This window comes from Mesobacillus sp. AQ2 (genome assembly GCF_030122805.1).
Lineage (GTDB): Bacteria > Bacillota > Bacilli > Bacillales > Cytobacillaceae > Mesobacillus > Mesobacillus oceanisediminis_A.
The window spans coordinates 2,094,647-2,556,019 of the sequence record NZ_CP126080.1 but is presented as its reverse complement, the minus strand read 5'-3'; the positions used below and the strand labels follow the sequence as shown (position 1 = coordinate 2,556,019).

General features: G+C 41.4%; 461 protein-coding genes, 12 pseudogenes and 4 riboswitches (1 of these 477 running past the window's edge). Of the genes and pseudogenes, 127 read left to right on the top strand and 346 right to left on the bottom strand.

The genetic code is table 11. From position 1 onward, the window contains the following. The first annotated feature begins 54 nt into the window (after positions 1-54). From parE to QNH36_RS12780, 5 genes are all read left to right on the top strand, one after another. A complete protein-coding gene (parE, locus tag QNH36_RS12800) occupies positions 55-2,034 on the top strand; it encodes a DNA topoisomerase IV subunit B (protein ID WP_144481129.1) in 1,980 nt (659 codons plus the stop codon). After that, entirely contained in the window at positions 2,031-4,466 is a 2,436-nt protein-coding gene (gene parC, locus QNH36_RS12795) for a DNA topoisomerase IV subunit A (RefSeq protein WP_144481127.1), read from the top strand. The genes parE and parC overlap by 4 nt, the downstream gene beginning before the upstream one ends. A gap of 184 nt (positions 4,467-4,650) precedes the next feature. After that, positions 4,651-6,075: an alanine/glycine:cation symporter family protein gene (locus QNH36_RS12790; RefSeq protein WP_144481126.1), complete on the top strand. Its 1,425-nt coding sequence runs from the start codon at positions 4,651-4,653 to the stop codon at positions 6,073-6,075. 91 nt (positions 6,076-6,166) lie between these two features. After that, positions 6,167-6,928: a YybI family spore inner coat protein gene (locus QNH36_RS12785; RefSeq protein ID WP_251540185.1), complete on the top strand. Its 762-nt coding sequence runs from the start codon at positions 6,167-6,169 to the stop codon at positions 6,926-6,928. Between the two features lie 80 nt (positions 6,929-7,008). Next, positions 7,009-7,500, top strand: a complete 492-nt coding sequence (locus tag QNH36_RS12780) for a staygreen family protein (protein WP_283903603.1) — start codon at positions 7,009-7,011, stop codon at positions 7,498-7,500. A 1,068-nt stretch (positions 7,501-8,568) separates the two neighbouring features. Here the strand turns inward: QNH36_RS12780 and QNH36_RS12775 are convergent. The 3 genes from QNH36_RS12775 to QNH36_RS12765 all read right to left on the bottom strand — a co-directional run bounded on the left by QNH36_RS12775 (position 8,569) and on the right by QNH36_RS12765 (position 11,102). Then, the gene (locus tag QNH36_RS12775) at positions 8,569-9,312 is read right to left on the bottom strand and encodes a hypothetical protein (protein ID WP_144481120.1); all 744 of its coding nucleotides are present in this window, start codon (positions 9,310-9,312) and stop codon (positions 8,569-8,571) included. Between the two features lie 15 nt (positions 9,313-9,327). Beyond that, positions 9,328-9,906: a C39 family peptidase gene (locus tag QNH36_RS12770; RefSeq protein ID WP_144481118.1), complete on the bottom strand. Its 579-nt coding sequence runs from the start codon at positions 9,904-9,906 to the stop codon at positions 9,328-9,330. Between the two features lie 278 nt (positions 9,907-10,184). Further along, a complete protein-coding gene (locus QNH36_RS12765) occupies positions 10,185-11,102 on the bottom strand; it encodes a hypothetical protein (protein ID WP_251540181.1) in 918 nt (305 codons plus the stop codon). 69 nt (positions 11,103-11,171) lie between these two features. Between QNH36_RS12765 and QNH36_RS12760 the strand changes: the two genes are divergently transcribed. Next, a complete protein-coding gene (locus QNH36_RS12760) occupies positions 11,172-11,402 on the top strand; it encodes a hypothetical protein (protein ID WP_251540179.1) in 231 nt (76 codons plus the stop codon). Here QNH36_RS12760 and QNH36_RS12755 read toward each other — a convergent pair. Next, entirely contained in the window at positions 11,399-11,872 is a 474-nt protein-coding gene (locus QNH36_RS12755; RefSeq protein ID WP_186326885.1) for an Hsp20/alpha crystallin family protein, read from the bottom strand. The two genes, QNH36_RS12760 and QNH36_RS12755, sit on opposite strands and share 4 nt — an antisense overlap. A 67-nt stretch (positions 11,873-11,939) precedes the next feature. Between QNH36_RS12755 and QNH36_RS12750 the strand changes: the two genes are divergently transcribed. After that, a complete protein-coding gene (locus QNH36_RS12750; protein WP_285847867.1) occupies positions 11,940-12,185 on the top strand; it encodes a hypothetical protein in 246 nt (81 codons plus the stop codon). A 12-nt stretch (positions 12,186-12,197) separates the two neighbouring features. After that, positions 12,198-12,431 (top strand): hypothetical protein, encoded by a 234-nt coding sequence (locus tag QNH36_RS12745; protein ID WP_144481110.1) that lies wholly within the window; start codon positions 12,198-12,200, stop codon positions 12,429-12,431. Between the two features lie 240 nt (positions 12,432-12,671). Here the strand turns inward: QNH36_RS12745 and QNH36_RS12740 are convergent, their stop codons facing one another. Next, positions 12,672-13,232, bottom strand: coding sequence for a flavin reductase family protein (locus QNH36_RS12740; RefSeq protein WP_251540177.1), 561 nt, complete (start codon positions 13,230-13,232; stop codon positions 12,672-12,674). A gap of 133 nt (positions 13,233-13,365) precedes the next feature. Between QNH36_RS12740 and QNH36_RS12735 the strand changes: the two genes are divergently transcribed. After that, positions 13,366-14,586: an MFS transporter gene (locus QNH36_RS12735; protein ID WP_251540175.1), complete on the top strand. Its 1,221-nt coding sequence runs from the start codon at positions 13,366-13,368 to the stop codon at positions 14,584-14,586. Between the two features lie 46 nt (positions 14,587-14,632). Here the strand turns inward: QNH36_RS12735 and QNH36_RS12730 are convergent, their stop codons facing one another. After that, positions 14,633-15,592, bottom strand: a complete 960-nt coding sequence (locus tag QNH36_RS12730) for a nucleoside hydrolase (RefSeq protein WP_251540174.1) — start codon at positions 15,590-15,592, stop codon at positions 14,633-14,635. Positions 15,593-15,813: 221 nt separating this feature from the next. Between QNH36_RS12730 and QNH36_RS12725 the strand changes: the two genes are divergently transcribed. Then, a complete protein-coding gene (locus QNH36_RS12725; protein ID WP_283903602.1) occupies positions 15,814-17,040 on the top strand; it encodes an MFS transporter in 1,227 nt (408 codons plus the stop codon). 67 nt (positions 17,041-17,107) lie between these two features. Here QNH36_RS12725 and QNH36_RS12720 read toward each other — a convergent pair whose 3' ends face one another. Continuing rightward, the gene (locus QNH36_RS12720) at positions 17,108-17,671 is read right to left on the bottom strand and encodes a class I SAM-dependent methyltransferase (protein WP_144481102.1); all 564 of its coding nucleotides are present in this window, start codon (positions 17,669-17,671) and stop codon (positions 17,108-17,110) included. A gap of 213 nt (positions 17,672-17,884) precedes the next feature. Between QNH36_RS12720 and QNH36_RS12715 the strand changes: the two genes are divergently transcribed. After that, positions 17,885-19,126 (top strand): dicarboxylate/amino acid:cation symporter, encoded by a 1,242-nt coding sequence (locus QNH36_RS12715; RefSeq protein WP_251540169.1) that lies wholly within the window; start codon positions 17,885-17,887, stop codon positions 19,124-19,126. Positions 19,127-19,210: 84 nt separating this feature from the next. Here QNH36_RS12715 and QNH36_RS12710 read toward each other — a convergent pair whose 3' ends face one another. Beyond that, positions 19,211-19,402, bottom strand: coding sequence for a YbxH family protein (locus tag QNH36_RS12710; protein ID WP_144481098.1), 192 nt, complete (start codon positions 19,400-19,402; stop codon positions 19,211-19,213). Between the two features lie 237 nt (positions 19,403-19,639). On the opposite strand from QNH36_RS12710, the gene QNH36_RS12705 reads away from it, so the two are divergent. Next, positions 19,640-20,284 (top strand): SDR family oxidoreductase, encoded by a 645-nt coding sequence (locus QNH36_RS12705; protein WP_251540167.1) that lies wholly within the window; start codon positions 19,640-19,642, stop codon positions 20,282-20,284. A gap of 111 nt (positions 20,285-20,395) precedes the next feature. Here QNH36_RS12705 and QNH36_RS12700 read toward each other — a convergent pair whose 3' ends face one another. Beyond that, positions 20,396-21,445, bottom strand: coding sequence for a mechanosensitive ion channel family protein (locus QNH36_RS12700; protein ID WP_251540166.1), 1,050 nt, complete (start codon positions 21,443-21,445; stop codon positions 20,396-20,398). A gap of 181 nt (positions 21,446-21,626) precedes the next feature. On the opposite strand from QNH36_RS12700, the gene QNH36_RS12695 reads away from it, so the two are divergent. Continuing rightward, positions 21,627-21,953, top strand: coding sequence for an Mpo1-like protein (locus tag QNH36_RS12695; protein ID WP_251541213.1), 327 nt, complete (start codon positions 21,627-21,629; stop codon positions 21,951-21,953). 48 nt (positions 21,954-22,001) lie between these two features. Here QNH36_RS12695 and QNH36_RS12690 read toward each other — a convergent pair whose 3' ends face one another. The 4 genes from QNH36_RS12690 to QNH36_RS12675 all read right to left on the bottom strand — a co-directional run bounded on the left by QNH36_RS12690 (position 22,002) and on the right by QNH36_RS12675 (position 25,112). Then, positions 22,002-22,718, bottom strand: coding sequence for a YebC/PmpR family DNA-binding transcriptional regulator (locus tag QNH36_RS12690; protein WP_283903601.1), 717 nt, complete (start codon positions 22,716-22,718; stop codon positions 22,002-22,004). A 242-nt stretch (positions 22,719-22,960) separates the two neighbouring features. After that, positions 22,961-23,956 (bottom strand): LLM class flavin-dependent oxidoreductase, encoded by a 996-nt coding sequence (locus tag QNH36_RS12685; protein WP_283903600.1) that lies wholly within the window; start codon positions 23,954-23,956, stop codon positions 22,961-22,963. Between the two features lie 3 nt (positions 23,957-23,959). After that, the gene (locus tag QNH36_RS12680) at positions 23,960-24,241 is read right to left on the bottom strand and encodes a DUF3219 family protein (protein ID WP_251540163.1); all 282 of its coding nucleotides are present in this window, start codon (positions 24,239-24,241) and stop codon (positions 23,960-23,962) included. 79 nt (positions 24,242-24,320) lie between these two features. Further along, positions 24,321-25,112 (bottom strand): alpha/beta fold hydrolase, encoded by a 792-nt coding sequence (locus tag QNH36_RS12675; RefSeq protein ID WP_144481088.1) that lies wholly within the window; start codon positions 25,110-25,112, stop codon positions 24,321-24,323. A 161-nt stretch (positions 25,113-25,273) separates the two neighbouring features. Between QNH36_RS12675 and QNH36_RS12670 the strand changes: the two genes are divergently transcribed. Continuing rightward, complete coding sequence (locus tag QNH36_RS12670; protein WP_251540160.1) at positions 25,274-26,419, top strand: glycosyl hydrolase family 18 protein; 1,146 nt, start codon at positions 25,274-25,276, stop codon at positions 26,417-26,419. Between the two features lie 99 nt (positions 26,420-26,518). Next, the gene (locus QNH36_RS12665; protein WP_283903599.1) at positions 26,519-28,579 is read left to right on the top strand and encodes a metallophosphoesterase family protein; all 2,061 of its coding nucleotides are present in this window, start codon (positions 26,519-26,521) and stop codon (positions 28,577-28,579) included. A 19-nt stretch (positions 28,580-28,598) separates the two neighbouring features. On the opposite strand, the gene QNH36_RS12660 is transcribed toward QNH36_RS12665, so the two are convergent. The 5 genes from QNH36_RS12660 to QNH36_RS12640 all read right to left on the bottom strand — a co-directional run bounded on the left by QNH36_RS12660 (position 28,599) and on the right by QNH36_RS12640 (position 33,649). Beyond that, on the bottom strand, positions 28,599-28,868 hold the full coding sequence (locus tag QNH36_RS12660; RefSeq protein ID WP_144481082.1) for a hypothetical protein: 270 nt from the start codon (positions 28,866-28,868) through the stop codon (positions 28,599-28,601). Between the two features lie 131 nt (positions 28,869-28,999). Then, positions 29,000-29,269: a DUF1292 domain-containing protein gene (locus QNH36_RS12655; RefSeq protein ID WP_144481080.1), complete on the bottom strand. Its 270-nt coding sequence runs from the start codon at positions 29,267-29,269 to the stop codon at positions 29,000-29,002. 71 nt (positions 29,270-29,340) lie between these two features. Beyond that, on the bottom strand, positions 29,341-30,255 hold the full coding sequence (locus QNH36_RS12650; protein ID WP_283903598.1) for a CBASS cGAMP-activated phospholipase: 915 nt from the start codon (positions 30,253-30,255) through the stop codon (positions 29,341-29,343). A 123-nt stretch (positions 30,256-30,378) separates the two neighbouring features. Next, entirely contained in the window at positions 30,379-31,839 is a 1,461-nt protein-coding gene (locus QNH36_RS12645; protein WP_283903597.1) for an alanine/glycine:cation symporter family protein, read from the bottom strand. A 943-nt stretch (positions 31,840-32,782) separates the two neighbouring features. Further along, positions 32,783-33,649 carry a dimethylarginine dimethylaminohydrolase family protein gene (locus QNH36_RS12640; RefSeq protein ID WP_283903596.1) on the bottom strand — a complete coding sequence of 289 codons (867 nt, stop codon included), beginning with the start codon at positions 33,647-33,649 and terminating at the stop codon, positions 32,783-32,785. A gap of 168 nt (positions 33,650-33,817) precedes the next feature. Between QNH36_RS12640 and QNH36_RS12635 the strand changes: the two genes are divergently transcribed. The 5 genes from QNH36_RS12635 to QNH36_RS12615 all read left to right on the top strand — a co-directional run bounded on the left by QNH36_RS12635 (position 33,818) and on the right by QNH36_RS12615 (position 37,130). Next, entirely contained in the window at positions 33,818-33,961 is a 144-nt protein-coding gene (locus tag QNH36_RS12635; RefSeq protein ID WP_283903595.1) for a hypothetical protein, read from the top strand. Between the two features lie 12 nt (positions 33,962-33,973). Beyond that, positions 33,974-34,120: a Fur-regulated basic protein FbpA gene (locus QNH36_RS12630; protein ID WP_283903594.1), complete on the top strand. Its 147-nt coding sequence runs from the start codon at positions 33,974-33,976 to the stop codon at positions 34,118-34,120. A gap of 75 nt (positions 34,121-34,195) precedes the next feature. Further along, positions 34,196-34,519: a MerR family transcriptional regulator gene (locus QNH36_RS12625; protein ID WP_283905414.1), complete on the top strand. Its 324-nt coding sequence runs from the start codon at positions 34,196-34,198 to the stop codon at positions 34,517-34,519. A gap of 129 nt (positions 34,520-34,648) precedes the next feature. Further along, entirely contained in the window at positions 34,649-35,968 is a 1,320-nt protein-coding gene (locus QNH36_RS12620; protein ID WP_283903593.1) for an ammonium transporter, read from the top strand. A gap of 139 nt (positions 35,969-36,107) precedes the next feature. Beyond that, positions 36,108-37,130, top strand: a complete 1,023-nt coding sequence (locus tag QNH36_RS12615) for an LLM class flavin-dependent oxidoreductase (RefSeq protein WP_283903592.1) — start codon at positions 36,108-36,110, stop codon at positions 37,128-37,130. Positions 37,131-37,177: 47 nt separating this feature from the next. On the opposite strand, the gene coaW is transcribed toward QNH36_RS12615, so the two are convergent. The 19 genes and pseudogenes from coaW to QNH36_RS12520 form a co-directional block, all read right to left on the bottom strand. Next, positions 37,178-37,981, bottom strand: a complete 804-nt coding sequence (gene coaW / locus QNH36_RS12610) for a type II pantothenate kinase (protein ID WP_283903591.1) — start codon at positions 37,979-37,981, stop codon at positions 37,178-37,180. 241 nt (positions 37,982-38,222) lie between these two features. After that, positions 38,223-39,422: an ABC transporter substrate-binding protein gene (locus QNH36_RS12605; protein WP_283903590.1), complete on the bottom strand. Its 1,200-nt coding sequence runs from the start codon at positions 39,420-39,422 to the stop codon at positions 38,223-38,225. Between the two features lie 90 nt (positions 39,423-39,512). After that, the gene (locus QNH36_RS12600) at positions 39,513-40,220 is read right to left on the bottom strand and encodes an ABC transporter ATP-binding protein (protein WP_251540141.1); all 708 of its coding nucleotides are present in this window, start codon (positions 40,218-40,220) and stop codon (positions 39,513-39,515) included. Continuing rightward, on the bottom strand, positions 40,213-40,977 hold the full coding sequence (locus QNH36_RS12595; protein ID WP_283903589.1) for an ABC transporter ATP-binding protein: 765 nt from the start codon (positions 40,975-40,977) through the stop codon (positions 40,213-40,215). Before QNH36_RS12595 ends, QNH36_RS12600 begins: the two co-directional genes overlap by 8 nt. Positions 40,978-40,979: 2 nt before the next feature. Continuing rightward, on the bottom strand, positions 40,980-42,005 hold the full coding sequence (locus QNH36_RS12590; protein ID WP_251540137.1) for a branched-chain amino acid ABC transporter permease: 1,026 nt from the start codon (positions 42,003-42,005) through the stop codon (positions 40,980-40,982). After that, positions 42,005-42,868 (bottom strand): branched-chain amino acid ABC transporter permease, encoded by an 864-nt coding sequence (locus tag QNH36_RS12585; RefSeq protein ID WP_144481057.1) that lies wholly within the window; start codon positions 42,866-42,868, stop codon positions 42,005-42,007. The genes QNH36_RS12590 and QNH36_RS12585 overlap by 1 nt, the downstream gene beginning before the upstream one ends. Before the next feature lie 44 nt (positions 42,869-42,912). Further along, a complete protein-coding gene (locus tag QNH36_RS12580; protein WP_283903588.1) occupies positions 42,913-44,589 on the bottom strand; it encodes a long-chain fatty acid--CoA ligase in 1,677 nt (558 codons plus the stop codon). 23 nt (positions 44,590-44,612) lie between these two features. Further along, on the bottom strand, positions 44,613-46,331 hold the full coding sequence (locus QNH36_RS12575; protein WP_283903587.1) for an alpha/beta hydrolase fold domain-containing protein: 1,719 nt from the start codon (positions 46,329-46,331) through the stop codon (positions 44,613-44,615). 5 nt (positions 46,332-46,336) lie between these two features. Next, positions 46,337-47,395 (bottom strand): phosphotransferase family protein, encoded by a 1,059-nt coding sequence (locus QNH36_RS12570; protein ID WP_283903586.1) that lies wholly within the window; start codon positions 47,393-47,395, stop codon positions 46,337-46,339. A 25-nt stretch (positions 47,396-47,420) separates the two neighbouring features. Beyond that, a pseudogene (locus tag QNH36_RS12565) lies at positions 47,421-48,590 on the bottom strand (thiolase family protein). 15 nt (positions 48,591-48,605) lie between these two features. Next, complete coding sequence (locus QNH36_RS12560; protein WP_283903585.1) at positions 48,606-49,379, bottom strand: SDR family oxidoreductase; 774 nt, start codon at positions 49,377-49,379, stop codon at positions 48,606-48,608. A 12-nt stretch (positions 49,380-49,391) separates the two neighbouring features. Then, positions 49,392-50,597, bottom strand: a complete 1,206-nt coding sequence (locus QNH36_RS12555) for an acyl-CoA dehydrogenase (RefSeq protein ID WP_251540125.1) — start codon at positions 50,595-50,597, stop codon at positions 49,392-49,394. A 57-nt stretch (positions 50,598-50,654) separates the two neighbouring features. Further along, positions 50,655-51,800, bottom strand: a complete 1,146-nt coding sequence (locus QNH36_RS12550) for an acyl-CoA dehydrogenase family protein (RefSeq protein WP_283903584.1) — start codon at positions 51,798-51,800, stop codon at positions 50,655-50,657. A gap of 246 nt (positions 51,801-52,046) precedes the next feature. After that, positions 52,047-52,454 (bottom strand): MaoC/PaaZ C-terminal domain-containing protein, encoded by a 408-nt coding sequence (locus QNH36_RS12545; RefSeq protein WP_283903583.1) that lies wholly within the window; start codon positions 52,452-52,454, stop codon positions 52,047-52,049. Continuing rightward, the gene (locus QNH36_RS12540; RefSeq protein WP_283903582.1) at positions 52,451-52,900 is read right to left on the bottom strand and encodes a MaoC family dehydratase N-terminal domain-containing protein; all 450 of its coding nucleotides are present in this window, start codon (positions 52,898-52,900) and stop codon (positions 52,451-52,453) included. The genes QNH36_RS12545 and QNH36_RS12540 overlap by 4 nt, the downstream gene beginning before the upstream one ends. A gap of 17 nt (positions 52,901-52,917) precedes the next feature. Further along, entirely contained in the window at positions 52,918-53,679 is a 762-nt protein-coding gene (locus tag QNH36_RS12535) for a beta-ketoacyl-ACP reductase (RefSeq protein ID WP_481825281.1), read from the bottom strand. 49 nt (positions 53,680-53,728) lie between these two features. Then, positions 53,729-54,904: an acyl-CoA dehydrogenase family protein gene (locus tag QNH36_RS12530; protein ID WP_251540120.1), complete on the bottom strand. Its 1,176-nt coding sequence runs from the start codon at positions 54,902-54,904 to the stop codon at positions 53,729-53,731. A gap of 173 nt (positions 54,905-55,077) precedes the next feature. After that, positions 55,078-55,389, bottom strand: a complete 312-nt coding sequence (locus QNH36_RS12525) for a DUF3892 domain-containing protein (RefSeq protein ID WP_251540118.1) — start codon at positions 55,387-55,389, stop codon at positions 55,078-55,080. Between the two features lie 81 nt (positions 55,390-55,470). Beyond that, complete coding sequence (locus QNH36_RS12520; protein ID WP_283903581.1) at positions 55,471-56,364, bottom strand: superoxide dismutase; 894 nt, start codon at positions 56,362-56,364, stop codon at positions 55,471-55,473. 151 nt (positions 56,365-56,515) lie between these two features. On the opposite strand from QNH36_RS12520, the gene QNH36_RS12515 reads away from it, so the two are divergent. Further along, a complete protein-coding gene (locus tag QNH36_RS12515) occupies positions 56,516-57,565 on the top strand; it encodes a M42 family metallopeptidase (RefSeq protein ID WP_283903580.1) in 1,050 nt (349 codons plus the stop codon). A gap of 265 nt (positions 57,566-57,830) precedes the next feature. On the opposite strand, the gene QNH36_RS12510 is transcribed toward QNH36_RS12515, so the two are convergent. From QNH36_RS12510 to QNH36_RS12420, 19 genes are all read right to left on the bottom strand, one after another. After that, the gene (locus tag QNH36_RS12510) at positions 57,831-59,045 is read right to left on the bottom strand and encodes an acyl-CoA dehydrogenase family protein (RefSeq protein ID WP_283905412.1); all 1,215 of its coding nucleotides are present in this window, start codon (positions 59,043-59,045) and stop codon (positions 57,831-57,833) included. A gap of 204 nt (positions 59,046-59,249) precedes the next feature. Next, entirely contained in the window at positions 59,250-60,464 is a 1,215-nt protein-coding gene (locus tag QNH36_RS12505; protein WP_283903579.1) for an iron-containing alcohol dehydrogenase, read from the bottom strand. A gap of 24 nt (positions 60,465-60,488) precedes the next feature. Continuing rightward, on the bottom strand, positions 60,489-62,018 hold the full coding sequence (locus tag QNH36_RS12500) for an aldehyde dehydrogenase family protein (RefSeq protein WP_283903578.1): 1,530 nt from the start codon (positions 62,016-62,018) through the stop codon (positions 60,489-60,491). A gap of 370 nt (positions 62,019-62,388) precedes the next feature. Beyond that, positions 62,389-63,282, bottom strand: coding sequence for a R2-like ligand-binding oxidase (locus QNH36_RS12495; protein WP_251540101.1), 894 nt, complete (start codon positions 63,280-63,282; stop codon positions 62,389-62,391). A gap of 25 nt (positions 63,283-63,307) precedes the next feature. Then, positions 63,308-64,825, bottom strand: a complete 1,518-nt coding sequence (locus tag QNH36_RS12490; protein WP_283903577.1) for a class I adenylate-forming enzyme family protein — start codon at positions 64,823-64,825, stop codon at positions 63,308-63,310. Positions 64,826-64,867: 42 nt separating this feature from the next. Beyond that, positions 64,868-65,764 (bottom strand): MBL fold metallo-hydrolase, encoded by an 897-nt coding sequence (locus QNH36_RS12485; protein WP_283905411.1) that lies wholly within the window; start codon positions 65,762-65,764, stop codon positions 64,868-64,870. A gap of 88 nt (positions 65,765-65,852) precedes the next feature. Further along, entirely contained in the window at positions 65,853-66,845 is a 993-nt protein-coding gene (locus tag QNH36_RS12480; RefSeq protein WP_144481141.1) for a phosphotriesterase family protein, read from the bottom strand. A gap of 22 nt (positions 66,846-66,867) precedes the next feature. Continuing rightward, the gene (locus tag QNH36_RS12475; protein ID WP_283905410.1) at positions 66,868-67,842 is read right to left on the bottom strand and encodes a quinone oxidoreductase family protein; all 975 of its coding nucleotides are present in this window, start codon (positions 67,840-67,842) and stop codon (positions 66,868-66,870) included. Between the two features lie 11 nt (positions 67,843-67,853). After that, the gene (locus QNH36_RS12470) at positions 67,854-68,642 is read right to left on the bottom strand and encodes an enoyl-CoA hydratase/isomerase family protein (protein ID WP_144481018.1); all 789 of its coding nucleotides are present in this window, start codon (positions 68,640-68,642) and stop codon (positions 67,854-67,856) included. Positions 68,643-68,665: 23 nt separating this feature from the next. Beyond that, complete coding sequence (locus QNH36_RS12465) at positions 68,666-69,445, bottom strand: SDR family NAD(P)-dependent oxidoreductase (RefSeq protein WP_144481016.1); 780 nt, start codon at positions 69,443-69,445, stop codon at positions 68,666-68,668. A gap of 46 nt (positions 69,446-69,491) precedes the next feature. Then, complete coding sequence (locus tag QNH36_RS12460; protein WP_144481014.1) at positions 69,492-69,893, bottom strand: acyl-CoA thioesterase; 402 nt, start codon at positions 69,891-69,893, stop codon at positions 69,492-69,494. Positions 69,894-69,981: 88 nt separating this feature from the next. Next, complete coding sequence (locus QNH36_RS12455; RefSeq protein WP_251540097.1) at positions 69,982-70,545, bottom strand: TetR/AcrR family transcriptional regulator; 564 nt, start codon at positions 70,543-70,545, stop codon at positions 69,982-69,984. Positions 70,546-70,629: 84 nt separating this feature from the next. Continuing rightward, complete coding sequence (locus tag QNH36_RS12450; RefSeq protein ID WP_283903576.1) at positions 70,630-72,243, bottom strand: long-chain-fatty-acid--CoA ligase; 1,614 nt, start codon at positions 72,241-72,243, stop codon at positions 70,630-70,632. Positions 72,244-72,271: 28 nt separating this feature from the next. Continuing rightward, a complete protein-coding gene (locus QNH36_RS12445; protein ID WP_251540093.1) occupies positions 72,272-73,024 on the bottom strand; it encodes an SDR family NAD(P)-dependent oxidoreductase in 753 nt (250 codons plus the stop codon). Positions 73,025-73,172: 148 nt separating this feature from the next. Next, positions 73,173-73,952 (bottom strand): class I SAM-dependent methyltransferase, encoded by a 780-nt coding sequence (locus QNH36_RS12440; protein WP_283903575.1) that lies wholly within the window; start codon positions 73,950-73,952, stop codon positions 73,173-73,175. A gap of 19 nt (positions 73,953-73,971) precedes the next feature. Next, positions 73,972-74,466, bottom strand: coding sequence for an NUDIX hydrolase (locus QNH36_RS12435; RefSeq protein ID WP_144481003.1), 495 nt, complete (start codon positions 74,464-74,466; stop codon positions 73,972-73,974). Between the two features lie 129 nt (positions 74,467-74,595). Continuing rightward, positions 74,596-75,657, bottom strand: a complete 1,062-nt coding sequence (locus QNH36_RS12430; RefSeq protein ID WP_144481001.1) for a DUF3900 domain-containing protein — start codon at positions 75,655-75,657, stop codon at positions 74,596-74,598. A gap of 126 nt (positions 75,658-75,783) precedes the next feature. Beyond that, complete coding sequence (locus QNH36_RS12425; protein ID WP_283903574.1) at positions 75,784-78,921, bottom strand: SbcC/MukB-like Walker B domain-containing protein; 3,138 nt, start codon at positions 78,919-78,921, stop codon at positions 75,784-75,786. Continuing rightward, a complete protein-coding gene (locus QNH36_RS12420; protein WP_283903573.1) occupies positions 78,918-80,063 on the bottom strand; it encodes an exonuclease SbcCD subunit D in 1,146 nt (381 codons plus the stop codon). The genes QNH36_RS12425 and QNH36_RS12420 overlap by 4 nt, the downstream gene beginning before the upstream one ends. Before the next feature lie 257 nt (positions 80,064-80,320). Between QNH36_RS12420 and QNH36_RS12415 the strand changes: the two genes are divergently transcribed. Further along, the gene (locus QNH36_RS12415; RefSeq protein WP_144480995.1) at positions 80,321-81,163 is read left to right on the top strand and encodes an STAS domain-containing protein; all 843 of its coding nucleotides are present in this window, start codon (positions 80,321-80,323) and stop codon (positions 81,161-81,163) included. 81 nt (positions 81,164-81,244) lie between these two features. Here the strand turns inward: QNH36_RS12415 and QNH36_RS12410 are convergent, their stop codons facing one another. Then, positions 81,245-82,498: a sensor histidine kinase gene (locus QNH36_RS12410; protein WP_283903572.1), complete on the bottom strand. Its 1,254-nt coding sequence runs from the start codon at positions 82,496-82,498 to the stop codon at positions 81,245-81,247. 130 nt (positions 82,499-82,628) lie between these two features. Here QNH36_RS12410 and QNH36_RS12405 point away from each other — a divergent pair, with 130 nt between their 5' ends. Next, positions 82,629-82,790, top strand: a complete 162-nt coding sequence (locus tag QNH36_RS12405) for a hypothetical protein (RefSeq protein ID WP_186326881.1) — start codon at positions 82,629-82,631, stop codon at positions 82,788-82,790. 207 nt (positions 82,791-82,997) lie between these two features. Here the strand turns inward: QNH36_RS12405 and QNH36_RS12400 are convergent, their stop codons facing one another. The 5 genes from QNH36_RS12400 to QNH36_RS12380 form a co-directional block, all read right to left on the bottom strand. Beyond that, a complete protein-coding gene (locus tag QNH36_RS12400; protein WP_349654822.1) occupies positions 82,998-84,071 on the bottom strand; it encodes a thermonuclease family protein in 1,074 nt (357 codons plus the stop codon). A gap of 90 nt (positions 84,072-84,161) precedes the next feature. Next, on the bottom strand, positions 84,162-84,839 hold the full coding sequence (locus tag QNH36_RS12395) for a hypothetical protein (RefSeq protein ID WP_283903571.1): 678 nt from the start codon (positions 84,837-84,839) through the stop codon (positions 84,162-84,164). A 97-nt stretch (positions 84,840-84,936) separates the two neighbouring features. Continuing rightward, positions 84,937-85,902, bottom strand: a complete 966-nt coding sequence (locus QNH36_RS12390; RefSeq protein ID WP_251540077.1) for an ArsA family ATPase — start codon at positions 85,900-85,902, stop codon at positions 84,937-84,939. A gap of 11 nt (positions 85,903-85,913) precedes the next feature. Beyond that, on the bottom strand, positions 85,914-86,177 hold the full coding sequence (locus QNH36_RS12385) for a cory-CC-star protein (protein WP_144480989.1): 264 nt from the start codon (positions 86,175-86,177) through the stop codon (positions 85,914-85,916). 56 nt (positions 86,178-86,233) lie between these two features. Further along, on the bottom strand, positions 86,234-87,976 hold the full coding sequence (locus tag QNH36_RS12380) for a carbon starvation CstA family protein (protein ID WP_251540067.1): 1,743 nt from the start codon (positions 87,974-87,976) through the stop codon (positions 86,234-86,236). Positions 87,977-88,484: 508 nt separating this feature from the next. Between QNH36_RS12380 and QNH36_RS12375 the strand changes: the two genes are divergently transcribed. From QNH36_RS12375 to QNH36_RS12350, 6 genes are all read left to right on the top strand, one after another. Further along, positions 88,485-90,116, top strand: coding sequence for a M4 family metallopeptidase (locus QNH36_RS12375; protein ID WP_251540065.1), 1,632 nt, complete (start codon positions 88,485-88,487; stop codon positions 90,114-90,116). Positions 90,117-90,512: 396 nt separating this feature from the next. Then, positions 90,513-90,622: riboswitch (SAM riboswitch) on the top strand. 155 nt (positions 90,623-90,777) lie between these two features. Continuing rightward, on the top strand, positions 90,778-91,893 hold the full coding sequence (locus tag QNH36_RS12370; protein WP_144480983.1) for a methionine biosynthesis PLP-dependent protein: 1,116 nt from the start codon (positions 90,778-90,780) through the stop codon (positions 91,891-91,893). Beyond that, positions 91,890-93,074 (top strand): cystathionine beta-lyase, encoded by a 1,185-nt coding sequence (gene metC / locus QNH36_RS12365; protein ID WP_283903570.1) that lies wholly within the window; start codon positions 91,890-91,892, stop codon positions 93,072-93,074. Before QNH36_RS12370 ends, metC begins: the two co-directional genes overlap by 4 nt. After that, the gene (locus tag QNH36_RS12360) at positions 93,071-94,933 is read left to right on the top strand and encodes a bifunctional homocysteine S-methyltransferase/methylenetetrahydrofolate reductase (RefSeq protein WP_283903569.1); all 1,863 of its coding nucleotides are present in this window, start codon (positions 93,071-93,073) and stop codon (positions 94,931-94,933) included. Before metC ends, QNH36_RS12360 begins: the two co-directional genes overlap by 4 nt. Further along, positions 94,914-98,366, top strand: coding sequence for a methionine synthase (gene metH / locus QNH36_RS12355; RefSeq protein WP_283903568.1), 3,453 nt, complete (start codon positions 94,914-94,916; stop codon positions 98,364-98,366). The genes QNH36_RS12360 and metH overlap by 20 nt, the downstream gene beginning before the upstream one ends. Before the next feature lie 135 nt (positions 98,367-98,501). Then, entirely contained in the window at positions 98,502-98,720 is a 219-nt protein-coding gene (locus QNH36_RS12350) for a hypothetical protein (RefSeq protein ID WP_283903567.1), read from the top strand. 38 nt (positions 98,721-98,758) lie between these two features. Here QNH36_RS12350 and QNH36_RS12345 read toward each other — a convergent pair whose 3' ends face one another. The 3 genes from QNH36_RS12345 to QNH36_RS12335 form a co-directional block, all read right to left on the bottom strand. Further along, on the bottom strand, positions 98,759-99,109 hold the full coding sequence (locus QNH36_RS12345) for a hypothetical protein (protein ID WP_283903566.1): 351 nt from the start codon (positions 99,107-99,109) through the stop codon (positions 98,759-98,761). 41 nt (positions 99,110-99,150) lie between these two features. After that, positions 99,151-99,300, bottom strand: coding sequence for a hypothetical protein (locus QNH36_RS12340; RefSeq protein ID WP_283903565.1), 150 nt, complete (start codon positions 99,298-99,300; stop codon positions 99,151-99,153). Between the two features lie 108 nt (positions 99,301-99,408). Next, on the bottom strand, positions 99,409-100,416 hold the full coding sequence (locus QNH36_RS12335; protein ID WP_283903564.1) for a VanW family protein: 1,008 nt from the start codon (positions 100,414-100,416) through the stop codon (positions 99,409-99,411). A 171-nt stretch (positions 100,417-100,587) separates the two neighbouring features. Between QNH36_RS12335 and QNH36_RS12330 the strand changes: the two genes are divergently transcribed. Continuing rightward, complete coding sequence (locus tag QNH36_RS12330) at positions 100,588-101,016, top strand: DUF4395 domain-containing protein (RefSeq protein WP_144480969.1); 429 nt, start codon at positions 100,588-100,590, stop codon at positions 101,014-101,016. A gap of 27 nt (positions 101,017-101,043) precedes the next feature. Here the strand turns inward: QNH36_RS12330 and QNH36_RS12325 are convergent, their stop codons facing one another. Together QNH36_RS12325 and QNH36_RS12320 are read right to left on the bottom strand one after the other, a co-directional pair. Continuing rightward, positions 101,044-101,565 carry a DUF1572 family protein gene (locus tag QNH36_RS12325; RefSeq protein WP_283903563.1) on the bottom strand — a complete coding sequence of 174 codons (522 nt, stop codon included), beginning with the start codon at positions 101,563-101,565 and terminating at the stop codon, positions 101,044-101,046. A 102-nt stretch (positions 101,566-101,667) separates the two neighbouring features. Beyond that, positions 101,668-103,035, bottom strand: a complete 1,368-nt coding sequence (locus QNH36_RS12320; RefSeq protein ID WP_283903562.1) for an MATE family efflux transporter — start codon at positions 103,033-103,035, stop codon at positions 101,668-101,670. Positions 103,036-103,270: 235 nt separating this feature from the next. Between QNH36_RS12320 and QNH36_RS12315 the strand changes: the two genes are divergently transcribed. Next, complete coding sequence (locus tag QNH36_RS12315) at positions 103,271-104,107, top strand: GDSL-type esterase/lipase family protein (protein WP_283903561.1); 837 nt, start codon at positions 103,271-103,273, stop codon at positions 104,105-104,107. Positions 104,108-104,131: 24 nt separating this feature from the next. Here QNH36_RS12315 and QNH36_RS12310 read toward each other — a convergent pair whose 3' ends face one another. The 3 genes from QNH36_RS12310 to QNH36_RS12300 all read right to left on the bottom strand — a co-directional run bounded on the left by QNH36_RS12310 (position 104,132) and on the right by QNH36_RS12300 (position 106,475). Then, complete coding sequence (locus QNH36_RS12310) at positions 104,132-104,290, bottom strand: hypothetical protein (RefSeq protein WP_186326879.1); 159 nt, start codon at positions 104,288-104,290, stop codon at positions 104,132-104,134. A gap of 235 nt (positions 104,291-104,525) precedes the next feature. Beyond that, positions 104,526-104,864, bottom strand: a complete 339-nt coding sequence (locus tag QNH36_RS12305) for a nuclear transport factor 2 family protein (RefSeq protein ID WP_251540042.1) — start codon at positions 104,862-104,864, stop codon at positions 104,526-104,528. Between the two features lie 72 nt (positions 104,865-104,936). After that, the gene (locus QNH36_RS12300) at positions 104,937-106,475 is read right to left on the bottom strand and encodes a DHA2 family efflux MFS transporter permease subunit (protein ID WP_283903560.1); all 1,539 of its coding nucleotides are present in this window, start codon (positions 106,473-106,475) and stop codon (positions 104,937-104,939) included. A gap of 185 nt (positions 106,476-106,660) precedes the next feature. Here QNH36_RS12300 and QNH36_RS12295 point away from each other — a divergent pair, with 185 nt between their 5' ends. Then, positions 106,661-107,527: a TetR/AcrR family transcriptional regulator gene (locus QNH36_RS12295; protein WP_144480958.1), complete on the top strand. Its 867-nt coding sequence runs from the start codon at positions 106,661-106,663 to the stop codon at positions 107,525-107,527. Positions 107,528-107,995: 468 nt separating this feature from the next. Here the strand turns inward: QNH36_RS12295 and QNH36_RS12290 are convergent, their stop codons facing one another. Beyond that, positions 107,996-108,709 carry a DUF2161 domain-containing phosphodiesterase gene (locus tag QNH36_RS12290; protein WP_144480955.1) on the bottom strand — a complete coding sequence of 238 codons (714 nt, stop codon included), beginning with the start codon at positions 108,707-108,709 and terminating at the stop codon, positions 107,996-107,998. A 120-nt stretch (positions 108,710-108,829) separates the two neighbouring features. On the opposite strand from QNH36_RS12290, the gene QNH36_RS12285 reads away from it, so the two are divergent. Continuing rightward, entirely contained in the window at positions 108,830-109,132 is a 303-nt protein-coding gene (locus tag QNH36_RS12285; RefSeq protein ID WP_144480953.1) for a hypothetical protein, read from the top strand. 38 nt (positions 109,133-109,170) lie between these two features. Here QNH36_RS12285 and QNH36_RS12280 read toward each other — a convergent pair whose 3' ends face one another. Both QNH36_RS12280 and QNH36_RS12275 read right to left on the bottom strand, forming a co-directional pair. Beyond that, positions 109,171-109,620 (bottom strand): SRPBCC family protein, encoded by a 450-nt coding sequence (locus QNH36_RS12280; RefSeq protein ID WP_144480951.1) that lies wholly within the window; start codon positions 109,618-109,620, stop codon positions 109,171-109,173. A gap of 135 nt (positions 109,621-109,755) precedes the next feature. Next, entirely contained in the window at positions 109,756-110,739 is a 984-nt protein-coding gene (locus tag QNH36_RS12275) for an alpha/beta hydrolase (protein WP_186326878.1), read from the bottom strand. Between the two features lie 147 nt (positions 110,740-110,886). Between QNH36_RS12275 and QNH36_RS12270 the strand changes: the two genes are divergently transcribed. Next, positions 110,887-111,195, top strand: coding sequence for a hypothetical protein (locus QNH36_RS12270; RefSeq protein ID WP_144480948.1), 309 nt, complete (start codon positions 110,887-110,889; stop codon positions 111,193-111,195). Between the two features lie 31 nt (positions 111,196-111,226). On the opposite strand, the gene QNH36_RS12265 is transcribed toward QNH36_RS12270, so the two are convergent. Then, complete coding sequence (locus QNH36_RS12265; protein ID WP_283903559.1) at positions 111,227-111,994, bottom strand: NAD-dependent protein deacylase; 768 nt, start codon at positions 111,992-111,994, stop codon at positions 111,227-111,229. Between the two features lie 181 nt (positions 111,995-112,175). Here QNH36_RS12265 and QNH36_RS12260 point away from each other — a divergent pair, with 181 nt between their 5' ends. Further along, the gene (locus QNH36_RS12260) at positions 112,176-112,766 is read left to right on the top strand and encodes a biotin transporter BioY (RefSeq protein WP_144480944.1); all 591 of its coding nucleotides are present in this window, start codon (positions 112,176-112,178) and stop codon (positions 112,764-112,766) included. A gap of 23 nt (positions 112,767-112,789) precedes the next feature. Next, positions 112,790-113,788 carry a biotin synthase BioB gene (bioB, locus tag QNH36_RS12255; protein WP_144480942.1) on the top strand — a complete coding sequence of 333 codons (999 nt, stop codon included), beginning with the start codon at positions 112,790-112,792 and terminating at the stop codon, positions 113,786-113,788. Between the two features lie 87 nt (positions 113,789-113,875). Here bioB and QNH36_RS12250 read toward each other — a convergent pair whose 3' ends face one another. Further along, positions 113,876-113,998, bottom strand: a complete 123-nt coding sequence (locus QNH36_RS12250) for a hypothetical protein (RefSeq protein WP_260983676.1) — start codon at positions 113,996-113,998, stop codon at positions 113,876-113,878. A 23-nt stretch (positions 113,999-114,021) separates the two neighbouring features. Beyond that, complete coding sequence (locus QNH36_RS12245) at positions 114,022-114,204, bottom strand: hypothetical protein (protein ID WP_251540034.1); 183 nt, start codon at positions 114,202-114,204, stop codon at positions 114,022-114,024. A gap of 336 nt (positions 114,205-114,540) precedes the next feature. Between QNH36_RS12245 and QNH36_RS12240 the strand changes: the two genes are divergently transcribed. Next, positions 114,541-114,741 (top strand): cold-shock protein, encoded by a 201-nt coding sequence (locus QNH36_RS12240; RefSeq protein WP_044392209.1) that lies wholly within the window; start codon positions 114,541-114,543, stop codon positions 114,739-114,741. A 238-nt stretch (positions 114,742-114,979) separates the two neighbouring features. Here QNH36_RS12240 and QNH36_RS12235 read toward each other — a convergent pair whose 3' ends face one another. The 4 genes from QNH36_RS12235 to QNH36_RS12220 form a co-directional block, all read right to left on the bottom strand. Beyond that, the gene (locus QNH36_RS12235; protein WP_144480938.1) at positions 114,980-116,383 is read right to left on the bottom strand and encodes a M28 family peptidase; all 1,404 of its coding nucleotides are present in this window, start codon (positions 116,381-116,383) and stop codon (positions 114,980-114,982) included. A 177-nt stretch (positions 116,384-116,560) separates the two neighbouring features. Further along, the gene (gene adhE, locus QNH36_RS12230; RefSeq protein ID WP_144480936.1) at positions 116,561-119,164 is read right to left on the bottom strand and encodes a bifunctional acetaldehyde-CoA/alcohol dehydrogenase; all 2,604 of its coding nucleotides are present in this window, start codon (positions 119,162-119,164) and stop codon (positions 116,561-116,563) included. Positions 119,165-119,291: 127 nt separating this feature from the next. Then, positions 119,292-119,519, bottom strand: a complete 228-nt coding sequence (locus QNH36_RS12225) for a hypothetical protein (protein ID WP_144480934.1) — start codon at positions 119,517-119,519, stop codon at positions 119,292-119,294. Positions 119,520-119,705: 186 nt separating this feature from the next. Further along, positions 119,706-120,599, bottom strand: coding sequence for an oxidoreductase (locus tag QNH36_RS12220; protein WP_283903558.1), 894 nt, complete (start codon positions 120,597-120,599; stop codon positions 119,706-119,708). Between the two features lie 133 nt (positions 120,600-120,732). On the opposite strand from QNH36_RS12220, the gene QNH36_RS12215 reads away from it, so the two are divergent. The 5 genes and pseudogenes from QNH36_RS12215 (at position 120,733) to qoxD (ending at position 125,071) form a co-directional block, all read left to right on the top strand. Continuing rightward, positions 120,733-120,897: a hypothetical protein gene (locus tag QNH36_RS12215; protein ID WP_186326876.1), complete on the top strand. Its 165-nt coding sequence runs from the start codon at positions 120,733-120,735 to the stop codon at positions 120,895-120,897. A 304-nt stretch (positions 120,898-121,201) separates the two neighbouring features. Beyond that, a complete protein-coding gene (gene qoxA, locus QNH36_RS12210) occupies positions 121,202-122,206 on the top strand; it encodes a cytochrome aa3 quinol oxidase subunit II (protein ID WP_144480932.1) in 1,005 nt (334 codons plus the stop codon). Beyond that, a pseudogene (qoxB, locus tag QNH36_RS12205) lies at positions 122,196-124,175 on the top strand (cytochrome aa3 quinol oxidase subunit I). Before qoxA ends, qoxB begins: the two are co-directional and overlap by 11 nt. Further along, a complete protein-coding gene (gene qoxC / locus QNH36_RS12200) occupies positions 124,165-124,770 on the top strand; it encodes a cytochrome aa3 quinol oxidase subunit III (RefSeq protein ID WP_144480928.1) in 606 nt (201 codons plus the stop codon). Before qoxB ends, qoxC begins: the two are co-directional and overlap by 11 nt. 1 nt (position 124,771) lies before the next feature. Continuing rightward, positions 124,772-125,071 carry a cytochrome aa3 quinol oxidase subunit IV gene (gene qoxD, locus QNH36_RS12195; RefSeq protein WP_144480926.1) on the top strand — a complete coding sequence of 100 codons (300 nt, stop codon included), beginning with the start codon at positions 124,772-124,774 and terminating at the stop codon, positions 125,069-125,071. A 262-nt stretch (positions 125,072-125,333) separates the two neighbouring features. On the opposite strand, the gene QNH36_RS12190 is transcribed toward qoxD, so the two are convergent. From QNH36_RS12190 to QNH36_RS12110, 16 genes and pseudogenes are all read right to left on the bottom strand, one after another. Further along, complete coding sequence (locus QNH36_RS12190; protein ID WP_144480924.1) at positions 125,334-125,795, bottom strand: SMI1/KNR4 family protein; 462 nt, start codon at positions 125,793-125,795, stop codon at positions 125,334-125,336. A 110-nt stretch (positions 125,796-125,905) separates the two neighbouring features. After that, a complete protein-coding gene (locus QNH36_RS12185; protein WP_144480922.1) occupies positions 125,906-126,262 on the bottom strand; it encodes a DUF2750 domain-containing protein in 357 nt (118 codons plus the stop codon). A gap of 167 nt (positions 126,263-126,429) precedes the next feature. Then, the gene (locus QNH36_RS12180; RefSeq protein WP_144480920.1) at positions 126,430-127,038 is read right to left on the bottom strand and encodes an SdpI family protein; all 609 of its coding nucleotides are present in this window, start codon (positions 127,036-127,038) and stop codon (positions 126,430-126,432) included. A gap of 70 nt (positions 127,039-127,108) precedes the next feature. Next, positions 127,109-127,276: pseudogene (locus QNH36_RS12175) on the bottom strand (GNAT family N-acetyltransferase); the annotation flags it as partial. 106 nt (positions 127,277-127,382) lie between these two features. Beyond that, positions 127,383-127,838 carry an SRPBCC family protein gene (locus QNH36_RS12170; protein ID WP_144480918.1) on the bottom strand — a complete coding sequence of 152 codons (456 nt, stop codon included), beginning with the start codon at positions 127,836-127,838 and terminating at the stop codon, positions 127,383-127,385. Positions 127,839-127,921: 83 nt separating this feature from the next. Beyond that, a complete protein-coding gene (locus QNH36_RS12165; RefSeq protein ID WP_144480916.1) occupies positions 127,922-128,239 on the bottom strand; it encodes a hypothetical protein in 318 nt (105 codons plus the stop codon). A gap of 173 nt (positions 128,240-128,412) precedes the next feature. Continuing rightward, positions 128,413-129,207, bottom strand: coding sequence for a serine hydrolase domain-containing protein (locus QNH36_RS12160; protein ID WP_283903557.1), 795 nt, complete (start codon positions 129,205-129,207; stop codon positions 128,413-128,415). A gap of 369 nt (positions 129,208-129,576) precedes the next feature. Further along, the gene (locus QNH36_RS12150; RefSeq protein ID WP_186326875.1) at positions 129,577-129,723 is read right to left on the bottom strand and encodes a hypothetical protein; all 147 of its coding nucleotides are present in this window, start codon (positions 129,721-129,723) and stop codon (positions 129,577-129,579) included. Positions 129,724-130,195: 472 nt separating this feature from the next. Beyond that, positions 130,196-131,491 (bottom strand): IS110 family RNA-guided transposase, encoded by a 1,296-nt coding sequence (locus QNH36_RS12145; RefSeq protein WP_144480914.1) that lies wholly within the window; start codon positions 131,489-131,491, stop codon positions 130,196-130,198. 452 nt (positions 131,492-131,943) lie between these two features. Continuing rightward, positions 131,944-132,318: a YciI family protein gene (locus QNH36_RS12140; protein WP_144480912.1), complete on the bottom strand. Its 375-nt coding sequence runs from the start codon at positions 132,316-132,318 to the stop codon at positions 131,944-131,946. Positions 132,319-132,507: 189 nt separating this feature from the next. Further along, a complete protein-coding gene (locus QNH36_RS12135; protein ID WP_102262484.1) occupies positions 132,508-132,870 on the bottom strand; it encodes a hypothetical protein in 363 nt (120 codons plus the stop codon). Between the two features lie 115 nt (positions 132,871-132,985). Next, positions 132,986-133,393, bottom strand: coding sequence for a hypothetical protein (locus QNH36_RS12130; RefSeq protein WP_144480910.1), 408 nt, complete (start codon positions 133,391-133,393; stop codon positions 132,986-132,988). A 97-nt stretch (positions 133,394-133,490) separates the two neighbouring features. Next, positions 133,491-133,922 (bottom strand): NUDIX hydrolase, encoded by a 432-nt coding sequence (locus tag QNH36_RS12125; RefSeq protein ID WP_144481423.1) that lies wholly within the window; start codon positions 133,920-133,922, stop codon positions 133,491-133,493. A 132-nt stretch (positions 133,923-134,054) separates the two neighbouring features. Further along, positions 134,055-134,600, bottom strand: coding sequence for a signal peptidase I (gene lepB, locus QNH36_RS12120; protein WP_251544979.1), 546 nt, complete (start codon positions 134,598-134,600; stop codon positions 134,055-134,057). A 263-nt stretch (positions 134,601-134,863) separates the two neighbouring features. Next, entirely contained in the window at positions 134,864-135,073 is a 210-nt protein-coding gene (locus QNH36_RS12115; RefSeq protein ID WP_251544980.1) for a hypothetical protein, read from the bottom strand. Positions 135,074-135,232: 159 nt separating this feature from the next. After that, positions 135,233-136,045 (bottom strand): DUF2935 domain-containing protein, encoded by an 813-nt coding sequence (locus QNH36_RS12110; RefSeq protein WP_144481426.1) that lies wholly within the window; start codon positions 136,043-136,045, stop codon positions 135,233-135,235. A 157-nt stretch (positions 136,046-136,202) separates the two neighbouring features. Here QNH36_RS12110 and QNH36_RS12105 point away from each other — a divergent pair, with 157 nt between their 5' ends. Beyond that, positions 136,203-136,670, top strand: coding sequence for a hypothetical protein (locus QNH36_RS12105; RefSeq protein WP_251544981.1), 468 nt, complete (start codon positions 136,203-136,205; stop codon positions 136,668-136,670). A gap of 377 nt (positions 136,671-137,047) precedes the next feature. On the opposite strand, the gene QNH36_RS12100 is transcribed toward QNH36_RS12105, so the two are convergent. From QNH36_RS12100 to QNH36_RS12090, 3 genes are all read right to left on the bottom strand, one after another. Then, on the bottom strand, positions 137,048-137,671 hold the full coding sequence (locus QNH36_RS12100; RefSeq protein WP_283903556.1) for a class I SAM-dependent methyltransferase: 624 nt from the start codon (positions 137,669-137,671) through the stop codon (positions 137,048-137,050). 231 nt (positions 137,672-137,902) lie between these two features. Continuing rightward, positions 137,903-139,069, bottom strand: coding sequence for a TraB/GumN family protein (locus QNH36_RS12095; protein ID WP_144481429.1), 1,167 nt, complete (start codon positions 139,067-139,069; stop codon positions 137,903-137,905). Positions 139,070-139,433: 364 nt separating this feature from the next. Continuing rightward, complete coding sequence (locus QNH36_RS12090; protein WP_283903555.1) at positions 139,434-139,991, bottom strand: YdhK family protein; 558 nt, start codon at positions 139,989-139,991, stop codon at positions 139,434-139,436. Positions 139,992-140,465: 474 nt separating this feature from the next. Here QNH36_RS12090 and QNH36_RS12085 point away from each other — a divergent pair, with 474 nt between their 5' ends. Further along, the gene (locus QNH36_RS12085; protein WP_283903554.1) at positions 140,466-142,403 is read left to right on the top strand and encodes an alkaline phosphatase family protein; all 1,938 of its coding nucleotides are present in this window, start codon (positions 140,466-140,468) and stop codon (positions 142,401-142,403) included. A gap of 11 nt (positions 142,404-142,414) precedes the next feature. On the opposite strand, the gene QNH36_RS12080 is transcribed toward QNH36_RS12085, so the two are convergent. Then, entirely contained in the window at positions 142,415-142,903 is a 489-nt protein-coding gene (locus QNH36_RS12080; RefSeq protein WP_283903553.1) for a GNAT family N-acetyltransferase, read from the bottom strand. Positions 142,904-142,965: 62 nt separating this feature from the next. Here QNH36_RS12080 and QNH36_RS12075 point away from each other — a divergent pair, with 62 nt between their 5' ends. Next, positions 142,966-143,145, top strand: a complete 180-nt coding sequence (locus tag QNH36_RS12075) for an H-type small acid-soluble spore protein (protein WP_251544985.1) — start codon at positions 142,966-142,968, stop codon at positions 143,143-143,145. 48 nt (positions 143,146-143,193) lie between these two features. On the opposite strand, the gene fdhD is transcribed toward QNH36_RS12075, so the two are convergent. The 5 genes from fdhD to QNH36_RS12050 form a co-directional block, all read right to left on the bottom strand. Further along, positions 143,194-143,988 (bottom strand): formate dehydrogenase accessory sulfurtransferase FdhD, encoded by a 795-nt coding sequence (fdhD, locus tag QNH36_RS12070; RefSeq protein WP_283905408.1) that lies wholly within the window; start codon positions 143,986-143,988, stop codon positions 143,194-143,196. Between the two features lie 222 nt (positions 143,989-144,210). Beyond that, entirely contained in the window at positions 144,211-144,429 is a 219-nt protein-coding gene (locus QNH36_RS12065) for a heavy-metal-associated domain-containing protein (RefSeq protein ID WP_251544987.1), read from the bottom strand. A gap of 12 nt (positions 144,430-144,441) precedes the next feature. Further along, positions 144,442-144,939 carry a hypothetical protein gene (locus QNH36_RS12060; RefSeq protein ID WP_283903552.1) on the bottom strand — a complete coding sequence of 166 codons (498 nt, stop codon included), beginning with the start codon at positions 144,937-144,939 and terminating at the stop codon, positions 144,442-144,444. Next, positions 144,914-147,895: a formate dehydrogenase subunit alpha gene (gene fdhF / locus QNH36_RS12055; RefSeq protein ID WP_283903551.1), complete on the bottom strand. Its 2,982-nt coding sequence runs from the start codon at positions 147,893-147,895 to the stop codon at positions 144,914-144,916. The genes QNH36_RS12060 and fdhF overlap by 26 nt, the downstream gene beginning before the upstream one ends. After that, positions 147,888-148,760, bottom strand: coding sequence for a formate/nitrite transporter family protein (locus tag QNH36_RS12050; RefSeq protein ID WP_144481438.1), 873 nt, complete (start codon positions 148,758-148,760; stop codon positions 147,888-147,890). The genes fdhF and QNH36_RS12050 overlap by 8 nt, the downstream gene beginning before the upstream one ends. Before the next feature lie 98 nt (positions 148,761-148,858). Between QNH36_RS12050 and QNH36_RS12045 the strand changes: the two genes are divergently transcribed. After that, complete coding sequence (locus QNH36_RS12045; protein WP_144481439.1) at positions 148,859-149,077, top strand: hypothetical protein; 219 nt, start codon at positions 148,859-148,861, stop codon at positions 149,075-149,077. A gap of 158 nt (positions 149,078-149,235) precedes the next feature. Here QNH36_RS12045 and QNH36_RS12040 read toward each other — a convergent pair whose 3' ends face one another. Next, positions 149,236-149,952, bottom strand: a complete 717-nt coding sequence (locus QNH36_RS12040; protein WP_144481440.1) for a DUF4230 domain-containing protein — start codon at positions 149,950-149,952, stop codon at positions 149,236-149,238. A gap of 211 nt (positions 149,953-150,163) precedes the next feature. Here QNH36_RS12040 and QNH36_RS12035 point away from each other — a divergent pair. After that, a pseudogene (locus tag QNH36_RS12035) lies at positions 150,164-150,945 on the top strand (SDR family oxidoreductase). Positions 150,946-151,013: 68 nt separating this feature from the next. On the opposite strand, the gene QNH36_RS12030 reads toward QNH36_RS12035, so the two are convergent. Together QNH36_RS12030 and QNH36_RS12025 are read right to left on the bottom strand one after the other, a co-directional pair. Further along, the gene (locus QNH36_RS12030; RefSeq protein WP_283903550.1) at positions 151,014-151,562 is read right to left on the bottom strand and encodes a GNAT family N-acetyltransferase; all 549 of its coding nucleotides are present in this window, start codon (positions 151,560-151,562) and stop codon (positions 151,014-151,016) included. 269 nt (positions 151,563-151,831) lie between these two features. Beyond that, positions 151,832-153,265 carry a glycoside hydrolase family 1 protein gene (locus QNH36_RS12025; protein ID WP_144481443.1) on the bottom strand — a complete coding sequence of 478 codons (1,434 nt, stop codon included), beginning with the start codon at positions 153,263-153,265 and terminating at the stop codon, positions 151,832-151,834. Between the two features lie 672 nt (positions 153,266-153,937). Between QNH36_RS12025 and QNH36_RS12020 the strand changes: the two genes are divergently transcribed. Continuing rightward, positions 153,938-154,156 (top strand): hypothetical protein, encoded by a 219-nt coding sequence (locus QNH36_RS12020; RefSeq protein WP_144475575.1) that lies wholly within the window; start codon positions 153,938-153,940, stop codon positions 154,154-154,156. 39 nt (positions 154,157-154,195) lie between these two features. Here the strand turns inward: QNH36_RS12020 and QNH36_RS12015 are convergent, their stop codons facing one another. The 7 genes from QNH36_RS12015 to QNH36_RS11985 form a co-directional block, all read right to left on the bottom strand. After that, the gene (locus QNH36_RS12015; protein ID WP_283905407.1) at positions 154,196-155,374 is read right to left on the bottom strand and encodes an amidohydrolase; all 1,179 of its coding nucleotides are present in this window, start codon (positions 155,372-155,374) and stop codon (positions 154,196-154,198) included. Further along, positions 155,374-156,603 (bottom strand): Zn-dependent hydrolase, encoded by a 1,230-nt coding sequence (locus tag QNH36_RS12010; protein ID WP_283905357.1) that lies wholly within the window; start codon positions 156,601-156,603, stop codon positions 155,374-155,376. Before QNH36_RS12010 ends, QNH36_RS12015 begins: the two co-directional genes overlap by 1 nt. A 19-nt stretch (positions 156,604-156,622) precedes the next feature. Further along, the gene (locus QNH36_RS12005; RefSeq protein WP_283905356.1) at positions 156,623-157,810 is read right to left on the bottom strand and encodes a hypothetical protein; all 1,188 of its coding nucleotides are present in this window, start codon (positions 157,808-157,810) and stop codon (positions 156,623-156,625) included. Between the two features lie 212 nt (positions 157,811-158,022). Further along, complete coding sequence (locus QNH36_RS12000) at positions 158,023-158,238, bottom strand: hypothetical protein (protein WP_283905355.1); 216 nt, start codon at positions 158,236-158,238, stop codon at positions 158,023-158,025. A 94-nt stretch (positions 158,239-158,332) separates the two neighbouring features. Continuing rightward, positions 158,333-158,707 (bottom strand): VOC family protein, encoded by a 375-nt coding sequence (locus QNH36_RS11995; protein WP_283905354.1) that lies wholly within the window; start codon positions 158,705-158,707, stop codon positions 158,333-158,335. A gap of 24 nt (positions 158,708-158,731) precedes the next feature. Then, complete coding sequence (locus QNH36_RS11990; RefSeq protein ID WP_283905406.1) at positions 158,732-159,523, bottom strand: DUF4240 domain-containing protein; 792 nt, start codon at positions 159,521-159,523, stop codon at positions 158,732-158,734. Between the two features lie 77 nt (positions 159,524-159,600). Further along, positions 159,601-160,149: an HD domain-containing protein gene (locus QNH36_RS11985; RefSeq protein WP_144475580.1), complete on the bottom strand. Its 549-nt coding sequence runs from the start codon at positions 160,147-160,149 to the stop codon at positions 159,601-159,603. A 133-nt stretch (positions 160,150-160,282) separates the two neighbouring features. Here QNH36_RS11985 and QNH36_RS11980 point away from each other — a divergent pair, with 133 nt between their 5' ends. From QNH36_RS11980 to QNH36_RS11965, 4 genes are all read left to right on the top strand, one after another. Continuing rightward, positions 160,283-161,590, top strand: coding sequence for an alkaline phosphatase family protein (locus QNH36_RS11980; protein WP_283905353.1), 1,308 nt, complete (start codon positions 160,283-160,285; stop codon positions 161,588-161,590). A gap of 83 nt (positions 161,591-161,673) precedes the next feature. Next, positions 161,674-162,948, top strand: a complete 1,275-nt coding sequence (locus tag QNH36_RS11975) for an MFS transporter (RefSeq protein ID WP_251541308.1) — start codon at positions 161,674-161,676, stop codon at positions 162,946-162,948. Positions 162,949-163,007: 59 nt separating this feature from the next. Further along, positions 163,008-164,468: a M20 family peptidase gene (locus tag QNH36_RS11970; RefSeq protein WP_144475582.1), complete on the top strand. Its 1,461-nt coding sequence runs from the start codon at positions 163,008-163,010 to the stop codon at positions 164,466-164,468. Positions 164,469-164,784: 316 nt separating this feature from the next. Beyond that, positions 164,785-166,407 (top strand): diguanylate cyclase domain-containing protein, encoded by a 1,623-nt coding sequence (locus QNH36_RS11965; protein ID WP_283905352.1) that lies wholly within the window; start codon positions 164,785-164,787, stop codon positions 166,405-166,407. 409 nt (positions 166,408-166,816) lie between these two features. Here QNH36_RS11965 and QNH36_RS11960 read toward each other — a convergent pair whose 3' ends face one another. From QNH36_RS11960 to QNH36_RS11945, 4 genes are all read right to left on the bottom strand, one after another. Next, positions 166,817-167,254: a hypothetical protein gene (locus tag QNH36_RS11960; protein WP_283905351.1), complete on the bottom strand. Its 438-nt coding sequence runs from the start codon at positions 167,252-167,254 to the stop codon at positions 166,817-166,819. A gap of 37 nt (positions 167,255-167,291) precedes the next feature. Next, positions 167,292-167,951 carry a hypothetical protein gene (locus QNH36_RS11955; protein ID WP_144475587.1) on the bottom strand — a complete coding sequence of 220 codons (660 nt, stop codon included), beginning with the start codon at positions 167,949-167,951 and terminating at the stop codon, positions 167,292-167,294. Between the two features lie 53 nt (positions 167,952-168,004). Further along, positions 168,005-168,406: a DUF4181 domain-containing protein gene (locus tag QNH36_RS11950; protein ID WP_251541323.1), complete on the bottom strand. Its 402-nt coding sequence runs from the start codon at positions 168,404-168,406 to the stop codon at positions 168,005-168,007. A gap of 188 nt (positions 168,407-168,594) precedes the next feature. Continuing rightward, the gene (locus QNH36_RS11945; RefSeq protein ID WP_283905350.1) at positions 168,595-172,869 is read right to left on the bottom strand and encodes a S8 family serine peptidase; all 4,275 of its coding nucleotides are present in this window, start codon (positions 172,867-172,869) and stop codon (positions 168,595-168,597) included. Between the two features lie 719 nt (positions 172,870-173,588). Here QNH36_RS11945 and QNH36_RS11940 point away from each other — a divergent pair. Both QNH36_RS11940 and QNH36_RS11935 read left to right on the top strand, forming a co-directional pair. Continuing rightward, on the top strand, positions 173,589-174,524 hold the full coding sequence (locus QNH36_RS11940) for a DMT family transporter (RefSeq protein ID WP_283905349.1): 936 nt from the start codon (positions 173,589-173,591) through the stop codon (positions 174,522-174,524). A 12-nt stretch (positions 174,525-174,536) separates the two neighbouring features. Continuing rightward, positions 174,537-175,472, top strand: a complete 936-nt coding sequence (locus QNH36_RS11935; protein ID WP_283905348.1) for an acetamidase/formamidase family protein — start codon at positions 174,537-174,539, stop codon at positions 175,470-175,472. A gap of 130 nt (positions 175,473-175,602) precedes the next feature. Here the strand turns inward: QNH36_RS11935 and QNH36_RS11930 are convergent, their stop codons facing one another. From QNH36_RS11930 to QNH36_RS11915, 4 genes are all read right to left on the bottom strand, one after another. Further along, a complete protein-coding gene (locus QNH36_RS11930; protein WP_251541329.1) occupies positions 175,603-176,427 on the bottom strand; it encodes a lipid II flippase Amj family protein in 825 nt (274 codons plus the stop codon). 187 nt (positions 176,428-176,614) lie between these two features. After that, complete coding sequence (locus QNH36_RS11925; RefSeq protein ID WP_283905347.1) at positions 176,615-176,791, bottom strand: DUF5662 family protein; 177 nt, start codon at positions 176,789-176,791, stop codon at positions 176,615-176,617. Then, complete coding sequence (locus QNH36_RS11920) at positions 176,770-177,009, bottom strand: DUF5662 family protein (protein ID WP_283905346.1); 240 nt, start codon at positions 177,007-177,009, stop codon at positions 176,770-176,772. The genes QNH36_RS11925 and QNH36_RS11920 overlap by 22 nt, the downstream gene beginning before the upstream one ends. A gap of 203 nt (positions 177,010-177,212) precedes the next feature. Beyond that, on the bottom strand, positions 177,213-177,737 hold the full coding sequence (locus tag QNH36_RS11915) for a DinB family protein (protein WP_144475593.1): 525 nt from the start codon (positions 177,735-177,737) through the stop codon (positions 177,213-177,215). Between the two features lie 133 nt (positions 177,738-177,870). Between QNH36_RS11915 and QNH36_RS11910 the strand changes: the two genes are divergently transcribed. Further along, complete coding sequence (locus tag QNH36_RS11910; protein ID WP_144475594.1) at positions 177,871-178,365, top strand: helix-turn-helix domain-containing protein; 495 nt, start codon at positions 177,871-177,873, stop codon at positions 178,363-178,365. Between the two features lie 20 nt (positions 178,366-178,385). Here QNH36_RS11910 and QNH36_RS11905 read toward each other — a convergent pair whose 3' ends face one another. Beyond that, positions 178,386-178,541, bottom strand: a complete 156-nt coding sequence (locus QNH36_RS11905) for a hypothetical protein (protein ID WP_283905345.1) — start codon at positions 178,539-178,541, stop codon at positions 178,386-178,388. Positions 178,542-178,722: 181 nt separating this feature from the next. Then, on the bottom strand, positions 178,723-179,505 hold the full coding sequence (locus QNH36_RS11900) for a manganese catalase family protein (RefSeq protein WP_251541333.1): 783 nt from the start codon (positions 179,503-179,505) through the stop codon (positions 178,723-178,725). A gap of 187 nt (positions 179,506-179,692) precedes the next feature. Here QNH36_RS11900 and QNH36_RS11895 point away from each other — a divergent pair, with 187 nt between their 5' ends. Both QNH36_RS11895 and QNH36_RS11890 read left to right on the top strand, forming a co-directional pair. Continuing rightward, a complete protein-coding gene (locus QNH36_RS11895; protein ID WP_283905344.1) occupies positions 179,693-179,869 on the top strand; it encodes a hypothetical protein in 177 nt (58 codons plus the stop codon). A 15-nt stretch (positions 179,870-179,884) separates the two neighbouring features. Next, positions 179,885-180,214: pseudogene (locus tag QNH36_RS11890) on the top strand (redoxin domain-containing protein); the annotation flags it as partial. Positions 180,215-180,278: 64 nt separating this feature from the next. Here QNH36_RS11890 and QNH36_RS11885 read toward each other — a convergent pair. Together QNH36_RS11885 and QNH36_RS11880 are read right to left on the bottom strand one after the other, a co-directional pair. Beyond that, the gene (locus tag QNH36_RS11885) at positions 180,279-180,641 is read right to left on the bottom strand and encodes a VOC family protein (protein ID WP_186326699.1); all 363 of its coding nucleotides are present in this window, start codon (positions 180,639-180,641) and stop codon (positions 180,279-180,281) included. Positions 180,642-181,562: 921 nt separating this feature from the next. Further along, positions 181,563-181,769 carry a ChaB family protein gene (locus QNH36_RS11880; RefSeq protein WP_283905343.1) on the bottom strand — a complete coding sequence of 69 codons (207 nt, stop codon included), beginning with the start codon at positions 181,767-181,769 and terminating at the stop codon, positions 181,563-181,565. A 226-nt stretch (positions 181,770-181,995) separates the two neighbouring features. Between QNH36_RS11880 and QNH36_RS11875 the strand changes: the two genes are divergently transcribed. After that, a complete protein-coding gene (locus QNH36_RS11875) occupies positions 181,996-182,796 on the top strand; it encodes a DUF1206 domain-containing protein (RefSeq protein WP_349654847.1) in 801 nt (266 codons plus the stop codon). 185 nt (positions 182,797-182,981) lie between these two features. Here QNH36_RS11875 and QNH36_RS11870 read toward each other — a convergent pair whose 3' ends face one another. The 4 genes from QNH36_RS11870 to QNH36_RS11855 all read right to left on the bottom strand — a co-directional run bounded on the left by QNH36_RS11870 (position 182,982) and on the right by QNH36_RS11855 (position 186,252). Beyond that, positions 182,982-184,634: an FAD-binding dehydrogenase gene (locus QNH36_RS11870; RefSeq protein WP_283905342.1), complete on the bottom strand. Its 1,653-nt coding sequence runs from the start codon at positions 184,632-184,634 to the stop codon at positions 182,982-182,984. A 174-nt stretch (positions 184,635-184,808) separates the two neighbouring features. Continuing rightward, complete coding sequence (locus QNH36_RS11865; protein ID WP_144475601.1) at positions 184,809-185,192, bottom strand: hypothetical protein; 384 nt, start codon at positions 185,190-185,192, stop codon at positions 184,809-184,811. 2 nt (positions 185,193-185,194) lie between these two features. Beyond that, on the bottom strand, positions 185,195-185,767 hold the full coding sequence (locus QNH36_RS11860; RefSeq protein ID WP_283905341.1) for an ATP-binding protein: 573 nt from the start codon (positions 185,765-185,767) through the stop codon (positions 185,195-185,197). Positions 185,768-185,808: 41 nt separating this feature from the next. Further along, the gene (locus tag QNH36_RS11855) at positions 185,809-186,252 is read right to left on the bottom strand and encodes a DUF4362 domain-containing protein (RefSeq protein WP_186326700.1); all 444 of its coding nucleotides are present in this window, start codon (positions 186,250-186,252) and stop codon (positions 185,809-185,811) included. A gap of 151 nt (positions 186,253-186,403) precedes the next feature. On the opposite strand from QNH36_RS11855, the gene QNH36_RS11850 reads away from it, so the two are divergent. After that, complete coding sequence (locus tag QNH36_RS11850) at positions 186,404-187,129, top strand: hypothetical protein (protein ID WP_283905340.1); 726 nt, start codon at positions 186,404-186,406, stop codon at positions 187,127-187,129. Between the two features lie 747 nt (positions 187,130-187,876). After that, positions 187,877-188,317, top strand: a complete 441-nt coding sequence (locus tag QNH36_RS11845) for a cell wall hydrolase (RefSeq protein WP_144475604.1) — start codon at positions 187,877-187,879, stop codon at positions 188,315-188,317. An 86-nt stretch (positions 188,318-188,403) separates the two neighbouring features. Here QNH36_RS11845 and QNH36_RS11840 read toward each other — a convergent pair whose 3' ends face one another. From QNH36_RS11840 to QNH36_RS11810, 7 genes and pseudogenes are all read right to left on the bottom strand, one after another. After that, positions 188,404-189,162: an SDR family NAD(P)-dependent oxidoreductase gene (locus QNH36_RS11840; protein ID WP_283905339.1), complete on the bottom strand. Its 759-nt coding sequence runs from the start codon at positions 189,160-189,162 to the stop codon at positions 188,404-188,406. A 45-nt stretch (positions 189,163-189,207) separates the two neighbouring features. Further along, positions 189,208-189,891: a type 1 glutamine amidotransferase domain-containing protein gene (locus QNH36_RS11835; RefSeq protein ID WP_144475606.1), complete on the bottom strand. Its 684-nt coding sequence runs from the start codon at positions 189,889-189,891 to the stop codon at positions 189,208-189,210. Between the two features lie 200 nt (positions 189,892-190,091). Beyond that, positions 190,092-190,655, bottom strand: coding sequence for a GNAT family N-acetyltransferase (locus tag QNH36_RS11830; RefSeq protein WP_251541346.1), 564 nt, complete (start codon positions 190,653-190,655; stop codon positions 190,092-190,094). 135 nt (positions 190,656-190,790) lie between these two features. After that, positions 190,791-191,323 (bottom strand): annotated as a pseudogene (locus QNH36_RS11825) (GNAT family N-acetyltransferase). A gap of 109 nt (positions 191,324-191,432) precedes the next feature. After that, a complete protein-coding gene (locus QNH36_RS11820) occupies positions 191,433-192,404 on the bottom strand; it encodes a sigma-70 family RNA polymerase sigma factor (RefSeq protein WP_283905338.1) in 972 nt (323 codons plus the stop codon). A 101-nt stretch (positions 192,405-192,505) separates the two neighbouring features. Beyond that, positions 192,506-193,330 carry an aminoglycoside adenylyltransferase domain-containing protein gene (locus QNH36_RS11815; RefSeq protein WP_283905337.1) on the bottom strand — a complete coding sequence of 275 codons (825 nt, stop codon included), beginning with the start codon at positions 193,328-193,330 and terminating at the stop codon, positions 192,506-192,508. A 158-nt stretch (positions 193,331-193,488) separates the two neighbouring features. After that, the gene (locus tag QNH36_RS11810; protein WP_283905336.1) at positions 193,489-195,294 is read right to left on the bottom strand and encodes a S9 family peptidase; all 1,806 of its coding nucleotides are present in this window, start codon (positions 195,292-195,294) and stop codon (positions 193,489-193,491) included. Positions 195,295-195,633: 339 nt separating this feature from the next. Here QNH36_RS11810 and QNH36_RS11805 point away from each other — a divergent pair, with 339 nt between their 5' ends. Then, positions 195,634-196,050 (top strand): GNAT family N-acetyltransferase, encoded by a 417-nt coding sequence (locus tag QNH36_RS11805; RefSeq protein WP_144475611.1) that lies wholly within the window; start codon positions 195,634-195,636, stop codon positions 196,048-196,050. 423 nt (positions 196,051-196,473) lie between these two features. On the opposite strand, the gene QNH36_RS11800 is transcribed toward QNH36_RS11805, so the two are convergent. From QNH36_RS11800 to QNH36_RS11765, 8 genes are all read right to left on the bottom strand, one after another. Next, positions 196,474-197,058, bottom strand: a complete 585-nt coding sequence (locus tag QNH36_RS11800) for a hypothetical protein (RefSeq protein ID WP_283905335.1) — start codon at positions 197,056-197,058, stop codon at positions 196,474-196,476. 186 nt (positions 197,059-197,244) lie between these two features. Further along, positions 197,245-197,955, bottom strand: a complete 711-nt coding sequence (locus QNH36_RS11795; RefSeq protein WP_283905334.1) for an ABC transporter ATP-binding protein — start codon at positions 197,953-197,955, stop codon at positions 197,245-197,247. Beyond that, positions 197,948-198,721 carry an ABC transporter ATP-binding protein gene (locus QNH36_RS11790; RefSeq protein WP_283905333.1) on the bottom strand — a complete coding sequence of 258 codons (774 nt, stop codon included), beginning with the start codon at positions 198,719-198,721 and terminating at the stop codon, positions 197,948-197,950. Before QNH36_RS11790 ends, QNH36_RS11795 begins: the two co-directional genes overlap by 8 nt. Beyond that, entirely contained in the window at positions 198,693-199,670 is a 978-nt protein-coding gene (locus QNH36_RS11785) for a branched-chain amino acid ABC transporter permease (RefSeq protein ID WP_283905332.1), read from the bottom strand. Before QNH36_RS11785 ends, QNH36_RS11790 begins: the two co-directional genes overlap by 29 nt. 12 nt (positions 199,671-199,682) lie before the next feature. After that, entirely contained in the window at positions 199,683-200,558 is an 876-nt protein-coding gene (locus QNH36_RS11780) for a branched-chain amino acid ABC transporter permease (protein WP_283905331.1), read from the bottom strand. Positions 200,559-200,628: 70 nt separating this feature from the next. Further along, a complete protein-coding gene (locus tag QNH36_RS11775; protein ID WP_283905330.1) occupies positions 200,629-201,783 on the bottom strand; it encodes an ABC transporter substrate-binding protein in 1,155 nt (384 codons plus the stop codon). Positions 201,784-202,236: 453 nt separating this feature from the next. Next, positions 202,237-202,398: a DUF3934 domain-containing protein gene (locus QNH36_RS11770; RefSeq protein WP_251541362.1), complete on the bottom strand. Its 162-nt coding sequence runs from the start codon at positions 202,396-202,398 to the stop codon at positions 202,237-202,239. Positions 202,399-202,591: 193 nt separating this feature from the next. Next, complete coding sequence (locus tag QNH36_RS11765; RefSeq protein ID WP_186326702.1) at positions 202,592-202,741, bottom strand: hypothetical protein; 150 nt, start codon at positions 202,739-202,741, stop codon at positions 202,592-202,594. Between the two features lie 225 nt (positions 202,742-202,966). Between QNH36_RS11765 and QNH36_RS11760 the strand changes: the two genes are divergently transcribed. Then, positions 202,967-203,092, top strand: coding sequence for a hypothetical protein (locus QNH36_RS11760; protein ID WP_023614463.1), 126 nt, complete (start codon positions 202,967-202,969; stop codon positions 203,090-203,092). 65 nt (positions 203,093-203,157) lie between these two features. Here QNH36_RS11760 and QNH36_RS11755 read toward each other — a convergent pair whose 3' ends face one another. After that, positions 203,158-204,735, bottom strand: coding sequence for a DUF4145 domain-containing protein (locus tag QNH36_RS11755; protein ID WP_283905329.1), 1,578 nt, complete (start codon positions 204,733-204,735; stop codon positions 203,158-203,160). A gap of 191 nt (positions 204,736-204,926) precedes the next feature. Between QNH36_RS11755 and QNH36_RS23975 the strand changes: the two are divergent. After that, a pseudogene (locus QNH36_RS23975) lies at positions 204,927-205,444 on the top strand (CBO0543 family protein). Between the two features lie 62 nt (positions 205,445-205,506). On the opposite strand, the gene QNH36_RS11740 reads toward QNH36_RS23975, so the two are convergent. The 8 genes from QNH36_RS11740 to QNH36_RS11705 form a co-directional block, all read right to left on the bottom strand. Beyond that, positions 205,507-205,725, bottom strand: a complete 219-nt coding sequence (locus tag QNH36_RS11740; RefSeq protein WP_283905326.1) for a hypothetical protein — start codon at positions 205,723-205,725, stop codon at positions 205,507-205,509. 94 nt (positions 205,726-205,819) lie between these two features. Continuing rightward, positions 205,820-206,698: a proline iminopeptidase-family hydrolase gene (locus QNH36_RS11735; RefSeq protein ID WP_283905325.1), complete on the bottom strand. Its 879-nt coding sequence runs from the start codon at positions 206,696-206,698 to the stop codon at positions 205,820-205,822. A 12-nt stretch (positions 206,699-206,710) separates the two neighbouring features. Beyond that, positions 206,711-207,631 (bottom strand): DMT family transporter, encoded by a 921-nt coding sequence (locus tag QNH36_RS11730; protein WP_251541371.1) that lies wholly within the window; start codon positions 207,629-207,631, stop codon positions 206,711-206,713. Positions 207,632-207,841: 210 nt separating this feature from the next. Beyond that, positions 207,842-208,357 carry a YhcN/YlaJ family sporulation lipoprotein gene (locus QNH36_RS11725; RefSeq protein WP_144475622.1) on the bottom strand — a complete coding sequence of 172 codons (516 nt, stop codon included), beginning with the start codon at positions 208,355-208,357 and terminating at the stop codon, positions 207,842-207,844. A gap of 146 nt (positions 208,358-208,503) precedes the next feature. Next, entirely contained in the window at positions 208,504-209,670 is a 1,167-nt protein-coding gene (locus QNH36_RS11720) for a YeeE/YedE family protein (RefSeq protein ID WP_481825324.1), read from the bottom strand. 901 nt (positions 209,671-210,571) lie between these two features. Continuing rightward, positions 210,572-211,447, bottom strand: coding sequence for a phosphotransferase family protein (locus QNH36_RS11715; RefSeq protein WP_144475624.1), 876 nt, complete (start codon positions 211,445-211,447; stop codon positions 210,572-210,574). Between the two features lie 152 nt (positions 211,448-211,599). Beyond that, positions 211,600-212,463, bottom strand: a complete 864-nt coding sequence (locus tag QNH36_RS11710; protein ID WP_283905323.1) for a phosphotransferase family protein — start codon at positions 212,461-212,463, stop codon at positions 211,600-211,602. Positions 212,464-212,628: 165 nt separating this feature from the next. Next, on the bottom strand, positions 212,629-213,522 hold the full coding sequence (locus QNH36_RS11705) for an AraC family transcriptional regulator (protein ID WP_283905322.1): 894 nt from the start codon (positions 213,520-213,522) through the stop codon (positions 212,629-212,631). Between the two features lie 124 nt (positions 213,523-213,646). Here QNH36_RS11705 and QNH36_RS11700 point away from each other — a divergent pair, with 124 nt between their 5' ends. After that, on the top strand, positions 213,647-214,591 hold the full coding sequence (locus QNH36_RS11700) for a DMT family transporter (protein WP_283905321.1): 945 nt from the start codon (positions 213,647-213,649) through the stop codon (positions 214,589-214,591). Between the two features lie 668 nt (positions 214,592-215,259). Here QNH36_RS11700 and QNH36_RS11695 read toward each other — a convergent pair. The 3 genes from QNH36_RS11695 to QNH36_RS11685 all read right to left on the bottom strand — a co-directional run bounded on the left by QNH36_RS11695 (position 215,260) and on the right by QNH36_RS11685 (position 217,251). Further along, the gene (locus QNH36_RS11695) at positions 215,260-216,573 is read right to left on the bottom strand and encodes a uracil/xanthine transporter (protein ID WP_283905320.1); all 1,314 of its coding nucleotides are present in this window, start codon (positions 216,571-216,573) and stop codon (positions 215,260-215,262) included. A gap of 60 nt (positions 216,574-216,633) precedes the next feature. Then, entirely contained in the window at positions 216,634-216,777 is a 144-nt protein-coding gene (locus tag QNH36_RS11690; protein ID WP_283905319.1) for a hypothetical protein, read from the bottom strand. 123 nt (positions 216,778-216,900) lie between these two features. Further along, positions 216,901-217,251 (bottom strand): nuclear transport factor 2 family protein, encoded by a 351-nt coding sequence (locus QNH36_RS11685; protein WP_144475629.1) that lies wholly within the window; start codon positions 217,249-217,251, stop codon positions 216,901-216,903. Between the two features lie 917 nt (positions 217,252-218,168). Here QNH36_RS11685 and QNH36_RS11680 point away from each other — a divergent pair. Beyond that, on the top strand, positions 218,169-218,363 hold the full coding sequence (locus QNH36_RS11680) for a DUF4083 family protein (RefSeq protein WP_251541389.1): 195 nt from the start codon (positions 218,169-218,171) through the stop codon (positions 218,361-218,363). Between the two features lie 219 nt (positions 218,364-218,582). Here the strand turns inward: QNH36_RS11680 and QNH36_RS11675 are convergent, their stop codons facing one another. Further along, complete coding sequence (locus tag QNH36_RS11675) at positions 218,583-219,146, bottom strand: nucleotidyltransferase family protein (protein ID WP_283905318.1); 564 nt, start codon at positions 219,144-219,146, stop codon at positions 218,583-218,585. Positions 219,147-219,388: 242 nt separating this feature from the next. Here QNH36_RS11675 and QNH36_RS11670 point away from each other — a divergent pair, with 242 nt between their 5' ends. The 4 genes from QNH36_RS11670 to QNH36_RS11655 all read left to right on the top strand — a co-directional run bounded on the left by QNH36_RS11670 (position 219,389) and on the right by QNH36_RS11655 (position 223,605). Further along, positions 219,389-219,517, top strand: coding sequence for a hypothetical protein (locus tag QNH36_RS11670; protein ID WP_260983551.1), 129 nt, complete (start codon positions 219,389-219,391; stop codon positions 219,515-219,517). Positions 219,518-219,946: 429 nt separating this feature from the next. Further along, positions 219,947-221,005, top strand: coding sequence for a GerAB/ArcD/ProY family transporter (locus tag QNH36_RS11665; RefSeq protein ID WP_283905405.1), 1,059 nt, complete (start codon positions 219,947-219,949; stop codon positions 221,003-221,005). Further along, positions 220,992-222,416 carry a spore germination protein gene (locus tag QNH36_RS11660; protein WP_283905317.1) on the top strand — a complete coding sequence of 475 codons (1,425 nt, stop codon included), beginning with the start codon at positions 220,992-220,994 and terminating at the stop codon, positions 222,414-222,416. The genes QNH36_RS11665 and QNH36_RS11660 overlap by 14 nt, the downstream gene beginning before the upstream one ends. A gap of 1 nt (position 222,417) precedes the next feature. Then, complete coding sequence (locus tag QNH36_RS11655; RefSeq protein WP_186326704.1) at positions 222,418-223,605, top strand: Ger(x)C family spore germination protein; 1,188 nt, start codon at positions 222,418-222,420, stop codon at positions 223,603-223,605. 295 nt (positions 223,606-223,900) lie between these two features. Here the strand turns inward: QNH36_RS11655 and QNH36_RS11650 are convergent, their stop codons facing one another. After that, positions 223,901-226,090 (bottom strand): PAS domain-containing protein, encoded by a 2,190-nt coding sequence (locus tag QNH36_RS11650; RefSeq protein WP_283905316.1) that lies wholly within the window; start codon positions 226,088-226,090, stop codon positions 223,901-223,903. A gap of 214 nt (positions 226,091-226,304) precedes the next feature. On the opposite strand from QNH36_RS11650, the gene QNH36_RS11645 reads away from it, so the two are divergent. After that, complete coding sequence (locus tag QNH36_RS11645) at positions 226,305-227,300, top strand: DUF3231 family protein (RefSeq protein ID WP_251541396.1); 996 nt, start codon at positions 226,305-226,307, stop codon at positions 227,298-227,300. Positions 227,301-227,377: 77 nt separating this feature from the next. On the opposite strand, the gene helD is transcribed toward QNH36_RS11645, so the two are convergent. The 4 genes from helD to QNH36_RS11625 all read right to left on the bottom strand — a co-directional run bounded on the left by helD (position 227,378) and on the right by QNH36_RS11625 (position 232,602). Further along, positions 227,378-229,723 carry an RNA polymerase recycling motor HelD gene (helD, locus tag QNH36_RS11640; RefSeq protein WP_283905315.1) on the bottom strand — a complete coding sequence of 782 codons (2,346 nt, stop codon included), beginning with the start codon at positions 229,721-229,723 and terminating at the stop codon, positions 227,378-227,380. An 894-nt stretch (positions 229,724-230,617) separates the two neighbouring features. Beyond that, a complete protein-coding gene (locus tag QNH36_RS11635; protein WP_283905314.1) occupies positions 230,618-231,805 on the bottom strand; it encodes a DUF2812 domain-containing protein in 1,188 nt (395 codons plus the stop codon). 43 nt (positions 231,806-231,848) lie between these two features. After that, a complete protein-coding gene (locus QNH36_RS11630) occupies positions 231,849-231,959 on the bottom strand; it encodes a hypothetical protein (protein ID WP_260983567.1) in 111 nt (36 codons plus the stop codon). Between the two features lie 256 nt (positions 231,960-232,215). Beyond that, on the bottom strand, positions 232,216-232,602 hold the full coding sequence (locus QNH36_RS11625) for an FAS1-like dehydratase domain-containing protein (RefSeq protein ID WP_283905313.1): 387 nt from the start codon (positions 232,600-232,602) through the stop codon (positions 232,216-232,218). A gap of 359 nt (positions 232,603-232,961) precedes the next feature. Here QNH36_RS11625 and QNH36_RS11620 point away from each other — a divergent pair, with 359 nt between their 5' ends. Then, on the top strand, positions 232,962-233,810 hold the full coding sequence (locus QNH36_RS11620; RefSeq protein ID WP_283905312.1) for an STAS domain-containing protein: 849 nt from the start codon (positions 232,962-232,964) through the stop codon (positions 233,808-233,810). A 364-nt stretch (positions 233,811-234,174) separates the two neighbouring features. On the opposite strand, the gene QNH36_RS11615 is transcribed toward QNH36_RS11620, so the two are convergent. From QNH36_RS11615 to QNH36_RS11590, 6 genes are all read right to left on the bottom strand, one after another. Further along, the gene (locus QNH36_RS11615; RefSeq protein WP_283905311.1) at positions 234,175-234,612 is read right to left on the bottom strand and encodes a MarR family winged helix-turn-helix transcriptional regulator; all 438 of its coding nucleotides are present in this window, start codon (positions 234,610-234,612) and stop codon (positions 234,175-234,177) included. 21 nt (positions 234,613-234,633) lie between these two features. Further along, on the bottom strand, positions 234,634-235,110 hold the full coding sequence (locus QNH36_RS11610; RefSeq protein ID WP_144475642.1) for a glutathione peroxidase: 477 nt from the start codon (positions 235,108-235,110) through the stop codon (positions 234,634-234,636). Between the two features lie 218 nt (positions 235,111-235,328). Next, positions 235,329-235,781, bottom strand: coding sequence for an HIT family protein (locus QNH36_RS11605; RefSeq protein WP_283905310.1), 453 nt, complete (start codon positions 235,779-235,781; stop codon positions 235,329-235,331). Positions 235,782-236,169: 388 nt separating this feature from the next. Further along, complete coding sequence (locus tag QNH36_RS11600) at positions 236,170-236,634, bottom strand: hypothetical protein (protein ID WP_283905309.1); 465 nt, start codon at positions 236,632-236,634, stop codon at positions 236,170-236,172. Further along, positions 236,631-236,843 (bottom strand): helix-turn-helix transcriptional regulator, encoded by a 213-nt coding sequence (locus QNH36_RS11595; protein WP_251541407.1) that lies wholly within the window; start codon positions 236,841-236,843, stop codon positions 236,631-236,633. Before QNH36_RS11595 ends, QNH36_RS11600 begins: the two co-directional genes overlap by 4 nt. A 264-nt stretch (positions 236,844-237,107) precedes the next feature. After that, on the bottom strand, positions 237,108-237,641 hold the full coding sequence (locus tag QNH36_RS11590) for a GNAT family N-acetyltransferase (RefSeq protein ID WP_283905308.1): 534 nt from the start codon (positions 237,639-237,641) through the stop codon (positions 237,108-237,110). Positions 237,642-237,751: 110 nt separating this feature from the next. Here QNH36_RS11590 and QNH36_RS11585 point away from each other — a divergent pair, with 110 nt between their 5' ends. Beyond that, positions 237,752-238,270 (top strand): NUDIX domain-containing protein, encoded by a 519-nt coding sequence (locus QNH36_RS11585; protein ID WP_144475647.1) that lies wholly within the window; start codon positions 237,752-237,754, stop codon positions 238,268-238,270. A gap of 208 nt (positions 238,271-238,478) precedes the next feature. Continuing rightward, a complete protein-coding gene (uptA, locus tag QNH36_RS11580) occupies positions 238,479-239,051 on the top strand; it encodes an undecaprenyl phosphate transporter UptA (protein WP_251542291.1) in 573 nt (190 codons plus the stop codon). Between the two features lie 261 nt (positions 239,052-239,312). Here uptA and QNH36_RS11575 read toward each other — a convergent pair whose 3' ends face one another. From QNH36_RS11575 to QNH36_RS11545, 7 genes are all read right to left on the bottom strand, one after another. After that, a complete protein-coding gene (locus QNH36_RS11575; RefSeq protein WP_283905307.1) occupies positions 239,313-240,623 on the bottom strand; it encodes a helix-turn-helix domain-containing protein in 1,311 nt (436 codons plus the stop codon). Between the two features lie 30 nt (positions 240,624-240,653). Then, positions 240,654-241,895 (bottom strand): M20 family metallo-hydrolase, encoded by a 1,242-nt coding sequence (locus QNH36_RS11570; protein WP_283905306.1) that lies wholly within the window; start codon positions 241,893-241,895, stop codon positions 240,654-240,656. Between the two features lie 65 nt (positions 241,896-241,960). Beyond that, positions 241,961-243,235, bottom strand: a complete 1,275-nt coding sequence (locus QNH36_RS11565) for a M20 family metallo-hydrolase (protein WP_283905305.1) — start codon at positions 243,233-243,235, stop codon at positions 241,961-241,963. 24 nt (positions 243,236-243,259) lie between these two features. Continuing rightward, positions 243,260-244,780, bottom strand: coding sequence for an AbgT family transporter (locus QNH36_RS11560; RefSeq protein WP_144475652.1), 1,521 nt, complete (start codon positions 244,778-244,780; stop codon positions 243,260-243,262). Positions 244,781-244,801: 21 nt separating this feature from the next. Then, complete coding sequence (locus QNH36_RS11555; RefSeq protein WP_283905304.1) at positions 244,802-246,229, bottom strand: M20 family metallopeptidase; 1,428 nt, start codon at positions 246,227-246,229, stop codon at positions 244,802-244,804. A 27-nt stretch (positions 246,230-246,256) separates the two neighbouring features. After that, positions 246,257-247,555 (bottom strand): amidohydrolase, encoded by a 1,299-nt coding sequence (locus QNH36_RS11550; RefSeq protein WP_283905303.1) that lies wholly within the window; start codon positions 247,553-247,555, stop codon positions 246,257-246,259. Positions 247,556-247,835: 280 nt separating this feature from the next. Continuing rightward, positions 247,836-248,690 (bottom strand): hypothetical protein, encoded by an 855-nt coding sequence (locus QNH36_RS11545; RefSeq protein WP_283905302.1) that lies wholly within the window; start codon positions 248,688-248,690, stop codon positions 247,836-247,838. Between the two features lie 803 nt (positions 248,691-249,493). Between QNH36_RS11545 and QNH36_RS11540 the strand changes: the two genes are divergently transcribed. After that, positions 249,494-250,804 (top strand): acetamidase/formamidase family protein, encoded by a 1,311-nt coding sequence (locus QNH36_RS11540; protein WP_283905301.1) that lies wholly within the window; start codon positions 249,494-249,496, stop codon positions 250,802-250,804. A gap of 368 nt (positions 250,805-251,172) precedes the next feature. Here QNH36_RS11540 and QNH36_RS11535 read toward each other — a convergent pair whose 3' ends face one another. The 6 genes and pseudogenes from QNH36_RS11535 to QNH36_RS11510 form a co-directional block, all read right to left on the bottom strand. Beyond that, positions 251,173-252,162, bottom strand: coding sequence for a hypothetical protein (locus QNH36_RS11535; RefSeq protein ID WP_283905300.1), 990 nt, complete (start codon positions 252,160-252,162; stop codon positions 251,173-251,175). Positions 252,163-252,473: 311 nt separating this feature from the next. Further along, complete coding sequence (locus QNH36_RS11530; RefSeq protein ID WP_283905299.1) at positions 252,474-252,608, bottom strand: hypothetical protein; 135 nt, start codon at positions 252,606-252,608, stop codon at positions 252,474-252,476. Positions 252,609-252,645: 37 nt separating this feature from the next. Then, complete coding sequence (locus tag QNH36_RS11525; protein ID WP_283905298.1) at positions 252,646-253,353, bottom strand: N-acyl homoserine lactonase family protein; 708 nt, start codon at positions 253,351-253,353, stop codon at positions 252,646-252,648. Between the two features lie 323 nt (positions 253,354-253,676). Continuing rightward, positions 253,677-254,283, bottom strand: a pseudogene (locus QNH36_RS11520) (FMN-binding negative transcriptional regulator). 173 nt (positions 254,284-254,456) lie between these two features. After that, positions 254,457-254,837 (bottom strand): VOC family protein, encoded by a 381-nt coding sequence (locus QNH36_RS11515; protein ID WP_283905297.1) that lies wholly within the window; start codon positions 254,835-254,837, stop codon positions 254,457-254,459. A gap of 321 nt (positions 254,838-255,158) precedes the next feature. Beyond that, positions 255,159-255,470, bottom strand: coding sequence for a hypothetical protein (locus tag QNH36_RS11510; protein ID WP_283905296.1), 312 nt, complete (start codon positions 255,468-255,470; stop codon positions 255,159-255,161). Between the two features lie 452 nt (positions 255,471-255,922). On the opposite strand from QNH36_RS11510, the gene QNH36_RS11505 reads away from it, so the two are divergent. Genes QNH36_RS11505 through QNH36_RS11495 form a run of 3 tightly spaced genes read left to right on the top strand, consistent with a single transcriptional unit; the run spans position 255,923 to position 258,181 of the window. Beyond that, complete coding sequence (locus QNH36_RS11505; protein WP_283905295.1) at positions 255,923-256,726, top strand: amino acid ABC transporter substrate-binding protein; 804 nt, start codon at positions 255,923-255,925, stop codon at positions 256,724-256,726. 14 nt (positions 256,727-256,740) lie between these two features. After that, positions 256,741-257,421, top strand: coding sequence for an amino acid ABC transporter permease (locus QNH36_RS11500; RefSeq protein ID WP_283905294.1), 681 nt, complete (start codon positions 256,741-256,743; stop codon positions 257,419-257,421). 13 nt (positions 257,422-257,434) lie between these two features. After that, entirely contained in the window at positions 257,435-258,181 is a 747-nt protein-coding gene (locus QNH36_RS11495; protein WP_283905293.1) for an amino acid ABC transporter ATP-binding protein, read from the top strand. Positions 258,182-258,286: 105 nt separating this feature from the next. Here QNH36_RS11495 and QNH36_RS11490 read toward each other — a convergent pair whose 3' ends face one another. The 14 genes from QNH36_RS11490 to QNH36_RS11425 all read right to left on the bottom strand — a co-directional run bounded on the left by QNH36_RS11490 (position 258,287) and on the right by QNH36_RS11425 (position 269,976). Beyond that, positions 258,287-258,895: a histidine phosphatase family protein gene (locus QNH36_RS11490; protein WP_283905292.1), complete on the bottom strand. Its 609-nt coding sequence runs from the start codon at positions 258,893-258,895 to the stop codon at positions 258,287-258,289. Between the two features lie 3 nt (positions 258,896-258,898). Then, positions 258,899-259,618: an ATP-binding protein gene (locus QNH36_RS11485; RefSeq protein ID WP_283905291.1), complete on the bottom strand. Its 720-nt coding sequence runs from the start codon at positions 259,616-259,618 to the stop codon at positions 258,899-258,901. A gap of 34 nt (positions 259,619-259,652) precedes the next feature. After that, positions 259,653-260,144, bottom strand: a complete 492-nt coding sequence (locus QNH36_RS11480; RefSeq protein ID WP_283905290.1) for an ECF transporter S component — start codon at positions 260,142-260,144, stop codon at positions 259,653-259,655. After that, the gene (locus QNH36_RS11475; RefSeq protein ID WP_283905289.1) at positions 260,134-260,730 is read right to left on the bottom strand and encodes a cob(I)yrinic acid a,c-diamide adenosyltransferase; all 597 of its coding nucleotides are present in this window, start codon (positions 260,728-260,730) and stop codon (positions 260,134-260,136) included. The genes QNH36_RS11480 and QNH36_RS11475 overlap by 11 nt, the downstream gene beginning before the upstream one ends. Positions 260,731-260,742: 12 nt before the next feature. Then, positions 260,743-261,171, bottom strand: a complete 429-nt coding sequence (locus QNH36_RS11470) for a bifunctional adenosylcobinamide kinase/adenosylcobinamide-phosphate guanylyltransferase (protein ID WP_283905288.1) — start codon at positions 261,169-261,171, stop codon at positions 260,743-260,745. Next, positions 261,105-261,734 (bottom strand): histidine phosphatase family protein, encoded by a 630-nt coding sequence (locus tag QNH36_RS11465; RefSeq protein WP_283905287.1) that lies wholly within the window; start codon positions 261,732-261,734, stop codon positions 261,105-261,107. The genes QNH36_RS11470 and QNH36_RS11465 overlap by 67 nt, the downstream gene beginning before the upstream one ends. After that, positions 261,692-262,477, bottom strand: coding sequence for an adenosylcobinamide-GDP ribazoletransferase (gene cobS / locus QNH36_RS11460; protein WP_283905286.1), 786 nt, complete (start codon positions 262,475-262,477; stop codon positions 261,692-261,694). The genes QNH36_RS11465 and cobS overlap by 43 nt, the downstream gene beginning before the upstream one ends. Then, the gene (locus QNH36_RS11455) at positions 262,464-263,966 is read right to left on the bottom strand and encodes a cobyric acid synthase (RefSeq protein ID WP_283905285.1); all 1,503 of its coding nucleotides are present in this window, start codon (positions 263,964-263,966) and stop codon (positions 262,464-262,466) included. Before QNH36_RS11455 ends, cobS begins: the two co-directional genes overlap by 14 nt. After that, positions 263,963-264,544 (bottom strand): bifunctional adenosylcobinamide kinase/adenosylcobinamide-phosphate guanylyltransferase, encoded by a 582-nt coding sequence (locus QNH36_RS11450; protein ID WP_283905284.1) that lies wholly within the window; start codon positions 264,542-264,544, stop codon positions 263,963-263,965. The genes QNH36_RS11455 and QNH36_RS11450 overlap by 4 nt, the downstream gene beginning before the upstream one ends. Beyond that, positions 264,523-265,599: a threonine-phosphate decarboxylase CobD gene (gene cobD / locus QNH36_RS11445; protein WP_283905283.1), complete on the bottom strand. Its 1,077-nt coding sequence runs from the start codon at positions 265,597-265,599 to the stop codon at positions 264,523-264,525. The genes QNH36_RS11450 and cobD overlap by 22 nt, the downstream gene beginning before the upstream one ends. Further along, entirely contained in the window at positions 265,556-266,539 is a 984-nt protein-coding gene (gene cbiB / locus QNH36_RS11440) for an adenosylcobinamide-phosphate synthase CbiB (RefSeq protein WP_283905404.1), read from the bottom strand. The genes cobD and cbiB overlap by 44 nt, the downstream gene beginning before the upstream one ends. Continuing rightward, positions 266,536-267,339 (bottom strand): adenosylcobinamide amidohydrolase, encoded by an 804-nt coding sequence (locus QNH36_RS11435; RefSeq protein ID WP_283905282.1) that lies wholly within the window; start codon positions 267,337-267,339, stop codon positions 266,536-266,538. The genes cbiB and QNH36_RS11435 overlap by 4 nt, the downstream gene beginning before the upstream one ends. Continuing rightward, positions 267,305-268,273 carry an ABC transporter substrate-binding protein gene (locus QNH36_RS11430; protein WP_283905281.1) on the bottom strand — a complete coding sequence of 323 codons (969 nt, stop codon included), beginning with the start codon at positions 268,271-268,273 and terminating at the stop codon, positions 267,305-267,307. Before QNH36_RS11430 ends, QNH36_RS11435 begins: the two co-directional genes overlap by 35 nt. 175 nt (positions 268,274-268,448) lie before the next feature. Beyond that, positions 268,449-268,647, bottom strand: a riboswitch (cobalamin riboswitch). A gap of 195 nt (positions 268,648-268,842) precedes the next feature. Continuing rightward, the gene (locus tag QNH36_RS11425; protein WP_283905403.1) at positions 268,843-269,976 is read right to left on the bottom strand and encodes a DUF2515 family protein; all 1,134 of its coding nucleotides are present in this window, start codon (positions 269,974-269,976) and stop codon (positions 268,843-268,845) included. A 116-nt stretch (positions 269,977-270,092) separates the two neighbouring features. On the opposite strand from QNH36_RS11425, the gene shc reads away from it, so the two are divergent. Continuing rightward, positions 270,093-271,979, top strand: a complete 1,887-nt coding sequence (shc, locus tag QNH36_RS11420; RefSeq protein ID WP_283905280.1) for a squalene--hopene cyclase — start codon at positions 270,093-270,095, stop codon at positions 271,977-271,979. 94 nt (positions 271,980-272,073) lie between these two features. Then, positions 272,074-272,613, top strand: a complete 540-nt coding sequence (locus tag QNH36_RS11415) for an HXXEE domain-containing protein (protein ID WP_283905279.1) — start codon at positions 272,074-272,076, stop codon at positions 272,611-272,613. 124 nt (positions 272,614-272,737) lie between these two features. Here QNH36_RS11415 and larE read toward each other — a convergent pair whose 3' ends face one another. From larE to larB, 3 genes are read right to left on the bottom strand one after another with little or no spacing between them, the layout of a single operon-like run. Continuing rightward, on the bottom strand, positions 272,738-273,568 hold the full coding sequence (gene larE / locus QNH36_RS11410) for an ATP-dependent sacrificial sulfur transferase LarE (protein WP_283905278.1): 831 nt from the start codon (positions 273,566-273,568) through the stop codon (positions 272,738-272,740). A gap of 17 nt (positions 273,569-273,585) precedes the next feature. Then, positions 273,586-274,308, bottom strand: coding sequence for a nickel pincer cofactor biosynthesis protein LarC (larC, locus tag QNH36_RS11405; RefSeq protein ID WP_283905277.1), 723 nt, complete (start codon positions 274,306-274,308; stop codon positions 273,586-273,588). Between the two features lie 28 nt (positions 274,309-274,336). Then, complete coding sequence (larB, locus tag QNH36_RS11400) at positions 274,337-275,077, bottom strand: nickel pincer cofactor biosynthesis protein LarB (protein ID WP_283905276.1); 741 nt, start codon at positions 275,075-275,077, stop codon at positions 274,337-274,339. A 62-nt stretch (positions 275,078-275,139) separates the two neighbouring features. On the opposite strand from larB, the gene larC2 reads away from it, so the two are divergent. After that, positions 275,140-275,595, top strand: a complete 456-nt coding sequence (gene larC2 / locus QNH36_RS11395; protein ID WP_283905275.1) for a nickel pincer cofactor biosynthesis protein LarC2 — start codon at positions 275,140-275,142, stop codon at positions 275,593-275,595. 11 nt (positions 275,596-275,606) lie between these two features. Here the strand turns inward: larC2 and QNH36_RS11390 are convergent, their stop codons facing one another. The 23 genes from QNH36_RS11390 to QNH36_RS11280 all read right to left on the bottom strand — a co-directional run bounded on the left by QNH36_RS11390 (position 275,607) and on the right by QNH36_RS11280 (position 299,437). Then, entirely contained in the window at positions 275,607-276,236 is a 630-nt protein-coding gene (locus QNH36_RS11390; protein ID WP_283905274.1) for a bifunctional 4-hydroxy-2-oxoglutarate aldolase/2-dehydro-3-deoxy-phosphogluconate aldolase, read from the bottom strand. 15 nt (positions 276,237-276,251) lie between these two features. Next, on the bottom strand, positions 276,252-277,208 hold the full coding sequence (locus QNH36_RS11385; RefSeq protein WP_283905273.1) for a sugar kinase: 957 nt from the start codon (positions 277,206-277,208) through the stop codon (positions 276,252-276,254). 2 nt (positions 277,209-277,210) lie between these two features. After that, entirely contained in the window at positions 277,211-278,095 is an 885-nt protein-coding gene (locus QNH36_RS11380) for a fumarylacetoacetate hydrolase family protein (RefSeq protein ID WP_283905272.1), read from the bottom strand. Between the two features lie 16 nt (positions 278,096-278,111). Then, the gene (locus QNH36_RS11375; RefSeq protein WP_283905271.1) at positions 278,112-279,071 is read right to left on the bottom strand and encodes a C-terminal binding protein; all 960 of its coding nucleotides are present in this window, start codon (positions 279,069-279,071) and stop codon (positions 278,112-278,114) included. Positions 279,072-279,140: 69 nt separating this feature from the next. Next, the gene (locus QNH36_RS11370; RefSeq protein ID WP_283905270.1) at positions 279,141-280,088 is read right to left on the bottom strand and encodes a U32 family peptidase; all 948 of its coding nucleotides are present in this window, start codon (positions 280,086-280,088) and stop codon (positions 279,141-279,143) included. Next, positions 280,085-280,996, bottom strand: a complete 912-nt coding sequence (locus QNH36_RS11365) for a dihydrodipicolinate synthase family protein (RefSeq protein ID WP_283905269.1) — start codon at positions 280,994-280,996, stop codon at positions 280,085-280,087. Before QNH36_RS11365 ends, QNH36_RS11370 begins: the two co-directional genes overlap by 4 nt. A gap of 13 nt (positions 280,997-281,009) precedes the next feature. Next, positions 281,010-282,158, bottom strand: coding sequence for a galactonate dehydratase (gene dgoD / locus QNH36_RS11360; protein WP_283905268.1), 1,149 nt, complete (start codon positions 282,156-282,158; stop codon positions 281,010-281,012). 85 nt (positions 282,159-282,243) lie between these two features. Then, positions 282,244-283,710, bottom strand: coding sequence for an alpha-ketoglutaric semialdehyde dehydrogenase GucD (gucD, locus tag QNH36_RS11355; RefSeq protein WP_283905267.1), 1,467 nt, complete (start codon positions 283,708-283,710; stop codon positions 282,244-282,246). 19 nt (positions 283,711-283,729) lie between these two features. Continuing rightward, positions 283,730-284,944 (bottom strand): UxaA family hydrolase, encoded by a 1,215-nt coding sequence (locus QNH36_RS11350; RefSeq protein ID WP_283905266.1) that lies wholly within the window; start codon positions 284,942-284,944, stop codon positions 283,730-283,732. Beyond that, complete coding sequence (locus QNH36_RS11345; RefSeq protein WP_283905265.1) at positions 284,895-285,191, bottom strand: UxaA family hydrolase; 297 nt, start codon at positions 285,189-285,191, stop codon at positions 284,895-284,897. Before QNH36_RS11345 ends, QNH36_RS11350 begins: the two co-directional genes overlap by 50 nt. A 4-nt stretch (positions 285,192-285,195) precedes the next feature. Beyond that, complete coding sequence (locus QNH36_RS11340) at positions 285,196-286,092, bottom strand: fumarylacetoacetate hydrolase family protein (protein WP_283905264.1); 897 nt, start codon at positions 286,090-286,092, stop codon at positions 285,196-285,198. 187 nt (positions 286,093-286,279) lie between these two features. Then, a complete protein-coding gene (locus tag QNH36_RS11335; protein WP_283905263.1) occupies positions 286,280-287,047 on the bottom strand; it encodes an IclR family transcriptional regulator in 768 nt (255 codons plus the stop codon). Positions 287,048-287,107: 60 nt separating this feature from the next. Further along, positions 287,108-289,312, bottom strand: coding sequence for a dihydroxy-acid dehydratase domain-containing protein (locus QNH36_RS11330; RefSeq protein ID WP_283905262.1), 2,205 nt, complete (start codon positions 289,310-289,312; stop codon positions 287,108-287,110). Positions 289,313-289,368: 56 nt separating this feature from the next. Then, the gene (locus tag QNH36_RS11325) at positions 289,369-290,619 is read right to left on the bottom strand and encodes a nickel pincer cofactor-dependent isomerase, group 22 (RefSeq protein ID WP_283905261.1); all 1,251 of its coding nucleotides are present in this window, start codon (positions 290,617-290,619) and stop codon (positions 289,369-289,371) included. Positions 290,620-290,641: 22 nt separating this feature from the next. Continuing rightward, entirely contained in the window at positions 290,642-291,919 is a 1,278-nt protein-coding gene (locus QNH36_RS11320) for a TRAP transporter large permease (protein ID WP_283905260.1), read from the bottom strand. Between the two features lie 30 nt (positions 291,920-291,949). Next, positions 291,950-292,495, bottom strand: a complete 546-nt coding sequence (locus tag QNH36_RS11315) for a TRAP transporter small permease (protein WP_283905259.1) — start codon at positions 292,493-292,495, stop codon at positions 291,950-291,952. Positions 292,496-292,569: 74 nt separating this feature from the next. After that, positions 292,570-293,598, bottom strand: a complete 1,029-nt coding sequence (locus QNH36_RS11310) for a TRAP transporter substrate-binding protein (RefSeq protein WP_283905258.1) — start codon at positions 293,596-293,598, stop codon at positions 292,570-292,572. Between the two features lie 150 nt (positions 293,599-293,748). Continuing rightward, complete coding sequence (locus tag QNH36_RS11305; protein ID WP_283905257.1) at positions 293,749-295,014, bottom strand: TRAP transporter large permease; 1,266 nt, start codon at positions 295,012-295,014, stop codon at positions 293,749-293,751. 25 nt (positions 295,015-295,039) lie between these two features. Next, positions 295,040-295,573, bottom strand: a complete 534-nt coding sequence (locus QNH36_RS11300; protein WP_283905256.1) for a TRAP transporter small permease — start codon at positions 295,571-295,573, stop codon at positions 295,040-295,042. Positions 295,574-295,640: 67 nt separating this feature from the next. Then, entirely contained in the window at positions 295,641-296,693 is a 1,053-nt protein-coding gene (locus QNH36_RS11295) for a TRAP transporter substrate-binding protein (RefSeq protein ID WP_283905255.1), read from the bottom strand. A 737-nt stretch (positions 296,694-297,430) separates the two neighbouring features. Next, the gene (locus tag QNH36_RS11290) at positions 297,431-298,210 is read right to left on the bottom strand and encodes an SDR family oxidoreductase (protein ID WP_283905254.1); all 780 of its coding nucleotides are present in this window, start codon (positions 298,208-298,210) and stop codon (positions 297,431-297,433) included. Between the two features lie 385 nt (positions 298,211-298,595). Beyond that, complete coding sequence (locus QNH36_RS11285; protein ID WP_283905253.1) at positions 298,596-299,081, bottom strand: hypothetical protein; 486 nt, start codon at positions 299,079-299,081, stop codon at positions 298,596-298,598. Between the two features lie 23 nt (positions 299,082-299,104). Beyond that, positions 299,105-299,437, bottom strand: a complete 333-nt coding sequence (locus tag QNH36_RS11280; RefSeq protein ID WP_283905402.1) for a nucleoside triphosphate pyrophosphohydrolase — start codon at positions 299,435-299,437, stop codon at positions 299,105-299,107. A 602-nt stretch (positions 299,438-300,039) separates the two neighbouring features. On the opposite strand from QNH36_RS11280, the gene QNH36_RS11275 reads away from it, so the two are divergent. Continuing rightward, positions 300,040-300,276, top strand: a complete 237-nt coding sequence (locus QNH36_RS11275) for a hypothetical protein (RefSeq protein WP_283905252.1) — start codon at positions 300,040-300,042, stop codon at positions 300,274-300,276. Positions 300,277-300,316: 40 nt separating this feature from the next. On the opposite strand, the gene QNH36_RS11270 is transcribed toward QNH36_RS11275, so the two are convergent. The 6 genes and pseudogenes from QNH36_RS11270 to QNH36_RS11240 form a co-directional block, all read right to left on the bottom strand. After that, positions 300,317-302,806, bottom strand: coding sequence for a restriction endonuclease-like protein (locus QNH36_RS11270; protein ID WP_283905251.1), 2,490 nt, complete (start codon positions 302,804-302,806; stop codon positions 300,317-300,319). Then, positions 302,778-305,335: pseudogene (locus QNH36_RS23970) on the bottom strand (MrcB family domain-containing protein). Before QNH36_RS23970 ends, QNH36_RS11270 begins: the two are co-directional and overlap by 29 nt. 112 nt (positions 305,336-305,447) lie before the next feature. Beyond that, positions 305,448-306,215 carry a hypothetical protein gene (locus tag QNH36_RS11255; protein ID WP_283905248.1) on the bottom strand — a complete coding sequence of 256 codons (768 nt, stop codon included), beginning with the start codon at positions 306,213-306,215 and terminating at the stop codon, positions 305,448-305,450. A gap of 5 nt (positions 306,216-306,220) precedes the next feature. Further along, positions 306,221-307,936, bottom strand: coding sequence for a DEAD/DEAH box helicase family protein (locus QNH36_RS11250; RefSeq protein ID WP_283905247.1), 1,716 nt, complete (start codon positions 307,934-307,936; stop codon positions 306,221-306,223). 11 nt (positions 307,937-307,947) lie between these two features. After that, complete coding sequence (locus tag QNH36_RS11245; RefSeq protein ID WP_283905246.1) at positions 307,948-310,518, bottom strand: ATP-binding protein; 2,571 nt, start codon at positions 310,516-310,518, stop codon at positions 307,948-307,950. Positions 310,519-310,544: 26 nt separating this feature from the next. Then, entirely contained in the window at positions 310,545-311,624 is a 1,080-nt protein-coding gene (locus QNH36_RS11240; RefSeq protein WP_283905245.1) for a DNA cytosine methyltransferase, read from the bottom strand. Positions 311,625-312,929: 1,305 nt separating this feature from the next. Between QNH36_RS11240 and cspC the strand changes: the two genes are divergently transcribed. Further along, positions 312,930-313,130: a cold shock protein CspC gene (gene cspC / locus QNH36_RS11235; protein WP_044394619.1), complete on the top strand. Its 201-nt coding sequence runs from the start codon at positions 312,930-312,932 to the stop codon at positions 313,128-313,130. Between the two features lie 425 nt (positions 313,131-313,555). Here the strand turns inward: cspC and QNH36_RS11230 are convergent, their stop codons facing one another. From QNH36_RS11230 to QNH36_RS11220, 3 genes are read right to left on the bottom strand one after another with little or no spacing between them, the layout of a single operon-like run. Further along, a complete protein-coding gene (locus tag QNH36_RS11230) occupies positions 313,556-314,647 on the bottom strand; it encodes an ABC transporter permease (protein WP_283905244.1) in 1,092 nt (363 codons plus the stop codon). Continuing rightward, positions 314,644-315,570, bottom strand: coding sequence for an ABC transporter ATP-binding protein (locus QNH36_RS11225; protein WP_283905243.1), 927 nt, complete (start codon positions 315,568-315,570; stop codon positions 314,644-314,646). The genes QNH36_RS11230 and QNH36_RS11225 overlap by 4 nt, the downstream gene beginning before the upstream one ends. A 42-nt stretch (positions 315,571-315,612) precedes the next feature. Beyond that, positions 315,613-315,870, bottom strand: a complete 258-nt coding sequence (locus QNH36_RS11220) for a hypothetical protein (protein WP_283905242.1) — start codon at positions 315,868-315,870, stop codon at positions 315,613-315,615. 345 nt (positions 315,871-316,215) lie between these two features. On the opposite strand from QNH36_RS11220, the gene QNH36_RS11215 reads away from it, so the two are divergent. From QNH36_RS11215 to QNH36_RS11205, 3 genes are all read left to right on the top strand, one after another. Beyond that, positions 316,216-316,950, top strand: a complete 735-nt coding sequence (locus tag QNH36_RS11215) for an SDR family NAD(P)-dependent oxidoreductase (protein WP_283905241.1) — start codon at positions 316,216-316,218, stop codon at positions 316,948-316,950. Between the two features lie 185 nt (positions 316,951-317,135). Beyond that, entirely contained in the window at positions 317,136-317,597 is a 462-nt protein-coding gene (locus tag QNH36_RS11210; RefSeq protein ID WP_283905240.1) for a GNAT family N-acetyltransferase, read from the top strand. 90 nt (positions 317,598-317,687) lie between these two features. Then, positions 317,688-318,194, top strand: a complete 507-nt coding sequence (locus QNH36_RS11205) for a PadR family transcriptional regulator (RefSeq protein ID WP_283905239.1) — start codon at positions 317,688-317,690, stop codon at positions 318,192-318,194. 136 nt (positions 318,195-318,330) lie between these two features. Here the strand turns inward: QNH36_RS11205 and QNH36_RS11200 are convergent, their stop codons facing one another. The 8 genes from QNH36_RS11200 to QNH36_RS11165 all read right to left on the bottom strand — a co-directional run bounded on the left by QNH36_RS11200 (position 318,331) and on the right by QNH36_RS11165 (position 329,590). Further along, positions 318,331-319,209 carry a peptidylprolyl isomerase gene (locus QNH36_RS11200; protein ID WP_283905238.1) on the bottom strand — a complete coding sequence of 293 codons (879 nt, stop codon included), beginning with the start codon at positions 319,207-319,209 and terminating at the stop codon, positions 318,331-318,333. Positions 319,210-319,437: 228 nt separating this feature from the next. Next, positions 319,438-321,717 (bottom strand): M6 family metalloprotease domain-containing protein, encoded by a 2,280-nt coding sequence (locus QNH36_RS11195; protein ID WP_283905237.1) that lies wholly within the window; start codon positions 321,715-321,717, stop codon positions 319,438-319,440. Between the two features lie 636 nt (positions 321,718-322,353). After that, positions 322,354-322,992 carry a PAQR family membrane homeostasis protein TrhA gene (gene trhA / locus QNH36_RS11190; protein ID WP_283905236.1) on the bottom strand — a complete coding sequence of 213 codons (639 nt, stop codon included), beginning with the start codon at positions 322,990-322,992 and terminating at the stop codon, positions 322,354-322,356. A gap of 256 nt (positions 322,993-323,248) precedes the next feature. Beyond that, a complete protein-coding gene (locus QNH36_RS11185; RefSeq protein WP_283905235.1) occupies positions 323,249-323,791 on the bottom strand; it encodes a DUF4865 family protein in 543 nt (180 codons plus the stop codon). A gap of 43 nt (positions 323,792-323,834) precedes the next feature. Beyond that, a complete protein-coding gene (locus QNH36_RS11180; RefSeq protein WP_283905234.1) occupies positions 323,835-324,587 on the bottom strand; it encodes an MBL fold metallo-hydrolase in 753 nt (250 codons plus the stop codon). Positions 324,588-324,905: 318 nt separating this feature from the next. Further along, positions 324,906-326,810 (bottom strand): lipoteichoic acid synthase, encoded by a 1,905-nt coding sequence (ltaS, locus tag QNH36_RS11175; protein ID WP_283905401.1) that lies wholly within the window; start codon positions 326,808-326,810, stop codon positions 324,906-324,908. A 494-nt stretch (positions 326,811-327,304) separates the two neighbouring features. Then, a complete protein-coding gene (gene ggt / locus QNH36_RS11170; protein WP_283905233.1) occupies positions 327,305-329,074 on the bottom strand; it encodes a gamma-glutamyltransferase in 1,770 nt (589 codons plus the stop codon). Between the two features lie 243 nt (positions 329,075-329,317). Further along, positions 329,318-329,590 carry a hypothetical protein gene (locus QNH36_RS11165; protein WP_144475699.1) on the bottom strand — a complete coding sequence of 91 codons (273 nt, stop codon included), beginning with the start codon at positions 329,588-329,590 and terminating at the stop codon, positions 329,318-329,320. A 153-nt stretch (positions 329,591-329,743) separates the two neighbouring features. Between QNH36_RS11165 and QNH36_RS11160 the strand changes: the two genes are divergently transcribed. Continuing rightward, a complete protein-coding gene (locus QNH36_RS11160; RefSeq protein ID WP_144475700.1) occupies positions 329,744-330,094 on the top strand; it encodes a DUF2200 domain-containing protein in 351 nt (116 codons plus the stop codon). Positions 330,095-330,223: 129 nt separating this feature from the next. On the opposite strand, the gene QNH36_RS11155 is transcribed toward QNH36_RS11160, so the two are convergent. Genes QNH36_RS11155 through QNH36_RS11125 form a run of 7 tightly spaced genes read right to left on the bottom strand, consistent with a single transcriptional unit; the run spans position 330,224 to position 337,150 of the window. Then, entirely contained in the window at positions 330,224-330,820 is a 597-nt protein-coding gene (locus QNH36_RS11155) for a flavin reductase family protein (RefSeq protein WP_283905232.1), read from the bottom strand. Between the two features lie 15 nt (positions 330,821-330,835). Further along, positions 330,836-332,083, bottom strand: a complete 1,248-nt coding sequence (locus QNH36_RS11150; protein ID WP_481825310.1) for an MFS transporter — start codon at positions 332,081-332,083, stop codon at positions 330,836-330,838. Between the two features lie 35 nt (positions 332,084-332,118). Further along, entirely contained in the window at positions 332,119-333,624 is a 1,506-nt protein-coding gene (locus QNH36_RS11145) for a sodium:solute symporter family protein (protein ID WP_251541497.1), read from the bottom strand. Next, positions 333,621-333,881: a hypothetical protein gene (locus QNH36_RS11140; RefSeq protein ID WP_251541499.1), complete on the bottom strand. Its 261-nt coding sequence runs from the start codon at positions 333,879-333,881 to the stop codon at positions 333,621-333,623. Before QNH36_RS11140 ends, QNH36_RS11145 begins: the two co-directional genes overlap by 4 nt. A 35-nt stretch (positions 333,882-333,916) precedes the next feature. Further along, entirely contained in the window at positions 333,917-334,507 is a 591-nt protein-coding gene (gene leuD / locus QNH36_RS11135) for a 3-isopropylmalate dehydratase small subunit (protein WP_283905231.1), read from the bottom strand. Further along, on the bottom strand, positions 334,504-335,928 hold the full coding sequence (gene leuC / locus QNH36_RS11130; RefSeq protein WP_283905230.1) for a 3-isopropylmalate dehydratase large subunit: 1,425 nt from the start codon (positions 335,926-335,928) through the stop codon (positions 334,504-334,506). The genes leuD and leuC overlap by 4 nt, the downstream gene beginning before the upstream one ends. Before the next feature lie 13 nt (positions 335,929-335,941). Then, positions 335,942-337,150, bottom strand: a complete 1,209-nt coding sequence (locus QNH36_RS11125) for a CaiB/BaiF CoA transferase family protein (RefSeq protein ID WP_251541505.1) — start codon at positions 337,148-337,150, stop codon at positions 335,942-335,944. A 200-nt stretch (positions 337,151-337,350) separates the two neighbouring features. Between QNH36_RS11125 and QNH36_RS11120 the strand changes: the two genes are divergently transcribed. Then, on the top strand, positions 337,351-338,019 hold the full coding sequence (locus QNH36_RS11120; RefSeq protein WP_283905229.1) for a GntR family transcriptional regulator: 669 nt from the start codon (positions 337,351-337,353) through the stop codon (positions 338,017-338,019). Next, positions 338,019-338,909, top strand: coding sequence for a hydroxymethylglutaryl-CoA lyase (locus QNH36_RS11115; protein ID WP_283905228.1), 891 nt, complete (start codon positions 338,019-338,021; stop codon positions 338,907-338,909). Before QNH36_RS11120 ends, QNH36_RS11115 begins: the two co-directional genes overlap by 1 nt. 128 nt (positions 338,910-339,037) lie before the next feature. Here the strand turns inward: QNH36_RS11115 and QNH36_RS11110 are convergent, their stop codons facing one another. Next, on the bottom strand, positions 339,038-339,478 hold the full coding sequence (locus QNH36_RS11110) for a DUF4275 family protein (RefSeq protein ID WP_283905227.1): 441 nt from the start codon (positions 339,476-339,478) through the stop codon (positions 339,038-339,040). A gap of 218 nt (positions 339,479-339,696) precedes the next feature. On the opposite strand from QNH36_RS11110, the gene QNH36_RS11105 reads away from it, so the two are divergent. The 6 genes from QNH36_RS11105 to QNH36_RS11080 all read left to right on the top strand — a co-directional run bounded on the left by QNH36_RS11105 (position 339,697) and on the right by QNH36_RS11080 (position 346,386). Continuing rightward, positions 339,697-341,817: an MMPL family transporter gene (locus QNH36_RS11105; protein WP_283905226.1), complete on the top strand. Its 2,121-nt coding sequence runs from the start codon at positions 339,697-339,699 to the stop codon at positions 341,815-341,817. 47 nt (positions 341,818-341,864) lie between these two features. Continuing rightward, entirely contained in the window at positions 341,865-342,536 is a 672-nt protein-coding gene (locus QNH36_RS11100) for a response regulator transcription factor (RefSeq protein WP_283905225.1), read from the top strand. Beyond that, positions 342,533-343,924, top strand: coding sequence for a HAMP domain-containing sensor histidine kinase (locus QNH36_RS11095; RefSeq protein WP_283905224.1), 1,392 nt, complete (start codon positions 342,533-342,535; stop codon positions 343,922-343,924). The genes QNH36_RS11100 and QNH36_RS11095 overlap by 4 nt, the downstream gene beginning before the upstream one ends. Before the next feature lie 3 nt (positions 343,925-343,927). After that, a complete protein-coding gene (locus tag QNH36_RS11090; protein WP_144475784.1) occupies positions 343,928-344,317 on the top strand; it encodes a hypothetical protein in 390 nt (129 codons plus the stop codon). Between the two features lie 255 nt (positions 344,318-344,572). Further along, positions 344,573-345,906 (top strand): IS3 family transposase gene (locus QNH36_RS11085; protein WP_481825309.1). Its coding sequence is split into 2 segments (ribosomal slippage): positions 344,573-344,983 and positions 344,986-345,906, totalling 1,332 coding nucleotides; the frame shifts between segments, so codons are not numbered across the junction. A 237-nt stretch (positions 345,907-346,143) separates the two neighbouring features. Continuing rightward, entirely contained in the window at positions 346,144-346,386 is a 243-nt protein-coding gene (locus tag QNH36_RS11080; protein ID WP_222125061.1) for an ATP synthase subunit c family protein, read from the top strand. Positions 346,387-346,646: 260 nt separating this feature from the next. Here the strand turns inward: QNH36_RS11080 and QNH36_RS11075 are convergent, their stop codons facing one another. From QNH36_RS11075 to QNH36_RS11065, 3 genes are all read right to left on the bottom strand, one after another. Further along, positions 346,647-347,870, bottom strand: a complete 1,224-nt coding sequence (locus QNH36_RS11075; RefSeq protein ID WP_251542304.1) for an MFS transporter — start codon at positions 347,868-347,870, stop codon at positions 346,647-346,649. 237 nt (positions 347,871-348,107) lie between these two features. Beyond that, positions 348,108-348,764, bottom strand: coding sequence for an ArsR/SmtB family transcription factor (locus QNH36_RS11070; protein ID WP_251541518.1), 657 nt, complete (start codon positions 348,762-348,764; stop codon positions 348,108-348,110). Positions 348,765-349,158: 394 nt separating this feature from the next. Beyond that, complete coding sequence (locus tag QNH36_RS11065) at positions 349,159-349,656, bottom strand: DinB family protein (protein ID WP_283905222.1); 498 nt, start codon at positions 349,654-349,656, stop codon at positions 349,159-349,161. 648 nt (positions 349,657-350,304) lie between these two features. On the opposite strand from QNH36_RS11065, the gene QNH36_RS11060 reads away from it, so the two are divergent. Beyond that, positions 350,305-351,861: an amidase family protein gene (locus QNH36_RS11060; protein WP_283905221.1), complete on the top strand. Its 1,557-nt coding sequence runs from the start codon at positions 350,305-350,307 to the stop codon at positions 351,859-351,861. A 168-nt stretch (positions 351,862-352,029) separates the two neighbouring features. Here QNH36_RS11060 and QNH36_RS11055 read toward each other — a convergent pair whose 3' ends face one another. Beyond that, on the bottom strand, positions 352,030-352,563 hold the full coding sequence (locus tag QNH36_RS11055) for a P-loop nucleotide/nucleoside kinase family protein (protein WP_283905220.1): 534 nt from the start codon (positions 352,561-352,563) through the stop codon (positions 352,030-352,032). A 113-nt stretch (positions 352,564-352,676) separates the two neighbouring features. Here QNH36_RS11055 and QNH36_RS11050 point away from each other — a divergent pair, with 113 nt between their 5' ends. Continuing rightward, complete coding sequence (locus QNH36_RS11050) at positions 352,677-353,297, top strand: NAD(P)-dependent oxidoreductase (protein WP_283905219.1); 621 nt, start codon at positions 352,677-352,679, stop codon at positions 353,295-353,297. 117 nt (positions 353,298-353,414) lie between these two features. Here the strand turns inward: QNH36_RS11050 and QNH36_RS11045 are convergent, their stop codons facing one another. The 6 genes and pseudogenes from QNH36_RS11045 to QNH36_RS11020 all read right to left on the bottom strand — a co-directional run bounded on the left by QNH36_RS11045 (position 353,415) and on the right by QNH36_RS11020 (position 357,242). Then, positions 353,415-353,618 (bottom strand): hypothetical protein, encoded by a 204-nt coding sequence (locus QNH36_RS11045; protein ID WP_283905218.1) that lies wholly within the window; start codon positions 353,616-353,618, stop codon positions 353,415-353,417. A gap of 87 nt (positions 353,619-353,705) precedes the next feature. Next, positions 353,706-354,113: a DUF4362 domain-containing protein gene (locus tag QNH36_RS11040; RefSeq protein WP_283905217.1), complete on the bottom strand. Its 408-nt coding sequence runs from the start codon at positions 354,111-354,113 to the stop codon at positions 353,706-353,708. Positions 354,114-354,417: 304 nt separating this feature from the next. Further along, complete coding sequence (locus QNH36_RS11035; protein ID WP_283905216.1) at positions 354,418-355,341, bottom strand: DNA/RNA non-specific endonuclease; 924 nt, start codon at positions 355,339-355,341, stop codon at positions 354,418-354,420. 210 nt (positions 355,342-355,551) lie between these two features. After that, positions 355,552-355,695: pseudogene (locus QNH36_RS23965) on the bottom strand (excalibur calcium-binding domain-containing protein); the annotation flags it as partial. A 410-nt stretch (positions 355,696-356,105) separates the two neighbouring features. Continuing rightward, entirely contained in the window at positions 356,106-356,630 is a 525-nt protein-coding gene (locus QNH36_RS11025) for a ribonuclease H-like YkuK family protein (RefSeq protein ID WP_283905214.1), read from the bottom strand. A gap of 516 nt (positions 356,631-357,146) precedes the next feature. Further along, on the bottom strand, positions 357,147-357,242 hold the full coding sequence (locus tag QNH36_RS11020; RefSeq protein WP_251541532.1) for a putative holin-like toxin: 96 nt from the start codon (positions 357,240-357,242) through the stop codon (positions 357,147-357,149). A 254-nt stretch (positions 357,243-357,496) separates the two neighbouring features. On the opposite strand from QNH36_RS11020, the gene QNH36_RS11015 reads away from it, so the two are divergent. Beyond that, complete coding sequence (locus QNH36_RS11015) at positions 357,497-358,441, top strand: aldo/keto reductase family protein (RefSeq protein WP_283905213.1); 945 nt, start codon at positions 357,497-357,499, stop codon at positions 358,439-358,441. Positions 358,442-358,522: 81 nt separating this feature from the next. On the opposite strand, the gene QNH36_RS11010 is transcribed toward QNH36_RS11015, so the two are convergent. From QNH36_RS11010 to QNH36_RS10960, 11 genes are all read right to left on the bottom strand, one after another. Continuing rightward, positions 358,523-358,960, bottom strand: coding sequence for an SRPBCC domain-containing protein (locus QNH36_RS11010; protein WP_283905212.1), 438 nt, complete (start codon positions 358,958-358,960; stop codon positions 358,523-358,525). A gap of 93 nt (positions 358,961-359,053) precedes the next feature. Next, entirely contained in the window at positions 359,054-359,428 is a 375-nt protein-coding gene (locus QNH36_RS11005) for a nuclear transport factor 2 family protein (RefSeq protein ID WP_283905211.1), read from the bottom strand. 40 nt (positions 359,429-359,468) lie between these two features. After that, entirely contained in the window at positions 359,469-360,311 is an 843-nt protein-coding gene (locus tag QNH36_RS11000) for an STAS domain-containing protein (RefSeq protein ID WP_283905210.1), read from the bottom strand. 462 nt (positions 360,312-360,773) lie between these two features. Next, a complete protein-coding gene (locus QNH36_RS10995) occupies positions 360,774-361,922 on the bottom strand; it encodes a M20 metallopeptidase family protein (RefSeq protein WP_283905209.1) in 1,149 nt (382 codons plus the stop codon). Positions 361,923-362,226: 304 nt separating this feature from the next. Continuing rightward, positions 362,227-363,183: a methyl-accepting chemotaxis protein gene (locus QNH36_RS23960; RefSeq protein WP_481825308.1), complete on the bottom strand. Its 957-nt coding sequence runs from the start codon at positions 363,181-363,183 to the stop codon at positions 362,227-362,229. A 170-nt stretch (positions 363,184-363,353) separates the two neighbouring features. Then, positions 363,354-364,091, bottom strand: a complete 738-nt coding sequence (locus QNH36_RS10985; RefSeq protein ID WP_144475800.1) for a phosphatase PAP2 family protein — start codon at positions 364,089-364,091, stop codon at positions 363,354-363,356. Positions 364,092-364,188: 97 nt separating this feature from the next. Then, positions 364,189-365,016, bottom strand: coding sequence for an STAS domain-containing protein (locus tag QNH36_RS10980; RefSeq protein ID WP_283905208.1), 828 nt, complete (start codon positions 365,014-365,016; stop codon positions 364,189-364,191). Between the two features lie 168 nt (positions 365,017-365,184). Further along, complete coding sequence (locus QNH36_RS10975) at positions 365,185-365,679, bottom strand: DMT family transporter (RefSeq protein WP_283905207.1); 495 nt, start codon at positions 365,677-365,679, stop codon at positions 365,185-365,187. An 18-nt stretch (positions 365,680-365,697) separates the two neighbouring features. Continuing rightward, a complete protein-coding gene (locus QNH36_RS10970) occupies positions 365,698-366,387 on the bottom strand; it encodes a Crp/Fnr family transcriptional regulator (RefSeq protein ID WP_283905206.1) in 690 nt (229 codons plus the stop codon). 25 nt (positions 366,388-366,412) lie between these two features. Next, complete coding sequence (locus QNH36_RS10965) at positions 366,413-366,838, bottom strand: DMT family transporter (RefSeq protein WP_283905205.1); 426 nt, start codon at positions 366,836-366,838, stop codon at positions 366,413-366,415. Positions 366,839-366,970: 132 nt separating this feature from the next. Beyond that, the gene (locus QNH36_RS10960; RefSeq protein ID WP_283905204.1) at positions 366,971-367,990 is read right to left on the bottom strand and encodes an STAS domain-containing protein; all 1,020 of its coding nucleotides are present in this window, start codon (positions 367,988-367,990) and stop codon (positions 366,971-366,973) included. A gap of 656 nt (positions 367,991-368,646) precedes the next feature. On the opposite strand from QNH36_RS10960, the pseudogene QNH36_RS23920 reads away from it, so the two are divergent. Beyond that, positions 368,647-368,780: pseudogene (locus QNH36_RS23920) on the top strand (PCYCGC motif-containing (lipo)protein); the annotation flags it as partial. 99 nt (positions 368,781-368,879) lie between these two features. Here QNH36_RS23920 and QNH36_RS10955 read toward each other — a convergent pair. The 5 genes from QNH36_RS10955 to QNH36_RS10935 form a co-directional block, all read right to left on the bottom strand. Beyond that, positions 368,880-369,392, bottom strand: coding sequence for a hypothetical protein (locus QNH36_RS10955; protein ID WP_283905203.1), 513 nt, complete (start codon positions 369,390-369,392; stop codon positions 368,880-368,882). Between the two features lie 831 nt (positions 369,393-370,223). After that, positions 370,224-371,231, bottom strand: coding sequence for a FecCD family ABC transporter permease (locus tag QNH36_RS10950; RefSeq protein ID WP_283905202.1), 1,008 nt, complete (start codon positions 371,229-371,231; stop codon positions 370,224-370,226). Continuing rightward, positions 371,228-372,235 carry a FecCD family ABC transporter permease gene (locus QNH36_RS10945; RefSeq protein ID WP_481825307.1) on the bottom strand — a complete coding sequence of 336 codons (1,008 nt, stop codon included), beginning with the start codon at positions 372,233-372,235 and terminating at the stop codon, positions 371,228-371,230. The genes QNH36_RS10950 and QNH36_RS10945 overlap by 4 nt, the downstream gene beginning before the upstream one ends. Before the next feature lie 61 nt (positions 372,236-372,296). Continuing rightward, positions 372,297-373,217, bottom strand: a complete 921-nt coding sequence (locus QNH36_RS10940) for an iron-hydroxamate ABC transporter substrate-binding protein (protein ID WP_251541559.1) — start codon at positions 373,215-373,217, stop codon at positions 372,297-372,299. Then, positions 373,168-374,013 (bottom strand): ABC transporter ATP-binding protein, encoded by an 846-nt coding sequence (locus QNH36_RS10935; RefSeq protein WP_283905200.1) that lies wholly within the window; start codon positions 374,011-374,013, stop codon positions 373,168-373,170. Before QNH36_RS10935 ends, QNH36_RS10940 begins: the two co-directional genes overlap by 50 nt. A gap of 171 nt (positions 374,014-374,184) precedes the next feature. On the opposite strand from QNH36_RS10935, the gene QNH36_RS10930 reads away from it, so the two are divergent. From QNH36_RS10930 to QNH36_RS10910, 5 genes are all read left to right on the top strand, one after another. Continuing rightward, a complete protein-coding gene (locus QNH36_RS10930; protein WP_283905199.1) occupies positions 374,185-375,231 on the top strand; it encodes an NAD(P)/FAD-dependent oxidoreductase in 1,047 nt (348 codons plus the stop codon). Positions 375,232-375,351: 120 nt separating this feature from the next. Beyond that, positions 375,352-376,293: an endonuclease I family protein gene (locus QNH36_RS10925; RefSeq protein ID WP_283905198.1), complete on the top strand. Its 942-nt coding sequence runs from the start codon at positions 375,352-375,354 to the stop codon at positions 376,291-376,293. Positions 376,294-377,097: 804 nt separating this feature from the next. Next, positions 377,098-377,676: an RNA polymerase sigma factor gene (locus QNH36_RS10920; protein ID WP_283905197.1), complete on the top strand. Its 579-nt coding sequence runs from the start codon at positions 377,098-377,100 to the stop codon at positions 377,674-377,676. Beyond that, complete coding sequence (locus QNH36_RS10915; RefSeq protein ID WP_283905196.1) at positions 377,666-378,778, top strand: DUF4030 domain-containing protein; 1,113 nt, start codon at positions 377,666-377,668, stop codon at positions 378,776-378,778. The genes QNH36_RS10920 and QNH36_RS10915 overlap by 11 nt, the downstream gene beginning before the upstream one ends. Positions 378,779-378,962: 184 nt before the next feature. Beyond that, positions 378,963-379,679: a 3-ketoacyl-ACP reductase gene (locus QNH36_RS10910; protein WP_283905195.1), complete on the top strand. Its 717-nt coding sequence runs from the start codon at positions 378,963-378,965 to the stop codon at positions 379,677-379,679. A gap of 121 nt (positions 379,680-379,800) precedes the next feature. On the opposite strand, the gene QNH36_RS10905 is transcribed toward QNH36_RS10910, so the two are convergent. The 5 genes from QNH36_RS10905 to QNH36_RS10885 form a co-directional block, all read right to left on the bottom strand. Further along, on the bottom strand, positions 379,801-381,123 hold the full coding sequence (locus QNH36_RS10905) for a TrkH family potassium uptake protein (protein WP_283905194.1): 1,323 nt from the start codon (positions 381,121-381,123) through the stop codon (positions 379,801-379,803). Continuing rightward, the gene (locus QNH36_RS10900; protein WP_144475818.1) at positions 381,124-381,780 is read right to left on the bottom strand and encodes a potassium channel family protein; all 657 of its coding nucleotides are present in this window, start codon (positions 381,778-381,780) and stop codon (positions 381,124-381,126) included. Positions 381,781-381,856: 76 nt separating this feature from the next. Beyond that, a riboswitch (cyclic di-AMP (ydaO/yuaA leader) is annotated at positions 381,857-382,006 on the bottom strand. Positions 382,007-382,163: 157 nt separating this feature from the next. Then, entirely contained in the window at positions 382,164-382,709 is a 546-nt protein-coding gene (locus QNH36_RS10895) for a GNAT family N-acetyltransferase (protein WP_283905193.1), read from the bottom strand. 81 nt (positions 382,710-382,790) lie between these two features. After that, the gene (locus tag QNH36_RS10890; protein WP_144475820.1) at positions 382,791-382,979 is read right to left on the bottom strand and encodes a PspC domain-containing protein; all 189 of its coding nucleotides are present in this window, start codon (positions 382,977-382,979) and stop codon (positions 382,791-382,793) included. 41 nt (positions 382,980-383,020) lie between these two features. Next, complete coding sequence (locus tag QNH36_RS10885; RefSeq protein ID WP_186326720.1) at positions 383,021-383,185, bottom strand: hypothetical protein; 165 nt, start codon at positions 383,183-383,185, stop codon at positions 383,021-383,023. A gap of 620 nt (positions 383,186-383,805) precedes the next feature. Between QNH36_RS10885 and QNH36_RS10880 the strand changes: the two genes are divergently transcribed. Next, complete coding sequence (locus QNH36_RS10880; protein ID WP_144475821.1) at positions 383,806-384,297, top strand: DinB family protein; 492 nt, start codon at positions 383,806-383,808, stop codon at positions 384,295-384,297. Here QNH36_RS10880 and QNH36_RS10875 read toward each other — a convergent pair. Continuing rightward, positions 384,232-384,870, bottom strand: a complete 639-nt coding sequence (locus QNH36_RS10875; RefSeq protein ID WP_283905192.1) for an alpha/beta hydrolase — start codon at positions 384,868-384,870, stop codon at positions 384,232-384,234. The genes QNH36_RS10880 and QNH36_RS10875 overlap by 66 nt on opposite strands. Positions 384,871-384,941: 71 nt before the next feature. Then, positions 384,942-385,250 carry a hypothetical protein gene (locus tag QNH36_RS10870; protein WP_283905191.1) on the bottom strand — a complete coding sequence of 103 codons (309 nt, stop codon included), beginning with the start codon at positions 385,248-385,250 and terminating at the stop codon, positions 384,942-384,944. Positions 385,251-385,481: 231 nt separating this feature from the next. Here QNH36_RS10870 and QNH36_RS10865 point away from each other — a divergent pair, with 231 nt between their 5' ends. Then, positions 385,482-386,300, top strand: coding sequence for an MBL fold metallo-hydrolase (locus QNH36_RS10865; RefSeq protein ID WP_283905398.1), 819 nt, complete (start codon positions 385,482-385,484; stop codon positions 386,298-386,300). 73 nt (positions 386,301-386,373) lie between these two features. On the opposite strand, the gene QNH36_RS10860 is transcribed toward QNH36_RS10865, so the two are convergent. From QNH36_RS10860 to QNH36_RS10830, 7 genes are all read right to left on the bottom strand, one after another. Continuing rightward, positions 386,374-386,823, bottom strand: a complete 450-nt coding sequence (locus QNH36_RS10860; protein WP_283905190.1) for a GNAT family N-acetyltransferase — start codon at positions 386,821-386,823, stop codon at positions 386,374-386,376. A 153-nt stretch (positions 386,824-386,976) separates the two neighbouring features. After that, positions 386,977-387,492: a DinB family protein gene (locus tag QNH36_RS10855; protein ID WP_251541582.1), complete on the bottom strand. Its 516-nt coding sequence runs from the start codon at positions 387,490-387,492 to the stop codon at positions 386,977-386,979. Positions 387,493-387,591: 99 nt separating this feature from the next. After that, positions 387,592-388,017, bottom strand: coding sequence for a VOC family protein (locus QNH36_RS10850; protein WP_260983572.1), 426 nt, complete (start codon positions 388,015-388,017; stop codon positions 387,592-387,594). A 388-nt stretch (positions 388,018-388,405) separates the two neighbouring features. Continuing rightward, complete coding sequence (locus tag QNH36_RS10845) at positions 388,406-389,038, bottom strand: type 1 glutamine amidotransferase family protein (protein ID WP_283905189.1); 633 nt, start codon at positions 389,036-389,038, stop codon at positions 388,406-388,408. A gap of 74 nt (positions 389,039-389,112) precedes the next feature. Further along, the gene (locus QNH36_RS10840; protein ID WP_144475829.1) at positions 389,113-390,075 is read right to left on the bottom strand and encodes a helix-turn-helix transcriptional regulator; all 963 of its coding nucleotides are present in this window, start codon (positions 390,073-390,075) and stop codon (positions 389,113-389,115) included. Between the two features lie 201 nt (positions 390,076-390,276). Beyond that, positions 390,277-391,050 (bottom strand): Cof-type HAD-IIB family hydrolase, encoded by a 774-nt coding sequence (locus QNH36_RS10835; protein WP_283905188.1) that lies wholly within the window; start codon positions 391,048-391,050, stop codon positions 390,277-390,279. A 161-nt stretch (positions 391,051-391,211) separates the two neighbouring features. Continuing rightward, positions 391,212-391,676, bottom strand: coding sequence for a GNAT family N-acetyltransferase (locus QNH36_RS10830; RefSeq protein ID WP_283905397.1), 465 nt, complete (start codon positions 391,674-391,676; stop codon positions 391,212-391,214). Positions 391,677-392,138: 462 nt separating this feature from the next. On the opposite strand from QNH36_RS10830, the gene QNH36_RS10825 reads away from it, so the two are divergent. After that, entirely contained in the window at positions 392,139-393,185 is a 1,047-nt protein-coding gene (locus tag QNH36_RS10825; protein ID WP_283905187.1) for an ArsR/SmtB family transcription factor, read from the top strand. Continuing rightward, on the top strand, positions 393,178-394,404 hold the full coding sequence (locus QNH36_RS10820) for an MFS transporter (protein ID WP_283905186.1): 1,227 nt from the start codon (positions 393,178-393,180) through the stop codon (positions 394,402-394,404). The genes QNH36_RS10825 and QNH36_RS10820 overlap by 8 nt, the downstream gene beginning before the upstream one ends. A 184-nt stretch (positions 394,405-394,588) precedes the next feature. Here the strand turns inward: QNH36_RS10820 and QNH36_RS10815 are convergent, their stop codons facing one another. Together QNH36_RS10815 and QNH36_RS10810 are read right to left on the bottom strand one after the other, a co-directional pair. Continuing rightward, on the bottom strand, positions 394,589-395,794 hold the full coding sequence (locus QNH36_RS10815) for a translocation protein TolB (protein ID WP_283905185.1): 1,206 nt from the start codon (positions 395,792-395,794) through the stop codon (positions 394,589-394,591). A gap of 70 nt (positions 395,795-395,864) precedes the next feature. Continuing rightward, entirely contained in the window at positions 395,865-396,713 is an 849-nt protein-coding gene (locus tag QNH36_RS10810) for a VOC family protein (protein WP_283905184.1), read from the bottom strand. A gap of 129 nt (positions 396,714-396,842) precedes the next feature. Between QNH36_RS10810 and QNH36_RS10805 the strand changes: the two genes are divergently transcribed. Continuing rightward, a complete protein-coding gene (locus tag QNH36_RS10805; RefSeq protein ID WP_144475836.1) occupies positions 396,843-397,145 on the top strand; it encodes a winged helix-turn-helix transcriptional regulator in 303 nt (100 codons plus the stop codon). A 319-nt stretch (positions 397,146-397,464) separates the two neighbouring features. On the opposite strand, the gene QNH36_RS10800 is transcribed toward QNH36_RS10805, so the two are convergent. Next, positions 397,465-397,983: a hypothetical protein gene (locus tag QNH36_RS10800; protein WP_283905396.1), complete on the bottom strand. Its 519-nt coding sequence runs from the start codon at positions 397,981-397,983 to the stop codon at positions 397,465-397,467. Between the two features lie 158 nt (positions 397,984-398,141). Here QNH36_RS10800 and QNH36_RS10795 point away from each other — a divergent pair, with 158 nt between their 5' ends. Next, the gene (locus QNH36_RS10795) at positions 398,142-398,912 is read left to right on the top strand and encodes a FixH family protein (RefSeq protein ID WP_283905183.1); all 771 of its coding nucleotides are present in this window, start codon (positions 398,142-398,144) and stop codon (positions 398,910-398,912) included. Positions 398,913-399,025: 113 nt separating this feature from the next. Next, positions 399,026-399,349, top strand: coding sequence for a hypothetical protein (locus QNH36_RS10790; protein WP_283905182.1), 324 nt, complete (start codon positions 399,026-399,028; stop codon positions 399,347-399,349). Positions 399,350-399,406: 57 nt separating this feature from the next. Here QNH36_RS10790 and QNH36_RS10785 read toward each other — a convergent pair whose 3' ends face one another. Continuing rightward, on the bottom strand, positions 399,407-400,099 hold the full coding sequence (locus QNH36_RS10785; protein WP_144476068.1) for a DUF421 domain-containing protein: 693 nt from the start codon (positions 400,097-400,099) through the stop codon (positions 399,407-399,409). A gap of 232 nt (positions 400,100-400,331) precedes the next feature. Here QNH36_RS10785 and QNH36_RS10780 point away from each other — a divergent pair, with 232 nt between their 5' ends. Next, a complete protein-coding gene (locus tag QNH36_RS10780) occupies positions 400,332-401,081 on the top strand; it encodes a L,D-transpeptidase family protein (RefSeq protein WP_144475839.1) in 750 nt (249 codons plus the stop codon). A gap of 151 nt (positions 401,082-401,232) precedes the next feature. On the opposite strand, the gene QNH36_RS10775 is transcribed toward QNH36_RS10780, so the two are convergent. The 5 genes from QNH36_RS10775 to QNH36_RS10755 all read right to left on the bottom strand — a co-directional run bounded on the left by QNH36_RS10775 (position 401,233) and on the right by QNH36_RS10755 (position 403,836). Beyond that, on the bottom strand, positions 401,233-401,859 hold the full coding sequence (locus QNH36_RS10775) for a histidine phosphatase family protein (protein ID WP_144475840.1): 627 nt from the start codon (positions 401,857-401,859) through the stop codon (positions 401,233-401,235). Positions 401,860-402,012: 153 nt separating this feature from the next. After that, entirely contained in the window at positions 402,013-402,339 is a 327-nt protein-coding gene (locus QNH36_RS10770; protein WP_349654846.1) for an IDEAL domain-containing protein, read from the bottom strand. Positions 402,340-402,409: 70 nt separating this feature from the next. Then, positions 402,410-402,835: an RrF2 family transcriptional regulator gene (locus QNH36_RS10765; protein ID WP_144475842.1), complete on the bottom strand. Its 426-nt coding sequence runs from the start codon at positions 402,833-402,835 to the stop codon at positions 402,410-402,412. A 73-nt stretch (positions 402,836-402,908) separates the two neighbouring features. Continuing rightward, positions 402,909-403,304: a transcriptional regulator SpxA gene (gene spxA, locus QNH36_RS10760; RefSeq protein ID WP_144475843.1), complete on the bottom strand. Its 396-nt coding sequence runs from the start codon at positions 403,302-403,304 to the stop codon at positions 402,909-402,911. 283 nt (positions 403,305-403,587) lie between these two features. Further along, on the bottom strand, positions 403,588-403,836 hold the full coding sequence (locus QNH36_RS10755; protein ID WP_144475844.1) for a hypothetical protein: 249 nt from the start codon (positions 403,834-403,836) through the stop codon (positions 403,588-403,590). A 438-nt stretch (positions 403,837-404,274) separates the two neighbouring features. Between QNH36_RS10755 and QNH36_RS10750 the strand changes: the two genes are divergently transcribed. Together QNH36_RS10750 and QNH36_RS10745 are read left to right on the top strand one after the other, a co-directional pair. Beyond that, complete coding sequence (locus QNH36_RS10750; RefSeq protein ID WP_283905180.1) at positions 404,275-405,147, top strand: LysM peptidoglycan-binding domain-containing protein; 873 nt, start codon at positions 404,275-404,277, stop codon at positions 405,145-405,147. Between the two features lie 105 nt (positions 405,148-405,252). Continuing rightward, entirely contained in the window at positions 405,253-405,897 is a 645-nt protein-coding gene (locus QNH36_RS10745) for a glycosyltransferase (RefSeq protein WP_144475846.1), read from the top strand. A gap of 38 nt (positions 405,898-405,935) precedes the next feature. On the opposite strand, the gene QNH36_RS10740 is transcribed toward QNH36_RS10745, so the two are convergent. Continuing rightward, positions 405,936-406,193 (bottom strand): hypothetical protein, encoded by a 258-nt coding sequence (locus QNH36_RS10740; protein WP_251541597.1) that lies wholly within the window; start codon positions 406,191-406,193, stop codon positions 405,936-405,938. Between the two features lie 102 nt (positions 406,194-406,295). Here QNH36_RS10740 and QNH36_RS10735 point away from each other — a divergent pair, with 102 nt between their 5' ends. Beyond that, positions 406,296-406,613 (top strand): hypothetical protein, encoded by a 318-nt coding sequence (locus tag QNH36_RS10735; protein WP_283905179.1) that lies wholly within the window; start codon positions 406,296-406,298, stop codon positions 406,611-406,613. A gap of 66 nt (positions 406,614-406,679) precedes the next feature. Here the strand turns inward: QNH36_RS10735 and QNH36_RS10730 are convergent, their stop codons facing one another. From QNH36_RS10730 to QNH36_RS10690, 9 genes are all read right to left on the bottom strand, one after another. Continuing rightward, on the bottom strand, positions 406,680-407,285 hold the full coding sequence (locus tag QNH36_RS10730) for a VOC family protein (RefSeq protein WP_251541599.1): 606 nt from the start codon (positions 407,283-407,285) through the stop codon (positions 406,680-406,682). A 39-nt stretch (positions 407,286-407,324) separates the two neighbouring features. Further along, the gene (locus tag QNH36_RS10725) at positions 407,325-407,711 is read right to left on the bottom strand and encodes a YkvA family protein (protein ID WP_251541600.1); all 387 of its coding nucleotides are present in this window, start codon (positions 407,709-407,711) and stop codon (positions 407,325-407,327) included. A gap of 133 nt (positions 407,712-407,844) precedes the next feature. Next, entirely contained in the window at positions 407,845-409,104 is a 1,260-nt protein-coding gene (locus QNH36_RS10720; RefSeq protein ID WP_283905178.1) for a cysteine desulfurase-like protein, read from the bottom strand. A gap of 106 nt (positions 409,105-409,210) precedes the next feature. Continuing rightward, complete coding sequence (locus tag QNH36_RS10715) at positions 409,211-409,381, bottom strand: hypothetical protein (RefSeq protein ID WP_186326722.1); 171 nt, start codon at positions 409,379-409,381, stop codon at positions 409,211-409,213. A gap of 350 nt (positions 409,382-409,731) precedes the next feature. Then, entirely contained in the window at positions 409,732-410,478 is a 747-nt protein-coding gene (locus QNH36_RS10710) for an alpha/beta hydrolase (protein ID WP_144475852.1), read from the bottom strand. A gap of 86 nt (positions 410,479-410,564) precedes the next feature. Beyond that, positions 410,565-412,121: a SagB family peptide dehydrogenase gene (locus QNH36_RS10705; RefSeq protein WP_283905177.1), complete on the bottom strand. Its 1,557-nt coding sequence runs from the start codon at positions 412,119-412,121 to the stop codon at positions 410,565-410,567. 11 nt (positions 412,122-412,132) lie between these two features. Next, the gene (locus QNH36_RS10700) at positions 412,133-414,082 is read right to left on the bottom strand and encodes a TOMM precursor leader peptide-binding protein (RefSeq protein WP_283905176.1); all 1,950 of its coding nucleotides are present in this window, start codon (positions 414,080-414,082) and stop codon (positions 412,133-412,135) included. After that, a complete protein-coding gene (locus QNH36_RS10695) occupies positions 414,079-415,980 on the bottom strand; it encodes a putative thiazole-containing bacteriocin maturation protein (RefSeq protein ID WP_283905175.1) in 1,902 nt (633 codons plus the stop codon). The genes QNH36_RS10700 and QNH36_RS10695 overlap by 4 nt, the downstream gene beginning before the upstream one ends. Before the next feature lie 154 nt (positions 415,981-416,134). Further along, positions 416,135-416,392, bottom strand: a complete 258-nt coding sequence (locus tag QNH36_RS10690) for a heterocycloanthracin/sonorensin family bacteriocin (protein ID WP_481825323.1) — start codon at positions 416,390-416,392, stop codon at positions 416,135-416,137. Between the two features lie 356 nt (positions 416,393-416,748). Between QNH36_RS10690 and QNH36_RS10685 the strand changes: the two genes are divergently transcribed. Further along, positions 416,749-417,540 carry a TIGR00266 family protein gene (locus QNH36_RS10685; protein WP_144475856.1) on the top strand — a complete coding sequence of 264 codons (792 nt, stop codon included), beginning with the start codon at positions 416,749-416,751 and terminating at the stop codon, positions 417,538-417,540. A gap of 198 nt (positions 417,541-417,738) precedes the next feature. Continuing rightward, the gene (locus tag QNH36_RS10680) at positions 417,739-418,002 is read left to right on the top strand and encodes a hypothetical protein (protein WP_283905174.1); all 264 of its coding nucleotides are present in this window, start codon (positions 417,739-417,741) and stop codon (positions 418,000-418,002) included. Between the two features lie 357 nt (positions 418,003-418,359). Here the strand turns inward: QNH36_RS10680 and QNH36_RS10675 are convergent, their stop codons facing one another. From QNH36_RS10675 to QNH36_RS10655, 5 genes and pseudogenes are all read right to left on the bottom strand, one after another. Next, a complete protein-coding gene (locus tag QNH36_RS10675) occupies positions 418,360-419,376 on the bottom strand; it encodes an STAS domain-containing protein (RefSeq protein ID WP_283905173.1) in 1,017 nt (338 codons plus the stop codon). Positions 419,377-419,596: 220 nt separating this feature from the next. Then, positions 419,597-419,833: pseudogene (locus tag QNH36_RS10670) on the bottom strand (catalase); the annotation flags it as partial. Positions 419,834-420,067: 234 nt separating this feature from the next. Continuing rightward, the gene (lepB, locus tag QNH36_RS10665; RefSeq protein WP_144475862.1) at positions 420,068-420,613 is read right to left on the bottom strand and encodes a signal peptidase I; all 546 of its coding nucleotides are present in this window, start codon (positions 420,611-420,613) and stop codon (positions 420,068-420,070) included. Between the two features lie 125 nt (positions 420,614-420,738). Next, positions 420,739-420,972 (bottom strand): glutaredoxin family protein, encoded by a 234-nt coding sequence (locus QNH36_RS10660; RefSeq protein WP_251541629.1) that lies wholly within the window; start codon positions 420,970-420,972, stop codon positions 420,739-420,741. Between the two features lie 458 nt (positions 420,973-421,430). Beyond that, complete coding sequence (locus QNH36_RS10655; protein ID WP_283905395.1) at positions 421,431-421,757, bottom strand: YnfA family protein; 327 nt, start codon at positions 421,755-421,757, stop codon at positions 421,431-421,433. 284 nt (positions 421,758-422,041) lie between these two features. Between QNH36_RS10655 and QNH36_RS10650 the strand changes: the two genes are divergently transcribed. The 3 genes from QNH36_RS10650 to QNH36_RS10640 all read left to right on the top strand — a co-directional run bounded on the left by QNH36_RS10650 (position 422,042) and on the right by QNH36_RS10640 (position 424,479). Next, positions 422,042-422,791, top strand: a complete 750-nt coding sequence (locus QNH36_RS10650; protein WP_283905172.1) for an AAA family ATPase — start codon at positions 422,042-422,044, stop codon at positions 422,789-422,791. A gap of 73 nt (positions 422,792-422,864) precedes the next feature. Next, entirely contained in the window at positions 422,865-423,716 is an 852-nt protein-coding gene (locus QNH36_RS10645; RefSeq protein ID WP_283905171.1) for a patatin-like phospholipase family protein, read from the top strand. 4 nt (positions 423,717-423,720) lie between these two features. After that, on the top strand, positions 423,721-424,479 hold the full coding sequence (locus QNH36_RS10640) for a nucleotidyltransferase domain-containing protein (RefSeq protein WP_283905170.1): 759 nt from the start codon (positions 423,721-423,723) through the stop codon (positions 424,477-424,479). A gap of 114 nt (positions 424,480-424,593) precedes the next feature. Here QNH36_RS10640 and QNH36_RS10635 read toward each other — a convergent pair whose 3' ends face one another. The 5 genes from QNH36_RS10635 to QNH36_RS10615 all read right to left on the bottom strand — a co-directional run bounded on the left by QNH36_RS10635 (position 424,594) and on the right by QNH36_RS10615 (position 430,240). Next, positions 424,594-426,021, bottom strand: a complete 1,428-nt coding sequence (locus QNH36_RS10635; protein ID WP_283905169.1) for an aldehyde dehydrogenase family protein — start codon at positions 426,019-426,021, stop codon at positions 424,594-424,596. 17 nt (positions 426,022-426,038) lie between these two features. Further along, complete coding sequence (locus tag QNH36_RS10630; RefSeq protein ID WP_283905168.1) at positions 426,039-427,670, bottom strand: acetolactate synthase large subunit; 1,632 nt, start codon at positions 427,668-427,670, stop codon at positions 426,039-426,041. A 141-nt stretch (positions 427,671-427,811) separates the two neighbouring features. After that, positions 427,812-428,585 (bottom strand): TerC family protein, encoded by a 774-nt coding sequence (locus QNH36_RS10625; RefSeq protein ID WP_251541639.1) that lies wholly within the window; start codon positions 428,583-428,585, stop codon positions 427,812-427,814. Positions 428,586-428,894: 309 nt separating this feature from the next. Next, positions 428,895-429,362 carry a hypothetical protein gene (locus QNH36_RS10620; RefSeq protein ID WP_283905167.1) on the bottom strand — a complete coding sequence of 156 codons (468 nt, stop codon included), beginning with the start codon at positions 429,360-429,362 and terminating at the stop codon, positions 428,895-428,897. Between the two features lie 620 nt (positions 429,363-429,982). Then, entirely contained in the window at positions 429,983-430,240 is a 258-nt protein-coding gene (locus QNH36_RS10615; RefSeq protein WP_283905166.1) for a hypothetical protein, read from the bottom strand. A 238-nt stretch (positions 430,241-430,478) separates the two neighbouring features. Between QNH36_RS10615 and QNH36_RS10610 the strand changes: the two genes are divergently transcribed. Then, positions 430,479-431,774 (top strand): TolB-like translocation protein, encoded by a 1,296-nt coding sequence (locus QNH36_RS10610; RefSeq protein ID WP_283905165.1) that lies wholly within the window; start codon positions 430,479-430,481, stop codon positions 431,772-431,774. Between the two features lie 2 nt (positions 431,775-431,776). Continuing rightward, on the top strand, positions 431,777-432,070 hold the full coding sequence (locus tag QNH36_RS10605; protein WP_144475873.1) for a hypothetical protein: 294 nt from the start codon (positions 431,777-431,779) through the stop codon (positions 432,068-432,070). 69 nt (positions 432,071-432,139) lie between these two features. Here QNH36_RS10605 and tatA read toward each other — a convergent pair whose 3' ends face one another. Next, positions 432,140-432,337, bottom strand: coding sequence for a twin-arginine translocase TatA/TatE family subunit (gene tatA / locus QNH36_RS10600; protein WP_144475874.1), 198 nt, complete (start codon positions 432,335-432,337; stop codon positions 432,140-432,142). Positions 432,338-432,476: 139 nt separating this feature from the next. Here tatA and QNH36_RS10595 point away from each other — a divergent pair, with 139 nt between their 5' ends. Both QNH36_RS10595 and QNH36_RS10590 read left to right on the top strand, forming a co-directional pair. Next, positions 432,477-432,989 carry a ferritin-like domain-containing protein gene (locus tag QNH36_RS10595; protein WP_144475875.1) on the top strand — a complete coding sequence of 171 codons (513 nt, stop codon included), beginning with the start codon at positions 432,477-432,479 and terminating at the stop codon, positions 432,987-432,989. A 156-nt stretch (positions 432,990-433,145) separates the two neighbouring features. Continuing rightward, complete coding sequence (locus QNH36_RS10590) at positions 433,146-433,970, top strand: DODA-type extradiol aromatic ring-opening family dioxygenase (RefSeq protein WP_144475876.1); 825 nt, start codon at positions 433,146-433,148, stop codon at positions 433,968-433,970. 3 nt (positions 433,971-433,973) lie between these two features. Here QNH36_RS10590 and QNH36_RS10585 read toward each other — a convergent pair whose 3' ends face one another. The 8 genes from QNH36_RS10585 to QNH36_RS10550 all read right to left on the bottom strand — a co-directional run bounded on the left by QNH36_RS10585 (position 433,974) and on the right by QNH36_RS10550 (position 438,523). After that, complete coding sequence (locus tag QNH36_RS10585; protein ID WP_144475877.1) at positions 433,974-434,204, bottom strand: hypothetical protein; 231 nt, start codon at positions 434,202-434,204, stop codon at positions 433,974-433,976. Positions 434,205-434,341: 137 nt separating this feature from the next. Further along, positions 434,342-434,638 (bottom strand): hypothetical protein, encoded by a 297-nt coding sequence (locus QNH36_RS10580; protein ID WP_283905164.1) that lies wholly within the window; start codon positions 434,636-434,638, stop codon positions 434,342-434,344. Positions 434,639-434,757: 119 nt separating this feature from the next. Next, the gene (locus tag QNH36_RS10575; protein WP_144475879.1) at positions 434,758-434,952 is read right to left on the bottom strand and encodes a hypothetical protein; all 195 of its coding nucleotides are present in this window, start codon (positions 434,950-434,952) and stop codon (positions 434,758-434,760) included. A gap of 77 nt (positions 434,953-435,029) precedes the next feature. Beyond that, a complete protein-coding gene (locus QNH36_RS10570; protein WP_283905163.1) occupies positions 435,030-435,827 on the bottom strand; it encodes a DUF817 domain-containing protein in 798 nt (265 codons plus the stop codon). 17 nt (positions 435,828-435,844) lie between these two features. Beyond that, a complete protein-coding gene (locus QNH36_RS10565; protein ID WP_144475881.1) occupies positions 435,845-436,066 on the bottom strand; it encodes a helix-turn-helix domain-containing protein in 222 nt (73 codons plus the stop codon). Positions 436,067-436,076: 10 nt separating this feature from the next. Then, positions 436,077-436,556 (bottom strand): DUF2975 domain-containing protein, encoded by a 480-nt coding sequence (locus tag QNH36_RS10560; RefSeq protein ID WP_144475882.1) that lies wholly within the window; start codon positions 436,554-436,556, stop codon positions 436,077-436,079. 159 nt (positions 436,557-436,715) lie between these two features. Beyond that, a complete protein-coding gene (locus QNH36_RS10555; protein WP_260983559.1) occupies positions 436,716-437,483 on the bottom strand; it encodes an NUDIX hydrolase in 768 nt (255 codons plus the stop codon). 110 nt (positions 437,484-437,593) lie between these two features. After that, positions 437,594-438,523, bottom strand: coding sequence for a DMT family transporter (locus QNH36_RS10550; RefSeq protein WP_144476073.1), 930 nt, complete (start codon positions 438,521-438,523; stop codon positions 437,594-437,596). 287 nt (positions 438,524-438,810) lie between these two features. On the opposite strand from QNH36_RS10550, the gene QNH36_RS10545 reads away from it, so the two are divergent. Next, a complete protein-coding gene (locus tag QNH36_RS10545) occupies positions 438,811-440,130 on the top strand; it encodes a DUF3238 domain-containing protein (protein ID WP_283905162.1) in 1,320 nt (439 codons plus the stop codon). Positions 440,131-440,174: 44 nt separating this feature from the next. Here the strand turns inward: QNH36_RS10545 and QNH36_RS10540 are convergent, their stop codons facing one another. Both QNH36_RS10540 and QNH36_RS10535 read right to left on the bottom strand, forming a co-directional pair. Continuing rightward, on the bottom strand, positions 440,175-440,564 hold the full coding sequence (locus QNH36_RS10540) for a thiol-disulfide oxidoreductase DCC family protein (RefSeq protein ID WP_283905161.1): 390 nt from the start codon (positions 440,562-440,564) through the stop codon (positions 440,175-440,177). Positions 440,565-440,755: 191 nt separating this feature from the next. Continuing rightward, entirely contained in the window at positions 440,756-441,955 is a 1,200-nt protein-coding gene (locus QNH36_RS10535) for an NAD(P)/FAD-dependent oxidoreductase (RefSeq protein ID WP_283905394.1), read from the bottom strand. 203 nt (positions 441,956-442,158) lie between these two features. On the opposite strand from QNH36_RS10535, the gene QNH36_RS10530 reads away from it, so the two are divergent. Further along, a complete protein-coding gene (locus tag QNH36_RS10530) occupies positions 442,159-442,908 on the top strand; it encodes a YqcI/YcgG family protein (protein WP_251542313.1) in 750 nt (249 codons plus the stop codon). Between the two features lie 23 nt (positions 442,909-442,931). Here the strand turns inward: QNH36_RS10530 and QNH36_RS10525 are convergent, their stop codons facing one another. Next, a complete protein-coding gene (locus tag QNH36_RS10525; protein WP_283905160.1) occupies positions 442,932-443,501 on the bottom strand; it encodes a cysteine hydrolase family protein in 570 nt (189 codons plus the stop codon). 160 nt (positions 443,502-443,661) lie between these two features. On the opposite strand from QNH36_RS10525, the gene QNH36_RS10520 reads away from it, so the two are divergent. Next, entirely contained in the window at positions 443,662-445,080 is a 1,419-nt protein-coding gene (locus QNH36_RS10520; protein ID WP_283905159.1) for a vWA domain-containing protein, read from the top strand. Positions 445,081-445,564: 484 nt separating this feature from the next. Here the strand turns inward: QNH36_RS10520 and QNH36_RS10515 are convergent, their stop codons facing one another. The 17 genes from QNH36_RS10515 to QNH36_RS10435 form a co-directional block, all read right to left on the bottom strand. Then, positions 445,565-446,377: a pentapeptide repeat-containing protein gene (locus tag QNH36_RS10515; protein ID WP_283905158.1), complete on the bottom strand. Its 813-nt coding sequence runs from the start codon at positions 446,375-446,377 to the stop codon at positions 445,565-445,567. Positions 446,378-446,479: 102 nt separating this feature from the next. Beyond that, on the bottom strand, positions 446,480-447,439 hold the full coding sequence (locus QNH36_RS10510; protein ID WP_283905157.1) for an ATP-grasp domain-containing protein: 960 nt from the start codon (positions 447,437-447,439) through the stop codon (positions 446,480-446,482). Positions 447,440-447,469: 30 nt separating this feature from the next. Continuing rightward, a complete protein-coding gene (locus QNH36_RS10505) occupies positions 447,470-448,519 on the bottom strand; it encodes an LLM class flavin-dependent oxidoreductase (protein WP_283905156.1) in 1,050 nt (349 codons plus the stop codon). Positions 448,520-448,661: 142 nt separating this feature from the next. Beyond that, positions 448,662-448,766, bottom strand: a riboswitch (SAM riboswitch). Positions 448,767-448,848: 82 nt separating this feature from the next. Then, the gene (locus tag QNH36_RS10500) at positions 448,849-450,030 is read right to left on the bottom strand and encodes an LL-diaminopimelate aminotransferase (RefSeq protein ID WP_283905155.1); all 1,182 of its coding nucleotides are present in this window, start codon (positions 450,028-450,030) and stop codon (positions 448,849-448,851) included. A 159-nt stretch (positions 450,031-450,189) separates the two neighbouring features. Further along, positions 450,190-451,461, bottom strand: a complete 1,272-nt coding sequence (locus QNH36_RS10495) for a YjiH family protein (protein WP_283905393.1) — start codon at positions 451,459-451,461, stop codon at positions 450,190-450,192. A gap of 282 nt (positions 451,462-451,743) precedes the next feature. Further along, positions 451,744-452,325 (bottom strand): ATP-dependent Clp endopeptidase proteolytic subunit ClpP, encoded by a 582-nt coding sequence (gene clpP, locus QNH36_RS10490; protein ID WP_283905154.1) that lies wholly within the window; start codon positions 452,323-452,325, stop codon positions 451,744-451,746. A gap of 21 nt (positions 452,326-452,346) precedes the next feature. Continuing rightward, entirely contained in the window at positions 452,347-453,015 is a 669-nt protein-coding gene (locus QNH36_RS10485) for a sigma-70 family RNA polymerase sigma factor (RefSeq protein ID WP_283905153.1), read from the bottom strand. Positions 453,016-453,630: 615 nt separating this feature from the next. Next, the gene (locus QNH36_RS10480; protein ID WP_283905152.1) at positions 453,631-454,131 is read right to left on the bottom strand and encodes a DUF5381 family protein; all 501 of its coding nucleotides are present in this window, start codon (positions 454,129-454,131) and stop codon (positions 453,631-453,633) included. 77 nt (positions 454,132-454,208) lie between these two features. Further along, positions 454,209-454,727, bottom strand: a complete 519-nt coding sequence (locus QNH36_RS10475) for a DUF5381 family protein (RefSeq protein WP_283905151.1) — start codon at positions 454,725-454,727, stop codon at positions 454,209-454,211. After that, the gene (locus QNH36_RS10470; protein WP_283905150.1) at positions 454,717-455,499 is read right to left on the bottom strand and encodes a YfjC family protein; all 783 of its coding nucleotides are present in this window, start codon (positions 455,497-455,499) and stop codon (positions 454,717-454,719) included. Before QNH36_RS10470 ends, QNH36_RS10475 begins: the two co-directional genes overlap by 11 nt. 9 nt (positions 455,500-455,508) lie before the next feature. Next, complete coding sequence (locus QNH36_RS10465; protein WP_144475896.1) at positions 455,509-456,747, bottom strand: glycine zipper 2TM domain-containing protein; 1,239 nt, start codon at positions 456,745-456,747, stop codon at positions 455,509-455,511. 157 nt (positions 456,748-456,904) lie between these two features. Beyond that, positions 456,905-457,786 (bottom strand): DMT family transporter, encoded by an 882-nt coding sequence (locus QNH36_RS10460; RefSeq protein ID WP_283905392.1) that lies wholly within the window; start codon positions 457,784-457,786, stop codon positions 456,905-456,907. Positions 457,787-457,972: 186 nt separating this feature from the next. Then, positions 457,973-458,260, bottom strand: coding sequence for a hypothetical protein (locus QNH36_RS10455; protein WP_144475897.1), 288 nt, complete (start codon positions 458,258-458,260; stop codon positions 457,973-457,975). A 94-nt stretch (positions 458,261-458,354) separates the two neighbouring features. Further along, positions 458,355-458,864 carry a cysteine hydrolase family protein gene (locus tag QNH36_RS10450; RefSeq protein ID WP_283905149.1) on the bottom strand — a complete coding sequence of 170 codons (510 nt, stop codon included), beginning with the start codon at positions 458,862-458,864 and terminating at the stop codon, positions 458,355-458,357. Between the two features lie 134 nt (positions 458,865-458,998). Beyond that, positions 458,999-459,673, bottom strand: coding sequence for a ribose-5-phosphate isomerase RpiA (gene rpiA, locus QNH36_RS10445; RefSeq protein WP_144475899.1), 675 nt, complete (start codon positions 459,671-459,673; stop codon positions 458,999-459,001). Between the two features lie 334 nt (positions 459,674-460,007). After that, positions 460,008-460,346 carry a YolD-like family protein gene (locus tag QNH36_RS10440; protein ID WP_283905148.1) on the bottom strand — a complete coding sequence of 113 codons (339 nt, stop codon included), beginning with the start codon at positions 460,344-460,346 and terminating at the stop codon, positions 460,008-460,010. A 105-nt stretch (positions 460,347-460,451) separates the two neighbouring features. Next, positions 460,452-460,820, bottom strand: coding sequence for a hypothetical protein (locus QNH36_RS10435; RefSeq protein WP_251541687.1), 369 nt, complete (start codon positions 460,818-460,820; stop codon positions 460,452-460,454). A 163-nt stretch (positions 460,821-460,983) separates the two neighbouring features. On the opposite strand from QNH36_RS10435, the gene QNH36_RS10430 reads away from it, so the two are divergent. Further along, positions 460,984-461,373, top strand: partial view of a LysM peptidoglycan-binding domain-containing protein gene (locus QNH36_RS10430; protein WP_283905147.1) — the start only. It continues 1,023 nt past the right edge of the window; only the first 390 of its 1,413 coding nucleotides appear in the window; the start codon lies at positions 460,984-460,986; its stop codon lies off the right edge, out of view.

Here is a 461,373-nt window from a genome sequence, read left to right as displayed (position 1 = left end):
CACTATACATAAAAACCGTCAATGTTGTTTGCAAGAAATGAAAGGGGTATGTTCGTGGCAAGAAATCAGCAAGCTTTTGATTATAATGATGATGCCATCCAGGTACTGGAAGGTCTTGAAGCGGTCCGTAAAAGGCCAGGTATGTATATTGGCAGCACAGATACCCGGGGACTTCATCATCTCGTGTATGAAATCGTTGATAACTCCGTTGACGAAGCACTTGGCGGCTACGGTAATCACATCATCGTCAAAATCCATAAAGATAATTCGATCAGTGTCCAGGATAAAGGGCGTGGCATGCCAACAGGGATGCATAAGCTAGGAAAGCCCACACCGGAAGTCATCCTTACGGTCCTTCATGCAGGCGGTAAGTTTGGACAAGGCGGTTATAAAACAAGCGGCGGACTGCATGGTGTCGGCGCATCAGTTGTAAATGCGCTATCTGAATGGCTTGTTGTCACCATCAAACGCGATGGTTTTGTTTATGAGCAGCGTTTTGAAAACGGCGGGAAGCCGGTGACAACTCTAGAGAAAATCGGCAAGACAAACCAGACAGGAACAACGATCCATTTCAAACCTGACGCCGAAATTTTCTCTACTTTGACATATAACTATGACACACTGTCTGAAAGGCTCCGTGAGTCTGCATTTTTGCTGAAAGGCTTGAAAATTGAGCTGATAGATGACCGGAATAATGAGAAAGAAGTCTTTCATTTTGAAACAGGCATCCAGGCATTTGTTGAATATTTGAACGAAGAAAAAGATGTTCTGCATCCTGTGGTCAGCTTTGAGGGCGAATACAGCAAAATAGAAGTTGAGTTTGCCTTCCAATTCAATGATGGATATTCGGAGAACGTTCTCTCATTCGTTAACAATGTCAGGACGAAAGATGGCGGAACCCATGAAGCAGGCGCAAAGACTGCGATGACCAGGGTATTCAATGAGTACGCCCGCAAGGTTGGATTGCTCAAGGAAAAGGACAAGAACCTGGATGGAGCGGATATCCGCGAAGGTCTGGCTGGAATCGTTTCTGTCCGAATCCCTGAGGAGCTGCTGCAATTTGAGGGTCAGACCAAGGGCAAGTTGGGGACCAGTGAAGCAAGGTCGGCTGTGGACTCGGTCGTTTCAGAACATCTGTCTTATTTCCTTGAGGAGAATCCAGATGTCAGTACCTTGCTGATCCGAAAATCCATCAAGGCTTACCAGGCTCGTGAAGCTGCCCGTAAGGCCCGTGAAGATGCTCGCAGCGGGAAAAAGAGGAAAAAATCGGATGCAATGCTTTCAGGCAAATTGACTCCGGCTCAATCAAAGAATCCAGCTAAAAATGAATTATACCTTGTCGAGGGAGATTCTGCTGGCGGTTCTGCCAAGCAGGGACGGGACAGGAAGTTCCAGGCCGTTCTGCCATTGCGCGGAAAAGTCATCAACACAGAAAAAGCCAAGCTACAGGATATTTTCAAAAACGAGGAAATCAATACGATCATTCATGCCATTGGTGCGGGAGTGGGTTCGGATTTCCTTGTAGACGACATCAACTATGACAAGATTGTCATCATGACAGATGCAGATACTGACGGTGCCCATATCCAAGTGTTATTGCTCACATTCTTTTACAGGTACATGAAGCCGCTCATCGAAGCAGGAAAGGTCTTCATTGCCCTTCCTCCGCTGTATAAAGTCAGCAAAGGGACAGGCAAAAAGGAAATCATCGAATATGCCTGGAGTGATGAAGAACTGAAGGGTGCCATCAAGAAGGTCGGCAAAGGCTATATCATCCAGCGTTACAAAGGTCTCGGTGAGATGAATGCTGATCAGCTTTGGGAAACGACAATGGACCCTGAGACCAGGACGTTGATTCGCGTCCGAATAGATGATGCTGCAAGAGCGGAACGCAGAGTCACTACACTTATGGGTGATAAAGTAGAACCCCGCAGGAAATGGATTGAATCCAATGTCGCTTTCGGTCTTGAAGAAGACGGCAATATTCTTGAAAATGAAAACATTTCAGTCGCAGAGGAGGTTGAAGGCGAATGAGTTCTGTTGAAAAATTTCGTGACCTCCCACTCGAAGACGTATTGGGCGACCGATTCGGCCGCTATAGTAAATATATTATCCAGGAACGTGCCCTACCAGATGCGCGTGACGGATTGAAGCCTGTACAGCGCAGGATTTTATACGCCATGCATGTTGAGGGCAACACAAGTGAAAAGGGCTTCCGGAAATCAGCCAAGACAGTCGGTAACGTCATTGGTAACTACCATCCGCACGGTGATTCATCGGTATACGAAGCAATGGTCCGTATGAGCCAGGATTGGAAAGTGCGGAATTACCTGGTTGACATGCACGGGAATAACGGAAGCATCGATGGTGATCCGCCAGCGGCAATGCGTTATACCGAAGCAAGATTATCAGCTATTGCCGGTGAACTATTAAGGGATATCGAAAAGAGGACAGTTGAGTTCATCCCGAACTTTGATGACACATCCAGTGAGCCTACTGTGCTTCCGGCGATGTTCCCAAACTTGCTCGTGAATGGCTCGACGGGGATTTCAGCGGGATACGCCACAGATATTCCACCACATAATTTAGCGGAAGTGATTGATGGGGTTATCATGAGAATGGACAACCCTGCCTGCACGGTCGAAGATCTCATGAAAGTGATTAAAGGACCCGACTTCCCTACGGGCGGAATTATTCAGGGTGTTGAAGGAATCGCTAAAGCTTACAAGACTGGCAAGGGAAAGATCATTGTCCGCGGCAAAGCGGAAATCGAGGACATCCGAGGCGGCAAACAGCAGATTGTCATCACGGAAATTCCATATGAAATCAATAAAGCCAACCTCGTCAAGAGAATTGATGAATTCCGTTTAGACCGGAAAGTTGAAGGGATCTCAGAGGTTCGAGACGAAACAGACCGCACAGGCCTTCGTGTTGTCATTGAATTGAAAAAGGAAGCAGACGCAAACGGTGTCTTGCATTATCTTTACAAGAACAGCGATTTGCAGATTACCTATAACTTCAATATGGTTGCCATCAACAAGAAACGGCCAGTATTGATGGGGCTTGCCGAACTTCTTGATGCCTATATCGACCACCAGAAGGATGTTGTTACAAAAAGATCACAGTACGACCTTCAAAAAGCCCGTGACCGACAGCATATCGTCGAAGGACTAATGAAGGCATTATCCATCCTCGATCAGGTGATCGCGACGATCCGCGCTTCAAAGGATAAACGTAATGCAAAAGATAATTTGATTCAGAAGTTCGAATTCACTGAAGTCCAGGCTGAAGCGATTGTTTCCCTCCAGCTTTATCGCCTGACGAATACTGATATAACTGCGCTCCAGGCTGAAGCAGAGGAGCTTGCCAAGAAGGTGGACGAACTAACCGCCATTCTGGGAAGTGAGAAAAAGCTTCTGACTGTCATTAAGAAGGAATTGAAGGATGTCAAGAAGCGCTTTTCAGATGAACGCCGAACTAAAATTGAGGAAGAGATTGAGGAAATCAAAATCAACCTTGAGGTACTGATCGCGAGTGAAGATGTAATTGTCACGGTAACGAAGGATGGATATATAAAACGTACTAGCCAGAGGTCCTATGCGGCTTCAAATGGACAGGATTTCGCAATGAAGGATACTGACAGGCTGTTATCCCAATTGAATGTGAACACAAAGGATGTCCTGCTGTTGTTCACCAATAAAGGAAGCTACCTTCATTTACCTGTACACGAGCTCCCTGATATCCGATGGAAGGACCTTGGTCAGCATGTGGCGAATATCGTCCCGCTCGACCGTGATGAAGAAATCATCCGGGCTGTACCTGTTACCAATTTCGAACAGAATATGTTCTTTGTGTTTGTCACGAAGAATGGCATGGTGAAAAAATCGGAATTAAGCCTCTATAAAGCCCAGCGTTATTCTAAACCATTAACCGCCATCAACGTAAAAGGTGATGACAGGGTTGTCGATGTCCATCTAACAAATGGAGAAAAGGATCTATTCATTGCCTCTCACTTTGGCTATGGCTTATGGTTCAGCGAAGAAGACGTCAGTCCAATCGGAATCCGGGCAGCCGGAGTTAAGGGTATGAACCTTAAGGATGGAGACTATGTTGTGGGTGGTAAAATCATCGACGCAAACGAAAATCCTTCCATTGTCATTGCAACCCAGCGCGGTGCGGTGAAGAAGATGAAGCTTTCTGAATTCGAAAAAACATCTCGCGCAAAACGCGGAGTTGTGATGCTGCGTGAATTGAAGGCAAATCCACATCGCATTATCGGTGTTGAAGCTGTCCGTGGTGAGGATGAAATCTTCTTCCTTACTGAAAAACAGCAAATTGTTTCGCTAAAAGCAGCAGATTTGAGGAACAGTGATCGCTACACAAACGGATCATTCATTGTTGATGAAAGTGAAACAGGCAGGCTTGTAACCATTTGGAAAAGTGAAACCGAACAGGAAACAGAATAAAAAACACTAAAAAACACAGCAATTGAGCTGTGTTTTTTGTTTCTAATTAAGAAGTTAAGGGTAAATGCTAAGAGGTTCGTGGACCCTATTAAAGGCTGATGGAAGTCAGGTACCATTGTAATGAAGGCGCCCATTTGGTACATTAGGAACTATAAAAAAATTTACTGTAGATAAGGAGTTTTTTATGGGGATTTTCAACAATATCATATCGGAATTAAACAATTATATGTGGAGCTATATCTTAATTGCAGTTCTAGTTATTTTAGGTACATATTTCACTATCAGAACAAGATTTGTCCAGTTTAAGTACTTTCCTGAGATGCTAAGGGTACTAAAGGACCCAGCAACTGTCTCATCTGAAGGGAAAAGGGGCCGATCTTCATTTCAGGCGTTCACTGTCAGTCTTGCTTCACGGGTTGGTACAGGGAATCTTGCAGGTGTAGCGACGGCTATTTCTGCCGGTGGTCCAGGTGCCGTCTTCTGGATGTGGGTTATTGCGCTTATTGGAGCGGCTTCAAGCTTCATCGAAAGTACATTGGCCCAGATTTATAAAGTAAAAGACAAGGATGAATATCGCGGCGGTCCGGCTTACTATATGGAACGCGGTCTCAATAAAAGATGGCTTGGAATACTGTTTGCAGTCATCATAGTTTTTACGTTTGGGTTGGTATTCAGTTCTGTTCAATCCAACACCATTTCTCTAGCATTTGACCAGGCATTTGGATTTGATCGGCTTTGGATGGGAATCATTCTGGCCGTTATGACAGCCGCTATCATTTTTGGTGGGATCAAAAGAATAGCTTTTGTATCCCAAATCATTGTCCCAATTATGGCAGTTCTGTATTTGATCTTGGCTTTGTATATCGTCTTCACAAATCTTGGTGAAGTTCCTGCAATGTTCTCTCTAATCTTCAAAAACGCTTTTGGGCTTCAGGAAGCCGTTGGCGGAGGTATGGGAGCAGCAGTCATGATGGGAATCAAACGAGGGCTTTTCTCAAACGAAGCTGGTATGGGAAGTGCGCCGAATGCAGCTGCTACTGCTGCTGTGACACATCCTGTAAAACAAGGATTAATCCAAACACTTGGCGTATTTACGGATACGATTTTGATTTGTTCAGCAACAGCTTTCATCATCATTATGTCTGGAGAGTATACGAACGCTGATTTGGATGGTATTCAGTTAACCCAGGCTGCACTCACAACACATGTTGGGGCATGGGCACCAGCGTTCGTAGGGGGAGCAATATTCCTTTTTGCTTTCACATCTATTATTGGAAATTACTATTACGGCGAAACGAATATTGAGTTCATAAAAGAAAGTAAGACAGCATTATTGGTTTATCGACTGGCGGTCATCGCAATGGTTTTATTTGGTTCAATCGTCGACTTAGCGATTGTCTGGAATCTGGCTGACCTCTTCATGGGAATCATGGCGCTAATTAACCTGGCAGCCATTACCTTGCTCGCGAAAATTGCCATGGCAGCACTTAAGGATTACAGAGAACAGCGGAAACAAGGGAAGGACCCTGTATTCTATGCTGACACAATCGAAGGTCTGAGTGGCATTGAATCATGGGAATACCGTGAGAAAGCACAGAATAAGAATTAAAACCTTCTAAACCCTCTGGATTAATCAGAGGGTTTTTTTGTGTATCTTTTTTCCATATTTAGAGATATTAACTATATAGGAGGGATGCATAATGAAAAAGGAACTACTGATTACATTCACCGCATTCTTTTTTATGTCGTTGACTGCTCTCACCGGTGCGTATGCAGGTGATTCCAGGGAGAGCCCAACCGTGACAGTATCGGAAGAAAAGGTCGATATCACAGGTGATGGAAAGAAGGATATAATTTATGTAAAAGGTGTGCCATTCGAAGAAGGTACACAGTTCCTTAAGGAGATTTATTTAAAGATTAAAGCGTCTAATGGGAAAACATACAAGATTGATCTCGAAGGGGGATACGAACCTTCTACTGAATATAAAGATCTTAATCACGATTCTGTTAAAGATATTTTCATCAGCGTACCTACTGGTGGAAGCGGAGGTCTCTCTAATTTTTATTTATATACTTTAAAAGATTTTCAGGTTGTCAATCTGACTGTACCGGAACCTTTGTCTGTCAGCAGCCAATTTGAAGACGGCTATAAAGCCTCTGCACGTATAGAGCAAACAGGCCAGTCATACAGTTTTGATTTAAGTGCCAGGAAAGCGGATTATGACAGGCTTGGCCTATATCATGATGGGAAGTTGAATGAACCGACTGAATTGATGGTTCTTCCGTTCGGAACTTTAAAGCACATAATAGTCAAGGCTGGACAATATGGGTTAATCGGCAGTCAGCGAATAAATGGAGCATACAACGCCGATGGAATCGCAAATATGGAATCAACATGGTTATACGAAAAGGGAAAGTGGAAACTAATAAAAGCGGAGGTAATCAATCTCAAAGAGCATTAAAATAGGCAAATGTCACGAATGAATACTATCTGGCATACGCTATTGGAAAAGGATTCTTTTTCAGGAAGGAGCCTTCTGCCATGAGCAAATTCAAGCCAGAGAAATTGACTGTCAACTTTATTCCGCCAGCAACAGCTTACAGGCCCATAGACAGCAGGAAATATACTTTAACACACTCTGATTTAATCGGTGAGTTGTTTTTAGCGATTGGGAATGTTTTTGATTACCAGGCCATCAACTATAAAATGCGGGATGAAGTATTGGCAGACTGGGTAACCATTAATGGTGAGTATATTCTGTATGCAAATGTATACGTCAGCAATGGGGAATATGACAAGAATATGTCCCGGATCCGGTATATGATTTTCAAACGAGAATTGGATTTAGCATTGACGGCGATGATTTATGGCGACAGGAGCTTTTTTACCTATCATCCATTGCTGCTGGATGCGCCAATCTACGTTCGGTTCGCATCCAGTTTCCCAGAGTTCAATGAAATCGCTTATTACGGAACACCAAGACTCTATTTAAACAAGGTGAATAGCAAAAGAGTAACAGAAACACAGGTTTAGGCCTGTGTTTCGTGTTTTAAACGAAAGGGAATAGACAGCCTTTTATTACATAATAATATTATGTAAACTTACAGTTATTGATGTAGGATGTTTCTGAGATTTTGTTGTTATCTGGATTAATGAGAAGTATTAGCTTTTTAATTTGTCTTTGAAATTGAAAAGCGTTAAGATTACAGATTAGAATCTGAAATTTTTTAGAGTAAATGAAATATGCAATTATTAATAATAAAACCGAATTGATATCTGATAGAGATCAGGCAAAAAGATTGTATCTAAATTGCTAAGGATAACTTTTGACGTGTTAAATACGACGAACCTACAATTATTTCAAAATCCATAAACAGTATTATTAATTTTGTCTAATGAAATCTTAAAGACAAAGTTAAACAATTTTTGATTCTGTCTCACTGATTTGAGTATACTTAGGTATTGAGATAAGATTCTAGATTATACATGGAACTTCCGAGAATTTATGTTATGTAAACTAGAAATAACTCATTGTTGTATGGGGGCTTATCCCTTTAAGTTCCTGTAATAATGCATATGTTGAACTACGTCCCTCTTTGTTCCTCATAATCATTCCTCTCCTTTCGTAAGGTTATCGTTTCATGTTTTGGACGATAATTCTTTCGTTTCAGCCAACAATTTGTTTCTTGTTCACATTAAAATTCCAGGAGGTCTTTTTATGATGGTCACTGAAGCTCGTGATGAATTTTAAATGTACCTGCAAGTCGAACGGAACTTTTCCATGAATACCATCACTAGTTATGAACTCGATCTATTGATAGTTCGAGGAATTTTTAAAACAGCATAACCGTAACCGTTCGCAGCAAAATCGAGGATTTCAATCCTTCGACAGTCCGCCGGTTCATCCAAGAACTGGTACTGAAAAGGAATCATTATTTTGACAAAAGAAACCGAAAGTAATAATTGAAAGTACGTGAAAAATACGGTCTTATCCATGCAGTATAGTTCTTTTGTTGCTAAATTAAATTGACAAATCCTTCTCTCCTTCCAGGGAATAAAAAAGAAAAGCCCATCCATTGGACAGGCTTTTCATTTCATTGCTTATTTAACTGCTTTCAACTTTCGGTTTTTAATCACAAGATAAGCACATGCAGCACCGAGTACCGCAACAGCACCGTAAAGTGTATATAAGAGATTGTTGTTTTCCGGATTATACTGCGCCAGTATGCTGCCCTTTGCACCATCTTGGCCTGTATCTGTGCCGACCTTTCCCTCATACATATCAACTATGACAGACTGATAATCTTCAATGGATTTCTCCTGTGTCTTAAGGAGGTCTTTGCCTGCCTTATTTAAACCCTTTACCTTTTTCCCGTTATAAACAAACCATAGTTCGTTTTCCATATTATAAAGGAGGCTTTCGTTTTCCTTGATTTTCGCCAATTCCTTTACATCCTCGTATGGATAGCCGAATATTGCCAGATCATAGGCCCCTGCCTCATTTAAGTATGTAGAGATTGCGTTGACAGGCTTTCCATCCTGGTATACGACAGAGATATATTCGTTGGCATCCACGATGCCTTCGCTTCCTTTTTTCTTGCCGACATAGAAATCCTTACCCATCACATAGATTTTCAGCAGTGGGCCGAATGTGATGTTTTCGGATGGAGTAAAATTGAAACTTCCCGGCGTATCGCCTTTTACTGTGTCCAAAACAATGTTCTTGAAATGAGTGTCTGCAAAATCTTGAGCACCTTTAGGAATTTCGGTTTCCGCAGCGCTCGCATGAAAAGAAGTAAATAAAATGCTTAATAATAAAGTGCAAACCATCATCAGTTTCTTCATTGTGAATCCCCCTTTTTAGTCGTACATTCCTACCCTGGTGTCATCCCAAGAGAAGGTTGCATTACTCACAAAATATTTGTAGGTAGTTTTTCTCGGGGTAGTACCCGATGTGCCGACATCCGACCATGTTATATAGTCCGAGCCGGTGCCGTTGTCATCATAACCGTATATGACCGCCTGATGACCGACTGTAGCACCACTTGACCAAACAATCCTGGTCAGCATTGGCTGTTGTTTTTCAACCTGACTTTTAACTACGGAGTAACTCACAATGTCGCCAACTGTGTATCCAGTGGCTGCAAAATATGCCTTAGACAGGATGCGTGTAGTTTCTAATTCCAATGAACCCGTAGCATCGTAACAAGTGGTGGTTGCCTTCCCCCATTTAAAAAATGTACATTGGGTAGTCTGTCTATCTCCCGTGTGGTAATATACAATCGATTGTGCCGTAGCCACCCAGCACCAATTATCCTCTTGCTGATTGTAAATTGGAACGTACAAAGTTCTGGCAGCGGCTTCCGTTTTAATAGAGCCGGCACTTGCGAATATGCTCAATACCAATACGAGACTAAGCAAGACCTTCATTACTTTCATTTTACTTCCCAACCCCTTATTCTGTAATATTTTTAATATGACAAAACCTGACAATACTCGACATTGTCCTCACCTGTCCTTACCCCCTTGCTATTCTTTCGACTAAATAAATGCTAAAACCCTCCAGATATGTAATTTTTTTCTGTAAACGGATGTTGGGAAATTTTTTTGCAAATAAAAAAGCCCACCCATAGGGGAGATTCATGTGAATGGTTGATGGTTTCCTTCAAAAGTTTTTTTCGAATTATATTTTAAAATTACAGCCTGTCATAACCCAATTAGAGTTCGTCATCTTTAGGATTGCTATCTTCCTTTGCTAAATCCCTTTCAGCCTCAAATTCTTCTTTCATTTCCTGCATTGACTCCTTTGCTTCTTTACCTTGCTCGATAACTTCCTCAGGAATGGCCCCGCTTCCATAAGTCGCGCCTATGTTCAACTGACCGCCAAGTTCTTTAATCCCAAGCTGGGCAAAGTTATTGTTTAGCTCATACTTATCGAGATAAACTTTCTCAATTTTGATTTCTTGATAAATAACCGATGATGGACCTTTTTCAGGATTGGGTTCTTTTGAAAAAGTAGATTCTGTGTTTTTGTTTTCATCAGCTGTTTTGTGGTTCTCTTTTATCATTGAAAATTCTTTTTTTAATTCATCAAAATACATTTCAAGCTGGGATACTTTATCGTTCCATATCTTCAGTTGCTGTTTGTAGGGCTCTAATTCCTGGTATATAAGCTGTGTAAACCATTTTGCTATATTTTCACGTTCAATGTTTTGTACTTCATGTTTCACCAGCTGCAAATCCTGATGTTTGACCACTGCTTCTTCAAGACGCTTAATTCTCTGTTCCATCTCCTCTATCCTTGTCCATTCTGAGGAAGCGGATATTTTTCGATTTTCACCATCCACTGATCGGTAAACTGGCTTGTTTTGATTGTCTTTTTGGATTTTATCAGAATGATGATCTGTATTTTTGCCAGACTTCCCCGTTTTGGCTGCTGTCCAGTCCTGGTTTTGTTTATCTTTTTCTTTTAACTCATAAAGCTTAAGTGTTTTTTCCATCTCTAAGATTCTTTTAAAATGCAGATCAACCGTCTTGAGTTTTTTTACTTGTGAATCGAGGATATCAACTTTCTTAATCAGGTTCTCTATGTTTACATCTTTATCAACTGGATTGAATAACCTTTTTATAGGCATGAAATCGGCACCACGTTTCCTTCAGTAATTTAATTTACAACCACTCTTTGGCAGAAAGGATGAAAGATTATGAAGTTTAAACCAACGGAAATTAATATTGGCAGCTTTAAGTTGAATAGTTTTACTTCTGGAACCATTTCCACACAAAAAACGGTCCAGCAGCGTATAGTGATGAATTATAAATTTACACATGGGTGGGGTGAGCAATCTGGTGATATGGCACCGGCTTCAGGGGAAGTTAATATTATACTGGATGGAGACTTAATTGATAGTGATTCTGTTAAAAAAGCCACGAGCTAATCAATTGATATATATTCCTCATTTTTCAAATATTTATAGTAGCTGATTTCCAGGAGTCCATTTTGGAATTTTGCATTCAATTTATAATCCATTGGCAGTTCTGGAAGTTTCAATACCCGTTCGAAGTTGCCATACTTCCTCTCCTTCTGAATCGGCTTTAAACCGTAGGCTGGAGAGTTGATGATACATCGGATGACTAGCCTATCGCCTTGTAAAGAAAGCCTGACATCCTCCTTCTGCACACCTGGGATATCAACTAGGATGAATACCTGATCATCACTTTCTAAAATATCAATTGCGGGATAATCAACAGCAGGAGAATTCTCTTTTTTTCCTTCAGAAGGGTTTTCTGTTGAAGCATCAGCCATAAATTGCTTGGCATAGTCATGATCAAATATCTGGTTCCAAAAATCCCCTCCTTGGACCTTTTGGGCCATTTCCATCCATTCCTTCAATTTGTGTAAATCCATAGCGCTTCCTCCTAAACATAATACTGGAGCCAGGGGCATATATTGATTTTCATAAGGGGGAATCTTCATGGCCACACCTGCTGTTAATATTAATATTTTTATTTTGAAAATTAATTCCTTCGAAAATGCTTCTGCTGTCAATATCGGACAAAACCTGCTAGCTGAATGGCAAAATTCGGACAAAAGAAATCAAGGTTATGGGCAGAGCTATGGAGATGGCAGTGCTTTTGTCGGCAACCGGAATTTTGTTGACGACAGGGATCAAATCGATTCGCCATCCAGCTTCGAATCAAACGTGCCAAAGATATTTTAGAGGAGGGATAATTTGATATTCGCACCTTCAGTGACGAATGTATTTGCCATTAAAGTCAACGTAATGGACCGTTCTTCACAGATTTCTTTTGGTTCAATCCAACAGGCAGATGTATTTCTGTCAACAAAACGAAATCAGGGATTTGGAGAGCAAAATGGGGATTTGGCCCCTGTAAACTTTCCTGTAAATATTGTGAACGATCCAGATCTGTCGGAATCTAACAGTGTGAAAAATAGCGTGGTATGACATATATTTCCCTGCTTATGCAGGCCTTGCTTGTTGCTTTTTTTGGTTATAGAACTTTTGCACATCAAGTGCTTTTGCAGTCTGCAATCATGCCGAGAGTCTTAGAAGGGTATGTCGTCAATTTAAAAAAAGCTTGTGGGCAAAGTCGTTTTCAAATAGACAATGTCTCAAGCTTTTTTTATTTTCTCATTAAATAGGACTTTATTTTTTAAAACGTTAAGTTCTGCATTCCTATGGTCATTATTCTTTTACTGTATGTGTAACAAACTGGGTATCTTTATCAACCTTTGCATATGTAGACCTTCCTATATATAGAGGAATCGATAGCTTCTCGAAATCTGGCAAACCATTAGCAAGAAATTTCTCATCATCCCGGTAAAATCGAACGATATTTGCCACAAACCAGTCATGGTCCCCATATGTATGGCGATCGATCACTTCACACTCATACGCAATATAAGCATCCTTCAGTACTGGTGAATTTGTAGCTGAACCATGGTGGAAACAGATGTTCGATTTTTCGAATTTGTCGTGTTCGGATCCAGAATATACACCCGCTTGTTGTATGAGCTCTGCTTTTTCAAATGGGACAAAATTAATGGCGAATTTTCCGGCCTCTTTTACCAATTGATACGAATGACGCTCACGGCCGATTGCAACTCCGTAAATTGGCGGATCATAAGAAATATACGTGTGCCAGCCAGCTGCCATTATATTGTGTTCTCCCTTATGGCTCACCGATACGAGTGCGACCATCCCTGGATAGCTATGCATAACGGTTTGATTGACTCTTTGAATCATGATCTAATTTCTCCTCTTTATTTTTAAGCATATTATAACAAAAAACTGAAATTTCGTATTGCTAAGTAAATTCAAAATCCTTAAAATAAAACACAGCGACTTACTACCACGCACGGGTTAAGGGAGACTTCTAATGAACCGCAAAGTTTTTCTGTATGTAAAAGCATTTTCGGATCTCGGCACTTTTATGGATTTAATTGCTATCAATGTATTAATGTATATTGCAACTGGAAGTCCTGCCTGGCTTGCTGCCACAATGGCATTCCGGACCTTAGGCGGTGTCCTGTCGAGCTTATTTTCAGGTGTCCTTGCAGACCGTTTTGACCGGAGGAAAATCATGATTTGGACCGATATTTTTCGGGCAGTCATCATTCTTAGCTTAATCCCCTTCCCTAATCCGGTTATGATCCTGATTGTATGCTTCCTGATCGGTTTGACAAGCAGCTTTTTTGCTGTAAGCTACAGTGCCGAAATTCCACAAATATTCGGCCAGGATAAGGTCCTCGAAACGAACGCGCTGATTTCAAGACTGACATCGATCAGTCTCGTATTAGGGTTCATTGGAGCAGGAATGATAACCGATTTTCTTGGATACCAGATTACCTTAATCATCGACGCAGCCACATATCTGTTATCAGCAGGCGTTCTTATCAAAATGAAATGGCAAACAACTGCGTCAGTCGGTACAGATCTTATAGCGTCTGGAGTGAAAGAAAAAGTATCACAGATTGGCAAAGACTTAAAAGAAGTATATTCTTTCATTTTATCTGTGCCGATGTTGTTATACATAAACATCATATTTCTCGTCGGTTCATTCGCCGGTGCCTCACATAACCTGGGAATTCCATTGTTGGCTGATGCAATTGTTACCAGTAAGCAAAGCTTAATATATGGACTGATCTGGGGCGTCTGGGGAATAGGTTCTGTATTGGCCAGCATGCTTTTGCCGAGGATGAATTTTATCAAGGGAAATCGCTTGTATCGTACCTATTTTGTTTCAGCAATCTTGATGTCAGCTGGCTTCATAACCTTTCTCTCGAATATAAATATTTGGGTCGTACTGATGTTTGCTTTCTTTACGGGAATCTTTGATGCATGCTTTACGACCTTGCATGCTACCATTCTTCAGCAAACAGATAATTATATTAGAGGAAGAATATTTGGAGTCGGCATGCTTTTGAAATCACTGGGATTTGCGCTAGGGTTTTTGGTTGCACCTATCCTGCTAGAGGCTCTTTCACTGGCAAAAATGGTCTGGATTTTTCATGGAACATTGATTATCTCCAGCATTCTAGTGATCCTCATTTCAAATGCCGGCCCAAGGAAGTATAAAGAAGTAAAACAGGGCTTATGATTCCTCGCAAAAGAACTCCCTTTTACTCTAAGGGAGTTCTTTTGGTTTATCCTTTAGTTGTCTTACTCCCCATAAAAATAAGGGTGAAATCTTCGATGAAAGCTGGTATGTCTGCCTCCATACCGATCCAGTCCAGGTCATCTTCCGGTTCAGGTGCTGGTTTCGGTCTGAAGTCGGCCATGCTTTTCCCTTTGGCGCGGCCGAACAATTCGACGGTAACCCTTCTGGGCAGATATTTGACGAGGTTTTTATTCACGAGAGCACTTAAAGTGATCACATCATGCAGTGGTGCTCCCAGTATGCCAGGTACGTTCTCTTTATATGCTTCAAAGTAATAATCGTATACAGGTTTGATGAGCTTTTTGAAAGGGGAATGGCTGTTTTCAGCAAGGTAGTCGATTACTGCAGGCGGGATAATTGCTTTGTTGGTAATGTTCAAAGGATGCAGGAATACATTTCTTGCCTTTTCCAGCACCTGATTGGCCGCAATCGGGTCTGCATAAAAATTTGCCTCGGCTTCTGCTGTGACATTTCCGGGAACAAGGAATGCTCCCCCCATGATGTAAAAAGCATTTACGGTTTTGAAAGCATCCTTTCCATATAGGATGAATGGGATAGCCAGTTCCGTTTGCCTTCCGACACCGACAATCACTAAATTATCTGGGTATTCATTCACAATATCCAGGATTTTATCAATATCAAATACCTCTACCTCTCCCAAATCCTCTGGCGGCCTGATTGGGCCAAGACCTTCTGGGCCATGGATTTCTGGATAAAAGGTTGCCAGTTCACCGGATAATGGTCCTGAAGCGCCTGCGATGATTGGTATTTCCTCTCTTCCGCCAAGCTGCAATAAATAGGCAGTATTATTAATTGCCTGTTCCTTTGTGATGTTTCCATAACCGGTTACAACACCTACGACATTGAGCTGAGGATGCAGCAACGCATACATCAGTGCCAAAGAATCATCCACCCCGGAATCCGTGAACAAAAGGATATTAAACATGGCTCACCTCCCTCTTTCTCATTGACCATATTTTATTATATTCTATCCCTTCATTGTTTCATTCTCTTTTTGAATTATGCTTATATTTCTTTATGTAAACGGGTTTTGTTCTTTATTGAGAAGGTATGCTGAATGTACTGTTTTTACTTGCTTCTATTGCCTAATGAGAAGCAAAATCGTACAATCCATCTCGTGTGAATTTTTTGAGAGGGGAAAAAAGATTGAAATTTAATGGAAATGAGAAGTGGAGCATCTATAACGGACTTGCTTCCACCGCAGCTACTAATATGGTCAACGGGTATATTCCTTTATTCGCCATCAGTGTTCTTGGAGCCACAAACCAGCAGATAGGTCTGATTGTCTCCCTTCCTTCAATTATAGGAATGCTTGCATTGATTCCGGGGGCCATTTGGCTGAACCGCGTACAAAGCAAAAAGAACTTTGCGGTCATTTCAACGTTCGTTACCCGCCTACTATTCAGCTTGATTCTTTTCGTTCCATTTCTCGGGAATCCGTATGCAGCATGGGCGCTGGTGATCCTTATCGCTTTGCTTAACTTCCCTGGTGCGTTATCTGGACTGTCATGGCAATCCATGATCGGTGACCTGGTACCCGAAAAGCGGAGAGGAGAATTTTTCAGCTCACGAAATAGATATAACACGATTGCCGCAATGGCTGTAACATTCGGTACCGGAGTTTTCTTGCAACAGTTTGATAAAGATAATGCTTTTCCTTACCAACTTTTATTTATTGCTGCCTTTCTGTTTGCGGCAGCAGAAGTTTTTTTTCTTATTAAACACAAAGAACCTGAAAGAATAAAAAATGAAGAGAGACTAGAAGAAAAAAGAAAGAAGCTGTCACTTGACCTATATAAGCACAAACCGTTTTTAGCGTTCATCATATCTGCTTTGTTGTTCAATTTTACTGCCCAGATGGCATGGTCTCTCTTCAGTATCTATCAAATTAAAGAGGCAAACGCGACGGCACTATGGTTAAGCCTTTTTTCCGTTACTAACCAGCTGGCACAAATCATCAGTATAAAATGGTGGGCAAATGCCGCAGACCGGCGTGGAAACAGCTTCGTATTATTCATCGCCGCAGCAGGTATGGCAACAGCACCTGCTTTAACTATACTTTCAAGTAATCTTGTTTATTTAACTTTGATCAACCTGTGGATTGGCTTGTTTGTATCTGGAACCAACCTGCTGTTATTCAACCAGCTCCTTAAGGCATCACCGGAAAAAGGCCGCACGAATTATATTGCCAATTATAACTTCCTGCTTTCAATCGTTGGATTCATTGCCCCGCAGGTGGGAGTCATGCTTCTTAATGGACTTGGCATGGCTGCGGCCATGAATCTCATCTCGCTATTCAGGATGGCTGCCGCGTTCTCTTTCTTGTTTGTTGCCTTAAAACTGGAACGGAGAATCATAGCAGAATCTATTTAACTTTATATCCTTGAAAAAGCAGAAACAGGTATTTAACTGATTTCTGCTTTTTGATTTTTAGCCATTGTTATATTGCTGGTTTCTGGCAAAAAATTGTCTGACGTCCTTCATGCTCGTTTTCCTCAAAATAAAGAACTCTCCAGTCACTGAATTCTCTCAGCAATTCATTTGATTCCAGTTTGTATCGATTCGCAATATTCGGGTTTCCTGAAGAGCCATTTTGAAAAAAGGTTTCTATGAACAAATAACCATCTGCTTGGATCAATTCCTTCATCAGTGGAAACAAAGAACGGTCCAAATAATAGGTCAACACCACAATATTATATTTCATTCCCGATAAAACCGATTTTTCTTTCGTGAGATCGGCAGTTTTAACCGTAATATGCAGCTTTTTGCCAGCTGCCCGCTCTTGAACAAAGTCAACAGCAACGTCCGAGATATCAAATGCTGTCACTTCATAACCCATTTCTGCAAGGAAAATGCTGTTGCCTCCAAGGCCACAAGCAATGTCGAGCGCTTCCCCTTCGCTTAAATACCCTGACATCATTAGTAATCTGTTATTTGGTTCAGGTGGTGCATTATCAGTCAATCGATTCGTGTATTTTGAATTCCATTTTTCTTGTGAATCCATTAGTTATCCCTGCTTTCAAAAATTCGAGTTAACTCGAATTATACTATATAAAATCTTCTGCTGTTTTCACATTCCATTAATAAAATAGTCTTATAATATAGCGGAAAATATACAAAGATTAGGCATACTTTGAATATGACTAAATATTTATAATTATCAGTTATTTTAGTAAGCGCTTTCATTTTTTATTACATTTTATTAGGAGGAGATGGAATGTCACTCACTCGTAAAATCCTTTATGGTATGGGGCTTGGTATCATTGTTGGCCTCATTTTTAACCTTGCCTTGCCAGGTGTCTTCGAAAGCGTAAATAGTTATTTATTTGTGCCTCTGGGAAAGATTTTTGTCAATTTAATTAAGATGCTTGTTGTTCCGATTGTCATTGTTTCACTAATACTAGGGACAGCGGGAATCAGTGATCCAAAAAAGCTTGGCAGAATCGGCGGCAAAACGATTGCTTTCTTTTTAATCACTACTGGAATTGCTTTGGTTTTGGCGATTGGCATGTCTCTGCTTGTGCAACCTGGTTCAGGCAGCTTCCAATTGGATGGCGCCAACTTTGAAGCTGCTCAGGCTCCGCCGGTGATTGAAACTTTGTTAAATATTATCCCGGCCAATCCTCTTGGTGCAATGGTAGAAGGCTCTATGCTTCAGGTTATTGCTTTCTCGATTATCATTGGTTTTGGAATATCAAGAGTTGGCGAAAAAGCTGCCGGGTTGACCAAGCTTGTTGAACAGGCAAACGAGGTCATGATGTATTTGGTTCAGGCAGTCATGAAATTTGCGCCATATGGAGCTTTTGGTTTGATTGCTACAGCAATCGGCAGCCAGGGACTGGATGCCATTGCAGCCATGGGTAAATACATGTTTGTGGTACTGTTTGTATTGTTGCTTCACATGGTCATCGTCTATGGATCGGCTGTATCTATGCTTGGAAAATTGAATCCTCTTAAATTCTTTAAAGAGTTCTCCCCTGCTATGATTGTTGCCTTCAGCACTTCAAGCAGTGCGGCTACCCTGCCGATTTCGATGAAAACCTTGCAAAACAACCTAAAGGTTTCTAAAAGTGTCAGTGGGTTCGTTCAGCCGCTAGGTGCGACCATCAATATGGATGGAACTGCCATCATGCAAGGGGTTGCGACCATCTTTATTGCCCAGGTCTATGGTGCGGAATTAGGATTTGGCCAGCTATTGACGGTCATTTTGACTGCAACACTGGCAAGCATTGGGACAGCTGGAGTCCCTGGAGTAGGATTGATCATGCTGTCTATGGTATTAACATCAGTCGGTTTGCCGGTTGAAGCCATCGCTTTAGTCCTTGGGGTGGACCGTCTCCTTGATATGTGCAGGACAGCAGTTAATATTACCGGGGATGCTGCCTGTGCTGTGTATGTCGCACGCTCTGAAGGGGAAACCTTAGGAGAGGTTGAAATCGAGGAAAATGTAACAGCATAATTTCTGAACTTTAATGAAACAGCTGCTCTTTAATTCCGGGCAGCTGTTTTTATATTGAATATCTTCCATACCTTGATGTTTCCCTCATAGTTCATGTTTTTCACAATAATCATCAACTAACTTCTCAATCTTATCTGGTTCCGGTTTTTCACCTTCAAAAGAAAATGTAATTTCCTCGATAAACGCCCCTTTATAATAAACATGAATAGCTCCATCTTGGCTGATCACACTATATTCAGGTTCGAATACATAGCCGCTTCGTTCTATTGCACCCATCTTATCTCCCTCCTGCTTCGTTTCCTTCTTTGTATTCCCCATTGAATAGTGATAATACCCCTTATTTAACCTTTATCATCAAAAAGTGCCCATTCCTTTTACATTCCTGATTAAAGGGTAGATTATATACATGTGCTAATACAGTCCGTAATGTCATCAATAAAGCATAGTACGCCGACGCTTTTACCAGGCAAAAGTTTTATTAAAACGAATTCTGCTATTCAAGGAGGTAACTTGATGAAAGTACTTGTCGTAGGTGCAAATGGACAGATTGGCAAACAGCTTGTCGGTCTGCTTAATGAAAGTAAAGAATATGAAGTTAGAGCAATGCTTAGAAAACCAGAACAAACTAAGGAGTTTGAACAAAAAGGTGTAGAAACAGCAATCGCCAGTCTGGAAGGTACTGTTGAGGATATCGCGTCTGCATTAAAAGGATGTGATGCGGTCGTGTTCGCAGCAGGATCGGGAGGCCATACAGGATTGGATAAAACCCTTTTAGTTGACCTGGATGGTGCCGTTAAGACGGTAGAAGCTGCAGAACAGGCCGGAATCGAAAGGTTTATCATGGTCAGTGCCCTGCAAGCCCACAAACGGGAAAACTGGTCTGAAGCCATCAAACCTTATTATGTTGCAAAACACTATGCAGACCGGGCATTGCTGCAGAGCAGCTTGAATTATACCATCATCAGGCCGGGCGGATTGCTGAATGAAGCAGGAACTGGAAAAATAAAGGTTGCTGAGAACCTGGAAAGAGGTACAATCCCTAGAACTGATGTAGCAAGAACCATCCTGTCATGCTTGAATGAGGAAAACACATTCAGAAAATCCTTCGATTTAATATCAGGTGATACAGATGTTGCAGAAGCACTAAAAACTCTATAAACAGAAAATGAAAAAGAGTTTACCAGCCTGGTAAACTCTTTTTTGCGGACAATATTTTATTCTCCTTACATCATTTGTTATTTGCGTCTGAGGTCTCTTTTAATTTAAAGATCAGTTACTTTCAATTACCTGAAACGTCATACTCGGCAGCTGGATCTCATTTTCCATGAAAATTGCTGCGATCATATGCCTTAATTTACTTTCGATTTGTTCTTTAATCTCAAAATTCACAACCGGAATTTCAATCAGAAATTCCAGAGCCTTACTGCGAAAATCAATAAAACGAATATCAGGTTCAGGCTGATCCAGAATCCCCTTCTCCCCATCCTTGATTTCCCTTACGGCCTCTTCGAGAAGAGCCTGTACTTTATGGGTATCTGTCCCATACGCCACGCTGACCTGAACCTGGGCCATCATCCTGGCACTTGTGCGGTTCTTGATGATTTGTTCGATGAAATACTGATTGGGCACAATCAATGTGCCTTCCTTGGCTGTGCGGATTACTGTTGACCTTAAGCGGATTTTTTCAACACGCCCTATTTTATCATTGATTTGAATGACTTCCCCCACTTCAATTGGTCTTTCAAAAAGAATAATAATACCTGATACAAAGTTGCCGGCAACATTCCTCATCCCAAACCCAATCCCTATGCCAAGAACACCAAATACAGCACCGATGGCAGTCAGGTTGATGCCCACACTTGTAAGACTTATAGCCAGTGCTGCAAACATGACGATATAATAGATGATTTGATTAAATGTATAGCCAAGGCCCCTGTCCACTCCGTAATAGTCATAAACGGATGACAGAATATATTTATTGAATAACTTAACGAGTCGGTGCGCAAGCGACACAATCAAGAAGGCGATGACAATCAGCAGGATTGTGACATCGATTTTACCATTAGTGTATAGCGTATAAAAAAGCCAATCAGTTTTAGGTATGGTCAGCAATAACAAAATAATGATGCCATAAAAGGTGATCCAGTCTGCCATGGAATCGATGATCGGCAATGCTTGTTGAAAAAAGCGTGATTTTTTTGCCGCAGAAAACTGGACTGCTTTTTTGATAACCCAATTGAATATAATGATGATCACCAGAATAACGGCAAGTCTGATGATTTCTTCACGTGAGATGTCCCTGATAAAAGTATCTATCATGTATACCACCTGTCATTTCAATATATCTGTCTATTCCTGAAAATCAGGGGGATTAAACTTACAGGGATTTAAGTGTTGACTATCAATTACATACTCAATCATAGAAATCAGGACAATAAATTTAGAGGAATTTTCATTCGGAAATAGAAATATATTAGTAATTATTTTTTGGAGGTTTATGATGGAGTTTAAAAATTATGAAGAGTTCTGGCCATTTTACTTATCACAGCACAGTAAAGCTTCAACAAGAACATGGCACTTTGTTGGAACTACTTTCGTTTTTGTTTTTGTCTTAGCAGCTCTTTTTACCAGGAATTTGTGGCTGATTTTGCTGGCGCCTGTAACTGCCTATGCTTTCGCGTGGTTCAGCCATTTTTTTATTGAAGGGAACAAGCCAGCTACTTTTGGCCACCCTGTCTGGTCTTTGCGTGCTGATTTTCGCATGTACCGGTTAACTTTATTTGGGAAACTGGCTGAGGAACTTGTTAAACATAAGAAGGCAGGATGAACTTTACACAAAAACAACCCATTCCATCAGCGGAATGGGTTGTTTATATTAATCAAGATCTACGTTATGATAAACCTGCTGAACATCCTCTAAATCTTCCAAAGCATCAACAAGCTTCTCGAACTGGGCTAGTGAGTCCGAATCAAGGGTGACATCATTTTGTGGAAGCATCGTCAATTCGGCAACAGTGAAATCTGTAATGCCGGCATTCCTGAAAGCTTCCTGGATAGCATGGAATTGTTCAGGCTCGCCATAGATAATGACTGAATCTTCTTCCTCAAGGATATCACGTGCATCCACATCAGCTTCCATTAAAATTTCCAATGCTTTATCGGCTGACTTTCCTTCAAAACCGATTACCGCTGTTTTATCGAACATGTAGGAAACCGATCCGGCTACTCCCATATTGCCGCCGTTCTTGCCAAAAGCAGCGCGTACATTGGAAGCAGTACGGTTTACGTTGTTTGTGAGTGCATCAACAATGATCATTGAGCCGTTAGGACCAAAGCCTTCATAACGAAGCTCATCATAGCTTTCTTCTCCTCCGCCCTTGGCTTTATCAATTGCACGGTCAATAATGACTCTTGGTACATTATATGTTTTCGCTCTCTCAAGAACGAATTTCAGAGCCTGGTTCGATTCTGGATTCGGCTCACCTTGCCTGGCTGCAACATATATTTCCAATGCAAATTTAGAATAAACCCTGCTGGTATTAGCATCCTTGGACGCTTTCTTTTCTTTGATGTTGTTCCATTTACGACCCATAATCCCACTCTCTTTCAAGTTATATCAGTTAACTGCATGCTAAAGGTACTAGATTACAAGCCATGCAGCGTTTCACAAATAATATTATACCTTAAAAAGGGAATTTGTTAATAGGGAACTATCTCTCTGCTTCACGAGGAATTTTAGTGTAGATGATCTCGCGAGCCCCGTTCACCCAAGATGAATCAGTTCATTACACTTTTATCCAGTTGATTGCAGGAGAAAAACTCTATAAAAGTTAATTACTCTAATAACTCTTCTGCAATTAATTGATAAGAATTCAGACGATCCTGTGGAGAATATGTAATGGTGATAATCATGATTTCATCTGTTTTCGTTTGTTTCTGCAAGTCAAGCAGTCGATTTTTTACATCTGCAGGATTTCCAATGATCATCTTTTCTCGCATCGCTCTTAGCTCTTCCTTTTCTGTGGCTGAGAGAATAAAATCTTTTGCCTCAGCAATTGATGGCACCCCAGTTAATCCCTCCCCATTTTTCCTCTGGACACTCCAGCACAGGGAACTTAAAGCAATCTCTTCCGCTTGTTCGTTCGTCTCAGCACAGATCGCCGAAACAGCTAAGATTGTCTTTGGTGATTGTATGCTTCCTGGCTGAAAAGAATCTTTGTAAAGATTGACAATTTCCACGGCATCCTTGTCGCTCATAAACATCCCAAATACATATGCCATTCCATGCTCTGCAGCCAGCAGTGCACTTTTCTTGCTTATCCCTAAAAGCCATGGTTCCGGAGAGATTTCAGGAAGAGGCGCAGCCTTGATTTTAGCGAGTTCGCTTCCACCAGGGTGATCATTATGGATAAAATGAAGTAAATCCTTCAATGTTTCAGGCATATTCCATACATTCTGGAGGAAATGATCAGATAATGCATTTGTTACTTCCGCAGAGCCGCCTGGTGCACGGCCAATCCCGATATCCACCCGGTCTGGGAATAGGGTTGCCAGCATATTGTAGATTTCCGCCACTTTATACGGTTTATAATGTGGCAGCAGAACAGCGCCGGACCCAATACGGATCCTGCTTGTGCTGGCACCTATATAAGGGAGCATTACTTCAGGAGCCGGACAGGCCAACCCCGTCATATCATGATGCTCAGCAATCCAGTAGCGAGTATATCCATACCTCTCTGCTGTCTGTGCAAGCAGGACGGATTGCTCCAATGCTTCTCTGGCTGTCTGGTTACTTGAGACTGGTGCCTGGTCAAGAATGCTTAATTTCATGGTTTAGTTTTTCACCTCCATCAATGCTAATTTAAATTGACCCACCTGCCCGCTTGCGTACAGATTTGTAACCGAAGTAGAGTACTCCACAACTTTTCCGCGAAAGGAAGGGTAACCTGAAATATTTATATCAAATTCGCCCTTATATAATAAGGTAGTCACATCATGGTACCTTTCACTAGTCACCGGAAATTCTACTGAGACTATGCGAAGTCCGTGCTCACGTGAATGTTCAAATTTACGGATCTCGATTGGAAAGCCATCTAAGACGATTTCTTTTACCAATACCAACACTCCCTGCTATTCAACTCTTATGTGTTTACAAAAGATAAAGCCTGTCCTAAACGGGCAGGCTGATAGGCATTTATAGTTTGGCAAGGAATACGTTCATTGCCCTCACCAGATCCTGGGGCTGTTCATACATGCTCATATGTCCGCTGTTTCTGATAATGTTTTTTTGGATATTTTGTCTATCAACCGTAAATGTTTTCTCTGGTGGAACGATTTGGTCGAGTTCACCAGCAACCAACAGCACCGGAAGCCCGGTCTCTTCCAGCACATAATTCCGGTCCGGTCTATTTTTCATCGCAGTCAGTGCACTCACAAGCCCCTTTACAGAAGTCTTAAGGCCGATATTGACTGTCTCTGCAATTTCATCCATATTCAAATCAAGGTTATCAGGCGAAAAGAGCTTTTTGGATAGTCCATCGATAAATGAACCCGGACCCTCCTCCAGTATTTTTTTCGAATTTGTGTCCCTGCCTTTTTTAGCTTCGTCAGTGTCAGGATTTCCTGTGGAATGGATCAGTGAAAAACCGTTTAAGTATTGAGGATAAAGCTCGGCAAAAGCAAGAGTAATATATCCGCCAAGTGAATGTCCAAACATTGTTACTTTCTTAAGCCCTAAATGATCAAGAAAGTCTTTTATCACATCTGCCATATCCTCAATGGAATAACTTTCCTTCCCCATGCCGGATCCTCCATGTCCAGGGAGGTCCAAAGCAATCACCCTGTTCTCTTTGGCCAAATCAGGAAGGACTTTGTCCCAATACTCTTTCCCGCCGGCAAAACCATGAATAAGGACAATCGGTTTTCCATTTCCCTCATCATAAAAACTGATTTCTGTGTCTGCTGCCTTTATTTTTTGTGTATTCATTCCAATCTCTCCTATCTTTTATACTAATTAGTTTATTCCCTGAAACACATTTACTAATCTATACGTTTGATATTTATGTATTTAGCCTGATATTACCACAGCATCAATGACGCTTTCTCTGTTACAATTTTAAAGTTGACAAAACCCAGGAGGATTCCTAAATGAGAAAACGTTCCCTGTCCATATTGATTATCATGATAACCTTCATAGGAGGGTTTTTATCAGGCGCAATATTTGCCAATAAACAACAAAACAACGAGAAAGCGTCCAGTTCTCCTGTCACATTGTCGTCCAAAACAGCCGCTGTGAAAAAAACACCTGAGAAAAGACAGGACGCAAAGGTATTGATCGGATATGTTCAGGACTTCCGTAATCCTGCTGAAATCGATTACCAAAGCCTGACCCATGTCATATTTTCGTTTGCTCACCCAACTGCTGATGGCAGGATTTTATTAAATGGAGATCAGGCAATCAAAAATTTGAGGGCAATCGTGGACAATGCAAGTAAGCACGAGACAAAAGTCATCCTGGCCATTGGTGGCTGGTACCATATCAATGGCGGAGAATCTTACGATTATTTTAAGGCGGCCATTTCAACTCCTGCTTCAAGAGAAAAACTAATACATGAGCTTGTTAGTATTGCAGAAAGAGAGAATCTCGATGGAATTGACATCGACTTTGAGCATCCCAGATCAGCAAATGATGCCCAATATCTTGCTGAGTTCTCTAAAGATTTGAGTGCACAGCTAAAACCGATGGGCAAAGAACTTTCAATCGCTGTAAACGCCAAAGTGCACAGCGTTACAGGGACTGAAATTCACTCTGTTGTCTTTGAGCCCGAGATGTTCGGATACTTTGACCATGTCAATTTGATGGCATATGATGGTCAGTGGGATGGAGAGTACAACGCAGCGAATCTATCACCTTTCACCTATTCCGCAAATATAGTAAACTATTGGACCGCTTTATTTGATTCACATGGCTTTTCCAGAGAGAAACTTGTCCTTGGAGTCCCTCTTTATGCACAGCCTGAAGACCCTTCGGCAAAGCAAATCTCATATGAAGCACTAATTGATCATGCCCTTGAGAATGCGGGCAAGGATCAGGTCAATTTAAATGGAACCACATACCATTATAATGGGCATTCCACTTTGAAAAAGAAGACAGAACTCGCGCTTTCTGAGCAGTTGGGCGGTATGATGCTCTGGGAAGCAGGACTTGATGCCCCCGGAAATCAAAGTGCAGCCAAACTGATTGCTAATGAATTATTGGAGCATCAAGACGCTCGTTATTATACAAGAAAGTGAAAAAGCCTTAAAAGGGCTTTTTTTGCTTTAGGCTGTTGGACACCGTTCTGAACCTGCTTGAATAAGGTAGCAGTAAAGAACTGAACGGTGGTGCAAGCGATGAAGTTACCATTTATTTTGTCTGGCCCAATCCTAAGGAGGGTTGAACCAACATCCCTTTACATTTGGATTGCTTTGAGCCGCCAAATCAAGATGGACGCTCAATTATTTCAAATCAATCAGGATACCTATATCCCTTTGGATATCAATACCGAGACAAAAACTTTCAAAGCTGGCGAGCAGTTATATATTTACCTGATTAAGATTTCACCGAGAAGGACTCCTTTCCCTTCCTGCACTCTCCTTGGCTATAACTTATTTTTTAAAAAAGACGCGATGGTCCGTGATCTGGGAAACTATGGCCTTCTTACCAAGGAACATAGCCGATCAATTGTATACGGGAATCTGAAGTATCCAGCATTTTATATCGATCATGAAAGCCTGCCGACAAATTTGCTTTATGGCTCCTGCCGAAAGCCCCATGGCGTTGGCGAAGATGCTTTGATTTCAGCAGACTTCCTTGTGGAGGAAAAACATCTGGATCATTCACAACGGCCCAATGGATTATTTTTCATGGGTGACCAGATTTATGCCGATGATGTTGCGGACCCGCTATTCCCGATTCTATCGGTACTTTCATCCGAATTAGTCGGTCATCGTGATGATAGTAAATTATCCGATTTGATTCCTCATGTTTTGCATTCCCGGCTTTCTAAGGTAAATGCACGGCAATTCCTGATTGAACATCTGTCAAACTTTTCAACCGGAAAAGGTGATAACCATTTAATCACATTCGGAGAATATGCAGCAATGTATTTAATCAGCTGGAGCCCGGAAATCTGGGAATTCATCCAGGAAAACGATCTAATCCAATCCTTCAGGCAAATTATTGATAATAAAAAGCTTTACTTGAAATTCGAGGGTGAACCGAAAAAGCGGGAAAAGGAGCTTTCCAGGCTGGAAGCCAGATATGAGGAACAAATGGAACAGATCAGGGAATTCATTGTATCTATATCAGCGACCAGAAGATTGATGGCGAACATACCAACCTACATGATCTTTGATGACCATGATGTAACGGATGATTGGAATATATCCGAAAAGTGGACGGCGACGGCCAGGAATTCACCGCTGGGCAAATATATTATTGGCAACGGATTGGCGGCTTATTGGCTGTTCCAGGGCTGGGGCAACGACCCTAAAAGCTTTGACACAACTTTCCGTAATAAAATCGAAAAGTATCTCGGGTCTGGAAACATGGAATCACAGGATTATAAAGTAGGACTGGATTTTTTATGGGACTATCACTCCTGGCACTTCATTGCTCCAACTGTTCCTAAAACTGTTTTCCTTGATACGCGTACACAGCGTGGTTTCGATCCAAGACCCAGAGCGGTTAAGCTTGGAAGTTTGATGGAGGAGACAACCAGGACACCTTTGCTGATTTCTGAAAAAGGCTGGCAAAGCACGACCGAAAAACTCCTTATTAGCGGGTGGAATAAGCGTACTCCTTTGAATATTGTCTCCCCAACTCCTGTTTATGGAATGGGACTGATTGAATCCTTCCTCCATAAATATGTATATCCTTTCAAAGTATTAGGATTCCCAGTACAGACGTCATTTGATTTTGATGGATGGAAGTATAACGGCAAAGGATTTCATTCATTCCTTTCACAAGTTTCCAGCTGGAACCCAAGTTGCGTCATTTTACTGTCTGGGGATGTCCACTTCTCTTCATCGGTAAAATCAGAAGTCAAGCTTAACGATGGTAAAATACATTCTTTCTATCAGTTTACGAGCAGCCCCGTCCATAATGAAAGTTTTACTGGGATATGGGGTATTTTAATGAAGTCGGTACTGTGGCTCAACGCTCAAAAACGAAAGGAACAATCGCTGTACCGCAGCTGCAGCGAGACCTACAGCATGAGCCTTACCAAAGATAAAACAGAAATCCCGAAGCAAAATCTATGGGAAGAAACGATTAACTACTACTCATTCCAAGACGGCAGCATTGCCGAAACAAAAAACTCAATCGGCTATCTTCATTTTGATAAAGCGTTACCTGAGAATACCTTGCTTATGGTTGCGGAACCGATATCGAATGATGAAAATTTATTGTGAAACCGATTGTATTAGCGTGCTATGAACCTATTTCTTCAAACTCTTTTATCTTCTCTAGCCGCTCTACCAGCACCATGCATTTTTTATCCCCAATTTCATATATATACATTTTGTGGCCGTGCTCTTTTAGGAGCTTCTTGAATTGAATTTCGCCCGATAAATCATATCCCTTGGCCAAATCAGTGATCTTTTTGAGGATTTGCTCTCTGCTTGGTTCATTTGTAGATGCTATTTTGATAGGAATCGGTATTCCCTTGATTTTAAAGGTTACGAGGATGACGCTATCCAATTGTATCAACTCCTTTAAAAATCAATTCGACAGACGCGAATGATTTCCTTCTATTTACAACTTTTTTACGAACGTACTTCCTATGTATATATACCAAAAAAGGAGAGGAGCTTAACCTCCCCTCCTCCCCGTTATTCTTCTTCATTCATCATTTCATCAAAAGCTGCAGAAACCTTTTCGAATTCCTCATCAGATTCGATGGCAGCAAAATCTCCATCTTCGTCGAGCTTGAGAAAAAAGATATCAATGTCTTCGTCAGATTCCGTTTGCAGGTCGTCAACAAAGCTTACAGCTGCATAATCAGATCCGTCTATGTTCAACGTACCGATTACTTCGACCTCCTGCTCGATATCGCTTTCGTCGCTAATTGTAAAAACTTCACCAACTTCAATTTTTTCCATTATGGTTCCTCCTCTAAATTGTAAAAATAGTATACCCAATGAAGGATGGCTCATTCTGTAAAACAAATGGTCTAATTCTCAGAAAGAAAGGCTGTGATTTGCCCTTTGTTTGACTCAAATACCTGCTTTCCCAGTTCCTTTAATTTTTCCGTATAAGTAAAATCATCAAAAGGCACTTCCTCAGACAACTCTGTATTTAAGCGGAGATAATGGTCACGCAGCAAAAGCCTGCAGTGATAGGAAACGGATTCAGAGGATAAGTCCATTGCCAGATCCAAGAGCTTAGGTGTTACCTTAAAGGATGGAAACTGGAATGGCAGCCACTGACGGATTCCCCAGTATTTATTCTCCTCCATCGTAAAGTCGATGTTCTGCTGGCCTGTCCCGATCGAGAGGATAAGTATTTCCTCCAGATCGATTTTAAAATGATGTAATGCCTCAGTCACACAAACCAATGATGGATTATTTGCCCACAATCCCCCATCAATCGATAAGTATTGATTGTTAACATTGTTTGGAGGAAAATAGATAGGCGCCGAACAAGATGAAAGAACAGCATCCCATAGCTTGATTGAAAGTTCATTTTCCGATGAATAACCAAAGTCTGTTCGATGGACATAGGGTTTTCCATGGGTGATATCAACAGCAGGAATCAACAAAGGCTTTTGGATTTCTCCAAGGGTAAGGTCTTTGAAGGCATGCTTCAACAGCCTCCTTAAATAACGGTCACTGTATACACTTTTAAAAAGGCCTACCTTTGATTTTTTGACGAAAATCTTTTCCCCATAAATCTCGTACCTTTCCATCAACTCTCCCATTGATGTATTCAAAGCAACTGAAGCGGCAATGATGGCCCCTGTGCTGGTGCCCGAGATCACATCAAACAGCTGGCCAACAGGCTTGCCGAATTCTTCTTCAATAGCCTTCAGGATGGCAATTGGGAATACACCTCTAATACCGCCACCGTCAATGCATAACAATTTCATGATAGTCACCCGCTACATCCTTGATACTATCATCCTTCCCATTCCACCAAAACAATATGAATAAACCGGATAGACTGAAAGAAGAGCTGCCATTGATCAGGCAGCTCTTCCGAAAAATCAGTATTATGATACTTTTTCTTTTTCATGGTTGAAGGAATATTCTTCTTCCCAATATTCAGCATTCTTAATACCGAGCTTTTTGGAATTGAAGACCGGATCAAGCCCTTGCTTTTTCTGTTCCTCATAGTCCTTCAAAGCAATCAGTGCCGGCTTTGCAAGCAGGACGATAGCAATCAGGTTGAGCCACACCATCAATCCGAGACCAGCATCTCCCAGCGCCCATGCAAGTGACGCTTCTTTCACAGCACCGTAGAAAGTTGCTCCAAGGATGACGACTTTAAGGACAAACATCGGAACCTTGCCATTTCTTCCTCTGAGAAGATAAGCGATGTTTGTTTCAGCCATATAATAATAGGCCATGATTGTTGTGAAAGCGAAGAAGAATAGCGCTACAGCAACAAATTCTGCACCGAATCCAGGAAGAACAGCATCAACAGCAGCCTGTGTATATCCTGGACCTGCCTCTACGCCTTTCAAGTTTTCGACGATGAATGAACCGTCAGCGCCAACAGTGTTGAACATGCCAGTGAACAGGAGCATGAACGCTGTAGCTGAACAAACAAATAAGGTATCGATGTAAACAGAAAATGCCTGGACAAGACCTTGTTTTGCCGGGTGGGAAACCTCAGCCGCAGCAGCTGCGTGAGGACCTGTACCCTGTCCAGCTTCATTGGAATAAATACCCCGTTTTACACCCCAAGCAATCGCGCTGCCCAAAATACCGCCAAAAATGGAGTCAGCACCGAAAGCACTCTTGAAAATCAAAGCGAAAACAGCGGGAACTTCGGTGATATTCATTCCTATAATGATAAGAGCAACAAGAATGTACCCGATCGCCATAAATGGAACAGTATATTGGGCAACCGTAGCGATCCTTTTAACGCCGCCAAAAATGATAAAACCCAACAGAGCGATGATAACTAAACCTGAAACTGATTTGTTGACACCGAAAGCATTCTCAAGGCCAAGCGCAATCGAGTTTGACTGAATTCCTGGCATTAAAAGAGCCATTGCAAGCAAGGCCGCAACAGAAAATACAATCGCAAACCATTTTATGCCAAGACCTTTCTCGATGTAATAAGCAGGACCGCCTCGATAAAGACCATCTTGCTTAACCTTATAAATCTGGGCTAATGTTGATTCAACAAAAGCGCTGCTCGCCCCGATAAACGCAATTGTCCACATCCAGAAAACCGCACCAGGTCCACCCATTGCAATCGCAGTGGCCGTACCAGCGATGTTACCAGTTCCTACACGGCCGGATAAAGCGATAGATAAGGCCTGAAAAGATGAAACGCCCGCATCGGAACTTCTCCCTTTGAACATAAGTGTAACCATGTCCTTCAAGAGTCTTACTTGTAAAAAACGTGTCAGGATGGAGAACACCAGGCCAATTCCCAAAATGATATAAATGACCGGGTTGCTCCACAAAATGCCATTGAGCCAAGAAACAAAAGCTTCCAAATGAATCCCCCTTTACTTGTTTGATTTCTTTCTATTTTGAATTATAAGATAATTGGGCGCAAAGGACAATCAAAAACTGATGTTTCACAGCAAACTATTTTTTGGTCTGTTATAAATACAGGATTTGACAGCGCTTGCAGTAGTTATTTCAAACAAATATGGAGCAAGTTGGGTTGGACAGTTGTTCGATTCAGACAACTTTTCACCCGGGAGCAAGAATTCTATCCGAAGTAGCCCTGAGTTCGGACAGTTTTTCTCCTGCGACGACGAAAGCTGTCCGAAGTAGCCCCGAGTTCGGACAGTTTTTCTCCTGCGACGACGAAAGCTGTCCGAAGTAGCCCCGAGTTCGGACAGTTTTTCTCCTGCGACGACGAAAGCTGTCCGAAGTAGCCCCGAGTTCGGACAGCTTTTCCCCTGCGACCACAAAAGTTGTCAGAAGTAGCCCCGATTTTGGACAGCTTTTGGTCTGCGAGCACCAAAGTTGTCCGAAGTAGCCCCAAGTTTGGACAACTTTTCACCTGCGAGCACCAAAGCTGTCAGAAGTAACCCCGATTTCGGACAGCCTTTCCCCTGCGACGACGAAAGCTGTCCGAAGTAGTTCCAAGTTCGGACAGCTTTTCCCCTGTGACCACGAAAGCTGTCCGAAGTAGCTCCGAGTTCAGCCACTTTTCACCTGTAACCACGAAAGCTGTCCGAAGTTACCCCAAGTTCGGACAGCTTATCCCCTGTGAATACGAAAGCTGTCCGAAGTAGCCCCGAGTTCGGACAGCTTTTCACATGCGACCATGAAAGCTGTCCGAAGTAGTCCTGAGTTCGAACAACTTTCGCATGCAATCACCAAAGCTGTCCGAGTTACCTTTTTTAAATGAAAAAAGCAAATGACGATTGCCACCTGCTTCAGAGTGATTTTCTCATAACATAACAATAACTTAGGGGATTAATCCTAATGTACATTCCTCTCACGTAAAATGGGCAATGAGCAGCAGCGGAATGAGCCTCCGGATTTAATAATTTCAGTAATATCGACTTCGATTATTTCGAATCCTTTACCCCTGAGTTGCTCATTCACGCCTTTATTCACTGGCAGACTGAGAATCCGTTTGTTTCCGATGGCCAGCACATTGGTTCCTAGAGTGAATTGTTCCTCTTCGCTGACATCAATCAGGTCATAACGGGAGCTGAATAATTGAATGTCTTCGTCTGTCAATGCTGGGCGATAAATCAATGCTACTTCAGGTGAGACGACGTTGAAAACACAATCAAGATGAAGGTACTCAGCTTTGAAGGAAATAGCTCGCACGTTTAAGTTCGGGAGCAATCCCTTAAGGTGGTCGGCCGCCTGCTGGTTGGTTCGATTGCTCAGGCCCACATATACGGTGTCCTGGTCAATGACTACATCGCCACCTTCGATCTGATCACCGAGCAGATTATAATAGGAGATTTCTTCATCCTCTAGCCACTGTTTCAAGACATCCTCCTCACCTTTTCGGACGTCGCTGGCCATATCTGCTACAAAAATTGTTTCACCAAGTGTAAATCCGATATCCCTTGTGAAGACTTGCTCCGGGAATTTTTTATGGTACGGGAGCAGGATGACCTCTACGCCGTAATTCTTTAATGTATTCACAAATTCATGATGCTGCTCCAAGGCAACTTCGATATGTATGCCTTCATCCTTAAAATGTTTTTGGGTTTCATTTATGACTTCGCGGATGGTCATATATTGTGGCTGGCAAAGAATGACTTTCTTAAGTACGTCATATTCATTAAAGATAAACCCTCTATTTTTTGGCTGCGTATTCTGTTCCATCACTACTCCTCCTTATGGACAAATCATCATTATAGGTTTTCCGGTTCGCACGCAATTCATTACTTATGCCGTTAAAATCCCTGTCAGATATCCTTCCGAACTTAATGACTGCACAAAAGTTATTCGTTAAGATGAATCAAATTACTTAAAAGAAATGAGGAGATTTCTATGGACGGACAGAGGGAATTGGGTTTGGCGCAATTGATTGTCATGGTTGATCTTTTTCGCGATGAACTGTATGAGCAGCTTTTGAAAAAAGAAGGCATGCGGGCGTTAGAAATCCTGCGTGAAGTTCAAAATGACTATTTTTAAGGGGGCTTCTCTGTGTCATTACATTTACGGACAGCTGTTGATAAACTCAAAGACCATTATATCCAGCATTTGATTAAAACAGGGCTTTCGAAAGAAACTGAAAATGAATTAAAGAAATTAACCCTAACAGAACTGAAAAATTTAACCACTGGGCGTTAGTTCTTCGAGTTTTTATTTACAAAACATCAAGCCGTGTGAGAAAATATAACATAAAAAAGAAGTGTGGTGATCCTCCTGGCTGCCGATTCTTCCTATAAAGACAAAAAAGTCATTGCAATCGGGATTGTTAGTGAACTAACTGGACTTTCAGAACGTCAAATACGTTATTATGAAGAAAGAAAATTAGTTTTTCCTGATCGAACTCCAGGCGGGAGCAGAAGATATTCATTTTCAGATGTAGAATTATTGGTAGAGATAGCCAATAAAATTGAAGACGGTGTACAGACCTATGAAATCAGGCAGGAAATGGTGAAGCAAAAGAAACGAAATGAAGCAGAAGAACATAAGAAAATGATCCAGGGACAAATCAATGCCCGATTTGGTATAAGTAAAAAATGATGACCTTCGTAAAAGAAGGTTTTTTCTTTTGTCTCAAAAACCATGTGAGGTTACCTGACATAAATGTGGTTTCATCTTCAATTAAATGACAAAATACATAAAACATCATTAATTAAGGGAGTTGAGCAAATGGATACTGTTTATTTATTGAATAGTTTATGGGTCATGATTTCTGCAGTATTGGTTATTTTGATGATTGGGGGGTTCATTTTACTTGAAACAGGTTCAACAAGGATGAAAAATGCTGGACATATAGCCGGTAAAACGATTTTAACATTCGGTATTTCCTCCATTGTTTTCTGGGCAGTAGGATATGGATTGATTTTCGGTGAAGGTAATTCGATTTTAGGATTCTCGGATTTCTTTTATTCAGGCTATGATGTTGAAGGGTTAGGCCTTTCAGGATCCGTCTTCTTCCTATTTCAACTGGCTTTCGCAGGAATTTCGATCACGATTGCTTTTGGCGGGTTTGCTGAAAGAGCGAAATTATCTGTATATGTTGTTTTCGCACTTTTATTTTCCGTCCTGGTTTATCCGTTTATTGCTCACTGGATTTGGGGCGGTGGCTGGCTTGCGGAGCATGGGAAACAGGATTTTGCCGGTTCGACTGTCGTTCACCTTACGGGTGCTATGGCCGCACTGGCAGCTACACTCCTGTTGAAACCTCGTTTAGGCAAATATAATCAAGATGGCTCGGCCAATAAAATTGAGGGCCATAACCTCGTATTCACCGCCTTGAGTGTACTCTTCCTTTGGGTGGGCTGGTTTGGTTTCAATGCAGGCAGCACGGTTTCGGTAGATGGTGCATTTTTCGGATTTGTGGCACTGAACACAAATCTTGCAGCCGCGGCTGGTACCATTGCTGCACTTGCTATTTCGTGGATCGTAATGGGAAAGGCTGATATCCCGATGATGCTGAATGGAACACTTGCCGGCCTTGTCGCAATCACCGCTTCCTGTGCCTTTGTTGATACCTGGGCAGCAGTTGTGATTGGATTGGTTGCCGGAATTCTCGTCTTCTACAGCATCAGGTTTTTTGAAAGCAAAAAGATCGATGACCCTATATTTGCTTTATCAGTTCACGGGGCAGCTGGAGTTTGGGGTACCTTATCGACTGGATTCTTCGCAACTCCAGAATTGGCGGCCGTCGGAAAACCCGGTTTATTTTATGGCGGAGGTTTTGACCAGCTGGGTGTGCAGGCTATGGGAGTTTTGGTTTCAGGTGCTTTTGCTTTCATTGTTTCCTATCTCATTTTATTGGGAATGAAAACAGCGATGAATGGCTTGCGAGTTACAGAAGAGGAAGAAAATATTGGGCTGGACATCAGTGAACATGGTAATTACGGATATCCGGAGTTTGTCAATATCGAAGCATCCATTAGAGAATCCAGCAGGGATTACAGGGCGGAAAATCCTTCTCTTGTAACGCAGCGGCCTTCCATTAATTAACTGCAAGGCCAACTGTCGATTCAAACCATTTTATTTTGATTACCGAAAGATTATTGTTACTATTGGATTGTATAATCGCTGGGGATGGTTAAAAGCTATTCCTGGCTGTTAATATTATTCAATAAAGGAAGATGTAATTATGACGGACGGCAAACGTTTAAACGATATCAAATTTTCTGTGCTAGATCTTGCTCCAATCATACAAGGAGGCACAGCTTCAGATGCACTTAAAAACACGCTTGACCTTGCCAGGCATGCGGAACAGTGGGGATATCGCCGCTACTGGCTGGCAGAACATCATAATATGCCTGGAATCGCCAGTTCTGCGACTTCGATGGTCATCGGACATGTAGCATCAGGAACATCCACGATCAGGGTTGGCTCTGGCGGAATCATGCTGCCAAACCATGCTCCGCTTGTAATTGCTGAACAATTCGGGACGCTTGAATCTCTTTTCCCGGGCCGGATTGACCTTGGACTCGGACGCGCGCCTGGAACCGACCAGGTGACAGCCTATGCTTTAAGGCGCGAACGACGCAGTGATGGCCAGGACTTTCCTGAGCAATTGGAAGAACTTCGAGCATACTTCAACCCGGAACTTGATTCACAATTTCGAAGTGTACGCGCCATTCCAGGTGAGGGATTGAACATTCCAATCTGGCTGTTGGGATCCAGTGGTTATAGTGCACAGCTTGCAGGACAACTCGGCTTGCCTTTTTCATTCGCCAGCCACTTCTCTCCTGAAAATACTTTAGGAGCTCTCAAGCTATATCGGAGGAATTTTCAGCCTTCTGATGTATTAGACCAGCCATATGCAATGGTTGGCGTAAATGTGATTGCAGGCGAAACGGATGAGGAAGCAGAATATCTGGCCACATCCATGCAGCAGCAATTCCTGAATCTTTTCAGGAATAACCCAAGTCCCCTGCTGCCGCCTGTGAAAGATTTTAATAACCAGGTCAGCGAATATGAAAAAATGCTGCTGGACAGCCGGATCGGTTCCTCGATTATTGGCGGCCCACAGACGATTAAAACCAAGCTTCAGGAATTCCTTGATGAAACTCAGGCAGATGAAATGATTATTAACGCACAAATTTTTGATCACAAAGCCAGATTGAAATCCTTTGAAATAGTCTCTGAAGTTTTTAAAGGAAACAGATAAAATTCAACAAAAGAGGAGGAGCCATAGTGGCTTCTCCTCTTTTGTCATTATGTGAGCATTGCCCCGATCGCCCCGCTAAACTCACCATTTTCCAGAAACACCGGATCTATTCCAGACATTTTACAATACGTCTTCAGATTTTCCCGGAGGAGTTGATTTCCTGCAAGAGTACTCCCGATAAAGACAGCCTGCTTTATGTTGTGAAGACTAGCAGCCTGGACAGTGAGAAGAATTAACGTTTCAGCGATCATATTGTTAAGGGAAGCCATTTTGTCAGCTGGAGAGCTTGAAGATATCTCTTGTGACTTCGCGAAATTGCCCGCTGTTAATTCACCATGAATCGGGGGTTTTTCCGGATAATAGATATCCTTCACGAGCAGGTCAACATTCCCCCTGTCCCCCTCAGCAGACAAACTTACCAGTTCGGAAAAGTCATCAGCTTCAGCGAAAATTTTCCCCAGTCCCATAAAAGTACCTCCGCCTATTCCGCTGCCGAGAACCCGTTCATACTGTTCCCCTTTAATTGTAAACCAGGAAGTGCCTGTACCGATGTTGACCAGTATGTAATGTTCGCTGGCAGTAATCGCTTGCTTCATTTTCAAATGCTTGCAGCCTTCGCATACAGCAGAAAATTCATCGACCACCTTTGCCTCCGGAAAATAATTGGCTTGAATGGTTCCTGCCTTTCCGCCTGTCAGATAGATTGGCTTATTTGATGCAGTGATTTTCAGCCACTGCAATGCCTCATCCAGTTCTGAATTGGGCTGTTTTCGAAAATGCATTCTCCCATTTTCTTCATATGCAATTTTGATTAGTGATCCTCCTGCATCAATTCCAATCCTATTATTCATGATAACCGCTCCTTTCAGGAACCGTACTGGCGATTTCTTATTACTTATTGTATGTCTTCGGAAAACATGAAAGCAACGAAAAAGCGGCAGTTCATCATAACTGCCGCTTCGATCTTTACTTGCCTCGCTTAATTAATTCTCAATTATACTTTTTAGAAACCAAAACTGCCTCACAACAAACCTTTGTTTTTACTCTAACCGGCTACTCAGATAAAGTATCTGCTATATATCTTACAGCAAATTAATCTGCTTTGATTGGAACAATTTTTCCATCCTCAATTGCCGCAACAATCAATTCACCTTCAAATCCGCCATTCGGGTCGATTTTTGGAATGACATAAACTTTTTTGTCATCTGGCAGGTTATCTAACCCATCCTGCATATGGGCCATGATTTTTTCAGGGTCATCCACAGACCCTGCCGCTTTTATGGCTTCGGCGAAAACATGCATGGCAATGTAATTCAAGCCAGCTTCAGAGCCTGGGTCTTCTTTGTATTTTGTATTGTAGTTCTTTACAAAGTCGGGAATGCCGGGACTTTCGGAATTGACTAGCGGCATGACACCAATTGCGCCGTTTAGGACCTCATACGTACCTGTCACCTTCTTCATTTCATCGAACTTTGCCTGGTCCATCACGATAAAACCACCCTTGAAGCCAAGTTCTCTGGCCTGCTTGGCAACTTTTGCAGTTGGTTCAGACGGTCCGCCGATAAAAAGTACGTCTGGTTTTTCCTTTAGTGCATTTGTGATGATGGTAAAGAAATCTGTATCCTTGGCAAAGTCGATTGATGAATTGTACACGACTTCACCACCGGATTTTTCCCAGTGAGGCTGGAGCTTTTCAGCCCAATCCTTTCCATACTGAGATGAAGTTGGCAGGAATGCGATTTTTTTGCCGAACTTCTCCATCGTATAATTCGTGAATGGCTCAAGATAGCCATCATAACGAGGAGGGATCCTGACCGTTAATTTATTTCCGACTTCCGTTACCTTTGGTTCACTTGTGTATGCGCCAATTATGAATTTATCCTGCTGGTTGAACACCTGCAAAGCAGCCACACCGCCGCTGTGCGGTGTGAAAATGATGGGTGTCTTATTTTCCTGCATGAGTCTTTTCGCATTCGCACCGGCTTCATTAGGCAAATACTTGTCGTCCAGGGAGACGACATTGAATTTATACTTCTTGCCATTCACTTCAATTCCGCCGGCATTGTTGATTTCCTCTGTTGCCATCTGGACACCATTCAATGTCCTTTCTCCATAAAACGCGGCAGGTCCGCTCAGCGGTCCAGTATATCCAATATTTATTGTCCCTTCACCAGACGCTGCTTCAGAACCCTTTCCTCCTGTATCTGTTTTTTCTGAGCTGTTGCAAGCGGCTAGACTGAAAATTAAGGCAAACATCACACTTAAGACCAACACCAATTTGGACTTCTTCATTGGTTTTCCCCCTTGAGTTTGAATTTTCAATATTCAGAAATTGATATTTGTACTGCTAGCCAACCACCTCCCCAAAAGAAAGAAGCAGTTCTAGGCACCGATATATGCCTTTTTTATTTCATCATTAGCAAACAATTCATCAGAAGTCCCTTCCAGTACTACAGATCCGTTTTCGAATACATAGCCTTTATCTGCAATTTTCAAGGCAGCATTCGCATTTTGTTCGGCCAGAAGGATTGTCGTTCCCTCCCGATTGATGGTCTGGATCACGTCAAACATTTGCTCAACAATAAGTGGTGCAAGTCCGATAGACGGCTCATCAAGAAGCAGCAATTTTGGCTTTGCCATCAACGCCCTCCCAATTGCAAGCATCTGCTGCTGCCCCCCGCTGAGTGAACCTGCCATATCATGCTGTTTTTCTTCCAGGATCGGAAACAGTTCAAACACATGATTCATCGATTCCTTTATTCCTTTTTTATGCTTTCTATGGACATAAGCGCCCATTCTCAAATTCTCCTGAATGGTCATTGATGGAAACAGCTTTCGGCCTTCCGCGCATTGGGCAATTCCTGATTGGACGATTCTATCCGGTGTGGTTTTGTTCAGGGATTTTCCCTCAAACAGAATGTCTCCTGAAGAAACTTTATTCAATCCGCTGATTGTCTTGAAAATTGTACTTTTCCCGGCACCATTGGCACCCAGAAGGACAACGATTTCCCCTTTAGAGACATCGAGGTTCACCTTGTCTACCGCTGTGTAGCTCCCATAATTCACTTTAACATCTCGCAGTTTAAGCACTGGCGCTCCCTCCCAGGTAGGCCTTGATTACAGTAGGATTATTCCTGATTTCTTCTGCATTTCCCTCGGCGATTTTTTCTCCGTAATTGAGGACCATTATTTTATCTGCAAGCTTCATGATCATTTGCATTTTGTGCTCAATCAAACAGACAGTAATCCCTTTATCGGCCATTTTTTTCATCAAAAGAGCCAATCCCTCTGTCTCATCAGGATTCACACCAGCTGCAGGCTCATCAAGGAACACAATTTCAGGATCTGTTGCTAATGCCAGCGCAAATGCCGTCCGTTTCTTTTCTTCCTGCGTGAGGCTTCCAACAAGTTTGTCAGCCACTTTTTCCAATCCTGCAAATTCGATTACTTCAAACGCCTTTTCGCGGCATTTCTCTTCTTCCCGCTTTAATCTTTTCGATCTGAACACTGCATCGAGCAAATTGGAGTTTGTCCTCAATCGATGTCCTACGGTCACATTGTCAAGGACAGTGGATTGTTCAAACAGATTGGTAGTTTGAAAGGTACGTGCTATACCCAGTTCTGCAATTTTATTTGATGGCAGATTTGTAATATCCCTGCCTTTAAAAATAATATGGCCTGATGTAGGAGGGTGAAAGCCGCTGATGAGATTGAAAAAAGTGGACTTGCCAGCTCCATTCGGACCTATGATCGCATTGATTTTTCCTTTTTCAATCGAAAAATCAACATCGTTAACAGCTGTCAAACCGCCAAATTTCTTCGTTAAATTCTTCGTTTCCAGGAACATCCTTACCCCTCCTTCACCTGTTTGTCTGTACTGATCGTATTTTGTGAATATCCCTCTTTTATCTCAGCTTTATGCAGCTTCTTTTCGGCGCGCTTTAAGCTCCAGCCGCCAATTGCCCCTGCGATTCCCCGAGGGTAAAATATGACCAGGAGTGTCAGCACAGGTCCGAAAATGAGCATCCGGTAATCCTGAAGGAACTGCAGCTGCTGGGAAATCCATACAACCAAAACGGTGCCGACAATAGGTCCGGATAACGTGCCAATCCCGCCAATCAGGAGGTATGTCAGCAAATCAAATGTGATAACGATATTTCCGATATCTGGCCCGATGAAACGGATGAATGACGCATATAGAGCTCCTGACAGTCCGGCGAAAAAAGTGGAAAGCACGAAAACTTCCAATTTATTTTTCATTGTTGAGATTCCGATAGTCTGCGCAAGGTCTTCACTATTGCGAATCGCAATATACGTCCTTCCGGTCAGGGAATGCACGATTCGATAAACAAACAGGATCACGAGAAGCAATATGGCCAAAACAAGATAATATTGTGACAGGGATGACTCGAATGAGATCGGTCCAATATTTGCCGGCGCGGGGATACCGATCAAACCGCGGACGCCTTCTGTCAAACTGTCCCATTTATCAATGACAAGGTAGATGATATACCCGACACATAGGGTATAGATGGCGAAGAAATGTTCCTTGGTCCTTAGGGCAATGACACCGACTAAAAATCCAATAATTGAGGTGATAAGAAGCGACAGAACAAAAGCAAGCCAGAAATTTATCTGGGCCTTTACCGTCAGGAGGCCCAATGAATACGCACCGATCGCAAAGAACCCAGCATGCGCCAGCGAGAGATAGCCTGTATAGCCCGCCAATAGGTTAAGCCCATAGACACCGATCATCCAGATGAACGACAGAGTCATTACATGGATGAAATAATCATTTTGGGTAACGAATGGAAAGGCAATCGCAAATAACAAAAGTGCAAGTATAATAGTACGTTTATTGATTACCTTCGCCATCAATGTCCCCCCTTGGCAAACAGGCCGGTTGGTTTTACTGTTAAAATGATGACCAGCAGGATGAACGCTATGATGTCTTTGTAATCATTAGAAATGTACGTGGCGCCGAGACTTTCACTGAAACCTAAAATATAGCCTCCAATAATCGCTCCGGGAATGCTGCCCATCCCTCCCAGAATGATGATGACAAAAGCCTTTAAGATTACCAGCTGGCCCATTCCAGGAAAAACGAGATTTATAGGCGCTGCAAGAGAGCTGGCTATTGCTGCAAGCCCTCCGGATATCAGGAATGTTAGCATTGCCACGCGGTTAGTATTGATTCCTACAAGATTCGCTCCATCCCGTTCCTGGGACATCGCAATGATCGTCGCACCCGTGAACGTCTTTTTCAGGAACAGGTAAAGCAGTACCATTACACCAATTGCTGCAATGATGATCAGCAGTCTTTGCATCGTGAAGGTCAGGCCGAACACCTGGACGACCTGGCCGTAAGGTGTCGGCATCATTTGGTAATCCGCGCCCCAGATGAATTGCGCGAAGGCTTCCAAAAATAACAGAATTCCAATTGCTGCGATTTTGTCATGAATCGGCGGGGCATGTCTTAAGGGATGGAAGACCAGTCGCTCCATCAGAACGCCGATTAATCCTACCGCGATGACAGAAACAAGAATGGCCAGCCAGTAATGAAGGCCGTATTGCACCATCATCATCAAGGTGATATATCCACCCATCATGTATAAAGCGCCATGGGCAAAGTTCGGGATATGAAGGATACCGTAAACAAGAGTGAGTCCAAGAGCGACAAGAGCATAAACACTGCCAATGGTAAGGCCATTGAACAGCTGCTGAACCAAAATCTCCATCAAGATCCTCCTTATAATTTAATAGCTGACGTGACGGAGCCTTTTTACCTCACCTGATTTTCAGCTTTTTCCCTCTCTTCCTCCTGAAGCTTCCGCCACAGGATCTTGCCGCTGCTGGTCATTGGGAATTGCGTCCTGAATTCTACCTCGCGAGGGTATTTATAAGCCGCCATATGCTGTTTGGACCATTCAATGATTTCTTCTTCGCTGATTTTGCCTTCATATCCATCATTTAAAATGACAAATGCTTTTACCGATTCGCCCCTTCTTGGGTCAGGTATTCCTACTACAACTGCTTGCTGGATGGCCGGATGCTTGTAAAGGTAAGATTCAACCTCTGTAGGCCAAACCTTATATCCAGATGCGTTGATCATCCTTTTAACACGGTCGACCATGAAATAGTAGCCTTCTTCATCATACCGGCCAATATCGCCTGTCCGGAAAAACTTCTTGCCATCAATCTCAATGAAGGAATTCCTGTTTTCGTCCTCCCTGTTGTAGTAGCCGACCATCACCTGTGGGCCATTTACGACAATTTCTCCTGCTTCACCAGGACCAAGTTCTTTTCCCGTAGCCGGTTCAATAACCCTCGCGTCTACGTCGAAGGATGGAATCCCAAGGCACTGCATTTTAGGACGATCTGGCGGATTGAAGTGTGTTTGGGCGATTGTTTCGGAAAGTCCATATCCTTCTACAAATCGCAGGCCAGTAAGTTTGTAAAGCTTTTCCCCCACTGCTTCTGGAAGAGCTGCACCCCCGCCTGATATCGATGTCAACGTGGCAATATCTTTTGGGTCCAGTTTTGGATTTGCCAGGAAATCGACAATCATCGTAGCGATCGCTACCCAGTGCGTGCATCCCTGGGATTTAATCAGTTCCACGGCTGCCTCCCGGTTCCATCTCGTCATCAGGACCATCGTGCTTCCGGAAAAAATCGGCATATGCATGCTGTGTACCATCCCGGTCACATGGAATAATGGCAGTGTCATAAGGTGAACGGCACTTGTTGTGGAGCTGGACCAGTGATAGGCACCGATGGTATTCGCCTGAACGGTCCGATTGGTATGCATGCAGCCTTTTGGAAGCCCGGTTGTCCCGGATGTATACGGAAGCACTACAATATCATCCGCTTTTGACGTATGGGTCCCTGGCTCATATTGTGCTGCAATGGCTTCTTTCCAATGGAAGTGCACTGGCTGTTCGTAAACTACCCTGGCTGCCTCGACCTCTGGAGGCACGACACCGTTAAAATCCCCTCCTTTGTAATCAGAATAGGCAGCAACCACGACATTCTGTAATGGGGTAGAACCAATCAGCGGCTCAACTTTGTCATAAAGCTCCTGCCCAACCAACGCCGAAGTAATCTCACAATCTTTAATGTAAAAGCTCAATTCATCTGCAGTCAGCATTGGATTGATGGGCACGACGACTGCATCAGCTCGTGAAATTGCATAGAATCCAATGACGAACTGGGGAGAATTTTGCATGAATAATAAAACTCTGTCTCCCTTTGCAACCCCAAGTTTCTGCTGGAGGAATCCAGCAAGCGAATTAACTTCTTCGTTAAGCTCACTGTATGAGATGGCGTTTCCATAGTAATAGATTGCGCTTTGGTCCGGATATCTCTCCGCACTGACTTTAAGATTTTCATAGAGTGATGTTTCGGGCAATGTCAGTGATTTAGAGATTTTCGGCCAGTGATCAAAGTGTAGATTAGGCATCGTCTAGTCCTCCTCAAAGATTATTATTCAACCGGATTAAGAGCACTTCTTTTTTTAATGGCTTCCGCAGCAGCCTTGATTGCTTCCTTTCCATCGGGCAAATATTCAGTCATCCCAAGGAAACCATGGAGCATCCCCGGAGCGCAGACATACTCGGTTTCTACGCCTGCATTCTTTAATTTCGCAGCAAAATGCTCTCCGCCATCACATAGTGGATCAAGCTCCGCAGTCAGGATATAAGCCGGCGGCAGCAGCGGGGTAATCTCATCTGGGATCAACAACGGCGCGGCCAGTGGATTTTGCGTATCTTCAGGTGAGTTTAAGTATTGTTCGCGGAACCAGGTCATTGTAGACTTGGTCAAATAATAGCCTTCACCGTATTTTTCATAGGATGGAGTATATTCAAAGCCTGTAGACGGGTAAAACAACATTTGATAAGCAATCGACGGTGTCTGTCTCTGGACAGCAAGGTAACTTACCACTGCTGCCAGGTTTCCTCCCGCGCTATCTCCTGCGACAGCGATAAAGTTTTCATCGATGTTCATTTCATCAGCGTTTTCAAACACCCATTTGGCAGCTAGATATGAATCCTCGACTGCAACCGGGAACTTGCTTTCAGGTGCAAGACTATAATCCACGGAAACTACGATACATCCAGCTTCATTGGATAAAGTGTGGCAAAGGGCATCATGTGTTTCGATATTGCCGATCACCCAGCCGCCTCCATGGTAGTAGACAATCGCGGGAAGCTTGGTTCCATCTGTTCCGTCTGGTGAATAAAGTCTTATCTTAATCTCATCCTTGTATCCCTGGATTTTGAAATCCTTTGTGTTTGCAAGTTTCTCAGCCTTGCTCATAAGTTTTGCAGACTGTTCAAACCCCTTTCTTGCTTCTGCAAGCGGAAGCTGCTCCAAGGGCGGCACTGGATTTTGAGCATAGGCTTCAAGCAACGCTTTTACTTCCGGCTTCAATGACGTACTTTCCTCTCCTTTTTTGTAAACGCTATCATTTGCCGCGTCAATAATCCTCTTTCTGTCTATCAGTATTGGAACCGTGGCAAAAACATTTTGCTGTGAAACAAATTCAATTTCCTGGTCAAAGCCATGTTTACTTAGCATCCGGCCGACTCTGGAGTCTTTTAGAATATCATCACTGTTTTGATTGTGGGCATGGTAGAAACAGCGCGCGGCATAAGCAGAATCCGTCAGGAAAAATTCCTTGTCATATTCCTTTATAAGGCAGTCAATGAAGCATCCGGCTCCATGGAAATCCTCTACATTGAACTCGTTCGAAGAACCAGAACAGACGACGACAATCGTCTCTCCCTGGTAATCTTTTAAAATATGATTGGCTACTGCCTTGCAGTTCATCAGCGACACTGCATAAACAGCCTTTGCTTCTGATGAATTTTTAAGCGCGACGGTTCCATTGGTGGTCGACAGGATGACGGACTTACCCTCGATTTTTTCTCTCAATTCCAGAGGATTTGGTGACAGAAACCCATCTATTGTTTTCCCCTGATACTCGCCGACGAGTAAGAAACGTTCTTTTTCCCTGTCTTCAGCTTCTTTTTCCGCTTCCTTTCCATCAAGGACCGGAATCACTTCTTTGGCACCGAACTCCAGAGCAGAGGTGATCGTGGAAGTTGCCAGAAGAACATCAAAGACGACAGCGATTTTGTTATCGGCCATTTTTTGCTTGTCGATGTCCTCTTTTTTTAGCAAAAGGTGAATCTTCATCATGTCCTTCACCCTTTCTTTGTTGCGGTATATAACGCATATTGGATCAGGCTGCTGACAAATGCATCAAGATGCGCAAACCTGCTATCCTTTGTCTGGCCCTTTTTCCACCTGTAATAAATTTGCTGGCAAATGACGGCAAGCTTGAAATAGGCAAATGTTTGGTAAAAATTCATGTTCGCAAGGTCCATGCCGCTTTTCTTCGCATACCGCTCCATGAAGTCATCACGGGTCATGAACCCTGGTATCACTGTGACCGGCGGTTTTCCCATCCCTCTTTTTAACAAATCGGAATCGTCCGGTTGAATCCAGTAGCTCATCGCCACACCCAGATCGGCCAGCGGGTCACCTACCGTCGTCATCTCCCAGTCGAAAAGACCGACCATCTTCGTTAAATCCTCATTGAACATGGAATTATTCAGTTTATAATCGTAATGAATGATCGCTGGCGTTTTGGATTCCGAAACATTCTTCAGCATCCATTGCTTTAAGTGCTCCACGCCCTCGACAATATCTGTTTCCGCCCGCTCATAACGGCGAATCCAGCCGATGACCTGCCGTTCCATGAAGCCTTCAGGTTTTGTCATTTCGGTAAGCCTGGTCTTCGTATAATCGATGCTGTGCAGCTCAACAAGGTGGTCGACCATCGTTTCCGAAAGGGATCTGCACATTTCATCAGTCGGCATGATGCCTTCAGGAAAGTCCGTATCAAGGACTATGCCGCGCTTTCTTTCCATCACGAAAAACGGACTGCCGATGACATTTTCATCAGCAAATAAATAGGGCCTGGGAGCAGCCGCAAAGTGAGGGCTAATCTCTTTAAGGATCTTGTACTCCCTTTCCATATCATGCGCTTTTGGCGCAACAGAACCGAGAGGCGGCCGCCTTAAAACCGCCTCCCATTCTGCGATTTTAAGCTGGTAGGTGAGATTTGATTTACCGAAACTGAACTGGTCGATTGTTAGAATGCCTTCTGGAAGATCAGGCAATTGCTCCCTCAGGTACTTTTCGATAACACTTGTATCCAGCTCTTCTCCTTGCCTGATTGGTATCGTATCAGAAGCCATAAGTGCCATTCCTCCTTTTGAAAATTTATTCACGTTCAATAATAGCCGCGATTCCCTGGCCACCGCCGATGCAGGCCGTAATCATTGCGTAACGCCCGCCTCTTCTTTCAAGTTCATAGACGGCTTTTGTCATCAGGATCGCTCCAGTAGCACCCAGTGGATGGCCATGGGCAATAGCACCGCCATTCACGTTGACCTTTTCCATATCCATATTGAGGTCCCGGTCGCAGGCAATCACCTGGGCTGCGAAAGCTTCGTTAATTTCAATCAGATCCATGTCGTCAAGATTAAGACCTGATCTTTCAAGAACTTTTCTAACGGCTGGTACAGGACCGATGCCCATGATGTTCGGGTCGACCCCTGCTATTGCCTGTTCCCTGATCACGGCCATCGGTTTCACACCTAATTCCTGAGCTTTCTCTCTTGACATTATGACTAGTGCGGCTGCAGCATCATTCAAGCCGGAACTGCTGCCGGCTGTAACCGTTCCTCCCTGTAAAAAGGCTGGCGGCAACTTGGAAAGTGCTTCAATTGTCGTTTGCGGCCTTGGGTGTTCATCCTTTTTAAAAACGATTGGCTCCCCTTTTCGGACCGGAATCGTGATTGGAACAATTTGCTTGTCAAAACGTCCATCAGCCATCGCGGCAGCCATTTTATGCTGGCTTGCCAGGGCGAATTCATCCTGTTCTTCTCTTGAGATCGAGTACTTTTCTGCAAGGTTTTCTGCTGTGATGCCCATTGGCGGATTGCCGATTTCCTCCGGTGACAGCCGGGACTTCCGGAAGCTTGGGGGAACGGGGCTGTATGGTTTGTCGGGTTTATCCATCAAGTATGGTGCACGGCTCATGCTTTCAATCCCGCCTGCAATATAGATATCCCCATCACCTGCCCTGATCGCCTGGGCCGCGAGAGTAACTGCGTTGATTCCCGATCCGCACTGCCGGTCAATCGTCAGGCCGGGCAATTCGAGTGATAGTCCTGTTTGCAGGGCGGTCAGCCGGGCAATATTGCCTCCGCCGCTGATGACATTCCCCATGATTATATCTTCGATCATTTCAGGCTGGACACTCGCCCTCCTGATAGCTTACTTTATGACTTCTGCTCCAAAGACATGGGCAGGTACCGTGGCAAGCGCTCCGCCCTGCCTGCCGATGGCTGACCTGACGGCCGAAACGATTACAGCTTCTCTTTTCAAAGCAGTATCCCCCTTCTAAAGAACATGTGTCCCGCCATCCACTACGACTATGTCTCCCGTGATGTAGTCTGAAGCCGGTGCCGCCAGGAATACAGCGACTCCCTTAAGGTCAGTATCAGAGCCGAATTTCCTTAGTGGCGTCCCTTCGAGAATAGACTGGCCGCCTTTTTCCAGCAGCCCTTTTGACATCTTTGTCGGAAAAAATCCAGGTGCTATTGCATTGACGTAGATGCCACGCGGTCCCCATTTTACTGCCAGGTCTTTTGTAAAAGTAATGACGGCTCCCTTGCTGGCGTTATAGCCGATCGCATCCATCACCTTTGGGTTTGAACCTTTCAATCCCGCCACTGATGCAATATTGATGATTTTGCCTGAACCTTGCTCTAGCATGACTTTACCTGCTGTCTGTGACATTAGGAATGTTCCAGTCACATTGACATTCATTACCTTTTGCCAGGCCTCCAGCGGCATCTCTTCCGCCGGCGCCCCCCATGATGCTCCGCTGTTATTGACGAGAATATCGATCCGGCCGAATTTCTCAACAGTTTGGTCTACGACATTTTTCACGTCTTCCGGGTTCGTGATGTCACATTTCAAAGCAAGAGATTCAACACCGATTTCCTTTAGTTTTTGGCTTACTTCCTCACATGCTTCGACTCGTCGCGAACAGACGACAACATTGGCTCCTGCTTCAGCAAAACCCACAGCGATCTGTTCGCCGAGACCGCGTCCGCCCCCAGTGACAATGGCGACTTTTCCTTTTAGTGAAAATAATTCTGATACATGCATTGCTGCTCCCCCTTACATATATTTTTTCAGTTCGTACCTTGCGATTGCGCGTTTGTGCACTTCATCCGGCCCATCCGCCAGCCTCAATGTCCTGATATTCGCCCAGGAAGCAGCTAGTGTGGTATCATCACTTACCCCGGCTGCGCCAAAAGCCTGAATCGCCCTGTCGATGATTTTCAACGCCATATTTGGCGCAACGACCTTGATCATCGCAATTTCTGCTTTCGCTTCTTTGTTTCCGACCGTATCCATCATGTAGGCAGCTTTCAATGTCAGGAGTCTGGACTGCTCAATATCGATTCGTGCTTCCGCGATCCATTCCTGGATGACCCCCTGCTCGGCAAGTTTTTTTCCAAAAGCGGTTCTCTCCAGGACCCGTTTGCTCATTTCTTCAAGCGCTCTTTCAGCCGCTCCAATTGTCCTCATGCAGTGGTGGATCCTGCCAGGACCAAGACGCCCCTGGGCAATCGCAAAGCCTTTCCCTTCATCCCAAAGCATATTGGAAGCAGGCACTCTGACATTCTTGTATTCTATTTCGGCATGGCCATGCGGAGCATGATCATAACCAAAGACTGGCAGAATTCTCTTAATTGTCACTCCCGGACTATCCAGCGGAACGAGAATCATAGATTGCTGCTCATGCTTTGGAGCATTTGGGTCATTTTTGCCCATTACGATCGCAATCTTGCAGCGCGGATCGCCGGCACCAGATGACCACCATTTTGTCCCGTTAATGACATACTCGTCACCATCGCGAAGGATGCTTGCCTGGATATTCGTTGCATCAGATGAAGCGACATCCGGCTCCGTCATGGAGAAGCAGGAACGAATCTCGCCGTCCAAAAGCGGTTTCAGCCATTGTTCTTTATGCTCTTCAGTTCCGTAACGGACCAGCACTTCCATATTCCCCGTATCCGGTGCAGCACAATTGAATACCTCTGGCGCGATGCTGGACCTTCCCATGATTTCGCAGAGGGGAGCGTATTCGAGATTTGTCAGTCCTTCACCATATTCGCTCTCTGGCAAAAACAGATTCCAAAGACCTTTTTCTTTTGCCTTTGCCTTCAGTTCTTCCATGATCGGAGGAACTCTTGAAAAAGGGTCATTCTTGTCAATTTGTTCTTTATACACCTGTTCATTCGGGTAGATGTATTCATCCATGAACTCCGTCAGCCTGGCCTGGTATCCCTTGACCTTTTCTGTATAATCAAAATTCATTTAGTCCACCTCTTTCTTTTTGTCTCTTGCATACTAACTAGTAGGTATGTTCCTTGTTTAATATTCTTTTTCAAGCTGTGCTGCTATGATGTTTTTCTGGATTTCGGATGTTCCCTCATAAATCCTTGTAATCCTGGCATCGCGGAAAAACCTTTCGACAGGATAGTCCGAAATATAGCCTAGCCCTCCGTGGATTTGAACAGCTTTATCAGCCACCCGGTTATACACTTCCGAACCATATAGCTTCAGCATGGCCGCTTCCTTGATGACCTTCTTGCCCGAATCCACCATCCAGGCGACTCGGTATGTAAGTGATCGAAGCGCTTCGATTTCAACCGCCATTTCCGCCAGCATATGGCTTACTGCCTGTTGCTTGATGATCGGTTTGCCGAACTGGATCCTTTCCTTTGCATAGGCAACCGACATGTCGAGAAGCTTCTGGCAGGACCCGAGATTGCGCGATGCAAGGCCCGCCCTTCCGTTTGCAAGTATTTTCAAGGCATTCACATAACCCTGTCCTTCTTCTCCAAGCATATTTTCAACAGGGACCTCGCAATCCTCGAAAACCAATTCAGCTGAATGAGAACCTTTGAGTCCCATCTTTTTTTCGACTTTGCCAAGCTTGAACCCCGGGAAGTCCTTCTCAACAATGAAGGAAGTGATGCCTTTCGCCCCTTTTTCAGGGTCTGTTACCGCCATCACTGTAAAAACACTTGCCTCTACAGCATTTGTAATATAATGCTTCAAACCGTTCAGAACGTATTTATCACCTTTTCTGACCGCAGTCGTCTTAAGGTTCGCCGCATTGGAACCAGCATCAGGCTCAGTGAGGGCGAAAGCGCCAATCTTTTCACCCCTTGCCATCGCCGGCAAGTATTTGCGTTTTTGCTGTTCGTTGCCGATTTCGACGATGCCAACCGTGCCTATGCCGGTATGCGCGCCTATTAAGGTGGTGTACCCGTTGTGTGTCTGGCCAATTTCCTCATAAAGTGCACATTTTTCAACCATGCCGATACCGAGTCCTTGGTATTCTTCTGGGATGCTGAGTCCAAAAAGTCCCATTTCCTTGGAAAGCTGGATGATCCGCTCTGGGATTTTGTCTTGCTCTTCAATTTGCATCGCAACAGGCTCGACTTCACCCTGGATGAAATCGCGGACATTGCGTTTTAATGCTAATAAATCCTCATTAAAGTCAAAATTCACCTGTGTTTGTCACCTCGTTTCTGGAAAAAACAAAAGTTTTTAATCGAAAGTACATCTTGCTGAATCAATTGGCAGCAGATATTCCGGAATTTTTGATTTTATTCCTTAAACTTGATCTTTTATTCCTGACTTTTTCTTTTTTTTTCTTAAAAATGAACTTATTTTCCTTAAAATCGTTTTATATTCCTAAATGCTGCACCACCTATAGCAATAAACCCAGCAATGCTATGCCGGGTTTAATTTGTATTAAGACGCATACAGATGGTACGAAACATCTCCCTTAATGACCTCATTGCCATTTTGGTTGATTGCACGGACGAGGAATCGGAGATTGTTTTCATTTTCCTCTGCCAGTTCTGCCTGGAGAGTGACAACGTCATTGAGGAACACCATTCCTCTGAAGCGGATCGTATAGTGCTGTATGAAACCTTCCTCGTGAAAATCAGTAAACAGTTTGGCCAGGTTGCCCATCGTCCACATGCCGTGTGCGATAATTCCCGGCAGTCCTGCCTTCTTTGCTTCTTCGTCGATTGTATGAATCGGATTATAATCACCTGATGCACCAGCATATTTAATCAAAGTGATACGATCCACCGGATCAAGCTGGATTTCCTTTAATGAATCACCAATCTTCAATTCTGCCAATCTACTCATCCAATCAGCACCTTCCTTACTGCTTCAGTAATAATTACTGTTTGTGTAGAGGTGAAAACCACCTGACCCATTTCGTCCTCGCCAAAGCTCTCCAGGACAAGGAACCCCATCTCTCCTTGAGTGCCTTTCTTTTCAAAGTAATTTTTCACTACGGAGTAGCATGTGATTTCTTCACCTACCAATAATGGACGCTCGTAATGGTATGTTTGTTCACCATGGATCAGTCCTTTATTGGGAAGGTTCAGTCCGTCGATTGCGCCATAGTCAAAAACCCTCGGGAATGTCGGCGGCGCGATGTTTCTGCTGTATCTGGAGTTCTTGCCGGTTTCTTCGTCCACGAAAATGGGATGCAAGTCCCCGATGGCTTCAGCGAACTTTTTGACAGCGCCGCGCTCGACCATGTTTTTCACTTTATTCGATTGCTTGCCAATATGCTCTTTGAACATTGATCCTTCACCTCGCGTTAATTTTTAGGCCCGCCTGCTACATAGATGACCTGCCCATTTACAAAGGATGATTTTTCATCTGCAAAGAATGCGACAGCATTGGCAATATCCGCTGGTTTTCCGCTTCTGCCAACCGGAATGCCTGCCACACTGTGTTTAATCAAATCTTCAAAAGAGATGCCAATTCGGGCCGCAGTTTCTTTTGTCATTTCTGTTTCGATGAACCCTGGTGCGACCGAGTTCGCAGTTATACCGTAACGCCCCAGCTCAATGGCCAGGGTTTTGGTGAACCCCTGAAGACCTGCCTTGGCTGCTGCATAGTTTGCCTGTCCTCGGTTTCCAAGTGCGGAAGTGGAAGATATATTGATGATTCGGCCATATTTCTGTTCGACCATGTACTTCTGTGCAGCCCTGGCTGCATTGAAGGATCCCTTCAAATGGACATCCATGACAGTTTGCCAGTCAGAATCAGTCATTTTGAAAAGAAGGTTGTCACGAATAACACCCGCATTGTTTACCAGGATATCAACAGAACCAAAAGTGTCCTTCACCTCTTTGAATGCTTGTTCAACTTGCTCTGCGTCAGTAACATTCGCTACCTTTGAGTAGACTTCATATCCCTTTTCATTAAGTTCATTCGTTGTATCTGCAAGAGCTTCCTCATTCAAATCAATAAAAGCAACTTTAGCTCCTTCTTGCGCGAAAAGCTGGACGATTCCTTTTCCGATTCCCCGGCTTCCTCCTGTTACAAAAGCCACTCGGCCATCAAATCTTCCCATAATAATTCCTCCCTATCGAGTCAACTGTTAACGCTTACAAATTCACTTATTAAACAAACTGCCCAATTTTTACATGTCCTTTTAACAGGTCCCTGGCGATGATCATGCGCTGGATTTCATCTGTTCCATCGTAAATTCTCCAAAGCCTGGCTTCACGATACCAGCGCTCGATTGGCAATTCCCTTGTGTATCCCATACCGCCATGTATTTGCATGACGCGGTCCACTACCCTGTTCCCCATATTCGAGCCATACAATTTAGCCATCGAGGCCATATGCCTGTTATCTTCACCTGCATCCAGCGTATAGGCGGCGTTCAATACCAGCCACCTTGCTGCTTCGATTTCAACCGCCGAATCAGCAATCATCCACTGGATGGCTTGTCTTTCAGCAATCGGTTTGCCAAAGGTGATGCGTTCTTTTGAATAGTCAATCGCCATTTGCAGAAGACGTTCTGCAGATCCGATTGCCCTTGCACCAACAACCCACCTTGCAAAGCCAATCCATTCAAGTCCCAATTTGTAACCGCCATCAACTTCACCAAGAATGTTTTCTTCTGGCACGCGGACATTATCAAACACAAGACCGGCTGGACCCCACTCACCCATCGTATGTATATATTCCGACTTCCAGCCCATATCCCGGTCGACGATAAAGCAGGTCACTCCATCACGGCCGGTTGCACGATGCTTCTCCTTATCGGTAATGGCAATGACCATGACAAAGTCCGCTTCATTTCCGCCCGTTATAAACGTCTTTTCCCCATTCAAAACCCACTCATTGCCGTCTTTGACTGCGGTCATTTTAATATTTCTTGTATCCGATCCCGCGCCTGGCTCTGTCATTGCGAAGCAGGACTTTTTCTCGCCGTTGATGGTTGGGATCAAATATTTCTGCTTTTGTTCCTCGTTTCCGTAGTAAAGAATATTATCTGCTGACCCACCGAATTGGAAAGGAACGAAGGTCTTTGAAATTTCCATCAATACGATGGCCATCATCATTTGACCAAGATCGGCACCGCCATATTGTTCAGGTGTATTGATTCCCCAGAAGCCTGCTTCCTTTGCCTTTAATTGCAGCTCCTGTAATTTACCTGGCGGAAGGCTTGGCCGTCCTTCTCTTTCATTCCTGAGAACCTCATTTTCCAAAGGCACCAGTTCTTTTTCAACGAACCTGCGGATGGTCTTCTGGACCATTTTTTGTTCTTCTGTAAGGCGTAAATGCATTCAAGTCACTCCCCTAACTTTTTCTTATAAATCTGCATCTCTATTAAAATTGTATGTTACAATCCTTTTTCACATACCTACCGGTTGGTATGTTAGTGTTAATTTTAGATTGAAATTTCTGAAAAATCAAGTTTTTTATTAATGAAAACAAAAATAGCAGGGAAGATTCCCTGCTAAAAATCGGGCAGCTGATCAAGATTGTTTTCTTTGATTCCATCAGGCTCACTTCTGAGAATATCCCGTCCGTATTTATGGAATACATCCACATGGGCCAGTCTGCCAGCCTTTGCTTCATTAAGGGCAGTGACATAATCCAACTCCCTGCCATTATCTGTCTTAAATGCGATCAGATCCCCGTCGTCATTTTTCCGGACAGCCACAATTTGCTCTTTCCCGGGCTGGTCTGTGTTTGCTTCAATTTCAGCCTGTGCACTGCTTTGCTCCTTGTATTCCTTGTAGATCTGGTTGAAATCTTTATTATCCAAAATACCACCTCCCGAACATATGTTTAGTCTTTGCCAAAGAGAAGCATTTATACAAAAAAAGAGTGACGATCCGTCACTCTTCTAAAATGCCTGCCAAGCTAATGTCCTGGCTTTATTGAACCGCTGCTCGACTTCCTTCCAGTTGACGACATTCCACCAGTTTTCAACATATTTAGCTCGTTCATTTTTATATTGCAGATAGTAGGCGTGTTCCCAAACATCCAGAACGAGAAGTGGAACAACATCCCACTGTGTCAGGTTTTGATGCTTTTCAGCCTGGAGAATTTCGAGACGGTGGGAACGCGGAGACCAGACAAGGATGGCCCACCCTACAGCTTCGACATTTTTAGCGGCTTCTGTAAAATGTTTTTTAAAGCCTTCAAAGCTGCCGAATGTATCATTGATTGCTTTGCTAAGCTGTCCTTTTGGAGCTCCCCCGCCATTCGGGACCATAATGTTCCAAAAAATCGTATGGAGGTAATGTCCTGATCCGTGGAAAGCTGCTTCCCTTTCCCAGTGTTTGATCAAAGAGAAGTCACCGGTTTGCCTGGCTTTCTGCATTTCTTTTTCAGCTTTGTTTAAGCCATCAACATAGCTTTGGTGATGCTTTAAGTGATGAAGTCTCATGATCTCTCTATCGATCACAGGCTCGAGCGCATTATAGGCATAAGGCAGTGGCGGCAATTTGTGACCTCCTATTGGCACCGGCTGTAGTCTCTGCGCTTGCTGGCGGCCAATTTCAGGGTCATTCGCATAATCTGTAAGTTCGTCAAATAATTTTCCCGCTTCTGCATATATCTGTTCCTCATCCAAGTTGCTTTCTGCTTTCTTTTTCAAGGTGAAAAAGTTTTCTTCCCATTTTTTTAACGAGTCTTGATCACCAGATTCTCTAAGCTGAGCCTTAACGGAGTCCCATTTCTCTTCCATTTCCCTGCACCATTCCTGCAATGAATACCTAAACCAATACCCGTTCATTTAATCGCCTCCCCAAAACTACATCCATAATCAAAATATGAGCAGACTGGTTTAGGGATTACAGGAATTAAAGATAAATGGTACTTTGCTTCGGGAAAAAAGCTTATAATATTAATTATGTGAGAATTTATTTTAGGGAGGAATTTCATTTATGGCATACCCAAATACGGATGAGACGGTGAATCTGATAAAGGAACTGGTCAGCATCCCGAGTCCTTCAGGAAATACCAATGAAGTGATTACATATGTAGAGAATTATTTAAAGGAATTGCAGGTAGAAACAAAAAGAAACCGCAAGGGCGGGTTGACTGCTAGCTTGCCAGGTAAAGATCAGCAAAATCATAGGATGCTGACTGCCCACGTCGATACTCTTGGAGCCATCGTAAAAGAAATTAAGCCAAGCGGACGCCTTAAGCTTGATTTAATCGGCGGCTTTAAGTACAACTCCATCGAGGGCGAATATTGCGAGATTGAAACTTCAAGCGGCAAAAAGTTCACGGGAACAATTTTGATGCACCAAACCTCCGTACATGTCTATAAGGATGCCGGGAAAGCTGAGCGCAATCAGGATAATATGGAAGTGCGAGTTGATGAAAAAGTACATAACGCTGATGATGTGAGAGCACTTGGCATCGAGGTTGGAGATTTTGTTTCTTTTGATCCTCGTGTACAGCTAACACCGTCCGGATATATTAAATCGCGTCATCTGGATGATAAAGCAAGCGTAGCGATCCTGCTTCAGCTAATCAAACAAATGAAAAGCGAAAACATCGAATTGCCATATACGACTCATTTCCTGATTTCAAATAATGAAGAAATCGGTTATGGAGGCAACTCGAACATCACTTCGGAAACAGTTGAGTACCTGGCGGTGGATATGGGGGCAATGGGCGATGGCCAATCTACCGATGAATACACGGTTTCCATTTGTGTGAAGGATGCGAGCGGCCCTTATCATTATGAACTTAGAAAAAGGCTGACACAACTGGCTATTGACAATGGAATCGGCTACAAACTCGATATCTATCCGTTTTACGGATCGGACGCTTCAGCCGCGATCCGTTCTGGACATGATATCATCCACGGTTTGATTGGGCCCGGAATCGATTCCTCACATGCATTTGAAAGAACACATAAAGATTCTATTGAAAATACAGCTAAGCTGCTTTATCACTATGTGCAATCTGAAATGGTCTTATAATTGTAAGGCTCTTTTCTCAAACTTTGTTGCTATTGACTACTAAATTGGATTGAATGACCTAGTTTTCTTTATAAAATTCAAGCTTATTATGAGAAAAGAGCTTGCACACTTAAAAACGAACTGCAAAATTGCTTATAGCACGTTAAAATCGGCTTTAAGATTTTAACAACAATCTTTACGAAAACAGCCAATTTTAAAAAGGAGATGCGCTTCGTTATTGAAGCGTATCTCCTTTTTTCCTAGTTAATAGGTGTAATCTTATTTTTCATTTCATGATTTCTTCTGATACCGACTCAAAAGGCCAAGCGGGGAGCATATTCGAGAGTGGTTTATCAAATCGATAGCCTAGTGCATATTCCGCTTGCATAACCGTATGGATTTCCCGCGTTCCTTCATATATGACCGGCGCTTTGGCGTTCCGCAAATATCGTTCCACAGGATATTCGTTTGAAAAACCATAGGCACCATGGATTTGCACGGCATCATTTGCTGCTTCATAGGCATAGTCGCATGCCTGCCATTTGGCCAGTGAGGTTTCACGGGTATTCCGTTTGCCCTGATTTTTAAGCCAGCCTGCCCGGTACACGAGCAAGCGTGATTGTATCAGCCCCGCTTCCATCTTCGCGATCATTTGTTGGACGAGCTGGTGCCTGCCGATTTCCTTGCCGAATGTACTTCTTTCATGACAATACTTCAAACTTGCTTCAAGACTAGCCATAATCGTTCCGCACGCACCTGCGGCCACCGTGAAACGGCCATTATCCAGGGCGGACATCGCGATTTTAAAGCCGTCACCTTCATTGCCCACCAGGTTTTGTTTAGGAACCTTTACATTGTCAAAAAAGATTTCGCCGGTATTCCCGGCCCTGATTCCAAGCTTCCCTTTTATTGACTTGGAGGAGAAGCCCTCCCAGCTCCTTTCCACGATGAAGGCTGATATGCCATGGTGTTTTTTGCTTTTATCCGTATACGCAAATACGAGGAAATGGTCAGCAACATCACATAATGAAATCCAGGTTTTTGACCCATTCAGAATATAGTGATCCCCCGCGTCAGCGGCTGTTGTCTGCATTGCCGCAACGTCCGATCCTGCATTTGGCTCGGTCAATCCGAAAGCCCCTACCTTTTCCCCTTTTGACTGAGGAACTAAATACTTCTGTTTTTGCTCTTCATTTCCCCATTGCAGGAGAGTCATACTGTTGAGGCCGGTGTGAACGGAGACTGCAGTCCTGAAGGCTGTGTCCCCGCGCTCCAGTTCTTCACACACAATTGCCAGTGAATTATAATCCATCCCACTGCCGCCATATTGTTCCGGTATGCATACTCCCATGAGGCCAAGATCCGCAAGCCTTGTCAAAATACTACTCTCAAAATGCTGCTTTTCATCCCATTCTTTTATATAAGGCATGATTTCCCTGTCAACAAAATTCCTGACTGTTTTCCTTAACAGCTCTTGTTCATCTGTAAAATCAAAATCCATCATTGATGATCACTCCTTAAGAAAAGCGTTAAGCGCCTGGTCAGCCCCGACTAGCGTTAGAGGGCCTACCGGTGAAGTCGTTCTTTTAGTTTATTTGGCGGACCGAAACGACTCGAGGGGCTAGGCGCTGAAGCTAGACATTTTATTAAGTTATATCTTTACAAAAAGGGGAAACCACTGATGGATCCCCCTTTCTGAGTATTTTTACTTTACGCCAATCGGCACAACCTGCTGGCCGACAGCGTGAATCAGTTCCTTCGGCATCGGGAAAGAAACCGCTGCAGGGTCTTTCGCTACAGCTCCGGCAACCCTCTCCAGGTCTTCCTCTGTTAAATTGTACTGTGCAAAGTCTGATGGCAAGCCAGTTTTGTGCTGAAGGACTCGAATCTTTTCAATGACTTTTGCCAGTACGTTCTCATTGTCATCGTCGTCATTGAATGAAACACGCAAGGCAGATGCCAGTTCTTTTACCTTCGGAAGATACAGGCTTGGTACATATTCCATGACGACAGGAAGGAAAACAGCATTCGCCAGTCCATGCGGAATTCTGAAGAGTGCGCCATAGGCATGTGCAAAGTTATGGATCGGGATCGCATTCAATGCAAAGCTGAACGCGGTAATTCCCATTAGGCTCGCCTGCAGCATTTCCATTCTTGCATTAAGGTTTGAGCCTTCACATACGGCAACAGGGAGATTCTTTTCGATCAGCCTGATTGCGTGCAATGCATGTGCATCAGTAAGTGCATTTGCGTTTGGTGATGCCAGGGCTTCAATTGCGTGTGTCAGTGCATCGAAGCCTGTGAATGCGGTGATTGCCGGTGGCAGCCCCACAGTAAGGTCTGGATCCAGTACGGCAATATCCGCGCTGAGGAAAGGATTGATAATATTTCCTTTCATTTGGATATCTTCATTGTATATGACCGCGATCGGCGAGACTTCCGAACCGGTACCAGCAGTAGTTGGTACTGCAATATGCGGGATTGGTATATGGGTTGCTTTCGGGAATTGCTCATATAAAAAGCCTCCGGGTATGGCTTCCTTGATGTCGGTCAATCCTTTATGCATGGCGTATTTTACGCCTTTGACCGTGTCAAGTACACTTCCGCCGCCGACAGCAAGCAAGCCATCCGCACCAAATTCCCGTGCATATCGGAGTGCCTCATTCACAGAACTGCTTTCTGCGTCCTGAGCAATATCCACATAAATACCAGCTAATTCAGGACCCGTGCCTTTGGACGTCAATTCAAAAATCTGGGCAACTTTTTCGACTACTCCTGCTTTTTTAAGGCCCCTGTCGCTAAAAAGAACCACCCTTTTTGCACCTAATCCCTTGAACAAATCAGGCACCATTGCCCTTGAATTTGAGCCACTGTATATTGCTGAGTGGAGCGAGAATTGCGATAATGATGTACTTTGCATCCTTTTCACCTCATTATTATTTTTTTATTCACCACTGTCGGAAAGCAGCAAGCCATACCATGAACGCTTATGAACTTCTGGTACCATTGAAGTATGGACATGCTTAACCTGAGTATAGGCATCAAGTGAATGCTTCCCCATCTCACGGCCGATTCCGCTCTGTTTGTAGCCGCCAAATGGTGCATAATTGCGCAGCATATGCCAGTCGTTGATCCAGACAACTCCAGCCTGCAGCTTGCGTGCCACGTCATATGCTTTATTGACATCCTGTGTCCATACTCCGGCAGCAAGCCCATAGATAGAGTCATTCGCCATCCTGATGGCTTCATCTACATCGGTATATCGAATAACAGACAGCACTGGCCCGAAGATTTCCTCCCGAGCGATTTTCATATCGTTTGTGACATTCGTGAAAATCGTCGGTTCGATGAAGTGTCCATTTTCGCAGCCGGCAACATTTAGTTCCTTACCGCCGCAGAGGAGCGTTGCACCTTCTGCTTTGCCCGCTTCGATATAGGATAAGATGGTTTCTTTTTGCTTCTGTGAAATGATTGGACCAACATCAGTAGCTGGATCAAGCGGATTTCCAAGTTTGATTTTGCCAGCCAGCTTTACGAGATTTTCCACAATCACATCATGTAAGTGGTCAGGCACAAATAACCTTGTCCCTGATTCACATAGCTGCCCGGAATGCAGGAACACTCCAAATAAACTTCCAGGCAGGGCGATGCTTAAGTCGGCATCCTCAAGTATGATGTTTGGAGATTTCCCGCCTTGCTCAAGTGTTGTATTTTTAACTGTGCCTGCGGCTAACTGCATTACCTTGCGTCCGACTTCAGTCGACCCTGTAAAAGCAACCTTATCGACCTTCGGATGGCTTGCCAGCGTTTCACCAACTTCGGCACCTGGCCCGGTCACAACATTTATGACTCCTGGAGGCACGACCTGGGAAATGATCTCAGCAAGTTTCAGGGTCGATAACGGAGTATAGCTTGCAGGCTTGACCACAATTGTATTGCCCATCGCCAAAGCCGGTGCGATTTTCCAGGTCGCAATCATCATCGGGAGATTCCACGGAGTAATCGCCGCGCAAACCCCAATTGGCTCGCGCCAGATAAAATTGTGAGCCGGTCCAGGGAACGGCGGACTTGGAAGCGTTTCCGAAAATGGATACTCTTCCACAAACTTTGCCAATGTTTGGAACAAGTCAACCATTTGCAAAATGTCGTTTGCCCCGATTCTCCTAACGGTACCACCAGAGCTTATGGCTTCAAGGTAAGCAAGTTCTTCAGCATGTGCAGCAATCTGATAAGAAATGGCGTACAACACCTTCGATCTTTCCTTTGGCTTCATATCCTTCCAGTCGGTTTCATCGAATGCTTTCCTTGCCGCCTCTACTGCTCTTTCCACATCCGCTGCATTTCCTTTTGCCACGTGTGCTGCCAATTCCCCGGTAGCTGGATTAAAGACATCAAAGGTTTCCTGGGTGCTTGCAGCCTCCCACTTTCCATTAATGAATAACGGAAACGTTTTTACATCGACATTTACAGTCATTCTGCGCCCTCCTTATTGGGTTTTGTATAAATTTATTAACTAGGTACTGAATAGCAAAATCATTGAAGAAGTCACTATTTTTGGTTAGCCAATAGGGCTTATTGGAGTGTTGGTTTACCAGTAACAGGATTATCAAGTCACCAATAGGGTTTATTGGAACCTTGATTTACCAGTAACTGGATTAGGAGGTCGCCAATAGGGCTAATTGGAATCCTGGTTTACCATTAACTGGATTATCAGGTCACCAATAGGGCTTATTGAAGTGTTGGTTTACCAGTAACTGGATTATTAGGTTGCCAATAGGGCTTAATGGAACACCTTTATTCCCAAAAATGAATTATCAGGTCACCTAGGAGATTCTAGCAGTTCCTTACAAAACTCCCATCTCACTCTCCGACACTCTATATATCTCTTCGATCCGCTTGCCTCTTGCTCTCGAGAGGATTTCCATCCGGACAGATAGCTGTTTTAAAGTGAAGTTCATTGTATCTTCAATCTGGTTGCCAAAAGTGCTGACATCATTGTCACGGAAGCCCTCCTGGTTCAAGCGGATGGCCAGCGGAGTCAGCTCTTGCATTTTGCCTTCAACATATTCGTACAAATGTGGATGCTCGCAGATCAATCTTTGCAGCAGGAACGTTCCGTAGCCGATATGTCTGGACTCGTCCCTTTTTAAATTGCCGATTCCCTTAAGGAGTCCTGGCATCAGGCCGAGGGTTTCGAGATTTTGATAGAAGGAATAATAGCCGGTTTCGGCAAGTACCCCTTCAACGAACATGTTATAGACGGTGGCGGCTTCGGCGATGGCTTCCGGTGATTGGTCAGTCAAAAGGCGATCCATCGTAGTTGGCAATATTTCATAGAAAATCGTTTTGTAAGTCTCTGTGTGGTGTCCTGAGAGGTCACCTGTTTCTCCCAGAGCGTTCAGAACAAGCCTGAAGAACTCGGTATGCTTGGCTTCTTCAAACAGGAAGGTTGTGAGGAACATCTCTTCCTCAAGCCTGCCTTCCTTTGCGATAGCCATGATCAGCGGCAGGAGGTCGAGTGTGACTGCTTCCTCACCGGCCTGGAATTGCGAGATCAGGCGGAGAATATCATTTTGCTGTTCGGCGGTCAGCTGCCTCCAGTCCTCCTGGTCCTGGGTAAAATCAATATCTGCAGGATTCCAGATGCCGAATTTCTTCGCTTTTTGATAGAGTCGGAACGGGAATGAATCTACCTGCAGCCCTCGCTTGCTTGTCGTTAAAATCGTTCTCTGCTCCATTTGTATTCCTCCTTGATTACCAGTTTTAATGTGTGTGGATATTTGCAGCGGTTTCTCTTAGTCTAATTTTAAGAATTTTACCGACACCATTCCGTGGCAATGATTCCATGAAGATAATCCTTTTTGGTGTCTTATTCCTGGCAAGGTGATCCTGGCAGTATTGAATCAGTTCCTCTTCTGACGGATCGGCTTCCGTTTTTTTCACTACACACGCAACAATCTCCTCGCCCATCCTTTCATCAGGAACACCTATGACAGCGGCTTCCGAGACAGACTCATGTGCATTCAGCAGTTCCTCGATGTCACGGGGATAGATATTGAAACCGCCCCTGATCACCAGATCTTTTTTTCGGTCGACGATAAAAAGATATCCATCTTCATCAACTTTCGCCATGTCGCCAGTATGCAGCCAGCCATCCCTGATGACACGGTTTGTTTCTTCTTTGTTCTGATAATAACCGGGTGTTACGTTGTCACCGGAAACAAGCAGTTCGCCGACATCCCCGGTCGGCACCTCCCTGCCCTCGTCATCAATGATTTTTATCTGGACTCCTGGAATCGGGATTCCGACTGAGCCAGGCTTAATGTCGATTTTTTTATTATGTGCGGTAACGATGGGGGCGGCTTCAGATAATCCATAGCCCTCTAACACCTTCGCATCAAATCTTTGGCGGAAACCATTCAACAGTGCTATTGGCAGTGGGGCCGAGCCGGAACCAATCCATTCCAAAGAAGAAGTATCATATTGATCAGCCTTCGGACTTCCAACCATAGCGTGAATCATGGCAGGCACTGCTGAGAAGGACCTTACTTTGTATGTCTCTATGGCTTTGAAAATTTCCTGCGGATCAAATCTTGAGAAGACAACAATAGAACTCCCTGTTAAATAGCACGTATTAGAGATGGTCAGGCCATATACATGCGCTAACGGGAGGACGCCGATTGTAACGCCTCTGTCGGTTTCGTTATGGTCTGCAGAGTTAACGGCATTGGTGTAGAGATTTTTGTGGGTCAACAGAACGCCTTTTGGATTTCCGGTCGTTCCAGAGGTGTATAAAATGACAGCGGTATCGTTCTGATGGACATTTTCTTCGTTGGCAAATGAGTCCACAGACATAAGGTCATATAGATTGACCATCTCATCGCTGCCTGGAAGATCGGCAACAACAAGGAGCGGCTTCACTTCGAGCTCCGCAATGGCCTTCTTCATATTTTCTGCTGTATAAGCAGAGGCAATCACAACTTTCGCCTGGCAGTTTTTAATAATATACTGGATTTCTTTTGGATGAAGGGTGAACATGATTGGAACGATCACGGCGCCGCTTCTGGTAATTCCCTGATAGGAAAAAATTACTTCAGGGTTGTTTGGCATACAGACAACAACCCTGTCACCATTTTCGACGCCAAGTTTCCTGAGACCATTTGCGATTTGGTCAGCATATTTTTTTGTTTCAACATTGGAAAACTCCTGATCCTGATAAAAAATAAATGGATATTCACCATATTCACTAATATTGTTTTCAAGCAGATCTGCAAGTTTCATATAACCCTCCCCTTTTCAAAAAGAAAGATAGGCCTAGCGACTTCACAGCAATCGATAATAAAAAATGGAGTTTCGTTTCTCTTTCATCACCTCATCTCGTGCTTCCATCAAATCGAGATGCCCCTGAATTTGCGAGAGTCCGAGAAAAACAATCGGCCCTTTAAGATGCGGGTATATTTCCTGGCAAATCTCGTAAACATTCTTATCCCGCTCCTTCAACAGCCGATGGATCTGCTGGCAGCGGGCATCTTGTTGGTCTAACCTTTTTCCAATCAGTTCAATATGCCCCGTGAAAGGCTTTCCATGTCCCGAGTAACACTTTCCGAGTTGCAGATCTCTGGACCGACGCAGTGATTCCCTATACTGGATCAATGGAGAAGGCCGTTCTTTCTTCCCGGGTGGAGGAGGCTCAATAAAAGCATTAACGGCAAGCTCAGGGATAATATGGTCACCGACAAAGGTAATTCCTTTTTGTTCATTTAGCAGCAGGATATCCGTCTGGCTATGGCCGGGAACATGCAGGACCTTGTAAGGTTTTCCTCCTATGTAGACTTCTTCTCCTTCGCTAATATAATGGACATCACGCCAGATTTCTTCTTTGTATTTACGGGTATGCTGATGAACGGAAGGATTCGCTCCGCACTGTCTGATGAAATCATTAAAAAAAACGTTCATTCTATTAAACTCTGTTTCGCCTCCGGTGATCACCGGTTCGGCCAGCTCATGCACATACACCGGGAGTCCGGCTTCCTCTTGAATCAAACTGACACCGCCAGAATGGTCCGTGTGCATATGTGTAACAATCATATGATCGAAATCAGTAAATGCTAGTTTATGTTCTTTTAAGAGAGATTTGAGCTGGTAAAAGGATTTCTCACCCGGGTTGCCTGTGTCGATCAGTGTTGCTGTTTCGCCGAGAACCGCGCATACAACAACGATTCCTTCAGAAAAAGGCGAATCCAGAGTAAGTGGTATGATTTTTTGGATAGGTCATCGCCCCTTTCTTATAGAATCAATATTCAGCACTCTAGGAAATTACATTGGCTGAAGATCCCGTGAATAAACCAATTGCATTTCCTCCAAGCATCTTATCGATTTGTGCCTCTGACACTCCGTTTTCCCTCAGCTGGGGCAGGATATTGGAGAAAATATGTCCTGCCTGCCAGTTCTCCATGATTTTTGCTGCCTGTTCAGGCATAACAGGAGGACGCCCGAGCCAGATATTCACAGTATCATGGGCAAGTAAAATCTGGTCCTCATATCCGGCATTAAGCAAAACAAGAAGGGTCTGTACCCGCTGCTGATCGAACGGTGCTCCCACCATCCCCTGGATGCCAAAGCGGTCAAAGCCGATTCTTACACCCTGGTCAAGCACTTGCTTGTGATATTCAGGGTCGGTATTCCCGCACATATGGCCAATAATTATTTTTCCTGGATCCGCACCATTTTCCATCAAAAGCCGAACCTGTTCTGGACCCATTGTACCTTCCTGTGTATGCGTCAATATCACAGCTCCTGTTTCCTGCTGGATGCGAGCTCCTGCACGGAAGAATATTTTTTCGTATTCGGTAATTTCATCCTTGCTTGATGCCAATTTGATGACTCCTGGCTTGATTCCTGTACCGGCAATTCCTTCGGTCAGCTCCTTTTTGAACATTTCATAGATCTCTTCTTCAGCTGTACCCAATGCCTGCCTGAATTTGAAATAGGGGGTTGCCCCTTCGCCTTCATAATAATAGCCTGTTGCACAGATGATCTGAAGTCCGGTCGCCTCAGAAATTTTCTTTAAAAATTCCGGGTTTCTGCCGCACTCATTTGGGGTCGGATCCACGACAGTCCGGACACCGAAGCTCTGCATTTGCCTGGCAATGTTGATTGCCTCTTCCAAAGCCGCTTCCTCATTGAAAGCACCTAGCGTCACATCTCCCTGGAAGCCTGGATAGCCAAAGATAAAGTGTTCATGAATTAAAGTCTTTCCCAATTGCTCTGCATTAATTGGACCGGTTACCGTATTGATCATAGCCAAACTGCTGCACCCCTTTTTAAGGTTTTAAAATCAGCTTTCCTTTTGTTTGCCGGGACTGTAAAAGGCGGTGGACTTCTGCTGCCTGTTCGAGCGGGTAAACACCACCGATTGTCAGCTTAAGCTGCCCCTCCGATATAAACCTGAGCATTTCTGCCATGCTTGATTGAATCAATGCCGGCTTCCTCATAATTTGAGGAAGGAAAAAACCAATGACAGATTGGTTTCTGGCCATCAAAGATGATGGATAAAACCTGCTCTGCTCTCCGCTGGCTACACCATAGATGACAAGCCGGCCAAATGTAGCAAGACATTTTAGCGTCTTGTTGAAGATCTCGCCGCCAGCCATTTCAAGGGCAACGTCCACCCCTTTGCCGCCGGTTGCTTCCAGGACCTTTTCTTCCCATCCCTGTTCGGTATAATTTATTAAAACATCCGCACCCATTTCAGCTGCGAGCGCCAGTTTCTCCTGATTGCTAGCGGTTGCTATTACTTTGCCAGCCCCTAATAGCTTGGCGAGTTGGACAGCAAGAGTGCCAACCCCGCCGGCCGCAGCATGGACTAAAACGGTTTCTTCTTTTTCCAGCCGCCCCATCGTTTTGAGAATGTGATAGGCACTCAATCCCTGCAGCGGCAATGCGGCTGCCTGTTCAAAGTCCATATTATCCTGCAAGGGGATCAGGCCTCGGCAATCGGCCAACGCGTACTCAGCGTAGCCTCCGGATTCGATCAGCGTCACAACGCGGTCACCCGGTTTTACATTCGTTACTGAATCCCCAGCTTCAATTACTACACCAGCAATTTCTGCTCCAGGGAGAAATGGCAGTTTCGTAGGTACTACATACTGGCCTTCTCTTCTTGCAGTGTCAGCATAGTTAACGCCAATCGCATGGATTTCGATTAAGACTTGTTGCCCTTTTGGAATTGGCCGATCCAGTTCGACTGTCTGCAGTACTTCTGGTCCGCCGTATTCTGTAAATTGAATTGCTTTCATCATGATCCTCCTCAGTTGCCTGTAAATTTAGGTTTCCTTTTTTCCTTAAAAGCTGCGATACCCTCCTGATGGTCCTCTGTTGAAACCATCATCGTCTGTGTTATCCGTTCCTGCTCAAGGATTTCCTCTAATGATGCGGTCATTGAATGGTCCACCAGCTTCTTGATCATGCCATACGTCCTTGTTGGCCCATTGGCAAGCTTGCCGGCCAGTTTTAACGTTTCTTCTTGGAGATTTTCCAATGGCACAAGGTAGTTGATGACTCCCAACTGGTATAAGCGTTCTGCTGGTACAGGCTCTGCGGTGAACATAAATTGTTTTGCCAGGTGCGGTCCAACCAGCCGCGGGACAAAATAGGATCCGCCTCCATCAGAAACCAGGCCTACCTGGGAAAAACTCAGGGCAAATTTGCTGTCGTTCGCTGCAATGATCAAATCGCATGCCAATGCCAGGTTGAAGCCAGCGCCGGCAGCAAAACCATGTACCTCAGCGATGATTGGCTTCTCAGTATCCTTAATGGTGAGAATGCATTCATTCAATTTGCCGATATGGTCATAAACGCCGACGGCATTTGCCTGTCCCATTGTCTTCACATCTCCTCCGGCACTGAAGGATCGGCCAGAGCCTGACAGCACGATTACTTTGACATTGGGATCCTCCTGGGCCTTCCGGATTTCATCTGTCAGTCCGAAAATCATTTCTGGGCTGAAAGCATTCAGACTCTCTGGCCTGTTAAGTGTCAATGAAAGAACTGCACCGCTTCTGTTAACCATTAAATGGTCACTTGTTTTTACATTCATCAATCGTCACCCTTTCATATTTTCTATTTGATTAACCATCCGCCATCGACAAGGACATCTGAACCCGTCATATAGGATGCTTCCTGTGAGGCAAGAAAAGCGATGACACTTGCAATTTCTTCAGGCCTGCCTGCTCGTTTCATCGCAGTATTTTTCCTGATCGCCTTCACGAATTGTTCATTCTTCATGCCTTCCTCCGTTAAAGGTGTTTCGACAAAACCAGGGGATACAGAATTGACCCTGATTCCAAACGGAGATAATTCCAGAGCCAATGCTCTAGTGAAATTGATGACACCGGCTTTTGCGGCACTATAATGAGGAATATGGGCGCCTGCCTGATGTCCCGATAACGAAGCGACATTTACTATGGAACGGCTTTGCAACTTTCCTTCCTCCAGACTTGCCTTTTTTGCCATGAAACTGCCCAATACTTTTGAAACAAGGAATACACTTCTAAGATTCGTATTTTGGACAAAGTCCCAGTCGCTTGTCGATGTGTCCATGATTTTTGAATGTACAGAGCCGCCCGCATTATTTATGAGGACATGCAAGTCTCCAAATTGTTCTTGAACATAGTCAGCTAATTCACTGATGTCTTCCTCATCGGTCACATCTGCAGGGAAAATTTCTGCTCTAGGGAGTTTATGGGCAATGTTTATTTCATGAGCTGCTGCTTCAAGCTTTGATTTTGTCCTACCTACCAAAATCACTTTTGCCCCCTCTGCAGCCAATCTAGAAGCAGCTGCCTTTCCTATTCCGCTGCCGGCTCCTGTAATAAGTGCTACCGTTTCTGAGAACCTCAAACCTTGCACCCCCCGTAATGAATTAAAATACAAAATATTCAGTTTTTTAAACGGATAAAAAATAGCTCTTTAATCCTTCTTTGAGCAATTCCGGCAAAACTTCACTTCTCTGATTTTTAAAATCATAATGCACAATGATGGCATTTCCCTTTGCGATCAGCTCATTCGTCTGCGAGCAAACGATGTCATGCTCAAGCTGGAAGCTTTTTGTCCCGATTCTTGACACATATGTCTTCACAGTCAAAAGCTGGTCAAAATATCCCTGGCTGATAAAATCGCATTTAGTTGATGCTAGTATGAACTTCCAATCATCCAATTCCATGTTGTAGCCCAATGATTCGAAAAAGCGGATTCTTGCCTCTTCAAGATAGACAAAATAGCTCGTATTATTAATATGTCCCAAGGCATCCGTCTCGCCAAAACGAGCCTGGACCTGAACTTCCTGCATCCTTTTCTCCTCACTTTCCCCCTACTGACCGGTTGGTATGTAAAGGATATGGGAAGAGGCTTATAAAAGCCCCTTCCTATTTTATTCTTCAGTTGATCTCGATCCCCTTTAAGATCATTTCGACAAATATCTCCGCTACTTCCCTGTCAGATACCTTTCCATCTGGATTAAACCACTGATAACTCCAGTTAGCAGCACCAAGAATACCAAAGGTAACAATGACTGGATTTAAATCCTTACGGAGTTCACCGTTTTCGATTCCTTCCCGGATCAGCCGTTCCACGTTCAGCCTGAATTCATCCCGTTTGGCGATTATCTGTGCCAGTCTGGCATCACTTAAATGCCGCATCTCCCTGAAGAAGATTTTTGCTGATGCCCCTTTTGATTTAATGCTGCTGATCAGCATATAGACGATATCGAACAATTTTTGTTTGCTTGTCGATTGATCAGCCAATATCTGTTCCTGTCTGCCGAGCAATTCGTCTATATATCTCAGGTGGATATCCATCAGAAGTTCTTCTTTGCTGGAAAAATAATAATAGAAAGACCCTTTTGTAACTCCAATTGAATCCACGATATCCTGGATGGATGTTTCACTGAAGCCTTTTTTTTCGAATAATTTTATGCTGTACTCGGTTATTTTCTCTTTCACTTTGCTGTCCTCGCATTCCTACTAGTCTGCATAAAAAAATTATACCATATTTTACCCCCTGTCCCTTCTAGATCAATGGAGATATTAACTTTTTAATAATTCCTCTCTCAGAGCCCTGCGCAATATCTTGCCAACACTTGTTTTTGGCAGCTGATCACGGAATTCAACCACGTTAGGCACCTTATAGGCCGCCATATTCTTTCGGCAAAACTCCTTGATTCCAGCTTCATCCGCTTCCTTACCTTCCTTCAGGACGATGACGGCTTTCACGGCTTCACCCCGATATTCATCAGGAATTCCGATGACTACTGCCTCCTGTACGGCAGGGTGCTCATAGAGTACTTCCTCTATATCACGGGGATAGATATTATAGCCGCTCGCGATAATCATGTCTTTTTTTCGGTCGACAATATACAGGTAGCCATCTTCATCAACTCTTGCGATATCTCCTGTATATAACCAGCCATTTCGCAAGGTGGTTGCTGTTTCCTCGGGCATATTCCAATAACCCTTCATAATCTGTGGACCTTTTATGATTACTTCCCCTAGTTCCCCCACTGGTACTTCTTCTGTCCCGGAAGCCAGGTCCACGACCTTGTACTCAGTTGATGGCATGCCGATTCCGACACTTCCTGGCTTTCTCTCGGCAAAACTTGGATTGCAATGTGTTGTCGGCGATGCTTCGGAAAGGCCGTAGCCCTCCAGAATTTTCGAACCCGTTTTCCTTTCGAATTCCCGAAGAAGCTCAACAGGCATGGGCGCACTGCCGCTGTTGCAGATTTCAATGCTGCCGATTCCGTACTCCTCCGCTTTTGGATGGTTTGTGATTGCAACATACATTGTCGGCACGCCCGGGAACATCGTCGGCTGCTCATTTTTAATTGTATTAAGTACCTCTTCCAGGTCAAAACGAGGCAGCAAAATGATTTCTGCACCCGTATAGATTGACAGATTCATACAAGCGGTCATGCCAAAAACATGGAATAACGGAATGACTGTCAAGGAACGCTCTTTTCCAAATTTAATATCATGCTTGAAAAACTCATGTGACTGCAGTACATTGGCAAGAAGATTCTGGTGGGTCAGCATAGCACCTTTGGATCTTCCTGTCGTCCCGCCTGTATATTGCAGTACAGCCACATCCTCCGCAGGCTCCACATCCACGGCTGAGATCCTGCCGCTGCTTTCTGATAGAAAAGCCTCAAATCTTGTGTCAGGACTAAAATTATGCTCAGAAGGCTGGAGGCTGGCTACTATAATATTCTTTAATTTTGTAGCTGCCTGAACACTCTTGACTTTTTGATAAAGTGCATCAAAAACGACAATTGTTTCTGCGCCAGAATCATTCAAGATATATTCCAGCTCACGTTCCACAGACATAGGGTTAACCTGGGTAACGACTGCCCCGGCAGTCAAGGTGCCATAATAAGAAATAACATATTGAGGACAATTTGGCAGCATGATCGCCACCCTGTCACCTGATTCAACACCTCTATTTTGAAGTGCTGATGCGAAATGTGTTGCACTTTGTAATAATTGTTCATAGCTGATCTTCCTGCCATAAAACGAAAGTGCATTGTTTTGAGGATACTTTCCTGCAGATTCACGAAGCATTTGCGGCAAAGATTTTTCAGGCAGAGTGATAGTGGCTGCAATGGAGTCAGGGTACTTGGAAAGCCAGACGTTTTTCTCGCTCATTTCTATTCCTCCATTCATAAATTTTATGCTAAAATGTCAGCCCACCGCCGTCGACTGACAACGTCGCACCAGTTATAAAAGATGCTTCATCAGAGGCAAGGAACAAAACCGCGTTCGCAACCTCTTCAGGTGTCCCGATTCTTCCCAGTGCATTTGCCCTTGAAATGATCGGCCATTTCCTAACATCATTCTTCCAGCCTTCGATGATTTGTGTATCGATGACTCCTGGTGCAATGGCATTCACACGAATGTTGTCACTGCCGTATTCCAGTGCTGCATTTTTAGTCAGCAGAACTACCCCTGCTTTCGATGCATTATAGGCAGCGAGATATTTCTGGCCTTTGAGCCCAAGCAGGCTTGATGTATTGATGATTGCACCGCCGCCAGCCTTTTTCAGATGAGGAACAGCATGTTTAATTCCGAGAAAAACCCCTTTAAGATTAATATCGATGATCCGATCCCATTCTTCTTCATCGAGATCGACACTTTTAACATCAGGATGTCCGATGCCGGCATTATTAAAGAGGATATCCAGCTGTCCGAAAGAATCCACAGCCGCGGATATAAGACTTTGCATCTGGTTGGAATCGCTTACATTGGTTTCGTGAAAAAAAGCGGTTCCTCCCTGCTGCTCAATCAGCTTTGCAGTTTCCCTCCCGCCTTCTGCATTTAAGTCTGCGATGGCAACCTTCGCTCCTTCTCTTACAAAGGCCATAGCGGCTGCTCGGCCAATTCCGCTGGCACCACCAGTAATGATGGCTGTTTTGTTGGCTAATCTCATTGACTTCCCCCTTATCATAATCTACTAACCGGTCGGTATGTAATTTCAACTTTATTATAACGTTTATATTGAAATATTCAACTATTAGTCTAAATATTCTAAAAATAAAATGCCGCCTTAGAAAAGTTCTAAGGCGGCATCATTAAAACTATACGTTTAGTTTGACTGCTCTGGTAGCGACAAAGCACTTAATAAACTCATCCAGCGGCCTTCTGCTCCCGAAATCGTCCTCGTATAGACCGGTAATCATCATTCCGGCATCAATTTGGCCTTGTATTTGGTCCTCTAATGTATGCCAGAATTCCACTGTTTCATTTAATCTGATATATTCTTCTTTTTGCTGAATGGTCAAATTATCAAGTGTCGAACCTGGTATTTTGTTTTTAACTACCAGGTTTCCTTTTCTGTCTTCATCATCATCAAAGATGAATAACAGCGGATTTGTGAAACCAGAAATTAACGTCCCTTTGTCTTTCAGTACTCTTGAAGCTTCGTTCCAGACTGGTCTTACATCTTCTACGAAAACATTTGCCACAGGATGGACGATGAGGTCAAACTCCTCATTACTGAATGCTGAAAGATCAGTCATACTGCATTGCAGTGTCTTCAGGTTAAGCCCATCTCTTTTTGCAACGAATTCATCCTGTTCCAGCTGCTTTGCAGAAATGTCGACAACAGTTACATCAGCTCCAGCTGCTGCCAAAACTGGCCCCTGCTGTCCGCCGCCTGAAGCAAGACAAAGTACCTTCAATCCTGCCAGAGAATCTGGAAACCAGCTTCGCGGTACGGGCTTTCCGGTAGTTACGGTGATTTGCCAATCGCCTGCCCGGCTCTTTTCAATCACCTCTTTTGGGACCGCTTTAGTATAAACAGCTCCTTCTTCAACCTTCTTGTCCCAGGCCCGGCTGTTTTGCTTAATTGCATCCATACATTTCACCCTTACTATCTTAGTTTCGTTTTTTCGTGGCACAGCCTAAAATATGTTCATACAAATCATGCCAGTCGTGATAAAATTCCTGCACCCTATTTTGGTCAATAAAAATCCTTTCAGTTGATTCAAATCCTGCCTCAAAATCATGGATTTCGGTAATGTTCATTGAGTAAAAAACCTGGAAACCAATCTTTGGATATGGACTATTTTCATTCCAATGAAGATTTTCACTATGATCTACAATCACGTGTCCCAGGAGGCTGCAGTCTCCTTCCACATAGGCCTCTTCCATCGTCTCACGCCTGAAACACTCCTCAGGAGACTCATCAGGCTCAATATGTCCGCCTGTCATATCCCAGCCACGGTGGTTCAGCTTTACCAACAGCAGGTTTTTTCCAAGAAAGCAAAAACCGTGGACACTGGTGATCAAATTGACCGGCGGCAGCTGGTTAGTTTCTTTCCAGGTCAATTTTACTCTCGACTCTCCCCAATTCACATATGTAGAGACCAATCTGTGCCACCTCATACTAACTTATTCTATCATTCTACTTACCAAGTATACCCATAAAATGGAATGGTTGACAATATAAAAAGAAGAGTATCGAATCATCGATACCCACAATATTCTATGAACTTGTCTCTAGCCTTTTTGTCTTATTTTTTCAACTACTGTGCCGATTTCATCAGGTTTCGCAAATTCGACTGGCGAAAAACCTTTTTCAAAGGTAACTGTATCTGCTTCAATTATTAAGACATATTTTCCATTTAATTTTGCCAGGTGAATGCTGTCACCATAGTCTGCAAGCAATCCTTTTACTGAAACATGATCAAGCTTCATTTTTAACTCGAGCTCGGGTGTATGCTCGATTAGTTGCGCCGCAGCCTCGATGACTTGTTCTGGTTCAAACCGCTCCTGCAGCTCCCGTTTTTCGCTGGCCGCCCAGATTTCCATGGCGTTTTCGAGATGCTCACGCTCTTCACTTTCCGGTTCGAATGTATCTTCCATGTGGCCGCGGACCATCTCGATGACTTGAGTTTTCACGATTTCGGGCATCGACTGGCCATATTCAACATATTTCAGAAAATCCTCAAAATAACGTGCATGAGAAGACTGGTTGATTTTAAGTTCATTATCCTGGATCATCCCTTCTTCAGGCATGAAAGGATACTGGATTGACTTCATATTCTTCGTCGTAATGGCCATTTCTACCTGACGGATCAATGTGGATTCATCAGAAATGGAAGCTACTTTTGGTTCGAAGTCACATTTCAGGATGAAAACAAACGCATCATCAAAATATTTGCGTAGCTTCGCCCTTGCTACAATGAATGCACCTCCGCGGACAGCACTTGTATCCACATAGGCAATAGCGAACTTCTCACTCTCCTGCTGGAAATCATCCTTTGATTCCGCAAACCGTGCCCGGTGAAAAAGATTATAGTTTGGGTTTGAGGTAAGGTCATGCCCTTCCTCAACAATGAAGTAGCCGATCTTTGTCGGAACTTCATCCGTTTTGGGATGTCTTTCGACCTTTCGTTTTACGATTTTTGTGAACTCACCATCCAGGAAATCTTTTAAAGGACTATTTTCATACTCTTCCTCGTTCAATGTCTGGAAATGCTTGTACCTTTTATCTGCCTGATCGCCTTTGCCTTCTACCTGCACAACGTAGAATGAAAGGTATTGAACTCCAAATTCCATGATCTATCTCCCTGCTGACTATATTTGATGATTGCTCAATAAAAGCTGATTTAGCTTTGCTGAGTTTTATAGACTTTTCTTTAAGCGTGAAAATACAGCACCTATTTCAAGATGCTGTATTCTTTGTTAATTCATTAACATAAACTGAGTTTTGCTTCCTGTTTGTGTAGAGATAACCTCAAGCCTTGCATCAATTCGTTCCTTTAGTTCTGGAACGTGAGATATGATGCCGACAAGGCGTCCGCTGCTCTGGATATCGATCAATGCTTCAATTGCCTGATCAAGCGATTCTGGATCAAGCGTTCCGAATCCTTCATCAATGAACATGGTCTCAAGCGAAACTCCGCCGGCGTAGTTCTGTACCACATCCGCAAGGCCTAGGGCCAGTGAGAGGGCCGCCTTGAAGCTCTCACCCCCAGAAAGGGTCTTGACATGCCTTTCCTGCCCTGTGTAAGCATCAAGTACCAGCAGTTCCAGACCACTTTGAACATTGCCTTTTGAACGGTCCGTTTTCCTCAATAATCTGTATCGGCCGCTTGTCATCTTATGCAGCCTGACATTGGCCTCCCGAAGAATATCATCGAGGAAAGCAGCAAGGACGAAGCGTTCAAATGTAACTCTATAAGTGTTCTGTCCTTTGGAGATTTCGAATAGATGACCGACTAATTTGTACTTTTCCTCAAGCTGCTTCATTTGTTCATTCAATGTGATAACCTGTTTAAAAATAGACTGATTATCACGTTTTTTTAGATTGAGATCCTGGAATGCCTCATCAGCTTCTTTAATCTTTTGATTCAGTTCTGCGAAACTAGTTTGAAGTGTTTCCAGATCAGGCTTTTTAACATCCTTCAACATTTCCGAGAGTTCTGTAAAACGGTCCCTGACAGATCTCAATTCTTCGCGATAATTTCTTACTTCTGTTTCAAGTCGCAGGATTGCCTGCTCAGGGACCTTCGCCTGGTGATATGCCTGGTAATTTTCAAATCCCTGGGCTGTCATGTTGTTTTTAAACGTTTCCCGTTCTTCGACCAACTTCGCTTCGATTTCATTCAAACGCTTCTCAGCCTCTTCAAGACGGGCTTTCTCAGTCCCTAGCAATTCCCTGGCATCCTGGAAGTTCTTTCGGGCCTGTTCCATTTCCTGGTCAAGCTGTTTCTGCTGCAGTTCTGCAGATTGAAGCTTTGCTTCGAATGCTTGCAGTGAACGGATTTGTTCCGGTATTTTGTCTGTCATTCTCTCCAGCGTGGTCTTTTTTTCGGTATACTGGATGATTAGTTTTTGGAATCCTTCTTCAAGCCCTTTTAATTGCTGTTGCAATTTTTCCCTGCCTTCATCATATCTCTTGATTTCTGCTCTGATTTTTTCAAGCTCTTTTTGCTTTATGGAGAGTCGATTCTGCTCTTTTTTAAGCTTTTCAATATCAGCCTCTGTCATCAGGATGACATCCGATGTCTGATCAATTTCAAAGCCAGGACGGAAACCAATGATTTCAGCCATTAATTCGTCGCTATTTGCGTTTAATGACCTTAAAGTTGTTTCTGCTTCAATAAAGGCTTTTTCAAAAGTACTCTTTTCTTTCTCGAGAACGGAAACCTTCTCCCGTGCGGCTTTTAAATCCTCTTCGTTTGGGATGAAGCCTTCGCTTGCTCTTGCAGGAACCGGATGATGTTTGGATCCGCAGACCGGGCAGGCACTGCCTTCCTGCAGTTTCCCGGCCAAAACGGCCGCCTGGGAATGCAGCCACTTTTGCTCCAGCTCTTCTGCTGCGGCTTTGCCATCATTATGATGAGCAATAGCCTGGTTAAGTTGTCCTCTGGTTTTTTCATAATTTGTTTGTGCCAATTGAGTTTTTTGAGTCTGGTTTTTAAATTTAATTAGCTTGTCCAACTCGCGCAGCAGCTTTTCTAATTGCCGGTCATTCTCAAGAAAAGTAAATTGAGCCTTTTCCGCCTCTTCTTTCTCCATTTGCAGAACCTTTAGACGCTCTTCTGCTGTCTTCAGGGCATGTTCACCCTTTTCACGTTCCTGCTTTTTAGAATCAAGGGATGCTTTCATTTCCTTGACCCTGGAGTCGGTACTGTCAAATGCCAGGACTTCTTCTCTCATATTCTTTAGCAGGTTCAATTGTTCTGCTGCAGCTGTTCTCTCAGGTTCACGTTCAATTTGTCTTTGGTTTTCCTGTTCAGCCTCTTTCAGTTTCCCTGATAACTGTCCAATTCGCTGGGTTATCTGTGAGACCTGGTTCGTCATTGAATCAAAATCTGCCTTCAGCCTGTGGCAAAGTTGTTCCTGGGCATCGAGCAGGGCAGCTTTTTTGGCAAGTACAGTCTTCGTTTCTTTTTCTGCAAACAAGGATTGCTGGGATTCAAGTTTCTCCTTTGCTGTTTTCAAGGTATCAAGGGATTGAATCTGTTTCAAAGTGGCTTCGGCCTCGAACAAGCGCTGCTGCATCTGATCGCGGTCTTTTTGCAGCTTTTCACGGTCCTTCGCAAGTTCCTGAAGCTTGCTCTCCATAGCATCGATTTCGTTTTTCAAAAGCGGAAGAATAAGGGTGTCATTCACACTTCCTGCATCAATCAGTTCTTTGAGCTCATCGTTTTCAACTGCTTTAATGCTTCGCAGCTGAGCGTTCCTTTTTTCTACCTGGTCCTCTACCGTCTTTTTTAAGAGTGTTGCTTCTTCTCTTAATTTTTCTTCCACTCTTTTATAAATTTCAGTATGGAATAACCTTTGCAGGATGACTTCTTTTTCTTTGCTGTCAGAAGTCAGCAGCTTCCGGAATTCTCCCTGCGGAATCATCAGGATTTGGCGGAATTGGTTGCTGTCAATGATCATAATTTCCTTTATTTTTTCATCTGCTTCACGAACATTGGAAGCCAGCAGCTGGATTTCACCATTTCCGTCGATCAGATAAAGCTCTGCCTTTGCTCCGACGGTGGTTGTTCCTTCCCCAGACTTCTTTTTCCTCTCCTGTTGCGGGGACCGCGTGATCCGGTATGTCTTTTGGCGCAAGGAAAAATCGAGGGAGACTTCAGTCAGGACATCATCTTCAGCGAACTGGCTGCGCAAGTCAGGGCCATTCCTGTCTTCCCCGCTTGCCTTTCCATAAATCGCATAACTGATACCATCGAATATCGTAGTCTTCCCGGCACCAGTTTTACCGGAAATGACAAACATTGTCCTGTTTTCGAGCTCTTTAAAATCAATCGTTTCCGTACCGGCATATGGGCCGAAAGCCTGCATCGTCAGTTTAAGAGGTTTCATTTCTGTCCCTCCTCTTTTAACACTTTACCAATCACGTCAGTCATGATACCGCGCTTTTCCTCAGTGAATTCGCTAGTCGTCATTTCCTGGTAGAACTGTTCAAAAAGCTCAAGCTCGGATTTTTTTTCTTCCCTGATTGAGGTGAAGCGCTGCCTGTGCTTCTGGTCGATGGATTCGATTTTCCGTTCAAGATGCAGGACATTAGGAAAGATTTGACGCAGTTTGCCCATTGGGTCAATCATCGCACCGTCATCCAGCAAAGTTACTTTCAAATAATCCATGGTGTTTTCTTTTTCATAAAAAGATGGATCCAAAAGCTGTTCAAGATGTCCTTCCAATTCACGCATATCCTGCTTGGGTTTGAGGCTCTTATATCTGATATCGAAGCTTCCATTCTCTTTCATTTCGACAATCGATACGGACTTACGCTGTTTTGCTTCGGAAAAAGAATATTTTAAAAGTGAGCCGGAATATTTGATCTTGTCGTGTTTTATCGCTTCAGGACTGTGAAGGTGCCCCAGTGCCGTAAATGAGAATGAATCAAATAAATCCTGTGTCACACAACCAGAACCGCCCACCGACAGTGCGCGTTCAGAATCAGAGGAGTCCCCTCCAAGAACGAAAGCATGGCCGACAAAAACATTCGGTTCGTTCGGATTCATGTTTTCTTCTATTTTACCGATGACTGCCTTCATCGCATCCTGATGGGAATGGATCGAAGTATCGCCAAGCAGGTGGCGCACTACACCGGGTTCAGCGTACGGAATCAGATGGAAATTGACCCCGTTGATATGTACAGGGTTAAAATCATTCGTCAATTTGCCAGTTAGGTAAAAATGATTATGGCGGTACCATGAACTCCCGAATGACAGGCGTTCTGCACTGTCGTGGTTCCCGGCTATCGCTACGACCGGCGTGTTCAACTCGACATTGATCCTGAACAGAATTTCATCGAGCAACTCCACTGCATCCGTCGGCGGTACAGATCTGTCATATAGATCCCCAGCAATCACAACTGCGTCAGGCTGTTCCTCAGCAACAAGATCAACAAATTGATTCAATACCTCCCGCTGGTCTTCTGTCATGTAGATACCATGGACAAGCTTCCCAAGATGCCAGTCACCTGTATGGATAAATTTCATGTTCATCCTCCCCCTAGTAAAATTTCCTTATCTATATCTCTTGTTTTGTAGTGTGTAATTTGAATGCTATTATTATATCAAACACAAAAATTTAGTGCGCACTCAAATTAAGGAAACATATGCGAACTAGCGTTCTTGTTTGATTTTAACAGATGATCAAGCCATCTACCACCGTAAATGAAAACATTGAAATTTGACTTTTAGGAAGCAGTCTTGAAGAATAGAGTTATCCAATATTAAATAAAGCAGGGATTGAAATGGATCAAAAAACAATGGCGTTATACCAGTTTTTGGTGGATAATGCTGCAGACTTCACCCAGGATTGGCTAAAACGCCAGCGGATCATAACAGGCTCAGATTACTCTGCTGATGCTCCGCCTGAAATCATGAACAGGGTAATGGAACAAAATTCGAATTATGTACGCCTGGTGGCTAAGTCGCTTTACCAGACCGAGGAAGAGATGAAGGAGACCATTTCGGCTTGGACGAGCCAGACTGCTTCAGATCGGATCAAGTCCAAGACAGACTTGACGGAAGTTGCCTGGAATTCAGGTGTATTCCGGCGCGTCTATTGGGAGTATGTGCAAAAGTTTGTCAGAGAGACGGATCTGGAAATTACCTTGGATGATGTCTTTACCTGGGAAAAAAAGCTGAATTATACGCTTGATTATGTATTTGAAACCTTTATTATCGTTTTCATGGAAATTCTCATGAACCGGCTTGCCTCCCAGGCAACTTTGATCAAGGAGTTAAGTGCACCTGTCATAACCCTTACAAAAGAAGTTGGCCTTCTGCCATTAATCGGAGAAATCGATACAACCAGAGCAAAAGGCTTGATGGAATCTACGCTAACCCAGAGTATTGATGCCAAAATCAATTCGCTGATCCTCGACCTTTCAGGGGTCGTGATGGTAGATACTATGGTCGCCCATGAGATTTTTAAATTAATGGACGCCTTGAAACTGATTGGGGTGCGAACAATTGTAACAGGCATCCGGCCGGAAGTCGCTCAAACTGCGGTACAGCTCGGAATTAACTTTTCGGATATTACAACCGAAGGAAATCTTCAGAATGTTGTCAGGAAAATCATCCAACGTTAAAAGCCTGCCAGGTTTTCTGGCAGGCTTTTTCCTTCAGGAAAATCAACTCCTTCATAATCGGCTGTATTGAGCCGATTTAATCTAATCAGGCTTATTCTCAAAATGATTAAAACGCATATGGAAAGTCGCCCCTTTGCCGACCTGGCTTTTTATTTCGACTTTCCCCTTCATTGCCCGAATGATGCTGAATGTCACCATCATTCCCAGACCTGTTCCTTGCTGGCCTTTTGTTGTGTAGTATGGTTCACCAAGGCGGGTGATTTGTTCGTTGGTCATTCCAATTCCCGTATCCTTGACGAGAATATGGACAACACTTCCTGTAGGAAAGGTCTGCACTGTCAATTCTCCTCCATTTGGCATCGCTTCAAGGGCATTTTTTATCAGATTGATGAATGCCTGTTGAAACTTTGACCGGTCCCCCGAAATCGTCAAACCTGAAGTGTATTTTTTCTTGACTTCCACACCGTTAAGATTAGCGAGCGGGTTCAACACGTTAAGTACTTGATTCAATTCTTTTTCTATGTCGATTTCTTCGACCTTTTCAAACGCTGGCCTGGCAAAAGTAAGATAATCATTGATGACTTCTTCTGCGCGATTCAGTTCCTCGACTGCAATATGGATGAATTCTTTCTTCTTTTCATCAGGATAATCCTGTTCGCTGAGAAGCTGCAGGAATCCCTTTACCGTTGTAAGAGGGTTGCGGATTTCATGGGAAATAGCTGCACTCAGATGGCTGACAGCCTCAATTTTATCAGCCTTCGCAAGCCGCTGGCGAATGATCAATGTTTGCTTGATGGTTTCAATTGAATAACTGATCAGGCCAGCTGTAAGCGCCGGGATTAAAATAAAACTGAGCCAGGCTTCAGGGTGCCTGATAGGTTGATTGACCACCGTCACCATTTGCATTAAAACGAACGAAGTCATGACAGTCAAAATGATTGATACACCGACCCGCTGATTGATGGTAAGCCTGTTAAACCACGATTGCATCCATTTTAAAATGAAAGCAAGAGTGGTAAACACCAAGACCGATATCCAAAACCCATCATTAATCCCTAAAAACCCTCTCATCAATATGGTTAGACCTGCAAACAGAAAGCTATGGCCGGCATATAGACTCCCTAAGATCATTGGCACCTGGCGAAGGTCAAAGCTGATACCATCCTGGACCTGCACTGAAAAAATATAACATGTAAAAATGGCAATAACGAAATAGACTAATTCAAGATTTTTTCGACTTTCTTCTTTCACTTGCCTTTCCATGATTAACTGCGTAAAAAAAAGAAGGACAAGAAGAAGTGAAAGATTCATTAATAAATGCTTGGTAATTTCCACTGCAACACCACCATAAATAGTCATTAAAATAGTATTATAAACCAGTGACCAGCGCAAACTTTATCCATTTTAGCCTATCCATTCCATAATATTTACCTTATATTAGAAATTATAGAAGGGGGAGGTAACGATGTCTTGGATAATAATTGTGTTACTGCTGCTGATTTTGATTGATATCGTAAGATTACATAGAAAAATAGATAAGCTCACTCATTTTTTGAAACCAGAAACACCGCCAACCAATGAGGACATTGAGAATATGCTACTTTCGCAGGATGATAATAATCAATAATGTGTTTAAGAGCTGGAGGTTCTTTTTAAAAGTTTATTAAACTGTCCGTCAACATTATGATGACGGACAGTTTTGCGAGTATCTCGGAGTTTTTTGTCCATCATGCTCCCGATGACGGACAGTTTTGTGAGTATCCTAGAGTTTTTTGTCCATCATGCCCTCAATGACGGACAGTTTTGCGAGAATCCCGGAGATATTTGTCCGTCATCACCGTCTGCGCTTATTACTTTTTAAAAGAGGGAGTAATTCCATAAGCAATAAAAGTAATGTTATGTAGCACAATAATGCGTAAAGAATTCCGAGCAATAGGTTAAGCCACCATTTTTCACCCCACATTCGGTGGGCGATCAGTGTTGGCTTTCCTAGGGATTTTTTGAATGGGACTGTCAGGTAAAATAACAGCGCGAACAAAAGGCCGCTTAAAAAGCCACAATTTAGCTCGTCAGCATCTTTTGTCCCTTCACTATTTTCGCTTTCCTGCCCTTTGGGTGAATCGTCTGCAGAATCTTTTGGGCGGGATGTGTTTCCTTCCCCGGCATACATTCCTTTTCCGTTTTCTTTTGCAAACTCCATCGCTGACCAGATCCGGTTTTCGTATTTATAGCTGCCGTAATCGTAAAAGTCTTCTACAAGACCTGCTTTCGTGATTGCTTCCTGATGAAGTTTGTCATCTACCCAAACCCAGGCCAGAAGTCGTTCATATTTATCGAACAGGCTGGAGCCATCAGTTTCTAGTGTGATTTCCCCCTGTTTTAAAAAGGAACAGGTATACTGAGCAGCCTCATGTCCAAACGGCTCCTTTGTCCTTGTGCTTTCTGGAGTGTCTATGTATAGAAAACGAGTTTTATAGTCTTTTCCGTTGATCGTAAAGACGGCGGTATCCCCGTCAGTACAATCTTTTAATTCTGCTTCATACGTTTTGCCAATTTGCAATTTGCCAGTTGCAAGTGCTGCTTTAGGAACCGAGTTTTCAGTTGGTTTTGAAGCCGCTCCTCCTTCTCCCTGAAAAGTATATCCCTCCAGATCGATCTTTCCTTCACTCAACCCATCGGCACAACCGGAATTATTGTTATACACCTGTATCAGACGGATCAGTTCATCTATATTTGCTGCACTTTTCGCCAATGAAGTTGGTTCATGAAGGAAATAGGTGCAATCCGCATTACGGAAATGCCCACCAAGTTCATCTCGTGAACCATTATGAGCTGAAACTAGATTTGGCAAAATAAAATAAGCCATAAGGATGGCGAGTAATATTTTCACCGTTTTTTTATGATTCACTGCTGCTCCCCCTTTAATCCCTCCTACTATATCAAAATAGTTCCTGATGTTGAATATAAAAAAACAGCCCCATCCGGAAGCTGCCACAAGTCAAGTCAATTTCTTTTCAATTTGTTCTCTGGTCATCTCTATTTTTCCCGGTAATACAAATAGGTATTGAATCAAATTTTCCAGTAGATCCATTACTAATTCTGCCATTTCATCATCCATCTCTGCTTCAAGCTCGAGCATCCGATGAAGTCCTTTATCTGATGCCATCAAAGGACTTAATGACGTTACAGACTTTACTAAATTGATATGTTCCGGCAGTATTTCGAATTGCTTGTCAAGGGGCTGGCCATTCGCTTTTTCTGCTAAAAAGTTTTTTAATACATTTTCCAGTACCCTCTTAGCCAATACAGCGGTCGCCGCATTTTCTTTCGAAAGATAGACGCTGACGGCGGACTTATAAGCCCGGATTAACTCTTCCGGCATCCCCGGGATATGTTCGATTTTGCTTAACGCGTCAGTCGAACGTTGTGGGTCATATATGTACACATCAAGATGCGTGTCGTTTCCCTTTGTAATGATGATAAACGGAACACTATTTTTACACGAAGGACAGGCACTTTCAGTCATCAATCCATGTTTGCTGCTTTGATAAGTCGATTTGAGGATAAATTCAACCTTCTCTTTGCAAACCGGGCAAACATTTTTAATGCTTTTGGGGACTTTCAAATGCCCGAATTGGCTATATGATGTAATCGAACCGGGAAAAATCCGTCTCACTCTGCGAGCCCCTTTCTCTATAGCAATAGTTTTAGTTCTTTTTTGCTTCAATAATTATCCATGTAGTTATATAACCCTAAATATGGAAGGGAAAACGCTAATGATTATGATGGATATATAAAGTTTCAATCTGCTTTCCTAAAAGAGCTGAAATATGTTCCAGGATGTCCAAAGATGAAATATCGTGTTCAAGGAGCGGAAGGAAAATCTGTCTCTTATGTTCAAATTTCTCTTTTATTTCATCCAGATATAATTTTTCGTTTGTCCTTCTTTGTTCCATGAACCTGCCATCTGCTTCCCTGGGAATGACTTTATTGACCACGATCGTATTCACATGGATTCCATGCTGATGCAATGTTTCGATGGCCTTTCCGGTTTCAAGAATTGGCAGACGTTCAGCGTTCAAAACAAATATATACTCTGTTTGTGTTTCATCAAGAAGGATTTCCCTGACACGCTTGAAGCGATTTTTTCGTTCATTCAACTTTTCATATAATGGATCCTCTCTGATTTCCCCATCATTCATCCACTGTGCATAATTCTCATTCGCTTTTTTACGCCGTTCCAACAGCCCGTCCATCCAGACACCCATCAATTCAGGGAGGGTCAGGAGCCTGATAGTATGACCTGTTGGCGCTGTATCGAACACGATAGCATCATAGTTTGCAATTTCCTCAAGAATCAGCGAAGTGATCTTATCAAATAATGCTGCTTCTTCTGCTCCCGGAGAAGCGGCTGCCATATCGATCTGTCTGTTCACTTCATCCAGCATGGTCGCTTTGACCATACCTTTCAGATTCCCTTTTACTCCATTTATATAATTTCTTGACTCCTGTTCCGAGTCAATCTCCAGTACATCAAGATTTTTCGTTGCTTTTTCAATTTTACCGCCACTGAAGTTTTTGTGGAATAAATCCCCGGTATTATGGGCGGGATCAGTTGAAACAAGAAGGACCTTTTTTCCTTTTTGGCCGAGAAAAAGCGCCATTGCCGCTGAAGTTGTGCTTTTGCCAACCCCGCCTTTTCCGCCGATGAAATAAATTTTCTTTTCCAGCATATTCATAAAAACTCCTCCTAACAACAACGTATTCCATCCAGAGGGGACTTCTCCATCCCTGCCCTCAGATGCCAATCATGGAATCTCTCAATGATGACGGGGTAGAGTTCAAGGGTATAGTAAAAAGCAGGATTTGGGAGTCCCAACAATTCTGAAAAGCAAAGCAGCATAAATAAATCCTCCTCGTCCCTTAATTCCCTTGCAATCTCCGTTCTGTGCGGCAGCTTGAGGATCTCATCATACAGAGCTAGTGCACGTTTGAATTGTTCCAAAACCCCCATTAAATCTCCTCCTTGCAAAAATAACAATAGAGACCGGTTACCCGGCCTCCTTATGCTTACATTTCCTTTGTCAATGGCGGTGGATTATTTCTGCTAAAGGCTGTAATAGCTTCAAGGATAATCCAGAAAACAAAGATTAAAATCAAGCCGCCAATTCCGAAAAGCAGCATATTCAACTCACTGCTTCCATATCCAGACCACTGAAATACTACCTGCTGAATCATAGCCCAAAGGGTCATGAAGAAGACGAATACCATTGGAATGAAGGTGACAAGATAGTTTCGTCCCTGCCGCTTCAGCCAGATGGAAACAAGCAGCAGGCTGACTCCAGCTAGAAGCTGATTACTTGTTCCGAACAGTGGCCACAATAAATATCCACCTGAACCGAACCCGTTTGGCCCTTTTGGCAGTAATACTAGCGCCGCACTGGAAACAACTGCAACGGTAGTGGCAACATGAGGATTTGTCAGAGCCTGAACATTGTATTCACTTCCAATTTCAGCAATGATGTACCGCATCAATCTTACTGAAGTATCAAGTGTGGTTGCAGCAAAACTTACCACAATAATGGATACTATTGTCCTTGCGATATCCGCAGGAATCCAGATTCCAGTCGCAAGCTGGGCAGCACCATTGATGAAATTGCCAAGACCTCCAGAGCTTGCAGCAGCAAAACTTGAATATGCAGCACTGAAGTCAGCTTTAGTTGCAAAGACGGTGACAACTGAAATAATGGCGATCAAGGCAAGGATACCTTCACCTACTGCCCCTGCATAGCCAACAAAGCGGGCGTCAGTTTCTTTTTCCAGTTGCTTTGATGATGTCCCTGAAGAAACAAGTCCATGGAATCCAGAAATGGCTCCGCAAGCAATCGTAATGAACAATAATGGAAACCAGGACACATCCGTTGCCGCTGCATTCATTGCTGGAGCAGTAACATCAGGCTGAAGAAAAACAAGGCCTGCATATAAGATGAATAAGCCTACAACCAACTGATGTGAATTGATATAATCACGAGGCTGCAGAAGCTTCCAGACCGGCAGAGTTGAAGCAATGTAAACATAAACCATCAGGACAATTATCCATACAAAGAATGCCATTGATACGCCGCTTAAACCGAACATTACGGTATTGTCGGCACCGCCGAAGTATTTCACTAGATCGATTTGCAATGCTGGAACACGACTGGCAAGAACGGCTGCTCCATACATGACGGCAAGTGCAACCAAGGAAGGCAGAAGCATCCCTTTTTTCTTTTTATAAACAGCATAGCCAATCCAGATTGCAAGCGGGATTTGCAGGAATATTGACAGGACGCTTGCGGGAAAGCTGACAAATAAGTTGGCTATTACCCATGCAAAAACGGCGTTGACCATCAAAACAAGAATTAAAATAATGAATAAGAACATGATTTTTGCACGTTTGCCAATCAGTTTGTTTGTGATTGTACCTACTGATTGCCCCTTATTCCTGACAGATAGGACCAGAGTTCCAAAGTCGTGCACACCTGCTGCAAAGACGGTACCTAAGGTTACCCACAAGAATGCAGGCAGCCAACCCCAATATACGGCGATTGCCGGCCCTACAATTGGTGCGGCTCCGGCCACAGAAGTGAAATGGTGACCCCACAAAATCATTTTCTTTGTCGGCACAAAATCGACTCCGTCAGAATATTGGTGTGCCGGTGTGACGTAGTTTGGATCAAGGCGGTAAATCTTTTCAGCTACCCACTTAGAATAGAAGCGATAGCCAATCGCAAACACAATCATTCCGATTACAGCTAACCATAAAGAATTCATTCATGTAACCCTCCCTTTTTGTGAGTTGGTACTACAACTTAATAATAAAAATATATTAGTTGATTAGTCAATAAATTCTGACTTCTTTTTCCGGAAATATCCTCTGTTATATTCTAACGTTGTTTTTCTCCTGTTGATTATAGTGGAAAGCTTAAAGATTCCTCCGAAAATATAAACTCTTTTTTATCCTGCATGGGCAGGTTCGAGGATGCAAATTCAATGTTCTTCGAGCTTAGCTGGTCAGAGGAAACCTGGCAGGAGTAAACCCTCTTAGAAAGCTCAGGGCACGACCCCGAAAATTGGAACGCCTTGAACGAAAATCTCCTGTCTTGCCATTTTTTAAAATAGGAAGTTTCCTGTCAAAGCTTCAACACCTCCCCTAAAATTTTCCCAACATAATGGTTCGACATTTTTAGACTTAATTATTGTAATCTTCAGATAACTAGAGTATAACTATGATAATCTACTAATTTCTAGTAGCTAGAATTTGATTTTAGGAGGAGTTTATTTGAAGAAGAAAGTCGTTTCATTAAGTTTAACAGCAAGCTTGGCCTTGAGCGGATTGGTTGCAGCTTCGGGCTTTGCAGCACCTTCGGAAGATTCAGCATCCAAGAAGTTCACAAAGAGCCATGGAACACAAGAGTTTGTTGCAGGCAAACTTACAAACCCATCCGATAAAGCAGCTAAGGATGTTGTTCTTGGCTATTTGAAAGCTTCTAAAGGTAAATATAGCCTTAGTGCCAATGATAGTTTCATAGTCAAATCACAGGAAGCAGATCAGCTTGGCGGAGATGTAGTCCGCCTGCAGCAAGTATACAATGGTGTACCTGTTTGGGGAGCTAACCAGGCAGCAAGAGTGGATGAAGCTGGAGTCCTTCAAGTCTTCAGTGGTACTGTCAGCAAAGGATTGGGCGAAAAACTGGTAAAGGCTTCAAATAAGAAGTCACAGAGAGACGCCATCGCAACAGCCGAAAAAGATCTTGGCTTCAAACCAGATTACGAAGCAGCTCCATCTGCTGAATTGGTTGTTTATCCTGCAGAGGATCAGGCTGTGTATGCCTATCATGTAACATTGAACTTCCTCAGTCCGGAACCAGGCAATTACCAGTACTTTATCAATGCAGTAACAGGCGAAATTATCAATAAGTACAATGCGATTCATACTGCCGGCAAAACCAATCCATCTTTAACTGGTACAAATACCGTTGGATCTGGTGTCGGAGTACTGGGTGACCAGAAATCATTGAACACTCTACTTTCAAATGGTTCTTATTACCTGCAGGACAATACTCGTGGAAACGGCGTTTTCACATACGATGCTAAAAACCGTCAACTAACTCCTGGTACCCTTTGGGCCGATGCGGACAATAATTTGAATGCATCATATGATCGTGCAGCAGTGGATGCTCACTATTATGCAGGTCTGACATATGATTACTATAAAAACAAGTTTGGCCGGAATTCGTATGACAACAAAGGAGCAGCACTGAAATCCACAGTTCACTATGGCAGAAGTTACAACAATGCTTTCTGGAACGGACAGCAAATGGTTTACGGGGACGGTGATGGCACAACCTTCATCCCTCTTTCCGGAGGTCTTGATGTTGTGGCGCATGAATTGACTCACGCTGTGACAGATTTCAGTTCTGATCTGGTTTACCAGTACGAATCAGGCGCACTGAACGAAGCGATTTCCGATATCTTCGGCACACTCGCTGAATTCCATGACAACAGAAATCCTGATTTCGAAATCGGCGAGGACATCTACACACCTAACACGGCTGGTGACGCGCTGCGCTCAATGAGCGACCCAACTAAATACGGCGACCCTGATCACTATTCCAAGCGTTATACTGGAACTTCTGATAATGGCGGAGTCCACACAAACAGCGGAATTATCAACAAAGCAGCCTACCTTCTTAGCCAGGGCGGCACACATTACGGTGTGACGGTTTCAGGAGTCGGTACTGAAAAAATGGGTGCAATCTTCTATCGTGCAAACACAGTTTATTACACATCTTCAACAAACTTCAGCCAGGCACGTGCAGGAGCTGTACAAGCTGCTAAAGACCTTTATGGGTCAACTTCTCCAGAGGTCGATGCAGTCAATAAAGCTTTTGAAGCAGTAGGAATAAATTAATAGCTTGATATTCAGTCAGACTGGCTCTTGTTTTAAGAGAGCCAGTCTTTGTTATGTATCTCTTTTGAAATGCAGTTACTTTCCGATTGAGGTCAAAGCCGCATTGGTGCCCTCTTTTAAAGATATCCTGAACTTTTGGTCACCCATAACCACTTGTGGTGCTCATTTTTATAGAATTGCTGAATTTTAGGTTACCAATCCTCCCTGTTATCCCTCATAATCCTCCAATTAAGACAAAATCCTTTTTGTGATACAAGTCATAATCGATAAACGCTTTTGATGGTCATCATACCGCCGTGATTTTCCCCCAATTACTTCACCGCTTTAAATAAATGATTGACAATCTTCTATAACAGCGTTAATATTTAGAGAAATTTAATAATTCAATTTTATTTAATCTTATCGAGAGAAGCTGAGGGTCCTGGCCCTATGAAGCTTCAGCAACCTTCAACATTGTTGAAAAGGTGCTAATTCCAGCAAGTTTTTAAAAACTTGGCAGATAAGAAGTTGGCTGATATTTTAAAAGTCTTCTTCTTTAGAAGGCTTTTTTGTTTTTAATTTTTATTTTCGCAATTACGCTGGTAGTTTACTAGTTTAAATGCGAGGATTTAAAACAAACATTGCCTCCTGCCTCCTGCCGAAAAATTAAGGAGTGAGTATATTGGTGAAAATTGATACGAAGTTAGCACAGCTTGGCAATCGAAGTGAATCTGCAACTGGTGCAGTCAATCCTCCTATTTATTTAACAACAGCGTACCGTCACGAAGGGATCGGCCAGTCCAGCGGTTATGATTATGTTCGCACCGGCAACCCGACTCGCGAAATTTTGGAAAAGGCGATTGCCGATCTTGAAGAAGGTGACCGAGGATATGCCTGCAGCTCGGGAATGGCGGCAATTTGGACGATTCTTACGTTATTCCAGTCTGGAGATGAATGGATTGTCTCAAAAGATTTGTACGGAGGTACTTACAGACTACTTGAGCAGGGGTTCAAAAAGTGGGGATTACATAGTACGTATGCGGACATGTCGAATTTAAATGAAATCAAACAAGCCATCAACCAAAATACGAAGGCGCTGTTTGTGGAAACGCCGACAAATCCGTTGATGGAACTGGCTGATATCCAGGCCATTGCGGAGATTGCCAAAGAGAACGGGATACTGCTGATCGTGGATAATACCTTCTACACTCCCCTTCTCCAAAAGCCTTTGACTTCAGGCGCAGATATTGTGATCCACAGTGCCACGAAATATCTTGGCGGCCATAATGATGTGCTTGCAGGTTTGATTGTTGCGAGGGGTGAAAAAATTTGTGATTCCCTCTCCCTGCATCATAATGGGGGCGGAGCGGTGTTGAGCCCTTTCGATTCCTGGCTACTTCTGCGCGGCATGAAGACATTGTCATTAAGGATGGAGCGGCATGAGCGGAATGCCAGAGCACTGGTTGAATTCTTGGAGAATCATGATTCTGTAAAGGATGTCCTTTATCCAGGCAGAGGCGGAATGATTTCATTCCGAGTACAGTCTCCTGCCATCGTCAATCCATTTTTGAAAAATCTATCCACAATCACTTTTGCTGAGAGTCTTGGAGGCGTTGAAAGTTTCATTACCTACCCGGCTACTCAGACACATGCGGATATACCTGCAGAAGTCCGTGAAAAAACAGGTGTTTGTGATAGGCTCCTGCGATTCTCTGTTGGAATTGAGAATCACGAAGATTTAATTGATGATCTGGAAGCGGCTTTTAAAAAGGCATATGAGGAGGCTAAAGTTAAATGAGCCAACCATATACCTTCGAAACCCAGCTGCTGCATAATAGATATAAGGTGGATCCTGCAACTGGCGGAGTGAGTGTTCCAATCCAGCATGCTTCTACCTACCATCAGCCTTCGATTGATCACTTTGGAAAATATGATTACAGCCGCAGCCTCAACCCTACCAGGGAAGCACTCGAGGATATAATCGCTGAATTGGAGGGCGGTGTAAGAGGATTTGCCTTTTCATCAGGAATGGCTGCGATTTCAACTGCATTTATGCTGCTTTCGCAGGGAGATCATGTGGTCATCACCGAGGATGTTTATGGTGGTACATACAGAATGGTAACACAGGTTCTGAATCGTTTTGGAATTGAACATACGTTTGTGGACATGACAGACCTGGATGCCGTGGAACAGGCTGTCCGCCCTAACACTGCATTGCTGTATGCAGAAACACCTTCCAACCCGTTGTTAAAAATAACGGATATTCGTGCACTTAGCTCAATTGCCAAAAAGCACGGAGCATATACTTTTGTGGACAATACCTTCATGACTCCCTACCTGCAGCGGCCATTGGATTTAGGAGCCGATATCGTGCTTCATAGCGCCACAAAGTTTCTGTCCGGCCACAGTGATACCGTTGCTGGCCTGGCTGTTGTAAAGGATGAGCAATTGGCAAACAGGCTATATTCACTTCAGAACTCCTTCGGCGCGGTCCTCGGAGTCCAGGATGCCTGGCTGGTGATGAGAGGAATTAAGACATTATCTGTAAGAATGAACCAATCCCAGGACAGTGCTAGAAAGATTGCACAATTTCTAAAAGGCCAGCCTTTGATCAAAAATGTATTTTATCCTGGACTGGCAAGTCATTCACAGTCGGATCTTCAATCCCAGCAGGCGGGTGGTCCAGGAGCTGTCCTTTCATTTGAGTTTGGAAATGAAGGCCTCCTTCCTGGATTTATTGATTCCGTTAAGTTACCGGTTTTTGCAGTCAGCCTTGGGGCTGTAGAGTCTATCCTCTCTTATCCTGCAAAAATGTCACACGCAGCGATGCCGCCGGAGGAACGCAAGCTAAGAGGAATAGGTGATGGTCTTCTCAGGCTTTCAGTGGGGCTTGAAAACGCTGATGACTTGATTTCTGATTTCCAACAGGCTTTGTACGGATTAGAAACGGCAGCTGCATATAGGGAGGGATTATCATGAGTTTCCTGAAACGTATGGAAAATGAAATTTTGATAGCGGATGGTGCAATCGGTACCCTACTCCATTCCTACGGAGCAGGTACCTGTTTCGAAGAGTTGAATCTCTCTCAGCCAGAAGCGATTGTAAAAATCCATAAAGCCTATATGAACGCTGGAGCCGACCTGATCCAGACAAATACTTATGCTGCCAATTATATAAAACTCGAAAGATATGGACTTGAAGACCAGGTGAAGGAAATCAACAGCGCTGCCGTCCGGCTCGCGCGTCAGGCTGCTGGAAGCGAAGCATATGTCCTTGGCACGATGGGAGGCAATCGCGGAATCAGGCCCTCGGCCATCCCCATCGAAGAGATCAGGAGAAGCTTCAGGGAGCAGCTCTATTGCCTGCTTCTTGAAGGCGTGGACGGACTGTTGCTTGAAACTTTTTACGATATGGAAGAAATCGAGACAGTACTTGAAATTGCCAGAAAGGAAACAGATTTGCCGATCATTGCCCAGGTGTCTCTCCAGGAAATTGGCATCATGCAAGACCAGACCCCTCTTCAGGAAGTTTTCGATAGACTGGAGGAGCTAGGTGCCGATATTGTCGGGCTTAATTGCAGATTAGGTCCCCACCATATGATTTCAAGCCTTGAACAAATTGAGCTTCCGGCAAAAGCGTTCTTATCTGCGTATCCAAATGCTGGTTTGCCAGCTTACACAGATGGAAAATTCCATTATGAGGGAGACCCAGAATATTTCAGGAAATCCGCCCGCAGCTTCCGTGATCAGGGCGTCAGGTTAATTGGCGGCTGTTGCGGAACCACCCCTCAACATATTGAAGCATTAGCTGATGAGTTAAAAGGATTACAGCCAATAACGGATAAGCAAATAGCCGCGAAAAAAACCAGAGTTTTGGTCGCTCCAGTAGATGTTAAAAGGCCAGAAGCTCCACTTCATGATTTAGTAAAAGAACGTCCTTCTGTGATTGTCGAGCTGGATTCTCCGCGGAAACTTGATACGACCCGCTTTTTTGAAGGTGCGAAAGCTTTAAAAGAAACAGGAATCGATGCCCTGACACTGGCGGATAATTCACTTGCATCACCAAGAATTTCAAATGCCGCTATCGGCCATCTGGTAAAAGAAAAGATAGGAATGCGGCCGCTCGTGCACCTGACTTGCCGTGATCGAAACATTATAGGGCTGCAGTCGCATTTAATGGGGCTGCATACCCTTGGCCTTCATGATGTCTTGGCGGTTACCGGAGACCCCGCCCGTGTGGGTGATTTTCCCGGAGCCTCTTCTGTTTTTGATGTTTCTTCCTTTGAATTAATAGAGATGATCAAACAGTTCAATTCAGGACTCTCCTACTCTGGTAAAGATTTAGGCCAAAAAGGCGCCTTTTCCATCGGTGCTGCCTTCAATCCAAATGTGCGTTCCATTGATAAGGCTGTCTTGAGGATGGAAAAGAAAATCAAAGCCGGTGCAGATTATTTTATTACCCAGCCGGTCTACTCAGAAAAGATGCTTTTGGCAGTCCATGAAGCCACAAGGCATTTGGATACACCGGTCTATATTGGACTGATGCCGCTTACGAGCAGCAGGAATGCAGAATTTCTCCATAATGAGGTTCCTGGCATCAAGATTTCACAGGAAATACTCGAAACGATGGCGAAATTCAATAATGAACCCCTTCAATCCAAGAAAGAAGGCATTGCTATCACGAAGGGTTTGATTGAGGCTGCAGCTGAACTATTCAACGGAATCTATTTAATCACCCCTTTCATGAACTATGAAATGACTGTCGAATTATCTGGATATGCCAATGAATACAGCAGCCTTCTAAAGAGGAGGAAACAAAATGTCAACCTTGTTAATTGAGCAGATGAAACAAAAAATCCTCATCATGGATGGTGCAATGGGAACGATGCTCCAGCAGGCTGATCTTTCCGCAGATGATTTTGGCGGTGAAGAATTCGAAGGCTGTAATGAAATCCTGAATCTTTCTGCACCCGAAGTGATTGAACATATACATCGTGAATATTTCGCTGCCGGTGCAGATATCGTAGAAACCAATACATTCGGTGCCACCAGTCTGGTCCTTGACGAATACGGTTTAGGCCATAAAGCTTATGAAATCAACAAGAAAGCAGCACTGATTGCCAGGGCCGCCGCAGATGAGGCATCTAAACCTTCCCAGCCCCGATTTGTGGCTGGTTCGATGGGACCGACAACGAAAACATTGAGTGTTACCGGCGGTTCTACTTTCGAAGAAATGTCGAAAGCATACGAAGAACAGGCTCTCGGGCTGATCGATGGCAAGGTGGACATGCTGCTTCTTGAGACCAGCCAGGATTTGCTTAACGTCAAAGCAGCCTATAGCGGAATCAAGCAGGCTTTCGAACAGAGCGGCAAAGAACTTCCAATCATGATTTCTGCCACTATCGAACCGATGGGAACTACACTTGCCGGCCAATCGATTGAAGCATTCTATATTTCGGTTCAGCACATGAATCCAATTGCCATAGGGCTGAACTGTGCAACAGGTCCTGAATTCATGCAAGAGCACCTTCGCTCTCTGTCCTCCCTCTCCCAGTCAGCAGTCAGCTGTTATCCCAATGCAGGACTGCCGGATGAAGAAGGTCAATATCATGAAACACCTGATACCCTTGCACAGAAACTATCCGACTTTGCCACACAAGGCTGGCTGAATATTGTCGGTGGCTGCTGCGGTACCACTCCGGCCCATATAAAGGCGATCTCGGAAAAAATGAAAGAACGTGAGCCAAGGCAGACAGAAGCAAACCAGCTTCACATGGTATCTGGAATCGAACCGTTCATCTATGATGATCCAACATTAAGACCAATCATGGTTGGTGAACGGACAAATGTTATCGGTTCGCGGAAATTCAAGCGCTTGATTTCCGAGGGGAAAATAGAAGAAGCAGCCGAAATTGCAAGAGCGCAGGTTAAAAACGGAGCCCATGTCATCGACATTTGCCTGGCGGACCCTGACAGAGATGAACTGCAGGATATGGAACAGTTCATTAAGGAAGTTGTCAAAAAGGTGAAGGTTCCGCTGGTAATCGATTCGACTGATGATGCAGTCATTGAAAAGGCCCTAAGCTATTCTCAGGGTAAGGCAATCATCAATTCAATCAATCTTGAAGATGGCGAAGATCGCTTTGAATCAGTTGCCCGACTGATCCACAAATATGGTGCAGCGGTGGTGGTCGGCACAATTGAAGAAGAAGGCATGGGTGTTTCCGCTGAGAAGAAATTGGCGATTGCCAAACGTTCATATGACCTGCTTGTCAATAAATATAAGATTCCTGCTCAGGATCTGATTTTTGATCCGCTTGTCTTCCCAGTCGGTACCGGGGATGAACAATATATCGGTTCAGCCAAAGCGACTGTTGACGGCATCAGGATGATCAAGGAGACATTCCCGGAAACCCAAACAATCCTCGGCATCAGCAATGTTTCATTTGGGCTTCCACCAGTGGGCCGTGAAGTCTTGAACTCTGTCTTTCTTTATCACTGCACCCAGGCTGGCCTGGACTATGCAATTGTGAATACAGAAAAGCTTGAGCGTTTTGCTTCAATTAGTCCAGAGGAAGTAAAAATGGCTGAAGATTTATTGTTCCATACTACAGATCAAACACTTGCTGACTTTACTGATTTTTACAGGGATAAAAAGAAGGAAGCCAAAAGCACCCTGCCTGATATGACACTTGAAGAAAGGCTGGCCTACTATGTGGTCGAAGGCACGAAAGAAGGTCTTCTGCCTGACCTGGATATTGCACTTGAAACCTACCCTGCCCCACTGGATATCATCAACGGTCCTTTGATGGATGGGATGAAAGAAGTTGGCAGGCTGTTCAATGATAATCAGTTGATCGTGGCTGAGGTTCTCCAAAGCGCAGAGGTCATGAAAGCAGCTGTGTCTCATCTGGAGCCGCATATGGAAAAAAATGATACAACCGCTGCTAAGGGTAAAGTGCTTCTTGCTACTGTAAAAGGCGATGTCCATGATATTGGAAAAAACCTTGTCGATATCATCCTCAGCAACAATGGCTATGATGTCGTCGATCTTGGAATCAAGGTTGCCCCGAATGCCCTTATTGAGGCAATCAGAAAAGAAAAACCAGACATCGTGGGTCTTTCAGGTCTGCTTGTGAAATCCGCACAGCAGATGGTGCTGACCGCACAGGATATGAAGCAAGCAGGCATCGATCTCCCGATAATGGTAGGTGGCGCCGCCCTTTCAAGGAAGTTTACTGATACAAAAATCGCGCAGCAATATGACGGACTAGTATTATATGCAAAAGATGCGATGAACGGCCTGTCTCTCGCCAATCGACTACGGGAACCAGACGGCTATGAACAGTTTTTGCAAGAACAAAAAGAAAAGCAGGAAGCTGCATTAAACAAGCAAGAAATTATAATACCTGGCCGGAAATCTGCTACCGCTGTCCTTGAACGCCCAAAAGTGATTGAAAAGGCACCGGTATTTATACCGCAGGATTTAAATAGGCATCTCGTTAAATCCTATTCCCTTTCCCATATCGAGCCCTATATCAATCAACAGATGCTGTTGGGACATCACCTGGGTTTGAAAGGAAAAGTGGAAAAATTGTTCGCTGAATCAAATGAAAAGGCAGTCATGCTGCAAGGGGTTGTCCAATCGTTGTTAACAGAGGCAAAAACAAATGGTTGGATTAAACCGGCAGCAGTCTATCAGTTCTTCCCTGCCCAGTCCGAAGGGGATAAACTCTATATTTTCGACCCTCAGCAGCAGGACCAAATTATTGAAACCTTCGAGTTCCCGCGACAAGAAGTATCTCCAGGACTTTGCCTGGCGGATTTCGTTCGGCCTATAACAGATGATGAAAAAGATTATGTCGGAATGTTTGCAGTAACGGCAGGTGCGGGAATACGACAGGCTGCAGAACATCTGAAAAATAAGGGGAACTTCCTGGAAAACCATGCCCTCCAAGCATTGGCTCTTGAGACCGCAGAAGGCTTTGCCGAGCTTCTCCACCGACAAATCCGCGATCGTTGGGGATTCCCCGATACACCGGATATGACAATGAAAGGCCGATTTGCCGCCAAATATCAGGGACAGCGTTTTTCTTTCGGCTACCCTGCCTGTCCAGATTTGGAAGACCAAAAGAAACTTTTCAACCTGCTCAAGCCAGAGGAAATCGGTATAGAATTAACCGAAGGCTGTATGATGGAACCTGAAGCATCAGTCACAGCAATTGTATTTTCACATCCAGAAGCAAGGTACTTCAATGTTTTGAAGAATTAGCAGAAGTTGCAAGAGGAATACCTCCCTCTTGCTTTTTTATTAATTTTACCAGCAACCTTTTAAGACGAAAAAAATGGATAAATCATCTGTTTCTGGCAAATATTATATCCATAAAGAATTCCTGGAGGGTTTTTTATGGAATATAAAAATAATATGGAGTTTGAAATCATGCATGGGTTTATGCCGAATATGTATAACTCTGACAGATTAAAGGTTTTAGAGGTTTCTGAGAGCAGTGTGATCATCCAAATGAACAATGCTGAAAATCGAAGCGTCTTTCCTGTTGACCATCTGGATTATTGGATCAAGCGGGGACTGTTGGTGAATGTGAACGAAAAGAAACGTACCTCATGAAAACTCCAAATGAATTAATGGGAAAACAGCGGATGTTCTCATCCGCTGTTTTCTTTTTCAATGCTATTCATAAAGATAAAACCTGTTGCAATCATCGCTAATTTAAATGTTGTATTGGTGTCTGCCAAAAAATTCGGAATTGGATAAGAGAAAGGAATGAACCAGAAGAAAGAAATATAGATCAACGGGAAAGAGATGAAGAAGATTTTAAGCCAATTGATTTTCCACTTGCCATTTTCTCTAAATTTCTTCAGCAGTTCCGGAATTCCAAGATAAACACCTAATGGAAAATAAAATAATACAGAAAGGAAGCTCCATGGATAGAGGCTATATGTTTCCATTCCCATATTCTTAAAAAATAGCTGGAACTTCCCTATCATTACCTGCAAAATCACAAAACCTGACGTGTATAAAATGTATTTAATTATTTTTATTTATTTTCCCTCCTTAATGCACTCACCCAGTCAAACTTTTTACTCTGCGGATAAAGCTGATAAGTTTCTTTGAAGTGAGCTTTCCTTTTTATTTCTTCCTGTTTTGAATTCCAAATATATTTTAATGCAAGATAATTCATTTCCATTTGAATCGCCTCCCTGTTCTTAATTCAAGAATAATGGAAGGCGATGATGGAAACATTCACCATTAGGTTGATTCGTTCTACGTCTTATGACGGATTATTTTTAAGCCCTTAGATTCCCTTTTTCATTTGGGTTTGATAGTCTTTTGAAGTTCTCACTTCCACAGTGAGGCTGCCCTTGCTGACAATTGCTTTTAGCAATAATGGCACACCTGTTGTGTTTTCGAACCTGAAATCCTTGCCTCCGTATGAAACGGTGGCGTCCCTTCCCTTTGGCACATAACCGACCGAAAGCGAATGATGATGTTTTTCCACATATCCAACCCCAAGAACATCGACCGCATTGAATAGGGTAGAAGAAGTCTGGCAGATTCCTCCCCCAATGCCCATGACCAGCTTTTTGTTAACAATCTCCTCGGCAGGCTGGTAACCATGGGCCTCATCACTTGGACCGACCGTTGTGTTGAATGAAAAGACATCCCCCACTCCCAGAATGACATTGTTAATGGCATCTGCTGACAACTCAATATTCTTTGTCCTGCCGGCAACCCCTGCATTAAAATAGGTTGTATACTTACCTACAACCACCTCATCAAGTCTGGCTGCATCACTTATTTCGTAGCTGCTCGCAGTCACATAGAGAGGCAGCTCGACAGTCCCTCCTTCTTTAGAAGCCTCGATGATGCTATTTACCAGTTCCTCTTCCTCCAAAATAATAAGTGGGCTTCCCTTGATCACCTGACCGTCTGGGCCGAGCTTATCCGGAATCATACGTCTGTCAAAGCCAGCTGTCGTTTCTGTACCGCGTGCCAGTTCACGTGCCCACTTCCCCAGCTCATTCCTGTATTTCGCATCATCTGTACCAAAACCCAACTCAATTGGTGTCAGTGATTTGACAACCTCCTGTGTTGTTGGCTCAATGACTTTCACTACAATTGGCTCAACCACTTCTGGTTCCTGTTCTTTTGGTTCCTGTTCTTCTTTGACTTTTTGATCCTCAGCTGGTTCGACTACCTTCTTTTCCGTTTCATCCTTCACAGAAGTTTGTTGAGCACAGCCAGAAACACCAATGCACCCTGCCAGAATCAAAACCCATACACCTTTAAAAAATCGACCCATGCTTTCCCCCGTCTTTTTTATATATAATTTATGCAGCATTCCATTATATTCAGGGATACTTTTCCATATTTCAATGTCAGCGATGTTTTCATGAATTTTTTCTTTACACTTAACATTTCAGATGAAAAAAGGTAAAATACTTATAAACCAATAAGAAAGGTCGGATTAATTTTGTCTGGTCAATTACGCTCAATTCCTCAGCCGTTAGTCAGGACAAATCAGTGGTTCATTGTCATAAGTGTAATTAGTGCCTGGTTAACAGGTTTTGAATGGATATTAGGTTTACCATTAGCTGCAGGATTATCAGGAATATTCTTCGGTTATAACCCGATAATGAAAGCTGCGAGACATTTCTTGAAGAAAGATCTTTCCGCATATATCCCTGAAGACTGGGAGCAGCAGCAGTTTAATCAAAAAATAGCTGTCATCTGTTTAGCAGGAGGACTTGTTTCTTTCGCGAATGGATATACAGCGATTGGTTACTTTTTCACCATCATGGTTGCAATAGCGGCTTTTATAGCGATTCTTGGATTCTGCATCGGCTGTTTCATTCGTTTCCAGTGGACCAAATACAAAGCAAAACATGCATCAACTTCTTGAGAGAGAACCTTCACTGGTCTCTCTTTTTTATTTATCCTCCAGCTTCATGGATTCGTTGTATTGCCGTGACTTTCCTCTTGGGATGCTGAGTGTTTCCCATTCCTCATTTTTAAGCATCTTCGCTAGATAGACAATCTGTCCAGAATGACTTGCCTGATGGGCAATTTGACGTTGTATGGCTTGCATGGCATTATGTGGTTCACTTCTTATATATACCGTTCGAGCAAGATCGGCTTCTGTTAATTTTTCAAGTGTTTCAAAAAGGACAGACCAGCCCTCATTCCAGAAATTGAGTAAATCTTCTTTCGAGTGAAAAGCGCCTTCAAATTCTCCATCCCGGTCACGGTCGGGTTTTTCGCCGTCGGCTGTCAGGAAATCACGGAACCTTGATTTCAGGTTACCGCTCATATGTTTGGAAATGATCGCGATGCTGTTTGATTCTTTGTTTGGAGAATAATGAAGCTGATCCAGACTTAATTGAGACATCGCTCTTTCGGCTTGATTCTTAATACTTTGGAAATTTTCAAATGCAATTTTTAAATATGCCATTTAATACACCTCCCCTTTTTAAATATTCCTCACAAGCACCATTAATTCCTTCGGATAATTCCAAATAAAGGAATAAAAAAAGAGATTCCAAAAGGAACCTCTTTAAACAGCCTCGGCCATATTCGTATTGAATCTTCTTTTTTGGATGAAGATTAATCTTAGTGACAATGAGATTCCGGCTGCCAGCAATCCGGTGGTAAGGCCGACCCAATATCCTGAAGCTCCAAGTCCGGTATTTTGGGTGAGCAGGTAACCTACCGGCAGACAAATGAGCCAGTATGCAATCAGCGTGATGACGAATGATATATTCACATCTTTATATCCGCGAAGTGCCGCTAGTGCAGTAGCCTGAATGGCATCGGAAATCATGAAGAATAACGCGTAAATCAAAAATTGGCCCGTTAAGGCAATAACGGCAGGTTCATTTGAGTAAAAACCTGCCACCTTATAACGGAATAACACGACAAGCAATCCTGCGCCTATTGCGATGAGTGCTGCCAAATAAATCCCCAGCCAGCTGTATATTTTGGCATCCTTATAGCGGCGGGCTCCTACTTCAAATCCAACCAATACAGTTAATGCCATCGAAATACTCATCGGGATCATATAAAGAAATGAGACAATATTCAATGCGGATTGATAGGCGGCAATCGTTGTGATATTGAACTTACTGATTAAAATCGTCACGACAGCAAACATGCTTGTTTCAAAAAAGATCGACAATCCCATCGGAACACCGATTTTCAAGATTTCTTTAACTTTCTCTCCCGAAAATTCCTTGAAGTATTCCAGCCCTACAAAATCGGAAAATGGCTGTTGCCTGATTATGACTACAGCTGTCATTGCTGCAATTATGTAATAGGTAATTGACGTAGCATAACCAGCACCTGCACCTCCGAGTTCCGGGAAGCCCGAATAACCAAAAATCAGGACATAATTTAGGAAGAAGTTGACTGGCAGTGACATGAGCAGAATATACATGACCACTCTTGTTTTACCCAGAGCATAAATAAATGACCTCAAAACATTAAAAATAAACAAGGGAATGATTCCATAGCCTAATCCAGCAAGGTATTGAAATGCCGTATCATGTACACTTTCAGGAAGGTTCATTGCATTTAAAATTGGATTTAGCAGAAAAATCCCCATAATAATGACAATTACGGCAATGATTAAAGCTAAATAAATCCCGTGGGTAAGAATGGAAGATACCTCTTTTCCCTTCTTTTCACCAAAGCGCTGGGCAGCGATTGGTGACACCGCGAGGAGAATTCCGCTAAGCCCAGTGAATACAGGGCTCCAGATTGAAGATCCAATCGCTACACCAGCAAGGTCTGAGGAATTATATTTTCCCGACATGATGGTATTAAAAAACACCATGGAAAACATCCCTAATTGCGTGATCAAGATTGGTATCAGTAAGACAAAAATCTGCTTTATTTTTTCTTTTGTCGAAAAAGTCTGGTACATCTGTGGACTCCTTGAATATAGTAGTAATATAAGTCTCTTTTCCTATAACGACTGCAAAAGCGATAGTAAAACTTAAAGTCAAAGCAGTCTTGTCTAGTATATCAAAATCTAATTAGTACGATAGGATTTTTTTCGGATAACTAAATATTATTATTTTTTAAAAAATGGAAATACCCCCCTAATTATTTTCTTCCAAATCCTTGATACAATAGACATATATCGAGGAGTGAACATCATGAAAATCATAAAGTACTTTATGCTCTTAGTTCTCATTTCTGCCTTGTCTCTTTCCGCATGGATTTACTATCCACAATACCAGCTAAATAAGATGAAACAGGAAAGTGCCCCTGTAACTGAAAAAACCAATAAGCTTACTTATATAGATTATTACCGTACATCCCCTGACAGTACAGTCAACCACCTTGCGCTCGGGGACTCAATAATCCGCGGGTATCGAATTTCTGAAGAAGAAAATTTCATCAGTCAATTCTCAAGCAAGCTTGGTGCTGAAACTGGCAAACAAGTCATTTCTCAGAATGAAGGAATCATAGGAATAACCAGCGAACGATTGAACGTGCTGGTACAGGATGGAATATATGATGAGGAAATCAGAGGGGCCGATTTAATTACCCTAAATGTAGGCGGTAATGACATCCTTAAACTCGTCAAGAAAAGTGACATCTACAGCGCACTTAAGTCTTTCGATAGCCTTCAAGGAGGATTTTCAAAAAATCTTTCTGAAATCACCACTAGGATCAAAGAACTGAATCCAGCGGCGACTATAGTTTTTCTTGAACTATATAATCCAATGCCAACTGATCATCAATTTTACTCATTAGCGGATAAACTGCTTCCAAAATGGAATTTAATGATTTACGAAACAGCAAAAGAAACACCATATTCCATAGTGGTTCAGACAACGAATGTCATCAACAGTGAAAATTTGCAATATCTGTCTACTGATGGAGTCCATCCCAATCCATTAGGAAATACCGCCATCTCAAACCAGATGCTGGAGCAATTCCAACAACAGCATAAAGCGGATGCCGTACTGGCAAACCGCGAAAAATAAGCTGGGCTATGCGCCTGGCTTTCTTTATTTTTGAGAGTCTTCCTGAAAATGTTCATTCAACAGAAGACTTTCTGAAGTAGCAAAATTGACAGATTGCAGACTCGTTTCTTTATCAAGACCGAATAATCGGGCGATTCCATTTTCATCATCGGGATCTTCCCAATCTTTCTTCATGTTCACCATATTCAGACACCTCCTTTTACATACTTTGTTCTATATACTTGGATCGGTATATTTCGTCGTAATGTATTGTCAAACCGTGAAAAGCTAAATTTAGGGCTGTAACTGTTAGACTCCCTCGCAGAATAAAAATTATAATGGGAGACAAATTCCGAAAATGGTTTGCATTAACAGATTTAAAAATAAGCCAGACCCATAGTACTGCATGGTCTGGCTCGTTTCTTAAGATCGATATAGATTATAAAAACCAAACCTTTGCTATCTTACCTTCAGTCACTTCATAAATAGCAACAGCTTTTTTGGGTGCGCTATTCTCTCTGCCAGTTACCAGTTCATGATCGATTACCTTATTACCATGGACAATCCTTGCCAATAATTCTGCATGGTTGTTTGGATGCTGCTCAAATAACTTTTTGTAGCGAGTCCTCATTTCTTCGATTCCCTTTGTGGTAATATCATTTGACGGAAACTCCATTATTACCACATCATCACTGTATACGGACAAAAACTCATCTAAATTTTGTTTATTATAGGCATCCAGTTGTTGCTGAGCAAGCTTTTCGGGCGTCTTTTGCATACTAGCCATCCTTTCCCCGGAATAATTTACATCATTATACTAAAAATCCCCCTGGAATTCAGGGGGACATTCTTAATTATTGGCCAATTTATGAGAGTGATTCTTTGCAGCTGCCTTTTTGCCAATTGTATCTTCTGCCTGAGTCGCGCGTTTGATAAAGAAAGCAAGCACCAACGCAAGGGCTGAGAGGAATACTGTCACATAAAAGGCATCATTGATTCCGTGCAGCATTGCCTGCATGGCAATTTGCTGTTCCATTTCAGCTTTGGCAACCGGAGTTACGGCTTTGCCTGCTGCTGCAGCTTGTTTAAAAGCATTGGCTGCCAGCTCCGTACCGTAACTTTTTGCACGCGTAGACATTACAGTAACCAACAACGCCGTACCAATAGCACCTGAAACCTGCTGCATTGTATTATTCATAGCTGTACCATGCGGATAATATTTTGCAGGTAATTGGTTTAACCCGTTTGTAGAAACTGGCATATTGACCATGGACATCCCGAACATACGAACAGTGTAAAGGATGATCAACTGGGTATAAGTTGTTTCCAATGATAGCTTGCTGAAATAATAACTCGTTACAAGCGTAATCGTCAGGCCTATAATAGCCAAAGCACGTCCGCCGAATTTATCAAATAATCGGCCTGTAATAGGTGACATGATTGCCATTATTATTGCACCTGGCAAAAGCATCAATCCTGCATCCATTGGAGAAATTCCCCTAATGGTCTGCACGTAAATCGGCAGCAAAAGCATACCTGAGAACATTGCCATGGTTACAATCATCGAAATAGCTGATGATAAGGCGAACATAGGGTATTTATAGATCCTGAAGTTAAGCATTGGATTATCCTGTCTCAATTGACGAAGAATAAATGTAACCAATGACACAGTACCGATTGTTAAAGTTAAGTAGACATTTGGGCTATCCCAGCCCTTTGAACCTGCTGAGCTAAATCCATACAGGAGCCCGCCAAAACCGATACTGGATAGTGTCAGAGAAATAACATCAAGATGCATATGCACTTTTTCTTTTTTATCTTTAAGCAAAAAGAAGCCTAGTAATAAAACAATGGCTGCGATTGGTGTTACAAAGTGGAACAGCATTCTCCAGTCGTAATGCTCAATTAGCCAGCCGGAAAGTGTTGGACCAATTGCAGGTGCGAACATCAATACCAGGCCGAAGACCCCCATTGCCGTTCCCCGTTTTTCAATCGGGAAACTGACGAGCATGACATTCATCAATAATGGCATCATGATGGCGGTACCTGACGCCTGGATCATCCTGCCGGTTAATAATAATGGGAAAACATGAGCAGCACCAGCCAAAATTGTACCTGCAGTGAATAATCCCATTGCGGTTAAGAATAATCGCCTTACTGAGTACTTCTGAATCAAATAGGCACTAAGCGGAATCATGACTCCGCTGACAAGCATGAAGCCGGTTGTCAGCCACTGTACTGTCGTGGCCTCCACCTTCAAGTCTGCCATGATGGATGGCAAGGCTATATTAAGCAATGTATTATTTAAGAATGCGATAAAAGCCCCGACAATCAATACCGCGAGAATACCGTACGGCGGTTTTTCGGGCGCTTGAAAGTTTTTATTCATTGTGAATTTCCCCCTCTATTGTTCACAAATTTGTCAACAATGTGTTTGCATAGACACTAGCATATACCATCGGTCCATTTTTTGCAATAGTTTTAAACCATTGTTGTTAAAGGGTTTGTAATGTCCGAAAATTTAATGTAGTATATTTTTTATACAATCGGTTCAAAAAGGGTTAAGGTGATGAAATGAACGACAGAAAACGGAATGTTATCGAAAAAGCGCACGAGCTTTTTATAGAAAAAGGATTCCACTCTACCTCTATTCAGGATATCCTTGATTACAGCGGAATATCTAAAGGAACCTTTTATAATTATTTCTTATCAAAAAATGAGCTGCTCATGGAAATCTTCAGGGCAGCTTTCAGGAAAATGGAAATGGCCCGAGACGCCTTATTGCTTGGCCAGGATCCAGGTGACCCAGAAGTATTCATGAGGCAAATCGAACTCCAGATGACAGCAAACAGGGAAAATAAAATCATCCCGCTTTTTGAAGAAGTCTATTTTTCCGGGGATAAAGAACTGAAGCAATTCATTGAAATAGGCCAAATGAAAACATTGAGATGGTATTCTGACCGGCTTGCAGATATCACCGATGATCTTTGCAGGCCATATCTTCTGGATGCTGCCATCATGCTTAATGGGATTCTCATTCAAAATGTCCGGTTTTATCGTAAAGCCAACGGTGATTCGGCAAGTATGCTTCCAATTGTTCGCTTTAGTGTAAACCGAATTCTAAACTTGATTGAGGAAGTGACGCTGTCTCAGGAACAATTACTTTCTCCAGAATTCCTTGATGCATGGCTCCCTGTTTCAAATAGAGAAGCTCTAGACTGGAGGTCTAAAATCCATTCTGGTATTTCCCGGTTGAAAAAGCTTGATTGCGAAAATAAAGATCATCTCCAAAAGCTCAATTTCATTGAAGAAGAACTTCGCTCCAAGGCACCGAGAAAATTCCTGGTTGATAGTATCCTATTCTCAATGTCATCTGATTTTAATCGTGAAATACAGGAATTACAGGCTTTGATAGACGAACATTTTCTTGAAAAAGCATAAATAAACTAAAAAAGCACGGGCAGAAATCAACATTGATTTTCTGTCTGTGCTTTTTTAAAATTAATTTTTTCATTATTTATCCCGTTTTGTGATTCCGGTAACATATCCTTCTTTTATGTGGCCCGTTTTTGCGATTTTACTTCAGTTCGGGCATATATTCTTTTTTTACGTGCCCCGTTTTGGCAATTCACTTTCAGTTCGAGCACATATCCTTCCTTTATTTGCCTCGTTTTTGCGATTCCCCGTCAGTTCGGGAATATATCCCTCTTTTATGTGCCCCGTTTTGCGATTTTACTTCAGTTCGGGCACATATTCTTTTTTTACGTGCTCCGTTTTGGCAATTCCCCTTCAGTTCGAGCACATATCCTTTCTTTATGTGCCCCGTTTTTGCGTTTTCCCGTCAGTTCGGGAACATATCCTTTCTGTATGTGCCCGGTTTTTGCGATTCTCTCTCAGTCCGGGCACATATCATTGACTAGGCTCTTCCAGATTCCCTGAATAATACGCTACGAGTTCAGGGAAATCCTTTAGGTCTGCCTGTCCCTGGTCTGAAAGTGCATATACGCCTCTCTCGACTCTTTCAAACCATTTATAGTAGTTTTTCTGGAGGATTGATGGGGTCTTTTCGCCGGTCCCGAGTGCCACGAGTGCTTTAGGTGACATCTGCCCAAGTTTCTCAAGATAACAGGCTATTTGGATACAATTTTCTTTATATGCGGTCATGATCTTGCTTTTATTACTTCCGCCGACATTGTAGTCAGCGCTTCTTCCCTCAATTTCTTTGATCAAAGCCGCTTTTTTTCGCCGGTTCTTGCTCGACTTGCGATTGAATGGTTCTGGGTGAACCTTAAATTCAATGGTTTTTCGATTTCCGGCAAACGTTACGACAATCAGGCCGATTTCCAGCCTTTTTACCAGGTGGATGACATCATTCCAGCGTCTCCTTGATATCCGCTTCGGTTTTGGGATTGCTATATACACCATATCAGTAAGGCGCAGTCTTCTCGTTGCCTGAAGGAGCAGTTCAATATTAAATGTCAGCTTTAACTCTACGATGATAAGTTCATCATCCTTTAATGCTGTTAAATCACAATCATGGACCTCTCCATTGACTCGGTACCCCTGTTTTAAAAAATGCTTCCTGATCGGTTCGTATAGATCGGATTCTAATAATTTAGTCATGCTCAAACCTCTGTTCATCCTGCAGTTTTCCTATAATTATAGCAAACTTTAAAAGGATGAGGTCATATAGACAAGCATCGGACATATACTGTTTGGTGATGAAGCGTTGGAGGAAAAAATATGAGAGCTCTTGTCTTATTTTTATTAACACTCTTTCTAGGTCTGATGATTTTCCTGAAGATCGAAATGAGCGATGCCAGGAAAAGCTCGAACGAAGTTAAATATGATTATTTTACAGAAGAGTATAAAATCAGCAAGGTAGATTCATCAGGCTATTTCGGGGAAGGCAACGGTAAAACCATTTATTTTAAAAAGGAAAAAGTGCAGACTGGGGTAAATATTGAAACCGGCGATAAGGTTACGGTCTACTTCGATAAAAGCGGGCGAATTGATGGTCCTGTTAAAATTGAAAAAGCTGAATAGGGGTCTGCACAATGCAAGGCCCCCTGTTTAAATCCCTGTCAAATTGCTTTTCTTCCCTCGAGTTCCTCAGCGATTGCGGTTGTTAATTCCTGGCCGCTTTTTGGCAAGGAAGTTTTCATTACCGCATTCATGACCGGGGCGAGTGCTCCTTCTGCCGTCATCTCCAGATATCCAGTCATCCTCGTCCTGTTCACATCCACCGGATCTGCCTTAAAATAGCCATTCCCAGTCAGGTTTTCATTGATTCCTTTAAGGTCAAAGGTAACCCTGACAGGCTCAATCCATTCTTTAATGGTGACTTGCAAACTGATTTTTTTCTTCAAGACACCAACTGTCTCCTTAAACGTCCATTTTGATTGTTTTTCATTCAATTTTTCATGACTGATATAGCCTGGCAATAACGGGGCCCAGTTATCCATATCCTTGACGAAATCCCAAACCTTTTCTATTGGTACATCAATTAATATTTCATGTTTCCCTTGAGGCATTGCTCCCTCTCCTTTTCGGTGAAAAATTTGCTCCTCTACCAGATATATGTCCTCTGCTGTATTTTATACTTTGTTCCTCATTGAGACTAAATCAAACATAAAATGAAAAACACACCACTAATGTGTGTGTTCACGTCAATAATCCTGTATCGATTTGTTTTCTATTGCTGAAGACCAGAATGATTTCAATTTGTCTTTATATTCCTTTTCTGCAATAGTGTATGCCTCAGTGTGACCTGCTCCAGGAACAATCCATAGCTCCTTGGGGCTGTTTGCTTTATCATAGATTCTCTTCCCCATATCTGTTGGAACCAGTTGATCCTGATCCCCATGAATAATCAATAGAGGGAGCTTATTTTTTTTAACACTGTCAATGGCTGAAGCTTCAGGAAATGAATAGCCTGCCCTGATTTTCGTCACTGCGCTTGTAACCTGCATGACCGGGAAAGAGGGCAGATTGTAGAGGTATTTCAACTGGTGGCTCAGCTCTTCTTGAACTGTTGTATAGCCACTGTCAGCGATGATCCCTTTAACCTGCTCAGGAAGCTTTTCTCCGCTGGTCATCAGTACCGTTGCAGCGCCCATGGAGAAACCGTGGAGGAAGATGGTGTCCTCTCCTTTTTGATCAACTAAATATTGTGACCATTTGACCAAATCTTTACGGTCATGCCAGCCATACCCAATATACTCACCTTCACTCAACCCGTGGCCACGCGCATCCGGTTTAAGGACATCATAACCCTGATCGTAATAAAATTTTGTTATGCCAGGCATTTGTTCGCTGTTGCCTTTATAACCGTGAGCAAGAATGACAGCTTTTGATCCTGGATGTTTATTTTTCAGATATCTGGCTTTCAGTTTAAGACCATCTTCAGATTCTATTTCAACAATTTCAAACTTCTGCTTTTCGGTCCATTCCGTAAGCTCTTCAAGTTTACTCTGTTGCTCTTCATCGCTTGAAAGAGTCGCGGCTGTTACACTCTCGCCCCCTCCATGGAGATCCACAGCATCATGGCTGCGGTTAATCGCCACATCATAAAAATAATTTCCCGCAGCAATCAATACGATGACTATGGTTAAAATCACCCCAATGACTGTCCAAATGATTTTCTTCTTCAACTCTTCGTCCCCTTTATTCAAGCTTATCTTATAAAATAGTTTACCAGATTGGCAGAACAAAAAGACCATTCTGGTAAAAAATACAAAAAGTTAAAACGAGTATTATATTGGGTATATGTAAGTAAAACCGTTAGGAGGCTGATCGATATGGAAATCGAGAAAAAGCATATCCTTAAATCATATAAAAATGAAAAAGAAATGATAGATTCAATCGAAGGCATCAAGGAGAAAAACCAAAACCTGGTCAATAGTTCTATTTCAGGCTATAACTTCGATAAGAAAAAGACGAAGGAATACCCTGTTAATGCTTTCAGTCCTGGAGAACTGGATGTGGGAGAATCAGCATTTAAGGATTACGAGGATGATCCATCCGAAAATCCGGGAATTGAAACAGATAAACAGCTGGATATAGACAGACCGCTGCCTGAACGGGAAATGCATAACCGCATAAGATGATTTCTGGTGCACGGATAACCGTGCACCATTTTTAATTTTTTAGGTAATCATCAATTTCACTTAAACATCTTCCAATGGAATGCTGGATGACATAGGTGTCATTGTCATAGTCATATGGTGTGTCACCTTTATTAATGATGATCATGGGAATATTTTTGTTTTTATATTGAGGAAATGCAGAAAACGGCGTTACTCTTAGGCTAGTGCCTAAAATGAGTAAACAATCGGCTTCAGCAATTCTATTTAAGATTTTTTCGAATCCCTCAGGTGTAAACCATTCACCCGCATCTCCAAACAAAACCACATCTGGTTTTATAAGATGGAATAAATCTCGATCGGCCTCACATTCCCTGCAAACAAAAAATTTTTCATCTGTCTGCTTCCTAATTAATAAATCATCTGCACTATACTTTTGACCGCAATTTTGACAAGTTGCTGTTTTCATCGTTCCGTGGAATTCTATAACATTCTTGCTCCCTGCTTTTTGATGCAGTCCATCAATATTTTGAGTGATGATACAATCAATACGCCCTTCCTGCTCCCATTTTGCCAGAATACGATGGCCTTTATTTGGCAAGGCCTTCGGATGGTAAAGATTAGAGAAAGCAAATTCATAAAAGGCCATTGGATGCTCATGAAAATAATCCATTGAAAGGATATATTCCGGAGCATGATTATAGATTCCTGTTCGTGAACGAAAGTCTCTAATACCAGACTCTGTACTTATTCCTGCACCAGTCAACACAACAATATTTTTTGCTTTGGCAACTATTTCGCTGCATGATTGGATTGTTTCCATATTACCATCCCCTGTCATTGCTGGAAGATCATAATGACAATTATAAATTAAATACTTGTAATGGCAAAAGTGTTTTGGTTTCTCTTTTTATATAAATGTTAACTTAAATAATTTTTGGTTGACATAAATAATTCGGAAAGTTTATTCTGAATTTATATTATAGAAAAGGAGAGCTATTAACATGAAGTTTAAAGCGCTTGATCTCACTCTTGCTTCCATGTTCGTCGGTCTTATGGCGATTGGAGCAAATATTACTTCGTTTGTACCTTTTATGGTTGTGGGTGGAGTACCAATCACTCTTCAAACCTTCTTTGCGATTTTGGCAGGGATTATCCTGGGAAGCAGGCTGGGAGCCATATCAATGACTGTCTACGCCCTCGTAGGTTTGGTCGGCGTACCGATCTTTGCTAGATTCGGTGCGGGCTTTTCTACAGTGATTAGTCCAACCTTCGGATTTATTCTTTCATTTATTTTAACAGCCTATGTTGCAGGCAAAATGGTTGAGAAGCATCGGTCACTTTCTGCGTTCATCATGGCCTCACTGGCCGGACTTATTATTAATTATGTTTTCGGTACAAATTGGATGTATTTTGCTTATAAATTCTGGGCTGCTGCTCCAGAAGGATTTACGTATAAAATGGCATGGCTTTGGATGGTTGCTCCTCTTCCGAAAGACATCCTCCTTTCTGTATTTGCTGGTATGATGGGTCACAGACTGGAAAAAACAGTATTGTCAAAGGCGAACTTTAAACATTTAAGAAAAGCGGCTTAAAACAAACATAGGGGGGGTTCTTGATGTCATACTGGAAAAGGTTAGCATTTAGCGTTCTTGAAGGCGACGAACTGACGGATGAAGAAGCACTGAGTATACTGGATTGTCCGGACCAAGAACTGCTGGAATTGCTCCAGGCTGCATACACAATTCGCCACCATCATTTTGGCAATAAAGTTAAGCTTAATATGATTATTAATACAAAGTCAGGCTTATGCCCTGAAAACTGCGGCTACTGTGCGCAATCAAGTATCTCGAGTGCCCCTATCGATAAGTATCGAATGATGGACAAAGAAACCATCCTCCAGGGTGCTGAACAAGCTTACAATCTCAACGCAGGTACTTATTGTATTGTAGCCAGCGGCAGAGGGCCAAGCGAAAAGGAACTTGATACAGTATCTTCGGCTGTTCAGGAAATTAAAGAAAAGTTTGGCCTTAAAGTATGCGCATGCCTTGGAATCCTTAAACCATCTCAGGCAGAAAAGCTCAAAGCTGCTGGTGTGGATCGATATAATCACAATCTTAATACATCTGCAAGCCATCATGAGTCAATCACGACATCACATACATATCAAGATCGAGTTAATACGGTTGAACTGATTAAAAGCAGCGGAATTTCTCCCTGCTCCGGGGTTATTATTGGAATGAGGGAATCAAAGATGGATGTCGTTGACATGGCGAGGAGCCTTAAGGTTCTAGATGCCGATTCCATTCCGGTTAATTTCCTCCATGCAATTGAGGGTACCCCGCTTGAAGGGACCGATGAATTAAATCCCCGGTACTGTCTAAAAGTCCTATGCCTGATGCGATTCATTAATCCATCAAAAGAAATCAGGATTTCAGGAGGCCGGGAGGTTAACCTCAGAAGCTTACAGCCTTTAGGTCTTTATCCTGCCAATTCAATTTTTGTTGGCGATTATCTGACAACAGCAGGCCAAGATACAACTGCTGACCATAAAATGCTTCAAGACCTTGGATTTGAAATTGAATTTTACAAAGAAAAAAATGGAGTTGAAATTTAAGGCATCCAGAAGGGTTGCTTTGAAAACGACTCTCTATTTAATAGAAGAAAAGTTGCCTGGCATCCAAGAGCCCGGCAACTTTTCAATTCATTTCTTCTTACTATTCTGATTGATCGTCCGGTGTTCCGGCCGTTTAGGATAATCAGCCACACCCTCAGAGTGTGCGGTGAAGTCTCCCCTTTTATCCATGTATCGATTCTCTTTTTTCATTCCTGCCTTCATTTCTTTCTTGTTTACATTCCTGGCTGGTGTTCCTTTAATTGTTTGTCGATAGCTTTATTCCTTTCTCCTCCGTCCGAAAGTTCTTCCGAAAACTCGTGCGCCTCCAGCCCTTCTTTTCCTACAAGCTTGGAACTCGCTATTGTTTCTGCAGACAAATTATTATTAGGTGCACCCTGTTCATTCCATTTTCCCAATATCCTCACCCTCCTTTTCCTTTTATTATTTGTTTTTTTTAGATGGACATTCTACTGATTCCGAGTCCTGAAGGAAAAAACAATGGTCAAGAAGTTTTACATCATTCAAAAGGTAGAAAAAACCAGGTTATCTGTATGATATTTAAAAGGAACACTTGCTCAAGATAGGACAATAGGACGAAATCTCTTGTTTGTGTTTGCTATTGATTCCAGTATCTGATATGATGAAATAGAATTATTTTTGTTCGGTGTAAAGGATAGAAATTATTTCGTCTTAATGATCACTTTGGGCAAGGATAGTAACATTTGTGCGAATTGCACTAGGAGGTAACAGTAATGGAACAAGGTACAGTAAAATGGTTTAACGCAGAAAAAGGTTTTGGATTCATCGAGCGCGAAGGTGGAGACGACGTATTCGTACACTTCTCTGCTATCCAATCTGAAGGCTTCAAATCATTAGACGAAGGTCAAAAAGTATCTTTCGACGTTGAGCAAGGCGCTCGCGGACCACAAGCTGCTAACGTAACAAAACTATAATATTAGTCTTGTCGAAAAAAGAAGGTTCCTTAGGGACCTTCTTTTTATTTTGCCCAGATACCCTCTTCCATTCGATATCCTAGTTTGCTCATAAAGAATCATGGTATATGAAAAAATTTACGGCTTCATAGGTTGAATGATTTCATTTCATAACCTTGTAAGACACCATAAATAGCTTTCTGGGTAAAATTAAATCAGGTTAACCCATACCAAGGGTTAACCTGAAGTTTAAATACAATTATTTAATATCCTGCTCATAATATAAGTGTGGTACTTTTCGCTCTACTCCCCTATTGGCTTTTGGCCCCTGATTCTCTGGACGTACAATATCATAGACGGCAGTGCCCACAATCTCAGCTACATCCTGCAATTTTTCCTTGCTGATTTTATCAATTGTATCTTCAGGTGTATGATACCATGGTTCAAGCGGTCTGTGGATGAAGGATCCGGAGGCGATTCCACCCTCATAAAATGAAACATGGTCGCTGCTGCCTCCTGTCTGGATTGGTGTCGGTTCACCATTTAGACGGGCACTTGATGCCTGAGCTGTTTGTGAAACGATGTTTTGGCTGCCATCGACTGTATTGATGACCAAATCGCCGGCATCTCTGCTGCCAACCATATCCATATTGAAATATCCGACAAACCTTTCTTTTTCCTCTTTAGGCAGTTGGCTGACATAGTAACGGGAACCAATCAAACCTAGTTCTTCTGCTCCGAACGTAATGAACCGCATTTCCATATTTGTCGGCAGATCCTTCATGACGCGCGCCAATTCAAGAGTCATTGCAGTGCCCGATGCATCATCATTCGCACCGGGTGCACCAGGGACTGAGTCATGGTGAGCTCCCAAAGCAAGGATTCCGTCTGTTGATTTATTTTTATTTGTAGGTGCTTTCTTGGCGACTACATTGTATGACGTCCTTATGCCGCCTTCTGCACCCTCAATTTGAATCGCTCCGTTCAAGATTTCACCATTCATAAGCTTGTCAAATAATGCTTGTCCGGCTTCCTGAGAAATGGCTACAGCTGGAACATAGTTTTCATTTGGAGTCCCGAATGTTCCGTTCAGCTCTCCGGGTGCATTGTTATAGATAATGACACCTGAAGCACCATGCGCTGCAGCATTTAGAACTTTATCTGCAAATGAAATAGCTCCACGCTGAATCAAAGCGATTTTACCTGTTAAATCTTTTCCTTCAAAATCCGCTGCTTGTCCTAAACCGGCATATACCAATTCACCAGAGACATTCCCGTCCATTCCGTATGTAAATGATTTCGGTTTGATTTCATCTGCAAAACCATCAATCGATAGCTTTACAGTATGTGGAGCGGTATATCCATAGAAAGTAAACTCCTGAAGTTCTGTTTCATAACCATATGATTCAAATTGCTCTTTAACATATTGAATCGCTTTATGTTCAGCTTCAGTACCGGCAACACGAGGGGTCTTTGAAAGATAATCAATATTGTTGTAAATATTCTCAACATTGATTTTGTCGAGCACCTTGTTGTCAAATACATTGAATGGCTGCACTTGCTGCGCAGTTTTTGCGGGTTCCGCATATATGGCTTGGGCGCCAAAGGTACTTACAGCTAGACCAGCAACTAAAGCAATTGATAGATAGGGCTTTTTCTTCATACATTACCTCCTGGATTGGAAAATTGTAAACCAGGATAAATAATATAATATTTTGAAAATAAAAACTAATTAAATTATTACTATATTTACTGGGAATTTAGAACCAATCGTGAATGGCGGAGGGTGTTATATGAAAAAAAGGAGTGGAATCAGGTGATTCCACTCCTTTTTATACTATTAAACTCCTTTATAGGCTGAACGATAGATTTCTGCAAGATCAGATACTAACGGAAGCTTAGGGTTGGCCGTTGTACACTGGTCCTCAAATGCGCGGTCTGCAAGCTGGTCGACCTTCGCCTCGAATTCGGCCTTGTCTACTCCGTTTGCTTCTAAGCTCATCGGGATCTCCATTTCGTTTGCCAGCCTGATGATTGCCTGGACAAGGCTTTCGACACCTTCTTCGGAAGTACGTGCAGGCAAGCCGAGAATACGGGCGATTTCAGCATAACGCTGGTCTGCGACAAAGCTTTCATATTTTGGAAAAGCAGTGAACTTTTTCGGTTTAGTTGCGTTATAACGGATGACATGCGGCATCAGGATTGTATTTGAACGGCCGTGCGCAATATGGAATTCAGCTCCAAGCTTGTGTGCAAGGCTATGGTTGATTCCGAGGAATGCATTGGCAAACGCCATACCTGCAATCGTTGAAGCATTGTGCACTTTCTCGCGGGCCACTTCATCCTGTCCGTTTCGGTACGCTCTAGGGAGATATTCAAATATAAGTTGAATGGCCTTAATGGCAAGTCCGTCTGTATAGTCATTGGCCATGCAGCTTACATAAGCTTCTATTGCGTGTGTCAGAACGTCCATTCCAGTATCGGCCGTAATATGCTTTGGCACTGTCATGACAAATTGCGGGTCGACGATCGCCACATCAGGTGTCAACTCATAATCAGCGAGCGGATATTTGATGTTCGCCTTTTTATCAGTGATAACCGAGAAAGAGGTCACTTCAGACCCTGTTCCCGAGGTTGTCGGAATGGCAACAAATTGCGCTTTGCGGCCAAGCTGTGGGTATTTGACAATTCGCTTGCGAATATCAAGGAATTTCTGCTTCAACCCATGGAAGTCCGCCTCTGGATATTCATAAAACAGCCACATCCCCTTCGCTGCGTCCATGGCCGACCCTCCGCCTAGAGCAATGATGACATCCGGCTGGAAGCTCGCCATCATTTCGGCACCTTTCATCACGGTTTCAATTGACGGATCTGGTTCAACTTCTGAGAATATTTCACAGTGGACATAATCCGGACGCTTTCTTAAGTGATAGAGAACTTTATCTACATAGCCAAGCTTTACCATTCCTGGATCTGTAACAATGAAGGCCTTCGATATTTTAGGCATTTTTGCCAGGTATTGTGTAGAGTTCTTCTCAAAATAGATTTTAGAAGGCACTTTAAACCACTGCATATTCACATTCCTTCTCGCTACTTTTTTCACATTGATTAGGTTGACTGCACCGACATTTGTGGAAACCGAGTTGCCTCCATATGTTCCGCAGCCAAGGGTCAGGGATGGAAGATAGGCATTATAGATATCGCCGATTGCGCCCTGTGATGATGGTGCATTGACAATAATACGCCCTGCCTTCATTCGCAGACCAAATGACTTTATAATCTCATCACTTGTCGAGTGGATTACAGCGGAATGGCCCAGGCCGCCGAACTCCAGCATTTCTTCCGCACGCTTCAGCCCTTCTTCCGTTCCGTTCACTTTATAGCAAGCCAATACCGGGCTCAATTTTTCACGTGACAAAGGATATTGTGGCCCCACACCCTTAAGCTCGGCTACAAGGATTTTTGTCTCTTCCGGCACTGCTACGCCTGCCATTTCAGCAATTCTGTGTGCAGGCATTCCCACTATATCAGCATTCACTGCACAGGAATGTTCATTGATGACAAGCTTTTCTACTTTTATCCTTTCTTCCTCATTTAAAAAGTAGCAGCTGTTCGCAACCATTTCAGATTTGACCTCGTGATAGATTTCCTTATCTATGATAACTGCCTGCTCAGAAGCACAAATCATCCCATTGTCGAATGTTTTGGATAAAATCAGATCATTGACAGCCCTCTTCACATTTGCTGTCCGTTCAATATAACAAGGGACATTGCCCGGACCAACGCCCAATGCGGGCTTGCCTGAACTGTATGCTGATTTCACCATTCCTGCACCGCCGGTAGCCAAAATCATCGAAATCTTAGGATGGTTCATCAAAGCCTGAGTGGCTTCAAGTGAAGGCTTTTCGATCCATTGCACACAGTGTTCAGGAGCTCCTGCCTTAATGGCTGCATCCCGAAGAATTTTTGCCGCCTCACTGCTGCACTTTTGAGCAGATGGATGGAAGGCGAAGATGATTGGGTTGCGTGTCTTGATGGAAATCAGGGCCTTGAACATCGTTGTTGAGGTTGGATTGGTAACAGGAGTCACTCCGGCAATCACACCAACGGGCTCAGCAATGGTAATCATGCCTTCATGGTCATTTTTATCAATGATGCCAGCTGTTTTATCATACTTGATATTGTGGTAAACATATTCGGTAGCAAACATGTTCTTGATAATCTTGTCTTCATAAACTCCACGTTTTGTTTCTTCAACTGCCATCTTTGCGAGCGGCATATGTTGATCTAGTCCTGCCAGCGCCATTTCCTTCACAATCTGGTTTACAGCTTCCTGATCAAGCTCACGCATTTTTGTTAAGGCGTTCAATCCTTTCACGACTAAACCATCAATCATTTCAGCAACGGAAGGATGCGAATTAACCACTTTTTCAACTGTGCCCATTTTTCAGGACCTCCTTAAGAAATTGGGATGATTGTTCAATTTGCTATACTTTAGTACATATTTTTTGTTTAAGGGTAAATAAAAGGTTTTTATTTGTGAATCATTTCACAAGTACTTGTAAAAAAAATCACTCGCAAACTGGATTCCTGGGGATTTTTTCAAAGCTGATGTCTGTTAGAAATTTCGTACTTCTTTTGACAATAACCACAAAATTGATTGTCCAGATATAGGCTGGAATTCTCTCATCATCCTTAAACATCATTGCTTCGAATTCATCACCGATCAGCTCCTCAAGCATTTCCTGTGAATAGGTCTCAGTATCGGTGGAGAATGGTTTGAATTCGCAGTACATCATTTCAATCACTCCTTTTCTTCTTTCTAATTAAAGATTATCATAATAAAACAATAATAGTTTGTGAAATATTGAACAATATATGAACTATAAATTACCATTTATAATAACAATAATATAAGTGAATATGTTAGCGCTTACACGATTAATATTATATTAATATAATAAAAGACTCTATTATCAGAGCCTTTAAAAGGTATATCTAACATTTGTTAATTCTTCAGAAACTGCCCACAATTTTTCCATGGTCTCCTTGTTGTAAACACCTGCTGCTGGAATTTCAATTGCTGGATTCCCCTTGCGATTCCCTCGTCCATTTGGGCCGATATATTCACCGCCCTGCAGGCTTTCTTCAGTAGCAGCATAAATGGTTGTCTCAGCTCCCTTTTCGGCAGGCTGCGAAAAGAATTTGACCATCCCTTTCATGAATGCAGGAGTTTCGCCTTTACCTAAATGGAATAAATTCGTATTTGAAATTCCCGGATGACATGCAATACTGATGCTCTCCAGTCCATGATGTTTGAAACGGTTATCCAGCTCTTTGGCGAATAAAAGGTTGGCCAGTTTACTTTGCCCATAAAACTTCATAGCTTTATAACCTTTTGAGCCATCTAAATTGTAAAAATCTATTTTGGCTCCTCTATGGGCGATAATGCTTAAAGTCACCACTCTGGATTCGGAGGTTGTTTTTAAAATCGGCAACAGGAGTCCCGTTAAAGCAAAATGACCAAGGTGATTGCTGCCAAACTGAAGTTCAAAACCATCCTTAGTCTTTCCATAAGGCGGAATCATGACCCCGGCATTATTGATTAAAAGATCGAGAGAATCGAATTCTTCCATGAAGACTTCGGTGAAATCGCGGACACTTTGCAAGTCTGCCAGATCAAGCTTCATAAGTTTTATTTTTGCCTGGGGATTTCGCTGAAGGATGCCTTCTGCTGCTCCCTTGCCCTTTTCCATGTTCCTAACAGCCAGGATGACAAATGCTCCTTTTGAAGAAAGGTCCTTTGCAGCCTCATAGCCAATTCCACTGTTTGCACCAGTGATGATGGCCTTTTTTCCTGTTAAATTCTCTAATAACATTTTGACACCTCTACTCCGATTAATACCAGATCACATTCCACTTTCATCGTACCATAGTTGGGCTTATTAACCATTGAAAAATAACCACTTTTAATTCATACTAAACACATAGGGATTATAGGAGGTGCAAACTATGAATCTTTTTAAAGAGAAATGCCCACGCTGCGACGCAACCCTCAAAGTGAAAAAACAACTTGAGAGCAAAACAATTATTGTAAAAGTTTGTCCATCTGCCCATTACGAAAAAGAATTCCATCCAGCATTGGAGACCTATATCGAAACATACAGGATATCTTAAAATAGAAACAAAAGAAGTACCCTTACAGGGCCTGCAATATGGCCCTGTTTTTTTTCGTCAATATCTGCCGTTCGAAATTCACGAAGATGACATTTTTTGTTTTCATAATTTGTTCACATTTGTCTTCAGATCCGTAACAATTTCCATGTTAGAATGATTACAAATAAAGCAGTGTGATATTTATCACACCTTTTTTGCCACAACTTACCGTTCATTTTCGGCTTACTTTTGACAACATTGTGAACAAATGAACATAAGTTTGTGATAAAATGAACAAGGTTGAAATTTGAAAGGAGCTGCAGTGATGAAGAAATCAAAACTTTTTTTGGTCTCCCTCACCTCGATCATGGCTATGCTGTTGCTTAGCGGCTGTGAAAACAATATGGTGGTATTTAACCCTGAGGGACCAATCGCCAGGCAAATTCTTGAGCTAATCAACTTTTCGATTGCTTTGATGCTGCTTGTTACAGTGGTTGTATTCGGGCTTTTCGCTTTCATTGTCTGGAAGTACCGTGAGCGAAAAAACAATATGGATTATGAGCCGCCTGAAGAACACGGCAGCACAGTCTTGGAAATTATTTGGACTGTCATTCCAATTTTAATTATCATTGCTTTGACCATTCCAACAGTCAAAACAATTTATGCAATAGATGAAATTCCTAAAGGCTATGAAGATAAAGAACCGCTTGTCATAAATGTTACTTCTGCTGACTGGAAATGGATTTTCAGCTATCCAGAACAAGGGATCGAGACAGTCAATTATGTGAACATCCCTGAAGATCGTCCAATCGACTTTAAGCTGACATCAGCTGGTACGATGCAGAGCTTTTGGATTCCTGCACTTGCCGGTCAAAAGTACACAATGGCGCATGCCGAGACACAGCTTTACCTTGTCGCTGACAATCCTGGCTCATATGTAGGCCGAAATACAAACTTCAATGGCCAGGGCTATGCAGGAATGGAATTCGAAGTCCTTTCCCAAACACAGGAAGATTTCGACCAATGGATTAAGGACGTAAAGGAAACGGCACCAAAAATGACTCTTGAAGAATATGAGAAAATGCTTGAGCCATCACACTTTGGCCGGAAGACGTTCTCAAATACGCATCTTGAATGGGTTGATCATTCCGATCCTCACTCAAAGAATTACACCAACCCTGAAATGTATGACAGAGGACATGGCTGGCCAGGTAAGATTTTTGAGGACGAGAATAATTACAAAAATAAAGACGGAAACGACTCTAAAACTATGAATCATAAAGAATCAGAAACTGAGGATTCTCACGGAGGTGAGCACAGTGGGCATTAAATGGGATGAATTTTTTGTAACCGGCGATCCACTGATTTTTGCATCACAGATTGGTATTGCTCTGACGATCGTAGGAGCGATAGCTGGAATCACTTACTTTAAAAAATGGAATTACCTTTGGACTGAATGGCTGACAACCGTTGATCACAAGAAAATTGGGATCATGTATATCCTGCTTGGTGTCGTGATGTTTTTCCGCGGCGGAATTGACGGGTTGATGATGAAAGGCCAGACGGCAGTTCCAGAAAATGAATTCCTGAATGCACAACATTACAATGAAGTCTTTACAACTCACGGTGTCATCATGATCCTGTTTGTGGCGATGCCGCTGTTGATCGGTCTCATGAACTTTGCCGTACCATTGCAGATTGGCGCTCGGGACGTTGCTTTTCCACAGCTAAACGCACTCAGCTTCTGGCTGACTGTGAGCGGTGCTGCGCTCTTTAACATTTCATTCATTATCGGTGGTTCACCAGATGCTGGCTGGACTTCATACTTCCCTCTTGCCGGGAAAGAATTCAGTCCGGGCATAGGGAATAACTTTTATGCTGTGGCTCTGCAAATTGCAGGTGCCGGTACTTTGATGACTGGTATTAACTTCGTTGTCACAGTGTTAAAAATGAGAACCAAAGGCATGACCTTGATGAAGATGCCAATGTTCACCTGGACATCATTCATTACATCAATCATCATCGTGGCCAGCTTCCCTATTTTTACAGTGGCACTTGCATTGATGACATTTGACCGCACATTCGGTACTCACTTCTTCACGATTTCCGGAGGCGGTATGGATATGCTATGGGCAAACCTGTTCTGGTTATGGGGACACCCTGAAGTTTATATTGTCGTTCTGCCGGCTTTCGGAATGCTGTCAGATATTATCTCAACTTTTGCCCGCAAAACGCTTTACGGTTATAAATCAATGGTTATTTCAATTGTGATGATATCTGTCTTGAGTATGCTTGTTTGGGTTCACCACTTCTTTACGATGGGCAATAATGCCGCAGTGAACTCGTTCTTCTCGATCACAACAATGGCGATTGCCATTCCGACCGGAGTGAAGGTGTTCAACTGGCTGTTCACAATGAGAAAAGGGCGAATCAAGTTTACAACATCCATGCTCTGGGCACTTGCATTCGTTCCTAACTTTGTCATCGGCGGTGTTACTGGCGTCATGCTTGCAATGGCTGCAGCCGATTACCAGTATCACAACACATTGTTCCTGGTGGCGCACTTCCACTATGTATTGATTCCTGGGGTAGTGTTCCCGATCTTTGCCGGCCTTTATTACTGGTGGCCAAAGATGTTCGGCTATATGCTGAATGAAAAAATCGGAAAATGGCATTTCTGGCTGTTCGTAGTAGGTTTCAACGTGACATTCATGCCAATGTTCTTCCTAGGACTTGATGGTGCGGTCCGCCGTGCGTACACATACTCAGCTGAAACTGGCTTTGGACCATTGATGATGCTTTCTGCAGCAGGTTCAGTCATTCTTGCAGCAGGCTTTGCGGCCCTTGTTTACAATATTTATTGGAGTGCCCGCCATGCTGACCGCAACATCGGCAATGACCCTTGGGATGCAAGAACTCTTGAATGGGCTACTGCTACTCCTGTGCAGCATTACAATTTTGCTTCCCTTCCGGAAGTAACAAAGCTTGATGCTTTCTGGCACATGAAAAAGAACAATGAAATTCAGCCTCTCAGTTAAGATGAGATTGAAGAAATTCACTTGCCTAGCAATACATGGATTCCGATCTATATGGGTGTAGTATTTGGTATCTCAGGATTCCTGCTTGTTTTTGAATGGACAATTGCTGCCGGGGTTGCCGCTCTTGGAATATTTGCCGGTTTGGCTTTCCGTTCATTTGATTATGATGAAGGATTCCATGTTCACAAGGATGAAATCTCTGAAACGGAACGCAAATGGAGAAAAGGCGCGAACAAAGGAGTGAAGAACCATGTCAGCTAAAGTCAACGCCGCTTTGCCGCTTGAATACCAGACAGAACAAAACAGGATGAACATCCTAGGCTTCTGGATCTTCCTTGGAGCAGAAATAGTACTTTTCGCTACCCTTTTCGGTGTATATGGTGTCCTCGGTGAGCGCCATGCGGGAGGTCCAACACAGAGCGATATTTTTATCGTAAAAGACGTTTTGATTCAAACCTTCCTTCTATTGACGAGCAGTTTTACAATGGGCATTTCGATTTTCGAGATGCGCCGCAGCAATATTAAAGGAATGCTGATGTGGCTTGTATTTACTTTATTGCTCGGCGGTGGTTTCCTATTCATGGAGATCCGCGAATTCATGCACTATGTACATGAAGGTGCAACGATGCAAACAAGCGCATTCCTTTCCAGTTTCTTCGTCCTGCTTGGAACGCATGGATTACACGTCACCATCGGAATCGGCTGGGCTATCCTGTTGATCATCCAGATGCTGCAGAGAGGGCTAACTCCAGTGACAGCCCGCAAGACGTTCATCTTTGGACTATACTGGCACTTCCTTGACGTCGTTTGGATTTTCATCTTCACTTTCGTATATCTAAGAGGGTTGGTGATGTAATATGGATAATCATTCTAAAGGCTTCCCAATCAGCCATGTCATCGGATTCTTCATGTCACTTGTATTGACGTTCGGCGCAGCATGGATTGCCCTTCAAAGCTCCCTATCCATGAAGGCAGTCATGTGGATCATCGGCACACTGGCAATTGTCCAGGCTGGTATCCAGCTGTATATGTTCATGCACATCAACGAAGGCGATGATAAAGTTACAAACAATATCAATATTATTTATTCAGCTTTCATTGCAGTCGTCATTGTGGCAGGCTCCATCTGGGTAATGACATCTGGACACTCGCATTAATGAGCAGAAATTTGGCCATTTATTTAAGTACACCTATCCTTTTTAGGGTGCAAATCTTCTAAATGACAATGAAAATGGCGTGTAAACTGACATCGGTTTTGACACGCCATTTTTTTATTTATTGTTTTTTCGGATCCTAGATATAATGGCTCTTATTCAACATAAGCACCCGATAGTTTAAGTACAATTGTTCACAATCTTAGCTTTTTTTCACTTTAACTTTTTTTGCTATGCTGCTCATTTAATTCAATAAGTTACTTAATCATAGCTCATCTTCATACTCAACTAAGGCATTAATAAAATTAGGTAATGATTCAGCCAAATACACTATGTGATTTTCTGGATTATCACCATACTCAAATTCGTGGTTATAATAATAAATTGCTCCATTATCTTTTTCACTAATACTGAAACAAAATAAATTACCCCCTGGTTCATCGGCAAATGGAATTAGCCAGTTAGGGATTATCTTTTCATCAATTAGCAAATATAGGACTTCAAAAAGATTTCGTCCATGATCGTTCTTTATTGGAATGAAGTAATCCACTACATATTCTTGATTGTCACCACCTACAAAAAGTGACTTTTCAGGATAGCCACCGTTATACAATAAATAATGTTCTCTAATAAAAGAAGGAAATTTAAAATTATATTTCATTTGTAATTTGTACAAATCATCCTCAACAATTTTTTCTTTTGTTCCTATAATTTTATTTGAATACAAATTTATTACCTACCTTCATTTGAAACTATCCTGCTTCTTTAGCTTAATAAGAAGGTCAGGATAAATACATAAATTAATTCCTGGCTATATTTGATAGTTGTGAAATAACGCTAGTTTACTTGTTCGTATTTTATTCTTTCAATAAGAACTTTCGGGTTAATATCATAGCCAGTTGCTCTTTTTCCACTCCAGTTGACCCCAACGTATAATCCATCTTCTTCAAGACCAGTTAACCAACTGGCAAGAAATTTTTCTAATGTGATTTCATAGGTCAGGAAGTTCTCATATGCTGGAACGGATTCAATGATTTTTTCAGCTCTGGATTTTTTTGACCAGAAAGGTAGTGCAGTTTCACCGTTAGGATTTGTTGAGCTCGGGAATCCTTTTTCGTCTTTTACTGTCCAAACTTTTTTACATTCTAATATTTCCTTTATGAAATTTTCATATTGAGCTGCTGCTTGGCTCATAATTCACCTCGCAATAATAATAATGTATATTTTCACATTCTTCTTAAGCTATCCTGCATCGTTAGTGGAATAAGAAACTTCAAAAAGCACCTTAATCCTTGTGGATCAAAGTACTTTTCTAATTTCTATACAATCTTGCAAATATAGTCTAAATGCAGGAAAATGACTTATCGATTATTTATATGGAGCTGATAAGCTCTATATGAACGTAATATTGAAACAATTAACGTTAAAAAAAGAATGATGAAGAACGATATAAACATCTGATTACCTTGAAGAAATACACAAAATAACATTAGTAACCCTCCAAAAAAAAGAGGAAAAGAAATCGGACGTAGCAGTATATTCCAGAGTTTATTGGATGCGGTAATTACGTTAGGGAAATCTTCAACTATGTTTAGATGGAATCTTGGAAGAGTGTTAGCAGTGGTGATAAGAACAATTCCTATAGATATAGGAATTAACCGTATTAATTCGAAATCTGTACCGGTAGAAACTAGAAGTAACCCAATATGCAGAGTAAAAAGAATAACCGATAGAGATAAAAAAATACTCTCCATACCTTTTTTTAGTCTAGCATAGTTGTGGTGTTTAATTATTTTCGGGAGAGTAAGTAGATGAACATAAATTAATACCAATGTTAATGGAATGCTAAAGAGGATCACTTCACTAGAGCCATATTTTGTTTCATCCATTTTTAAATTTGAAAAAAACAAATATACACTCAGTCCGCAACTTAAAACCGTCAAGAAACCAATACCGAGTTTTTTTAACATTATTTTTCCCCTTTTGAATTAAATTGAATGAACCATTTCATTACTTCCTGAAACACTGTAGAATTCAAGGATCAATCTCATCATCTTCATATTTCTTGTAATAAGGTTCAGAGAATATCTCCTCCGTATAATTCCAAACATTGTGTTCAAATGTAGGTATAATTCTCCCCGAAACAACAAAACATTCGTTAGGTTTATTAAAATCCTCCATATTAAATTGAGTCATTTCAATTATCATAGTCATCTCCTTCAAAACGAGATTATATGGAATACACCATGTATTATAACCTTCTATTTACTTCGTCCTTTTTCAACTAAACTCCCTTTAGTTGAAAAGAATTAAGTTAAACTCTTTTCTCAGCAATCCTTTTTAATTCTGTTGCACGAGTAGCAATAAATTCACTCATATACTTTTTTAAAAACAACGTATCTGCTACAGATCCGAAAATACCAAGTGGTGACTTATACTCAAATATATCGGTCATTATAGTTCCATCTAGGTGTTCAATAAACTGGTGAGTATGAACAAAGGATTGAAAAGCTCCTTTTACCATAACATCCACAAACTTATGAGGTCTTTCCATAATAATCACTTTCGCAGTCAACCTTTGCTTAACGCCAAAGTGAATTGCTTCCCAGGTAACTACATCACCCTGTTTCAATAATCCCTCTTTAATGTCACCAACAGCTCTTTCCTTGGTTTTAGTAGTAGTTTGAGTATGTATATCTACGTTCCTTGCCAGGTCAAAACAGAGTTCAATTGGAGCTTTGATAAATTGTTCATTTTTAATAATGGGCATCCATGTCCCTCACTAATAAACTGTTATGCTTCTTCCACTATCCTGCATCTTTTGTTCAAAATGTAAGGATATTAGAATCTAAATCAAAAGTAATCTCTGTAAACAAAAATCATTGTTATTAAAGAAAGAATGGTATAGGCAATTGCAGTATATAACGCAAAGTTTGGTCTGATTTTAAATTTTTCAGGTGCCATTTTATACATTGTTTGAGCTTGGATCAACATATTGCTATTTTGAGTAGTAAGGCCACCTCTGGAAGTGAAAAATCCAATTATTATTGAAGTTATAAGTCCTACAAAAAAAGAGTAATCTATAAAGGCTCCATTTAAAAAATGGGATACTACATAGTTTATCCCCAATATCAAAACCAAAGTTATAACAATATTAAGAATCTTCCCCACAAATACTCCCCCTTTTCTTCATTATTACGTAAAATTTTGGAAAAAGTTTCATTTATTTGTGTAAAACCTGGCTGGGTTACTTTTTTAACTATCCTGCTTCTTAGATAAATAAGAAAAGCTGCCTAAATGACAGCCCTGAACCTCAACTAAGCACCTGATACAGTGTGAAATGGTCATACATCAATTGATATTCTTTGTAAACAATTCATTACAGTGTCTCCAAAAGACCTAACATCAGATAGATAATCATATCCTTCAGGAGAGCCAAAACTATTAAACATACGAACGGCCACCAGATTTTCCTGGGGGATTACCAATAAAGTAACACCTGTATATCCTAGTATCTGGTACGAACCTTTCGGAACTTCAGCCCCTATTTCTGATTGCTTAGCAGGTAAGTCTTTTACAAACCACAAGAAACCATTTTGCGGTAGGTCTTCATGCAACGTAAGTGGGCTTTGTAAAGATGTAGCCAATTTTATGATCTCTTTTGAAACAACTTGTTTTCCATCTACCTTTCCTTGTTTTAGGTGTAAATAACCCCAATAAGCCAATTCACGTGCGGAAACATACATATTCATTTTGTCGCCTTCTGTGCTTTCACTTGTTTTCCAATTCCCATCTTCCTCATGTCTAAGGATTACATCCGCATGTTTTTCGTGCTTGTGTGCATACCAATTGGATTCAGAAAAACCTAAAGGTCTAAATACTTGCTCTTGAATAATATCAGATACTGTTCTAGAAGTAGTCTTTTTAACAATTTGTGTTAGGGCATCTATGCCAACCTGACGGTAAGTCCAGTTCTGCCCAGGAGGATACTCACGAAATACAACCTCCTCCTTTTGGTTTAAACCGTGAGTATGAGTTAATAAATGCCTAATGGTTGTGGCTTCCCAAATAGTCTCCTTAAGCTCAGGTAAATATTTCATTACGGAATCATCTATGCTTTCTTTGTAACCGTAATACACAGCATAGGCTACGGCAAAGCCAATATAGCTTTTTCTAACTAACTGAAGCTACGTGAAACTGAGTATCTTGCTGCACTCTTCTAGCATCATTTTTGTTGGATTGCATTCCTATATATTCTTCTAAAACAATAGAATCATTATGAATAACAAAAACTGAAGCTCCGGAACAAATTACTTGATTGAAAGTATTATTAACGTGTCCTGATATAGAAGAAAATTTATTATTTCGTTTATAGTTGAGAAACAAACTAATTGCCCTCCAGCCCCTTTATTTATCCTCTTTTAATAGCGTTTTAAAATATTCCTTGTTCAACAAACCTGCTCTTTTAGCACAATAAAAAAAAGGGATTAAATAAACATAAGCATTCGCTAAAATGGATGGATTTCTTTTATGGCATTTAAAATACCACCTAATGCATCAGTCAGATATCCGGGACTAAAAGTAAATCTTTGAGAATTAATTTCTATATAAAAATCTGCCCATCCAGCACCTTGTAACTTATATTCAAACCTCATATATTAAAACACCCTTTTAGTTATTTTTGAAATAACTCTTATTGAACAATCCTCCCTCAATAAATGAAGCGAAAACGCCGATTTACTCATGTTTTCATAGAATTTCATAGTGGTTTACCAAACGGTAAATTCCTATATAGATGGAGGATCTACACTTGAAAGGATGTTTTTGGACTGAGTAAGAAAAAAGAGCCATAACCCACTAACCAATCCCTTACAGAAAATGGTGGATGAGTAAAAATATAACCGCACTGGTGGATGTCCACATTTACTCATGGAGGTCAACCCTCCCATGCCTCACAGAGTCTTCGCTCTCAAATTCCTTCGTCCAACCTTTCCATGAGGTGGATGTCAGCCATGCTGCACCACAGGGTCTAATCCCGTAATTTAGTTTCTTTGCCGACTAATCCGTGCTTCAAATGTATCAAAATCTATAAAACAAGAACTATTACTTTTCTAAGATAAACCCAAGTCAAGCTGCCATTTCCGTCTTCGCGGCTAATGCCAAATGAGGAATGTCCTTTAACATCTTATCTTCATTAAATTCAAATTGCTTTTTACCAATTTTAAAGAGAATCCGGATTAGTTTATTACACAAAGCAATAAGAGACTGCATCTTCTTTAATGGATTATCCGGACGTTGAGTATAGTACACATGTAATGCCTTGAATGCGGAATTCTTGGCAACGAGAATCATACAAACCCTAAATAACAGAGCCCTCAGTTTCTTCCGACCTCTTTTTGTGATGGTCGTTTTTCCTTTGTGCTTACCCGATGTATTTTCTTTTAAATTTAAGCCACCCAGCTTGATAATTTGCCGGGGATGATTATATTCGCCTAAATCCCCTATTTCCGCGAAGAAGCCGGCGATTGTATCCCTACCCACACCTTTTATCGCTAACATTTGTGGTACACCAGGTATTTCATCAAGCAGACCATCAATTTTTGAATCTAATTCTTCGAATTGTAACTGAATTAATTCATACTTAGCCAGAATGGTTTTAAGCTCAAGTCTGGCCATCTTGGCACCTTGCCTTAGTCCGATGGACTTAGTGGCTGCCTGTTTTAACTCGCGGATCTTGTTTAATCCAACACTCCGGGATACGGATTTTCTCAAATGGACCAGTAGCTCTTGTTCAGTGAATTCAGCTATTTCATGGGGTAAGGCATAGAGCTTTAAGAATTGTAAAGCAGCCTTACCCTCCCATTTCTTAAATACCTTGAGGAATTCCGGAAAATACCGGTCAATCCAGTTGTGTACCTGCCCTTGGACCGTTTGAAGGTCTTCAATTAAAAGATCGCGTATTTTCTTTGCCACACGGAGTTCTGCATAAACACCTTGCGGTATCGTAGGTTCTGCGTATCTTCCGTCTTTGACCAGTTGAGCTATGACCTTGGCATCTTTCACATCATTCTTCGTAGGTGAGTTATCATCCAACTCCTTGCTTTTTTTGACGTGCAAGGGGTTTACAGCGACAAATTTAATCCCGTTTTCTTTTAAAATATGGGCCAAGTTAAACCAATAATGGCCTGTAGGCTCCATGCCAACCATCACTTTTTCCATTCTCTTTTCTTTTTTGATTTCCGAAATCCATTTAAGAAATTGCTCAATTCCCTCTTTAGTATTTTCAAATTGACACGGGGATCCAAACTCTATTCCTCTGAAATCCTGGGCACGTGCCACATGCTTGAATTTTGCAATATCGACTCCTATAATAAGAGTCTGAGAAGTTATTTGAGCAATCTTCTTATTCTGGTTATAATTCATTTTAAAGCCTCCTGTTATTTGAGATATTTGTCCTTTTTGCTGGCCAGCGTCAGGACTCTCTCATTCTACCAAGAGGTTATTTTTTTGTTCAAACTCCATTTTCCTTCATTACAGGAATGCTGCATCGTTTGTTTAATAAGAAATTCAAAAAAAGAGTGTTAATCCATATTGAATCAACACTGAAAAATATTTATAGGTAAGAGTTTTTAAATCAGTACATAAATGAGTACTATAATTCCCATTATCAATACAGTAAGTGCAGTCAACAACCCATTATTTATTAGGGATTTCCACAAAGCTTTTTTTCCGTTCACAATAATCCTCCTGTCCAAAGCATTATCTTATATATACTTATTCTGGAAAAAGACGATTTTTCCTTCTTAAACTAAACTGCATCGATTGTTCAATAAGAAAAAGCATTCCTCGTTTAAGGAATGCAAGGTTATGTTCTTTTACTCACTCTTTTCGAAATAGTGTACTGGCCTAATTTCTATCCTCCAGCCTAATTCCTCTCCAGCATCAAACTGTGTGGTCGGATGTAAAGATGCGATACGTATTGCTTCTTCCATATCATTAGCCTCTATTAGGAACACACTACCTATTCTCTCGTCAAACTCGACTAAAGCGTTTTCCGTTACCTTGATATTCCCTTTCTCACGCCGTATGGATTTGACTTCCGTTTCCACACCAACATCCATAATCACTTGACCGCTCAAATAAAATTTCTGAAGGTGGAGGCTACATTCGCTCATAATAGCTTCGATTTCACCTTTCGGGAGAACATTCATTTTCTCTGGACTAAGGTAACCCAAACACAAGAATTTCATCTTTAATCTCCTTTTAATTGGATTTTTAGCTTATCAATGATTCTTGTACACTAAGACTTTCTACGAGCTTTAAATAATTCCTTCTTGAACCAAATAAAATCATCTTGTTCAACTAACCTGCACCGTTAGCTCAATAAAGGAATTCAACAAAAAAGCATTAATCCCTCCCGGATCAACGCATGTATTAGTTTAAGGATTGTTATCGATGGTCTTTTTTGGACTTTTTAATGTTGTTCCGACCAACATCAGTGTAGCTCCTGCGAATTGAACATAATAAAATTTCGGGCTAATACCTATAGGTGCAAATACTCCTAACATAATTAATACCAAAGCAAAACTTGATATTATCTCTCCTATTGAATTTTTATTAAATTTCTCAATACCAATAAATGTACTGATAAAGATTAAAAATACTCCAAGTAAATAAACTACGCTAAAAAACATAAGGGAAGAATCCGCAATAAAAATACTCAATAAACTTATGATTACTCCTGATGCACATACTTTGGCTCTTTTTGATAAACGATTTAAAAATTTCATTTCTCTTTTCAACAAATTCCTCACCTCATTAAGCCCTGTTAAACATAACTGTCTCTTTAGTTTCAAAGTAGTTTCTAAAAAAGTGAATCAATCCTGCTTGGATCAACCCACTTAATTAACCTAAAAACTAATTATTGAATTCTTCTTTAATGACCTTATAAAAAGAGATTATGTTATCTTCTTTACCATTTATTAATCTCTTGTAGACCTTATCAATTGGGAAAATCCTATTTTCTCCAGATTTAAGGTGAATAATTTCTCCATCATCAAATACATCTTCATTAACCCAGTTTAGTGCCGGATTGACATGTTCTTTTATCATTTGTCCGAGATAAGCACCCCATATCAAAGCCATTGAATATATTTGATTTTCAGTAGGCATTTCACTCTTTAAATCATTAGAGTAATAATCTAATATTTCTTCCAAATCTTCTATGTTATCCTCTTTATAATTAAAGTCTTTATCAAAAGACTTAGCATATTCAACAGCTCTTTTATTCATACTAAGTATATATTCTTCGAACGTTTTATCCACATCTATCCATCCTTTTTAATAAAGTCGCATCTCATCTTCTTCAACATTACTGCCCCTTTAGTTTAATAAGAAATACTGTTATTTCATTTACTTTTACCTAAAATTCTATATAAAATGGGTGTTTGCTATTATCAAGACAGTATTCAATTCTTTGGCTAAAGTTTCCTGCGGTAACCATTTCTAATGCCTTCTGAATTGGATAGAACCCTACTTCTAAACTCTCTGATGAAGTCGTTAATTCTCCTCCGATTGGCTTTGCCAAAAACAACGTATTACATATTGATTTGTTCACATTCTGAAATATTCCACAGAATTTTAGAACTTCAATATCAATACCAGATTCCTCTTTAGTTTCTCTTACTGCTGCATCTTTCAAAGACTCGCCTTCTTCAACTATTCCACCTGGCATTTCCCATCCTCTACTAGGTCCCTTAATTAACAAAATTTCCTTTTCATCATTGATTACAATACTTGCTGCTGAAACAAAATGTTTTGGTGGTGTGTAAGCTTGTTGTGTACTATGTACCATAATAATCCCCCTCTTTTATGGTATTGTTTTTTAACCAACCTGCTTCTTAGCTTAATAAGGAATTCAACAAAAAAGGTGGCTGATCCTTTTTGGATTAACGCACCCGATGCCAAAAATATAGATAAGCAGTGATTAGTTATTTACGATTTTAATTTCTTTTATAGGATAATAAACAACATTTGTTGTCCCTATTACCTTCCCCATTGGTATCGCTCCAATATCGCGGCTGTCTTTGCTTTTCCTTCTGTTATCTCCCAATACAAACAAACTATCTTTAGGGACCGTTTCACTACCAACAGCGGTCTCCTTTAAAGTGAAAGAGTATGTTAAAGTTCCATCCTTAAGTTTTTTCTTATATTTTTCTAAGTAAGGTTCGTTGTATGCCTTACCATTTATATATAAAACATCATTTTTATACTCAATGCTGTCACCAGGGAGTCCGATTACACGTTTTATGTAATCCCTACCATCTGGGGCGTGAAACACAACAATATCAAATCTTTTTGGTTCCCCTATTTTAGTTACAACCATACGATCCTTGTCCTGGAGTGTAGGATTCATTGAATGACCGTCAACAACAATAGGACTAAAGAAAAAAGTGCGAATAATGAAGGCTAAAACAATTGCAACCATAAAGGATTTTACCCATTCAAACGTCTCACTTTTTTTCTTAATCATTATTTGCACACCCTTTTTATTTTCCGAAATTATATCCTTTAAAAATATTTCTCGTTTATTTTAACATAAAATTCCATCTCGTTGTAATACTTGTTGTAATGAGATTGCTTATAAAGTCTGGACAATAGGAAAAATGGCGTGGACAACTTCCACGCCATTTGCTGTACCTTTTTAGTCCATATGCACTTCAAAACGGAACGGTTTATTCGATCTCAATATCAATGGCCAATAGCGGTCAACCCATGAATTAAAATCGCTCGATTTTATGCTATTTCGCTTTTATGTCCTTTGATCAAACGAAGCCGAGGCATCTTCCCTTCTTTTTTGAACAAGGAAAACATGGCAAAATTGAAGATCGCCAGGAACAGGGACAGGACTGCATGCTGGAACCCATGTGAAACGACAGCAAGGAATCCGCTTACAAGACAATAAATACCAATAGTTAAATAAAAGTACATAAGAAGTTTACCCACTTCTCATTCCTCCACCTTTTTCGTATGTACTGTATATATTAACAGAATTTACGAAAAAATGTCACAAAATGTTCACAAATCCCCCGATAATTTTCACATTCTTTTCATTATTTTGCTTTTTGATCATTAAAATCTTGTCCTTCTTGTTATTTACACTCACTAAAACGACGGCTTGGATAGCGAACAATTTCCGATTTCAGACTTCAGCCTAGGCTCATAGTAACTTAGATTCGTTAGGAAATAGCATGTTTCCGGAAAATGATGCTCAAGGAATCTAAGGGTGGATTTATTCAGCAACGTATGTTCTTTATATTTTAAAACCATATTCTTAATGAATTGATTCATTTCCAATGTCGTTTTTCCAACTTCATAAACGAATGCCTTTTGTCGTGCAAAGCCTGGTTCTTTCACCCTAAGATAATTTCTCAAATGATGGTTCTGTACGATGTATAGCTGGTACCTGCGCTTAAACTCCTGTGCTGCCGCATTGGCTCCTGCTTCTATTGGATCAAGAAGATTTTCAAAAAGCACCGCATGTCCGAGCTGATCCTCAAGCCAAAGATCCATAAGCTCAACAATTGAAAGCCTGACCGGTTCCTGCCCATGAACGAGGTACTGTAATATCCTCAAATATTCCTGATTTTCACTCATTGTTCCATTTAAGTATGTCGGAGAAAGGTTCAAATTGATCTGATTGTCTATCCGCAATGCCTGCAGCGTTCCTTCAAAATCAAAGTAGTTCTTTGCAACCGTCCATGCCCTTCTTGCGAAATCAATCATCTGGCTGTTTGCGTAATCTGCATTCCGCGGTATTCCCTGAAGCCTCTTTAAAAGATCAGCATATAGTTCGATAAACTGCTCTGCTTGATATACGTACTCTTTTTCTTCCGGCGACAATGCATCTCTTACAAAATAAGCATGATCCTGCAGCATTTCCAGCCAAAACAAATGTTCATCCCAGAGAGAAATCATCCTCATCTCCTCCTTTATCTTCTAAATAATACTGTTTAAAACAGGAAGAAATGAATGAACGGCTGAGAAATTTTTAAAGATACTCATCTTTTAGGCCTTAATAGAGATAATAACAGTAATACAGTAGACATTATTTTATATTATATAAGGTGGGCTTATGAAAAATTTAAAACTTTACATCGCGATCATGGCCATACTGCCCTGGTTTTCTCTGCCCTTTCTCGATAAAAAAACAGTCCGTAAATTTCTCCCTGGCACTGTGTTTATGGGCATCTATTTAATGTTCGAAGGAAGATTGGCGGAAAAAAGAAAATGGTGGTGGTTTCCTTTTAAAATTAAACCGAACGTACTTGGGGAGCTGCCGTTAATTTGGGGTCCATTTTTCATAGGATCATTTTGGATCTTGAAGTACACCTATAAGAAGTTCAATTTGTATTTGCTGGTCAATATCCTGATTGACTCCCTGTTTACTTATTATGTTTTGGATATTTTTAAGAGGATCGGATATGTTACCCTGGTCCGGTTGACAAAGTTCCAGTTATCCATCGTCTTTTTATTCAAAACCTTTGTTTTATACGGATTCCAGGTCCTCTACGATAAAGTGATCAGAGGGGTTTCAGACTGAAAGAATAAAATAGGGACATTTACAAAGATTAATTCAGGGATAGCAAAAAGGCGCTCATTTTCGAGCGCCTTTTTCGCTTTTTTACCAACTAAATTTTCATGTTTTAATTCCCATATCACAGGGAACAAAGCTAATAAGAATGACAGGCAAAAAGGAGGTGTGGAAAATGAGCTTACTTTACAGCAAGGCAATGGAAGAATTTAAGAAGGATGCAAAACGCCAGGCTGAATACAAGAAGAATGCAACGCGTAAGTCAAAATAAGGTTTTTTTGAACTGAACTTTCTGCTTTTTATCATCCTGTAAACAAGGATGATTTTTTTTCGTTTTTTCCTTATAATAGTTCAATGGCCTAAGGATCTGGTTGAGAATCGTTGAATTACTTTTTACCCAAAACTGCAATTGTATGATATTGTCTTGAATTTGGTCCTTTTACTACTTCCACCTCTGAAAAGCCCTGGTTCTTCATAATCGGGATTAATTGTTCTTCTATCATTTCTCTTACTCCATCCCATATAACATCATTTTTGCCATCACAAAGGGTCAGTACGAGACCGCCACCAGGCTTTAAAACCCTATATATTTCCGATACTGTAAAAGATAATTCATCCCAAAAATAAATTGTGTGAATACTGAACACTTTGTCGAATTGTTCAACTTCAAAAGGCAAACTCTTTACATTTCCTTGTACAAAATCCGCTTTTTCTTCCAAAAATGCTTTTTTATTTCGCAGCTTAGCTGACCGAATCACAGTTGGAGAAAGGTCCAGTCCAATTACTGAATTTGCTTTATCTTGCTCAAGAAGAAGTTTCATTGCATAACCGGAACCGCATCCAAGTTCCAGCACACTCTCACTCTGTTGAATATTTAATAATTGGATGGTCCATAATGTTTCTGGCTTATGCTGCTTTACCATCTTTTCACCGATCACGGTACCAATTATTCCTTTTGGTGTTTTGTACTGGTTATCTATATATTCTTGTATTCTTTCAATTACCTTCATAATTCACCAACTTATTTTAGATATAAGATTTATATAATATTAATTCGCTAATATTACACTCATTCCTTTTTCCATGATCTCCTTGATAAGGATTGGATGGCTAATTTCTTTTTTACATGGTAGTTGAATACCTTCGTATAAAAAAACAGTTCAATTCTGTAAGGAAATGAACTGCTTATTGGCATGTTATTTACTGTTGTGTAATCATATTTAATATCTTATTCAGTGCTCCTAAAGATTTTCAATGAATACCCTGATGACATCGGCCCCGCCAATGAAAGTCCCGATGGAACTTCCGAGATTGGCAAGGACAACGATTAGTAAAATACGACTGACTTTGTTTCTCCAGAAGCCTTTTACACTGAAAACATCTTCTGAAAGGGTTTCGAAGTCTCTAACGTTTGGCCTCCGTATATACGCCTGTGCCAGACCTGCAAACCAGCCTGCCGCAAGCAAAGGGTTCAACGATGTGATTGGGGCTGCTATAAATGCTGTCAGTATGGTTAGTGGATGTCCCATGGCAATGGCTGCTCCCAGGGCAGAAAGGCTGCCATTCCAAAGAATCCAACTAATTGTCTGGGAAAAACCCGCAGACGGATTTGCAACAAATGTGTAAACAATGATGGCCAGAATAAACACAGGAATGCTCCAGCCTATGATTTTTGGCCAGTTGGATTTTGGCGGAACCGCTCTTAGTTTTTTCAGGTCATGTTCTTTTTTAATCTGTTCTTTTATGCCAGGCACGTGGGCAGCACCCAGGACAGCGACGATTTTTTCTCCTGGCGCATCCTTGATTTTTTGGGATAAATATTGATCGCGTTCGTCGATCAATGGCTTTTTCAAACGAGGAAAAGTCTCCGTGAACTCATTCAACATCGCGTTGATAGTATCCTGTTCCTTCAGCTTTTCAAGGTCTTCCTCGGATATGCTGTCCTTGCTGAAGATGCTTGTTATAATCTGGCTAAGCAGAAGTGCCTTTCCTTTCAAGCCCAGATTGCCCCATATCCTTGAAAAAGTGATCTGGATATTGCGATCGGCAAGTACAAGATTTGCTCCGACTTCCTTTGCTGATTCAATCCCCTGGATCATTTCCTGGCCCGCTTTGATTCCAAGATCCTTCGCCATTCGATTTTGGAAGGATGAAATAGCCAGATTCATCAGTAACAGCGATGCCCTTTTTTCCTTAATGACCTGGATAATATCCATTTCCTGCCACTTGGAGCCTTCAGTAATCGTTTTGTATCGCTGCTCGTCCAGTTCAACACATACGGAATCAGGCCTCTCAGCCTCAATAACTTCTTTCACCTGTTCGGCACTGTGCCTGGAAACATGCGCCGTCCCGATTAATATGTATTCCTTACCATTCATGTCAATTCTCGTTATATTATCCTCAACCATAGATACCTTCCTTTTAAGAGACCAGTGAAAGCCAACTATATGTATTTTATTCCACTATTATAACATGAACAATAGGTCCAAATATAAAGAATAATTTTCATTGCTTGATTGTATGCAGAGAAAGGCCGCACATCGTCACTTAACGACAATGTGCGGCTTCCCTTAAGCTTTATTTTGAGTAACTGCTTTTCAGTTTTGAAGATTTCCTGCTGTCCATCATTTTCTTGACGATTGGATACAGGACAGGTCCCCATTTGATCGCTGTTTTGATTAGTTTGTTCATGAGTCATCCCTCCTCATTCTTAAAGGTTATATACCCAGACTTTTGGAGGGACAATCGTGTATATTTTGGTAATCGTTTAGCTTATTCAGCAGGTTTCAGCTCGTCTTCAGTGACCCACTGGTGATTCGTTACCCTCTCCGATCCGTCTGTCGGCGTGAAATCGACCATATAAACAGTCATGTCCTTAGCCGAATCGATCACTGCTTCTGCCCCTTCCATTCCTTCCATATGCTCGGTATTGATGATGGCTTCATCTCCTGGCTTCAAAGACTCTTCTCCTGGATCCTTCAGTTCTTCATGGATCACCCACTTATGGTTCTCCACTCGCTCGCCTCCATTTGTCGGGTCATATGACAGCGAGTACACGGTAGTGTCATAGGCACCAACAATTGTGGCTTCCGCTCCGTCCATTCCAGGCATGTGGTCATCGGTTATGATGGCCTTGCTGCCCACTTCATATTTGGGATTATCCGCTTCCTTCAAACCATCTGGCAGATCCCCTGAACCTGAATGCTCCATATTTTCATGAGCACTGTGACCATCAGATCCTGATTTGTCATCCTCCCCTGTGCACCCTGTTAAAAATAGTGCCGCAGACATTGAAACTAAGATCATCAACCTTTTGATGCTCATATTCATTGTTTAAATACCTCCTCTTTATATTGGCTCTGTTAAAAACTATTGTTGTTTTTACTCCTGTTAATTGTAGTGGAAGGCGCGTAGACTCCTCCGAAAATGCTAACGCATTTCCATCGTGCGTGGGCCGATTCGAGGAAGCTATTCAGTGTCCTGCGGGCGCAGCTGGTCAGATGAGACCCCTCAGGAGCAAAGCGACGAAGAGGCTCAGCGCCAGCCAAGAAGAATTTGGTCTTTGAAAAAGCTGGCACTTGAGCTTTTTCATAATTCTTCCCCCGCGGAAAGCGAAGCGCCTGGAACGAAAATCAACAGACTATTTAACAGAGCCTTTATATAAGGAATTTATATCAAATAAATATGGAGATTTTATCGAGAAGCAAAATTTCTCTTCGGAAAACTAAAGAATTAATTTTCTAAAAGTTTTACAAGCCTCGAAAAAAGGTAAATTCCTTCTATAAAATCAGCGAGGGAGAGTTTATGACAACAAGAATCTTTAAGTTCATCACCTTTATTATTTTTTTATCAGGTATTTGCGCTACAACGGCAAATGCAGAAAACAAGAGTCAGGTAGTCCTGATCTCATTTGATGGCATGCGAAATGACCTTACAAGGAATTATGTAAAGGACGGCAAACTGCCTAATATAGAACATGTGATCAAAAATGGAACTATGGCGAAATATTCCACCACCGTAAGGCCTTCTCTCACGGCACCTTCACATGCAGCAATCGCTACAGGAGCGACTCCTCTTAAAACATCCATCGTCAGCAATGTTTGGCAGCAGAAAGACTCAGCAATGACAAACCAAAAGGATGCTTTTATGAGTGAGCTTGAGGTGGATCCGTTGTGGGTATCAGCCAGAAAACAGGGGAAAACAACTGCCACTGTTGCTTTTGCCGGTGCCAATCCAGCCGTCGGGAAACAAGCAGACTTCACGATATATTATGGAGATACATGGTCCCCGAGCAAACAGGAGAAACTCCATTTCCAGGAGGCTTCGGGGTGGAGTAGGCCTCCTGAGAGTTACAGTCCATTAAAGGAAGCATCTTTTCACATTAAAGTCAAAGACGGTAAAAATCAAAAGGTTCATGTACTAGCCGTTGATTCAACCAATGACCAGGAAAAAAATTATGATTTATTCATGGTCACCGATCAAAAAACGGAAAGAAACAACCCGGTCATATCCAATGGCTGGGGATCAATGGAACTGGAGGTTCAAGAAAACAGCAATGCAGGATTTTGGTTCAAGATCACAGCTGAGGACCAAAGTCTCGACAATGGGGCTGTGATTTACCAATCAGCAGTAACATCCGGTTTGATAGATGGACCAAAAGGTTTTTCTGAACAAATCAGGGGAAAATTCGGTTTCTTTCCACCTCAGGAGGATGATCGTGCACTTGAAAAGGGCTGGATATCAAGGAAAGAATACGAACAAATATCGGAAAGATTTGCAAACTGGGTAACTGACGTGTCCCTTTTTATCAAAAACGAGTATGAGCCTGATTTACTGATGTTTTACGCGCCGCAAATTGACCATCAGGAGCATAAGTATCTGCTAACTGACCCAAGACAGCCTGGTTTTACAAAGAATGAATCAAAGAAGAACGCTGAATATATTCGGTGGGCGTATAAGACGGCTGATAAGACAGTAGGTAAAACAGTCAAAGCACTGGATGAAAATGATTACTTGTTCATCGTATCTGACCATGGAATGGAACCTGCACATTCAGCGATTGAGCCTAATAAAGTTTTGAAGGACAATAACCTTCTCGTACTTGACTCAGCTGGAAAGATTGATTACAAAAAATCGAAAGCAATTGCGATTCCAAGTGGATCTGCTGCTCATGTTTACATCAATTTGAAATCACGCGAAAAATATGGAATCGTGCCGCCTGAAAAATATGAAGAGATTCGTTCTGAAATCATCCAAGCCTTCAAGGGCGTTGAGGTGGACAGGAATGAGAATGGACCAGTCATCAAGTATCACCTTAAAGAAATATGGAATAGCACCATCAATCTGTCTTTCAATGGATTAAAGGAGAATACAGAGAGTTTGTATGGCTATCTGACAAATGCGAAAGAACATCCATACCAGGAAATAAAAAAAATACCTCAACAAGGAAATTTAAAAGAACGGAATGCAGGAGATGTTCTTTTAATGGCTGCTCCAGGTTATATTATGGGAAAGGGTGTATCTAATATTGTTAAAACGACACCTGAATTGGGAACCCATGGCGGGGATCCTGGCCGGGAGAAATTGAAAGCTGTCTTCATGGCCATGGGGCCAGACATTAGCAATGGCAAGCAAATTGGTTCCGTCTCAACCTTAGATATCGCTCCAACTATCTACAATTTACTTAGATTGGAAACACCTTCGTATGTTGAAGGGAAGAATATTGAGGAGCTTACCGAATAAAATAAGGCGAATCAAGACTCACTTGATTCGCCTTTTTCTATGTTTTTTTCCATGACCCACAACGGCTTGTCACGAAATTCTATTTGTTTTACCCTTATAAACCCTTGCTTTGTCCAAAATGATAAGCCAGGCTGGTTTGCTGCAAAACATCCTAATCGAACTTCAGTTATACCTCTTTTGTTCATCATTGCTTCGTATATTGCCAGAGCTTTTTCTGCCAGTGCTTGCCTGGTCCATGATTTATGTATAATCAGCAATCCTAGCCACGGCTTTCCGTCCCTTGGATTTTTCATGATAAAATCAATGATACCGATATATTCCCCTTTCTCTTCGATGAGAAAACGCTCTTTATCGAGGTCGTTTCCCTCTTCATGCTCCTTCAGTAAATCTTGTTCATCTAGTATTTGTTTCCCATCCGCCAGTAAATTATAGTCAGGATGCGAATTCATGATTTCCATCTCAACAGAGATTTTTTCCTGACTGCTTTTCACCAAGTTCATCACGTAATCTCCTATACATACATGTTTTTGTCTGTGGACAATTTAAGTATGAGGTGATAACGATGGATTTGCAACGGGTAAAAGAAATCCTCACTGCAGAAGATGAAATTTCTGTCCACTACCACGGAATGCCGATCTGGATTGAAAGCATCGATGCTACTTCAAGTATGGCGGTCATCTCGGCAAGAGGTTCCCATGAAGAACGACAGCTTGTTTCGATTGACGGTTTAGATGAGAGATGAAAAAGGCTCCCCATTTTTGGAGAGCTTTTTATCTTATATCTTTTAGGATCATTCAAGAAATACCCTTTCCTGGCCAGTGTACACATTAAGGGATTCATCTCGGATAAAACCGATTGTTGTAATGCCCAAATCCTCTGCAAGCTTTAAGGCAAGTTCTGTAGGAGCAGATTTCGATAAAACAATTTCGCAGCCAATCTTTGATGCCTTCAGGAGTATTTCCGCAGAAATTCTACCGCTGAAGGCAAGGACCTTATCCGAAAGTGGAATACTGTTTTTCAGGCAGTGACCATAAATTTTATCCAGAGCATTATGCCTGCCAATGTCCATCCTGGAAATCACTACTTTACCTGACTGGCAAAGTGCCGCGTTGTGGACCCCTCCCGTATTTTGAAATACTGGTGATGATTCCTGCATTTCCTTCATCAAAGAAAAACAGTCCCGCGATGAAATCTTTATCCTTACCTGTTCCATCTTTTTTGCAGTCAGGGCATCATTGATAAAAACAAACCCCTGCCTTCCTGCTCCACAACAGGAAGTAATGTATCTTTTCCCCTGGAAATTGAGGTAATATGGATTGACCTTTTTTGTTTTCACATGTGCTGTACCTAATTTTTCTTCTATCCATATATCTTCCAAATCATCATACTTACGGATTACGCCTTCCGAAGCCAAAAAGCCGATGACAAGGTCCTCAATAAAATCCGGCGAGCAAACAAGAGTGGCAAACTCTGCGCCATTGATTTTTATTGTAACAGGGTGTTCTGTTACGATACTGTCTTCAACTCGTTCGGCGAAACCTTTACCATATCGGATGATTTCCCGTTTCACTTCAATTGGTTCCAGCGTTCTGCCACCTCGTTTCGCCTGGATTTTCACTTGTCATATTCCCTGACAATTTCCTTCATGATCAATATGCCCAGTCTCCTAATGTCGGTGCCTTCCGATCTTCGCGGCAACTTTCGCAAACATGAAGCTTTACAGCTTGGAACAGGTCTTCTTGATGTTCTTCAAAGCCTTCTTTTCTTCCGCAAACTTCACATATTCTCATCTTCGTCACCTCATGTATTATAGTTGTTCACTAGTCAGGTCAAATCCGGCTTCACGTACCGCCTGCATAAAATCTTCCTGGGAAGACATTCTTTCATCGAACTTGATGGTAACGGTTTTATGCTGCGTGCTTGCTTCTGCCTGGGAAATCCCCCAAACCTCAAGCATTGCTCCAGTGAGTTTCTCAGCATCTTCGTCAGAATTTAAATTACTGATTTTGAACGTCTTTTCATGCACAGCGACTGCCCCCTACTCACGTTTTTCCCTGCTCCTCAGGAAGGCCTCTCCCATTCCCTCCATAAAATCAACCATCGTGGTCATCGCAGCCCGAATTGCCGGACTGCGCAGCCTGATTCTCATTTTCCAGATACTTTGTTTCTTGCCTTTTTCACCAGTTTGGGACATTCGCTTCAACCCAAGAGTGACACCATTCATGAGGGTCTCAAGCTGGGCCGGCTGCAATCCGCCAAGAAACTTGAACAAACCAAAGCCACTTTTGATGACATTATGCACAGCTGGCTGATTGACCTGTTGCATAGCGATGACTCCTACTTCATTACGCTGCTTCAATAATGAGCCTGCTGTCTCGAAGACCTTAACCTCGTGAAGTTCTTTCGCCATTTCAATCATTGACAGGACGGCTTCCTTATTGTCAGCAAGAGCCTGCATGATTTCTTCCAAAGCCTGGGCACGTTCTTCTGTTTCATTCGGGGCCTGCCTGCTAATTTGCCTGATCGCTTTCGCCATAATATCCCTCCTTCAAGTCATCTATTTCTGAAATCGGTATATAGTCAGCCCGCTTCCATTTTTCCTCCACCTTCACACTAATCTGAGGAATCCTGTTTCCATAACGATGATTATGATTCGGAAGCGGCGGTTCGCCAGAGGTTTCGAGCACTTCCATTTTAACTCCCATCTCCTTATAGGCAGGAGTATGGGTAATGATATCGTGATAGCTGCTTGTCAGCCTGTTCACAGCCTCATTATCCTCCGCTGTATTCATCGGCAGATACAATTCATGCCCTTTTACTCTGTCGGTCACAATCACCCGGACTTCAACATGGCCATACGGCGAAGTCAGCCCCACAAGTGCTCCATCCTCAAGATTTCGTTCAGCTGCAAGCTCAGGTGAAATCTCGAGCCATACATCAGGCACTTTATGCACCAGACCCTCGGTTTTATGTGTCATATTGCCTTCATGGAAATGCTCAAGTATGCGCCCATTATTGAGATGTAAATCAAAATCCGCGCCCGGATTGAATGGTACTGTCCAGTCGACAGGCACTAGCCTTGCCTTTCCATCAGGGAAGCCAAATTTATCGGTGTACAGCAGAGGTGTGTCGGTTCCATCCGGGTTAACCGGCCATACCAGCGACTCCCACTCCTCGAGCCGTTCATAGCTTACTCCAGCGAATATATTCACGAGCTTGGCCGCCTCGTCCATGATTTCGGAAGGATGCTGGTAGTTCCAATCAGCACCAAGTCGATTAGCGAGTTCCTGGAATATCAGCCAGTCAGGCTTTGCATCTCCCAGCGGCTCAAATACTTTGTAGAATCTCTGGATCCGCCTTTCAGTGTTCGTGAACGTCCCATCCTTTTCAAGACTTGGCGCAGCCGGTAAAATGACATCAGCAAACTGAGCCGTCTTGCTGAAAAATATATCCTGGACTACGAAGAAATCGAGTTTTTCAAAGGTGGAATGTACATAGTTGGAGTTCGCATCCACGATAGCCATGTCCTCGCCAAACAGATAGAGTGCTTTCATCTTCCCTTTATTGATGGCCTCAACCATATGGTGGTTGTCATAACCAGGGTTTTCAGGCAGGTCTACTCCCCAGGCAGCCTTATATTTAGCCCGGACAGCTTCATCGTTCACAGGCTCATAGCCAGGCATCCAAGGCGGCAATGTTCCAAAATCGCAAGCTCCCTGGACATTGTTATGTCCGCGCAATGGGTAAGCACCTGTTCCAGTCCGTCCATAGTTCCCTGTTACCAGCAGCAAATTCGAAATGGCGGTGCTTGTATCCGATGCACCCATATGCTGGGTAACACCCATCGCCCACAGGATACAGACAGATTTGGCTTCCTTGATCATTTTTGCAAGGCGAAGCAGCTGTTCCATGGTGATGCCTGTTTTTTCTGCCGCATATTCCAGGGTGAATTTATCAAGAGACGCCTTGAATTCTTCCAAGCCATTCACACGCTCAGCAAGGAAAGCTGTATCCTCCCAGCCCTGGTCAAAGAAGTATTTCGCAATGGCATTCAGCAAGATGATATCTGTTCCTGGATTAGGATGCAGGAATAAATCGGCTCGCTCTGCCAGTTCATTCTCCCTTAAATCCACGACGACGAGCTTCTGGCCATGGAGCTTATGGGCACGTTTGATCCTTGTCGCCAAAACAGGGTGTGATTCAGCCGGATTCGCGCCGACCACCATCACAAGCTCGGATGCCATGATATCCTCCATAGTTCCTGAATCCCCGCCAAGTCCTACGGTTCGCATCAATCCTGTCGTCGCTGGAGACTGACAGTATCTGGAGCAATTGTCGACATTATTAGTCCCCATAATTCCCCGGGCGAACTTTTGGAACAGGAAGTTTTCTTCATTTGAGCATTTTGAAGAGGCAATATAACCGATTGCATCCGGACCATGTTCCTCTTTGATTCCAGAAAGTTTTTCGGCAATCAGGGAAAGGGCTTCATCCCATGTCGCCTCAACAAATTCTTCGCCTTTTCTGATGAGCGGCTTTGTCAGACGCTCTTCACTGTTGACGAAATCCCAGCCGAATTTTCCTTTTACACAAGTGGAGATTCCGTTAACCGGTGCCTCTGTCTTTGTCTGGATTTTCAAAATTTCACGGTCCTTTGTCCAGACCTCGAAGCTGCAGCCCACTCCACAATAAGTACAGACCGTTTTGGTACGATTAATCCGCGCTTTTCTCATTGCTGCTTCAACCTCAGATACAGCAAAAATTTCACGATACCCCGGTTCCACCTCTTTTGTCATATCAATCATTGGAGCAAGAATATTTGGAGCGATTCCGGTCAGAAAACCGGCATTCCCGAGCATTGATTTTTCCATCAGGGCGTTACAAGGACATACATTCACACAATGCCCGCAGGATACGCAGGAAGATTGGTCAATCGGAACATCATTGTCCCAAATGACCCTTGGAACTTCCCGGCTCCAGTCGATCGTGAGCGTTTCATTCACCTGTAAATCCTGACAAGCTTCAACACAGCGGCCGCAAAGGATGCACTGGTCAGGCTCGTACCGGTAAAAAGGATGTGAATTATCCGGGGGATACGGTTTAGCTACAAATGGATACTTCTGATGGGCAAGCCCCATATCTTCAACAGTGTTATGGATCGTGCAGTTACCATTGTTGTTATCGCAAACGGTACAATACAGTTCATGATTTTTAAGGATCCTTGACATTGCCTCATACTGTGCTGTCTTTACCTGATCGGACATGGTATCGACTTTCATCCCTGGCTCAGCCTTCATCGTACATGACCGCGTCAATTGGCCATCCACCATCACGTAGCATGTATCACATGTCTGGATGGTTCCCAGGTCTGGATGGTAACAGACACCAGGAATAAAGACATCTTCAGCTCTTGCGACTTCTAAAATCTTCTGTCCCACTACGGCACTGTATTCCTTGCCATTAATCTGTATCGTAAATTTCGAATCACTCATTTCCCTGCCTCCTTAATCCTGCAGCTCTCATCAAACCATGCCGGTTAGTACCCGTCTGGTTTGGCCTTCGCTTCGGTTCTTTCCTGGATCCGGTTTCCATTGTTCCGCGATAAGCAATCCAGTAAAACACTGAGACAAACACAGCACCACCAATCGCATTGCCAATGAATACGGGAATAAAGTTAGCAATAAAATCATTCCAGCTGTAGTAGCCAGAGAAGATTGCCGCTGGAATGACGAACATATTGGCGACAACGTGCTGGAAACCAATCGCGACGAACGCCATAATCGGAAACCAGATCGCCAGGATTTTACCCCCGATATCCTCCGCGCCATATGCAAGCCAGACAGCCAGACCGACCAGCCAATTGCAGCCAATTGCCGATACGAGCGATGATAAGAAACCATGCTCCAGCTTACCGCCGGCGATTGCCACCGTTTTGTCAAGATAAGGGCCAGAGGTAGTCAATTCTGCAACCTGGCCGAAGAAGTAGGCGACAAACAAGGCACCAATTAAATTAAATAAAGTAATCCAAAACCAATTCTTCAACAGTAATCCCAGAGAGATCCTTCTGGACAAATAAGCCATCGAAACAGCCATCATATTCCCTGTCAGCAGTTCCCCGCCAGCAATAATGATCAAGATGAGTCCTACAGGAAAAACAGCCGCACCGATCAATGAGCTAAGCGACCCCCATTCCTCTGGAAGACTGGCGATGACACGGATATCAAGCAAATAGCCAAGGGAAATGAAAGCCCCGCCGAGAAAACCCAGTACAAGCACACTTGAAAAAGGAAGATTCGCTTTCTTCTGTCCATGTTCAGCTGTCAATTGTGCAATTTTGTAAGGTGGATGGTACGCCATGGATCATTCAGCTCCTTTAATTTCCCTAAATAATATTTACATTACTGGGAAAATTATTTAGCATCATGGCAATAATTTTAAAATAAGGGGTAAGATTCATGGATAAAAACCAATTGCTGCATCGCGTCCAGACTATGATCCAGTCATCAGCAAAAAAACCTAAATACATGACAATCTCAACCGTGAAAGTTGCGGATCTATTCGGAGTGAAACCAGAGGAAGTTCAAAAAGGGTTGGATGAGTTGGTGGAGGAAGGATATTTGAAACAGTCTAAACTCGACAGCCCGCCGTATCATGATATTTTTTTGTTACCTTAATCTTTAAGACAACAAAAAAACTCAGAGCATTGTATGACTCTGAGTTTTGTATATATTTTTATGAGTGTGTAAACTGGACCCTGTTAAGCATAATTTTTTTGAACGCGCTTTTTAATATTGAAAAATCTTTTCAAAGAATCGCAGTTTACATAAAAATATTACTGTCCTTTTATAACAGTTTTATATCCCAGGTGCCCAAAAAACTCCTTTAAAACGACTTGGGCATTTTCGTCAGCTTTTTGTAAGACTCCTGAACTCATTGCTTCCTGCTTAATTTGCTCCTGGGCAGCAGCAGCAAGATCAAAGCCTTCATCCCACTCTATTTTCCCACTCAAAAGTCCTTCATCTGAAAAGGTTCTGACCTGATCCATTTTAATGGAAGGTTCCTGGAGGAAAGTTGCTTTTGGCAGAACTATTTCTATTACCTTTCGCTCTTCGTCCACCTTCATGTCTTTTTGATCGATAGCCTCCAGATCAACTCCAGCAATTACAGTGGCTGGAACAATCAGCAGCATTTCACGTTTGGTCCCAGGAAGATTATAGCGGATTTTCTCTCCGAATATTTCATTATCTTCCTTTTCAATGACAGTCTTCACATGTGCTTCCGCAGTTGCCAATGCAGCCAGTCCGTGAACTTGTTCGATAAACACAGTTGATTCTACCTTTCCCGTATTCCCTTTGAAATACCAGAATGCTGAAGCGAAACCAGCTGCTAAAAAGAGCAAAAGAATCAGAAATTTGATAATCGGAATGTACTTTGGCAAACTCTTATGGCGAAGCGGCAGAGCAATCGATGATGCGCTTTCCGCCCTTCCCGCCCTCATTTCACCCAATAGTTCATCCATTTTCGAAATGATATGTTCCTGCTTGTCCATCTATCCAACCTCCTGGAAGAATACAATTTATGATTTCATTCGACAATTTCAAGTGTTGAAAAAACCTCCAGATTTGAGGAGGCTAACTAATCATACGTTTTTGTGCGGCAAAAGTATCATAGAATCCCATATTACTAGTTTACACTGTTTTATTTTCCAATAAAATGGGCAAAGTTAAAAATATCAAAATATATTGAAGGAGGAAGCAAATGTGGGGAAATTAGATGGGAAGGTCGCTTTTATAACGGGAGCAAGCTCCGGAATCGGCAGAGCAGCTGCACTAAAATTAGGATCCTCTGGCGCAAAAGTTGCTTTGATAGATATAAAAGAGGAAAATGCCAGAAACGTGAAGGACTTGATTGAAGATGCCGAAGGGACCGCAATGATCCTTGAGTGTAATATTTCAAAGCCTGCAGAGGTTGAGAATAGTTTTCATAAAGTTGCAGAAGCCTGGGGAAAAGTTGATATAGTCTTTGCAAACGCAGGAATCAATGGTGTCATCGCCCCTATTGAGGATCTGGCACCAGAGGATTGGGACGAAACAATCAACACAAATCTCAAGGGAACTTTTCTAACCGTAAAGTATGCCATCCCCCATATGAAAAAAATGGCGGCAGCATCATCATTACAAGCTCCATTAACGGGAACAGGATTTACAAAAATTTCGGGATGTCCGCCTACAGCACCTCAAAAATCGGCCAGACCGGCTTTGGCAAAATGGCAGCACTGGAGCTGGCTCAGTATAAAATCAGAGTCAACATCATCTGCCCGGGAGCTATCGAAACCAACATCGGCAAAAATACATTCCCGCAGCAAGATGATCTCGAGAAAATCAAGATTCCGGTCGAATATCCCGAAGGCAACCAGCCATTGGAAGAACATGCCGGAAAACCTGAACAAGTAGCCGATCTCGTATTCTTCCTTGCATCCGATCTGTCCTCCCACATTACCGGGACAGAAGTTTACATTGACGGTGCTGAGTCACTTCTATGACTATTTATTCTTGCATATGCTCAGGGTCAAGGAGGTCCTGGGCGTGTGTTTTATTAAATTGGATTATTTTATTCAATGGTATCCCACTCATCAGCTAAAACGCCATAAACGATGTGATCCACAAAATGATCGTATAACCATTCTGCCTGCCTGATCCTTCCTTCTTTCACAAATCCTAACCGTTCGGGAATACCCCTGCTCTTTTTATTTTCCTCAGCAGCCCGAATTTCAACCTTATTCAATTTAAGATGTTGAAAAGCATAGTCAGTCAACCCCTTGGCCACTCTGGTCATAATCCCTTTACCCTGGTATCCATGGCCGAGCCAATACCCAATGTATGCTGTTTTGTTTGACCAATTGATACTGTTAAATCCAGCTGTCCCCACTATTTCCCCTTCATATAAAATCACTGTCGTCAAGCTTCTGTTCTCCGCATAACCTAACATCGTTCCCTTGACGAACTCCCTTGTATCATCAACAGTAACTGTAAAATCTAGCCATGGCAGCCACTCTTTCATATATTCGCGACCACTTTCGGTTGATTCGAACAATCGTTCTGCGTCATTCACTTCTGCCTGCTTTAATGATAATTGGTCATCTATTTTGTATAAAAACATTAGTTTTCCTCCTGGATGGTTTCGGATAATTGAAATAAAGTTTATGAGATTCCCTAAGACCTCAAGTATGTGAAGAATTTGCCTTAGCCATAATTCGATGAAGATGACGATTATTGCTAATGAAAGAACTATAAAGTGATTTTCACTCGAATACCTTTCTTATAGTTGTTAAAAATGTATTATTCGACATAATCCCCTTATTTCCTTTTATTTCTAATAAATTTCTTCAACTTAAAAGAGCTACCGTTTTAGTAGTAGCCCTTGGTTTTTTATAGCTTTTCCCCGTTGGTCTCTATCACATCTTTATACCAGAAGAAAGACTTTTTCCTTTTCCGTTCCAGCGTACCGCTGCCATCATCGTGTTTGTCCACGTAGATGTACCCATATCGTTTAGAAAATTCACCAGTAGACATGCTGACCATGTCGATACAGCCCCAGCTTGTGTATCCCATTAAATCAACACCATCTTCAATCGCTTCACCCATCGCCTTGATGTGTTCCCGGAGATAGTCGATTCGATAATCATCGTTGATGCTTCCATCTTCTTCAAGCTGATCATAAGCTCCTAAACCATTTTCCACAACAAAAAGAGGGATTTGGTAACGGTCATACAGTTTGTTCAAGCTTATGCGAAGCCCAACCGGGTCGATTTCCCATCCCCAGTCACTTACCTCTAGGAACGGATTTCGCACACCGCCAATGATGTTTCCTTCTGAGGAATCCTCGTTCGCTTTCTCTTTCTTCTCGGTACGTGACATATAATAACTAAAGCCCACATAATCCACAGTGCCCTCTTTTAAAATTTCAAGATCACCATCTTCGATTTTGAGTTCAATATTGTGATCCTTGAAGTAGTGTTTAATGAAAGAAGGATACTCTCCCCGAACCTGCACATCTCCGCAAAAATAATTGAAAAGCTGTTCTTCCTGTAAAGCGTGCAGTACATTTTCCGGATTGCTGTCATAAGGGTAAACTGGTGCAAACAGAATCATGCATCCGATTTGCGAACCAGGAATAATTTCCCGGCAAGCTTTTACGGCAAGAGCACTTGCTACGAATTGGTGATGATACGCCTGGAAAGTCGGCTGGTATCGATCTTCTTCTTTTTCAATCGAAAAGCCTAAACCATTAATCGGCATAACTAGAGCACTGTTGATTTCATTAAAGGTCATCCAGTACTTAACTTTGTCCTTGTAGCGGTTTAGGATTGTTCGGGCATATTTTTCAAAAAAAGTAACCACTTCCCGGCTGCGCCAGCCTCCATATTCTTTTACCAGATAGAGCGGCATTTCATAGTGGGATATCGTAACGACCGGTTCAATCCCATACTTATGTAATTCATCCAGCACCCGATCATAAAACGCAAGCCCCTCCTCATTGGGCTCCTGCTCATCGCCATTTGGAAATATCCTCGTCCAGGCGATTGACATCCTGAACGCCTTGAATCCCATTTCCGCAAACAAAGCAATATCTTCTTTATAGCGGTGGTAAAAGTCAATTGCCTCATGATTAGGGTAGTACTCGCCCGACTTGATTTCAAAGTCAAAACCTGGCTTTGTTAAAATATCGTATCTTGCTTTTCCGCCTGGCAGAACATCAGCCACATTCAGGCCCTTATTTCCTTCATGATAGCCCCCTTCAATCTGGTTTGCAGCCGTTGCACCACCCCATAAAAAACCTTCAGGAAATTTGTATGTATTCATGTAGGTAACCTCCGTATTTAAGTTTATTTTTTTATGCTGATTTTTATTTTGACAGGTTTTTAGTTGGTGGTCCTCAACCTGTCAAGATTACGTCATTATTTTGACAGCTTTTCAGTTGTGGGCCCTTAACCTGTCAAGAATACACCTTTATTTTGACAAGTTTTCACTTGTTGGCCCTCAACATGTCAAGATTACACCTTTATTTTGACAGCTTTTCAGTTGTGGGCCCTCAACATGTCAAGAATACGCCTTTATTTTGACAGCTTTCCACTTGTTGGCCCTTAACTTGTCAAGAATACGCCTTTATTTTGACAGCTTTTCAGTTGTGGGCCCTTAACCTGTCAAGAATAGGCATTTATTTTGACAGCTTTTCAGATGTAGGCCCTCAACATGTCAAGAATACACCTTTATTTTGACAGCTTTTCAGTTGTGGGCCCTCAACATGTCAAGATTACACTTTTATTTTGACAGCTTTTCCCTTCTAACCTCAAAACCTGTCCAAACTTCCGCCTACTTTAGACAGTCCGAACTCCTACCTCAAACTAAATTCTTCCCTGCTGCACAACAATTCAATCCTACTAAAATTCCTCCTACCAATCAGTTCTAAACCTAGCATCCCGCCAATATGTTAGTGATAGGAAAACTAATACTATGGAAAATAGGTGATTTGCTATGTTTGTTGTCCATTTTTTCGAAAACAGAAATGAGCTTTTGAATCAGCTCCGCCAGCAGGTTCCTTCTGTTGGGGAGGATCTGAGGATCAAGGGGCGCAAAGGAAAGGTTACAAGCGTTCTGGCTGTTAATGAGAAAACCTACCATGTGCACCTGGCACTTGAATCCAAGCAGAAACCAACCGTGGCTGCGGATCCTGGCAAAAAGAAAAAGAGGTAACTAGCAAAAGTGGAGAGCCCATAGGGTTCTCCACTTTTATTAGTTTTTATTCAAATAAGCCCATGCATACTGAACGTAGAGTTCTGCGCCGGTACTCAAAGCATCTTCATCGATGTTGAATTTGCCATGATGGTGGGCCCACTCTGTATCTTTTTCGGGATTGCCGCTGCCTACAAGGGCAAAGCTGCCTGGCACCTCGTCAAGATAAAAGCTGAAATCTTCGCCGCCCATGGTTGGTTTTTCATGAAAAATGACGTCATCACCGAATGCTTCTGCAGCCACCTGCTGTACTAGCAGCGCGCTACTCTCGTCATTGATGACCGCCTGCGTACCTCGAGTATATTCTACATGTGCGTCAGCGCCATATACCGCTGCGACGTTTTCTGCGTAATGGCTGAGCTGCGCCTCAATGTGGTCACGTATAGCCGGGTCAAAGCAGCGTACAGTTCCCTCAATCACGGCATTCTCGGCGATGACATTAAAACGGGTGCCGACGACCATTTTTCCGACAGTCAACACAGCTCCCTGCTGGGGATCAATCGTTCTGGACACCACTGATTGCACATTCATCACAAACGATGAGGCGACGATGGCAGTATCAATGCAAGCTTGCGGCATCGCTCCGTGTCCGCCTTTTCCCTTAAATGTAACTTTGAACAAATCCGCCGAAGCGAAGGATGGACCTGGTGTGCAGCTGACCTTATGGGTCGGCATTTGCGACCATATATGGATGCCGAAGACGTTGTCGACACCTTCCACTGCTCCTTGTTCAACGAGAGCCTTAGCACCCTGGGCGACTTCTTCCGCCGGCTGGAATAATAAGCGGACATTGCCAGGAAGGTCTTCCTTGATCTCATTCAGTGCTTTTGCTGCAATCATCAACATTGCCGTATGGGCATCATGGCCGCATGCGTGCATTTTCCCTTCTTCACATGAAGCGTAGGACAAGTCCTTATTCAATTCTTCGACTGAAAGGGCATCCATATCCCCTCTCAAGGCGACTGTTTTTCCAGGCTTCCTGCCCTTGATTTCAGCAATCACACCTGTAGGTTCTGTCCTGCGATAGGAAATGTCCAGTTCATCAAGATAGGCGCAGACAAAATCAGTTGTTTTGTATTCTTCCCAGGAAAGCTCCGGCTCGTTGTGCAGCTTCCTGCGCAAATCGGTTAGTTCTTCTTTATATTCATGAAAAGCTTCCTTTAATTTTTGATTAATCATCATTCCGCCTCCGTTAAAGTCTTTGCTGTTTCGTAAAAAATCTTTACGGCCGTTGCGATGTCTTCTGAATCAGACCACTCTTCCGGACAGTGGCTGAGCCCATTCCTGCTTGGAATAAACAGCATTCCAACATCCGTAAAATCGGATAGCACCATTGCATCGTGGCCGGCGCCGCTGTTGATCGAACAATACTGAATACCTAGCTCACTGCTTTTCTCTTTTAAAAGAGAGCGGACTTCCGCATGTAATTCTTTCGGCTGGATATACAAAAGCTGCTCCACCGAGGTTTCGATTCCATTTCCAGTAAAGGAAGCAATAAGATTATTTGTTTTTTCGATCACGTTCAGGACATTCTCTTCCTTTCCAGAACGAATGTCCACAGAAAATACAACTTGATCCGGGATGACATTGGCACCGTTCGGATAGACATTCAAACGGCCAACCGTGATGACTGTGCCTTCTCCTTCTTCATTTGAGAGCCCTGGCAGCTGGCTGATTATTTTGCTCGCCGTTACCAGTGCATCAGCCCGGCGATCCATCGGCGTTGTTCCTGCATGGCCTGCCTGCCCTTTTACGGTTACCTCCAATTGTGTCAGGCCGACGATGGCCTCCACTACGCCAATAGGAATCTCTTTTTCTTCTAAAATAGGTCCTTGTTCGATATGTAATTCCAGAAAGGCTTTCATTGTTTTTGGGTCCCGTTTCTTTGGCAGCGATGGATCTAGTCCAATATCGGTCATGGCTTCAACAGTTGAAATTCCATTCTTGTCCTTTAACAACTTAAATTCTTCTTCATCAAGAAGACCAACCATACCACGGGACCCCATCAGGCCTCCGCCAAACCTCGAACCTTCTTCTTCCACCAATGCTACGACTTCCAAAGGATACTTGGGTTTCAAGCCATTTTTAGCAAAAAGAGCTGCTACTTCCAGCGCTGCCACGACTCCGGCGGGTCCGTCATAGGAACCGCCGTGAGGCACAGAGTCAAAATGGGAACCAATCATCACACTAGGTGCGTCGGCAATCAGTCCTTCCAGTTTCCCGAATATATTGCCGAATCCATCCTCACGCACCTGAAGACCATACTCTTTCATCTTCTCCTTTAAATAGTTGCGGGATTTCAAATCCTCCTGACTGTATGTCAGTCTTGTCGTTCCTCTGCCAGGGGTTGCAGTGTACTGACTGATTTGTTCAATATGCTCTTCAATCCGTTCCTTTAATTCACGCAATCTAATTACCTCCTATTTCTTACAAGAATCCGACGAAGATGCCCGCAAGCACAACCGATACGATTGTGACGGTCACGAATCCGCCAACAAGCATTGGTGGCAGCATGTGACTCGTGAGTGCTTCTCTTTCTTTTTCATCTTCTGTCAGTGATTTGATGACTTCATTCGTGATGATGTAATCAGCCGGGAATCCATATAGTGCAGTAAGGGATACGGCAAAAGCCATCTCTTTACTTACTTTTAAGATCTTGCCGGCAACAAATGAGAAGATATACATTCCGGCGACCCCAAGGACGATAGCACCGATCAGCGGGACCAGAATTTCAAGCAGCATTCCTGGTGTTGCCTGCTTCAGTCCATCGAAAATGAATAACATCAAAACAAGGATAGCGATCCCAAAGCCGTTTGCCTTTTGCAGAACCTGCTTTTCTAAGAATCCAACACTTGTTGCGATTACACCAAATAACAGTGCCAGTACAAACGGGCTGACTGAGACGACCGGAGCCAAAAGTGTGGATGTTAAGTAAGCCAAATATGCGACCAGTGAAAGCCTGAAAAACTTAAAAAATTCGGTGTTGTATTTTTCTGGCAATCTTCTAAAAAGCTTCAGCTCCGTTGGAGGTGCCACTTCAGCAGTTGCGGCCACTTCAGTGGATGCAAGGCCTCCCTCACGATATTGCTTCAAAAGTCGCTTGCCTTCTTTTTTCAACACTAGTGAAGTCAATGGATAACCAGCGAATCCTTGCATGACATAAATGACGATGGCGAATACAGATAATGACGCAAGTCCTGCTTCTTTTGCTCCTTCAGACATGATCAAAGCAGAAACCACTCCGCCAACTAAAGGTGGTACGGCCACAACCATCGTCTGGAATCCGAAGATCAGCGTACCCACACTCAAGAGTACGGCGACGATCCCCAAAATTCCTGACAGGGCGATCACAATCGTTTTCCACTGATTCTTCAACTCGCGGATCGAAAGCAAGGTGCCCATATTCGTGATTAACAAATACATCATCATCACCGCTACTGCGGAAGGCACTCCAGCCAGGGCGACAATCTCTTTCGGAAAAAACGTCCAGTATCCAATCAGAAACAAGACGGCCGATACGAACATGGACGGAATCCATGCCCTTGTCCTGACAGCAACCAAATCGCCGACTAATAAGATGAATACTACAATAACCAAAGCTAATAATTGAGACATGATCATTTCCCTCCAATTTCTTTTTCACTTCAACGCTTCGTCTTACGAAAGAAAAAACTATTAGGACGATAATAATATAGATATAATATTCAGTCAATCATAATTTTGGGAATTTTCAAAAGAAAGCGTTTTCTACTGCATATTCCTACGTGCATATGACCCCAAAAAAGACGAACTACTTTTTCAGTAGTCCGCCTTTTAATTCTATACATTTAATCTGGGTTTTTAGTTTTAATGGAAACAGACAATGGCTTTTTATCCAAACAATATTCCAGAAGCACGATTTTACCTTCAAGTTCCAGATGTTTGGCCAGGGCGATCAGTTCTTCCCCTTCTTCCGTTGAGGAGATGGACGAAATTCTTAAGTTGCCATCACTATTCTTGATTTGGTCCAATAGATCATCTTTTGACAGTTTCAGTTTCGTCATTTTTCTCACCCCTTAAATGGATTAACTATCTATACCCATAAGTTTAAGAGGTGAATCAAGGTAAATAATAGTAATAGAGGAAATTCATTTCCTCTTAACAATTACAGATCATCAGGACGTTGCCATCCGGGTCTTTGAAGTTGAAATAGGCGAAATCCCCTATACGCTCAATTTCTTTTATAACAGGAATCCCTTTTGAAATAACAAATTCATAAGCTTCATCCACGTCATCCACCAGCAAGTTAAACAAAACATGTTCTGAAGGCTTTAATCGAAAACCAGGGTCAAAAGTATGGTCATCCAGGGTTAATCCTGTTTCAGAATCAACAGGAATGTTATGTACGGGTGATTCCACTTTATCAGGGTCAAATGGGATTCCCAGCAGATCGTAGTACCACTCGGAGGCTTCCTTCAGATTGCTTACATGGACGAATACATTGTTTACCTTATTGAAAATTAGTGAATTCATTGGTTTTCTCTCCTCTAATATAATTTAATATTCCAATGGACTTTCCCCATACCTCGCCCATAATGCAGGAAACTTCTTTTTCAATCCTTCTTCATCATCTTCATCCCAGTCAAATTCAATGTCCGGCATGGGGTTTTGATCTTCGGTTATTTTTTCATATAATTCATAGTAATCGTCATAGTCTAAGCCCGTTTTTTCTTCATAAGCTATACTTGCAACACTCAGCAAGTCCTCCAGTTGGGGAACATATTCATCATCTTCAAGCACTTTTAAATGTGGAATGATTTTTTCCGGATCATGGATGACAGTTTCGTATGTATCCTTCCCCTGGTAGAGCAGCCAGGCCCTAAAATAGTCAAAAGAATCATCCGAAGCTCCTCCCATGATAATATAGGCTGCAGCCCACAGGGCGGAGGTATAGGACTTCATGTAATTCTGATTGAAATAGTAATCGAACATCACAATTTCTTTGACAGGCTTCTTCGATAAATGGTTGATAAGCCACTCTATCTGCTCATCAGCGTCTTCTCCTTTTTGTTTAGCGATCTTTATTATTTCCCAGAATAAGTGGTCTGTCATCGTGCTTTCCTTCATCAATTGATCAGAAGGATTTGCCGGTACATAGCCCTTTTTCATTTTCGATCGGACCAGCCTGTCTGCATTTTTCTGGCAGGCTTCTTCCGTTTCGAATGTCTTTACTTTTACCGCTCCAACAGTACCGATCTTTCCGTAAGTCACCGTATGACTTTTTCCAGCCACTTTGATTTTCCAAAATTTATTCGAGAATCCTTCTTTTAAAATTAGGATTGTTTCCATCATTATTACTCCTCTATCTTTAGTTGGAATTGTTCCATCAAGGATTTTTGGGACAAGCCTCTGCTATTGCCGAAAAATCAGCCTTCTTCATTATCAAATAACAAGTAAACTTCGTTTCGCAATTCTTCAAGTAAAGGGAATTCTGTGACAAATCCCAGACTATTTATCACATTCCTGTAATACCATTCCTGATGCTGCTTGCCTCGTCGGAACCTGTTCCACACTTGTTCTCCGGAGATTTCGGCATCAAGCCGGATTGATCGGAGATTGTGAAGCTTGTCTGCACAAGCGACCACCCTGACCTCCTCAGGAGCATTTTTTAAATAATCGATCGTGTGTTGTTTTCGTTCTTCCCAGGACAGGGATTTGTCTGGTTCTGAACAGCCTTCTACCAGCTGGGCTATTTCCTTTCCGAATTCTCTTTCAATATCCTCCAATGTCAATTCGGTATCTTCCACTGTATCATGCAGAATGCCAGCTGCAACCATTTCCTTCCTATAACCTGCTTCTTGCAGAATCATGCCAACCGCAACAGGATGTGCAATATAAGGGATTTTTGTGTTTTTTCGGTATTGGCCTTCGTGAGCAATAGATGCAATCTGCAAAGCTTTATCGACCAGGTCCATTTTGTTTTCCTCCAAAATTTCAGATACTTATTACTTCTTTGTTGACAAGTAAATTCCTTCTAACACAGAAAAGCTGATTTTTTTCCAGATTCTTCTGCTATATTTAAAATATAAACATCATTTGGAGGCTGCCATGACCAAACTGACAGACCATTTAATCGTCATCTCATTCGATTGTCTTTCTGAGCATGATGTACCATTGCTCAGGGAACTGCCTAATTTCAAAGCATTCATTGAAAAAAGTTCATATTGCACAAAAGTTGAGACAATATATCCTTCTGTGACCTATCCATGCCATGCGACGATTGTGACGGGGAATTTCCCTAAACGCCATGGAATCGTGAACAATACATTCATACAGCCGGGAAGGATTTCTCCGGACTGGTACTGGCATCGTCACCACATAAGAGGGACAACCCTCTATGATGAGGCAAAAAAGGCCGGCATGAAAACAGCTGCCTTGCTCTGGCCTGTGACGGCAAAAGCCGACATAGACTACAATATGCCTGAAATTTTTTCAAACAGGCCGTGGCACCACCAGATTCCGGTTTCCCTGTTCAACGGAAGTCCGCGATACCAGTTGGAGATGAATTCTAAATTCGGCCACATCCGAAAGGGGCTTAGCCAGCCAGAACTTGATGACTTCGTACTAGCAACAACTGTTGAAACAATAAAAACGAAGAAGCCCGATTTGATACTGATACACTTTGTCGACCTGGATTCCCAGCGGCATATGCACGGTTTTTCATCGAATGAAGCTAAGGAAGCTCTTCATCGACATGATCTAAGATTGGGTAAAATCCTTGAGGCAACCAAGGAGGCCGGTATTTTTGAAAACACCACCTTTGTCCTCCTGGGAGATCACAGTGCTCTTGACGAGTCTAAAGTCGTGAAATTGAACGTATTATTTAAAGAACGGGGATTAATCAAGGTGAATGGTGCTGGCAAAGTGACAGATTGGAAAGCTTACTGTAAGAGCTGTGACGGATCGGCGTACGTTTATGTAAATGATGAGAACAATATTCAAACAAAAAACACAGTTGCAGAGCTTTTAGCTCAGCTGCTTCAAGATCAATCGAATGGAATCGAAAAAATTATTACAGGCCAGGAAGCGAACATGTTAGGCGCAGATGGAACTGCCTTCAGGATGCTTGAAGCTGCCAGAGGTTTCTATTTTAGTGAGGACATCGACGGTGATTACATTGAAGAAGTCAGCGAACAGGATGCTAAAAGCAAAAAATACACACTTGCCTGTCATGGTTACTCCCCTTATAAAGACGGGTATCACACTGTTTTCTTTGCAGCAGGCAAAGGGATTCTCCCCGGAATTTCTGTTCGTTCTATGCATCTCGTAGACGAAGGCCCTACTTTCGCCCGCTTGCTGGGATTGGACCTTGGTGATACAGACGGCCGCGTAATCGAGGGGATTTTGGATATTTAAAGATTGGAAATGAAGGTTATTCCAATTTCAGAAGCGAATTGTAATGTATCTGCAATTTAAAAATATAAATTATTGGGGGCAAAATGATGAAAGGTTTCACAAAGGAAGAGAGCAGCTGGATTCGCTATGACTGGGCCAGCTCAGCTTATTCGATAATCATTTCGACAGCTGTTTTTCCGCTCTTTTACAAGGCTTCTGCTACCGAAGCTGGTGTGAGCCTGTCGAATTCGACGGCTTATCTTGGGTATACAATTGCCATCGCCACCTTCATTCTCGCCTTGATAGGACCGATTCTCGGGACGATCGCAGATTACAAAGGGATGAAGAAACGATTCTTCCGGATATTCTTCACTCTGGGAATTGTATTTACAGCTGGATTGGCTTTTGTGCCAAGCGGAAATTGGCTGATGCTGCTGGTGATTTACACCTTGGCAGTACTGGGATCGACAGGATCAAATGTATTTTATGACGCATTTATCGTAGATGTTACCACCGATGAACGGATGGATAGGGTGTCAGCGCGCGGGTATGGGATGGGATATATCGGTAGTACGATCCCCTTCATCATCAGTATCGCTATCATTATTTTGGCACAGACCAAGGTGTTGCCGATTTCCATGACACTGGCAAGCCAGATTGCTTTCATCATCACTGCGCTTTGGTGGGGACTTTTCTCGATACCCATGTTTAAAAATGTCCACCAAAAGCATTATATTGAGCGTGAACCACAATTGGTTCTGCAAAGCTTTAGACGCTTAGGGAAAACATTCAAGGAAATTCGCAAATACAGGGCATTATTTCTTTTCTTATTAGCATATTTCTTTTACATTGATGGTGTAGGAACCATTATCACGATGTCTACAGCCTATGGAACCGATCTAGGCATCAGTTCTACTAACCTATTAATCATTCTTTTCGCAACGCAGGTTGTCGCCTGGCCTTTCGCGATTTTGTTTGGAAAATTGTCCGAACGTTTTACCGGCAAGAAAATGCTTTATGTAGGTATCATTGTTTATATCTTTGTCTGTATTTATGCCTACTTCCTGGAAACAACGACTGATTTCTGGATTCTGGCGATGCTGGTTGCGACCTCACAGGGTGGCATCCAGGCACTGAGCCGGTCCTATTTTGCCAAATTGGTCCCGAAAGCAAATGCAAATGAATTCTTCGGTTTCTATAATATCTTTGGAAAATTCGCTTCGATCATGGGGCCGCTTATGGTCGGTCTGACAGCACAGCTTACAGGAAATTCGAGCATGGGCGTTTTCAGCCTTGTCATCCTCTTTGTCATTGGGATGATCATTCTTGCGTTCGTACCAGAACCGGAAAAACAATCTCATGCACCTGAAATTGCCTAACGAACTGCCTCTGGGAAACCGGAGGCTTTTTTGAAAATTTGGAGGTGTTCAAGTTATCTATGAAAAAGCTGAAGTTAACCTTGACGATATTTGGCGTCCTGCTCCTATTATTCGGGGCCATCACCATGTCCACTGCCCTCACCTTGAAATCTCGTCAGCCAGCACCTGATTCATTCTCTGGTTCCCTGAATGAAGACAGCGCGATTGAAACACTGTCAGAGGCTATTCAATTCCAGACCATCTCTTATCAGGATCGAAGCAAGATGAATATGCGTGAGTTTGACGCTTTTCTTTCTTTTTTGGATAAGAGCTTCCCCAAAGTCTATCAAAATCTTGAATTGGAAAAAGTGAATGACTACGCACTTATTTTTATATGGAAGGGTTCTAACCCAGCAAAGTCCCCTGTCGGTTTGACTAGCCATTATGATGTTGTTCCCGTTCTTAAAGGTACTGAGGAAAACTGGGAGCATCCCCCTTTCAGCGGCACCAAAGCCGACGGTAAGATATGGGGTCGCGGTACACTTGATGACAAAATCGGTGTCATTGGCATTCTCCAAGCTGCCGAGCATTTGCTGTCGGAAGGATACCAGCCTGAGCGAGACATCTATTTTATGTTTGGATTCGATGAGGAAATTGGCGGAGATGAAGGTGCCAGCAAGATTGTCAGCATTTTGAATGAAAGAGGAATCAACTTTGACTTTGTTCTGGATGAAGGCGGAGCCATCGTCGAAAACATGGTCCCGGGTGTAGATAAACCAGTGGGTGTTGTTGGTATCTCCGAGAAAGGCTCAGCAACAGCAGAACTTACAATTGAAGGCAGTGGCGGCCATTCTTCCCAGCCGAAAAACAGTACTAATATAGGCAGGATTGCAAGAGCTATTTCTAAGCTGGAAGACACTCAATTCCCTGCGGACTTACAGGGTCCTGGCGAGGACTTATTTGAATTCGTCGCTCCAGAAATGGGCTTTGGAATGAAATACGTATTTGCAAATAAGCTCATTTTTGAGCCTGTGATCGAAAGAATCCTTCTGCAGCAGCCGGCATCGGCAGCCTTGATCCGCACAACGATTGCGCCAACGATTTTTCAGGCTGGAGAACAATATAATGCCCTTCCTGAAAAAGCTTCAGCCGTAATTAATCTCCGTCTTATGCCAGGAGATTCACTGGGCGAAGTTAGAGAATATATTGAAAAGACGATAGATGATGACCAGATAAAAGTGACGATTCAAGGTTCTGAAGCTTCGGGTGTTTCCTCTGTTGACAGCTGGCACTTCAAGGCCATCCAGCAAGGCGCCCGCAACGTTTACCAAGACGCAGTCATTGCACCTTATCTGATGTTTGCCGGTTCTGATGCAAAACATTATGACAGTATTTCCGAAAACACCTACAGATTCCTTCCCGTCCAATTGACATCTGAAGATTTGAACCGGATGCATGGTACGAATGAGCATATCAGTATTGAAAACTATCTGAATGCCATCCGTTTCTATATGGAAATTATTCGTGAGAGCGATCAATAGTAAGGAAGGTGTATCTGTGAAATATTATATCTTTTCGCTTCTTGTATTCTTTCTGCTTTGGCTGATTGCATCAAGCCTTTATTCCGAACCAATCTGGTGGTCCATTTTTTCCTCAGATCGTTCGACCCATACTCCCTTACTTGAACAAATTTCAATCATTAAGTTTACTTTTGCTGCTTTGGTTTTTGCTGGAATTGGTGCAATTCTATCGAAATGGCGATCAAAATAGAAATTTTTTCTACTAAAGAATTTGCAAAGCATGTCGAAATAACCAAGTAGAGACTTTAGTTTTTTTGCGCGAAAGGGATCAATTTAAATGAAAATCAACCTTCGAGCCTATATGGCTCTATTTTTTGGTGTGATCATCATTGCACTTACCATGTTGTTGAGTATTACGATCAGCAAGCATTCAGGTGAAACGATTAAAAGAGAGATTGGGAACAGCCTTTCTACTACTGCCTATCTTATGGCTGATAAGCTAGATTCGTTCATGTGGTCACGAATCGGAGAGGTCGAAGTACTGAGCAAGATTGATGATATCAAATCCCAGGAGGACATCCAATCGGCCCAGGCATTATTGGACCAATTAAAATCAAGCATTCATGTATTTTCGTGGATTGGATTGACTGACTCATCCGGGAGAGTGGTTGCAGCGTCAGACAAAATCCTCGTTGGCACTGATATTTCTAATCGGCCTGTTTACCAGGAAGGAAAAAAAGGAACATTTATCGGCGATGTCCATAATGCTGTCCTCCTTGCTAACCTGCTGCCCAATCCAAATGGAGAACCAATGCAATTCGTCGATATCAGCAAGCCTTTGACCGATAAAAATGGGAATTTCAGCGGTGTGTTGGCTGCACATTTAAGCTGGGAATGGTCGAAACAAGTAAAGGCAGCGATTATCAAACCTTTAAAGGATGAATTAAGCGAAGCGGAAGTTTTTGTTGTGAGCGGTTTGGACGGCACGGTACTGTTAGGGCCAGAAGGAATGACAGGAACCCTGCTAGATGTAGAAAGTGTTCAAAAAGCGACCAAGGGTGAGAACAACTGGCTAGTAGAAGAATGGCCTGATGGTAAAGAGTATCTGACGGGGTTTGCAGTCGGAGACGGCCATTATGATTATGCAGGTCTTGGCTGGAAAGTCATTGTCCGTATCCCCACAGATCATGCATTTTCCCCTGTTGAACACTTGAAATCATACATTATCAAACTTGGTACCATAACGGCTGTTATCTTTGCGTTCATAGGCTGGCTTCTTGCCGGTTTCATTTCGAATCCTTTAAGAAAAATTTCAAGAGCTGCCCATAAGCTTAGAACAGGGAATGAAGCGGTAATCCCTTATATAAAAGGAATCAAAGACCTTGAACTCCTATCCGGTTCCCTTAGAGATCTCGTTGACTCATTAATCCGGACAGAGTCCAATTTAGGAAAGATGGAAACCCTTGCCCACCAGGATCTCTTAACAGGTTTAGGCAATCGTGTCGCATTAGACCAGTTTATGAATAAAGTTAAAATGGCAGATCAGTCACTGTCGTTTTTATATCTGGATCTGGACGGTTTTAAATTAATCAATGATACTCACGGACATCATACCGGTGATTTGCTCCTTAAAGAAGTAGCAAGCAGACTGAAAGATAGCACGCGTAAAGACGATCAGATATTCAGGCTCGGCGGCGATGAGTTCCTTGTCGTGCTTGAAACACCGTCAGAATCAGTGGAATTTTCACTTGCTAATATTGCAACCAAACTAATCAATAGCATAAACGCCCCCTATCATCTTGAGAATGCTGAGCTTATGGTTGGATGCAGCATCGGTGGAGCAGTTTGGCCAGAGCATGATATTGATCCGTTTACTGTCATCAGTTATGCGGATGAAGCACTCTATGCTTCCAAAAAGGCAGGCAAAAATAAGTTCACCTTCCATCAGAATACAGAATAAACCAAATGCCAGGAGCGTAACCTCCTGGCATTTCTTTTGATGGAAATACCACCACATTCTTTTAAAAATGGAATGATGATGACTGAACGATTCATTTTTCATAGCGTATCCATTTTGTTTTTTTACCAGTTAGAGAAAATGTTGAAAAAAAGATTAAAATTTTTGTCCATGCTTAGCTAAATAATCCTCCAACCATTTGTAGTCGATAGGTTCATTAATGATATCATATTGATCCATTCCGAAAAGGGCTACATCCCTTTCAATTAAATTAGGAATGGTAATTCGATGGTCACTATATTCTAATTGGCATCAAGGATTTCGGCCAGATTCTTTTCCCTATAATCATCCCATCTGTTAATACCATAAATAAGTAAAACCACAATAATTACAATTAAAGCCCTTTTAAACCTCACCCTCTTACCCTTTTCCCATAAATGAGCAGCTTTCCGAGCGCTACACCATACAAACCATGCCCAACCATCCAGAAAAGGAAGGAATATGCACTGGAGATCTCAGGTGTCCGGTCAGAAAGCATTGTTGTGGGGTATAGGAAAAGTCCTATTAGTAAGGAAACCTTAACAACAAATCTAACTTTCTGTTTAATTGGGAAGTCCTTTTTTATTAAATAGATATGTAAAAGGACACCAAGTACCATCGAAACTATCAAATGTAGTAAAAACTCAATTATTTCAGAGACTTTAATGTCTTTTAAAAAAGGAATATAATCAACATTCAGAAGCAATATGTATACCTTTAGTCCAGTAACCGACTCTACTAAGTTCAAAAAAAGACCAAGGAGATTTCCTGCCAATAGACCAGCAAAACTTCCTTTTGCGATAGCAGTCAAATGTTTAATCTCCTTTCATTTAATAAGAAAATAATCCCTATAGCTTCCTTACTTTCTTGCCATCCACAATCATCAAATTGATTCCTGAGCCTTGGCCACTTAATCCGCCTCTTCCTAATTTAGCTAAATCAATTTGAGTCTCGATTGTTATCACTTTGCTCTCTTTTCCATGGAGGGTAACCTTGTATGGGCCTCCTTCATTTAAAAGAGATAGCATCGGATAGTCATCTTCGAACAAATACTTTTCATAAAATTTGATGTTGAATTGTACTGTTTCTTTGCTGTGGTTCTCAAATGGGAGAACACAAATTGCGTATAATGTTGTTTCGTCTTTCATCTCGAACGTGAAATTGCTCTCCCCTCTTTCGTACTCGATGGCATAAATTCCAGTAGCAAAGGTGTTCTGGTATGCCTTCACCATTTCCATCGGCAGGAACACAACAAGAAATATCGCGATCAAAACCATTCGCACATGATATTGATCAAGCGATTTAACGAGATAAAATAAGCTGATTATAAATAAAATGAGGCCTGTGACCCCAATATAGTTCACTCCGTCCATAGTGGTGATTGGAAAATTAAATGCTGATGAAAATTCCTGACCAACAGGATATTCGTGAGGGAATGGAAAATTAAGAGCAATCGAAATAAAGAAAAAGATGATGGCCATGGCTAAATATTTATTATTCTTAATCATTTAAGTCCTTCCTCTCCACACAATTATATGATGCCGCCTTCATGCTAAATAATTTATTGGGTCAGCCTAGTCAATACTTCAAACTGGATAACGAGGAGAACGATTCCAATAAGAACAAGTCCTTCCGCTATGGAAAGAATGGCCTCTTTTGGATGGTCTGAAGCTTTCCATTCAAAATAAGCGCGCAGAAAGTTTTGCCCAGTGATCAGTAATGTCAGGACCAGAAGGAAAAGATTTACCGAAACATCTCGATACATTAATTTAAAAAATAAAATCAGATAAGTGATTACAGTCGTAATTCGCAGAATCCATTCAGCATTTCGATGCGTTTTATTTATATGATTATAGGAAAATACCTTCCTTTTAATCTTTGGGATATTGAAGGCTTTTCTTAATAAGAACTTCATTAACCAGACTATTGTTATAATGAGAACAACAAAGAGAATATACTTCATAATACCCCTCCTTATTTAGTATATTACCATCTCCTTCCATTGAATGATATAGGGGTCTTACCGTTTCTTACCTCTTTAATATGACTCTTTTGAGTTAAGATGAACTCTTCTTAATTCCTGTTGTTTTCCCCTCAAAAAAAGAGCCTTACCGCAATTAAGCGAAAGGCCCTTCCTTGTTAAAACAAATACTATTTATTACTCTTTTTCTTCACATTGATGAACAATTTTCCCTCTGCGGTTTTTCTTGTTTCATTGCCATAGGCGTCAACGGCTTTGACTTCGATGATGGCGCCATCTGCCACAACATCTTTAGTCGCTGTATAGTAGCCTGCGTAATTTCCTGGAGATACTTCACGCATTGGAAGCTCTGTTGCATTCATTGTCAGTGAATTGCTCGTTAATGGCATATGAATGACAAACGTCGCATCCAGGTCTTCTTCACTAGTGAATTCGACCTTTACGCTTTCTCCTTTTTTCAAGGTCTGATCTTCTTCCGGTTTAACATTTGAAATCACAGGTGCAGTGTATTTCACATCTACTTTTATAGATTTTTCAGTTGCGTTTCCTGCCTTATCCACTGCAACCACTTTGATTTCGTTTTTCCCTTCATCCAGCATTACCCTGGCTGAATAGGTTCCGTTCTCCACCTTCGCTGCAGTTCCGTTAACTGTAACAGTGTCCAGATTGGCATCAGTAATTGCGCCGGTAACCGTAACGGTTTCTTTGTTGATTTTGCTTCCATCTGCAGGGGAGGCAATCGACAATTCAGGTGCATTAGGGTCAAAAACCACTGTTGCTGGCTCTGATGCATCAGTAATTCCCTGCTCTGTCGATGCTTTGGCTGTCAATACATTCGTGCCTTCATTTAGATCTATATCAACTGCATACTTGCCATTATCGCTTGCAGCTGTGGTTGCAATCTCTTCGCCATCATTATAGATATGGACAGTCGTTGTTGGCGCTGCCGATCCTTCTACTTTTACAGAACTTTCCTTTGTAAAAGATCCATCTACAGGTGAAGAGATACTTGGTGTCGTAACCTCATAATCGACTACCGCACGGATCATATAGTTTCCTTCATCCTCTGGAGAAGGTGACCAGCCACCACCTACTAACTGCCAGCTTCTTAATGCATTCTTTCCGTTTTCATCGGTAGCCAGGCCAGGTGAAGCTGTGTTGATGCCAGCCTGGATATATACCAGGTAGAAATCTCCTTCTACTACGATTCCATGGCTGCTCAAATCAACATGTGTCCACTCGCCGTTTCTCAATGCAGTGGCATCAATTGGTCCTGCCAGCTTCTTGCCTGGAGATCCATCAGTTCCTGTGGCATCGTATACTTCCACTTTGAAGGCTGTGCCGCCCGGAACCGGCCACTCAGTATCCCAGAAACGGAATAGACCGCCTGTAACCAGCGCTTTGTTGTTGCCCTCAGCCAACGACATCTTCACGGCCCAGCCATTGCCCGCGTCATAGAATGCCCGAGCATTTTCCGCACTGCCGTCATCATAACCGATTTCACCCGGGTAACCGATGAATGGTTTAATTTCAAAGTTTTGCTCAACATCCCCATCAAGGGTGACAGTCGCTTCCTGACTGTAAAAATGAGGAGCAATTACTTTTAGCGTGTATTCACCTTCATATGCAGTCAGCGAATATTGTCCATTCTCGTCTGTTTCAACAGGTGCTATCTTCGCATCCTCCAATAGGTAAACGGTCGCACCCGCTACAGGCTCACCAGTTGCCTTATTCGTGATGGAACCGGTTATTGTTCCTTTTGGCAACTCTTCTAAATTGAAGTTGGCTGTTGTCTCTCCATCCTGTGCAATGTTTACAGTTTGAGTCTGTGGACGGAAACCATAAGCTTCTGCTACCACCGTGAATGTACCGGCAGCATGTGTCAGTTCGAAACTTCCATTAGCAGGATTTGTTTTTACGGAACGCCCTGATTCAATAACCGTCACTTGAGCCTGCATAGGCAATGCCATTGGATTTGCTGAATTTTCAGCTTTTTGATGCTTAGGCAGTGACATTTGGATCTTGTTTGGATCAACCTTTTCTTTCAGGCTATCCTTCTCGTCGTCCTTGTTTCCTGTCGTGTCAGCCTTAGCTGGCGCGGCAAGCGGAGTATTTGTTAAAGAAACATCATCCAAATACCATCCATCCCTGACTACGCTGCCATCGGTTGTGACGTTAAAGGCGATATAAATTCTTTGGCCAGCATATTCACTCAAGTCTACTTCACCATCAATCCAGCCATTCGATAGATTGTTTACACGCAGTTTTTGCACCCAGTTAACAGCATCAGTGGAGACAAACACATGGCCGTAGTCATAATTTCTCTCCAGGTTATACCATTGCTTGAATTGCAGGTAACTGCTGCCTTCCGGCAAATCGATCGGCGGCATTTGCAATGACATGTTCGCTCGGTTTTGGTAGGTTCCGCCAAGAGCCGTTCCATAGACTTTCTCTCCTGAAAATGCTGAACCAGGACCACTGGTCGGAGTGCCCCACTCCCAGCTGTTTGCGGCTCCATAAGAGGTCCAGCCAGAAGCATCATTTTCAAAGTTTTGTTCATAGCCTACAGTGATTCCTGGCAGCACGGTCACGGTAAATTCACTTACCGTTTCATTACCGCCAAAGTCCACTGCCTTCCATTTGTATGAAAATTCGTTCCCGGATATCGCTTCACCTGGAATAGCAGCCTGATACGTACCATTTTTATAGTCACCGCCAGTTCGTGCAGCGGGAATAGATGACCAGGTTCCATCCTCCAATTGATATTCAACTTCAACATTTGTTACACTGATGTTGTCGGCAGCTGAAGCCTCTAAAGTCAGTGGCATTCCTGCGAAAACCGTGGCAGGTTGGGAATGCTCCAACACCGGTGCTTCACTGTCGTCTCCATCCTTTGTAACCTGTCCTTTTAATTTCCCCAAACCAGAAACAACCGAGGAAACCGCATCAAAAACATTCAACAATCCAGAACCATAGCCATTATTCGGTGATTCTGGATAAGCATTGTCTGTTAAAGGCAGCGCTGTCGTCATAATAATCTCTTCCAGATCATCAACAGTCAAACTTGAATTTGCCTGCAGCAATAATGCGATTGCAGCTGAGACATGAGGTCCGGCCATAGATGTTCCATTCCAGCCGCCCTCATAACCGCTTCCAGGTACTGATGAGCGGATATTCACTCCAGGTGCTGACAGCTCAGGCTTGATTTCTCCATATGGAGACGGGCCCAAGAGAGAAAAGCTTCCCAAATTATTATTGATGTCTGTCGCACCTGTTGCGACTGATTCCGGATAATTGGCCGGGTTCGCAACAGAACCAGGTCCCCCAGGATTGCTGAAAGTCGTATTCCCGGCAGAGAACTCAGGGAATATTTCAGCCGCTCTCCATGCTTGAACCATTGGGCGATACCATTCATCCAATCCCGGTCCACCGCCCCATGAATTATTGACAACGTCAGGAGCTAAATCAGGATTTCCATTTGGAGCGAGGATCCACTCACCAGCTTCCAGTAAGTCAGCATCTGTACCGCCAGAAGCTGTAAATGCTTTAACAGCGATCCATTTGGCGCCTGGAGCAACTCCAACGACGTTTCCACCATCAGGCTCGGACCCTACCATAGTACCGGTAACATGCGTCCCATGCCCATGGTCATCATATGGTGCAGATTGTCCACGAACGGCATCAAACCAATGATCAGCATGGGATACTTGTCCGGTGGCTGAGTCATAGCCACGGTATTTCTCCTGCAATGCCGGGTGATTCCACTGTACCCCTGTGTCGATTGTTGCTACGGTTATTCCGCTCCCATCGATTCCCATATCCCAGACCGCTGGTGCTCCTACACGGTCGATATTCCATTCGATTGAATTGGTTTTGGCAACAGGGTCCTGAACAGCAACAGCTGATTTTTCCGGAACAAACAGCTGCCTTGTTTCATTTGGAAGGATTTTATCAACCTCAGCAAAAGCAGCAACTTTATCCATTACTTCTTTTGTGGCTGTTACCGCAATGGCATTCACCACATGGTAGGAATGGACCTCCTTAGCTGTACCCTTCTTTTCTTGCTCCCTGAGGAATTCCATTACATTGATCTGTGTTTCTTGTGCCGTTGTTTTTAATTCTGATACAATCGTCGAGCGCTTCATTGATTTGGTTTTTGCCGGTGTTGCTTTAGCCAGGCTGGCTTTTTTCTCTGCCTCCTTAGCAACAGCTTTCGTATCCACCTGCTCTTTCATTTTTACCAGGAACGTTACTTTATCCTGATCTTCAAATTGCGTATAAAGCTTTTTGTTTACCTTTTGTTTTGCAGTCTGGACTGCTTCCTTTGCAGAAACACTGACTCCCTTTGTTGCTGCATTTGTCTGCATCTGTGGCTGAAGCAGCAATGGTACAACAAGTGCTGTGGATAGAAGTACGGATAATAATCGGCGTTTTTTACGTTTCATCCATCTACCTCCTAAGTATTTTCCTTTAGTCTAATTTCCTGCCCTCCTTTCGTCGCACACTCTATGTCAAAATAGGTGCTAAATAAACCATAGCCTTTTGTGTGATACAGGTTTGTCGAAATTTAGGAGAATAAAACTGAATATTCAAAAAATGAATAGTAAGTTTTAGTTGGGAAATTTTTAAAATAATTCCTAATCAGTGTAAAATCAATTAGTTACATACCAAGTCTAATACTTTCTAATTATTTCCAGTATAGAAGGCGCCGGTTGGATGTAGGAGAAGCATAAAAATGATTCCTTGGTCCTGAATTTGATATTAATTCCTAGGTAATATGTTTAATAACTAGCTTTAAACGACCTTTTTCATTGACTCGTATAGCCCTATTTTAACTCTGCAGGGTATGTCAATTGACGTATTTAGCATTATTAGAAATACAGGTAGGAATAAAAAAAAACAAAGGGATAGTGCCTCTGCCTGGGTATTGCTTTTATTCAATTACTTGCTTCACTTCCTGTCCTATTTCCTTTTCAAATGTACATGGCGTAAAGGTAATCTATAAAAAGAGAATTCTGCCTTTTTTTGCAGAAAAACAAGGAATATCAAATTCCTGCTTGTGACTCCTTAACTAAAAAAGTTTCAGAAATTACTAAATTATTATTTCGCTTTTCGAAAAAGATGCTACAATACTATTTAAATCGTACATAAAGAAGGGACAACTATGAACAAAAAATTATGGCTTACATATGGCATGTTGACTTTTGCCACCTCAACATGGGGCAGTGCTTTCATTGCCGGAAAATACGCAGTACAAAGCTTCGAACCGGCGACTGTCGCCTTTTTTCGTTTTTTTGGGGCTGCCATCCTCCTCATTCCTCTCATGTTCTTGATGGAGAAAAATCGCCAGAAACCGAACTTGAAGGATTATATTTTATTTGCCGTTCTTGGCCTCACTGGAATCGCATTATATAATATCTTCTTTTTCCTGGCGAGTAAGCATGCACCTGTCATTAAAAGCTCCCTCTTCATTGCGTCCAACCCTGTGTTGATTGTGCTTTTATCAGCTTTATTTTTAAAAGAAACCATCACCCGCAACAATGTTATTGGATTGGCGATTGCCCTTTCTGGTGCTTTTTTTATCATAACAGATGGGCATCTAATGAACTTGATTCAACTCGGCTTCGAACCAATTGATTTTGTTTTGATGGGAGCTGTGGTAAGTTGGGCGCTCTACAGTGTGGTTGGAAAAGTGGTGCTTAAAAAATTCAGCTCTGTCGAATCTACTACCTACGCAGTCGTGTTCGGTACCCTCTTTTTACTTCCCTTTGCCCTGACTGAAACATCATGGCAGGACGTCCAGCAGGCATCAGGTACAACCTGGGTGGCTATTATCCATATGAGCGTGTTGGTTACGGTTGTTTCATTCGTCATGTATTATAACGGAATCAAAGAAATTGGCGCCGCCAAGGCATCGATTTTCATTAATGTTATGCCGGTTTCTGCGGTCATTATGGCTACTTTGTTTTTAGGCGAAAATTTCACAGCCGCTCATGCAGCCGGAGCCGCCCTTGTATTATCAGGAGTCTATATTGGAACGAATCCAAGGCTTTTTAAAAGGAAGCCAAAAGCCGAAATAGTTAAAAATGAAATTGCATAAGGAGATGAATCCATGATACATAAAATTGCTTTGAAATCCGAAAATTTGCACGGGTCTTTCTCTAATGAGTATCAACCAATCATTACAGTTAACTCTGGTGACTCAATCCGCATGCAGACTCCAGACATTGAATGGGGATATTCAGCATCCAAAGAAATTGAGAGAGAGTTCTTTCGGTCTGCTGTAAAAGAAGAAACTCCCCTTCATCCGATGGTTGGTCCGATTGAGGTCAAAGGGGCAAAGCCAGGGATGGTGCTAGAAGTGAAATTGAATGATGTTGTGCCCGGCTGGTATGGGACGAACTGGGCAGGGGGCAAAAAAAGCTGGCAAAATGACGCAGTTGGTCTAACGGGATCCGAGAGAATCAGACTAGACTGGGAGTTGAATCATAGCACAATGACTGCAAGGACCGAGGTAAGCGGCCGACCGGTCAATGTTACGTTAAATCCATTCATCGGCCTGATGGGCGTCGCTCCAGCTGAACCAGGCGTTCATCGCACCTCCCCTCCCCGTTACTGTGGCGGCAACATCGACTGCAAGGAGTTAAAAAGGGGCAGTACCCTGTACCTCCCGATTTCTGTTGAAGGAGCATTATTCTCAATCGGTGACGGCCACGCCGCACAGGGAGATGGTGAATTATCAGGCACTGCAATCGAGTGTCCAATGGACTTTGTCGATATCACTTTGACATTAAGGGATGATCTTTCACTGAAAATGCCGCGTGCCAACACCCCGGATGGCTGGCTGACTTTCGGTTTCAATGAGGACCTCAACCTCGCAGCGTCACAGGCACTTGATGAAATGGTCGACATGTTGTGTGAACTTCATGAAGTACAACGTACAGAAGCCCTTGCACTAGCAAGCGTGACCGTTGATTTACGAGTCACCCAGGTCGTGAACGGCGTAAAAGGAGTTCATGCTGTATTGCCGCATGGAGCAATTAGGTGATTTTTAAATTTGATCAGTAGTGTTGCCTTGGAGCAGATTCTTTAAATGCTCCAAGGCCTTTTTAACATATCTTTAGTGAAAAGAATTCTAAAACCAGTCTCTGAACTTCAAGAAATCTATCCCCTCTTTTTTATCTAAATAGCACGATAAATTTTGTAAACCAGGCAATATATCTTGCTCCCCATAAGAACAGTCCCTGAGCAAGAATTGTTCCTAACAATCTTGAGGTTACCATCATGATTGACATACTTTTAAGCGTATTGTAACTCCCTCTTTGATTGACAACATCGTCTGCTATGACAGATAATTTGGGATCAACAAAAATGACCAGAAGGATCGTTGCAATCCCATTTATTAAACCAGATGCCATAATAGCTGTAGCAGCTCTTTCAGGTACTAATAATGCTGCATACAGTGCAGCTAAAACCCCAATGGTATAAATCGCCGTTATGATCATATTTACAAAAAAGAGCCTTACCGGAATCTCATTCATTTTCGTTCCCTGTAGATATGAAAACTTAGGAAGACTAAAATGAGTGATGCCGCGTTTTATGTATTGCAATGAAAAAAGCCTCTTCATCAAGGAAGGCACAGATCCTTTTTCTTCTGATAAATGAATAATTGCCCTCGAAAATAATGCTACAAAAGTGGGAAGCAGAATAATTCCAAAAACTGTACCAAGAGTTGATGCACCAATAAGGATCCGGAATTGAGCTTCAACAAACTCTAATGTATTCTCTTTTGGAGCGTTATCAATCAGGCTTCCGGTAAAAGGCTGCTGCATCATATTCGCTAATCGTGAGACAATCACCATTATATTAAAAAGTGAAAGAGCAGAAGCAATCATTTTAACGCGTGCACCCGATAACCTTACAGCATAAGCCAATGTCTCGATCGAATGAATGATAAAAATAAACAATGCTATGAATAATAATCCTTGAGTAAAAAACTCCATTTAGCTACCTTCTTTGCTTAGTGATTTTGCAACAAAAATTCAGGTTTGTTGACTTGAGAGCATGGATAAATTGCTCTTAAATACACTGCGATAATTGACTTTGCATTTTGACTTAAATCAATTAGTCAGCAATCCATTACTCCGAAAAGGAAATAAAGAATGCAAGTTTTATTCAGGTTATCTTTTATTAAAGCAATTCCATTTTACTATTATTTCGCATGATTACCTCAAGTTCTTTCCTTGTATCTGGATGAAGAATAATCTTATCAGTAAGGTCCAAAGTCGATAGATTTACCTTCCTTCCCCACTTTCTTGAAAACGACCGCCAATCACAAACTATTTCTAGTAAGTATTTTCGTGGCATAGGCAAGGCCTGTTTTTATTCGGGTCAATCACCCAATACTCCCAGTGATGTTTATTTTTATGCTGGTGAGTCAGCCATGCATAACGCCATCTTAATTCATCTTCTACACTTAATTTTTTTTCTGAGTAAAACTTCCTGGCATAAGGAAAAAACTCTCTTGGATAGAATTTAGATAGATCGTGGTGATACCCTGGATGTATAGTCCCTCTGACCAGCATTCAACCAGGACATTTATTTTATGGTCAAGAATGTATAGAATGTATTTCACATACGCCTTCAGCATATCCATACCTGCCAATCTATTAAACTTACCTCTATATTCTGTTCATCTGTTTACATTTCCTTCCTGGAGTATTCAGAAATGATGTGTAATCATAAAAAAGCAACCCAATCAATTATGAAATGGGCTGCATAAATATATTTAATTTTTCAAGATACCTAAATAACTCTTCCACGGCCCCACCGATTCTTCATATTTTTTTGCCATCACTCTGGTTATCTGTGAAATATGGGTTAAATCATGAACCACCCAGGTAGAAATCAATTCACGTGCTGTTACTTCTCCATATTCCGGGTGGATTCCCGTCATTTCAGGCTGTGCTTTATCAGTGATCAACAGTTTTAGTGTTTCAATATTTTCCCTGCGTAATGAAGCGAATTCCTTCATTTTTTCCTCAATTGACCAATCATGATATTGTTGCAAATGTGAAAATCGGTCAAATACCGGGAATCTTTTTTCCTTTGATTCACTTAAGATTAACTCCAATCTAGGAATCCAATTATATTTCTCCCCGTCAATAAGATGGCCGATAACCTGGGATGGGTTCCAGGTCCCGTCTCCTTCATTGGTTTGAAGCCAGCCATCGGATAAGCCAACTAAATATTGCTCTAATATTTTGGGAGTCCGTTCTAATACTTCAATTACTTCCGACATGATAAACGCCATTTTTAGTCCAGCCCCTTTATTTTTCATAAATAGCTATATGTAACACAATGTCATACTGCTGTTCTTTTTCTGAAAAAAATCAATGGTAAGATAGATTTGTCTGATAATTTTTTAAGATAAGAGAGTGAAATAGATGCTGACAATCAAAGAAGCAGCTGAACAATTATCTTCTTTCGGAATCGATGTAACCAATGAAGAGATTTTGTTGTGGATACAAGAAGGACAATTAAAAGCTGAAAGATCCCAGAGGAGAAATGTATTATATAAAATTCATCTGAGTGACCTGATTGAATTTATTGTTCAAGAACAGAAAAATGAATTAACGAATGAACTAGAAAAGTCCAAGCGCAAGAATCAAAAACTTAACGAAGAACTTGAACTATTAAATACCCGTCTGCATATTGAGCAATCCAAAGTGCGGACATTGAAAAAAATGCTGAATGCACAGATTGAAGCTGCGGCCACCGATACATTCCAACTGGAAGAATTGCTAGGTTTAAAACGGGACACAAGCAGTCCGGTCCTGAAAAAGGAATTCAAAAAGCTCCTAAAAGCCCTTCATCCTGACCGCGGTGGAGATGAGAGGCTTTTTAAAGTGTTCAGAGAGCAATATGAGAAGTTGAAATGAGGCTATCTTGCAGCGGGAGATCAATTTTTCATTGCTAAATAATAAGTACTGGCACCCATTAATAGTCCACCGGTTACACCAATTGCTGCTCCTGCCACAACCCAAATGGTCGATAAGTAGATTCCTGACATGTATAACAACAAGCCGAATAAGAACAAAAATTTACCTTTTTTCATATTTACTCCTTTAACCCATTGTTTTACATAACCACTTCTATATGGACATGTGGAATTCCTTTTTTACAATCTAGTTGGGGGAAAAGTAAGTCATAACTGCGGATATTCGAATTAAAATCTAAAAAAGCGCAAGACAAAAACCCCCTCCAAATCATGCAGATTCAGAGGGGAAAAAGGACACTTATTCTTTCGGCTCGACTGGGCCTTCATACACCTTTGCTTGTTTGGCAAAGCTGAATTCATTTTTGGCAAGGCCGCCGAGTGAGAGGTCAAAATACATATTTACATGGTCGCCTGTTTTATGTGCTTTTTTATTTTCGATTTCTTTTGCACGCATGATGGCCTCTTCAAATAGTGTGGCGTGGGCAGCTTCGCGGTCGATCAGGAATTGGAACATCTCCCTTGCGCCCGGGTCGTCTACATGGCGGTATAATTCTTCGTATACCTTTTTGGCTCGAAGTTCAGCAGCGAGATCTGATTGAAGGTTCGCAACGAGATCGCCAACATTATTAATGAAATTCCCTGTGAAAGGTGTTCCTGAAGAATCCACAAAATCAAGTCCATGTCCATCGAGAATCATGCTTTTCTGAACCGTAGAATTAAAGTTGAACTGCATCATATTATTGATCTGGTTTTTAGCATCAGATAAGAGGTTTCCTTCACCAGACATTTTCCTTTCATCTGCACCCATCTCTTCCATCTTCTGCTCTTTATCAGTACCACCCATCAATTGAGTGATACACTCCCCCACCATTTCAAGATGCGAGATTTCCTCAGTTGAAATGTCCATCAGCAAATCGCGAATCGCAGGGTCGGGGGTACTAAAACTCTGGGCAAAATATTGGAGACAGGCTTTCAATTCACCATTGGCACCGCCAAACTGTTCAAGTACTGCAGCAGCATGGGCAGGATTTGGGCTCTTGACTTGGACTGGGAACAATAGTTCTTTTTTGTGGATATACATGATTCAGCCTCCATCAATATATTTTTGTACATTTAGACACATTCCCAAGTAGATAGAGGGTAAACCAACCTTCCTGATTTTTCATTCAAATGAAACAAATCAAAGTCGATACAAATTATCCATAAATGATATAATAAGATTTCATCTTAAAACGATATACTAGAGAAGATACATAAGGAGGTGCATCATGCGAAAGTCAATCTTCATCCTCATCCTTTTCACCGTGGGAGCTATCATAAATGGTTGTTCAATCGAAAAATCCGAGTCTGCCACGCTAACCCTTCCAGATGAAAACAGGAAGGATGTTTCTTTTGAGAATATGGAAGAGCCTGCACTCGTTTTCTTTTTTACAGGAGTTGGTTGAGACTTTTGTAAATCGCAGCTGGTCGAGCTGCAGAACCGAAAAGACTTATTCAGCCAGTTCCCTGGCAATATTTACGCGGTAAGTGCATCTTCCGTTAAGGAACATAAAGCAATGAAGGAAGAATTGGGACTTGAATATCCGGTTATTTCGGATAAAGACCTGAAATTGATCAAAAAGGTTAATTTACTAGATCCAGAGTCTCCGATTGCTGTTCGAGGGTTCGCTGTTCTAGATAAGGACGGCACTGTCCTCCATTCCCAGCAAATTGATCCATTCGGTATCGAAGCTGAAGGAATCATTCCTTATGCTGCGGACATAGCGAAAGGCAAGAAACCATCAGAATAAGCAGACAGAACCACCCGTTGATTTGCGGGTGGTTCTTATTGTTAAAAACCGAAATAAGTTCCTGTTAGTTGAAATTTGAAAACTCAACAACCTCTATTTGATTACCAGATGGATCTTCGATGATATTGTATCTTCCCGGCGGGCATGGTCTTGCTTCATCAAACAGGATTTTGACACCCTTTTGGCGAAGCTGGCTGACATCCTCATCGATATTTTCAGACAGAATTCCCAGCAAAACCTTCGGGTTACCTGAAACATGTTCCCCTTCATTCTTTTCTAACACAATTGGAATCTCATTATGTACAAGTGATACGATATTCTCTCCATAATGCTTAGACACTTCAAAATCCAGCTTCTTTGTATAGAATTCAACAGCTGCCTCCATATCATCTACCTTAATTGTTAAGACACATACTTTGTTCAACATAAACATCACTCCTTTTCTTAAAAATTATCACTGGGCACTGGATTACTAGCTGGCCCATAATTAAACCATAATCCCTATCCAAAAATTGTAATCTTATAATTTATTCGCTTATTTACTTAAAAAACCTTTTGGAACCCACTCGAAAATCCTAACTTTTTTACAAACGAAATCAACAAAACGCTCCATTGGTGATCTCATTCTCCTGTATTCTTACAAATCGTGGTTCCAATACGGTCTATTGGTGACTTCGTTCTCCTATATTTTTACAAATCAGTGTCCCTATACACTTTATTGGTGACCTCATTCTCCTATATTCTTACAAATCAGGGCTCCAATACGGTCTATTGGTGACCTCGTTCTCCTATATTCTTACAAATCAGGACTCCAATACGGTCTATTGGTGACCTTGTTCTCCTATATTCTTACAAATCAGGGCTCCAATACGGTCTATTGGTGACCTTATTCTCCTGTATTCTTACAAATCAGGGCTCCAATACGGTCTATTGGTGACCTCGTTCTCCTATATTTTTACAAATAAGTGTTCCTATACACTTTATTGGTGACCTCATTATCCTGCATTTTTACAAATTAGAGTTCAATAGATTCTATTAGTGCTCCATTTTCTTTTCGATGCCCGGATATTTGAATTTTGGCGATACCTGATCTCCCGCAGCTTATAGTATGGAGTTTATATCTAATAAAACTCTTCTAGATGGGAAAGATGCTGAGACAGATTCACTTCATGTCCATATCTACACAACTGAGGATTATCCTTTAAAAGCATGATTTTAACTCCTCACTACCTCAGATAAATAAACTAGCTGGTTTTCCTATAAAAAAATGACGTATGCCTGTACATACGTCATCTTGCTTTTGTATTTTAGCTTATAGATTAATCTATTCGATTAAACTTGTTCAATCCTAGTCTTCCTCTTTTTTCACCCAATCACCATCATTGTTCTTCTCATAATCATTTTTAACCGCGCTCCAGGCGACTTTAAACGCTGTTTCTTCTTCGTCATATTGCTCAGATGCTGAGTTGAAGGCTTCTTTGAAGATTTCCTGTGCGTGGTGCGGCAGGTTATCTTTCACTGAATCTGGCAGGTTTTTTAGAGATTTGTAAGGCATAACGATACCTCCTTAAATTAACTAGATATAATTTTCTATTTCCCTCCCTGGGAAAAATGAAACAATTCGCTTACATACCCAGCAAGTACATAAATCAGGTAAACGATACCACTCAGCTGTTGGTTTCCTTTTTGCCGAAACCGGGAACATCCTAGATAACAAGAGAATAATAGAGGAAGTGTTGGTTTATATGAATTCACCATCTACTGTAGAAGTTAGAAATAAAATGAGAGAAATGAAACCGTGGGTTCGCCGTTTTGGGCGTTTTGGCTTTGTTGCCAAAGGGCTGGTTTACGGAATGGTTGGGGTTCTTGCTGCCTTAGCCGCTTTCGGACCAAAAGGAAATACAACCGGGACATCGGGCGCCCTGCAATCCATCGCTGAGATGCCATTTGGTGAAATTGCACTCTGGTTTATTGGTATTGGGCTGATTGGTTATATCTTGTGGAAGTTTATTATAGCGATAAAGGATCCAGAAAATGAAGGAACAGATCCTAAAGGCCTTGTCAAAAGGACAGGCTACTTTATTAGTGGGTTAATCTATGCGAACCTAGCTTACGGTGCCATCAAATTAGCCAGCCATACCGGTTCCGCTGGCGGAGATAACTCAGAAAAAACGATTTCCGCAAAGTTAATGGAACAGCCGTTTGGCGAATGGCTGGTTGGCATAGTAGGAGCCATTATTATTGGATATGGGGTTTATGAACTGTATAGCGGGGCAAAAGAAAAATTCATGTCTAAATTCAAGACCTATGAAATGGATGATAAAGAACGCAAATTGGCGGTTGTAGCAGGCAAAATCGGGTTAATATCAAGGGGAATTGTTTTAAGCATGGTAGGATTTTTCTTCATACGCACAGCATACACCAATAATCCAAACGAATCTAAAGGACTCGGCGGTGCTTTAACCGAACTTGCAAACCAGCCATTTGGCCAAGTGATGCTCGCAATCGTCGCCGTAGGGCTGATATTATATGGAATCTACCAAATCATTCGCGGGCGTTATCAGCATATGAATTTTGGGTGATAAAATGAATGACGATAATATTGAAAAATGATAAAAAATATAAATGAATAACAGACTTTTGCAGTACAAATAGCAAGCAAAGAACGCCAGGACTTATATCCTGGCGTACTCTTTTGGTTCTTTACACATACAAAGGTTTTATTTCTTTAACAAAATATGATTATTGTTTTCTAAAGTGGAAGTTACTATAATTCTGCCGCAATAGCTCTCCCTGCTATGCGTCCTGTAAAAAGGCAGCCACCCAAAAAAGTTCCCTCAAGTGAACGATAGCCATGTATTCCCCCGCCCCCAAACCCGGAAACTTCACCAGCAGCATATAATCCTGGAATAGGCTGTCCAGAAGAGTTCAAAACTTTTCCTGATAAATCAGTTTGTAACCCTCCTAAGGTTTTCCGGCTGAGGATATTCAAACGAACTGCGATTAAAGGGCCGTTTTTTGGATCAAGTATTTTGTGCGGTGCTGTCACCCGGATTAATTTATCGCCAAGGTAATTGCGTGCGCCGCGCATAGCGGTTATTTGCAGGTCCTTAGTAAATTTATTATCGATTTCACGGTCTCTTGCTTCTATTTGTCTTTTGATAGTTTCCAAATTTAATAGGTTTTCACCTGTTAGTTTATTCATGCCGGAAACCAGGTCGGCCAAATTATCCGCAATAATAAAATCTTCTCCTTTATCCATAAATGCTTTTACAGGATCCGGAACACTTTGTAATGCCCTTCCAATAACTTTTCGAATGCTTTTTCCCGTTATATCAGGGTTTTGTTCTGAACCGGAAAGGGCAAATTCCTTTTCAATAATCTTGTGTGTCAGAATAAACCAGGAGTAATCATAGCCAGTCTTTTTGATTGCATCAAGGGTTCCCAATGTATCAAATCCCGGAAAATTTGGTGCCTGGAATCGCCTTCCCGTTGCATCCAGCCAGATGGAGGACGGTCCTGGAAGGATTCGGATCCCATGGTTGTTCCATATAGGATTCCAATTCTTAAGTCCCTCGGTGTAGTGCCACATGCGGTCTGGATTCACGATGCGGCCGCCTGCCTCTTCTGTTATTGCCAGCATCCTGCCGTCAACATGGGCAGGTACACCTGTAACCATTTCTTTGGGAGGTTCGCCAAGTCGGCTTGGCCAATTTTTCCGAACCAGGTCAAGGTTGCCCCCAATGCCTCCGCTTGATACCAATACTGCTTGGGCTCCATATTCAAAGCTGCCGACTACCTCCCTGCTGCTATCTTCTCCGCGAGCTGATGTACTTGGCAAAAGAACTGAGCCACTCACCCCAACAACCGCACCATTTTTTGTAATAAGTTTATCTACTCTGTGGCGTGGAAGAAACTTAACTAGTCCGGTTTTAATATGTTCACGAACTCTTCGTTCAAATGGGGCAACAATGCCGGGACCAGTTCCCCAGACAATATGAAATCGAGGCACGGAGTTACCGTGCCCATCGGCAAGATAACCGCCTCGTTCCGCCCAGCCAACAACCGGAAAGAAGCGGACACCCATTTTAGTTAACCAGGCACGTTTCTCTCCTGCAGCAAAATCAACGTAGGCTTCCGCCCATTTCCTGCCCCAGTAATCCTCAGTTTCCTCCCGGTCAAATCCGGCAGTTCCCAGCCAGTCCTGCCATGCTAGTTCCTTAGAATCTTTAATACCCATCCGCCGCTGTTCAGGTGAATCAACCAGAAACAATCCCCCGAACGACCAGAATGCCTGCCCACCCATTGACGCGTCAGGCTCCTGATCCAAAAGCAAGACCTTTTTACCTGCATCAGCCATTTCAGCTGTTGCTACAAGACCGGCTAGCCCTGCTCCCACAACAATTACATCGAAATTCACGCTTCTTCCCCCACTCTATTTCAATATTCAGTTAATTTTAATATATCATATGTTATAGCTCTTAATTTCACTGGTCTCTATAATTCTCCTCCCACTTTGCCCGCCAATCTCTATAATCCTCATCTTCCAGAAACTCTTCAACTGTAAGTCCATCAAGAGAATGCGGCGACCCCGCTATCCCTTTTCCAATGGGAAAAGATGTTCCACCGATAATTTCCCATCGTTAAAAATAAAAACGCTTAATTCAACTTTGCTTGAAAAACCGGTTTGCGGTCCGTAAATTTTGCCAAGTGGATGATTCTTAACTATGAATACTTCCTGTGTTATTTCCTTTCCGATATAAGGATCTGGTTTTACAGGCTGGACCGCCCACACCATATCGTAAGGCTTATTCAATAAATCATGCTTTTTGAAGGTAAATGATTGCTTCCCCTCATAGGACTTAATGGAGTATCCTTTATCTTCAAGATATTGTCTAGCTAATTCAGCATTTCCGTCCAATTTTGGGCCGCAACCTGCCAGTAAAAAGAGAAACACCAAAACGAGTATTCTTTTCATAGTTACTCCCTCTCACTTTTGGCAAGATATAATATTTCCTGGATAACAGCCATGATATCTTTGCTATCTTTTATCATGAATAAATGGTCTGCTTCATCTTTCGTCGGGTTGACGATATCCTCTGTCAAGGAATCTTTCCGCTGTTTATTTAGTACGTCCATAAAGCTGGAATAGTTACCGCGGAAAATATCCTTACTGCGTTGACTTACTGCTATACGGTCTTCGAGAATATCATCAGGGATATCAAAGTGGACCTGAATACGAGTGAAATTTCTTTGCGGAAACAATTCTTCAAGCAGGTAAGCTCGACCTTTACGACTGCGATTGGAATTGCATATGATAAGATGATGATTCGTTTGCTCAATTGTATATTGGACAATTAGTTTGGAAATCGCATGTTTGAGTGTATTGGGGCCATTTTGTGACTGAAGTTTTCTATAATATGTATTAATAAATGCAGCATGAATGTCTTGGTCCATAACAATGGAGTGATCAAGCTCTTTTTCAAGATTCCTTGCAAAGGTTGTTTTTCCGCTGTGAGTTTTGCCAACTGTTATGACAACTAATCTTTTCATCAAGCTGCCCTTCTTTCAGAAAAATTAGGTTTCCAGGCTTTTTATTTTTTTTCGACAAGGAGAACCGTTTTTTCTCCAACACCATTATTACAGCCTTCTAGCACATACTCAGTTTTATCCTCTACCTCTTTTTCAACAATCCTTTCGCATGTGGATTGTTCAATACTTCCCTGTCCGTATCCATCCCTTGTAGAATCATAGGTTGATTGAATGCTTTTACCGTCAAAAACCAAATTATGAAGCATCGGGGCTCCCTCTGAGGTATTAGTGACGAGCCTGATATCGCTTTTTTCCCCTTGCTTGACACGTTCTAAAAAAGAGTAAAATACTTCAAGGTGTGTTATCTCGCCTTGTATGTCGACTACATCATCCTTAGAATGAATATAATCAGGCAATATCTCTTTTACTTCAGGCAGTGTTTGTTCCTCCTTCTGGCAGCCGGAACCTACAAAAAGTATAAAAATTATCGCGATTACTTTTTTCACCCTAATCCCCTTTCTTTAAAACCAAAAATACTTAGTTAAATATTACCATTTCATTCCCTTTATGAATATCTAATATTAAATTTGTATGTGTTCCCCCTAAGGTGATTGGGTAATCTGATTGTATGATTACTTAGCAAAGGTGTGTTAGAGAGTGAAGAATAAGTTATACTCAGAAATTGCTGTCCCAATAGAGGTTCCATTTGGCTTCATGCCCGGAAAAGAATCGGAGCGGGATTTTACTTTTGATATAGAGAACTGCTTTAGGGATTACCTTCTGAAAAAAAATGGACAAACCTACGATGTGTGTCTTGATGATCAGGGACAATGGTATTTTTTCATTTCAATGGAATGCGGTACGCTCGACGAACTGAAGCTCTCAAGGCAGATTTTTCGTCCCCCCTATTTAAAAGACGAGCATCTTGAACTTGTAGATATAATGGAAAAATTGGAGATTAGACCATATTATGAGGGACACGATAAAGCATACGGCCATGTGCTTTCGCTTGTGGATAATCTTGATACCGTGTCTGCCTTTAAACAGGCCCGGCTTGCTAATTACGATGGCACCGATGACCCAACGATCATCAAGAAAATCCATTTCATTGAGAATGAATATAAAGGAGAAAAAACTCGCTTCATCTCCGGCTTTGAAACTCGCTCATTCGCAACAGTGACAGAAAACGAATTCTACGCAAAAGAAATCCACCTTCAAGGTAATGCAAGGACTTATTTGAAACTATTCATTTATTTCACACGGTACGGCAAGTTGCCATCTCAGCAAATGATGCCGAGATTCCTGGGAAACCTCTGGGCATCGACACAAAGCTTGAATAAAGCAGCAAACCCTGCTCTCTTTAGAGATGAAGGGGTAGAGTGACTAAGATCTAATTAGTCTGGTTCCGTGGCAATACGATGACAATAGGTGCACAGCTGGAAAAAGATACCCATGATAGCTTGGTTTTATGTTGACGGTAATTTCTTTGCCACATTAATTTCGTTCGGATCTTAGCTTAGGCTCCGACTGTATTTCCATTGCAACTCCAACTACGGTCGCAGCTTTGCTTCTTCTGCGACCGTATTTCCTCCACTACTCCATTTTCGGGCACAGCTTTGCTTAAGCTGCGACCGTATCTCCTTCACCTCTCCATTTTCGGGCACAGCTTTGCTTCTTCTGCGACCGTATTTCCTCACTTCTACATTTTCGGGCACAGCATTACTTAAGCTGCGACCGTCTCTCCTTCACTTCTCCATTTTCGGGCACAGCTTTGCTTAAGCTGCGACCGTATTTCTTTCACATCTCCATTTTCGGGCACAGCTTTGCTTAAGCTGCGACCGTATCTCCTTCACCTCTCCATTTTCGGGCACAGCATTACTTAAGCTGCGACCGTCTCTCCTTCACTACTCCATTTTCGGGCACAGCTTTGCTTAGGATGTGACCATTTTCTTTTATTTCATTCAAGGCCAATGTTATTACCATGGCCAGGATCCAAGATTAAATTTAATATAATTTACCGTCTGTAAATTCACCCGAAGCGGACTTTAAATTCCATTCTATCCTCCTATCAAGAACGCATTAACATTATGACAGGCTGTTACTAATATAATTTCTGTAGAGGTGATCAATATGCCAAGGGCAAAGTATACGGACAGTGATGTTGCATTGGTGGCAAGAATGATGAGGGCGGAAGCCGAGGGTGAAGGTCAGCTGGGAATGCTGATGGTGGGCAATGTCGTTGTTAATCGATTGGTATCCAATTGTCTTGACTTTAAGGATTTACGGTCTATTCGGTCGGTGATTTTCCAGATCCAGGGTGGGAATTACTCGTTTGAAGCCGTGCAGAAAGGTAATGTTTTTTATAACAGAGCAAGAAGTGTGGAGAAGAGGTTGGCGAAGCAAACTCTTGATTATTGGAGGCAACACCCTTCCAAGTTTGCTCTCTGGTATTTCAACCCATATGCGCCATGTCCGCCAACATGGTATGACCAGCCTTTTTCTGGACAATATAAACAGCACTGTTATTATGAACCTAAGGCAAATACTTGCGAAGGCGTATATATCGGATAGCAAAGACCCCCATAGTTTGGGGGTTGAGTTTTGCAAACTGCAACTAATTAAGCCGGGAAAAGGCATTCCTTCTCCCGGCTTCCTCATTATTTTGTGTTCGTAAACCCGCCATCGATGCTTATTACTTCGCCATTAATGTATTCCGCGTTGGATGTCAGTAGAAAAGTGACCAACTCTGCAACTTCTTCCGGCTTGCCAAGACGTCTTTGTGGAATTCCTTTTGTTGCATTTTCCTTCATAGCCGGATTTGCTTCATAAAACTCTTTGACCATCGGTGTCTCGGTTGGTCCCGGAGCAATCGCATTAACCCGAAGGCCATCTTTTCCGTATTCTGCCACCATGCTCTTTGTTAATCCAACGATGCCATGCTTTGTAGCAGAATAGGTGACAACAGAGTCCTGACCAATCACACCTGCACTTGAAGAGGTATTGACGATTGAACCTCCGCCATTCTTCAGCATCACCTCACCAACATAACGGACACCATATAGCGCACCTAAAAGATTAATTCCGACGATTTGCTGGATTTCTTCGATAGAAGAGTCCAAAAAGTACGAACCCCTTCCGGAAATACCGGCATTATTGAAGAAGTAATCAATTTTGCCGAAAATTTCAACCGTTTGATCAACATATCTTTTCACGTCTTCTTGCTTCGAGACATCTGCCTTGATGAACATCGCTTCCACACCGCGTTCTTTTAGCATCTCGACTGTTTCATTTCCGCCTTTTTCGCTGATATCAACGACTGCAATGTTTACTTTTTCTTCTGCTAACCTTAGGGCAGTGGCCTGTCCTAAGCCACTGCCTCCACCGGTAATGATCGCTACTTTATTTCCGTTTGCCATTTTTCCAATCTACTCCTTTAATTAATCGGTTTTCACATACTTCAGCTATTGCTTTTTCTTTTCAAGTGCCTTGACTAACTCTTCTCCCATCAACTCTGAAGAAAATGGGTCACGGCTTGTGACAAGCTGTTCATCTGCCCATACAGCATGACCCGTTTTTTCTAGATCACCCTGATCGTATTCGCTGATTTTTCTCATTTCCTGCTCCAAACTAAAAGGCAGGATGTCCAACAGACCCTCTGGCTCCATTTCGTCTGGATAACCGGTTACTTTTTTGCCAGCGATGAAACTTTCACCATTAGGACGCTTTGCGAACACAAGCGGAGCTGGACCATGACATTCTGCCGCAACAATTCCGCCCGCATCATGGATCTTGTTCATGATATTATGCAAATCCTCATTCTTTGCCAGGTCATACATGGCACCATGCCCGCCTACAACAAGCACGACATCATACTCATTTGGATTCACATCTGAAAGCTTCATCGTATTATCGGCTTTGCCTGATTCGTAAAGTTCCTTATAAATGCCTTTTGGATCATAATCCTCACTTAGACTCACCATATCAATTTGAGGCTTTCCTCCAAGCGGTGATGCCAGGTCAACCTGATGTCCTGCATCCTCCAGAATCTGCATTGGAGCGAATAATTCCTCACCCCACCAGCCAGTTTCATAATTATTTTTGTCATCCTTATATCCACTTGATAGAACTGCCAGTACTTTTGACATTTGAAAAAACCTCCTCTATTGATTCCAGAGTTTGTTTTCCCTATTATAGTGCCCATTACTCTTTTAAAAATTTCCATTTAAAATAAAAACGCCCGGACATCCGAGCGTCTAAGTTAATTCCATTTGTAAAAGGCCATCTAATGCGAGATCTTCCATTTTAAGAAACGTTAACTTGCACACTTGCATTGAAACTCTTTTCCCTAACATTTATGATTCTTGTCAAAGTCTCGTTTCAACAAAGAATACATATATAAATCATCAAATTTACCCTGTGTAAACTCATAATCCCTTAATAATCCTTCTTTTATAAAACCGAATTTTTCTACTAATTTTTGTGATGAACGATTCTGTGGCTCTATTAATGCTTCTATCCGGTGAAAATTCATATGCTGGAATCCGTAGTTAATAATAGCTTCAACTGCTTCAGCAGCTATACCTTTTCCCCACAGTTCTTGACTTAATTCAAAGCCAATTTCAGAACGGAAGTGCTTAGAAACAATGTTATGAAAACCACAACTGCCAATCACTACTCCTTGTTCCTTTAAAGTAATTCCCCATCTTATACCTGTTCTGGCGTTATGTATTGATTGATACCAGGAAATCTCATCCAATGCATCGTTAATCGATTTAAACGGTTCTAATCCATAGTACTTCATGACCTCTTCATTAGACAGATACTTAAATATGCTGCTAGCATCGTCTTTTATCACTTTTCTTAATACTAATCTTGCGGTCTCAAGTACAGGAAACGTATCAATATCCATTGTAAAAGCAGCCTCTCCTTAAAGATATCCCGTCTTATTTACCTGCTTATTTCAAAACTATTAACCTTTTTGAATACTCCCTTATGATTCCGTATAATGGTGATAAAATTTACTAGAATGCTGCTCTAATAAATTCTAGTTGTTTACTTCCAAATCCGAAAACAACATCCCATACACCATGCTATCGGTCCATTCACCCTTATTCCAAAAATCTTTTTTGAAATGAGCTTCTTTTCTCATCCCTATTCGTTCGCATAACTTTTGGGATGATTTATTTCTTGCGTCAAGGGTTGCTTGTATACGGTGAACCTGAAACTCATTGAATAGCCACCTGACTAGACTGCTCACCGCTTCTGTTGCATAGCCTTTTCCTGAAACTTCACTAGCAAAACAATATCCAATCTCAACCGTATCTTTCATATTTGTATACCAAACAGATAAATCACCAATTACTTTAGTATCAGTTACTACTGCTAAACTTAAGGTTGTTTCTTTTGTGAGTGCACTATTTTTAATTTTCTTATCGAATTTCTCTTTTTATTTTCCTCGGTCCACTTATCATGCAAGAGATATTTACATGTATCCTCATCCTTATAAATTGTAAAAACTTCTTGTAAGTCTTCACTATTAAAAGCTCTAAGTAATAATCTTTCCGTTTTGAGCTCCAATCTAAACCCTCCAAATCGAGTAGCGCCATTTATACTATATAAAACTTGCGACAATACTTTTTGAATCTTGCACTCTTTTTAAAGATAGAAAGAGAAGCTTTAAATATGTTTATTTATCAACTTTGGTATTGGGTCTCCAATCAACTACAGGTTTATCCAATTGCGGAGGAAAATTTAATTCTTCCGCGGCAGCAAATATAAATTCTTTACAGAAGTAGAAGCTTCTATGGAGTACTATCTTACCGTTCTCGATCTCTTGATATTGTATGTCATGAATCATCCTGGTCCCATCTGCTGCATCAAAGAAAACAACGATAACATTTTTACCCCAAAGCAGAAGCTCCTCTGCTCGGAAGCCAGGAAGTCCAAAACGCATAGAACCAGAGCGCATTTCTTCTTTTGAAAATTCTTGAAAGCCCATTGGAGCCTCATTTTGGGCTTGTTCAGTCATGAGTTCTAAAACTTTATCAACATCTCCATCATTTAATGCCTTTAAATAAGATTGAATTACCGTGTTACTAGCTGGTTTATCTATAGAAACAAGAGAATTCGTTTTTTCCTGAATAGGATTTTCAGAAAGTTGCTTTTGCATTCTCCTTACGGTCGCATATACTGCACCTGGTGTTGTTTTAACCATACCGGCCACTTCCTTTGCGGTAAATGTAAAAACTTCTTTCAGGAGAAATACCGCGATTTGACGTGGAGTAAACAATCCTAATAGGTACTCTATAGCCTCTTCTGCATCAAAGCTTTCGGAATTATATTCTGCCTCAAAATCCTCTTCTTCCAGATGGCCTACATAACGCTTTTGTTTTCGGCAATGATCAATCCAAGTGGTTGTAGCTATTCTATAAAGATAAGACTTTGGATTAGTAGGGTGCCAGCGTTGATAGATACTTCCATATGCTTTGACCATCGTTTCCTGGAATAGATCCTCGCCATCCCACGGTGATCCTGTTAAATAGCGACAATACCTCCATAGCCCTTCTCTAAATTCCTCAATTATTTGATTGAACTCAACCTTTAATTCACGAGTTTTCTCAGTAAACGTTAACATTTGATTTTCTTCTGATTTTCCCATAGTAACCTCCTTTAGTTCACTCACTATGTATAACGAATGGGACAAGGGAAATTATACGCATACCCAAAAAAATTTTCTCGATACCTTGTTATAAAAATTCATTAACTATTGACCAAGTTATTATTACAGTATTTAATGAGAAATTTTGAGAATCTTACTGTTTGATCCAATTTCTCTAACTCTGTGCTAAAAATCTTTGTCTTTATACCTTTACGTATATTCATAGCTTCATTAATGATTTTATGCCATTCCAATGGCAATTGGGTTAATCCATACTCACCAGCGTCCAATTTGGATACGATATCATATTCCTTTATCGTATAAAACTGGCGAAGTAATCCTAACACCGTCCATTCTATTTCTAAATCTATTTTTTCTCTTGGGAGATTTACCAGTTGTTCCATTGAAGCTTCGGCCATTAGAATCCTATTTGTCCAGTATGTATTCATATTGCCAAGTACATAGGAAGATAATTCTTCAGGGTGGAGGTCAAATTGAAAGTTCTCTAGCTTTTCCCCCAAAATGGTAATTCCCTTTCTTTTTAAAACCCACCAAGTAATTGGGTTAAAATTAAAAAAATCACCAAAGTGCAGTTCACCATTATTATAATACGGGCAGCAAACATCATTTCCTCTGTTTTTGTGAAATACTCCTAAATCCTCGCGAAGTGCATAGACTCCATCCATTTCTGGCTTTTTATATTTATCTGCAATGGTTGTATGTATAAAGGTTAAAGCTTTCGAATCCTCTTCTGCTAAACTCCTTTTTGTCACTGTGATAAAGTCAATGTCGCTAGAATCTTCGACGTATGCATTTAGGGCAATTGAACCGTGTATATATAACCCTTCCATCATTCCAGGAAAATGTTCATTAAATAGATTTATATACTCAGTTAATATTGTATCAACATCTTTTGGTATTCCCATCAATAAACTCCCTTTAAAAGAATTTGCACTAATATTTTATCATTAAATCCCATTTTGAATCATATAACATTTCACAATTAAAAAACGGCGTGGTAAATTTCCACGCCATTTACTTAAACATCTTTTTATCAGAAAGAATACTTAGCTTCTCTATTAGCTTATTCTGCTAAAACCTTTTCCCCGACAAATTGATCAAAAAATTCCAGAATCGTCCGGTTCACAAGGATTTCGTTTTCTTTTTTCGAAAATCCATGACCTTCATCATCTAAAACAAGGTATTTGACTTCACGGCCCTTTTCCTGAAGTGCCTTGACAATCTGGTCGGATTCCTGCTTCACAACTCGAGGGTCGTTTGCTCCCTGGATGATCAGCATTGGCTTTGTCATGGTGTCCAGATAAGTGATTGGCGAGAACTCTGTCAATTTATCGAAATCCTTGACTGGATCGCCTACCCATTGGTTCATGATCGGCTTCCAGTGCTCTGGGACTGATTCAATGAATGAGAATAGGTTCGACGGTCCGAAGATATCAACTACGGCTTTGAAATATTCCGGATGGCGGCCGTGCAACAGAAGCGCCATATATCCGCCGAAGCTTCCACCCATCAATAGTGTCTTGTCCCTGTCAGCTAAACCGTTCTCATAAATATATTCAAGGCCTGCGATATTATCGAGGCGCGGTCCTTCGCCCCAATTTCCCTCGACCATCTTAGTGAACGCCAGTCCATAACCGGTTGAACCGCGGAAATTCGGTGCGAAAATACTATACCCTCTGTTCACAAGGAACTGGAACATCGACCGGAAAAATTTCCTTTCTGCTGCCTGCGGTCCCCCATGCGGCCAAAGGACGACATGGCCATTGCTTACGTCTTCATTCGCTTTGAAAAATAATGCTTCCATTGCTAGTCCATCATAGGATGGATACGTGATTACTTCTGGCGTTATAAGGTCTTCTTCCTTCACACCCGGAACAGTCAGGTTGGTCAGTTGAACCCATTCATCACTACGTGCTTCCATTTTAAAAATATTATTAGGCTTTGTCGCTGAACCAGCCAAAATATACACATTTCCACTCTTGGCAACCATGCCGCCATGGATAATCGAAGCAGGAAGATTCATATTTTCATACGATCCATCAGCCAGACTGTATCGATACAAATAATCTTCGACACCCTTTGACGTTACAAAATAAAGGCTATGGGAACTCTCACTATGTCGAATCGCACCTAAGTCTTCCTTTTCAATCGAAAGGACTTTTGAAAATTCATGTGTCTCTAGATTGAACTTTGCCAGATAACCAAAATCCTCACCAAAGGTTGTGACAAAATAGTACTCATTCCCAACGAATACTCCCTCACCAACAGTAAATTGCTCATCCGTTTCCGGAGTCAGGGAATACGAACGCCCATTCTGAAGAATAAAACCCGGCGAATATGTATTTGCATATTGCTTGATATAGGCAAAATTACTCTCGTCTTCGTCAACAGCCACTAAGAAACACGCAGCACCTTCGCCCTCAACGACAATGTCTTCCACATCGTTTTCGATGTCGTAACGGTAAATATTCAAGAATGTCTGATTGCCTTTTGTAGAAGTATAATAGAGACGCTGGTCATCCTTTGACAAAAACGGAAGCATGTGGCGGTGGCCCTCAGCCGTACGGAGTGGCACCATTTCGCCGCCTGCAGGTGGAAGAGCATACAGCTGACCGTTTTCATCTCCATCCTGGTCAAAACCTACAACCAAAAACTTTCCTGCATTTGAATACCGCAATGCCTGGCACGTCTGATCAATAAACGTCAGCGGATACGGATACTGGTTCGGCAAATCCATTGCCCATAAATTATACTTGCCTGTTAAATTCGTACTGAACACTAATTGTTTTTCATCAGGGCTTACCGTAAAAGCTTGAACATTAAACGTACGATAAAAATTCTCAACATCCGGCTTCTTAAACTGCATCATTTCCCCAACCCCTATTATTTTAGAAATTTCTATCTATACTGAAAACTTAAACAGAACTAAGGCCAAATGTCCAGCCAAAAACAAAACACACTTTCGACATGTTTCTTATCCGGACTGGGCCATAAACACAAACTGCCACAAAGTACAAAAAAGCGACAAACCTTAAAAATAAAGTCATATCCTGCGCTTTCCCGAGAAATAATTTACGGAATTCAGGAGGATTTCCTAGTCTAAAATTGAATTTAAAAAACATAGAAGAATGTCTTGGGGGAAATGATTTGTTATTTTACTTCTTATGCATTTCAAAGCTAGTAAAAACTAATGAGGAGTTGATAGCGGGTGTTATTTAAAAATTCGCTTGCAGGTATACAACCTGAAATGTTGGAAGGCTTCTTTGTCGGTTGGCCAACGCCACCAAGTCCAGAGACTCATTTCAAATTATTAAAAAACAGCAGCAAAGTCATCTTAGCATTCGATAAAGAGTCTGAACGAGTTGTTGGTTTCATCACAGCAATCAGTGATGGGGTCCTATCAGCCTATATTCCCTTCTTAGAAGTGCTGCCAGAATTTAAAAATAGAGGAATCGGCAAGGAATTAGTCAATCGAATGATGACAGAACTTCATGATATATATATGATTGACTTGTGTTGTGATGATGACCTTGTCCCCTATTATGAAAAGCTGGGTATGATAAAGGCAAATGGGATGCTTTTAAGGAATTATGAGATGCAGTCTGGGATTATTAAAAGTTCTTAGTATCAGATATCTCCAGAGTCTTTCGTTATTTTTACAAATTTCCCCCTCTGGTCTGTGGATTATCTATAAAAAATGCAATAAAAAAACTCTCACCACCCAAGAATTATATCTTGAGGACGAGAGTTATAACTTCGTGGTACTACATCAGTTTGTTGATTTGTCGCCAAACCAACCTCTTCGGGAAGTTAGATACCCTATCTTTATTTCGGAAGAACCCGTCTTATGATCCCTATTTCTTCATTAGATTAGCAAGAAGCTCCGAGACTTTATTCATTAAGGTAGATATTTCTCCCTTCCAGCAGACAGGAGCTCTTTGTGAATAACCAATAATTAACTACTCTTCTCATCAACGCTTATATAATTTGGTATTTTAAATATTTTATCTGTTATATTAAGTTAAGACAATAAATATCTTCTATCCGGTCAATCATTAGATTTTTGCCCCTCACAGCCAGCGCCCGAACAACCTGTAAAATTTATAACTAAAAAACCTCTTACTGAAACAATTTGTCTGCCACAAACATCAGTTATAACTGTTGGAGTAAAAAATGTTGCTCCCCCAAAAGAATAACAGTTATCGACACAGGATTCTTGCCCACACGTATATCCAATTATTTGATCAACACAGACAGTCGTATAAAAATTTAATGGTGATCCCTGATTTGGAAAGAGTGGTTGATTGGCGATCACGTTAAGTGCACTTATATTAACTTTTAAGCAGCCAACTAAATGTACAGACTCAAGAAATACAGAACATTGCAGTGGGTTGCCTCGGCATGGATTTGGTATTTCCACTGGTTCTGCCACTGTTTCAAGTAAGCATTTCAATTGCGAAACGTCTACACTAAAATTTGAAAACCCTGCAGAATTAAATGTAAAGCCGTCTGGAACAACTGCAGTGGCACAGAAGTCCACCGTATTTTCACATTCTAACTGTTGTGTTGCAACAGGCTCTTCCACTATTTCACCCTTATGGTTAAAATGAACAGCACCTTCTTCCGCTCCCACAAAATCAGTCCCTTCCTAAAAAATGTCCTTATATATAAGTATGCAGGAAAGAAAGAAGTGAAAGGGACAAAGATACAATTATCAACAAACAAAAATGCCGTGGGTTTCCACGACATTTCAGTTTGTTATTCACCAAAGGAAAGCTTTCCTGCTCTTGCCAAGACCTATAATTAGAATACATATCCATTAACTTGATTTCCGTCCAAGATAGGCCTCCATGATCCGCGGGTCGGTCAAAAGGTCACTGGATTTTCCTTCTGCGACAATTTTTCCTGTTTCAAGCACATATCCATAATCAGAAATACGGAGAGCCAGCCTTGCATTCTGTTCCACAAGGAGAACGGTTGTCCCTGTTTTGTTAATCTCCTTGATGATCTTGAAAATGTCGGCAACAACAAGTGGAGCCAGTCCCATTGAAGGTTCATCTAGCAATAAAAGTTTTGGTCGGCTCAAGATTGCCCTCGCGATTGCAAGCATTTGCTGTTGTCCACCAGAGAGGGTCCCACCCAGTTGCTGCTGCCTTTCCTCTAGTATCGGGAATCTATCCATCACTTTTTCAATATCATGTTTAATCTCATGATCCTTGCGGTGATAGGCACCCATTTCCAGATTTTCGAGCACGGTCATACCTGAAAGAATTTGCCTTCCTTCAGGAACAAGGGCAATTCCTGTTCGCACCAGCTGATCCGGCCGCCTTCCTGTTACATCCTCTCCAAGAAATTCTACCTTTCCCTCCTGGGGTTTTAAAAGGCCGCAGATCGTTTTCATTGTAGTGGATTTACCAGCACCATTTGCACCAAGGATGGTAACAATGCTGCTTTCCTCAACCTCAAGACTTATATTTTTCAGCACACTGATTTTTCCATAGGAAGTAGAAATACCCTGAACCTTAAGCATATATTTCATCCTCCTCACTCCCGAGATATGCCTCGATGACATCAGGATTATTCTGTATTTCAGCAGGTGTGCCCTCGGCAATTTTCCTGCCAAAGTTAAGCACCGCAATCCGGTCACACAAATTCATCACTAGCGGCATATCATGCTCGATCAGCAGGACAGTAACGCCATTTGCCTGTATCTTTTTTATCAACTCAAACAAACTGCTTGTTTCGGTTTCGTTCATCCCGGCTGCCGGTTCATCAAGCAGCAGCAATTGTGGATCACTTGCCAGAGCTCTGGCAATTTCCAGCCTTCTTTGCTGACCGTAAGACAGGCTGTCTGCAACTATCTCCCCATATCCCGCCAGGCCGACAAACTCTAGCAATTGATTCGCTCTGCTTCGTATATGCACCTCTTCTCGTCGCTGTGCTTTTGTTCTGAAGACACTGCTTAATACACCCGACTTGCTCCGGCAATGCTCCCCTACCATGACGTTTTCTGCCGCTGTCATTTCAGGGAACAGGCGGATATTTTGAAATGTACGGCAAATCCCTTTTCTTGTAATCAGGTGTGGCTTGATTCCGCTAATATTTTCCCCGTTAAAAACAATTTCTCCTGATGTTAGGGGAAACATCGATGTAACTAAATTGAACATCGTCGTTTTTCCTGCTCCATTCGGTCCGATTAGCCCGAAGATTTCACCTTTATTGATGGAAAAGGTGACATCGGACACTGCACTTATTCCGCCAAAATTTTTACGCACTTTTTTGATTTGCAGTACCATGCTCTTTCCCCCTTTTCTTCGTTTTCATCTTCAGCCATTTAAGAAGATGAACGTCAATGAGTCCCTGAGGACGGACAGCCATCATGATGAGGATAATCAAACCATAAATCATATAACGGTACTCACTGATAAAGCGAAGAACTTCAGGCATGACAGTTAAAAAGAATGCTCCAAAAACCGGCCCCCAAATGACCTCGCTGCCACCAAACACTGCAAAAATCAAAATCTCTACTGCCCTATGGTAAGCAAAGTCAGCCGGACTGATATAGGCAAGCACGTGAGCATACAAGGCTCCAGCAAATCCGGAAAGCAAAGCCCCCTGTGTAAAAGCAAGAACTTTAAAGTAAGTGATATTGATCCCCATTGATTCAGCTGCCTTTTCATCCAATTTGATGGCAGCAAACGCCCGCCCGATCCGAGAGCGGTTTTGTCTTCTGAAAAACCAGACAATCCCCGTCACAATGAATAATAAGAGCAGAAAAACCATCAAAAAAATGAATTGATTGTTTTGCAAACCTATCATCCCCGGGTCAAAGCCCACTTCCTTAAAATTTCTGAGGATTTCCCTCCCAAGATGTGGAATAGTAGATAACCCAATAGATCCTTTCGTCAAAGACTCCCAGTTTACTAAAACAACACGGAGGACTTCTCCAAATCCGAGAGTAACGATGGCCAAATAAACTCCTTGAAGCCTAAGTGTCGGAATTCCAATAATAATACCGAACAACCCTGCCATAAGTGTCCCGGCTAAAATGCCAACCAGGATCGAAATATCGAAGTTCAATGTCAAAAGCGCCGATGTATAGGCACCTATTCCCATGAACCCTGCATTTGCGAGTGAAAGTTGGCCGGTAGCAAGTGTGATATAAATGCTTATGCCAAGTATGACATTGATCAAAATAAATGAAGCCACCTGTAAATAGTATGGATTGATAAGTTCTCCAAGCATTGGTTCACCTTCTTACGCCAAAATTTTTTGGCCGAATAATCCCTGCGGCCTAATCAGGAGAATGACAATGATTGCCACAAAGGCAATTGCATCCCGATAGCCCGAGTCTCCGTACACCACAATGAAGGTTTCCGCCAATCCAAGGATCAGGCCGCCTGCCATAGCACCCTTGACATTTCCCATTCCACCGAGAATGATAATGGCCAATCCTTTTAAGCCAATAGATAAGCCCATTTGAGGGGTGACCGAGTTAAACGCCATTCCGACCAGGATTCCTGCAATTCCCCCCATAGCCGAAGCGATAATGACAGTCATGGTGATTGTCTTTTTCGTATCGACTCCAAGAAGACTGGCCGTTTCAAGGTTCTCTGCCGTCGCCCTAAGAGCTTTGCCTGCTTTTGTCTTCCCAAGCCAATACGATAGTGTGTACATTAAAATAACAGAAATCATAAAAATGACAATTTGGACCAGATACACTGTTATAGATCCAATCTGGAAGCTGATTTCCGCAAAAGAATTATTGAAGGGATGGTTTCCTGCCCCAAATAAATGGTGGGATAAGTTTTCAAGCAAGATGGAAACACCAATGGTACTGATTAAAGGGGCAAGGTGTGAAACTCCCTGTTTATTTCGCAATGGTCTCAATGCAAAGCGCTCCAGTAAGTAGCCCATTATCCCAGTCACCAAAACAGCGGCTGCGAAAGCAAGCCATAGTGGCCCTTTGAAAGTGGAGGTTACAATAACTCCTATAAAAGCTCCAAACATGAATATTTCACCATGGGCCATATTGATGATGCCAAGCACCCCAAATACGAGTGTAAAGCCGAGTGCCACAATGGCATAAATGCTGCCCAGGGTAATACCGTTGATTAACTGTTCGATTAACATGGCATCTCACCTTCTGAATTAAAAGAAATTTCCATCAGCGGATTATTCCGCTGATGGATCTTAGGGATGACTATTCAAAAACCTTGAACTTGCCTTCGTCAATTACAAGTACAGTAGGCTCCATTACAACATCTCCTTCCTTATCAAACGAAAAGTTTCCAAGGATCCCCTGAAAATCTTTGGTTTCCGCTAATGCATCTCGAACTGCATCCCGGTCTGCCTCTCCAGCCTTCTTTAACGCTCCAGCCATAATATAAAGAGCGTCATACGCCTGTGCAGCAAACTGGTCGGGCTTTTTGCCGTATTTATCTTCATACGTTTTTACGAAGTCCTGTACTTTCTTATCGTCTTTTTCACCATACCAGGGAGTTGCCACAATCAAGCCGTTGGCAGCATCACCAGCAATTTTGATCACTTCAGGAGAGTTGAAACCATTCCCGCCGACAAACGGGACATCAATTCCCATTTTACGTGCCTGGTCCATAATGACTGCACCTTCGTTATAAAGAGCGGAAGCCAGGATTAGATCCGGTTTCAAACTTTTAATCTTCGTCAATTGTGCATTATAGTCAGATTGCCCTTTTTGGAAGGTCTCAATGGTCAAGATTTCAAGCCCCTTCTGTTCAGCTGCCTTTTTCATCGTATCGAATCCTGACTTTGTAAACACATCATCATTTCCATATAAGATTGCTACTTTTTTAGCGTCATACTTTTCAATCGCTTTATCGATCGCTGCTGGAATAGCCAGTGCTTCAGGAAGAGAATTACGGAATACATATTCACCAATTTGCGGAATTCCTTCTGCAGTAGTAGATGTTCCCATAATCGGCACCCCATTCAGGTCCGCTTCAGGACCAACTACATTCATCTCGGTACTTAGGGTTGGCCCAATAATAGCCGTCACATTTTCGGAATTCATCAATTTCTGCGCAGCGGTTAATGCCTGATCCTGCTTACCTGAGGAATCCTCAATGACGAGGTTGATCTCTACTTCTCCCTTTTTATTAATTTCTTCACTTGCAAGGTTCAGCCCGTTTGTAATTGCTTCACCATAGGCCGCTCCCGGTCCGCTGATATAGGATATAACTCCGATATCAGCTGTTACTTTTCCTCCTGCCCCGTTTGCCTCCTTTTCTACAGATGACTGGGCACCCCCACAAGCCGACAACAATAGCAGACTTGATAAGGTCGTAAACTGGGCAAATCTTCTAAATTGCTTTCTCATTCACATATTTCCCCTCTCTTTTTTTGAAAAATTATAATATTCTAAACTATATAACAATTAAAATACAAATCTTTTACAAAGTAAAGGCTAATAAAAAGAATTTTCTATTAAGTAATTTATTTAAACTAACCATCTAGATTAGGTAAGGTAACCAGAAAAAAAGAAGTAAAAAAAGGAACCTCCTTAAATAAGAAGACTCCTTATCAGTTTATTTTTTAAGAACACATACTCCTAGTTCATTAATCTCATTTTGAGTAACACGAGTATGCAGTGATTTAATTTTTTCACTTTCCCTATTTAGCGACCTACAATTACATGGGGATAACCCCACTGATTCCAAGTAATAAAGGAAATCCAAAACGGATCAGAAATTTATTCAATTTGCCTTCCGTTTAAAAACAAAAAAGCGTCAATCCACTTTCTGGATCAACGCACAATTTTCGCTAGTGTTTACTAATTTTCGGATAGTTCATCTTTTGAAGCATCTTGATGTTTTACACCTTTACTTTTATAGGGTTTTGCACTCTTTTTTTTATTTGCACTTGCTTGCCAGCGATTCCAGCCTTTTTTGCCTGTACCTCTGCCTGTTCCGCTCTTACCCTTATCTTTACTCAAAAAATCAACTCCATATTCTTGTACGTTCCTTGTTTAGTTTTATCCGTTTTTCATTAGTAAAAACCAAACTGATCGAAGTATTATCATATACCAGTCAGCTCCTATTTTCTATAATAAAAAATAAAGCAGTTCAATTCACCTGGAATTGGACTGCTGATCGTTTTGATATTTAAAATTCTGAGTTATATACTTTTTAATGTACTCGAATGATTTCATAGATATCTTCATCGTGATGAACTCTTGTATGCTTTGATTCGATTCTTTCAAATTCCTCATTTCCGACCTTTGGCAAAGTGTCACCTAACAACCAGTTTCTGAATTCATAGATAATGTCTGCTAACATCGTAATTCCTCCCGGAAATGGTTCTTATTTTTTTACACTCTCATTATACTTGTGAATAGTTTCACATGTAAAGCGCTTTCATTATATCCGGAATAGCAAAATAATATAGAATTATGAGAAACTTATCAAACATAAGACACTCAATTTATCTGTCACTATTACAACTACAAGAATAATCCTCCAAAATTCGAACAAAATACATATGATTAAAAAGGAGGTATTTACATGCCAAATCAAAATGATAACAAGTTCAGGAAAATCCAATCTGAAAGTTTCAAGCAAGGGAAATCGCAAGAGGAATACGCAGCTGAGCTAGAAATGAACAAGTTAAAAGCACAAAAGAGGAAGTAAGGAGCACTTTCTTTTTTAGAAGTGGTGAAAAAATGCCGTGGCATCACCACGGCATTTTGATATTTTTATTCACCCTTCAATAATGGGATATCCACCTCAACATCTAAACGGGTGAGAACCTTACCAAGTGTCTCAAGCCCGGACTTCGGATTGATTTTCGTCTCTAGATAATATACATCCCCAGAAATTTGTGATTGATAAGTATGAAGCTGAGTAAATGGTCTTTGATCTGGATGGAAGGGCTGGAGCGCAATGGCATAACGCTTGCCAATATCGGTAAATCCAAGGATAATGCCTGCTTTTACCAGGTTGTGCAGAGGAAGACGATTGTCTTCCATCCACTTCATCGCTTCCTTCCAAATTGCCGGAACGCTAGAACCTTCAATAACAGATTGATTACCATCCAGCTTTACTTTTACGTATAATGATTCCCACTTCTTGAAGCTCTTTCGCTCTGTTGAACTATTGTCATCTGCTTGGACTGTGTGGTTTGTAACCCTAGCCTTCAGCTGATCGAATAACTTCTCAACAGTCCCGACTCCAACATTGTCATACTTCGCTAAAATCACAAGCTCCATTGGAAGCTGGCTGACAGTATAAATCTGGTCTTCATTCAACTGTCTCAACAAACTTGGAATCCCCGTGAATTCCTCAGCAGTCAGTGGTACTTTCTTCAACTCATCTGTCACGACAAGATGATTCGCTTTGTAAAAGAAAAACAATTCGCCCTGGCGCTTCAGTGTCAAGTTCCTCCGCACTTTCTCTTCTTCGATAAAAACACCAAGCTCGTCGAAAAACTGCTCATCATTTTTTTCACTGTAACGCTTCACATTCTTATGCAGGCCTTCCAGGTTACTTGGCAGTTCACTAATGATTCGAGCCTCCTGCTCTGCACCAAGTCGAATCAAAAAAGTTTCGGACTTATCGAAACGCTGGGGCAACAGAAATACATCACGCAGAAAATAAGGAATTTCAAGAGATCTTCCTTTATAAGTGATCGTCCTGATTGGCGTAAAACCCGGTGTCTCCTGAACTTCGATTGCTATCGGCGCAGCAACTGCCGCGGCCACTTCCTCCATTGCCTGCGTCTCAGCTTGTTGTACTGGGGGGGTCTTCAACAGTTCTTCCAAACCCTTCAACCTGATCTCTAGCTCTGTCATATCGAAAACTTTTTCTGTCTGTGGAGAAGGATCCTGATATTCCGGCACTGCTGCTTCAATAGGACCGTACACCTCGACATACCATTTAACGATGCTATACAAAGATTCCCATGACAAAAGCGCTTCAGAATAGCGAAACATTCGCGCATCATGTGCTGCCTGGTTTCCCAATCTCCGAACCAAGTGCAGCGCATCTCGAATCTCAGGAATCAAATATCCCTGATCATTGAGCAAATCCAGCCTTTCTTTCAAACCAATCCGGGCACCCTCGGAAATTCCCTCTTGTTTGGTCACTTGCTGCAAAATATTTTCAATGAATACCCTTGAATGAGTCAGCATCGTTCTTGGACTAGAAAAAATACTATTTTCCAGTTCCCTGGCCAGTAATGCCAGTTCCTTTGAAAGCGGCTCTAAAAATTGATAGAAATATGTATGAGAATTCATTTTTGCTCCCTCGATTTTAGTCTCCTCTGATTTTATCATATTAATTCTTCTTTGATAGGCTCACCCGGAAATTGGGAATAGTAAGCTGACGTTGAAAATCAGTAAATAATTGATTAACAAGGTCCAGAAACTTATATACAAAAGGTTATCAATTCTCGTGTTTAGTATGGTTTTCATCTACATAATTTTTTATGAACAGGGCAATTTAAAGGTCAGGAGGCGGGATACACATGAAAGATAGATCCATATTGAATATCTTGACTTTAATTGGTCTTTTCGGAAGCATCTTTTTTTTGTCGAGAAAAAAATATAAATTTAAAGACTGGGTTCTTATTTATTTTATAAAGACTCTGGTCTCTACGATTTTTGACGGTCCAGTTATAAAAAGAAAATATGTTAAATACCCACATCGCTATTTCCCGAAACTTTTCGATTCCAACATTGTTTTTTGTATGTCCTGTTTCCTTTAACATGTGTGATGTATAATCAATTCACTAACAAAATGGATACCTTAAAGTCTATATTATGTGTTCCACTATTTAGTGGACCGATGACCATTTTGGAGCATTGGCTTGAAAAGAACACTGGTTTAGTTAAATATCATAAAGGTTGGAATAGCTATATTACCTTTATGGTTCTTTCCCTTACTTTTTTGTTGGTTAAAGGGTCCATAAAGGGAATTCTTTTATTGGATCAAAAATTCAACAAACCCTCAACAATTGAAAACCATGATGTCCTACCTAAATAAAGTACTTTTCTGTTCTAAAATGAAAATAAAAAAATCCCTCGATATCTCGAGAGATTTCACTATTAAGCATATTGAATCCCTGCAGCTTTCACTTTATTGAAATCCCCGGAACTGCATGGGGTAACGCCGTATGTCATGCCACAGCTCGGACAATTAGTGATTACCGTTTCCATCGTGAATATTTCACCACATTCACAGGCAATTCGGTGTGCGACACGCGGTTTGATTTTTTCTTTTCCTTTGCTTTTCACATGGTCGACAATAGCTTTGCCATCTTCCAATCGAGAACATCCACAGCTCATGAAAAAAACTCCTTTATGCTTGATTAACACTATTACCATAGCACAAAGGATTCATGCGGGGGTATAGCAAAAGTCACACCTTACAATCGACTTTTTCTAGAAACTCACCAATCACTCTCAGATACTCTTCAGGTTCCTCAATGTACGCCATATGGGCACTGCTTTCAAAGACATGTACCTCTGATGCAGGGGTCATTTGGGCATAATACTGAGTCGATTCTGGGGTCGCCTCATCAAAACGGCCACATGTATAAAGTGTCGAACACTCAATCCTGCTCAATTGCTGGGTACAATCGAAGGTTTTAAGATTCCCTTTTACCGTGAATTCGGAAGGTCCCCACATCATTTCATAAACCACTGGGTTCCTCATCCCAGCTCCAGCCTTTATCCATTCCAGATCTGGTTCACCCCGGAAAACAAATTCCTTATTGAACGCCTTTATCGCATCATGGAATTCCGCGGAATCCGTCTCCCCGCTTTCCTCACAGCGCAAAATCGTCTCCTGAACCTCAGTCGGCAGCTTGGCGATATTCCGCTTCTGATCCTCTTCCCACATAGGTGCACTCAAGCAGGGGCTCGAAAAAATGACACTCTTCACGCCAATTGGCTTGGTCAAGACATATGCAGCAGCCAATGTAGTTCCCCAGGAATGTCCAAGTATATGAACTTCGGTAAGCTTCAATGCTTCGCGAACCTGTCCAAGCTCCTCAACGAATCGATCAATTTTCCATAGAGAAAGATCATCCGGCCGGTCTGACTTACCACAGCCCAGCTGATCGTACATCACAACAGGGCGACCCTCGCCAAGCGCTTTTAATCCTTTTAATGAATAAGTCGAGGATCCTGGACCTCCATGTAATATCACAACCGGTGTCCCCTTTGCATCCTTGTTGTAAATCTCATACCAGACTCTTCCCCCGGTAACCTCTACAAACCCTTCTTGGTACATCATCTAATCCCCCTTCTATGCTTCCTCTGCTAATTGTACAGTTTTCTTTTTGGTAAAAGAAGTGATGGCCACTCCTGCAAAAACAAGGCATCCGCCAAGGATTTGCGGCAAAGATATCACCTCACCGAGAACAAAGAACGCGAACACGGTACCAAACACCGGAATTAGATTCAACGATATCGACGCCTTTGAAGGCCCAATTAGCTCAACCCCACGATTCCATAATAAAAAAGAACAAATGGATGGGAAAATCCCTATGTAAAATAGCGCACTCCATTCCTCTAGTCCTACATTTCCCACCGGGACCATGAACAGTTCGATCCCCACCGCAGGAATCATCAGCAAAAAACCAATCGTCAGCGTAAATCCGAAAATTGCTAAAGAAGGTATTTTACCGGAAATCTTCTTAATAAAAATAGAATACAATGCCCACGAAATGACAGCCAGTACCATGATCAGATCACCAATATTAAAATGCAGTGACAGCATCCGTTCAAAAGAACCATGAGTAATGACAACAAGCACCCCAAGCATCGAAATAACCATCGAAACCCAGTACCTCAGCTCCATCTTCTCCCCGATCAACAGTGCTGATAGAAGGAAAATAAACAGAGGGCTCGTACTGTTCAATAAAGTCGCATTTATGGCCGTTGTATAATTGACAGCCCAATAGATAAGTAAATTAAAGCCAATCACGCCCGTCACCGCCAGGAACAAAAGCAGCCTGAAATGCTCGCGGAAGGCAGCTCTTTCATGCATGAATAGCTTAATGATGACCGGAGACATAATTAAAACCCCAATCGCCAAACGAGTGAACGATATTGTCACCGGCGGAAGCGAACCAGCAAGAAACTTGCCAGCCACCGCATTGCCTCCCCAGAACAAAGCAGCGATGACTAATAAAAAGTAAGGTGCATTCCCCATTCTTTGCAGCAATTCTCTCCCCTCCTCTTTTTCTGCAATTGGCTTACCATAGTTTATATTTATTCTGCAAAACCCTAAGATTACCTTCTTACTTGGATAGGAAAACAGGAATGGTAAACTAGGAACTATTTTAAAGAGCATTGCTATCAAAAAAAAGAGGCGTTGATCTATTTTTAGATTAACGCCCCCGAGAGACAGGGATTACCCGCTTTATAACAAATATTATCTAGCCGATGGGAAAACTCGTTGGACCATTTCCTTAAATTGATCATACAGGCCTCTTACAGGCTTTCCATTCTGAATTTGGTTGCCATAATCACTCATACGGTCAACAAAATCCGGGTTACTTGAAACATAAACATTGTCTATACTTTTATCAGTTGATTTAACTTTATCAGAAATTTTATTTTCGAGATCTTTTCTGATATTGCCTGTTTCATCATTATTTAAAACAACAGCTACATATGCAGTATGATCTGTAACAATAACATGTGCCCTTCTAACTTCCTTTAAATCCTCGATGTTGTTTTTTACATCATCGTGAACTCGCATTTGCACATCATTATTATCGCCATCGAGATTATCATTAAGAATCCTCGCGCCTCTGTCTGTTTGGTCGTAATTTTGGATCCTTGTATTATTGTCATCCCTGACATCTTCCCTGGCTCCATTGTTCATTGCACATCCAGTACTTAAAGCAATGACTAATACGATTGTTAACCCTTGAAAAAACTTCATGTTCTTTCCTCCTAATTTTAAATTCAAATATAGAGTTTCCAAACAATCCGTTTTTATGTATTAACCTTCAAATGTTGCTTGGATGCAAAAAAGACTCGGAGTTTAAAATCATACTCCGAGCCTTTAAATCACTTATTTATCATCCACTAACAAACAGAATCGTTTGGTTTTGGATTTTTCAAACCGAACAGCGGACGAATGAATAATGCTACCATCGTTCCAAGCATAGCCATAATTGCCCACACCCAGCCATGCAGACTGAAGCTTGCAATTCCTCCAAAATAAGCACCGATGTTGCATCCAAAGGCCAATCTCGCTCCATAGCCCATCAAAAGACCGCCAATAATGGAAGCTCCTGCAACGCCAGGCTTTATTTTGCCAGGCTTAAAATTACCCTGTGAAGCTGCTGAAATTAATGCTCCAAGGATGATTCCAAAATTCATGACACTGGTGGAATCAGCAAGAACGGTATTGTTCAGGGCAGCAATATTGGCGTCTGTTGAGAAGTATCCCCATGACGTGACATCGATTCCCATCGCCATCAGTGCTTTTCCTCCCCATAGTGCAAAGGCTGAAGTAATTCCCCATGGTGTTCCCCGGACTGTAAGGGTAAGAGCATTCAATACGGCCAGGACAATAGCTGCAGCAAATAGCGGCCATGACCCGCGCAATACCTTTTTCCAGCCAGTTGTGGTTGGAAGAGCCTTCATCGCAGGCGCTTTTCTTTTTTTAGCAATTTGCAGTGTAACCCAGTATATCAAGGCAAATAGAACAAGCTGGACTGCCAGTGCACCGCCATATCCCAGGCCCGTAGAGGTCGCTAGCGAAATTGGAGGCAGTGCAGGCGTATCTTCCATCCAGAATGAAAAATGGTACGCCCCAAGAGTTGAACCTGCTACAAATGACAACAGAGTAAGAATCATGGAAGAAGATCCTCCTCCAAGTGAATAAAGCGTTCCTGAAGCACAGCCATTACCGAGCTGCATTCCTATACCGAATATGAAAGCACCAAACAGAACACTAACTCCAACAGGTGAGACATAACCCTTAGGTTCAATGCCAGTAAAGCTAAAACCAGTGCTTAAAATAATGGCAAACAGAGTAGAAGCCACCGCAAGCATGAGCATGTGTGCCTGAAGTCCCTGGCCATTCCCTACAGATGCAAACCTCCTGAAAGCAGATGTGAAACCAAAGCGGGCATGAAGAAGCGTTGCTCCAAGGGCAAGGCCAATAATGAACAACACACCCTGTGTCCCATTTGCTACCGCTAAAATTGCGATGAGCATAATCACCGAAGCCAAAACCCCTAGCATAACAAACGGCTTCTGAACTGGATTCAGCTTAGTTACTACCGTCGTTGGTGACAGCTTTAAATTTATAGATTGTTTAGCTTCATTGTTGCTTACATTAAGTTGAGCCAAACTAAACACTTCCTTTTCTTATAAGTTTAGTCGGAATTATAAAAAGTAATTATAACGGATTTTATAGAATATGTAAATTGTTTTAAATTGGATATAAAGAGGATTATTAACCAACCTTTAAATTACGGCTGGACAACCTGGTGGTCCGGATGAAGTTGGTGGCTTCCACCTTAGTTTTGTGCGCACATTACTTTAGTGTGGAAAATTTTAGTAATTACAGTTACGATATTGTTTGATGATGGCTATGGTTCAGACAAAATTAGCTGCGCTGGCTTGGGTTTTGTCCGAACTTGGTCATGATTCGGACAACTTTTGTGCTTATTATTGAAAAGCTGTCCGAACTTAAGACGACTTCGGACAACTTTTATGCTTACCATTGAAAAGCTGTCCGAATTTGAGGCTACTTTGGACAACTTTCGTGCTTAGCGTAGAAAAGCTGTCCGAACTTGGGGCTACTTTGGACAACTTTCGTGCTTACCAGTAAAAAGCTGTCCGAACCTGGGGCTACTTTGGACAACTTTTGTGCTTACCAGTAAAAAGCTGTCCGAACCTGGGGCTATTTTGGACAACTTTTGTGCTTACCGTTTAAAAGTGTCCGAACTTGTGGCTACTTTGGACAACTTTTGGGCTTACCAGTAAAAAGCTGTCCGAACTTGGGGCTGCTTCGGACAACTTTTGTGCCTACCGTTTAAAAGCTGTCCGAACTTAGGGCTACTTCGGACAACTTTTGTGCTTAGCGTAGAAAAGCTGTCCGAACCAAAGGTTACTTCATACAAATCGTATCTTAAGCCACCTATCTATAATCCTTCGTCCCATTTTCAAAAGCCTGGGAGTCATCATTTTCGACTCCATGCAACGCTTCTTGCAATGCGAATGTACTTTTATAGAATTTTACTCGGTCTGCAATTTCTTTACCGCCTGGGTATTGGCCAATGCACATATTAAAAAACTCTTCTCCATAGCTTGCAAGTATGCCTGCAAAGTCATACGCCGGATCTCCCAAACCAGAGCCGCCAAAATCGATGATTCCTGATATTTCACGACTCTTTGGATTCCATAAGATGTTGGACGCTCCAAAATCACCGTGTATGAGTGTTACCTTTACATTCAAAAGTGCCTCTCCTTCTAGAAAAACCTTAAACGACTCTGACACTTTCTCTCGTGCAACATTCGTCATAAAAGGGAATAGTTTTTGTTGGATCTTCTCGTAGAGGTCGTATATTTCTTCCCGTGGACGACGAATCTCAAGATTCAGTTCCTGTCTTGCTTTTTCTTCGGGAATCGAATGAATTACTGCTAGAAAAGCAACAAGTTGTGTGGCCAGGTTTCTAATTTTCTCATCATCCTTGATTTCTAATAAACTTTTCCTCCATAAAGGCTCACCTTCAATTTTTTTATATCCAGTAAAGACCTTCCCTGGTTCTGACTCATGAAAGGAAGCGTAAATAGGGTTAGGAATTGATACCGAAATGGTCTTACTAATATACTCTAAAATTTCCGCTTCTCTTTTTAATTGTATAATCCCGCTTTTATATTTCGGAAATCTGAATACAAGCGAATTGTTAACAATTAAGACGTCATTATTCTGGCCAATTTCATTTAACTGATAATCTTTAATGTAAATATCGGGGTACACCTTTTTAATGCTTTCAATCAATTTATCTTTCATGTCATTCTGCTCCCTGATAAAAGTCAATCCAGCGACTTGATCATGATCAAGTCTCTTTGCACTACATGTGCACCACTTTGTACAAAACCTATTTTATGCTCTCATCCTTCCCAATTTACAAAAAATGCACGAAGGTAAGAGCCCTCTCCCCTTTACTGTAAAAAGCTCTTTAACCTTTCTAAATTTTCTTCAAGAAACACTTCATTTTTCTCAAGTCCCCTGCGTTTACACCAGCCAATACTGTTGAACGCATCGGTAAATTGGTAAAAAGGCAGGACTCTTTCTAGTTCGATTAATGATCTTATGCTGTTATAACCTTCTCGAAAAGCAATATATAAAGTAGAATCAAAGCGCAAAAAATCCCTATACAGTTTTGTAAAATCAACTTCAGCCGACCCAAAACGGACGCTTTCAAAATCAATAATTCCTGAAACTGAATGATCGTTAACGATAATATTGGCAGGACGGAAATCCATATGTACAAAACTTGGTCCATCTGGGGATGGCAGCTGATGCTTCATTTTCTCAAATCTCTCAATCGCTTGAGTATATAATCGTGAATCCAACAAAACTTTGACGTCCTCAGCAAAACTATAAAATTGCTGCTCAACAAAATCAGACCAGTTAGCAAATTCATTTTGTATGCCAATTAGCTTTTTTCCAGCAGGTGGACGAATGGCATGCATCTCCGCCTGAAGAACTCCGACTTGGAACGCCACTTCAGGTGAAGCATCCAGCTTCAATGGTTTCCCTTTTAATTCAGATAATAAAAAAGCTCCGGGGCACTCTTCATCCCCATGCCAATAATCCAACATTTCAGGAATGGAGACACGTCCTTTTAAAATTTCATAGGCTTCTAACTCGCGCTGAAATTTCAGTTTTGTATAAGGGATTTTCAAGAACACATTTAGACCGTTTGACAATTTACTTCTACAGACTGTAGAACTATGCGAATCTTCAACCTCATTCATTTCTTGTATCTGCAATCCAAATTGCTGAATGACTCGATTTAACATGAAACTTCCCCTTTTTTGCTTATAAATTTTTTGACTATCCAGCTATGCTTTTTTCACGATTTCTCCGTGGTGGTATAGTATCGTTTGAATACAAAAGGAGCCTCTAGTAGACTTAATTCTTTTATTTTCAAAAAAGCCCTTCTTTAAAATTTTTTCGAATTGGTACTATTGTAAAAATGATTTGGGAATTTTCTGCTTTTTGTAGGCCAAAGGTGTCATATTTATCGATTTCCTGAATTTATCAATGAAATAACTTGTGCTGTTAAATCCTACTTGGTAGGCAACATCTGTAACGTTGGATTCTGGTTGTTTCAATAAAATTAAGCTTTTTTGAATCCGATAATCGTTCACGTAATTTAAAGGTGACTTTTTTAAAATCCGCTGAAAGTATCGACAGCATTCTGACCGGCTTAATTGACCAGCTCTTGCGATGTCCTCTAATAGGATTTTTTTATGGTAATGCTGGTGGATCCAATTTAGCATTTGCTTCATTCGCTGACCCTTTATGATTTCCGTATGTTCGTACTTTAAAGAAAATCCGTTTTTAATCAAGTTTTTCCAAATAAACATTAGCTGGCTGCTGATGTCGATCTCATAGTACGGTGATTTTTCCCGTATCAATTGATTGATATTTACAATAGCCTCCACTATATTTTTCGCCCAATCCTCCTTTGGGACCAGATGCAAGTATGATAAATTAGTTGCTTGAATATAAGGGTGCACATAGGTAGTGTAAAGTTCTTGTGATATCATGAAAGATGGCGAAACATTTAAACAAATATAGACACAGCCTGACTCTTCGTTATCTTTTGCCATGTGCAGCCGGCCACTATTTATAAACAGACCCTCGCCCTCACTTACGTTTATATTCATTTCATTTACTTGAAAAACGGAATGTCCTTTAACAACATGCACGAATTGAAATTCGTCATGCCAATGAAGTGGTATATACCCATTGATATTCTGATGAATGATTGTCTCGTAACAGGCAATAGGCAGCTCAACTGTACGATGTTCTGTTAATTCTCTTAAACTTTGATCGACCATAAAATTCTTCATCTGAATATTACCACCTCAATATTCTTATATTTTTTCATTCGATTCAGGTATTATTCCATACATTATCTACTTATCATATAAAATATCATATACTATTCTTATAATTAAAGGTGGTAGATCAAACATGAATAGACGAAAGGGAATCTTCCTTGTTATAACAGGAGCAGTATTTTGGGGAATCGGAGGAACAGTGGCAAAAAAGCTTTTTCACGAATATCAGATCGATGTAAATTGGTTGGTAACAACCAGATTGCTTATAGCAGGTTTTTTACTTCTTGGAGTTCAATTTTTCAGATCTGACCGTTCCCAAATATTTGATGTTTGGAAAAACCGTAAGACAGCAGCCCATTTAACAACCTTCGGGTTGCTCGGTATGCTGGGAGTGCAATACACCTATATGGCATCCATTGAACATGGAAATGCTGCTGTAGCAACACTCTTACAATATTTAGCTCCCGTAATGATTATTGTATACTTACTTGTCCGCAAACAGACAGTGCTTACACGAAAAGACGTGTTGACTGTCTCCCTGGCGTTAGTGGGGAGTTTTTTCTTATTGACGAACGGCTCATTTTCTCAGTTATCGGTGCCGGCGCCTGCTATTGTTTGGGGTGTTTTATCTGGCATAGCTTTAGCTTTTTATACACTTTATGCCATTCCATTACTGAAACAATACGATTCGCTTGTCATTGTGGGATGGGCCATGATCATCGGTGGTTTTGCATTAAGCCTCATCCATCCACCCTGGCAAATGGACTTTGAAACACTAAATCTGGAAGCCTATTTTTATTTAATATTCGTAATCATATTTGGAACAATGATTGCATTTTGGTTCTATATCGAAAGCCTGCAAAGCCTTCAGCCTAAAGAATCAAGTCTCCTAGGCAGCCTGGAGCCACTAGCCGCCGTACTCACCACTATCTTTTGGTTAAAAGAACCCTTTGGCCTCTTCCAATGGCTTGGCACAGTTTGCATCATTGGAATGATACTTTTATTGGCATTTAATAAAGAGTCTACTTCTAATGATAATCAACCTAGCATAAACGATGAACCTCTCAAAGTTAGTTGATCAATCTCTAAGGGCATTGCAAACATTGCAATGCCTTTATTAAGTAGATTCAGTTGTTTTTTGAATGGATTTTTACAAAAACCCATTCAGTCATTGTCTCCATCCTGCACCTTCTCTTGCTTTACTGATTGAATCAAGACTGCATTGGCTAACAATAACCCCGCAGACAGCAAAACAAGTTTAGTCCCCAGGATAAAAGATAGAAGAGCAGCTAGTAAAGCACCAAACAATAGAAATTTACTAAATGAATCATATTATTTTCATCTAATTTGGCTGTCCGAGTATACCAATTTTATCGTTGATAACTTAGCCCTATCTAGCTTTCGATCTTCCTTAACATTACAGAAAGTGCAACCCATGTAAAGCCTGAAAATATTGCTAAAGGAAGTGCTTTAGCTAACATGAACTCAGGATGTAAATGGGAAAGTATTGTCCTGAAAAATAAAAAAGTAGAATATAAGGCAATTAAGAGTAATATACCAGAAGAAATTAAAGAGAGTTTACTTGTCATTTGGTTATCATCCTTTCATCTATATGACTCGTCAGGTATTCCTTAGCCACACATTTGAAATTTATATAATCTTACCTTCAGTTGAAAAGGCAGCTCTCCTTCGTTTCTCTTAAGACTTCACTCAGCTTTGCTGACCTAAGTGTCATTCATCCGGTGTCTAATTTTGTTTTTTGCCACTAACCTGTTCATATGACCTCTCATCCCACCGTATGAATGTTTCAAGCACTATGGATAGTAAAACACCCATAATAAACCCATTCGATAGCAGCGGCTGTAAAATCACTGGGAAAACGGTAAAGAGCACAGGATCCAAATTCATGATACTCAGTCCCAGCAACACTGGGGCCGCGAGACGGAAAATAGATTTGGAATCAAATGTATAGCCGTTTAAACTTTTCAAAGAGGTTCCAAAGAGCTGAAGATAAGCAACAAACAGTACAGCATTACCCACTGTGATCGGCAAAGTAGCCAGCAATGCACCAAGGACAGGAATGATCCCCAGTATGGCCATCAACCCTCCGCCGATCAGGAATGGTTTCCGGTCAAAAATCCGTGTGCTCTCCAGAAATCCGACTGACGAGGTAAATGGAGCATAAGGCACAAGGCCCAAAATAGCTGCCGCAATCGAATACGTTCCGGTCAAAAGATACGATCTATCCAATCTGGACTGCGTGGCGTCTTCGCCAGTAAGCTTGGAAGCTGCCTGGACAGATGCAATCGTATTGCTTAAATTAATGACACTGGCAATAAAAGTGATTGCGATGATTCCATAATTCAGGTTTGGTGTTCCAAGCGGAAAGAAAGTAAATTCCATTGAAGATTGGCTGTTCATTCCTTGATCGGAAGGAAACAGTATGACATAAATTACCCAGCCCAGAATCATTCCAATCAAAATCGAAAAATTACCGACAGTCTCGTTCCCTTTTATTTTCATTAAACTGACCAGAATCACCACCGCAAAAGAAAACATGGTAACCGGCAGCTCAAGCGTCCCATCCTCAGATACTTTTAGCATTCCTTTAAAAAATATGAGGATTAGCTGGAATGTAAGGAGAAACAAGTAAACAGTCATCACCATTGGGGTGAAGATCTTTTGTATATAAGAAACGATCCGTAATAGCCCAAACACCAGGGTAGCAGCCCCGGCAAGCAAAATTCCGGATGCAATTCCCCCGCCAATCTCCGGAAGACTCATCCCGAGAGACGATGCTGCCATGCTCAAGTTCAAGACCAGTCCCCACATCAATCCAGAATGCCCTTCCATTAATGGGAAACGATGACCAAACGCTCCCTGGAGGACGCAAGCCACTCCTGTAAAAATTAATGAATTTCGCAGAATGGCGGCAATTTCCCCGCTATCCAGGCCAAAGGCAGCTCCAATCGAAACCGGAACAACAACCGTATTCGCAAAAATAAAAAACAACCATTGCACTGACGCAAAGATTGTTTTTACATATGATGTATTCTCCATGCGCTCACCTTTCAGATGTCAATTAATCAGTTTTTAAGCGTTAATTTATTCAAACAAGGCTCAGTTTTTAATATTATCAAAGAATTCTCCCATATTAACTCCAAGACGATAGGAGCCATACCAAATCCATAGGGTTAGGAGCAAAGTTGTCAGGACTGGGTACTTTTTTGTTATTCTTTTCAGTTCCTTTGTAAATTCATCCATTCTCACGGTCCCCCTCTCAGAAACTTAAGTAAATTTTTTCCATTTCATTATCACACAAATTATCTTTTTACTCAACAAAAAGATTAACTTAAGTTACTAGAAAAAGAGACTTCCATTTTAAACTTACAATGATGGATCCGTTTTAGTTCCCTGGTGAAAAACCATTTTCCATATTCCCTCATTTAGTTTCCAAATAGAACTCCGTAAGGCATGCTGCTTCGTCTCCTCATTAAAAGTTCGGTATGTCGCCAACACAATCTCTTCCGATAAAGGATGAATCTCGAAATCGCTGAATTTAACTTTAATAATACCAATTCCACCTTCAAAGTCCTCATCCTTATACAGTACTCTTCCAGAACTGCCAAACTCAAAGAATTCATCAGCTAATAATTTTTTAAGTTCAGTTTTTGATGAACGGACTTCTGGGGTCAGCAATTTTTCCTCTAACTGTTTTAAGTGATTTTTTAAGTTCATAGATGATATCTCCTTAAATACGAATAGAATTTTAATTCAACATAAAGGAGTGGATTTCCTCCTTGGGAAGAACGTTGAAACCTTTTCAATATTAGAAACGTATTAGGAAATATATTGAAGGGAGATGAACATTATGAACAAATCAAGGGTGAAATGCCATAGCTGGGGCGGAAATTCATTTGTCAAGCGATGGTTTATATCAACCTTAGGCCAGTGGATAAAAAAATGTCAATAGGGTCAGAGAGAATCTACACAGTTTGCCTGGAGTGCGGAGAAGTGATTACGATAAAAGTGAAAAACCCTAAGAAGTTGCTGAAGTAACGGTACGCCCATCAATTCAAGAATATGTATTGGGCAATTTATTCCGTTTACGCATTGTTTTCGGGCTTTTTTTGACAAATTTTCGGAGTTTTCTCGTTAACCTGTCAAGATTCTGAGCTTTTCTTGACAGCTTTGCGGAGTTTCAACGAAAACCTGTCAAGATTTTGAGCTTATTTTGACAACTTTGCGGAGTTTTGACCTTAACCTGTCAAGATTACGAGCTTTTCTTGACAGCTTTGCGGAGTTTCAGTGACAACCTGTCAAGATTCTGAGTTATTCCTGACAGATTTACGGAGTTTCAATGGAAACCTGTCAAGATTACGGGCTTTTCTTGACAGCTTTGCGGAGTTTCAGTGACAACCTGTCAAGATTCTGAGTTATTCCTGACAGATTTACGGAGTTTCAATGGAAACCTGTCAAGATTACGGGCTTTTCTTGACAGCTTTGCGGATTTTCAATGACAACCTGTCAAGATTCTGAGCTTATTTTGACAGCTTTGCGGTGTTTTAGCGAAAACCTGTCAAGATTATGGACTTTTTCTTAACAGCTTTAATAAATCTCGTCTAGATCATATAACAGAAAGTGGGTATCACATTATGGAAGGATTTAATATAGCTTCACTATTTTTCATTGGAATTGTTATTGTACTAATAATCTTGTTCGTGGTTTCATTCACGCTTTTTATTCGCAGAATAATAATAAATACTTCTTCAAAAAGCACCCAAACCAATGAAATTGAAAAGAAAATTGATAAAATTATTGACTTACTTGAAAAGAATAATAAAGTTTAGCAATACTTTACATCTCAACCTTCGTATTAATCGTTGAGATTTTTTTGTTTCACTTTATAAACAAACAAAAAAACAGAAAGAATTCCTTCCTGTCTACTCAACCGTTCAATCTCTGTCTATACTTTGTAATCTCTTTTGTTTAAAGCTTCAATCTTATCATCAATATGCTCACAAATTTGTCTGTGTATAATCCTTAACATTTCTTAAAGGGCACTGCTTTCAATGATGAACTTTGACCATAGGCCAAATAGCTTTCCAATTTTTCTTAACCAGCCGTTGCTCATAAATGGCAAGCCGTTCACTTGATTCTGTAAAAAAAGGAGTCGGCTTCACCTCTAGATTTAGTACATCCTCAATACCACAAGGAACTGTAAGTACCAATTGATTTTCCCTATCCAGTTTCACTCCGAGAGCTGTTGCCGTTTCAGGAAATTTGGAAATCGCATCTTCAGAGGATGAATACGGCGGAATACGGTTCACAAAATGCATCCTTGCTTGATTTTTCACTGACCAGGGTATGCCGGGCAATAGGGCTGTCAGCTTTTTTTCCAATGCTTTTTCATATTCCTCATCAAGAATTGTTGGGTCAAAAAAAATCACGTCCACATCCGGTGTGTTGGTTCGCTTCTTGAATCCGTGTAAGGTGTCCCAAATTTTCGACCGGACAAATCCCGCACATATCCACCAGTCAGGCAAACCAAGAGTGCTTGCAGTATGTATAATCTCCATCATTTTATCATCGGATTGGATTAAGCTTATTACATCTTCTTTACTCTTTAACATATATCCCCCTCCAAACATCGAACATCCATTCTTATATTATCATAATTTATGGAAAAAGAAGTAATTACTCATCTATTAAGTACGGTAAAAGAGATCAACCTTTCTACCCTTACTGAACTTGGATTTTACAAAAAATCATGGCAACTAAACCCTACTTTCCAAAAATTCACGTTAATCTTCGGGTGAAATATACCGATAATAAAAATTGTGTGACTTATACGAAAGCAGAGGAATGAATTTATATGAGTATTAATAAAGAAGAATTAATCAAAAGGGCCAGTGCTGTATTAGGACGAGATGTGAGTCATGAAACAATTATGAAAACCGTTGAATCTCTTATCGAAAAGCTAGAAAAGGAACGGAAAAGCTAATTCGGAGCTGCAATAGTTTGGAATCCGGAAATGAATCATTAAAAGCATTAAATCGCAGTTTCGTTTCCGCTCGCATTTCAATAATTTCCAAAAAAGCTGTCCGAAGTTGTTCATACTTCAGACAGCTTTTCACCTTTTCCCATCAAACCTGTCCGAAGTCGCTCCTGCTTCGGACAGCTTTTCATCATTTCCACCTAAACTTGTCCAAACTCACCCCTACTTCAGACAGCTTTTCTTCATTTCTAGCCAAACTTGTACGAACTCACCCTTGCCTCTAAAACCTTCCCTCACACCGACTCAAGTCTAATAGAATCTGCTATCATCCTGGAAACTCTGCATAAAAATTTTCCAATTGGCTAACGATATCTCTGTTGGGAATGAATCTGGTGGTGATTTCGTTTGAATTATAATCTTCTAAGGGCGAAAGAAGTGTTTTTTATCATGGTCCTGTCGACGGGGCTATTTAATCATGTGATTCTGATTCCGATGCTGTTGGAAGCAGCAGCTAGGGATGCATGGTTAAGTGTTTTGGCTTCTGTCTTTCCCTTTTTATTTTTTATCTGGATGATTTATTACATTACAAAAAATACCGAGCAGGAAAAGATAACCAACTGGCTTAAAAACCGTTATGGAAAGTTTTTAGCCGCCCTGTTTGTGCTGCCATTATTGTTAATTCTTTTTATACATGCTTCAATTACATTCTTGGATACGTCTTATTGGGCAGAGATTTATTTTCTTCCCACTACTCCCAGTTTTCTTATTTCTGCGGTAGTGCTTACATCATGTTACTGGCTTTCTACCAGGACTTTAAAGGTACTTGCCATCATGGCAACCATTGTTTTGCCATTGGTTGTAATGCTGGGGTTCTTTATTATGAGTGTAAATACTACGCAAAAAGACATTGAATACTTGTTTCCATTATTTCTGAATGGATATGTTCCTTTTTTAAAAGGGATCTTCTATTCATTATCTGGTCTTACCGAAATCTTTGTGATCATTTTGATTCAGCATCATCTTACGCAAAAAATTAAATTCAAAGACATATTTTTGTTAGGCTTTGTGTTAATTGGTTTAACCGTTGGCCCCTTGTCGGCAGCTATTATGGAATTCGGTCCTGTTGAAGCCAGAAATTTTGCCTTTCCGGCTTATGAAGAATGGAAGCTTTTGAAAATAGGCGAGTTCATCTCCCGCTTGGATTTCCTTGCCATGTTTCAGTGGGTAAGCGGAGCTTTCTTCCGTATTGGGTTGTTCATGTATATCATCAGCCAATATCTAAATAAACGGAAAAATAAATTTTTCCTGCCTGTTTTATATTTGATGATCTATGGTACTACCTTTCTGAAGCTGGACACGTATGACATCAATAGATTCTTGTACATTTACTTCCTTCCTTTTTGCTTAATTTTAGTTGTTTCTTTTACGTCTGTATTAACCATTTTTGTCTTTTTATCAAAGAGAAAGGAGAATAAGCCTCATGAAAAGTCATAATCTGATTAACCAACTAAAGGATGAATTCTTAAATTGTGACGACTTAGTTTTCACTCAAAAGAGGTTCACACATTTCTCCCTTGAATTCTCTTATTTCGCAAGTCTTGTCGATGTAAATTTTATTGACCAGGTAATATTACCAAAGTTGAAAAACGCTGAAGGCAAAGTTAAGGATTTTACAAATTTTATAAAGGACGATTTTCTCGTCAAAGATCTGTCTGATTCACCCCTTGCTGAAATACAATTGCAACTTCTCTCTGGAAGCCTTCTTATTTTTTTGGAAAAAACCATACTGGCTATCAGTGTCACAAAAATTCCTGCAAGGACCCCGGAAGAATCTTCTATCGAACCATCCGTTCAGGGCCCTAGAGACGGCTTTATAGAAGATTTGAATACAAACCTGGCATTGATCAGAAAGCGATTTAAATCAAATCAATTAAAAGTGGAAAAATTTGTAATAGGCAAAAGAAGCAATGTGAACATGGCGCTAATTTATATTGATGACATTATAAATAAGCAGTTATTGAATGATATGAAAAACAAGATCCAAAATCTTGATTTGGATATAGTGACAAGTCTGCAACAAATAGAGAAATTACTAGCAGATCAACCAAGGTCAATAATGACAACATCTGATAATAGTGGCAGACCTGATTATGTCATTGAAGCTTTAAATCAGGGAAGGTATGCGCTGATGATTGATGGACAGCCTTTAGTATCAATCGCACCCGTGAATCTTACAAACTTAATAAAATCACCAGAGGATTTAAACCAAAATTATTTATATGTTTCATTTGAGAGGATGCTCCGTCTCAGTTCGCTGTTCATTTCTATCCTTTTGCCCGGTTTTTGGGTTGCTCTGACCACCCATAATATCGATCAAATCCCATTTCAATTGGTTGCCACTATCAGTGTTTCGCGCTTAGGCATCCCACTCTCTACTTCCATGGAAATGGTGATTATGCTCTTTCTATTCGAACTTTTCCATGAGGCCGGAATGAGGCTGCCACGTTCAGTCGGACAAACCGTATCGGTTCTTGGCGGCTTGATTGTCGGCGATGCAGCCATTCGTTCCGGTCTTACTTCTCCTTCCATGCTGGTTGTCGGTGGTATCGTTTTCGTGAGCGGATATACTCTTGTGAATCCCACTCTCGGAGGCGCAGCAACGTTACTAAGGATTGTCATTCTATTATTAGGCACTTTTTTCGGTATTTTCGGGATTGTCGTTGGAACACTCTTGATTATTTCTTATTTTTCCACTTTAACATCCCATGGTGTACCTTATTTGTCCTTCTCATACCCTTTTTCATTATCAAAAATGGGAGTATCTTTTTTCAAAATGCCATGGAATATGCTGGCCAGAAGAGATGCTTCCTTAAGGTCAAATGATCCAACCCGACAGGAGGATTAGAATGAGGCATTTAAAGAAAATTGCACTATTGCTGTTGATCCCCATTTTAACCAGCTGCGGCGCTGGCCAAAATATCCAGGATTTCACCTATGTAGTTGCCATCGGGATTGACTACGATAAAGAGAAAAAGGACTACGTTATTTATACAATGGCCCTGGATTTTTCAGGTGTGGCCAAACCAGAAAGCGCAAAACCAACAGGGCCCTCTCCCGTTTGGATCGGGAAAAGCTCCGGCAAAACCTTGAGTGAAGCCCGTGCAAAATTACAGAGAAGTTCCCAGCCGCAATTATATTTGCGACATGTAAGGACTATTTTGTTATCTGAAGAGGTACTTCAATCAAGATTTTTAAAAGTCACTCAAGAACTTGGCAGGCTGGATTTTTTTCGTCAAACCAATTTCATCCTTGGTACAAAGGAATCTATTCCAGATATATTCACGACCCATGGGTTATTCTTTTATCCTCCACTTTACACGATTCTCCTAAAACCCAGAAAAGAGGATACCGAAAGCCTTCTCAAGCACTTTACATACAGGGAATTTATTTCTCAGTTCTATGAACCAGTGGGAGCATCTTATGTACCGTCCATTGGACTTGACGATAAATGGAGTGAAAATAAGTCTCCCTATAAAGATTTAACCTTTAATGGTGCTTATTTTTATGAAAACCAGACTTATCAGGGTTATAAATCTGTTGATAAAATCAAAGGGATCAGATGGAGAGAACATGCACCTATGAAGAATACCTACATCCTCGGTGAAAAAGAAAACCCGCATACTGTCGTGAAAGTGAAAACTTCTAGAATGGATATTCAATTAGTCCAGCAAAAAGATAAACCAATTTTTGATGTTTCAGTTAAAGGAGAAGCAGATATACTTGAAAGCATTCAAAATGTGTCAGAAGCGAAAATAAAAGAGGACATAGAAGAACTCATTCATGAGGAAATAAATCAGAGCTTTCAGGAAGGCTTGACTATTAATTCGGACGTGCTCCGCCTGGGCATCGAATGGTTCAGACTTCACAAAGGCTCCTACCTGGATTATATAAAAAAGAGCAATCCAAATACGCTTTATCTTGACGAGAACTCTCTTAGGAATATTAAAGTCACAATAAATTTGCATTCCAGCTATAATTATAAATTAAAAACCCGGTCAAACATCTGGGATCAAAAATCGATTTACTCCAAATAATGGACAAAGGGCAGTTCTGGGCAATGAACTGCCCTGGGTTTTTAAGGTTGGTTTAAGATTACTTATGTCAGATGGAAAAAGCTGAAATCATGGCAGCATATTTCAGAAGTACGATTCATATTCCCCTTTCCTGTCACCCCACATCTTTTATTTCTCTAACCAGGTCAACATGATAGCCGAGAAATCTAACTTCATTTAAAACAAAAAAAATAAAGCCCTCCAGCTTAGAAGAGCTTCAGTTCCATACAAACAATATGGCAATGGTATTATAACTGCATAAATCCCCATTACGATATTAGTTCAATAAAAGTTCGATTGCGACAATCGTTCCTTTCCCTTCTTCACTGGAAAAATCGATTTTCCCATTATGGTCATGAACGATTTTCAAACTGCGCATTAATCCCAGGCCTGTCCCTTTTTCTTTGGTGGAATAGTAAGGCTCGCAAAGATGTTTTAACCGTTCAGGACTGATTCCCTTTCCTGTATCGATGACACTTATCAGGACTTTTTCACCCATACATTCTAGTTTGACCATTAGGCTTCCGCCGTAGGGCATGGCCTCAATCGAGTTTTTAAACAGATTGATAAACAGAAGCTTTAAGTGTGGCTCAATGCACTTCACAAGTATATCCTTGTTACAATTGTTTTCTATACGAGTCTCGATATTGTGATCCTCAATTTCCAGCTTCAGTGAATTCAGTGAATATTGAATGATGCGCCCGAGGTCTGCAACGGTCCAGTTGGATTCCTTTGAATATGAAAGTTCGATGAATTCGTTCGTGAACCTATTGATTTGCTCCAATTCCATTTTCATGACAGGAAGGTAATCAAAAATCTTATTCTCATCCTGGCCCTCTTCCGCGAATTTCAGAAGTCCCATAATGCTCGTTAGAGGGTTACGTATTTCATGAACCACTCCAGAAGCCAGCCTGCCAATCAGTGCCAGCTTTTGCGATTGCTGCATGATTTGATCCATTTCCTTTTTTTCTGTAATATCATGGAAAGTAGATAGGACGTATTCTATTTTGTTGCTGCTGCCCGCTTCAAATATTGCTCTGGTGTCAACAAGAATCCACCTTTTTTCGTTCTTCATAGGATTGAATACAAACATCTCAACATTACTGAATTCTTCACCAGTCGCTAACGTTTTCATTGCAGGATGTTCCTCGCCGTTGAATGGCTCCCCTGAAGCATCTTCAGCATCCCATTCAGCATTCAGAGAAGTCATATTGGCTAGCGAATGTTCGTCATATCCCAATATTGCGCAAGCATTTTTATTAGCATAGACTATCATCCCGTTTGTGTCCTGGAGAATCATGCCGCTCGTCAAGGCTTCATAAATCCTCTTATGGTGCTCCTCAAGGTTTTTCTTTTCTGTTATGTCACGAGTTACTCCGACAACCTCTTTTATCACGTTGTTATGTAATAAGATCGGTGACAATACACTGTGAAAATAATGGGTTTTACCATTTATCTCTAAATCCCATTCGAATTCTGTATTTATTCCTGAAAATGCCTTTCTGACTTCATCTTGCTGGATACTTGAATAGTTAAATAGATCATGTATGGATTTTCCTTCGAAGGCTTCCATTGTAAAATCATTCGTTTTAATCCATTTCCCATGAACACTGGTGATTTTGAGAGAACGGTCAATCGTTATGACAATGTCTTGCATCGAGGAAACAAGTGCTTTATACTTTTCCCTGCTTTTTTCCAACTCTTTAAATGAGAGGATCTTATCAGTAATATCAACACCAGTCGCTAAAACAAATTGTAAGTTCCCTTCATTATCTTCGACAGTTTTACTTTTCCATTTGATAAATCTTTTTTCGCCATTTTTCATTCTCCAGAAATTTTCGTACACGGTTGGAATTTTTCCTGATAAATAATTATTCACAACAAACTGTTTTTCTGGATTTTCAATAAAAACGTCCCAAAACTTTTTGTATTGTACTTCCTCCAGGCTATATCCTGAAACTTGTTCTGTGTATTGGTTCCACTTATTAATTCGTCCATCTTGATCTAAAATCAATATAAAAGACTGAATTGTATTCATCACGGTACGTAAGTAGTTGTTTTCTACTTCGAGTGCATCGTGATGACAGTGACGGGTTGAAAATTCTTTTAACATACAATAAATGAATTGTTGATTGCCAATATTCAATATTGATGCATTGACTTCTACTGTAATCATATTTTCATTTCGATCAGGAAGGTCTAATACAGTTGATATTTTGCCATCTTTAACGAGAAGCTCTTTTACAGTCTTTAGCACTTCAGGGGCTAAATGATTATATAGAGACAAAACCTCTTTTGACAGTAACTCTTCTTTGGAATAATTCAATAAAGCACATGCGGCGTCATTCACTTCATAAATTCGATATTCCCTTAAGTTTTCATCAGCTTTTTCGAATATAATTACGGGGAATGTTAGGTTTTTAAACATATGCTCAAAAAGTGATGGCTCATTCACTACTGTTTTCATGTAACACCTCCTGTATCTAATACATTTATTTTAATAATTGCTTTACTGGACGTCCACTATCCAGTTCAGGAGAATTGGATTTTATTTTTTACAAATGAATGAGTAATAATGCGTATAGTTTTTTCTTTACCGACCACTTCATCTATTTACATATTGGAATCAAAAACGGCTATTCAGCACATTCTAAAAAAAACATGTTCAGGGAGGATTCACCATGCCGGATAAAGTACCTATAACATCTTCCGAACTAGGATCGTTATGGCTTACCTATCAAGAAAAAACAATGATTTTAAGGATGTTGGAATACTTTATAGAGAAAGCCGATGATGAAAAAGCAAAGAAAATCATGACTAGCATGTATAGTGAATTAGAGGGGTTTATAAGTAAAATCGTTGCCATTTATGAAGAGGAAGGCGCTGTCACTCCCACTGGCTTTACATCACAGGACGTGTATAAGGATGTCCCAAAGTTATATGATAACGGCTTTGACATCATGTTCGTCCGGTTGTTAAAGGAAATCAGCATGGGACTCCATGCTTTGAACATATCAATGACGTTCAGGGAAGATATCAATATCCTGTTTGCGGATTTGACAGCACTTACCCAGAAGTATTTCATGCAATCCTCTCAGTATCTGCTTGAGAACGGGCTTCTTGTCAGGAGCCCATTCGTAACAATGCCAAAATCAGTGGAATTTGTTAAAGATAACGATTATTTAAGCGCAAGCAGCATCAATCCATTCACTCAGAAAAGGACCTTCAATACTGTCGAGGTAGCGCATATTCATAAAGGGATTGAATCAAACCTAACAGGACTGCAAATGATATTAGGTTTTGCCCAGTCCGCTAAAGACAAGGAGGTCAAAAAATACTTTTTTGAGGGAGCTGAGCTGGCTAAAGGAATCGTGAAAGAATTGAGTGAGCTAATGATCCAGGAGAATCTCCCGGTCCCGCAAACTGCTGGTGGAAATGCGACAAAATCTACAGAAGCTGCTTTTTCAGATAAATTAATGATGTATTGTACAAGTCTGTTTTGCAGCTTCTCGTTGGGAAGTAACTCTCTCGGAACAGCTTTTAGTTTACGGAATGATTTGCCTGCAAAGATGACTATTTTTACAAAGGATGTTTTTGAGTACGCCCATAAAGGCGCGAAAATCATGATTAAAAATGGCTGGATGGAAGAACCGCCACAAATGATTACACGCAAATAAATAAATAAAAAATGCTGAAGAGGCTGAAACACCTCTTCAGCATTTTTCCCCTTGCAAAGGTAACCTTCTCTTTACCATTACATAAATTCTGAATGAATGAAGCCTTCCTGAATGCCTTTCCTCAAAAAAGGACTCGGTTCACCTACACTGAAAAGCTGTAAATTATGCATCGCCCTGGTGCAGGCAGTATAAAATATCCTGCGCAAACTCTCTTCACTATAGACTTCCGCCGATGCATCATAAATAATGACAGCGTCGAATTCAATTCCCTTGGATAGATAAGAAGGGATGACGACTACTCCTTGCTCATATTCTATCGCCCCACTCTTGATGTGTTTAATTCCTTCAATTACGGAAAGCGACTTAAAGGCCCTTAAACTTTCCTCAGCAGATTTGCAGATGATAGCAATACTGCGATATCCATTACTTCGCAAATCATTGACCTTGGAGACAATGCACCTGTGCAGTTCTGTGTGCTCAGCCAATTGAGTCAGGACTGGACGTTCACCGTCACGTTCAAAAGGAATGATTCTTTCGCCATTTGGCACAAGCCTTCGAGTAAACTCAATAATCGGTTTTGTCGATCGGTAGCTTCGCGCCATATTGATCACTTCTGTATCTTCAGATCCGTACAGACCAGTCAATCTATGGAAATCAACCGTTTCACTGGCATGTGCGAAGATCGCCTGATTAAAGTCACCTAACACAGTCATCCTTGCAGCTGGGAACAGCCGCTTTAAAAATTCGAATTGAAAAGCTGAATAATCCTGAGCTTCATCCACCACAATGTGTCTTATCGAACTGTTCGTCTGAAAACCAAATATTATCTCTTTTAAAAATAAAAATGGTGTGGCGTCCTCATAATAGAGTTTTCCTTCGTCAAGCATGTTTACAGTTAATACGCAAAGGTCCGGCCACTCCATGGGTACCCTCCCTGCATACAACTGGTTGATCTTTGTGTGATCGGTAAATAGCTGCCTGTATATTCCCTTGATGTTAACAAAGCGGTAAGCCTTAATCCGCTTTCGTATTGGTTGAAACTTCCGTCGAACAATCAAACGCGCCAAGGCTTCGTCCTCGATCTCATAATCGTGAATGGATTCCCCTTTATATCCCTTCTTTTCAGCTAAATAGGTATAGGCCTTATGATACTCTTCATCACTAAGCAGCTCTATTTCCTCTTGGACCCAAGGCTCAGTCACTTCAAGCTTCTCGGCCTTAGCAATTTGCTTCAGCAGCCAATCCTTCACTTTTTCCAGGCGGCTATGGAACTTCGAAGAATCCTCACCATGATAAAATCTGTCCGCTATTTGCTGGGATGTAACAAGTGGCTCACCTCTAAAATTGATGTTATTGAAAACCATTCCAGATACCTCAAGCGATTTCCTGTAGGATTGAATCGCTTCAAAAAAATCGGCAGAAGCCTTAAATCGAATTCCAGCAATTCTAGTATTGTAATAATGGGTATTCGTTGCAGTTAAAACATACTCTAATTGCTCATATGGGTTTTCAACTTCAAATTCCTTACTCAAGCGATGATCCAGGTATTCCTGGAATGTTGCCTGCTGCATATTCTCTTCTCCAAGTTCAGGAAGAACATTGGATACATAACTGCTGAACATTTTGTTCGGAGAAAACAGGATAATTTGATCAGCATTTAGATGGTCGCGGTATTTGTACAGCAAATAAGCAATACGCTGCATCGCAGCTGAAGTTTTTCCACTTCCAGCAGCACCATGGACGATGAGCAGTCTGCCTCGGTCATGCCGGATGATTTTATTTTGCTCTTGTTGAATCGTCGCAACTATATTATGCATATGGTTATCAGTGCCTTTTCCTAGCACCTGCTGGAGAATCTCGTCACCAATCGTCAGGCTCGTATCGAACATAGATTGCAGAACGTCTCCGCGTATCAGGTACTGCCACTTTTTCTCCAAACTGCCATGGATTGGACCACCGGGTGTTCGATACATTGCCGCGCCAGGCTGGTAATCGTAGTAAACACTGGAGATTGGAGCTCTCCAGTCATAAATCAGGAACTCTTCGCCTGCAGCATCAACGAGTGAGGAGATCCCAATATAGATTTGATCCGGAACAGAAGTACCTTCTTCGGTAAAATCAATCCGGCCGAAATATGGAATTTCCTGCATACGTCGTAGTGTAGCCAGTCGCTTGGATGAATGACGATGGGTACTTTGACTGACAGAAAGGGCTTGTGCCTCCTGCCTCAAACCGATGATAGTTTCAAGGAAATCATCAAAAGTGTCCGTATTCACTTTGACCTCATCCCAGAAGTGTTTACGGATATGAACAACCTCGTTTTTCAGCCTGGAAGTTTCTTTTTCCATTTTGCCGATTTCATTTCGAATCGTCTCCATTACCCCGTTCAATCGCTTTTGCTCCCGCCGAAGTTCCATACTCATAGCAACACCCCTAAATTTTTTTAATAAAAGAGTTGACTAACTAATCGAATGCATTGTATAATTAAAATAGGGATAATTATATCCGTTTCAATTAAAACGGTGCATATCTATATAAATTTATCACAGGATCCATCTTTTTTCAATGTAATTCTGTGGTTCAGATACTTGAAAAGAGCAGTCATTTACGTTTGAGTACGTAAATGGCTGCTCTTTTTTTGTAGCTGTTCCCCTTCTAACAAAATAACCAACACATATTTGACAGCTTATGCTCCTACAACTTCAAACCTGTCAAAATAACGATGGTTTCTTGACAACCTTTCGCCCTACACCTGCAAACCTGTCAAAATAACCTCGGATTCTTGACAACTTTACACTTTACACCTGCAAACCTGTCAAGATAACCTCTGATTCTTGACAGCTTTTCACTCTACACCTGCAAACCTGTCAAGATTACCTCGGATTCTTGACAACTTTACACTCTACACCTGGAAACCTGTCAAAATAACCTCGGATTCTTGACAACTTTTCACTCCACACCTGCAAACCTGTCAAGATAACCTCGGATTCTTGACAACTTTACACTCTTCAACTACAAACCTGTCAAAATAACGATGGTTTCTTGACAACTTTTCACTCTTCACCTGCAAACCTGTCAAAATAACGATGGTTTCTTGACAGCTTTACACTCATCACCTGCACTTCTGTCAAAAAAACCTCGGATTCTTGACAACATTTCACTCTTCACCTGCAAACCTGTCAAAATAACCTCGGATTTTTGACAACATTTCACTCTTCACCTGCAAACCTGTCAAAATAACGAAAGCCTATCACCACTTATCTAACCAATTCCAGTTGAATGCTTAAATACATCTCACGCACAACTTAAACTGTAAGTTAGTGAATCTTTTTAGCCACATTATCTATTACCGTTCCTACCTTCGCATTCCCATGATACCTGACATACATGACGGAGTCCCCTCGTGAAGCAAATACCTCTTTCGTACCTTTCTCGACATGGACAATCAATAGATCTAAGTCGGGATGGTTCTTCTTCCGATACTCGTCCTGGCTGTTTTCATATTTGTATCGTTTGATCAAGTCAGAAACCAGATTATCCGCCATGCCTGGAAATGTCAGCTTGTAGAACTGTGTATGGATTGCCGGAGAATAGTCACCACTCCCATCATTCCATTGCTTACCCGGCACCTGGCCGGACTCATCTGTTTCGTATTGCACTGGTGCAAGCGGACTCCATTTATAAGAGTAACGGTTTCCCCAATCAACATTGTCACTCATATAAACAATTTCAGAACGAACCAATTCGGGATTCTGCTCTACTTCTGCCAATCTGACAATCGGCAAATCCTCACTTGTTTCGGGCAAGGTTTTTGTATCCATTTTCACCAGCTGCATGAAGGGAATAACCGCACTCGCACCAGCTAACACTGTAAACAGAAAAGCTGCAGCTGTGTGAATGAGGTGATGTTTCTTCCAAGGTGCTCGATGGTCAATCGGTTTACCTTCAACTAGTCTTTTACGCAAAGCACGGATTGATAGAGCTGCAACAAGTGAATGATAGGCCATATAAGCAATAAGAAGCGTAAAAATAGTCAGCTGGATGGCTGCTCCATCCACGATTACATAAGTAGGAATACCATCGAGAAACCAAATGGAAGTCATCATGCCAATCATCAACATTAATACAACAATCACGGCTCCGGCATTAAACGCCAATTTTTTATCCAGTTTCTTTAATTTATAAGACTGTTCAGCGGGATCGGCATGAAGTTCTGGAGCTTCAAGCGCTTCAGGTGATGAAAAGACGTGAAAATTCCCGTAACTGGTGACAATATCCCAGCCACTCTCGGCATAGGTCTCAATTTGTTCAGTGGAGATTGTCTTTTTCTCAGTTACATCAATTCTATATCTCATCTTCCGCGGTTCACCTTTTTCAAACCTGGCAAAATGAATGCCCATCTTTTTCAAGAATAGCCCCTGCGCAGCCATATCTGCAAACCAGCTTTCATGCTCTCCAATTCTCCAATAATCACTTGGGCGGAGCTTATAGACCGGTTTATTCATTCTCCTCACTCTCCCCTAGGATCCAACTATCCTGGATCAGTTCTTATAACCGATCATACTCGATTCTAAATGCTTGTTTTCCTTCCCATGTGATTTCATAAGTATTTCTTCGACCATCATTTTCAGCCAAAGCAATTAGACCGTCCTTCTGCATTCTCGAAAGTACTCCGTAAAGTGTCCCTGGTCCCATATTCACTCGGCCTTAAGACTTCTATGTAATACCATGAATAAGCTGTAGCCGTGATTGGGACGCATTAAAGCTACATAATACATCGTCATCGGCCCTCCGGAGTATGCCATTGCTTACACCATACTAAGTAAGACGATATCCTATAAAATAATAGTACAGCAAAATTTTCCAGCAACATATAAAAAATAAGCACAGGAAATCTCCCAATGCTTCTAAGTGGTCAGGTATGATGTAAAATAACCCCAGAAAAACAGCCTTTCAATACTTCCTTTCCATTCTGGTTCACACAAGCAAAAGTCGCGAGAATGGCTGTACGCTGATTTGCCTGCTTTTCATATTGCTCGATTTTCACCTCACAGACAATCGTATCGCCGGTAAAAACGGGACGGATGAATTCAAAGTCCATATTCCTTGCGAGGACATTGTGATCCCCGCCCACTTTGGTTGGCAGGGTGGCCGTCAACAGACCTTGTACAACAACCCTTCCCTGTTCATCTGGTGTCAGATGGTGGATCCCTTCGTCACCAGAAATCTCTGTGAGAAGTTCCACCTCTCTTTTGGTAAAAGTGCGTTCAAAAACAATACAATCCCCAACATTCAATGACACGGAAATATCTCCCTCCCCTGAATATCACAATAATAACAGTCAGTATTCACCTGAAGTATAAAATGAGTTCCTGACATTTTTAATTATTCATTATTAGTTTTCGAGATAAACCAATCATGAAACCATAAATAATGAAGACTAAACTTTACTTATTTTCCCTTCGCTTTATCAAGGGAAATATGTTAATATTTAGAGAACATTCGGAATCTTCAAAAACCTCTAGGAGCCCTAATTCTCCATCTCTCCACCACACGCTTATTTAAGTACTTAATCAAAATCATTTCTTTATTATTTATCAACTTGCTTTCTCTTAATGCTAAACCATAAGCTTTAAGAATTCAAACGTGAGGAGACAAGAAATGTCAAAAGAAGAGTTCGAATTTATAGGCAGGAAAATATTTGAAAACCGTGACAAGCTAGCAATAATTTTTAGTGAAAATATCCTTAAATTTACCACTGAGCATTTTGAAAAGTTTAAAATGCCAGAGTCGGAATACTTGAAGTATCGATCTCAACTAATAGGATATTTTGGCGAAGCACTTTATAAAAATCAAGAAGAGGTTTATAAATCTGTAGGTAAATGGGCGAGGGAAGTAGCGAACCAAACCATTCGATATGGCGTTTCTTTAACCCAGGCACTAAGAATCATCTCCCTTTTCCGTCTGGTCATTTGGGAAATATTCACCGAGGAATTAGAGCAAAATCGAATTTCCTGTACCACGATGGTCCAGATAGCTGACCGATTCGACAAACTGATTGATTCAATCTTTAAAATCACGGGAGATGTTCACGAAAAGCATAACAACGAACGGATGAAATCAGCCTTCACAGAACTAAAGGAACTTTCTGTCCCGGTTGTTCCCATTGCTTCTGGAATTGCTGTCTTGCCAGTGATTGGATCCATTGATAACGATCGGGCAAAAATGATTATGCAGGTTTCATTGAATGAAGCGATGAGGCTAAAACTGAAATATTTTATAGTAGACCTTTCAGGAGTTACAATCATTGACAGTGTTGTTGCGAACTCCCTTTTTCAAATCGTAAAAACGTTACAACTAGTTGGGGTGGAAATTATTATTACAGGGATTCGCCCTGCAATTGCACAAACGATTACACGTATAGGATTGGATTTTAATATAACAAAGATTAGCAGTTCTCTAGAAAAAGCGTTATTAGATCTAGGCTTCAAACAGGTTGCTGCCTTCTAGAATAAAGAAAAATTCTAATCTTGATAGGCATGGCACGTCCCTTACCATTTTAAAAGTCCATGAATTCAGATTGCAAGTCACTCTGTAGATTTGCAATGGATTACTTACTTTTTATCCTGCTAACTCAAAAAAGAGCACATTTTAAAGTGAGTTCAAAATGTGCTCTATTTCTAATTAAGTAATTACATATCTAAATCTGTAAAAGCATAAGCCAACTCTTAGGTTTCTGGTTAATCATTCATCAAATAGACCGGCATTACAGGTCAAAAGAATTCAACCATTACTTGGCTGCAAATGATTGAGGATTTATCAAATAAGAGTTACCTGCATCCAAGAACAACGAGATTTTACCCCCGTGCACCCATTATCGATTATATGAGCACAATTTCCCCCGCAAAACGCCTAACATCTTCATTAACTGCTCGTACTCTGCATACTCAATATTGCAAAGCTTCAACTCTGTGGCGATTTTTTGCACGATTTCTTCTTTATGTTCTTTGGCTTTTGGGAGAAGACTTATGGAAACCTTCCTTTCATCCTCAGTCGAACGCTCCCTCTTCAGCCACCCATTGGCTTCCATCCTTTTGATCATTGGAGTCAATGTGCCTGTGCCTAGGTTCAACTTTTCACCCAGTTCCTTAACAGTAACCCCATCCTTCTCCCAAAGGGATAATAAAACCAGATATTGAGGATAGGTGAGCCCGAAGGAATCCAGGGCTTTCGTGTAAAGCTTTGTAAACTGGCTCCCTGCATCATAGACAGCAAAACACAGCTGATTTTCTAATGTTAGTAAATCCTTCAATTGACTCACCCTTTATTATGATTAAAGTAATTCACAAAGATCATTCTCGATTTTTTCAGGCTCAGTCGTTGGAGCATAACGTTTCACAACGTGTCCATCACGGTCGACGAGGAATTTAGTGAAATTCCATTTTATATCCTTCGTCAGTACCCCGCCTTTTTGTTCTTTTAGAAAAGCAAAAAGGGGATCTGTATTCGCACCATTCACATCGATTTTCGCATACATAGGAAAAGTGACACCATAATTCAGCTGGCAAAACTGAGTCGTCTCGGCAATATTGTCATACTCCTGATTATTGAACTGTCCACAAGGAAAACCCAGAATTTCCAATCCTTTTTCCTGGTATTGGTCATAAAGTTCCTGAAGGCCTTTAAATTGAGGAGTCAAACCGCATTTACTAGCAGTATTGACAATGAGCATCGGCTTCCCTTCAAAATCTCTTAAGGATTGAGTATCTCCATTTGCCTTTTTAACAGTAAAATCATATACCGTTTCCATTAACAGTTCCTCCTCGTTATAAATTAAATCGTCTACGATTTAATCGTATCAAATATATTGAGGAAAATCAAAAATCAGCTCATTAAAAAACACAGGATGATGATTCCTGCGCTTATTTGAAATATTATTGGTCACTCAGCATGTTCAAGACTTTACCTAGCTGAAAAGTGATCGATGAAATTTTCCAGGCTGCCTTCCCAAATAAAATCCGTTAATTTTTACTCATAAGGATGATTCTCTATATACTTTTTAAGGCGGCTGCAAAGCGAAATAACTTCTTCATTGTTTCCCATCGGTGCCTCTTCCCAATCGTAAACAGCATTAGATCCCCAAAATTCCTTAGGTGTGTTCGGATATCGAGCAACAAGGTGCATATGAAGGTGCGGCACTGAATCCCCCGCCACAAAAGAATAAATGTGTTCAGCAGCCTCACTTTCCATGAGTGCTTTGCTTACTTTAGCCATCATCATCCCAAACACTTTTGCTTCCTCCATATTCATCTCTCCAAGTGTAGGGACATGCCTTTTCAAGTCAATCATAATATGACCCAAATAGTTCGGATTCCCATTACGATCGATATGACCAACATACACAAAATCATCCTCATAAATTGCTATTCCCGAAGTTTGTATATTGCCGCTGTGTTTATTGCAGATAAAACAACCATCCAAAGAAATCACCCCGATTTTTTGATATTTCTAAAAGTATAATATAAACATAGTGGGAATGGTATTATTTTCTAGAAAAATACAATCGTAGCTTTGGAGAGATTTAGATTCGAAATTAACACTGGGTATACCTGGTTCGTAATAAACAAGTGCGAGATTCCCTCAAAATAGGCTGAAAATATGTATTAATCTGCTACAATAAAATAATTGCCCATTTTTGCGTAAATTAAGGATTCGATGACCAGTATTTAATCATTTATAGATTTTCATTTGTGAAAACCAGCAGTTTATTCGCTAAATGATGATAATCAACATCCATAACATGAAAAAGCAAACGAAATCCCTTTAGATCACGTTTGCTTTATGGGAAAATCCTTTTCCAACACACAATTCAATAATGCTTTCTCCACGAAAGAAAATAAGCAATCGATTGGACAAATGGAAACAGCATGACGATAATGACTGGATAATACGGAACTGTTTCAGAAATAAACGGATAAAACAGCATGAGAGCTGTCAGAACAGGAAAGGCATACCACATCATGACATAGGAAGCTCTGCAGGCTTTCGCCGTGATTTCCTGTTCTCGCTCATCAGATTCCTCAAACTCAGGCGGCAGAAAAAATGCCTTGGCAAAGGATTTATTCTTCTTTTTGCTTTTCCTAAACAAGATGGCTGAAAGGATCCCGCCGAATACCAGGGCTGCAAAAACAGGAGTTGCATTGATAGTCACAGTCCATGGCGGTTCAGGATTTTTTATCACTTCCGCAAAATCCATCTGTGCATAATAAAGAGCGATCATACCCCAACCAAACAAAACGAAGATCCCGATTGACATTAAAAATTTTTGATTCATCGTACTTCTTCCCCCTCCATAAAAAAGATCTCTTCAATTGGCAGCTTGAACGTGCGTGCAATCTTCATGGCCAGCAATAAGGACGGTATATAGCTTCCCTTTTCAAGTGCAACAATCGTCTGCCTTGTCACGTCAACCGCTTCGGCCAGATCATTTTGCGTATAATGATGTTTTGCTCTTAATTCTTTGACACGATTTGCTAACCCCATCGGCACCACCCCTCCCTACAAAGCTTGATGCAAACTTGACTTTACATTTTGTAAAGCCAACTATACATTATGGGTAAAAAAAATTAACCCTTTCTTTCCTTTATTATCCTTATTGTATAGTCTATTTTACATTTTGTAAAGTAAACTTTACATATTTTCATCCATCTATTCCTCTTCCAATAGAACCTACTAGATGGGCAGATGGCAATAAAGGAAATTAGAAACGCCCGGGAATATATCCAGGCGTTTGTGTTTGCTATTGAGTTAGATTTCACTTTTCAAAAGGCTATAAATGATCAAGTCTTCATAATGATCATGAAGATATTGCCCGGCCCTCTTGATTCCTTCCATTTTAAAACCCAATCTCTCAGGAACTCTCTGGCTTTTGACGTTATTTGCAGCACATTGAATTTCAATTCTATTCACAGAATACCTGTCGAATAATTCACGAATTAACCTCTCTAAACTGGTTGTAATGACCCCTTTTCCCTCACAGTCCTTTGAAAGAAAATAACCAATACTCGCTGTTCGATTTCCCCAATCAAATTGAACGCCAATCATTCCAACTAGTCGGGCATCATACCTGATTGCCACATCAAACCCTTGATTATTCGCCAGATTCTCGAGAAAATACTTAATTACCGGAACCATATCCTCTGCCGATTTTCTCTTATCGACCCATAATAACCATTCTCTTAAATGCTCCCTATTGTCATCAATCAGCTGAAAAATTTCCTCTGCTAGATGCTGCTGCAATAACTCAAGACTTATAGATTCGTTTACTTGAAAGCTGAACATACCCTTCCCCCTGTCCAACAAAAAATGGATGATTCTGGTTATAAATATGATAATCTATTAATGGAAATATTTCACTAATAACTAATCAATTATCCGAAAAGGTGAAAAAGATGAATTTCAATCTAGAACTGGACGAACAAAATTTAAAAAGCTTTTTGAAAACCATCGATCGTGTCGCCATAAGAGCCATCATTATGAAAAATAATCGTATTCTACTAGTTGAGTCCAACTGGGGAGATTATAAGTTTCCTGGAGGCGGCCTAGAGGAAAATGAAACCCATGAAGATTGTCTAAAACGAGAAGTGAGAGAAGAAACCGGTTATGTAAATAGCCTAGTTAAAGACAAGGTTGGGATTGTCATAGAGCGAAAAATGGATGAGTATGAAGATCACACATTATTTCAAATGACTTCACATTATTATCTATGCGAATTGGCAACAGACGAAAAGGTAACCCAGCAACTAGATGATTATGAAGCCAAAATGGATTTTACAGCAAAATGGGTAACCCTGGAGGAAGCTATAATCCAAAATGAATCCCTAATTAATAATCTCGAGAAAAATAGCTGGTTGAAACGGGAGACATTTGTTTTAAAACACATAAAAGAAATGCATGCTTTTAGACTTTAAAATTCATTGTGATAGCTCGTTATTAGTCAAAACTCTAAATATAACTAGCAATTCTCGCTGCTCTATTTATCCTATCAAAGCGGACGAAAGAATCAGTGTCCTATAAATCAGCATTAAATAATCTTATTTACATCATTTTCATAAAACTACTATAATTAAAAAGTCGGTTATATAGTTAGGAGTGGAGTTTTTCGTGCAAGATTTTATTATGAATGTTTTAGACTGGTTATCAGGGCTGGGTTATCTCGGAATAGCTATCGGCTTGATGCTTGAAGTAATTCCGAGCGAAATCGTCCTTGGGTATGGCGGATATATGATTTCAGAAGGGACAATCGGATTTGCAGGCGCTGTCATTGCGGGTACCATCGGAGGAACAATTGCACAGCTGTTTCTGTATTGGCTTGGCTTCTATGGCGGCAGGCCGGTATTGGAGAAGTACGGTAAATATCTTCTAATTAATAAACACCATATTGACGTATCTGAACAATGGTTTAAAAAATACGGGCCAGGTGTTATTTTTTCCGCAAGATTCATCCCTGTTGTCAGACATGCCATCTCCATTCCAGCCGGAATTGCGAGAATGTCTTTCGTAAAATTCACGCTTTATACTGTGGCTGCAGTCATTCCATGGACAATGTTCTTTCTGTATTTAGGAATGGTCCTTGGCGAAAACTGGGCCGGAATTAAGGATGCAGCAAAACCTTATATCATTCCAGTCGCCATCATTGCATTAATAGCTGGAATCATCTATTTCCTTTTGAAGAAAAAAAACAAGCGTTAAGATCTATAAGAGGCTGTCAAAAATGATTATTTTGACAGCCTTTCGCTATTTGCTTTACGGTTGAATTTCGAATCTTGCCAGACCATTTTTTGCTTTTATCCCTCACATGCAATTTACAGCCAATGAATTAAATACAACCTCTTTCATTTAAGTTTCTAAAATAGCTACACTAAAAACAGTTCAGCAAAAAAAAACTGCAGATAAGTTTGTCTGCAGTCTGAATATCATAAGTAATTAATTTTTACCTTCAGGCCAATTTAGTTAAAACAACAATTCATAAACCTTCCTTGGCCTGCCTCTTTGTCCTGGCTGTTCTTCACCCGTGACTTTTGCAAGACCAAGGCGCTCAAGTTCGACCATGATTCTTCTAGAATTGCGTTCGGTCCTTTTCAGCCATCTAGAAACTTCCTGTGCTGTCACGATGTTTTTTTTGTAATGTCTTGATAGATACTCGATTTTGCTTACGATCCCGGGGCTGATTTTGGCTTCTTTAAAGCGCTTTTCCCATTCTTCACCCCATTTACGCTGCTGGTAGGTTATGTTCAGTTCTCCCGTTTCTGACTGGTGTTCATTAATCTGTTTCTTTTCATCGACACTGACAACAGATGGGGTCTGTTTTTCCCTTGCATAATGCAATGCAAGCCGGACATTTTGTTCAGCGTCATAGGCGGTCAAACCGTAGCCTATACCAATTCTGAGTTTTAGCTTGCTGTGGACTTTTGCTTCTTCTATCAGGGAATACATAGAGGATTCCTGGAATTGCATGTCCATCTCGCCCCTGGTTGTATAGATAAAGAACAAGCCGTCACCGATTTGCACGAAGGAGCCTTGTAGTTTTTCGGCATGGTCCAGCATGACCTGCTTGATTTCAAGTTCACGGCGCTTCATTTCATAAGAAAAATACTGCTGATCCAGCGAACTTGCTGAATGGATCACCTCAAGCCCGATGATAGCGATCTGCGACTGTTTATACCAGTTGGATTGTCCTCTTTCCTTCAGGTTTTGCAGAACCAGTTTGATGGCGACTGGAGAAGGAATGACTCTGTAACAAGGAATTCCTATTTCCTTCAGCCGGTCATGAACTTCCTGGACACAGGTAAAAGCCACTTCAATTTTACCTTCATCATGAAGTTTTTTATGGAATGAGATAATTTCCTCAGCTGGTTTATATTCGTTATAGGAAAAAGAATGGATATTGATCTCTCCCAAATAATAGGTACTGGTCAACGTATCCAGTTCTGATTGTTTGATGGTATCAAGGCTGGCATTCTGAATGGCCCCTTCTTTCAAAAGAGCTCCAAGTAGGGTCCCTAGCAAACTTGAACCATATAATGGGGGAAAATAAGAAGTATCTTCCCTGATCAATCCTTTAGAACGTGCATAATAGTATGGAGCCTGGCCAGAGAAAAACCAAAAATCCACTTCATCTTGATAGTCACGGATGATATTTTCCGTCTCCTTTGTTTCTTTATATATATAAGGAACCATTTCAAGATCGTTATGTTCCCGACCTAAAGCAAGGATGTGGCCAACAGAGTCTCCTGGTCCAACTATCCCGACACGGATTTTCATCTTTTACACCTACTTCTTTCGCTTCAGCTATTAACCTGCTTCATTTTTTACATATTGTGTGAGAATGTCTGTACCTATTTGTAAATCTTCAAGTGAGGCAAATTCATCAGGGTGGTGACTTAAACCGTTTCTACACTTGATAAAAATCAAGCCTGATGGCCATTGAGCGGCCATGTTCATCACATCATGGCCAGCGCCGCTTTCGAGAACCATGGCTTTATAGCCTAGAGATTCCCCCGAAGCCTGCAGTTTACTTCTCACTTTTCCATCTAACTGAACAGATGAATTATTTACCAGAGTGGTCATTTCCATTTTAACACCAAATGACTTTTCAAGCTGTATACATTTATCGCAAATTAGATCTTTCATCTTCTCCTTTAATTGATCATCCACACTGCGTATATCCACACCAAGTTCAATGATTCCCGGAATGACATTCATGGCATTAGGTTTCAATACAATTGTGCTGGCCGTAGCAACAATCGGCACTTCACTCGCATCCGAGAGGGACTCAGCTGTTTCAGAAATTAAACTGATCAAAGGTGCAGCAGCAACAAGGGCATCCTTTCTTTTCCCCATTGGCGTCGTTCCCGTATGCCCCATTTGCCCTGTAATCGTTACTTTTAAGCGGATTGGGCAAGCAATCGCGGTAACAACACCAAATTCTGCACCATTGTCCTCAATCCTGGTAGCCTGTTCAATATGCAGCTCAATAAAACTTTTCAGCTCGGACTCAGTCCGATGTGCCTGGTCTATTTTCTCCCAATTAAGTCCCATACTTTCAACCGCCTGGAGGATTGTGGTGCCATGCTCGTCTTTCATGCCTTCAAGTTCTTTCTTATTCAATAAGCCGCTCATCGCTTTACTGCCAATTGTTGAAACGCCGAATCGCGATGATTCCTCGGACGCAAAGCAAATTACTTCAATAGGGAAAGCAGGCTGGAAACCTTCTTCTTTTAATTTCTTAATCGCAGCAAGGCCGCATAGGACACCTGCCACACCATCATATCCGCCTCCGTCTTTTACCGTATCCAAATGGGAACCGATAGCAACTGCAGGTAAAGATTCAGCCTCGTCTATTTTCCACCTGGCAATGGCATTCCCCGCCTCATCCCTATGTACGTACAAGCCTAGAGTTTCAGCTAGTGAAACAAAAACATCAATCGCTTTCCACTCTTCATCCGTATAGCCTAGACGACAAAAACCCTCCGGACGCTCCATTGTTTCTGTTAAATTCAACTCGCACAGATGCTGCTCAAGCCAATCCTTCATTGCCATTCCTCCCTTCAAATGGTTAGATTGAAAATGAGGCAGATGTCTCTGCCTCACTCCAATACTTAATTTAGTTTCTTGATTGATTCAAATAGTACATGAACAGCGGACATTAAAGTCTTTTCATTAATATCAAACTTCTCATTATGATGGCCGGCCGCAAGCTCTGTTCCGAAAACACAGTATGTTGCCTGCCCGCCGTTTTTCTGTACCCTTTCGATAAAGAAGGTGGCATCTTCAGAACCTGCAGGTGAGTTATCCTCTAACACACTTTCCAGAATATATGGCGATTCTTCGGCACAAGCGTGCAGCACACTCGCAAGTTCTCTCGACCCCTCCGCACTGATTGCTTCTCCAACCGTCTGAATTTCATATTCTACACCATACATTTGCGCAGAACCTGCAATTACGGCTTCTGCCTGAGATTTGACAAACTCATTGATTCTGGTGTTTTCCCCGCGGGTTTCTACTTTTAAAAAGGCCCGGTCAGCGATGATGTTTCTGCCAGAACCAGCATGAAGTTCACCGACGTTGATTCTTGTCGCACCTTCAGAATGACGAGGAATGGCATAAATATTCAGCGCTGCAGACGCAGCTGCCAGTAAAGCGTTTTTCCCCTGTTCAGGATTTCCGCCTGCATGTGAGGCTACGCCCTTAAAAGTGATGTCAAGCTTCGAAGTAGCCAGAAAGCCATTTTTTGAAGCGACAAAATGTCCATCCGGAACACCAGTACCTACATGGGAGGCGATAAAATAATCGACATCATCGACTACATTCGCTTCGACCATCGAGCGGGCCCCTCGGGTTCCCTCCTCAGCTGGCTGGAAAATCAATCTGATTTTCCCTTTGAGACTGTCCTTATTCTCAGCTATCAAGGTTGCCAGTCCCAATCCAATCGTTGTATGAGCGTCATGGCCACAAGCATGCATCTTATACGGAAGAGTAGACCGGAACCCCTCAATTTCTGGGAAGTGGCTGTCCTCCTGCGATTCGTTTATGTCCAAAGCGTCCATATCAATCCGGAAAGCAATGGTTGGACCTTCCTTTTTTGTATCCCATGTGGCGACAATCCCTGTATAGCCCTCAGAAAAAGCCTCGATATACTCTTTATTCGCACCATTTTCGAGTGCCCATTGTAAATGAGCCTCTGTTTCCTCTTTACTCGGTTTTCCCATGCAATGGTCTGGTGACATGACTTCTTTTCCCACTCGAAGGTCAAAACCAAGATTGTCGAGAATGGAAGCAACAATGGAAGCTGTACGAATTTCCAAAAATCCAGTTTCAGGATAGCGATGGAAATCCCGGCGCCATTCTATTAATTTTTCTTCTAGATTGTTCATTGTATCTTTCACATCCTATTTTCATTAAAGAAATGGTGTAATACCAGGGCCAAACGGTAGTTCAAAGAAGAAGAAGATTAAAATCATGATGATCCATGTCAATAAGAACATCACCGAATATGGAAGCATCAAGGCAATGAACGTTCCAATACCGGCCTTTTTATCATACTTCTGCATGAATGACAGCACGATGACCATATATGGCATTAATGGCGTCACGATGTTTGTTGATGAATCCGCAATACGGTAGGCTACCTGTGTAAATGCTGGATGGTATCCAAGCTGCATAAACATCGGTACGAATACGGGAGCTTCGAGAGCCCATTTTGCAGAACCTGAAGTAATCAGGAAGTTCAATGCCGCGGTAAAGAATATATAGCCAATGATCAATCCTATTCCAGTAAACTCGATATCTTTCAGGAATTCCGCTCCGTTGACCGCAACCCATGTAGCAATATTGGACCAGCTAAAATAGGCGATAAACTGTGAAATTGCGAATATTAGGACAATATAGGACGAAAGATCCCTCATCGCTTCAGCCATAAAGCTGGCAACATCTTTACTGCTCTTAATATTACCAACAGTTATTCCATAGACAGTACCGATAATGATAAAGAAGAACAGAATAATCGGGATAATGCCATCCAGGAATGGTGAAGGAACCAGGCCGCCGTCCTCATTAGTCAATGGACTGTTCGGCAACAGGATCGCACCTAGAATAACCGCAATATATAGCCCGCCAGCAATAGCGGCATTACGTAAAGCTTTACCTGCTTTAGGAGGATCTTCTGTAAGTGCTTCCTCTACCGCATCCCCTGTATACTTACCAAGGCGCGGTTCAATGAATTTAGTTGTGATAAGCCCGCCAACGATTGTAAGGACAAAAACGGATACAATATTGAAATACCAGTTGTCAACTGGTGTTACGACAATATTCTCATCAATAATCTGTGCAGCTTCAGTGGTTATACCCGCTAGCAGTGCGTCCGTTCCTGCAATCAATAGGTTCGCTGTAAAACCAGCACCCGCTGAAGCGTATCCTGCCGCCAAACCGGCAATTGGATTCCGGCCAACTTTGTAGAAAACCATTGCAGCCAGAGGGGGAATCAAAACCATCGCAGCATCGGAAGCGATATTTCCCATAATGCCTACAAAAACAACCGTGTACGTGATCAGTGCGGGAGGTGCTTTCAGGATGGTTCTCTTGATCGCATAATCAAGCATACCGACCTTTTCCGCAAGGCCAATACCAAGCATCATTGATAAAACCAATCCAAGAGGCGCAAAACCAGTGAAATTATCCAGCATAGATGTCAAAATATACTTTAGGCCTTCACCAGAAGCAAGGTTTTTTACTGGAAGTTCTTCTCCTGTCCCCGGATGGGTGACAGATGCACCAAAGGCACTGAAAATAGCTGAAGCAATGATGACCAGCACTGCAAGGATTGCAAACAAAATAAATGGGTCTGGAAGCTTGTTCCCTACTCTTTCAATTCCATTCAGAAATCGCTGGGCTAAGCTTGCTTTCTTCTTCTCTGTAACCATATTTTCGCCTCGCTTTTTAATTTATTTTAATGTTGATGGCTTAACGTCTTTTGGTATTGGACATGTGTAAGGGTTGGCTTGGAGGAACTCCTCGAATTCCTGTTTAACAGTCTTCAATTTCGCATCATCCTCAAACAATTGAACCGCTGTCAATGCCATTGACTCTGCTGCCCGAAGCATTCCTTTATGGGCAAAACTGCTTATGCCCTGTGTCGTCATTTGCCAGGTGTGCAGCGGAGTACCCAGTGCTGAAGTCGCGGCAGTCAGCTGTGCGGTCGGAACAACCCAGCTTACATCTGATACATCCGTGGAGCCGGCAAGAACTTCATTAGATGCTTCATAAGGCGAGATGCTGTCCGAGAGATACTTCCCCTCGAATTCAGTTCCATTCCCCACATATCCAAACCCTTTTAAAAGATCCAAATAACTCTCTTTTTCCCCGTCTGACAGTGTGGACCAAAGTTCTTTAGCAAAAGCATTTTCTTCCTCGGTCGGCTCTTCAGTTCCAGCTTCCACAAGATTTTCATGGAGAAGCTTTTCAAGACTTCTGTTTGGTATATAGTTCGAACAAGCCTTGTCAAATTCGATGGAAAGCTCTGTTTCTGTCATCAATGCTGCACCTTCTGCAATCTTGCAGACACGTTTGTAGATGCCATCTACCTGCTGCACTTCAGGAGCTCGAATCAGATACAGCACTTCCGCATCTGCCTGTACGACATTTGGCGAAATGCCACCAGTGTTTGTCACGGCATAATGGATTCTTGCTTCAGGCACGATGTGTTCTCTTAAATAATTGACCCCCACATTCATCAGTTCTACTGCATCCAGCGCGCTTCTGCCCAAATGCGGTGAGTTTGCAGCATGGGAGGAGACTCCTTTAAACCTGAAATACACCTGATAGTTTGCCAGACTGGAAAGACTCATGATGGCGTTTGCTGGAGAAGGATGCCAGGATAACGCAGCATCTACTCCGTCAAACACGCCTTCCCTAACCATGAACGTCTTTCCAGAACCGCCTTCTTCCCCCGGACACCCGAAAAATTTCAAGGTACCTGAAAGGCTATGATCTTCCAGATATTTTTTGGCTGCGCATGCAGCGGCAAAAGCACCAGTTCCGAGCAGGTTATGGCCGCAGCCATGACCGACGTTTACTTCTGTTGGCTCATAGACTGTTTTGTCTGGCTTCTGCCCCAACCCGGAAAGTGCATCAAACTCACCAAGGAACCCTATGACCGGGTAACCGCTTCCAATAGTTGCAACGAATGCAGTTTCTATACCTCCTGCATTCCTTTCCACAGAGAAACCGGCTTTTTCACACTCAGATGCTAAATACTCAGCTGACTCGTATTCTTCGAATCTAGTTTCTGGATGATTATAAATGTACTTGCTAATTCTCTCAAAAGTCTCTTTGTTTTCGGCGAGATACGTTTTCACATTGTTGTTTTTCATGTCTCCTCCTTGAAATAAAACTATTAATCAATTAAATCTAGAACCGCCATTAATGATAGAGATGAATGTATCCACCGCAACCAACAGAACCTCTTCCTGAAAATCAAACTCAGGATGATGGTGCGGATGGTCAAGCTTTGTCCCGAATAACATATAAGTCGCCTTCCCGCCGTGCTGTTGAACCCGATTCATCATCAGGCTGACATCTTCAGACCCTGAAACAGTCACTGATGGCAATACTTCTTTTACATACTCGCTTTCGGCACACCATTCAGTAATTTTCGGGATCAGCTCCTCATTGCAGACAACCACTTCGGTCAAGCCAACCGGTTCAATCGTGCAGATTACGTCGTGCATATCAGCTGCAGCTTGAAGAATCCTCGTCGCTTTTTCAGCCATATATTCGGCAATCTCCACTGTTTCCCCACGGACTTCGATTTCCATGTAACTATCTTCAGGAATGATATTTCGGCCGCTTCCAGCAACTAATCTTCCAACATTCACTCGGGTTACACCATCATGGTGACGGGGGATTGCATATAAATTATTGGCCGCTGTCGTTGCTGCGAGCAGCGCATTTTTGCCAAGCTCAGGATTCATCCCAGCGTGGGAAGCAACACCTTTAAAATATGCATTGTATTTCGTCGAAGCAAGGAAACCTGGTGTCGTAGCAGCAATCGTTCCAATCGGAAGAGTTTGAATGCCGATATGCCCGGAATAGAAATAGTCAACATCATCAAGCCAGCCTTTAGCCACCATCGCCCTCGCACCGCGTCCGCCTTCTTCAGCTGGCTGAAACAGCAGGGTGAAACTACCCTTCAGTTGATCATTATGGGCTGCAATATATTGAGCGGCACCAAGACCAATCGTTGTGTGTCCGTCATGTCCGCAGGCATGCATGACATTCAGCTCCTTGGATACAAATTGGTGTTTTGCTGGAAAATGGTTCGAATTCAGAGATTCATTAATCGGCAAAGCATCAATATCAAAGCGGAAGCCAACATGGTCCCCTTCTTTCCCTGTATCCCATATAGCCACCAGCCCAGTGTTCCCGCCTCGCATTTTATCCAGCCACGACTCCTCAACTCCCCAGTTAAGAGCCTTCAACTCATGCGCCAACAAATCACTCTCCGGTGGAATCCCCATACGAGATTCCTCATCAAGCGCTTCCTTTCCAACAAACAGCTTAAAACCTAGGGCTTCAAGCTCCTTCCCGATCCTGTACGTCGTGATGTACTCCATAAATCCCAATTCTGGTAAGGCATGTAAGGAACGTCGCCATTCAATTAATCCTGGAGTTAAATCTTTTACGAAACTACTTGTCATAGATGTCTCTCCTCTCTGTAAAAAATTTATGTATGAGCAGGTAATTATAGACTACAAACGGAAAGTTGCCGTATATAAAAATGTTATTACGGAAAATTTCCGTTTAGTATCCTTAAATGCTATTATACATGAATATTTAGAAAATTCAATTTAACGGAATGAAGATTAATGGGGAAATTTGCGTAATTTCCTTTTTGTTACAGTCTTTTTGTCTTCCCTAAAAATAAAAAAGCACAGCATAAACCGTGCTTTCCATCCTTTATTTATTGACTTACATTTTTCAAAAACGACTATTTTCCGGTTGGAAAAATAAATGGGACTCCTGTAAATAATCAGGAATATCCGTTTCTTGAATACTAGCAATTGCCCCAAAAGTGACTCCTTGAGTTAAAAGGAAATTGACCATTTCCCACCCCACGTAATATGCTTCTCTCTCGTGATTCGTGGTGCCATTCCCAAACGTAAACCTTGTCACGGCTTCTGAGGAGGATTCTTCTAAATATGGATAGATCCCCTTTATGATTTCTCCTCTGTTTTCCTTACAAGATTGAAGCCAACCTTTTTTATGCTCAATATAAAGCTCATCTGGATGTCCTGGTATTAAAAATTGGCTTACACGAGTTGCTAATCCCTCTTGTAAAATAGTGGAGGCAATTGTTCTTTCCCAATCAGCAGTCAGGTTGGCAGTATAATTATGTACGACATGTGTGAGTTCATGTACGAGAGTAATAGCTGACTCTCCTAGTTCAATTGGAAGACATAGAGCCAGTCGTCCATCGTCAAAAGGGGCAACAAAAGGATTATTTTCGAACCCTCCAACAAAATAAACTAAGACAAAATCAATTGGCTGATCATAGCTTAGTAAATTTTTAACTTTTGTTAGGTATTCCCGAACTCTTTCCTCATTTGGTTTCCAATTTTCAATAAACGATAAATGCTCTTCATACCTAACCCAAGCTTTGTCCAGCAAATTTCTAGCCATCCTTCTTCCTTCCACTCCAGGAGGGACCGCTGCAAAATTATAGTACTCCTCCCAAAGTGCCCATCTTTCCTTACTATCAATTTCAAGTTTATTTGCCTTATGATAAAAAGCTAAAAACTTAGGCACTAAATTCAGTATTTCGATTTTATCCAATTTGTCTCCCCCTTAACAGTCTAATTATTAAAATGCTTCTTAACGTAACTCCTAAAATCAATAAACAAATAAGCGAACCCAACAAAAATGAATAGACCAGCAATCCAATTACCTTGATCAGGTGGATAATATCCTTCAAAACGATTAAGTAAGTGGAACAAAAAGCCGAACGATAAATATATTGCGCCAGTTAATTGCCGCATTTAAAACGACTCCTTTAGAGATCAAATTTGATATTTAGATTTTACTAGATTAAAAATGGAAATAATAGGTTTTTAAAACAATTAATTATACGAGTAAAAATATACGCCCTAACTTAATTCATTTCCTTCGCCTCCCTCTTCAAATACAACTATAATTAAATTAGTACTCACAGGTGAAAAGCTGTCTGAACTTGAGGCAACTTCGGACTGCTTTTGTGCTTAAGCTTGAAAAGCTGTCTGAACCAGAGGCAACTTCGGACTACTTTTGTGCTCACGGGTGTAAAGCTGTCCGAACTACGAGCAACTTCGGACTACTTTTGTGCTTAAGCTTGTAAAGCTGTCCGAACTAGAAGCAACTTCGGACTAGTTTTGAACTTAAGCGTGAAAAGCTGTCCTAACTTGAGGCAACTTCGGACTACTTTTGTACTTAAGCGTAAAAAGCTGTCCAAACTAAAGCCAGCTTCGGACTACTTTTGTGCTTAGCTTCGTAAAGCTGTCCGAACTAGAGACAACTTCGGACTACTTTTGTGCTTAAGCGTGAAAAGCTGTCCAAACTAGATACAACTTTTATAAAGAAAAAATTTGAAAGGGTGATTTACAGTGAGAAAAGCGCAGCAAACAGTGTATGTAAACGAGTTTACCAATGGAATCCTGGACCCTGAACAGGAAATGCTTGGCCCTGTTAAAAATGGCGGACATATCATTGCCAACACGACGCCGGGGTGCTGGGGACCGATGATTACACCTTGCATCCGTGGAGGACATGAAGTAACAAAACCGGTTTTTGTGGAAGGTGCTGAAGTTGGTGATGCGATTGCTATCCGCATAAAGTCCATTCAGGTCACATCCATGGGAACTTCATCTGGAAACGATGCCCCTGTTGAAGGCAGGTTTGTTGGCGATCCCTTTGTCGCGGTGAAATGTCCAGGCTGCGGACAGCTTTACCCGGATACCAAGGTTGTAGGCACTGGCCGTGAGTCTGTTCGCTGCAGCAACTGCGATACAGATGTAACCCCTTTTGTTTTTACAAATGGCTATACAATCGCGTTCGACTCCAATAGACAGGTGGGTGTCACTTTAAATAAAAAAGCCGCAGAAGAAGCTGCAAAACAAGGGCGAGCATTTATGAACACTCCGGAAAATTCAGTACAAAATCCAATCGTCGCATTTGCCCCACATGATTTGGTCGGAACGGTCGCAAGGCTTCGTCCTTTCCTTGGCCAGCTCGGCACAACACCTGGCAGAGCCTTGCCTGATTCACATAATGCGGGTGACTTTGGCCAATTCCTGGTGGATGCCCCTCACGAATACGGGATCACCAGGGAACAGCTTGCAGAACGAACTGATGGCCACATGGACATTAACCGAGTCCGTGAAGGAGCCATCCTGATTTGCCCTGTAAAAGTAGAAGGCGGCGGAGTGTATATCGGGGACATGCATGCGATGCAGGGAGACGGTGAAATTGCTGGCCATACAACAGATGTATCAGGTATTGTCACCCTTCAAACCATTGTCATAAAAGGATTGACCATCGACGGCCCGATCCTGCTGCCTGTTGGTGATGACCTCCCTTACCTGGCAAAACCAATCACGAAAAAAGAAAAAGCAACCGCACAGAAATTAGCCGGACAATGGGGTGTCCGCAAGCTGGAAGAATCCCTGCCAATCTCCTTCATCGGCACCGGAGCCAACTTGAACGAGGCAACCGATAACGGCTTGCAGCGTGCAGCTGAGGCATTCGGAATCACAGTTCCAGAAGTCATGAACAGAGCAACCATTACAGGCTCAATCGAAATCGGCCGCCATCCAGGTGTTGTTACGGTGACCTTCCTTGCCCCAACTAGTTACATTGATCAATTGGGATTGACGCATTTGGTAAAAGACCACTATAGTGACCTATTGGAAAAATAGTTTTTTATTCAAACATCTTTCAAAGAATAAATACTCAAAGAGAAGATCACTTTAATGTTCTTCTCTTTGTTTTTTTAAGTCATTCTGTTTGTTTGATACTGATGAAGGTAAAAGTTTAATGTCAGGAGTTAAAATAAGGCCCCTGACTAGATAAGTTTTTTTTAAAAAAACACTTCGTTTGTAATCTATTTGACATTATGAATATTACTTCCCATACATACTCACCTAGTCAAAAACAACAAAAAAGTCAGGTTCATCCTTCAAATGGAATTACCTGACCAAACATGAAATATCCATCATTTAAAAACTTGCCATTACTGTGTGCTTAGAACGCTCCCAGTCTGTATCTTTGAAATCACCCTGCCCTTTTATGAAACAGGTGCAGTTCCCTTGCGCACACAAACCTTCACGATATCTTTCTCCTTAAATGACCAGGCAACTTCTAGATCATTTTCAGGGTCTCTGGGGTCCTGAACCGTCCCAATATTATCTGTGCGTGCAAATACATTGCAAAGGATGGCAGCTCCTGAAATGTAAAAGGTATCGCCAGCATTTGCATCTTCACGGTTAATCATGCATTGAAATGGGACCTCATCCTGAACCTGATAGCCTGTGAAGATTCCATCCCTTCCTGTTTCCGGGTTGAATAAAATCGTATCATAGGTAATTGTTTTACGAAGGACTCCACAAATCATGACCTCCTCTGGACAAACAGCTTCAACTGCTGCTTCAATCACATTTATATAGGTAACAGGCGCAAATTCATCACCAATCAAAGCAGGCGGAACAAACTGAGTCTTATGCTCAATCATTTGTTTGCAGCATGTCTGCGGATTGGCAACAGGACAAACGATCCTGCACACCTGAAAATTATCTATTCCGGTTTGATTAGAGCCGCCGATAATTCTAAGTCTGGCGATAGCATTCGCACCTACATCCACTGTGACTAAATCCCATTCATCATATACTGGCTCCCTGAAGTTTGCCAGTTTTATTATTCTTGCAATCAGGTTGCCTGCAGTATCAAAAGCCTCTATTGTTACCTGTACTGAAGACGAATAATAAAAGCTGATTGAAGACACTTCAGGACTAAAGGTCATATCCCGCTCATTGCCTTCGAGCCAATAAATCACGGTACGGGGAGATGGCCAATTCGCAACATTGCCACCAGTGATTGTCCGCCAATCATTAAAAGTAACGGTGGAAACACACAGATCCAGAGGTGGGACGAGGGTAAAGGTTGGAGGGCCTTCAAACGTAGTCATTCCGCAATTGTCTTCACAGATAATTTCAAAATCACTATCTTGCGCAGGAGCTACCTTACTTGGAGGTTTTTCGTTAAGAAAAAAATGAGCCATACACTAACCTCCCTTCAAAATTTACATTTTATTAATCGTAATATTTTATTCATAACAAATTTTAAAGGTATGGACTTCCATAAAAAATTTACACTGCGGGATACATAGCTAGTGTCCTCAAGGACCTTTTTCAAAAAACACATTGTCCTTTTTATATGCTAATTACAAAAAGACATTAGTTATTGACCCCTTTGGAGCTCGTTTCTCTCAAACTTAAAAAGAAATAAGAAAAAACAAAAATATTAGCTGAATAGAAAGCAGCCAAATAAAAAATGCCGAATACAATTGTATCCGGCAATCTTGTCTTCCTTTTATTTAACAACCGTAACAATTCGATTCTTGCCTACTTGCTCTGTTGGGTATTTATCAAACACAGCCATGTCATGTCCGGGGATGATAAAGTCTACATTTCCTCCGACCAATTCATTTACTTTTTGAATGGACATGAGCTGTTCAACGTTATCAAGTCCAAGCCCAAGAGGTCTATAGTCGGTAGCATTTTCGTATGTGTACGCGACGTCCTGAGTAAGCGCATATGTTCCTCCTTTTTTCGACCGTAACGGCTTGTGTGCCGAATGTGTGGCCTTTGGCATTATGGGCCTTTACACCTTCTGCTACTTCAAAATTGTCTTCTTCGATCAGCGTCAGCCTTTTATCAGCAGCCACTTCCAACAGATCATTTATATGGTCAAGATCGGTTGCCTGCCAAACCCATTCACGCACCTTTTCAGGCAGTGACAATGAAGACACCCATCCGTCAAGCTCCTCTTTTTGGATATAAAACTGGGCTTTTGGAAATCGATCAATATTCCCGGCATGGTCAAAGTGTAAATGGCTTAAAATGACGATATCTATGTCATTTGGAGTTAAGTTTACTTTTTTCAAAACCTGGGCTGGAGCTTCGATATTGGTCCCACCAAATAATTTTGACCAATCCTTTTGGGGTTTAGCAGCATCATTTCGATACCCGATGTCATAAAGAATATTGTGTTCCTTATTCTGAATTAAAATATAAAAGAATGGCAAATACGTGGTTCCTTGATTATGCGCACCATACACCAATCCCGATTTCGGATAGTCCTGGATACCACCATACTCCAGAAGCTTTACGTTATAGTCTCCTTTTTTAGCAGCATAAGCGTTTCCTGATAGAAGAAAGGAAAGAATTAGAATAAAAATCAGCTTTTTCATGGTATTCATTCGCCTCATTTTAATTAGGATTTAAACATAGAAGACAATTTTAATGTTTTTATTCGCCTGGTTGGACGTTGAGGTAAGAGTCTATCAATAATTGTTTTTCCAATTCCATTCTTATGGTGTCCCGAATTGGTTTGCAACATTAACAACGATTTTTCAAATGATATCGACCTTTTTGCATTTTAATCAACTCTTAAAGGTACAGTTATCTAGATCATTTATTTTTATACAAACTGTTAGATACCCTTTTAGAAAAATAGTATAAAAAAAGACAGGACGAGTTCCTGTCTGTTTTAGTTCGTTGATGATAAGTATTCTCACAAGTTCTTCTTCATAAGGGAAGCTACTTCTAAATCATGTTGATTCGTAGATCTGGTTAAATTCTCAATAATCAACTCTTGCCTTTCCACTGGATGGTTTTGACTCAGTTTCCCCTTTGCCTCTATTTTAGTAATGTTAATCTTAAACGCAACAATACCTTTACTCATCCCGTCAATATATTTGGAGTCTACATTTTTTTAAATTGAAAGGACTATCTGGCTTTTCATATTTATTGACCATCTCATCCAAACAATCAAAAATTACTTTTTCATCTTCAATTATGTCCATCTTTCCGTATATATGGATGGAAACGTAATTCCAGGTCGGTACGGCATCTTTATTTTCATACCAGGAAGGTGAAATATAACAATGAGGACCCCGGAAAACCACTAGAACCGATTGATTCTCTACATCCTTCCACTGACCATTAGCACGAGCAAAATGGCCATATAACGCATTTTCATCTTTTTTTAGGATCAATGGCAGATGCGTAGCATATGTTTCTCCCTTATGTGTAGAGAATAAAGTTGCAAAACTATATTTCTCAATGAACTCATAAATCTTTGCTTCATCCTCGATCTTAAAATGTTTAGGTGTATACATCACAGATTCTCCCCCATTTATGTATAAAATAGATTAAAAGAAGTTTAAGGCGTGCGACACACACATCTACGACCTAATATATATAACTCTGTTGAAATTTCCATAAGTAAAAAGAAAAAAGCCACCTGGATTTGGCAGCTCTATCAGTAGCTCTCAATTAATTGTTTAGGAAATTACCTTTTTTCCATTACTGCAAAATAGTTCTCTTCGTAATCTGCAAAGTTAAAAACTCTTCCAGATGGCATATTGACAATTTCTCCGACTGTAATTTTTTTATCCAATAAGTCACTGTGTAATTGTTCAAAATTCTCTGTATAAAACATTAAAGAAGGAGTTTCGAGATTGACTCCAGGAGACATTTTAGCAACGAATTCCTTATTGTGCAAAACTATACTTGTTTCTGCTTCTTGTGTTGGCGCTATTTCAATCCATCTAAATCCCTGATTGTTGTTCTCTTCTGCTATTACAGAAAAGCCCAATACTTCTGTCCAGAATTTTACTGCTTCATCCTGGTTATTGACATACAACATAATTTGACCGACTTTACTTAGCAAATTCAATCACTTCCTTTTAAGAGAATTATTTAACTATTCGAATTAATATTCTTGATTGGGATTTAAAAATCCTCCTGAAATTACCCTGTTTTATTTCTAACTAAAAGTCCATTAAGCCAACTGAACAACAATAACTTAACTTAATCAAGCATTATTCTTAATTTCAGTTAATAATTCAACGATCTTTTGGTTTGTTTTATTTAATTTCCTCAACTGAACTTCAATTGAAAAAATTGTTATCACTGCTGCTACTCCAATAATTATCATAGAATTAAAACCTCTTCCAATGTAAAAATAGACTCAGAAAAATGTTAACTCCTATCATCCCTCCAGTCGAATGGCCGGCAAAGCTCCATTTTGGATAACATAATGCTTCGCGGATTCTTCAGGATTGTAAAAAGAATCAAACATGCTCAGCTCATGAGCCTCATCAGCCCTGCTGGTGTTTCCTTCCCCTTTTAAATACACCAGGTATTCCCTATTATTTTCCGTAAAAGAATCAGCAAAGTAACCACCTGTATGATTGAACTCTGAACAATGATGCTTGACACAAATGGGATTACCCTCAACTTTAACAAAAACCTCAAAATTTCCCCGTGCAGTTTTAATCATTTTCGTTTTCCAGAAGGACATTAAATGATCTCCTTAATTACGAGCTATCACTACCATAATAGTCTTGGAATAATTTGTTTATGTTTAATTTCTATGAAACATGCAGTGATTCCTTTTTTGTATCTGAATAAAAGTTTATCTGAATTTAATAGGGTAGAATTTATAATGCCTACCACCTTCCCTTGTTGACATGACGGTTGATGACGGACAATTTTTCCTATTTTTTCACAGTTTCTGTCCGTCATGGGCTTGATGACGGACACTTTGTTCCTGTTCTTCATTATTTCTGTCCTTCATTGCAAGCACCTTGGCTTAAAAGGTATTAAATGGACTATTCAATACATGAAATGAGTAGTTATTGGGATTGATATTGATACCGAGTAATTTATATTGACTTTTTATCAGGGCTGGATTATCCTAATAAACGTTATTCAATATTAAACCGATAAAAATACTAGGAGATGGATTAAGACATGAAGAAGTACGCACTAATTTTACTTTCTTTTGTATTAGCGATTTCTCTTGCGGCATGCGGAAGCAGCAGCAGTGAAGACAAAGATACTGCAAAGGACCAAAGCCTTTATGATCAAATTAAGGAAAAACGCGAAATTACAATCGGTACGGAAGGAACCTATGCCCCATTTACTTATCATGACAAGGAAGGTAAATTGACTGGCTTTGATATTGAAATTGCTGAAGAGGTATTCAAGCGCCTTGACATCAAACCAAAATTTGTTGAAACAAAATGGGATGGTATGATTGCCGGCCTTGATGCAAAACGCTATGACATGGTTGCAAATGAAGTAGCGATCCGTGAAGACCGCCTTGAAAAATATGATATGTCAGAACCTTACATCGTTTCAAAAGCGGTATTGATCGTTCACGAAGATAATAGTGAAATCAAAACACTGGATGACTTGGACGGCAAAAAAGTCGGACAATCTTTGGACAGTAACTATCGTAAGATTGCCGAAGAGCATGGCGCAACCAACACAGTTGTAGAAGGCTTCAATCAGTCAATTGATTTGATTACATCAGGCAGGATCGATGCAACCATCAATGACAGCCTTTCTTACCTGGACCTTAAGAAGCAGCGCCCTGAGCTTCCAGTGAAGACTGTATATGAAGAAAATGATGCAACAAGTAATGCCTTCCTTTTCCGTAAAGGCAGCGATGAACTTGTCGAGGCAGTGAATGGCGCTCTTGCAGACATGAAGGAAGACGGAACATACCTGGAAATCTCAAAAAAATGGTTCAACTCAGACGTATCGAAATAAAGGATATGATATAGATGTTTGATGAACGTGCAGAACGAATTATAGGAATCCTCACCGATTCCTTTTTTCCTATTTTAAAAGCCGGGATTTATTTTACTATCCCGCTCACATTAATAACTTTCACTCTTGGATTGATCCTTGCGTTTTTTGTGGCACTTGCCCGCCTATCCAACATTAAACCGCTGGTAGCGATTGCCCGGTTCTATGTATGGATTTTCCGTGGAACGCCATTGCTCGTACAGATTTTCATCCTGTTCTTCGGGCTTCCAAGTTTAGGTGTCACATTGGATCCTTTCCCTGCAGCTGTCATTGCCTTTACCTTGAATAAAGGGGCATACAGCTCGGAAATTATTCGCGCGGCGATTCTTTCAATTCCTAAGGGACAATGGGAGGCGGCTTCTTCCATCGGGATGACACGGAGCCAGGCAATGAGGCGCATCATCGTTCCCCAGGCAGTCAGGGTATCTCTCCCGCCTCTTGGGAACTCCTTTATCAGCCTGGTTAAGGATACATCCCTGGCAGCGACCATCACAGTTACGGAAATGTTCCAAAAGGGACAGCAGATTGCGGCAGCCACTTATGAGCCGCTTTGGCTGTATATCGAGGTTGCATTTATTTATCTGATTTTCAGCACAATCCTTTCTTATTTCCAGAACTACCTTGAAGACCGTTTTGGAAGAAGTGTTGCAAAATGATGGAGGTGCCTGAATGATTAAGATTGAAAAGCTATATAAAAAATTCGGCGAACTGGAAGTACTGAAAGGAATCGACCTAGAGATCCCCACCGGTAAAACGGCCGTGATCATTGGCCCTTCAGGCTCAGGGAAAACCACCCTTCTACGCTGCATGAACCTGCTCGAAACTCCTGATGCCGGAAAAATAGAGCTGGGCAGCAGAACTCTCCAGTTCGGGGATAATGCGAAAATTAAAACGGCCGAAATGGTAGCCTTCCGCAAGCAGACCGGGATGGTATTCCAGAACTATAACCTCTTCCCTCATCTGACCGCGATTGAAAATGTAATGGAAGGGCAGATGATTGTGCTGAAGCGTTCAAAAGAAGAAGCTAGGAAAAAGGCGCTGGCCCTCCTTGATAAGGTAGGACTGAAAGATCGTGCCGATAATTACCCCCACCAGCTGTCCGGCGGTCAACAGCAGCGTGTGGGAATTGCCCGTGCAATGGCGATGGACCCTCAGGTTCTGCTCTTCGATGAACCAACATCAGCCCTTGACCCGGAACTCGTCGGAGAAGTACTGAAGGTAATGAAAGACCTTGCCAGGGAAGAGATCACGATGGTTATCGTCACCCATGAAATGAGCTTTGCCCACGATGCCGCTGACGAAGTCATCTTCATGGACGGCGGTATTGTTGTCGAAAGAGGAACACCACAAGAAGTATTTGAACAATCACAAAATAAGCGTACACAGCAGTTTTTAAACAAAGTAACTGCACGATAGTGTAAAGGCCTTGTATAACTACAGGGCCTTTACTTATTATGCATCCTACAAGATAAGCTTTTGAAAAGACCCAACATTAGATGCATTTTTACATTCAATTTCTGGTCAGGAACCATGAGAAACACAGGCTTCAAGCAGAAGTTCTTTTCTTCCAGCATCCAGGGTTAAAATCGTTAAGCTGGTTCCATGAATGAATGGCGGGTCCCATAACCGTTTTAACGAAGAATTACGGCATAGCAAGTATAGAGTTTTAATTACTACGCCATGTGTAACAATCAGGACATTGCCATTCGTCACTGTCTTTTCAAGATTTTCTAAAAAATCCACAATTCTTTGCTGGACCTGTACAAAGGTCTCCCCTCCAACACTAGTATAGCTATCAGGCTCATTCCAGTAAGAATGGAATTCATCGGGATACATCGTTTCGATTTCTTCCTCTGTTTTTCCCTGCCACTCCCCTAAATCGATTTCCATTAACCTTTCGTCGGTTACCAAGGGAATTCCCCTTTCTCCTCTTACCAGCCTGGCTGTTTCCAATGTTCTTCCACTTGGAGACGAAATAATCTGGTTGAACTCTGTATCCTGAAGCCTGGCTCCCAGTAAGCGGGCATCTCCTTTTCCTTTTTCAGTAAGTGAAGAGTCGAGACGGCCCTGGCTTCTTTTTTCTTTATTCCAATCTGTTTCTCCATGTCTGATCACATATAAATTAAGCATTTTTCACCCCGAATAGATTAATTCATGATAATAGCGGCCGGAAATCGATTTCAATTCATCTAGTTTTTCTGTCGGACAAACTGCAACAAAGCAGGTAGATGGACCGGATGATTTCGTTAGTTGGATTGTTGAATCCACATTTTCTTCAGTGAATGGCGTACCGTCAAACAGAGCATTCAGCTCATGAAGGATTCCCCTCGAACCGACTGGAATCGTTACCACGTCTTCGATGGCGCAAACCTCCATAAAAACCGACAATGGCACAACCTGTTCTTCCATTTCCAAAAGCTCTTGCCCGACCAGTGGGGAGCCAATGACAGCTATGCTTGTTCCTGAATTGTATTTCAGCTTATCACTATTTACGTTTGCCCTTCTTTTTCCCAGTACAGTTAGGCCAACTGCCGATTGGTTCATCACGAAATTGGTTTCCGTGCTGCCAGTGATTTGGATGTCTAGCTTTCCAAGCTCACTTATTCCTTGTTCAATACCTTCTAAAAGTTCATGCCAGGTATTATTACCGCAGAAGTTCTGGATAACGACCGCAAAAGGTGCTGCAGCCGCACTTATGCACTCCATGACAGCCACCCGGAATGAATAGTAAGCAACCATTTTATATCGAACCTGAACCGCATCATCGTTCTTCATTCCAATACTGCCGCTGTTATCACTGGCTATCACCAGATTTTCCTCTTCTGATAAAGGAATGATTAAAATATCTCTCACTAACTTTTTCCTCCCTGCACCGTTTTAAGTTGGTTTAAGCCTGTCTTGAGAATGCAAGGCTGCGACCAAAAACTCTGGCAATTCTCGGCAAAACGAGAAAAGCAAGGATTGTATTCAGGATGGAGCCAATAAACAACGATGGAACGATCGCTAAGTAAAAAGACTTTCCCATTAGCAGAATAAACGGCAGCGGTGCAGCGAAGGTGTTGCCCAGAAAAAATAGTATGCCTGATGACCAGTTTTTGCCGCTCCTTTTTAACAAGCCGAAAAAATAAACCAGCAGGGCCATTTCACCGGCAATCAGGAAATGAAATGGTCCCAGCGGCATCCCAGAAGCAAGTGCAGACAGCAGATGACCGATTGCGCCCACTGCTGCTCCTGCAGTTCCTCCCAGTACTCCTGCAGCCACAAGGGCAGGCAAGGTATCGAATGCCACACTCCCTATCACTGCCGGGATCTTGATGAAAGATCCCGCTGCGGAAAGGGCGATGAACATGGCTAACCAGGAAAGTTTTTTATTTTTCACCCTGCTTTTCCTCCCTGCGCTTTCCTTCCCTGAACACTTTCGCACTTCTTACGTATTCGACATCCTGCAGATTGAGCCTGAAATTAATCACCCTGGCGAGAGCGAAGAAATAATCGGACAATCGATTCAAGAATTGCAAAGCTGTATCTGAAACGTCCGGATCAGCTTTCAACAATGAAACAACTAATCTTTCAGCCCTTCTTGTGACGGTACGGGCAAGGTGGACCGAAGCTGCAGCAGGAGCTCCTCCAGGCAATATGAATCTCTCAAGCTCTGGAGCTTCCAAAATCAGCTCATCGATTTTTTTTTCCAGGTATTCTACTGATTCCTTTGTCAGCTTGAGCTCACGGCTTTTTGTTATATTTGCCAGATCCCCGCCGCAATCGAACAGCTCATGTTGGATCTTTTCGAGGTCTTCAAGCACATCAGCAAAAAGCTTAGGATTCAGCTGGGTAATAGCCTGGCCAACAAAGCAGTTTACTTCATCGACAGTTCCGTAAGCTTCTACACGAATATCATCTTTTTCCACCCGGCCTCCGATAATGCTAGTTTTTCCTTTATCGCCTGTTCTCGTATATAGTCTCATATCCATTCCCCTTTATTTTAGTTTCTGACTGATTCCATACCAGATCACATCAACCCGTTCAGCATCTGATACAAGATCCTGGTAAACCCATCCTGTTGCGTCGCGCCACAATCGCTCTTCGGGTGCAATGGGAACGATTCCTTTTGAAATGTCATTCCCAATCAGTATCAGTTTCCGTTTGTCGTCCATACTTTCCCACTTCATCCACTCTTGAATAAGTGACTGCCATTTTTCCCGGCTTGAGTCTGCCGAAATGCTTCGCGTCACTTCTCGAATCCACACTTCGATGCCTTCCAGAACAATGATTTTCTTACTATTAAGATCAGGGATTTTCTCCCCTTTGTAAGCAGAAATCCAAGTATGTTCCAGGTCCTCTAACTGATATTGTTCTCTGACCCATTTTGATTTTCCATTGAAGGCACCTCCTGTAACGAAATGCACCTTTCTCCCCTCCTTAAACCCTCTCTGCTCCAGGTTAATCGATAGCCCTGGCCATAAGGAATGTTCCAGTCCCAAAACTTTCTCTCTTCAGTAGCATACCGCGTCAGTAAATAACGGATCACTCCTCCATGAGTGACGAGTGCAGCTGTTTGGATACGATTTTCAAGGAACCTTTTAGTAATTTCGTTCCAACCTTTCTCTACACGCAGAGTAAAAGCAGAAAAAGATTCACCATTTGGAGGAGATACCTTGAAAGGTTCATCCAGCCAATTTTGGTACATGACATCCTTCTTCAGCTGGTCAAATGTTTTTCCTTCCCAGTCCCCGAAATTCATTTCCCGGAGCTCAGGTGAAATCTCTGGTTCATTTTTGGGAAAGAGGATTTTAGCTGTTTCTCTGCATCTGCCAAGATCGCTGGTAAAAATCCAATCAAAGACCCCGGGAATCTTGGTTAAAACCTGTCCCGGGACCAGAGTTGAATCCGTCCATCCCAGGTACGCCTTACGTTTATTTTCCAAAGTCATCCCATGGCGAAATAATGCAATAGCCACAATATCATCCACAGCAAAACCTCCGTCAATTCGACACTGGCTCCAAGCGTATCTCCAGTCATTCCGCCAAACCACTCAATAATTTTCTTCTTAAGGAACATCACAATGAAAATGACTGCAGTGAAATAGCTGGCCGCGCCAATATATAATCCGTAAAAAAGCAGGATTCCCACAAACCCAAAAAGATATAAAGGGTAAATCCATAACGTTGTTTTTGAAGAAGCATGATTAAATAATGCGCCAAGCCCCTCATTTTTGGCGGGTCTGACAGTAACGAGAAGGGTCCCCATCACGATCCGGGCGAGAAATGGAATAGCAATTGCTAGCAGATAAGTAGCATTGTGCAGCATACCTGCAATTTCGTAAATAAAGAAAAACTTTGCACTCAAAAGCATAATTACGGACAAGACACCAAACGCCCCTGTCCTGGGATCTTTCATGATTTCTAAACGTTTTTCCTGATCGCGGTAAGAAAAATAGGCATCACTTGAATCGATCCACCCATCAAGATGGATTCCTCCGGTTAAAATATTGTAAGCCAGCCATACTGCAAAGGCACCCGCTAAATCCGAAAACGGACTCCACTCTACAATCGCAAAGAGAATAGCTGAATAAACGGCACCTTGCAAAAGCCCAAGCAGAGGAAATGTCTGTATTGCTCTCTCAAGATGCTTTTTGTCCATCGGCAATTCCACAGGAATTGGAATCGTCGAGAAGAACTGCAGGTTGATCAGAAGCCCTTTAAACCATTTCATGTCTGCTTCTCCATTGTTCAGATATTTCCTTCAGCTTCTTCCAGTCAAGATGTTTCACAAGATGGCTAGCCAGTTCATCATACTTCTGTTCCTTTTGCCTGCTGATATAGACCGGATCTCGCACTGGCAGTCCCTTGGCACTTCTGATCGAATTCAGCCAGTGATTTCTCCATTCATCATTGTGAAATAGATGGTGAAGGTATGTGCCAATGACTCGGCCATCACTCCCATAGAATCCCTCCGCTCTGCCTTCTTCTAATAACAATAGTGGCTGGTGTGCTGAAGTCATTTCAGTTTCTCCTAAATGGATTTCGTAACCTGCTGCTGAAAGTGCGGTTCCTATCAAGGGATGAATCACTCCTTCTGCCCTGGAGGTTGTTTTTACCCTGGAAAAAGTAGTCTCCGCTGGTATAATACCTAATCCATCCTCTACGAAAAAAACAGCACCGGTATCACTGCCGAATGGGTCAATGAGCTTCTCGCCAAGCATTTGATATCCCCCGCAAATCCCGACGATAAAACCGCCACTATCTGCATAATCACGGAGCCAGTTGTCAATCCCTGCTCTTTTAAAGTTTTGAAGGTCCTTGATAGTGCTTTTTGTGCCAGGCAAGATCACGGCGTCAGGTACTCCTATTTCTTCCAGTGAATCGACCCAACGGACCGAAACACCTTCTTCTAGATAAAAAGGCTCTAAATCAGTATAGTTTGATATATATGGCGGCTTAATCACTGCAATATCAAGACCTGAGCTGTGTTTGCGAGATGGAATCGACAAAGAATCCTCGCCATCGATCATATGGTATTCTAGAAATGGAAGAACACCGAGAACAGGAATCCCTGTCCTGGATTCCAGCCATTTTATTCCGTCTTCAAACAAGGATCGGTCTCCGCGGAATTTATTGATAATCAAGCCTTTTACCCTCGCTTTTTCTTCGGGGGACATGAGCTCCAAAGTGCCGATAATGCTGGCAAAAACCCCGCCCCTGTCAATATCCGCTACCAGTACAGCGGGAACATCGGCGATTTCCGCGACTTTCATGTTAACAAGCTCACGGTCCTTCAAATTAATTTCCACCGGGCTGCCTGCACCCTCCATCACAATCATTTCATACTCTTCGTCAAGCTTTTCAAAAGCGAAAGAAATGGCTTCAAGTCCCCGTTCGTAAAAAGTCTCTCTGTATGCCTTTCCGGATAAGGTATTCGCCACTTCACCAAATAAGATTACTTCAGCATCCTGGTCGGACCTCGGCTTTAGGAGAATAGGGTTCATCCATACCGTCGCCTCTGTCCTTGCTGCTTCTGCCTGGATCCCCTGGGCTCTGCCGATCTCCTTTCCATCAAAGGTGACATACGAGTTGTTGGACATATTTTGCGACTTGAACGGCGCTACTCGAACGCCTTCTTTTGCATAGGCCCGGCAGATTGCGGTGGCAATCAGGCTCTTCCCCACATCAGATGCTGTGCCCAGAACCATAATCCCTTTCATGGAGAACCCTCTCCCTTCATTAAAATCGGCAGCCCAGCTTCAACTAAATATGCATAATCCGCCTCTTTTATAAGAGCTTGGTGGATTTGGCCAAGGACCTGAGCATAAGTGAAGACAAGCCGACCATCGCCTATTGCTTCCCCTAAGACCTCATTACTGACAACGATAAATGTCCTTGCCTGTTGGGCCACTTGCCTCAGTTCATTCATGACCTTTGTAACAATCATTTTCGGGAAGTCAGCTTTTTCCCACTGCCCATCTTCATGAAAAAATTCATTATTCAACAGCGTGGTTAGACAATCCAGCAGGACAATATCATTTTTAGTCAGAAGTGTTGAAAGCGGAGATAGATTTCTTGGGATTTCCCATGTTCTCCATTTCAGCCCGCTGAGTTCACGGTCCTGTTGATGCCGCATGATTCTCTCTCTCATTTCCACATCACCTGGCTGCCCTGCAGCGACGTAGTGCAACTGTCCGGAATATTCGGTTTCCATTCTTCCTGCAAGGACCTCGGCAAAACGGCTTTTGCCGCTGCGAACACCGCCGCTGATAAAAATCAAAGACGACTGTCCAGCCATTTTTCCACCTCCCCCATCAATTTGTCGTTAGCTTCAGGTCCCTTGATGGCAAATCGCAGCCATTTTCCTTCAAGCCCAGGAAAGTTCACAGTATGTCTTGGGATTATTCCTCTATGAAGCAGGTATTGCAGGAAGGAATGCTGGTCTTCAAGAGATGGATCCTTCAACAGATAAAAATTCACTCTGGATTGGGACACCAGCAGGCCATGTTTCTGATAGAAATGGAAAAGCCGCGTTCTTTCCTGCTCGATTAAGGCCCTCGTTTCTTTTATGTATGATTCACTGTCGAGACACCATTCACCTGTTTTCAGGGCAATCGCATTTGTGCTCCAATGCGGCTGGAATGCTGCTATCTTGCTAATGACAACTGGATCTGCAAGCAAGTAGCCAAGCCTCAATCCAGGTATTGCAAACATTTTTGTCATCGAACGGATGATGAGCAGATTAGGATATTCCTTTATGTTATGTGTGATAGATTCGTATTTTCCAAGGAAGTCGTAAAACACCTCATCTAAGATCAGCAAGCATTGATGCCTCCTGCACTCCTCCAGCAAATAAAGGATAGTGGACCTTGAATAATACACTCCAGTTGGATTATTGGGATTGCAAAGAAATAAAGCATCTGCGCTCTTTAGCTTTGCATTTAAATTATCATCCCTCCATTCCCATCCCTCATCTAGCTTGTGATACTGCACATGGCAGCCACTCACCCTGCAAGCTTCTTCATATTCCGAAAAAGAAGGCTGGACAATCACCGCCCGCTTTCCAGCAAGCATCCTGCCAATCAGCGAAATGATTTCAGCACCACCATTCCCAAGCAGGACATGGCTTTCGTGCAATCCTTCTTTTTTTGCAATCTTACTTTTTAAAATCGTCCCATGTGGATCTGGATACTCCATAACAGACTCAAGAAGCCGAAACCAATTCTCTTTTAACACAGGAGGCGGACCAAGCGGATTAATGTTGGCGCTGAAATCCAGCTTTTCCTTTGGAACCGGCAGATTCATTGCTTCAAATAAATAGTGTGGATTGGCACCATGAGATGGCCATTTCAACAAGAATCCCCCCAAGCCACAGCACTGCCAGAAAAAGCGGAACAGTCGCTGTTACTATTTTGTTTGCTGCTAAAATATGATTTTTCTCTAATATAACTAGTGCTTCGCCCATCGCAGCGCGTTCTGAAACAATCCCTTTATAATAATTTGTGCCCCCGAGCTGGACACCCAATATGGCTGCCACCGCTGCCTCGCCCCAGCCGCTGTTTGGGCTCGGGTGCTTCTTGGCATCGCGCCTGACCATTTTCCAGGCTGCCATTCTTGTGATGTAAAGCGGGCGGTTCATCATGACCATACAAAGTGAAGTAATCCTGCTTGGCACCCAGTTCACCAAATCATCAAGTTTTGCCGATGCCCAGCCAAAGTCCAAGTATTGATTATTTTTATATCCGACCATCGAATCACAGGTATTAATTGCCCGATACATAAGCGCAAGCGGTGCACCGCCAATTACGGCACAGAATAGTGGGGCTGTGATGCCATCGCTCGTATTTTCGGCAACCGTCTCGACAGCAGCCCGGACAATTTCTGGTTCTTCAAGCTGCTCTGTATCACGGCCAACAATCCAGGATAGCTTATGCCTCGACTCTTTCAAATCATGGTCTGCAAGTGGATAATAGACCGATAATCCGGCTTCTATCAGGCTTTTTTGAGCAATTGCAGTCGAAATCATCACAGCTTCCAACAGGATTCCTGCTAAGGGATGCAGGAAGTAAAAGAATGATGTAAGCAGAACACCGATGCCTCCAACAATTAACAGGACGGCAGCGACCATTGCCATTCCTTTGGCTTTTCTGCCGCTGCCTCTATTCATTCTACTGTCTAATTTGTAAATAAGCGTTCCCATCCATTTCACCGGATGCGGCCAGTCAGGCGGATCACCAATATACCAATCAAGAATGACCGCCAGTGTCACGGCGATAAGGTGATTAAAGATCATGTCTTCACCCTTTTCTTGCTGTTCCTGATTGCTTCCACGGTACATTCATGGACTCCCCTGCCAATGATTCGTCCCAGGGGAGTAATCGTGCCGGCGTAGTCAATTTTTTGCCCCTGCTGTGTTGAGGCAACCAGGATGCTGTCAGTGGATGTACCTGTTGCCACTGACCCTGATAGCTTATCCCTTATTTCCAGATCGTGAAGCGCCTTTGTCTTCGCTTCAGTAGCTGTCATGATGCTCTGAATGAAAGCTTCCTCAGTCAGTTCTCCGCTGACGAATATCCAAATGTTTATCGTTCCAGGCGACATATCAAAAGAATAATACTCACTGCTTTTCGTGGCGTCTACAGCGTTTCCAACACCTGCCGTAACAACGATAAAGATTGAAAATCCTTCTGCCTGATAGTGCTTATAGGATACATCTTCTAGCATGACTGCCGTCATCATCCCGACCGTATCTTCAGGCTGTAATCCCTGCTCCTTCAAATATTGGATCATTTCTTCCCTATGGTCGCTGCAGTCATACCCTTTGTCCACATGCCGGTTTACAAAAGTGCTGTACCAGCCGGTTCCCGCTCCGACAACTCCTGAAGACATCGTTCTTAATGGGAGTGGAGAATTCAAGACAATGTAATCTTGCTTCATCTTAAGATGATTTTCTCCTATTTTTACTTGTGCTGGTTCATCTGAGCAGCCTGCTGGATTCAAGCCTATTTCCTGCGCAGCAGCCATTGACTGTGCCAGCTTTTTTGTGATCTTCTGCAAATTATTTAAAAACATCCGGGTAAACGGCTTTGGCAAGCTCCTCTACTCCTTCTGTCAATCTCGGCCCAGTTCTTGTCACCTTATCGGAATGAACATCAACCACGCGGTTTTCCTTTACTGCAGTGATCTTGTCCCAGCCTTTCCGGCTTATCACATTTTTCACCGGCTCATTGGTATAGTATCCATGCGTCGTGATGATCACATCCGGATTACTCTTAATGATGGCCTCTGGGTCCAGCTTTGGCCAACCTTCTTCTTTTACAGTGTTATCCGCATTAATGATTTGCAGCATTTCGTCAATGAAGGTTTTCTTGCCAGCTGCATAAATTTCCGGTGTTGGTGATACTTCAACAAATACGGACTTTCTGTCTTCTTCTTTGATTTCCTTTGCTTGTGTTTTGATTTCTTCAATCTTTTTCTTCATGTCTGCAATCAAAGTATCGGCCTTTTCCTGTTCACCTAAGGCAGTACCAATCATGCTGATCGATTCATAGACTGCATCGAATGTCGTTGCGTCGTTGACTACCAGGACAGTGATTCCGGCATCCTTAAGCTGCTGGAGGCCAGCACCAGACGTATGTGCACCTGAAGCATGTGCAAGGACCAGATCAGGCTTTAAAGAAATGATTTTCTCAACATTAAATTCCATTCCGCCAATTTTCTCTTTCTCGGCCACTTCTTCAGGGAAATTATCAAAATCAGAAACTCCAATAATTTGATCATCAAGACCTAACCCGTATGCAATTTCTGTATTGCTTGGAATCAGGGAAACAATTTTTTCAGGCTTCGATTCGATTGTGACTTCTTGTCCAGTTCCATCCTTTATGCTCACTGGGAACTTTGCTTCTTCCTGTTGAACCGTTTCAGTTTTATTTGTCTTTCCCGCGTTGGACTGCTCAGCATTACCACACCCTGCCAATGCGCCAATTGTTAATAATAGTGCGAATAAAAATGCATTCAATTTCTTCATCTGTCATTCCTCCGAATTATCTTCTCAATTTTTTTCAAAACAAACTTTTTGCACAACAAAAAAAATCGGTCTATAAAACTAAAAAAACACCTCCATTTTACTCATGGAGATGTTTGTATCGGTTCCTCTAATAAAAAGCCAGAATCGTTCCCAAACACCTCCTATCCTCGTAGGTTGTGAAGCGAAGAATCAGGCAGGTCTCCTGGCTTCTGGTCATTGCTATCAAGCGCCTTCCCATACAAACAGTACAGTGGCATAAAGCTTGAAGCTCCCAGTTACAGTGGCGGGACCGCGTTGGAATTTCACCAACTTCCCTATTAAGTCTCTAAACTACTCAAATTCGTCTAGCAGACACCAGATTCTTTATGTATTAAATTTTCCGCTGGTTTCAATTATACACAATTCATGTCGAAAAAAGTGTGAATTTGGATAAATTATCTAAAATTAAATTTTAATAAGGGTCAAAAGCAGTAGGATACCATAAATAAAAAATCAAAAGACATCAATATAGCCTTTTGATTTTAAAGTTATGACTATCCTAATATTGTTTAGAAACTGCTCATGTTTGATTATTCTTCTCGCAATAGAATGGCTTCCTTCGCCATGACTGCAAGTTCAATTTTTTCAATGGTTTTGCAATAATTAGTTAAAATCTCTCCATCCACACTGACTTCCTTATGAAAATAATCGAGTACATGCCAATCCTCAAACCAATCCCCGCTCTCTGCCTCTTCATGAGGGGTATCCGGCCAGGCGTATTTCAAGGGCGGGCTGTATAGCCGCTCTGCCCCCTTTCTCAACTCGCAATTCTTGACCCGTCGCTTATAAAGGGAACGGGGAAAAGATTCATTGATATCATTAAACAAATGTGGCCAATAATCTTTTCTTGAGCCCGTGTGAGGGTGTTCATGGGCCCATTTCAAGACCCGAGCCAGAATTCTTTCTTGCTGAAAAAGAAGCGAATACAACTTTTTTCCGAATAAAATTCTCTCGTGGAGCGAAGTGAAGTAGCGCAACGTGCCGCCATTAAGTGAAGCTTTCACCTTTTTGTTCCCGGCACAACAGGGAAAAATGATATTGTTGAAATTCAAAAAATCGTACATTTTAAAGCTGACCGTACCTGTTACGATTTTTTTATAATGCTGGTTTTGGATCAATCTTTTTTCCAGATAGCTTTGTTCATTGATCACCATCGCAAACGCCAATGCAGCTTGATCACCACTGTTCCAAAAGTAACGCCACATCGTTTCCATGAAGGTGGAAACATGAAAATAACGTAAAAGATGGAACATTTCCTTTCTGCCTCTCACACTCAGGTCATAGATCAAAAATTGAGGATACACATCTTGAAATATCAACCAGCTGCCGCGCTCCAAAAAGGAAAAAAAGTCTTTCTGATCCTTATCAGATAAAAGCTTTGTCAGCAACTCCCCTTTTAAATCCGTCATGTTCCATCCGACGTTTCGCGATACCATATGTCCGAGAAATGCCCAATGTATTTCAGGGTGCTGAAGATAAAAATCAAAATACGCCTGCGTCCGTGTTACATTGTTTCGATTGAGTTGTCTCGTCTGCTCTTTTATAAAATAAATCCATCCTTTATCTTTTTCTGATAAATCAGGCAGATGACCGAAAGCTTTCTTTTTCGACTTTTTCTTTAATTCTTTTTTTACATCTGAGAAAGATTTAAGCAAGAACGGCATCATCCTTCATAAACGTTCATTTTGTGTGGATCATTCATTCCCATCAAAGGAATGCATATTCATTTTGCACAAGGAATATGAATACAAAGATGAATACTTAGGAGAGGAGCGGTTATATGAGGCATCGGGTATATAAGGAAATGAACAGAATCGCTGATCAGTTGATCCAGGACCAATCAGACAACGGTGCCTGGCATTATCCTTTCGAGACAGGGATCCAAACGGACTGCAGTATGATTATCTTATTACGGACGTTGGAGATAAAAGATGAAGAATTCATAAAAGAATTGGTGGATCGGATCGCCGGAGAACAGCAGGAAGATGGGTCGTGGAAGCTGTTTCACGACCAGGAAAAAGGAAATCTGACATCCACTGTGGAAGCTTATTATGCCCTCCTTTATTCTGGTTACAGGAATAAAAAAGACAAGGATATACAGGCCGCCAGGAAGTTTATTTTGGCCAACGGAGGTGCCTCGGAAGTCCATTTGTTTTTAAAAATCATGCTGGCCCTGACAGGACAATGTGAGTGGCCCCACCTCCCCATTAATATTGAAGTGATGCTTATACCAGACACCTTCCCAATCAATCTTTTTGACCTCTCCGTATACGGAAGAGCCAACCTTATCCCTTTTTTGATACTCGCCAATACGAATTTCCGTAAGCGAACACCACGATCACCCGATCTCTCCGATTTATTTCAAAACAAAGAAGTTCGTTTTTTAACAGAAGATCAAGAAGAAGATGCGCGCTCGCTGATCAATTGGATTAAACAAGGGATTAAGGGATTGAAATCCCATGGAAACCTTCGAGAGTTGGCATTATATCGTGCCGAAAAATATATGCTCGACCGACTCGAACCTGACGGCACCTTCTTGAATTATTTCAGCTGTACAACCCTGATGATTTTTGCCTTAATGGCTAGAGGTTATCATACTACACATCCGGTGATTACCCGTGCAGTGCAAGGGTTAAAAGCAACGGCCACCCGGATTGACGGACAACTTCACTGCCAGTACACGACGGCTACAGTTTGGAATACGACCCTGATAAATTATGCTCTGCAAGAATCGGGTATTCCCTATTCTTCCAACACTGTTCAAAAGGCAAATCAATACATCCTCTCCCGTCAGCACCTCAAATACGGGGATTGGGCCATTCATGCTCCAGACCTGTTACCAGGAGGCTGGGGATTTGCGGACTTAAACACATTCCACCCGGATATTGACGATACAACCGCTGCACTGAGGGCAATTCGTACTTTGGCCACAGAAAAAGTGGATTACAGGCAGGCATGGGACCGTGGAGTAAACTGGCTCGTTTCCATGCAAAACAATGACGGAGGCTGGGCGGCATTTGAAAAGAATGTGGATAAGAAAATATTGACCTTGTTACCGATAGAAGGTGGAAAGGATTTATTGATTGACCCGTCCACGGTTGATTTAACAGGAAGGACTTTGGAGTTCTTCGGCAACTATACCAATTTGGATTTTCACCACCCGATGATTAAAGATGGGATCCGCTGGCTATTGCGGCATCAAAATTCTGATGGCTCCTGGGTGGGGCGTTGGGGTGTGTATATTTATGGTACGTGGGCGGCTGTAACGGGAATGATTGCAGTTGGAGTTTCTCAAAAGCATCCAGCCATTCAAAAGGCGTTAACCTGGCTTCGGTCAATCCAGAATCCCGATGGCGGATGGGGAGAATCGTGTAAAAGTGATATCAAAAATCGTTATGTGCCTCTTGGCGAAAGTAGCCGCACGCATACCGCATGGGCCCTTGACACACTGATTTCCGCGGCCACTGAAGTTACGCCTGAAATTGAAAACGGTGCAGCTTTTTTAGTGGGTAGGAAGGAAAAAGAATGGACGACGACCTACCCAAAAGGAAGAGGTATGGCAGGCTCTTTTTATATCAATTACCATTGTTATGAATATGTTTTTCCATTGCTTGCCTTGGCACATTATCAAAAAATAGCTGGCGGACAGCTCTTAACTGGTGAATAACACGTACTTTCATAACCTCTCTTGTTTGGCATAATCTTAAATCCTGTCCCATAAAATTCACAATAGATGACAGTACAAGGAGGTTGCGAAAAAGATGCTAGAGGCGCTCCACCATTTTTTAGATCTGAAAACATTAATCTGGTTATTTCCTATCATTTTCATTTTCCATGATCTAGAAGAAATCATAACCATTGAATCTTCCATGGCTGCAAACAAATATCCGAAAACCAACTTCGTCGAGATGACATTAACAATGAGGAAAAAGTTAGGGTCCACCGCTGCCGAGCTTGCTGTTTCAGCTACATGGATTTTATTGATTATCTCCTTCACTGCAGTTATGACCGCTAAGTTTGCATCTAACGGAGAAGGTTTTCTTATGTTTACAGCCATTCTTAATTTATTTGTTTTACAGGCATCCATGCATATCGTTCAAAGCATTAAGTTCAGGGCCTATACACCTGGGATCATAACGTCCCTGTTCCTCCTTATCCCTTACTGCCTCGTTACCTATTATTTTTTGGCTCAATATGGACTCTTGGACTGGCAAATAATACTCACCAGTCTTCCGGTTAGTTTGGTCATGATCATGGTTTTCCTGGTTGGCAATCTTTTAGGGCGTAATTTTATTCGATGACTGGTTTTGGACATATTATCGAATCCATCTGATAAAGGTTCGGTTCATTGGAAAAGGAGTATTGAAAAACAGGCAGAAAAGTCCTGTCTGTTTTTCAATACTCCTTTTCCACAGTCCAATATATTTAAGCTTCAACAGTTATACCCTTCAGCATCTGATTCATACTTCCGCTTTTATACCCAGTAAGGTCTAAGGCAACATATTTATAGCCAATAAGCTTCAATTGCTCGGAGACCAGAACATTATACTTAAGAAGAAGCTGCATATCTGACGGATCCACTTCTATTCTGGCAATCTCATTATGGACTCTGACACGAACCTGTTTAATCCCGAAGCTTTTAATATATTGCTCCGCTTCATCAACTTTTCTTAGCTTCTCAATAGTGATTTTCTCACCATACGCGATTCTTGAGGATAAACAGGCAAGTGAAGGCTTATCCCATGTATCAAGACCCAGCTCCTTCGAACGGATCCTAATATCTTCTTTGGTAATATCCGCTTCTGCCAGAGGCCCTCTCACATCTTTTTCCATTGCTGCTTTTACGCCAGGTCGGTGTTCACCGAGATCATCCTTTATGAGACCATAAGTTAAATTGTAATAACCTTTTTCGGCCATAATAGGATAAAGGTTTTCAAATAGTCCTTTTTTACAGTAATAACACCTATTTGAGTCATTTTCGGTGTACCCAGGAATGGCAAGCTCCGACATTTTAATAATCTGATGGGGAGCATCGATTTCTTTTGCGATACGAATGGTTTCTTTCAACTCTGACGGAGGAAAAGACTCAGAATCTGCTGTAATAGCCAGAACATTTTCCTTTCCGAGGGTATCCAAAGCAACCTTTAATAAATAAGTGCTATCCACTCCGCCTGAGAAAGCGATAATTATTCTTTCCATCTCTATTAATATTTCTTTAAGTTTTTCCTCTTTTACTAGACTGTTATGTATATCCATTTGACGGCTTCCTCCTTTTATTGTTCACCAATAACAAATCGAACAACATTTGGGTGTGACATAAAATCTTTGGTTCCTGCACCATACCCAATTTCCCTAACCTTCATGGAAGGCATGGGTCCGAAATCATTCGCGAGAGTACGGACAATCGCGGCTCCTGTAGGTGTTGTTAATTCAGTCTGTACATTTGTTTCACGTAGCGGAATATCTTTTAGGATTTCCAAAGTAGCCGGTGCCGGTACAGGATAGAGGCCATGAGCAATCTTTATATAACCGTTACCTGCAGCAACAGGTGTGCAAACTACTTTTTCGATGTTGAGAGTATGATAAGCGATCGCAGTTCCGATAATATCAATCATAGAATCTACTCCGCCAACTTCATGGAAGTGCACCTTTTCCAGAGTGCTGTCATGAATTTTTGCTTCTGCCTTTCCTATAACTTCAAACATCTTTAAGGCTGTTTCTTTTTCGGGTTGATCAAGCTCAGATTCTTCAATCGCTTTTTTTATATGTGTATAGTGACGATGTGAATGTTTTTCCTCTTCTGTATTGATAATCAGCTCCGTACTGGCAATCCCCTTCTTAACAACCTTTTTTGTGGAGAGAGAGAATTCCTCCTGAATAACAGACCTTAGCTTCTTCTCCACTACTGATAAATCAACGCCTAATTCAGTAAAAGCTGCCAAAGACATATCCCCGGCTATACCTGAAATACCGCAATCTATATATAATATTTTCACCTTAAATACCTGCCTTTGTTTTCTATCTTTATATTCTGAGCATCAAGGAGGCTGAATAGCCTGCGCCAAAGCCGTTATCAATGTTGACAACAGTAACGCCAGAAGCACATGTGTTAAGCATACTTAGTAATGATGTTATACCGTTTAAATGCGCACCATAGCCTATACTGGTTGGTACAGCAATAACAGGGGTTGAAACAAGCCCGCCTACGACACTGGGCAATGCGCCTTCCATTCCTGCGACAACAATTAAAACATCACACTTTTTTATTTCCTCCAGCTGAGCAAACAGCCGGTGGATTCCCGCTACTCCTATATCATAAAAACTTGAATATTGATGGCCCATAGCCTCAATCGTCACTTCAGCTTCCCTGGCCACCGGAATATCAGAAGTTCCTGCACAAATGACACCAATTTTCTTTTCCGTTTTCAGCTCGTAGTCCTCAGGTTTGTATAGGAGTGTTTTGCCCGCTGAATCGTAGACTGCCCCTTCAACTTCCCTGCAGACTTTTTCGGCAGCACCCTCAGCCACCCTTGTAGCAAGAACCGTCTTACCCTTATTCACTAAGTGCCTAAAAATTTGTACTATTTGCTCCGGTGTTTTTCCGGCTCCATATATGACCTCAGGAAATCCTTGTCTGAATTCACGTTCATCATCCACTTTAGCGAAGCCGTAATCTGTAAAACCCTGTAATTGTTCTTCTGCTTCCTCAATTGAAAGATAGCCATTTTTTAATTGTGTTAAAATATGTGTAGTATACGATTGCATTCCTTTCGTCCTTTCTTTATCTCTTAATCTCGGAAAATTCAATCCAAGGAGGCCTGTAAAAGATGCAGCATGGTCAAGAACATATCGATCATGAAATGATTAAAATTGAAGTGAACCTGGATGACATACCTGGTGAATGGCTGGGACATGTTATGGATTTATTGCTGGATGCTGGAGCAAATGACGTCTTTTATGTTCCTATATACATGAAAAAAAATCGGCCAGGCACCATGCTTCAGGTTTTGTGTCAGGATAATCAAAAGTTTGAGATGATGGATATTATTTTCAGGGAGACTACCACACTTGGCGTAAGATATTATCCACTCTCTGTAAAACGGCTTGGCCGGCAATTTAAAGAGGTTCAGACACCTTGGGGATCGGTCTCTGTGAAACAGGGTATACTGCAGGGTGAAGTTGTGCAGCAGGCCCCTGAATATAGCGATTGCAAAGCAATATCCGACAAACACGGCATTCCTTTAAAACTAGTTTTTCAGGAGGTGTGGAAACAATTAAATTAGTAGCTTCCCATTTAAAACACCGCCAGGTTGGAATATTGTTTCGCTTTTTCTGTAAGGTCTGAATAATCCTTTTCAGATTTAAGCTTTTTAGGGTTGACTAACGATCCTCCAACACCTGCCGCAACAGCACCTGCTCTAAAATAGTCATGGATATTTTCGGCGTTTATGCCTCCTGTTGGCATCAATGGGATATGGGGAAGAGGTCCTTTCAGACTTTTAAAATAGGAAACACCCAGCACATCCGCCGGAAACACCTTGATGATGTCCCCTCCATTTTCATATGCAGTAAGAATTTCGGTTGGCGTAAAAGCCCCTGGAATACTGAGAACACCGTACCGCTTCGCCATCTTAATCGTTTCAGCATTCACTGTTGGCGAAAAGATGAATTCAGCTCCTGACAGGATTACTGAACGTGCTGTTTCGGCATCTAGTACCGTTCCCGCCCCGACAATGACCTCATTTCCAAACTCTTCTTTTACTTTTTCAATTAACGCGCAAACCTTGGGTGTCTCGACTGTAATTTCAAATGCGCTGATACCCCCTGACTTTAGTGCATATGCGATAGGCAAAATCTGATCAGGACGTGCACCGCGAATAACAGCTACAATCTTGCTTTTTTTCAATTCTTCTAGCCTGCTCATTGATCTTCCTCCCTTTTATCTCGTAACATCATCCAGGCAGCCAGACAAAAAGGAAGAAAGATCAGATCGAGTGGGCAAGCCTTCTGCATCGCCATTCACCATTGTGACCATCGCCCCCATCGCATTGCCCCGCAGCACGGCTTCCTCAAGCGAAATTCCATCCAGAAGCCCTGAAAGAACACCAGCTGCAAAGGCGTCACCTGCCCCAACTGGATCAACGACGCGTTCGACCAGAAAGCCCGGGATTCTCGTCATTGGAACAGAGGGAGAAGAAATGAGTGCTCCCTGTTTACCCAACTTCATAATGACTGTTTCAATGCCAAGATCATGAAATTTTTCAACGTATTCCTCTGGGGTAAGCCTACCAAACAAAAATTCTGCTTCGGAAATCCCCGGAAGTACCAGATTGCTTTCAGAAGCAAATTTCTTTATAACCTGGCGAGCTTCCTCCTCATCTCGCCAAATTTTCAGACGAAGATTGGGATCAAAAACGATTTTTGTTCCATTACCTTTTGCTATGAGGATTGCTTTTTCAAGCATTTCCCGGCATGAGATGCTGAGGGCTGGTGTAATGCCTGTAATATGAAGATATTTAGCATCTGAAATGGAGTCCTCTTCCAGCCATTCGGCACCCATTCTGCTGGCGGCTGAGTCTTTTCTATAGTAATAGACACGCGTATCATTCAGTCGTCTAAATTCCTTGAAAAACACTCCAGTAGAAGCACTTTGATCGCGTGTTACAAAGGAAACATCCACTCCTTCGCCGCGGATGAATGACAGCATCGCATCTCCGAACTCATCCTCTCCAAGACGGCTGATCCATCTGGAACGATGTCCTAGACGACTCAATCCAATGGCAATATTTGACTCTGCCCCGCCAAATTTCATTGAAAAAGAAAGGGCATGTCGAAGCATGCCCTCTTCATTCGGTGTAAATAGTGCCATCGTTTCCCCGATTGTTACGACATCCATATCTAACAGCCCTCTTTCTGTGAATTAGCTATTACGTAATTGGATAATGTCCCGATGTTTTCAATGGTAATACTCATTCTGTCTCCATCTTTTAACCAAACCTTGGGAGTACGGCCCATGCCGACCCCTGGAGGAGTTCCAGTAGCAATTATATCGCCAGGCTTTAACGTCATAGACTGCGACAAGAATGAAATGATTTGCGGCACGGAAAATATTAAGTTGGAAGTATTTGAATTTTGCATGACTTCGCCATTCAGTTCCAAAGAGATTGCAAGGTTGTGAGGATCACCGGCTTCCTCTTTAGTGACGATCAGAGGGCCTGTTGGTGCAAATGTGTCAGCTGTCTTCCCTCTGGACCACTGCCCATCTTTGAATTGCAAATCACGTGCACTAATGTCGTTCATGATCGTATAACCAAAAACATATTCCTCTGCCTCTTCTTCCGATATCCACTTTGCCTCTTTGCCAATCACAACGGCCAGCTCTGCTTCAAAATCCACCTCATTTGAATTAATGGGGATTTCCACAGCGTCATTGTGCCCAACAATTGCATTTGCATATTTTGAAAAAATCACTGGCGAAGCTGGGGGCTCCATTCCGGTTTCCCTGCAATGATCTATATAATTCAGACCGACACAAATGATTTTTTCCGGGGTTGGGATTGGCGGAAGAATTTTTACTTCAGATACCGGAAAAACGGCGTCGCGATTTTCATTTTGTTCAATGAGCCTTCCTGCAAGCGGAAGCAGCTCATCGCTTTTCTCTATAAAGGTTTTCAAACACTTTGGAAATAGATCTTCCCCGAGCAAGGTTAAACTAATGGCGTTCTCACCTTGAATGACGCCAATATGGTGTTCAGATTGAAAGGAAAAAGCAGCTAGTTTCATCAGTTTCAATCCTTTCTTACGTTAGGGCATAAGGTGTTTTTTCACCTTTTAGAACCTGAACGATATTTCTTGCAGCTTTTTGCCTTAGCTCTACCATGGCTTCCTCGGAATACCAGGCACTGTGCGGAGTAATGATGACATTGTCCATATTAAGAAGAGGGCTATCGATGCTGATTGGCTCCTCTTCAGTCACATCAAGAGCAGCACCTGCAATGATCCCTGTTTCGAGCGCTTCGATTAGTGCCTTTTCATCTATAATCGGACCGCGGGCAGTATTAATAATGACAGCAGTTTTCTTCATTTGGCTGAACCTTACAGCATTTAATAGATGGAAGGTATCTTTGACAAGCGGTACATGCACAGATAAATAATCCGCTTCCCGGATAATCTCATCGAGCTCCATTTTTCTCACTCCGACTGCAGCCATATCCTCTGCAGAAACGAATGGGTCATATGCTGCCAGTTTAAAGCCAAGAGGGTTAACCTTTTCAATGAACCTGCGGGGAATTCGGCCGAAACCTAGAACTCCTACTGTCTGTTCATTAAAACGATGGATGGGTACACACGCTTTAAAGTCCCAGTTGCCTTTTTTTACTTCATTATTTAATAGCGGTACTTTCCGTGCCCATGACAATAAAAGGGCCAATGTATGGTTCGAAACTTCTTCCATCCCGTAATCCGGAACATTGGCAACGGTAATCCCTTTTTCAGTGGCAGCCTCCAGATCAATCGTGTTGATCCCCACGCCGTAGCGGGAAATCACCCTGGCGTTTTCAAGCGATTCGATTACACGGCGTGATATGGGCGCATATTGATTTAAGATGGCGTCAGCCTGTCTGGCCTGCTCGATGACCTGTTCTTCTGTTTTGCACTGGGCTTTAATGAATTCAATATCAAGTCCGCTCTCTGCAAAAACGTCTTCCTCGTATTTCAAATTATCAAATTCATAGTCTGTTAAAAGTACTGTAAATGCCATTTTTTCACCCCTCGATTATATGAAGAAATCCCCAGAACTAAATAAAAAACCGCTTCAGGGATTGAAATACTATTTTGCTAACGTTTTTTCTGCCTTTGGAATACCAAGTCCTTCTGCACCAAGCTTTGAAGTTACCGCTTCAGGATAGTAGCGTTCAATCATTTGAATGCCAATGGAGGCACGGCGCACACGTTCCTTTACCAGTGAGATATTCGTGCTTTCCCATTGCTTTCCTGAAGGGTACACATCCGGATGATTGCGAAGGCCAAACTTAATATAAACGGGAGCGAGCACTCGAATGATTTCCGGAATTTCGTAATAGCGCAGGAATCCCCCGAAATTATCTGGAACCTCTACATAAAGATCGATTGGGATATCAATGGCCTGCCGGATCGCTGCAAGCTTTGCAAGCGGCAATGCGGAAGGAACATTATAGGTATTGGCGCCAATATCCTGCATGAGCTTTATAGATACAGGGTTTGCCGAACCCATTTGAACAGATACCTTTACAACAAAGTCTTCCGGAAGCTGGCCTCTCTTTTTCATTTCTTTGGTTAAAAGAAGAAGTCCTTCATCAGCCACAAGCGCGCCTCTTAAGCCAAGTGCTGCACCACGTTTTAGATCTTCCATTGCGTATACAAGCTGATCGGCCCCTTCATGGCGAAGAGCCTGCGATTTGCCTGCAGTTGTAAAAGATGAGGCACTGATATCCCATGTGCCCCTTGGACCCACGAATAAGCTTAGCTCCATACCGCGTTCTGCAGTCAACTCACACATTTCTTTGATTTCCTCATCTGTTTGAAGCATAATACCGCTCCCCTGTGAGACGCGGTGAATCGTTAATCCGAGACGGTCAATTTCTTCAAGCGTGGCTTTTAAAGCTTCAGGCCCTTCAACGCTTGGTATCTCAATCCGGTATTGTGCACCGTCCGGGAATCTCTTGTTAGAGGTTGGCAACTCTTGATAATCGCTGGATGGATAGCCTAACTGTTCAAGCAAATCGCGTGATTCCTTCATAATTGGACGCCTTCTTTCGATTCAATAGTTTTTAATAGATTTTGAACTTGCTCACGTAAATCCGCAGGATATACATCAAAAGGGGTACGGTGTCCCGCTGCTGTATCAAACCATCGCACGTGAACTGCCTCCTTCATGGTTGTAAAAAACGTCGGGCAATAGGTGTAAACATCCATAAGTCTGGAGATTATCTGATGGTTTCTCTCCGCTTCTGCCAAAACACCTCTTTGATAGGCTTCATACAGGTTTACTGACACTTCCGGTGCAAAAACAGAGCTGCCATTAATGCTTCCATCTGCACCGATCATCAGCGCAGGAAGCATATGCTCATCAAATGCAGAGAAAACAAGGAAATCAGGACGAACTTCCTTTACCTTTGAGATTACCTGGCGTATATGACCGAAATCACCGACAGTTACTTTAATCCCTGCAATATTCGAATGATCTTTAGCCAATTTTATGATTAACTCAACCGGCAAATTTTGTCCGGTTAATTGCGGGATATTATAAATAAATACGGGCAGCTCAGTATTGCTCGCAACACTTGAATAAAAGCGGTAAAGCTGCTCATCTGAGAGTTTCCAGTAATACGGGCTGACAACCAGCACACCATCTGCTCCAAATTCTTCTGCATAAGAGGTTAGTTCATGCACCTCCTTGAGCGCGGTATGGCCTACACCAACCATTACTTTTACGCGGCCATTGATATGTTTAAGCATTTCCCTGACATAAAGCTTCCGTTCTTCAATGGTAAGTGAAGAAAACTCTCCAGAACTGCCCATCAGCAAAATACCATGAATTTTCTGTGAAATCAGCTTATCAAGATACTTTCTATTCAAATCCAGATCCAAATTTCCTGCCTCATCAAACAAGGTGACAACCGGGGGAATAATTCCTTTAAAGCTCATTCTTTCTCCTCCTTTACCATTCGGCAATACTGCCGTCTGCATGGCGCCAAATAGGGTTTTTCCAATCATGTCCGACTTCCGCTGCCTGTTTCACTTTTTCTTCATTAATCTCAATACCCAGGCCCGGCTGGTCAGGAATGCTCACATAGCCATCTTTATAGGCAAATACTTCTGGGTTATTGATATAATCGAGAATATCCATGCCCTGATTATAATGAATCCCCAGGCTTTGTTCCTGGATGATGAAATTAGGGGTAGAAGCATCCAGATGAACTGATGAAGCAAGCGTCATCGGCCCAAGGGGACAATGCGGTGCAATGGAAACATCATATGCTTCAGCCATCGCAGCAATTTTCTTGCCTTCGAGAATACCGCCTGTGTGTGACAGATCAGGCTGGATAATATCTACATATCCGTCCTGCAGAAGCTGCTTAAAACCCCAGCGCGTGTACATTCTTTCCCCGGTTGCAATCGGGCAGGATGTGTGGAGCGCGATTTCCCGCAGCGCCTCATTGTTCTCCGGTAGCACCGGCTCTTCAATAAACATCGGGCGGTAAGGTTCAAGCTCCTTCACAAGGGATTTGGCCATGGTTTTATGAATCCTGCCATGAAAGTCTATTCCGATGCCAAAATCCTTGCCGAGTGCTTCGCGAATCGATGCAACCCGCTCAATTACCGAGTCAATTTTTGAAAAGCTGTCTATGTAGTTCATTTCTTCGGAGGCGTTCATTTTAATTGCCTGAAAGCCCTGTTCCTGCTTTTCTTTTGCTGCAGCAGCGACATCAGCCGGACGGTCTCCTCCAATCCAGGAATATACTTTGATTTTTTGGCGAGCCTTGCCGCCAAGCATTTCATAGACTGGTATTTTATAATACCTGCCTTTTATATCCCAGAGGGCCTGTTCAATGCCGGAGATGGCACTCATCAGAATCGGACCGCCCCGGTAAAATCCGCCGCGGTACAGTGTTTGCCAGATGTCCTCAATGTCATTGGGATTACGGCCTATGATGTAATCTGACAGTTCAGTGACTGCTGCCTTTACTGTTTCTGCACGCCCTTCAACAACCGGCTCTCCCCAGCCGGATATGCCTTCATCTGTTTCAATCTTTAAAAACAGCCAGCGAGGCGGAACTTTATACAATGAAAGTTTCGTGATTTTCATATGGGCACCTCCTGCCATTAGAATAAAAAGGAGATTTCTATTATAAAAATCTCCTTTTTATTTTTTCTGATTTTCACTTCGTATTTTAGGAGCCCTTGATGAAAACCGTTTTAATAGCTGTATAAAACTCCTTCGCTGCTTCTCCCTGTTCGCGAGATCCTGTGCTGGATGATTTCATGCCGCCGAATGGGGCCTGAAGTTCCACTCCAGCGCTTTCTGCATTAATTCGGACAAGGCCTGCTTCAATTTCATCGATGAACTCCAGAATCGATGTGATATCTGATGTAAAGATGGATGCGCTCAATCCATATTTTGTATTGTTTGCCAGGTCAATCGCTTCTTCCAGATCAACTGCTCTGATCAGCGCAATGACCGGCCCAAAAATCTCTTCCTGGGCAATCGCCATGTCAGTTGTCACTTCTTCAAAAATTGCCGGTTTTACGAAGAAGCCCTTATCATATTCCCCGCCTGTCAGAACTTCGCCGCCATGAACCAGTCTGGCTCCTTCGTTTTTACCAATTTCAATATACTTGTTGAATGTGTTGAATTGGCTTTCGCTTGCACAAGGTCCCATCCAGATGCCTTCCTCAAGCCCGTTGCCGACTGTGATTTTTTCGGAAGCTTCAACCAGCTTTTGCTTAAACTCGTTATAGACTTCGGATTCTACGATTACGCGGCTTGAAGCCGTGCATTTTTGACCTGAGGATCGAAATCCGCCGCTGATGACCGCTTCAACAGCCTGATCAAGATTGGCATTTTTCGTAACGATAACCGGGTTTTTCCCGCCCATTTCAAGCTGGAACTTGATGCCGCGAGCTGCAGCTGCTTTCGCTACACTTTGACCAACACTTTCTGATCCGGTAAAGGTAATCGCATTCAATTTGGGATGTTCGATCAACCCCTGGCCGATAACAGAACCAGATCCCGTAACAAAGTTCAATACTCCTTCAGGGAAACCAGCTTCTGCAAAGCATTCAACCACTTTTGCAGCTGTGACAGCCGCTTCACTGGCAGGCTTGAATACAACTGTATTTCCGTACACAAGAGCAGGAGCGATTTTCCAGATTGGAATCGCAACCGGGAAATTCCATGGAGTAATGACACCAACAACTCCAAGGGGAGCTCGCTTTGTAAACATTAGGGCATCTTTATCTGTTGATGGAATGACATCGCCATCTTTGCGCATACCTTCACCTGCATAATAGCGGAGGATCGCAATGCCTCTGGCTGTTTCTCCTTTTGCTTCAGGAAGGGTCTTTCCCATTTCGCTTGTCATGCTTTTAGCAATTTCATCAAGCCTTGATTCAAGGATGTTTGCTGTTTGGAATAATAGCTGGCCTCTCGCTGCCTGGCCAAGCTTGCGCCATGCTTTCTTCGCATTGAATGCTGCCTCTACAGCCTGATCCAGCTCTTCTTGAGTGGACTTTTGCACATAGCCAACTGCTTCCTTTGTAGCCGGGTTAATGCTTTCAATGACATTTCCGGATGCAGATTCTTTCCATTCATTATTAATAAAGTTGCTGTATGTTTTTGTTTCAATGGTAGTTTTCATTTATCCAGTCTCCTTCTTATTAGAATGTCGGACCAATACGCCAAATTCCAAAGTCATGCTGTTTCAATATTTCAGCTTTTGTCAGTTTGCCATTAGCTACTGCCTGGATTTCCTTCATGATACGACCGCCGACTTCCCCGACGGTTTCTTTCCCGTGAACGATGGTTCCTGCATCTAAGTCCATGTTTTCGTTCATGCGTTCGAACATTGGGGTATTTGTTGAGATTTTAATAACAGGGGCAATTGGCGATCCAGTAGGAGTTCCACGCCCGCTGGTGAAAAGGACGATCTGCGCTCCGCCAGCGACCATGCCAGTCAGCTGCTCAATATCATGTCCCGGCGTATCCATCCAAACCAACCCTTTTTTGGTCGGTCTCTGTGCATAATCAATTACTTCTTCCAACCGAGATGTACCCGACTTTGTTGCTGCCCCAAGCGACTTTTCTTCGAGTGAGCTCAGGCCGCCTTCAATATTGCCCGGACTTGGATTCCCGGTACGGATGTCAACTCCCATTTGGATTGACCTGTTTTCCATCATTTTGATGACGGCATATGCTTTTTTGGCGACTGAGTCATTAGCAGCACGGTTGGCTAGCAAGTGTTCCGCGCCAATTAATTCTGTTGTCTCGGCTAGAATGGCGGTTCCTCCCTGTTCAACAAGCATGTCACTTGTGCGGCCAACGGCAGGGTTTGCCGAAAGGCCGGAACATGCATCAGAACCGCCGCATTCTGTACCTACGATTAATTCGCTGAAATCACATAGTTCACGCTGGACCATGGAAGCATCCTGAACCATTTTCACAGCTATTTTTGCCACCTCGGCTATAGTTTGAAGCGTTCCGCCATGTTCCTGGATGGAAACTGTTTGCACAGGCTTGCCGCATTTGGCAATTTCATCGCCGATTCGGTGCGCCTGATGAGTTTCACAGCCAAGGCCCAGGACAATCACACCGAAAACATTTGGGTTCATCCCCATTCCTGCATAGGTTCTGGCTGTCTGGTCATAATCCGTGCCGACCTGAGCACATCCATGCTGGTGAATAAAAGTAACGGTTCCGCTGACCAGCTCTGTCACCCGCTGGGCAGTTTGAGTAGCACAAGTAATCGTTGGCAGGATAAGCACATGATTTCTAACCCCTACACGCCCATCGGGACGGCGATAACCCCAAAATTGAAGTTTTTCGTTAAACAACCTTGTCACCTCTTCCTCTTTTACCTTCCAGATTGTGGACATGCACGTGTTCTCCGGCATCAATCGGGCAAACTGCCGCCCCGATCACCTCTCCATATTTAATAATGTCATCCCCCTGTGGAATCGCCCGGACTGCAAATTTATGGCCAAATCGGATTGGTTCAAGAATCTCCACCTTAAATTCTCTATCATCTGTTTTTACAGTCACTTGCGCCCCGGCAGGTATCTCGGATAAAGCAATAGCCACACTATCCTTGTTATTTAAATATAGTGTTTTGTACTCGCTCATTTCCTCACCCCTTAGCGGCTTGCTTCGCTTTTTCACTTTGGATAACCGGGTTGTTCAGGATTCCGATGCCAGGAACTTCGATTTCAATCCGGTCATTTTCTGCTAATGTAAATTCGTTTGGCGGTACAACGCATGTGCCAGTTAGCAGCACCGTTCCATCAAAGATTTCATTATCAAGGACCAAATAGTGGACAAGTTCATCCAAAGTGCGCTTCAGCTGATTGACCTGCGCATCCCCATAAAAGACAAGCTCTTCATCACGGTAGATACGGCAAATAATTTTAAATTCATAAGGATCTGAAACAGTTTCAGCCAATACAATCGCCGGACCGATGGAGCAGGAATTCTTCCAGACCTTAGCCTGTGGAAGATAGAGCGGGTTTTCCCCCTCAATGTCCCGGCAGCTCATATCGTTTCCAGCCGTATAACCAAGCACATTGCCTTCACTATCAATAACCAGGCCCAGCTCCGGCTCTGGAATTTGCCAGTTGGAATCTGATCGGAGATAAACAGGATCATTCGGTCCTACCGTTCTTGCCGCTGTTGATTTAAAAAATATTTCAGGGCGGACAGCATCATACACTTTGTCATAGAATGTTTCCCGGTCAAGCTTTCCCTGTGTTGCTTCATAATTTCGTGCTTCCTTGCTTTTTTTGTAGGTAACGCCTGATGCCCATACTTCAGGTGCATCGATTGGAGTGGTTAACTGAAGACCCTCCAATGGCTGTTTCTCCACTTCACCTACAACTTGTTTTATAATGTCAAATGCTGTTCTATTATTTTTTCGTGCTTCAGCAATCAAGGATAAAAAGTCGCCGAATGGAAGGTCTGCTACTTCATTTTCATTGGTTACTGCCGCAAGCTGTTTTTCATTTCCCTTTAGATAGCGGATAATTCTCATTTTAATCCTCCTGAATTTATCATATTTCAAATATTTCGTTAATTTACCCTACACTAGTGAGTAAAGTATTATTTAAAGAAATTATCGAACATAGGGAGACACCACAAACCGAAATCGCAAGGGAGACTCCCATCTGAAGACTTAAAGCAATTTTTTATAACCCAATCAACAGAAAAGTTAAAAAGAGTTATATTTTTTGATACTCATAGCCCAGCTCTTTTGAAATGCTAGTACTGCACTCTTTTAGGAGCCCAACGTACTGTTCGCGGATTTCTTCTGTTACTTTTGCAGCCGGCATGGACATGCTGATGCCTGCAACAACTTTGCCAGAGTAATTTTTGATTGGAACCGCCAGGCAAAAAATACCAGGTTCATTCTCTTCATTATCTACAGAATATCCAGCCGACCGAACATGATCAATTTCCTCCAGCAGTTCTTCTTTTGAAGAAATTGATTTCGGTGTTTGCTTTGTGTACTGATAGTTTTCAAGAAACTGGTCCAATTCAGCTTCGTTTTTCATAGAGATCAGCGACTTTCCAACCGCGCTTGTATGAACGGGAACACGGCGGCCAATTCGGGAATATAGTACGGTGACTCCGCTGCCTTCAACTTTATCGATATAAATACCTTCCTGACCATCAAGAATCACAAGATGGACCGTTAAGTTAGTTGTAGACGACAGTTTTTCAAGGTGGTACCTTGCAACTTTTCGCAAATCAAGATCGCTTAGGACCATGTTCCCGCGCTCAAAAAGCTTTAGCCCCAAACGGTATTTCCCATTTTCTTCATTTTGAGAGATATACCTTTGTTCCTGTAAGGTTTTTAAAAGGGAATGAACCGTGCTTTTATGCAGATTCATTCTTTTGCTGATTTCAGTAATGGATAATTCTCTCTCCCGCTCGTCAAATAAATCCATTATTTTTAATGCTCTTTCCACTGATTGTATGATAGGCATTTTTGCTCACTCTCCTAGTTCTATTTAGCCTAATTTTACAGGATTTTTGACGAGCTTGCCTTATTTTGCTATCGCACTTGTTTCATTCAGTGAAATATCTTTTTTATAGTCAAGCACTGCATCCTCCGCTACTGCCAGCGGAACAACCCCATTTGCCGCATCAGTATGGCCATACATGCGATTGCTAGCCGCAACAAGTTTCTGTCGTGCTTTCATTAGCTGTTTTCTTTCTTCCGCGAGTAATTGTCTATCATCTTTTAAGGTGTCTGAAAAAGCATGGACAACATTGCCTGCGAATAGCTGGGCTCGATCTACAAAATCAATTCGGCGCCTTCTAAGCTGCAGATGGACCACATCTCCTGTCTGAAGGAAACCAACTCCGCCGCCTTCATAAGCTTCAGGTGTCATATGGCCAATGGCTGCCCCATATGTAACCCCGGAATAGCGTCCATCACTGATGATGGTTGCCAGCTTTTTCATCACGCGGTTGGCATTGATATGCTGCATTGGTGTGAACATTTCCGGCATTCCGAATGCTACCGGGCCCTGTCCTGATATGACAACTGAAATTTTAAGGATGCCCTTTTCAGCCATCTCGTCAAATAATTTTTCGTATGTTTCTCCTTTTAGGCGTTCATATTCCTGTTTATTGTTATATTTAAGTGTTTCAAGCAGCAGATTATGATCAAATAATTTATCCATTTTAAGCCTGTTAAGGAGACTTGAGTCCAAAAGGCTTCTGTTTGCATCATCTTCATTCTCAAAATAAAGGACAAATGCCAGCTTATCATCGAACTGATCAAGCTGCGATGTCGGCATTCCGCTTATTTTTACTACAGCACTTTCGAAGAAATTCCCTTGCAGAACATCCACTCCGCTAAATGCTCGGCGCGGTGTTGATAAGATAACAGGGTTTTCTTTTACATTGGCTGCCTGGAGACTCCGTGTAATGGCAAGTCGCTCTCTCCATGTTCTAGCAGCAACTGTCGGTGCATCCTGATCCATCGGTACGCCGTTTTCAAGGAGTTGAAAGAAGAGTGTTTCCATTCCCCGGCTAGTACCGCTGCAGCACTGCATAGCAAGCGAGTAAATGTCACGGCCCTCTGTCAGACTGTAATCAAATAGATCCGGAATCGGATATTCATGATGGATGCGGTCCAAATCCCATAGACTGAATTTATAACCACCATAGATCATTCCTGCCACAATATGCATCATCAGGTTGGTCGAGCCTCCTGAAGCACTGTGAATCCGGATGGCATTTTTAATGTTTGCTGCTACGATATTGGAGACTCCATATTTCTCTTCATTAATCATGGTGGCAAAACTATCTAGCACAGAATTGATCTGCCTTTGTGTCGGCGGGTCTGTCAGCATCTCTACAGCTGGATGAACCAGGCCAAATCCGGCCACTAAATGTCTGGAGCTATTGCCGGTACCATTAAAGGCACAAACACCGCCCTGACCGTCACAGGTTGCAACAGCCAGCCTCATTTCAAAATATTTATGCTGTTCTTTTGTTAAAATCCCCCTTTCGCAGGCACGCTCGAAAACGCCCTGAAAGGCAGTATTTGATGAGCATTGCAAAATGTAAGCCATTGTGTCGCGCAAATCAAGTGCCACATCTGAAGCACCTTCCGCTTCTGCTTTTTTCGCCAGGTCTTCCAGCTCGGTGATCACATCATCTGGTATAGAGCCTCCTTCAAGAACATGAGCTGGAGCAAATGTTGCAAAAAACGGAGCCTCACCACGGCTTCTCCTTACCCTGTCAACATGTGCCAATGCGCTTACAACACCAAGCGGCTGCTTATCGCACCCCTGGATAACAAAGGCACCGTGATAACTATGAGCCTCAAGCTGATTGACTACCATTTGGGCAACCGCATTCCGGCTTTGAAGTGAGTAGCTCATCCCCTGATTGCTTTGCGCAGTACCGTCACACATAACCGGGGTGGAAAAATAAAAAGGAACTCCTCCATTTTGCCAAATGCGGATGGCTGCCCTGGCAGACGTCTGGTAATCCATAATATGGGCCGGGTGATCTGATGATCCTCCGATAATCGCTATACGCGGGGCATTCATTTCCAGTCGGTTATAGATTTCTTCAAGTGTCCAATCCGGCTTTCCGCCTTCGTAGGAAGAACCGAGTGTCTGTTTTGCCCGATCCAAAAGACCGGCTACTGTAATTGGTTCATTTGCCTTCCCCTGTACATTGTCTCGATATGGATTCACAGGATTATCAATGAGCGGGTATAATTGTGTCATGGGATCACTCCTTACCTATTTATCTGCAAGTATTGGTTTTGCAGCTTTTTTTCGGATTAATCGAGTATCAATTCTTCAAGCTCTGAAATAACTTCTAGACTGCTGTTTTGTTTCGCTTCAGGCACCATGCTTTCTGAAATCCAGATTTCTCCGATGTCTAATGTATTTTTGATACGAACCACTCTTGCTTTGTTCAGATCAAAGGCATTACAAGTTTTAATAGCCGCCTTGACCGCAAGTTCTTTTGTTTCCAGCACCATTGGAAGCTTAATAACCTCAATGACGGTACTTGTCAGTGCATTTGCATAGCCCTTTTCCCATATGATTTCATCCACTACGGCTTTGGTCGTCATATCTGCCATGCCAATGCCGTTTGCGTTTCCATGTGTCTTTTCAGTCAGGCCCAGCACCACAGTTCTTTTGATATCCGGTCCCCCTGTTGCATATGGCGTAGCGAAATTCCCAGTAATATTCGGGTCCATCCCATCGCCCGAAATGTCTTTTCCGAGCTCGTCGACAATCAGGACATCAAACTCATCAAAATGAATTTTAGGCATTAAAGACTTTGCTTCCTTCAAAAGCTCCGGCTCGGCAGTCTCAAGGTCTTCTGCCGGGACAGCAATAATCTTTGCTACCTTGTCGTAAGCATTTTCGAGAGAGGCAAGGCCGAAAATGATCGGCGCTTCTGACAATGAAATTTTGGCCATTTCCGGTACATGCTCTGCCATGTATTTAAAGCTGTAGGCATGGGCAGCTTCAGCTCCTTTTTGCTTTCCAAGCCCGATTGTAATCATTTTCATAAGACCGCTTTCTACCGGTCCGCGGAATGCCGTATGAGGCTTAATACGGTTTATGACAACAATTTTGTCAGCTTCGTAAGCGTTTCGGTCAATATAGACCGGAAGCCCATTTGGAAGTTCACCAATCTTGAAAACTTCCATAGAGGATTTAATCGGTGCCTCGACAGCACCTTCCGTCACGCCCAATTGGTGAAGCACATCAATCTGGCCTTCCGCTGTTGCCCCGCCATGGCTTCCCATTGCCGGTACAATAAATGGCAGCCCTCCGACACGCTTAATTTCCCTGACAGTTTCACGCACCAGAACAGGCAAATCTGCCAGGCCCCTGCTTCCAACTGCAATCGCAACGGAGTCTCCTTCGCTAATTTTAGTCAGCACATTCGTTTCATTCAGTGTTTTCCGGACCTCAGCCCCCACATCAACAAGCTGGGGTGCATGAAATTTTTGCTTTACTTTAACCATTTTGGGAATGGGGATATCTATTAACATTTCTTTTATGATGTCCATATCCTTATCTCCTTCATAATCCTCACTCTGACAGCCAACTAAGCGGTACTGTAATAATTTCCGGGAATAGAATCAGCAGCGCCAGCACGGTTGTATGGACCACCAAAAATGGCCAGATGCCTTTCGTCAATTCTGCCAGACTGATTTTGCTTATTCCGCACCCCACATATAAAACAGTGCCAACCGGAGGAGTAATCAATCCAATACACAGATTGATAACCATGACGATTCCAAAGTAGACTGGATCGATTCCGGCCATTTTAACAAGCGGCAGCAAAACCGGTGTAAAGATCAGGATAGCCGGTGTAAGGTCCATGACAAGTCCGATCAATAGCAAGAAAATCATGATTACTGTCATTAACAGCAGTGGACTGCTAACAAGCGAACCCATATAACCTGCAATTTCTGCCGGTACATTAGCCACCGTAATGAGCCAGGCTGATACCATGGCCGCAGCAGCGACAAACATCACAACACTGGTTGTTTTTGCCGAAGCAATTAATACATGATACAATTCCTCGAGCTTCAGCTCACGATAAATGAATAAGCCTACAAACAGTGCATAAAATGCAGCCACTACTGCAGCTTCTGTTGGTGTAAACACACCGCCGCGGAGACCGCCAATAATGATGACTGGAAGCATTAAAGCAAAACTGGCCTGCTTAACTGCTTCCAAAATTTCTTTGGCTGATTTTCGCGGTGGAAGTTCACTTGTGTCCTTCCGTGACATGAAGAACCAGCCAATCATCAGCCCGACTCCCATCATAACGCCAGGAATAATGCCTCCCATGAAGAGATCCGTAATGGATACTCCTGCTGTTACACCAAATAAAATCATTGGAATGCTTGGAGGAATAACTGGAGCAATAATACCGGATGCACAAATAATGCCTGTTGAAGTGTTCACATTATAACCTTTGGCAATCATCATCGGGATTAATATCGCGCCAAGTGCTGCTGTATCAGCAACGGCGGATCCCGATAACCCCGCAAATAATATGCTGGCAATGATGGCTACAAACCCAAGTCCGCCTCTTATATGGCCGACAAGTGCCATGGAAAATTCAACAATGCGCTTGGATATCCCCCCGGCATTCATTAATTCGCCAGCAAGGACAAAGAACGGAATGGCCATCAACGAAAAGTTATTGGCCCCGTTAATTAAGTTCTGGGCAACGATTTGGCTATCAAAAGTGCCCATGACGAACATCAGCATTACCCCGCTCGCAAGGAGTGCAAATGCTATTGGCACCCCTAATGCCAGGGATCCAAACAATGATCCTAAGAAAACTCCTATCATGACGAATTTAGGCCTCCTTTCATGCCGCCGCTATTTTGCTATGAACTTATCTTCCTGTGAAACTTCCGATAAAACGTCATTTGAAGATTGGATTATCGTCATATTTTCTGTCTTCCCTCTGATTGCTTTCAAAAGGCTCGCAATCACAAGGAGCATCATCCATATGCTTGATACTATCCCGATTCCATATAAATAGGATAAGGGCATACCCGTTGCCGGGCCCGTACTGTTCATATTAAGAATAGTCATTTTCCAGCTTCCTTGCAGGACAAGCCACAATAGATACAGGACAATGGCATTGCTGATCAGGAAGACTAGCTTTTGAAGTTTCTTAGGAAGGGCGTTGACGACAATGTCCACGCCAAGGTGCATTTTATCCTTTAATGCCGCAATGGCACCCAGGAATACCATCCAGACGAATAGGTAGCGGGATATTTCTTCTGACCAGGTTAGACCTGAATTAAATACATATCTCAGCACGACATTTCCAAAGACGGCGAAGGACATGGCGGCCAGTGAAAAGGCAATCGCAATGTTTAAAAGTTTATTAGAAAAAGAGCTGATTTTGCTAAACACGGCTTTCTCCTTCCTACCTGCTTTTTAAAGCCGAGGAGGAACAGAAAATTTATTCCTCCTGGCGTTTTATCGTATTACTTAGCTTCGTCGCGGATACGGTCAGCTAAATCCTTAGCCCAATCAAATTCACTGTAGATTTTTTCATATAGCGGCTGGGCTGCTTCTTCCATTTCTGCTGAAAACTCTTCTGAAGGTGTTGTGAATTTAAGACCATTATCCTGAAGGAACTTCTTGTCTTCTTCGTAGCTCTTTTCGAGAAGTTCAAACTCATAATCTGCAGATTCCTTTGCAGCCTTTTCAATAATTTTCTGTTGTTCTTTTGTTAAGCCATTCCAGAATTTGCTGTTGATAATATACAAGTTTGGGCTGAACATATGCTTAGATTCCAGAATGTCACTTTGGACCTCATACCAGCCTGACGCACGCACGGTAGCAATTGGGTTATCCTGCCCGTCAACTACTTTTTGCTCAAGGGCTGTGAAAACTTCAGAGATTGGGAGCGGCGTAATATTGGCACCCAGCAATTTTCCAAGTTCAATATAGTTTGGTATATTCGGCATTCTTAGGCGCAGCCCATTAAAATCTTCTAGACTGGCAATTGTTTGATTGGATGAGAACATCCGGAAACCATTCGCACTCCATGCCAGCGGCTTAACCCCATGCTTAGATTCAAGGTCTTCAGTCAACTCTTCTCCAATTGGTCCATTCAGAACAGTTTTGGCATGTTCAAAATCCTTGAATAGGAACGGCCATTCTGGTGCTGCCATTTTTGGAATGTCAGCCTGCATAATCAAGCCAGGAAGCCCCATTTCAATCGTGCCATTCCGGACTCCGTCATAAAATTCCTTTTCTGCACCAAGCGTGCTGTTCGGGAATATTTGGACCTCCAGCTCTCCTTTGCTTTCTTCTTCAACCATTTTTTTAAACTTTTCCCTTAATGCAACATTCTGAGGGTGATCTTCCGCAAAGTAGTTTGCTACTTTAATAACTTTCTTCTTTCCACCCCCGGTTTCACCTCCTGCCTCTTCTCCTCCACAGCCTGCCAGGAATAAAAAGCTTGCCATCACTGTAACTGCCAGCCCGAAAACCTTTTTCTTCTTCATGTGCATCTCCCCTTTATTTTTTTCGTTGCTAATCTCTTATGTTGATTTTTGTTCTATAATGTAAAACTCTGTTTTGTAATATCCCTAAAAGGAAACAGCATTTTTTCTGACTTAATGCTGTTTAACCTGAAATATTATCGTCGAATAAAATTATAAAAATAGCAGTGACAATTGTGGAACCACGATGATTAAGAGCAATGTGATAACCATTGCGAAAAAGAAAGGGACAATCGCTTTTGATAACTGCTCAAGCGACAAGCCCGAGATACCAGCACCGACGAACAGGTTTACACCAAGAGGAGGTGTTATGAATCCAATAGAGAGATTGACAATCATAATGATCCCAAAGTGTATTGGATCATAGCCAATCTGAGTTGCAACAGGAAGCAGGATTGGCGTCAAGATAATAATTGCGGCAATCGTATCCATAAAGCAGCCAACTATTAACAGCAACAATGTAATCAGCATCATAATGATCAGCGGTTCGCTGGAAAGAGAGAGCATCGCCTGGGCAATCTGATTTGGTATTTGTTCAATGGTCAGCAAGCGCCCAAAAGCAGTAGCTGCTCCTACAATTACTAAAACGGTCGCTGTCGTTAAACCAGAATCTACAAAAATCTGCGGCAAATCTTTAAATTTCAACTCTTTGTAAACGAAAACACTAACAATTAAGCCAAATACAACAGCAACAACCGCTGCTTCTGTCGGTGTAAAAACCCCGCCGTAAATTCCGCCTAAAATAACCATAGGAATCATGAGGGCCCATTTGGCATCCCAGATTGCTGTGAGAATGCCTTTAACGGTGGTTTTATGGTCCGTACCGGTATATCCCATTTTCTTCGAATGAATATATGAATAAATCATAAGGCCAATTCCAACGAGAATACCTGGGATAATCCCTGCTATGAACATATCTCCAATTGAAACACTGCCAGATACACCGTATATAACCATTGGAATACTTGGAGGAATAATAACGCCGATTGAACCTGCCGATGCAACAACGGCAGTTGCGAAGCGCTTATCATATCCTTTCTGAACCATGGCCGGAATCATTATACCTCCGATTGCTGCTACTGTTGCAGGACCTGAACCGGAGATGGCAGCGAAAAACATACAGGTGATGATTGTTGCCATCGCAATGCCGCCAGTTTTATTTCCGACCATTGAATCAGCGACATTAAAAAGACGTTTGGAAATTCCGCCTTTCCCCATAATTTCGCCTGCGATAATAAAATATGGAACAGCCAAAAGCGGAAAAGAATCAACAGAGTTGGTTAATTCCTTCATCAGGAATTCTACTGGCATTCCACCTGTATATAAAATGGTGAATAAGACAGCTAATCCAATTGCAATTCCTATTGGAACGGTGAAAAATAGGAATACTGCGAATGAACCGAATAATACGCCTGCCATTTAAAAGGACCTCCTTCAACATCTACTAGATAACGTTAATGTTCTGCCCAACATCTTCTGGTAGTTCCTGAGTTTTATCAAAGTTTTTGATAGATATAAAGTTACCAATAATATTTTGAATTAACCTTATTCCCGCAAGGCCCATACCAACGGGAGGAGCTAGATATACGATACCAGTTGGAATTTGAAGTGCTGGTGTTGTCTGTCCAAATGATAGTAATTGGGATGCGATTCCATAACCATAGATCACAACATACACACAGAAAATGAGAAAGAGGATATTTGAGATGAGTGCAAAATAAATTTTTGTTTTATCTTTAAAAAGAAGTAGTGCAGCATCTACTTTGATGTGACGATGATGCTTGACCGCATAGCTTATTCCTATATATATCAGCCAAATAAAGCAATATCGAGCCAGTTCCTCTGACCAGGACAAAGAGTTGGACATCACATAGCGCATAAATACCTGGATAAAGATAACGACGACCATGACTGTCGACAAAAGGAATATTATGTATTTCTCCAGGTTCTCATCAAGCCATTTTAAAGGTTTTAACATTCTGGATCACCTCTTCGTTTAAAAAGAGGCCGGCCATCGGGCGACAACCGGCTGCTCTTTTCAAAAATTATTTTGCCTTATCAATCTCAGACATGAATTCATCTACAATATCTTCACCGATTTTAGATTTATATTTTTCAACAACCGGTTTAACAGCTTCCTGGAACTTTTCAAATTCCCCGTCTGCTACTTCTGTAAAAGTCATTTCCTTCTTTAACGTTTCAAGAGATTCCGCCGCTACTTCACGAGTCCGCTGACGGTTAAACTTGCCTGCCTCTACAGATGCCTTTGAGATAATTTCCTGCTGTTCCGGAGAAAGCTCTTCCCAAATTTTCTTGCTGAACAAGAAAATGAATGGTGTGTATACATGGTTTGTGTTTGAAATATGTTTCTGTACTTCAGGATACTTACTTAGCAAAATAGTTGGGTATGGATTTTCCTGCCCATCAATCGTGCCTTGCTGCAATGCTGTGAACAATTCAGTGAATGCCATTGGAGTAGGGTTCGCACCAAGTGCCTTCCAGGCGTCAAGGTGAATTTCGTTTTCCATTGTACGGATTTTTAACCCTTTAACATCTTCCATCTTTGCGACAGGCTTTACATCGTTCGTTAAGTTACGGAAACCATTTTCCCACCAGGCAAGACCAACAAGCCCCTGCTTATCAACCAAGTCAAGCATCTTGTCACCAAACGGACCATCCAATACCTTGTCTGCAACCTCTTCATTCGGAACAGTGAATGGAAGGTCGAATACACCAAACTCAGGGATAAAGTTTACAAGCGGAGATGTTGAAGGAATCGTAATATCCAGCGTACCAAATTGAAGCATTTCAATTGCCGAACGATCATCTGCAATTTGCCCGGAATGATAAACCTCAACAGTTAATTCATCTGATTCAGCTTCAACCAACTCTTTAAACTTCTGAGCTGCTTCATATTCAGGATGCTTATCATTAACACCGATACTAACCCTGAGCGTGCGCTTTTCGCCTTTGCCACCCGCACTGTCAGAAGAACCATTTTCCGCTGAACCTGTCGAGCTTGAGTTCCCTCCGCATGCTGCTAAAACCATTGAGCTGATCATCATGATACTTAGAAATAAAATAGACAGTTTCTTCATTAATTCTCCCCCTCAATTATTTTTAAATGATAGATTAATCTATTTTTGCGCTATCATCCGAAGTTCACTTGAGTCTTTTTTAATGAAATAAAACGCTTTCATATATAGATAAAAATTTTTACTTAATATGTACCACCCTTTCATTTGTTTTACATTATAAAACGCCGTTCTGTATTCATGAACTTATTTGTATTGTAACTGGAGAATATTTTAGTTGTCAAACTATTTCTTATATTCATAATTAATTAAATTTTTGAAGTTATTTCAGTAAAACTAAGTGGTAGTTTCGAAGAGAAAAGTCTAATTGTTGTAAGCATTTAATGGTATATTGATAAAACTTTTTTATGAAAAAATTTTCATGAATGAAAGGTATTAAATTGTATTAGCTTTTAGCTACTTGAGTTTCATTTGGGAAAAATAGTAATTTTCACTCAATATCATGTCTAGTTATTTACAAGATTATTTTTTACAAAAAAACCAACGCCGCTCAATGTTAGCGGCATTGGTTTTTGTTAACATTTGTCCTAAGATAAACTATGTCTAGAACGCAGCGAGGGTAGTTCTCATTTCCACTCCTTCTTCTACTATCCAATTATTAAAAAACGGATCCTATTTCAACAATCACTTGTAAACAGGCAAAATCCTCAGGTTTTAATGGACGAAGCCATATAACAAAAGCCTGTTTCCTTCATATTCAGCAAGGAATCAGGCTTCTATATCTTCCAGAATAAACTTAACTATTTCCCCAAAAATCCCCCCTCAGATTTTATCGTTTGTCCAGTAATCCAGCCAGAATCATCACTGGCTAGGAACGTTATTAATCGCGCAGCATCTTCCGGTACACCTATTCTTCCAGTTGGAAAAAGTGGCAGCAGCTGTTTTCTTAATTCATCATTTATCCAACCGGAATCAGTAGGACCAGGATCGACAGAATTTACGGTGATACCAATCGGGGCTAATCCAACTGATAAAGGTTCGGTTATCGCGATGATCATACCTTTAGTTGCTATGTAGGCCAGATTGTTAGGATCAGGTCCTTTAGATACCATATTAATGATTCGGCCATCTTTCCCTTCAGGAAATGCCTTTTCATATCTTTTCGCAAATTCCATAGACAGCATTAAAGTCCCACTATTATTCACTTTGTAATGCATGTCCAGAATCTCTCTATTCAAAGTACGAAAATTAGCTGGTGATTCAAAGGTAGCATTGTTCACTAATATACTTGGTGTCCCCAACGTTTCTTCAACCTTGTCCATGATAAGGCCTGTTGACTCATTCCTACTCAAGTCAACCTCCATATGCGCAGCATTAACTCCCATTTGTCTTAACTCTTCACATAACATATTTTGAAAATCTTCATCTGATCCATTTCCGCTAACCTCATCAAATGGAGACCAATGTGTAAAAAATACATCTGCCCCAGCATTCGCAAATGAGCGGCAAATTGCTGCCCCTATTCCCTTTGAACGGCTTGCGCCGGTTACTATTGCAATTTTGCCTTTTAGACTGGTCATTTTAGTCCTCCTCATTTACTGGTGATTAGAAAATTAAATTTAAGTTTCTAACACTCTGAAGAAATAGTCAGCAAATAAAAGATGAATGTGTTCCCTTAGTTGCTGATTCGTTTTGCTTTGTTTTTTCTGCTGCAAATGTTCCTTCTTACTTATTGTTTTTCTTCTTATTAGAATCTGCTAAGTCGTTAAACAAATAGGCAATACCAGTTAGAATGAATCCAAAAACAATAAAGTTATAGGTGTGCGTAGCATGGAATTCCCCGAAGTTGTTTAGCAAATAAAACAAAAAACCGAAAGATAAATAGATTGCCGCAATTAATTGTTTCACTTAAAAAGCCCCTTATAAAAGCATTATGTATTAAAGTCCTTCTTAGAAAGAAAAACATTAACTCAAACTCTGAACCCATGTTATAAACTTTGTTCTATTCCTCTCATACCAATCATTACACACAAGATAATTTTCATTATGTATGGTAACTGGCTTTGACCAATACCGGAAATATCCATTCACTGTTCTTTGTTCAATTAATGGACTGTCATATGTTACCTTTTTAAGCATCGGATAATTAATGTCAAATAAATTCTTGCAGTGTTTTGCATCCTGTAAAACTCGCACTTTTTCTGGACTTAGTAAGTGGTTGCGTATTATATGTGCTAATTTTACTCTTACCAATTCTCCTATCTTCTCAGTGCTATCAACAGGTAAAGAGTTAGGCAGTGTAATTAATTTGTTTGTTGTGGTTTCTTCCATCTTCTCGTAATCTCTAATCCATTTCTTCATATACTTGATCTTTTGTTCATTTGTCAGTCCATCCACTGACGATTCCAGCAATCTATTAAAAGTTATCTTAAATGTCTTCTTATCCATCATCTATTCTCCCTAGTTATCTTTTTCTACTTCTCAACATCAATCAAATAAATTCTTTCCTTAAACCCGCCTCTATCCTCTGCCTTCCGTTGTCGTATTTCCTCAATCTGATTAAAGGTATAACCATGAACTTCTGCTAATGAATGCATTACTTCTAATAAATCCGCCAGTTCTTCAGCTGCTTCGAGACTGCTATTACTTTTAGCGTATTCATTCAGTTCTTCAAATGCTTTATTCTTCAGCTCTTTGATATAATCCTGATGTTCTAATTTTCTAGTGTTAAATGATTTTCCTGTCTGGTGGATGATCTCAGGGATACGATCTCGGACTAACTTGTTATACACTTTTGGCTTGCCCATACTTAGGCCATTAACCCACTTCCTAAAGAATACCCAGTCCCTGACAGACCCATCTTCATATAGAACTCCCAGATAGGTTCCATCCCCTTTTCCTACCTGCCAAATGGCCTGAGCAGAGTTCGGCTTATCCGTGATCCCGTGATTCATCACATATTCTATAAATGCTTGTTTCCCAGGTTTAACGTTCTCGGCAACATACGCAACTAAATAAATATCAATACAACTTGCACCTAATTCATTAGGATCCTGGTTTAAAATATGCTGTTTCACAAGATTTGTTCTGCTATCCTTTGTGGGCGCATTCATTACTTCTCTTTTGATTTTACTAATCTGATATGCTGCATAACTCCTTTTTTCCCATTGCTTTAACTGACTTATATCTCCATCAACTACAATCAGTTTATCAATCATATTTTTCAAGTTGGACACAGTTGGGATGACATTAAGATGAATACTTCTGCCTCGTAAGTTACTTGGCAATTCAAATTTCTCCTGAGTAAAAGATGCCATGTCTTTTTCCCTCTATTCAGAATATACTTTAGTTAAATTATACCATTTAGCTATTCTAAGTGATATATTCATAGAAAAAGGGAGTGTTATTTATGGCTATAAAGATGTTTGCTGAAATCCTGAAATATCCGTATGTGATCGTTTATGACACCGCTAATGGAAACAAGCTTCATAAGACAAACTGCTCCTATATTACAAAAAAGAATTTTGATCTGAAAGTGATCATTAATCAGGAGAAGAACGGCTACTATCGCCCTTTGGAACATGTTGAAAAGTTGAACGATCCATCTGTTAAGCCTTGCAAAGTGTGCAAACCAATCAATGAATAAAACGCACCAAAATTTAATGTAACACAAAAAGGCAGACCCATTAGTCTGCCTTTGATTGTTGAAGCATCTCCACCAATTTCTTAAAAACCCCTGAAGGATTTTTCTCTAATTGTTCAATCGAAACTGCTTCTTCTGAGTTATTTTCGATAAATCGGATTTCCCTTTCCTGCATATCCATGGTCACTTTAATATCTTTAATCTTATACTCTGATATACTAGAAGCACGATCAAGATTTTCTTGGTCCAGTTCAACCCTAATTTGATCAGATACCCTTCTAAGCATTCGCCAAATGGTTTTCTCTCCCTTAGATTTCATGAATAATTCAGGAAGTTCCCGCGCTTCCTTTAAAGCTTTTAAGGTTGTCATCACATAGCTTCTTGATATGCCGTAATTAACGGGTCTTATGTTCTGCTTCAGTCTAGACCAGGCGGCAACATTAAAACGCATGTAATCATCATCACCATTAAAATAAGGTCTGACATCTTTAACCTTTGCATAAAGCTGAACGCCATTATCAGTATTTAAGCTATTTTTTACATACAAAGCTACATACTCAGCTTCCTGCCAGCCTTTCCTTAATTGCTTTACAGGAATTTGATAAAAGGCTCCCTTGATGAATTGATCGTAGCTCTCTTGATCGGAAACAAGCCCAACCATCACCCTATGATCCAAGCTCGACTTCCATTCTTCATTGGCACCTTTTGGCAGGATGCCCTCCCTTTGAATCTCCTCAGGGCTTTTATCAATCAATCTTTCTACAAAACGTTCAACCATATTCGTGGCATTCGGCAGGAAAGGCAACCCGCCAATATTCACTTTATCGATACTCTCATAAAAATGGTGCTTTTCATATACGGTTTCGTCAAACCACGGAAATAAAACATAAGCTCCAAAAGCGGTTCTCTCAAATGGCCCCCCACTTGTCGCAACAATCGAATCCCGATAGCGATGCATTGTATTAATGTCATCCTCCATCGGACCGGGTGTTTTATACCGTTTTCGATAATAGCTGTCTTCCTGGGCATAGTCGATCCGATACTTAGCATCAAAAATATAATGGTATTTGTAGCCCTTTCCCTTTTTCTCAATGCTCAGCATCGTATCAGGTATTTGTGAAACAGTCGGCAAGCTGCCTTCCCGTTTTTGATACGCTAAAATGATTTCTTCATTTGTGACAGGGTGCCTGAATATTCTCCTCGCTGTTTTATTTGCTTCCAGATTTACAAACAAACCTTCCCTGTTAACCTGAACTATATCCTGGCTGATAAGCTTATACCTTCGGTCAAGAATCTGTCCGAGCTTCAAGAAAGTCCAATATTCATAGAGAGTGGCAACATCCTTCACCGACATTCGGTACAGCTTCCCCTGTAGCATCAATCCTTTTGAAACAGTTAAATAGATTTGAAAAGCGTCTCGATAACCAGGTGCCATTTGCAATACCAGACCCATTACCGAACGATCCAGCTTGCCAATAGACTTCCAAAAAGGACTGCTCAGCTTCGACTTTAACTGTTTGGACATCAATTCAATTTTCTCAACTAGGTCATAGTCCGGCTTCTCTCTGGTCCACCTGTTTTTGCTCACTATAGAGTCCAACAAATCATCCAGCTTTTGTTTGATCCGCTCAATCATCCACTTAACATAGCGGTTCTCCAAATTATCATATGTAAGCTCTTTTTTGATTTTTAACCCTTCTGTAGGCATCACCGTCCTGCCATGAACATCAATCCCCTTTGATACATCGACAAAGACGTTCGCACGTTTTCGTAAAAAGTTTCTGCTGACAGGGTCTTGCTTCCGCAACTGGTCCCCTCGTGCTTTCTCATAGGTCTTATCCAATTTATGGTGAGGTTGGAATTCAATTCTCGCAACAGCCTGAAGAAATTGATGAAAATGCTCACTGATCAAGCGGTAAAATTCCGCTTTCGACGGATTTCCCTCCAGCCTTAACCTAGCACCCAAATACGTTTTCCGGATAAAATGGAAAGCCAGGTTATAGATTTCATCATTTACTTCATCTAAAAGCTTTTGATAATCCTTTTTATAATCAAGTTTCACAGGAAATATCTCCAGCGTGACTTCAAGGATCGCCTTACCATCCGCCCTTATTTCGAATGTTGTAAAACCAACCTCATTTTGAAACTGCAGATTTCCCATTAAAATAGGTTGGCTCCCAATTGGCATCGGTGAGACGGCTTGTCTGATAAGAGGATATTCGTGATAAAAAGTGAACTCCCGACCGTCCTTCGGAACGACGATCAGCTGATATACCCCATTTTCAAAGAAGATCGGCCTTTGCTCAGAAGGAGTGACCAGCTCTTGATTGGCGATATCATATACCTTAATCTCCTGAATGCCATCTCCATCCACTGTAAAATCCATCACATCATGACGGTCCATAGCCTTATATTGCCGTAATCCTTCATACCTTTCGTGATAAGGTTTTCCCTTTATCACTAATGAAAGAGCCTCAGTCTCTATTTTTACTAATTCAACATCATCACGAGATCCAGAAGGAAGTAAAGCCATCGTTTCTTAACCTCCCAAGCATTTCAGCAACTTTGGCTACGCTTCGCGGATATTTGGCATTCTGTATATCAATTTGTCCATCCTCTTCATACTCTTGATTCGTAAATTGAGTATAGAGTCCCCTCAGCAATTGTTCCACTCTTGTGTCGCTGCCAGCAATTCGGGGGAGAATCTTTTGCAAGATGCAGTGGTCAAATGCATTTTCGAATTTCATTAAATTAGATTCTTCATTGTAGGCTAGATAAAAACAGATCTCATCGCGAACACGGTAACCAACATGTGCATTAATCAACTGAAGTGATTCATTGATCCTAACAAGTTCATCCGTAGCCCTGGCCACTAATTCTTTATTTTCTTTATATACATCTTTCAAATGAAGATACTTAGAAGCAAACCGATCCTGACTGATGACCTTCGGCTCCACTTCTTCAAGCTCAGTTAAAAAGGCCAGGTTACCAAGATTAACACGATTAAATTCAATCGTATTTGCTCGATCCAATACTTTTCTGCTGAACGGATGCGTCGTTTCATCCATATTAACCGTCCCGATAATATAAAGATTGTTTGGAAGAGTAAGGTCCTTCCCAAACACATCACTAGAGAGAAGAGTTGAAGAAACTACTACATCATTCTCCCACTTACGGCTTTCCATCACACTTAAAATATCACTAAAATAATACTCAACACGCGCCAGGTTCATCTCATCCAGAAGAACAAAATAAGGCAGATCGGGATTCTGGTGGGCGTTCTTGATTACCTTAGTTAAAGGCCCCTCTTTAAACTCACCCTTTATATCAACATAGCCAAGCAGATCAGATCCATCATTCCAATCAGGACGGATCGCGATCAAACTAAATTGCCCATTCTATTCTGTCGCCCCTACGCTTTCAGCAAACCATTGAACAATTTTGGTTTTTCCTGTACCGGAAATACCTGAGATGATCACGAATGGTTTTGTTTTTAGAGATAAGAAGAGATTATTAATTTCATCCTCTCCATAAAAAAAACCTTTCCCTTTAATGAACGTAAATATATGCGAGATTAAATTGTTATAAGATAAATATTCAATTTTTTCTCTAACTAGATCTTTACTTTTCTTGGTTCTTCCACCTGAATCATAACTAATAGGAGAGGCACCTGTTTTAATCTTAATATAGTTTTCATAAATTTTTATCATATCTTTTAAATCATTTATTAATTCAATTTCATTAGGAAACTGTCCATGATCATATTTAATATATGCAGCGGTAGAAAATGCATATTCTTTTGCCTTAGTACCTGTCCCTAAATTTATTAGATCATCGATTAGAAATTTACTATATTGCGGAATAGTACTGCGTATTTCTTCCTTGATTCTTATTATTTCTTCCCTTTGTGTCTTTTCTACTCCTAAACCAATAGTCAGATAAACACTCTTCATATCTTCACTAAAAAGATAAACAATATAGTAACCTTTTTTAGTCGACGTGGTAATGATTCGGTTCATTATTGCTATCCAAGGAACAGAAGCCCATCTACCTACACCTACTGATCCAGTAACAATATATTGATTAGATGCAATAAAGTCTAGGTTATAAATCTGCATTGGAATATCATTTCTTACTAAATACCCCATTTGCGGAGTTACACCAACACTTTCCTCCTTGCTTTTTAGGTACTCATTCATTAATTGGGTTAAACTATTACTAAGATTACTTGACATTATCTTCTCCCTTTTTATAAAAAAATTATCACAAGGTATCCATTCTTCATTTATAGTACCGTTTTTTTCCAACCATAAAAGGAGATAATAACTTCGTTCTTTAGCAACTGATTCTACCATTAAGTTATTACCTCTAGAATTCCGAATAATTATTCTTCCTAGTTCCTCTATTTGATTCCTTCTTTCTTTTTTTGTAACATTTCTTAAGAGATCCAGACAAAAAATTACAATTTTAAAATAACCTTGATTTTCCAAAAGGTTCTTTACAAAAGTTTCTTTATTCTTTGCTTCTGAGTAAGTACTTAAAAGAGTGATGTTAGGTTCATTATTTTCATTGATGATTCCTAATATTCTAGCATCCTGTCTACTTTTACTCTTAATTCTATATTCATTGCCCTTGTAGTCCATATTTAATAATTTTGGGTTAACCTTTTCTTCAACTAAATCTGTAAGAAATCTTTTAAGTTCTTCATAATTATCATTTGGTATATCATCTGTATAGTATTCTTTTAAACAAAGTGTTATATTATTGTTAAAATCTGATACTTCTACGAAAGGGAATAATGAAAATATAGACATAAAAAGAATGCTTTGATTCTTTAGTAAATCATTTTCGCTTAATCTTCTTCTTTCTAGGAAATACCTCCAACTACTTTTTATTATATCGTATGATATAAATTCGCTTTGAACATACTATTTAATGTAGGTGGTTTAGCTATATATATTCCCTTTTCTCCCCGATCAATGATTCTGATTACTTTCTTTGTTTTTAATATCTTTATCTCCTTCAAAGAATTTACCAGCTCGATAATTAAAGTATCAAGCATATTATCACTCCTAAGTAACCATTCTATATACATATGGAAAAAAAGAGAGCCAGAAGCCCTCTTTAAGTTAAGGTTATTTAATTCCACTATACAAATACAATAAAAATACTCATTATAAAAGAGCTTCACTGAGTATAATTATATAATTATTATTTCCAATTATTATTGCGTGGGATGGGAATTTTTCGTTAGCCGGAATTTTAATTATTTTTGTAAAGAGAGAATCTAGTTCGGCACATCTGGAATCTAAGTTATCTACTGGAATTATAGGTGCCGATGACCCGTCGGGAAGATCATAAACATTTCTTTTTAAAATTATTACTGTTTTATCAATCGAAAAAATTATTTGATCTTTTTCAATTAACTCTGGTTCTTTTTTTAAGATAGACTTGTATATATAACTTGCTTCTTGAAGATTATCGCAAAAAACGACTGTTACATTTAACAAGTTTTTTTTCTCTTCGTGTAGAACACTTTCTGAATGTAGCTGAGTTTTCACAAGTGCAGCTCTAACTGAATCCATTTCTTTATTAGTACCAAAAATATGAGTATTTTCATCTACCCACACTATATGCTTTTTTCTTTTAATTCTAAGCCATTCGACATATGGTAAATTTGCTAAAACGGTTTCAGGTTGATTTCTACTAGATCCACTTCCTCCTAATACTGTATCAACATGAATAGGTTTTTTAGATGTTAATGATTTAACAAGCTTTTTAATTTCAGCAAGTGGTCTTTTAACGATTTTACCAGATGAGCTTTGTATAATTATATTGGAATCATTTATCTCTAATATAACTACTTCTGCTCCGGGATTTATGGATTGTAGGGGGATATTTTTCATTTTATTTAAATCCTTAAGTACACTATAATAATTCATTAATATCACCTAATTTTTTGTCTGTCAGTAAGTGCCGGAGGGAATTTAAGAATGTGGTCCTCCTCTTTTGCATCTTGAATTTGACTGACATCTTCAAGCCATTCTTTCAAAAAGCTTTCTGCTGCCTTATCTTCACCTACTACATTCATGAATTTTACTGGGTTACCTAAGTTTAAATAAATCGGTGATCCTTCTAGCGAATTTTTTAATTCCAATCCAGCAGCAAACCTTCTTATATCTGAAACGAAGTCAAGGACAATTACTTTTTCCTTACCAGGACTTACTCTCAAACCCCTCCCTAGTTGTTGAATAAAAATTCTTCTGCTATGTGTTACACGCTGAAACACAATAATATTAACATCAGGTACATCTACACCTTCATTAAAGATATCTACCGCACACATGACTTGAATATAACCATTGTGGAAATCAGCCAATAACCTATTTCTATCAGCTGATGTTAACCTATGCCCAGAATAATTTCCTGAATAAATAGCTTCTGCTCTACCAATTCCTAGACTGTTTATCTTATCTCTCATTGTCATTGCATGATCAATTGTTGAACAAAAGACTATTACTCTTGGTTTTTCAACTTCGTTCCATGTCTCTTTTAATTTATAAATAACTGCATCGTCCCATTCGCGAATAAAAAGGGTTCGATTTAACTTTCTTGGTGTTAATTCATGCAATTCCGATAACCTTTCCCAATTTATATTATCTACATACATTCTATAATCTATATTGGAGAGATAACCATTTCTTAAACCATCAACAATATTTAAATTCACTAACTTTTCTCCAAATATTTCTTCTATATTTTTATCATCACTCCTCCAAGGAGTAGCAGTCATTCCTAATAAAAATGCTCCATTATTTTTACCAGCTCTGGTTGCTTCAAGAACAGTTTTATACGACATAGAACCAGCATGGTGACATTCATCTATAATAATCATATCATAATTAGTTGGTAAATCACCGTTTCTCCTAATATGTTCTACAATGGAATCTACACATGCAAAAGTGAAATTGGTCTCTTTAGGGTATCCTTTTTCATACCCGTTCCACACAGTAGAAGTAATATTTTTGGTCATAAAGGGCCAGAATGATTTCTCTAACTGGTATACCAACTCGTTTGTATGAGCTAAAACTAAAACTTTCTTTGGAGGATTAGGTAAATTTAATATTTTTCGAGTAGACTCCGCAGCAACAAAAGTTTTCCCTAGTCCAGTTGCTAAAACTATTAAAGCTTTATTTGTTGAATTGTAGGCATTTATTACTTGATTAATGGGGTTTTCTTGGTACTTTCTTGATTGTTTGAGAGAGGAACTTATCTCTGTTAACCTGTCCCAATCTCTTTTTAATTTATATTTATCCCACAATTGTAGTTTTATCTGACTTGCTAATAAAATGCTTTGTTTTTTTATGACTTCATCAGTAAACATTTGATTTGTTGCTATAACTGGAAAATCTGCGTTATAAAAATGTGCAGCTTCAATTGTTTTATCGACAACGTCTATGCCCACATTACCATTCCTACGAAATTTCACTTGCACAAGCCACCGTTTCCCTTTACGGTGACCTATTATATCGGCTCCCCTATCATTACTTTGTCCCACAATTCTTACGTCTTCCCAACCTGCGTGTTGCATTAAGCGAGCAACATTTCTTTCAAGAGCCTGCCAAGGACCAATACTTAATAAAGTATCATTAATAAATGACATTTATACACATCCTATATTAATTTCCTATATAATAGTTCAAGTGTTTGATTTACACGTTTTGTATAACCTTCATCTGGACTTCGGTTTTCATAGTATCCAAGAATATCTTCCAAAAAGTTTCTATACTTTCCCTTAATGTGATTTCTTATTTCTGATACAGTTGATTGGCCAAAGATAGCAGAATCCATATGTTCAAAAGAATCGCTCCAGAACTTCCCATCAAAGAATTTATCAGGATACTGAACAAATAGTTTTACTAACATTCTATTTGAAAGATATCCCAGAAAATTCCCTTCACGAATAACTTCCGAAATTTGTGAAGGGTCAAATCCATTACTAACCAATGATATATGGAGGTCGTGTTTTTCTTCAGGAAGCATATTATTTTCTATATCTTCCGCTTCGCTATGTAATAACAATGTAACCTCCTCTTTCATCCTATTAAAAAATGCTTCTATTTTATTCCTAGTTTCGTTTGCATCTATTGCTAATGTAGCATTCCATACCGAGCCTCTAAAAACTTCCCAATATAAGCTGCTTATAGACCATAGGTGCACTCCGTCTCCTGACATAAATCTGCTGTTCTGATCTTGTATCCACTTCGATATTTCAACAGCAATTAAATCATGCGGTCTTACTTGATACTGCGTAAGTATAGGGTGTCTATTATCAATAAATATGTTAAGTGATTCTCCCTTATGAAAAATCAAAGGAGTTGATTTACCATCTCTTTCTAAAGCAATACCATATTTAATCGTATAGACATTTATCGCGGTTGTGGCCATATTAGCCCCACCAGGGAGAGATATTGCAAAGGTCTTAATAGATAACTCTTCGTTCTTCACTGAGTTTTCTAACAAATAATCAATGTTAAATGTATTCTGTTCTCCTTTGTTCCTATTACAATACCTACAATATGAAGTTTCAGGTGAGTTATTTTTAGAACAAAAGGAACATTTCCATGTTTCCCTAGCTGCAGGTGATTGTGAGGCCCCACAGTGATTACAGTGTTGTGATGATTTAATTATTTGTTTTTTACACTCTGAGTTAATGCACTCTTTACCTTTTAGAATATAATCACAACCGGGACATACTTCACTAGTGGAAATACATTGGGTACCACAATCCGGACATTCGATCATGTCATCTATGGGCTTTTTATCAGCATCCTCAACTAATTTCCACCAGTTTTCATCATCATAATAACCAGGTATTTTATCAAGAAACTTCTGGTAGTATTCTTTTTCTACTTCACGAGTTATTCTTTTAGGCTTATCTACTCCAGGCTCCCAATAGCCCATATACATATCTTTGGCTCCGAAGTCCCTTACTCTACGGAATCCTTGATATAACATAAATATATAACTTTTGTTTTCTTCCCCGCTCTCAGCTGCCTTTTCTGGCTGTAATGAGGTGTTTCCTCTTAGAAATTTTATTGCCTCTTCCCATTCGGCAGATGTTCTTTGAAAGTCCTGTTTTAAAAAATCTGTGGGAACATGATTTAAGTGGATTTCACCTACTATTCTTCCGTACCCACTATCAATAGGATAATCTTTAATAGTATTACCTAAGCTATCTGTCCACATAAAGAAAGCGTCCTTTTCAGATTTCCTAATCACCCGCCCGTTTCTAATCAAGTCAATTCCATACTCATTTGCATCATCGAACCTTTGAATTCCTACCCAACCAGTTACCCTATGTTCTATTGTCTTTGTTTGAGTTTTTTCTCCACAAGACAAACAGTTTCCTTCTACTATCGGTTTATAACAAGTAGTACAACGCCTCTCAATTTTAAGAACCTCATCAAAACGATAAACTGCTGGGATTAACCCTCTTCTATTGTGTTTAACTGCTCTATGGTCAGCCCAAACACAATGTTCAAAGGATTGGCACTCAACGTCATTTATCACTATCTTTAAATTATTATCTCGTATGAAGGTTGAATAACGTCTGCCAATCTCTTTTGTAATTTGGGGGATTCCTAGCTTGGCTAATTTGGATACAAAACCAAAGTTTTGTGAGCCTTCCTCCCACCAACTATCTATCTTAACGTAAGTCCCTCGTTGGTTCTCATACTGCTTTTCTTTCAAGTTTTTAGGGACGTTATAGGTATTTTCATTTACCATTCTTTCTAAATCAATAGTGATTTCAACAAGCTTGTTATCATGTTCTCTACTTGAGGCAACCACTGTCCTCTTCCCTAATTTCCCTGAAGAGATATTAAATCCTAAGCCAAATAGACCAAGGCGATCAAATGGGTTTTTATCAGTATATCCTGCTTTTAATGCATTAACTAATTGCTCAAGACTCATTCCTAAACCATTATCAAGTATTATTAACTCACCTTCACCCCTATTAATATCTGCATTTCTAGGAATTGAGATTTGTATTATTGGATTTAAAATGGGAGTTCCTGCTTTTTCTGCTGCAATAAAACTATCAATTGAATTATCAATTAACTCGCAGAGCGCATCTATAGGTTTTATTGGGTTGTTTGTAATAGCCACTAAAATCCGGGGATCTGGGTTTACATTTACCGATTCTACTTGCTCAATAATATCATAATCAATCCTATTCTCCATTTATTGCCAACTCCTAACATGGTGGTTTATTCTGGCTCTATGATTCCGTAATAATCATCTAATACCTTCTTTACTTGAACAGCTAGTTTAATTGATAATTCTACTGGAACTCCATTGCTAACCATTTTAAACATACTTTGTAAAGTCATATCTTCAGGAAAGTAATACCAGTCCGGAACTGACTGGAGTCTTAAAGCTTCCCTCACTGTAAGTCTTCTAGGTAAGGTAGGGTGGAGATGTACTTCGTTATTTCCATACGCCACTGTTGGACTGTAGCGAAATCTATGTAACCGCTTAAACGATTTTCTTCTATCGTCTCCTTCAGAAATAATTTGGAATTTAGAAGACTTAGGATTAAATGAGACATTATTCTTTAAAGTAGTTCCGTCAAAATTGTTGTAGATTCTACTGTGTACAGTTAGAGGATAAAAATCTCCTAGTTCCTCTATAATTCTCTCTTCTTCCAAGCTGCTACCGAATGGGTGTACCTTTGACCAATCGAACGCTTTCTTAGGGTTATTGAATTGTTCTTCAGGCCAAGTGAATACTTGGAGGCCATTTTTTTCTAACTTTTTTATAATCTTTTTCTTGAAGGCAACAATAAAAACTCTGGACCTGTCTTGTGGAATACCATAATGAAGTGAATTTAAAACTTTAAAATAGGTTTGGTAACCAAGCTTATCAAATTCTTTTAAGAGAGGTTCTAATGCTTGAGTTCTATGTTTTTTTCTAGTATATAATGTTGCAACATTTTCAAAGACAAAAAAATTTGGTCGTCGGTATTTAATTTTCTTTAAAAAATCCCAAACTAATTTACCTCGTTCCCCTTCTACACCGGTATTATTAGAATTTCCCGCTGAGAAATCCTGACATGGTGGGCCTCCAATAATTCCTTCACATAAAGGCAATGACTTAGCAGGAACTTTTGTTATATCTATTACTTCCACTAATTTTTCATCATTATAGCGTCTAGAAAAATTGTGATTATGTGCTCTTGCAAATTCAGAGTTTAATTCATACCCTTTGAGGATTGAAAAACCCGATTCTACGAAACCAATATCTAAAAAACCGGCTCCTGAAAATAAAGAAACTAAATTATATGACAATGTTACTCCTCCCAATATTTAAGAAATTGCCATGTATATAAGAGGTTTAAATATTAGGATTTTTAACCTTCCTTATAAATCAAAACTTTTATCATTTAGTAAGTATCAGGCAAAACTGACATTATTACCATTTATTTTACATGGAATTTCCAATTATGTGAATATAATCTTTTAAAAATTATTTTATACAATTCCCTTATAATATATCATAGCTATATATAGTTTTAATATCTTCTATAATAACTTAATTATTCATTTTGGAGGTGTGAGTACTCAGTAAATTAATAGATTCGTAGTTTTTGTATAAACTCCGGAGACGCAAGGAAGGTTCCGCTGGTGTATCTATCATTCAAGTATCGAATTATAATAATTAGTTAAATTTCGCAACTAAAAAGCCTTGTCCAAGGGGTAAGGCTTATCATTCATGAGTAAAATGTTCCGACCTACTTTCTATATGTGTAGGGTGTGTAGCAAACAAATAATAATTTGGTTGTCATTAATTTAAATTAGTTAGTGATCCTCTTCCTCACCATATGCCTCCAAATATACTCCTTTTAAAGCCTTCCTAGCCGCTCTCCTCGCACTCCTTTTATCTGTCCCCACCCCGATAAAAATTTCTATAAGGCGGTTCTTCCTGGCATATTGTTACGAATACTTAATAATGATGCTGATATTTAAGAATTTCCATCTCAATCTCATCATTATACTCATTAATGAGCCGGGAGACCCTGCGGTCAATAAACTCCAATGAATCCATAAGGGGGACTCTCCATTCTATTAGGATTTTATGTTCTTTTTATTAATGATCTTTATTTCTTCTATTTCTCTTAGCAATACATTTATGTATTCCGCATTTTGTTCGACCTCTTCTATTTTCTTTTCACCAGTTCACTGTCCTACTCCCATTTAAAAACATAACTTGCCACAATAAAGCCGCCAATTTAACAACCACAAAGTATAAGTGTTTCATTATTCTCTTTTTATAGCATTTTAAAATTAATTCTTCTTCAACTTTTCTACTACTTATTTTAAAAAGATAATCTACAAAAAATGTTAATCCTTCCTAGTTTAAAATATCTGTTCGTCCAAGAACCATTAAAGCAGCCTAGCTTGATCAACTTTAATAGTGTACTATTCAAGTTGAGTGAGAGTTGATTTGCTATATTTTATGTTTCCTGTTATGATGAATAAGAATTATTTTTGTTCGGTGTAAAGGATAGTATAAGTGTCAACTTTTCGTCTTGATGATCACTTTGGGCAAGGATAGTAATACGTTGTGCGATAACGCACTAGGAGGCAACAAAAATGGAACAAGGTACAGTTAAATGGTTTAATGCAGAAAAAGGCTTCGGATTCATCGAGCGCGAAGGTGGAGACGATGTATTCGTACACTTCTCAGCTATCCAAAGTGAAGGTTTCAAATCTTTAGACGAAGGTCAAAAAGTTACATTTGACGTTGAGCAAGGTGCTCGTGGAGCTCAAGCTGCTAACGTTCAAAAAGCTTAATCTAAAATCATTTATTCGAACAGGCTCTTTATTTAGAGCCTGTTTTTTCTATTCCCTAAAATAATTCTCAATAAAAAACCCTGCTCAAGATTTGAGCAGGGAGATGGAACCGGTAATGTAAAAAGGTTTAAAGATAAAAAGGTTTGTTTCAAGTATAACATACTGGATTGACAATAGGCGTATTTTATCAAATTATTTTTCACTTCAAAAAGTGACACAGGGACGCTTAATGTATTTCATTCGCGAATCGAGTCATTTCAATCATTGAAATTTTAAAGCTAACATAGAAAAGCTGCAGTTTCTAACTGCCGCACAACTTTAAATATTATTTTTCCAAGAAAGCAAATTATGATTTTCACTGTTCAGTGAGACAAGCAGTTGCCTGGTTGTTTTATGATGTCGGACGCATTCTTCCCCTCTCTTCTCTACTCCCACTTAAACACATAACTTGCGACAATAAACCCGCCAATTAACCAACTACCGAGTATAAGTGTTTCTGTCCCTAATTGGAGGAATGGTGTACCGAGGTTCATCGTCTCCCTCAATGCGGAGCTCAAATGGGCGATTGGCAGGATTTTCACGATTGGCTGGATGATGTCTGGCATGTTGTTAATCGGAAAGAACACTCCTCCAAGGAACAGCATCGGGAAGGAGATGAATCCGGCAATCGGCCCTGCACTTTCTGGGTTTTTCGCGATTCCCGCGATAATGAAACCGAGTGCCATGAAGGCAAGTGTGCCAAGGATGATGAAGAAGATCAAGGCAAGCCATGAACCTGCGACATGGATGTTAAAGATGAAATGAGCGATAAGGACGACAAGCAGTGCCTGGGTTCCATTAAGCAGCAGACGTGCTGTGATTTGTGCAGCGATGAAGGTAGAGGCCCTTAGTCTCGTTCCTTGCATTCTTCGTAAAATGCCTCTTTCACGCCAGGCGGAGATTTGGCCTGCAACTCCGTTCATATTGTTGCTCATGATCATCATCGCGACGATCCCTGGAACCAGGAAGTCCACATATCGGATGGTCAGTGCTTTAATTCCCACTTTCTCAATCGTTACGACAGGCTTGTAGTCTGTAAGTTCCTTGCTGTACTGATCAATGATTCCGTTCACAACAGTGAGGCCAAGCTCTGACGTCGTGAGATTTTTTTCATTATAATAGACTGGAAGTTTAGAGGGCTCTTTCTGCTCCTCCAGTTTTGCTTCATATCCTTTTGGAATCTCCATGAACAGCTGGATGTCTCCATTTTTCAGGGCTTCTTTCCCGCCTTTAATACTTTTGAATTTTTTAGCCTCAAGGCCCTCATTTTTGTAAAAGCGTTCTGTTAAGTTATTTGAAGCAGTTGTTTGATCGAGGTCGATCAGCCCTACTGATAAGGATAGATTGCTATCATTGCCGGCAAAAGTTCCAAGGGCGAGCATCAGAATGATTGGAAAAAGCAAGGTGAAAAACAAGACCTGTTTATTTCGTGCAAAAATACGTAATTGTGCCAGTGTTAATTGCCAATAAGCCCTCATGATTCCCTGATGCTCCTTCCAGTCATATGGATGAATACATCCTCTAATGTCGCTGATCGAGTCTGTAAATCCTCTATTTTGAACTGATGTTCTGCAGATGCACGGATCAAGGAGGTCAGTGTGACTTGAACATCATCCGTATATAACTGGACAAAGTTATCTTTAATCGACACTTCATCTACTCCCTCCATTTTCAAAAACCAGTCTTGCTCTGGAGGGTTGCTCAAATGGAATTCGACCGAACTTGTAGACTGCAGTTTTTTTACGAGATTCATTGGTGTATCAAGGGTAATCAGTTCTCCCTGGTCCATGATTCCGATTCTGTCACAGAGTACATGGGCTTCGTCCATATAATGCGTCGAGAGAATGATGGTTTTTCCTCGCTCTTTCAATCGGAGGACGATATCCCAAAGAGTCCTTCTTGCCTGCGGATCAAGTCCGGTAGTTGGCTCATCTAGGAACACAATGTCTGGGTCGTGGATCAGCGCAAGGGCAATTGCAAGACGCTGCTTTTGGCCGCCAGATAATCCTTTGATCCTGTCATTCCGCTTCTCTGTCAACAGCATATCTTCGATTAGTCCATTGATGTCCACATGAGTCGGATAAAAGCTTCCATACAAATGCAAGATTTCTTCTACTTTTAACAATTCAAACAGAGAGGTGGACTGAAGCTGTACCCCAATCACCTCTTTGACTTTGTTCACTTCTTTGATCACATCGTAGCCTGATAGGATTGCGGTCCCTTCATCTGGCTTTCTCAGGCCGACCAGCATTTCAATGGTAGTCGACTTGCCTGCTCCATTCGGACCAAGCAGACCAAAAATTTCTCCTTTTTTCACCTGAAAGGATACTCCCTTAACAGCGGTAAAGGAACCATATCGTTTTTTAACTCCTTTTACATCGACGATGATGTCATTGTGCATAGCAAGCCTCCAAGTTTGATAAGTATTTCTTTAAAAGAAACACTAGCGTGTGAATTTTTTGTATGAAGATATTATTATTCCAGAAACCAGCGCGACTGCTAAAAAGGTAAATAAAAACATAAAAGGTGAACCCGTGTATCCGAATGTTACTTGTGTTTGCAGTATATCGGTCTGGTCCCAGGCACCTGCAACATTGGGTTCATAGTTTCTCGTTTTGATATAGCCAACTAACATTCCACCAGCCAAATAAAGCAAATGGATTATGAAAGAAACGCTGGTGGCTTGTAAGAATAATTTCATTTTCTGTACAGCTCCTCGATTTTTAATTCTTATACATATTCTAGTAAAAGGTGATCAATTCCTTTTCTCAGAATTGATTCCCAAAACTGATGTGAGTAATAGAATAAGAGTCGGTTCATTAACCGGTAAGAATCGTTTCGCTATGACCATAGAATCTATACAAATTTAAAATATCGCCGCTAATTCAACACTGTAAAAGTGTCTTGAGTGGTTGCCATCCAGCACTTAGTGCATCTTCTTCCATCCGCACCAGTTTATTGCTAAATATGAAAAACATATTACTTTGCACAAAGTATTAATCGGGATATAATATGATTGAACAAACCAAAGGGAGGATGTTGTACGATGGGGAAATTTGATAATAAAATCGTTCTAATTACAGGTGGAGCTTCAGGTATGGGGAAAAGAATGTCTGAGCTTTTTGTTGAGGAAGGCGCTTATGTCATTGCGGCTGATATCAATAAGGAATTGCTTGATGTTGTCAGTCAGCATGATTCCATTGAAGGCAAGTTGTTGAATGTGATGTCTGAGGAAGATTGGAAAAAGGCTGTCGATGAGATCATCGCTGATCATGGAAGAATCGATATCCTGATCAATAACGCTGGAATTGCAACTGAAAAGGACATAAATGAAACAACAATTGAAGATTGGGATTTGATGATGCGTATTAATGGTTTTGGTCCATTTGCCGGTATGAAGCATGTACTGCCTCATATGGTAAAGCAAAACAAAGGGGCTGTTGTCAATATTTCTAGTTATACTGCTATGGTTGGTATGGGTGTGAATACGTACACCGCTTCAAAAGGTGCTGTTCGATCCATTTCACGTGCAGCAAGCACTGCATATGGCAGGTTTGGTATCCGAGTAAATGCTGTGTTCCCAGGTGTCATCCAAACACCTATGACGGCAAACTTGTCAGAATCTAGTGAGGTCTTGCAGCGTTTGATTATGGCTACTCCTTTGCAGCGACTTGGACAAGCAGATGATGTGGCACGTGCCGTATTGTTCTTGGCTTCTGATGATGCAGCTTACATCACTGGTGCCGAACTAGTCATTGACGGCGGTTTTTCTGCGCAATAATATGTTCCCTATATAGCAGACTAAGCCATATGGTTTAGTCTGTTTTCATTTTTGAGTTCTTCTCCCCCACTTCCTCGCTAACATAAGGAGACCTTATAACATCTCATTAAAATTACATCATTCACTTATGTGTATAAATCAGTTAGCATAGAAACAAATAGATGAATGAGATGAGGCGATTAAGAATGGATGCTAAATTGGAGTTTAGAATAGCTGAAGAAAAAGACTTAGACTTGATCGTTGAAATGCTAGCTGATGATGTTCTAGGAAGTCAGCGTGAGCGTTATGAGCAGCCACTTCCCCAAAGTTATCTGGACGCATTTAAGGCAATTGCGTCGGATCCAAATAATGAATTAATCGTTGCTTGTGAAGGAAATGAAGTGATTGGAGTACAGCAGATTACTTTCACCCCCTACATCACACATCAAGGCGGATGGAGAGCAACTATTGAGGGAGTCAGAACTTCCTCTCGAGTTAGAGGAATGGGTGTAGGCAGTGAACTGATCAAATGGGCTATTAAACGTGCCGAAGAACGGGGCTGTCATTTAGTGCAGCTGACAACGGATAAACAAAGACCAGATGCATTAAGGTTTTATGAAAAGTTAGGCTTTACTGCAACCCATGAAGGTTTAAAGCTAAAACTATAATGCCTTTCTTTTTTGGAAAGCTATTTTCACGACCCTTTTTCAGCTTTAATGGTATATTGTATTTCTAGTCCAAACGAAAGAAGTGAAACCATGTCCATCCAGATTGTCCTTTTAGGTTTACTGCAGGAGAAATCCTATCACCCATATGAAATGAAGAAAACAATTATTGAAAATAAATGGGACCACCTCTTTCCGGTGACGGATGGGAACATTTATCATGCGATTAGAAAGCTTGAAAAGAATGACTGGGTAGAGAGTGTAAAAGAAGAACAAGTCAATAATCGCCCTAACAGGACTGTCTATCGCATTACTGATGAAGGCAGAGTTCAACTTTCCATAGAAATTCAGCTCGTATTTGAACAACGGCTGAAGGAGCCGCGTTCTCTTTATCCCGCCACCCTATTCATCCATTCATCAAATGTTGATGAAATAAAGAATTTGATTCAGCAATGGATTATTGAACTGCAGGAAGAAGTTTCAGTTGAGACTGAATATCCTTCGGGATTGCCTCAACTGATTAACAGACACTATACAGATACAAACAAACTTTATCTCAAATGGTTAAAAGACTTATTATTGAGCCTCAAAAAGAGTTAGAAAACATATTGTTCTCTAACTCTTTTTCACCTTTCATCCAAAAAAGGGCACAAAGTAAAAATTATGTATTTGGAGTAAAGTACAATGATAATAAACCCAACTGCTAGAACTGAACATTTAACCTTGAGGCGGATGGTTATTTTGAATCTATCTCCTTAAATGCATCTCTAAAAACATCTTCTTCTATCACAATCTCTTTATTCAAATTGTTTAAGATTTCCTGAATCGGTTTTGCTTCTTTACTTAGTAGTGCTTGTTTAATTTGATCTTTCACCTGACTTAATGGAGTCTCCTTTATATCTGTTACTTTAATGATGTGATAACCAAATACTGTCTTGATTGGCTCACTCACTTCACCTTTTTTCAATTTCAGAGCTGCTGTAAGAAATGTCGGATCCATCTCCTGGCTACGCACTGAAAGATATCCCAAATCTCCGCCTTCTACTGAAGTAACTTTATCTGTCGATTGTTTCTTGGCTAGTTCTGCAAAATCGGTCCCTTTCTTTAGTTCCTTTTCTATTTCTTTAGCAGTTGACTCATTATCCACGAGAATATGGCTGGTTCTTGCCTCAGTGTATTCATTTTTATGTTGTTCATAGTAATCTTTTATTTGTTTATCTAACACTTTCACCCCTTCTGTTGTTGCTTTAAAGAAATAAAGGGATTGTTCGATATGGTCCTTTAACTCTTCTTCGTTTTTAAATCCCTGTTTCTGCAGGAACATTGTATACTGATCTTGATCTCCGACCTGTTCCTTTATTTCGCTCAGCCGTTGGTTCACCTCTTTGTCAGATACCTCATATTTGCCTTTCAAAATCTGCATATAAACCAACTTTTGAATCAACGCTTGTCCTCGATCGGTACTTGCCACTTCTTTTAATAAATCATCTTTTGATATATCTCCGTAATCCGTTTTAATAAGCAGCTCTCTCTCTTCCCCAGAAGTTAGAGTCGAACAAGCACCAAGTAAAAATAACAATGATAAAAAAGCTATAATTGTGATTAAATTCTTCATTTATCTTCACTCCTACCTTTTACAATGTCCTAAAGTCATTGCAGTTAACAGATCTGCCTTGGGCTTACTATATAGATAAAGAATGCTTTTAAATGCCTGTACTTCCTTCACGTTTCTATACTACTCAAAGGAGACGGGACAGTTTCACAACTGTCCCAGCTTATTGTTTCCTTTGTTCCCCCTATACCCAGTCCATCACAGGAGAATATTGTAATCTCTTATTCCATCTTATTGCCAAGTCTCAATCATGGAATCTGCATATGCTTTCAAACTGGTATAAGCTTTGGAAGAAATCTGATCTCCATCTTTTTTGAGTTCCAGGAATTTTTTAAAATCATTGATGTGTTTGATAACCTTATCCCCAGATCCTTTCTTTTCAAATTGCTCCACAGTTTTCATATGTGCCTGCAATGCTTCTGCTGTACCTGCTTTGATAGATCCTTCATTTGCAAAGCTATCAATAACAGAGCTTATACCTGCTGCAGTTAGGCTGCCAGGTAAGAAATTGTAATCTGTAAAGCTTTGATTAGCATCTGTCTCTGAAGTGGCTGTAAAGATTAGCTTGGCAGGCGCTGTCTTGCCTTTCGGTATTTTTACATAAACTGGAACAGCAACGGTTTCTCCTGGTTCCACTCCAATTACATTGTGTTCAAGTTGAACGGTCCAATCATCACCAGCCGAAGCATTGACACGAATTAGATCCTTTGCTTCGCCAGTATTTGTGACATTCAAATGATAGACTGCCACTTTGTCCTGTACAGCGGGCTCTACAGTGCCTGCGCTAACATTTACTCCTCGATTAAATGCACCTGCACCTTCTGTGTTTCGGACGGCAACCTGATAGCGGAGTACCCCTTCATTGTCTTTTTGTTTCCCTAAAATGTAGAAGTGAAGTTTATTGTAAGGATCGATGTACTCACTGACAACCGTGTCTTTGTCAATAGAACCATCAAATTGTCCGGCAACCAAGCTTTCCCCATTACCAGCTTTGAATAAAGCATCGAGAGTTTGCCGTGGATCACCTTTGGCTACCATCGCTGTGGTGCCGTCAGGTCTAGTAAAATCCTTCAGATTGATATCCTCAGGATGTGAATCAACTACCCAGATATTCGGAGCGGATTCCGCATTTTTCGTCTTGGCAATCAAGACGCCAGAATCAGCTGCGAAGGAATCCGAACCAACGCGATCTACAACTTCAAGGGTGTAGTTATTATACAATCGACCGGAAAGAATATCGTTCCGCCAGTCACCAGCCAGGTAATCCGATGGTGTAGAATCGTCCATGCTAATATTGATACCATGCAATCCGGTTCTGCCGAAGTTACTGCCAATTGGTGCTTGACGTGCGGTAATATCCGCAAACGCCGGTCCAGATACCTTTAATTCATCACGGTTTAGCTTCAAGACTTCATCATCGGATACAAATCCTTGTTTCATCTTATTACGCAGCATATGAGGAGCCGGTATAGAAGCACCAAGAGTAGATGGAATCATCCAGCGAGTGTGCGTTCCGCCAGGGCCATTGAAAGAGCCACGGCTCATCGTCTCCCAATAACCTGAATAGGTTCTAGGGTCAAGTGATGCATTATTGTAATTATCACCAAGACCACGAAGATGGCCAAATTCGTGAGCAAAGGTTCCCATTCCATCGCTTTCGCCCTGGATCGAGACACGTATCCTTTTGCCATTTATGTCTGCACTAGATGCTGCCGACCAGATTGTTTTTGCTGCATACCAGGAAGTCCAGGGAACATAACGAGTTTTTGCCCAGTTCGGCATGTTTTCAAATCCAGGTAAATCCGGCGGCGCAAACGCATCAGAAACCGAGTCTTGGTTTAGAAACATCATTTCGCCAAATTCTTGCCATACGGTTGATTCGTCATAGCCAGCATGTACAATGAAGGCAAAGTCATATTCTTTTCCAGCTGCGGCAATGTCAGCTGCTGCTGCATTTACCCCATCCTGAAAAAGGTTGCCACTACTATATTGAGGTGGAAGCGAACCCGCATTCATATAGTTAAGCCCATATTGAAATTCGTTTTTATCCAGACGATAGGGACCATAAGAATCCAGGGAGACGCCCCATTTCCCCTGGGAATTCTCTTTCCAAAAGCCATCAATCGTCTGATAGTTGTTGAGTTTGCTAGGCAGGTTCAGAAAATCCTCCCACCATTTCCCGAGTTCTTCACGAGGAACAGCGTCCACCTGAGGGTTGCCGGCAATCTCTGAACCCTTTGGCTGGGTCAAGATAAAATCCTGATCCGGAAAGTCGACCAGAATCAAGGCACCTTTAAGTTCTGTTTCGGGTTTAATATTTGTTGAATTCCAATCGATACCAGGTACCACATTATAATCATTCCAAGTCATATCATCTGGATTCACCCATGATTGTGAATCTACTGGGTCGGGCATTTTTTCTAAACCTGGTTCCGCAGCAAAAGCGGCTGTTGAAGAAAATGCAAGCAATAGAGTGGTGGTTGCTGCTGCAATTTTAGCTTTAATCTTCAAATCAATTCTCCTCCCAATTAGAAAAAGTCCCTACCTTTTTATGTAGGTTCGATGTTTTAATTCCTTGATGCCGAACTTACGCCATCCTTTATTTCTCCTTTTACAGCTTGAGGCACACTTGGGTTCATCACCTCCCTTAAGTTTATAAACAATAGACATAAATAGGCTAAATCCTAAAAAGTTGGCCTCTGTTTTGAATTTGCTATTAGAAGAATTTTTTGCAAGGTGCGGGATTGTTCCCATAGTGGTCTTAGTAGATTGATAGATTGTTGATATTTCCTATGTAAATATTTGAATATTCAAATATTTTTTGGCGTAATTTATTTATCTCCCAACAAACATTAACTAAAACGATCTTAATCTATTACGCATTCCGAAATATTGATACTTTCTATAATTCTGCATAAAAATTCACAATCCTTCAAATTTATCCCATTGGAGGAAAAACGAATCCAAAGACCCAAAATTCCCACATGAATATTAACTTTAAAATAGCCAAAAAGAAATAGTAGAGCTATGGTTCATAACAAAATAAGCCTTATCCCTCAAGGATAAGACTTGAATATATTTGTATACAATTTTCCCAAAGCATTTTAGCGGACTACGCATTTTGTGTACCCACGGATTTTTGTGATTTCATGGCAACAAACTCAGAACCGCAAAAAAGTGCATAATCGATCCTGCTAATACAAACACATGCCAAATTGCATGATGGTAATGGAAGCCGCGCCAGACGTAAAAAATGGCTCCTACTGTATATAGTACTCCTCCGATTACGAGGAATAGAAGTCCGTGTGAGGAGACATTCTGTGTTAATGGTCCCCAGGCAAATACAATCAGCCAGCCCATAATGACATATAACACTGTTGATGTATGCAGGAAGCGCTTAACGAACAGCGATTTGAACACCGTTCCTGCAATGGATAGTCCCCACACAATTCCGAACAGAGTCCATCCTAATGTCCCTTTTACCGCAATGAACAAGAATGGTGTGTATGTTCCGGCAATGAAGAAATATATGGATGAGTGATCCATGATTTCAAAAAAGTCCTTTGCCCTGCCAGGTGGAAAGCTATGGACGAGTGTTGAGGATGTATATAGCAGGACCATGGTCGCTCCGAATAAGGTGAAACTGACGACATGCCAGGCTGTGCCGTATAGTGAAGCAAATACAATCAGGATCACCAGTGCAGCGATGCTTAATAGTCCGCCTATCCCGTGGATGATTGCGTTCGCGATTTCCTCTCTCTTCGTAAAAATATGTACATTTGCCATACCTTTATCTCCTTTGCTCTACATGACAAACGGTGTTTTGAGTTCCGTTCTTTTATTATATTAGAACAATAGTATACCATTTCTGGATTTAATAGGCGAAAGGATTGAGATGTAGGCATGGGTGATAATTTAACATAAATCATTAAAACGACAGTAGAAGTTACTACGACCGGAACCTTGCATAATTGTCCGCCTAAAAGATGATAAATGAACTTCGCGAATTTTCCCCTTCACCTGTTAGGAAAATGCGAGAAAATTACTCCTGAGATACATGCAAAATCTGATAAATTACCCCAGCGATCCCGTTCGCTTTGTTTAAATCGTTTAAAAAGTAGAATGCTTCGTACTTCCATTTGTCTGGGTTGTATATCACTATATATTCTGTATTCGGAATTGATGGTAAACTCTCTCCTATCCTATCCCCAAAATCATTTAGGCGTTCCTGTGGCTGAATTTCTCCTTTTACCTGAAAGAGGTATCTATGATCCTTGATTTTATCGGTTGTTGTATCAATGAGAGGAATGCCGATGTTTACCTTTTGCCACCCAAATGAGTTGAGGATATTGTCATAATATCCGCTGAATAAAAACTTGTTCAGTCCGTTGCTCCCTTTCCATAAATAAAGTGGGCAATAACTATTCTGCACATTATTATGTACCCCTTTTTCAGTGATTAAATAGAGTTTGAATTTCAGTTCTTCAAATCCATCCGTTTTATAACCGTTTTCTCTTACTCTTTCTCTGATTATGTCCATACTATAATCACTTGGCAAGGTGATCTTGTACTGGCTCGCAATCATTCATGGTCCCTCCTTTTTTCGATCCTTAATAGGGCAAAGCGATTTATCTAGTAATCTTTTCACCATCATATGGGACAATGACATTTTTTATTTCGTTGCTTTTAATGAACTCCATTATCGTCTCTCTCTTCAATAAACAATGATTCCATGCCTCCATATGGACAACGACAATCAAAGAATCGGCTGCATGGTTTCTGACTTTTACGATGTCTTTAAGACCCATAGTGATAGGATCACCTGTCTGGAATTGCGCTTCCCCGCCATTTACGATGATTACATCTGGTTTGTAATTGGTGATGGCCTCTTCAGTCTCATCACACCATACCGTGTCCCCCGCAATATAAAGAGTTTCTTCAGAATCAGCTTCAAGTACGAATCCTGAAACCGGGCCCATTGCTTTTGCCAGCTCACCAGTTCCGTGGCTGCCTCCAGTTCTTGAAAACTTGATGCCGTTCCATTGCAAGTCAGCATTCACTTTTACCACATTGGAAAATCCGTGCTCTATAAGCTTCCCCTCATCTTCTGCCTGACAGAAGACAACAACATTCTTAGGGAGCGATTGGATTGCCGCGTCATCCAAATGGTCCCTGTGAAAATGAGTAATGATCACAGCTTCCACGCCCTCAAGAATCACCTCCACAGGTAATGGAAGATCAACCAAAGGGTTGCGTCTGTCGTTTGCCGCATTAGCAACTGGATCCAGGATGCCTCTTGAGCTGAACATCGGGTCAACCAAAATAATATGGTCATTGTATTTCATTTTCAAAGTAGCTTGTCTTATTAATTGGATCTCCATTTATAACCCACTCCTTTTTTTAAAAACTTTCTAACCCAGAAATCTATACCTCTTCTCTGTCGTTTTTCAACATGCATCCAAGGCTTTAATATCCTGTTGCTTTTTGAATAATTCTATATTGATGAAACAAATCCCTCCAAGAAACATGACGGTTTCCAGCATTTAAAATGGTCCTATTATTCGTGACCAACTATTTTATGTTGGGAATATAAAAACATTCATTAAAAAAATAAAGACAGACAGAACTAAGCTGGTGAAATCCATCCTTTTATGTATACAAAAAAGCTGCCGGGCTTAGGCACGGCAGCTTTTCAAAGATTATTCTGTTTTGTCGCTATTCTGTTCAGTCTTCTTATTATAATTGTACTGTGATCGATCTACAGGGACAAAATCTTTAGGAGTGTAGAAACGTAAAAGGTCACCTTCTACAACCTTATCAGAGTAATTCAGGATGGTCTCAGTGATTTCCTTCTGATGTTTTGCTTCTTCTGTTTCCTCTATCACAGTGCCGGTTGTTGAGTCATAATACTTACCGTTGATGTAAGAGGTAGTTGGACTTACGAAATCACCATTTCGGAATGGCACTAGCTCATCGTGTTCTTCTGATAGTAAGTCTGTGCCCATTTGCAGGTATGGCTTTGTATCAATTCCCAATAAATGCATAAGAGTCGGCATCAGATCAATTTGTCCGCCATATTCATGCATTGTGCCACCTTTTACTCCAGGTACATGCATCAATAACGGTACGCGCTGAAGTCCGGCACTTTCAAATGGTGTTATTTCTTTGCCTAATACTTGCTCCATCGCCTTGTTATGATTATCGGAAATACCATAATGGTCACCGTACATGATTACCACTGTGTTATCGTACAATCCGGTTTCCTTTAGATAGTCAAAGAACTCTTTTAATGCCTCATCAGCATATCGTGCTGTCTGGAAGTATGAATCAACGGATGCATCTCCAGTAGTATGAGGTTCAATCGTTGTTTTTTCCTGATCCATATGATAAGGAAAATGGTTGGATACAGTAATGAACTTTGTATAAAATGGCTGTGGCAATGATTCGAGCATAGGTTGTGATTGCTTCAGGAAAGGCTTATCCATTAACCCATACTCTGCAAGATCTTCTTCATTCAATGTGTAATAGCTTGAATCAAAGAAGTTTTCATAGCCAAAAGATTTATAAATTTCATCACGGTTCCAGAACGATCCGTTGTTTCCGTGGAAAACAGCTGAACTGTATCCGTTTTGGCCTAAGATAGCCGGTGCGGCTTGATACGTATTCATTCCTTTAGTAGAGAATGCAGACCCTTGTGGGAGTCCGTATAGGGAATTTTCGAGAATGAATTCGGCATCAGATGTTTTCCCCTGAGCTGTCTGATGGAAAAAGTTATCAAAATACAGGGTATTTGCATCTCTTGTTAAAGAGTTCAAGAAAGGTGTTACTTCTTCACCGTGAAGTTTGTAGTCAATCAAGAAATTTTGCATTGATTCAAGGTGGAAGTATACAACATTCATTCCTTTTGCCGCACCGAAATATTCCGGATTCGGTTTTGCGTAATTTGTTCTCTGGTAATTGAGGATTTCAGTTAAATCATCCGTACTAGCCATTGCCCTTTTCATCGAGCCATTGACACTCTGTACAGCATCATAAACGGTATAGTTGTACATCCCCAAATACTTAACAATATAGTTGCGGTCGAAAGTTCTTGTCAGTAATTGTGGCCGATCTTTTTCTGCTAGTCCCAGGTTCACTGACATGATCAGGATGGCTGCGATAAATACAGTTGCAACACTTCTGCGGTTTACCATTCCGCTCGTACGCTCTTTTTTGAAAAACAATCCAACAGCTAATACAATGAGCGTGTCCAGGAAAAACAAAAAGTCATACGGTTTTAAAAGAGATGACACACTCGTGCTTACATCTCCAAAGTTTTGCGTCTGCGAAATTGTTGGAATCGTAATGAAATCACTAAAGAATCGGTAATACACAACATTTGCAAATAGTAAGAAGCTCAAAATAAAGTCAAAAACAATGAGCCATAAGAATTTCCTTTTTCTTGACAATAAAGAGAAACCTAAGAATAACATGACGGAACCTAACGGATTCAGAAACAATAAAAATTTTTGTAAGTTATTATCCAAGCCTAGTTTGAATTCTAAATGTTGTACTAGATATGTTTTCACCCATAATAAAACAACAGCTAGTAGGAAAAGGCTCATGTGGTTTTTATTAAATTTTTTAAACACCTTTTTCTCCCCGCTTTCTATCGTCTACTGTTTAAATAGCTTTTAAGATTATGCAAGCCATTCAAACATTCTATAAGATTTTTAAGCTAATGTAAAGTTATTTAATATTCTATAAAAAGACTGTAAATTTATCTTTCTATTATATACTAATCGAACAAGTAGTTTAGAAGTGATATTATGTATTCGCTTCTTTCTTTCCTATTATATGTATATCGGAGTAGCTGACTGCGGCGGCAAAAGTTTAGGAATTTGGCTCTGTTAAAATTAAATGGTGATCAGTAAACTTCAAAAACGTCTCCTATACATATAGACGAAAATTCCCCTGATATGTATTCCCTTCTTACATAAAAATAAACCATAACTAAAAATAAAAAAGGACTAAAATGATTTTTCTAGTTAGACTCAAATTGGCATAGCCTATAAAGGCAAAAAAAAGGAGCGGAAAACCCCGCTCCTTCCTTTCATGCTTATTTTCGGTTGCCTTTAAGATTGACTCCAATTGCTGCGCCATTTCTGCTTGAGTCTGCCACACCTTTAAACGTACCGTTTTCACGGTCGATCAAGATGCTTTGGACATTGCCAATTGTCGTCGGGCTAGAACCAAATTTATGGCCCATCGCATTCAGTTCGTTTATGGTATCAGTGCTGATACCTTCTTCAAATCGGTACGAATTAAGATTGTTGGTGTATATTCTAGGCTGTTCGACTGCTTCCTTCAGCTCCATATCATACTCGATTGCATGGAGGATGGTTTGCAGCACGGAGGTGATGATCGTCGGTCCTCCCGGGGAGCCAACCGTCAGGACTGGTTCGTCGTTTTCAAAAACGATCGTCGGTGTCATGCTGCTCAATGGACGTTTATTGGGCTGAACTTCATTGGCACCGCCAGGGACTGCGTCAAAGTCGGTCAATTCATTGTTCAGCATGAATCCATAACCAGGGACCATGATGCCCGTTCCAAACACCTGTTCAATCGTTGTTGTGTAGGAGACGACATTTCCCCATTTGTCAGCTACAGTAAAATGGGTTGTTTCTCCATACTGTCTGTCATTTGGCTGGCTTGTCTGTGAGTAATTGGCTTCTGAATTCTCATACTTCCAAGGGTCTCCGGCTGTTGGATTCTGGTTGACAGAATCAAGGCTGATCAACTCCTGGCGTTCCTTGATGTAATCAGGGTGAAGAAGTCCATTTACTGGAACATTGACGAATTCAGGATCTCCTGCGTATGCCGCGCGGTCAGCATATGCAAGATGCATGGCTTCGGCTAGAAGATGATATTTTTCTGTTGAATTGACATCATATTGGGACAGATTGTAACCATCCAATATTTTCAGCATTTGCAACAGGAAGACACCGCCTGAACTTGGGGGAGGCATGCTGGCAATTTTGTATCCCTGATAATCTCCCCAAACCGGCTCATCAACCGTCACATCATACTTTGCCAAATCCTCAGGAGTCATTGAGCCTCCGAAATCCTGGACCACATCGGCTAGTGCCTCTCCAATCTTTCCTTTATAAAGTGCATCTGTTCCTTTTGAACGAATCAGCTTAAACGTTTTAGCCAGGTCATCCTGAACAAGGACATCCCCCTCTTTTAGCGGTTTCCCGTCTGGCAAGAAAACCTCACCGGCTGCTGATCTTGACAACTTGTCCTGATTATCGGCAATCGCTTCTGCCAGGACTGAATCAATCGGGAATCCCTTGTCAGCCAGCTTGACGGCAGGACCGATCAACTGCTGGAGAGGACGCGTTCCCCACATATCAAGTGCTGTTTCAAGGCCCTTCAGTGTTCCTGGCACTCCGACTGCAGTTCCACCGGTCGAGCGTTCTCCAAAAGGAATCGGATTCCCATTTTCATCCAGGAACATATCTGGAGTCGCCCCTTCAGGAGCACGCTCCCGACTGTTGACGATGGTGGTTTCCTTTGTTTTACCGTCATAAACCATCATGAAACCGCCGCCGCCGATTCCGGACATCATCGGTTCTACTACGTTCAAGGCAAACTGAATCGCAACCGAAGCATCAATCGCGTTCCCGCCTTTGCGAAGTACCTCAGCACCTATCTCGGATGCAAGCGGATGGGCAGTCGCAACCATGCCATCCTTTCCTACATCAACCTGGCTGTACTGTTCATAACTGAACTCAGGTTTTTTAGCTAATCCAGTTGCAGGCATTGTACCGGCCAGCAATAACACACTGAGCAAAGCAAACAGCCCGGTACGTACGAATTTTTTCATATGATTCCCTCCTGTTCCAATTTGTTTACAATATAATGTTAGGGGAACGAAAGGAATAATAGCAAATATTTAACCGAATTTTCTTAATTTTAAATCTATTATACTAGTTGTTTTTGCCAAAGGGGTAATTAAGGGCTAGAGATGGTTAGGACAAAAGGACGATGGTTTCTGATTGCTGACCAAGTTAGCATTTTGGATCCACAATAAATAGCATGAACTCGCCTGCTACAAAAGCATAAGCTGCTAACCTCTTCTCCCTCTCCAAACACCGAGCTGATAGATACTAACTGAATAGAACAGGAGAATAGAAACGGAGATAATGCCCTGTTTATGGCTGCTCCAGATCCCAAGAATCGTTTTCAGAAGATCTCCCATAAGATAGAGAAAATAGATGTACACTACAAACATTGAAAGTGTCAAAAAGAATACAAAGCGAAGTAATCGTAAGAAAGTGATTTCACTGAAGAAAGATTTAGGGTATTTTTTCCCCTTCCTGGCAAGCCCTGTCTCAGCCAACAACCACACCCCTCTTTTCCGTTTTACAAAGCCATATGCTTTTACTATTCTTCCCGTTAAGTCAATTTCCTTTGAGTTCAGAAAAAAAAGCACGTTTGAACCGCTCTATTTTTCATACTATAATGAAGTAAAACAAATCAGGGAGAATATGCCATGAGCAAACATAAGATCTTTACAATGAGTGTCGCAAGTGTATATCCTCATTATGTGAAGAAGGCGGAAAGAAAAGGACGTACAAAAACTGAAGTGGATGAAATCATGCGTTGGATGACCGGTTATACCCAGGAAGAGTTGGAATCACAGCTGGAAAAACAGACAGACTTTGAGACCTTCTTCGCCGACGCTCCCCAACTTAATCCTTCAAGGACTTTAATCAAAGGTGTCATTTGCGGTGTTCGAGTGGAAGAAATCGAAGAACCGACCATGAGGGAAATTCGCTATTTGGACAAGCTGATCGATGAATTGGCAAAGGGAAAAGCGATGGAAAAGATTTTAAGGAAATAATCATTTAAGTAGAATAAAAGATGAATTTAAGAGATTAAAAAGAGACAAAACGAGAAAGAATTCTCAGTTTGTCTCTTTTTGTCACGTTTCGATATCCAATGCGCAAATCATAGGGATGGCTTAACCCATTCATCTGGGCAGCGTAAAAAATTCTTTACTTTCGCTGTAATTCCCCGCCAACCTTCCAAGCGGCTGAAGTTTCTCTAAATCAACTTTATAATTTCCAAGATAAAATTCATCACGGATATGGTAATTTACTACTCTTCCAATAATAAGATTGTCACTGCCAAGCGGGATAATTTGTTCAAGCTTACATTCAATATTAATCGGTGATTCTTTGATCCTCATCGGTTTTACCAAATCACTTTTAATGGCAGAAAGTCCTGCTTCATCAAATTCATTAATCTTTTCCGGAAGATTTTCTGAGCTTTTTTGCATTTCATTACCGAGTGGCGTACTAACAATATTGATGACAAATTCCTTGCTTGAACGAATATTAACCAATGTATCCTTTTCAGTGCCTTCTCTTTCACCTACCCCAGGTCCGATAGAAATACAAAGCATAGGGGGTTGTCTTGAAGCAACGGTAAAAAAACTAAATGGCGCGAGATTGTGCACGCCATCTTCAGAAATGGTTGAAACCCATGCTATTGGACGCGGAACAACTGAACCGGTCAATAGCTTATACATTTCCTTTGTAGAAAGGTCGTCAGGATTAAATTTCAATGAAGGCTCCTCCCTTTATGTCTCAGTTATCGTTGAAACTGATTGTTGCTGTTTTCTCAAAATAAAAAGCAAAATTAACACTGCTATCATCAAGCAGCTAATAAAATACCAGCCATACATATAGGTGCCGCTCCTGTCGATGAGATATCCGAATAAAGGCGGCATGATGATTACTCCGGCAGAACCGAATAAAATACTGAACCCACTCGAAATTCCAGCAAACTCCTTTGGGACAAGTTCAGAGGCCAAGTTCATCCAGATCCCATTGAAACCTGAAACGGCAAACCCAAATAGTAAGATAATTGGAACGAGCCCTATAAAAGGAGTATGCTGGGGTAAAAATGTTACGGTCACACTGCATATTGCCGTTATGATGGCAATCATGATCAAAATGATAATCCGTCTCCCATTAAAAATCCTGTCACTGATCATGCCCCATGCTACCCTGCCAGCTGAGCCGCTTACTTCAGAAATCAACAGCAGCATCCCTGACATGACGATAGAAAGGTGAAAGTGTTCATGTGCAAAGAGAACCAGGTATGTGGTTAAGCACATTTGTGAGCCATTCAGTCCAGTGGCACTGAGGCTTACTAATAAAAGCTGTTTATGTCGGAATAATTGTAATAGAGATCTAAACATACTTTTAATGGAACCCTGTTTGCTGGTTTGTGCTTCCAAAGGGTCCCGATAACCTTTAAACGCTGCGAATCCAATTATTATAAGCAGAAAACAGGCAAAAAAGAGAACTGGCCTCCACCCAAACGCTACTGCTGCAGGTAAGAGCAATAGACTCGCTAATGCTGCCCCTCCAGTTATCCCAGTTTGTTTAATTCCCATAGCGGTTCCCCGCTGTTTCAGTGAAAACCAGTATATGATTCCCCTATTCGTAACCGGATGCATGGCTCCATAGCCTAAACCGCCTATCATGACCAATATCATAATCAACGCAAAATGGGAACTCATCGTCATGAATAAAAAGCTGATTCCGGTACAAAGGGAAATAATCAATAACAGCTTTCTCGAACCGACGCGGTCAACCAAAAAACCTGCAGGAATAGAGCTTATCGACTGCCCTAAAAATAATGCAGAAGGAAGCAGCCCAATTTGCGCCTTTGAGAGGGAAAGGTCCATACCGATTAACACTCCCAGCGGTCCCAGGCTCCTTCCGATAAAAGCCACCATGATTTGAGCGGCAAGGAGCCATAACAGCATTCGCCATGGCTCCTTCACTTCAACCGCCTTATTTTTTAATAACAAATTCAATTGCATCATCTCTTTTATTAAAAGGATTTTTGTCTTTATGCCCTCATTTCCAGTACAGCCAGTTCTTCATCCTTAAGTGAAGATTTAGCTGTTGCAGGAATGATCAGTGAACCAACCAGGCATACAAAGAAGTTCAATCCTAATCCAAGGACCCCGCCATGGATCCCAAACACCGTTTTATGGCCAGTAAGAGTCAGGAAGCCAGCAAGTACTGCTCCCGCAAGCATTCCCCAAAACACAGCTTTTCCTGATAAGCGCTTCCAATAAAGTCCAAGGACGAAGGCAGGGAATACCTGAACAAGCAATTCAAACTTCAGTACAAAAATATCATACAATGTTCCTGGAGGATTCCATGCTATCCACAGCAATCCAAAGACTGCAATAATCCCGCCGATTTTTCCGACCATAACTTTTTTATGTTCGCTGGCGCCCGGGTTAATGAATTTTCCATAAACATCATTTGATAACATTGATGAAAAGCTTAATAATACAGAATCAGCAGTGGAAATAATCGCAGCCACAATTCCCCCAAAGAAGATGATCATCATCCAATAGAAGAAGGGATTAATTGCTGCAATATCATTAGCCATCAATCCAACTAGCTGCTCGGAACCACTCTTATCAAGACCCGGATACAGCATTAGACCAATGATACCTACAACGAATACAAGACCCGTTGTGATTGGCGGCATCCATGCCATTCTGGCAAAAGATTTCTTAAGGGTCCTCTCACTTTCAGCAGAGTAAATCCTCTGTACAGCATGAGGATAGATAGAAGCCCCAAGACCTACAAGAACTAGCATACTAAACCAGTTAATAGAAATATCCATTGTTGGTACCGCCACTTTTGCTGGCTCGGTGTCTGCAATAAATCTAGTAACATCCGGAAAGTGGCCGCCGACAAGGTAGAGGGCTCCGCCAAGGAATACAAATATACCAATCATAAGGATGATTCCCTGGAGGACGTCTGTGAACGCAACTGCCTTCATCCCGCCCATCCATTCGTAAACCAGCATAACTACAACAAAGACTAATACGGCAATTTCATAAGGGATGGTCCCGCCGGTCATTCCCGATACTGCCTGCCCGATTGCCACAAGCTGTTCAAGCAGATAGTTGCCGAGGCCCCACAGCATCAGGAATATACTTAATAATGTGACAGCCTTGGATTTAAATCTAAACTGGAGCCAGTCTGTCGGTGTTACGAAATTCTGACGTTTGGAAATGACATAGAGTCTAGGTGCGAAAAGCAAGTAAATGCCTATGATGATTGTCATGAAGGAAATGGACTGCAGCCATGAAAATCCCGTTCTGTAGGCTGTTGGTGCATAACCTACGATGGTATTTCCGCTGTATTGCGTAGCGTATAACGTAAAGAATAAGGCAATAAAACCAAGATTTTTTCCAGCTAAATAATAATTTGAAAGACTATGATGCAAATTTGTTTCTCCGCGACCGGAAAAATACCCGATTAATAACATGGCAATGGCAAATACACTCAAAATGATAATTCCATCTGGACCGGCAAAGGTTAGATTCATTTATTTGCCTCCTTCTTTTTATCTGCTTCTTCAATGTCCTCGACAATATTCCACTGTGTGATGCAGAGCCAGCTTGAATAACCACATAAAATAAGTGAAAAAACCAATGATACGAAAGCCCAAACCGGAAAGCCCAGGATAATCGGCTGAACATCGCCCTTAGGAAAATACCATGGCACGACCAGCAACACATTTAGAGCAAGCAGGATCCAAATCCATTTTTTACGAATAGGTTCCTTGATTTCCTTCGTTTTCATTACGCCACCCGCCTTTATAGTTATTAATTTATAGATCACACCATCGAATAAAAAATCCGATGCTGTTTCTCAAATTCTAGTAACTTCTCCACATCCTTAAGGGTTGTGCCAATCTCATCCAACCCTTCTATTAAAAGTTCCTTTCTATAAGCTTCAATTTCAAAGAAAGCAAAGACTCCATCAGAATCGCTGATTTTCTGCTCTTGTAAATCAACCGTTAATTTATATCCGGGTTTCTCAGAAGCATTCTTAAAAAGGCGATCAATCAATGATTCTTCTAAAACAATGGGCAACAGGCCGTTTTTAAAGGAATTGTTATAAAAGATATCCGCAAACGAAGGAGCCAAAATGACCTTGAATCCAAAGTCTGTCAGCGCCCAGGGTGCGTGCTCCCGAGAAGAACCGCAGCCAAAGTTTTTTCTGGTCAATAAAATGGATGCATCCTTGTACTCTGGATCATTAAGGACAAATCCAGGCTGTTCTCTCCATTCATGGAAAAGAAATTGTCCGTATCCCATACGTTCGATCCGTTTTAAAAATTGCTTTGGGATAATTGCGTCAGTATCAATATTCTCATGATCCAACGGAGCAACCTTTCCTGTGTGAATTACAAATGCCTCACTCAAGATCCTACCTCCTCATCCATTTTTACTTTCCAATTCCTAACATCGGTAAAGTACCCGGTGATCGCTGCAGCTGCCGCCATTTCCGGGCTGACTAAATGGGTTCTGGCCTTTCTGCCCTGGCGTCCTTCAAAGTTGCGGTTGGAAGTGGAGGCACATCGCTCTTCAGGAAGGACAATGTCATCATTCATCCCAAGGCACATACTGCAACCTGCCTCACGCCATTCGAAACCAGCATCGGTGAATATATTGTCAATCCCTTCTGCTTCAGCCTGCTCTTTTACAAGCTGAGACCCAGGGACGATAAGAGCACGGACATGTTCGTTCACCTTGTAACCGTTAACAATTTTTGCCGCTCTCCTCAAATCTTCTAGACGACTGTTTGTACATGACCCGATAAACACGGTGTCTATAGGGATTTCACTGATTGGAGTGTTAGGTTCAAGCCCCATATATTTGAGTGCCTTTTCCACACCCTTTCTTTTCCCTTCAGCAAAGTCATGCGGATTTGGAACACTTTCTGTAATTCCGCAAACCTGTCCAGGATTCGTTCCCCAGGTAACCTGCGGGACAACAGTGGAGGCATCAAACTGAACTTCTAAATCAAATCGCGCATCCTCATCAGTATAGAGCTGATTCCAGAATAACTCTGCTTCACTCCATTCTTCCCCTTGAGGTGCAAACTCCCTTCCTTTCAAATAGTCAAGTGTCGTTTGATCTGGTGCAATTAAACCTGCCCGTGCCCCGAATTCAATGGACATATTACAGATAGTCATTCTCTCTTCCATCGTAAGCGCTTTAATCGCTTCCCCACGATATTCAACAACATATCCTGTAGCAAAGTCGTGCCCGAATTTTCCGATGATGGCTAGAATTAAATCTTTGGCAGCTGTACCAAGTGGAAGATTCCCTTCGATGTTTATTGCAAGTGTCTTAGCCTTATATTGTTTAAGTGTCTGAGTTGCCAGAACATGTTCCACTTCACTTGTTCCAATGCCAAAAGCCAATGCTCCAAAGGCTCCATGTGTAGAGGTATGGCTATCCCCGCAGACTATTGTTTGTCCTGGCTGCGTAAGGCCAAGCTCAGGTGCCATCACATGAACAATCCCCTGATTAGGACTGAATAAGTCAAACAGCTTAATACCAAACTCCCTGCAGTTTTCAGCCAATGCTTCAACTTGCTTTTTTGCAATCTCATCTTTAATAGGAAGCAACCTATTCCTGGTTGGGATACTATGATCCATTGTCGCAATGGTTAAATCTGGCCTTCTTACCTTCCTGTTTTTGAGTCTTAGTCCCTCAAAAGCCTGAGGGGATGTCACTTCATGAACGAGATGCAAATCAATATACAGAATAGTAGGTTTCCCAGTTTCCTCTTTGACAGTATGCCTCTCCCAAATCTTTTCATATAAGGTCTTTCCCAACGTTCTCCCCTCCTTAGATTACATTTCGGTCCCGAAGCTCACTTATTTTTGCTTCATCAAATTTAAGCAATCCTGTGTATACCTCTTCGTTGTGTTTTCCCATCGTTTCGGCTCCTACTTCCTTCACCTGGCCCGGGGTTCGGCTAAGTTTCGGTACTACACCTGGCATTGGGAACTCACCAAGCTGAGGATGTTCCATCTTAATGATCATTTCACGTGCCTGGTAATGTGGATCCTCTAGAATATCCTTGGCGGAATAAATCAGGCCAGATGGCACCCCCTTCTCGTCCAGTCTTTTGAGTGCTTCTTTAGCCGTTAGTGATTTAGTCCACTCCTCGATCAGCATATCGAGAACCTTCATGTTTTCACCGCGGGCATGGTGTGTGGAAAACCTCGGATCATCAGACAGCTCAGGCTGTTCCATGGCTTCGCATAGTCTTCGAAATACACCATCCGCATTGGCTCCGATTACGATGTATGTTTTATCTCCTGTAAAATAAATATTGGATGGTGCCACACCAGGCAGGATATTGCCCATTCGCTCCCTTATATAACCAGCCAGCAAGTAATCCGGAATGATGCTTTCCATGACTGAAAAGACGGATTCATATAAAGCGGTATCTACGACCTGCCCCTTGCCTGATCTGCCTCTTTCATGCAGGGCCACAAGACAGCCTATTGTCGCAAATAACGCAGTCAATGTATCACCGATGGAAACACCGACACGAGAGGGTGGCCTGTCTTCGAACCCGGTCACATAACGGAGTCCCCCCATTGCTTCCCCCACACTGCCAAAGCCTGCCCGGTTCTTGTACGGCCCAGACTGTCCAAAACCTGAAGTACGCACCATGATTAATTTTGGATTGATCTCCGACAGTGTTTCATAAGATAAATTCCACTTCTCCATGGTTCCTGGCCTGAAGTTCTCTATAATAATGTCTGCTTCCTTAACCAATTCCTTTAATATTTCCTGGCCTTCTTCTACTCTCAGATTAAGCGTAATGGATTTTTTGTTCCTCGATTGAATAGGCCACCAGAGGCCGACTCCATCTTTTGACTTCCCCCAGCTTCTCATAGGATCGGATTTTCCCGGAGGCTCTACCTTGATTACTTCCGCTCCAAAATCACCTAAGAGTCTTCCTGTAAAAGGTCCAGCTAAAAGAGTTCCTAACTCAATGACCCTTATGTTTGAAAGTGGTAATGCTGCATTAACTTCTGCCAATTTACTACCTCCTTGCAATTGATTAAACAATGACAAAATTCTGAAATCTTACGAAAATCATAATCCTTTGTATACAATAAATCAAGAATTTATTTTTAGTTTTTTAAAATCACCAATATTTTCAACGTTCTCTGTATATTTGTCAGAAAAATCTTGCAATAATTAAAAGCTTTTGTATACAATGGTACTGAGGTGTTGAAATGAGTGCATATGAATTTATTAAAGACGCAATCCTTACCGGTAAATTTGAACCCGGCTTGCGGCTTACAGAGGAATCTTTAGCCAAGGAATTAAATATTAGCCGAACTCCTGTCAGAGAAGCGATAAAACAATTAGAATCTGAAGGATTAATCATTTCTTTAAAACGCGGAGTGAGTGTGCGCCAATTCACTCAAGAAGATATTAGGCAGATTTATGACCTGCGCACCCTGCTGGAGGGTTATGCAGCTGGGCAGGCGGCCATTCACAGGAATGATGAGAATATTGCCAAAATCAAGGAAGCAAATCTTTTTTATGAAAAAGCCATCGAAAGCTATATTGAAAATAAATCCTCTACGATTGAACAGATTGTCCATGCAAATCAACAATTTCACGAAGCAATTGTTACTGCTTCAAAAAATGAGCACATCTATTTCCATATTTCAAAAGTAGTGGTTGTACCCTTAGTTTTCCGTTCTTTTTATTGGTACGATTCTTCCAAGCTCCGCAGGTCCCTTGATACACATAAAACGATTTTGGATGCAATAGTGCAACGAGATTCAGATAGAGCGAAAATCGCCATGCATGAGCATGTTTACCAGGGGCGTGATATTGTCATGGCGCACTTGGAAGATATAAAAAATGAATATGTTATGAAGGAGGATGCTTAATGCTGGAAATTTGCGAGGTAGGTCCTAGGGATGGTCTGCAAAATGAGAAAAAAATTCTATCCACAGAAACCAAAGTGACATTGATAGGGAAGTTGATCGATTCTGGAATTACCTATATAGAAGCTGTTTCATTCGTAAACCCAAGGGTTGTTCCCCAAATGGCGGATGCCGAGGAAGTAATGAATCAAGTTCCCAAATCCAATGGAATTACCTATGCAGGTTTAGTTTTAAGCAAGTCAGGTCTCGAACGGGCCGTAAAGACAGACATCGATGTGATTCATATAGTGACGACAACGAGTGATACCTTTAATTTAAAAAACGCCCGCAGGACTGTTGAAGAAGCAACTCAGGAGTTAACCTCGGTAATGAAGGCAGGAATCAGTGCTGGAAAGAGAGCAGTGGGTGTATTGGGCACAGCATTTGGCTGCCCATATGAAGGTAATGTCCCTTTTGACAGGGTTCTAAAAACGGCTGAAGCCTTCCTTGAAGCCGGCTTCGAAAAAATTACTCTAGCTGATACAACAGGCATGGCAAACCCAGCCCAGGTTCAAGCAGCTGTATCGGAGTTTACTAAAGCGTTTGGCACATCAATCCCTCTTGGCCTTCATTTCCATAATACCAGAGGCTTAGGCCTGGCTAATATTCTTGCCGGATATAACGCAGGAATACGTTCATTCGATTCCTCTATCGCAGGTCTAGGCGGATGCCCTTTTGCTCCTAATGCAGTCGGAAATGTTTGTACCGAGGATATGGTCAATATGTTCCACAGCATGGGAATCCATACTGGAACTAAATTGGAAGAATTGATTGAAATCGCGCAATGGATGGAACACAATATGGAACGTCCATTAGCTGGGATGTTAATGAAAGCAGGGGTTTGTTCGGCGTAATTTAAACCGCTGGATTATAGTCTAAACAAGCAGCCTGAAAGTCAAGAGTCCGATTCGAAATCGAATCGGACTTTTGACTTTTAAATTCGCTGTTTTCACTTTTCTTCATTGAAAAATTTGAGACCTTCTCAACATTTGCAAAAAAACGGCCCGATCCACCCATGTTCATGGGTGACGACAAATGTCCACTTAAATTCTCGATCGACAATATATAAATCGGCATGCTCCCCATCAGCCAACAGAAGGTCCTCTGCCTTCAAATCGGATGCTTCCTCTACAAGGAATACCTCATCCGCATGTTGGAAGAATATCAGGCAAGTATTTTTATATTGTTGATTGAATGCCAGTACCGCTTGTTCTTCCTTCTCACACACTCTCTTTTCATAACTGAACACATGCCATAGAAATCCGCTTGAGCCGCTATCTGTATGGAGATGAATCTGCTTTTTTTCCATAGGACTCAAATGCGATACGAATGCTTCCTCCCATTTTTTTCTTAAATCGTTCCCGTATTCTTTTGTTTTGCTGACTTGTATTTTTTTGCTTTTTAGTTTGTGAAAGAAGTCCATGCCTTGCCTCCTGTTTACTATCCATTACTACATCATTCGCCTTTTGGATAGATTAATCCTCTTATGAATTGTAACTGAAAGTTGAGGTTGTGTTTATTTTCATAGTTTATGATGTTCAATGTTCAGTACTCGTTCTAATCTCCCCTAACCCCTTAAATTCCCAGAACGAGTGCTGAAGGTAAACTCGATACAGTAACGAACATAGGAGGCTATTATTCATGAAGAAATTGCTTTATTCCATCACCGACTGGGTTTCAACGAAACGCGGGATGTGGATTATGATCATCGCCTGGCTAGTGTTGATGGTTGGCTTGAGTGCAGGCCCTCAGCTTGGCGATTACAAAGTGAACAACTTTCAATCTCTCCCGGATGATGCAAAATCGATCATCGCGCAAAATAAAACGGAGGATTTTTTCCCGAATGAACAGGGCACGCCGGGTATTCTTGTATTCCATAATGAAAAAGGGGACATCAATCTTGATGAAGTGAATCAAATCCTCGATGGCATTATTTCTGAGAATATCGAAGGAATCAGAAACATCGTTGATACCCGCTCTCTCCCGCCTCAGGCGCTAAGCGGTTTTATTTCCGAGGATAAATCGACGATGATTGTCCCGATGGAACTGGAACAGGGATTGGGCAATGATGAGTATGCTAAGATCAATGACCGTGCAACCGAAATTGGCACAGGTATCGCCGACAAGCTTGAAAGCACTTCTTTCTATATTACTGGTCCTGCAGGAATTGCTGGGGATACCATTAAGCTGTTTGAACGGGCAGATTTCATGTTGTTACTTGCTACAGTCGGAATCATCCTGATCCTGTTGATTGTCATTTATCGTTCACCTTTGCTGGCGATTATTCCTTTATTGGCGACAGTCATCGTGTATCAGGTTGTGAACCAGAGTGTTGCCCTTATGGGTGCAGGAGGATTGGAGATCAATAACCAAACGACCTCAATCATGAGCATCCTGCTTTTCGCAGCAGTCATTGACTATTCTTTATTTGTCTTCTCGCGTTTCCGCGAAGAGCTGAACCATTACGAAAATAAATTCGATGCCATGAAGCATGCAATGCGTGCAACAGGGGAGCCTGTCTTTTTTGCCGGCGGAACCGTGCTGGCTGCGATGCTTGTGCTTCTGTTCGCCGATTTCCGCGATTATCAGAACTTTGCTCCGATTTTCGGAACAGCTATGTTCTTCATCATGCTCGCTTCCGTTACCCTGGTGCCTGCATTGTTCACCCTATTCGGACGCAAGGCTTTCTGGCCTAAGGTTCCTAGGTATGGGAAGGAAACAGAAGTTAAGCATGGGGTCTGGGGACCGATTGCCAAATTTGTAGTCAACAAACCTGGCCTTTCCGGAGGGATTGTCGGAATTTTGCTCGTCCTTTCCGCGTTGAATGTCTTCAATCTTGACTATGAATTCGACATGGTGAAAAGCTTCCCTGAAGATTTGCCTTCCCGTGTCGGTTATGAAATAGTGGAACAGAGATATGATAAGGGAGAACTTGCCCCTACCACGCTGTTGATTGAAAGCGACAATAAGTTAACTGAAGAAAATGTTAAGGAAATCTCAGATACATTGAATGATGAAAAAGAAATTGCTTCGGTTCGTCCGGCAGGATTAACAGAAAATGGCGAAGCGGCAAAATTCAGCATTGCACTCGATATGAATCCATACTCAATAGAAGCAATGGACTACATCGAAAAACTAAGGGACGATCCCCCTCAAATACTCGATGATTTAGGGCTGAACGCTGACGCTTATTTCAGCGGGATCACGCCGAAGCTTGTCGATGAGCGAGAAGTCAACAACGGTGACATCCTTAAGATCGTCCTGCTGGAAACAGCTCTGATCCTTGGTTTGCTCGTTGTCCTGACACGAAGTGTGAAAATGTCCATTTACATGATGGCCACCATCCTGCTTTCGTATGTATCTGCGCTTGGCCTCGGTGTATTCCTGATTGACGCCCTGTTCGGATATGATGCGATCAGCACACGTGTTCCGGTATATGCTTTTATCTTCCTTGTGGCCCTGGGAATCGATTATAATATTATTCTGGCTTCCCGTTTTATCGAAGAACGTAAGAATCACAAAGTGAAAGATGCTTTGGAAATTTCCATTCGCAACACGGGCGGTGTCATTTCATCAGCAGGGGTCATTTTGGCGGCTACATTCGCTGCTCTGACAACAATGCCAATCGCTGACCTGTTCATTTTTGGATTCATGGTCGCTGTCGGCATCCTGATCGACACCTTCCTGGTCCGCGGCATGCTTTTACCGGCACTAATCCTTTTCTTTGAAAAAGATAAACAAACAAGTCCTGAGATTCAATAAGGAACGGAGAGGCCTCCTCTCCCCTTCCTTTTAAGGAGGCATGACCAATGAGAATCCTGGTCGTTGATGATGATATAAATATCCAAAGACTCGTGACGATCCATTTGACCCAGGAAGGATACCAGGTTTTCAGGGCCAATGATGCCGAGGAGGCTTTATCCTTATTGGAAAAGCAAAATGTTGATCTGGCGATTGTCGATGTGATGATGCCCGGGATGAATGGTTTCGAGCTGACAAAAGTCCTGACCGATGATTGGGAAATCCCTGTCATCCTCCTTACCGCAAAGGGTCAACTGAGTGATAAGGAAGAAGGGTTCCTGTCAGGCAGCGAGGATTATATTGTAAAACCTTTTGAAGTGAAGGAACTTTTGTTCAGGGTAGCTGTTGTCCTGCGGCGAATGCAGCGTGCTGTCGATTCGTTGATCCAGGCGGGTAATATGCAGATTGACCGGAACAGCTTTGAAGTTGAAATCAATCAGGAGACGATTCTGTTTCCATTGAAGGAATTTGAGCTGCTCAGCATCCTGGCATCACGGTTGAATAAAACCACTCCACGGGCGTCCTTGATTGAGCAGGCGTGGGGAGCAGATTATGAAGGCAGCGAACAAACGCTTAACACTCATATCAACAGGATACGAGATCGCCTTAAAAAGCATGTGGCTACTGTAGAAATCCAAACAATCCGTGGGATTGGCTATAGACTTGAGGAATTGAAGTGAAGACATTGTACAGGAAGTTCATCATCGCCACCCTGCTCATCCTCGGGATCAGCATCGTGATTGCCTTCATTCTTGCCAACTGGGTATATATGACTTCGACAAAGGAACGGATTGACTCACAAAATGTAAAGGTTGCCGAAGAGGTTGCTTCAAGTCTGGAGCAAATGCACTCGACCTCCCACTTAAGTTTCACGGGTTATTTGGATTCCATAAGTAAACTGGGGTATCAAATATATGTTTTAAGTGAATCTGGCGAGGAGTTTGAGTTTGGCGAACCTTTTTCGAAAAAGAACCTGCCAGCTGAGGCAAAGAGGGTTATAGAGCAGAAGAAAATCTACCATGGAATGGACAGTTCCGCCTCGCCATGGATGATGAGTCATTTTTCCAACCAGCTTGGCAATACGGTCGGAGTCCCCTTTACAATTGGAGATGAGGACTATGGGTTGTACCTGAGGCCCAATAACAAATTGTTATTCTCCGATGTGCATGTCATTTTCGCCTGGTTTTTTGTCGCAGTTTCCATCGTGAGTATTACCGGGGTAATCTGGTTTGCCAAACATTTGATCCAGCCAATCACCAAGCTGACAGAGGCAACCAGGGAAATCACCAGGGAAAACTTCAACTTCCCATTGAACATCCATCGCAAGGATGAAATCGGCCAGCTTGCCGAGAGCTTCAGCACGATGCAGGTTCAATTGCAGCATAATGATGAAGCAAGAAAATCCTTTATCAATAACGTGTCCCATGATTTTCAATCACCGCTGATGAATATCCAGGGATACGCGGAGCTGTTAAAAACGCAGGCGCTCGACGACGAGCATCGTGAATATGTTGAAATCATCGACCAGGAATCCAAGCGGCTGTCCAACTTGACGAAACAATTGCTGCTTCTTACCTCGCTTGATCAAAAATCGTATCCGATGAAACGTGGAATTACAAGGATTGACACGCAAATTAAGGAAACTGTCAGAAGGCATCAATGGCGATTGGAGGAAAAGGAGATCGAAATCTCTTACCACCTCCCCCCTGCCACGATTCTTGCTGATCCCGAACTATTGATGACGGTATGGGACAACCTTTTAACAAATGCGATTAAATACAATCAACCTGAAGGCAGCATTTTTATCCAGCTTGCGCAAACCGATGAAGCCATCAACATCACATTCAAGGATAGCGGAATCGGAATGAGCCTGGATCAGGCCTCGAAGATTTTCGAACGATTTTACCGTGTCGATGCCGCACGCAAAAAAGATGGAACCGGTTTGGGCCTGTCGATTGTCAAACATATTATTGAATTGCACAACGGAAAAATTGAAGTGGAGAGCGAGATTCAAAAAGGTACGACTTTTACAATAAAGCTCCCTATAGAAAAACAGACGGAGGAATAAAAAATGGAACAAACTTGGAGTATTCGACTAATACGATTCGCAGCGATCTTTGGACTGATTGGAACTTTCATGGGCTCACATATGGCAGGTGCCGGCGACTATGCCATGCGCCCAATCCACGCCCATATTCTGCTTGTCGGCTGGCTATCCGTATTCGCCTGGGGTATTTTTTACAAAAACTATCAAATCAAATATAAAAAACTCGTATCCATCCACAGCATTACCGGTATGGTCGGTGCACTAGGACTCACTGTCGGAATGTGGATGTACAACCTCAACCCATTCAATCTGGGCGAAACATTCGTAATGGTCCTTTTCATCGTCGGCGGATCATTGCTGTTGCTGGCCTTTATCCTGTTTGTCGTCGTTACGTTTTTTATTGAGAAGAACTAGGATAATGTAAGCTAGCAAATTCGCTAATCTGGGACTGCATTGAATAAGAAATGACCCACTAAATTAGAGAAACAGGTTCGGTTTTAAATACGTTTAAACAGTATTCTTCTCATATAGCTTGCAAATAACTATATTTCCAAAGAAACTCAGAGGCTTAATTAAACTGTACCCTGTGTAGTAGACACTTTAAAAAAAGTCCACTGCACAGGGTCTTTTTATGTACAATAGATTAAAAATGGGGACGGGAGAACAATTATGAGTAAAAAATTATTCACGGAAAAAGAGATTCAAATACTTTCTAAAAATACTTATGTTAAATCAGTATCCTCAAAGGGGATTACTTATACTGAAGAGTTCAAGGAACTATTCATAACACAAAATGAACAGGGAAAGACCCCTAGAGAAATCTTTGAGAAGTGTGGGTTTGATGAAGAAGTCATTGGTATTGATCGTATTCGTTCTTCAGGAAAAAGATGGCGTGAAGCCTATCGGAAAAATGGAGTGCTTGGCCTTCGTGATACAAGGTCCGGAAACACAGGCAGACCAAGGGAACGAGAGCTTTCCATTGAAGAAAAATATGCAAGGTTAGAGGCAGAAACTAATCTATTGAAAGCAGAGAACGAACTTTTAAAAAAGATACGATTCGCCGAAAGGGGGATGAAGAAGAAATAAAGTTATCGGCTGATCAGAAATTCAACCTTATTCATTCCGTCATCGAGAAATACAATCTAAAAGGAATGGTTTCTCACCTCTGTAAAGTAGCTGGTGTGTCCCGTCAGGGTTACTATAACTATTTCTCAGCTAAACAAGTTGAACGAAGAAAGGCAATGGAGATAAAAGATGAAGCCCTTCGGGACTTAATATTAAAAGCATACAATTTCAAAAACCGCAAGAAAGGGGCACGCCAAATAAAGATGGTATTGGCAGGTCAGTTTGGTGTTGTCTTCAACCTTAAGAGAATAAGAAGAATCATGAAGAAGTACGGAATTGAAAGTCCTTTTAGGAGAGCGAACCCTTATAAGCGCATCATGAAGGCTACCCAGGAGCACAAGGTCGTCCCAAACCAGCTTAACAGGGAATTCAAACAGGGAATCCCCTACAAGGTCCTCCTTACGGATATCACCTACCTATATTTCGGGAAAGGAAAAAGGGCTTATTTATCAACCATTATTGACGCTTCCACTAATGAGGTCTTAGCTCATCAGGTCTCTGATCGAGTTACTCTTGATATCGCTACAGATACACTTAAGAAGTTAAAGAAAAACAAAAGAATCAAACTGGCTAAAGGAGCTTATATCCACTCTGATCAGGGAGGTCACTACACCAGCCCTGTTTATCAAAAGCTGGTGAAAAAATTCAGATTAGGACAATCCATGTCCAGGAGAGGAAACTGTTGGGACAACGCCCCACAGGAATCATTCTTTGGTCATTTTAAGGACCTGGCTGATATAAAATCATGTGAAACCTTAGAAGAGCTAAAACAGGAAGTGAAAGCTGCCATTCACTACTACAATCACTGCAGATATCAATGGAATATGAAAAAGATGACCCCTGTTCAATACAGAGATCATCTTCTTAAAGTAGCCTAGCTTTTTTTATAAATGTCCTTTACAAGGGGTACAGATTAAATAGCCCTGAGTTTTTTTATTTTACCAGATCAGTCACCTATTGAGTTTTTTGCTCTCCTAAGGAGATGCGTAGGTGAAACTCAGCGAGCAAGAACTGATTAAGCTTTACCTTAAGCGCTAAAGATGGACACTAGTCGGCGCGGGCTCATGAGCTCTTGAATATATTGTTAAATGACTATATTGAGAGAAGGTGATATCATGAAAACTTTCATCCAATGCTGTATAGGAGCTGGGCTGGCTTTATTGGGTTTTATAGGAATAGGCTATGGTCTTGGGGTTGCAGGCGCTGCAGCTTTAGAAGGAATAGCGAGGCAGCCTGAGGCAACAGATAGGATCGCGAATGTTCTGTTCTTTTTAGTTGTGATTCCTGAATTGATTTTGGCTTTTTTATTAGCAAAGGTTGCATTAAGGATTCATAATTGTGGAGATCATAAAGATTGAGTCAGAGAGTAGTGGTTTTACGCCACTACTTTTTGCAGTCTGGGGATGACCAATGAATATGAAGAAGCACGCAGATACTTTATAAATATTCTTCAATCATTTTTTCTTCTTTTACAATATAGCTCCCTCAATAAAAGAATCGAAAACCCTGGAATGTCCTTTAACATCTTCTCTTCATTAAATTCATATTGCTTTTTACCAATACTGAATAGATTACAAAAAGGAGCAGAAACCTTCATGAGTTCACTGTTCCTATCCAATCAATAATTATTCGTTTCCTGTAGTCTCACTTTTGATAGCACGCCAGAAAGAAAAGGTAGTAATGCAACTAACCCAATTGCCCAATTGACCCCTAAAATATCTGCAATGATACCAGCCATTAATGCACCGAATGCATAGCCGCTATCACGCCAGAAACGGTAGACTCCCATTGAGGAAGCCCTCCATTCTGGTCCAGCAACGTCGCTTATCGCAGCCTGCAATGTTGGATAAACCATTGCAGTTCCCAGCCCCAGTAACATTGCCCCTGCAATCCACAACCAATATTGATCAGCAGCGAGAATTAACCATAATGCAGCAGCTTGTGTCCACATGCCGTATGTTATTAGTACTTTTCTGCCAATCTTATCGCTTAATGTCCCAGTGAATAATTGAAAGATTCCCCAGGCAGCCGGATATACAGCTACAATCGTACCTATTTGCCCGACAGTTAACCCAGCGGCAGTGAAATAGATCGGAAATAGACCCCAGGCCATTCCATCCTTCAAATTCGTGGATAATCCAGCAAAGCTGATGCTTGATAGACTTTTATCCTTCCAAGTTGTTTGCGCAAATACTTCTTTTGCTGATTTAGTCAGCTCAGAAGTTCCTGCTCCATTTCTTAAGATTTGAAGCTTTAAATGCTCTCCTGTATCCTTAACAATTAATGATAGCAGAATCCCTACCACTACAATGGCGATTCCAACATAGAATGGCTCTGGCCTTAATGAATAAGATGAGGCAATATATCCTGAAACAGCAGCCATAATCGCCACACCAGAATAACCAGCAAACTCATTCAAACCTACTGCGGTACCGCGCTGGTTTGTCTTTGATATATCAATTTTCATATTCACCGTCATCGACCATGCCAGTCCCTGGTTAATCCCGAGCAGGATATTCGCTACAATGATGACCCACCATGCATGTGCAAATATAATGAGGATTGGCACGAAAAGACCTACAGACCAACCGAGTAATAATACTTTCTTACGTCCAAGCCGGTCCGCAATTTGTCCTGCGAAATAGTTTACAATGGCTTTAGAAAATCCAAAGCTGATTATGAAGGATAATGCAGCACTGGCAGATGCCAGACCGAACTGTTCCTCTCCCAGCAAAGGAAGAACTGTCCGTTCAATCCCGACCATCGAACCAACAAACAGGTTGGTTACAACTAATAAGACGAACTGAAGGATGTTTTCCTTAATTCCGATTTTAGGTTGCATCAATATAACCCTCCATGAAGAAAGCTTTAAAAAATCAGGCTTTTAATTATTACCTTCCTTGATTCTCTTTTCTCATTTCCTTGAAATTCTCTGGCTGTGGCAGAACATTTTCCGTCATGAACCGGGCAAATCCATTTACAAGCACTCCGCGGAAAGACTTGCGCAGCCAAACTAATATGATGCTGGAACGGATTCATTTTAATATTGACGAAATAACATTTTTCTTGCTCCTATGATTTAATGTTGGATCTGCTTCCACTCATTTATTCCCGCATCAAGTAAGGTGGCACGAAAACCCTTTGACTTTAAAAGTTCTACCGCTTCAGTCGCATAAACACAATATGGTCCGCGACAGTATGCCACAATTTCTTTATCCTTTGGCAATGAGTCAAGGTGGTCTTCAAGTTCCGAAATAGGGACTGATAAGGCATGAGGCAAATGATCGTGCTTATATTCTTCAACTGGCCTTACATCCAATAAGGTAATAACATTCCTATTCAATTTTTCATCTAATTCCTCAAGCGAGATAGAACTTAGTGAATTTTCTCTTAGAATGTGGCCTTCCCTAACTTTATTTACATCTGATATGCGGTCCTCCGCTGTCCCTCTTAAAGCCAAAACAAACATTAACACCTGTTCACTTGCCAGTCGATAGATCACATAGTTTTTATCCTTTGAGTATGTGACGACCTTCGCATCAAGCAAGGTTTGCAAATGTTTGGATGTATTAGCTATGCTCATTTGAGTATCCGCTGCTAAAGCTTCCACTGTTTTTGGCCCTTGAGTTAGCAGGTCAAGCAGTTCAATTCTCTTTGGGCTGGAAATCGCTTTTCCAATCCGGGCGAACTCTCCGTATACGAAATCTTTAAATTCCCGAGCTTCTATATAGACCACCTCCAAAATCCATTCGACTATTCAACTGATTGGTTGAATAGTATCACATGAATTTATTTTTGTAAATGCGTTTAATTTCCAACATTAATAAAACCATGCCATAGTTTTACCTTTTGGCATGGTTTTAGTATTTAAGTTTTTTATTTTCATCAGTTTACTACTTAATCGATTTCTTCTTAGGTTAAAAAAAGCTGTCTAAACGACAGCTCCAATTTCGATTTTAATTTTTCCTTTGATATTCAATTTGCACCAAATAACAAAAAGCGGAAATATAAATTGCTCCTAATATCCCTCCGACCTCTTGACCGTTTTACCATATAAAATGAAAATGGCTAAGCAACGTCAACACTACTTCTACGTCCTAGGATGAATAACAGGCATTGATTATGGCTCTTTAGGACCAATCAACGCCACCCCAAGAGGATTGCAACTTTCGCAACAGAACAATTTGGCCGAGATGATACGTATCGTGCATCATGATATTGCTAAGTAAACGCTCAATGGAGTATCTGTCAGCTGCATAAGGAGCTTTTAACTTTTCATCGTCCAGGTCCGCAATGACCGTTTTTAATTCATTCATAACTTCATTAAGGCGCTGCACTGTCCTAGCCCATTCAATTTCGTCTTCTGGATTCCCTGGATTTCCAAAGGTTGTTTCATTTTCTTCTGCCTTTTGTGGATTCTCTGTACCATTAATTCGATGGATTACGTCTTCATTCCAAAATATCAAGTGGTTAACAATCTGCCAAATCGAATTGCTAATTCCCGAACTTGTCCATGCTGCTTCAGCTGCGACGACTCCATGAAGCGCCTGATCTATTGATGCAAACCATTCGTTCTCGTGGAAATGCATGTCGAGTTGTTCTAAAAATATGTTGGTTACACCTTTCATACTATCAATCTCCTTACTGTTTAATGTAATCTTTAAAACTTAAAGCAGGAAAAAAAATGATTATGGTATAAATTAATGGTCCTAAAAATTAATTGGTTCCTACAATATTTCACACTACTTACTGACCTAGTTCTACTTCTCTCCAACATGGCAGGATAATTCGAAATTTCCGGAGGCAATAACTTCAGTACAAAGTGTCATTCTTTCGCATAAAATAAGATTGTCTCCCATTTAACTAAACAATTTTGTCTCCCTTCTTTTATTTTGAAAATACACATTGATAACTATGACTTATTCGGCTAATCCAGCTTTCATTCCTTCATCACGACAAATAAAGTACTCTATATGGGAAAACTTTTAGCTATCTACTCTAAAGGGTACATTTTATTTTTTCATGCTTTAAGTTAACTTCCTAAACATCCCTTTATCATTTTATTCAGTCCCCCTTGAAGGTAGGCTTAAGATAATTCTCAAACTTCTTATTGAGGCACTTGGCATCGTAACTTGCCTGTTCAAGTAGAATAAAATGAATCCTTCCTAATGGCCAATATTCCCTATATAACCAGTTATTTCATTACCTTCCTCTTATATACAGTATAAATATAGATTGATATATTCTAATTATTCCGAAAATGAAAGGGGTCCCGTATGAAAAATTGGTATAACAAATTTATAGTTTTCTTTATTGCTCTAGTAATGGCTTTGGGGGCGTACGCAGCCCCAATAGATGCTGTTGCTAATTCAGGAAGCCCCGCCGCTGAAAGAGTTTTATCCATTGAGATTGAGGAAGCAACAATATTTGAATTGCAGCATGCTATGCAGAGCGGGAGGTTAACCTCGGAGGAATTGGTTCAATTCTATCTCAATCGGATAGAGGATTATGATGACAGCATTAACTCAATCATTACGCTTGACGAAAATGTATTAGAAGAAGCGAAACAACTAGATAAAGAGAGAAAAGCGGGAAAAGTTCGCGGAGCCTTGCATGGAATTCCGGTTATATTAAAAGATAACTATGATACATACGATATGCAAACTACTGCAGGATCCCTGTCACTTGAAGGCTCCGTCCCTCTAAATGATGCATATCAAACTAAAAGATTAAGAGATGAAGGTGCAATCATCTTAGGCAAAGCGAATCTGCATGAATTTGCTTTCGGATTCCAAACCATCAGTTCCCTTGGCGGACAAACCTATAATCCATATGATTTAACAAGATACCCAGGAGGATCAAGCGGTGGTACGGCAGCCGCGGTTGCTTCCAACTTTGCCACTGTCGGATTAGGGACAGACACTGGCGGGTCCATCCGAATACCTTCGTCCTTTAATAACCTTGTCGGACTGCGTCCTACTATGGGACTTGCAAGCCGGGATGGAATCATTCCGCTTGCACTATCCCAGGATGTCGGCGGACCGATGGGTCGTACCGTTGAAGATGTGGCTATCGTGCTCGATGCCATTGCTGGCTATGATCCAGCAGATCCTGTTACAGAGGCCAGTAACGGAAACGTTCCCAAAACCTATACTCATTACCTTAAGAAAAATGGATTAAAGAAAGCTCGGATAGGCGTTATTCGCGACCTGTATGGGAAAGATCCTCAAGTCAATAAAGTAATGGATCAAGCGATTGCGGACATGGAAGTACTTGGAGCAGAAGTGTTCGAGGTAACAGTCCCCAATCTTAGTTCAATTCTTTCTTATCCAAGCTTAAGCGGATACGAATTTAAATTTCAGTTAAATGACTATTTGGCTGCCCTTGGACCGGATGCACCTGTAAGAACGTTATCAGATATTATCGAAAGCGGGAAGTTCCATCCAAGTCTGGAAAGTGGCTTGAAATCCCGTAATGAAAGAGAATCATTAGAAAATGATCAGGAATATCAAGACATTATTACAAATCGTCCTAAAATGGCAAGGGAAAGCTTAATGGCAACGTTTAATGAACATGAGCTTGATGCACTGCTCTATCCGACTTCGAGTGCTCTACCGGCACAGATAGGCAAAAGCCAGGGTGCAGGGAATGCAAATCGCTTAAGTCCTTATTCAGGATTCCCCGCAATCTCGGTTCCTGCCGGCTTAAGTGACAACGGCCTTCCGGTCGGGCTCGAGCTGCTGGGAAAAGAATTTGACGAACCAACATTGATTAAACTAGCCTACGCTTATCAAGAAGGAACCAACCATCGAAAGGCACCTGAACTAAAATAGGAACCTCCATAAAAAAGAGGTCAGTCCAACCATCCTCGTAAGTTTTTGAAGCAATAAAACTTGTAAAACCAAATCATTTTATAATGATGCGATTATTCAATAAGAATAGTCGCATCTACCCTTTTTAGCGGGAGCTAAGTGTAAAGAAGTTTTATTATAAGGCAAACCTCAATTTTCAATTACAATTTCTCCTTCACCTACTGGTACTTCAAAACCACTAAGGTAGTCAGTTAATATCTGTTCTGTGATAATAAAGGCAGCATTTGCATCAAAACGTTGGCTTCGTAACTTAAGTCGTTCACGCAAATCCTTTGGATGGACTTTCAAATAGAAAAGTTTCCATTCACCGCCAGCCTCTTCAATAATCTGTTTATATTGGTTCCTTCTTGAACGTTGCCAGAAACTAAAGTCAATTACCACCTGTCGTTTATCCTGAACTAACTCTACTAATTGATTCCTCAATTTTCTTTCTGCAATTTCCTTGTATTTCTCATAATTTTCAACTGGGTAATCAATGCCGTGACGACCATTAGTAGCCCATATTTCTTCATCGATTGAAAGACGTACAAATCCTTGTTTTTCTAATTGCTGGGCTAATGTAGTTTTACCGGAACCTGCAACGCCACACATCATTATTACTAAAGGGATATTATCATCTCGTTCAGGAAATATCAGGCCATCTAAATTTAATTTCTTATACATCGGTTTACTCCCCCTTATTTACAACTTAAATTAAATTTACTCACCCGTTTTAATCAAACAATAAAATGGCTTTTATAGTAAAATATTAGTACTTACATAAAGGAGCTCAACGTATGAATATTTTAGTTTTAGGTGCAACTGGACGAGTTGGAAGTCAGATAGTTTCTTTTGCTCTTCACGACAGACATCATGTTACTGTATTAGTCCGCACTCCAGAGAAAATCAAAATAAATAATGGAAATTTAACTATTATTCAAGGGAATGTTTTAAATAAAGAAGATATAGTACAGGCAATGCAAGGGATTGATGTGGTAATCAGTGCGTTAGATACTGATAGCACATCCACTTTATCAGAAAGTATGCCATTAATTATTGAAGCAATGGAAAACGAAGGTATTAATCGAATAATAACGGTAGGAACTGCAGGTATTCTGCAAAGCAGAATTACCCCAGCAATTCTCCGTTATCAATCAACTGAATCAAAGCGGAAGTCAACTCGTGCTGCCGAAGAACATCATAAAGTTTACGATCTGCTCAAACTATCTAAGCTCGAATGGACTATTGTCTGCCCTACTTACTTGCCAAATGGAGAACGGCTAGGCAAATATCGAATAAGCAAAGACTTTTTGCCAGAGGGTGGAACTGAAATATCTGTACAGGATACAGCAGAATTTGCTTATAAGCAAATAAGTACAAATGAGTATAAAAATTCGCGGGTAGGAATCGCATATTAGTAATTCTTATACAACTTATTATTGGGAATAATTTCGAAAAAGGAAGCGCAATTTTCTGCTTCCTTTAATACTTTTTTTATAAGTAAACTTAACATGGATATTGCCAAGCTTTTTCCATTAATCTTTTATAACATTTAAAATAATCAGAAATATTTTTCCATCATTAAATTCCCCTACATTTATCACCTGATGTACTTCGACCTTCTCACCTTCTTTTAAGCTTACTAAATTTATGCCAGATTCTATTGCCTTTGTAAAAGAAAAGTCTTCGTAAACCCTCTTAATTGCCCATTCAATAAATATCTGGTTATTAATCCTCAACTATTATTACCTCATTTCATAAGTTTTAGGTGTAATAGAGGTTTTCGAATTTTAAACTGTGATTCCTTATAGAAAACCTAACTTTGTTCAATTACCCTCTGCCAAGTGATATGGTATTTTATACCCTTCGCATCCCATGATGGTATATTTGTTTCCTACAAATGAAATGTTCTTGCAAGTAAAAGTGCTTATCTCACCACTGCCAAACTCATCTCTAGTCGAATCGTTTGTAACTTCTAGTTGCTCTCCGTTATATTTTAAATCAGTTAGAATTGGGTCTCCTTCTTTAGTGTAATTAACTACACGAATATGATCCTTTTGCCCAGTTTCTGTGTTATTAATAAAGTCTTTTAATCTAGTTTCATTAACAAGTCCACCACTATTTCTATGCACAATGTCAGATTCTGTAGGAACATAGTTTTTCTCTATATCCCCACACCCCCCTATCAACAAAAAGATCATACCAAAAGCTATAAAAAACAAATATCTTCTCATAAATTTCCCTCCAATCCATCAGCCATTAAAAGAAAGTTCCACTTCTTAATTTACATCCACTTTTACACTTCACTACAACTATACATCTATTACCAACTTAATATTAACATATATATCCATTTATGATTTCAGAAGCATTTATATGTATTCATATTCATCTTAAGTGGGAAGTGAATAAAAAAACTCGTCAAGACTGACGAGTTGATTTCCTTGTTTACTTTGCTATCCGCTTGTTCTTATTTTAGCCACTATTTACATAACACTTAAAAAATATCCCTATGTTCAGGCTCGGAATTCCAGGGGCTTACTCTCCTACCATCCCGTCCTTATCAGCATCGTGCATATATGGGTATAACCAATGATCACTCGTTATTGGCATACTGAAACCTGCTGCTTTGGCTTCTTTAATCGTCACCTGTCCATTACCGTCAGTATCAACACTAGAAACATCATCGTTTGTGTTGGAACTATTTGAATCAGAAGGATCACTGCCTGTTAAACCAAGTGATGCGTTTACTTCATCTGGGTTCACATTATCAAATTTATCAATGATCTTGTTACCCATTAAAGTATAGGTATACTGATAGCTGGAAGGAATCTGGGTTTCCGTATTCGGATATGTGATAATTGCTTCAAAATCAGTGGCTCCACCAGCGCTACGGATCACCTCTTCCATATAAGCTTGATCACCATGTCGGTTGAGAGTAATATCTTGCGGTGTAATATTATAAGCATTCGATACCCCTCCGAGAGAATCAGCAATGATGTGTCCTTCATCTAAAACGTCACTTTCAACACCTGGAACCTTTGCTTCGTCAGAATAGTATCGTCCAGAAGATAATACAGGTTCGTTACGGTCATCTTGTAGAATGATTTCATCAGCAATGACACGCACTAGTTGACCGTATTCATTAGTAAATGCCCAATATTCACGTTCCCCATAACCAATATCAACGACGACATTAGGTTCACGATATCCAGACAAATCACCGCCATCAACTTCAATAAGTTTGTAGCCTGAGAACAGCTCATTATTTTGTTGGGATGGCGTTTCCTCCACATCAACATCCGTAGTGTTAGTTTCTTCTTTTTCACTATTTGTATTAACTGTGGTTACTTCTTGTGGATCTGTTTCTCGATCCGTATCCGATGCATCTTCTACATTGGTACAACCAACCATAGAGATAATCGTTATAAGTAAGATTAAATAGTTCAATTTCTTTTTCATTTAGGACTCTCCTGCAATTGTTTCCTATAATCATTCTATAACTCTTGGAATGTAAACATACTTAACTTCATAAACCTATTGATTATATTATAATCCAAGATTAACTTAATTACATTAGTGTTCAGTATGAAGAATCACATCAAGGAAATAAATATCTAATCTTTTTATTTGAGAACGAATTATTCATGGACATTTTAAAGTGATAGTTAATTATCTTTCACAAGCAAAATTATCTTTATCTCTATCCATTTTAGGTTGATAGGCTGGATGATCAGCAGGCACACCATTTGGATATTTTTTTCTTAGTTCAGTGCAATTGGCAAAGACCTCTGATCCCCCACTTGAGGCTGCTTCTGCCTTTGCTTTGGCCTCTGCTTCTGCCTTCGCTTTGGCTTCTGCTTCTGCTTCTGCCTTTGCTTTAGCTTCTGCTTCTGCTTCTGCCTTCGCTTTGGCCTCCGCTTCTGCCTTCGCTTTGGCCTCCGCTTCTGCCTTCACTTTGGCCTCCGCTTCTGCCTTCACTTTGGCCTCCGCTTCTGCCTTCGCTTTGGCTTCTGCTTCTGCCTTTTCTTTGGTTTCTGACTTTGCTTTATCATCAGAACTTTTCTCCTCACTCTTATCCTCTGCTTTGGAGGCCTTCGAACTTTCAGATGAACAAGCACCTAAACTAAAAATTAAAAATAAAACCAAAAAACCTACTAAATACTTTTTCAATTAAATAACCCCCATAATTTTTTTCTATCATTGAATAATAAAGTGAACACCCCTTATTTCGTATATCTGTTCGCATAACTGGAGGCCACAAATGAATCAGGCTTTATTTGTGCTTCGAGCCCGACCGATTCGATACGCTTAATCATTTCATCCACATATATTCTCGTTTTATTTTTTGCCCCCAGGCCCAGATCCAAATGTCCCACCATCTTGAAACTGGCACCTTTTTTAACATATGGAAGCAATAGGTCGATTATTTGTTTTTGTTTTTGCGGAGTGAACATGCAGGCAACTTCTTGCGTGAAGTTTGTTTCCAACGAAATCTTCTCCTGCAAGGCTTCAATTTTTCTTCCTATATCAACTGAACTGTAGCATGCCCATACACCTTTTCCTTCCCGTTGTATTACCACCCCGGTGATGAAACGGGTGGAGGAACCATGTACTTGAGAGTCGGTGCCAATGATTAATCTGTGGTTGCCATTTGGCTGCACTTTGATGAACGACAATATATGCTGAAAGACCTCTTCAAAATCCATATTCCGTTTTGACAAATTCTGAAAACCTTGTTGAAGTTTCATTTCATTCACCTGCAATTCGGAGAATAGTCGTACTCATTTATATGCTACGATAGAGGTGGATATCAGCATTTCTGCTTCTTTATAATCTGATTCGATGGTGAAGCATGTCGTTCGCTCTTACAAGATAGCTATAATTACTAATAGGTCATATAAAAAAAGCTACCGGCCACAACCGGTAACTTAATGTACAGCAAGCTGCTTGTAGTGCAGCGGCCATTAGTATTAATAAGAATTGACCTACTAAAACATTGCGCGATGCAGGGTAGGTCAATTTCTTTTTGTTGCAGAATACTTAATGAGAGTACGTTAATTAATCATAATCTCGTGGCAACTTAATGCCATAATATTTACTTTTCGATTTAAAAATGTTTATAATATAAATGAATAGTCCATATATTAAAAAAGAGCTTCCGGGTGCAACCGGAAACTCAGGTGTACAGCAAGCTGCTTGAAGTGCAGCGGCCACTACTTGAATAAGAAATGATCTACTCAAACAATTGGCGTTGCAGGGGTAGGTCATTTCTTTTTGTTTGCAGAAATACCTAATGCGACTACGGCAATGACTAGAGTTGCAAAACTAATCATCATATTCATTGCTTCGTACGTAACCATCAGCGGCACCCCCTTTCCTAAGAAAGTGAGGAATGGCCGCTGCCCACCCCGCATTTACTGTACCTAGATAATTATACCATAGGAATGTACGTTCGCACTTAATGCAAACATTGTCTTATGTCTACTAAATATTAACCATTTCAAAATACGATAGGTATCCTTTCTTTCGATTTCCGAAGAAAAAAATAGACCTGTCATCCTTCCTGTTTTATAGTGTAAGTATTAAGTAAATTCTAAAAACAGGAGGTTTTTACATGGAATATCGCCGCTTAGGCAACACGGGGTTGAAAGTAAGTGAAATTAGTCTTGGCAGCTGGCTTACATATGGCGGGTATGTGGAAGAGCAAAATGCGGTTGATTCGATTGATTTAGCGTATGAATCTGGAATCAATTTCTTTGATACTGCAAATGTCTATATCCGGGGTGAGGCTGAAAAAGTGGTCGGCAAAGCATTGTCCAAATACCCTAGAAGTTCGTATGTACTAGCAACAAAGGTATTTGGAAAAATGGGTGATGGCCCGAACGATCAGGGGCTTTCACGCAAACATATCATTGAGCAATGCGATGCAAGCCTGAACAGGCTAGGAATGGATTACATTGATATCTATTATTGCCACCGATACCATCAGGAAACCCCGCTGGAAGAAACATTGCGTGCTCTTGATGATTTGGTAAGACAGGGAAAGGTATTTTATCTTGGTGTCAGCGAATGGACAGCTGAACAAATTACCGAAGCGGTCCATCTTGCTGATAAAAAGCTTCTAGATAGAATTGTCGTCAACCAGCCGAATTACAGCATGCTGCACCGTAACATAGAAAATGAGATCATCCCTGTCAGCGAAAAGCATGGGATTGGCCAGGTTGTTTTCTCTCCACTAGCACAAGGTGTGCTCACAGGAAAGTACTCAAAAGACCAGATGGCACCTGAAGGCAGCCGAGCAGCACAGCAGAATACAAATATGTCCCACATCCTTACACAACAAAACCTTGAAAAAGTGGAAGAGTTAAAATCCGTGGCAGCTGAAGAAAATTTAAGTTTAGCACAGCTCTCTATTGCATGGATTTTAAGACAGCCAAACGTGTCAAGTGCAATTGTAGGTGCAAGCCGCCCACAACAGCTAGAGGAAAACGTAAAAGCCTCAGGCGTGAAATTGTCAAATGATGTTCTAGATAGAATCAATGAAATCCTTAACGGGTAATAGAATACAAAAAACCAAAGGATTCACCCGCGAATCCTTTGGTTTATTTATACGTTAAAAGTCTTTTTGATGTTTTTCTGTTCAATCCTTAGCTAATCCAGTCCTCAGAGTATTAATACCATTCTCGAGATAACCCTTTAAACAGGTCAGCATAAATACCCACCCTTCTTTATTGTCTAATAATTGTAAGGCTAAATCATCATCATTTTCATTAAAACCTTCTTCATTCACTTCGATGCGTGTACTCGCATGATCCAACTCCATCAAAGAAATTGTAACCAGATGCCCTTCTCCATTTGCATTCCAATTAAAAACAATTTTTTTATTCAACTTAACTTCTAATACCTTAATATCAATTTGTGCATTGTATTCATCATATCGAAGAGTAATCGTTTTACCTGTTTCCCACCTATCAGAACTCGATGAGAACCAAAAACCACCGATCTTTCCAGGGTCCACAAATGCTTCAAATACTTCATTGACTGGTTTATATATTATAAATTTTGTAAGGTTATTCATTGATCATCTTATCCTCTCTTTGATTATGACAAATAAAGGAGTATGTAATCAAACGAATCAACACCCCTTTTCACTTTATTACAATGTTCTAGGTCAGAATACACCATTTTCATTGGGGGTATTCTCCGGTATTGGCTGACCCACATCCCACAACTCGACAATCAAGCCGTTATGAAAGCGGAAAATATGTATAACTGATACCCCTGGTAGATCTTGCTGTTGCTTAATATGGGAGTGAACCGCAACATTATCTCCCTCTTCTATTACACGTTTTACTTCAATGATTTTATTAGGATTCTTAATAGCGTTTTCTTCCATAGCCGCCATGAGAGAGTCAGCATCTCCCGGGAAAAAGGGGTTATGATGACGGAATTCCGGACTAATGTATTTAAGGTATGCTTCGCGCACTTCTCCTGAAGCAACCATTTGCAAAAATGACTGAGCTTTTTCTTTTAAAGAATTTTTCATTGTAAATCATCCCTTCTATTTGAACAAGCTATAATTATATCTACCGACCAACCTTCTGCAATGCTTGCTGTAATGTGTTAAAGGTCCTTACTCCCTTTAAATCAATGCCAAGCTGGACAGATGTCATGGCTACCTCCGGTTTAATACCTGATAGAACCGTTTCGATGCCAAGAAGAGATGACACCTGAATGATTGAGTAAATTTGCTGTGCTACCATTGTATCAACAACGGGGACACCTGATAAATCAATATATAGCCTGTCCACTTCCTTCTCGATGCATTTGGCTGGAACAGTCTCCAATATCTTTTTTGCCCTTTCGGTATCTATTTCCCCTATCAGCGGCAAAACAGCACTCGTATCTCCTAACGGAATAATCGGAGCTCCTAATTCAGTGATTAAATCATGCTGGGCTTTCATCCGATCCCGTGTGATGAGATAGTATCTTTTCGAAAATTCTTGTATCAACAAATCAAATGCCGAATGAATCGATTGATTCCAGTTTAGTATATGCTGCTTGGTAATGACAACTCCCTGTTCAGTGACATAGGAGCCTAAAAAATCCATTATGACTATTCGAAAGCGGTGGACAGCTTCCAGCACTTCATAAATGGGAGTTCCTAAATCTGCCCGACTCTGCGCCACCATCGCTGTCCATTGCTCGTGATTTTCATGATATTCTTTCTTATCATCCAGTAATGAGCTGGCGATTGTCTTTGTAGTCAAAGCGTTCTGCTCCCTCAAAAGCATTTCGTACTTTTGATCAGCATCAGCAGAATAGATGGAATCTGCCCTCTTTTCTCTCATCTTTAACCATTGATCAGCTAGTGTCATTTTATTTTCCATCAGTGCTTTATACAATTCTTCATTCCAATTTTTTGTCATTGGTTACCCCTTTTTTCTCCATTAAATTCGTAAGTAAATGTCAATGATCCAGTTTTATTAGTTTATTCGCTTCGATCAAAAAGGACCTATGTGCCTGGAAATCATATATTTGAAGGATATTCGATTATGTAAAGCTCCTCTGAATTTTAAGAAGATATGAATACTATTGATTTTACTAGATAAGCTAAACGGTGTCTAATTAACCAGAACATACATTAACCAAACATTTCCTTTGCGTCTTCAAAAAAATCTTGAAACTTGTTGGTTCTGTTAATTACGGAGTTTATTATTCGTATTGGCGCTAAAAACGGAGATTCCCAATAAGGATAGTCCCCATATCCCTCAGAGTTATCTATTTAGTTTAATTTCAACCTAAATAAAATTGATTGGACCGTTCAAATAGGAAAAATTAAAGGCAAAATCAATATTAGAATTGATTTTGCCCGTTTTAATTCAACGCACTTAGTTATACGCCTTCACTATCTCAACAAACAATTTGATTGCAATCGGCAAGGAGTCTTCATCTATATCAAACTTCGGATGATGATGCGGATAAGCGCTTTTTTCTCCTCCCATTCCGACGAATACGAAAGCACCTGGTATATGAAGCAGGTAATGTGAGAAATCCTCTGCTCCCATACCCGGCTGGACAAGCTCGAATTGTTCATCGCCATAAGCTGATTTGATGACTTGTTCGACAAAACTGCTTTGTTTTACATCGTTAACCAATGGAGGTGTCCCCAAAATGAAATTGACTTTCCCCTTTGCTCCGAATGCCGAAGAAATTCCCTCGGTTAGGTTTTTAATCTGTGAGCGCATCGTCTGGACTGCTTCAAGAGTTAAGCCTCGAACCGTTCCATGAAGCGAGGCGGAACCGGGGATTATATTATAGGTAGAACCGGCTTCAATTTTTCCGATGGTAATAACACCCGGTGTAATGGGATTAAGCTTTCTGCTGACGATTCCGTGCAGAGCCTGCATGACATGGGACGCCACATAAATCGGATCCACCGTTTCGTGCGGTGATGCCCCGTGCCCGCCATAGCCCTCAATCGTAATTTCAAAATCATCGCAAGAAGCCATTTGCGGTCCATGTGCTAGACCAAGCTTTCCCATTTTCATTCCTTGCCATAAATGGAGGCCAAAAATCGCATCCACACCTTCCAGAACTCCCTGATTGACCAGATATTCCGCTCCACTTGGCGTGATTTCCTCTGATGACTGGAAAATAAGCAGAATATTGTGGTCTACGGCTTGCCTGTTGTTGACTATCCATTCCGCCACTGCAAGCAGCACGGCTGTATGGCCATCATGCCCGCATGTATGTGCGACGCCCGGATTCTTTGACAGATAAGGTTTATCTCCCCCCTCCTGCATCGGTAAAGCATCAATGTCCGCCCTTAATGCAAGTGTCTTTTCTCCGGTTATTCCTTTTATATACCCAACAACACTCGGAGGCTCGAAGTCCAATATCTTAATTCCCAGAGCCTCAAGCCTGTTTCGAATATACTTACTAGTTTCATATTCCTCACCAGATAACTCCGGATTCTGATGTAGATAACGACGGTCCTGCACCGCCTGCTTTATTAGGTGATCCGATAAAAATGACATCCCTTTTGTCCCCCTATGTATCTATTTCTACTAATTTATAAATATACATAACAATAATGTAATTATACATCTTTGTTTTTAATAATTGAATAGAAAATCATAATAGGGGACACACCATTGGTGTTGGATGTTTTAATAGTTTTCTCTCCTGTTATTTTGAACGAAGATGATCTTACAACGGACATTTCCTTGCTAGTACACCGGGATTTTGTCCGCAGAAAATCTTTCTTCAGACAAAGCTTTGTTGCTACCAACAGAAAAAGGCGACAGTACTTTCCTGTCGCATGTGTTGAATCTTCTATTTTTATAAATTATAACTCTCAATCTGCTTATTCGTTTCTTCCAGTTTTATGTCCACTTTACTTGCTTCTTCTATATGTTGCTGAATCAGTTCGTTTACCTGGTCAAACAGGATTTTTGTTTGAGTAAGTTCATCCATTACCTGGTGTGAGCTGTCCTTCTGATGCTCGATCTCCACGATAACTTCTCCAACTTCTGACTCTACTTCCTGGATGACCGAGGATATGTATTCCATGCCAGCTGATGCTTTCTTGCTTAAATGAATGCTTTGGTGAATTAATTTTGCGCTGGACGTTGCTGAATTCATGTTTTCCTCTATTTCATTCTGGATGTTGGCTGTTAGCAAACCGATATCATTCGTGCTTTTAGCTGTATTCTCGGCAAGCTTGCGAACCTCTTCGGCTACCACCGCAAAACCTTTGCCATGCTCTCCTGCCCTCGCTGCCTCAATCGATGCATTCAAAGCAAGGAGATTGGTCTGATCGGCAATTTCCTTTATGACCTTGACAATCATTTCGATTTCCCTAGAGCGTTCATTCAATTTCTTCATATTCTGGAATGCCTGATCTGAAATTTCCCCGACGCGATTAATCAGTTGTTCGACCTGCCTGACCATTTCGCCGCCCTCAGCAGACTTCAGAACCATCTCTTTCGATGAACTGATTAATACGTGGCCTTTACTAGCAAGCCCTGCTGCATGATGGACAGAATCCTGACTAATCTCATTCACTTTATCAAAGTGGGTTTTTATCTGACCGACCATACTCCCCATTACATAATGTTGATCATTAACCAGTTCATGCTGAGAAATCGTGTTCCCCAATTCCCGCGCAAATTTTTCCATAAAAGCCTGAAAAAAAGCTTCCTTTTCTCCAAATTGGGCATACAATTCGTCTACTTTATTTTGAAGTGCTTGTTTTTCCCCTTGCGCTACCTTTAACCGCTTTAACGATGTCAGCATTCTATCTTCCCACGCTTTCTCCCTATTTGCATGAAAATTATAGCAACAACACCTCTTGCAAGTTGTGATATTTATCACACTACCCAAAGAACTGGCCACTATTGTAGTAACCAGCTAAAAAAACTCGGTCTATACCGCGCAAAATAGGGACCATTCACAGTAAAATCCTATTATAATTTTTGATTCAACTGTCGGCCAATAAACTCTTTAAATGCCCTTATTGGTTTCCTTTGTGAAGCACTTCTCCACTTTACGTACTCCAATGCGAGAATACATAAAATCAGCCAGATGCCACCAGCGAGATAGCCGGCAATGACGTCGCTCGGATAATGCGCCCCAAGATAAATCCTGCTGATCCCGATTAGGATCGTAATCAGTCCGCATAGGTAAAAAGCGGTCCATTTGATTCTTTTTTTCAAATCGGAACGAAGCAGATAGTAACCCAGGAATCCGTAAAAAAGCAAGGAACCCATGGAGTGTCCGCTCGGAAAACTGTACCCGATTGCGTCTATTGTTTCATCGATGGCAGGCCTTTCCCTTCCAAAGTAAAGTTTCAGCAGCTTCGTCAGCAGGCCTCCTCCTCCAATGGCAGTGATAAAAAATACAATGCTCCATTTGTCTCTCTTTTTTAACCATAAGAATGAGAGAAATAGTATTGAGAAAAGAGTCAGAAACCAAATCGAACCTGATTCGGTGATCCAAAACATGATTCCATCCAGCAAGTCAGTGGCAAACCGATTGAAAAATCCAATGATACTGCTATCGAAACTTTCTACTTCGGATTCGAGCATTTCCTCCGCTAGATTTGCGAATAAGTAGAGAAAAGCGATGGATGTACCCAGACCTGCAGCGATCAAAAAAACGGGGAGAAGTGTATTTTTCGCTTTTGTTTTCTTGTGTTCATTCATTTACTTGTTCCCTCCAATCTATACAAATGAAATTCCCTTTTTAAAATGAAGACAAACAAAAAACAGCAGCTTAGCCAACTGCCGTTCGTTCTTCTTGTTATTTTCCATAGGATAAAATTGCCTGTTGGACGGTTCCGTAAGTGTCCAGTTTGGAAAAATCGATGCCGGTATTAATGACGTCAATTGCGAGGTCTGCCCGAATTCCTGTAAGCATCGTCTCGATTCCAATCAGTTTCAGGACTTTATGGATATTGAAAATCCGTGCTGCAATTTCTCCATCAATTGTAGCAATCCCGGAAAAGTCGATGATCAGCGTTTTGATTCTCAGCTCACTGATTTTCGGGATCACATGAGTCATGATATAGTCGCTTCGTTCAAAATCGAATTCGCCAATGAGCGGCAGAATTGCCATGCCCTTTTCAATCGGGACAATTGGCGATGAAAGCTCAGTAATGGTTTGCTCATTCTTTTTGTTCATCGTTTTTGTTTGTCTTTCTCGTTCGATAATCGTTTCAGTGATGCTTAAATCCAGCAGATAACTGAGACGGTTATTGACAAAAACAATCTCTTCAGTCGAAAGTCCTTCGCCAATCGACACTTTCGTCAACATTTCAATCAGCTGCAGACGCGTTTCCGCATACGGTTTAATGATGCCCTCAAGCTCTTGGGCTGCGTACTGAGCTTGTTTTTCTTTGATCTGTTTTTGTTCATACCATTGATTGAACCTCTCTGCTACCGTCTCATTCGAAAGATTAAGTGTCTCCCCAAGAAACCCAAGGAATTCCGTGTTCGTCTTTATGGATTCGGAAACTATTTCGTCAGGCAATTCTATGTCAAGTTTTTTCAAATTATAGTCAGTAATTTCCTTACTGATCTTTTCAGCATTTTCAATAAGGTATCGGGAAAATCTTTCGAATGGGTTCACTTTTTCAGCTCCTAATATTTGGTCCGTTTTTTCTTTTTAAGATTATACCATGTTTGTAACGATAGATAATAATTTTAAGTAAAACATATTAAAAATTAATCACAAAGACAAAAATAATACGACAGTGCAAAAACTGTCGTAGATAAAATCTCTTATAAAAAAAATTGATTATAATATTTCTGCGTTTTTCTGCTGGTTTGCTGTAATAGCGGCGTCTTTTTCTCCTCTTCCTTCACTCCATTTAAAAACGATGACGCCTGCTATGATGATTAGAACTCCCAGCAATTGCTTTTCTGTAAAAGGAACTTTCTCGAGTCCCATCCAGCCAAGTGAATCCCACAATACTGCGAATCCGAGTTGCGATGTCAATACGATGGAGATGGCGAAGGTCGGTCCCAGAAACCTGATTGCCTGAACAATTCCAACAATAACTCCAATGCCCATAATACCGCTGAACCAATACCACCCTTGCATATTTGCCAAATTAAAAATCTCACGGCCTTCAAAGAACAGGCCGATGATGAAGGAGGCCAGAGAACCAAGCCCTAATACCAAGGTTGTGGTCGCCCAGGATCCTGCTTTTTCATTTACCTTGCTGTTAAAGATATTTTGCATGCCGACAAGAGTCCCTGCAATTATGGCGGATAATAAACCAATTAACATTGTATAGCCTCCCATTTGTCACTCATAAAGATTTTCCTTTGCTGCCAACTTCAGTCTTTCCAAATCTTTGATCAGGATCGTCCCCTTGTTTCGTTCTACCAGTCCGGCAGCACAGAATTGTTTGATGACCCGATTCAGGTGTCTGTAACTCGTTCCAATCAGATTTGCGATATCAGTGAGATTGGATGTGCTGACATTCCCGTTGACCAGTGCGTCATTTTCATCATAAGCGACTGATACAAGGTAACTTGCTAACCGTGTCTCTACCGGGTACATAATATTATGGCGCATGAATTGTGATTTAATATAGAATTTCCGTGTAATGATCTGAAGCAAAAATTGTATGAATGGCGGATGATTCTTCAAGAACTGTCTGGCAGCACTTTGCTTTACTCCGATCATGATGACTGGAGTAACAGCTTCAACGGTATTGATGGTATCAATTTCCTGGACATACTCAATATCCCCAATCACTTCGAGTGGAGTTTTAAACGACAGAATCAGTGTTTTTCCCTCTTCAGAAGTGGTGTAAATCTTCACCTTTCCTTTTACCAGGATATATAAGAACTCAGCAGCCTCGCCCTGAGAGCAAATCAATTCCCCTTTTTTAAAATGGTAAAGTGATAAGTACGGAAGGATTTCTTCATTAAACAAAGGAGCAATCTCACCGGAACTCAAGAATTCTTCAAGTTGATCAGCATATTCCATTTTCCTATACAATCCTTCCCTTTAGCTACATACCTAGAATCATCACGCCGGCAACCATCATGGTAATGCCAATGATTTGTGATATCTTCATTTTTTGCTTTTTAACATCGAACCAACCATTCTTGTCAATTAACACCGTCATTCCAAGCTGGGAAATCAACATAGCAGAAACGGTCAGGGTGACACCTATATAATGGATTGCTGTAACATTCCCGAAGACGACAATTGCTCCGAATGTACCGCCAATTAGATAAAGTGGGCGTACCTTTGAATATCCCTGGAACTTTCCTTTCCCAGAAACCAATAAAATCACTAAAGCCACTAAGAACCCCGCAAATTGGGTGATCGTGGCCGTCTGCCATGTGCCAATATCCTGGCTGATTCTTGAATTGGCTACCCCTTGCAAAGTGATGAAAGCTCCTCCTAAAACCGCAAAAACAATACCTTTCATTTACTTTTCTCCTTAATCCTAATGTATATGTTCATTAAAAGACAGATTAGAGAATTCAGGAAGGACATATGTCCCAAACTTTAAAATAAAAGAGGCTGAACCAGGAGCCAAATTCTCCAGTCCAGCCTTCTTTTACTTCTTTTTCACCAATTCATACCCATTCTGCCCGATAGCGTACTCAACGCCCTGCTGCAGACTGGAGAAAGATCGGATTCCATCTAAATTCACGTTGGAATTCAAAATTTGAATACTTAGTTCCGAAGACACACCAACAATGAAGCATCGGCCGCCAATCAACCGGATTGCCTGGATTAATTTTTCTATCCCATGGATGGAATAATTATCTACCTGCTTGATTGCTGTTAAATCGATTAACAGATATTTAGCCTTCAGCCTCGTGAATTCTATTAATGATTTCTCCGTCATGTTGCTGATCCGCTCTTCGTTGTACTTGCCAATTAACGGGATCACTAGAATGCCCTTTAGGACAGGAATAATTGGAGAGGACAGTTCTTGAACCAATGAGGAAAGCTCCTCGGTCCTCGCCTCTACCTTTTTTTCCAATTCGAAGATGCTTTCCTGTTCTTTCCTTCTCGCTAATTCGTGGATATTTTGCGAAATCGTTATGTTCGATGGGAAAATTTCCACTTCATCGTATTCATGACCGTCCAGCTGGCTCTTCGTCATTTTGTACCACATATCCTGCTGAAAAAGTCCGCTGAAAATGCCAGCCCAATGACTTGGAAGCAGAACGCACACTTTATTTTTATCAGCGAGTTTAAAAATCCGGTGTTCCCAGCTGTTCCGGATTCTCACAACAGCCCTCTTCTCTTCATATGAGTAATCATGAATCTCAAAAATTCCCCAGCCAGCACTCTTATAAATATCACTATATTCATTTAAAAGCTCTACGACATCTGTTCTGCCCTTATAATACGTGCTTACCAGATGGCCCATTCGAAACCCGGTCACTTCATAGACAGTCTTTGAGACATCATTTCCGGATATTTCTTCAATCGTTTTCAGAAACAGCTCAATCGCCGAATCCCAGAACAATAAAGCAGGTGCCCCATCAAATGTAAGCTCCCCTCCCAGGCTATTCCAAACGAACTCATTTTTATTAACTTTTATCTGATAATTAGGATTCTCCATATTTCGACTCCCTTAATATTCGGCTTAGTACCATTCTATATGAACGACTTGGAAGAATCCAGTATACCAGGATGCCCCTGGTAGGTTCTGAAATAAAATGATTTTTAAATGGTCTGATTAATTCACTCAAAAACTACTAAAAAAAACTCATATAAGCAACTTGCGTTAAATGGAGCTATCTGAACAACTTGGCGATGATGATAAATAGAATGGTCAATGAAAAGAAACTAACCATGAAATACCCGACTTAAAGGCTTCGGTAACTTTTTCAGATTTACATCCGCAGGGTATCCTTCGATTTTACTCATGTGGTCCATTGCGTCGTTAATTGGCTTTTTATCCGGCATGTCACCCACTCCTTTATGATTCAAGTCATCTTTAACACTATTCGTGGTTAAAGAGGCATCTCCTTCTCTATTCCTATTTATTTCAAGAAGGTAATTCAGGAGTGCTGAAATCTCAACTCATCCAACTATCCAGAATAGAAGCATTGAACCTTGGAATTCTTATAGTAAAATATCAACTTTTAAAAAAGAAGGTCAGTGAAGAAGTATCTTTCACCTATATTAACAACGATTACGTCAATTACTGGTAAAGGATCACGTCGATAAGTGTAGCCATTCAAATACTGACCATCAAGAACAAGCTGCTGACAGGTCTGTGTTGACATAGTCCTTAAAGCTAAATCAGAATTTGAAAAAGGGACAAACTTACAAGATTTCGTCATATGAACGATAAAAAATACGAAGGCACAAGGATGGATCCTACACCTATACTTTTGAAGAAGTGAAAAACACGCTAACCTTTAGCGTGTTTCTTGTTTTCGTTCATCATCTCTTATTCAACAGACCTCCCCTGTTTTGTTAAAAAGGGATTCTGCAAAACAGTGTCAATGAGTTGTTGTCCATTTGGATGGATGTTTCTTTTCAATAAAGTTTGCAAGCCAAATGTTAGCGGTAAATACAACCAAATAAACCACAAAGGATAACAACAAGTTCCAGCCGGTGTATGTAAAAACATGAAATTTAACAGATATCCCTTCAAGCATTATAGCGATTCCGGACCAAAAAACAATATAAGATAGAAGTTTTACTCCTTTGGGTTTGAAAAAATGATAAAAGTTCACTACAAAATAAGGCAGAGTAGGGTACGTTACAAAGTGCAATAATTCATCAAATAGTTCATGTGTGTTATGGTCGATCGTATAGTATAATTCATAAGGTTTTACACTAAGGGTTATATCAGCTGTCAAAGCAAGAAAGACATTAAACAGCCAAATGATAATAATGGTTACCGCGGACAAGTATCTAGGTAATTTATACATTAGAGCCAAAGTAAGAACGGTAGAACAGAGGATAAAAATTTCATTAGCATCAAATTTCTCAGGAAGAGGTAAAATCAAATCGTTTCCTCCTCTTCTTTATTAATGAGTTTTTCAAAGTAAAAGGAAAAGAACGCCAATAAAATAAAAATCAGACTATATCTCAAATAGGAATAAAATCCATTCCACTCTACCCATTGCAAATATTTAATATGGACAAAATATATTTCAATTGAAACAAGTGCTGTTAAAAAGATTAAAGAATAAATTGATTTACTAAAAATAGTTCTATTAGAGAACAAAATATAGATTAACCATATAAGTAAGGCAGGCTTGAGAGTTAACTCGGGAATTTTTTGAGTCCAAAAAATTAAATGACTTGATGGGTCTTGCTTTGTTAATTTTAAATTTAAATTAATGATTAAACCAGTATTTGTGATAAGAATATTGGATAAAAAATAACAGCCCCAGAAGTTCGTGACGTTCATTCTCTTGGTCAAGAAGTACAGGGAAGTTATTGATAAGATTGCCAATATCAAAAAAAGCCCAACCGTATGCATTTAGTCACCATCTTTGATTACTTTTCATTAATTTATGCATAAATGACCGAATTAAACGGTTTCTAGAGAAATACTCAAAAAAGAAAAAATATCTCCCTCAAATTGAAATTTTGCAATTCTTGTCTTACTTCCACTATAACTTTAGCTAATTCAATTCTGCCTTCGGTATCGTATCTTTTGTCCATCTGTTCTAATACATAATCCACACACGTATTTTTCAGGTTCTTTAGCGGCCAGAATAGCAAATTTTGTGCCTATTGCAGGGTTCTAGCCCTTTTATCTATATGCAAAAGGACGTTGAAAGTCTAGTTTCGACGCCCTTCTACCCGAGTTTAGCAAAAGTCTCAGCCAACTATTTTTTTAGAAGTAAATTCACAAAGTACGGTGCACCTATCAACGCAGTCATGATTCCTGCAGGGATACCTTCTGGTTCCAAGAGGTTTCTGCCGATCGTGTCTGCGAACAGTAACAGCCATCCGCCAATCAGTACTGCTATTGGCAGGAACAATTGGTTTCGCGGACCAATCAATGCTTTCGCAAGGTGCGGTGCCATTAATCCAATGAACGCAATCCCACCTGTCACTGAAACAGCCGAAGCGGCCAGGGCAACAGCTGTTAGAAACAGAACGATTCTTTCTTTTTCAATCGATACTCCCACTCCAATGCCAACAGGATCGCTTAAGCTCAGAAGGTTCAAGCGATTGGCCTTATAGAGTGTGAACGGAATGAGGATCAGCAGCCATGGCAATAGGGCCACGATGAACGGCCAATCTGTTCCCCAAATGTTTCCGGCAAGCCAGCGGGCGATGAAATCTACCTTTTGTCTTTCAGCTGCTGAAATAATCACAATCATTGCACCTGATAATGCCATGGAAAACCCTATTCCGACGAGAATCAATCTCACCGGCTGAAGTCCGATTCCCTTTTTATACGAGAATAAATAGATGAATACAGCCGTCAGCAACGCGCCAGTGAAAGCAACTATGGGCAGCATATAGGCAAATGAAGCAGCGTCGATTGGGAAAAAGAGAAAGAAAACGGCAATTCCCAGTCCTGCTCCGGAGTTGATTCCGATGATTCCTGGATCGGCTAGATCGTTCCGGGTCAATCCCTGTAAAATCGAGCCCGAAATTGCCAGTGCCATACCTGCAAGGAGCGTCACGATAATTCTTGGCAGTCTAATCTCAAACAAAACAAACTCTTCTTTAAAGGTGCCATTCCCGAGTATCGTAGGCAAAATCCGGCCATACGAGACGGAGGAATAGCCGAGACCCAGGCTAGCAATAATGGTTAATATAATTAAAACAATTAAAGTCGCAACTATGATTCTTTGTTTTTTTATAATAGACGGATGGATCATGTGAAGCTCTTCCCTCCCTTACGGACAATGAACAGGAAGAACGGCAGTCCGAGCATCGCAATAATCGCGTAGATCGGTGTCTCATAAGGAGCGTTGATTGTTCGCCCCACCGTATCGGCGATGAGCATGAACGAGGCACCGAATAAGGCTGACATCGGCAGGACAAATCGATAATCTGTTCCGATAATCATCCTGACGATATGCGGGACCATCAGCCCAATAAAGGCCATATTCCCTACTAGTGCGACAGAGGATCCTGCGAGTAAAACAATCACGATGAATAATACCAGTTTAATCAAATTTGTCTTCTGTCCAAGTCCTACCGCCACTTCTTCACTCAAGCTTAATATCGTCAATTGCCTCGATAAATATAAAGAAACGAGCATCCCAATCACTATGAACGGAATAATGATTTTCAGCTGAGTCCATGAAGTGCCCATCAGGCCGCCGGCTGTCCACATCGAGACATTTTTTGAGATTTTGAAATATAGACCGATTCCCTCGGCGACCGCGAACAAAAAGGCCGAGACCGCGGCACCAGCCAGGACAATCCGAAAAGGAGAAAATCCTCCCTTTTTCAGCGCGCCAATACCAAAAACAAGCACTACACCGACAGCTGCACCAATAAAACAAGCAATCGTAATGGTGAGGTAGCCGGCCCCCGGACTAAGCGCCATAACCAGTGCCAATGCTGCATTGGCACCTGCTGTAAGTCCCAGCAATCCCGGATCAGCCAATGGGTTTCTCGTCAATCCCTGCATGATCGCACCAGCTACAGATAGGGCAGAGCCGACAAAAATGGCGGCAACCTCTCTCGGCAGACGAATCTCCCGGATCATGGTAATTGTATCTGTTTTAATAGTTGAAGTAAGCGCCAGCCAGATCTCCTTGATGCTCGTATCAGCTGCACCAAAAACCATGGCAGTCATGAAACTTGCGGCCAGGACGAGGATTCCGCCAACGAACTTTATTAGCATGGGGAGATAGCTGTTTTTGTTGATCATATGCATCTCATCTTTCTGATAGCAAGAAGAGGAATTCTCAAAGAATTCCTCCTGCTAGTTATTATTGTTCCAAGAACGATTTTTTAAAGAATTCCAGCTGATATTCAAGCGTTAGAGGGTCGTTGAAATAGAACTCCTTCGCATTAACTTCGAATACACGGTTATTCTTTACGGCAGGAATATTTTTATAAGTCTCGGTTTGCTGGAAAGATGTATCACCCTCTGCATTCTTGCTGAATACAACATAATCTCCAGCGTATTCAGATAACACCTCCGGGGAAATCGCATAGTACCCAGGCTCCAGTGCTGCTTCCTTTACTTTTTCAGGCATATTCAATCCCATTTCCTGATAAAGGATTTCTGTTCCTCTTGCCCAGTTGTCACCAAACACATAAAGTTCCTTGTCGAAGTTTTCGATTACAGAAACAGTAGCATCAGCACCAATTTTAGCTTTGATTTCTTCTCCTGCAGCTTTGGATTCTGCTTTGAAATTATCAATCCACCCCTGAGCCTCTTTTTCTTTGTTTAAGACCTTGCCGATTTCCAGGTGCTGCTCCAGGTAACCAAGCTTTCCGTAAGTGAATGTTACCGTAGGTGCAATTTCCTTCAGCTTATCGACATTTTTAATATTAGATAGACCGATGATGAGGTCAGGATTTAATTCAATGATCTTTTCAAGGTTTTCATCTGTCACTTCTTCGACTCCCTGTAATTTTTCAAAACGGGGATTCATTTTTGACCACGAGTCAACGCCCACGATTGGCACATCAAGAGCCATGACATTTCCGGCAAATGAAGAAAGGACGATGACTCTTTCCGGGTTTGCAGGCACTTCTACAGGGCCATTTTCAGAATCATATGTAATGGTCTGGGGCTTATCTTCTGCTTTTTTCCCGCTTGAACTTTCTTTCTTTTCTTCTGCTCCGCACGCGCTAATAACGAGCACCAGCATTAGCAGGAATGGCATAAGTAATTTCTTCATTTTCTTCTTCTCCTTTTAGTAAGTTGTACGTGATGCAAATCGGCTTATTTGTACGAGGATCTTTCCCGATTGCAGCGTCAATGTTGAAGACTTGCCTGAGCACTTCCTTAGTGATGACTTCTTCACTTGTTCCTGTTTTAACAATACTCCCGGCTTTCAGGGCAACCAGGTGATCAGCAAATCTTGCCGCATGATTCAAATCATGCAGCACCATCACAATTGTCCTTGACTGCTCTTTGTTCAGCTTTTGCAGCAGCTCGAGTATTTCAAGCTGATGTGCCATGTCCAAATAGGTGGTCGGTTCATCAAGGAAAATCATTTCTGTTTCCTGTGCGAGTGCGAGTGCAATCCAGACACGCTGTCTCTGTCCTCCGGATAATGAATCGACATGCTCATATTTATAACTAGCCGTTCCGGTCACCTCAAGGGCCCAGTCAATGACTTCGATGTCCTTCTTCATCAGCCTCCCGAATCCTTTTTGATAAGGAAATCGGCCATATGACACCAATTCCCCTACTGTCAGGCCTGCGGCACTTTCAGGAGTCTGCGGAAGAATCGCCATCTTACGTGCCAGGCTTTTCGTATCTTCTTTTGAGATACTCGAACCATCCAGGTAAATCGAGCCTGACTGATGAGGAATGATTCTTGACATCGATTTTAGCAAGGTCGATTTACCGCAGCCATTTGGGCCAATGATAATCGTGATTTGCTGGTCAGGAATGTCTAATGTCAGGTCATTTACAATTGTTCGTTCCCCGTAACCGACGGACAATTGGTCTGTGTATAAGCGGACCATGTATCATTCCTCCAAAGTTTTTCATTTTCTCGTTGATAATGATTATCAATATCGTTTACAATGAATACTATAAAGCTATTACTTTTATCAGTCAATGACAGATTTGTGAAAATTTAAATCCCGTCAGTTTTATTACCGTATACATTTAGATCATTTCAAGGAGGGTTCACATTGGAAAACAATGAAATCTACGACATTACGATTATCGGAGGCGGACCCGCAGGACTATATTCCGCCTTTTATGCTGGCCTGCGGGAAATGAAAACAAAGATTATAGAAGCCCAGTCAGATTTAGGCGGTAAGATTCAAGTCTATCCTGAAAAAGTAATCTGGGATGTCGGCGGAATTGGCCCTATTACAGGTGCAAAGTTAATTCAACAATTAAAGGAACAGGCTTTGACTTTCAGCCCTGAAGTAGCCCTGAATGAAAAAATCGGATCAATCAGCAAAGATGGGGACTTGTTTTTGCTAAAAGCTGTATCTGGAAATCTCCATTTTTCAAAATCAGTCGTTGTTGCCATTGGCAGCGGAATCTTAAAACCTCAAAAGCTCAAGATTGAAGGAGCGGAAAAGTTTGAGGTGTCCAACCTTCACTATATGGTCAATTCCCTTAAATATTTCAAAGATCGGACCATCGTGATTTCAGGCGGGGGCAATTCTGCGATCGATTGGGCGAACGCCCTCGAACCAGTCGCAAAGAAAATCTACCTGGTTCACAGGAGAGAGTGTTTTTCCGGGCATGAATCACTAGTTACCCAGCTGATGAACAGTTCTGTGGAATGTTTGTTCCAATCAAGCATCACCAATTTAATTGCTGACCAGGATCATTCATCCATTGAAATGGTTGAGATCACCAATCTGGAAACTGGTGAGGTTCAGCGTCTTCGTATTGATGATGTTTTGGTTAATCACGGATTTGATCAGGACGCTTCCCTGCTTCAGAATAGCGAGTTGGAACCAGCCATGATCGATGGCTTTTATATTGATGGCACACCGACAAGTGAAACATCTGTACCAGGCTTATTTGCAGCCGGTGATATTTTAAAACACGAAGGCAAGTTGAATTTAATAGCCGGGACCTTCCAGGATGCAGCCAATGCCGTGAATAAAGCAAAACAATTCATTGAGCCGGCAGCTCCTCAATCAGCAATGGTGTCATCACATAATAAGGTATTTTCAACTCGTAACAAGGAAATGATCTTTCAGCTGGTCAAGTGAATTTATAAATGCAAATAGAATCTTCTTCGTTCTGGTCAATTCATTCCAGTTCAAGACTTTGAAGGACAAACCCTGAATTGTTAAAATGGAAATAAAGATACCAGGAATGAGGAGACTTCCATGTCTAAATATAAAAAACAACTACGTCAAAAAGACCGCTGGGAAAACAAGTACGATTCGCTCGATTTGAAAAAGCTGCTGACGATCTTGAAAGATAATCGACGCGATATTCAAAGCAATCAGCAGCTTTATTATGATCCTGTTCAAGACCTTCATGATATCGAAAAGTATTACCGGGGAGCGCAGGATTTGGATTTGTCCGATCTTGCTCTTTTTTATAAGTTCCATACGATTATTTTCCAGTCCCACAAGAATGAACTCCCCTACTTCCTGGCCAAGGATTTATACTTATACACATGGGTTGACCTATATCCGGATGGAACCGCAAAAAGCATCTACTCCAGCCAGATGAAAGACCCTGAATCGCTGCTGATCGAGGATAACGAAACATTGCGGAAGAAATACGATGAATTCAGAAGACGTTCTCGGCAAATCCAGGTGAATGGCTTTGATTCAATCAAGGAACTGAAACTGTTTGAGGAACATTTTAAAATGAACACCGAGCATATCGTCCCCCAGTCCTGGTTTGCAGGTGCTGAGCCGATGAAGGGCGACCTTCATCACTTGTTTGTCTGTGAGCCAGATTGCAATATCACCAGGTCTAATTTCCCTTTTGCCGACTTTGATTTTTACAATCCCGAATCAGATGATGAAACGATCCAGAATAATTGTGGAATAAGCACAGGGTACGAGTTCGAGCCTGAACACGGGAAAGGAACATCCGCACGGGCAATGCTTTATTTTTTCCTCAGGTATCCAAAAAGAGTAAAGAACGAATTCAAGAAAAAGGTGAACATCCCGCTTCTAGTCCGCTGGAATGAGGAATTCCCTCCAACTCTCTATGAAAAGCACCGAAACCAGGCCATATTTTATATACAAGGTAACCGCAATCCGTTCATCGACTTTCCTGATCTGTCAAAGAAAATCGATTTTCCAATTTGATGATAAAAGGCTGAACCAATATGATTTTGGTTCAGCCTTACTTTGTGTGTAGTTCTTAAACGAAAATCTATCTTTGATCACCTCAAAGATCTTCCTCGTAGTCACAATTGTAGCCGAAAAGAGAATGACGATAGCAAAAAATATCTGAAAGATAAAAACCAGCAACCCATAAGGAAGCAAATTGGCTTTGACAAACCTGAATATATAATTAAACACTTTTAAATAGATAAAAAAGAAGATCACTAATATCACAAAAAAACACGATTTGCTTCCACATTGATGCTCCCCTACTTTTTCATATTATTTTAACAAAAAATAACAAATATAAGGTTACCTTAAACATCATTCCCGATAACTTGTTATGGATGAAAACCATTTAGAGGCATATGTTGCTCCATCTTCTTCCCGTGAATCCTCTTTCTGCTCTTTTTCGGGCATATGTTGCTCCATCTTCTTCCCGTAAATCCTCTCTCCGCTCTTTTTCGGGCACATGTTTCTCCATCTTCTTCCCGTAAATCCCTTCTTAGCTCCTTTTCGGGCACATGTTCCCCGCATCTTCTCCCTGTGAACCCTTTATCGTTTCTATTTCGGGCACATGTTTCTTCCATCTACCCAAAAACTACGGATTCTCCTCACTATTGTAATTGTCCACCCGCCTAAGTTAATTTTTGGTAAAGTTAATACATATTAGATACTGATTAATCATGACACAATCAAGTAAGTCAAAGAATTTTACGAAAAGTGAAACCAGAATGCCACCTTCAAACGACTTACTAGTGAAAATAAAATATGGAGGTTGCCCAGTTGAGTGAGGAACAGAAATTACTAAATCAAATCCGGGCGGGAAATGGGGAAGCGTTCAGCCACCTTGTGGAAAGTCTTCTTTCCTCTGCCTATAGGACGGCTTATCTTATCCTTGGTTCGCGGGAGCTGGCTGAGGATGCTGTCCAGATTGCCCTGGAGGATTGTTATCTAAGCATAATGCGGGATGTGGAGATCCGTCATTTTAAAGCATGGTTTTACCGGCTTGTTTATACTCGTTCGATTGATGTTTACCGAAAACAAAAAAGAAATCAGTTTACAGATATCGACGAGAATCCAGAGGCAATCACCAGATTAAGAACGGAGTCAGCTCAGGAAATGGCCGTTGAAAAGGAAACAAAACAGGAACTGCTCCTGCTGATCACTACCTTGAAAGATGAACAGCGGATCCCTCTGCTGCTGTTTTATTTTGAAAACTTTTCAGTTAAGGAAATCAGCCTGATTCTACACGAAAACACCAATACAGTGAAGACTAGGCTAGCACGCGGCAGGAAAAAGCTAGCAGAACTGATGAAAAAAGATCAACTTTTTCAAATGGAGGAGAAGTCATATGGGCTTTGATAAGAATGTATTGCAGACCCCTGTTTCGCTTGAAAAATTCTCAAAAGACTTACCAGGCCGATTCGCTGCTGGAGAATTTGAAGCTGCCCGGGCTGATCGAGTTGGACGCGAACTTGAAGGTTTTAATCAAGCTCTAAAAAATCAATGGACTTTTGGGAAAAAGGCTGGAGTCACTATAGCCGCAATCGCAGCTGGTTTTCTGCTTTTTGTCGGTTCGGGATTTGTTTCTCCGACAATGGCGAAGATGATTTCGAAGATTCCGCCGTTAAGTGCCATGTTTGATAATAATCCTCAGCAAGACCTGACAGAACAGCTGACACAAGCTTTGAAAAAAGAAGGATATCCTGTAAAGCTAGTGAACCAGTATGTTGGCGGCAAAAACGAAGGCATCATGGTGCATTTGGATACCTCTGAAAAGCAGGTCAAAGTAATGGAACCAGGAGTGAAAAAAATCGGACTTTCGATTGTCCAGGCCGAAGAATTCAAAGGGACAAGAATCGAAGACTACTTTATAAAAGTAAGGCAGTACCATGAACCATCTAGAAAGTGGAAACAAGAGCAAGCAGAAATCGAAAAAGAAAGTGAGGAAGTATTCGAAATCGTTCAGGCTGCCCTAAAACCATATAATTTTAATAATAATATTATGTTCGGTATTGATCGAGTTGAACTTGAAATCCCAAGCACGGAGAAGCAGGAAAAAGTCGATGAAATTAAAAAGGCTGTTGAAGATGCCCTCGCTGTAAAGGAAAAGGAATATATTGAGGTCAAAATGAGAAAATACAATGTAGCCAAACGGGAACAATATTCACGCTGGAGTAACGCGGTCTCGGGTATTAGCCATGAATTCATGACCTTTAAAAAATATAAGGTATCAGGCGTCGGACATAAAAGCGAAGATGGCTTAATGACCATTTTCATCACAATGACTATTAAGAGCACTGACGAAGGCGCAGCCGAACATGCCACCGACCTGTACACAATGGCAGAAGAATTCATCAAGTCTGATGAAATATGGCCAGAAGTCAAGGAAGATCCATATAGAATCGTCGTAAGGACAAAGGATAAGAAAGAATTCATTGAAGGACAGAAACGGTTTAAATAAGGAGGAGAGCATGAGCAAAGAGTTAATCCCTTTGCTCGTTTTTTTAGGGCTTTAACAGACCTTATCATAGAGATATAGAGCCAGGTCCAAACAAAATGTTTGGCTTGTATGCAATATTGAATCATAATGAATACTGCTTGTTTATTAGCAGCGTTTCGAGAAAAATTTGAGGAGGAATGATAGCATGATTTCACTAAAAGGAAAAACAGCTATTGTAACCGGGGCAGGCAGAGGGATTGGACGAGCAGTTGCGATTGCTTTGGCTAAAGAAGGAGTTAATCTAGGATTGATTGGCTTAACGATGTCCAATCTTGAAAAACTGACTGAAGAACTCGAGCAGTATGATGTTAATATTTCCGCTGCCTCAGCAGATGTATCTGATCTTGAAGCGGTACAGCATGCCGTGGAGCATATCAAATCAGACCTGGGTGCGATTGATATTCTAGTCAACAATGCAGGAATCGCAAAGTTTGGCGGCTTTATGGATTTATCCCCTGAAGAATGGGAAAAGATTGTCCGCGTAAACCTGATGGGAGTTTATAACGTTACAAGAGCGGTTCTGCCAGAAATGATCGAAAGAAAATCCGGAGACATTGTGAATATCTCCTCCACTGCTGGCCAAAAAGGAGCGCCAGTCACTAGTGCTTACTCTGCTTCTAAATTCGCAGTCCTCGGACTGACAGAATCACTGATGCTTGAAGTCAGGAAAAATAATGTGCGCGTAACGGCTTTGACACCAAGTACTGTGGCAACCGACCTCGCTGTCGAAAGCAATCTGATCAGCGGGAACCCTGAAAATGTCATGCAGCCAGAGGATTTAGCAGACCTTCTTGTTGCAGGATTGAAACTGCATCCAAGAGTTCTTGTGAAAACAGCTGGATTATGGTCAACCAATCCTTAAGTCTTGGAAGACCAGTAGCTATGACTAAAAACCACTGATGATAATAGAAATTAAAAAATCGCTTAACGTCATTGTTAAGCGATTTTCATTTATTTTCATTAAAGGTAATAGCGGAAATGCCTCACCCTGTGAGTACATCTTCCCTTGGATACTTAATTCGTGATTCAGTTGCATTTGCAAGAGAAAAAGCCATTGTCAATGGGCCTAGCTTCCCTGCAAACATAACAAATATAATCACTGCTTTCCCAATTGCGGTAAGTGACCCTGTTATTCCCATTGATAATCCTACAGTACCAAATGCCGATATAACTTCAAAAACAACTTGAATGAATGGAGCTTCTTCCGTAATATTCATAATAAAAATCCCCAAACAAATTAAAAAAAGTGCAATTGTCGAGATCGCCAATGAACGCAAAACAATCGTAAGGCTGATTGCCCTTTTTCCGAGCACGGTTTCTTCTTTTCCTTTAAGGAACGTAATGACCGAAAATAATATGACCAAAAACGTTGTTAGTTTTATGCCTCCCCCAGTAGATGCACTTCCTGCACCTATGAACATAAGGATTAAAAATAAGAAGATCGTATCTTCCTGTAAGGCCGATATATCCAGGGAGTTAAATCCCGCAGTTCGCGGTGTTACTGCCTGGAAATAAGAAGCCCACAATTTATCACCTAGTGAATTCAATCCTCCGAGTGTATTGGGGTTATGGTATTCCAGGATAAAAATAATGAACATTGCCACGAGGTTAATAATGAATGTACCGATGATCATCATCTTGGAGTGGAGGCTCAATTTACGGAAGCGCTTTTTCCTCCACATGTCAGCTAAAACCGTAAATCCGATTCCCCCAATGATAAATAGCAATGTAATCACAATATTGATGATTGGATCCCCCACGAATCCCATCAAACTGTCGGACCATAATGCAAAACCGGCATTGTTAAACGCTGAAATGGAATGAAAAAAACTATAATAAAGCCCTTTACCCCAACCAAATTGGGGCACCCAGCGGATAGCCAGCAGGAGCATGGCAATTGCTTCAATCGTTAAGGAAAAGATGAACAAATTCCTGACTAACAAGATAACCCCGCCGATAGATGTTTGATTTAATGCCTGCTGCACGACGATCCGCTGTTTGATTCCAATTTTCTTCCCTAACACCATATAGATAAGGATTGCAAAAGACATGATTCCCAGTCCTCCCAATTGAATCAGGGAGACAATCACTATTTCACCAAATAGAGTAAAGGCTGATTCTGTATCAACGACAGCCAGACCTGTAACTGTCATAGCTGATGTAGCTGTGAACAAAGCATTCAGCCAGGTAATTGAGTCCTCCGTTGCAAAAGGCAATTTCAACAAAATCGTGCCTATGAAGATAAACACAGCAAAGACCAAAACAAGTAGCTGAGAAGGATTCAGGTTAATGACGCGGTGTTTCACCTATACCCCCTCTTTCTCGAAACGGTTAATATCAGAGTTGCGGCCCATCACAATCAGTACATCTCCCATAGAAATGACCTCTTCTGCAGGAGGGGAAACAATGATTTCTTGCCCTCTTAGAATGCCTACAATATTGCATCCATATCTCGCCCTTATATCCAGGTCCGTTAATGACTTATTATGTATTTTTTTCGTAGCAACAATCTCAACCATACTATACTTTTCCGACAACTCAATGTAATCAATGATCTTATCAGAGAATATATGGTTCGCAATCCTTTTAGCCATATCACGCTCCGGATGGATCACCCGGTCTGCACCGACTTTTTCAAGAACTTTTGCATGATTATCATTATGTGCTTTGGCCCAGACCTTGGGTACACCCATTTCCTTTAAAATCAGGCATGTCAAAACACTTGATTCAATATTCCCTCCAAAAGAAACAAAAACATGATCAATATTTTTTATCCCGACTTGTTTAAGCCCTTCTTCATCAATACCGTTGAATTGTACGGCATGGGTAACATATTGAGAATACTGATCGACTTTATCCTGATCAATGTCAATTGCTAAAACCTCTGCACCTAATTCATAGAACTCTTTTACAAGGCTTCCTCCAAAACGGCCCAAGCCCAAAACAGCATATTGCTTTTTCACTGCTCCTACACATCCCTTCTATTTAAAAATAAAAAAGACCATTCTATACTAAAGAATGGCCAATGGCGTTCATCAACCCTTCTCTCTATAGCACCTGCGGAGTTAGCTGTCGGATTAGGGACTGAGAGTATCCCTTCCTAGCTTTAATATGCTAAGATTCACCCCAAGATAAACAATGTTTATCAGAAATTGGTTCCCCCGCTCAAAGATTCGGCAAAAAGGTCTATATGGGAATAATATAATAAGCTACGCCTTTCTTTTTCCTTTGTCAAACATTTCTTGGTCATAGTTTACGTTTACTGCTTTGAACAAAGTCTACCTTACGGAGTCTTGTGAGACACTGGAGGCTTACCTTAACCTAAAAAAAATCCCAACGAGGAAACTTATTTAAACTCCTCTTTTAACATAGCAAATAGAAAATGATCTCTCCATTGTCCTTTTACCTTCAAGTTTTTAATAAAATGACCTTCCTGCCGGAAACCTATTCTCCTTAAAAGATTGACTGAACCAGCATTTTCTGCATCACATACTGCATATATCCTATGGATATCCATAGTATTAAACCCTAAATATAATAATCCGTTAACAATTTCAATTCCGTATCCTTGTTTCCAGTAGTTTGAGTTAATAAAATATCCGATTTCCGCTGTTATAAAGTCTTGATCTCTTACCATAAACAAAGCATTACCGATGACTTTTTTAGTATTTTTTATTACAACCGCTAAAACATAGATTTGTCGGTTTTCTTCGTTTTGAAAAGCAATCTGCTTTTTAAGGCTATGTAATGTTTGTTCTCTGCTATTAGGACTCCAAGTTAAATATTTAACCACTTTTTTATCTGACTTAAATTCATGAATATCTTCATAATCCTCTTCACTAAGTTCCCTCAGGATAAGCCTGTTTGTTTCCATTGGTTGAATTTTAGCCATTCATATACGACCTCCACCCAGAAAATTCATAGAAGTACTCACCTTTAATTCTATAAAAGATGCCTCCATCACACACCTTGATTAATATAATGAAGGCGGACTATCAGCCATCGTATTAGCCAGAATTAAATAAAGCAGTACATTAGCGCCAGGCAATAAAATGAAAATTAGTCTTACTGAAAAAGAAGAAACTCCAAAATACTCAGCAATGCCCCCACAGACGCCACTTATCGACTTATCTTTTGAAGACTTTCTTAACTTTTTATTCATTTAAATCATCCTCTTATCGAAACTAAAATGAATACTGCTTTTTAGTCAGCTTTCTTTTGATTATCTCTTATTTCTAACAGGGTGAAATGAATATTATTGAGGGAAACCAAAATTATTCCTAACATAGCAAAGGTTACGATTTCCTTTGTGATGAAGGAAATAACACCAAGAATGAATAAATACAGCGTATATTGCCAATTCTTCATATTCAAACAACCACCCATCTAGGATTTATGAGTTACCCATTACTTAATGTCTCAACTTTTTAGTTGTTAATTTTACGCTTCTCACAAAAAGTGCGAAAAATAAAATCATGTAAATGATAAACATGATTGCAAAAAAGAGACTGAATAAACTTGGAATCACTGTTTTCATAACGTTCGCATCTTGCGTAAACACAAAAACTGATAAGCCGCTGATGGCCAGTAAATTTCCCACTGCCATTAGAAGAACCAATCCTCGTGAATGTTTGTAGTGCGACTCACGTAAGGTTTTTATTTTCTTATACAGATGCAGTGCAAAAATTATAAAAGCCAGAAAGAAGATCATCACCATTATGTACAGAGGAATCAATGAAGGAGTTAATTGGATGTTGAATATGTTTTCAGCAATTCCCCTTTCATCTAACCAAAATGCCAAGTTTGCTATAAATAGAACAATACAGATTACCAGGAAGTAAAATTCACTGATTAGCATTCGAAAAAACATACTTTTAGTTGACATAGGCAACTCACTTTCATTTTGTTCAGAAGTTCTTAACATATTATACCAACTTGAAGGATTTTATTGGTAAAATAATTTATAAATATATTCTGGAGGGTCCGTTTTGTTAGATTTATTTTTATATAATTGGCAAGTTAGAGATGAGTGGTTTAACTTGTGTAAATCTATACCGCAAGGGGAGTTAATAACTGAACGAATTGGCGGGATGGGAAGCATTCTGAAAAACCTAGTACATGTGATTGATTGTGAATTATTATGGATAAATTATATGCTTCCGGAACCTCAGCATTATCCAGAAAAAGATTCTATCTCCAGTTTGGATGAAGTAATTAAGTACTCAGATTTCACAAAAAAGATTGCAGAAGATTTCATTTATCACTTACCAGATGATTACGAGAATAAAGTCATTACTATAAAAAATAATAGAGGTAAAGCTTTTTCATTTACATATGGCAAAATCATCCGGCATATCATTACACATGAAATTCATCATATCGGCCAGCTCTCAATTTGGTCGCGGGAGTTAGATTTAAAACCTGTTTCGTCCGATTTGATTGTCAGAGAACTCATTAATATTAGAAATAACGGTTTTTAATATTTCAATAGAATTAATCGGATCATTTTCAAGCTCTAAACTGTGGTTTCCCCCACCAATCAATTTTAATGTAAGATTTTGATTCTTTCTCAATTTTTCAAACCGCTCTTCAATAAAACAATAATGATCATGATCTCCAATAATACATAGTCCTTTTTGATCACTATTAACCATTGCATTAAATACAGCATCATTTTGCAGTAATGGAGTCAGCCAGATTAGTTTTGCACCATTTAACCTCTTATCACCAAGCATATAGCCTAAAGCTTTTGTTCCGATTGATTTAGCCACGATACAGTATTGGCTGTATGTTTTCCCATTGATTGCTGTGTCTATCGCAAGTTGTACATCTCTTGCGAAGTTCCTTTCATTGAGGACAGTTATCTCATCCCTGTTAAGTGAATAGTTAATGTGTAATACATCGAAGCCTTTATTGAAAAATAAAGCCGTTGTGTAATATAACAAAGGAGCTTGAGTCGTGTAACCAGCCCCAGGTAAGACAATAACTAAATTATTTGTCTCATCTTTATGTTCAATCAATCTAAATGGGATACTTCTACGATTATTAGTCATTATTTTCTCGCTCCATAAAAAGTATTGTTATACTGTAAAATGCAGGTCTCGGCCTTTTCTTTTCTCAAATTCTATCCTTCAAGTAATTGCATATAATACAATCCATCCCCATTATCTGTTTCTACAAAAATGATCCCGGTCTCATCACTATCATTTGTATCGAATAAAACAGTTCCCTTAGGTAATTTTGTAGCTGAAAGATTGGTAAAGAACAAACTGGAGGTCGTGACTTTTTTTATTTCCCCAATCTTTTTTCCTTTTTGGTGCCTATCTTTATTTTCCTCAAACCATTCATGTTCCGTAACATTACTATAAATAAATCCATCATATTTAAGAATATCAGCATTTTCATTCTGTTTTAGAACATCTCTGGCAGTCACCCTTCCGCCGTCTGCATTGCAGCCAGTAAGTAAAACAATGAAAATTAAAAGCCAAATTAAATATTTTTTTATGATTGCTCCCTCCCTTCCGCTCAATTTCTTTTTCGTGACTAAATCCTCCGTTTCCCGATCACATTCGGCATACTAAACCGCTCCCAGGGGTATACTCAAACAGATGCTCATATATGGGAGGTTTTACTAGTGAAAGAAAGTTCTTCAACGGAACGTTATATGCCTATGACTTCATCAATGAGCGGGATGATTCAGAATGGTGAAAATGGTGTTTACAGCCTTACTGTCCAGATCGTAAATGTTTGTTTTGTGCGCATTTCAGAAACTCCGGGGGACTGGGTGCTGATTGATGCAGGAATGCCTAAGTCCGCTGATAAAATCATCGACGCCGCAGAGGAGCTTTTTGGTGAAGGCGCAAGACCAAAAGCAATCATTCTGACGCATGGACATTTCGACCATGTTGGCGCGATCATCGACTTGATTGAGCACTGGCAGGTTCCTGTTTATGCTCACCAGCTCGAGCTTCCTTTTTTGACAGGCAAACAAGATTATCCGAAACCGGATGCTAGTGTGGAAGGCGGTCTGGTCGCAAAGATATCCCCTGCCTTCCCGCATGAGGGGATTGATCTTGGAGGAAATATACAAGCCTTAAACGAAGATGGCACAGTGCCGCATATGGATGGCTGGAAGTGGCTTCATACTCCAGGACATACTCCTGGCCATGTTTCATTGTTTAGGGAATCTGATCGTGTCCTCATTGCCGGTGACGCGTTTGTCACGGTCAAACAAGAATCCCTGTATAGTGTGCTGACTCAAGAACAGGAGATAAGCGGCCCTCCCCGCTACCTGACAACCGACTGGGAAGCAGCCCGCTCCTCCGTTCAAAAACTCGAGGCACTGCAGCCTGCCTATGCCATTACTGGACACGGAATCCCAATGGCAGCAGAGACACTAAGAGAAAACTTACGAAAGCTCGTTGATGAATTTGATGATATCGCCATTCCTGACTACGGTAAATATGTAGATGGAGAAAAATAACCGATATAAAGGCTTGCCGTTTAGGCAGGCCTTTCCATTTTTTTACGAAGTAGGATCCACTCTTCACATGAACCTATATGGTGATTAATTGCTTTTCAAGGATTATTTTATGCAAGCCTTTTTCGTCAATATAGGTATCGATGATATCAAAACCACTCTTAATATTTAAGATTAGCATCCCTCGCCACTTGTTCATCGTTTTTGTTTGGATTATTCGGTATCCTTTTTCCATTAGATGTTTATGCTGCCTTTGCATTAACTCCGATGCAATTCCATGTGCTCTAAAGTCTGGATCCACCCCGCCCAGCCAACTATAAAATTTATCTTTTTTTAGTTCATATCCAATCTTATATCCTACCACTTTTGTGCCAGTGATCGCGGTGATTATTAGCAGTTGTGGTTTAATTGCCATTTTCGCGGCTAAATCCTCCGATGTATTGAATACTCTACTGTGTAGTGAAATCAATTCAGTTAAGACCTCTTCATTCGGCAGCGAATTATATATCAAATATTTTATAGTCAATATCATTCCTCCTTAGATCAAGAAAAGAGGGGCACCATTCCTTTTCTTACTATAGAAAAAAATACTTAAGAGCTGGTAGCTGCATGTCCATAAACGATGGTGCAATTCAGTACCGACAAGAGGCACTTTAACTGAAATTTTTCAATCTATTACTTACTGTTCCTGTAATTCCCTTAGTAATTGAAAAATTTGTCCCCTATGGTGGGATTCATGTTCAATTAAATGGTAAACAACCCATTCAGGGGTGACTTCATATTGTTCAAGTACACGCGGTTTTCGCCAATCGTTCAAGTCTATAGAACGAAAGTAGGATAGGAACACTTCACGGACTTTTTTCAGGCGATAAAGATGTTGCTCTAAGCTTTCTCCCTCAATGTGGGTCAGGTTACTGGCAGTGCGGCTTTCTAATGGGAATAACGAGCTAACTTCGGGATCCCAGTCGGTTCCGAGTACCTCGACATATAACCAGTCAGCCTCTACCAGTGCAATGTGATACAAGAGTGAGCCAATTGAATGCCTTCCGTGCATTTTTCTGTCTAATAACTTTTGGTCTATTCCTGTTAATTTTGTTGTAATTGTATGGCGCACATCCTCCAAGCACCATAACCACCTGCCGATTTCGGGTTCATATCCTCTTAATGAAGATACCTGCAAAGATTCTCTATTCAATGATTCATCCTCCCTTTTATAATGTTAATATTCTATTAATATGATACTGTGCATCTATTTACTAAACCCCTTATTTTAAAATCTTTCATTCTTTAATGGTCAAAAGGAAATCATTGCTCCTTTTTCATCAAAAACTGCTGTTGGATTCCAGGCAACTTCCCAAAGGTTGTTTTCAGGGTCGGAAAAATACGCTGTTCTTCCTCCCCAAAAAGCATCACTTGGCTCTCTTAGTATCGTTCCGCCTGCTTTTCTTATTTCTTCGATGGTCTCATCTACCTCTTGAGGATTATTGACATTTATAGCAAAGGTAACACCACGATAACTTTTTTCATTATGATAGAATTTGACACCTGCATCCTTTTCCAGTTCTTCAATTGGAAAAAGCGAAAGCATCACACCAGCTGTTTTAAAAGCTGCATATTGATCAGAGCTGATGACTGTTTCCTCCCACCCAAGTTTTTTATAAAAAGCACGAAGAGAAGGCAGGTTGAATGCTCCAATCGTAATCAAGCTAACTCGTTGCATTATCAATTGGTTTTCCTCCATTCAGTTTTTTATGGATCAAGCTATTCCTTTGAAATAAATAGAAGGACCCGAAACCCTAGCTCAATAAGGAATTCCACAAATATAGTGTTAATCCTTCTTAATTAGAATTTATCATCTTATTCCACATAAGCTCCCTTATGTTTAGGTACATTAATTCAGAAGCTTATACATTTTTCATCTAATACAGGAATGTTGCACGTATCTTCAATTAGGGGTAGCGTCAGGAAAATGCGGATTTACATCAATAAGGAAATTACAAATTAAAAAGCCCAACTTCTCTGCAAAACAAAATAGAGAAAGTGAGCTTTTCAGTTACTTCATTATTTTTATTTGAACTAATATAAAACTGCTAAGTAGATTTTTTAGTTCAGCTATATATTGAATTCATTAACTGGAAGTAGTATTCAGATTTATGAGTCTTATTCAGGTTATACCAGGAATGTAATGTATCTGGGGCAAATACATCTAATTTTTTCAGTACTTCCATCGCAAATTCCAGAGGAGCTATTCCTGATGCAGTAACTAAATTCGCATCAGATACCGCAGATCCCACCTCATAGAACTTTTCTCCTTTATAGTTAGGACATACCATTTTAGTGTATTCTAAATTATTACTTGTATGCTTTCTAGTATCTAAGTATCCCTTATTCGCAAGGGCCTCAGTTGCACCACAAATTGCAGCAACAACAGTGCCAATCTTTAAAGCTTGGCCTATTCTTTCCAAGATAGGTTGATGAATTTCTTCACTCCAAGAAGTCCCTCCTGGTAAGATTAAAAGATCTTTACTCTCAAGAGTACATTCATCAAGGGAAATATCTGGTTTTATGCTCAGTCCTCCCATAGTAGTAACCATTTCCTTATTAGCTCCTACTGTAATTACTTTTAAAGGTCCTAAATCTCTTTTGAAATATCTTCCTGAGTTTAATTCAGCAATTAAATATCCATATTCCCAGTCCGACATTGTATTAAATACGTATAGAAAAGCTTTTTTTGTTTGCATCCAAGAACACTCCAATCACAATTGATATAGCTAGTATAATAAAACTTCCCTGACAGTTAACGTCAGGGAAGTTATTATACTTGATGAAATTTTATTAAATCCGACAGAACTTCAATAAGTCTTTTCTTAAGACTTATTGGCTCAATAACTTTAATAGATTTATTGTACGGTAAAAGTAAATAAGGTACATATGTATGTATCATATCTTTTTCAAGAAGAAAAACTGCTTGATTTGAAGTCCGTTCTTGTAAATAATGTCCTAAAAACCAATGTTGGCAAATATCAGCCAATACACTTTTATCCCCATTAATAACCAAAGAAATAATCCCTTCCTTATCTTCCATAGTTGGAAGAAGACTTTTTATAAAAAAGTCACGTGCTGAAAAATTTTCTGGCCGGATAAACTTATTTTCGGTTAGCATTAGACTTTCAATCCGATCTACTCTAAAACTTCGGATATCATTCCTAAGATGACAAAATCCAATCACATACCACTTATTATTCCAATAGATAATTCTGTACGGATCGACCAATCTATAATTTAATTGCTTTTCGCCACTTTTATGGTAGAGAATTTTTACTGAGTACCCGTCAGCAACGGCCTGCTCCAACTCCTTCAAAAAAGGTTCCATAGAGAGTGAACTTAATCGACTTATTACTTCAAGACTAGTTAAATGTTGGTTTATCTTTGTTTCCTGCTCTTGATTTGAGTATTTACTTAGTTTTGAAATGGCCCTATTTAATGCTTCACCTCCATAATATCCGGCTTCTTCTGCAAAAACAGCAGCGTGAAATAGTGAAGTTTGCTCCTCAAAATCAAAAAAAAGAGGAGCCTCAATAAAATTGTTCATTAAAGTGTATCCACCGTTATGTCCTGGTTCTGAAATGATAGGTACACCACTTGTTGAAATTGTATCAATATAACGATACACAGTCCTTATATTCATCTCTAACTTTTCTGAAATTTGTTTTGCAGTAATTTTTTCACCTGAACGAAGCATCCATAGAATTGCTAACATATTGTCAATCTTAGGCATATAATTCCACCTCAATGGTGCTGTATTTTATTCTTTCCAGCATTTTTTTCATTTTTCTTTTTATACCCCGCACCTTTTTAGTCCGCATTTTTCTCCTTTTAAAGTATTATTTTTGTTCAACTAACCTCCCCTCGTTTTGTTCAATAAGAATACAGCGATAATCTTAATTGAAAGATCGATGTCTGAACCAGGTATTAATATTTAAATGATTCCATACTTTTTTAATGCGTAATCAATTCCATCTTCACTTGATGGTTTAGTAACAAAATCTGCAACAGTTTTCAATTTTTCGTTGCCATTCCCCATTGCTATACCTAGCCCTACTAACTCCAACATATCAATATCATTTTCGCCGTCACCAAATGCAATAGCCTCCGATTTATCGAGACAAAAGAAATCTAGTGTTTTCATTATAGCTAAAGACTTTGAAACATCCTCGTGCAAAACATTTAACACGTACGGATGCCATCTTTTGAACGTTAGATGCGGAAACTTTCGTTTATACTTCTCAACTGATGCATCACTTGCAAACAAACACAATAAAAATATATCCTCATTATGAATTAGGGGATTAGTCTCAGGATACTCCTCTAGAGACAAAGTTTCCTTTAAAGCTATTAAGATTTCCTCTTCTGTTACTCCATTCATACTGAATCCTTCCGTGTAGAATGACAAACCGTTATTCTCTATTTTTGCAAATTCTATAACTTCTTCTATAATTCTTTTATCCATTGGTACTTTATGTATAACTTCCTGAATGTGCTTAACGTATCCACCATTTGCTGTGATAAATGTTTCTATACCTAATTCTTGCAGCTCATTACACATTGAAAGAGGCCTTCCTGTTGCAGCAACAACTTTTAGTCCTCTACATTTCAAAGTTTTTATAGCTTCAATTGTAGATATAGGAATACTGCCATCTTTGTGATTTGTAATAGTACCATCAACATCGAAAAAAACAATTTTGTAACCCATAAAGATCTCCCTTAATATCGATCCGAAAAGTAAATACCTTTCTGATATTCGACCTCCGAACAGAGAATCCTTCTTCTACTATCCTTCATCGCTCAATTACAAAGCTTCCTGGTTAGTTATCCTTTCTCTTCCATAAGACTGGAATTTCAACAATTTATAGTTTAAACAAATATAGCCATTAAAATTAAATCCTGATAACAGTCTTCCAACTTTACACCTTTTATTTTTCTTCCCTCCTCAACAAATCCAATCGTTTTATATAAATTTATAGCCCCAATATTACCCTCCATAACTTCTAGACAAACTTTTTCAACTCTACTATTATTTTTGGCCCAATTGATTAAAGTAGCCAATAATGTTCTTCCAATACCGTAATTACGATACTCAGGGATCACTGTCATTGCAAAAGAACCTTGATGGCTAATTTTCTCTTTATCACCACTTTTAAATTCAATAGCACCTACCAGTTCACCGTCAACTTCGGCAACAAACTGGACATAATTCGGATTTTGAACATAATTCTTTAACAACTTCTCCATATCTTCAACAGTAAGCTTCTTCATGTCCTCAACTGTACTTAGCATATACGGAGCATCCTTTAATGCTTTTGATCCGGCAAATAGCATCTTTTCTGCATCCATTATGGTTACTTCTCGAACTATGACTGTTTTTTTATTCTTAGTATAGTAAGTAATAAAATCAGCAGACATAATACAAACTCACCCTTTTTATAAAGTTAAGATTCTTATAAATTTTCTCCATTAAAGCTTAATTTCTATAAAACAGGCAATAATCCCTTTTAGAATCTAATTAAATGAGAGTGGGATTTATTATTTGAGGCTTATATTTGTTCGTTTTATATTCAAGATAAACTAATCTTTATTCAACATAACTGTCCAGGTAGTGTAATAAAAAGTAATTCAACAAATAATCTGTTAATCCTCCTTAGATTTACGCACCCGTTTTTTAAGGACTTTAAGTCACAACCTTTGGATTGTTTTGACGCTGTCTCTTATAATAAAATATATTTCGAATTTTATTGAATTCAAAATTCAATATATTTAGAATATAAACAAAGGAGGAATATTATGAAACAGATTTATTCGCCACTACCACAAGAAAGGTTTTTAATATCCGTTGAGGCCTCACCTGTATGGGAGATTGCCCTGGGTATTGCAGCCTTTACTCATAGTAAGTTGCGTCATACCTTTGAGCAAAATGAAAATTGGTTGCAACACCAATCCTCTATGCCATCAACATTAGTGAGTAACCTAAAAGAAATCGAGGATTCGAATTTATGGTATGCGTTACTTATGTTGCAAAATAAACTTTGCTCTTCCAATGTTCAAGACTTTTTGAATTCATTAAATGAGTTGGAACCAGAATCGTTTTATGAAACAGTCTTACCCTATAAGGACCGTACATATGAGGCTATAAGGAAAAACACAGCAATGAAATATATGAATGGAGAGTCCTTTTTTCAATATGCTTCTTATTTTAAGGATCATGAATATCTTAATGATTATGTCCTTTCCTTTCAGCAAAAAGAATATAAGGACATAATTGGGTTGTTAACTGAAACAATTCTTGTATGGTCTCAGTGGATCAGTGAACAAAAGGATTGGGCGAAGTGGTTGCAAGCCCTGTCTTTCGAAAATCAAAAAAACAGGACAATTGATAATTCGAGACCATTGGAGGAAATCGAACGTATTTCAGGAGGAGCGAAGTATCTGCCAGAACCATCTGTATGGCAGGTAAAGCTCGTACCGCATGTATCCTATCGTCCATGGATTTTGGAACTACGCTCTCCTGACACAAAGCTGTTCTTTTATCCATTAAACGAAGAGGCACTTTTAGAACCTGGTGTTCCCCCTCAAGAACTCGTACAAGGTCATAAATCATTGGGAGATGAACTTCGCTTAAAGTTGTTGTTTCAAATCACAAAAGGACCCATTTCTCTACAAGATTTGAGCATTCATTTTAATGTTTCAAAAACAACCCTTCATCATCAACTTTCCCTGTTAAAAGCAGCTAAGTTCATTAAGGTTGATAAAGGGATTTACTCAGCAAACGCTTTGAAAATCCAATCTTTTTCCAAACGTCTTAATCAATATCTTGGAGAAATTTATGAATAAAAAGGGGTATTCAAGATCGTTCATATCTCTTTGGATTGGAGAAATTGTTTCTGAGTTCGGGGGAGCTGCTGGCGGGATTGTAAATGGGCTTTTATTGTATGAAATTACGGGGTCGAAGGAATGGATGGGAGCTCTCTGGTTGATTTACTTTCTTCCTTCCTTAGCACTTCAGGGAATAAGCTCACCTTTTCTTAACCATGTTATTAAAGAAAAAATGCTAAAAAATATACAACTAATTCGTTCAGGAGCATACCTTCTGCCTCTCTTAGGCTATTTGAGTGGAGAGGATTACATAACAATAATAGGTTTGATTATTTTACAATGTTTATTAGGTCTAGTTCAGCCAATATATGCAAGTCTTTCTTTCTCACTATTGCCTGATTTATGTACTGAAAAAGAGCTAGTACAAGCAAATAGTTTATTAGACGGAACCCTTAGACTAATGAGTTTTATTGCGCCTGGTATTACATCATTACTTCTTATATTCAGTCCTATTTATGTTATATACATAATTTCTAGTCTAATGTTTTTACTAAGCTATATATCCTTATTACAAATACCACAGAATAGTGTTGAAAAAATTGCAACGTGGTCCAAAAAGTTCTGGTGGGAAGAACTAAAAGCAGGTTACTTCACATTTTTTCAATACCCGCATTTATTAAAACTAACGATCTTATCTTCAATTGTGCAGTTTGCCGTAGGAGCAACCATGGTAATAAATGTTCCTTTTATTCGTGGGGAACTCAATGGACAAGCTTGGGAGTATGCTGTATTCTCTGTCACTTTTCCCGTTGGATATGCTATAGGAATGTTACTGCTCACAAAGTTACCTAAAAACAATCTCCTTATGTACTCGGGTTTAATAGGTGGTGGACTTTCCTTTGTTTTGCTTTATTTCGTTCCAACTCTCCCATTGGCTTGGGCTTGTGAGCTAATAGGAGGCATATTATTTCCATTGTTTAATGCACAGAGTGCTGCATACTTTCAGAGAGAAGCACCTAGAGAACGACTTTCCCAGTTAAGTTCAATTCGTTTGCTATTTTTAAGACTTACTATGCCATTGGGGATTTTATTTGCATCTGTTTCATTCCTGGGAATTAACACCCGATTAACGTATTTGTTAATTGGAACATTCATTGTACTTCCTGGTTTATACTTTTTAATAAAAACAATCATTAATAGGGACTCATCTGCTAAACACATTAGAAATATTGTTTAACAAAAAGTGCATTTCTTGCTATTACAATGCATTGCACTTTTTGAATGGTATTTAATTTCTAGACTTTCTTAATAAAGTTAGTAAAAATATAATAAAATCAATATAAGACGTTTGAAAATGATTGTTAATTCATAAATATAGCGTTAATCCTTCAAGGACTAACGCAAGTGTCTGGTATTTTGTTCTATAAAGGCTTTAAAATGGCCGGGGCTGACTCAATGTTTTCAATCCATATAGACTCTTGGCCGTCCAACCCCTTTTTCACCCATAAATCATTCCTATTGCCTTTTTTACGCAACCAGGTAATATAGTTTTCTGCCACTTGTGGCTGATAGTCGAGTTCATTCGTATTTGGATGGGAAATTTGTTGCTGTCTATCCGTTTTTATATCAATGGCATACAGGGTCGTAAACATTGTTGGAACAGGACCTTCATTCCAGTCTTTGTTCTCTTTCGCCCGGGCAACAATCACTTTATCCTGAGAGTACCACTCCAGGTCAAGGTCAACAAATCCTTCAGGTGTGTACTGCTTTTGCTGAAGTACTGCAGGCATTTCCGCGATGGTGGCTTTTTTATTTTCCACAAAAAACCTTCCTTCTCCAGAAATATAGGCAAGTTGATTCGCTGATGGCGCCCACTTCATCCAGTCTTTGAATCCCAGCATCTTTCCTACCTCCTGAAACCGATCTCCTTCATTGGATAGAACGCATAATGAATTGCTATCCATTGACCATGAGGCTGTTGGAATAACAATGAAGGCAAGCCATTTTCCATCGTGACTCCACTTGAAATAATCGGCATCAATCCCAAACAGTTCGGTTTCATCCGTCTTAATGGTATAAAAGGATTTCATCTTATTTTTATCCAGATTCGCGGTCACTGGTATTCTATACATCGGAATCGGGCCCCACCCTGTTGGCCGCAAACTGGATTGTGAGGACACTATGAATTCCTTTCCATTCGGGAACCATTCAAAACCGCTGACACCCAGTGCCACATTCTCAAATCCCCTGGGCCTGCCGTTCTTCATCTTGGTAACATTCAATATCCCCTGTGAATTATAGGCTAGCTGATTACTGGTGGGCGACCATTTAAAATCTGAAGTTTCAATTTGATATGGCTGAAAGCTGTCTTTTTCCTTCGTGTCATAAATAAACAGTTCTGATTTATTCCCTTGCTCATCGCCGTCAATATAAGCGATAAACCTCCCATCATAGGACCACTTAGGCGATTGCACATATCTCCCCTTCGTCACCTGAACCTCTTGCTCCCCTGTTTTGATCCATAACTGATGGTCACGTACAAAAGCAGCAGTGAACGTAACTTCTGCGCTTACTTTTATAGAGAAAAGATAACTAAAACAAATAAAAAATAGAATCCTCAGTCTCAATGAACATCCCTCCTGTTAATAGAGTGTCCTGTTCTGAAATGAGGATTCTAATTGGTAAAAAATCAGGTTGTTACACTTTCAGGATTATTTTATTGCCTGAAGGATCGGTTGTCACATAAGAATCATGTTCTTTTGTAACTGATGCACCCAACTTTTCCAGCTGAGTGACTATTTTATCTACCTTTTCTTTGTCTGACAGAATCAGTGTATAGGAATCTAACCCCACACTATTTTCTGGCGGTGTTGGTGCACCCACTCCATTCCAGGTATTCAAAGCTATATGGTGATGGTATTTCCCATCTGAAATAAAGGTAGCCTGATGTCCATACCGGCATACTACTTCAAACCCAAGGCCATTTAGATAGAAATCTTCCGCCTTTTTCAAATCGGCGACATGCAAATGAATATGTCCCATTACCGTACCAGCAGGAAGGCCATTCCATGTTTCCTGCTCCAATCCTGAGAGCAGGTCCTCGAGATTCAACGGGTCCACCGTCATTTTTACCTCGCCGTTTTTCCATTCCCATTCAGAAGGCTGGCGGTCCCTATAGACTTCGATTCCGTTGCCATCTGGATCAGAAAGATAGAGTGCTTCACTCACAAGATGATCCGAAGAACCGAAATGCAATCCAATTTTCAAAAAATGCTGCACAATCTTCGCTAAATCCGATCGTTCCGGTAATAGAATAGCAAAGTGGTATAAGCCAGTTGTTCTGCCTTGCTTAGGAATAACATTTTCCGGCTGTTCAATCGTTAATAATACAGTTTTTCCATCCGCAGTAAAGCTTGCGGAAGAATCCGTCTGTTCCAATACTTGAAACCCCATGACTTTTTCATAGAAAGCGATCGAACGCTGTAACTCCTTCACCTTCAAGTGTACTTGCCCCACAAATGTAATAGGCTTTTGATGAAAAATCATATTTGGACCTCCGTTTAAGTTAGTTACTTTATGTAAGTTAGTATAAAATTTAAAATAACTTTAAGCAAGTAACTTTTTTATTTCATTGATTAACAAAAGGTATATAATAGGATTAAGGAGTTGGTTTCATTGGATAAGTCAATATGCCCTAGATTTGAAAAAGCCATGGGGATCTTAGGCCAAAGATGGACAGGGTTGATTATGTATCAGCTCTTATCTGGCCCCCAGCGGTTTTGCACAATAGAATCAGCCGTAGGAGTAAGTGGCAGAGTCCTGTCAGAAAGACTGAAAGACCTGGAAAGCGAAGGAATCGTCAAGCGGGAAGTATATCCGGAAACACCCGTACGAATAGAATATTCCTTAACCGAAAAAGGCCAGGCATTAGAGCCGCTGATGAAAGAAATCGAAACATGGTCGCAAACATGGCTGTAGAAGCAGAGGGATAATACCTTCTGCTTTTTTTCATATACTTTTTTCAGGCAATTGCTGGTTGGGGTAATTTATCTCCGGTCAAAATTGGATATCTACCGTTGAAATGAACTTTATCGATTGTTGTACTCGATTTATCGACGGTTACAGCATTTTTAACAACGGTTACAGCCATTTTATCAACGGTTGAAGATGATTTATTAACGGTTGGACATATTTATTTACGGTTGCAACCAATTTATTTACGGTTAGATCCATTTTATTTACGGTGGGCCCCATTTTAAATGCTGCACTCATTTTTTACGGATGCATCTTGCCTAATTCACACCGAATTTGCAATCTCAACTAAGACTTCTGCAGTCACTTGACCTGAAGCTTTTTTATCAACGCTTAAAATATACTGCCAGCCCTCCCTTTCAAAAACAAGAAGGTTAAAGTTTGCCACATTGATATATTGCGCATTACTCCCATTCTGTAGTTTGTGAGTGTCATTAACACTCCATGGAATCTTGTGACTAACAGGCCGAATGTCTATTTTAAAATGAAGGCCAGGGAAATCCTCATTTAAAAACACCACCTCCAAAGAGTCGTTCACATCGCCTTCCAAGTTATTGAATCTTCCAAAGTGATGTGTGAAAGTTATAGGCGGAACCCTGACAGGAAGTTTTACATCCTTCTTAAAATGCTGCTCAAACTCCGAAACTGCCTCCTCGACTGTCGTATATCCAATCTTGAAATAAATTTCTTCTAAAGGCCGTGGCTGGTTTTTAGCAGCAATCACTGGTGCATTATTAACACCGCCCATTAAAATAATGAAACAAAACAACTTGCATATCTTCATACGCAATTCGCATCATCCCTATCCTAATTTAAGCTATTTTTCCCGGTTTAATAATAACCATCCTTATCTGAACTTTAATACCTTCAAATTTTTCATACATTCATCACATTTACACCTTATTATTATTGAGAAATCGAATTGAGGATTGGAGTCGTATTATGAAAAAGATATTGTCCATTTTTATCGCTATTATGTTACTATTGACTGCCTGTTCCGCTAGTCAGGATAACAAAGAAGATTCGCTTGAAGATCCACCAGAACTTTTGGAGGTGTCGATTAGCATACCTGAAAAAATCGAAATCAATCAGGAGGTTACGATTGAAGCAAAAGTGACTCAGGGCGGGAAGAAAGTGACTGACGCAGATGAGGTGAAGTTTGAAATTTGGCAGTCCCGCCAGGATGAGCATGAGATGTTACCGGCTCAAAATAAAAAAAATGGCATATATGCCATCAAGAAAACTTTTAACGAAGGCGGGAATTATTTCATCGTAGCCCATACGACGGCAAACCGGATGCATAGCATGCCTAAGAAAGAAATAATTGTGGCCGGCAGTGAGAAAGAGCCATCTTCTTCAGCTGACGGGGAAAAGGAAAATCATGAAAGTCACGCTGAACACGAACATACCGATCATCATAATAGTGAAGTTGCATTCGAGTTCCTTGAGCCTTCCACGATTAATAGTAACCAGCCAACTGAGTTAAGTACTAAAATTACTCAGGAAGATGAGATTATTTCGGAAGCAAGGGTTCGTTTTGAAATCTGGCAAGAGAACGAAACAGCTCATCAGTTCGTGGAGGCCAAAGAAATCTCTCCCGGCACATACAACACTGAATATACATTCCCTTCACACGGGCACTTCAATGTGAAAATTCATGTGGAAAAAGGGAATATTCATAATCATACAGAAAAATCCGTAGATGTAGAATAATTGTAAATGCTCACAGAAATGTGGGCATTTTTTCTTCAAAATGGCTTCCCATTTCCCATAGCCAGATTTTAGAATATGTTTATGAACATTTTTACTGGAAGAAGGAAAACTTGATGAATTTAATAAAGGAAATCAGAATGCGCAAGAATTTGCAAAACCTTATCCTCTTCATGTTGTTCGCCCTGATCTTCACCTTGCCTGAAAATCATATTTTCGGTGACATCGCCCTTATAGTGATTATTTTTTTAATTGCTTATGTATCTTCCTATATCAATATAGTCCCAGTCTGGAAAGGTTTCCTTTATTCTTTCTTTGTCACACTCATTATCGTTGTTGTTTTCCTTGCCACAATATCTATTTTTTCGAATATTTCTTACCTCCTGCTAATGGCCATCTTAGCCATTACCGGCTTCTTGTGTACATATCTGATAGGATAAATTTCTACAATTGCTAACCTAAAAAGGCTGAACCTATACCCGGTTCAGCCCTTTCTGTCAATTCGCCTTCTTGTCATACTCCAGCACAAACAGCGGTTCATTTTCCTTCCATTCAGCGAAAAGTACGTCTTCGAAATGATGGATTTTTTGCTTTTCCAGTTCTCGTTTCAGCCACTGCTCGTCCAACCCGGCTTCCTTCAAATTTGCCTGAACCACTTCCCCATCAATAATCATATTGATAGGCAGGCTTGGGTCGTCTGCTTTGATTTTCATGTCGCTATTCTTGGGTGTATCGAAATCCGCTTTTGGAAGGACGCTGATCATTCCGTTTGTTTCAATGATTGCGTATTCGACTTCCCTCAATGAAAAATACCCCTGCTGCCTGATCAAACTTTGAAGTTGATTGATGTCCAGCTTCGCTTTTTTCAACGCGTCGTATTTAATCTTCCCTCTGCGGACAACGATATTTGGCTCGCCCTCGAGCAATTTTCGCGAACCGAGGTACTTCTGGGTGATCGTCTCTGTCACATAGACAAGAATTCCCCACAAAGCAACTGCAAAGGCGATTTCACCTACCTTCACTTCATGATCATAGATGGCATTCCCCACCAACTCACCGAGAATGATGGCTGAAATAAAGTCAAATGGTGTTATTTGAGAGAACTGCGTCTTTCCCTGCATTTTCGTCATGATAAATAAAAAGACAAATCCACTCGTCAGCTCGAGTGCAATAGATAGATAATGATTCACCATTCCCACTCCTTCCTCCCCATTATGGGAAAAAGCACAGAAATTGAACCATATAATTAAAAATTATCTTTATCTACACCTTTCGACATCCTTGTCAAAACAACGAGAAAGATTTTCCTTCCACATAAAGGTAAAATATGTAACTTTTATGAAATAAAAATCGTTTATAAGGTTGTAAACACTTTTATAAATATGAGAGGTTGTGTACTTATTTTTCAAGGGGGGAAGGGAAATGAAAAAGGTATTTGTTTGCATGATGCTGTTGGTTTCTATGGTGTTTTTCGAGGCACCTGCGCTGGCAGCGGGCGGGGAAATGATTATTATTAACAAGTCAAATAATCAACTCGCTTATTATAAAGATAATAAACTGATAAAAACCTTTAAGGTGGGTACTGGTCGTAAGGCATCATATACTCCTGAAGGCAAGTTCAAAATCGTCAACAAAATCAAGAATCGTCCTTATTACAGCGGGAAAATTCCTGGAGGGGATCCGAGGAACCCGCTTGGCAACAGGTGGCTGGGGATCAATGCCAGAGGAACCTGGGGCACGACTTATGCGATCCATGGTAACAACAACCCTAAATCGATCGGCGGATATGTGAGTGCCGGCTGCATTCGGATGTATGACCAGGAAGTGGAATGGCTTTATGACCAGGTAAAAGTCAATACTCCAGTTGTCATCACGACTTCGAAGAATTCCTTTAACGCGATTGCTGCTGCAAACGGTTATAAAGTCACCGGGCAGGCATCTGTTCCTGTAACCGCAGTACCATCAAGCACTGTCCTGAAAAAAGGCATGAGGGGTGCAGAAGTGAAAAGCCTACAGCAAACCCTGACGAAAAAGGGATATAGTACAAATGGAATCGATGGTGTTTTCGGCCCAGCAACAGAAGCAGCCGTAAAGAAATTCCAAAAATCGAAGAAGCTTAAGGCAGACGGAATCGTCGGACCAGCCACAAAGAAGGCTTTGGGGATGAGATGAGGCAGAATTTAAGAACACCAGCAAACGTTTGGGTGTCGAATTAAAAGGATGCTAGTAAACCGGCATTTTTAAAAAAATAACAGTAATCAAAATCGCTTAACGCATCAGCTGTTAAGCGATTTTCACTTTGATTTAGCAGCATCCCTACCTATTAATCACCTAACGATTCCATATGCGATGTATCCCCTAGCATTACCTTCTTAAATTGTTTCCCGTCATAATTGACGATCGTTAAACTTGTACCTAGAATCATTGGCGGATCCCACATTTTCTCTGTCGGTATATCCCAAAACAAAGACATTATTGCTCTGATTACTACGCCATGGGTAACAATTAATATCCTGCCATTTTTATTTTCTTCTATTATTTGATTCATTGCTTGATCTACTCGTTGTTTAAATGTCTTTAAATCCTCGGCATTATGTCCAAGATGATTATATTGATGTGGCTTGTTCCAAAAGTTAGCATATTCGGCTTGGAAGTCTTCCTCAATTTCTTCTTGGGTTTTTCCTTCCCAGTCTCCAAAAGATATTTCGTTTAGGTCATCGACAATCTTAAGCTGAATTGCCTTGTCTGCTTTAATAAGACCTGCTGTCTCCAATGCTCTCTTGCTTGGACTAGAGTATATAACATTAAATTTGATATCTGATAACCGCTTACCTAAAAGAACAGCATTACAGATACCACTTTCTGTCAATTCTGAGTTCAGCGATCCTTGCAGACGATTTTCCATGTTCCATTCAGTTGCTCCGTGACGAGTAATATAAATTTCTAACATACACTCTCCTTAATATTTTACTTTTAGAAAATTATAACACGGGTCTGCACTTGTTTCATTCCTTCCATTCCAAGAATTGCTGGCATGATTCCCTCCTTCTATGCATTAAACACAAAAAAGGCCCTCCCTTTTAACAAGGAAGAACCTATAGCTTTATTTTACACCCTTCACCAGTTCCCTCATCACTTTAAGCTGTTCAGAAAGCTCCATGAACCATTCCTGGTCTCCGGTAGCTAATGCCAGATCGATGAGGTATTGAATCTGTTCTTTATTTTTCACCTGGGGTTCCGGCAGTTTTTTCACTCCGTTCGTTGGCATTGGTATGGTTTTGCCAACGAGTGCTTCATCATCACTGGAAGTGATTGTCGCATTGATCTTTTCATCCAAAACATCAAGTGATTCTACATATCCGATGATCAATTCTCCATCTCGGGATTTCCCTTTAATCCAATCCCCTACTTTTAAGAATGAGTTATTCATATATGTCACCTCATTTGTTCTGTAATATTTTTTATTACATTTCCCTTAAACGAATGGGAGTCAAACCTCCCTATTCACAGCATTCTTTCTCTTGCCTGATCAGATCGACCACTTCTTTTATGGAATAATGCTTCAGGAATTCCCCCAAGTGTTCCTCAGCCCCCAGAAAAATGGCAAAAAGGACCTTGTGCATATTTGCACCGACCATACATTTTTCATTGGAATCAGGGCATTTTGGCTGCAGTGCGCCCTCTGATGTAAGTTTATAGATATCCCAGAGATTGACTTCATTTAAATCATTGGCAAAAATAAAACCGCCGCCGGTACCTTCTTTTGATTTGATAAAGCCATGTTTTTTTAACATACCAAGTACTTTGCGAATTCGGACCGGATGTACTCCGGCACTTTCTGCGATTGCATCGCTCGTCGACATTCTGTCAGGCTGCAGTGCAAGCAATGTTAAACTGTGAATGGCAAGGGTAAAATCACTGTTCATAGCCTGCCTCCTATCAACAATCTGTAATACTATATATTACAGTTAAAATAGCCAAATGACAATTAATCAGCTTTTAATTAGCCATGTTTTCCATTTCGTAGCTGGTAAATGTGCGAAGTTTTCGCGGCAAGAAGCTGCGGATTTCTTCTTCATTGTAGCCAACCTGCAATCTTTTGTGGTCCAGGATAATCGGCCGGCGCAGCATTTGGGGATTTTTAATGATCAGGTCATATAGCTGATTCAGCGGAAGAGAATCAATATCCATGTCCAGCTTTTGATACGCTTTTGAGTTCTTAGAAAGAATATCTTCCGTTCCGTCTTCCGTCAATCGCAGAATCGATTTGATTTCATCCACAGTCAGCGGTTGGGAAACGATATTTCTTTCGATAAAATCGATTTGATGCTCCTGAAACCAGGCTTTTGCTTTACGGCACGAAGCACAGCTGGATGTTATATATAAAGTTACCATGAACGACAACTCCTTCTTTTTACTGTAAAAATAAAAATTACAGTTTAGCAAAAAAATACTTTGATTTAAAGGTATTTAATATACTGTAATATTAATCTTTACAGTTCAAAAAGTCAACACTATCTTGGTAAAAAAAATCATCTTAAACAGGCAGAGGTTTTGTCACTTCATTTGTAAATCGTTTTAAAAATAAGGTTGCTACCAAGCTCTGTAATCACTCCCCCAGAGCTTAGCAGATTTTTACTTGTTTCAAATAGGGCCTAACAATCATGATGTTTAGCACTTATTCTGTCGAACAGGTGAAAAAGCAGTTTCCAAACTCGTCACAACCAATATAGCAGCCGGCGAATGGTTGATCTTCTTCCCCTAAAGATACCAGTGTACAAATCCGCCCGATACATACTAAAAAGGAATCATCGGGTATCTGGCTTACCGGAATAATTTTCAGCTTTGATAGCGGGAAATTTCTATTACCAGGATTGCACAATGGATTATCCCCATTTTGCTTGTGATCGTTATTGTCGAACGACATATTCATCTCACCCCCTTCATAACAAAATATTCATTGAAGGAGGATTCTGTATGGATATGAATCCATAAACCATAATAAATTAAAGCTTACTGTGTCCATCATCATGACTATGACGGACAATAACAAGCCGAAGATGACAAAAGTGTCCGTCATTTGGGGTATGACGAACAAAAATGAGGCGATAGAAGACAAAAGTGTCCATCATCGGGTTTATCTCGGACAATAACGAGTGAAAGAAGTGAAATATGCCGAATGGCCATCCTCCAACTAGTTTTATATTTTTTTACCTATTTCACCCACAAACTTAAGTAGACATAATATTTTTATAAGGCACTACACCTATTTCACATGCCATTTTCTCCACCCAAATTTCAAAATGGGCTTTTCCCTTCGAAACTCGGCCAGAAACTTCACGTCAAACTATATGAGGTGAGGAAAATGAGGAAGATAAAGCGATTCATGCAGCTTGGGCTGAGTATTTTATTGATGGGGTCATTACTCTTTTTTGCCAATGGGTCAGGGTATGCTGACGATGCTTCTGTCACAGTAAAAAAAGGAGATACTTTGTACAGCATTTCAAAAAAATACAACCTGACTGTTAAGGAGTTAAAGGAGTTCAATGGACTTAAGAACAATACCATTTATATTGGTCAAAAATTGGTGCTGCCTGTTTTGAACGAACCAGAACCAATGTATTCGGTGATTGGAGGTTCTTTTACCAAGAAAGACAATGCAATAAAGCAAGTCGATAGACTGAAAAAAGAAGGAATCGATGCAACAGTCACCACGAAGGTCATAAATGATAAAACCTATTACCGCATCCAGGCTGGTGTTTTTACCAAAAAGGCAAATGCTGAAAAACAAAAAAAGATGGTGCAAAAAAACGGCTTCAAAGATGCCTACATTGCAGCGTACAAGAATCTCCAAATTAATGAAGTCCATCTGGGCTCCACTTACAGCAAGGTCCTCCTGCAATTTGGAAAGCCTATAAAAACCGAGGACCAGTTGAATGTCCGGTCCCTTTACTACCGTGGTGAAGGTGCAGGAGTAAGAGTGAACTTCAACATGAAAGATGGTTCAGTATTCGGCTTGCAAGCCTATCCAGAATATTTGGAGCTCAAAACCCTTCCAACTCAGAAAAAGCAAGTTATCAATGAGTATGGATATCCGAATAAAGTACAAAAAACCTCTTGCTACGAAAGTGCCACTTGCGGACAATATATTTACCAATTTAATAAAAATGAACTGATCATCCAGTTCGACCGGGATGGCAAGACCGTTCAATATTTTGACTTAAGGAAAATGCCTTAAAACCGCCATATGGCGGTTTTTTTGCCTATTATTCAAAATTGAATAAAAAAATACCAAATATAAATAATAAGCAGGATACTATCTACTCTAAAAGGAGCATGGACAATGAAAAAATTATTAGTTATTGGTTTAACATTATTCTTGTCACTGGAAATGGCGGTTGGAGTATCTCCTGCATTCGCAAAGCCTCAGCACGAATGTCTCAGCCAGTCAGAGGTCAAGTTTGAAAATCAATTCAGGAAACTGTGGGTTGACCATGTTTTGTGGACAAGCAATTACATAACAAGTGCCACAACTGCTGGTGCCGAGGATCAAAAAGAGGTGCTTGAGAGGCTCCTGAAAAACCAGGAGGATATCGGAAACGCGATTAAGCCTGTATATGGAGAGGAAGCCGGAAATAAACTTACAGATCTGCTTAAGGAGCATATTGTCATAGCCGGGGATATTGTTCAAGCTGCAAAAGACGGGAATAATGTAAAGCTCGATCAATTGAATAAAGCATGGTATAAGAATGCTGACGATATCGCTGCGTTCCTGAGCAAAGCCAATCCTAGTTTAAAAAATGATCAGTTAAAAGAATTGCTCTATAAGCATCTTGGGTTGGTGGCTGATGACCTGTCAGCAAGCTTGAAAAAAGACTGGGGAGCTAGAATTGTTTCGATTGATGATGGAATGTCTCATATCGTTATGATGGCAGATGCCATTTCATCAGCTGTTGTAAAACAGTTCCCTGAGAAGTTCAAGAAATAACAAAAAATCTTGGAGGCTGTTGTGGCTCCAAGATTTTTTTATCGATTTTTTTGCCAGAGATAAAAGGCAATTGAAAACGTCGTAGCAAATACAAGTAAGAAGTTGATTCCAATCATCATTGGAACATAGGTAAATGCATTGATTAAACTTTCTGAGGTTGACCACGATGACGCATTAGGCGGACGAGAAAAAGTCCCTGCCAGATCGGGCCCGTTTGCTCCGATGATTATAAACAAAACACCCAGGAAGAAAAACGTCACCGGTACTTTGAATACCTTGAATTCTTTTTCCACCATTCCCCCCCCTTTCTTCCCTGCTGCTAATCCAGATCTCCTGGTTATATTCATTCCTGGACAGGCATATTAATTACTGTACTTTGACCAAAAGGAGCTATTGAATTGATACGTATATTAGGGTTATCCTCTCTCATGCTATTTTGTATTTTTCTGGTTTATGCATATCCGCAAATTGCACAAAAAAATTCTGATGTTGAGACAAACGCTACTGTCCAGGAAGACCCGGAAACGAGTAATAACATACTAGAAACCATCATACCTGAGTTTGAATACCTGCACGAAGAAGCGCTAGACAAGGAAGTAGACGGATATATTGTTGAGACCTACAGAGAATATGAAATTCACCGTGACCAGGCTGGAAACATCATAAAACAAATCCCAACATCAAACTATGAGTATATAAGATATAGGAGCTACTAATTCTGGGCAAAGGCTCTTCTTTGCCTATTTTCATTGGAGAGAATAATTTACCGAGGAGTTACTCTCTCATTGAGCACCACCGCTGAGGATTCTTACTCCATTCGGATCCACTGCCTGTTTAACCGGGAAATTCTCCATAACAGCATCCCGGATGGTTACGGTATTGCCGATTATCGTATGTATATCCTTTACAGGGTTTCCCAACAAATTAAGAATATCGTCTTCCAATCCTTCTTTTTTTGTTTCCACTGTTAAGCCTTCAATTCTATCTTCCATTGAATCTATTAAATCATTGTGTGTCTGCAGCTCTATCCGAAACTCATATGGCGTGGATAAAAAGGTCCTTCGTTCGCCATGATCCACTTTCCAGTTCATTTTTTCTGCATTTTTGCAAATAGCCTCTTGTTCCTTTTCTGATACGAGAAAGCCAATATGGTCAAACATGGGCTTTTTTCCATACCCAAAAGTGATATTGATGCTGCCCTTCCTGGCTTCTATAATCCGGAACATCACTTTTTTTTCACGGAAATCTTCCCATTTTAGCGGTGGATTAAAGTTCTGAAATTCTCCCTGATATTTTCCGATTCGCTGAACGATACGGAAGCCGTGATCTTCATAAAATTTTTCTGTCTCTTCGACATTTGGAGTCCAAAAATGATAATGAAAAAGCAAAGTACCACCTCTTTTTATGGATTTTGTCACCAAGATTACCTAATGGGATTGAACAAATAGACCAATCAGCCAATAGATAACGGCTGCCCACAACAATAAAATCATTGCTCCTGCCAGCCAATTCTTCTTTTTCACCCTTCCGGTTGCTGCCACTTTCTCACGTGATTCCTGAATGACATGATCAGGTAGCAGTTTTAACAGAAGCGCAATTCCCAGCGGTACGAGGATGAGGTCATCCAGGTAACCGAGGATCGGTATAAAATCTGGAATTAAATCGATAGGGCTGAAAGCATAGGCAACTACAATCAATGCGAACAGCTTAATATAAAATGGTGTATCCGGGTGTTTGTAAGCTTCTGCAATAACAAAGATGTCTTCTTTGATTTTTTTCATCCGAACTTTGAATTGTTCCATAGCGTTACTCATTGATGTCCTCCCTTTTAACTTTCACATCCTTTTTCTAGCATAAATAGAGCCTGGCACAATGTCCAGGCTCTTCTATTTTAGGTTGCAGCCTTCGTATGGCAGTCATTAATAACACTTTGAAATGATTAATTCATTAAAACCTGACGGCATTTTTTTGATGCTGTTCAATATAAGCTTTCAGGCCAGTTTTGAACTGCTGGATTTCTTCCTTTGTATTATATGGAGCAAGCCCGATTCGAACCCAACCGCCTGATGGATAGACATCCAACACCTCAGCCATTGTGGAAGCATAGAAGTCTCCATCTGCAACACAAATATTGTAATTTTTGGCGAGCCATGCAGTGACTTCACGTGAATGATGTCCTTCTATGGTAAAAGCAAATGTCGGCGTTTTGCGGCCTGATGCTGCTCTATACAGAGTCACTTCTGGCAGGGTTCTCAGAAAGTTCTCCACTTCGGCAGCAAGCTCCTGCTCATATTCATCAATCGCATGCATACCAGACAGCAATCTTTCTCTTCTCGTCTCGCCATAGCCCAGTTCTTCAATGAATTGGATGGCACCCATCACCCCAGCAATGCCTTCATGATTTTGAGTTCCTGTCTCTAGTTTATAAGGAATCTCTGCAGGAGCAGGCTTCAGCTTATAAACCGGAAGTTTTTCAAAAAGACTCTCCCTGACAACAGCAATCCCAACATGCGGACCAAAAAACTTGTACGCCGAGCACAGAAGGATGTCACAGTCCAACTCCTGAACATTGATCGGTAAATGTGGCACACCATGGACTGCATCGACAACCGTCAGTGCCCCGACCTCCTTCGCCCGTTTTATTACGGGATTCAGATTAGTCACGGTCCCGGTAACATTCGATGACATTCCAACCGCGACCAGTTTTGTTTTTGGCGTAACAATCTGGTCTAACTCATCAAGCTTAAGACTGTACTTATCAGAGTCAAGCTTCAGGAACTTTATTTCTGCACCTTGGTCCCTTGCCAAGGTGATCCATGGATCTACATTTGCACGATGGTCTAGCTCAGTGACAACTATTTCGTCGCCTTCATTGATGAAACCAGCCAGACTACGTGCAATCGCAAAGGCATGAGTGGTCATGTTTGCGCCAAATGCCACTTCATTCGCCTTGCATCCAAGCAAATCCGCTACTGCTTCCCTGCCTTTTTCCAGCATCGCATCTGTGTCGGCACTGGTATTGAAGGTTCCGTGGAGATTCGCCATCCCATTCCTTATGTACCGATACATCGATTCGAGCGCAAAATCAACCATCTGCGTCCCGCCTGGCCCGTCAAAATAAATGACTTGCCGGCCATCATCTCTACGGCTTAAAGACGGAAACCGTTCCCTCACCTGCTCAATCGGAAACTTATCAGCCAACCTCATCACTCCCTCAGATAAAATATACATATATTATGTCATAATATTCTAACAATAACACCTTAAACCCTTCGACAATCGAAGGGTTTAAATGATTAATTATTTTTATACATCAGTTGTCAGTCAGAAGATAGGCAGAAAAAGTTCCCCACTCTTCCTTAACAGCCTTCTTATCAAATGAAAGCATAATTTCTGCATCCCTTTTGGTATTTGCATATTCAACTGTTATTTTACTGATTTCAGGGTTCAGGACCCACCCCAAGAACAAGGTTAGCTGAATCACTTATTCGTCTTCTGGTACGATTGGGCAGACTATATAGCAATACCCGCTCTCCGTACAAACAATCTCGCAGTCTTCAAACGGATCTTCGCCTGTTCCGTAGCAGGCTAAATAACAAATAGGTCCCATACATACCAAAACACAATCGTCAGGTACTTCTCTCACTGGAATGATTTCTAATCTAGGAAAAGGTACCCTGCTCACATTGCGATCACAAAACAAATCAGAAATATCCCCTAAATGATTTTTCCTCCTCATCTTCTCACCTCCATGTTACCATGTTATTCATTGGAGAAGACAAGGGTATGGATGTTCGTCAGGATTGAACCTAAGACATCATAGAGAAAATTGGATTATGACACCAGATAAGAAATGACATCTGAAATTCGCTGTTTAAAAGCTGTGTAATGATGCTCGGCCCCTTCAATCACTTTCAATTCTGCCTGTACTTCTTTCTGTTCAATTATTGAAAAAACCGATTTGTTTGTATCAAGAAACGGTGCTGCGAGTTTTTTGCCGCCTTCATTGGTACCGCAATCTAAATATATTTTTTCAAGTGAAGTTAAATCTGTATCCTTAAGCAGCTGCTCGATTTCTTCCTGATTCCGATAAAAGCCGGAAGAAAGTCCAGCAACTCTCTTAAAAATATGAGGATATGTGCATGCAGCGTAGACTGAAATCAAACTCCCCAATGAAATGCCTGCCATATAGGTTTGATTTGGGCTGGCAGGATACTCAGAATCAATTAAAGGCTTTAATTCATTTACAATAAACTCCATATACTCCTTCCCTTTCCCGCCTTGGGTACTCGGTTTGCCAAGCAGCTTTGTTGTATACTCACCATTTTTCCAGGGACAATACTCATTGACCCGATCTGCAGAATTCTGGTCAATTGCCACCACCATCAGGTCAATCTTATTCTTTTCCAGGAACTTATCCAGCTCAAGACCAACACCGCCAATTGACTCTTCATTGCCAAATACATTCTGGCCATCATGCATATACACCACTGGATACCGTTTACCCGCGTCTCCAGAGGGGACATATATCCGGATTCTTCTTTCCTTGCCAAACAATGAAACTTCAAAACTTTCTATCATAAACAGTACACTCATTTCATTTTTTGCAGAAAATTTTACCATAAAATAATCCATAATTATTATTTATTTTTAAAAAAGGGCTTCTCCTAACTATGCAAACTTCCTCTTAACCACGGTTTCGGGCGATATGAACCGATTGGAATCTGGATCAGGCTCGTTTGTTCACTCATTTTGTAAAGCTCATCCGCCATGCTTGCATTGAAACCAAGCAGTGGATGCCCTCCCAGTCCAAGGGCGGAGGATGTTAAAAGCAATCTTTGCACGAGCATGCCTGCTTCCATTTGTAAAATTCGGTAGCCTCTGTATCCTAGATCTTCCTGGTAAAAATCCCTATTGCATGCAACATGCAGACAAAGAGGCACCTGCTGCAGATTGACGTTATCAAAGGACAAACCTGACTGCAAGAGCATACGATGGTCTCCTTGTTGGATTTCAAGTAATCTATGTTCCATACTGTCATAATAATAGGCACCATTCGTAATACCTTCAACATTATAAAGAGAACTATAGATCGAAACCCTGGGTTCCTGTCCGGAAAAAATATCGTCCAAATCATTGCGATAACGGAACGAAGTCACCGATTCCTTAAGCAGGACCGCCAACTGCTGGTGACTGATCCGCGTTAAAACAAAATCCATTTCAGGCGAAAAGCGTTTTTTGCTTACTTCTGCCAGATCATATGCTAGTGATTCTGTCTGTGGAAGATTAACCACCTGGTTACTGCGAGCATCATAAGAGCGATTCTGAAGCCGCGTGAATGAGTCGGTTGATTCGAATTTTGCGGCTTCATTCATGGTTATTAATATAGGAAATTCGAGAACGTTTTTCGACCTTTCTACCCGCTCAAAAACAATTGGCCTTAATTCTCTTTTTAACCTATCCGCTGTTTGAAAATTAAACGTTCCGTTGCCGTTACCAGTCCAGTTTGTCGGTTCCACCGACAGCGGGATCACCGAATAGATGCTCTCCTCGTTTTCTGATAAACCAAGAAAGTGATTGATTGCTGAATCCAGATATTGATAGTAAACCCCGGCAGCAAAACCAAAACGTTTTGCACTCTCCAACAGCTGCCCCATCAGCACGCCGGCATCCAGGCCTTGCAGCCGATAGGAGAAATTATTGTACTTAAAGAAGTTTTTCCAGAACATAGTGGAGACGAATACTGTGCCGAAGCAGGACGAAAGCTCACAACGTTCTCCTAAGGCAGCGGAAATGTAGGAATCAAAATTTCCAGCCCGCAACAGGACAAGTCGGTGGTGCGACGGGTCATAATGGTAGACTCCATCAGGAAGCCCTTTTATCTTCAAATATATATACAGTTCATTTGGATAGAGCGCTCCGCCAGAGGGAGCAAACCTTCTATAGGAATGGATCGGGTTTGCTTCCTCAGGAAAAACGGACTCGCTCACTTGAGAGATTCCATAAGCATACCAGAGAAAATGGCCGATTCCTTCTATATCTGGACTGGCTGGCATTCTGTATTCCGTGAGTGACAACGGAACCTCCGCAGAAAGAGGCACCACCGGGAGCCCTTTGTACAGCTTATAGGCTAAAGGCGAATCCTCCCAATTGGGTTCCCAGTTATCCTGGTTGGCACGATCGATATTAAATTGTAAATCCTTCAGAAATTCATCAATTGTCATTTTCGCACCTCCTATGGGAACGGATGCGGCAAGTGGTTTAGTTCTTCATATGTCAATGGTTCTTTCTTAAAACCAAGCTGCATAGGGACATAGAGCACCCGATCAAGCCCTTTGAGTCGGGTCAGATGGTGCCCGAAAGTCATTGGCAACATTCCAGGTATCATCACTTTCACACAATAAAGCCCATTTTTCCTAAGTTCTGGCGGAGTCTGGTCGACAACGATGACTTTGAGTCCTATTTGACGAAATTTCCCGAGAACATCCTTTAAATCTTCGGTCAGGTCATCTGAACGGGATTCCCAGGTAAATGCATCACGAAAACTTTCCATCGAATAGTTGTCATCAAGCAGGAAGGCCAAACGCTCTTCGGACTGTGGCAGTCCGTATAGCATTCCATGGTCATCCATTTGCCGCACAAGATAATCATCCTCAAGCATTTGTAAATACTTTTCCTTGTTCTCTTCGAGTTTCCCATCAAGATTGAGCATCATCCCCGCAAGCTCCTGGATCGCACTTTTGGCAGCCTTCACTGGATCAAGATGGGCCCCTGCAGCACAGATGATGTTCAATCCCTTCCCCTTCAGGTTCTTCGCCATTGCCCAGACGCTTGGTATGCCATGCTCCATCGTAGCGTTATACAAAAGCAAATCATAACCAGCTACCGCACGCATTCGCTCTGCCATTAATTGCAATTCTTCGTCTTCTGCTGAAAAAGGATCAAGGCGGGACAAGTTCAGCTTTGCATACCAGGATAGAAGGAAGGAATCTCGCTCAACAACCTCCATGATGCCAAAAAAAATTGCCTCTTCCATGCTCCCTCCAAGGGCACAGCCATTGGAAGTTTCATAGACAAATCCCGCTGACCCGCATCCCAGGCTATAATAGGAGAGCAGTTCAGGCACAAGGATTGGCCGCTCTTCTGTCAAAGAATAACCCCAAACCCAATCCATCGGCCGATCAGGATCAAACTTCTGAAATGGAAACCCGGGCTTTTCATATTGCTCATCCGCGTGGACGCCAACTTCTAAAGGGTTCAATGCCTGTGCCTCTAAGTTTCGGTAACTGTCATGAATAACTGGGCGTTTCCCACGAGGTTCAAGTCCGCAATGGCGTTCAAGGCCCTCCAATATCGCAGTCAGTTCACTATCTGCATAGCATTGTGTCCTTCCAGCTGTGCCTTCGTTGCCCCCTGAGATCATCGGCAGATTGACACTCGAATCAGCGAATGGAGTAACAAGATCGTACATTTTGCTGTTTAACAGTCCTGTCCGGTTGTCAAAGTAGTCCGCATAGAGAACTTCCTTTAATTCATCCAGCGGAGTAGTGCGGTAGCTGCCGGGGCTGATTTTTGGACTTGCTTTTAACGAAATTTTTGCGAGTTCAGCCGAATCCTCAGGAATTGGGCTGCATACCGGGCACAGAGAATCAGCAAGGAAAGAATGCCACGATCCATTTAATGTCTTTAGGTCGGTAAAATACATCCTTCCCTCGAGCTTAGACTTTTTCCCTGCAAGGATCTTATCTGTCTCCTGCACGATTACATGCGCGAGCTGTAAGACTCCGTTTTGTGAGGCCCATGGATCCCTTGTCATCCCTTCTTCAGCAGCCAGCTTTTCCTTCACTGCCTGCATTTCACTTCGTTCCTGGCCCCCAAGCAGCCTTCTCAGATCGGCACATTGTGAACATCCTGGAGTATCTGGGCGAACGAGAGGGCCTGCAATTCCTTCTCCAAATGAAACAAAACCCCGGAGCCATGCGCTCCCTGTCATTTTCATTGTTTCTTCAGCCTCTTGATGGGCAGTGGGATTCCATGCATCGTGCAATACAAGGATCAACTCCGAATTTGCGGGAAGGCTATTTTCAAAATCAGTCCGTCTAAATACCTGGTAACGGGTTGATAATTCTTCCCCCACACGTTCAGCAAGCCTGCCTTCTCCAATTATTACTACGAAGGAACTCAATTCACTCCCTCCTCTCGCAGCAATACACCAACCAGCCCATTGAGTTGCTGATTAAATATCGGGTCAATCCGCAAGTCAAAGACTGACAGCCCCGTTCCGTTCTCTTTCAGGACATCCAAAGCTGCATACATGGTCTCCGTCTGGATTCTTTCTGGACAATCATGAATCGTGATGGTTTGTTTTTGCCACTCTTCAAGCTGCACTTCAGAATCTTGAAGGCAATCACCGTTAACATCGTTTTGAAAATCGTATAATGCATTCTGCAAAGCGTTTCTAAATGCCATTGTTCCATTCAAATCAATATTGCCATACCAGCCTTTGCTCGTTCCAACCCAGAAAACAGGAAAACCGTTAATGTCCTTTCCTATTCCTACTCTCGGTGCACCCTGCATTGTCGAAAGAGCAGTAATATAGAAACGACAACGATTATCTTCAAGTTGCTCAACGTCCACAAGACTTATCAATTCTTTTTGGCCATCTCTTCGATTATTCAACTTCTCGGACAGACATTTTTGCAAACCGCGGCCAACTGCTTCCGCAAAGGTTTCTCCTGCGCCGACACCCATAAACTCCTCATTATGAAGCAAACCCGCCATTCTTGCTGCATAATCTTCAATTCCCGATAAAGCCGCTTCTATTCGTGCCTCTTCATGGGTAAAACCACTGCATACTCGCGATTCCAACAATTCGGCCGGACCTTCAGACAGCGGATTGGCTGCTTGAACACGACATTGTGCCAGTGGAAGTTGCTTCAGGTCCGCTTCCTCCCAGACATGCAAGATCCCGGTCCCCTTGGAAGTCAATAAGCTAAAGTATTGGAAAAGCCTTTCCGTTTCTGCAGTACTTTGGTTCTCTCCTAGCCGGAACTCCAGGGTTTCTATCTTTTCCAGGGTGGAGACTCTCGTTTCCAATGGATGAGGAAAAAATGAATGCCAGCTTCCTTCAAGTGTCTCTAAATCCAGCAGAAAAATCCGGTTTTTTTGTTCAGCCTTTGTGACGCCAGCAAGATCTTTAAATAATTCAAAAGTGACCACGTTCGCCAGCAATGCTCCTGTTGTCAATGAAGCTGAAGGGACTCCCTGTTCTTGTTCAAAAACAGCGGAATGTAACCGTCTCCAGGCTGACTCCCAGCATACCTCTGAACCTGGATTAAATATTGGGCCAGCCAAGCCTTTATTTTTAAGAATTATAGCTGGAAGGAATGTTTTTTTCTCATCCCTGCAAATGTTTTGCCACATCTTTAATTCTTCCTGATTGCCTCCTTGTGATACATAAAGGATATGGTCAAACGAACTCCGCAGCTCACGCCAGTTCTCTTCTTTTACCTGCAGTTCCTGGTACGCCACCTCGGAATCTGTTTTATGGGCATGTGCCACCAGCTCCGCAAGTCTTTTTCTGTTTGTATGAACTTCACTTGTAATCATGACATTCAGTTCTTTCAGGCCAGATTCCAGTAAAGAAGATACCAGCGAATTTAACATCGGCCCTGAGCCAACCGCAAGGACATTTGAATCGCGGAATTTCTGGAACCTTGCAGCCCCGGAGCCGGCCAAATTGTCAACAAACTCGATTTGCGAGGCGAATTTTTTGATAACTTCCTCAGATAGCGTATGGGAATCATCCTTTGCAGCATCCCGTACAAAGCCATTCTCTAAAAGAACCTCCGCAATTTGAAAGACACGCTCCCTATAAGGCCCGGGCAGCCCGTCAGTCAATTTTTCAAGTGAATACTTCCCATTAAACATCGGCAAAAGCTTCTCAACCCACTGTTCAATCCCGATTCCCTCAAGACGGAAGGAACAAGAGTTATTACGTAAATACACTCCCCTGTTAGGTTCAGAGAGATAAAACGTATCCCTCTTCACCTTCAAACGCATGCAAGGATCCAATTTTTCCATTTCACTCCTCCTTAGGCTTTTCCAGCCCCCGCTCTGCCTAATTACCTCGCATTATCATCGTATGTATCTCAATTTGTCCCTTATGTCTCATCTGGGAATAACAAAAGCTCCTGCAATTCATTTTGCAGGAGCTTTTTTTACCAGCTATATTATTTTAACCCCGATGGCACCGGCCACAACCGCCGCATCGACCGCAGCCTCCGCAACGGAAGCAACCGCCACATCCGCCACAGCGGAAACAGCCGCCACAACGGAAACCTCCGCAGCCAAAGCAGCTGAAGAAGCAAGAGAAACCGAAACATCCGCCAAAGCCGCCTAAGCCCAAACCTAGAAAACGCTCATCCCCTGCATGATACATGTTCTGATCCCAGCTGACAGGTTGAGTTGCCTGGAAATCACCAACATTCAACATTTGCAGCTCATTATGAAAATCATTCATCATTTTTCTTTACCTCCTCGAAATAATAAAGGGCCGTTCTACACAACAAAAAACAAAAAGCATAACAAGAAATATTCCTGTAGATAAGATGCAAACAATAATTAATACTCTTCAACAATTTATGTAGACAAAAGGGCCTTTGTCACATATACAAAAGCCTATTTTGTGTGGTGAAGGGAAAAAGAGGAAGTTGTGGGCAATAAGTTAGGTACGCAAAACCAAAGCAAACACCTGTAGTAGTTGAGTTTTTCACTACAAAATATTCTGCAAACGACGTAGCAAAGATGTACAATAGAGCTATAAAATTTATTCATTTTGGAGGTAAACAAATGAGGGATCATGAAATTGATTACAAAATTTACGGGGACGACATGCAGTTTGTTGAGGTTGAGCTAGATCCGAGTGAAACGGTTGTCGCCGAAGCTGGAAGTCTGATGATGATGGATCAGCAAATTGAAATGGAAACGATTTTTGGGGATGGCTCCGGAAATGGCGGCGGTCTAGTTGGCAAGCTGTTCGGCGCCGGTAAACGCCTGCTGACTGGCGAGAGCCTTTTTATGACAACCTTCACCAATACTGGACACGACAAAAAGCATGTTTCCTTTGCTTCTCCTTACCCAGGAAAAATCATTCCGATGGATTTGAGCGAGCTAGGCGGAAAAATCATTTGCCAAAAAGACGCTTTCCTGGCTGCTGCAAAAGGAGTATCTGTCGGAGTTGAGTTCCAGAGGAAGCTTGGAGCCGGTTTCTTCGGCGGGGAAGGTTTCATCATGCAAAAGCTTGAAGGAGACGGAATGGCATTTGTCCATGCTGGCGGAACAATACATAAGAAAGAACTCCAGGCAGGAGATGTCATCCGCGTCGACACCGGCTGTCTGGTAGCGATGACAAGTAATGTGGATTATAACATCGAAATGGTAAAAGGAGTCAAAACGGCCCTATTTGGCGGAGAAGGGTTATTCTTCGCTACACTGAGAGGACCAGGCACTGTATGGATCCAATCCCTTCCCTTCAGCCGACTTGCAAGCAGAGTCTTTGCCGCAGCACCTCAAGGCGGAGGGCAAAACAAAGGTGAAGGCAGTGTACTCGGCGGAGTCTTCCGTATGCTGGATGGCGATTGATTAATAAAGCACGGAAAGTTTTTATAGTTCGGACAAAATCCCTGTTGGCGAGCATGGGTTTTGTCCGAAACCACATTCTAATAGATTATTCATTAAAATAGATTTAGAATAATTTAAATTATCAGTTTACAAACAGAACAACTGTTCCATACAATAGTAATAGATTCACTATAATCAAAAGATCAGGGGTGGTAATAAATGAGTAAAATCGCTGAATCACAAAGATCTTTTATTTACCTGGAACTGGACGAGCTTTATTTTAATTCGAACCTCTTAGAACCTCAAAAACAGTCAATCTACCAGGAGTTCAAGCTTTTCCTGGAAGGTGTGAATGACACTTCTCTTCTAACTGAAATCACTGATTCTATATTCGAACTTGGGGTTTCCGAGGAAGACCCATTCCCAAATCTATTAACCTTGAAAAACCAGCTATCAGACAAGCAACTGATGCTCAAATTATGATACGATAGAATGGTAAAAAGCTCAGAGATTTTTGTCCCTGAGCTTATTCTTTTCATATAGCACCTTCCATTATTCCCTCTTAAAGTTATAGACGATGCTATTCAGTAAGCGTTTTTGAGTAATTATTATAAACATTAAAGGTGTTGCTGTATTCGTATCAAGCACGTGACCTAACAAATCTATCCCATTTAGTGTCCAATATAACGAAGATCTTCTATCGGACGCTTTCTCTCGCTTTTCCCTTTTGTTTGTCCGATAGCCTCTTCTCTTCACCGGCTCCCTTCCTAAACGATGGAACAATAGGAGGATAAATCCCCCCATTTTAAAAAAGCACTTGATTACTCAAGTGCTTCGCCTCTATACAATGCTTTTACCGCTTTTACCTAGAGCGTAATAGATTCCGTGCTGAAGGGTCTGGAGGCATTCATATTTTTTCAGTCTGGTCATTGTTTCGGTGATCACCATTGCCAGTTCGGCGGAAATCCCTACAAGAATGACTTCCACACCTAACAATCTGGCAGCTGAACCAAGCTTATCTATCAACTCTGCAGTGTATGGGGATATGTCCTTGTTCAAACCTGTGAGATCAAGTAAAACGTATCTTGTATGATACTTTGGCAGATTATTCAATGTGTTGTTAATCAAATCCTCTGCACGGTTCTCATCATATCTGCCAATCAATGGAACGACGACTATACCCTCAAGCACTGGAATCATCGGAGAGGATAACTCCTTTACCAGATCCTGGAGCATATTCGTTTTTTCGGCTACCAGGCTCTCTAATTCCTGGATATGTTTATCTTCTTGTCTACTTGCCAACCTACGTATGTTTTGTTGAATACTCATGACAGATGGGAAGTATTCCACAACTGTATATGGATTGGATTCATTTTGGTATTTAATGATCTTATACCAGAAGTTACTTCCGAATAATCCTGTAAAAACCCCAGCATAATGCGCAGGAACGAAAATACCCTGCTTTTCCTCGGAACCCAATTTGTTCATTTTGTATTCCCAGTCATCTTGAATATATAAGGTGAAGTTTTTTGTATTTACATTCATTTCCTCAACACTTACGTATCCCCATCCTGCTGGTACATATGTATTTGACAGCCATTCCACAACATTGGATGTATTGATTTCCTTCATTTCCTTGAATCCTTCACCAACGATGATGCCCTGTCGGAAACCAGTGGCCTCTAGTACAAGGTTTGTTGCTTCTTCACCTGTAATTTCATTGATTGTGTCAAAGAACGTTTTCATTGCAGACACCCAGAAAAAAACAACGTCCCCACCCTCGAACAATACTTGACCTGAGTTTAAGTCCCATTTAAGTTCTACGCCGCCGACAATAAGATCCTTTTGCATCTCCATTTAAATCCCTCACTAGTCATAGATTATGTAAAATGTACATTGAGATTTATTATCAATTATATTTCGGCTTAAACATCCTAATTTCCTGCAAATTTGTAATTTTTTCTGTAATCAAATATACTCAAATTTTTTTTTGAACAAAAGGGTCAGTGGTCTCAACAACTCTTTTTTCAATAAGATAAAAAGGCTGCACAGGATTCCCCTATGCAGCCTTCAACTATTAATATGGATCAGATTCGTGGCTTTTCTGAACAGCTTCTTTTGCTGCTTCATTGGCTGACAGTGATCCATGGCCATATTTTGATTTGCCTGATTCACGGCCAGGCACATTATCTTCATTCGACATAGCTTCCACTTCTTTCGTTCTTTTTTCAATCCCCTCTTTTACACGGCGGCCGTAATCTTCATCAGCTTGAGTGAAGTGCTCGATCATGGCATCCTGAATCTTTTTACTACATGCAGTTTGGGAAAATTTATGCAGTGTAAGAAAGCCGTCAATAATAACCCATTTCGGTTACTATGAAAAACATTTATCAGTATGTACCAAGGGGGATGTTTTTCTCTTTCCAACCACTCTATACCACGAGACCTTCTAGTTAAATCACCACTCGTCCAATGACCTTTGAGCAACACCCTAAACCAAGAAAAAACGCATCGATCCATTGATCAATGCGCTGGGCTTTAAAATATATTAATCACCAATAATCTTCATTTCTTTAAACGGGTAAAAAACGACCTTTGTTGTTCCTACGATATTTTCAATTGGGACGGCTCCGATGTGGCGGCTGTCTTTACTGTTCCTTCTGTTGTCGCCCATTACAAAAACATGGCCTTCAGGTACAACTTCAGCTCCAACAGCGGTCTCTTCCAAGGTAAACGATCCTGTCAGCGGCCCATCAATCAATTGCTTTTTGATGTCATCCAAATACGGCTCATCATATGGCTTTCCATTTATATAAAGGACGTCGTTTTTATATTCTACACGGTCACCTGGCAACCCGATCACCCTTTTAATGTAATCCTTCTCCTCGGTTGCATGGAAAACGACAATATCAAACCGTTTAGGTTCACCGACCTTTGTGACGAACATCCTCTCTTCGTTATGCAGAGTTGGTTCCATGGAAGCACCTTTTACTTCAATTGGAGTAAAGAGAAAGGCACGTATAACAAATGCCAATAATATTGCAATCAGGAAAGCCTTTATCCATTCCCAAAGTTCATTTCGCTGTTTTACCATAGAACTGCATCCTCTCTAAATTTTAATCTTTAAGAGCTTCCACATACTAGCATGGAATTCCTTCTTTCCATTATATCAATTTTTACAAAAAAAAGAGGCCGAAGCCCCTTTTTGTTGTTTAAAACTTATTTATTCACATACTGCATGAGCGTATCCGGGTCAAAACCAAGAACCCAGTTGCCATTCACTTTCGTTTGCGGCACACCCATCTGCCCAGTTTCTTCAACCAGCTTCTGTGCAGCTTGTTGATCGTATTGTACATTAACTTCTTTGTAGTTTAATCCTTGACCCTCAAGGAATTGTTTCATCATTGTGCAGTAAGGTCAAGTGTTTGTTGTGTAAACTGTAATATCATTCATTTTAAATGCCTCCTTAAAGTTTGTTATACCCTATAATGTATTATCCCAGTTATGCTAAATTTTTGCAAAAAAGATGCACCGGGATACCATTGTTTTTCCCTATTTCCACGAAAAAAAACAGGATGGGAGGTATCGTTTACATCACGGCAAGAACGATGATGAGCGAGGCAAAAACAATAATATTGTGAGAAAAACCTGATTTTCCCCTGCATCCCTAATTGTATTATATTAAGAGCCATCAGATAGGCCTGATCTTAAAATGCCAGGGATAAGATTCGTTTATCAATGCTGGATCATTACCACCGCAGCACTAATTCCCAATACGATTTGCAGCTTATCCAATATCGTGAGTTTCTTTTTCATCTTCCATCCATCAAAATAATGAGAATGACTTGATTGCTATGTTTATGCTGGCATGTTACCAGTTTAAAAACTACTTATGTATAAGCATCGAATGGTTATTGTCTTGGTGCCATCAGCATCACAGATACTCCTACCAGGCAAATTGCCGCGCCAATCCAATCGTATAAATCTGGAGTTTTCTTATCGATTCCCCATCCCCATAATACGGACAGAATAATGAATACCCCTCCGTATGCAGCGTATACTCTTCCGAACGACGGGAAGGCCTGGAATGTGGCGATGACTCCATATATAGCGAGCGCGAATCCGCCACCGATTCCCCAATAAAGTGGTTTTCCTTCCCTCAGCCACAGCCAGATCAAATATCCGCCGCCAATCTCAGCAATTCCCGCTAAAATGAACAATATAATGGCACTAAAGATGATTATCACTTCCTAATTGTGTTTGTAACTGTATTATAACTAAAAAATATGCTTCGACGACATCGCTGCATAATGTTATATAGCGGAAAAATTGATTATATAGCGAGTTTTTCTTTTTTATAGCGAGTTTTTCTTTTTTATAGCGACTTTTTCATTTTTATAGCGAGTTTAGGCTTTTTATAGCAACTTTTTCATTTTTATAGCAAATTGGAAATTTCATGCGTTTTTTCCAGTTTCAATTCTATTCATGATAAAATAAGGAAAACTGTTAAGGCGGGGTACTTATGCTGAATTGGCAGTATGTTCGAAGTGTCAGTTTGAAAGTGGATGAAGTACCTTCATTTCATTCATACCCATTTAATCTCCCCAGCTTTAAAAATTTGGATGAGATAGATTTACATCCAAAGGTGACATTTTTGATTGGTGAAAATGGGATGGGTAAATCGACTTTGCTTGAAGCGATTGCAGTGGGTCTTGGCTTTAATGCTGAGGGTGGTTCGTATAATTTCAATTTTTCCACCTATGACTCCCACTCAGAGCTGGGGAATTACCTGCGGATCGTAAAAGGAGTGGAACGGCCACAGGATGGATTTTTCCTCCGTGCGGAGAGTTTTTATAATGTTGCTTCTAATATTGAAGAAATGGATCGTGAAGTTATGGGAGGTCCAAAGGTCATTCATTCGTTTGGCGGGCAGTCTCTCCACGAGCAGTCACATGGTGAGGCTTTTTTCTCAACCTTCCTTCACCGCTTTCGCGGAAATGGTCTATACATATTGGACGAGCCAGAAGCGGCTCTTTCCCCGTTAAGGCAAATGTCGATGCTGACCCGAATACATGATCTTGTTAAGGAAAACTCCCAGTTGATTATTGCTACTCACTCCCCGATAATCATGGCTTATCCTGATGCCACGATATATGAATTCAGTGATGAAGGTATTTTTAAAAGAGATTTGGAAGAGACGAATCATTACCGGATCATGAAGCAATTTTTCGAAGACAAATCAAGGATGATCCATCACCTTCTGAGTGAGTAATCATCCTGGAATTAATCCTGAATAGCCTGTGTTAAAATGTAAAAAAGAAATAAAATTCCAGGGGGGAATTGGAGTGTATAGCAGTGGTTTGATCCTTGAAGGTGGAGGCATGAGAGGTGTCTACACGGCTGGGGTACTTGAATATTTTTTAGAAAATGATTTATTTTTCCCATATATCATCGGCGTTTCTGCCGGTGCGTGCCAGGGCTCTTCATATATTGCCAGACAGCCAGGGAGAAATAAGCAAGTGACGATTGATTATGTGACACATCAAGATTATATTTCTTATAGAAATTTGTTGTTAAAAAAAGAACTGTTTGGGATGGATTTTATATTTGATAAGCTTCCAAACGAGCTGGTACCCTTTGATTTCGAGACATTCAACACTGCCGCGGAAACCTTTCTGATTGGTACGACAGATTGCTTCACTGGCGAACCTGTTTATTTTAATAAAAATGATGTGCCAGAGGATATTCTTAAAATCATCAGAGCTTCCAGCACGCTTCCATTCATGGCACCTGCGATTGAGTTTAGGGGAAAAACCCTTATGGATGGCGGAATATCCGATCCGATTCCTATCAGGAAAGCAATGACAGATGGAGTCCAAAAAAGCGTGATCGTACTGACGAAGCCAAAAGGATACCGGAAGAAAAAGTCCTCCTTTTCTTGGCTGCCGCGTTATGTGTATAAAGACTTCAAAGGCCTGCACCAAGCGCTTGAAACACGCTATAAAATGTACAATGAAACGCTCGATTACATCGAAGCTCTTGAAGCGAAAAATGAAGTGATCGTCATCAGGCCATCAATGAATCTCAAGGTTGGCCGTGTAGAACGAAATCCAGATAAACTGACACAGTTGTATGAAGTGGGCTATGAAGACGCGAAGGAAAAATTCGCCCAGGTAAATGACTGGTTAGGTGCGTGATTCGATGAAGGTTACTGAAGCTCTGGAAATTTTGACAAACAGCCTTGTTAAGGATAAAAGAATTCAAGCCATCTTTGTGAAGGGTTCTGTAGGACGAGGAGAGCAGGATGAACATTCTGATCTTGATCTATACTGCCTTGTTGACCAAGATGACCTCTCAGATTTCCTTTTGAGCCGAATCGATCATCTAGAAACCTACGGAAAGTTGCTTTTTTATGATGATATTTATATCATCGCCCCGCAGATTATAGCAGTGTATGAAAATATGCTGCACGTTGATTTATTTACGGTTACCGAGGAGATTTTTGTTGAAAAGGACTATTTCAAAGTAATCTATGACCCGTATAATCGGCTGGAAAGATTTAAAGCTTCCCAAACTCTTCGTTTATCTCCAGAAGAATTTCAGGTCGCGGTCGATGATATAGCCTGGTTTCTATTTCAGTACAAAAAGTCATCTGTCCGCGGCAATGATTTATGGTCGGTGAATATGCTCAATCATGTGATGACTCACCTTGCGAAAGTGCTGCTTCACAGGTATCGACCGGAACGAGCACAGTTGGGTCTGAAGGCTTTAGAGTCCTCACTCCCAGATGCCATTATTGAGAACGTCCGTCAAATACAGGAAAACCTCACTCCGCAAAAACATCAGATTGCATGTGTACTTCTCCGTGACCTATTGAAAAAAGAATCTGACTGGATTCTTAATGAAGTCGGCAATCCTGATAAAATCTACCCGCTGTGGAAGCTAATGGTGGTGTGTTGACCATTGATCCTGCTGGCTTCAAATTGCTTGCCAGCAGGCTCCAGTGGTCCCCGCCCCACATCTATGCACCTAAAAAAACGACCACTCTCCATCGTTGGAGAGTGGTCCTTCACCTTAAAGCCTGACTCCTATGAATTTCAGTTCAGTCATTTCCTCGATTGCATATTTTACGCCTTCCCTGCCGAGCCCGCTGAGTTTTACACCGCCATATGGATAATTGTCCTGACGATAGACGGAGGCTTCATTGATCCAGACACCGCCCATTTCCAGTTTATCAGCTACCCGGTAAGCACGGCTTATGTCCTTTGTGAAAACCCCGGCCTGCAGACCGTAAATGGAGTCATTTGTATTTTCAATCGCTTCATCCTCGGTCCTAAACGGCATTACGGTGACAATCGGAGCGAACGCTTCTTCTGTTACGACCTTCATCTCCTTTTTGACATTCGTGATAATCGTTGGGTACACGATTGTTCCTTTTCGCTCACCTCCAGTTTCAATTGTTGCTCCCTGTTCTCTTGCTTCTTCTACCCATTCTTGGATTCTCTCAGCAGCATCCTCGTCAATCATTGGGCCGAAGTCCGTTTCCTCATCCAGCGGATCACCAATCTTCAGCTGTTCCGTTGCCTCTTTATACTTCATAAGGAACTCATCATAAACTTCTTCCTGTACATAAATCCTCTGTGCTGAAACACAAACTTGCCCTGAGTAGCCAAATGCAGCATTCACCAATCTTTCAACGGCATCATCAATTTCCGCGTCCTCAAAAACAATATTCGGCGAATTCGAACCAAGCTCCATTGTGACCTTCTTGAAACCAGCCGTATCTCGGATAATTTTTCCGACCGTCAGACTTCCGGTAAAAGTGATTTTCGGGACCTTTTTATGAGGGACAAGGGTTGAACCTGCCACTTTTCCAGTACTGAGCACCAGGTTCAGTACTCCATCCGGCAACCCCGCTTCATGGAAGAGCTTCGTCAGCATATATGCTGAAACTGGGGTTTTTTCTGCCGGTTTAAAAATCACCGTATTCCCGGCTGCAATTGCCGGAGCAATTTTATGCAGCGATAAATTCAACGGGAAATTGAAAGGGGTAATTGCACCAATTACCCCCATCGGCACCCGCTTCACCATTCCCATACGCTGGTCGCCGCGAAGTGCAGCATCCATTGGCAGCACTTCTCCTGTCATATGCTTTGAAAGTTCACTTGAAAACCGGATTACCTGAATGGATCGCTGAATTTCGGCTCTGCTATGCTTTATCGGCTTTCCTGCTTCTATTGCAACGACCCGGGCAAAGTCTTCCTTTTTATCCTCCAATAGCTGTGCAGCCCTAAGCAGGATATCTGCCCTCTCATGGGCAGGCATCATTTTCATCGTGTTGTTAAAAGCCTTGACACTGTTTTCGATCGCTTCCTCCATTTGTGCCTCATCTGCCAATTGCATTTCTGCTACAAGTTCACCAGTGAAGGGGTTTCTAACCGCCATCGTCTCTCCGTTGCTTTCTGTCTGTTCTACTCCATTAATAATAGAAGTAATTTTCATGACATCACCGCCTTTTCCTAGCATAAGATTTCACCTAGTTTCTCTGTTAGCTTCATATTTTCACTGTAATCCACTGGACAATCGATCAAGACCGGCTTATTCATTTCGACTGCTTTCTTGATGGCATCCTTTAATTGTCCGCCTTCTTCGATTCCAATCGCTTCAAAACCATACGATTTTGCAAGCTGAATAAAATCGGGATTACCAAACTTAATGTTGGAGGATCTGTTAAACTCTTTCATTTGTTTCCATTCAATGAGCCCGTATCCGCCATCTCGCCATAACAAAATAATGATCGGCAAATTTAGACGGACAGCTGTTTCAAGCTCAGCACTCGACATTTGGAAGGCACCGTCACCGACCACAGCAACAACATTCCTTTCTGTGTGCACCATTTTGGCCGATATGGCAGCTGGAACAGCAATTCCCATCGAAGCAAGGCCATTGGAAATCAGGCATGTATTCGGTTCAAAGGTATGATACATTCTCGCCATCCACATTTTGTGTGCCCCAACGTCCGAGATGACGATGTCCTTTTCGTTCATAACTGATCTCAAGTCACTGATGATTTTTTGCGGTTTTACCGGGAAGCTTGAATCATCTGAGTAGGATTGGAATTCATTCAATGTTTTTTCCCTTACACGGGATACCCATTTGTTTTCTCTGTCCCCGGCTGTGGTGACTTTCTCCAATTGTTTAAGGTTTTCGTTAATATCCCCTATGACACTGTGTTTCACTGGATAATTCGCGTCTGTTTCAGCTTCAGTTGTGTCGATGTGTAAAATAGGGCTTTCTCCATCTGGATTCCAGTTTTTCGGCGGATATTCTGCCATGTCAAAGCCAACGGCAATGATTAAATCGGATTGTTCAAAACCACAGGTAATATAGTCCTTGCCGCTGATACCTGCTGTCAAAAGGCTTAAGTCGTTTTTCCAGGAAATTGCTCCTTTACCCATAAACGTATGAACAACGGGAAGATTTGCTTTTTCCGCTAGACGTCTGAGACTATCCTCAGCCTGTCCTCTTTCCACTCCCATTCCTGCCAGGATCAAAGGGTGCTTAGCCTGTTCGATAAGCCGTGCTGCGTCCTTAATGACCCGTTCCCCCGCTTCCATTATTGTCGGTTCCATGATCTGAAGAGGACTGCCCTCCACATCCATCGCGGCAATATCCTCAGGCAGGTCAATATGTGTGGCACCAGGCTTTTCACCTGTAGCAACATCAAATGCCTTTCTGACCACCTCTGGAATGATTTCTGCTTTTTTCACCTGTGTATTCCATTTCGTCACAGGTTCATAGATTGAGACCAAATCATAATATTGATGTGATATTTTGTGCTGTCGGTCCAAACCTGCTTGGCCAGTAATGGCAACAATCGGACTGTGGTCCATATTTGAATTTGCCACCCCTGTCAAAAGGTTCGTTGCTCCTGGTCCAAGCGTCGCGAGGCAGACTCCCGGTTTACCGGTAAGTCTTCCATATGTCCCCGCCATGAAAGCGGCATTGGTTTCATGCCTCGTCACGATGAACTCAATACTGGAATCAAGAAGCGCATCCATAATATCTAGATTTTCTTCTCCAGGAACTCCGAAAATGTATTCTACACCTTCACGTTCCAAACACTTGATCAGTAATTCTGCGGCTTTCATATCAACACTCCTTAAATGGAATTTACCATGATCCTCTAATTGTCTATTCCACGCAGGTTCCCGATTAAACGTTACGCCTCCCGAATAAAAAAAGTGCGTACACCCATGGTGGATGTACGCACTTTTTTGTTTTATTTAGATTTAGGCTTGTCCTTCACCCTTGGATTTTTGTCCTGGGGCAAACCAGCCGATCAGGGCGATTGCTACCAATACACTGTAGAAGATAGTTGTCCATAATGTACTGTGAGGGAAATCATGATCCAAAATACCAATCTTCTCATGAGCAAGGGTAATAACGGCCAACTTCACACCGACCCAAGCAACGATTGCATAAGCAGTTGTTTCCAATGCAGGGCGCTCATCCAGCAGCTTAACAAACCAGGTTGCTGCATATTTGATCAGGATCAGGCCGGCGACTCCCCCAAGAAGTACTACGAGGAATTTACCACCATCCATACCGCCAAAGTTTCCTAGCGGTGAGTCCGGAAGTCCTAGTGCAAGCGCGACTGCAGCAAGAATTGAGTCAATTGCAAAGGCAAGGTCTGCCAATCCGATTTTGCCCACAGTCGGCCAGAATCCCAATCCTCTTGCTTCTTTCTCATCCTCTTTATGTATGTCCTCATTTTTCGCACCAAATTTAGCTTGGATGACATGCTTTAATCCAAGGTATAATAGATACGCTGCTCCAATTGCCTGTACCTGCCAGACATTTGCAATATAAGAAATCGCAAATAGTGCACCGAAGCGGAAGACAAACGCCATGAGTATTCCATAGCTGATCGCCTTTTTCTTTTGATCATCAGGTAAATGTTTAGCGATGATTGCCAATACTAGAGCATTGTCAGCCGATAACAAACCTTCCAGACCGATCAAAATTAATAATGCCCAGGCATATTCAAGCCAAATTGATTCCATAAACCTCTCTCCTTCCTCATTGGACCCAGGCTTTTTCCGTAATTCATCCACTTTACATACGCATTTTGGGGCTGCAAGGCCTAGAGCATTTTAAAGCAATAAGAAGAATTTATCGAAAAACTAACCCAGAAACCTCTTTTGTCGTTATCAATAGAATGACCCATAAAACCTCGGGCAATCCGCACAATTTACAGAGTCCCATTCTATGTAACCTACATTTATCTATTTCAATATACCTTTTAGAAGGTATAGATAAACTTACATTATCGACTATAATACTCTATATTTTTCCGAAAAAATATTCAACAATTATCTCTTTTTTTCAGCAAAAAAGAAGCTCGTCCAAAATATTGCACAAACTTTTTTTAGTTGTGTATCTTGGATTGTTTCTTTAATGCCATACCAAGTGCCATCACCAGAAGGACGAGCTGCAAGCAGTAAAATATAAAGGAAAAGTTTGATTTTAATGCCAGACCGACGAGCACCGATGAACTGGATAAAAGTATCATTCCCACAATTGCCCCATTGCCCTGCCTTTTGGATCTGTTTTTCCAGATAAAACCCGCCGTCGAGATGATGAACACAAAGGTTATAGCGGAAAAAACAAGCTCCACAAATGACACCTCTTTTTAAAATTTTATCAGACTTCCCAATTATATCATTTTTTTCAGAATGTGTTGTATAAATTAAAGTTGCGCGTGAGAGAACCCCTGCATAAAGGTATCTTTTGACTTGAATGGTACCCTTATATGTGTGAGAACTCCTGCATAAGGGCATCTTTCGGCTTGGGAGGTACCCTTATGTGTGTGGGAACCCCTGCATAAGGGCATCTCTTGGCTTGAATGGTACCCTTATGTGGATCAGAATCCGTGCATAAGGGTATCTCTTGGCTTGAATGGTACCCTTATGTGGATCAGAATCCGTGCATAAGGGTATCTCTTGGCTTGAATGGTACCCTTATGTGTGTGAGAACCCTTTCATAAGGGTATCTTTTGACTTGAATGGTGCCCTTATGTGTGTGGGAACCCCTGCATAAGGGCATCTTTCGGCTTAGGAGGCACCCTTATGTGTGTGTAAACCCCTGCATAAGGGTATCTCTTGGCTTGAATGGTGCCCTTATGTGTATCAAAATCCGTGCATAAGGGCATCTTTTGGCTTCAATGGCACCTTCCATGCTAAAAGAACTCCTGCATAAGGGCATCTTTTGCATGGAAGGTGCCTTTATATGGGCTATGGATCTAAGGTTATCCATCATATCTCTATTAGCAAACCCTCCGTCTTATCGACTGGTTTTACAAGCCCCTACTATATATCGACTATATCCGACATCTTTCGCTAACAAGGTGTTATCAAATGCTAGCAATCAGCAACACCTCGCTATATTTCAGGTGAGACAGTTAAAAATCCTCCTGGTGTGACTTATTCATTTGCCTTCTTTTTTGCTTTAATTGGCTCACTTTATTGTTGCGCTCTAATGTTGTTTTTGGATGAAAATGATGAACAACTTTCAGTTTTCTTTCTCTTTGCCAGTCATGATCATCTTCATCAAATTCATTTATCAAACGGGCTGCTCGTATTTCGTTTTTAGCTGTCACAACACGCTTGCTTGGGCGTCGTTTACTTGAATGACCACTTCGGTGAAACTTTGGATTCATTTCAGTACACCCCCTGCTTATTATCCCCTCACCCATTATTTTACCATGGCCATAGTTGTCCCATTAATAAATATTAAATGAATAATGATTGCTTAAATATCCGGTATTTCCATAAGAAATGAAAGCTTACCTGCCGTTTCAAATTAAAAAATAATATCTTCCTAAAAAAACCTTTTCATGAGTGTAATTTTACACTATATTGTATGTAAGGTAAACATTTCTAAAAAGGGGGATATGAATGAATAAAAATGAAGTGCTTTTGAGTGGCATTGGAATTGTCGCCTTGTTACTTGTGGCCTGTATTGGTTATCTTTTATTTGCTGATCGTGATGTTTATACATATCATACTGGGCTTGGAAGCAAAATTGCTATCTCGAATGATGATCAGCAAATAGCCTTTTCTATTTTTAACAACGGCAGTGAGGCAATTTATACAGCCAAAATGGATGGATCGGATGTCCATAGAGTAAGTAATCCGGTTAAGGCGTATCATCGTCAGCCAACATTTTCGCCTGATGGCAAGAAGATTTTGTATTTATCACAGAATCGTAACCGAATTCAGTCTCTCTACATTGCCAATAGTGATGGCACAAATCCTGAAAAGCTTTCCAGGAACACTCAGCATGTAACAGAGGCCATTTTTTCAGATGATAATCAGACGGTTTTCTTTGCCAGCACAGCAGCTGAGAATGTAAACAAGTCTGAAGGGGAAACTCAGGATGGTTTGGACCTTTTCTCCGTTAAAATTGACGGCACAGAAATGGAGCAGCTGACTGACAGGGACTTTTATACGATGGAGAGTCTTTATTACTCAGGAAAAGACAAACAAGTGATTTTTAAGGACTACAATGATACGAACGCCTTTGATCTCGAAGATCGTCGAGTGTATATGGCTGATTTCAGCAGTGAATTGCCAAAGGATTACTTCAATATGGAAATTTCACCTGATAATGGATTGGTCGCTTACACGACGGTTTCTGAGGAATCGAAGGACTCTTCACTGTTTGAATATGATTTATATCTTAAGAATTTGAAGAACGGTGACACTCAAAGATTAACAGACTTAAATTCATCTGTTGTCTCACCTGTTTTTTTAAACGATAAAAAAGAAATCCTCTTCCTGAAATATGTCAACTGGCCAAAGGAGCCAGAGGAATATAAATTGATGACAGTAGACTTGGAAACAAAGAAGTTGAGAGAGATTGCGCTGAAACTGCCTGAACTTAAGAGGGACAATTTTGTGATGATGAAGGCAGTTGATAATTCCGTAAACGGCTGGACACTAGGTATCTTGTATACGGTCCTATTCATGTTGATCACACTCTACATCAAGCCGAAAAAAGTATTTACACCGGCATTAATTAGTCTTGGAATCGGAATGCTGACGGTTGCCGCAAGCTTTGTATTCGCATTTATGATGGATCCATGGGCGGGAATTGGCGTCGGAATGCTTGCTGCCTCACTATTGGTATGCAGTGCGGTTTTGTTCATCTTTGCCTTGATTCTGAAGTTGTATCGTAAAGGAGCGAAGTAATCATGTCTGATTCTGTAGGTACCATTTTGACCATTTTGCTGAACATTGCCCTATTCGGAACGGGGAATTATATTGCGGTGAAGCTTTCTCAAGGGAATATTAAAAAACGTCTTTTGGCCGGTGTACTTTTTCTTCTTTGCACACCCATCATCTTTTTCAGCACACTCTATCTCGGTTTTACATGGGATGACACCGGTTGGGGTGCAGGGACTCTGGCTGTTATATTTACCGGGCTTTATATATTGAATGGATTGGTCGTGTTATTGTCCTCGATTCATCTTTATTTCAGAAAGTAACTTGAAAGCATCATTACCAAACCATATTCACACTCTTACACACCAAAAAAAGCTGCCAATGGCAGCTTTTTAATCTTTCTTTTGGTCTTTATCGTCTTCCCTGAATTCCTTTTTGATCTCATCTGTTATTCCATCTGTCGCATTCTTAAATTCCCTCATTGACTTGCCGACTGCTCGTCCGATTTCAGGGAGTTTGTTTGGCCCAAAGATGATCAGTGCAATCACAAGGATGAGAATTAACCCTGGAAACCCTATATTTGAAAGCATTCTATCTCTCCTATTAAAAAAGGTTACTTCTATTATAACGAAAAACGTTTGCGTTTTGAACCCAAACTCTTTTCTACGAATGAAATCCGTTGTTTGGCAAAGAATAACGTTGATATTTTTTTCAAAAGGAGAGATATAAATGAAATGGAGATCGATATTTTTTTGCTTATTTTTAATGGCGGGAATGGCCGGAACTGCACAGGCACAAACCCAGCTGCCAGCTGACTTTGGAGCAAAGGGGGCACTTCAGGATTCATCGATTACACTGGATGAAGCCCTTGTTTACGCAATCCAGGATGAATACCTCGCCCAGGCCCGTTATGATGCCGTCATCGGGAAATTTGGCAGCATCAGGCCATTCACCAATATCAAAGCAGCTGAGCAGCAGCATATTAATGCCCTTTTGGCTTTATTCCAGAAGTATAATAAACAAATTCCAGAAAATAATGCGAAACAATTTGTAACAGTGCCTGAAACATTAAAAGATGCGTTCAACCAAGGGGTTCAAGGTGAAATCGACAACATCGCAATGTATGATAAGCTTAAAACGATACCTGGCCTCCCTGAAGACGCTAAAACGGTATTCACCCAGTTAGGGAATGCTTCTAAAAACCATTTGAGAGCGTTTCAAGCAGGCGCAGAGCGGAATTAAGAAGGCTTATACTCTTTGTAAAAATAAACAGGATTGAAAGGAGATTGGAGCTGGCTCCCATCTCTTTTTTGTATTTCTATCTGAAAAATATACTAATAAATAGAGGATTCTAAGAGTTCGCATCTAATTAACTTCTTAAAAAGGAGGAATAGATCCATGAATCCATTTGTATTTGCTTGTATTGCTCCCCACGGAGGCGAGATTATTCCTGAACTGAAGGGATTAAATCCTGACCGTATGGCTGTCACCAGAGAAAGCATGGAAAAGCTGGGTAACTATATGTCTTTGGCTCGTCCTGATTGTATTGTTGTCCTCACCCCGCATGGAACAAGAATCAATGGCAGATTCTCGATTTCTGATTCTGAAAAGATGATGGGCGGCTGGGAAGAGAATGCTGTATATTATGAGATGGAAAAATTCGTCGAACGGGACCTGGCGAGGAAAATTGATGAAGAGGCAAATAAAAATGATATCCTGTCTTCCACTATTAATTATGGGACTTCGAGTGGCCCGATTTCCTGTCTGCAATTGGATTGGGGAGCAATCGTGCCGCTCCGTTTCATGCCCGATGTCCCTATTGTAGTAATCACTTCTCCAAGAGAGTTAAGCTTCGATGATCATTTTAAATTCGGTCAATCACTTCGAAACGCAGTTGCACAATATAATGGACGGGTCGGGTTGATTGCCAGCTGTGATTGGTCCCATACTCATGATGAAAAGGGACCATATGGTTTTCACCCTGCAGCGAAAGAATTAGATGAACAGACAGTCCACTTAATTAAGGCAAATGAATTAGAAAAAATGGCAGAATTCAACTCAAGCTTTATTGATGCTGCAAAACCAGATGGCATCTGGCAGACACTAATCCTGGCTGGAGCCATCCCTCCTGAAGAACGTCATGTAGAGTTCCTGTCATATGAAAACCCAACTTATTTTGGATTAATTTGCGCAGCGTATTTTACAAATGAAGAAACCCAGTGATGATCACTGGATTTTATCATTTATATCAGCCTTTATTTCTTGTATGAGTTTTTCTGATAAGTCTGCAGGAAGAGACGACCCATTTTCAAACACCCAGGCGTTCATTAACTCAAGGTCCGACTTTTGAAAGGTTAACATATACTGTTTCTCTTCATAGGTGATTTCAGCTGTTATATGCTCCTGGTCATAGGTTTCATCATCAATAATCATATTTGTAATCGAATATGGTCTCATGTTTCTACTCCTTTTTGGGGTATTGGCTTAGTAAAAGAATACCCTTAAAGTTTGTTGTTTAACATGATTTCGCCGTTCAAACAGGAATGGACGCATAGCACCTAGTAGAGAAGGACCACCAATGGGCGGTCCTTCTATCAATAGTAATGTCCTTTCGATGTCTGTTCAAAAACCTTCCAATGTCCATTCATGACAGATGAGTGAAAATTCATGACGATAAAATTTCTTGTTGCTTCCTCGTCCTTTGTCTGAATAAAAAAAGTGTCCGAACCCCGATAATCAACTTCTATTACTTCAAGTCCCTGGAACGTTCCGTCTTCTGAAATAAAGTGTTTCAAAGCTCTTTTTTCATTAAACTCATAATAAAGGTTATAAGGTCCCATAACAGAAATCATAAGGAACAAAAACAACATTATTATTAGGATTTTTTTCATATTCTACCCTCTAACTAGCTTCTTTTCTAACGTGACTATGTGAAACTAGTGAATGAAATTCAATACTCGCACTTAGTTTACATAATAAATTTATAACAAACTTATTCTACGAAAACTCATTATGCAAACCATTTAATATAAACTCCCACCGCAATAAAAGAAAGTAGAATGACAACTATGTAAATGACGGAAAGGTTCGTTGTATTCTTTTTTGCAGCATTCCTGTAGTCTGCATCCCCTTTGCCGAACAGCATTATTGTTAAAAGCAAAGCGCCTATAACAATGATAACAACCAAAACAAGTCCAAGAGTCATGATTACACCTCTGATTCCAAATATATTCTCCTATAATTATAACCCTTTTTCTCTTCTCGGAGGGTTAAAAAGAATCATTAAGACTTTATTAGTTGAGAACCGCCGACATTTGAGGCTGGCTCTGCTTTTACCTGCTTTAATGTTGCTACGATCAGAAAACTTACGATGACCAACAAGAGCCAAGAACTCACTTTTCCAAGATGAACAAGGCTCCATGCTTCCATTTGATTTAGGTATTGCCAGGCACCGAAAAACGTGGCGATATTTTCTGCTACCCAGATGAAGAATCCGATTAGGACAAAAGATAAAGCAATTGGCATACGATACTTGATTCCGCCAACTTCATATGTAACCCAGGATTTCCAAAAGACGATCATTACCATAGCCGATAACCACCAGCGAATATCCAGCCAGAAATGATGGGTGAAAAAGTTCAAATAGATTGCAGCACCTAATGGAACAACTAGCAGAAACGGCGGCCAATCAACGAGTTCAACCTTCAGCCTCCTCCATGCCTGGCACAGATAACTCGCCACACTGGCATACATGAATCCGCTGTATAAAGGTACACCAAATACTTTCGAGTACCCCTCCTCTGGATATGTCCATGAGCCCATATTTACCTTGAAGATTTCAAGTGCCAGCCCAATGAGATGGAATAAGGTTATTACCTTGAGTTCGTCCCTGGTTTCAAGACGGGAACGTACCATCCACCATTGCATCAATAGGAATATTAGCAGCAGCCAGTCATAACGAGGTAAGAGTGGGAGTTCTATGATTTTTGTGATCGCCAATGAAGCAAAGATCACTACAGGAAACAAGCATGACAGTGCCTGTTCCCAGCCAAAACGCACAAGCTGAATGATTGTTCTCATTGTTAATGCCTCCACTCTTATTCTTGAATATCTCCACCACTCTGATATTCCAATATATCCCCTGGCTGGCACTCCAGAGCCCTGCAAATGGCGTCCAAAGTAGAAACCCTGATAGCTTTTGCCTTTCCATTTTTTAAAATAGAGAGGTTCGCCATGGTGATTCCAACCTTTTCGGATAGCTCCGTTACGCTCATCTTTCTCTTAGCCAGCATTACATCAATATTAATTACAATTGCCATTGTTATCACCTCAGACTGTTAAGTCGTTTTCCGACTTTATTTCTATGGCATGCTTCAAAAGCTTTTCGAGGACTGCGGCAAAAGCAGCGATCACGATTGGAGCAAAAGTAAACACCATTCCGATAAGGATGACACCGGGAGCATCGTCCTTCTCACCGATCAAATAGAATAATGGCATGCTTGCAAGATATAAAATACTGATTGCAACGGCACAAAACTTGATGTTTTTCAACGCTTTTACAGACCAATCCGAAAATGCTATGTCCTCATCAATATAGCCTAACAGCAGGAAAGCCTGATACAGAGCGATAAAATAGGGAATCGCCGAAGCATACATCACCCCTATGATGGGATACAAAAAATTAGCAAGCACCCAGTTGCCTTGCGATGCATCTCTGATCAGCCAGGGCAGAAAAATAAAGCACGCCGCCAGTACTGGGACTGCCAGAAGGAAAACAACCACCTTTAAGAACAATGTTTCACGTTTCATAAAAGCACCTCATTCACTTAATGTCATATTGAATTTAACAAATTATTTATCGTAAATCAATATATTATTTGTGTATATCATTAAATATTTATTGTGTTTGCAAAAAAATGGGCATTTCTCTATGTAAAGAAATGCCCACAACAATTATAATCAACTTAATTAAGAATATTCCTTCTTAACGTCAAATCTGCTCATCAATTCATACGGTCTTGCTCTAAATGCTTCATACGGTAAATAGTTCGCTTCCATGGCATCAAGTGCCCTGCTTTTAAATTGTTTTCTAGTAATATAGTGATCAATATTATCCCGGGTTAACTCAGTAAAAATCACTTCCGATGTTTCATTTTCTGCTGTCCTTCCTTCTCCAGACTGATGCTCACCCCGAAAAACGATGCAAGTCACACCGCTTGTGACATTTTGATAGATTCCTGTTATTCCAATCAAGCTAACTTTGATTCCTGTTTCTTCTAAAATCTCTCGGTGAATGGCCTCTTCTAATGTTTCCCCTTCTTCCACCTGGCCACCGGGCATTTCCATTGTATCGGAACGGTGAAAATTTCTTACTAGTAAAACTTCATCTTTTTTATTTGTAATGTATCCACTGACAGACATTATGTGTTTAGGTGGGTGATAGGCAGATGGATAAGGTTCTGCCGAAGATAACAGTTCATAACTGTTTTTGCAGGCCAGTCCTTCTGTCTCTTGTATTTCCTCACTAGCATCCCTGACTATTTCTAGGTTTTCAAAGTGGGATTTGTTCTTGAATTCCCAGATAGTCAGAATCTCATCTTCCTTGTCATTCACCCATCTGCCTATTAATTTAGCACCATTTTTAACGTATTCGCGGTACTCGTGAGTGTGAAAGATTCGATTGAAGTCCTCCAGTTTACCGGATTGTATTCTTTCTGTTTTTCTTAAAAAAATCATGTTACCACTCCCCTTTTTCCCTATAATTTCCATGAAGACAGTTCTAAATCCTGCTAAGGAGTAATTTTGAGGTAACATAAAAAAATAAAGCCGCCGAAACGGCGACTTTATCAGGTATTGTTTTGTTTTACTACGTTGGCTTCCACTGATGCATTTTTATCGCCAATCGACAGCCATGTTACAAATATAAGCATGATCATCGCGCCCATCAGCTGGACATTCTGCAGCATGGTATCGAACCAGATAACCGAGATGACCATGACAGTCAAAGGCTCTACACTCGATAGAATGCTCGTTTCGACAGCGCTGATATAGTTCATACTTCCGAGGAATAGCAGGAATGCCAATGTACCGAAAACAATCAAAATAGCCATAATGAACATCATTTTAGGCTGAGTAATAATCGACCATTCCTCTGAAAGCCAGACTCTATTAATCAGGCCAAGCATCATGCCGCCGAACAACATGCTCCAACCGACGATGGCCAGGACGCTCCATTCTTTCATGAGCCGTGATGGATAAAGTGTGTAGAACGCAAATGTCAGCCCTACCGCAATTCCCCAGAGCAGGGCTTCTGTGCTGACCAGCAAACTGCTCATGGAACCATTCGTCAATAAAAGGAACAAACCGGCCAACGTTCCGAGGATGCCTAATATCTGATAGCGAGGCGGCCATTTTTTATGGTGAAAAGAAACATAAAGGACCACAAATATCGGAGCAGAAAATTGAAGCAAAGTTGCCACGACAGCATTGCTTGTCTGAATCGCCATTGTAAATGTGAACTGCAATCCGACCATTCCCAGGATACTGAATAAGATCAGCTGATTCCGCCAGTATGGTGTTTTTACTACCGTGAAAATATCTTGTTTTTTCATCGCAAGATACGCCAGGATGCTGCTTCCGGCAATGATCATCCGGATTGTCAGGATAAAAGGAACCGACAATTCCGTATTAGCCAGCACCCATTCCGTGATCGAACCTGTCATTCCCCAAAGCATTGCACCAATAACAATCATAAGGATACCTTTTAATCGCAACATCATGAACGCTCCTATTAACAAAAGATTCTAACCATTATAAAGCTACAAAATGTCATACTAACTATTATACTACCATATAAATTGAAGAAGTCTTTTAAACTAGAGGAAAAGTTAATAGAACGATTGCTGCCACATAACAAAAGATAGTGTTCATGGCGAGAGGTCCTTCCTGCATTTAGCCAACCCTTATTTTACCAGACCGTTTTCTAACGCTAATCTACTAAAACACCTGATCATGGGGTAAATAATGGACATGCCGGAAAAATAAAACGAAAAGTGGTGAATAGATGGAACTTAATAGACAACTACCGATAACCAGACAAAAATTGGCTGGCAAATACCTGCCTTTTGCAATCCTAGGTACTGCCGGGACGCTTTACGCCTTGAGCGTAAACCGCCGGCGAAAGACTGCGGGTTCTTCCCACGCGAAAGTGCTTAAGAAGATTGACCATGGAACCAATGTCATCACTCTTGAATGGGAAGCTCAAGCTGATTCCTACCGTGTATACCGGGACAGCGAGCTTATCTATGAAGGATTTGAACCGAGTTTTGCTGACAATGAGCTGACTCCTGGCACACTGTATTCTTATAGTATCGAATCTCTCGCACAAGGCGAAGTGCAAAAGAGAATGCGAATACAAACGACTACCTCCGTGAATCACAAAGAGAAAGACAATGTTCTCGAGGATCTCCTCATTACCACGATCGTCACAGAGGGTCAAATCAGTTTTGAATGGGAGCCGATCGAGGGTGTAACGGAGTATACCATCCATCGAAACGGTATGCAGCTAGAGAAAGTGACTTCCTGTACCTTTACCGACAGAGGGATCCAGGAGGATCAATTTTATACTTACACAATTAAGGCAAGACGACCTTTGCAGCGTTCCGAACAAGTAAAATGGGAGCTGAAATCGTTGATTGCCAATGCAGTGGGAGCAATCAAGAAGGATTGTTCCACGAGGATGGCAGCTGATGAAGAATTTTCCATCACAAAACGGATTGGCCCGATTCGTGAGCTTCTGAAACCAGATCGTCCACACAACCTTAGCAACGGAAACTGGCAGCTGAGATACACAACCTTTTTAAAAGAGGAGTGGTTGAAAAACCCGAATGCCGCTTCCGGGGATCAATATTTTAAGGGTGACCACCGTTCCTTTGAACCTGACTCGTCTCAATATCGGACCAGAGGTGAAGTCTTTATCGATTCTGACAGCCAATCCGCATTGCTTAGCAAAAGCACTGGAATTACAGAAGCGTTCAGCGGAAATCAAGAACCTGTCGAATCCGCTCAAGCGACTGATGATGGAATTCAATTAGAAAAGGTCCTGGCAGATGACGACCGAATTAAGTTTATTCTAAAGCACTCGGTCAGCAATCCGCTTGTTGTGTCCCCTGCCATTGATTATGTTGTTTGCGGAGTCTTTTATAGAGACAATGAATTCGATTTGATCGGAAGCCATGATCAGGCACCGGAACATGAAATTTATCTTAAAGAACCAGGCACAGACAATTGGCAGGTCATCCATCAGGCTCACAGCAAAGGCCTGGAAATGATGGCTGACCCCATGGCAAACCACAAATGGCGCTACTCCTCCTTCAGGAACTAAAAAAGAACGGAAAAGCTGTTTGGCTGCTTTTCCGTTCCTTTTTATTATAGAAATCTTCTTCTCACATTCGGCGGCGGCAGCATACAGCTATCCTTTTGGCCGAACCATTTGAACCGATTTTTAGCAACGAGATCGTAAAAAATATTCCTAACTGGAGCAGGTACAAGGATCAAAACATAGAGCAGCTTCCAGGGACCTTTTAGATGGCGGCTGATTCTGAGAGCGGCGGCTGACTTATAATAAACATTTCCATCCTCAATCAAAATCATGCTGTCCACATCATCTGCAACATTATATTCCCTCAACAGTTCCTGGCCTGCATCACTCTGAAGCGAAGCAAAGCGGAACATCTCTTTGTCATCTCGTTCCAGAATAAATTGGACACTGGCATCACAGAAATTGCAAACCCCATCAAATAGAATAACAGGATGCATGGAATATCCCTCCTTACTTCACCTAACTATATTAACATTTATCCCATTATGTCAAAATGAAACTAATGAGTGCACAGAAAAAGCCGGCAGCATCTCATGACTGCAGGCTCTTTAAATTATGAATTCTATACATTTACATCTGTCCGAACTGATTTTGCGGATATACACCAGATGAAAAGGGTCTTTTTTTTTCACATGATTCCCTTCAACATTCCTTTCCAATACATGACAGGAAGGATATTTTTCTTTAGTATATACATGCTGTAACGCTCCTTAGATTGATCGAATGGGAAGGTTTCGGCTGGTTTATTCTCATACAGGAACTCAGCCAGTACCAATTTATTATAGCCAGTAATCAGTGGACAGGAAGTGTACCCATCATAAGAGAGTTTCAACGGTTGATTTTTCATGTAGCTAAGCAAGTTACCTGCTGCAACTGGAGCCTGTTTCCTGATTGCTGCCCCTGTTTTTGAGGTTGGAAGGTTCGCGCAATCCCCTACGCCAAAGACATTTGGATATTTTTTTGACTGCAGTGTTTTCGAATCAACATCTACCCATCCACCGGCATCGGCCAATTTACTTTGAGCAATAAAATCGGGTGCTGACATTGGCGGGACAACATGAAGCATACTATAAGGAATTTTTTCCGTTTCTCCTGTCCCTGAATTTTCAAAAACTGCAAGTTTGTTAGCTGAATCTACTTCGATTAAGTTCATTTTATATTTAGTAGTTATCCCTTTTCTGGCAATGACCTGTTCAAGTGTATTTGCGTATTTCTTCACTGCAAAAATACTGTCAGATGCTGATGCGAAAATAATCTGGCTCTTATCTCTGACACCAGCTTTTCTGAATACATCGTCAGCGAGGTACATAATTTTCTGAGGGGCACCGCCACATTTGATCGGGGTGTTAGGGTGTGTGAAAATGGCATTGCCGCCTTTGAAATTACGAATACTTTCCCAGGTTGAATCAACATAATCGTACGAATAATTGCTGCAGACACCATCCTTGCCGATGGCTTCTTTTAACCCTTTAATTTTATCCCAGTCGATCTGGATGCCAGCAGCCATTACCAGAAAGTCGTAGTGAATTTCGGTTCCGTTTCCTGTCGTGAGACTGTTAGAATCAGCATCAATTGAAGTAACAGCTTCCTGAAGAAGTTCCACTCCAACTGGTATAAGTGATTGCTGGTCCCGCACTGTAACTTCCTTTTTAACCGCACCAGCACCAGCAAGTGTCCACAATGGTTGATAATAATGCTTTTTGGCTGGGTCAACAATAAGAATTTTCCCCTTCAAATCCGGTGCCCCTTTAGCGAGCCTGGCAGCGACCGAAATACCAGCTGATCCACCACCCACAATTACTACCTTATAATTCACCTCATCCACCATCCCTGCAAAGATTTGAAAATCACCATATACCACTATAGGTATTACTATAACCACTATGAAAATTATAATAAATTAATCAGAATATTTCAATTTATTCCTCTCCTCATTTTCATAACAATTGGGTACCTGCCTATTTGTCCCGGGACATCTACCCTATGCTCCACACTTTGAATATAGTGTAGAAGCTATTGGAGGTTACTATGATGAACGGCTTGTATGCACATGGTTCCTCCTCCCAGGATCAGTTGCTAGCATGGGAGAAAGAAGCACTGGAAAAATTCTTCGCTAAAATGGGGGATAAGGAAAAACCTTTTCCCTGCATACCGGCAACGATTGGATTTTCAATGAATCAGTTGAAATACGGATTTGTTGGCAGTCCAAGGAGGGACACTACAATAAAAGAAATTGCTAGTTTGTTATCTAGCTATACAGAGCAATCGAGAGGATTTGGCGATTATACTTCTTTGATTATTTTCTTTGAAACGCCAGAAGAAATGAAGGAAGTTCCTGTCGAAGAATTTGAACAACTATTCTGGGAGCATCTTTCTGGTTTAAATGGGTTGGATAAATTCGACTGGCCAGAGGATCTACCCCAAGATCCCCATAATCCAATCTGGGAATTTTGCTTCAATGGCGAAAAATACTTTATGTATTGTGCTACCCCTGCACACAAAAACCGGAAAAGCAGACATTTTGACGTATTGATGCTCGCGATTACCCCGAGATGGGTACTCCAGGAATTCAATAAATCAAAAAGCTATGCAAAAAGGATCAAGGCCCAGGTGAGAAAACGGCTGGCGAAATATGACAGCATTTCTATTCACCCTGACCTTAACACTTACGGAGCAGAAGATAATTTCGAATGGCGGCAATACTTCCTGAGGGATGATGATACTTCTTTATCCAAATGTCCTTATCATCAAGTCCTGAAGTTTCTTGGCAAACATAAATGAAACCGCAGGACAGCTCCTGCGCTTTACTGTTGGCTTAGTTGTTTTAGTAAGTCATCGGTCGGTACGATTGTGGCAAACTCCTTTTGAAGCATCGCGAGTTCGAGTTCCTGGATTGAATCAGCTGTATGCTTCACTCCTTTATTGTCCGTGATTTCAAAAGCTGCAATTGCGTCAGACACAAGAAGTGTATTGAAGCCCAGGTTACCACTCATTCTGGTCGTTGTAGAAACACAGTGCTGAGTAGATAATCCGGTGATTACAACGGATTTTATCTGATTTTTCTTCAGATAGGACTCAAGCTCCGTTCCGATAAAACCGCTGTTCACATTTTTCGAAAAAATGACCTCCCCGTCCCCTGGCTTGGTGATTTCTTTAAATTCCGTACCTAATGAGTTTCGGTGATGCAAAGGAGACGCCGGGTCTAGTGACAGATGCTTCGTATAGATGATATGGCCATTTTTATTCCGCCACTCAGTTAATAGCCTTGCGATATTCCCCTCTGCTTCCTGGTTGTTCCGCTTTCCCCAATAAGGATCGTCAAAGCCCTTCTGCACATCCAAAATCAACAATGCAGGCAATTCAAGCAAATTCATACTCATCCCTCCTTAGTCATTCCACATTTTTTGTCATTTCGGTATTTTTTACTCAAGATGTTCGTCCTCCATGGAAATTACTTCAAATCTATCCGCAAAACATGTTAAACTCTATGAAGGTGTTTTTATACACAATTGAAAGGCGAAAAGGAGGATTATCTTGAAACGACATTCGCTCTTTTTTTTACTAATCATTTCGCTTTTTCTTACAGCGTGCAATAATGATGAACCTGATGAAGAGGTTGTAGCAGAAACTCCTCCGAAAGAGGAGGTTAAAAAGGAACCTGCAAAGCAGGACCTGCCAGGAAAGTTGAAGGATATCAGTCTGGAAGTTTCAGAGGAAAACCTGAAGGAATTAAAGCCTGGTACAATGGTGGATGACCTTACATATGAAAAGGATATCGAGGATATCGGTTTCAACACTCCAGAGCTGGAGCCTGAACTTAAAAACAAGCTTCCTGATGAGCTCGATCAATTAGCTCAGGGAACAGATGACCTGGAAACCATAAAAAAAGCCCTTATTTCCTTACTTGCGAGTCCACATTATAAGCAGGTAATTGAAAAAGCTGATGCATATGAGCCTTATTTTGAAGAGCCTTATTTACCAGATCCTGAGAAGACGGAGGGCCCAGAAGAAACTAAAGCTGCAGAGAAAGCCATTATCCTTCTTGATGCAAGCTCTAGCATGCTGCAGCAGTCAGGAGGCAGAGTGAAGATGGATATCGCCAAGGATGCTGTTAAAAGCTTTGCCAAAACCATCGGCCAGTCTGCAGAAGTCTCCCTTGTTGTCTATGGGCACCAGGGATCGGATTCTGATTCTGATAAAGAAGTATCCTGTTCTGGAATCGAAGAGGTTTTTCCAATGGGGAAATACTCGAAGGAAAACTTCAATGGAGCCGTCGACTCATTTGAAAGCAAAGGCTGGACTCCGCTCGCAGGAACCATTGAAAAAGCTGCCGAGATGACAGCTGGCGATGAAGGAAATATAACCATCTATATCGTCAGCGATGGTGCGGAAACATGCGATGGAGACCCAGTTCAGGCAAGTAAGGAACTTGTGGTGAATAACGCAAATCATTCAGTTAACATCATTGGATTCGATGTAGACAGCAAAGCTGAAGACCAACTCAAAGCTGTTGCTGAAGCCGGAAACGGTAAATATTTCAAAGCAGAAGATCCTGAAGAATTAAAAAACACAATCCAGTACGAATGGCTGCCTTCCACGCTCGACCTCGCCTTCGCCTTTACGATGGCGCCTGACGGCTGGGATATGGTCGAGGAATACAAAGTTGCAGAAAAATATCCGCTAGAATTATGGACCATTGGAAGAAAAGAAGCCCACCGAATCATCGATGCAGCAGCCATCATGGCCGAAAATGACTGGATCACCGATGAACAGTATTCTGAACTCCGGGATTGGGGATTTGAACGAAGCGAAGCCATGAAGGAACTTCATTACTCCATGTCCAAAGCCAATCGAGAAAAAGCAGATGCAAAAAGCAAAGAAATCAGGCAAAGAGTCGACGAATGGGTGGCAAAAATGAAAGAACTCAAGAAAGAGCGCGGCGATACCTGGTAACCAACAAGCTGGAATATACCCTTTTCCGACTTAACTACAAGTGGCCCTCAATTTGAGGGCCACTTTTCTTGTTCACAGAATAGCCTTCTTTTGTTCATCTGTTTCTCATTTTCATGTCTGCTTCCCGCCTTTTGACTGGCTTTTTTAGCTGTAATCTCATCAAGGAGCTGGTGGAAATGCGAGAGAAAATGCTGGATCTACTATTAGGCTTCACCCTTTTTTGCATTGAGTGGACAATCCTCTTATTGCTCACCTCGAAGGAAAAAGCAGAATACAAAATATAAATAAACGAAAACTCTTGCAGGGCAAGAGTTTTTAATTTACTGATCTTTTACTGGTTCAAATTTATCTGAGCTGTTATAGAACCCGGCAACTGCCCTTTCGCTAGTAATTCTATTTCTTGTCATTCCACAATTTTGCTCCATACCCAACGGAGAGCACGCTAAAAATACTGCCAATCAATATGATGATGGCTGACATCCGATTACCTCCAATGATTTGGTCTTTTTAAAGACGAAGGCAGCCTGGTCCGATCATTTCCATTTGCCGAGTTAATTTGTGCCTGAGTAAGGAAAAAACTGCCTTCCAGATTGGCCCCACTTAAATCTACATCCCTCATGTCTGCACCGATAAAATCACACAACCTTAGGTCCGCTTCTTGGAGATCGGCAGCAATCAGCAAAGCCCCTCGAAAATCAGAGCCTTTGAGGTCAGATCGCTTCAGCTTTGCTCCCACCAGATTCTTGCGTTTTATTTTTTTGCCGTTTTTCACTTTACTTCGGACCAATTCACTTGTACGTAACAGCAGTTCGTTGACAACCGCTCGATAAACGGGGATTTCCAAAGCGAGGATTTCAACTGCATCCAAGTTCGTGATCTGCTCTATTTTGTCATAAATATCCTTAAGCTTAATTCGAAGTGATTTTGCCTCTTTCAATGCCTTTGCTTCATTCAGGTAACAAAGCATTTCATGTAGCTGCTGCATGATTGGAAAAACATCATACATTTCCGTCGCTTTCTCTGGCTGTTTTCGCCAATCAAGTCCTTTATAGGTTACCTGGGAAACTTTCTGGCCAGCCCCAAAGCATTCGTATACGGTACATCCTTTGTAACCTTTATCCCTAAGTTTTTCATGAATTCCACAGCGGAAATCCGCCTGCAAATTCCTGCAAGGAGACCCGCTTTCTTTATCAACAGGAAAATCCGCGGATTTCGCATATGGCAGAGCCACACAGCATAACCCAAAGCAGCTTTCACAATCAGCTCTAAGATTATTTTTAATCAATTGGCTAGTCATTTCTCTCATTGTCTCCATTACCAGAAGTTGTTAAATTTAGATTAACATAAATTCATCATCCCTTAAATAAAAAAAGAGCAGAGATTTTCCCTGCTTAGAGGTTTAACGGGTCTTTGCGACTGCTCCATATTCCGCAACCAGTTGTGATTCTAGAAACTTTGCAAGCTCTAACATTCCGTATTTACCTGCTCTTGCTTCTGCGTCTGAATTGTAATTCGTATTTGTATTAATATCGTAAGTAAAAATTTCACCAGTCTCATTTCTGATAAATTCAATTCCGGCTACTTGAATATTATTTGATTCTAATACTCTCTTATATTTTTCAATAACGGGATCTTTAAAGCCTTCAATCACTTGGAATTTCGGCTTTTCCTCTACTTCTTCCCCTACAGGGCAGAACAGGTCGCCGATCTGGCAGGCATCTGCCGGGCATAATTCAAATCCTTCTGATGTATCAACTTTTACTGCGTAAACAAATTCTCCGCCGACAAACTCACAGCGAGTGATATAACTTTCAGGAGACTGGATATATTCCTGAATCAGTGTTATTCCATCAACAGGTTCCTCAAACGACGGGCCCTCCACATATGCCTTAAGTGCTTCAATAGATTGAAACAACTGCACGCCAAGCCCTTTTCCAGCTCGATTGTGCTTCGTGATAAAGGCTCTTCCCTCAAATGGTTTTGCCGCTTCCAGCAGCTGCTGCTTTCCAACGGTGGCGATAGTACGCGGAGTCGTTACCCCATGCTTGTTCAGCTCAAGGTATTGCTTCACTTTGCTGACTTCCAGTTCAAGTGCCCTTGATCCGTTGTACACCTTCCGGCCATGTGCCTCCAGCCAGGCTAAAACCTGAGCGGAATATTCAGGTGCGAACCGATGTCCTCTTGTATGGGAAGAAGCACTCATTCTGCTGTAAAAGATCCCCTCTGGAGGCTCCTTTGACAAATCAAGCAGCCCTTCATCCAGATGCCACTCTTCAAAAGGTATTCCCAGCTCCTCCAGGCGTTTTGTTAAATGGACAGTCCATTCACTGTTTTCATGGATGATATAAACTTCGCTCATGATCTTCATCTCCTTAAGTTTATTTATCTATCAAACTGTCAGCTGCTTTCTTTTTACCTCCACAAGCGGCATGACCTGTTTCGCGAATCTCTCCATCTCTTCCAGTTGTGGCGAGAATTGCAGCAGGAGCAATCCCAAACCTGCTTCTTCATACTGTAAAATCCGCTCGGCAATTTGGTCAGGTGTACCTACCAAATTAGGGCGCAATCCTCGGTTTGACACCGAATAATCCTGAAGCTGGATTTGCTGCTCCAGCTGTGATTTGCTGGTGAAGTCCTTGAACCCGGCATAGGCACTGGATTCTTTTACAGAAGTAATTCGTTCCAACTCCGCGAATGCTTCAGCCTCGGTGTCCCGGCAAATAACGTAAGCGGCCATGCCGAACTCTGACAGTTCAGGATTTGATGTAGCGGCCCTTAGATTTTTCATCTCTGCAATTTTCTGTTCAATCTCTTCAACCGTTCCGCCATGCATGACATATGCATCGCAGTTCTCGACAATGGTTTGCTTTCCCTTCAGACTTTCTCCGCCGGCATATAAGATCGGATTTGGACGCTGAACTGGTTTAGGAAACAGCTTCGTATCCTTTAGTTGATAGTACTTGCCTTCATATGAAAAGTTCTGTTCACTCCAAAGCCCTTTCAGTACATCAATGAATTCGTGCGTCCGGTCATACCGCTCATCATGCTCGGTAAAAATATCGCCGTACTGGCGTGCTTCTTCCTCCCACCACGCTGAAACGACATTCAGAGTAAAGCGGCCATTGCTGATCTGGTCAATGTTCGCTGCCATTTTTGCCGTAACTGCCGGGTTATGGAATCCCGGCCTCACCGCCGACATGATTTCGATTTTTTCGGTTACTGATGCCAGAGCAGCAGCGGTTGTCCACGCTTCAAGTGAGTCATGCTCAGGACCTTTTATATCATTCAAATAAAGTTCGGCAATTAATGTAGTGGAATATCCCCATTTTTCTGCTGACTGGATCACTTTCTTTGCATAATCAAAAGTTGCTGGCATTTGTTCATTCTCAACATTTCTTAACCATCCGCCAAAAATCGGCAGCCAAAATCCATACTTCATACTTCTCTCTCCTCTGCCCAATCACAATCTCTACTTTACCAACCTGTTAAGTCGGTATTTAAACCAAAAACTTGGAGACCAATTAATAGCCTCCTAAAACAAAAAGCTCCCTTCAAAAAGAAGAGAGCCATTTTATACTCCCTTCTCATCTTTCAGACAAATTGTCTGCAGGAATTGGCACAGTATTCATTGAGAACCTGTTGCCGAGGTTTCGCAGGGCCTATCCCTCCACCTCTCTTGATAAGAAGACATTCTTATTAAGTTTTAATTCATTAAAGTGATAATATTCTAAATTTGTTTAAATGTCAATTCGTTTCTCGAAATAAGTTTTAACTTCCTACCGGAAACCCCAGCAAAAACTTATTCACACGCTGTGCAGCTTCTTCCAGTCTTTCTGGAGGCTGTACCATAGCTATTCTGACATAGCCTTCTCCCTGCTGCCCAAAGGCGTCACCCGGAACCACAACAATCCCTTCCTCTTCAATCAACTTGAAGGCAAACTCGCGAGACTTCCATCCATCAGGGATTTTAGCCCAGACAAACATCGTTGCCGGAGAATTGGCTACCTGCCATCCGCTGTTCCTGAAACCGGATACTAAAGCATCCCGTCGTGCCTCATACAGTTTTAGCTGATCGCCAAGAAACGAATAGTCAGAAGTCAAAGCAGCGATTGCTGCCTTTTGGATAGGATAGAATACTCCATAATCAATATGTGACTTGAAGGATGCCAGAAGATTGATGACCTGCGAATTGCCTGCGACGTATCCAATACGGCAGCCAGCCATATTGAAGGTCTTTGAAAGCGAATTGAACTCAATGCCAACTTCCTTAGCCCCTGGTACCGAAAGGAAACTAATCTGAGGATTTCCGTCATAAATCAATTCAGAATATGCAAAATCATGGACAACTAGAATATTATGTACCCCTGCAAATTCAACTACCTCTTCAAAGAAGACTCTGTCAGCAAGTGCAGTGACAGGATTTCCCGGATAGCTCAATATCATCATTTTTGTTTTCTGTAATACTTCCTCTGGAATCTCATTTAACTGAGGAAGAAATTTATTTTCCTCCAACAGCGGCATAGGATAAATTTCCCCTCCAGCAATCGTAACGCTAGCTTCGTAGATTGGATACCCTGGATCTGGGACCAGTACATAATCACCCGGGTCAACTATGGCAGTCGCCAAATGCGCAAGTCCATCCTGTGAACCCATCAACTGCAATACTTCTGTTTTTTCATCAAGCTCGACAGAATACCGCTGGCTGTAAAAATATTTTACTGCTTCATTAAACTCGGCGATGCCCTTTAATGTGTATCCATATTTACCGGGATCCATTGAATATTTCGCCAGTGTTTCCATCACAAATGCCGGCGGCTGGAAATCCGGGCTGCCAATGCTTAAGTCAATGACATCCTTGCCATTCAACAATGCCATCTGCTTCCTGTCTACTACTTCCTGAAAAATGCTCGAAGTCATTTTTCTGATCTTTTCTGATCCGTAAATATTCATGGACATTCCCCTTTACTGTTCAATGATTCATGTTGTTCTCATGGAAGTTGATTCCTCTGAATTTTTTAAATATAAAATCGATTATAGCAGTTTCACTTTATCAGTTCTATAAAAAAATAAAAAATGAGCTGCTTTGCAGCTCATAGAATAAGTTCCTTATTAGAATAAAAGGTGTGCGATCGGCGCTACAATGATAAGTGTAAGGATTGTTCTCTGAATCCAAATGACCACCAATTTTCTCAGGCTGATTGGAATTTCTGTAGACATTATGCTTGGAATCAGTGCTGAGAAAAAGACTATGGCTGAAACTGAAACTACGCCGATGACAAACTTTGTTACCATTGGCGCCTCTGTTACAAGCATGGCAGGCAGGAACATTTCGGCGATTTCAATAGCAGATGCCTTGGCTGCCAGCATGGGTTCAGGAATCTGGAGTATCAATGTGAATGGGTAGAAAATATAGCCAATCAAATCGAATACAGGAGTAAACTCTGCTAAAACAAGACCCAACAGACCTACAGATAGAATGGACGGCAAAATCCCCATTGTCATGATCATTCCATCGCGCAAGTTATCCAGTATATTTTTCCCCAGGGAGGGTGCTTTGTTCGCTGCGAGCATAGCTTCTCCCCATGCTGTTTTGAGACGGTTCTCCGTCACTGGTTCCTCTGGAACACCTTTTCCCTCATAGTATTCGTCACTCATCGTCCTTAATGGACGCAACCTGACTGTGATGGCGGTTACAATAAATGTAACGAAAAGTGTCGTCCAGAAATACGTATTCCATACTTCCATTAATCCCAGCGTTTTTGCGACTACAATCATGAACGTGGCAGATACGGTAGAAAAGCCGGTCGCAATAATGGTTGCTTCTTTGATCGTATACTTGCCTTCCTTGAACACCCGGTTAGTAATGAGCAGTCCGATTGAATAGCTTCCAACAAAGGATGCAACTGCATCAATCGCAGCTCTTCCAGGAGTCTTCCAGACTGGCCGCATGATTGGCTGCAGAAGGACACCAAAAAATTCAAGCAGGCCATAGCCGACAAGCAATGCCAAAAAAACGGAACCAATCGGAACCAGGACTCCAACCGGAATAACCAGCTTTTCATATAGGAAAGGTCCCATCCCAGGTTCAAATAGCCATGCTGGCCCAACATCTGTCAACATCATTAATGCTACTATAACTCCAATTACTTTCAGAAACGAAAAAATCATAGTCGTCGAATTCTTATTCCAAGTTTTTCTGTAAAAAGGATAGATGGCACCAAATAAAATTACAATAAATGCGTAATACGGAACTGCTGCAGAAAAAGTGGTATTAATCCAGGTCACTAAGTGGTCAAGCGGGATTGACGATTTCCCGCCCACAGCAATTGGAACAAAAAACATGAATATGCCAATCGCACTAAACAGAAAAAACTTAATCATACTCAGGTTTGATAATGGTAGTTCCGGCTGTTTGCCAGCCTTTACTTCAGGCGTGTTCTGCACATGACTTCCTCCTTTATTTGATTTTTTATATTATTTGTAAGAGAGGAGCATGATTTTGCTCTTCTAGTTACCTAAGGAAAAGTGTCCTTTTTAATATTTATTCAATCTTGAATAAAATTATAGTGAAAGGTCTCTATTTTTTGTTTTAATTTCAGTCGACAATCTCTTATTTTCCTTGTGTTTGCACAAAAAAGGACTGCCAGAGCAGCCCTTACATCACTATGTCCGTGTTATAATCTTATCAATAATCCCGTACTCCAAGGCTTCCTGTGCACTCATGAAATAGTCGCGGTCAGTGTCCTTTTCGATTTTTTCCATTGGCTGACCAGTGCGTTCAGATATGAGTTTATTCAAATGGTCACGAAGTTTGAGGATTCTTTTAGCGGAAATTTCAATCTCCGTTGCCTGGCCTCTTGCCCCGCCTAGCGGCTGATGAATCATGATTTCGCTATTAGGCAGTGCAAATCTTTTTCCTTTTGTGCCGGCAAGCAAAAGCATTGCGCCAAACGATGCTGCCATTCCGATACAGATGGTGCTGATATCTGGCTTGATATACTCCATCGTATCAAAAATCGCGAACCCTGCAGTTGTAGAGCCACCAGGACTGTTGATGTAGATGGAAATATCCTTATCGGGATTATCTGCTTCAAGAAATAGCAGCTGTGCAATGACACTGTTGGCCACATGATCGTTGATCTCATCACCAATCATGATGATACGGTCTTTCAACAATCGGGAATAAATATCGTATGAACGCTCGCCACGGTTAGATTGCTCTATGACATAAGGAATTGTACTCACATTGTTCCTCCCCTTTCCTGCCTATGCAGCCATTTTGAAAGTAGAGAGGGGTGAACGAGAACATGAATGCAATGACATTTCCGGAACGGATGCAGCAAGCGCCGGAATCTCCTGGATGTTTTCCAACAGAACGGTTGGGTCCTCGGATTGCAGCGATTCGCAAAGTAAGTCTGACAGCAGGTTTTCTTCATCAACGCTCAAATCCTGGCCCAGCTCTCTCAGTCTGCTATCCTTATCAAGCCTCTTCCTCGCCCGATGAAGCGCAGCTTTTACGGCCTTTTCCGTTGATCCCATCAGCTCGGCAATTTCATGTGACTGAAATCGAAATGCTTCCTTTAACACCAAAATCACCGCCTGCTTCGGCGTCAATTTGGACAAAAGCGTCTCAACAGTATCGATCACATTCCCTTGAGTGCTCGATCCCAGATTTTCCGGTATCCCCGTCACTTCACGGCTGTGCTTCCTGATTGTATCCACCCACTGGTGATAAGCCATTTTTTTTAGTAAGGCTCTGCTGACCTGGGATGGCTCATAATGGCGGATTGCCTTCATCGTCACTTCCTGCAAAAGATCATCACCATCCCAGCTGCTCTGGGTTAAAAACCGGCAATATCGCTGCAGGCTTTGATAATGGCCCATGATCCCCGATTCCTCTTCAGTATTTACATTCCTGAGCTTGTCGATCGACATTCTGTTCACTCCTTTGAACCTCTCTGCACCTTAAACGGATTGAGGGAGAGAAAAGATACGGCCTTTTAAAAATTTTTGTAAATGGTACCTTTTATATACTACTCAGCGTGCTGCGGTGGAACCATTGTAAAAATAAACGTCTGACTTATTCTTGACAGCTTTCTTTGGTTTTTTTTCCAAACCTGTCAAGATTACGAGCTTTTTTTGACAGCTTTCTTTGGTTTTTTTTCCAAACCTGTCAAGATTACGAGCCTTTTTTGACAGCTTTCATTCATTTTGCTTCAAACCTGTCAAGATTACGGGCTTTTCTTGACAGCTTTCCTTCGTTTTGGTCCAAACCTGTCAAGATTACGGGCTTTTTTTGACAGCTTTCCTTCATTTTGCTCCTAACCTGTCAAGATTACAGGCTTTTTTTGACAGCTTTCCTTCGTTTTGCTTCTTACCTGTCAAGATTACAGGCTTTTTTTGACAGCTTTCCTTCGTTTTGCTTCTTATCTGTCAAGATTACGGGCTTTTCTTGACAGCTTTCCCTCGTCTTGTACTAAACCTGTCAAAATACTGACTAATACTAAATGTCTATAGCTCGTTAACTAAACTTAACTACTCTCATATGGTTCAATTATTGTTCATTCGCTTTTCCCAGTTCACCTTTAATTCAGGTGCCGCATAAGGCATAATAAATTCCTCAATCACTTGATTCACTTTTTCTTCCGATATAAGGTTGTAGGTCGATAACTTTATTGTTTGATTGTTTATTGTCTTTATAGCAAGGTATTTCAATGAACTCCCGCTCCATTTAATATCATCGATTTCATTGATTGGAATACTATTTCTTCTTCCTTTTAAGATTCCCGATTCAATAGTGAATATAGTCCTCCCAGATAGAATCACACTAATGAGTTTTAACAAAATAGAGCCAGAAAAGATTAACCCGACAATTCCGATGATGCCGACTAAAAAGCCCCTTACGATTCCTGAATCAGGAGCGACTACGAAAAGAACAAATGCTGATAATAATGTCCCAAATAGTGCAGAGGTAATCATACAGCCGGCTCCAGGAGCTGTATAAACGACTTCCACCTTATTTTCTGTTACTTTTATATTATGTTCTTCCATTTTAAGTTCACCTTTCACAACCATATATAATAAAAGCTTACAGAGCTAATCTCTTTAGCCTGCAAGCTTCTAAAAATTTATGCGCCTTTATTGCTCATACGCTTATTCCAGTTCTTTTTAAATTCTGGAGTCGCATTTGGAATTACATAATCATTAATCACCTGGTTCACTTTTTCTTCTGGAACGAGGTTATAAGAAGATAACTTTACAGTCTTTCTGTTTGTCGTTTTGATTGCCAGATATTTCAATGAACTGCCAGCCCACTTCATATCTGTGATTTCATCAATCTTAACTGCTTTGTTCTTCCCTTTAAAATACCCATCCTGAACTGTGTATACTGCCTTCCCGGTGAGTAATGCTCCCACAACCTTAAACAGCACCATACCGATAAACAACGCTCCAAATCCACCAATGATAACTCCAATAAATGCTCTGACGAACCCTGAAGTAGGGACTATGTAAAATAAGATAAAGAGGGACGCCAAAAACATGATCCCTCCTCCAGTTAGCATGCAGCCAACTCCCCCGCTTGTATAAACTACTTCGACACGATCGTCGTAAATTTTTATGTTATTCTCTTCAATTTTATTTTCCATATTGCACCTTTTTCAATGACTCTTTGACATTTTCTTTAATTAATTGGTCAACTTTACTGCGCTCGCACTGATTCATATAAAAAACATCCTCATTTTTTTCAATGATCCAGTTATTCTTGCTGTCATTTGTAAATAACACGACATTCTTTGCTACTGGCTCCTTTTGTTCCGTAAACTCCATGAATAACAGAGTATTTAACAATCCATTAGTTGATTTAAGAGTTTCATAGAATTCCTGTTTTTCCCCATGGAGCACAGGAAGTTCAAAATGTTTTTGGTTACCCTCCAGTGAGTCAAGCAACTGTTCAAATTCTGTCTGGCTTAATTCAAATCCGCTGCCACGACCATCTTCGCTTATGCGGTAAAATGCAGAAATTACATCTGCTGCTTTTCCTGCAGTTACTTTTTCAAAAACATGTACCTGCTCATCGAAAAGCAGGGAATGCTGAAGGACCGTCTTCCCGTTAAAATGGAATGATACAGACTCCTCCCCGCCGTCTTCCCCATGACGGGAAGCTTTGATTGATTGGTCTGAGTAATTTAACATAGAGATGACCTCAGAAAGCTCTTCCACTAACATGAATTTGTGATTTTCATATACCAAAAGACTTTTAGACAAAAGTGAACGTGTTGTAATTTGAAGCAGAAGATCCATTTTTTCATCGTCCAGATCTCCGAAATAAACCTGCTTCAATGCATTCCCATGTTCAAAATATCCTTCATTGTAAAAACAGTAAATTAATTCTTCGATAGAAAGTGAAATTTTATTCATGTTTCCCTCCTAGCCTCCAAACCCAAGGATTGACTTTGCCCCGCTCAATAGGCTTGAAGCATGTTCTTTTACATCATTAAATCCATCCTTCACCTTACTTACACCGGAAGCAATAGCCTCTGTTCCTTTATGAATCCCATCTTTAAAGTGCAGGGCAGTTTTATCGACCCATGCAGGTGTTTTATTTGCAATCTTGTCGCCAACCCAGCTACCAACAAAACCGCCGATTGCAGCACCAGCAACTGTTCCTATAGGTCCAGCTACACTTAGGAGAGTTCCGCCTATAACAGCCCCGGCAACAGAGGTCGCAGATACAACCGTAGTTTTATAAACGGCACTGCCTACCACCTTCGCGTTTTCTTCTTTCAACTTCTCTCCGCTATAAAGGTTATAGTTCTCGGTAATTTTTATCCCTGCGCCAATTGTTTCGGCTCCGGCTGTTATCAGTACGGCCAGTGCGGCATTTGACTTTCCTAACCTCAGCCCGTTTTTCAATACACTTCCTGCATTATTTTTAACTGCATTGAGCATCGTACCGGTTTTACCTTCAGCAATAAGTTTCGAAACGCTGTTACTGAGGCCAACAATGTCCTTTGGGAAATAATTAGCTGTTCGCTTGTAGATTAATTCAGACAGTGTTTTTTTGCCAAAAGCTCTTGTAGGGCTGACCATCAACCGTGCAAGCATATTCATTTTAGAGCTTTCAATTCTGTGAATCATGCTAGCCATAGGCAACCGAATCTTACCCAGCAAAACGTCATCGACTACCTGGAACTTGCGCAGTACTCCATCAATATCTGAGAACCTGAATCCCAGCAGGTGCATAAGTCCTGCCCCAGCAGCATATTGTGCGCCATGCAAAAAATCTACCCATCTGCCATAGGTATTATTGTAAGTTTCATATAAATTACTGGCCAAGTGCCCATCAATCTGTCTTCTTGCCGCTTCAATCGCCTTATTGACAGCGTCTGCCTGACGATTCACGCGGTTTTCCGAATTCCCGTAACGATCGGCGGATTGAATGGTAAAGGATTTCAACTGTTTCATATGCATTTCGATTCGGTCAGAGGAAGCCGAAGCACGCCGAAATTGACCGCTGATTCCATTGCGTCCGAGTATTCGTGGATCAACACTGCTTCTTACGCCGGCAACCTTATGCTGAATGCTTTCAAGTCGGCCGATTGTATGACTCAAGCCTGAAACGGAATTATTTACAGTATTAATGTTAAATACAATTTTTGAAGACAAGGACCTTCACTTCCTGTTAGAAAATTTACAAACAACACCATTGAGTTGGTGAAGTTTTCCATACTTTTCATTATAGATGAGAATGTTTTTTAATTAAATATTATTACCTAAATATAGGTTAAAAGGATTATTTAACCAATTTATAATCAAGGTCTTTTTACCCGGCTTTTTTAGCAGTTAAACTCGTTTTCGGTGCAAATGTCCAATTAACCAGGAAAATTCCAGTGAAAATCAGGGCCCCTCCGGCATAGACATACCATTGCACGACTTCATCCAGCAGCACCCAGCCTGAAAGCACTCCGAAGAAAGGGGCAAGGAACAGGAAGGCACTTGTTTTTCCAGGATCACCCTGATTTATTAGGTAAAACCAGATTGCAAACTGAACGATTGACGCCATGATGGCCAACCATAAGATAATCACAATGGAAATGGGGTTGATGGCCAGCCTTGGTGTTTCCATTGTAAGCCCCATTAATAAAAGTATACTTCCTCCAAATAACATCTGGTACGCGGTCAACACCCAAACATTGAAACGGTTTCCCCATTGTTTGATCAGGATGGTGCCAATCGACCATGATACCGCCGCGCCTAGACCCAGAAGTGTCCCGGTGGTGAGTTGCAAATGAAATCCCAAAGTAATAAATACGCCTAGAAAGCCGACAATGGCCCCCAGCCACTGGATAAGCCTGTATCTGATTCCCAGGAAAATGGTCCCCATGATCACAACCATCAATGGATTGGTAAAGGTTAAGATGGAGGATTCTCCTGCCGTGATTGTCCGCAAGCTAAGGAAGATACAGCCCATGACCCCTGCTGTTTGCATCAAGCCAATGACAAATATCCTTCCCCAGTCAGCAAGTTTTGAAGGCAACGGATTTTTCCTGACGATCACAGCCATCAATAATCCGGCAATCGTGAACCTCAATCCAACCAATAATAATGGGGAAACATATGTCAAACCGATTTTCCCGACTGTAAAAGAAGAACCCATCAGAAAGGTAGTCGCAACCACTAGCACAACAAATAAATATGGATGTATCCTGGTTTCAGGCAAATCAATCCCTCCTAACAATTCCTACTATATTCTTTCTCCGGGGATCGAATTCCTTCCATTGCGAAACCGAAAGTTAATCGGCTTTCATGGAGCCTGGCTCACTTAATCATAAAAAAAGGACTGTAATCAACCCCAAAACACTTCGAGGTTGCCTACAGTCCGAGAAACATTTTAGCTATTTTCTTGAACATCCCTATATGCTAAAATTTGCACTTTCAAAGAAGAATAAACTCCCACCGCTGCATTTCCATAGAAAAAGCCCATGAAAACACCTGCCCAGAGGTTATGTGGGTGGGCAATGAAAATAGAAATAATTAAACCAATCAAATTTGCAATTCCAAGAACGCAGGCCTTACGGGGATGCAGCAATATTTTTAGTATCTGTGTCGCAAAAATGACAACTGGGACTGCGATAACTGCATCCCAAAAGTTCGTGTGAATGATTGGAAAAGCCTCCATGTAATGTACCAACCTTCTTTTTAATGAATATCTCTTCCAGTCTATTCATTCTTATTACATAGATTGTTTTTAGCGTTTTTTGAGGGCTTTCATCTCATAAAATTTCCTCGCTTTTCTTTACATCGGCAAACCAGCGCAGCACTCCATTGTGATGGTTTATAATCTGCTGTGCTGATAATTCTGTGGTCGGCCAGGTGCTATGCAAATCAGACACTAAGGTTACTTTATATCCCTTGCTGAATGCACTCCGGCAGGTCGTATCGACGCAAACTTCTGTTTGGATTCCTGCTAACACCAAATGTTGAATGTTCTTTGCTTTTAATTCCTGTTCTAGAGTAGTGTTGACAAATGAATCTGGAGTGTTTTTTTGGACAATGATGTCACCCTCATGAGGTGCTATTTCAGAATGGACTTCCCACAAATAAGTACCATGCACCAAGGAAAGGTCGTTATGTTGGATGTAGATAATTGGCATCTCCTGCGCACGTGTCCGTTCTATCCGTGTTTTCATTCCTTTTAGCAACCCTTCCCCATTAAATACTACGTTCCCTTCCTGAAACATTTCATTTTGGACATCTATTACTAACAGGGCTTTCCTTTTCATGGCCTCATTTTCTCCCCTTATAAAAGCATCTTCTCTAACTTATTGAGCGCTTCAGTTCCAGCCAGAGTGATAAAATAGGAATCAAATACTCCCTTGCATTGACTCTAGCTGTTGGTACTTTCTTGCTACTTCATCTATCTTTCTGCTGGTTCTTTTTCACTCAGTTCACCATTCTCAATCGTAATCAACCTGGAGGCAGAATTGACAATCAGTCCATTTTCAACCACCCCTGGAATCATGTTCAACTGCACCTCAAGTTCAGCGGGGGATTCGATCCGCTTAAAGTCACAGTCCAGTATGTAATTGCCATTATCCGTTATAAACGGTTGACCTTCTTTTTCTCTTAATTTCGGCACACAGCCCAGGCTTTTGATATTCCTGGCAGTCATGTAAACTCCAAATTGGACAACCCCCACTGGCAGCGGAAAAGTCCCCAGCTTGTGCGCCAATTTGGTCGAATCGGCAATCACAATAAAGCTGGAAGCAGCATTTGCGATGATTTTTTCCCTCAGTAATGCCCCTCCTCCGCCTTTTATCAAGTTCAAATTGGAATCCACCTGGTCTGCCCCGTCAATGGCAATATCAAGTGCATCGACCTCTTTCAAATCGACCAGGGGAATTCCTTCTTCCTTCGCAAGCGCTGCTGTCTGTTCGGATGTCGGGACTCCTTTGATTTTCAGCCCGCCTCTTACTAATTCACCCAGTTTTCTGATTGTATAATAAACGGTGGAGCCAGTCCCCAGTCCAACCACCATTCCATCTTTGATATACTCAACCGCCTTCTCGCCAACCATCTGCTTTTCATTCATTTGTTATCACCTCTCGTTCATTTTACCCTTTATTAAGAAATACTCGCTTTATTGCGAGCTTAATTTTAAATGGCGATGATTATGGAATTTCTTTTTAGCGTCTAAGCATTTTCAAGAAATGATCCATTAAACTGCAGCTTTTAGCATTTCATATGATTTAAAAAATCCAACTTTTTGTAGAATTTAATGACCCCTAGATACTCTAACACCTCGGGCATTCACGGATATTTCTTGAGAGTAATTGGCCAGATTCCAATGTGCATCCTTTTCTCCTCGCAAGATCGATAAAAAGACCATTTTTCCTTTATGTTGTGTAAGGTGTTGTATAACGTCTTTACTCCTTGATTATTACCTTGACAATATCAGCAAAATTTATGGCAATAGCACTGCCATCTTCAGTGACCATTCGAACCCGCTTCCGGATGGGATCGAGGTAATGGATATGCCCTGTTTCTTCATATGTAAATCCGTCCCACCATTTTGTGATGATGACTGGGTATGTATATTCCATCGCGAAGCAAATCTGGTTCTCCAGTTCCTGGATTTCGTATTCGTCGAGCAGCGGACGAGGCTGCCGCAATTCATCCCGGGCGAGTTCTCTCAACAAGGCACGATGTTCCGGCATAAAATGTGCCGGCATAAATTTCAGCTTTCCTCTGTCTCGTATTCTCATGCTGACCATCCTTTCGGGATAACTTATCTTCATTATATCCAGAACAAACGTTCGTAAACCATACCAATTTTATTTTTCCATGAAAAAAGACCAGCCTCAGCCAGTCTACGCAGTCACTTCATGATATTTAAAATAAGTCGAGAGCTTTGAATCGACATGATCTTTCCACCCATCAAGCGGTACGTTCAAATTCTTTAGTATTTTATAGGCATGAACCCAGGCACTCATCTCTGCCGTTATCCGGTAGGACCAGTCATTCAGCCATTTTTCATAATCCAGCTCTCCATTTACAAAGTCAATTAAATGGCCGACTTCATGGGCAAAAGCATAAATATTTTCAAGCGTGGTCGACAATGGAATTGTTATGGACATGTTAGGATTAAAATTGATTTTTTTCTTAGAATCATAAATCACCCTGCAGTTCAACTTCTCCGCCTCTTCTACTAAACGTAAAAAAGTACCATACGTTACCATACCATTTTCCCCTTTTTTCTTTCTAGTTTTCTAACTATTATATACTAATTTCTATAATTGCATACCCTTTTTCTTAATTTTCAGAAATCACCTTTTTAAAAATAGGACATCTTTTCTCGGCATATCTTGATAAAAGGTACAAATAATTGGGAGGTGATTTACTGTGAATATACATGTCATTAAACCTGGGGACAGTCTATGGAGAATTGCACAGGGATACCAAACAACAATCAACCAAATCGTTTCAGCAAATGAACTTGATAATCCCAATGTATTAGTAGTCGGGCAATCGCTTGTGATACCCGAGAATAACCGGGAATATGTCGTCCAGCAGGGTGACAGCTTATGGTCCATCGCCTCCCGTTACGGGGTTACTCTCCAGGAACTCGCAAGCTACAATAATATAACGGATCCATCATTGGTGTTTGTTGGCCAGTTGCTTAAAATGCCTTATTTTTCTCACAGGATTCAGGCTGGTGAGACCCTCTGGGCAATTGCACAGCGGTACGGAGTGACGGTCAACCAGATTTCAGAGGCTAATAATATTTCGAAT

Coding starts and splice junctions, on each gene's coding strand:
- parC (WP_144481127.1), top strand. CDS start 2,031: ATGAGTTCTGTTGAAAAATTTCGTGACCTCCCACTCGAAGACGTATTG.
- QNH36_RS12790 (WP_144481126.1), top strand. CDS start 4,651: ATGGGGATTTTCAACAATATCATATCGGAATTAAACAATTATATGTGG.
- QNH36_RS12785 (WP_251540185.1), top strand. CDS start 6,167: ATGAAAAAGGAACTACTGATTACATTCACCGCATTCTTTTTTATGTCG.
- QNH36_RS12780 (WP_283903603.1), top strand. CDS start 7,009: ATGAGCAAATTCAAGCCAGAGAAATTGACTGTCAACTTTATTCCGCCA.
- QNH36_RS12775 (WP_144481120.1), bottom strand. CDS start 9,312: ATGAAGAAACTGATGATGGTTTGCACTTTATTATTAAGCATTTTATTT.
- QNH36_RS12770 (WP_144481118.1), bottom strand. CDS start 9,906: ATGAAAGTAATGAAGGTCTTGCTTAGTCTCGTATTGGTATTGAGCATA.
- QNH36_RS12765 (WP_251540181.1), bottom strand. CDS start 11,102: ATGCCTATAAAAAGGTTATTCAATCCAGTTGATAAAGATGTAAACATA.
- QNH36_RS12760 (WP_251540179.1), top strand. CDS start 11,172: ATGAAGTTTAAACCAACGGAAATTAATATTGGCAGCTTTAAGTTGAAT.
- QNH36_RS12755 (WP_186326885.1), bottom strand. CDS start 11,872: ATGGATTTACACAAATTGAAGGAATGGATGGAAATGGCCCAAAAGGTC.
- QNH36_RS12750 (WP_285847867.1), top strand. CDS start 11,940: ATGGCCACACCTGCTGTTAATATTAATATTTTTATTTTGAAAATTAAT.
- QNH36_RS12740 (WP_251540177.1), bottom strand. CDS start 13,232: ATGATTCAAAGAGTCAATCAAACCGTTATGCATAGCTATCCAGGGATG.
- QNH36_RS12735 (WP_251540175.1), top strand. CDS start 13,366: ATGAACCGCAAAGTTTTTCTGTATGTAAAAGCATTTTCGGATCTCGGC.
- QNH36_RS12730 (WP_251540174.1), bottom strand. CDS start 15,592: ATGTTTAATATCCTTTTGTTCACGGATTCCGGGGTGGATGATTCTTTG.
- QNH36_RS12720 (WP_144481102.1), bottom strand. CDS start 17,671: ATGGATTCACAAGAAAAATGGAATTCAAAATACACGAATCGATTGACT.
- QNH36_RS12715 (WP_251540169.1), top strand. CDS start 17,885: ATGTCACTCACTCGTAAAATCCTTTATGGTATGGGGCTTGGTATCATT.
- QNH36_RS12710 (WP_144481098.1), bottom strand. CDS start 19,402: ATGGGTGCAATAGAACGAAGCGGCTATGTATTCGAACCTGAATATAGT.
- QNH36_RS12705 (WP_251540167.1), top strand. CDS start 19,640: ATGAAAGTACTTGTCGTAGGTGCAAATGGACAGATTGGCAAACAGCTT.
- QNH36_RS12700 (WP_251540166.1), bottom strand. CDS start 21,445: ATGATAGATACTTTTATCAGGGACATCTCACGTGAAGAAATCATCAGA.
- QNH36_RS12695 (WP_251541213.1), top strand. CDS start 21,627: ATGGAGTTTAAAAATTATGAAGAGTTCTGGCCATTTTACTTATCACAG.
- QNH36_RS12690 (WP_283903601.1), bottom strand. CDS start 22,718: ATGGGTCGTAAATGGAACAACATCAAAGAAAAGAAAGCGTCCAAGGAT.
- QNH36_RS12685 (WP_283903600.1), bottom strand. CDS start 23,956: ATGAAATTAAGCATTCTTGACCAGGCACCAGTCTCAAGTAACCAGACA.
- QNH36_RS12675 (WP_144481088.1), bottom strand. CDS start 25,112: ATGAATACACAAAAAATAAAGGCAGCAGACACAGAAATCAGTTTTTAT.
- QNH36_RS12670 (WP_251540160.1), top strand. CDS start 25,274: ATGAGAAAACGTTCCCTGTCCATATTGATTATCATGATAACCTTCATA.
- QNH36_RS12665 (WP_283903599.1), top strand. CDS start 26,519: ATGAAGTTACCATTTATTTTGTCTGGCCCAATCCTAAGGAGGGTTGAA.
- QNH36_RS12655 (WP_144481080.1), bottom strand. CDS start 29,269: ATGGAAAAAATTGAAGTTGGTGAAGTTTTTACAATTAGCGACGAAAGC.
- QNH36_RS12650 (WP_283903598.1), bottom strand. CDS start 30,255: ATGAAATTGTTATGCATTGACGGTGGCGGTATTAGAGGTGTATTCCCA.
- QNH36_RS12640 (WP_283903596.1), bottom strand. CDS start 33,649: ATGGAACAGAATACGCAGCCAAAAAATAGAGGGTTTATCTTTAATGAA.
- QNH36_RS12635 (WP_283903595.1), top strand. CDS start 33,818: ATGGACGGACAGAGGGAATTGGGTTTGGCGCAATTGATTGTCATGGTT.
- QNH36_RS12620 (WP_283903593.1), top strand. CDS start 34,649: ATGGATACTGTTTATTTATTGAATAGTTTATGGGTCATGATTTCTGCA.
- QNH36_RS12615 (WP_283903592.1), top strand. CDS start 36,108: ATGACGGACGGCAAACGTTTAAACGATATCAAATTTTCTGTGCTAGAT.
- coaW (WP_283903591.1), bottom strand. CDS start 37,981: ATGAATAATAGGATTGGAATTGATGCAGGAGGATCACTAATCAAAATT.
- QNH36_RS12605 (WP_283903590.1), bottom strand. CDS start 39,422: ATGAAGAAGTCCAAATTGGTGTTGGTCTTAAGTGTGATGTTTGCCTTA.
- QNH36_RS12595 (WP_283903589.1), bottom strand. CDS start 40,977: ATGTTCCTGGAAACGAAGAATTTAACGAAGAAATTTGGCGGTTTGACA.
- QNH36_RS12590 (WP_251540137.1), bottom strand. CDS start 42,005: ATGGCGAAGGTAATCAATAAACGTACTATTATACTTGCACTTTTGTTA.
- QNH36_RS12585 (WP_144481057.1), bottom strand. CDS start 42,868: ATGGAGATTTTGGTTCAGCAGCTGTTCAATGGCCTTACCATTGGCAGT.
- QNH36_RS12580 (WP_283903588.1), bottom strand. CDS start 44,589: ATGCCTAATCTACACTTTGATCACTGGCCGAAAATCTCTAAATCACTG.
- QNH36_RS12575 (WP_283903587.1), bottom strand. CDS start 46,331: ATGATGAAGATTCACCTTTTGCTAAAAAAAGAGGACATCGACAAGCAA.
- QNH36_RS12570 (WP_283903586.1), bottom strand. CDS start 47,395: ATGGCTTCTGATACGATACCAATCAGGCAAGGAGAAGAGCTGGATACA.
- QNH36_RS12560 (WP_283903585.1), bottom strand. CDS start 49,379: ATGCATGTATCAGAATTATTTTCACTAAAAGGAAAAGTCGCCATTGTC.
- QNH36_RS12555 (WP_251540125.1), bottom strand. CDS start 50,597: ATGAATTTTGATTATACAGAAAAGGTCAAGGGATACCAGGCCAGGCTG.
- QNH36_RS12545 (WP_283903583.1), bottom strand. CDS start 52,454: ATGAGTAGATTGGCAGAATTGAAGATTGGTGATTCATTAAAGGAAATC.
- QNH36_RS12540 (WP_283903582.1), bottom strand. CDS start 52,900: ATGTTCAAAGAGCATATTGGCAAGCAATCGAATAAAGTGAAAAACATG.
- QNH36_RS12535 (WP_481825281.1), bottom strand. CDS start 53,679: ATGGGAAGATTTGATGGCCGAGTGGCTTTTGTAACAGGAGGAAGCCGG.
- QNH36_RS12530 (WP_251540120.1), bottom strand. CDS start 54,904: ATGCATTTACGCCTTACAGAAGAACAAAAAATGGTCCAGAAGACCATC.
- QNH36_RS12520 (WP_283903581.1), bottom strand. CDS start 56,364: ATGAACGGGTATTGGTTTAGGTATTCATTGCAGGAATGGTGCAGGGAA.
- QNH36_RS12515 (WP_283903580.1), top strand. CDS start 56,516: ATGGCATACCCAAATACGGATGAGACGGTGAATCTGATAAAGGAACTG.
- QNH36_RS12510 (WP_283905412.1), bottom strand. CDS start 59,045: ATGGATTTTGATTTTACAGATGAACAAGAGCTGTTAAGGAAAACAGTC.
- QNH36_RS12505 (WP_283903579.1), bottom strand. CDS start 60,464: ATGCAAAGTACATCATTATCGCAATTCTCGCTCCACTCAGCAATATAC.
- QNH36_RS12500 (WP_283903578.1), bottom strand. CDS start 62,018: ATGACTGTAAATGTCGATGTAAAAACGTTTCCGTTATTCATTAATGGA.
- QNH36_RS12495 (WP_251540101.1), bottom strand. CDS start 63,282: ATGGAGCAGAGAACGATTTTAACGACAAGCAAGCGAGGGCTGCAGGTA.
- QNH36_RS12490 (WP_283903577.1), bottom strand. CDS start 64,825: ATGAAACTTGCAGATCTGCTTGAAAACAATATTAGTGAATATGGTGAA.
- QNH36_RS12480 (WP_144481141.1), bottom strand. CDS start 66,845: ATGATCAATACGGTAACCGGTCCAATTAATGCAGAGCAATTGGGAAAG.
- QNH36_RS12475 (WP_283905410.1), bottom strand. CDS start 67,842: ATGAAAGCAATTCAATTTACAGAATACGGCGGACCAGAAGTACTGCAG.
- QNH36_RS12470 (WP_144481018.1), bottom strand. CDS start 68,642: ATGAATGTAAAAACAAGTGACCATTTAATGGTTAACAGAAGCGGTGCA.
- QNH36_RS12460 (WP_144481014.1), bottom strand. CDS start 69,893: ATGCAGGAAGTTCAGGTCCAGGCTCGTTTTGGCGAGACGGATGCCTTG.
- QNH36_RS12450 (WP_283903576.1), bottom strand. CDS start 72,243: ATGAGCGAGAAAAACGTCTGGCTTTCCAAGTACCCTGACTCCATTGCA.
- QNH36_RS12445 (WP_251540093.1), bottom strand. CDS start 73,024: ATGAGATTAGCCAACAAAACAGCCATCATTACTGGTGGTGCCAGCGGA.
- QNH36_RS12440 (WP_283903575.1), bottom strand. CDS start 73,952: ATGGATGCAATTAAGCAAAACAGCCGGGCCTGGGACAAGAAGGTTGAA.
- QNH36_RS12430 (WP_144481001.1), bottom strand. CDS start 75,657: ATGGAATTTGGAGTTCAATACCTTTCATTCTACGTTGTGCAGGTAGAA.
- QNH36_RS12425 (WP_283903574.1), bottom strand. CDS start 78,921: ATGAAACCTCTTAAACTGACGATGCAGGCTTTCGGCCCATATGCCGGT.
- QNH36_RS12420 (WP_283903573.1), bottom strand. CDS start 80,063: ATGAAATTTATCCATACAGGTGACTGGCATCTTGGGAAGCTTGTCCAT.
- QNH36_RS12415 (WP_144480995.1), top strand. CDS start 80,321: ATGGATCAAAAAACAATGGCGTTATACCAGTTTTTGGTGGATAATGCT.
- QNH36_RS12405 (WP_186326881.1), top strand. CDS start 82,629: ATGTCTTGGATAATAATTGTGTTACTGCTGCTGATTTTGATTGATATC.
- QNH36_RS12390 (WP_251540077.1), bottom strand. CDS start 85,902: ATGAATATGCTGGAAAAGAAAATTTATTTCATCGGCGGAAAAGGCGGG.
- QNH36_RS12385 (WP_144480989.1), bottom strand. CDS start 86,177: ATGGGGGTTTTGGAACAATTCAAACGTGCACTAGCTCTGTATGATGAG.
- QNH36_RS12380 (WP_251540067.1), bottom strand. CDS start 87,976: ATGAATTCTTTATGGTTAGCTGTAATCGGAATGATTGTGTTTGCGATT.
- metC (WP_283903570.1), top strand. CDS start 91,890: ATGAGCCAACCATATACCTTCGAAACCCAGCTGCTGCATAATAGATAT.
- QNH36_RS12360 (WP_283903569.1), top strand. CDS start 93,071: ATGAGTTTCCTGAAACGTATGGAAAATGAAATTTTGATAGCGGATGGT.
- metH (WP_283903568.1), top strand. CDS start 94,914: ATGTCAACCTTGTTAATTGAGCAGATGAAACAAAAAATCCTCATCATG.
- QNH36_RS12350 (WP_283903567.1), top strand. CDS start 98,502: ATGGAATATAAAAATAATATGGAGTTTGAAATCATGCATGGGTTTATG.
- QNH36_RS12340 (WP_283903565.1), bottom strand. CDS start 99,300: ATGGAAATGAATTATCTTGCATTAAAATATATTTGGAATTCAAAACAG.
- QNH36_RS12335 (WP_283903564.1), bottom strand. CDS start 100,416: ATGGGTCGATTTTTTAAAGGTGTATGGGTTTTGATTCTGGCAGGGTGC.
- QNH36_RS12325 (WP_283903563.1), bottom strand. CDS start 101,565: ATGGCATATTTAAAAATTGCATTTGAAAATTTCCAAAGTATTAAGAAT.
- QNH36_RS12320 (WP_283903562.1), bottom strand. CDS start 103,035: ATGTACCAGACTTTTTCGACAAAAGAAAAAATAAAGCAGATTTTTGTC.
- QNH36_RS12315 (WP_283903561.1), top strand. CDS start 103,271: ATGAAAATCATAAAGTACTTTATGCTCTTAGTTCTCATTTCTGCCTTG.
- QNH36_RS12310 (WP_186326879.1), bottom strand. CDS start 104,290: ATGGTGAACATGAAGAAAGATTGGGAAGATCCCGATGATGAAAATGGA.
- QNH36_RS12305 (WP_251540042.1), bottom strand. CDS start 104,864: ATGCAAAAGACGCCCGAAAAGCTTGCTCAGCAACAACTGGATGCCTAT.
- QNH36_RS12300 (WP_283903560.1), bottom strand. CDS start 106,475: ATGAATAAAAACTTTCAAGCGCCCGAAAAACCGCCGTACGGTATTCTC.
- QNH36_RS12295 (WP_144480958.1), top strand. CDS start 106,661: ATGAACGACAGAAAACGGAATGTTATCGAAAAAGCGCACGAGCTTTTT.
- QNH36_RS12290 (WP_144480955.1), bottom strand. CDS start 108,709: ATGACTAAATTATTAGAATCCGATCTATACGAACCGATCAGGAAGCAT.
- QNH36_RS12285 (WP_144480953.1), top strand. CDS start 108,830: ATGAGAGCTCTTGTCTTATTTTTATTAACACTCTTTCTAGGTCTGATG.
- QNH36_RS12280 (WP_144480951.1), bottom strand. CDS start 109,620: ATGCCTCAAGGGAAACATGAAATATTAATTGATGTACCAATAGAAAAG.
- QNH36_RS12270 (WP_144480948.1), top strand. CDS start 110,887: ATGGAAATCGAGAAAAAGCATATCCTTAAATCATATAAAAATGAAAAA.
- QNH36_RS12265 (WP_283903559.1), bottom strand. CDS start 111,994: ATGGAAACAATCCAATCATGCAGCGAAATAGTTGCCAAAGCAAAAAAT.
- QNH36_RS12260 (WP_144480944.1), top strand. CDS start 112,176: ATGAAGTTTAAAGCGCTTGATCTCACTCTTGCTTCCATGTTCGTCGGT.
- bioB (WP_144480942.1), top strand. CDS start 112,790: ATGTCATACTGGAAAAGGTTAGCATTTAGCGTTCTTGAAGGCGACGAA.
- QNH36_RS12250 (WP_260983676.1), bottom strand. CDS start 113,998: ATGAAAAAAGAGAATCGATACATGGATAAAAGGGGAGACTTCACCGCA.
- QNH36_RS12240 (WP_044392209.1), top strand. CDS start 114,541: ATGGAACAAGGTACAGTAAAATGGTTTAACGCAGAAAAAGGTTTTGGA.
- QNH36_RS12235 (WP_144480938.1), bottom strand. CDS start 116,383: ATGAAGAAAAAGCCCTATCTATCAATTGCTTTAGTTGCTGGTCTAGCT.
- adhE (WP_144480936.1), bottom strand. CDS start 119,164: ATGGGCACAGTTGAAAAAGTGGTTAATTCGCATCCTTCCGTTGCTGAA.
- QNH36_RS12225 (WP_144480934.1), bottom strand. CDS start 119,519: ATGATGTACTGCGAATTCAAACCATTCTCCACCGATACTGAGACCTAT.
- QNH36_RS12220 (WP_283903558.1), bottom strand. CDS start 120,599: ATGTTATTAGAGAATTTAACAGGAAAAAAGGCCATCATCACTGGTGCA.
- QNH36_RS12215 (WP_186326876.1), top strand. CDS start 120,733: ATGAATCTTTTTAAAGAGAAATGCCCACGCTGCGACGCAACCCTCAAA.
- qoxA (WP_144480932.1), top strand. CDS start 121,202: ATGAAGAAATCAAAACTTTTTTTGGTCTCCCTCACCTCGATCATGGCT.
- qoxC (WP_144480928.1), top strand. CDS start 124,165: ATGTCAGCTAAAGTCAACGCCGCTTTGCCGCTTGAATACCAGACAGAA.
- qoxD (WP_144480926.1), top strand. CDS start 124,772: ATGGATAATCATTCTAAAGGCTTCCCAATCAGCCATGTCATCGGATTC.
- QNH36_RS12185 (WP_144480922.1), bottom strand. CDS start 126,262: ATGAGCCAAGCAGCAGCTCAATATGAAAATTTCATAAAGGAAATATTA.
- QNH36_RS12180 (WP_144480920.1), bottom strand. CDS start 127,038: ATGTTAAAAAAACTCGGTATTGGTTTCTTGACGGTTTTAAGTTGCGGA.
- QNH36_RS12170 (WP_144480918.1), bottom strand. CDS start 127,838: ATGCCCATTATTAAAAATGAACAATTTATCAAAGCTCCAATTGAACTC.
- QNH36_RS12150 (WP_186326875.1), bottom strand. CDS start 129,723: ATGAGGTTTGAATATAAGTTACAAGGTGCTGGATGGGCAGATTTTTAT.
- QNH36_RS12145 (WP_144480914.1), bottom strand. CDS start 131,491: ATGAATTATAACCAGAATAAGAAGATTGCTCAAATAACTTCTCAGACT.
- QNH36_RS12140 (WP_144480912.1), bottom strand. CDS start 132,318: ATGAAATTCTTGTGTTTGGGTTACCTTAGTCCAGAGAAAATGAATGTT.
- QNH36_RS12125 (WP_144481423.1), bottom strand. CDS start 133,922: ATGGTACATAGTACACAACAAGCTTACACACCACCAAAACATTTTGTT.
- lepB (WP_251544979.1), bottom strand. CDS start 134,600: ATGATTAAGAAAAAAAGTGAGACGTTTGAATGGGTAAAATCCTTTATG.
- QNH36_RS12110 (WP_144481426.1), bottom strand. CDS start 136,045: ATGATTTCTCTCTGGGATGAACATTTGTTTTGGCTGGAAATGCTGCAG.
- QNH36_RS12105 (WP_251544981.1), top strand. CDS start 136,203: ATGAAAAATTTAAAACTTTACATCGCGATCATGGCCATACTGCCCTGG.
- QNH36_RS12100 (WP_283903556.1), bottom strand. CDS start 137,671: ATGAAGGTAATTGAAAGAATACAAGAATATATAGATAACCAGTACAAA.
- QNH36_RS12095 (WP_144481429.1), bottom strand. CDS start 139,069: ATGGTTGAGGATAATATAACGAGAATTGACATGAATGGTAAGGAATAC.
- QNH36_RS12090 (WP_283903555.1), bottom strand. CDS start 139,991: ATGAATATGAGCATCAAAAGGTTGATGATCTTAGTTTCAATGTCTGCG.
- QNH36_RS12085 (WP_283903554.1), top strand. CDS start 140,466: ATGACAACAAGAATCTTTAAGTTCATCACCTTTATTATTTTTTTATCA.
- QNH36_RS12080 (WP_283903553.1), bottom strand. CDS start 142,903: ATGAACTTGGTGAAAAGCAGTCAGGAAAAAATCTCTGTTGAGATGGAA.
- QNH36_RS12075 (WP_251544985.1), top strand. CDS start 142,966: ATGGATTTGCAACGGGTAAAAGAAATCCTCACTGCAGAAGATGAAATT.
- QNH36_RS12060 (WP_283903552.1), bottom strand. CDS start 144,939: ATGGCGAAAGCGATCAGGCAAATTAGCAGGCAGGCCCCGAATGAAACA.
- fdhF (WP_283903551.1), bottom strand. CDS start 147,895: ATGAGTGATTCGAAATTTACGATACAGATTAATGGCAAGGAATACAGT.
- QNH36_RS12050 (WP_144481438.1), bottom strand. CDS start 148,760: ATGGCGTACCATCCACCTTACAAAATTGCACAATTGACAGCTGAACAT.
- QNH36_RS12045 (WP_144481439.1), top strand. CDS start 148,859: ATGGATAAAAACCAATTGCTGCATCGCGTCCAGACTATGATCCAGTCA.
- QNH36_RS12040 (WP_144481440.1), bottom strand. CDS start 149,952: ATGGACAAGCAGGAACATATCATTTCGAAAATGGATGAACTATTGGGT.
- QNH36_RS12030 (WP_283903550.1), bottom strand. CDS start 151,562: ATGTTTTTATACAAAATAGATGACCAATTATCATTAAAGCAGGCAGAA.
- QNH36_RS12025 (WP_144481443.1), bottom strand. CDS start 153,265: ATGAATACATACAAATTTCCTGAAGGTTTTTTATGGGGTGGTGCAACG.
- QNH36_RS12020 (WP_144475575.1), top strand. CDS start 153,938: ATGTTTGTTGTCCATTTTTTCGAAAACAGAAATGAGCTTTTGAATCAG.
- QNH36_RS12015 (WP_283905407.1), bottom strand. CDS start 155,374: ATGATTAATCAAAAATTAAAGGAAGCTTTTCATGAATATAAAGAAGAA.
- QNH36_RS12005 (WP_283905356.1), bottom strand. CDS start 157,810: ATGTCTCAATTATTAGCTTTGGTTATTGTAGTATTCATCTTATTAGTC.
- QNH36_RS12000 (WP_283905355.1), bottom strand. CDS start 158,238: ATGACGAAACTGAAACTGTCAAAAGATGATCTATTGGACCAAATCAAG.
- QNH36_RS11995 (WP_283905354.1), bottom strand. CDS start 158,707: ATGAATTCACTAATTTTCAATAAGGTAAACAATGTATTCGTCCATGTA.
- QNH36_RS11990 (WP_283905406.1), bottom strand. CDS start 159,523: ATGGAAACAATCCTAATTTTAAAAGAAGGATTCTCGAATAAATTTTGG.
- QNH36_RS11985 (WP_144475580.1), bottom strand. CDS start 160,149: ATGGACCTGGTCGATAAAGCTTTGCAGATTGCATCTATTGCTCACGAA.
- QNH36_RS11980 (WP_283905353.1), top strand. CDS start 160,283: ATGACCAAACTGACAGACCATTTAATCGTCATCTCATTCGATTGTCTT.
- QNH36_RS11975 (WP_251541308.1), top strand. CDS start 161,674: ATGATGAAAGGTTTCACAAAGGAAGAGAGCAGCTGGATTCGCTATGAC.
- QNH36_RS11970 (WP_144475582.1), top strand. CDS start 163,008: ATGAAAAAGCTGAAGTTAACCTTGACGATATTTGGCGTCCTGCTCCTA.
- QNH36_RS11965 (WP_283905352.1), top strand. CDS start 164,785: ATGAAAATCAACCTTCGAGCCTATATGGCTCTATTTTTTGGTGTGATC.
- QNH36_RS11955 (WP_144475587.1), bottom strand. CDS start 167,951: ATGATTAAGAATAATAAATATTTAGCCATGGCCATCATCTTTTTCTTT.
- QNH36_RS11950 (WP_251541323.1), bottom strand. CDS start 168,406: ATGAAGTATATTCTCTTTGTTGTTCTCATTATAACAATAGTCTGGTTA.
- QNH36_RS11945 (WP_283905350.1), bottom strand. CDS start 172,869: ATGAAACGTAAAAAACGCCGATTATTATCCGTACTTCTATCCACAGCA.
- QNH36_RS11940 (WP_283905349.1), top strand. CDS start 173,589: ATGAACAAAAAATTATGGCTTACATATGGCATGTTGACTTTTGCCACC.
- QNH36_RS11935 (WP_283905348.1), top strand. CDS start 174,537: ATGATACATAAAATTGCTTTGAAATCCGAAAATTTGCACGGGTCTTTC.
- QNH36_RS11930 (WP_251541329.1), bottom strand. CDS start 176,427: ATGGAGTTTTTTACTCAAGGATTATTATTCATAGCATTGTTTATTTTT.
- QNH36_RS11925 (WP_283905347.1), bottom strand. CDS start 176,791: ATGCCACGAAAATACTTACTAGAAATAGTTTGTGATTGGCGGTCGTTT.
- QNH36_RS11920 (WP_283905346.1), bottom strand. CDS start 177,009: ATGCTGGTCAGAGGGACTATACATCCAGGGTATCACCACGATCTATCT.
- QNH36_RS11915 (WP_144475593.1), bottom strand. CDS start 177,737: ATGGCGTTTATCATGTCGGAAGTAATTGAAGTATTAGAACGGACTCCC.
- QNH36_RS11910 (WP_144475594.1), top strand. CDS start 177,871: ATGCTGACAATCAAAGAAGCAGCTGAACAATTATCTTCTTTCGGAATC.
- QNH36_RS11905 (WP_283905345.1), bottom strand. CDS start 178,541: ATGAAAAAAGGTAAATTTTTGTTCTTATTCGGCTTGTTGTTATACATG.
- QNH36_RS11900 (WP_251541333.1), bottom strand. CDS start 179,505: ATGTATATCCACAAAAAAGAACTATTGTTCCCAGTCCAAGTCAAGAGC.
- QNH36_RS11895 (WP_283905344.1), top strand. CDS start 179,693: ATGCGAAAGTCAATCTTCATCCTCATCCTTTTCACCGTGGGAGCTATC.
- QNH36_RS11885 (WP_186326699.1), bottom strand. CDS start 180,641: ATGTTGAACAAAGTATGTGTCTTAACAATTAAGGTAGATGATATGGAG.
- QNH36_RS11880 (WP_283905343.1), bottom strand. CDS start 181,769: ATGCCTTACAAATCTCTAAAAAACCTGCCAGATTCAGTGAAAGATAAC.
- QNH36_RS11875 (WP_349654847.1), top strand. CDS start 181,996: ATGAGAGAAATGAAACCGTGGGTTCGCCGTTTTGGGCGTTTTGGCTTT.
- QNH36_RS11865 (WP_144475601.1), bottom strand. CDS start 185,192: ATGAAAAGAATACTCGTTTTGGTGTTTCTCTTTTTACTGGCAGGTTGC.
- QNH36_RS11860 (WP_283905341.1), bottom strand. CDS start 185,767: ATGAAAAGATTAGTTGTCATAACAGTTGGCAAAACTCACAGCGGAAAA.
- QNH36_RS11845 (WP_144475604.1), top strand. CDS start 187,877: ATGCCAAGGGCAAAGTATACGGACAGTGATGTTGCATTGGTGGCAAGA.
- QNH36_RS11840 (WP_283905339.1), bottom strand. CDS start 189,162: ATGGCAAACGGAAATAAAGTAGCGATCATTACCGGTGGAGGCAGTGGC.
- QNH36_RS11835 (WP_144475606.1), bottom strand. CDS start 189,891: ATGTCAAAAGTACTGGCAGTTCTATCAAGTGGATATAAGGATGACAAA.
- QNH36_RS11830 (WP_251541346.1), bottom strand. CDS start 190,655: ATGGATATTGATACGTTTCCTGTACTTGAGACCGCAAGATTAGTATTA.
- QNH36_RS11820 (WP_283905338.1), bottom strand. CDS start 192,404: ATGGGAAAATCAGAAGAAAATCAAATGTTAACGTTTACTGAGAAAACT.
- QNH36_RS11815 (WP_283905337.1), bottom strand. CDS start 193,330: ATGGGAATACCAAAAGATGTTGATACAATATTAACTGAGTATATAAAT.
- QNH36_RS11810 (WP_283905336.1), bottom strand. CDS start 195,294: ATGATGCAGTTTAAGAAGCCGGATGTTGAGAATTTTTATCGTACGTTT.
- QNH36_RS11795 (WP_283905334.1), bottom strand. CDS start 197,955: ATGCTTAAGGTTCAGGGTATTTCTACTTCCTATGGAAAAATCAGTGTG.
- QNH36_RS11790 (WP_283905333.1), bottom strand. CDS start 198,721: ATGGTACTGCAAATCAAAAAAGTGCGTAAAAATTTTGGCGGAATAAGT.
- QNH36_RS11785 (WP_283905332.1), bottom strand. CDS start 199,670: ATGCTTGGAGAACTTATCAATCCATACTATTTACAGGTGGCTTCATTT.
- QNH36_RS11780 (WP_283905331.1), bottom strand. CDS start 200,558: ATGTTAATCGAACAGTTAATCAACGGTATTACCCTGGGCAGCATTTAT.
- QNH36_RS11775 (WP_283905330.1), bottom strand. CDS start 201,783: ATGAGAAAGCAATTTAGAAGATTTGCCCAGTTTACGACCTTATCAAGT.
- QNH36_RS11765 (WP_186326702.1), bottom strand. CDS start 202,741: ATGTTAGCAGACATTATCTATGAATTCAGAAACTGGTTGTTAGGTGAC.
- QNH36_RS11760 (WP_023614463.1), top strand. CDS start 202,967: ATGCCAAATCAAAATGATAACAAGTTCAGGAAAATCCAATCTGAAAGT.
- QNH36_RS11755 (WP_283905329.1), bottom strand. CDS start 204,735: ATGATAAAATCAGAGGAGACTAAAATCGAGGGAGCAAAAATGAATTCT.
- QNH36_RS11735 (WP_283905325.1), bottom strand. CDS start 206,698: ATGATGTACCAAGAAGGGTTTGTAGAGGTTACCGGGGGAAGAGTCTGG.
- QNH36_RS11725 (WP_144475622.1), bottom strand. CDS start 208,357: ATGAAGTTTTTTCAAGGGTTAACAATCGTATTAGTCATTGCTTTAAGT.
- QNH36_RS11720 (WP_481825324.1), bottom strand. CDS start 209,670: ATGCTAGGGGTTTTGGCTTCGGTGATTATGCTCATCGCAATTTTAGCG.
- QNH36_RS11715 (WP_144475624.1), bottom strand. CDS start 211,447: ATGAAAGATAAATTGATTGAAAGCATTAAAAAGGTGTACCCCGATATT.
- QNH36_RS11710 (WP_283905323.1), bottom strand. CDS start 212,463: ATGTTAAATCGAGTCATTCAGCAATTTGGATTGCAGATACAAGAAATG.
- QNH36_RS11705 (WP_283905322.1), bottom strand. CDS start 213,522: ATGAAGAATTTTATGGTCGATCAAAGTTTAAGAGAATTAACAGAACAT.
- QNH36_RS11700 (WP_283905321.1), top strand. CDS start 213,647: ATGAATAGACGAAAGGGAATCTTCCTTGTTATAACAGGAGCAGTATTT.
- QNH36_RS11695 (WP_283905320.1), bottom strand. CDS start 216,573: ATGGAGAATACATCATATGTAAAAACAATCTTTGCGTCAGTGCAATGG.
- QNH36_RS11690 (WP_283905319.1), bottom strand. CDS start 216,777: ATGGATGAATTTACAAAGGAACTGAAAAGAATAACAAAAAAGTACCCA.
- QNH36_RS11685 (WP_144475629.1), bottom strand. CDS start 217,251: ATGAACTTAAAAAATCACTTAAAACAGTTAGAGGAAAAATTGCTGACC.
- QNH36_RS11680 (WP_251541389.1), top strand. CDS start 218,169: ATGGAAGGATTTAATATAGCTTCACTATTTTTCATTGGAATTGTTATT.
- QNH36_RS11675 (WP_283905318.1), bottom strand. CDS start 219,146: ATGTTAAAGAGTAAAGAAGATGTAATAAGCTTAATCCAATCCGATGAT.
- QNH36_RS11670 (WP_260983551.1), top strand. CDS start 219,389: ATGAGTATTAATAAAGAAGAATTAATCAAAAGGGCCAGTGCTGTATTA.
- QNH36_RS11660 (WP_283905317.1), top strand. CDS start 220,992: ATGAAAAGTCATAATCTGATTAACCAACTAAAGGATGAATTCTTAAAT.
- QNH36_RS11655 (WP_186326704.1), top strand. CDS start 222,418: ATGAGGCATTTAAAGAAAATTGCACTATTGCTGTTGATCCCCATTTTA.
- QNH36_RS11650 (WP_283905316.1), bottom strand. CDS start 226,090: ATGAAAACAGTAGTGAATGAGCCATCACTTTTTGAGCATATGTTTAAA.
- QNH36_RS11645 (WP_251541396.1), top strand. CDS start 226,305: ATGCCGGATAAAGTACCTATAACATCTTCCGAACTAGGATCGTTATGG.
- helD (WP_283905315.1), bottom strand. CDS start 229,723: ATGAGTATGGAACTTCGGCGGGAGCAAAAGCGATTGAACGGGGTAATG.
- QNH36_RS11635 (WP_283905314.1), bottom strand. CDS start 231,805: ATGAATAAACCGGTCTATAAGCTCCGCCCAAGTGATTATTGGAGAATT.
- QNH36_RS11630 (WP_260983567.1), bottom strand. CDS start 231,959: ATGCAGAAGGACGGTCTAATTGCTTTGGCTGAAAATGATGGTCGAAGA.
- QNH36_RS11620 (WP_283905312.1), top strand. CDS start 232,962: ATGTCAAAAGAAGAGTTCGAATTTATAGGCAGGAAAATATTTGAAAAC.
- QNH36_RS11610 (WP_144475642.1), bottom strand. CDS start 235,110: ATGGAAACGGTATATGATTTTACTGTTAAAAAGGCAAATGGAGATACT.
- QNH36_RS11600 (WP_283905309.1), bottom strand. CDS start 236,634: ATGAATCAAAAATTTTTAATGTCAATCGGGATCTTCGTTTTGTTTGGT.
- QNH36_RS11595 (WP_251541407.1), bottom strand. CDS start 236,843: ATGGGGTTAGCAAATCGTGTCAAAGAATTAAGAGCAAAACATCATTAT.
- QNH36_RS11590 (WP_283905308.1), bottom strand. CDS start 237,641: ATGTTCAGCTTTCAAGTAAACGAATCTATAAGTCTTGAGTTATTGCAG.
- QNH36_RS11585 (WP_144475647.1), top strand. CDS start 237,752: ATGAATTTCAATCTAGAACTGGACGAACAAAATTTAAAAAGCTTTTTG.
- uptA (WP_251542291.1), top strand. CDS start 238,479: ATGAATGTTTTAGACTGGTTATCAGGGCTGGGTTATCTCGGAATAGCT.
- QNH36_RS11575 (WP_283905307.1), bottom strand. CDS start 240,623: ATGAAAATCCGTGTCGGGATAGTTGGACCAGGAGACTCTGTTGGCCAC.
- QNH36_RS11570 (WP_283905306.1), bottom strand. CDS start 241,895: ATGAAGGATTGGCTTGAGCAGCATCTGTGCGAGTTGAATTTAACAGAA.
- QNH36_RS11565 (WP_283905305.1), bottom strand. CDS start 243,235: ATGAACAATCTAGAAGAAAAATTAATAGAATGGCGCCGGGATTTCCAT.
- QNH36_RS11560 (WP_144475652.1), bottom strand. CDS start 244,780: ATGGTTACAGAGAAGAAGAAAGCAAGCTTAGCCCAGCGATTTCTGAAT.
- QNH36_RS11555 (WP_283905304.1), bottom strand. CDS start 246,229: ATGAAAAACAACAATGTGAAAACGTATCTCGCCGAAAACAAAGAGACT.
- QNH36_RS11550 (WP_283905303.1), bottom strand. CDS start 247,555: ATGACAAGTAGTTTCGTAAAAGATTTAACTCCAGGATTAATTGAATGG.
- QNH36_RS11535 (WP_283905300.1), bottom strand. CDS start 252,162: ATGGCTCATTTTTTTCTTAACGAAAAACCTCCAAGTAAGGTAGCTCCT.
- QNH36_RS11530 (WP_283905299.1), bottom strand. CDS start 252,608: ATGTCCATTCAAAAAGTAAATGAATTGGTCGGAGGAAATGTAGACTTT.
- QNH36_RS11525 (WP_283905298.1), bottom strand. CDS start 253,353: ATGAAAAAGCTGATTTTTATTCTAATTCTTTCCTTTCTTCTATCAGGA.
- QNH36_RS11510 (WP_283905296.1), bottom strand. CDS start 255,470: ATGTCCTTCTGGAAAACGAAAATGATTAAAACTGCACGGGGAAATTTT.
- QNH36_RS11505 (WP_283905295.1), top strand. CDS start 255,923: ATGAAGAAGTACGCACTAATTTTACTTTCTTTTGTATTAGCGATTTCT.
- QNH36_RS11500 (WP_283905294.1), top strand. CDS start 256,741: ATGTTTGATGAACGTGCAGAACGAATTATAGGAATCCTCACCGATTCC.
- QNH36_RS11495 (WP_283905293.1), top strand. CDS start 257,435: ATGATTAAGATTGAAAAGCTATATAAAAAATTCGGCGAACTGGAAGTA.
- QNH36_RS11490 (WP_283905292.1), bottom strand. CDS start 258,895: ATGCTTAATTTATATGTGATCAGACATGGAGAAACAGATTGGAATAAA.
- QNH36_RS11475 (WP_283905289.1), bottom strand. CDS start 260,730: ATGAGACTATATACGAGAACAGGCGATAAAGGAAAAACTAGCATTATC.
- cobS (WP_283905286.1), bottom strand. CDS start 262,477: ATGAAATGGTTTAAAGGGCTTCTGATCAACCTGCAGTTCTTCTCGACG.
- QNH36_RS11455 (WP_283905285.1), bottom strand. CDS start 263,966: ATGAAAGGGATTATGGTTCTGGGCACAGCATCTGATGTGGGGAAGAGC.
- QNH36_RS11450 (WP_283905284.1), bottom strand. CDS start 264,544: ATGGCTGGACAGTCGTCTTTGATTTTTATCAGCGGCGGTGTTCGCAGC.
- cbiB (WP_283905404.1), bottom strand. CDS start 266,539: ATGATCTTTAATCACCTTATCGCCGTGACACTGGCGGTCATTCTTGAT.
- QNH36_RS11430 (WP_283905281.1), bottom strand. CDS start 268,273: ATGAAGAAATTGAATGCATTTTTATTCGCACTATTATTAACAATTGGC.
- QNH36_RS11425 (WP_283905403.1), bottom strand. CDS start 269,976: ATGCCGTTCTTGCTTAAATCTTTCTCAGATGTAAAAAAAGAATTAAAG.
- shc (WP_283905280.1), top strand. CDS start 270,093: ATGAGGCATCGGGTATATAAGGAAATGAACAGAATCGCTGATCAGTTG.
- QNH36_RS11415 (WP_283905279.1), top strand. CDS start 272,074: ATGCTAGAGGCGCTCCACCATTTTTTAGATCTGAAAACATTAATCTGG.
- larE (WP_283905278.1), bottom strand. CDS start 273,568: ATGGATATACATAACAGTCTAGTAAAAGAGGAAAAACTTAAAGAAATA.
- larB (WP_283905276.1), bottom strand. CDS start 275,077: ATGCAATCGTATACTACACATATTTTAACACAATTAAAAAATGGCTAT.
- larC2 (WP_283905275.1), top strand. CDS start 275,140: ATGCAGCATGGTCAAGAACATATCGATCATGAAATGATTAAAATTGAA.
- QNH36_RS11390 (WP_283905274.1), bottom strand. CDS start 276,236: ATGAGCAGGCTAGAAGAATTGAAAAAAAGCAAGATTGTAGCTGTTATT.
- QNH36_RS11385 (WP_283905273.1), bottom strand. CDS start 277,208: ATGGATGTCGTAACAATCGGGGAAACGATGGCACTATTTACACCGAAT.
- QNH36_RS11380 (WP_283905272.1), bottom strand. CDS start 278,095: ATGAAACTAGCTGCTTTTTCCTTTCAATCTGAACACCATATTGGCGTC.
- QNH36_RS11375 (WP_283905271.1), bottom strand. CDS start 279,071: ATGGCATTTACAGTACTTTTAACAGACTATGAATTTGATAATTTGAAA.
- QNH36_RS11370 (WP_283905270.1), bottom strand. CDS start 280,088: ATGAAGGAATCACGCGATTTGCTTGAACAGTTAGGCTATCCATCCAGC.
- QNH36_RS11365 (WP_283905269.1), bottom strand. CDS start 280,996: ATGAGCTTTAAAGGAATTATTCCCCCGGTTGTCACCTTGTTTGATGAG.
- dgoD (WP_283905268.1), bottom strand. CDS start 282,158: ATGAAAATCACGAAACTTTCATTGTATAAAGTTCCGCCTCGCTGGCTG.
- gucD (WP_283905267.1), bottom strand. CDS start 283,710: ATGAAAACTACCATTGAAACAAAAACATACAGCAACTTTATTAATAAT.
- QNH36_RS11350 (WP_283905266.1), bottom strand. CDS start 284,944: ATGTCCACAATCTGGAAGGTAAAAGAGGAAGAGGTGACAAGGTTGTTT.
- QNH36_RS11345 (WP_283905265.1), bottom strand. CDS start 285,191: ATGAGCGAGTACAAAACACTATATTTAAATAACAAGGATAGTGTGGCT.
- QNH36_RS11340 (WP_283905264.1), bottom strand. CDS start 286,092: ATGAGAATTATCCGCTATCTAAAGGGAAATGAAAAACAGCTTGCGGCA.
- QNH36_RS11335 (WP_283905263.1), bottom strand. CDS start 287,047: ATGCCTATCATACAATCAGTGGAAAGAGCATTAAAAATAATGGATTTA.
- QNH36_RS11330 (WP_283905262.1), bottom strand. CDS start 289,312: ATGACACAATTATACCCGCTCATTGATAATCCTGTGAATCCATATCGA.
- QNH36_RS11325 (WP_283905261.1), bottom strand. CDS start 290,619: ATGGACATCATAAAAGAAATGTTAATAGATATCCCCATTCCCAAAATG.
- QNH36_RS11320 (WP_283905260.1), bottom strand. CDS start 291,919: ATGATAGGAGTTTTCTTAGGATCATTGTTTGGATCCCTGGCATTAGGG.
- QNH36_RS11310 (WP_283905258.1), bottom strand. CDS start 293,598: ATGAAGAAGAAAAAGGTTTTCGGGCTGGCAGTTACAGTGATGGCAAGC.
- QNH36_RS11305 (WP_283905257.1), bottom strand. CDS start 295,014: ATGGCAGGCGTATTATTCGGTTCATTCGCAGTATTCCTATTTTTCACC.
- QNH36_RS11300 (WP_283905256.1), bottom strand. CDS start 295,573: ATGTTAAAACCTTTAAAATGGCTTGATGAGAACCTGGAGAAATACATA.
- QNH36_RS11295 (WP_283905255.1), bottom strand. CDS start 296,693: ATGAAGAAACTGTCTATTTTATTTCTAAGTATCATGATGATCAGCTCA.
- QNH36_RS11290 (WP_283905254.1), bottom strand. CDS start 298,210: ATGACCAGTCTAAAAGGCAAAATTGCAATAGTAACCGGCGCAAGCCGT.
- QNH36_RS11285 (WP_283905253.1), bottom strand. CDS start 299,081: ATGATGGATAAGAAGACATTTAAGATAACTTTTAATAGATTGCTGGAA.
- QNH36_RS11280 (WP_283905402.1), bottom strand. CDS start 299,437: ATGGGCAAGCCAAAAGTGTATAACAAGTTAGTCCGAGATCGTATCCCT.
- QNH36_RS11275 (WP_283905252.1), top strand. CDS start 300,040: ATGGCTATAAAGATGTTTGCTGAAATCCTGAAATATCCGTATGTGATC.
- QNH36_RS11270 (WP_283905251.1), bottom strand. CDS start 302,806: ATGGCTTTACTTCCTTCTGGATCTCGTGATGATGTTGAATTAGTAAAA.
- QNH36_RS11255 (WP_283905248.1), bottom strand. CDS start 306,215: ATGAATTATTATAGTGTACTTAAGGATTTAAATAAAATGAAAAATATC.
- QNH36_RS11250 (WP_283905247.1), bottom strand. CDS start 307,936: ATGTCATTTATTAATGATACTTTATTAAGTATTGGTCCTTGGCAGGCT.
- QNH36_RS11245 (WP_283905246.1), bottom strand. CDS start 310,518: ATGGAGAATAGGATTGATTATGATATTATTGAGCAAGTAGAATCGGTA.
- cspC (WP_044394619.1), top strand. CDS start 312,930: ATGGAACAAGGTACAGTTAAATGGTTTAATGCAGAAAAAGGCTTCGGA.
- QNH36_RS11230 (WP_283905244.1), bottom strand. CDS start 314,647: ATGAGGGCTTATTGGCAATTAACACTGGCACAATTACGTATTTTTGCA.
- QNH36_RS11225 (WP_283905243.1), bottom strand. CDS start 315,570: ATGCACAATGACATCATCGTCGATGTAAAAGGAGTTAAAAAACGATAT.
- QNH36_RS11220 (WP_283905242.1), bottom strand. CDS start 315,870: ATGAAATTATTCTTACAAGCCACCAGCGTTTCTTTCATAATCCATTTG.
- QNH36_RS11215 (WP_283905241.1), top strand. CDS start 316,216: ATGGGGAAATTTGATAATAAAATCGTTCTAATTACAGGTGGAGCTTCA.
- QNH36_RS11210 (WP_283905240.1), top strand. CDS start 317,136: ATGGATGCTAAATTGGAGTTTAGAATAGCTGAAGAAAAAGACTTAGAC.
- QNH36_RS11205 (WP_283905239.1), top strand. CDS start 317,688: ATGTCCATCCAGATTGTCCTTTTAGGTTTACTGCAGGAGAAATCCTAT.
- QNH36_RS11200 (WP_283905238.1), bottom strand. CDS start 319,209: ATGAAGAATTTAATCACAATTATAGCTTTTTTATCATTGTTATTTTTA.
- trhA (WP_283905236.1), bottom strand. CDS start 322,992: ATGGCAAATGTACATATTTTTACGAAGAGAGAGGAAATCGCGAACGCA.
- QNH36_RS11185 (WP_283905235.1), bottom strand. CDS start 323,791: ATGATTGCGAGCCAGTACAAGATCACCTTGCCAAGTGATTATAGTATG.
- QNH36_RS11180 (WP_283905234.1), bottom strand. CDS start 324,587: ATGGAGATCCAATTAATAAGACAAGCTACTTTGAAAATGAAATACAAT.
- ltaS (WP_283905401.1), bottom strand. CDS start 326,810: ATGAGCCTTTTCCTACTAGCTGTTGTTTTATTATGGGTGAAAACATAT.
- ggt (WP_283905233.1), bottom strand. CDS start 329,074: ATGAAAAAATTCGTACGTACCGGGCTGTTTGCTTTGCTCAGTGTGTTA.
- QNH36_RS11160 (WP_144475700.1), top strand. CDS start 329,744: ATGAGCAAACATAAGATCTTTACAATGAGTGTCGCAAGTGTATATCCT.
- QNH36_RS11145 (WP_251541497.1), bottom strand. CDS start 333,624: ATGAATCTAACCTTTGCCGGTCCAGATGGAATTATCATTTTGAGTGTA.
- QNH36_RS11140 (WP_251541499.1), bottom strand. CDS start 333,881: ATGAAAACGAAGGAAATCAAGGAACCTATTCGTAAAAAATGGATTTGG.
- QNH36_RS11120 (WP_283905229.1), top strand. CDS start 337,351: ATGAGTGCATATGAATTTATTAAAGACGCAATCCTTACCGGTAAATTT.
- QNH36_RS11115 (WP_283905228.1), top strand. CDS start 338,019: ATGCTGGAAATTTGCGAGGTAGGTCCTAGGGATGGTCTGCAAAATGAG.
- QNH36_RS11110 (WP_283905227.1), bottom strand. CDS start 339,478: ATGGACTTCTTTCACAAACTAAAAAGCAAAAAAATACAAGTCAGCAAA.
- QNH36_RS11105 (WP_283905226.1), top strand. CDS start 339,697: ATGAAGAAATTGCTTTATTCCATCACCGACTGGGTTTCAACGAAACGC.
- QNH36_RS11100 (WP_283905225.1), top strand. CDS start 341,865: ATGAGAATCCTGGTCGTTGATGATGATATAAATATCCAAAGACTCGTG.
- QNH36_RS11090 (WP_144475784.1), top strand. CDS start 343,928: ATGGAACAAACTTGGAGTATTCGACTAATACGATTCGCAGCGATCTTT.
- QNH36_RS11080 (WP_222125061.1), top strand. CDS start 346,144: ATGAAAACTTTCATCCAATGCTGTATAGGAGCTGGGCTGGCTTTATTG.
- QNH36_RS11075 (WP_251542304.1), bottom strand. CDS start 347,870: ATGCAACCTAAAATCGGAATTAAGGAAAACATCCTTCAGTTCGTCTTA.
- QNH36_RS11065 (WP_283905222.1), bottom strand. CDS start 349,656: ATGAAAGGTGTAACCAACATATTTTTAGAACAACTCGACATGCATTTC.
- QNH36_RS11060 (WP_283905221.1), top strand. CDS start 350,305: ATGAAAAATTGGTATAACAAATTTATAGTTTTCTTTATTGCTCTAGTA.
- QNH36_RS11055 (WP_283905220.1), bottom strand. CDS start 352,563: ATGTATAAGAAATTAAATTTAGATGGCCTGATATTTCCTGAACGAGAT.
- QNH36_RS11050 (WP_283905219.1), top strand. CDS start 352,677: ATGAATATTTTAGTTTTAGGTGCAACTGGACGAGTTGGAAGTCAGATA.
- QNH36_RS11040 (WP_283905217.1), bottom strand. CDS start 354,113: ATGAGAAGATATTTGTTTTTTATAGCTTTTGGTATGATCTTTTTGTTG.
- QNH36_RS11035 (WP_283905216.1), bottom strand. CDS start 355,341: ATGAAAAAGAAATTGAACTATTTAATCTTACTTATAACGATTATCTCT.
- QNH36_RS11025 (WP_283905214.1), bottom strand. CDS start 356,630: ATGAAACTTCAACAAGGTTTTCAGAATTTGTCAAAACGGAATATGGAT.
- QNH36_RS11020 (WP_251541532.1), bottom strand. CDS start 357,242: ATGGTTACGTACGAAGCAATGAATATGATGATTAGTTTTGCAACTCTA.
- QNH36_RS11015 (WP_283905213.1), top strand. CDS start 357,497: ATGGAATATCGCCGCTTAGGCAACACGGGGTTGAAAGTAAGTGAAATT.
- QNH36_RS11010 (WP_283905212.1), bottom strand. CDS start 358,960: ATGAATAACCTTACAAAATTTATAATATATAAACCAGTCAATGAAGTA.
- QNH36_RS11005 (WP_283905211.1), bottom strand. CDS start 359,428: ATGAAAAATTCTTTAAAAGAAAAAGCTCAGTCATTTTTGCAAATGGTT.
- QNH36_RS11000 (WP_283905210.1), bottom strand. CDS start 360,311: ATGACAAAAAATTGGAATGAAGAATTGTATAAAGCACTGATGGAAAAT.
- QNH36_RS10995 (WP_283905209.1), bottom strand. CDS start 361,922: ATGTCATTTTTATCGGATCACCTAATAAAGCAGGCGGTGCAGGACCGT.
- QNH36_RS23960 (WP_481825308.1), bottom strand. CDS start 363,183: ATGCTGACATCGTTAAAGCGGTTAAAGGTAGCGCAAGGGGAAAAACAA.
- QNH36_RS10985 (WP_144475800.1), bottom strand. CDS start 364,091: ATGAATGAACACAAGAAAACAAAAGCGAAAAATACACTTCTCCCCGTT.
- QNH36_RS10975 (WP_283905207.1), bottom strand. CDS start 365,679: ATGTTAATTGGTTTATTATCCGCCATAATTGCAGGGACTCTTGTCGGC.
- QNH36_RS10970 (WP_283905206.1), bottom strand. CDS start 366,387: ATGGAATATGCTGATCAACTTGAAGAATTCTTGAGTTCCGGTGAGATT.
- QNH36_RS10965 (WP_283905205.1), bottom strand. CDS start 366,838: ATGAAAGGTATTGTTTTTGCGGTTTTAGGAGGAGCTTTCATCACTTTG.
- QNH36_RS10960 (WP_283905204.1), bottom strand. CDS start 367,990: ATGGAGAATCCTAATTATCAGATAAAAGTTAATAAAAATGAGTTCGTT.
- QNH36_RS10950 (WP_283905202.1), bottom strand. CDS start 371,231: ATGATCCATCCGTCTATTATAAAAAAACAAAGAATCATAGTTGCGACT.
- QNH36_RS10945 (WP_481825307.1), bottom strand. CDS start 372,235: ATGATCAACAAAAACAGCTATCTCCCCATGCTAATAAAGTTCGTTGGC.
- QNH36_RS10940 (WP_251541559.1), bottom strand. CDS start 373,217: ATGAAGAAATTACTTATGCCATTCCTGCTAATGCTGGTGCTCGTTATT.
- QNH36_RS10935 (WP_283905200.1), bottom strand. CDS start 374,013: ATGGTCCGCTTATACACAGACCAATTGTCCGTCGGTTACGGGGAACGA.
- QNH36_RS10925 (WP_283905198.1), top strand. CDS start 375,352: ATGTCTAAATATAAAAAACAACTACGTCAAAAAGACCGCTGGGAAAAC.
- QNH36_RS10915 (WP_283905196.1), top strand. CDS start 377,666: ATGGGCTTTGATAAGAATGTATTGCAGACCCCTGTTTCGCTTGAAAAA.
- QNH36_RS10910 (WP_283905195.1), top strand. CDS start 378,963: ATGATTTCACTAAAAGGAAAAACAGCTATTGTAACCGGGGCAGGCAGA.
- QNH36_RS10895 (WP_283905193.1), bottom strand. CDS start 382,709: ATGGCTAAAATTCAACCAATGGAAACAAACAGGCTTATCCTGAGGGAA.
- QNH36_RS10890 (WP_144475820.1), bottom strand. CDS start 382,979: ATGAATAAAAAGTTAAGAAAGTCTTCAAAAGATAAGTCGATAAGTGGC.
- QNH36_RS10885 (WP_186326720.1), bottom strand. CDS start 383,185: ATGAAGAATTGGCAATATACGCTGTATTTATTCATTCTTGGTGTTATT.
- QNH36_RS10875 (WP_283905192.1), bottom strand. CDS start 384,870: ATGACTAATAATCGTAGAAGTATCCCATTTAGATTGATTGAACATAAA.
- QNH36_RS10865 (WP_283905398.1), top strand. CDS start 385,482: ATGCCTATGACTTCATCAATGAGCGGGATGATTCAGAATGGTGAAAAT.
- QNH36_RS10850 (WP_260983572.1), bottom strand. CDS start 388,017: ATGCAACGAGTTAGCTTGATTACGATTGGAGCATTCAACCTGCCTTCT.
- QNH36_RS10845 (WP_283905189.1), bottom strand. CDS start 389,038: ATGCAAACAAAAAAAGCTTTTCTATACGTATTTAATACAATGTCGGAC.
- QNH36_RS10840 (WP_144475829.1), bottom strand. CDS start 390,075: ATGCCTAAGATTGACAATATGTTAGCAATTCTATGGATGCTTCGTTCA.
- QNH36_RS10835 (WP_283905188.1), bottom strand. CDS start 391,050: ATGGGTTACAAAATTGTTTTTTTCGATGTTGATGGTACTATTACAAAT.
- QNH36_RS10830 (WP_283905397.1), bottom strand. CDS start 391,676: ATGCTATTTGCCGGATCAAAAGCATTAAAGGATGCTCCGTATATGCTA.
- QNH36_RS10825 (WP_283905187.1), top strand. CDS start 392,139: ATGAAACAGATTTATTCGCCACTACCACAAGAAAGGTTTTTAATATCC.
- QNH36_RS10820 (WP_283905186.1), top strand. CDS start 393,178: ATGAATAAAAAGGGGTATTCAAGATCGTTCATATCTCTTTGGATTGGA.
- QNH36_RS10810 (WP_283905184.1), bottom strand. CDS start 396,713: ATGATTTTTCATCAAAAGCCTATTACATTTGTGGGGCAAGTACACTTG.
- QNH36_RS10800 (WP_283905396.1), bottom strand. CDS start 397,983: ATGAAGATATGCAAGTTGTTTTGTTTCATTATTTTAATGGGCGGTGTT.
- QNH36_RS10795 (WP_283905183.1), top strand. CDS start 398,142: ATGAAAAAGATATTGTCCATTTTTATCGCTATTATGTTACTATTGACT.
- QNH36_RS10790 (WP_283905182.1), top strand. CDS start 399,026: ATGAATTTAATAAAGGAAATCAGAATGCGCAAGAATTTGCAAAACCTT.
- QNH36_RS10780 (WP_144475839.1), top strand. CDS start 400,332: ATGAAAAAGGTATTTGTTTGCATGATGCTGTTGGTTTCTATGGTGTTT.
- QNH36_RS10775 (WP_144475840.1), bottom strand. CDS start 401,859: ATGTTAGAAATTTATATTACTCGTCACGGAGCAACTGAATGGAACATG.
- QNH36_RS10770 (WP_349654846.1), bottom strand. CDS start 402,339: ATGAATAACTCATTCTTAAAAGTAGGGGATTGGATTAAAGGGAAATCC.
- QNH36_RS10765 (WP_144475842.1), bottom strand. CDS start 402,835: ATGAACAGTGATTTTACCCTTGCCATTCACAGTTTAACATTGCTTGCA.
- spxA (WP_144475843.1), bottom strand. CDS start 403,304: ATGGTAACTTTATATATAACATCCAGCTGTGCTTCGTGCCGTAAAGCA.
- QNH36_RS10755 (WP_144475844.1), bottom strand. CDS start 403,836: ATGTCGTTCGACAATAACGATCACAAGCAAAATGGGGATAATCCATTG.
- QNH36_RS10750 (WP_283905180.1), top strand. CDS start 404,275: ATGAGGAAGATAAAGCGATTCATGCAGCTTGGGCTGAGTATTTTATTG.
- QNH36_RS10745 (WP_144475846.1), top strand. CDS start 405,253: ATGAAAAAATTATTAGTTATTGGTTTAACATTATTCTTGTCACTGGAA.
- QNH36_RS10740 (WP_251541597.1), bottom strand. CDS start 406,193: ATGGTGGAAAAAGAATTCAAGGTATTCAAAGTACCGGTGACGTTTTTC.
- QNH36_RS10725 (WP_251541600.1), bottom strand. CDS start 407,711: ATGAGTAACGCTATGGAACAATTCAAAGTTCGGATGAAAAAAATCAAA.
- QNH36_RS10720 (WP_283905178.1), bottom strand. CDS start 409,104: ATGAGGTTGGCTGATAAGTTTCCGATTGAGCAGGTGAGGGAACGGTTT.
- QNH36_RS10710 (WP_144475852.1), bottom strand. CDS start 410,478: ATGATAGAAAGTTTTGAAGTTTCATTGTTTGGCAAGGAAAGAAGAATC.
- QNH36_RS10705 (WP_283905177.1), bottom strand. CDS start 412,121: ATGACAATTGATGAATTTCTGAAGGATTTACAATTTAATATCGATCGT.
- QNH36_RS10695 (WP_283905175.1), bottom strand. CDS start 415,980: ATGGAAAAATTGGATCCTTGCATGCGTTTGAAGGTGAAGAGGGATACG.
- QNH36_RS10690 (WP_481825323.1), bottom strand. CDS start 416,392: ATGTTGAATGTTGGTGATTTCCAGGCAACTCAACCTGTCAGCTGGGAT.
- QNH36_RS10685 (WP_144475856.1), top strand. CDS start 416,749: ATGAGGGATCATGAAATTGATTACAAAATTTACGGGGACGACATGCAG.
- QNH36_RS10680 (WP_283905174.1), top strand. CDS start 417,739: ATGAGTAAAATCGCTGAATCACAAAGATCTTTTATTTACCTGGAACTG.
- QNH36_RS10675 (WP_283905173.1), bottom strand. CDS start 419,376: ATGGAGATGCAAAAGGATCTTATTGTCGGCGGCGTAGAACTTAAATGG.
- lepB (WP_144475862.1), bottom strand. CDS start 420,613: ATGGTAAAACAGCGAAATGAACTTTGGGAATGGATAAAGGCTTTCCTG.
- QNH36_RS10650 (WP_283905172.1), top strand. CDS start 422,042: ATGCTGAATTGGCAGTATGTTCGAAGTGTCAGTTTGAAAGTGGATGAA.
- QNH36_RS10640 (WP_283905170.1), top strand. CDS start 423,721: ATGAAGGTTACTGAAGCTCTGGAAATTTTGACAAACAGCCTTGTTAAG.
- QNH36_RS10635 (WP_283905169.1), bottom strand. CDS start 426,021: ATGAAAATTACTTCTATTATTAATGGAGTAGAACAGACAGAAAGCAAC.
- QNH36_RS10630 (WP_283905168.1), bottom strand. CDS start 427,670: ATGAAAGCCGCAGAATTACTGATCAAGTGTTTGGAACGTGAAGGTGTA.
- QNH36_RS10625 (WP_251541639.1), bottom strand. CDS start 428,585: ATGGAATCAATTTGGCTTGAATATGCCTGGGCATTATTAATTTTGATC.
- QNH36_RS10620 (WP_283905167.1), bottom strand. CDS start 429,362: ATGCCCTTATGCAGGAGTTCTCACACATATAAGGGTACCATTCAAGTC.
- QNH36_RS10615 (WP_283905166.1), bottom strand. CDS start 430,240: ATGAATCCAAAGTTTCACCGAAGTGGTCATTCAAGTAAACGACGCCCA.
- QNH36_RS10610 (WP_283905165.1), top strand. CDS start 430,479: ATGAATAAAAATGAAGTGCTTTTGAGTGGCATTGGAATTGTCGCCTTG.
- QNH36_RS10605 (WP_144475873.1), top strand. CDS start 431,777: ATGTCTGATTCTGTAGGTACCATTTTGACCATTTTGCTGAACATTGCC.
- tatA (WP_144475874.1), bottom strand. CDS start 432,337: ATGCTTTCAAATATAGGGTTTCCAGGGTTAATTCTCATCCTTGTGATT.
- QNH36_RS10595 (WP_144475875.1), top strand. CDS start 432,477: ATGAAATGGAGATCGATATTTTTTTGCTTATTTTTAATGGCGGGAATG.
- QNH36_RS10590 (WP_144475876.1), top strand. CDS start 433,146: ATGAATCCATTTGTATTTGCTTGTATTGCTCCCCACGGAGGCGAGATT.
- QNH36_RS10585 (WP_144475877.1), bottom strand. CDS start 434,204: ATGAGACCATATTCGATTACAAATATGATTATTGATGATGAAACCTAT.
- QNH36_RS10580 (WP_283905164.1), bottom strand. CDS start 434,638: ATGAAAAAAATCCTAATAATAATGTTGTTTTTGTTCCTTATGATTTCT.
- QNH36_RS10575 (WP_144475879.1), bottom strand. CDS start 434,952: ATGACTCTTGGACTTGTTTTGGTTGTTATCATTGTTATAGGCGCTTTG.
- QNH36_RS10570 (WP_283905163.1), bottom strand. CDS start 435,827: ATGAGAACAATCATTCAGCTTGTGCGTTTTGGCTGGGAACAGGCACTG.
- QNH36_RS10565 (WP_144475881.1), bottom strand. CDS start 436,066: ATGGCAATTGTAATTAATATTGATGTAATGCTGGCTAAGAGAAAGATG.
- QNH36_RS10560 (WP_144475882.1), bottom strand. CDS start 436,556: ATGAAACGTGAAACATTGTTCTTAAAGGTGGTTGTTTTCCTTCTGGCA.
- QNH36_RS10555 (WP_260983559.1), bottom strand. CDS start 437,483: ATGATTTTTTTAAGAAAAACAGAAAGAATACAATCCGGTAAACTGGAG.
- QNH36_RS10550 (WP_144476073.1), bottom strand. CDS start 438,523: ATGTTGCGATTAAAAGGTATCCTTATGATTGTTATTGGTGCAATGCTT.
- QNH36_RS10545 (WP_283905162.1), top strand. CDS start 438,811: ATGGAACTTAATAGACAACTACCGATAACCAGACAAAAATTGGCTGGC.
- QNH36_RS10540 (WP_283905161.1), bottom strand. CDS start 440,564: ATGCATCCTGTTATTCTATTTGATGGGGTTTGCAATTTCTGTGATGCC.
- QNH36_RS10535 (WP_283905394.1), bottom strand. CDS start 441,955: ATGGTGGATGAGGTGAATTATAAGGTAGTAATTGTGGGTGGTGGATCA.
- QNH36_RS10530 (WP_251542313.1), top strand. CDS start 442,159: ATGAACGGCTTGTATGCACATGGTTCCTCCTCCCAGGATCAGTTGCTA.
- QNH36_RS10525 (WP_283905160.1), bottom strand. CDS start 443,501: ATGAATTTGCTTGAATTGCCTGCATTGTTGATTTTGGATGTGCAGAAG.
- QNH36_RS10515 (WP_283905158.1), bottom strand. CDS start 446,377: ATGACTAGCCAATTGATTAAAAATAATCTTAGAGCTGATTGTGAAAGC.
- QNH36_RS10510 (WP_283905157.1), bottom strand. CDS start 447,439: ATGAGCGAAGTTTATATCATCCATGAAAACAGTGAATGGACTGTCCAT.
- QNH36_RS10505 (WP_283905156.1), bottom strand. CDS start 448,519: ATGAAGTATGGATTTTGGCTGCCGATTTTTGGCGGATGGTTAAGAAAT.
- QNH36_RS10500 (WP_283905155.1), bottom strand. CDS start 450,030: ATGAATATTTACGGATCAGAAAAGATCAGAAAAATGACTTCGAGCATT.
- QNH36_RS10495 (WP_283905393.1), bottom strand. CDS start 451,461: ATGATTAAGTTTTTTCTGTTTAGTGCGATTGGCATATTCATGTTTTTT.
- QNH36_RS10485 (WP_283905153.1), bottom strand. CDS start 453,015: ATGTCGATCGACAAGCTCAGGAATGTAAATACTGAAGAGGAATCGGGG.
- QNH36_RS10480 (WP_283905152.1), bottom strand. CDS start 454,131: ATGGAAGAACATAATATAAAAGTAACAGAAAATAAGGTGGAAGTCGTT.
- QNH36_RS10475 (WP_283905151.1), bottom strand. CDS start 454,727: ATGGAAAATAAAATTGAAGAGAATAACATAAAAATTTACGACGATCGT.
- QNH36_RS10470 (WP_283905150.1), bottom strand. CDS start 455,499: ATGAATAAAATTTCACTTTCTATCGAAGAATTAATTTACTGTTTTTAC.
- QNH36_RS10455 (WP_144475897.1), bottom strand. CDS start 458,260: ATGGAGGCTTTTCCAATCATTCACACGAACTTTTGGGATGCAGTTATC.
- QNH36_RS10450 (WP_283905149.1), bottom strand. CDS start 458,864: ATGAAAAGGAAAGCCCTGTTAGTAATAGATGTCCAAAATGAAATGTTT.
- rpiA (WP_144475899.1), bottom strand. CDS start 459,673: ATGAATGAAAAGCAGATGGTTGGCGAGAAGGCGGTTGAGTATATCAAA.
- QNH36_RS10440 (WP_283905148.1), bottom strand. CDS start 460,346: ATGAGAATACGAGACAGAGGAAAGCTGAAATTTATGCCGGCACATTTT.
- QNH36_RS10435 (WP_251541687.1), bottom strand. CDS start 460,820: ATGGTAACGTATGGTACTTTTTTACGTTTAGTAGAAGAGGCGGAGAAG.